Here is a 343,080-nt window from a genome sequence, read left to right as displayed (position 1 = left end):
ATCGTGCTGGCCTACACCGCCTGGGTCTACAAGGTCCTCTGGGGCCGCAGCACCACGGCCGCCCTGGCCGTCAATCCCGACCTCTACTGATCCGAAGGAGCCCTTTAGCTTTAGAGGGAACCATCTAAAGCTAAAGGGCTCCAAGTGTTTGATTTTCGAGCCTGTTTATCGAGTTTAGATGGAACCATCTAAACTCGACAGGCTCTAAGGAGACGAACCGATGTGGTACTTCGCTTGGATCCTGGGCCTGGGCCTGGCCGTCGCCTTCGGCGTCCTGAACGGCATGTGGTACGAGTTCGGCCTCGCCGACGACGGCGATGAGGGCCTGGACGAGGCCTGAGGCCTGGTCTTCCTGACCCGAATTGAGGGGGCGCGACATTCGAGCGCGCCCCCTTCGTTCACCAATTAACGGTTGTTAAACGCGATGTGGGGTCTTGTGGCATAGGCCCAGAGCGCGTCGATCGCCGCTCCGGGTCGCGTTACTCGAATCGGGGACTCGTCATGACCGACAACACCGCGCCCGCTCTGGAACTGATCTCGTTCTGCATTGGCGAGCAGGAGTTCTGCATCGACGTGAAGACGGTGCGGGAAATCCGTGGCTGGACGCCGGCCACCCCAATCCCGCACGCGCCCAACTACATGCGCGGCGTCATCAATCTTCGCGGCGCGATCATGCCGGTCATCGACCTGCGCAATCGCCTGGGCCTGGGGGTCACCATCCCCGAGACCCGCCACGTGATCGTCGTCGTCGAGTGCCGCGACCGCCTGGCCGGCATCCTGGTGGACGCGGTGTCGGAAACCTTCACCGTGCCGCGCGAGAGCCTGCAGCCGGCTCCGGACGTCGGCGTCGAGGAGCTGCGCTACATCCAGGCGATCATCTCGATGGAAAACCGCCTGATCACCTATCTGCGCATGGACGACGTGTTCCCCGCTCAGGTCAGCGAAGCGGCCTGATCGGTTCGAGACATCGCAAAAGAAAAAGGCCGCCGGGTTCGCCCAGGCGGCCTTTTTCTTTTGCCCTCAACCCTGGCTGACGATCCGCGCCGCCTGGGCGTGGAAGCTGGCCTCGGCCTCGGCGGCGTCGGCCACCGCGCCGTGGCGATCGGCCGCCACGCTCATGTTGTTCTTGGCGTAGCTCTCGGAAACCTTGCGGGCCTCCTGGGCGCGCAGCGAGGCGTTAGCCGAGGCGGTCTCGTGCCAGGTGGCCAGGTCCTTGGCGGTCAGCGCGCCTTCGGCCGGCGCGGTCGGGTGGGTCGGGACGTCGCCGAAGCCGATCGCCACGAAGCCGTGGATGACGCCGCCATAGTCTTCTTCCGACAGCAGGAAGGTGATCTGCCGCTCTTCCGACTGGCCGGTATAGGTGTCGGTGGCGGGGTCGAATTCGCGCAGGACCAGGATGTCGCCCACCGCGAACTCGCGATCGTTGCGGCGGATCTCGAAGCGCTTCTGGCCGGAACGGACGGCGGCGAAGTACTTGGGCCAGGTCTTGAGGTCGTGGCGGTTCATGGCGGGCGGACTTTTCTAGGAAACAGGAAGGCGGGGGTTCTGGCGGGGGAACCCTAGCGTGGGGTTAATTGACGACAGTAAAGCTGTTTGGATCGGATGACGTCTCAAAACATGTGTCATCCCGGCCGAGCACCGGCGAAAGCCGGTGGGAGAGCCGGGACCCAGGGGCGGTGCGCACTGCGTTCCTTCACCCCCTGGGTCCCGGATAGCCTCTGTGAGGCTTCCGGGATGACATCACGTTGGGAGGTGAGGCCTAGATCACTCCTCGATACACAGCCGCACGATCTCGGCGCGCAGTTCCGGCATGCCCAAGCCCTTCTCCGACGACGTAGCCAGCACGCGCGGGAAGGCCGCGGCGCGCTTGGCGATGGCCTTGGTGGTCTCGGCCACGACCTTGTCGACCTCGGCCGGCTTGATCTTGTCGGCCTTGGTCAGGACGATCTGGTAGGACACCGCCGCCACGTCCAGGGCGTCCAGCGCCTCCAGGTCGACCTTCTTGAGGCCATGGCGGGCGTCGATCAGGACATAGACGCGCTTGAGGTTCGGGCGACCGCGCAGGTAGGCGCGGCCCAGGTCCTGGAACTTGTCGGCGACTGAGCGCGAGACCCGCGCGAAGCCATAGCCGGGCAGGTCGACCAGCCGCACCTTCTCGGCCAGCAGGAAGAAGTTGATCTCCCGCGTGCGGCCCGGCTCGTTCGAGGCGCGGGCTAGGTACTTCTGGTTCACCAGGCCGTTGATCAGGCTGGACTTGCCGACGTTCGAGCGGCCGGCGAAGGCCACCTCCGGCAGGTCGGACGGCGGCATGGCGTCCATGCGCACCGCCCCCATGATGAACGAGACCGGCTGGGCGAAGAACACGCGCGCCGTCTCGATCTGCTCGTCCGTGAAATCGGCCGCGCCCGGCAGAAGGACCGGCGGTTCCTTGGGGAGCTTCTGGTCCTCGCTCATCAGGTCGCGCCAGCCGTCTTGCCCTGCAGGCGAGCGATGATCTTGTCGATCGGGTTCTCGACCTTGTAGCGGCGCATGATGATGTACTGCTGGACGATGGTCAGGACGTTCGACCAGCACCAGTAGATCACCAGACCCACGGCGAAGCCCGACAGGGTGAAGGTGAAGATCACCGGGAACCACTGGAAGATCTTCTGCTGGATGGGGTCGCCGGCCGGCGGGTTCATCGCCGTGGTCAGCCACATGGTGAAGCCGTACAGCAGAGGCCACACGCCGAGGTGGGCGATCATCGCGCCGACCAGCGGCAGCGAACCCGGATCCCAGGGGATCAGGCCGAACAGGTTGAAGATCGTCGTCGGATCTGGCGCCGACAGGTCCTGGATCCAGCCGAAGAACGGCGCGTGACGCATTTCAATAGTGACGGTCAACACCTTGTACAGCGAGTAGAAGACCGGGATCTGGATCAGCATCGGCAGACAACCCATCATCGGATTGATCTTTTCCTTCTGATACAGCGCCATCATCTCCTGCTGCTGCTTGGCCGGATCGTCCTTGTGCTTGGCCTTCAGCTTTTCGACCTCGGGCGCGATCTTCTTCATCTTGGCCATCGACTCGTAGCTCTTGTCGGCCATCGGATAGAGGACGAGCTTGAGCACGACGGTCAGCAGCATGATGGCCAGGCCGAAGTTGCCGACCAGGTGGTAGAAGATCTCCAGGATGTTGAAGATCGGGCGCGTGAAGAAGCGGAACATGCCCCAGTCGACGGCGTCGTCGAAGCGCGGGATTTCCGCCTTGGTCTTGTTCCAGAACTCCCAGATCGCGGGCGCAGGATTGGCGCCATACTCGTACTTGCGCAGCAGCGGCACGGTCTTGGCGCCGGCGAACAGGCGGGTGGTCTGGCTGACGGTGGCGCCGGGGTTCAGCACCTGGACCGGGCCCAGGAAGTTGACGTCATAGACGTCGGTGCCCGCCACGTTGGTCACGCGGTACTGGGCCTTGATCGCCTGGTCCTGGCCCGGGATCAGGGCGGCCAGCCAGTACTTGTCGGTGATGCCCGTCCAGCCGCCGACCGAGTCGAAGGACTGCAGCGGCTTGTCCTTCTTCCACTTGCCGTACTTGGCCATCTCCAGCTTCTGGTCGTCGACCCCGCCCAGCACGCCGATCGCGCCCTCGTGGACGATCTGGTTCTTGCCCAGGCTGTCGTGGACGCCCTGGCGCTGGACCGTGGCGTAGGGGGCCAGTTGCAGGCCGTTGGTCCCGTTGTTCTTGACGCTGTCGGAGACGGTGAACATCGCCTGGTCGTCGACGGAGATCACCCGCGTGAAGGTCAGGCCCTGGCCGTTGTCATAGGTCAGCGTCACCGGCGAATTGGGACGCAGCACCTGACCTGGCGCAGCGGTCCAGACGGTGCGGCTGTCGGGCAGGCCCGGCAGGTTGGCGCCGGCCCAGCCGAAATCGGCGAACCAGGCGTGCTCTGCGCCCTCGGGGCGGAACAGCTCGACCGGCGGCGAGTCCTTCTTGGTGGTTTCGTCGTACTTGCGCAGGAACAGGTCGTCGATACGCGCGCCCTTCAGGGCGATCGAGCCCGACAGCGAGGGCGTGTCGACGGTGATCCGCGGGCTCAGGGCCTTGGCGGCGTCGCGCGACAGGCGCAGCGGGGCGGGATTGCCGTTGGCGTCCAGGGTCACGCCGGCCTTGGCGGCCGACTGCTGTTCGGCGGCCTTCTTGGCGCGGAACTCGGCCTCAGCCTTCTTCTGCTGCGGACCCAGGACGAAGAACTGGTACCCGATCAGGATCGCGAACGCGCTGACGATGAACATCAGCGTGTTTTTGTTGTCGTTCTGCATGGAGCGCTTAACCGGAAACTGTGGGATCGGGTTGAGAGGAAGAGGCGGCGTCGTCTTGAGCGCCGTTCGAACGCCGGGAAACCTTGGGTCCCCCGCGATCTTGGTCGGCGGCGAGGCTTATCAGCGCGGTTTTGACATCGTCAAGCAAACGCGCCCATTCGCGTGCGCCCGTGCCCCCTCGGGCGATAAACACATAGTCATGCGAGGGGCGCGCATGAAGGGGCAGGACCAGCCGGGCGGCCTCGCGCAGGCGGCGCTTGGCGCGGTTGCGTTCGACGGCGCCGCCGATCTTCTTGGTTGCGGTGAAGCCGACCCGTACCGTGGGATCGCCGTCGGCGCGCGGACGCATCTGGATGAACACCGCGCCGCGTGACAAGGCCGGGGCCTTGGCGGCCAGCAGGAAGTCGGGGCGCTTGCGCAACCGCTCGAACTTCAGGGTCTGCGGGGTTTCAGCCATGAAAAAAGCCGCCTTTCCGGCGAGAACCTGAGGACAGGTCTGTGGAAAAGGCGGCTTTGATCATCGTCTCGCCTCCCGAGGGAGGAAAGAGAATTAGGCGGTCAGGCGCTTGCGGCCCTTGGCGCGGCGACGCGCGACGACCTTTTGGCCGTTCTTGGTGGCCATACGCGCGCGGTAGCCGTGACGGCGGGCACGCACGAGCTTCGACGGCTGGAAGGTGCGCTTCACGACGTGGCTCCGAATAAAAAACGTTGAACGCGGGCCGGGTGGCTCGCGAGTGAGGCGCGGTGGATAAAAGAACGTCGCGGGGATGTCAACCTGAGTCGGTTGAAGGGGTTAGGGGAACTCCGACTAAACCCCTCACCACCCGATCTCCCCGGCGAATGCCGGGGCCCAGATCCATCCGGGTGTTTTGGAATGATCCGAGATGCGGCCGTTTCAACCGTCCAACACATGTGGGTTCGATCTGGACCCCGGCGTTCGCCGGGGAGGTCAGAGGGAGGGGGCTAAGGAACGATCACCGCCTTGCCCACCACCTTGCGCTCGGCCAGCAGGTCGAACGCCTCGCGCCAGCGCTCCAGCGGCAGCTCGGCATGGACATGCGGTCGGATCACGCCAGTATTGGCCATCGTCCAGATCGCCTCGGCGTTGTCGCGGCCCTTCTGGGGGAACTGGCGACCGTATTCGCCGGCGCGCACGCCCATGACCGAAAAGCCCTTGATCAGCGGCATATTGACCGAGACGTTGGGGATCCGCCCCGAGGTGAAGCCAATCACCAGCAGTCGCCCGTCGAAGGCGATGCAGCGCACGCTCTCGTCGAAGACGTCGCCGCCGACGGGGTCATAGATCACGTCCGCGCCGTGGCCGCCCGTGATGGCCTTTACCTGCTCGCGGAAGCCCTGGGTGACGTTCACGGTCGCATCGGGGGCGTAGAGGGCCTTCACCTGCTCGAGCTTGGTGTCGGAGGCCGAGGCGGCGATCACCCGTGCGCCCAGGGCCTTGGCCAGGTCCACGGCCGCCAGACCCACCCCGCCGGCCGCGCCGTGCACCAGCACCCATTCGCCGGGCTCGATCCGCGCGCGCCGCACCAGGGCGACATAGGCGGTGAGATAGGCCGCGCCATAGGCGGCGGCTTCAGCGAAGGACAGCCGCGCAGGCTTGGGCTTCAGCGCGCTGGCCGACAGCACTGCGTACTCGGCGAAACCGCCCAGCCGCGCGCCGCCGACCACGGCGTCGCCGATCGTGAGGCCCGTCACGCCTTCGCCCAGCGCCACGACCTCGCCGGCCAGATCCAGGCCCGGTGTGAAGGGCAGGGGCGGTTTGAGCTGATACTCGCCGCGCGTCATCAAGAGATCGGGGAAGTTGACGCTGGCGGCGCGCACACGGACCAGCGCCTCGCCGGGTCCCGGCGTCGGCGTCGCGACCTCGCGGATCGCGCAGCCGGCGTAGTTCGGGGCGAGCTCCTCGACGACGAGGGCGCGCATCACAGCGTCCGCTGCTCGAACATCTCGCGCACCAGCCAGGCGATCTCGCGGCAGGCGTCGTCGGCGGCGGGGATCGCGCCGGTGAAGGCGGTGAAGCCGTGCGCCAGGCTGTCGTAGCAGCGGTAGCTGACCGGCACGCCGGCGGCCTTGAGACGCTTGGCGTAGCCCTCGCCCTGGTCGACCAGCGGGTCGAAGCCGGCGGTGGCGACCACGGCGGGGGCCAGGCCGGTAAGGTCGGCGGTCTTGTCCGGCGACAGGCGCGGATCGGCCGGGTCGGCGTCGGCGCCGATATAGTGGCCCATGAACCAGTCCATGGTCGCGCGGGTCAGCGGATAGGCGTCGGCGTAGGTGGTCATCGACGCGGTTTCGCTGGCGACGTCCACGGCGGGATAAATCAGGATCTGGACGGCCGGCTGCGGCTCGCCCTTGCGCATCATCTCCTGGGCGACGATGGCCGAGAAGTTGCCGCCCATGCTGTCGCCGCCGATGGCCGGCGGAACGGCCGCCGCGCCGAAGCGCGCGGTGTTGTCGCGCGCCCAACGATAGGCGGCCAGCACGTCCTCCAGGCCCGCCGGGAACTTGTGGTCCGGCGCCAGGCGGTAGTCGACCGAGATCACTGTGGTGCTGCAGATGCTGGACAGGATCGAGCAGAAGGCGTGGCAGGTCTCCAGGTCGCCGATCACGCCGCCGCCCATGTGGGCGTAGACGATCAGCGGGGCCTTCGCGTCCGTCTGGGGCGGGCGATAGGCGCGGCAGGGGATCGGGCCATTGGGGCCTTCGATCGACAGGCTCTCGGTGCGCACGCCGGGCTCCAGCGGGCCCTGGACGGCGGCCAGGCCCTTGGCGCTGCCGGCCACGGCCTCGGCCGGCGAGAGGCTGGTCATCGGCGGCAGCTTCTTGGCCGCGTTGGCGAAGAACTGGAAGCGCGGGTCCAGGGTGCGCCCGCCCTTGTAGACGACCCCGCCGCCGGACATCGCCCGCAGGATAGGGCTGGGCAGGGACAGGATCAGTTTCAGGATCGTCTTCTGGGCGGCGTCGGATGCCATGGTTTTCCCCCCACGCGTTGGTGGCTTTGTTGTCGTTGCGGCTAGAGTCTCGGCAGAGCGGGAAGACCGCCCAGGATCAGGTGAACGGCGAAGTCGGCCGCGCTCTCGGTGTCGACGGGACGACGCTCCAGCATCTTGTCGCCAATCTCGCGGGCCACGGCGATGCAGGCGGCGGTCAGGTAGTCGAGATCAACGGATGGCGTGTGCTCGCGCGCCAACACGCGGGCGAAAGCTTCCCGGACCTCGTCGAAAACGGCGACCATCTCGGGCGTCGAGCGAGCGTGCGGCAGCGGCTCGCCCGGCGGCCGATCCAGGCGCCAGGCCTCCTGCTCGATGGCCACAAAGTTGAAGTAGGCGAGGATCGCGCCGCGCAGGAACGACTCAAAGTCGGTTGCCTTTTCGGACTCGGCCCGCAGCAGCGGCCGGAAACGCCGCGCGCCGTCGTCGGCCAAGGCGTCGAACACCTCTTCCTTGGACTTGTAGTAGTTGTAGAAGGTGCCTGAGGCTAAGCCCGTGCGGCGGATGATGTCGCGCACCGTGGCGGCGTCGTAGCCCAGTTCGCCGAACACCTCGCGCGCCGCGTCCAGAATCGCCTGGCGATTGGCGGTCTTGGTGCGTTCCCGCTTGCCCGGTCGCTGGTCGATATGGGGCTTGGGGAAATAGGCGATGTTCGACATGGAAAACGACTCAGGATCGGGACGATCGTGACGCCCCGTCATGATCGTGGCCCCAATCCACCTTGCCGAGCAAGCCCCTTCGCTCACAACGGCTTCACCGGCTGTTCGATGTCCCACACCGCCTCGCTGATCGCCTCCAGCTTCTCGCGGTACAGGGCGGCGGCGTCGTGGAGGCCCTGGTTGTAATAGTAGGGGCCCAGCCGTTCGCTGACGAAGTCCAGCAGGAACTCGGCGTCGAAGCCTTTCACCTCCAGATCAAGCTCCGTCCGTAGGTAGTCGGAGAGACCGCCGACCAGCTTGGCGCGGGTGTCCTTGTCGAAGGTGATCTTGGGCATGGGGGAGTCCATCTTTCAGCGTGTCATCCCGGCCGCAGCGTAGCGGAGAGCCGGGACCCAGGGCAGCCGCAGTGCGCTGGCCCCTGGGTCCCGGATAGCGCTGCGCGCTTCCGGGATGACACCTTTCTTATTCAGCGGCCAAGACCTGGCCCTCCGCCCGCGCCGGCACCGGCAGTTTACCGCCCGCGCTTCGAGCTCGGGCCTCGCCCTTGGCGATCTCCTTCTTCAGGTCGGCGCAATAGACGTTGAAGTCGACTTGGATGGTGTGCCGCGCCGAGTCATAGAAATGGCCAGTGTGGCGATGCTCGTCCTTGGCCGTGATGCGGGCCATCTCGGCGGGCGGCGGCGGGGCGTACTTTCCGGTCAGATAGGCCGCCGCCAGCTTGGCCTGCTGTTCGGCGAAGTTCACCAGGGTCGGCAGGGGCTGGGCCAAGCCCATATAGAAGAGGTTGGGGATCTCCGGCTTCATCATCCGCTTGAACAGCGGCAGGCGGTGATCAGCGTCGGGCAGCAGGGCCGGGTCGTCGAAGAACGGGAAGCTGATCTTGTAGCCGGTGGCGAAGATGATGGCGTCCACCTGTTCGACGCTGTCGTCGGCGAAGCGCACGTATCTGCCTTCCAGCGCCTTGATCGCCGGCTTGAACTTGATGTCGCCGCAGCCGGCGCGGGTCAGGAACTCACCCGAGACTGACGGGTGGGCCTCCAACGGCTCGTGGTCGGGCTTGGGCAGACCGTAGTCCTCCATCCGGCCGATGGTCTTTTTCAGCACCGAACGCGACAGGGCCACGCCCAGCTTGCGCGGCACCCAGGCGGGCAGGGCGGATTTGTCGGCGGGCTTGCCGTTCAGATATTTGGGGAACACCCAGACCCCGCGCCGGGCCGAGACCCAGAGGTTCTTGGCGATCGGCCGTTGGGAGAGCTCGCTGGCGATGTCCATGGCCGAGTTGCCCATGCCGACCACCACCACGTTCTTGCCGCGCATGTCGACGGGGTCGAACGGATCGCAATAGGCGTGGGCGTGGAAGGCCGGGCCGTCGAACTCGCCTGGATATTCCGGCACGCGCGGGTCCCAGTGGTGGCCGTTGCAGACGAACAAGACGTCGTATAGCCGAGTCTCGCCGCTCGCCAGCGTCACCGCCCACAGGCCGTCGGCGGTGCGCTTGGCGCTCTCGACCTTGGTGTTGAAGGTTATCGTCGGACGCAGGCCGAAGTGATCGACATAGTCCTTGAAATACTGAAAGAGCTGCGCGTGATGAGGAAAGTCCGGCCAGTCCTTCGGCACGGGGAAGTCCTCGAACGCCAGCCGCCACTTGCTGGTGTCGATATGCAGGCTCTCGTAGCAGGCCGATAGGCCGTTGGGGTTCTTGTAGTACCAGTTGCCCCCGATCTCGTCGGATATCTCAAAGCAGTCGTACGGGATCCCGTAGTCCTTGAGCCGTTTGATGGTGGTGAAGCCGCTGCAGCCCGCGCCGATGACGCACGCCTTGGGAAGTTTCGCGGACATTCCACCCTCCTGACTTATCGTTGTTCAGGTGAGCGTATCAGCGTTATCCGATGCGGCAAGCGGCCGTTGGGGAAGGGGGCGCTTTTGCGTCCTACCGCCCGAACCGCGCGGGGGAATAGGTCGCCGTGCAGGCGGCGTTGCACTGGGCCCAGCGGCCGCCGCAACTGTCGTCGTCGCCAGTCGAATGGCAGAAATAGAGCGTCCGGGAGCAGGTGGTCTTGCACTGCTGCACGTCACCGCCGGGGCGGCCCACGGCCAAGGGGATCGGCGGGGGAAGCACGAAACTTGGCGGCGCGATCGGCGATTGGGCCGCCGGAGCGGGCTTGGATTTCGACGTGGGCGCGTTGGTCGTCGGACCCGCCAGGGCGGAGCCGGCGATCGCCAGGATCATCAGGGCCAGCGGAGCGCGACGCATGACGGAAGGCTAGCCCAACAGGGTAAATCGCCGATTAACCCTGTTGGTGTCTCACGGCAGCGGCGGGCAGTCCTCGTCGCGGTCTTGCAGGCCCGAGCAGCGGACGGCGCCAAGGTCACGCACCCAGCCCGTCTGGCCTGAGGCGCGCTTGACCTTGACCCAGTTGACGGTCGCGGGCGCGCCGGGCGGCTTCGGGTCCCAGGCGATGAGGGCGTAACCCGGTTCAAAAGTTGGGTCGGCCCATTCGACAGACTGCCCCGATCGCCACAGCGTGCTGAAGCCCTCGCCGTCATAGTGGATGTTGTAGACGACGTCGCCCTTGGCCAGGACGGCGCTCTGGGTCTGCGGGTCGATGACGACGCCCCGCACGGCGACGCGGTGGACCTGCAGATCAACGCCCTCGGCCCATTCGCCGGCCTTCAACGCGCCAATGCGGCGCGCATTGGGCGCGGGGCGATCATAGATCGACGCCTTGCGCATCCACTGCATCTTGCCCCACAGCGAGCAGCTCTCGCCCTCGCAGGTGTCGGAGACGTAGACGCCGTTGGTCAGCGGCGGCGGGATGTTCTTGACAGGCGTGGCCAGCGTCGCCGCCTGCAGCGCCATCACAAGGACATTGACCCACATCGCGCGCTTCTCCCCGAGCGTGACCGTTCGGGGAGACTGCTACGGTCGGCGCCGTTCTGTCACCCCCGCAGCATCTCGCGACCCGCCCAGACGCTGTGGGTGCCGCTGCTCAGCTTGTGGGGCAGGGCGATGCGGCAGACGACCTCGAAGCGCTTGGCGTCGACGATCAGGCACTCGGAGGTCCCCTTGTTTTCGTCGATGATGAAGCTGACCAGATAGCCGTCGTCCTCGTCGACCGCGCCGACCTTGGGCGCGAACGGCGCCTCGCTGGCGTAGCGGCCCTCGGGCAGGGTGAGCGACCAGCTTTCGCCGGTTTCCAGGTCGTGCTTGACGAAGCCGTTGAACAGGAACCAGCCCGGCTTGGCGGTGGTGGAATAGGCGTAGCGATAGGGCTTGCCAGCGTATTTCTGGTTGAACATGCCGAACTCCAGCACCCGATCGTCCAGGTGCTTTTCGGTCGTCTCGCCGGTCTTCAGATTGAAGCGCCAGCGGTGCAGCTTCGGCAGGAAGCTGTGTTCGTCCAGATAGGCCATCAGGTGGCCGTGGCCGTCGGGCGCGCCCTCAAGCGGGCGCGGGATCGGCTTTTCCTGGAAGTAGCCGTCCAGCACCACCTCGTCGCCGTCTTCGTACGCATTCAGCCAGTGCAGCACATAGGTCGGCTCAGCCTCGAACCAGCGGGGCTCGCCGCCCTCGCGCGGCACCAGCGCAAAGCGGCTGGGGACGCCCTTGTGCAGGCGCACCGCATGGATGTCGCGGGCCATCAGCTCCTGGTCCCAGAACACCGGCAGGTCGTTGAGGATCGCGTATTTGGACGAGAACGCCATGTCGTGCGGCAGGCGCGGACCGGGCAGCGGCACGCCCTGATAGACCTTGCGCTTCCCGTCGGCGTCGACCACGCCATAGTGCATGTAGGGCCAGGCCTTGGAGTAGTTGAAGAACATCAGCTCGCCGGTGGCCTCGTCGACCTTCGGGTGGGCCGAGACGCCTTCCAGCGGCGCCCAGCTGGCCACGCCCAGGTTCTCCAGGGTCAGCGGGTCCAGCCGGTAGGCCTCGCCGCACTGGTAGAAGGTCGCGATCGCCTCGCCGTTATGGACGACGATGTCGGTGCTGGCGCTGTCCTTCAAGGACCCGTGGGCGCCAAAGCCTGGACGCTTGGAGACGCCAGGACCGTCCATCAGCCCGCCCCACAGGCCCTCATTCACTTCCTGCTCGGCCTCGAAGCAGCGGGTGCGGACGAAGCGGTTGCGATAGGTAGCCTGCCCGCCCTTGAACTCGATCTGGTGGATCATCCCGTCGCCGTCGAACGGGTGATAGCGGCCGACCGGGTCGTGCACCGGGTTTTCTGTGTTGCGCAGATAGACGCCGTCCAGGTCGGCCGGGATCGCGCCTTCCAGCACCTCCAGGTCCCAGGCGTTGACCTCCTCATGCTGCGGCGTCCAAGGGCCGGTCATGTAGGGATGGTTGGTCGGCCCCAGCGAGGTCCGCACGGGCGGCAGGCGTTCGACTTTCATGGGGGGATCCTCCGATTTTGGGCGGAGTGTACGGCTAGTCAGTCTTGTTGTGCAAGTTTCCCTTTGGGGCGGGGTCTGGTTTCTGGGCAGGGGCTTGGGCCCGCTTCCGACCCGAGGGGGACGCTTGGAAAATCCTCCCCCCAGAGGGGGAGGAGGCCGAAGGCCGGAGGGGGAGGTGCTACCGAGCTGGCTTCTTCCCCCTCCGTCGGCTTCGCCGACACCTCCCCCGCTAGGGGGAGGATTTGGTCCACAGCCCCACCCATTCCAGAACTTCATTCCGTCGCCCACCCGCGCATAAAGCGCGGGATGATGGAGCCCCGTGAGTCTACTGCCCCGCGCTCACACGCCAGACCACGTTCCCCACGTCATCGGCCACCAGCAGCGCGCCGGTCGTATCCACCGTGACGCCCACCGGCCGGCCTTGCGCCTTGCCGTCCTTGTCGAGGAAGCCTGTCAGGAAATCCTCGACCCCGCCCGCCGGCTTGCCGCCCGCGAAGGGGACGAACACCACCTTGTAGCCGGCCTGCGGGTTGCGGTTCCACGAGCCGTGCTGGCCGACGAACACGCCGTTCCTGTAGCGAGCTGGGAAGCTGGCGCCGGTATAGAAGCTCAGCCCCAGCGAGGCGGTGTGGGCGCCCAGGGCGTAGTCGGGAACGATGGCGCGCTCGACGAGGTCGGGGCGGCGGTCCTTGTCCTTGATCCGCTTGTCGACGTGCTGGCCGAAATAGCTGTAGGGCCAGCCATAGAAGCCGCCGTCGCGGACCGAGGTCATGTAGTCGGGCACCAGATCATTGCCCAGCTCGTCGCGCTCGTTGACCGAGGTCCACAGCTGGCCATTGGCCGGGTTCCACGACAGGCCCACGGGATTGCGCAGGCCCGAGGCGAAGACGCGCTTTTGGCCCGTCGCCAGGTCGACCTCGAGGATCGCCGCGCGGTCGACCTCGTTCTCCATCCCGTTCTCGCCGACATTGCTGTTGGAGCCGACGGATGCGTAGAGCTTGGTCCCGTCGGGGCTGGCGATGATGTTCTTGGTCCAGTGGTGGTTGATCGGCCCGCCCGGCAGGTCGGCGATCTTGCGGGGGCCGTCCGAGATCGTGGTCGCGCCCTCGACATAGGGGAAGGCGACGATGGCGTCGGCGTTGGCGACGTAGAGCGTGTTTCCGACCAGGGCCATGCCGAACGGCGAGTGCAGGTTGACCAGGAACGGGGTCTTGAGGTCGGCGATCCCGTCGCCGTCCTGGTCGCGCAGCAGGCTGATGCGGTCGGCGCTGGGGACGCCCGCCCCGGCCTTCTTCATCAAGGTGGACTCGGCGAAGGCGCGCAGGCCCTTGGGCTTGTCCTGGCGGGCGGGCTTGTTGCTTTCAGCCACCAGCACGTCGCCGTTGGGCAGGACCAGCAGCCAGCGGGGGTGGTCCAGGCCTGTCGCGAAGGGCTGCACGGTGAAGCCGGCCGGCGCGCGCGGCTTGGCGTCGCCGGTCCAGCCGACGACCTTGGAGATCTTGACCGTCGGCAGCAGGCTGCGGCTCGGCTCCGGCAGGGTCGGATTAGGGCCGTAGCCGACCGTCGTGTTCGGCGCGCCCGGGCTCTGGCCGCAGGCGGTAAGCGTGCCGGCCGCCGCGCCGATGATCAAGATTTCGCGAACCTGTCGACGCATGAGCGCTTCTCCCCTTCAGCCTGCGTTCAACGCGCGTGGCCATGATTATGTTCTGAAGGAGAACGATACGGTTTGCCCATGGTGATGTCCCTGCCTTTATCCGCTCCTGATCGCCGACGCGTCCTGGCGGCGCTTCTCGCCCTGTCCGCGCCGGGGACGGCGGTGGCCGCTGCGCGCAAGCCCAAGGCTCCGCCCCCTGCGCCCGTGGTGACGGTGCTGGGCGACTCGATCACCGCAGGCCTGGGGCTCGCGACCGACCGGGCGCTGCCGGCCCGCCTGCAGTCGGCGTTGGAACAGAGAGGGGCCCGTGTAGAGGTCCGTGGGCTGGGGGTTCTGGGCGACACGACGGGCGGCGGCCTGGCCCGCGTGGATCGCATACCCCCCGAGACCCGTGTCTGCGTCGTGGCGCTGGGCGGCAACGACCTGCTGCAGGGCGTCGACCCGTCCAGGGCCAAGGCTAATCTGCGGGCGATCATCCAGCACCTGAAGTCGCGCGGCGTGCGGGTGGTGCTGGCCGGGGTCCGGGCGCCGGCCTTGCTGGGCGCGGCCTATGCGCGGCGCTTCAATGCGATCTTTCCGGATCTGGCCCGCGAGCAGGGCGTGTTCTATGCGCCTGACTTCTTCACCGGCGTGATCGGGGTGTCGCGCTACATGCAGCGCGACGGCATCCATCCGAACGCGGACGGCGCCCGCGTCATCGCCGAGCGCCTGGCGCCGGTCGTGGCCCAGGCGCTGCGGGGGTGATAGCAAATCTCCGATCTCCCCGGCGAATGCCGGGGCCCAGCTTCATTCGGTGAGTTGGATGTGAAAACGCCCTCCGCCGAGAGCCAGCGAAGGGCGTTAGTGGGTTCGATCTGGGCCCCGGTATTCGCCGGGGAGGTCGGATCTTCTACTCCACGATCGGCTTCTTGGCCGCCACGTGGTGCTGGCCGCCGAAGATGCGGGCCATCAGCCGCTCGGCGCGGACCTTCAGACCGTCCATCAGCACGAACACCACCGGGATGTAGAGCAGCGACAGCAGGGTGGAGGTGATCAGGCCGCCGATCACCGCGATGGCCATCGGGGCGCGGAACTCGACCTCGGCGCCGAGGCCGATGGCGGTGGGCAGCATGCCCGCGCCCATGGCCACGGTGGTCATCAGGATCGGGCGGGCGCGCTTGTGGGCGGCGTCGATGATCGCCGTCCGCTTGTCCATGCCCTGTTCCTTCATCGCCATGATCGCGTACTCGACCAGCAGGATCGAGTTCTTGGCCGCGATGCCCATCAGCATCAGGATGCCGATCAGGGTCGAGATCGAGAAGCTGGACTTGGCCAGAACCAGCAGGCCGAACGCGCCGCCGATGGCCAGCGGCAGGGCCACCATGATCGTCACGGGATGGGCGAAGCTGCGGAACAGCAGCACCAGCACGACGTACATCAAGAGGATGCCGGTGATCAGCGCGCCCAGGAAGCCGGTGACCATCTCCTGGATGAACTCGGCGTCGCCGGCGGCCACTTCCGTAACCCCGGGCGGCAGGTTCTTGACCGAGGCCAGGGCTTTGACGCGGTTATTGGCCTCGCCCGCCACGATGCCGTCGAGCTCGGCGGTGATGGTGGCGACGCGGGCGCGGTCCTGGCGCTTGATCTGCGAGGGACCCGCGCCAAAGCGCACGTCGGCCACCGCGTTAAGCGGCACCGGGCCGTTGGGCGAGGGCACCTTCAGGGTCTGCAGCACGGCGATGTCGGCGCGGGCGCTGTCGTCCAGGCGCAGGCGGATCGGCACCTGGCGGTCGCCCAGATTGTACTTGGGCAGGTTCTGGTCGACGTCGCCGATGGTGGCCACGCGCACGGCCTGGGAGATAGCGCCGGCCGTGACGCCGGCGCGGGCGGCTTGGTCGGGCCGGGGCGTGACGACGATCTCGGGGCGGGCGATGGCGGCGGTGTTGACCACGTGGGCCAGGCCCGGGACCGAGCGCATCTCGGCCTCGACCTTGCGGGCCGCCGCCTCCAGCGCCGGGCCGTTGTCGCTGACCAGGCTCAGCGTATAGACGCCGCCGTTCGACGGTCCGCCGCCGCTGTTGCCGCCGGCCCCGATCCGCGCGCCGGGAATGGCGGCGAACTGGTCGACCATCTGGCGGCTGAACACCTTCTGGCTGATCCGCTCACCCTTGTCGGTCAGGTCGGCGGTGACGCTGGCCGTGTTGACGGCGTTGTTCGACCCGATAGCCGCATAGACGCTGACGACCTCCTTGCGGGCGCGCAGATCGCGGGTGACGCGCTGCACGATGGCGTCGGTCTCATCCAGCGTGGCGCCGGGCGGCAGCTCGATCGAGAACTCGGCCCGGCCGCGATCGACCTGCGGCTGGAACTCGAACGGCAAGAGGGTGGCCAGGTAGATCGACAGGCCGAACATCGGCACGCCCATCCACAGGACTTTCCAGCGATTGTTCAGGCCCCAGTCCAGACTCTTGAGGTAGGGGCCCATCCACGGCGGGTCCTTGTCCTCATGCTTGGCGTCGGCCTTGAGCATGTAGGCGCCCATCAGCGGCGTCAGCAGGCGGGCGACCACCAGTGAGAACAGCACCGAGACACAGGCCGCCAGGGCGAAGGCCTGGAAGAACTTGCCGATGATGCCGGGCATGAAGCCCACCGGCGCGAACACCGCCACGATGGTGAAGGTGGTGGCCACCACGGCCAGGCCGATCTCGTCAGCCGCCTCCATCGCCGCCGCATAGGGGCTTTTGCCGCCGCGCATGTGGCGGACGATGTTCTCGATCTCGACGATCGCGTCGTCCACCAGGATGCCGACGGTCAGCGACAGGGCCAGCAGGGTGATGCCGTTCAGCGACTGGCCCATCGGGGCCATGACCGCAAAGGTCGGGAACAGCGACATCGGAATGGCGACCGCCGCCACCAGGGTGGCGCGCCAGTCGCGCAGGAACAGCAGCACCACCAGCACGGCCAGGATCGCGCCGACGATCAGGGCCTCCATCGAGGCGATATAGCTCTCCTCGATGTATTTTACGCTCGAGGTGATTTCCTTGATCTCGAGCTCGGGACGCGCCGCGTCGAGCTTCTCGATCGCCTTGCGGACCTTCTGGGCGGTCTGCACCTCGGACGCGCCGCGGCCGCGGACCATGTTGAAGGTCACGACCTCCTGACCGTCGAAGCGCGCGCGCGAGCGGGGCTCGGCCCAGTGGTCGGTGATCGTGCCCAGATCCGCCAGGCGCACCGTGCCGCCCGACGACAGGGGCACGCGGGTCTCGCGCAGTTGTTCGATCGAGCCGGCCGCGCCCAGGGTGCGGATGGCGCGCTCGGAGCCCGACACCGTCACTCGGCCGCCGGGCAGGTCGGCGTTGGACGAGACCAGCGCCTGGCTGACGGCGGCGGCGGTGACGCCGCGCGCGGCCAGGCGGTCTGGATCCAGGGCGACCTCGATCTCGCGATCGACGCCCCCCTGGCGATTGACCTGCCGCACGCCCTTGATGGCCAGCAGGGTGCGGCTGACCGCGTTGTCGACGAACCAGCTTCGCTGCTCGGGCGTCATGGTGGGCGCCTTGACCACATAGGTGATCAGGCCGCCGCCGGTGACGTCGATCCGGTTGACGATCGGCTCCTGCATGTCCTGGGGCAGGGCGCCCCGCAGGTTGGACATGGCGTTGCGGACGTCGTTGGTGACCTGTTCGTGGTCCACCCCCAGCTCGAACTCGATGAAGGTGGTCGAGGCGCCGTCGACGATGGTGGAGTTGATATGGCGCACCTGGCCGAGGCCCGCGATCGAATCCTCGATCAGGCGGGTGACCTGGGTTTCCAGTTCGCTGGGCGCGGCGCCGGGGCGCACGGCCGTGACGACGACGAACGGGAAATCGACGTCGGGCTGGTTGTTGATCCGCATGCTGCGGAACCCCGCCAGACCCGCGATGGTCAGCAGCAGGAACAGCAGGATGACGGGGATCGGGTTCTTGATCGACCAGGAGGAGATGTTGCGCATCGGGCCCGTCCTCAGCGGGCGGTCGTGGCGGGCGGAAGCGTCTTCTCGCCGCTGACGCGGACCAGATCGCCTTCGCCCAGGAAGCCTGCGCCCTCGACCACCACGCGCTCGCCGGCGGTCAGGCCGGCGGCGGCGATGCGGTCGCGGGTCGTGGCCAGGATGGTGATGCGGCGGAAATGAACCTTCCTGGCCACGTCGACCACGAACACACCGGGCCGGTTCTCGCGGTAGAGCACCGACTCGCTGGGCACGACCAGGGCCGGCTGGTCGCCGGCGTCGATCGTGGCGCGGGCGAACATGCCCGGGCGGAAGCCGCCCATGGCGCTCAGCGAGATGCGCGCCGTGCCCAGACGGCTGGTGGGATTGACCTCTGAAGTGACCAGACGCACCCTGCCGGTCATCTCGCCGACCTTGTCGGAATAGACGCGCGCAGGCATGCCGGCCTTGACGGCGGCCAGGTCGGTCTCAGGGATCTCAGCGTCCAGCTCCAGGCGGCTGTCGCGGACGATGCGGAACAGTTCCGAGCCGGCGCTGACGATCTGGCCCTTGGTGACGCTGCGACGGCTGATCAGGCCGCTGACCGGGGCGCGGATCGCTGTCTGGGCCACCCGCGCGGCGGTCTCGCCCCGGCCCGCTTCGGCGGCGGCGAGGTTGGCGGCGGCGGTGGCCTGCCGGGTGGTGGCGGTGTCGAGGCCGGCTTGCGACAGATAGCCCTTTGCCTGCAGCTCCCGGGCTCGGTTCAGCACGGCGTTGGCTTCGGCCAGCGTCGCCTTGGCGCTGGCGACCGCGGCCTCCTGCTGGCGCAGTTGGGCGCTGATCAGGGTGTCGTTCAGCTTGACCAGAACCTGGCCGGCCTGGACGACCTGGCCTTCCTCAGCGTTGACCGAGAGGGCGGTGAGGCCGCCGGTCTCGGCGCCGACCGGCACCTCTTCCCAGGGCGAGATCGTGCCTGTGGCATTGATCTCGCGGGCGATCGGCTGGCTGGCGACGACGATGACGCTGACGGTGGCCGAGGCCGACGGCGCGGACTTCGGAGCCTTAGCCTTCTTGTCTCCGCAGCCGGCCAGAGCGATTGCGCTCACGCCCAGAACCAACACCAGCCCGCTCAAACGGGGGCGACGCCCGTTGATCCCGTGCAACACGACCATATCCCCAGCCCAAGTTGGAAGCCCGGGGGCCTTCTAGCCGACAATGCCCGTGGCGCTCAGTTAATTTGCCGTAAGACGATAAAGCTGGGCTACAGGCTGGGCAAAGCGTCCTGCTGAGCGGCCTGGGCGCGCAGGAAGGCGGGACGCTCTCGCATCCGCGCCCAGTAGGCGGCGACGGCCGGCGGGAAGTCACCGTCGAGCTTAAGCGACTGGGCAAGCAACAGCGCGTAGGCCACCGAGATGTCGGCGCCGGTGAAGCGGTCTGCGGCCACGAAGGCCGAGCGTTCCAGGATCGCCTCAAGCCCCCGCAGTCGCGCCAGGAACCAGCGGGCGTAGTCGCTGGCGACCTGCGGCTGGCGGCGCTCTTCAGGCTCCAGCCGCGTGTAGCGCAGCACCAGGGTCTGCGGGAAGGTCAGGGTGGCTTCACCGAACAGCAGGCCGTTCAAATAGGCGCCGTAGCCGGGCTCTTCGGGCCGCACCGACAGACGCCCGCCGCCGCGGCGCATCGACAGGTACTCGATCATCGCCGACGACTCGGTCATCCGCGTGTCGCCGTCGACCAGCAGCGGGATCGTGCCCAGCGGGTTTTCGTCCAGATACTCCCGGGCCAGAAATCGCGGCGGAAAGGGCAGGAGTTTCAGGTCATAAGGCAGATCCAGCTCCTCCAGCGCCCAGAGCGGGCGGAAGGAGCGTGCGTCACGACAGTGCCAGAGGGTGATCATGGGGGCTTCTCCAGCTTCGAAATCCCGACCTTCCCGGCGAATGCCGGGATCCAGATTCATCCGGAGCGGCTGGGGTGGTCGCGACAAGCGATCCTGCCCCGCCCGCTATGCTCTGGACGCGATCTGGACCCCGGCATTCGCCGGGGAGGTCGGATGGATTTGAGACCTTAAAGCCGCTCGACGATCGTCACGTTCGCCAGGCCGCCGCCTTCGCACATGGTCTGCAGGCCATAGCGCGCGCCGCGGTCCTTCAGGGCGTGGACCAGCGTCGTCATCAGCTTGGCGCCCGAACCGCCCAGCGGGTGACCCAAGGCGATGGCGCCGCCGTTGACGTTCAGCTTGTCCGGATCGCCGCCGGTGACCTGCAGCCAGGCGGTCGGCACCGAGGCGAAGGCTTCGTTGACCTCGTAGAGATCGATGTCGTCGATCTTCATGCCGGCCCGTTCCAGCGCCTTCTGGGTGGCGGGGATTGGGGCCTCCAGCATGATCACCGGGTCATGGCCGATGACGGTCATGTGGTGGATGCGGGCCAGGGGCTGGACGCCCAGGGCCTTGAGGCCGCGTTCGTTGACGATCATCACGCCGGCCGCGCCGTCACAGATCTGGCTGGAGGTGGCGGCGGTGAGGCGACCGTCCTCGCTCAGCAGCTTCACGCCGCCGATCGACTCCATGGTGGCGTCCCAGCGGATGCCCTCGTCGGCGTCGTGGGTCTCGACCGAACCGTCGGCCAGGGTCACCTGGATCGGCACGATCTCGGCGGCGAATTTGCCGCCCTTGGTGGCGGCCATGGCGCGCTGGTGGCTGGTCAGGGCGAAGGCGTCCAGTTGCTCGCGCGACAGGTCGTACTTCTTGGCCAGCATCTCGGCGCCGGCGAACTGGCTGAAGTTGATCCCCGGATAGCGCTCTTCCATGCGCGGGCTCTTGTAGGTCCCGAAGCCGTTCTTGTAGGGCAGGGCCGAGGACAGGCCCATCGGCACGCGGCTCATGCTCTCGACGCCGGCGGCGATGACGATGTCCATCGCGCCCGACATCACGGTGGCGGCGGCGAAGTGGATCGACTGCTGCGACGAGCCGCACTGGCGGTCGACCGAGGTGGCCGGCACGCTCTCGGGCAGCTTGGAGGCCAGCACCGCGTTGCGGGCGATGTTGATGGCCTGCTCGCCCACCTGGCCCACGCAGCCCATGATCACGTCGTCGATCAGGGCCGGATCGGCGCCGCTGCGGTCGACCAGGGCGTTCAGCACCTCGCCCGCCAGATCGGCCGGATGCCAGCCGCTGACCCGTCCGCCCTTGCGTCCCCCGGCCGTGCGCGCGGCCGCCACGATATAGGCTTCGCCCATCAGTTCCTCCTCTTGGTTGGCGGGAGGAAAACAGGCGCAGACGGCTATGTCAGCCGTGACGCGGCGTCACGCGTTGGCGGCTGGCCAGGCCGCTTCTGGCCGACCGCGCCGAGGAAAAGCGCCAGCATCGTCAGGTAGCTGAACAGGCCGCTGGCGATGAAGCCGGCGCGGCTCCAGATGCGCGGATCGGCGAGCATCGCCAGGGCCAGGACCACCGACAGTCCGTGAAATGCGCAGGCCCACATCGGCCACCAGCGGTTCGATCTCAGCGCGATGACGAGCAGCACCAGGAATAGCGCGATGTCGATCGCCATGATCATAGCCTGGGGACCCAGACGCTGATCGGCGTTGTGCAGCACCGTGCTGGCGATCCAGGCGATGATCATCGCCACGGCGGCGGTCCGCTCGGGCCAACGTCCGCGCCAGAGGGCGACGGCGGTCGCCAGCAGAAGAGCCAGGAGGTTGGCCCATTGGTAGAGCGCGCCAAAGATCATCGCCGGCAGGTTGAACCCTGCGGCCGGAATTGCAACTCCCCTCCGATCGCCTTGGAGGGCGTTGACGGGTTCAGGCCGCGTCGACCACGGTCAGACGACCGGATGTGGGCGGCTTAGGTTTCTCGCCGCCGGTGCCGAAGGCGATGGCGCCCAGGCCGATGTCGCGCTGGGCGATCGACAGCTGCTTGTGCGTGGCGACGATGTTCTGGCGGGCCAAGGCCAGGGCCTGCATCGTTTCGATCGCGCCCATCAGCGCCTCCTGGCCGACCATGGCCGACAGGTTGGCGGACTGGCGGCTGGCCGGCATCAGGCCCGCCAGGGCGGCGGTCTGGGTGATGGCCGCGTCGATGGCCTTTTCTGCGGCGAACAGGGCTTCGGCGACCGTCTCAGCCGCCAGACGACGTTCCTTGAGCATGCGTGGTCTCCTCACGCCGATCGGTGCGGCGCGTTGCAACGGTTCATGGGGGGAGTTGGGCTCCTGGGGGGGCTAGGAGAACAAACCTTCGAGTGCGTGGAGCCCTGCCAGGATCGAACCAAACGCCAAGGCGGTCACGATCATCACGGTCGCGATGAAGGCCAGTCGCAGAGGAAGGCTCAGGTGGTTTGGCCGTCCGGTTCCAAGTCCGAGCAGGACAAGTCCGGCGGAAACGTCTCGTCCATCACCGCGCTGGCGATGCAAAGAATCTCCCGCATCACCAACTCGCTGGGCTTGAACGTGGCGTGCTTGCGGGTGGCCGAGACCAGGTCGTGAACCATCGCCGCGCCAGTCGCCGTCGCCGCCAGGCTGGATAGCTGGCGCTCCAGTTCGCTCCAGGTGATGGGCGGCAGAAGATCCGCCGAGTTCAGCCGTGGCCAATCCTGGTGGAAGCTGGCTACCTCCCGTCGCAGATGGGTCGCCTTGCCAATGGCGTCCTTCTGATAGGGGGTCAGTTCCGAATGCGGGGTCGACGCGTTCACGGGTGTCTCCTTCCTCAACGCCCCGAGCAGAGCGTGCGGAAGTCTCCTCGCCTAGCCGCGCCGGGTCGGACCCCGACGCGATCGGAGGGGGGGGAGGCCCCTGATGGGTTCGGTCGAACACGCGCCGCGCCGCGTCATAACGGTCGAGCGCGCCGAGGCGCCGGCGGGCCTTGTCCAGGTGCCAGTCCACGGTGTGCTTGGAGAGGCCAAGCTCGCGCGCGATTTCCTTGGAGCTCATGTGGCGATCAACGAGGCGAAGGCATTCGCGCTCACGCTCTGTGAGGCGATGGAGGCCCTCGGCCTGATCCGAAAGGATGTGCTCGCCCTTAGCCATCGTGAGAACTTTATGCGAACGGCCCACTTCGGCAAGGCGCCGCAACATTAAACCTTGGCTTTAGAACCTTTTGGCGATCGCTTTGTGCGCGCTTCAAGCGCTGCCGGCGCCCGGCTCTAAGCTTCTCGGCGCGCCGCTTCGCTTTCGGTGGAGGGGGAGGCGGCCCTGATAAGCTCCAGAACATCGACAATGATCTGGCGCATCACCGCCGCAGCGCGCTCGGCGTCCCGCGCCGCAATGGCGTTGTAGACGTCCTCGTGCGACGGGATCGAGGCCGTGCGGCCCTTGATGCGGTTGGTGAAGCGGATCGAGATGCGCAGGGCGGTGTTCACCAGCTCGTGCAGCTCGCGATAGAACGGGTTCTTGGTCGCGTTCAGGATCGCGATGTGGAAGGCGATGTCGGCCGACAGCGGGTCGTCCTCGCCCTCGGCGGCGGCCTTCATCCGGCGCAGGCCCTTGCGGATCTCCTCCAGCCCCGCCTCGTCGGCGTGCCGGGCGGCCAGGGCGGCGGCGGTCGGCTCGATGCCCATCCGCATTTCGGTGAAGTCGGCCAGCAGGCGCAGCGAGAACTTGCGCTCCAGCAGCCAGCGCAGAACATCGGGATCGAGCATGTTCCACTCGGCCTCGGGCTCGACGACGGTGCCGTGCCGGGGACGGGCGCTGAGCAGGCCCTTGGCGGTGAGCATCTTCACCGCCTCGCGCGTCACCGTGCGGCTGGCGCCGAACTGTTTGGACAGCTCTCCCTCGGTGGGAAAGCCGCCATTGGCGTACTCGCCGGTCACGATGGCCTGTCCGAGCTGCTCGACCAGGCCATAGGTCAAACTCAGGCCGGGCTGAGTGCGCATCTACGGCTCTTCTTTCCTGCGACGGCGAGGCGAAAGGGCGCTCGCCGCTGTGTACCTTGGTTTGCTCCGTCCGCAACGGGACGGTTGGGATGAATACAGCCGCGACCGTGGCGTTCGGCAAGCATGTTCGGCCCCATGGGCGGCTCTCCCCATGAAAACACCTCAAGCATGCCAGGCGGCCACCAGACGCGCGGCGCGCTCAGCCACATCGGCGGCGTCGTCGCCCGGACGATAGAGCTCGCCGCCGACGCCGATCCCGTCGACGCCCACCGCGCGCCAAGCATCGAGATTCCCCGCGCCGACCCCGCCCACGGCGTATACGGCCACGTCGCGCGGCAGGACGTCCTTGATCGCCTTGAGGTGCCCGGGCCCGAAGGTTCCGGCCGGGAACAGCTTCAGGGCGCGGGCCCCGGCCCGGATGGCGGCGAACGCCTCGGTGGGCGTGGCGAAGCCCGGCATGACCGTCAGGCCCAGGGCCACCGCATGGGCGATCACGGCGGGATCGGTGTTCGGGGTCACGATCAGCTTGCCGCCCGCCTGGGCCACCGCCTCGACCGCATCCGTCGTCAGCACGGTGCCCGCGCCGCACAGGGCCTGGTCGCCGAAGGCGTCGCACAGCCGGCGGATGCTCTCCAGCGGATCGGGCGAGTTGAGCGGGACCTCGATCGCGCCGACGCCCGCGCCGACCAGGGCGGCGGCGATCTCGACCACCTCGTCGGGGCGCACCCCGCGCAGGATGGCGACGATGGGGGGCAGGGGCGATGCGCTCATGTCGAGGCGTCCTGGTGTCGGGTGATCGTCGAAAGGCCAGCTAGAACGGCGGCGTCGCCGTCGACGACCGACGCCTTGACCCCGGCGGCGGCCAGGGCCTCGACATAGAGTGTCGCAAGGCCGCCGTCGCCGATCACGGTCGCGGCGGGCATAGGGCCGAACCAGTCCCGGGCGGCGGCGACGTCGGCGCCGATCAGCAGGCCCGACAGGAAGCCCATGGCGTCGGCGGGCGACATCGCCTCCACAAGCTGGCGGGCGCGGGTTTCGAACATCAGGTGGGTCAGGCGATGCGCGCCGTGCTCGGCGATGCGGGAGAGGCCTCGCGCAAAGCCCGAGGTCGAGCCTTCGGCCAGGCTTCCGCCGCCCGCGCCCAGCGTGGAGTGGGCCTTGAGCAGGGCGAAGGTCTCGCCGATCGGCGCGGTCAGGAAGGTGGCGATCCGGCCGTCCTCGACCACCACCCACTTGTTGTGCGTGCCCGGCAGCACCAGCAGGTGGCGGCCCGACCGCAGGCCTGCGTCCAGGGACAGGGCGCCGAACACTTGCGTCTCCTCACCGCGCATCACGTCGGGTCCGCCCAGCGGGTTGACGCAGGACAGGCCCGGAACGATCCGCACCGGCAAGCCCTCGACCTCGAAGGCGACGGTGCGGGCGGCGACTTCGGCCGCTGTGGCGGGGCAGGGCGCGTAGGGAGCCTCGATCCACCCCATCCGGGATCCGACCATGCCGCACAGGATGGCGTGAGCGGGCCGCGCCTCGCGCCAGTCGCCCACCAGTTCCAGAAAGGTCTTCTCCGGGCTGTCGGTCAGCGCCGTCACGCCGGGGCCATCGCGGCGATGGATCACGCTCTTGCCCTGGCGCAGCCAGAGGCGCAGGCGCGAGCCGCCCCAGTCTCCGACGATCACGATGTTCTGGTCCATCAGGCCGATTCCAGTCTCACGGCCCAACCAAAAGCGCCAAGCGGGAAGTCCGTCGGCGCTCGTTTATAATATAATATTGAGGCCAGCAATCGGAGCCGCTGCTGGAGTGAGCGGCCCTGAAGAACTTCCCATCACTCCAAAGCGACCGGTGTCACCACCCGGACGTGGCAAAAACGACGCGGAACGGCCCCCGAAATGATAGCGCTATCAAATTCGGCTTGAAGGTATCAATTATACGATTATAGCTTGCCCGCATCGAGCAGCGGCGCAGGGCCGCGCGCCACCGGTCACCCAAGAACGGACCGGGGCGGCTCCTGACAGGGGGAAGGGAACGGCCATGCAGCGCCTTGATTCGACACATCGGAAACTCATGCTGACCGGCGCGTCCGCGCTGGTGCTGTGCCTCGCCGCGCCGACTGCGGTGTTCGCGCAGCAGAAGGCGCAGGACGACACATCGGTCGAGGCGGTGGTCGTGACCGGCCAACGGGCGGCCATCCAGTCGGCCCAGAAGATCAAGCAGAACGCCTCGGAAATCATCGACGGCATCAGCGCCGACGACATCGGCAAGCTGCCCGACCGCTCGGTCACCGAGGCGCTGCAGCGCGTCGTCGGCGTCACGATCGACCACACCATGTCGCGCGGCGATCCCGAGCACTTCTCGGTCGAGGGCTCGGGCGTCAACATCCGCGGCCTGACCTATGTCCGTTCGGAGCTGAACGGCCGTGACAGCTTCACCGCCAACGGCGGCCGGGCGCTGTCGTTCGAGGACGTGCCGCCCGAGCTGATGGCCGGCGTCGACATCTACAAGAACCCCTCGGCCGAGCAGATCGAAGGCGCCATCGGCGGCCTGGTGAACCTGCGCACCCAGATGCCGTTCAACTTCCCGGGCCTGAAGGTCGGAGCCTCGGCCTCGCTGGGCTATGGCGAGCTGTCGAAGGGCAAGGCCAAGCCGTCGGGCTCGCTGCTCCTGTCCAACCGCTGGGACACCAGCATGGGCCAGTTCGGCGCTCTGTTCGACGTGGCCTATTCGGAGAGCCACACCCGCACCGACGCGATCCAGCAGGAAGCCTATTTCCCGCACCTGCCCTCGACGCAGGATGCCACCAACACCTGGAACACCACCGGCAAGACCGTTTGGCTGCCCAACGGCCTGCAGTGGCGCACGCTGGACTTCGACCGCCGCCGCCTGGGCCTCTACGGCGCCCTGCAGTGGAAGCCGAACGACAAGTTCCAGACCAGCCTCACGGGCTTCCGCAGCGATTACAAGATGGACTGGGGCGAGTTCGCGATCTTCTCCCAGATCGGCAACCCCGGGAACGTCGTCGTCACTAACGGCAAGTATGACGACAAGGGCGTCCTGACCTCGGGCGTGCTGTCGGATCCGGCGGACGGCGGCATGCCGTTCAACGACGACGTCCGCACCGCCACCCGCAAGTCGGTTACCACCGACTTCGCCTGGTCGGCGCAGTTCACGCCCGACGACAAGCTGACCATCAAGACCGACGTGCAATATGTGCGCGGCACGACCAAGGGCTTCGACTCGACGGTCGCCACCGGCCTCTTGATCCCGTCGCAGACCATCGACCTGACCGGCTCGCTGCCGACCATCGGGGTCGACCAAGCCTTCATGACGAACCCCAACAACTACTACTGGGCGTTCACCATGGACCACTTCGACGAAAGCGTCGGCAAGGAGTGGGCCTGGCGGGGCGACGTCGAATACGCCTTTGACAGCGACGTGCTGAAGTCGCTGCGCTTTGGCGCCCGCTACACCGACCGCTCGGCGCTGAACAAGAACACGCCCTACAACTGGCAGGCCGTCAGCCAGACCTGGATGCTGGGCTGGTACATGAACAGCCTGGCCTCGGTGGGGACCTACAAGGCGCCGACCACAACCTACAACTTCCCGAACTTCTTCAACGGCGGCGCGTCGCTGCCGTCGGCGGTGGTGTTCCCGGCTCTCGAGCTGGCGACGGGCTGGCCGGCCAGCTACCAGACGCTGCACAAGTTCCGCGCCCAGAACAGCATCTACGACCAGGGCTACACCTGGTCGCCGGCGACCTTCGGGCCGGGCGCGATCAACGAGCAGTCGGAAAACACCTACACCGGCTACGCCATGCTGCGCTTCGGCTGGGACCAAGCGAAGTATCCGGTCGACGGCAATATCGGCGTCCGCGTGGTGAAGACCCGCTCGGAGGCGATCGGCTCGTTCGTCGGCGCGGCCACCCCGGCGGTGGATCCCAGCATCCCGGCCGGCAAGATCCCGATCTTCACGGCCACTACGACTGAGGGCACGTACCACAACGACTACACCAACGTTCTGCCTAGCCTGAACCTGCGCGTGAAGTTCACCGACACGCTGCAGGCCCGCTTTGCGGCGGCCAAGGCGATCGCGCGTCCGGACTATAGCCAGTTGCAGGCCTATACGACTCTGAGCGTCGGCATCAGCGGCTCAGGTCCCAACGCCGTGGCCGACCTGACGGGCAACGGCTCGGGCAACCCGTACCTGAAGCCGACCCAGTCGAACCAGTATGACGCCACGTTGGAGTGGTACTTCGCCCCCACCGGCTCACTCACGGCTGCGGTCTTCTACAAGGACCTCAAGGACGTCGTGACCAACGCCCTCTACAACGTGCCCTATGCGGCCACGAACGGGACGGTCTACCAGTTCGCCACGACGGCCCCGGTCAACGGCGCCAAGGGCACGGCCAAGGGCTTCGAGATCGCCTACAGCCAGTTCTTCGACTTCCTGCCGGGTTGGCTGAGCGGCTTCGGCGTGCAGGCCAACTACACCTATGTCGACAGCGACCAGACGCTGTACGGCAACCCGCAGAACGCCACGACCAGCCAGCTGACGACCTACGTGCAGAACACGTTCGGCGTCGATACGGACGGCTCGACGTTCAGCACCCTGCCGCTGACCTACCTGTCGAAGAACAGCTACAATCTCGCCCTGATGTACGAGAAGGGTAAGGTCTCGGCGCGCCTGGCGTACAACTGGCGCTCCAAGTACCTGCAGGCGGTGAACGTCAACGGCACCAATGGCGGCAACGGCTTCAACAAGGCCACCAACGGTTATGACCAACGTTGGGCCCTGCCGACCTGGGCGGATGACTACGGCCAGCTGGACGGATCGCTGTTCTACAAGGTCACCCCCAAGATCACCCTGGGGGTCGAGGCCCAGAACCTGACCGACAGCACCTACAAGCAGCTGATGCAGCAGAACATCGGCATGAAGGGCCGCGCCTGGTTCGTCACCGGCCGTCGCTTCAACGCCCAGATCCGCTACACGTTCTAACCCTTGTCATCCCGGACGCGCTTGCGCGATCCGGGACCCAGGGGCGGCGCGCACGGCGTTCCTTCACCCCTGGGTCCCGGCTCTGCCCCCGGCTCAAGGCCGGGGTCCGGCCGGGATGACACGTCAGGCGGTCGAGAATGAACGACAGGCGCTTGCGCAAGGTGGTGATCGTCGGCGGCGGCACGGCCGGCTGGATGACGGCGGCCGCGCTGGCGCGTTTGCTTGAGCATCAGCCCGCCTCGGTCGAGCTGGTCGAGTCCGAAGCCATCGGCACGGTGGGGGTGGGGGAGGCGACGATCCCGCCGATCCGCAACTTCAACGCCGTGCTCGGCATCGACGAGATCGACTTCATCAAGGCCACCCAGGCGACGTTCAAGCTGGGCATCGCCTTCGAAGACTGGCGGGTTCCGGGCTCGCGCTGGTTCCACGGCTTTGGCGACTACGGTCCGAATATCGACGGACTTTCGCCGCACCATCACTGGCGGCGGCTGCGGGCGGCGGGCGATCCGGCCAGCCACGAGGCCTATTCTCTGACCACCCAGATGGCCGCGCTGAACCGCTTTCGGCCCCCGGTTCCCGATCCCCGCTCGGTCTATTCGAACTATGCCTACGCCTTCCAGTTCGACGCCGGTCTCTACGCCCGCTACCTGCGCGGCTACGTAGAGGCGCGGGGCGTCACGCGCACCGAGGGCAAGGTCGCCAAGGTCGACCTGCGCGGCGCCGACGGCTTCGTCGAGGCGGTGGTGCTGGAGGACGGTCGCCGTATCGAGGGCGATCTCTTTATCGACTGCTCGGGCTTCCGGGGGTTGCTGATCGAGGAGGCGCTCAAGACCGGTTATGAGGACTGGTCGCACTGGCTGCCGGTCAACCGGGCCCTGGCGGTTCCGTGCGCGCGGGTCGGGGACCTGACGCCCTATACGACCGCCAGCGCCGACGCGGCCGGCTGGCGCTGGCGCATTCCGCTGCAGCATCGCACCGGCAACGGCTATGTGTTCTGCGACGCCTTCATCTCCGAGGACGAGGCGGCGACGACCCTGCTCACGAAGCTGGACGGCAAGGCGCTGGATGCGCCCCGCCCCCTGCGCTTTGTCACCGGCCGCCGGCGCAAGATCTGGAACCGCAACGTCGTGGCGGTCGGGCTGTCCTCGGGCTTCATCGAGCCGCTGGAAAGCACCAGCATCCACCTGATCCAGAACGCCATCGGCCGCCTGATCGAGTACTTCCCTGACCGCGATTTCGACCCCCGGCGTTCGGAGGCGTTCAACGCCGTCAGCGCCGCCGAGATCGAGCACATCCGCGACTTCATCGTGCTGCACTATGTGACCGCCCAGCGTGACGACACGCCGTTCTGGCGACACGTCCGCAGCATCGATCCGCCGGACGCCCTGAAGGAGCAGCTGCAGCGGTTCCGGCGCACGGGCGAGGCGCTGCTAAAGACGCAGGACTCTTTTCTCGAGCCCAGCTGGCTGGCGATCTATCTGGGACAGGACATCGTGCCTGAGGCGCATGATCCGCGCGCCGATGCGATCCCGCTGGCCGAGCTGTCGGACGGCATGCGTCGGCGTCGTGAAGCCGTGCGACAGGCCGCCGAGGCGCTGCCGACCCATGCGGCCTTCATCGACCGCTTCTGCAAGGCGCCACCGCTCTGAACTGGCGTGACAACGCTATCAAATCCGCTTGCTGGTATGAATTATATGATTATAGTTTGTCTTGCCGCACCGGGGCCATTTACCGGTTCGGCGGCGCGAGGAAGGGCTCACCGGCCTTCGCGCGCCTCGCGCGGCGCCTCTCCCCGAGGCCGCGCGATGTCCTGACCCGCGCATCGTCACCTGCGACGGTGCGCGGATTTTTTTGACTGGTGACGAAACCCGGACTTGCCGACGCGTCAGAGCCCGGCGATCGTCCATCAAGAGCTGGTAGCGCTACCAAGTAGAGCGCGCCGTGAGTGGAGGAGGCGATGGGGATTTCACGCTTCGCGACAGCCGTCGCGCTGAGCCTTTTCCTGGCGGGCGGCGCGGTCGCCGCCGACGCCGAGCGGCCGATGCCCAAGCTGGTCAGCAAGGACGGCCGCCACGCCCTTCTGGTGGACGGCGCGCCCTTCCTGATGCTGGGCGCCCAGGTCAACAATTCCAGCGCCTGGCCCTCGCAGATGCCCAAGGTCTGGCCTGTGATCGAGAAGATCGGCGCCAACACCGTCCAGGTGCCGATCGCCTGGGAGCAGATCGAGCCGGTCGAGGGCCAGTTCGACTTCTCCTATCTCGACCTGCTGCTCGCCCAGGCCCGCGAGCGCAAGGTGCGGCTGGTGCTGCTGTGGTTCGGCACGTGGAAGAACTCCTCGCCGTCCTATGCGCCTGAGTGGGTCAAGCTGGACGACAAGCGCTTCCCGCGCCTCAAGAAGGAGACCGGCGAGCGCTCGTATTCGATGTCGCCGCTGGCCAAGTCGACGCTCGACGCCGACCGCAAGGCGTTTGTCGCCCTGATGACTCATCTGAAGGCTAAGGACGCGGCGCAGAAGACCGTGATCATGGTCCAGGTGGAGAACGAGACCGGCACCTATGGCTCGGTGCGCGACTTTGGCCCGGCCGCCCAGAAGGTGTTCGACGCGCCGGCGCCGGCGGCCCTGGTCAAGGCGCTCGGCGCCAAGCCCGGAACCTGGTCCCAGGCCTTCGGCAAGGACGCCGACGAGTTCTTCCACGCCTGGCACATCGGCCGCTTCGTCGACCAGGTCGCGGCCGCTGGCAAGGCCGTCTATCCGCTGCCGATGTACGTCAACGCCGCCCTGCGCGACCCGATCAGGCCGGGCGATCCGAAGAGCTATTCAGCGGGCGGGCCGACCGACAACGTCATCGGTGTGTGGCAGGCCGCCGCGCCCTCGATCGACCTGATCGCGCCCGACATCTACATGAAGGAATCGGTCAAGTACGACGCGGTGCTGGGGCACTATGCGCGTCCCAATAACGCCCTGTTCGTCGCCGAGACCGGCAATGATCCGGCCTATGCCCGCTATGTGTTCTCGACCCTGGGCAAGCAGGGGATCGGCTGGTCGCCGTTCGGCATGGACGACACCGGCTACGCCAACTATCCGCTGGGCGCGGCCAAGGTGGACGCCGCGACGATCGAGGCCTTCGCCGCCAACTATCGCCTGTTGGCGCCGATGGCCCGCGAGTGGGCCAGGCTGTCCTTCGAGGGCAAGGTCTGGGGCGGCGCGGAGCCTGACGATCGCTCCGCGCAAACCACGACCATGGGCGACTGGACCGTCAGCCTGCGTTACGGCAAGTGGCAGTTCGGCGCCTCGGACTGGACGTGGCTGAAGGACCGCCCGCCCGGACCGCAAGGCCCCGAGGGCGGCGGTCTCGTCGCCCAGCTCTCGCCCAACGAGTTCCTGGTCACCGGCCGCCATGTCCGCGTCGAGTTCGGCCGCGCCAAGAACGACGGCAAGCCGATGCTGATGGCGCGCGTCGAGGAAGGCCATTTCGAGAACGGCCAGTGGGTCTTTGACCGCCTCTGGAACGGCGACCAGACCGACTACGGCCTCAACTTCACCGGCGGCTCGCAGATCCTGCGGGTCAAGCTCGCCACCTACTGACGGGAACAGCCATGCGTATCCTAGCCCTCTCAGCCTTCGGGCTGGCCCTCCTGGCCTCGACCTCGGCGCTGGCCCTGGACGGCGGCTTTGAAAAGACCGCCGACGGCGTGGTCATCACCCCCGCCTCGGGCCCGGCCAAGAAGGTCCGCCTGCAGGTGATGAGCGACCGCGCGATCCGCGTCACCGCCTCGCCGACCGAGACGATCAGCGTTCCGCCCAGCCTGCAGGTCATCGCGACGCCGAAGACCAGCGGCTTCACCGTCGAGCAGGTCGGCGGCAAGGTCGTGCTGAAGGCCGGCAAGGCGACGGCGGAGGTGATCCTGGCCACCGGCGCGGTGTCGTTCAAGGACGCCGCCGGCAAGACCCTGCTGACCGAGCAGACGCGCTCGAACTTCAAGCCGCTGACCATCGACGGCAAGGGCTTCTACGCCATCAGCCAGCGCTTTAATCCGAGCACGGACGAAGGCTTCTATGGCCTGGGTCAGCACCAGAACGGCCAGATGAACTACAACGGCCAGGACGTCGAGCTGGCCCAGTACAACCGCGCAATCGCCATCCCGTTCGTACTGTCGACGCGGAACTACGGGGTGCTCTGGGACAACAACGGCATCAGCCGCTTTGGCGACCCGACGCCCTACGCCTTGGCCTCGCGCGACCTGAAGATCTTCGACGCCAGCGGCAAGCCGGGCGGCTTCACGGCCAAGTACTACATCAATGGCGAGCTGAAGCTGACCCGCGTCGAGCAGGACATCGACTACCAGTACCTGGACGATCTGCCCAAGTGGCCCGCCGAGCTGACCGGGCCGGACAAGAAGCCGCTGCGCGGCGCCAAGGTCGTCTGGGAAGGCTCGGTCGAGGGCGCCGTCGGCGGCCTGCAGAAGTTCAAGCTCTACTCGTCCAGCTACGCCAAGCTGTGGATCGACGGCCAGCTGAAGATCGACCGCTGGCGGCAGAACTGGAACCCGTGGTTCCACAACTTCACCGCCCCTATGAAGGCCGGAAGCCGTCACAAGGTGAAGGTCGAGTGGGAGCCTAACGACGGCTACATCGCGCTGCTGCACAACAACCCGATCCCGGCCGCCGAGCAGAAGTCGCTGACCCTGACCTCGGACGTCGCCCATGCGGTCGACTACTATTTCGTGGCGGGCGACAATCTCGACCAGGTGGTCAGCGGCTATCGCGACCTGACCGGCAAGGCCCAGGCCCTGCCGCGCTGGGCCTATGGCTTCTGGCAGAGCCGTCAGCGTTACAACACCCAGGACGAGCTGGTCGGGGTGGTGAAGGAGTACCGCAAGCGCGGCGTACCGCTCGACAACATCGTGCTCGACTGGCGCTACTGGAAAGACGACAGCTGGGGCAGCCACAAGTTCGACGAGACCCGCTTCGCCGATCCGAAGAAGATGCTCTCGGACGTTCACGGCATGAACGCCCACTTCATGATCTCGATCTGGCCGAAGTTCTATCCGACCACCGACAACTACAAGGAGCTGGACGCCAAGGGCTTCATGTACCGTCGCAACGTCGAGCAGGGCGCGCTGGACTGGGTGGGGCCGGGCTATCTGAACTCGTTCTACGACCCGTATACGAAGGAAGCGCGCGACATCTACTGGCGCCAGGTCAAGGACAACCTCGGCGGCATCGGCATCGACGCCTGGTGGATGGACAGCAACGAGCCGGACATGCACTCCAACCTCGACATCCCCGAGCGCACCCTGCGCATGGGGCCGACGGCCAAGGGGCCGGGCGCGGAGTTCTTCAACTCCTACCCGCTGATCCATACCCAGGCCGTGTTCGACGGCGAACATGAGCGCAGCCCCAACAAGCGCTCCTACATCTTCTCGCGCTCGGGCTTTGGCGGCATCCAGCGTCAGGGCGTGGCGCTGTGGAGCGGCGACGTGGTGGCGCGCTGGGACGACTTCCGCGACCAGATCTCGGCCGGCGTGAACCTGTCGATGACCGGCGTGCCCAACTGGACCACCGACATCGGCGGTTTCTCGGTCGAGGACCGCTATATCCGCAAGGAGGCCCAGCACTGGCCCGAGTGGCAGGAGCTGAACCTGCGCTGGTACCAGTTCGGCGCCTTCAGCCCGCTGTTCCGCAGCCATGGCGAGGAGCCGTTCCGCGAGCTCTGGAACCTGGCCGACGAGGGCAGCGAGGTCTACGACTCGCTCGTCTGGTACAACAAGCTCCGCTACCGGCTGATGCCCTACACCCTGACCCTGGCGGGCGAGACCTATCACCGCGACGGCAGCATCATGCGCGGCCTGGTGATGGACTTCCCGCGGGACCTGAAGGCGCGGAACATCGACGACCAGTACCTGTATGGTCCCTCGTTCCTGGTGGCGCCGGTCACGCAGTTCAAGGCCCGCTCGCGCGCGGTCTATCTGCCGGCTGGGACCACTTGGTACGACTTCGAGACCGGCAAGGCCCACGCGGGCGGCCAGACCATCCAGGCCGCCGCGCCGCTGAACCGCATGCCGCTGTTCGTGAAGGCCGGCGCGATCGTGCCGACCACCGAGGTGCAACAGTACATCGGCGAGAAGCCCGACGCGCCGATCACCCTGGTGATCTACGCCGGCCAGGACGGCAAGTTCGAGCTCTACGAGGACGACGGCCTGTCGATGGCCTATCAGCGCGGGGCCTACAGCCGCATCCCGATCAGCTATGACGACGCCATGGGTCGGGTCGTGATCGGCGCGCGGTCGGGCAAGTTCGACGGCATGCAGGACAAGCGGGTCTTCAAGATCCGCTTCATCGGAGGCGGCGCCAAGCCGACCGACTTCGACGCGGCGGGCGATGCGGCGGTGGCCTACGAGGGGCAACCGGTCGTGGTGGTGTCGCGGAAGAAGTAGGTTTCCGTCGACCTAAATCTCGTTGTCATCCCGGAAGCCTCATAGAGGCCATCCGGGACCCAGGGGCGGCGCGCACGGCGTCTCGTCACCCCCTGGGTCCCGGGTCGGCTTCGCCGCCCGGGATGACAGCTGTTTTACCCCGCCTGCCCCCGAAACCGTTCGATCAGGAACGCCGTCGCCGGCCCTGGCGGGGTATCAGTGCGATAGACCGCATGCAGCGGATAGATCGCCTCCTTCAGGTCCGGCATGACCAGGCGCTGGAGACGGCCGGCGGCGATATCCTCGCGGACCATGGGCTCGGGCATGTTGCCCCAGCCAAAGCCCTCCTTCAGCAACAGGTGCTTGGCGCCAAGATCGGCCAATCGCCACGTGTGGGCGCTGGCCACGGCGAAGTCGCGCCCTTCCGTCAGGCGTGAGCGGTCGGTCAGCACCAACTGGGTGTGGCCGCGTCCGGCGCCCGGCGGGTTGGGGCCCTGCGCCAGCGGGTGATCGGGCGCCGCCACCGGGATCAGCACGGTCGAGCCGACGGCGATGTAGTCCAGCTCGTCGCCGCCATGGACGACCTCGAGCGGCCCCGCCACGCCCAGGGTCGCGGCGCGGTCCAGCACCATCTGGGTCACCGCGCCCAGGCCCTCAACGTGGAGGCGTAAGGTCACGGTCGGGAAGGTCTCGCGAAAGGCCCGCAAGGCGTCGACCACGCGGGCGGTGGGCAGCATCACGTCCAGCACCAGATTGACCTCGGCCTCCAGGCCCTGGATCAGGCCCTTGGCCTTGGCCCGCAGGCTGGCGACGTCGCCGGCGATCACCCGCGCCTGGGCCACCACCACCTTCCCCGCCTCGGTCAGCACCGGACGCTTGGCCGCGTCACGATCAAACAAGACGAGGCCTAGCTGCGCCTCCAGATTCGCGATCGCATAGCTGATCACCGAGTTGGCCCGGTTCAGCCGCCGTGCAGCCGAGGCGAAGCCGCCGGTCTCCACCACGGCGAGCAGAACGTTCAACTGGTCCAGGGTCGGCGCGCCGGGTTCGTTCAAGACCGCCTCATCGTTCGAATTTATCGAACATAACAGACGATTTTATTCGACTGTTTCGCAAGCCCTTTCCCGCGCAAAACCATCCGCAACGCCGGGGCGTTCCGCCTCGTCCCCTTTTCAAACCTACGGGAGGCCCGCATGGCCAAGGTTCTGGTTCTCTACTATTCGTCCTACGGCCACCTGGAAGTGATGGCCAAGGCCATCGCCGAGGGCGCGCGCGAAGCCGGCGCCAGCGTCGACATCAAGCGCGTGCCGGAAACCGTGCCGCTCGAGATCGCCAAGGGCGCGCACTTCAAGCTCGACCAGGAAGCCCCGGTCGCCAAGGTCGAGGATCTGGCCGACTACGACGCGATCATCGTCGGCGCCCCGACCCGCTTTGGCCGCATGGCCTCGCAGATGGCGGCCTTCTTCGACGCGGCCGGCGGCCTGTGGGCCCGCGGCGCGCTGCACGGCAAGGTGGCCGGCGCCTTCACCTCGACCGCCACCCAGCACGGCGGCCAGGAGACGACGCTGTTCTCGATCATCACCAACCTGCTGCACTTCGGCACGACGATCGTCGGTCTCGACTACGGCCACGCCGGCCAGATGACCCTGGATGAAGTCACCGGCGGCAGCCCCTACGGCGCCACGACCATCGCCGGCGGCGACGGCTCGCGTCAGCCCAGCGAGAACGAACTGACCGGCGCCCGCTACCAGGGCCGCAAGATCGCCGAAACCGCGATCAAGCTGCACGGCTGATCCGGCGCTCGCCGACCCGTCGACATTCCCGACAGCCCCTTCTGTCCGATCGGATTGGATCCGTCAGACCAGAAGGAGCTTCAGGGCCGGCTGGCTTCCTTTCCCTCCCAGGGAGCCGGCCGGCCCTTTCTTCGTTGATCAGGAAAAGGAGGATGTCTCGATGCGCCGTCGTTCCGGTTTCCTGTCGCAGGCCTGGAGGTTCCTGGTCTTCATCGTCACCATCCGCGCCGTCGCGGGCCGGTGTCGCTCGTCGCGGCTCTACGCGGCGGAGCGGTGAAGGACTCTATTGATGTCGAGGTAGGGCGGAGTGGATGCGGTCGGGCGGCCCTGCTGAATCATTACGGCGTCGCCGAGTGTGCCATTTTGAGACAAGAGAACCATATATTGTTCTCTATCTATTCATTTATGCTCGTTTCACCATTAACAAAATAGTTTCATTTCTTAATTCTGTTTCGATTTTTCCTCAACGAAGTGGAAATCCTGTTGCGCGATATTGCGCGTGGGCAAAACGCCCACCGACCGTCAAAATGACGTCGGAACACCTCGAATAGGAGTTGTTTCGTTATGGCGCTGAACAGCATCAACACGAACTCGGGCGCTCTGATCGCCCTGCAAAACCTGAACTCGACGAACGCCGAACTGACCCAGGTTCAACAGCGTATCAACACCGGCAAGAAGATCGGTAGCGCCAAGGACAACGGCGCCATCTGGGCGACCGCCAAGAACCAGTCGGCAACCGCCAACAGCATGAACGCCGTGAAGGACTCGCTGCAACGCGGCCAGTCGACGATCGACGTCGCGCTCGCCGCCGGCGACACCATCACCGACCTGCTCGGCAAGATGAAGGAAAAGGCCCTGGCCGCTTCCGACACCTCGCTGAACACCGCTTCGTTCAACGCCCTGAAGTCGGACTTCGACTCGCTGCGTGACCAGATCACGAAGGCCGCCTCGAACGCCAAGTTCAACGGCGTCAGCATCGCTGACGGCTCGACGACCAAGCTGACCTTCCTGGCCAACTCGGACGGCTCGGGCTTCACCGTCAACGCCAAGACCCTGACCCTGGCGGGCCTGGGCCTGACGGCGAGCTCCAGCTTCACGACGGCCGCCGCCGCCAAGACGATGATCACCACCATCGACACGGCGCTGCAGACGGCCACGAACAAGCTGGCCTCGCTGGGCACCAGCTCGACGGGCCTGGACACCCACCTGACCTTCGTCGGCAAGCTGCAAGACAGCCTGGACGCCGGCGTTGGCAACCTGGTGGACGCCGACCTCGCCAAGGAAAGCGCCAAGCTGCAGTCGCTGCAAACCAAGCAGCAGCTGGGCGTTCAGGCTCTGTCGATCGCGAACCAGTCTTCGTCGTCGATCCTGAGCCTGTTCCGTTAAGCCGGACTTGGACGCGTTCGTCGTCGAGAAGGGCGGATCTTCGGATCCGCCCTTTTTCTATGTCTGTATGAGTCTAGGCGCCGAAAAGCGGGGTGATGGAGCTCAGCATTCTTCATCGACTTAAACATTCGTGAATCGCGAAATACGCTAAGAGTCGTCGATTTATTAAATGCGGGTTGCGCTGTTATTTTTATAGAGTTAATCGAGTCTTGATCTGTTAATCCAATAACGACGTTTCGTGAACTATATCGAAAGCGAAGCGTCATATTGTCGCGGTGGGCAAAACGCCCGCCGGTCGTCAAAACGACACCGGAAACCTCCAAAGGGAGTGTTTCGTCATGGCGCTAAACAGCATCAATACGAACTCTGGCGCGTTGATCGCGCTGCAGAACCTGAACACCACCAGTTCTGAACTCAACACCGTCCAGCAACGCATCAGCACCGGCAAGAAGATCGGCAGCGCCAAGGACAACGGCGCCATCTGGGCGACCGCCAAGAACCAGTCGGCCACCGCCAACAGCATCAATGCGGTCAAGGACTCGCTGCAGCGCGGCCAGTCGACGATCGACGTCGCGCTCGCCGCCGGCGACACCATCACCGACCTGCTCGGCAAGATGAAGGAAAAGGCGCTCGCGGCGTCAGACACCTCGCTGAGCACGGCGTCTTTCAACGCCCTGAAGGCCGATTTCGAGTCTCTGCGCGATCAGGTGACCAAGGCCGCCACGAACGCCAAGTTCAATGGCGTCAGCATCAGCGACGGCACGACCACCAAGCTGACCTTCCTGGCCAACTCGGACGGCTCGGGTTTCACGGTCAACGCCAAGACCCTCACCTTGGCGGGCCTGGGCCTGACCACGGGCTCGACCTTCGCCGACGCCGCTGCGGCCAAGACGATGATCACCACCGTCAACACCGCGCTGCAGACGGCCACGAACAAGCTGGCCTCGCTGGGCACCAGCTCGACGGGTTTGGACACCCACCTGACCTTCGTCGGCAAGCTGCAGGACAGCCTGGACGCCGGCGTTGGCAACCTGGTGGACGCGGATCTGGCCAAGGAAAGCGCCAAGCTGCAGTCGCTGCAGACCAAGCAGCAGCTGGGCGTGCAGGCGCTGTCGATCGCCAATTCGTCCAGCTCGGCGATCCTCAGTCTTTTCCGATAGGCTGACGACCGGACGGGCGGATCAACCTGTCGATCCGCCTCAACGGTTGCGGCGTTAGACCTGGAAGGGACGGCCCCTGCGGCCGTCCCTTTTTCAGGCCAGGCCCGGCCCCTCGATCCGCAGCACCGGCGTAAAGGCCGGGCGGCGATCGGGCAGCGTAACGACCAGAGCGTCGGCCTCGTGGCGGAAGGCCAGGGCCTGATCCCCGCCGAGCAGCCCAATCCGCCGCACCTGGCTCTGTGTTTCGCTCAAGCTCTTGATCCGCATCTCGCCCCCGGGCCAGTCCATCGCCAGGGCGTAGAGCGTCCCGGCCTTGGTGGTGAAGCGGATGTCGGAGGCCTCGAAGGGCTTGGCCGCGCCTTCGCCGTGCATGCCCTCGACCAGCCGCGTCGGCCCTTCCCCGAACTGCCGCCAGGGCCGCGTGCCGTGGATCGCCTCGCCGTTGACCGCCATCCAGGCGGCCATATCGGCCAGCACCTTTTCCTCCAGGTCGTCGATCGACCCGTCTCCGCGTTGGGGGATGGAGAGCAGCAGGTTGCCGTTCTTGCTGACCACGTCGATCAGCCGCTGGATCACCTCGCGCCCCGACTTGTAGCCGCCGCGTTCGTACAACGGCCGGTCATAGTGCCAGCTGCCGATGCAGGTGCAGGTCTGCCAGGGCTCGTCGCGCAGCCGGTCCGAGAAGCCGCGCTCGACATCCTCGACGATCGCCCGCCGCTGCAGCGGCGACAGCTTCTTGCCGGTCACCACGGCGTCGCCGCCGCGCAGATTGTAGTAGTGAGCGGTGGCGTCCAGTCCCGCCTGGCCCAGCGGCAGGCCGTAGTTGTCGAAATAGACCATGTCGGGCCGGTAGCGCTCGACCAGATCGTTCTGCCGCGCCAGCCAGTTGCGGACAAAGCCCGGATTGTTCGGCGGCGGGGTCTCGACCCACTGGCCGTCGTTGGCGTCATGCCAGGCGTTGGCGGCGGCGATGCTGTCGATCCCGTCGGGGATCACCATGTTGCGGCCGGTATAGAGCTCCTGCGGATCCATCCCCTCCCACCACTGGCCCTCGCCGTCGGCCTTGGTCAGGCGAAAGGCGTCGTAGCGCTGGCCCTTGCGTGGACCCTCGGCGTCATAGCCATAGGCCGTCTGCCACCAGTGCCAGGCGTGGGCGCCATGGTTGGAGACGCCGAACTTCAGCCCGTGCGCCCGGGCGACCTTGGCCCAGGTCCCGACGATGTCGCGCCTGGGGCCGACACGCGTGGTGTTCCAGGCGTGGTGACGACTGTCGAACATGTCGAGATTGTCGTGATGATTGGCCATCGACATGAAGTACTTGGCGCCCGCCGCGACATAGGTCTGCATCAGACCTTCGGGGTCCCAGTTCTCGGCCTTCCAGCGCGGGATGAACTGCATGAAGCCGAAGTCGGCCGGATGGCCATAGGTCTTCACGTGATGGTCGTAGAAGGGGCTGCCCTGCTGGTACATCTGCCGGCCGTACCAGTCGCCGAACTCGGGCACGCACTGCGGACCCCAGTGTGACCAGATCCCCAGCTTGGCGTCCCGGAACCAGTCCGGGACCTTGTAGCCGGCCGCCAGCGATTCCCAGCTCGGCTGGAAGCGCGGGGCCGCGAGGGCGGGGGAGGTGGCAAGGGCGGCTCCGCCCGCCAGCAGGTTCCGTCGGGTGACGCGCATCGCGGATCCTAACGCGCCGGCGTGAGGCGCACGACGCCACCGCCGCTGGAGGCGAGCTTCAGGGTCAGGGCGTCCTTGCGCGTCACCGCCTGCGTGCGGGTCTTCAGCGCCGTCGGCTCGGCGCCGTCCTCGCGGATCTCTGCAGTGAAGGCTCCGTCGCCGAGGAAGGCTAGCGGGACTTTCACGGTCCGCCCCGCCTCGTTGGTCATCGCCCCGACCCACCACTCGGCGCCCTTGCGGCGGGCGATGACGATCGACTGGCCGATCTCGCCCGACAGCACGCGGGTCTCGTCCCAGCTCGTCGGCACGGCGCTGATGAAGTCCAGCCCGGCCGGCGAGGCCGCGTAGGTGATCGGGCTGTCAGAGACCATGGTCAGCGGGCTGTCATAGACCACGTACATGGCCAGGGCCTGACCCCGCGTGGTCTGCACGGTGGGCAGGATGAACTGGTTCTTGAAGGCCTGTGGCGCGACGTTCCGGAAGCCGCCGGGCGTATAGTCCATCGGCCCCAGCAGCATCCGCGTGAAGGGCAGGGTGACGTTGTGGGTGGCGGTGATCCGCCGGCTCCACTTGTTGTACTCCGCGCCCAGCACGCCCTCCTGGGTGACATAGTGCGGATAGGTGCGGACCAGGCCCGTCGGGCGATAGGCGCCGTGCAGGTCGACCATCAGCCGGTGCTCGCCGGCCTTGGTCAGCAGGCGGTGATAGAAGTCGACCATCGGCTGGTCGTCGCGGTCCATGAAGTCGACCTTGATCCCCTTGATCCCCCAGGTCTGATAGGCGGCCAACGCCTCGTCCATCTGGGCGTCCATCGCCTTCCAGTGGACCCACAGCATGATCCCAACGCCGCGCTCGCGGCCGTAGGCGACGATATCGGCGATGTTGATCGCCGGGATCGGGCGGGTGGCGTCCGTGCCCGGAAGCACCGCCGGCGCCTGGCCGGATCCGACGTACCAGCCGTCGTCGATCAGCATGTATTCCAGCTTGTTGGCGGCGGCGAAGTCGATGAAGCCCTTCATCGCCGCGTCGGTCATGCCCTCGGCGTTGGCGGTCTTGCCGCCGTTCCACCAGTCCCAGGCGGCCTTGCCGGGCTTGATCCAGCGGGTGTCGGTCAAGGTCGTCGGCGGGTTCAGGCTGGTCATCAGGTTCGAGGCGATCAGCGCGCCCGGCGTCTCGCCGACCATCACCACCCGCCAGGACGAGACGGTGTCGGTCCCGATCCGTGTCAGGACAGCCTTGCTCGGATCATCCAGTCGCGGCGAGAGCTGGGCCTGCAGCCCAAGGCCGCCGTCGCCTCGGCCGGTCAGGTAGAGCCCGGCCCAGTTACGCAGGTCGGCTTCGGCCAGGGCGAAGGTCGCGCCCTTGGCGGTCTGGCAGACCACAGGCAGCTCGTACAGCGCCGAGGCCCGGAAGCCGCTGGCCATAACGGGGTCGTATTCTCCCTCGTGAGAGGTGCCGAACCGTCCAAGGTTCAGCGCCCAGCAGCGGTCGTCGGCGGCGAAGTCGAAGCGGGTCTCCTCGCCGCGCACCGCCACGCCGGCCAGCGTGGGCTGATCGGGCAGCACATAGCGAAACGCCACCCCGTCGTCATAGGCGCGCGCGACCACTTTCAGCCGGCGCTGCAAGCCGCCCGTTTCGAGAAATTCTACGGTCGTTTCGTTGTAGCGATCGCGCACGGTGCGGGTCTTGCCCACGACGAGATCATAGGTCTCGTCGACGCTTCGGCTGGTGGCGCCGACGATCTTCACCCCGCCTGACAGGGCTCCGCCCTTGTCGAGCACCAGACCTAGCGGCGAGGGGGCGATCAGCGTTTCGCCCTTGAACTGCAAGGTAAAATTGGCCTGACCACTTTGGTCCGACAGGCTGATCCGGGTCCGGCCGTCGGGCGAGGTGACGGCGTGATCGGCGGCGAGGGCGGAGGCTCCTGCGGCGCTCAGGCAGCCAGCCGCCGTCAGCGCTGTCAAAAAGTGGCGTGTGGCCTGCATTTGAAGTTTCCAACCCGATTGCGTCTGTCTATTTGTCATACAAACTAGACCGCCTCTGGATCGCCGTCGAGGGGTATGACAACGTTGTCGATGCGGCGCGTGGCCGTCGAACGAAAAAGAGTTGGGGAGTATGAACACCAAGACCCTTTGCGTCGCCCTCTTGGCGTCCACCTTCCTGGCCGGCGTCGCGTCGGCCGAGAGCACCGTCCAATCGACCGCAAATCCGGCCAAGTGGCCCGCCGCCAAGAGCCAGGGGCTCATTGATCCGGCGACCGAAGCGTTCGTGGATTCGGTGCTGTCCAAGCTGACCCTCGAGGAAAAGGTCGGCCAGCTGATCCAGGCCGATATCGGCGCGATCAAGCCCGAGGACCTGAAGACCTATCCGCTGGGCTCGATCCTGGGCGGTGGCAGCTCGCCGCCCCTGGGCGCGCCCGACCGCTCGCCGCAGAAGCCGTGGGTCGACACCGCCAAGGCCTTCCGCGAGGCGGCCGCGCAGCGCGTGGGCGGAACCCACGTGCCGCTGATTTTCGGCATCGACGCCGTGCACGGCAACAATAACGTCGTCGGCGCGACCCTCTTCCCGCACAATATCGGCCTGGGCGCGGCGCGGGATCCCGAGTTGATCCGCCGCATCGGCAAGGCAACGGCGCTGGAAACCTCGGCCGCCGGCTTCGACTGGGCGTTCGGCCCGACCCTTGCCGCGCCGCGCGACGATCGCTGGGGCCGCACGTACGAGGGCTATTCCGAAGATCCGGCCATCATCCGCCAGTACGGCGGCGAGATGATCCTGGGCCTGCAGGGCGCGGTCGCGCCGTTCACCGGCGGCAAGGGCGGCGTTATCCAGCAGGGTCTGGTCGCGGCCAGCGCCAAGCACTTCCTGGGCGACGGCGGCACCGAGAACGGCGTCGACCAGGGCGACACCAAGGTCTCCGAGGACGAGCTGGTCCGTATCCACGCCCAAGGCTACGTGCCGGCCATCAACGCCGGCGCCCTGACGATCATGGCCTCGTTCAACAGCTGGAACGGCCAGAAGATGCACGGCAATAAGAGCCTGCTGACCGACGTGCTGAAGGGCAAGATGGGCTTCGACGGCTTCGTGGTCGGCGACTGGAACGGTCATGGCCAGGTGGTGGGCTGCAAGCCGACCGACTGTCCGCAGTCGATCAATGCGGGCCTCGACATGTTCATGGCCCCCGACAGCTGGAAGACGCTGTACGACAATACGCTCGCCCAGGCGAAATCGGGCGTGATCCCGATGGCCCGCATCGACGACGCGGTGCGTCGCATCCTGCGGGTGAAGGCCAAGATGGGCCTGTTCCAGGCGGCGCGTCCGTATGAAGGCCGTGAAGGCGTGATCGGCGCGCCCGAGCACCGCGCCATCGCCCGCGAGGCGGTTCGCAAGTCGCTGGTTCTGCTGAAGAACGACGGCGTGCTGCCGGTGAAGAGCTCGGCCAATGTCCTGGTCGCGGGCTCGGGCGCCGACGACATCGGCAAGCAGTCGGGCGGCTGGACCCTGTCTTGGCAGGGCACGGGCAACACCAACGCCGACTTCCCCAACGCCGAGTCGATCTGGACCGGCGTGAAGTCGGCGGTCGAGGCCGGCGGCGGCCGCGCGACGCTGAGCCTCGACGGCAAGTTCGACCAGAAGCCGGATGTGGCCATCGTCGTCTTCGGCGAAAATCCGTATGCGGAAGGTGTCGGCGATCTCAAGACCTCGCTTGAGTATCAGCCGGGCGCCAAGGCGGACCTAGCCCTGCTCAAGAGCCTGAAGGCCCAGGGCGTGAAAGTGGTGTCGGTGTTCCTCAGCGGCCGCCCGCTGTGGGTCAACCCCGAGCTCAACGCCTCGGACGCCTTCGTGGCCGCCTGGCTGCCGGGCTCGGAAGGCGGCGGCGTGGCCGACGTGCTGATCGGCGACAAGGCCGGCAAGCCGCGCCATGACTTCCAGGGCAAGCTGTCGTTCAGTTGGCCCAAGACCGCAGCCCAGTTTCACCTGAACAAGGGGGATAAGGGGTACGATCCGCTGTTCGCCTACGGCTATGGCCTGTCCTACGCCAAGCCGGGCAGGGTGGGACGTCTGTCCGAGGTCTCCGGCGTCAAGGCCCAGGCCGACAACGTCGTGAACTACTTCGTCGGCGGCAAGACCCCGGCGCCGTTCGCGTTCAAGGCCTCGCCGTCGTCGAGCGTGCAGATCGCGCCGGTCGACGCGGGCAACGTGCAGGAAGCCGGCCGCCAGATCACTTTCGCCGGCGATAAGACCGGCAAGCTGTCGATCGTCGGCGATAAGCCGCTGGACCTGTCGTTCCAGACCAACGCCGACATGGCGCTGAGCTTCGCCTATCGCCTCGACGCCGCCGCGACCGGGCGCGTGAGCCTGGCGATGGGCGCGGGACGCCTGGACGTCACGCCGCCGGCCGGTTCGCCGACCGGGCAGTGGGCCAACGTCAAGATCCCGCTGAAGTGCTTCCAGGCCGCCGGGACGGACGTGACCAAGGTCGCCGCGCCGTTCGAACTGATCTCGGCCGGCGCCTTCACGGTGTCGATCGCCGAGGTGAAGCTGACGGCCGATCCGGCCGGGGCCGTTTGCCCGGCCAAGGCGCAGTAGCAAGCCCTCAAACCCCTCAAACTCCGACCTCCCCGGCGAATGCCGGGGCCCAGGTCGAAGGTCGGAACGGCGCCGAACAGCCTCCTTTCCAGTCCTTTGATCTGAATCCCGGCATTCGCCGGGAAGGTCGGGTGAAGGGGACGAGAACAAGGAATAGGACTCATGACCCTGAAAGCCCTGCTCCTGGCCGCGGCCATGGGCCTTTCCACCCCGGCGCTCGCCGGCCCGCTGGCGTCGGTGTTCAGCGACCATGCGGTGCTGCAGCGCGACCAGCCGATCCGCGTCTGGGGGCGGGCGACGCCGAACGCGGCGGTGGCGGTGGACCTGTCGGGTCAGGGCGTCACAGCCAGCGCCGACGCTGATGGCCGCTGGAGCGCGGTGTTGCCCGCGCGCCCGGCGGGCGGCGGCGCCCTGACCCTGACGGTGCAGGCCGGCGACCAGACGCAGACGGTCTCGAACCTCGCCATGGGTGATGTCTGGCTGTGCTCGGGCCAGTCGAACATGGAGTACCCGCTGCGCCAGGCGCTGAACGGCGACGGCGAGGTGGCCTCGGCCGGCGACCCCGACATCCGGCTGCTGCAGACGGGCAAGATCAGCCGGCCCGCGCCGCAGGACAGCCTGCCGGCGGGCGTGGTCTGGAAGGTCTCGACGCCCCAGACGGCCGCCAATTTCAGCGCCGCGTGCTTCTTCATGGGCCGCGAACTGCGCAGGACCGCCGGTGTTCCCATCGGCCTGATCGACGCCACCTGGGGCGGGTCGGTGATCCAGGACTGGATCAGCCGCGAGGGCCTGACCGCGCTCAAAACCTATGACGAGGGCCTGTCGGTGCTGTCCGACTACGCCCGCGATCCGGCGCTGGGCGTCGCCCGCTGGAGCCAGTCGCTGGGCCGCTGGGCGGCCGCCAAGACCCCCGACGCCAAGGGCTGGGAGAAGCCCGATCTCGACGACCGCGCCTGGGCGCCGATGCCGACCGAGGGCTTCTGGGAACAGGCCGCGCCCGACCTCGCCGGCTTCGACGGGACCGTCTGGCTGCGGCTCGAGCTGACCCTGACCAAGGCCCAGGCGGCGCAGGGCGCGACCCTGGCGTTGGGGCCCGTGGATGATATAGACACCACCTTCCTCAACGGCCGCGAGATCGGCTCCACCCAGGGCTGGGACACGCCTCGGACCTATCGCCTCGCGCCGGGGACGCTGAAGGCGGGGCGCAACGTGCTGGCTCTGCGGGTGATCGACATGGGCGGCGGCGGCGGTCCTTGGGGCAAGGCGGCGCTGAAGGGCCTGACGCTGGACGATGGGAGCGTCGTGCCGCTGCCCAGCGCCTGGCGCTACAAGATCGCCGCGCCGCTGTCGGAAACGGCCTTGCCGCCCAGCGCCCCGTGGCTGGGCGCCAGCGGGCTCACCACCTTGCGCAACGGCATGATCGCGCCGCTGGTCCCGTTCGGCGTTAAGGGCTTCGCCTGGTACCAGGGCGAGGCCAATGTCACCGAGGCCGCCGAATACGCCCGCCTGATGCCGGCCATGATCGCCGACTGGCGCGCGGCGTTCGGCGGCGGAAACCAGCCGTTCCTTCTGACCCAGCTGGCCGCTTTCGGCCCGGAGGTCGACCGGCCCGTGAACTCCGCCTGGGCTGCTCTTCGTGACGTTCAGCGGCAGGTGGCGGCGGCCGATCCGATGGTGGGCATGGCCTCGGCCGTCGATGTCGGCTCGCCCTATGACATCCACCCGGCCGACAAGCTGCGGGTCGGCCAGCGGCTGGCCCTGCTGGCGCGGAAGCTGGCCTATGGCGAGGCGGTGGTGGCCTCGGGACCCGCGCCGCTGTTGGCCCGTCGCGAGGGGGACGCCGTCGTCGTGACGCTGGACCAGCCCGGCGTGGTTCATGCGGGCCATCGGCCGATCGGTTTTGAACTTTGCGACGCCAGCGCCTGCCGCTTTGTCGACGCCGTGGTTGAGGGCAGCAGCGTTCGCCTCGCCGCGCCCGCCGGGATGGCGGCGACAAGGGTCCGCTACGCCTGGGCGGACAGCCCGATCATCAACCTGTTCGGCGCCACCGGCCTGCCGGCGACGCCGTTCGAGTTGATCATCCGCTAATGGGGGCGATCGACTTGATTGCTCAACGGCGCCCGAACAGCTTTTCGATGTCGGCCAGCTTCAGCTCGACATAGGTCGGCCGGCCGTGGTTGCACTGCCCGGAGTGGGGCGTGGCCTCCATCTCGCGCAGCAGGGCGTTCATCTCGGCGCCGTTCAGGCGGCGGCCGGCGCGAACGCTGCCGTGGCAGGCCATGGTCGAGCAGACCTCTTCCAAGCGCTCCTTCAGGGCCAGGGCCGCGCCGTTCTCGGCCAGATCATCGGCGATGTCGCGGATAAGGGCGGCGGCGTCGGTCTTGCCCAGGAGGGCGGGGGTTTCGCGCACCAGCACCGCGCCGGGACCGAAGCTCTCGATGACGAGGCCGAGACTCGCCAGCTCGTCGGCGCGGGCGACCACGCGCTCGGCCTCGGCGGGGTCCAGGTCGACGACCTCGGGCAGCAGCAGGGTCTGGCGGGTCACGCCGCCGGACGCCATCTCGCCCTTCATCCGCTCATAGACGAGGCGCTCGTGGGCGGCGTGCTGGTCGACAATGACCATGCCGTCGCGGGTCTGGGTGACGATATAGGTCTCGTGGACCTGGGCCCGGGCCGCGCCGAGCGGGTAGTCGACCGGGTCGAACGGCGCGCTGGCTGGCAGATAGTCCGTATGCGGACGATCTTCGAAAGCCGCCGAGGCGTAGGCCTCGCGCACGACCCCGGCGAGGTCTGCGCCGTAGCTGGGCTCGACCCGCGCAGAGACCTCGTTCAGCCCCGGCAAGTCCATCGGGCGCTGGGTCGGCGGCGTCCAGCCGCCCTCGCGCCAGGCCGAGAAGCCGGCGGGGGAGGGGCCCGGCTGATACTGCGGTTGATAGCCTGGGAACGGGCTCTGTTGGGCCCGGATGCTGTCCAGCGCCTGGGTCGCCACGGTGGTCGAGGCGCGGTGCCCGGCGCCGGCGAGAGCGTGGCGCAGGGCACCGACGATCAGGCCGCGCACCAGGGCCGGATCACGGAACCGCACCTCGGCCTTGGCCGGGTGGACGTTGACGTCGACCTCGGTCGGCTCGAGCGTGACATAGAGCGCCGCCGTCGGATGGCGGTCGCGGGCCAGGAAATCGGCATAGGCCGCGCGCAGAGCCCCTTGCAGCAGGCGGTCGCGGACGGGCCGACCGTTGACGAACAGGTATTGGTGCGCGGCGTTGCCGCGGTTGTAGGTCGGCAGGCCGGCGAAGCCTGACAGCCGCACGCCGTCGCGGGTCTGGTCAATCTCCAGGGCGTTCTCCTGAAACTCGCGGCCCAGCACGGCGGCGAGGCGCGCGAGGCGCCCCTGCGGTCCCGGATGCTCGGGCGGCAGGCGCAGCACGCGGCGGCCGTCGATGTCCAGCGAGAAGCCGACGCTCTCGTTGGCCATGGCCTGGCGCTTGATCTCCTCGGTGATCGCCAGGGCCTCGGCGCGCTCGGACTTCATGAACTTGAGACGGGCCGGAGTCGCATAGAACAGATCCCGCACCTCGATCCGCGCCCCGTGCGGGCCGGGGAAGGCGGCCGGCGCCACCTCGCCGACCTGGCCGCCCTCGACCAGGATCGAGAAGGCGTCCTTGGCCCCCTTGGCGCGCGAGGAAATTTGCAGCCGCGCCACCGAGCCGATCGACGGCAGGGCCTCGCCCCGAAAGCCCATGGTGTGGATGCGCAGCAAGTCCCACAGGCCGTCCGCGTCGGGCGCCAGCTTGGAGGTGGCGTGGCGCTCGATGGCCACCGGTAGTTCCTCGGGTGACAGGCCGCAGCCGTCGTCGGCCACCAGAATCCGGGTCAGGCCGCCGCCATGCGCCTCGACCTCGATCCGCGTCGCGCCGGCGTCGATGGCGTTGTCGACCAGTTCCTTGATAGCGCTGGCCGGACGCTCGACCACCTCACCGGCGGCGATGCGGTTGACGGTCTCGGGCGGCAGGCGGCGGATAGGCATCTAGCGGACTTTCAAGGGGCGCGCCGGGGTCCGCAGGTGGGGCGGGGCCGCCGACATTGCAACTCCTTAAGTTGACCAGGCGAACGCCGATCGGCCAACCAAGCAGGGAGGGATGACATTAGTGCGATTCCGCGCGCCTTCGAGGAACCGAAAGATCGTGACCCTGACCCGTTTCGCCGCCGCCGGCCTTTCGCTTTCCCTGCTGTGCGGCAGCTCCGCCCTGGCCCAGGTTCAGGGCAAGAACGAGGTGTCGATCCACCAGACCAAACCGGTGGACCTGACCCCCGTCGACAGCCAGGCCAACCTCGTCGAGGAGCTGATCGTCAACGCCCGCCTGCCAGGCCCGGCCTGGTGGAAGGTCAGCGACGGCGACACCAATGTCTATGTGCTGGGCGTGCCGGCCTTTGCGCCGCAGAAGCTCGACTTCGACGACTCGGTGCTGCGCCGCCGCCTGGACGGGGCCAATGTGCTGATCATCGGCCAGGAGCCCGAGGTGCGGCTGCTGAGCCTGCTGGCGCTGATCCCCGGCAAGGGCAAACCGTTCATCATGGACAAGCCGATGCGCGACACCCTGCCGCCCGAGCTGCGGGCCCGGCTGGAAGCGCACCTGAAAAAGCGCGGCAAGCCGGTCAGCGAGCACGACGAACTCAAGCCCGCTTTGGCCGGCTTCATCATCGCTAACGACAAGGGGGGCAACGTCTCGATCACCATCGGTGACCTGACCGACCGTATCCAGAAGTTGGCCAAGAGCAAGGACATCGCCGTCCAGCCGCGCATCAAGAAGCTGGACGACTACGACCTGATCGGCATGGTCAAGTCGCTGGGCGAAGCGCCCCAGCCACTGCAGGAGCTGTGCCTGGATGCGGGCCTCAAGGAGGTCGAGAACGGTCTGGCGGGCGTGCGCGAGACCGCTGATCAGTGGGCCGAGGGCCAGGTCAAGGCGGTGGTGGCGGCCGAGCGCGGCTATCAGCGGTGCCTGGCCTCCACGCCCTGGATCGCCCGCCAGTTCAAGGACGGCCAGGACGACGCCGTGGGGGCCATCACCTCGGCCCTGAAGAAGCCCGGCAAGGCCGTGGCGGTGATCGAGCTGCGGTCGCTGCTGACGGAAGACGGGGTGCTGGATCGCCTGCGGTCAAAAGGCTTCACCGTCACCGCGCCCGAATAAGGCCAAGCTTCGGTCACACGGCGCGGCCAAGGTCGCGCCGTCATTCGAGGGGGGGATCCAGATGCGCGTGCTGTTGGCCGCTTTGGCCGTGAGCCTGACGATCGCCGGCGGCGCGACGGCCCAGGTGATCGACGACCCCGAGGCCACGGTCGTCGAGGCCCTGGTGGTCAGCGCCAAGCTTCCGGGTCCGGCCTGGTGGCGGATCTCCGACGCCGACACGACCGTCTACATCCTGGGCACGCCCGGGGCGACGCCCAAGGGCATGACCTGGGACAGCTCGGTGGCCGATCGGCGGTTGCAGGGGGCGTTCGCCCTGCTGACCCCGGCGACCCTGCGGGCGGGCCTGACCGACATTCCGGCGCTGCTGCGCCTGCGCGGCAAGATGAAGGACGACGGCGACTGGGCGGCGGCCGAGCCCGCCCTGGCCGCCCGCGTCCAGCGCGCCTGGACGGCGGTGGAGCCCAAGGACCCGGACGGCTGGCGCGACTGGAAACCGCTGGTGCTGGGCGGTCTGATCGCCGGAAAGACCAACCGGAAGGCCGGGCTGGAATACGGCCAGGTCACGCGCCGGATCGAGAAGCTGGCCCGCAAGCATCGGGTCAAGACCCGCGCCGCCGAGACCTACAAGGCCATGCCGCTGATCAAGACCGTAGCCCGCCAGTCCGACGACGCGGCCGGCCTTGTCTGCCTGACCGAGACGCTGGACACCGTCGAGCAGGGTCAGGACCGCTACCGCGTCGCCGCCCAGGCCTGGGCCGATGGTCGCGTCCGCGCCGCCCTCTCCGCGCCCCGCAGCGCCGATCGCTGCCAGTACCTGCTGCCCGGCGTCGCCGAGATGAGCCAGCGTTTGAAGGCCGCCGAGGTCGAGGCCCTGGCCAACCTGCTCAAGACGCCCGGCCACGCGGTTGCCCTCTATCCGATCCGCAGCCTGGTCGCGGAAGGCGGCGTGCTGGACCAGCTGCGCGCGCGGGGGATCGCGGTGAGGACGCCGGCGGAGGGGTAGGGGGGAGAGACGCCCCCTCCGTCTCGGCGCTTCGCGCCGATCCACCTCCCCCGCAAGCGGGGCAGGAAGGTTGCGGCTTCCTCCTCACCCGTGAAAACGGGGGGGGTGGCGCGGCGCCGATAGGCGACGTGACGGAGGGGGCGCTTAAACAAAACGGCCCGGAACCGCGAGGTCCCGGGCCGTTTGGATTCGGTAGACGTCCGACCCTTACAGGCCCGGCAGCTTGATGCCGGTCTTCTTTTCGCGGCTTATCACCACGCCGCCCGAGCCGACCAGCTTTTTCAGGCGGGCTTCCTCGGCGGCGGCGTCGATTTCCAGCGGGGCGTTGGCGCCGGCTTCGGCGGCCGTGGCGACGTTGGTCTTGGCCTCGCCCTTCTTCCAGAACATCACCTTGCTGGCGAAGCTCTCGTCCTTGTGGGCCAGGTCGCCGTTCTCGTCGTCGACGACGAAGCGGATCAGCGGGTCCGCCTTGTCGCTGCCGGCGCGGGCGACCAGCAGACGCTCTCCTTCCGAACGTCCGGCGGCGGCGTTCTGGCCGATCAGGGCGGCGCGAGCGGCGCTTTCCGGCTGCAGTTCCTGCGGACGCGGTTCGCCGGGCGCCGGCGGGCGCAGGGCGTAGTCAGGCGGCACGGCCAGCGGGGCCTTGGCCACCACGCGGAACTCGTCGGGGACCACCTTGCTCATGCCCAGAGCCTTCTGGGTCGATTGGCAGCCCGCCAGGCCGATGGCGGCCACGGCGGTCAGGGCGCTCACGGTCGCGACCCGCTTGAAATTCATCTAACCACGCTCCAGCAGGCCGACCCCCGGCCCAAAAATTCGGACGCTCTCGATACGACATCATCGCGCGGGCGCCAATGTCCCACGCGATTGCGGCGGCAATCGGCCGAAATTACTCGGTCTGGTGCGAGAGTTTCTTCTCTTCCGACAGGAAGCTGTCGAGCAGCAGCAGCGCCACCCCCACCGAGATCCCCGAGTCGGCGACGTTGAACACCCAGGGAAAATAGAGCCGCGAGACGTCGATGAAGTCGACGACATAGCCGTACAGCACCCGGTCGATCAGGTTGTTGCCGATCGCTCCGCCGATGATCAGGCCGACACCCAGCGCCGGCAGCGGCTTGACCGCCTTGCGGACCCAGACGGCCAGGCCGATCACGACCAGCACCGAAAACCCGATCAGCAGCCAGCGGCCCCAGTCGCTGTTGCGCAGCAGGCCAAAGCTCATGCCGAAGTTATGGACCATGGTCAGGTGCAGAGGCCCGAGGAACGGCAGGCTCGCGCCCTGCTCGCGGCCAAGCAGACCCAGGATCCAGACCTTCGAGATCTGGTCCAGCACCACCGTGGCGGCGGCGACGGCGTAGGCGATCCAGCCTTGGCGGGTGATGGTCAAAGGTCGTCATCCCCTGTCTGAAATCCTTTCCCAGAGGGAGAGGAGGGACCCGCCGCGAAGCGGTGGGAGGTGAGGGGTTACGCCGTCGGACGGCTTACCCCCTCACCCCTGCCCCTCTCCCCATGGGAGAGGGAGATTTAGTGCGCCGCGTCCCAGTAGGCCACGGCGTCGGCGTCGCGAAGGCTAAGCTCCGGATAGCGCGGATCGGTTCCGACCTCCGGCAGGATGCGCCACGAGCGGGCGCATTTCTGACCTTCGGCCTTGTTGGGGTCCACCGACACGCCCTTGACCTCGTCGACGCTGAAGGCGCCGGCGTCGTCCGCGACCAGGGTCGCGGCGCTGGTCCGGAACACCTCGGCCGCATCCAGGCCTTCGAAGGCGGCCAGCAGGTCTTCATCGGCGACATGCACCACCGGCGCAGCCTCCAAGGCCGAGCCGATGCGCTTTTCGCGGCGTTCGACTTCCAGGGCGCCGGTCACGACGCTGGTGACCTTCTCGACCTTGGCCCAGCGGGCGGCCTCGGCGTCGTTGCGCCAGGCGGCCGGGGTTTCCGGGATCACGCGGTAGGCCACCGGGCCCGCGTCGGGGAAGCGGGTGGTCCAGGCCTCTTCCATCGTGAAGCTGGCCAGCGGGGCCAGCCAGATGGTCAGGCGATCGAACACATAGTCCAGCACCGTGCGATAGGCGCGGCGCTTCAGGGCGTCGGGGCGGTCGCAATAGAGGCTGTCGCGGCGCACGTCGAAGAACAGCGCCGACAGGTCGCCCTGGCAGAACTCGATCAGCGGCCGGATCACGTCCGAGAAGGCGTAGCGCTCGTAAGCGGCGCGGACCTGGCCATCCAGCTCCCACAGGCGGTGCAGGATGTACTTTTCCAGCGGCGGGAACTGGTCGTAGTCGGTGACCCGTTCTGCCTCGTCGAAGCCGGCCAGGGCGCCCAGCAGGTAGCGCATGGTGTTGCGCAGCTTGCGATAGGCGTCGGTCGTGGTGGCCAGGATCGTCTTCCCGATGCGCTGGTCTTCCTGGTAGTCGACCATGGCCGTCCACAGGCGCAGGATCTCGGCGCCGGACTCCTTGGTGATCGACTGCGGCTCGACGGTGTTGCCGCGCGACTTGCTCATCTTCTCGCCGTTCTCATCCATGGTGAAGCCATGGGTGACGACGGCCTTGTAGGGCGCGCGGCCGCGGGTGCCGGAGCCTTCAAGCAAGCTGGACTGGAACCAGCCGCGGTGCTGGTCGGAGCCTTCCAGATAGAGGTCGGCCGGCCAAGCGCTGTCCTCGCGGCCCTCGATCGTGAAGGCGTGGGTGCAGCCGCTGTCGAACCAGACATCGAGGATGTCGGTGATCTTCTCGTACTGGGCCGGGTCGTGGGCGCCGAGGAAGTCGCTGTCGGGGCGCGTGAACCAGGCGTCGGCGCCGCCCTCGCGGATGGCGGCGAGGATCCGAGCGTTGACCTCGGGGTCGTTCAGCGGGTGGCCGGTGTGCTTGTCGACGAACATCGCCAGCGGCGTGCCCCAGTTGCGCTGACGGCTGATCAGCCAGTCGGGACGCGTCTCGACCATCGAACCGATGCGGTTGCGGCCGCCGTCCGGATAGAAGGCGGTGTCGGCGATGGCCTGCACGGCCACCTCGCGCAGGGTCTTGCCGCCCAGGCTCTCCACCGGATGGTCCATGCGGATGAACCACTGCGGGGTGTTGCGGAAGATCACCGGGGCCTTGGAGCGCCAGCTGTGCGGATAGCTGTGCTCGACGCGACCGCGCGCCAGCAGGTTGCCGGCCTCGATCAGCTTTTCCATCACCGCGCCGTTGGCGGGCCCGAACTTGCCGACCTTCTTGCCCTCGGTCTCCAGCACCTTCAGGCCCGCGAACAGGGCCACGTGCGGATAATAGGCGCCGTCGGGATCGACGGTGTCGGGGATCTCGCGGTGACCGTGGGCCAGCCAGACCTGATAGTCGTCGGCGCCGTGGCCCGGCGCGGTGTGGACAAAGCCCGTACCGGCGTCGTCGGTCACGTGGTCGCCGGCCAGCATCGGCACGGCGTAGCCATAGTGGCTGTCGAGGTCGGCCAGCGGGTGGGCCAGCACCATGCCTTCGCAGTCGACGGCTTCGACGCTCTTCCACGACGCCACCTTGGCGGCCTTGAAGACGTCGGCGGCCAGCTTGTCGGCGATGATCAGGCGATCGCCCGGCTTGGCCCAGGGCTCGAACTCCAGGCCTTCCTCTAGCGCGGTGACTTCAAACACCGAGTAGGGGATGTCGGGATTGTACGAGACCGCGCGGTTGGCCGGGATGGTCCACGGGGTGGTGGTCCAGATCACCAGCTTGGCGCCGACGGCCGCGTCAGAGCCCTGAACCACCGGGAACTTCACCCAGATCGTCGGCGAGACGTGGTCGTGGTACTCGATCTCCGCGTCCGCCAGGGCCGTGCGCTCGACCGGGCTCCACATCACCGGCTTGGAGCCGCGATAGAGCTGGCCGGTCGACAGGAACTTATGAAACTCCTCGACGATCTTGGCTTCCGAGGTGAAGTCCATGGTGGCGTAGCGGTTCCACCAGTCACCCAGCACGCCCAGGCGCTGGAACTCGGTCTTCTGGGCCTCGATCCAGCCGCCGGCATAGGCGCGGCATTCGCGGCGGAACTCCTCGGCCGGGACCTCGTCCTTGCGGCGGCCCTTGGCGCGGAACTGCTCCTCGATCTTCCACTCGATCGGCAGGCCGTGGCAGTCCCAGCCCGGCACGTAGTCGACGTCATAGCCGAGCGCAAAGCGGCTGCGGACCACGAAGTCCTTGAGGATCTTGTTCAGCGCGTGGCCGATGTGGATCGCGCCATTGGCGTAGGGCGGGCCGTCGTGGAACACGAACAGCGGGGCGCCGGCGGCCTGGCGCTTGGCGCGCACCGCGCCGTACAGGCCCTTGTCGGAGAGGGCGGCCCAGCCCTCCAGGATTTCCGGCTCCTTCTTGGGCAGGCCCGCGCGCATCGGGAACGGAGTGTCGGGAAGGAAGACGGTTTCGCGATAGTCGCGGGCGGTCGTGGCGTCGTCGGCCATGGGAATGGAATCCGGCTCTGGAAATTTCGGAAGAAGGCGGGAGAACCCGGCGCGCGCTGGAGGATCGTCCGGCGGCGTCACGCCGGGCGGATAATTCGCGACATCTTCCGAACGGAACTCATGGGGTGGGGATAGCAGAGGCGGGACGGCAAGGCCAGTGCATCAAAGATCCTCCCCCCAGCGGGGGAGGTGGTCGCGAAGCGACCGGAGGGGGAAGGGCTTGAGCGCCTGCCTCTTCCCCCTCCGTCGTCTCTCCGAGCCGACACCTCCCCCGCTGGGGGGAGGATTTTACGCCCCGGGCTTCCTCAGCCTCGGCGTCACGGTCACCTGCATCAGCCGCGCGTGGCGGATCAGGGTGAACACCGTCGGCTTGCCGATGCTGTGGTTGTCCAGCGCCCGCAAGAGGTCGTCGAGACCCGTCAGCAGCATCTCACCGGCGGCGATCAGCAGGTCGCCTTCCTTGATCCCGGCCTTGGCCGCCGGGCCGCCGGCGTCGACATGGGCCACATAGACCGCATAGGGCTGGTTCACGCCCGTGGCCCGCGCCAGGGCCGGCGGGATCGGGGCTTGTTGCGCGACAAGGCCGATCGAGCCGCGCCGCACGTGGCCGTGGGCCAGAAGCTCGCCGATCACGAACTTGGCGGTGTTGGCCGCGACTGCAAAGCACAGGCCCTGGTAGCCAGCGATGATCGCCGTGGCGATGCCGACGACCTCGCCGGTCGAGCTGACCAGCGGCCCGCCGCTGTTGCCCGGATTGAGCGCGGCGTCGGTCTGGATCAGGTCCTCGATCAGGCGGCCGCGCTCGGCGCGCAGGGAGCGGCCCAGGGCCGAGACGACGCCGGTGGTCACCGTGGCCTCAAAGCCCAGCGGCGCGCCGATGGCGATGACCAGCTGGCCGCGCCGCAGCTTCTTGGAGTCGCCCAGCCGCGCAACGGGGATCTCGACGGCCTGATCGACCTTGATGAGCGCCAGGTCCGTGTCAGGGTCGTCGCCGACGCAGCGCGCGGTCAGGCTGCGGCCCTCGGCGGTGATGACGATGAAGCGGTTGGCGCCCTGGACCACGTGGCTGTTGGTCAGGATCAGTCCGCCCTCGGCGATCGCGAAGCCCGAGCCGACGCCTTGCATGCGCGGGTCGTCAAGCATCGGATGGATGCGCACGACGCTGGGGCCGACATGCTCGACCGCCCGGACCACGGCGTTGGAATAGGCGTCCAGCAAGTCGCCGTCGGGCAGGGCGCAATAGCCGCCCTCGACCTCGACCGCCTTGCCCGTGTCGAACACGAACTGGGCGCCGTCCGGATAGGCCAGGATCTCGTGCCGACGCGGCGCGACCGGCCGCCTGGCCCGCGCGAAATGATGATACTTGCGCCCCTTGAGCATCCGGTCCCCACCTGGAAGTTAACCAAGGTTAACGGGTGGGGCGACGGGAGGAAAGCAATTCTCCGGCGGCGGGAGCGGGGGCTGAGTCGAGCGCCCCCTCCGTCACGCGGCCTTGCCACGCGACACCTCCCCCGTTTCACGGGTGAGGAGGAAGCCGCTTCCCTCCTGCCCCGCTTGCGGGGGAGGTGGATCGACGCGAAGCGTCGAGACGGAGGGGGCGTCGTACCCGCTAAAACGCCGGCGCGACGATCGCGCGCGCGGCCTGCTCGTCGCGGCGGATCTGGTCGATCATCAGCTCCAGGCTGTCGAACTTCAGCTCGGGACGCAGGAAGGCCACCAGTTCGGTCTCGATGATCTGGCCGTAGAGGTCTTCGTCGAAGTCGAACAGCCAGGTCTCCAGCCGCGTCTCGACGAGGCCCGTGGTCGGGTTGTTGCCCAGATTGGCCACGCCCGGGGCCACGCGGCCGTCGGGCAGGCGGGTGCGGGTGGCGTAGACGCCGAGTTTCGGGACCACATAGTCCTCGACCTCGACATTGGCGGTGGGGAAGCCCAGCTGGCGGCCCAGCTGCTGGCCGCGCCGGACCACGCCCTCGATGGCGAAGGGGCGACCCAGGATGCGGGCGGCCTGCTCGGGTTGGCCGGCCCGCAGGGCGTCGCGCACGCCCGTCGAGGAGAACTTCTCGCCGTCGCCGCTGGCCACCGGTTCGGCGATCGAGACGGTGAAGCCGTACTCCTCGCCATAGGCGCGCAGCAGATCGGGGCTGCCGGTGCGGCCGCGTCCGAACGAGATGTCGAAGCCGGCGGCCACGTGGGTGACGCCCAGGCCCTCGACCAGCACCTTCTCGACGAACTCGCGGTCGCCGTAGCTGGCCATCTCGAAGTCGAACGGCAGCAGGTAGAAGGTGTCGACGCCCAGTCCCGCCAACGCCCGGGCCTGCTGGGCCTGGGTCATCAGCTTGAAGGCCGGCTCGGTGGGGCGGAACAGGCGGCGCGGATGCGGGTCGAAGCTGATCACGCCCAGCGGCGCCTTGCTGGCCATGGCCGCCTTGGCGGCCTGGGCGATCACCTGCTGGTGGCCGCGATGCACGCCGTCGAAATTGCCGAGCGCGACGGACGCGCCGCGCTCCTCGGCGGGCAGGCTCTTCCAGGCGTGAACAGTCTTCAGGGGCATCAGGCGGCCTTGCGCGGAACCATGACCACAGCCTCGCCGTCGACCACCGGCTTGCCGTTGACCAGGCAGACCGTGGCGAGGGTGACGCGGGCCTTGGCCTCGTCGATTTCAGTGATGGTGGCGCGGGCGGTGACGGCGTCGCCGATCTTGACCGGGCGCTTGAAGCGCAGCGCCTGGGACAGATAGATCGCGCCGGGGCCGGGCAGGGTGGTGCCCAGCACCGCCGAGATGTAGCCGGCCGACAGCATGCCGTGGGCGATACGCTCGCCAAAGCTGGTGCCGGCGGCGTAGTCGGCGTCCAGGTGGACGGGATTGTTGTCGCCGGTCACCTCGGCGAAGGCCACGATGTCGGCCTCGCCGACGGTGCGGACCAGCTCGGCCGACTGGCCGACATTCAGCTCTTCCAGGAACTTACCCTGCATCACGCGCTCCCCTGCGGCTTTTATTGTGCGTTGCACACAGTCTAACCGCTCAATCCGTCATCACCAGACCAGATCGCCGATCGCGTGGGTCGCGCCCACGGCCTCGGCGTCCAGCAGGGCGTGGACGGCGTCGGGAACCAGCTGGCCGTCGGGACCCACGGCCTTGTCGCCATGGATGCCCTTGGCCACGAACAGGCAGGCCAGCTTCTGGTCGTGCGCGCCCTTCACGTCGGTGATCACGCCGTCGCCGACGCAGACGATGCGGGCGCGGTCGACGGGGCGGCCCAGGAGGCGCTCGGCCTCGGCGATGGCCAGGTCATAGATCTGGCCGTAGGGCTTGCCCGCCATCACCACCTTTCCGCCCAGGCTCTCATAGAGATCGGCCAGGGCGCCGGCGCAGAAGATCAGCTTGTCGCCGCGCTGCACCACGCGGTCTGGATTGGCGCAGATGAACAGCAGGCCGCGCTCAGCGGCGACCTTCAGACGGTCGCGATAGTCCTCGGGGACCTCGTTCTCGTCGTCATAGAGGCCGGTGCTGGAGATGAAGTCGGCGTCCTCGCAGCCGGCGTCGACCAAGTCGATGCCCTCGTAAAGCACCTCGTCGCGGGCGGGACCGATCTTCCAGACCTTGCCCGGGGCGTTGGCCTTCAGGAGGGCGCGGGTGGCGTCGCCCGAGGTCACGAAGCCCTGCCAGGCCGAGCGCGGCACGCCCAGCGCGTCCAGCTGCGCCACCACGTCGTGCGACGGGCGCGGCGAGTTGGAGATCAACACCACCGGGCCCTTGGTCTGCGCCCACTGGGTCAGGGCGTCGCAGGCCTCGGGAAAGCTGACGACGCCATTGTGGATCACGCCCCAGACGTCGCTCAGCACCACGTCGTAACGGTCGGAAAGGGCGGAGAGGCCGGGGGGGAAATCCATCATGGGCTCGGCGGTAGCGGTCCGGGAACGGGGCGTCAATGCGGCCCGCCCCTTAGCTGAGCCCTGGGCGGCGGGATTCAAGGCCCGTCAGGCGATGCTATCGAAGACCGACGTTCCGTGACTATGCTCGCCGTCAAAGGGAGGGCGTCATGACGATTCTGGTTCTTGGTCTTGTGCTGTTTCTGGGGATCCACTCGGTGCGGATCCTGGCCGCGCCCTTCCGCGACGCCCAGGTCGCCGCCAGTCCCAAGCGCTGGCGCGGGCTCTATTCGCTGATCGCCGCCGCAGGCCTTGGCCTGATCATCTGGGGCTGGATCGTCTATCGCCCCGCCGCGCCGCAGCTCTACGATCCGCCCGCCTGGGGCCGTCACGCGGCCATGCTGCTGGTGTGGCTGGCCTTCATCCTCTTGCCCACGGCCAACGCCCCGGCCGGACGCATCAAGGCCACGGTGCGCCACCCGATGCTGCTGGGCGTGATCCTGTGGTCGGCCGGCCACTTGCTGGCCAATGGCGACCAGGCCTCGGCGCTGCTGTTCGGATCGTTCCTGGTCTGGGCGGTGGTGGATCTGGTCTCCGCCATCAGCCGCAAGGAGCCCGCCCCGGTGGTGGTCAAGCCGCGCTCGGACCTGATCGGCGTGTTGGGCGGGACGGTGCTGTATCTGGTGTTCGTGTTCGTGCTGCACCGGCTGCTGTTTGGCGTTGCGCCGATGGGGTGAGGGGGCGCACCCTCACACTCCCCGGCATTCGCCGGGGAGGTCGGAACATGACCTATTGGGCATCATGAAAAATCACCCCCAGCGTCCGCCGCCGCCCGGACCGCACCTCGCTGACGCCATGCCGCAGCATCCGCCGATGGACGCCACGCGTCCCATCGGCCGGACGCTCCCGCACCGCGAAGATCACGCCTTCGCCCTGTCTTAGCGGCACGACCTGCGGCGCGGACTGCTGACGGGGGCGCTGCTCGACGATGACGAACTCGCCGCCGTCGAAGTCGCGCCCCGGCTCGTCCAGCAGGAACGCCGCCTGCAGCGGGAAGACGTGCTCGCCATAGAGGTCCTGATGCAGGCAGTTGTAGTCGCCGGGGCCATAGGTCAGCAGCAGGGGCGTAGGGCGAACCTGACCCGCCTCGTGGCAGCGGGCCAGCATCGCCTCCAGCGTGTCGGGAAAGCGGCGGTCCTCGCCCAGGCGCTGCGCCCAGCGGTTCGCGATCCCCGACAACGGGCCGTAGAGGCTCTCTCGCAGGCGCTGTACGACTTCGGGCAGCGGATAGCTGAAATACTTGTACTCGCCGCGCCCAAAGCCGTGGCGGGCCATGACCACCCGACTGCGGAAGCCTACGTCGTGCGGATAGAGGTCGGCGACGGCGGCGCAGGTCTCGGGTTTCAGTAGCGGCCCGGTCAGGGCCCAGCCGCGCGCGTCCAACTCGGCGGCGATGCGGGTCCAGTCGAGACTCACGCGGCGACCCGGTCGGGCTTGCAGCGCAGGCACGCGCGGAAGCCGGCGGCTTGGGCGGCCTCGCGGCTGTCGTGGAAGACGACGTTCTTGCGCAGCGGGCGAGCCGGACAGCTGGCGATGCAATAGACGCCGGTCGTGCGCACGGCCACGAAGAAGGCGCCGTCGGCGGCGCGGTCGCGCGCTTCCCAGGCCGCCCAGCGGGCGTCATCAGTGTCGTAAGTCATCGGGGGCTCCTTCTGACGGGAGACCCTGCCGTCCGCGCGGGGCGGCGTCATTCCGATGCTTGCTGTCTTAGGTCCTACCAGCCCACGGCGCGGCGACGCATCGGCGCGCGGATGAAGTCGGCGGGCGGGTCGGCCTCGGCCAGCACCGCGTCGCGGATGGCGCGCGGCTCGCCGAACAGGTGGCCCTGGCCATAGCCGATGTCGAGGTCCAGCACCTCGGCCACCTGCTTCTCGGCCTCGACCTTCTCGACGATCACCTCGACGCCGTAGCGACGGGTCAGGGCGGCGAAGTCGCTGGCGTTGAGGTCGGGCAGCGAGGCGATGACCAGCTTGCCGTCCTGCTCTTCCAGCTGGTCCAGCATCATCTGGGCGCCGACCTTCAGGAACTTGACGTCGGCCCGGGCCAGGTCCTGGAAGTCGACGTCAAGGTCGTTGACCTTGTCCAGGCTGAAGCTGAAGCCCAAGCTGGCAAGACGCGCCATGTGGCGGGCCTCGACCGGGCCGCGACGATCAAACGCCGCCTGGCCCAGCTCGAAGATCACCGCGCCGGCCAGGTCCTTGTTGCCCTGCATGAACTCCAGGAACTGCGGGAAGAAGCTCTCGTCGCCCAGGCTGGCCAGCGAGATGTTGCAGAAAATCCCGACCTTGCGGTCCTGCTTGGCCAGGCGGCGGACAATCTGTACGCAGCGGAACAGCAAGAGGTTGTCGATGGCCGTCATCAGGCCTTCGCCCTCGGCCACCGCCAGATATTCGGCCGGCATCATCACGCGGCCGGTCTCGTCGCGCAGGCGCGAGAAGCTCTCGTAGAAGACGGTCCGGCGCTGGGGCAGGCTGACGATCGGCTGCAGGTAGAGGTCGACTCGGTTCTCGGCCAGGGCGTCCTGCACAACCTGCAGCATGTGGCTGGCGTGGGGCGCGCGATCGCGGCCGCTGCTGCGGGCCGAGGCGGCGGCGACCTGATGGGTCAGCTGGTGCTCCAGCCGGTCGTTCATCTGCTGGATCAGGTCCTCCAGCTGATGCACCTCGGTCGACAGCTCCTCGGAGCGGCGCTGGGCGTCGGCGGCGACGGTGTCGACCAGGTCGGTGACGCGGGCGTCGACCTTCTCGATCTGGTCCAGAAGAATGGCGTGGGCTTCGCGGATGGTGTCGATGTCCAGGCGCAGGGCCGCGCCCATCAGGGCCTGGGCGATCAGGCCGTGGAAGGCGAAACACAGGCCCAGCGTGCCGATGAACGCAGACACGCCGACAGTCGGCGTCGCTCCCGTCCTCCAGAGGAAGAGGGAGACGATCAAGGCCAGACAGAGATAAGCGCCCGTCAGGAGCGCCAGCATCAGTCTACGCATAATCCGTCCACACGAATCGTTACACGCAATCAGACCGGTCCCGGCCTGAAGAGTCGAATAGATTAACGGCCCTGCGCCATTCCGTCCCAACGATCCTTAAGGGCGCAGCATAACCCACATCCGGAGGATCGCTGAATCGACATTGGGCGCTTCGACTGATAATCGTTCGCAATCTAATCGGAGCCATGATGTCCGAAGCGTTCGTTTTGTCGCCTGAATTCAACCCCGCCGAGATCGCGTCGGGCGTGCGCCCCCTGGCCAGCGCCGGCCGCGGCGAACGCGGCGTGATCGTCCGTGTGACCGGCCACAGCGGCGCGGCCGAGGCCATCGTCGCCGAGGAGCTGGAGCGCCGTTTGCTGGAGATGGGCTTTGTCGAGGGCGCGTCGATCGAGGTGCTGCACGAGGGCCTCTTCGGGCGCGATCCGATCGCGGTTCGGGTGGACGACACCCGCGTGGCCCTGCGTCGCCGCGAGGCCGGCGCGATCAGCGTGAAATTCGACGGACGCTAGGACCTTGACCCCCGATTCCGGCGCCGCCGCGCCCCCCGTCGCTTCGTCGACCGCCGACACCGCCCGGATCGCCCTGGTCGGCAATCCCAACTCCGGCAAGACCGCCCTGTTCAACGCCCTGACCGGCAGCCGCCAGAAGGTGGCCAACTACGCCGGCGTCACGGTGGAGCGGAAGGAGGGCGTGCTGACCGCCCCCAGCGGCCGCCAGATCCGCGTGCTGGACCTGCCGGGCACCTATTCCCTGCGCGCCCGCAGCCCCGACGAGGTCGTGACCCGCGACGCGGTGCTGGGCAAGCTGGCCGGCGAGGACGCGCCCCAGGCCCTGGTGTGCGTCGCCGACGCCACCAACCTGCGTCTGGTGCTGCGCCTGGCGCTTGAGCTCAAGCAGGTGGGCCGCCCGTTCGTGCTGGCCCTCAACATGTACGACATCGCCCAGCGCCAGGGCCTGCGCATCGACCTTGAGCGCCTGCAGGCCGAGATCGGCGCGCCGATCGTCACCACGGTGGCCACCCGCAAGCGCGGCCTGCCCGAGCTGCTGGACAAGGTCGAGGCCCTGGTCGAGCGCCAGGCGCTGACCGCCGAGAACGCCTGGCATGAGCCCAGCCCCGCCGAGATCCGCGTCGCCCACGCCGAGGCCCAGCGCATCTTCAAGCTCTGCGTGAAGCCGCCCGAGCGGCCCGACACCATGACCGGCAAGATCGACGACGTGCTGCTGCACCCGGTCGCGGGTCTGACCATCCTGCTGGGCCTGCTGTTCGTCATGTTCCAGGCGGTGTTCACCTGGGCGACGCCCGCCATGGACGGCATCGACGCGGGCTTTGCGGCCCTGATCGAGCTGACCAACGCCCACCTGCCGCAGGGTCTTCTGACCAGCTTTATCGCCGACGGTCTGATCGCCGGCGTCGGCAGCGTGCTGGTGTTCCTGCCGCAGATCCTGATCCTGTTCTTCTTCATCCTGCTCCTGGAAGACAGCGGCTACATGGCCCGCGCGGCCTTCCTGATGGACAAGATCATGGGCGGCGCGGGCCTGCACGGGCGCGCCTTCATCCCGCTGCTCAGCAGCTTCGCCTGCGCCATTCCCGGCATCATGTCGACGCGGGTGATCGACAACCGCCAGGACCGCCTGACCACCATCCTGGTCGCGCCGCTGATGACCTGCTCGGCGCGGATCCCCGTATACACCCTGATTATCGGCGCCTTCATTCCCAACCAGACGGTATGGGGCGTGCTGTCGCTGCAGGGTCTGGTGATGTTCGGCCTCTACGCCAGCGGCATCGTCAGCGCGCTCGTGGTGTCGTTCGTGATCCGGCGCATCTTCTGGCGCGGCGCGGTCGAGCCCTTCATGATGGAGCTGCCGACCTATCGCTGGCCCGAGCCGCGCAATGTGCTGATGAACCTGTGGACCCGCGCGCGCATCTTCATGAGCCGGGCGGGCCGCATCATTCTGCCACTGATGGTGCTGGTCTGGGTGCTGTCGACCTTCCCCTATCCGCCCGAGGGCGCGACCGGGCCGGCCATCGACTACTCCATCGCCGGGCGCCTGGGCCAGTTCCTGGCCCCGCTGATGGCCCCGATCGGCTTCAACTGGCAGATGACCGTGGCCCTGATCCCTGGCATGGCCGCCCGCGAAGTGGCCGTGGCTGTGCTGGGCACCGTCTACGCCGTCGGCGGCGAGGACGGCGAGACTGGCGCGTTGTCGACCCTGCTCAAGAATCAGTGGTCGCTGGCCAGCGCCCTGTCGTTCCTGGCCTGGTACGTCTTTGCGCCGCAGTGCCTGCCCACCCTGGGCGTGGTCAAGCGCGAGACCAACAGCTGGGTCTGGCCGACGGTCATGTTCGTCTACATGGTGGGCTTGGCCTATATCGCCGCGTTCGTGACCTACCACGTCGCCGTGGCGCTGGGCGCGGGGTAGGGGGCCAGAGCGCGCCCTCCGTCCCGTCGCGTATCCGCGCCGCGCCACCTCCCCCGTTTCACGGGTGAGGATGATCTCCTAAAGCCCTCCTGCCCCGCTTGCGGGGGAGGTGGATCGCTGCGGATACGCAGCGAGACGGAGGGGGCGTCTACAACAAGCTCCCCACCCACACGAACACGTCGTCCGGGCGTTCCAGGGCTGACAGACCTTCCTGCCGCGCCGCGCCGCCCAGGCGGCGCAGGCGCCCCGGTGTCACGCCGAAGCGGGCGCGGAACACGCGGCTGAAGTGGGCGTCGGACCGGAAGCCCAGACCGTAGCCGATCTCGGCCAGGGTCTTGCGCTCGCTCTGGTCCCGGATGATGTCGTCGAAGGCCTGGTCCAGGCGACGCGCCTGGATGAAGGCGCTGACCCCGCCGGCTGGCTCGAACACCTTGTAGAGCAGGCTGCGCGAGATCCCCAGATGCTCACGAACCGCCTCGGGCGACAGGTCCGGGTCGGCCAGGCGCTCGATGACGAAGTCGCGGGCCGAGGCCAGCAGCATCTTCTCCACCGGCCGGGCGTCGTCGCCGCCGACCTCGCCATGGGCCAGGATCGCCGCGCTGAACAGGGTCGCCGCCGCCTTGGCCGCCAGCGCCGCCTCGGCGGTGGTGATGGTCTGGCTGCTGTCCCACACCGCCCGCATGTGCGCGCCCAGGATCCGCCCGGTGGCGGTGTCTTCGGACACCACGCGACCGTGGAAATCGATCTGGTCGACCCGCTCATCCAGCATGGCGCGGGGGATGGCCAGGTTCAGAGTCTCGAAGGCGGCGGTGGTCATGTCGAAGGGGCGCGACATGTCGATCAGGCGGATCGCGCCCATGCCGCTGTCGGCGGCCCGGCCGTCATAAATCCCGCGCCAGCCGCCCGAGCTCAGTTCCAGAACGGCCAGCACCGAGTCGGCGGTGTCGGCGATGATATGCGCATAGCGGCGCTCGAACCGCTGGGGCACGCCCTTGCACCGCGCCAGGACGACGCCGCCCAGATTGTAGCCGTCCATCCGGTTGTGGAATTCGGCGTCCGGGCCCAGCAGCGTGACCTCGAACAACTGCGCGCAGGCCTGCCGGTATCGCTCGGCGGCGTCAGCCTCCTCCCGGGCGTCCAGAATCCACAAGTCTCTCGGCGGCGTTTCAGTGTGCATGGATCCTCGGCGGTCGAGGAGGCTCTCGCCGATTCCAGACAGCTAGACAATAGAACGTGGACAGGCGGGCAATGACAGAGCGGCGCCGCACCGCCAAAAGAAGCGAGCTTTTTCGGGCGCGCCGGTGGGGTAGTTGGCGCGCTCGAAAGAGCGGTCGTCGACTCCTCCGCCGGGGTTCGACGGTCTAGCCGGCGCGATTCCCCTGTCGCGTCGGCCTCGGGGGCGAGTTTCCAGGCCGTGATCGGGGGATCAGCGCGCCTGGGTCGGGGGAAGCGAAGGGCGCGCGCATGAGGGTGCGCGCGCCTGGATCTCTCGTAAATACAGGCTTTTATCTCAAGCTTCCCGCGCGAGGCCCTTGCCGTAGGACAAGCGGCGCCAGATCCATTCCATCGGCCCCATCGAGACGCGCGACAGCCACAGCGGCGACCAGATTAGCTGCAGCGCCCAGATGGCGATCACACAGCCCCACAGCTCGACCCGGTTGAGCTCGCCAAACAGTCCCAGGCCACGGCCGCTCCAGAACAGCGTCGTCATCAGGATCGACTGGGTCAGGTAGTTGGTGAAGGCCATCTGTCCCAGCCGCGCCACGGGGCTCAGCAGGCCGGCGAACAGGCGCGAACGGATCAGCAGGATGGCCAAGGAGGCATAGCCGAGCGTGATCGGCAGGCTGGCGAACTCATAGGCCAGGTTGTAGCGGCCCAAGGCTTGCGGCTTGGCGAAGTCGGTGGCCAGCTTCATGCTGTTCTCCCAGCCGGTCCAGGCCAGGCCCGCGCCGCCCAGGGCGATCAGCAGCAGGTAAATCCAGGTCTTGGCCTTGCCGGTCAGGAAGCCGGTCTTGAACAGCGCCATGCCCAGCAGCATCAGGGCGCCGGTGCGCCAGATGAACACGATGAGGCTGGCGGGCTGCAGGATCATCCAGCTCTTGAAGTTCTCGCCCAAGGCCGGGACCAGCCCGCCGCGCATCGCCGCCGTCGCGGCCGCCACGTCCACGCCTGACCCGGGTTGGCTCATCTGGGCGATGATCTTTTGCTGCAGGTCGGCCGGGGCGCTTTCCAGCAGGATCAGCGGCGCGACCGCGAGGGCCGAACCTAGCAGCAGGATGGTCAGGCTGACCGTGAACAGCCGCCTGGGCGTCCAGGACCGCGCCAGCAGGGCCACAAAGCCCGTGCAGGCGTAGAGCAGCAGGATGTCGCCGTACCAGATCAGCAGGCCATGCAGCAGGCCGATTACCAAGAGCCAGCCCAGCCGGCGGCGCAGCAGGGCGCCGCGGGCCTTGTCCGAGCGCTCGCCGCCCACCAGCAGGATCGACACCCCGAACAGGATCGAGAACAGGGTGACGAACTTGTAGTGGAAGAAGGTCTGCACGACCCACCAGGCCATGCCTTCGCTTCCGGCCATCCCGAAGGGCGACAGCTCGGGCGACATGTAGACCGACATGGGCAGGCCGAAGGCGACGGCGTTGACGGCCAGGATGCCCATGACGCCCAGGCCCCGCAGGACGTCCAGGCTCAGGTGGCGGTCAGCCTTGGCGACGGGGCGCAGGGCCTCCGTCGTCGGCGCGGTGGTGTCAGTCATGGCGTCCCCTCTCTGAGACGCCACGATTACGCCTAGCGCGTGGGAACCGGCGTCTCGCCCCGATAGTCATAGAAGCCGCGTCCGGTCTTTTTGCCAAGCCAGCCGGCCTCGACATATTTCACCAGCAGCGGGCAGGGGCGGTACTTGCTGTCGGCCAGGCCCTCGTGCAGCACGTTCATGATGCTGAGCACCGTGTCGAGGCCGATGAAATCGCCCAGCTCCAGCGGACCCATCGGGTGGTTGGCGCCCAGCTTCATCGCCGTGTCGATGGCGTCGACCGTGCCGACCCCTTCGTACAGGGTGTAGATCGCCTCGTTGATCATCGGCACCAGCACGCGGTTGACGATGAAGGCGGGGAAGTCTTCGGCGTTGCTGGTGATCTTACCCAGCGACTGGGCGAAGCTGACGGCCGCCTCATAGGTCGGGACGTCCGTGGCGATGCCGCGGATGATCTCCACCAGCTTCATCAGCGGCACGGGGTTCATGAAGTGCAGGCCGATGAACCGCTCGGGACGGTCCGTGGCCGAGGCCAGGCGCGTGATCGAGATCGACGAGGTGTTCGAGGCCAGCAGCGTCTCAGCTTTGAGGTGCGGTTGCAGGCTGCGGAAGATCGATTTCTTGATCTCCTCGTTCTCGGTGGCGGCTTCGATCGCCAGATCCGTGGCGCCGATCGCCTCCAGGCCCTCGGCGGGCTGGATGCGGGCCAGGGCCGCCTTCATCGTCGCGTCGTCGATGATTCCACGGCCCACCTGACGGGTCATGTTCTTCTCGATGGCGGCGACGCCCGCGTCGATCCGCTCGCGCGAGACGTCGTGGAGCCGTACGTCATAGCCGCCCAGGGCGACGACATGCGCGATGCCTGACCCCATCTGGCCAGCGCCGATAACGCCGACCGTCTTGATTTCACTCATAAAAGCCAAGCCTTCGCTTGAATTCGCGCCGGACGTCACAGCCCGGGCCATCTGTTGTGACAACTTTTCTAGCACGAGAAACCCTGCCCTCGCCAAGGCTTTGCTGCGTCGCAACGGGGCGCGACGACAGGGCTGTCTTCACGCGAGGGGCGGATAGGGCCGTGTTGCGCCGTCCGGGTCCTCGACGGCGCCGTTTTCAAGGTAGTTCGGGCCGACCGGAACCTTGCCGTGGCCGCCCGGGATGTCGAGCACATAGGTCGGCTGGGCCAGGCCCGACAGCGTCCCGCGCAGGGCGCGCATGATCGCCTGACCTTCGGCGACCGTCGTGCGCAGATGCCCGGTGCCGGGCGCCAGATCGCCGTGGTGCAGGTAGTAGGGCTTGATCCGCGTCTCGACGAAGGCGCGCATCAGCGCGGCCAGGGGCTCGGGGGCGTCATTGACTCCGCGCAGCAGCACCGTCTGGCTGACCATCGGGATCCCTGCGTCGATGATCCGCGCGCACGCGGCGCGGGCGGCGGGCGTCAGCTCGCGGGCGTGGTTGGCGTGCAGCGCGACATAGACCGCCTTCGACGAGCCTTTCAGCGCCGTCACGAGCTCATCCGTGACGCCTTGCGGATCGACGGCCGGGACGCGGGTGTGGAAGCGCACGATCTTGACGTGCTCGATCGCCTCAAGCCGCTGCATCAGGTCGGCGAGCCGTCGGGGCGACAGCACCAGCGGGTCGCCGCCGGTGACGATCACCTCCCAGATTTCCGGGTGCTGCGCGATATAGGCGAAGGCCGCGTCCAACTGGGCCGGGGTCAGGTTGGACAGCCCCTCGGGGCCGACCATCTCGCGCCGGAAGCAGAACCGGCAATAGACCGCGCAGGTGTGGGTCGGCTTCATCAGTACGCGGTCCGGATAGCGGTGGACGATCCCTTCCACCGGGCTGTGGGCGCCGTCGCCGATCGGGTCGCCGTCTTCGCCCGGACTGGCGACCAGCTCCTCGGGCGAGGGGATGAACTGCCTTGCAATCGGGTCCGCTGCGTCGCCGGGTGTGATCAGCTCAGCCATGGCCGGGGTGATCGCCACCGCATAGCGCGCCGCCACCGCCTCCAGCGCCGGTAGGCGCTCGGGCGAGACCAAGCCGGCCTCGGTCAGGGACCGGACGTCGCGAAGGGTCTTTGCGGGGGGCATAAGGCGCGGGGATATGCGGGATTTTGCGCCGCGACGCAAACCTCGCCCCTAAACGACCGCCCCGAACAGCTTGCCGATCACAGCGGTGACCACGAGGGCCAGAGCGCCCCAGAAGGTCACGCGCAGCATCGGCTTCCAGGGACTGGCGCCGCCCGCCCACGCGCCCAGCCAGCCCAGCACCGCCAGGAAGATCAGGGTCGCGATCGAGATGGTCGGGATGATCACCGGCAGCGGGGCCAGCATCGACACCAGGAGCGGCATGGCCGCCCCGACCGCGAAGGTCGCCGCCGAGGTCAGGGCCGCCTGAACGGGCCGTGCGGTGACGTGTTCGGAGATGCCCAGCTCGTCGCGCGCGTGGGCGGCCAGGGCGTCGCCGGCGTTCAGCTGTTCGGCGACCTGCCGGGCGAGATCGGGCGTGAGGCCGCGCGAGACATAGATCGCGGTCATTTCCTCCAGCTCCTCCTCGGGCTGCGTCTCCAGCTCCTTGCGCTCGCGGGCGAGGTCGGCGGCTTCGCTGTCGGCCTGGGAGGCGACCGACACATACTCACCGGCCGCCATCGACATGGCCCCGGCCACCAGGCCCGCGCTGGCCGCCAGCAGGATCGGACCGCGCGTGGCTTCGGCCGCCGCCACCCCGACCACCAGCGAGGCGGTCGAGACGATGCCGTCATTGGCGCCCAGCACCGCCGCGCGCAGCCAGCCGATCCGTGACACTGCGTGTCGCTCGGTGTGCGCCTTCAAGCGGGTCATGCGTCGCTCCCTGTTCCCCTGCACTCTGGGGTGGAGCAGGACGCGCGACCTTGATCCGCGTCAAGCGCGTTGAGCTAAGGCAGAACCCGCACAGGACTGACGTCCAACCAGGCGCAGATGTCGAGCACCGCCGAGCGCTCCTCGGCTTCCAGCCCGCCGTCGATCGACACCGCCACGGCGGCGGCGGCGACGCTTTCCGCCTCCGCGCGGCCCTTCAGGCGGCGGATCATCAGCTCTGCCTCCACCCACGTCTCTTCGGGGCGGGTGTCGAACCGCGCGTCCAGCGTCTCGAAAGTCTGCAAGGCGACCTCGAGGTCGGCGCCCTCGAGGCCGATATGCCGTTTCAGGCGCTCGACCATGCGCCCGCGCTCGTCGGGCGTCACGGCGCCGTCGACCTGGGCGATCAGCACGCAGGCGGCGACCAGGGCGTTCAGCTGTTCACGTTGGGGATCTTCGAGCGTGTCCGGCGGGATCACCGCCACCGCGCGGCTGTAGCGTTCATCTCCTGAGACCAAAGCTGCTCTTTCAGCCGCTCGCGACGTAGGTCCCACAGGCGCATCAGGCCCCGGTCGGGGGTCGGCTTACGGGCTTCCTCGTGCAGGGCGGTCGTCAGCCGCGCGATCTCGGCGCGCAGTTGTCGGGCGTTCAACAGGGTCAATAGGCGCTCCTCTGGTATCGAGGGGCGCGCCCGACGCCGGGCGAGGGGTTTGGCGAGAGGGGGTAAGCCGCCAGGACCCAACATCGAGCGCACCCGATGCGGTCCGACATCACGTTCGACCTGAGGGGATCGACTACGTCAGAGGGGCCCGGCCCGCAGACCTCATCTTGTGCGAACGCGTAGAATTCTCAAGAGGGGTCGTGCATTTTTTGATGCAGCGGGGCGTCCTCGCCCTTCGACGGGTTCAGGGTGAGGACGATTTTCACCCCGCCACCGGCGTCCAGACCACGTCCTCGATCCGCCGCGCGCCGGAGGCCAGCAGGACCAGCCGGTCAAAGCCCAGGGCCGAACCCGAGGCCGGCGGCATGTGCGCCAGGGCCGCCAGGAAGTCCTCGTCGATCGGATAGCGCTCGCCGTAGATCCGCGCCTTCTCGTCCATCTCGATCAGGAACCGGCGACGCTGCTCGACCGGATCGGTGAGCTCGCCGAACGCATTGGCCAGCTCCACCCCGCAGGCGTAGAGCTCAAAGCGTTCGGCCACACGCGGATCGGCGTCTTTGGGGCGGGCCAGCGCCGCTTCGCTGATCGGATATTCGCAGAGGATCGTCGCCCGGCCCTCGCCCAGGCGCGGCTCGACCTTCTCCACGATGATGCGGCTGAAGATGTCGGCCCAGCTGTCGTCCTCGGCCACGCGGATCCCGGCCTTGCGCGCCTCATGGGCCAGGGCGTCACGGTCGGTCGCGCCATCGGTCGCCACGCTGGCCAGGAGGTCGACGCCCGCGTGGCGCGCAAAAGCCTCGGCGACCGACAGACGTTCGGGCGCGGCGAAGGGGTCGCAGGTCATGCCCCGGAAGTCGAAGCGCTGGGTCCCCGCCGTTTCCGCCGCCAGGGCCAACAGGGTCGCGCAATCGTCCATCAGGGTCTGGTAGGGGGCGTCGGTCCGGTACCATTCCAGCATGGTGAACTCCGGATGATGCAGCGGCCCGCGCTCGCGGTTGCGCCACACCTTCCCGAGGCTGAAGATCTTCTCCTCGCCGGCGGCCAGGAGCTTCTTGCAGGCGAACTCCGGCGAGGTGTGCAGATAGAGCGGGCTGGACTCGCCCGCGATCGTCAGGGCCTCCGTGGCGAAGGCGTGCAGATGCGCCTCGTTGCCGGGCGAGACCTGCAGGGCTGCGGCCTCGACCTCCTCGAAACCCTGATCCTCGAACCAGGCCCGGAAGGCCTTGGTGATGCGGTTGCGGGCCAGGAGAAACGGCCGGCGATCGGCGTGGACGCCGGCGCGCCACCAGGTCGAGGAAGGCTGAGACAAGGCTACAAAACCGAAGAGGCTGGAGATTTCGCCCCTTTCGCTATACGAGGGCGCTCACGGATCAATAGCACGAACGCGCCCGCGGCCTCGCGCGCGCTTTCATCCAAGGAACGTAACTACGTGAAGGTCGCAGCCAGCTCGCTCCGCAAAGGCTCTGTCGTCGACATGGACGGCAAGCTCTATGTCGTCCTGAGCGCCGAAAACATCCACCCCGGCAAGGGCACCCCGGTGACCCAGCTGAACATGCGCCGCATCTCGGACGGCGTGAAGGTTTCGGAGCGCTATCGCACGACCGAGCAGGTCGAGCGCGCCTTCGTCGACGACCGCAACCACACCTTCCTGTACAGCGACGGTGACGGCTATCACTTCATGAACCCGGAAACCTACGACCAGCTCGTGGCCACCGAAGAAGTGATCGGCGACGCCGCTCCCTATCTGCAGGAAGGCATGACCGTCATCCTGTCGACCCACAACGACGTGCCGATCGCCATCGACCTGCCGCGCACCGTGGTGCTCGAGATCGTCGACACCGAACCGTCGGTGAAGGGCCAGACCGCGTCGTCGTCCTACAAGCCGGCCGTGCTGAGCAACGGCGTCAAGACCACCGTGCCGCCGTACATCACCGCCGGCACCAAGGTCGTCATCCTGACTGAAGACGGCTCGTACGTGGAACGCGCCAAGGACTAAGGTTTCGACCCGTTCGAACAGGCAAAGGCCCGGCGGGAGATCGCTGGGCCTTTTTCTATTGCGCGTCAGCTTTCCCACCCCCGCACCCAAAAACCCGACCTCCCCGGCGAATGCCGGGGCCCAGTTCATCCGGAGCTTTTGGGGTAGGCCCGCCCACGGCCCCAGTCATACCCGGCGACGCCAGCGTGTTCGATCTGGACCCCGGCGTTCGCCGGGGAGATCGGGAGTGGAAGGGGCTGAGGAAAACGGAAGGCCGCCCCTCTAGCCTCGCGCCACCCTCGCGACCGTCGCGACGAGGCTCGACATCTCGATCGGCTTGTCGAGGAAGGCGTCCATGCCGGCCTGGACGGCGGCCGTGCGTTCGTCGTCCATCATGCCGGCGGTCAGGCAGACGACGGGCAGCTTGCGCCAGCGCGGATCCGCGCGAAGGCGGCGAGTGGTCTCCAGCCCGCCCATCACCGGCATGTTGAAGTCCAGCAGCACGACGTCGACCGCGCGCTCGGCCAGCAGGTCGAGGGCGCTCTGGCCGTTGTCGGCCTCGAGGATCTCACAGCCCAGCGGGACGAGCATCATGGCGATGACCTTGCGGTTCACCGCATAGTCGTCGACGACGAGCAGCTTCAAGGGGCGCTCGCCGCCCAGAAGACCGCCGGTTTCAGACGCCGCGGCGGAGGGCAGGGCGCAGGCGAAGGTCAGGGTGAAGGTCGAGCCCTTGCCCTCGGTGCTGCGCACGGCGACCGAGCCGCCCATCATCTGGGCCAGGCGCCGCGTGATGTTGAGACCCAGACCCGTGCCGCCGGTGCGTTGGGCGATGGTCGGATCGGCCTGCTCGAACGGCTTGAAGAGTCGGGCCAGCACCGCCGGGCTCATGCCCACGCCGGTGTCCGACACGGTGATCTTGGCCAGCATCCGGTCAGGCTGATCGCCAGCCTCGCAGCTGACCCGCACGCGGATCTGGCCGGCGGGGGTGAACTTCACGGCGTTGGAAACGAGGTTGCCCAGACACTGGCGCACCCGCAGCGGATCGAGCATCAGGGCGCGGGGCACAGCCGGGTCGATCTCCAGCGTGATCTCCGTGCCCCTCTCGCGGGCCTGGGCCTGGTTGATCCGCACCACCCGCTCGGCGAGGCGCGAAAGGTCCTCCGGGGTCGGGGCCAGATCCAGTTTGCCGGCCTCGATCTTGGCCATGTCGAGCACGTCGTTGAGCAGGGCCAGCAGGGTGCGGCCCGACTCCTCCAGCAACTCGACCTGCTCGCGCTCGCCCGGCTCCAGGGGCTCCAGCTTGAGAGCCTGCGACAGGCCCAGCATGCCGTTCAGCGGCGTGCGCAGCTCGTGGCTCATCAGGGCCAGGAACTCGGACTTGGCCTGGCTGGCGGCCTCAGCCTGGCTCTTGGCCCGCTCCAGGGCGCGGCCCTGCTGGCCGTTGGTCTGGGCCGCCTTGGCCGTGTAGGTGATCAGGATCAGCGCCGCCGCGCACAGCACCAGGCGCTCGGTCGGCGGAAAGTCGTTCAGCACCCCGCAGAGCAGGAGCAGCACCGTCGCGCTGCCGCCGCCGACGATCAGCAGCAATGTCTTGGACCGCGCCGTGAAGGCCTGGGCGTGCACCAGGAAGGCGCAGACCACGCAAAGCGCCGCCATCTGCAGGGCTGGATGCTCCTGGCGCCACAGCATGATCGCCAGCGACCACCAGACGATGTTCATCCAGAAGACGGCGGCCACATAGAAGAGGCGCTGGGCGTGGCTGACCCTGACGTCCGTGCGCTGGGGGCTGCTGCAGATGAACACCGCCGCCTCGGCGCTGGCCACGGCCAGGCCCCACAGCAGGCCGCCGCACAGGTCGACCGCTAGGGCAAAGATCAGCGCGGTCGCCGCGCAGATGGCAAGGCGCACACCCAGGGTGGGCAGGCTGCGCGCGGTGACCGAGGTGACGTCCTGGTCCAGCCATTCGGCGAATCTGGGCACGGGCGCGGCGGGTCCTCGGCAAAGCTTGACCTTCGGCAAGCTCCTAACCGCCCGCCCGCAGGTTGCAAAGGGTGGTGGGGTCTTAAAAGGTGTAAATGGGCGGGGTAGCCATCTCCCGTAGAGGGGGCAAATTACCCTAAACCCCGACCTCCCCGGCGAATGCCGGGGCCCAGATACATCCTGCGAGGTTGGGGTGTTCGCGCCCACGGTCTTAGCCAATCCAGCGACGCTTGTGGGTTCGATCTGGGCCCTGGCATTCGCCGGGGAGGTCGGATTGGGCGCAGCAAAAAAGGCCCGGAGTCGCCTCCGGGCCTTTGGCATTCAGTCCGTGGCTCGACGGCTTACTTGCCGGCCGCCGCCAGGGCGTCCATCAGTTCCGGCACGGCCGACTTGTAGTCGGCGACCAGACCGAAGTCGGCGACCTGGAAGATCGGCGCGTCGGCGTCCTTGTTGATCGCGACGATCACCTTGGAGTCCTTCATGCCGGCCAGGTGCTGGATCGCGCCCGAGATGCCGATGGCGACATAGAGCTGCGGCGCCACGACCTTGCCCGTCTGACCGACCTGGTAGTCGTTCGGGGCGTAGCCGGCGTCGACGGCCGCGCGCGAGGCGCCGACGGCGGCGCCCAGCTTGTCGGCCAGCGGCTCGATGACGCGCTGGAACTCTTCGGCCGAACCCATGGCGCGACCGCCCGAGACGACGATCTTGGCCGCGGCCAGTTCCGGACGATCGGACTTGACCATCTCTTCGCTGACGAAGCGGGTCTTGCCGGCGTCGGCGCCGCCGACGCTTTCCACCGAGGCCGAACCGCCTTCAGCGGCGGCGGCGAAGGCGGTCGGACGCACGGTGATCACCTTCTTGGAGTCGCTCGACTGAACGGTCTCCAGGGCGTTGCCGGCATAGATCGGACGCGTGAAGGTGTCGGCCGACACGACCTCGATGATGTCCGAGATCGGGGCGACGTCCAGCTTGGCGGCGACGCGCGGGGCGAAGTTCTTGCCGCCCGAGGTGGCCGGAACCAGGATCGCGTCGTAATTGCCGGCCAGGGCCAGAACGGCGTCGGCCTGAGCCTCGGCCACGCCGTGGCCCAGGGCGTCGGACTCGGCCAGCAGCACCTTGCGGACGCCGGCGATCTTGGCGGCGGCGTCGGCCACGGCCTTGGCGCCCTTGCCCAGCACCAGCACGTCAACATCGCCCGAGATCTTCAGGGCGGCGGTGACGGTCTTGTGGGTGGCGTCGCGCAGCAGCGCGTTGTCGTTATCAGCGACGACGAGAACAGCCATTACAGCACCCCCGCGGTATTGAGCTTCGAAACCAGGTCAGCGGCCGTTTCGACCTTGATGCCGGCCGAGCGCTTGGCGGGCTCGGTGACCTTGATGACCTTCAGGCGCGGCGCGACATCGACGCCGTAGTCGGCGACCGTCTTGGAGACGATCTCCTTCTTCTTGGCCTTCATGATGTTGGGCAGAGACGCGTAGCGCGGCTCGTTCAGGCGCAGGTCGGCGGTGACCACGGCCGGCAGATCGACGTCGATCGTCTGCAGGCCGCCGTCGACTTCGCGGGTGACCTTGGCGCTGGCGGCCGACACTTCGATCGCCGAGGCGTAGGTGGCTTGCGGCCAGCCCAGCAGGGCCGACAGCATCTGACCCACGGCGTTGTTGTCGCCGTCGATCGCCTGCTTGCCCATCAGGACGAGGTTCGGGTTCTCTTCAGCCACCACGGCGGCCAGCAGCTTGGCCACGGCCAGCGGCTCGGGATCGGCGTCGGTGGTGATCAGCACCCCGCGGTCGCCGCCCATGGCCAGCGCCGTGCGGATGGTCTCCTGGGCCTGCGCCGGGCCGATGCTGACGATGACGACCTCGGTCGCCACGCCCTTTTCCTTGAGACGCACGGCTTCCTCGACCGCGATCTCGCAGAAAGGGTTCATCGACATCTTGACGTTCGCCAGGTCGACACCCGTCTGGTCCGCCTTCACGCGGGCCTTCACGTTATAATCGATCACCCGTTTAACCGGGACTAGGACCTTCATCGGTTTCCACCGCCTCCAGGCTTGCGTTTCTCCTGCTCGGGCACCGACTTAGCGCTTGTGCGCCGCAATGCAAGTTTCCCTTGGCGTAAGCGTAAGGCGGAAAACGCGGTCAGGTTCAAACGGTTGTACGATTTCCGCGATCCCCTGTCGCCGTCGGGGTCCCCCACGACAATTCCCTAAGGGGCCGAAAAGCGATAAGGGGCGGCCATGAACAAGACCATCAACCGTCTGAAGTACATCTTCATCGGCATCTTCCTGTTGGCCAGCGCCAGCGTGCTGGCCTACCACGCCATGTGGGTGTGGCCGAAGGATCGCTGCGAAAAGAGCGGCGGCGCCTGGGCCGGCAAGTGGATGAAGTGCGCCACGGTCTATCCGATCGAGACCTGGACCCGCCGTCCGCGCGGCACCCCGCCGCTCAACGGCCAGAGCGCCGATGGCCCGACCGCCGACGCGCCGACCAAGGCGGCTCCGGCTGCGGCTGCGCCTGCTCCGGCGGCTCCTGAGAAGAAATAGAGCCCACCCAATCTCCGTCATCCCGCGCTTCATGCGCGGGACCCATCCGCCCGCCGCAAGTGAAGTGCGGACCTAAGCTCTCACGTGGAAGTTGCGCCATGGGTCCCGTGCATAAAGCACGGGATGACGGTTGAGCTTGAGGCCCTACCGCGTCGCGCCCGGTTTCCACAGCACGTCGGCCCGGCCCTTGTCGTTGGCCCAGCGGGCGGCGACGAACAGGAGGTCCGACAGGCGGTTCAGATACTTGATCGCCGGCGTCCCGACGATCTCGCCGTCCATCTCAGACAGGGCCACGACACCGCGCTCGGCGCGACGGCAGACCGTGCGCGCCACGTGCAGGGCGGCGGCGGCCGGCGAGCCGGCGGGCAATACGAACGAGGTCAGGGCCGACATCTCGCCGTTCAACTGGTCGATCTCGCGCTCCAGCCGCTCGACCTGGCTTTCCAGGACGCGCAGCGGCTCCCACTCGGGCTTGCCGTGCTGCTCAGGGGTGGCGAGGTCGGCGCCGAGGTCGAAGAGGTCATTCTGGATCCGCTCCAGGATGGCGTCCAGCACGGGATCGCCGGCCGTGTGCTGGCGGGCCTGGCCGATGGCGGCGTTGGTCTCGTCGACTCCGCCATAGGCGTCGACGCGCGGCGAGGCCTTGCTGACGGGCTCGCCGGTGGCCAGGCGGGTCGAGCCGCCGTCGCCGGTGCGCGTATAGATGCGGTTGAGCGTGACCATCGGTCGCGGACTCCCGTTCGACGAATAAGGCTAAGGATCAGGCGCCCTTCCGCCACCAGAAGGCGGCGGCGACGAGCACGATGACGGCGATGAACTGCAAAAGCACGCGCAGCCGCATCAGCTTGTTCGACCAGGATCGGCCAAAGTCGCCCCCACGGAACAGGGCGTAGAGGCCGGCCCCCAGGGCGATCAGAACCGCCAGAAGCGCGGCCGGGACGAGAAAGTCGAATAGCTGTGACATGCCCCCAAGAATAGGGCGTGGCCGGCGCGCGCGCCATAGACACCCTAGCCGTAAGGGCTCAGTCCCGTGGCGGTGTGCGATGGTTTCTCACGGACCATTGTCCGTTGAGCAAATTCGTCGAACCTGTTCGGTGAGGGCTTTTGTCGCAGTGACAGCGTGACAGCGGTGGCATAGCTACACCACACGTCGTCGTTCGACGATTTCTGTTCCATTTCGCGGTTGCACTGGCTCCCCCTTGGCGCTAGAGCCCCCGCTCCTTATTTTTCAGTGCGCGTTCGTTGAACATGATCAACCTCCCCCACCGCGATCTGTTCAGCGCTTTTTTCTCACCCAAACGGGGGACAGGAGACCACCGCATGAGCGCTCGCCTAGCGACCGCCGCCGCGCTCTCCGCGTCCGATCGCGAAGAAGCCATGGCTGAAGTCCGTCAACTGATCACCGACTTGCGCGACGCCGCGCAGGACGGCCGCCAGTTGGCCCGCCGTTACGCCGACGTCCTTCAGAACGTCGTCGATGAGTACTGTGTTGAGTTCGAAAAGCGCGCCGAAGCCGCGCTCGCCCGCCTGGAGGCCGCCGCATGAGCTTTGTGTCCGTCAATATCGAACAGGGCGCTGAGACCCCGGTGAAGCTGACCCGTCGCGCGCTGGCCAAGCAGCGCACGCGCGAACGCGTGCTTGCCGCCGCCCGCCGCCTGTTCAGCGAGCGCGGCTACGAGGGCGCCACCATCCGTGACATCGCCCAGGCCGCCGGCATGTCGACCGGCGCGGTGTTCGCCAGCTTCGCCGACAAGTCGGAGCTCTTCGAGGAAATCCTCACCGCCGACTACGAAGTCATCTACGCCCAGATGACCCAGGCCGCCCGCACCGCCAAGACGGTGGACGAGGCGCTGCTGGGCCTGTTCGGCGTGGCCTACAGCTTCCACCTCGAGCAACTGCCGCTGCTGCGCGCCAGCATCGCGGAGTCGTGGACCCGTTCGGAAGCCGCCGAGCGCCGCGCCCGCAACGACCTGAAGCACATCTTCAAGCTCATCGGCGTCGCGCTGCAGCGTGCGGTCGATGAAGGTCAGCTCAAGAAAGATATCGACGCCAAGCTCTTGGCCGAAATCACTTGGGACGTGTATGTCGCCAACTACCGCCGCGCCGTCTATGACGGCTGGTCGGTCGAGGCGCTGCTGGCGCGGCTTTCGGATCAACTGAAGGTCATCTTCGCGGGCGCGCGCGCTTAAAAACCATGAGGGCGCTTCCTTCGGGGGAGGGAAGCGCCTTCGATTTCAAGATTGACGCTGGCGTGTTCGGGAGGGGGCGGGCTTGGGCGTAAGAGACGAGCAGAAGGCGGCGACGCGCGAGAAGGTTCTCGAGGCCGCCCGGGACCTGTTCAATGATGTCGGCTACGAGGAGACGACCATCCGCGCCATCGCGGAGCGGGCGGGGGTCTCGGTCGGCAGCGTGTTCACCACCTTCGCCTCCAAGGCGGAGGTGCTTAGCCATGTCATGACCCATCGCCTGGACGAACTCTACGCCGAGTTCGACCGGGTGATCCCGATCCTGCGCGGCAGCACCGTGGATCGGCTGTGCTCGATCTTCGCGATCCACTACGCGTTCGAGACCCGGCGGGTGAAGCTGTTCCTCGCCCACATCGCCGCCTCCTATAATCCCAGCAACGAAGCCGGCGTCACGCCCTATGGCCGCAATCCGCGGCTGAGCCAGATGCTGATCGACGTGCTGGCGCAGGGCGTGAGCAAGGGCGAGGTGCGGGCGGATCTGGACCTCAACCTGGTGGTCGAAACCCTGAAGGCCGCCTACGCCTGGAACTACCGCATGGCCGCCGCCGCCGGCGGAGACCTGGCCGCGACCGAGATGTCGGCCGCCATGGACCGCCAGATCGCCATGATCGCCGAGGGCTGGAAGCCACGGTAACGGCGCGGTTTCACCGCTCCCTCGGATCGCTTACGGCCACGTTTGCGTTCAAGCCGGACAATCCATGGAGAGTCCGATGAAACGCACGCTGTCCCTGACCCTCGCCGCCCTGTTCGTGACCGCCGGCCTCGCCGCCTGTGACAAGGAGGCCGGCCGCAAGCAGGAGACGATCGGCAAGGTCGAATCCGGCGTCGGCGAAATCGTCGGCGACAAGGACCTGAAGGCGGAAGGCCAGAAGGACAAGGTGGCCGGCAACCTCAAGCAAGGTGAGATCAAGGACGCCATCAAGGACGCCAAGAAGTAGGCGTTTGCTCTGCGGAGCTTGGCGGGGGCACATAAAATCCCTCTCTCCATGAGAGAGGGATTCTAGCCCAGGCGCCCGCCCTACAATCGCCCACGTCCGCCGCCCTTCAGGCGGTCCAGTCGCCGCTCAGGCTCCAGATCCGGCCCCGCCGCCGCAACGGCGGCGAGCGCGGCGTCCAGGGCCGATCCACCCGTCACACGCGGCGCGGGCCGCCTCTGCCCACCCATCGCCGCGATCTTGCGGACGTTGGCGGCCAGCTCGCCGCACGCCTTGACCCGGTCGCGGGCCTTGCGCAGCACGGCGGGGTCGTCGCTGGCCTCGATCAGGGCCCAGGCGGCGTCGATCGCCGCCATCAGCTTGGCCTGTATCCGGGCGCACCAGGTTTCGGAGGTCGTCTGGGTCATGACTCCAGCATGAGGCCGCGCCGGACGGCGGGGATAAGAAACCTGCGTTTTCCTGTAAGGCTCTGAATTCCTTGGGCTCGACTTGAAAAAGTACGGGGATTGAGCCCGTCCGCGCCGCGGCCCTGTGGATAACTTTCGCCGCGTCGCCGCCGCAGGGGCAGGATTGCCAGCCGCGCGCGGCGGTCGCACAGTCTCCGCCAAAGGTTTGGGGAGAGCGTCATGGGTATCGGGGGTAAGGTCGCGCTGACGGCCGTGGGGCTGGTGCTGGCGGTCACGGCGGTGGTGGCGGTGCGGACCGCGACGTTCGAGGCGCCGGCCCAGGCCGATCCCGCCGCCGCCAGGCTGGCCCCCGCCCGCCCGGTCGACGTGGCCAAGGCCGCCGACCACCTGGCGCAGGCCATCCGCTTCGAGACCATCAGCCATCAGGATCGCGCCGACGACCAGCCGGCCGAGTGGGACAAGCTGCACGCCTGGCTGCAGGCCACCTATCCGCTGGCCCACAAGGCCATGACCCGCGAGGTCGTGGCCAGCCACGGCCTCGTCTACACCTGGACCGGCTCGAACCCGACCCTGCCGCCGATCGTGCTGATGGCCCACCAGGACGTGGTGCCGGTCACGCCGGGCAGCGAGAGCCAGTGGACCCACCCGCCCTTCGCCGGCGTCGTCGCGGACGGCAAGGTCTGGGGCCGCGGGGCGATCGACGACAAGGGCTCGCTGGTCACCATCTTCGAGGCGCTGGAAAGCGTGGCCGCCAGCGGCTTCAAGCCGGTGCGCACGGTGATCATCGTCAGCGGCCATGACGAGGAGGTGCGCGGCGAGGGCGCCCAGGCCGCCGCCGCGCTCCTGAAGGCGCGCAACGTCAAGGCCCAGTTCGTGCTGGACGAGGGCATGGCGGTGGTCGCCGACCACCCCGTCACCAGCAAGCCCGCCGCCATCATCGGCGTGGCCGAAAAGGGCTATGCGACCCTGAAGGTCACCGCCCCTGCGGTCGGCGGCCACTCCTCGGCCCCGCCCAAGGACGGCGGCGGCGTCGTCACCCTGGCCAAGGCCGTGCAGGCCATCCACGACAACCCCTTCCCGATGAAGTTCGAAGGGCCCGGCGCGGACATGCTGAAGGCGATCTCGCCCCACGCCTCTCCGGTGGTGAAGATCTTCGCGGCCAACACCTGGCTGTTCTCGTCGCTCTTGGTGAAGGTCACGGCCAAGAGCCCGGCGGGCGCGGCCATGCTGCACACCACCATCGCGCCGACCATGCTGAAGGGCTCACCGAAGGAGAACGTCCTGCCGCAGGACGCCACAGCCTGGATCAACTACCGCATCGCGCCGGGCGACAGCTCCGACAAGGTGATGGCCAAGGCCAAGGCGGCGGTCGGCGACCTGCCCGTCGAACTGGCTTTCCAGGGCCACCGCAACGAGCCCTCGGCGGTGTCGTCCACCGGCTCGGACGCCTGGAAGACCCTGGCGGGCCTGGCCGCCGACGAGAGCAAGGCTCCGGTCGTGCCGGGCCTGGTGACCGCCGGCACCGACAGCCGCTACATGGGCGGGGTCTCGAGCGACGTCTACCGCTTCCAGCCGCTGGTGCTGACCGTCGATGGCACCAAGGTGATCCATGGCACTGACGAGCACATTAGTCTCGACAATGTCGAGCGCATGGTCCGCTTCTATCAGCGCCTGGTGGAGACGGCGGGGTCGCGGTAGGCGGCGTGACGGAGGGGGCGCTGCTAAGCTAAGAACGCTGTTATCCCCGTCTCGCACCGTCGTGAAACCGCAATCAACTTGATGCACAGCCAGACTATGCCCGACGACGCTTCCAAGCCGATCAAAGCCGCCGCCGACAAGTTTGGTGAGGGTTTCGTTTGGGACGCCTGGTACGTGGCGGCCCTGTCGCCCGACCTGAAGCCGGGCACGAAGTCCAAGCGCGAATATCTGGGCGAGCCGGTGCTGCTGGGCCGCACGCGCGGTGGCGAGGTCTATGCGATCCGCGACATCTGTCCTCACCGCGCCGCCGCCCTGTCGGCCGGGCGGCTGGTCCGCGAGGCCGACGGGACCGACAGCGTCGAGTGCCCCTATCACGGCTGGCGCTTCGGGCCCGACGGCGCCTGTACGGCGATCCCGTCCCTGACCGCCGATAGCGACTTCGACATCTCCAAGGTGCGGGTGCGCCGCTATCCCACGGTCGAGGCCCAGGGCTTGGTGTGGATCTGGATGTCCTCGGACCCGCGCTTTGACGGAGCGCCGCCCGAGCCGCCGCCGGTGATCCCGGGCGTGGTGGGCGGCAAGCCCAAGCTGGTCGACCACCTGGACTACGACATCCATATCGACCACGCGGTGCTGGGCCTGATCGACCCGGCCCACGGGCCTTACGTGCACCAGCAATGGTGGTGGCGGACCAAAACCAGCCAGCACGAGAAGAAGAAGTGTTTCGCCCCCAGCGAGGCCGGCTTCACCATGGTGCGGCACGAGCCGTCCAAGAACTCCAAGGCCTACGCCATCCTGGGCGGCGAGCCGCTGACCGAGATCACCTTCCGCCTGCCGGGCCTGCGCTGGGAGCATGTGACGGTCGGCGACAAGCAGGTGCTGGCCCTGTCGGCCATGACCCCGATCAACGCCCACAAGACCCGGATGAACCAGATCATGTGGTCGGATCACTGGGCTTTCACGGCCCTCTATCCGGTCATCCGCATCGCCGCCCGGGCCTTCCTGCGCCAGGACGGCAAGATCGTCGAGAACCAGACCCCGGGCCTCAAGTGCAACCCGCCCCTGATGTGGGTGGGCGACGCCGACCAGCAGGCCCGTTGGTACCACCAGTGCAAACGCGAATGGAACGCCAGCCGCCGCGAGGGACGGCCGTTTGTGAATCCGGTGCGGGACCAGACGCTGCGGTGGCGGACGTGAGGGTGTTTTTCCCTCTCCCCTTGCGGGAGAGGGTGGGGCCCGCCGCGTAGCGGTGTGAGGGTGAGGGGTTCGGGCGATGGCCTGATTTCCGAGTTCGACCCTCGGCGGATACTTTTACAACCGACCTCCCCGGCGAATGCCGGGGCCCAGATTCATCTGGAGCGGCTGGGGATGATGCGATCTCGCGCCGCGCTGACCGGATGGATGCTCCTGGGTTCGATCTGGATCCCGGCGTTCACCGGGAAGGTCGGGTTTCTGGAGGAAGGCGCGAGACTGCGCACGACCCTGAGCGGACATTGACCTCTTTTGATTTTGTCTCGCTCTATGACGATGCCACTTCCACCAGCAGGAGCGCTCAGGTGATTATCCGCTTTGTGCTGCCGACGTTAGGGGTGGCCGCTTTGATGGCCTTCACGCTCTTCTTGCGGAACCCCGGTGCCGATTGGATGCACATTGCCCCCAGAAACTGGCTTTTGGGAGGGGGTGTCGTCCTAGCGGTAGGAGCTTTCGTAAGCCTGTTGGCCCATCTGTGTGAGTGGCTCTCTAATCGCGACGGCGTGATTGGGAAAGAGATAGGACGAAAGTCGGCAAGCTTCTGGGATCACTTCAACATACCCTGAGGACTTTGAGCGTCCGTTTCCCACCCCGAACAGACGATCACGATGTCCGCTTGTGGGCCGGCCGCTGACCCATTGCCAGCGTCGGTCTATCCCATCATTTCAGGGCTGGCATGACGGCTACTGGGGGGCAATGAAGCGATGATGGCGCACAGTCTGAACACCTACCGCCGCCGCCTCGTCACCAGCCTCCGCACCCTGCCGACCGCGCGGGAGTGGCTGTTCTGCCTGATGGTCTCCGCCATCACCCTGGCGACCGTGGCCGTCATCGGCTTCGCGAGCGGCCTTTATCACCTCACGCCCACCCAGCCGGGCCTGGCGCTGCGGATGCTGACCGTGATCCTGATCCCCGCCCTGGGCGAAGAGATCCCCTTCCGCGCTGTCCTGACGCCCGGCCCGGGCGAGGGGCGGCGGCCGTGGGTGGAGATCGGGGTCGCCACCGGTCTCTACGTGCTGTGGCATGGGGTCGAGGCCCTGACCTTCCTGCCGAACGCCGCGCCGGTGTTCCTGAGGCCTGACTTCCTGCTGTGTTGCGCGGTGCTGGGCCTGGGCTGCGCGGTGACCAAGCGGGTGACCGGCTCGGTCTGGCCGGCGGTGCTGCTGCACTGGGCGCTGGTGGTGGTCTGGCAGACCTGGCTGGGCGGGGTCAGCGCCTTGACGGGTTGAAGTCGTCGGACGCCTCATTCAGAGTGGACTAAACCCTGGGGTGAGAAGAATGCAGCGTGCGCTTGGCCTGGGCTTGTGCCTCCTGCTCATCTCGTCTTCGGCGACGTCGGCTCGTCCGATAGACCCCGTCGCCCGCTTCAGGTCGCTAGCTGTACGCCACAGCTGTCCGGGGTTTGGCAAGATTGATCTCGCCAAGCTTCCGGCCGCAGCGTGGACGCCGCCGCCCACCGCGCTGCCGGCGCATCGCGATCTGCGCACCAAGCTGCAAGCTCCGCCGCTCCCCGAGGTCAGGACGCGGGTCATGTTGAGCTGGAGCGGCGGACACCACAGTTTGTCAGCTGGCAGTCTCGTCCTCGCACGGCAGGCGGATGGCGCATGGCGCGCCGACGGCGTCAATACGGTGCAACTCCTCGTCCCGACGCCTCTAGGCGCCCCGGAAAGACCGATCGAAATCCAGCGCGCGGCTTGGGTGCTGCAAGCGGCCGAAGGCGCCAAGCTGGACGCCCTGATCGCCGGTCCGTGTCTTGAAGCTGAGCCGCGCGACATCCAGTGGTTTGGCGGGCTGGATCTGATCGGCGGCGGGCGCAGTATCTGCAGCGGCGGCGCCGTGACGACGCTGGACGTCTTGCGGGGTGATCACGGTTTGGTCAGCCGCCAGCACTGTGGACGCTGGGGGACGGCCGGGGAGATCATCGGCCTTGTCCTGGACTCGCAGGGCGCCGCCGGCTGGTAACCCCCACGAAAAAGCCCGCCCGGTCATGGGGGGACCGGACGGGCTCTCTTCTCGGAACGCGGCCAGAGGGACGGAGCGGTCGCGCCCCGAAAGCTCGGCGAGGGGATTTAGCCCTCGATCGCTCTAGCCCCGCTTAGGCGCGGTAGACGTAGGCGCTGGAGACATAGCCGACGCCGACGCCGTCCTGGCCAACCAGGATCCACTTGCCGTCAGCGGTGCGGCCCAGGGCCTGGAAGGTCGTGCCCGACTCCACCGCGCCCAGGCGTTCGCCCCGGGTGGAGGCGGCGGCCCGCAGGTTGACGGTCGAGCGGGTGACCATCTTCTTCTCGATCTTCACCAGCGGCGCGGCCTGGACGGTCTGGGCGTAGCGGTAGCCGCCCGACTTGTAGACCCCGCCGACGGCTTGGGCCGCGTCGGTCTTTTGCATCTTGCAGCCGACCAGCGAACCGGCGCCCGCGCCGACCACGGCGCCGATGGCCGTACCCGTGCCGCGATCGTTCTTGGCCAGGTTCGAACCGGCGACCGCGCCCAGCAGGCCGCCGATCACGGCGCCGACTTCCTGCTTCGAGCCCGAGGCCTTGCAGCCGACGACGCCGCCCAGCTTCTGGTCCATGGCGTAGGCGCCCGGGGCGGCGGCCAGCGACAGCGCGGTGGCGGCGGCGCCCAGGGTCAGGGTGATGGTCTTGGTCTTCTTGCCAAACATGAGAGAACTCCTTCGTCCCTTTTGAAAGTCTCCGGGGTCAGCAACCCCGTGAGACAGACCATGACAGGGTGAAGCTGAACGGCGTCGGCGACCGCTCTGGCAGATTTCGTTCATGTTCGATTTTTTTGAGGGGCGGCGTCAGGCGGCCGCCTGGCCGGCCTCGTCCAGGGACACGCCCAGCCGGTCCCGCAAGGCGCGCGCGCCGTCCGGTGTCAGGCGAACGGCCCGTCCCTGGGGCTCCAGGGCGAGCCAGCCTTGCGCGGTCATCGCCGCCAGCAGCTTCACGCCCAACGGGCCTGCCAGGTGATGCCGGCGCTCGGTCCAGTCCAGGCAAGGGCGGGCCGCGCCGCCGCCGCGCAAGCTCTGGGTCGCAACGCCGAGCGCCTGGAACCAGGCGTGGCCGGCGGGGGTCACCTCATAGCGCTTGTCCCCGGTCGGACGGATCAGGTCGCGGTCGAGCAGGGCGTCGCAGACTTTCACACCGAGGCGGCCGGCCAGATGGCCATAGCAGCAACGGGCGTCGCGCAGGGCGCGGGCCTTGGGCGTGCGCGGAATGTCCAGCGACCGGACCGGGGCGGCGATGACCGACAGGGCCTCGATCGCATGCGCCACCTCGGCCGAGGCCAGCCGGTAGTAGCGGTGGCGGCCCTGGCGCTCGACCGCCAGCAGCCCGCCGTCGACCAGCTTGGCCAGGTGGTTGCTGGCCGCCTGGGCGGTGACGCCGGCCGCCCAGGCCAGGGCGCTGGCGGGCTGGGCCCTGCCGTCCTGCAGCACCTGCAGCATGGCCGCGCGGGTCGGGTCGCCGATCAGGGCGGCGGGGGAGGCGATGTTGGCGTCCATGTCGCCACCTTAGACCCAATCGCCACGCGATGGTTCATCGGCGCGTGTAACAACACAGCCGCTTGAGGGCGCATGAGACGGCCCATGATCGCTTCTTCGCCCGCGCCCCGCCTTGGCTGGGTCACCGCCGCCGCCAGTTTCGGGTTCTTCGTCACCCAGCTGGACGTGACCATCGTCAATGTGGCCCTCGACGCCATCGGCGAAGCCTTCGCCGCCCCGACCGCGCAGCTACAGTGGCTGGTCGACGCCTATGTCCTGGCGCTGGCGGCGATGCTGCTGTCAGCCGGCGCGATCGGCGATCGGGTCGGCCCCAAGCGGACCTTCGTCTGGGGACTGGTGCTGTTCGGCGCGGCCTCGGCGGTCTGCGGCCTGGCCCCTGGGCCTTTGAGCCTGATCGTGGCGCGGGCGGCGCAAGGCGCGACGGGGGCCTTGCTGATCCCGCCGTCGCTGGCCCTGATCGCCCACGCCGCCCATGGCGACGACCGCCGACGGGCGGCGGCGGTGGGATGCTGGACGGCCGCCGGCGGGGTGTCGATCGCCGCCGGACCCGTGCTGGGCGGCCTGCTGGTCGAGACCCTGGGCTGGCGCTGGGTGTTCTTCGTAAACCTGCCGATCTGCCTCCTCGGGGCGGTCCTGACCCAGCTCGTCGCGCCGCCGACGCCGCCCAAACCGTCCGCGCCGCCGGACCTGAGCGGTCAGTTCCTGGCAGTCGCCGCCGTCACCCTGGTGGTCGGGGCCCTGATCGAGGGCGGCCATCGGGGATGGGGCGCGGCCCCGGCGGGCGCGCTGGTCGCGGGGCTGGCGTTGCTGGGGCTGTTCCTGCGCCGGCAGCGCCGCGCGCCCTATCCGGTCATACCGCTGCGCGCCTTCGCCCGGCGACCGGCGTGGCTGGCGGTGGTGGTCGGCTCGACCCTGAACTTCACCTATTACGGGATGATCTTCGTGCTGGGCCTTTACATGCTGCGCGGCCTGCACTGGCCGCCGGGCAAGGCCGGACTGGCCTTCCTGCCGCTGACGGCCACCTTCATCGTCTCCAACCTGGCCAGCGGCGGCCTCGTTTCGCGCCTCGGCGCCAAGGCGGTCACGGCGGGCGGCGTGCTGATCGCCGCCTGCGGCTACGCCCTGACCGCGCGGCTGGGCGGCGACAGCGACATGGCCGCGATGCTGCCCGGCTTCGCCTTGATCCCGGGCGGCATGGGCCTGGCCATCCCGGCCCTGACGAGCGGCCTGCTAGCCAGCGTCGATCGTCATGAGGCCGGGGCCGCTTCGGGCGCTCTCAACGCCTGTCGTCAGGTTGGCGGCGCGGCCGGCGTGGCGATCTTCGGCGCGCTGGCCAGCGCCGATGTGATGATGGGGCTACGGATTTCGGCAATTGCTGCCGCAGCGCTGCTGGTCTGCGCGGCCCTTGTCGTCGCGCTCCCGCCTCGTGCGTCACCCCGGCTCTAGAGCCTGTCTGGTTTAGATGGAATCATCTAAACCAGATAAACAGGCTCTAATTCATAGACTTAGAGCGCGTTCGAGCGGTTTAACCGCTCACACTTAAACCTAACGCGCTCTAGCGCCGCGCGCTTCGGGGATGACAGGAAGTCCTGCCCTGAAAAGCAGAACGCCCGCCCTGGTCTCCCGGGGCGGGCGCTCAAATCCGAAGCTCGCTTCAGCCTACTTCACCAGCGAGCCGTGGCACTGCTTGAACTTCTTGCCCGAGCCGCAGGGGCAGGGAGCGTTGCGGTTGGTGCGCTCCCACTCTTCAGGCAGGGCGGCGACCGGCAGGGCTTCGCGCTGCTGGGACGACAGGCCGTCCGGGATGGCGCCAGCGACGGCGGCGTTCTCGCCGGTCAGCGGATCCAGGTGGACTTCCTGCAGGCCTTCCAGCGACTGGTAGGGCACTTCCGGCTCGGCATAGGCGATCTCGACCGTCATCAGCCAGCGAGTGGTGTTGGTGCGCAGGTCGCCCAGCAGCTTCTCGAACAGCGAGAAGGCCTCGGTCTTGTACTCGTTCAGCGGATCGCGCTGGCCATAGCCGCGCAGGCCGATGACGTTGCGCAGGTGATCCAGGTGCATCAGGTGTTCGCGCCACTGCAGATCGATCATCTGCAGCAGGAAGTTCTTCTCGACCGAGCGCATCTGCTCGGGCGTGATGATCTCCTCGCGCTGGGCGGCATAGGCGTCGGCCGCCTTGGTGATGCGCTCCTTCATCTCCTCGTCGGCGATGCCTTCTTCGGCGGCCCACTCGGCGATCGGCAGGTCCAGACCCAGGATCGACTTCACGCGCTCGGTCAGGCCCTCGACGTCCCACTGCTCGGCATAGGCCTTGGGCGGCAGGTGGCGGGCGACCAGGTCGTCGATCGTGTCGTGGCGCATCTCGGTGATGATTTCCGAGAGGTCGCTGGACTCCATGAACTCCTGGCGCTGCTCGAACACGGCCTTGCGCTGGTCGTTGACGACGTCGTCGTACTTCAGGAGGTTCTTACGGATCTCATAGTTGCGCTGCTCGACGCGCTTTTGCGCCGTGGCGATGGCGTTGTTCAGCCACTTGTGGGTGATGGCCTCGCCTTCCTGGACACCGAAGGTGCGCATGATCGCGTCCAGGCGCTCGCCGGCGAAGATGCGAAGCAGGTCGTCCTCGCACGACAGGAAGAACTTCGAACGGCCCGGGTCGCCCTGACGGCCGGTGCGGCCGCGCAGCTGGTTGTCGATGCGGCGGCTTTCGTGGCGCTCGGTGCCCAGCACGAACAGGCCGCCGGCGGCCAGGGCCTGGGCCTTCTTGTCGGCGATCTCGGCCTCGAGGCGGGCGCGTTCCTCGGCCTCGTCGTCAGCGGTGATCTCCAGACCCATGCCGCGCTGCTGCTGACGCCAGTTGAACAGGCGCATGTCGATGCTGCCGCCCAGCTGGATGTCGGTGCCGCGACCGGCCATGTTGGTGGCGATGGTCACGGCGCCGGGCACGCCCGCGTCAGCGACGATCACGGCTTCCTGCTCGTGGAAGCGGGCGTTCAGCACCTGGTGCGGGATGCCCTTGGTCTTCTTGCCGTCCTTCTCGTAGCTGAAGGTCGACAGCAGCTTGGACAGCTCTTCGGACTTCTCGATCGAGACGGTGCCGACCAGGATCGGCTGGCCGCGCACGTGGCAGTCGGCGATCTGCTTGAGGATGGCCTCGTTCTTCTCGCGCTCGGTGCGATAGACTTCATCGTCGTCGTCGATGCGCTGGATGGTGCGGTTGGTCGGAATTTCCGAGACGCTCATCTTGTAGATGTCGTCGAATTCCTGAGCCTCGGTCGACGCGGTGCCGGTCATGCCCGACAGCTTCTTGTAGAGGCGGAAGTAGTTCTGGATGGTCACCGAGGCCAGGGTCTGGTTCTCGGGCTGGATGTCAGCGCCTTCCTTGGCCTCGATAGCCTGGTGCAGGCCTTCCGAGAGGCGGCGGCCGGTCATCATGCGACCGGTGAACTCGTCGATCAGGACAACCTCGCCGCCCTTGACGATGTAGTCCTTGTCGCGCGTGTACAGGATGTTGGCGCGCAGGGCCTGGTTGACGTGGTGCACGACCGAGACGTTGGCCGCGTCGTAGAGGCCCGCCGAGTCTTCGGCCAGATGGCCGCCGGCCATCAGGATCTCTTCGATCTTCTCCTGGCCTTCTTCGGTCAGGATGACCTGCTTCTGCTTCTCGTCGTGATCGTACATCGACTTGTCGAGGATCAGCTCCTTCACCAGGACGTCGATGGTCTTGTAGAAGCTGCTGCGGTCCTCGGTCGGGCCCGAGATGATCAGCGGGGTGCGGGCCTCGTCGATCAGGATCGAGTCGACCTCGTCGACGATCGCGAAGTTGTGGCCGCGCTGGACCATTTCCTCGACGCTGTAGACGAGGTTGTCGCGCAGGTAGTCGAAGCCGAACTCGTTGTTTGTGCCGTAGGTGATGTCGCTGCGATAGGCGCGCTGACGCTCGCCCTGGCTCAGGCCGTTGACGATCACGCCGTACGACAGGCCCAGGAAGTTATAGACCTGACCCATCCAGTCGGCGTCGCGGCGGGCCAGGTAGTCGTTGACGGTGATGACGTGGACGCCCTTGCCTTCCAGGGCGTTCAGATAGGTTGGCAGGGTCGCGACCAGGGTCTTGCCTTCGCCGGTCCGCATTTCCGAGATGCCCGAGAAGTGCAGCACCATGCCGCCCACCATCTGGACGTCGAAGTGGCGCATGCCCAGCACGCGCTTGGACGCCTCGCGCACCGTGGCGAAGGCTTCATTGAGGATGTCGTCGAGGGTCTCGCCCTTCTCCAGGCGCGCCTTGAACTCGGCGGTCTTGCCCTTCAGCGCCTCGTCGGAGAGCGCCGAATACTCGGCTTCATAGGCGTTGATCTTGGCCACGCGCGCGGTCAGCGTCTTGACCTTGCGCTCGTTTGAAGAGCCGAAGAGCTTTTTGGCGAAACCAAGCATTCAGGGGGAATCCGGAGGGCGGTTTGGACGAGGAGGCCGGCGCTAAGGCTGGAAGGCCTCGACTACGGAGATGAAATTTGAGCCGCAACAACGCGTAAACACGCCGTTCCGGTGCGGCCGGAGACTTAAGCACCGCCCCCCGTGGTGTCAACGCGAAGACCCTAGAACAGAGAGGGTTTAAGGGGGCGAAACCCCTGTCTCAGGGGCGGTTTTCGCAGGGCAGAACGCTTTCAGCGGCGAAGCCGTTTCCCCTTGGGTAAAAACCGCGCTAGAGCCCATCTCAGCAAAGCCGGAGATCTTGGCCTTGAAGACCTCTTTCCGCCTGATGGGCGCGCTGGGCGCTGTGGCCTGCGCGTTGTTGATCGCCTCCTGCGGCCAGAACAAGGTCGCCGACAAGCCGCCCGAGCCGGGCGACACCGCCGTGGCGCGCGTCAACGGCCAGGTGATCTGGGCCAGTGACGTCAAACGCGAGGCCGTCGCGCAAGGCTTGATCAGCGAGGGCGAGCCGCTGGACATCTCCAGCGAGGTGTTCCGCCAGCGCCTGGATGAGGTCATCGACCAGAAGCTGCTGGCCGCCGAGGCCACAAAGCGCAAGCTGGACAAGGACCCGCTGGCCCAGCGGCGCCTCGCCGCCGCCCGCGAGCGCATCCTGGGCGACATGCTGGTCGAGGGCGTGGTCGAGAAGGCCGTCACCGAGGACGCCATCCGCAAGCTCTACGCCGAGCAGCAGAAGCTCTCCAAGCGCTCGGAAGAGATCCGCGCCCGCCAGATCCTGGTCGGCAGCCAGGCCGAGGCCGAGAGCATCAAGAAGCTCCTGTCCACCGGGGCCTCGTTCGACGCCCTGGCCATGGAGCGCTCGACCGACCAGGCCACCCGCTTCAACGGCGGCGACCTTGGCTACTTCACCCTGGACGTGATGCCCGAGGCCTATGGCGTGGCCCTGAAGGACGCCCAGAAGGGCGCGCTGATCGGTCCGTTCGCGGCCGAGGGCGGCTGGGTCCTCGTCCGTGTCGAGGACAAGCGTGTCGAGGAGCCGATCACCCTGGAGGCCGCGCGCCCGCAAATCATCCGCTTCCTGACCTATGATCAGGTCCGCGACATCCTCGAGAAGCTGCGCGGCTCGGCCAAGGTTGAGATGATGATCGGCAAGTCGCAGGAGCTGCCCGCCGGCAGCGCCCAGGAACCCGCCTCGGCCCCGCCGGAGCTGCAGGGCGCCGCGCCGGCCTCGGCTCCGCCGGCTCCCGCCCAACCCGCGAAGAAGTAACCCGTAGAGCGGCTCATGACCAAGACGACGAAAACGCCCGCCGATAACGCCGCCGAGTCCGCGCCCGCCGAACGCTCGCACGGGGTCATCGACGCGATCGTCGATCCGCTGACCTCGGCCCTCAAGCGTGCGGGCCTGCGTCGCGCCCAGAAGTCGGCTGGCGATTCCGAACCGGCCCCAACCGCTCCGGCCAAGGCCGCGACCGGCGCGGGCAAGCCGGGCCTGGCGATCTCGCCGCTGGCCGTGCCGTTCCCGACCATCCCGCCGATCGCCGGGGTGGAGATCGCCACGGGCCGCGCGGGCTTCTACAAGCACGAGCGCGAAGACCTGCTCTTGATGCGCTTCGCCGAAGGCACCTCGGCGGCGGGCGTCTTTACCCGTCACGGCGTAGGCTCGGCGCCCGTGGACTGGTGCAAGCGCCAGCTGGCGGCGACCGGCGGCGCGGACGTGCGGGCCCTGGTGGTCAACGCCGGCTGCGCCAACAGCTTCACCGGCAAGCCGGGCGCCGATGCGGTGCGCCGCGTGGCCACGGCCGTCGGCAAGCGCCTGGACTGCCGTCAGCGCGACGTGATGATGGCCTCGACCGGCGTCATCGGCGTCATCCTGGACGACAGCAAGATCACCGCCCGCCTGCCCGAGGTCGAAAGCCGCCTGAAGGCCGACGCCTGGGCCGAAGCCGGCCGGGCGATCATGACCACCGACACCTTCCCGAAGGGCGCCTACGCCACGGCGATGATCGACGGGGTCGAGGTCAAGATCGCCGGCATCGCCAAGGGCTCGGGCATGATCGCGCCGGACATGGCCACCATGCTGGCCTTCGTCGCCACCGACGCGGCCATCGCCCCGGCTGCCCTGCAGACCCTGGTCAGCCTCTATACCCGCACCACCTTCAACTGCGTGACGGTGGACGGCGACCGCTCGACCAATGACACGCTGCTGCTGTTCGCCACCGGCCAGTCGGGCGCGCCCAAGATCAGCCGTCCGGGCGACAAGCGCCTGGCCGACTTCCGCGAGAAGCTGGAAGGCGTGCTGCTGGACCTGGCCCTGCAGCTGGTCAAGGACGGCGAGGGGGCGACCAAGTTCGTCAAGATCACCGTCAACGGCGCCGAAAGCCCGGCCAGCGCCCGCAAGATCGCCCGCACCATCGCCGAGAGCCCGCTGGTCAAGACCGCCTTCGCCGGCGAGGACGCCAACTGGGGCCGCATCGTCATGGCCGTGGGCCGCGCCGACGAGCCGGTGGCCCGCGAGAAGATCAGCGTCAAGTTCGGCGACCTCTACGCCGCTCGCGACGGCCTGATCTCGGCCGAATACGACGAGGCCAAGATGAGCGCCTACGTCAAGAACCAGGCCTTCGAGGTCTCGGTCGACGTCGGCGTCGGGCGGGGTTCGGCCACGGTCTGGACCTGTGACCTGACCAAGCAGTACGTGGCGATCAACGGGGATTACCGGAGCTAGGGGGGCGGGCTTTGCGCCCCCTCCGTCTCGCTGCGTATCCGCAGCGATCCACCTCCCCCGCAAGCGGGGCAGGAGGGATGGGTGGTCTTCCTCACCCGTGAAACGGGGGAGGTGTCGCGGTGCGCAGCGCCGTGACGGAGGGGGCGCTCGCGGGCGCTGGCGACCCTACGCTCCCGCCGGCCCGCTGGAATCCCGCACGATCAGCGTATGGGGGTGCATCAGCTGCCGAGGTTCGCCGCCGCCGTCGCGGTGGCGGCGGATTTCTTCCAGCACCAAGTCGACGGCCGCGCGGGCCATGGCCGCGATCGGCTGGTGAACCGTGGTCAGGGGCGGCCAGATGTTGTCGGCGATCGAGGTGTCGTCGAAGCCGACGATCGAGACGTCGCCCGGCACGTCCAGACCCAGGCGATGGGCGACGCCTGCGGTGGCGGCGGCCATGTCGTCATTGGCCGCGAAGATCGCCGTCGGACGCGGCTCGGCGGCCAGCAGGCGCTCGGCGGCCTCCAGGCCCGAGCGATAGGTGAAATAGCCCTGCTCGACCCGGATGGCGTCCTGCGGGATGCCGGCGGCCTTGAGGGCGGTCATGAAGCCGTCCAGGCGCTGCTGGCTGACCGTCTGGTTCGGGTGACCCTTGATGAAGCCGAAGCGCTTGTGCCCCAGGCCGATCAAGTGCTGAGTCAGCTCGAAGGCGGCGGCCTCATTGTCGATGCGGATGGTGGCCATGTCGGCGCTCGCCGTCCCCGGCGCCACGGCGACGGCGGCGGCGCCCGCCGCGCGGACCTCGGCCAGCACCTCGGGCGACTCGCACAGCGGCGGCGGCAGGATCAGGCCGTCGACCCCGGTCTTGAGCAGGCGGGCCAGGGTGGCGCGGGCCAGTTCCGGCTCGGCGCACTTTTCGATGACGATCTGGGCGCCGGTGCGGCTGCTTTCGTCCAGCGCCCCGACCAGGAACTCCGACAGGTAGCCCGTCGAAGGGTTGTCATAGAGCAGGCCGATGCGGAACGGCGCGCTGCCGGCCAGGCTGCGGGCGGCGGGGTTGGGGGCGTAGTTGAGGTCGGCGATGGCCTTCTCGACCAGCTGGCGGGTCTCTTCCTTGACCGTACTCTCGCGATTGATGACCCGCGACACCGTCATCGGCGAGACCCCGGCGCGGGCCGCCACGTCGCGGATCGTGGCGCTCTGGGTCGTCCGACGACGCTGGCGCTCGACAGGCTGGTTCATTCTAAGTCCGTCCCTTTTCGGCGCGGACACTAGACCGCTTCGGGTGGCGCTTGGAAGAGCGGTGGGTTTTCCTGCTAAACCGGGTCCATGACCTCTTTGGGCGCAATCATCCTATGCGGCGGCGGCTCTCGGCGCATGGGCCGCGATAAGGCCGCCCTGGACTGGGACGGCCGCCGGGCGGTGGACCTTGTCGCGGACCTGGCAAGGGCGGTCGGCGCACAGGCGCTGGTGACCGCCGGCGCGGATCTTGGCCTGCCCTGGGTGGCCGATGACGCGGCGGGCGCAGGACCCGTGGGCGGGGTGCTGGCGGGCGCGCGGGCGCTGGGAACCGCGCGGCTGCTGGTGCTGGCGGTCGACGCCCCGACCATCACGCCGGACGACCTGGCGCCGCTGCTGGCGAACGGCGGCTGCTATGAAGGCTTGCCCGTGCCCATGGTGCTGGACGCCTCGGCCTTGCCGTCCGACGCCGAGGCCGGCTGGCCGCTACGGCGGCTCGTGGAGCGGGCGGGACTGGCGGCCTTGCCGGTTCCGGACGAGGCGCTGGCGCGGCTGCGCGGGGCCAATACGCCGGAAGAGCGGGACGGGCTCTTGCGGGGCTGAGCGCCCCCTCCGTCTCGCCGCGTATCCGCGTCGATCCACCTCCCCCGCGTCGCGGGTGAGGAGGCGGCTGCCACCCTCCTGCCCCGCTTGCGGGGGAGGTGGCGCGGCGCCGAAGGCGACGTGACGGAGGGGGCGCTCAGCGACGCTTCAATACACGTCCCGCCGATACCGTCCCTCGTCGGTCAGGCGCTCCAGACCCTCGGCGCCCAGGATCTCGGCCAGCGCCGCATGCACCTCGCGCGACATGCCTTCCAGCGAGCCGCAGACATAGATCGCCGCGCCGTTGGCGACCCAGCGGCGCAGGATGTCGGCGGACTCGCGCAGGCGGTGCTGCACATAGATCCGCTCGGCCTGGTCGCGGGAGAAGGCCAGGTCCAGTCGGTCCAGCAGGCCCGAGGTCTTCCAGGCTTCCAGTTCGGCGCGGTGGAAATAGTCGTGGGCGGCGGCGCGCTCGCCGAAGACCAGCCAGTTCCAGCGCACGCCGGCGGCGGCCCGGGCCTTGAGGTGGGCGCGCAGGCCCGCGAGGCCCGTGCCCGCGCCAATCAGAATCAGCGGCCTCGTGGCTTCAGGCGCGTGGAAGCTGCGGTTGACCCGCACGCGGGCCTCGATCGCGGCGCCGATTTCCGCGTGGCGGCATAGCCAGCCCGAACCTAGGCCCGGCGCGCCGTCGTGGCGGGTCATCAGGCGGACGATCAGCTCGACCCCGCCGTCGGCGGGCAGCGAGGCGATTGAGTATTCGCGGTGGGGCAAGGGCGTCAGGCGCTCGGCCAGGGTCTCGACGGACAGGCCGCGCAGGGCGGCGAGCGCGCCATCGTCCGGCGGCAGGCGAAGGCCCGCCAGGGTGTCGGCGGCCTCGGTCGGCAGGTCCAGGGCCGCGACCAGGGCGGCGACCTGCGCCGGATCATTGCGCGGGCCGATCTCGAGAACGTCGCCGGCCTGCCAGGTCGCGCCCTGGGGCGGCGTCAGGCGCACATGCCAGGCCTCGCCGCCGGGGCTACCGGGGTTCAGAAGCGTCCGCTCGGCCAGGGTCCAGGCGTCATAGGTCGGCCCCGTCCAGTCGGGCGCGTCGGTGACGCCGGTCAGGGTCGCCAGCTGTCCCTGCCAGTGGCGCAGGGCGGCGGGGTCGGCGTCGTCCACTTCCACGCGGTCGAACAGGGCTTGTGCGCCCTGGCCCGCCAGCCAGGCGTCCAGCGACCGGCCGAAGGCGCAGTAGTGAGCGTAGCTGGAATCCCCGAGCGCCAGCACGCCGTAGCGCAGGCCCGAAAGGTCGGCCGGCCCCTTCATTACGTCGCGGATGAAGGCGCGAGCCGGGTCGGGGGCGTCGCCCTCGCCGGTGGTGCTGACCACGAACAGTGCGCGGCCCGCAAGGTCGCCGGCGGTGACAGCCGAGAGGTCCTTCAGGCTGACCGGGGCGCCGGCGTCCGACAGCGCCTTGGCCGTGGCCGTGGCCAGTTCCTCGGCGAAGCCGGTCTGGCTGGCGTAGGCGACCAGCACCGGCTCGCCGGCGCCCTGCGACAGGGCCTCGGCGGCCCGCCGCGCCTGACGGCCGCGCCAAGTCTCGCGCAGGGCGATGACCAGGCAGAAAAAGGCGTACAGCGCCACGACGACGCCGGCCCAGAACCAGCGACGGGCCTCGGGGGGAAGGACGGAGAGGTCGGGCATCAGTCCAGCATCGCCTGCAGGGCGGGCGATAGGCGCTCTTCGAGGCCGGCGGGGCCTCGGCTGACGATCAGGGCGGCCAGGTCATGGGCGGCGGCGAAGGCCAGGGCGCGCTCGGGCGGCATGACCGTCAGGGCCGTGGCCCAGGCGTCGGCGCTCATGCAGTCCTTGGCCAGCACCGTGACGCTGACCGTGGGGTGGACGATCGGCGCGCCGGTTGCCGGGTCCAGCGTGTGGGCGTAGCGCCGGCCGCCATGGTCGAAGAACCGGCGATAGTCGCCCGAGGTGGCCACAGCCAGATCGTGCAGGGCCACGAGGGTCTTGTGGGTGTCGTTGGCGGCGGGCTCGAAGGGCGGCGGGCGCTCCAGCTCGACCCACCAGGGTTGGCCGTCGGGCTTGGCGCCGATGCCGCGCAGCTCGCCGCCGACCTCGACGAGGTAGCTTTTGACGCCGGCGCGATCCAGCGCGGCGGCGGCCTGGTCGACGCCGAACCCCTTGGCGATGCCGTTCAAGTCGAGCTTCAGCCCGCCCGGCTGAAACAGGGCGTCACCGTCCAGGACGAGGCGCTTCCACCCGGCGGCGTCGTGACGCGGGGCGATGTCTTTCGTCTCCGGCGGCTGGCCAGCAAACGGACGCGGGCCAAAGCCCCAGAGGTCGGTCAGGGCCCCCAGCGTCGGATCGAACGCGCCGTCGCTTTGCTCGGCGACCTCAAGGGCCCGGCGCAGCACGGTCAGGGCGTCGGCCGGCAGGACTGTCCAGCTTCCCGGCGCGGCGCGGTTGTAGCGCGACAGGTCTGATAGCGGCGCCCAGGGGCTCATCTGGTCGACCACGGCGTCGAGGGCGCGCTGGACGCTGGCCTCGAGGGCCGCGAGGTCGGTGGTCGCCGGCAGCACCGCCTTGACCGACCAGGTCGTGCCCATGGTCTGACCGCCGAACGCGCGCACGAGCCCTCCCACCGGACGGGCGGGCGGCGTGGCGATGGCGGGGACGAGGACGCGGGGCATGGTGACGATCTCATCCTCCCCCGTGCAACGGGGGAGGGGGACCGCGAAGCGGTGGAGGGGGCGTCAACGCAGGGGAAGCGCCCCCTCCGTCGCGACGCGTGCCGCGCCGCGCCACCTCCCCCGCCTTGCGGGGGAGGAGTTTAAGGCCGCTGGGCTTCGATGACGGCGGTGTAGCTGGCGCTCATGCCGTCGCCCGCCAGCGGGGTGGCCGGAGCGGGAGCGCCGCCCGGCGCGCCGCCCATGCCGGGGCCGCCGCGCATCGTCTCGCCCGAGCGGACCGTGGCGTTGACCCAGTACATGCCGGCTTCCGGCAGGGTGACCTTCACCGCGCCGTCGGGACCCGACTTGACCCTGATCTCGCCGGGGCTGGCGCGCCAGCGCGAGCCGCCGGGCACGAAGGTGACCTCCAGATCGGCGGCCGGCTTGCCGTCGATCACGAACTTGAAGGTGGCCGCCTCGGTGGCGATCACGTCGGTCGGGTGGGTCACCGGAACCAGCTCCAGGCCCTGGCCGGTGGGCTTGAGGGCCTCAAGCGTGGGCTTGTCGCGGGTGACGAAGGTCTCGTTGCGGCTGCTGGACTTGATGGTCTTCAGGTCGGCGGCGCCGGCCGGGACCTGCTTGGCGAAGTCCTCGGGCGAACCGCGGAAGCGCTTGACCTCGCCGTTCTCAGTCCAGCTGGCCATGACCGAGTTGCTGGCGGTGAAGATCTTGTAGGTTCCGGGCTTGGTCAGCTGGACGTCGAACGTCGAGCGATACTGGCCAGTGGCGGCGTTCTGGATCTTGTCCGCCGCGCCGTCGGGGGCGATCACCTGGATGCTCTCGGTGCGCATCGCGCGGTGGTCGGGATAGAAGAGCTCGTTGGAGATGGCCGCGTCGACGGTCACCCAGGCGCTGTCGCCCGAAAGGGTGGTGAAGGCCGGCACCATCCAGCCCCGGTGGGCGGAGGCCGACATCGGCAGGGCCAGGGCGACGCCAACAGCGGCGACGGCGAGCAGGCGCGTCTTGAAGGTCATGGCTTTTCTCACTTCACGGAAACGGTGACGGCGCCCAGCTCGGCCGAGCCCTTGGCGGTGGCGGGCTTTCCGGGCTTGCCCCAGGCGAACGGCACGCGGACGGCTTCGTGGCCGCCGACCTCGCGGGCGGCCTCGACGACCAGATTGTACTGGCCGGGCTTGAGGGTCTTGAGCGCGCCCTTGGCGCCCGAGAAGACCAGCTTCTGCGGACCCGGCGCGCGGGTGGCGCCGCTGACGCCGTCGGCCGGGAAGCTCATCTCGCGGCCGGCCTTGCGCCACCACTGGCGCATGTCCTTCAGCCACTTGGCCCCGTTGTCCTCGCGGTTCTTGGCGTCATACCAGACGGCCAGTGTGCCGGCGGCCGACGCGTCGGCCGGGTTCTCGATCCAGATGGCCACATAGGGCTTGTGGTACTCGGCCACATTCAGCTTGGGCACCTCGACCGTGACATTGAGGTCGGCGGCCATCGCGGGGACGCCAACGGCGGCGCCGGCGAAGGTGAGCAGGGAGATCGAACGCTTCACGGGGTCTGCCTCAGAGGTGGACGAACAGGATGACAAGAAGGACGGGCGCGACCAGGCCCAGCCCGACCAAGGGCCAGGTCAGCGGGCGCGCCCGGGCGTGGAATTGCAAGAGGATCAGGCCGGTGACCGTGAAGATCACACAGGCGGCCGCGAAGATGTCGATGAACCAGGCCCAGGCCTTGCCCGTGTTGCGGCCCTTGTGCAGGTCGTTGAGCAGGCTGATCGCGCCGCGCGTGGTCTTTTCGTGCTCGACGGCGCCGGTCTCGCGGTCGATCGACACCCAGGCGTCGCCGCCGGGGCGGGCGAGCGCCACATAGACCTCGCCAGCCGACCATTCGCCCTCGCGCCCGGCCACGTCGGCGCCGACGGCTTCGTCCAGGAAGGGTTCCAGCTGGACGGGCAGGGGGCGCTTGCCCTCTTCCGGACCCTGGGCCAGCACCGCCAGCAGGTTGGGCGGCAGGGTCGCCTTGCGGCTGACCACCTTGGGCTCGGCCTCGATCTGGCCGGCGTGATTCAGCGTGATGCCCGTGATCGCAAACAGCAGCATGCCGATCAGTGAAAGCGCCGCACTGATCCAGTGCCACTGGTGCAACTGCTTCAGCCAGAACGAGCGGCGATGTTGGGCGGCGGCGGATTTCACAGGCGGACGGAACGCGGGCTGAACGACAGGGTGCCTGTCCTTACTTGAGAACGAATTGCAATTTCAAGAGCCAAGGTGAGGCTGCGGACAAGATCGTCCCCAAAGCTTCGATCCGGGGCGCGGCGCGGCCTATTGCGCGGCCAGCGGGGCGCCGCGCGCCAGGGCGCCGACCAGCACGTTGGCCGGCACAGGCTTGCGCAGGATCGGACCGTCATCGACCTCAGGCTCCTGGTAGCCGGTCAGATAGACGAAGGGGACGCCTCGGCGGTTCAGCGCCGTGGCCACCGGCGTCACCATGCGACCGCCCAGATTGACGTCCAGCAGCGCGCGGTCGACGGGGTGGGCGTCCAGCAGCGCCATGGCCTCCTCAACCGTGCCGGCAGGGCCGACGACCTTGGCGCCGGCGGCGGTCAGTACGCGCGTCAGCTCCAGAGCCACCACCGCCTCGTCCTCGACGACGAGCACAGACTGATCGTTCAGGCTGGGCCCGGCCTCGGCGGGCGAGCCTGGCCGATAGACCGCCGCCCTCTCGACCGGACGAGCCTGCGCGCCTTGCAGCAGGTCGAGGCGCACCTTCAGGCCCTGGGGCCGCCAGGTGTGCTCGATCTGCGCGCCCAGCTGATTGGCGGCGCTGGCGATCAGGGTCGAGCCAAAGCCACGCTGCGTCGGCGCGGCGATCGACATCCCGGCGTCCTCCCGCCAGGTCAGCCGAAGGACGCCTGTGTCATCGAAGCTCCAGGCGACGTTCAAGCGGCCCAGCGGGCGCGACAGGGCGCCGTACTTGCTGGCGTTGGTCGCCAGTTCGTGGATCACCAGGGCCAGGGGCTGGGCGGCCTGGGCGTCGATCAGGGCGGGCGGGCCCAGGATCGCGACCTGCTCGCCGGCCTCGCCGCCATAGGGATCCAGCTCCAGGCGCAGCAGGTCGTGCAGGTCCGCGCCGCTCCACCGCGTCGTCGACAACAGGCTGTGGGCGCGCGCCAGCGAGCCGATCCGGCCCGATAGCGCCTGAACGTACTGGTCCTTGCTCTCGAACGGCGTCAGCTGGGCCAGGGACTGAACGACGGTCAGGACGTTCTTGGCCCGGTGGTCTACCTCGCGGATCAGCAGGCGCTCGGTCTCCTCGGCGCGCTTGCGGTCGGTGATGTCGGTGATCAGCACATAGTAGCCGGGGATTTCGCCGTCCGGCGCGATGTCGGGCACGTACCGCGCCTCGATAAAGCGGGCGCCGGCGCCCTGGTACTCGACTTCGCCCTCGTAGGTGAGCGTTTCGCCCGCCAGCGCTCGGCGCACAAAGCCCTGCAGGCGCTCATAGGCGACGTCGCCGATCACGTCGCGGAGGCTGCGACCTTCGATCTCGGCGCGATCCACGCCGAACCAGTGCTCATAGGCGCGGTTGACGAAGCGGTAGCGCTCGTCGCGGTCGACATAGCTGATCAGGATCGGGACGGCGTCGGCCATCGCGCCGGACAGCACGTCGCGGCGCTGGGCGGAAGTGGTGTGCGGCAGGGCGTGATCGTCTCGAGACATGGAAATGGACGCCCGATCCCGAGGAGCCGGAACGCCACCGTTACACGGGGGGCTCCCGGTCCAAATAGTTAACGCGTGAGGCAAACGGTCGCAGCAACCCTCGCGCGAGCGAGACCTTACGCCTCTTCCGGGCGCCGAAATGTGACGACCAGCACATCGCGGACCGCCGGGGCCTGAGATTCGCGCGGCCGGATGGGCGTCACGCCATGCAGGACGCGGTGGTCGTCGAGGAAAACGGCGTCGCCCGGCGCGGTCAGGGTGAACGAGCCCAGGCTCGCGCCATCGGGGGCGAAGATGTCGGTGACGCCGCTGTCGACGTTCTGACGGTTCACCAGCATGACAATCACCCAGTCGACCCCGTCGCGGTGCGCGCCCTCCGGCGTGGGCAGGCCTTGTTCGCCCGCCCGCGCTTCGATGCGAAACTGGTGGGTCTCGACGTGCCAGGGCCTGTCCGATGGGGGCGACAGCGGGTCGAACAGCTCAAGCCCGGCGGCGATCACGCCCCGCAACACCGGGTGGTCGGCGATCGCGTCGGTGATCGGGTCGAACCAGCGCTGCACCCCGCCGTTCAGCGGGTTGTAGTCGCGGCTCTGCCAGTGCGGCTGGTGCGGCTTGCGCTCCAGCAGGCCCGGCGCCACGGCGAAGGCGGCGAACCGCCGACGCCGATAGCGCCCGCCGTCAGCCATGAAGGTGTCGAGGCCAAGGTCGTTCCAGCTGTCGGCGAACGTGCTCCACCCGGCCATCGCCTCCGGGCCCAGCAGGGTCGACGTTTCTGCAGCCTCGAAGCGGACAAAACCCTGGTCGGCCAGGCCCGCGCGCGGGCTCAAGCCACCGCTCCGGGACGGTGAAACAGCCCCAGCTTGAGGGTGGCCGCGATCCGCTCGGCTCTCTGGCCGATGAAGGCCGCACGGGGCGCGTCGAACAACTCGGCGCAGGTCATGTGGAAGAGACCCAGCCAAGGGGTGAACAGACCCTCGGTGATGCCCTCCACGCCCTGGTGGACGGCCACTGGCTGGCCCTTGTAGCGGCCCGAGGTGTTCAGGACTGACGACCAGAAGTCCTTCAGCTTAGCCAGATGCTCAGGCCAGCCGTCGGGACCGATCGCGGTCTCGAAGATCGGGCCCAAGCGGTGGTGCTGACGGATCCGCGCATAGAAGGTCTCGACCAGCCGGTCGATCTCCTCGTCGGTGAACGGAGCAGCGTCGGCGCGAGCCTGGGAGCGCGGGGAAACGGACATGGTCGCGATATGGACCCTCCCATCCCGCGACAGAACCCCGGTGTGATCACACTTGGCTTCGGATTCTTACTTAAGGGGCGTTGGACGCCCCCTCCGTCACGGCGCTATGCGCCGCGCCACCTCCCCCGCAAGCGGGGCAGGAGGAAGATCGCATCCTCCTCACCCGTAAGACGGGGGAGGTGGCGCGAGGCGAAGCCTCGTGACGGAGGGGGCGCTTGGCTTGCTACCGCACCTCGACCTCGAACGGCCCGGCCGGCAGGTCGTCGGCGTCGAACAGGTTGAAGGTCGGGCTGTCGGCCCAGGCGAAGCGGACCTTCGATCCCGTCCCGCTCAGCACCACCGTGTTTCCGTCGATACGGCCGTCGACCCAGCGGCAGGCGGTGTCGCACAGCTCAAAGCCGATCACCTTGTCCGAACCGCGCGAGACCAGGCGTCCGCCGCCCACCTGGGCGAAGCTGACCACCACGGTGTCGCCGGTCCGCTTGGCCGAGACGACCTCGGGGCCGGTGGTCACCGGCTCGCCATAGAGGCGGCGGGCGGCTAGGGCCAGGCGCCGGCCGACCTCCTGCTTGTTGGCCGGGTGGATGTCATAGGGATCGCCAATGTCGTGGGTGACCACCAGACCTGAGTGCGGATCAGCGGCGACAGCCCGGCGCTGGGCGTCGCGCAGGGCGGCGGTTCCGGCGGACAGACCGGGCGCGGTGGCGAAGCCGCCATAGTCGGCCAACTGCACCACCAGGGCTGGCATGTCGGGCGACTGCCCCAGGCGCCGCTCGGCCATGAAGGCGCCCAGCAGGTTCACATAGGCCTTGTCGCGGCCGACATTGGTCTCGCCCTGATACCAGGCGAGGCCCGCATAGGCATAGGGGCCCATGGGGGCGATCATGCCGTTGTACAGGGTGGAGACCCCCGACAGGGTGTCCCACGGCGCTCTGGGCGGATCGCCGCCGGCGCGGGGCTCGATCCGGTAGGTCCAGTCGGTCAGCGGTAGCGACGTCCCATCGGCCAGGGTCAACACGCGCTTGGCCGGATCGCCATACATGCCGCCGTTGGCGTAGGTATCATAGGCCGAGACTATGAGCGTGTTCTTGCCGGCCTTGAGCGCCCCGGCCGGCAGGGCGTAGCGGCGGTCCAGCCATGCGCCCGATGTCGCGCCGACGCCAACGCCGTTGAGATAGGTGGTGTCCATCTCGTCGATCTGAGCGAGACCCAGGGTGGCGGCTTGGGCGGCTTGGGCGGCGGTCAGCTCGATCTCGGTCTTGAACCAGACGACGCCGTTGAACTGCGCTAGGGCCGGAACGCCCCAGCGTTCCCAGATGCCGAGATCGCGTGGCGCGGCCGTCCAGCTACCGGCGCCGGTCCACGGCGCAAGCGCCGCCTGGCCGGGGTTCTTGGCGCTCCACCAGGCCTTTATCACCTCGCCCCAGCGGCGGCTGGCGGCGTCCTGGTCCTTGATCGACAGGTTCAGGACCTCGATGGCGTCGTCATAGCCGCCGACCTTGCGCAGCGCCGCCGGCGTCATCCAGGCCTCGATCCCCGAGCCGCCCCACGAGGCGTGGATCAGGCCCAGCGGGACCTGTCGCGTCTTCTGCAGCTCGCGGGCGAAGTAGAAGCAGCTGGCCGAAAAGGCGCCGACGTTTTCCTTGGTGGTCGGCTTCCAGGCGGGTGGCTTCTTGAAATCCTTGGCGGGCGAGCGGGCGTCGGCCTTCTCGATGGTCGCCATGCGGAGGGTGTCGTTGGGCGCGCCGTTGTTGATCTGGTTCCAGGCGTCGCCCGAGGCGCTGACCTGCATCTCCATGTTCGACTGGCCCGAGCACAGCCAGACGTCGCCGACCAAGACGTCCGAGGCGCTGGCCTTGGCCGAGCCGGTGGTCGCCGTCAGGGTGTAGGGGCCGCCGGCGGGCGTGGCCGGAAAGTCCACGCGCCAGGCGCCGTCGGGACCGGCCTTGGCGGTCAGGGTTTGGCCGGCGAAGGATGCGGTGACGGTCTCGCCTGGCTTGGCGGTCCCGAACACCGGCAGCGGCCGGTCGCGCTGGACCACGGCGTGGTCGGCGAAGAGGCCGTTCAGCAGGGACTGGGCGCTGGCGGGCCCGGCGAGGGCGGCGGCCAGCAGGATCGGCGCGAGACGGCGCATAGTTTGCTCCCTGGGTGCCGCCTTGCTGGCGTCACATATATGTCCGACTTCCCCGGCGAATGCCGGGGTCCAGATTCATCCTGAGCATTTGGGGTTGACCCGCCAAAGGCCTTGGTCAACGCGCTCACGCCCATGGGTTCGATCTGGGCCCCGGCATTCGCCGGGGAGATCGGTTTAGAGAAAGGCGCTCTTCCGAGCCTTAAGCCACCGTCAGCGTCGCCTTCTTCAGGTCCACCGAGTTCGGACCCACCAGGATCGAGAAATCACCCGGCTCGACGACGCGCTGCATGTCGAGGTTCCACATCCACAGGTCCGAGGGCTTGATCTCGAAGGTGACCGTGGTCTTGGCCCCGGGCGCCAGGGTGACGCGCTTGAAGTGCTTCAGCTCCAGCACCGGACGGGTGACCGAGGCCGCCTTGTCGTGGACATAGAGCTGGACCACCTCGTCGCCGGCCACCTTGCCGGTGTTGGTCACGTCGACCTCGACCTTGACGGTCTCGCCCTGGCCGATCCTGGCCTTGGCCAAGCGCGGAGCCGAGATGTCGAAGGTGGTGTACGACAGGCCGAAACCGAACGGGTAGAGCGGGGTGGTCTCGCCATCCAGATAGCCGCGGCGGGCCGTGGGCTTGCGGTTGTAGTACACCGGCAGCTGGCCGACGTCGCGGGCGATGCTGACCGGCAGCTTGCCGCCCGGATTGGCGCGGCCGAACAGCACGTCGGCGGCGGCGTTGCCGGTTTCCTGGCCGAGGTACCAGCCCTCGATGATCGCGTCGGCGCGCTGCTGCAGCAGGTTGATCGACAGCGGACGACCGTTCAGCAGGAAGACGACCGTGGGCTTGCCCAGGTCGAAGATCGCCTTGGCCAGGTCGTTCTGCTGGCCCATCAGGTCAAGGCTGTCGCGGTCGCCCAGGTGATTGTCGGCCCAGGCCTCGCGGCTGGTCTGCTCGTTGTCACCCAGCACCATGACCACGACATCGGCCTTCTTGGCGACCTCGACGGCTTCGGCGATGAGCTTGGCGTTGACGGCCGGATCGGTGAAGTTGACCGCGTCCTGCGCCCAGACGCGCTGCTCGGTGATCCGCACGGCCTCGGCGTAGTCGAGGGCGAAGCCCTGGGCCTTGGACTCGGCGGTCAGGCCCTCGAGGATCGAGACCACATGGCGCGGCACGTCGGAGTAGCCGCCGATCGGCGTGTCCTTGGCGTGGGTGCCGAGGAGCGCCATGCGCTTGATCTTCTTGCCGTCCAGCGGCAGCACGCCCTTGTCGTTCTTCAGGAGGACGACGGCCTTGCGCGCGGCTTCGCGGGCCAGGGCCACGGCGTCCGGCGTGGCGGTCTTGGCGTCGGCGGTCTTCTCGTCGCAGTAGGGGTTCTCGAACAGGCCCGCCTGGAACTTCATCTCCAGCACCCGGGCGACGGCGGCGTCGACCTCGAATTGCGGAATGCGGCCGGCCTTCACCAGCTCGGGGATCAGGGCATAGGCCTCGCCGTCCGGCAGTTCGACATCGACGCCGGCGTGCAGGGCGCGTACGGCCGTCTCGCCCAGGTCGTTGGTCAGCTTGTGGCGGCTGATCATTTCCTTGATGGCGAAGTAGTCGCTCTGGACCGAACCCTTGTAGCCCCACTCCTCGCGCAGGATCTTGGTCAGCAGCCAGCGGTTGGCGTGCGAGGGCACGCCGTCGATCTCGTTGTACGACGGCATCACCGACCGCACCGGCAGCTCCTTCACCGCGCGCTCGAACGGCGGGAAGAAGTTCTCGCGCAGGGTGCGCTCGGCGATCTGGGCCGGACCGACATTGGTGCCGTTCTCGGGCTGGCCGTGGCCGGTCATGTGCTTGAGGGTGACGAACACCTTGTCCTTGGCCAGCGGCAGGGTCGCGCCCTGAAAGCCGCGGATGGCGGCCAGGCCGATCTCGGCGCACAGGTGCGGGTCTTCGCCGTAGGTCTCCTCGATGCGGCCCCAGCGCGGGTCGCGGGCCACGTCGACCACCGGCGCCAGCGCCATGTTGGCGCCACGGGCGCGCATCTCGCGGGCGGCGACGGCGAAGATCTTCTCGGTCAGCTCCGGATCGAACGTCGAGGCCAGGGCGATCGACTGCGGGAAGCTGGTGGCGTCACGCGCGACATAGCCGTGCAGGGCCTCGTCGTGCATCAGCATCGGGATGCCCAGGCGCGTCTTTTCCATCGCCCACTTCTGGGCGGCGTTGACGTACTTGGCGGTTTCCTTGGCGTTGCGGCCGATCGAGCCGTCCTCGGCCCCGGCGGCGGCGCCCACCACCGTGGCGGGCTTCAGGCCCCGGCGATCGGTCGGACGCGACACCTGGCCCAGGCCGTTGGGGAAGTTCTTGCTGGCTTCCTCGGGCGAGAACTCGCCTTCGGGCGTCTGGATCTTGGCCTTGGTCAGCCAGATGCCGATCAGCTGGGCGGCCTTTTCCTCGATCGTCATACGCGACAGCAGGTCCTGCACGCGGGCGTCGACCGGCTGGGCCGGGTCCTTGTAGAGCGGCTTGCCGCCCGAGGTCTTGGAGGCTTGGCCGGCGGCGTGCGCCAGGCCGGGCAGGGCGGCGGCCGACAGGGCCGCAAGGCTCGCGCCGAACAGGCGGCGGGTGAGGGTAGTGGTCATCCGGTCGTTTCCCCGAGGCTGAGCTAGGCGCTAACGGCTCTCAATCGCCGTTGTTGGGGCGCACTATGGGGGCACTTGTCTGACCACTCAAGCCAGAAATGGTACCGGTCTCATTTCTTGTTGCTGAAGCGCCCCCTCCGTCACGGCGCTGCGCGCCGCGTGACGGAGGGGGCGTCCCTGCGTCCTTCGAGGCGCGCTCAGGCGAGCCTCGAAGGACGCGCCAAGGCGCCGCCGACCCTCACCCCTGCCAGCGGTCAATGACGCCTTCCAGCACCGTCAGCGGCGCCGGACCGACCAGAAGCGCCGTGTCGTGGAAGCGCTTGATGTCGAACTTCGACCCCAAGCGCTGCTTGGTGCGCTCGCGCAGCGCCGCCCAGACCGTGTGGCCGACCTTGTAGGAGCAGGCCTGGCCGGGGTTGGCGCAGTAGCGCTCGACCTCGCGCGACACCCGCACCTCCGGGTCGCCCCCGGTCTCGATCATGTAGGCGATCGCCTTTTCGCGGCTCCAGCCCTTGGCGTGGATGCCAGTGTCGACCACGCAGCGCGAAGCGCGGAACAGGCGGGCCTGGTACATGCCCAGAAGGCCCAGATCGTCGCCGTCGTCATAGATGCCCATCTCCATGGCCACCTGTTCCGCGTAGAGCGCCCAACCCTCGGTGTTGGCCGAGAAGTTCATATTCTGGCGGAGCTTCGGCAGGTTGCTCTCGGCCACCAGGGCCAGCTGGAAGTGGTGCCCCGGCGCGCCCTCGTGATGCATCAGCGTGGCGAGAGACCAGCGCGGGCGCTCGGCTGTGTCGCGCAGGTTGATATAGACCGCGCCCGGCCGCGAACCGTCCAGCGCCGGCCGCTCGTAGTAGGCGCCCGATGAACCCGCCTCGGTATAGGCCGGCACGCGCCGCACCACGACCGGGGTCTTGGGCATGACGCCGAACCACTGCGGCAACAGCGGCTGAAGCTTGGCCAGCCGCTCGGTGCAGTAGGCCAGGAGCTCGGCGCGACCCTCGTCGGTGTTGGCGAACACCTGGCCAGGCATGGTGTTCAGGCTGGCCATCCGCTGGCCCACCGTGCCTTGAGTGAGGCCGCGTTTCTTGAGGATCTCGTCCATCCGCGCCTGGATCTCGGCGCCTTCCTCCAGGCCCAGGCGGTGGACCTCTTCGGGGGTCTTGTTGGTGGTGGTGTAGATCTTGAGGAGGGCGGCGTAGAAGGCGTCACCGTCCTTCAGACGGCCGATGCCGGCGTCGTGCACGGCCTTGGCGCGCATCGCCTGCAGGGCGGCGATCTGGCGGTCGAGGGCGGGGTGGATCTCGCCGGTCAGGATGGCGGCGGCCTTGGCGTCATAGTCGCCATAGGCCTTGGCGCGGCGGGCGGCTGAGGCGACCAGCACGTTCTTCTCGGCCGGCAGGCTGCGGAACTGCTGGAGCTGGGCGATGGCCTTATCGACCATGAAGTCGGCCGGGATCACGCCCTTGGCCGCGTCGGCGCTGGCGCGCTGGGTTTCCTGGTCCAGCACGGTGGCGAAGGCCTTCATTCGGTCCAGGTACGCATCGGCGTCGGCGGCCGACTCGATCTTGTGACGACCGTCCAGGAAGCTCGGCGTCGAGATGTAGGATCCGTAGTACTGGGTCAGCACGAACGGGCGCGCGCCGTCGCCGAAGTCGAATGGCGCGGTTCCGCTCCGGGCCTCGTAGTTGAAGAGGGCGGTGTCGTAGTTGATCGCGTCGTCGCCGGTCAGCGCCTTGCGGTCGATCGTCTTCAGGCGGGCGATCCGTTCCGCTGGTTCGGCGCGGTCGCGCTTCCAGGCGGCGACCGAGCGGTCCGAAAGCTTGCTGCGCGCGTCGGCGTGCTTGCCGGTGTCGAGGCCAAGGCTGGTGGCCTGTTCGGGGCTCTGGCTCAGGTCCTCGTCGAAGAAGGCGTCGAACAGCGCATCGAGCTGGTCCTTGGGCGTCGCCGCCTGAGCGGCGGAGGCGAAACCGGCGGTCAGGGCGGTTGCGGCCGCTCCCATCAGGATCTGGCGGCGGTCAGGTTGAGACATGGTGATCCTTGGAACGCGATAACGGCAAGCGCATCGTTCGCGTGCGGTCGGACCAAGGTCAAGCGAGCAGGATTAGGGCAAGGCCCTCAATGAACGGGCATCGCCTCGGGCCTTGTCGCTGGCGCAACTGCGTCATCCATCCAGGCCGGCCAAGCGGTCGTGGCCCAACCGCCACGGCGATAGCGGCTATGGACCACGGCCAGCCATTGACGCAGGCCTTCCGCTTGCAGGGTCACGCCGACAGCGCGGCCATCACTGGCCTTGAACGTAAGCCGGATGAGGTGCGTGTTCGAGCTGATGTCCACAACGTCGACCAGCCACGTCTCTGTCGGCTGGTCGGCTTGGACGCGAGGCTGGGGCGTCAAGGCGGCCTGAGCCGATTGCTGGGCGAACTCCTGGAGCATTTCCCGGTCCGCTGGCGTGGCCGCAGCGGCGCTCGCCGCCGGGCCCGTGACGCCGTGTGCGTCGAGCCAACGGGTCAGCGGCGTCAGCACCCGGTTGAACATCCGCTGAGTCATCCAGAGCACCACGGTGCGGCCGTCCGCAAGCGCGCCGGACAGGCGCAGACGGTCCTCAGCCTCCACATACTCGGTGGTGACGCGCTGCAGCTGTGCGGGGGGCGACATCATGGAATCTACGCCCCGTGATCATCAGGCGCGCGCAGCATATCGGCGCGTTGGTCCAAGGCCAAGGATTTCACTCCGGTCGAGCGTCACCATAAGCGGCGTCGTCGCGGCAAGAAAAAAGGGCCCGCCTGGGAGGAGGCGGGCCCTTTCTTGGTACGCGTTCAGAGGGATCGAACAGGCGGAAAGATGACGCAAACGCCGTCCTTCCGCCCTTCTGCAAATCGTCGCAGCCCGCGAACGAGTCGCAGTGCGGTGACCTACTTGCGTGGCGCGAGGATCTCGCCCAGGCGATCCGGCGCGCCGGCGATCCGCTCCAGGCGCGGATAGCGAAGCCCGCCGCGATAGTCGATCTTGACCATCCGATAGCGGAAGCCGTCCTTGATCAGCAGCTCGACCAGCGGGTTTTCGGGCTTGGCGGCCGCCTTGACGGCGGCCTTCAGCTTGTCGCCGTCCAACTGCTCGCCGTTGACCGCCACGACGGTCAGGCCCTGGGTGAGGCCCGCCTTGAACGCCGGGCCGCCCCACTGGACGTCGGAAATCACGCCGTCCGCGCTCACCGTCAGGCCCAGCGAATAGGTGAGGGCCGTCCCGCGCGAGCGGGTCTCGGCCGCCTTCATGAACTCGGTCGGCGTCTCGGTGTAGACCAGCTTGTAGCCGCCGCGCTCCAGGCCATCGAGCGGGGCCTTTGGCTGGACCTCTTCGATGCGGGTTTTCAGGAACGTGGCCCAGTCATGGGCGACCACGCCGTTCAGGGCCGCGACCACGTCCTCGAACACATAGGTGCGCGGCACGTACGAGCCGTTGTCCATTCCGAAGAAGGCCTTGGCGAAGTCGTCCAGCGACTTCTTCCCGCCGGTCTTCTCACGGATCAGGGTGTCGGCGTCGAGCCAGACCAGCTGGCCTTCGGAGTAATAGTCCTCGCTGCGCTGCCATGACAGCCACGACAGTGGACGGCGCTGGGCGATGATCGGATCGTTGGTGGTGTCCTGCACCGGACGCCAGTCGCGGCCACGACGGTTGTCATAGGTCGCGGCGGTGGCGGCGATCGCGTCCAGGGTCTGCTGCTTGGTCAGGAAGCCTGCGCGGGCCGACAAGACATAGCCCCAATACTGGGTCTGGCCCTCATAGACCCACATCAGGCTGTCGCGCATCGGCACGTTCAGGTTGGGGGTCCAGATGTCGGCGGCGCGCCGGAACTTGCCGTTCCACGAGTGGGTGAACTCGTGGGGCAGCAGGTCGCGGCCGACGAAGTTCTTGTCCCACTCGGTGAAGTACTTGGGCGCGACCCGGTTTTCAGAGCTGCGGTGGTGCTCCAAGCCAATGCCGCCCAGACGATCCGACAGGGCGACCAGGAAGTCGTAGTGGTCGTAGTGGTGCGAGCCGAACAGCTTGTAGGCCTGCTGCACCAGGTCCTTGTGCACCTGGATATGCTCGGGCTTGGCCTCCAGCAGCTCGGGACTGTCGGCCACCAAGTTCAGGCGCACGGGGGCGGGGCCGGTGGGGTCCAGATCGATCGACTTGAAGTACTTGCCCGCGAAGATCGGGCTGTCGACCAAGGTTTCAACCGTGGTCGGCTTGAAGATGGTGACCTGGCCCTCGACCTTGGCGGTCTCCAGGGCGGTGGCCAGTTTCCAGCCTTCGGGCAGCTTGACGCTGGCCTCGATCGGAACTTGGCGGGTGTAGTAGCCGGCCGGATAGAGCGCGACCTGCAGCCATTGCAGGTTCAGCATCTCCTGGGTGACCTCGATCCGGCCGATCCGGCCCTCGACGGCGGTCAGGAACTGATAGCTGACCTGGATCTCGCTGACGTCGGCGGGCACGTCGACATGGAAGGCGTGGACGCTGACGACGTCGCGTTTCCAGGGGATGGTCTTGCCGTTCGCGGTGACCACCAGGCCCGCCAGCTTGTCCAGGTCGTTGCGCGGCGAGTGGCCGCCCGGAACCCACTGCGGATAGAGGAAGGTGAACGGACCGGCCTTGCTGACCGGGATGGTCGTGGTGACGCTCCAGATCTTGCGGTCAAGGTCGGTGGCGTCGACCGCCAGCTTCAGCGTGCCGGCGTAGGGTATGTCCTGCGGGGCGGGGATCGGCGCGCTCGGCGCGGCGGACTCCGGCCACGGTTGCGACGGCGCCGGGGTCTGGGCCAGAGCGGCCGTCGCGGCCAGGGACAGGACGGAAACCGAGAAGAACAGCGCTTTCACGAAACACCCAAATGCGGCGCGCGGGCGTGCTTCCCGCGACGAGAAGCCGGGATGTTTGTGCCGTCGCCGGACGATTGTCGAGGTCGGTTCAGCCCATTTTTCCGCGCCCGCCCCCACCGTGGTGATGTCTAGCGCGCGTGAACCTGTGATAGGAAGAACGCCCCTGGTCCTTCGCCAGACCCTCGCCCCAGACCTATGCGTTTCGACGACCGCTTTCTCGAAGAACTGAAGTCCCGCCTTCGCCCGTCCGACGTTGTCGGCAAGACGGTGAAGCTGCGGCGGCAGGGGCGCGAGTATGCGGGGCTGTCGCCGTTCACCAAGGAAAAGAGCCCCTCGTTCTTCGTGAACGACGAGAAGGGCTTCTATCACTGCTTCTCCAGCGGCAAGCACGGCGACATCATCAGCTTCCTGCAGGAGACCGAGCGGCTGACCTTCGCCGAGGCGGTCGAGCGGCTGGCGGCCGAAGCGGGCATGAGCCTGCCCGAGGTCGACCCCCGCGCCGCCCGCGAGGAGCAGAAGCGCTCGTCGCTCGGCGACTGGATGGAGCTGGCGGCCGCCTGGTTCGAGAGCGAGCTGCGACGCCCCGTGGGTCAGGCGGCTCGGGCCTATCTGGAAAAGCGCGGCCTGCCCGAGAGCGAGTGGGGCCGCTTTCGCATCGGCTTTGCGCCCAACAACCGCACGGGCCTGAAAGACTACCTGATCGCCAAGGGCGCCAAGCCGGGCGATCTGGTCGATGCCGGGGTGCTGATCGCGCCCGAGGACGGCGGCCAGCCCTATGACCGCTTCCGCGACCGGATCATCTTTCCGATCACCGACAGCCGGGGAAAGGTCGTCTCGTTCGGCGGCCGGGCGATGGATCCCGCCGCCCGCGCCAAGTACCTGAACGGCCCGGAGACCAGCCTCTTCCACAAGGGCCGGGTGCTGTATGGCCTGTTCGAAGCCCGTAAGATCCTCCACGCCGGCCAGAGCGGGGGCGAGAAACCGCCGATGGTGGTGGTCGAGGGCTATATGGACGTGATCGCCTGCCAGCGCGCGGGCGTGCCGGCTGTGGCGGCGATGGGCACGGCCCTGACCGAGGAGCAGATGGAGGGGCTGTGGCGCCTGCATCCGACCCCGACCCTGTGCTTCGACGGCGACAAGGCCGGAAAGCGCGCCGCCGATCGGGCCATCGACCGCGCCCTGCCGCTGCTCAAGCCCGGCCGCTCGTTCCTGTTCTCCATGCCCGTCGGCGGCAAGGACCCCGACGACGTGCTGCGCGAGCAGGGGGCGGCGGCGCTGAAGGCCCAGCTGTCGGACACCAAGCCGTTCGTCGAGGCGCTGTTCGAGCGCGAGCGCGACCTCGAGCCCTTCGATACGCCGGAGCAGCGCACCAATCTGAAGGTCCGCCTGCGCACCCTGGCGGCGACCATCGCCGACAAGGACCTGGCCCACGCCTACAAGGAGGAGCTGCTCGACCGGCTGGACGAGATGCGCGCCGCGCGCCGCGTCAAGTCCGACGCCAGCGACGCGGGCCGCACCATGGCGCGGGCGCGGTGGGACAACGCTCCACGCCGGCCTTGGGGCAAGCCGCGCCTGGAGGGGGCCACCGCCGAAGGCCGTCAGGCCGCCGCCGCCCTGCAGCAGGCGCCGCGCCCGTTCTCGGCCGCTCTACTGGTCGCCGCGATCCGCGACCCCAAGGTGGTCGACGACCGCATCGAGGTGCTGATGAACCAGGGCTTTGGCGACGAGCGCCTAGACGCCATCGCGCAGGAGCTGGTGAACCTGCGGCTGGAGGCCGATCACGTCGAGACTGGCCTGCTCAAGGGCCGGCTGGCCTCGGCCGGCTATGACGAGGGCGTGTTGTCCTCGCTGGAACGCGCGGCCGCGCATGTGAAGGCGCTGGACGTCGCCCAGAGCGCAGCCCAGAGCCCGGAGGAGGCGATCCGGGTGCTGTGGTCGCAGGCCTTCGACCTTCTGCTCCGGCTAACCGCCCTGGAGCGCGCCGTCGACGACGCCAAGACCGACCTTGCCGACGAAAGCGACTTCCAGACCTTGCTGCGACTGAAAACCGAGCGCGACGCGGTCAAGCGCCTGATCGAAAGCGGCGGCTGGACCGATCCGGCGCTGGTGTCGCAGGTGCTGCACTAGACTCTAAATCTCCGACCTCCCCGGTCGGGTTGGGGGAGGGTTCTTGGAGCTTTCCCAACATTCGCCGACAAGCCCGCAAAATCAAAACCGTCCACGTCCCATCTTGACTCCGGCGTCACCCACAGCCACATGCCGACTCAAGGATTTGCCACGCAGCTGACTGACATCACTCGGGCCGCCGGAGCGCGCGCCCTTATCGAAACAGGATGTCACCCTCGCCGCCGCCTCAGGTCCCCAGCGGTCGCCGACCCGTTCAGGGAAAAGCTCGCCGTGCTCATCGCCTGGACCTCCGCCGGTTTCCCGCGGAGCGCTTCTACATGGCGGACCAGAGCGCAGGTGAGCCTTCTGACGGGAACGTGATCCTTGGGTAAGCGCTGATCAAGGCGCGGATCGGGCAGGCAAGCCATTTCGACAAGGATTTTTTCGATGCGAGCCTCGCGGGGGGCGGCGCGTCGACTGCGGAGAGCTTAATGAGCAACAATTCCTCGGCCGAGACGGAAGCGCCCGAAACCACCGGTGGTGACGGCCCCCTGCTCGATCTGACCGACGCCGGCGTCAAGAAGTTCATCAAGCAGGCGAAAGCCCGCGGCTACGTCACGATGGACGAGCTGAACAAGGTGCTGCCGTCCGAGGAAGTCAGCCCCGACGCCATCGAAGACACGCTGGCCATGCTCAGCGAGATGGGCGTCAACGTGGTCGAGGCCGAGGAAGACGCCGAGAACGCCGAGGGCGGCGAGGTCGCGACGCGCGACGAGAACACGACCGTCATCGCCAGCGACAAGCCGGCGGCCTATGACCGCACCGACGACCCGGTCCGCATGTACCTGCGCGAGATGGGCTCGGTGGAGCTGCTGTCGCGCGAAGGCGAAATCGCCATCGCCAAGCGCATCGAGGCCGGCCGTGACACGATGATCCGCGGCCTTTGCGAGTCGGCCCTGACCTTCGAAGCCATCATGGTGTGGCGCGAGGAACTGGGCACGGGCCGCATCCTGCTGCGCGAAGTCATCGACCTGGAAGGCACCTACGCCGCCATCAACGGCGTCGCCGCCCAGCCGGCCGCCGAGGACGACGACGGTCCTGCCGAGCCCGTCGATGACGAAGCCGGCGAAGCCAAGGCCGAGGGCGCCGAAGGTGAGGACGAAGACGACTTCGACGACGGCGCTGGTCCGACCGTCAGCGCCATGGAAGGCGAGCTGCGCGAAGGCGTGATGGCCATCCTGGACGCCATCGCCAGCGAGTTCGAAGCCTTCCGCAAGCTGCAGGACAAGCTGGTCGGCAGCCGCCTCAAGGGCGAGGACCTCTCGGAAGCCGACCGCAAGGCCTATGAGCAGTTGTCGGCGACGATCATCCAGCACCTCAAGACGCTGAAGCTGAACAACAACCGCATCGAGGCTCTGGTCGAGCAGCTCTATGCGATCAACAAGCGCCTGATCGGCCTGGAAGGCCGCCTGCTGCGCCTGGCCGACAGCTACGGCATCAGCCGCGCCGAGTTCCTGAAGGCCTATTTCGGCGCCGAGCTGAACCCGACCTGGACCGAGCAGGTCAAGGCGATGGGCGTGCGCTGGACCAAGTTCGTCGAGAACGACAGCCAGTCGGTCAGCGACATCCGCGGCGAGATCGCCGCGCTCGCCACCGAGACCGGCGTGCCGATCGACGACTATCGCCGCATCGTCCAGACGGTCCAGAAGGGCGAGCGCGAAGCCCGTCAGGCCAAGAAGGAAATGGTCGAGGCCAACCTTCGCCTCGTGATCTCGATCGCCAAGAAGTACACCAACCGCGGCCTGCAGTTCCTGGACCTGATCCAGGAAGGCAATATCGGCCTGATGAAGGCGGTCGATAAGTTCGAGTATCGTCGCGGCTACAAGTTCTCGACCTACGCCACCTGGTGGATCCGTCAGGCGATCACCCGCTCGATCGCCGACCAGGCCCGCACGATCCGTATTCCGGTCCACATGATCGAGACGATCAACAAGATCGTCCGCACCAGCCGCCAGATGCTGCACGAGATCGGCCGCGAGCCGACCCCGGAAGAGCTGGCTGAAAAGCTGGCCATGCCGCTGGAAAAGGTCCGTAAGGTCCTGAAGATCGCCAAGGAGCCGATCTCGCTCGAAACCCCGATCGGCGACGAGGAAGACAGCCACCTGGGCGACTTCATCGAGGACAAGAACGCTGTCCTGCCGATCGACGCGGCCATTCAGTCGAACCTGCGGGAAACCACCACCCGCGTGCTGGCCTCGTTGACCCCGCGTGAAGAGCGCGTGCTGCGCATGCGCTTCGGCATCGGCATGAACACCGACCACACGCTGGAAGAAGTCGGCCAGCAGTTCTCGGTGACCCGCGAACGCATCCGTCAGATCGAAGCCAAGGCCCTGCGCAAGCTCAAGCACCCGTCGCGGTCGCGGAAGCTGCGCAGCTTCCTGGACTCGTAAGGGTTCGGGCTCAAACGAAGACGCCCCGGTCGAAAGGCCGGGGCGTTTTTGTTCGTGAGCTGGTTTTAGCGCCCCCTCCGTCTCGTCGCTTCGCGCCGATCCACCTCCCCCGCAAGCGGGGCAGGAGGGAGTCCTGTCCTCCTCACCCGTGAAACGGGGGAGGTGGCGCGCGGCGAAGCCGCGTGACGGAGGGGGCGCTATTCCCAGATCCTACAGCTGCTCCCGCGCCCGTTCCGCCAGCCGGTCGGCCTCGCGCTCCATTTCATCTGCCTGAGCTGGCATACGTCGCGCCACGGCCTTCAGCTCTTCGTCGGTCACGGTATGACCGCGCGCGCGGTTCTCGGCGATCTGCTGGGCGCGGTAGGCCGGGTCGCGCAGGCGGGCGGCTTCCTCGCGCATCTGGCGGGCCCCGGCGCGCATCTGATCGGCGCCCTTGGCCATGTCGAGGCGGGCCTGCTTCATCGCCGCGACGCGGGCGATTTCGCCAGCCTTGCGCGCTTCGTCGCCGATCCGGCGCGCTTCCTCGGCCGAGAGCCGCGCTTGCTGGGCGTAGACGCGGGCCTGGGCGCCGGCCGCGCGGGCGGCCGCTTCGATCTCGTGTCGATGAACCTCGACCTGGCGGCGGATCTCGTCGGCGTTGACTCGCGCGGCGTCAGCCTGGGCCCTGGCCCAGTCGGCCTGCGCCCGCGCCTGGAGCAGGTCATAGGCGTCGGCGTCCGGCGCCGGGGGCGCGGGGGGCGCCGGCGGTGCGGGCGGAACGACCCCCGCGACAGGCGCGGCCAGGGCGGGCGGCGCCGGGGGCGCAGGCGGCAGCGGGGCGCTCGCGACCGGGGCCGGCGGCACGGGCGGGACCGGCGGCGCGATCTGGCGGGTGACGGCGAAGGCGGCGAGCGGCGCGGCGACCAGCGCCAGCGCGCTGATGCTGAGGGCGACGGTCAGGGGGCGGCGGCGCGCGGGCGTGTCGGTCATGATGCAGGCGATCCTCGATTTCAGGGTCCGGCTGTCCGCCGCCATGGGCAGCGAGGCGACAGGGGCGAGTAGGGGTGTGGGATGGGACGCCAGGCGCACCAGGGTGCGGGCGTAGAGGGCGCGATCGACGAAACCCAGCGCGGCGGCGTCGGCGGCTTCCTCCGAACGCTGGCGCAGCACCGCGTGCAGCCGCCAGACCAGCGGGTTGAACCAGAAGATCGCCAGCACGACGCGCGAGATCAGCAGGAAGACCCAGTCGTGGCGGCGCAGATGGGCCAGTTCGTGGGCCATGATGGCCGGCGCTGTGTGGCGCTCGGCCAGGGTGGCCGGGTCGATCAGGATCGCGCCGGGCGCAACGCCCCAGCTCAAGGGGCCGGCCACGCGGTCGGAGCAGACGAGTTTGGGGCGGTCGGCGGGCGACAGGTCTTCGATCGGCGCCAGCCAGACTGGGCAGATGACGGGATCAGCCTTCCGGGTCCATCGGGTCAGGGTGCGAAGACCCAGCGCCAGCCGCCCGCCGATCAGCGCCGCCCCCAGCAGCCAAAGGCCGCCGAGAATCGCGCCCGGCGTCATCCATGCCGGGACGGAAGCCTCGGGAGAGTTCGGCGCGATCGGCGCGCTCTGGAGGGCGATGGCGGCGTCCTCGAGCGGCGGCAGCAGGGCCAGCTCGATCGGCGGCAGGGCGTTCATGATCACCGGCAGGGCCAACAGCAGGCAGACGGTCCCGCGCAGGATGTCGACCCGCTCAACGGGGCGCTGGGTCAGATGACGCGAGGCGGTTAGACCCACGGCGGCGATCAGGCTGGACTTGATCAGCAGCGAAATCAGCAGCGTCCAGGTCATCGCTTGTCCTCCCCGTCCTGGGTGGCCTTGTCGATCATCGCCTCGAGGGCGGCGGCCTCTTCCGGCGTCAGCTTCTGGCCAAGGCCCAGCAGGGCGCTGGCGGCGCTGGCGGCCGAGCCGGCGAAGAAGGTGTCGATCAGGCGCCGCAGGGCTCCGACCGCGACGGTCTCGGGAGCCTGGGCGGGACGGTAGACGACGCCGTGGGCGTCGGACGCGCGCTCGACCAAGCCCTTGCTCTCCAAGCGAGCGAGCAGGGTGCGGACGGCGGAGTCGCTCAAGGGATCGGCGAGGGCGGCGCGGACCTCGGCGGTGGCGCCGCTTTCCAGACGGCAGAGGGTCTCGAAGACTTCGCGTTCGCGGCGGGGCAGGGCGTCGATCAAGGGGCGGCCTCAGCAGCTGAGTTCGCTACACCTGTAGCGCTACATTTGTAGCGACGAAAGTGAACTCGCCGTAATACGGAGGCCGGTGATGACGGCTATCGGTTCAAGGGGCGCGCGTTCAGGCCCCGCCGACCGTCACATCCACCATGATCTCGCCGGAGATGTCCTCCAGCGCCGTCTGCACGGCGGCGGCCGAGAGCGTGGGCGGCAGTCGCAGGCGGGCGTCCAGGTGGAACAGCGGCGCGCCCGAGTGCGGCTCTACGCTGAGACGGGTCTCGAAGGTCTCGATATTGGCGCGCAGACCGCTGAGCACGCCGGTCACCTGGGCGACGATGCCGGGGCGGTCCTGGCCGACCACGCTGAAGGTGACGGTCTCGCCCGCCGCCGGAGCGGCTTCCAGCGCTGGCGCGATGCGGACCTCCAGGCCTTCGGCGTCGACCTTGGCGACGGCGGTGCGCAGGGCGTCCACCGATCCGGCGTCCAGCGCGACCAGCACCGAGCCGACATAGAGGCCGCCCAGCTGGCTCAGGTGGCTTTCCAGCCAGTTGCCGCCGGCCGAGAGCACGGCCTTGGCCAGGGCTTCGGTGAGGCCGGGCCGGTCGCTGCCGACGACGCTCAGGATCAGGTTGGCCATGGACGTTTCCTCAAGGGTTTTGGCGAGCCAGCCACGCGGCTTGGCCGGCGTCAATCCGGGGTGAGCCCGTCTGCGTCCGCCAACCGCAGCAGGCCCTGCAGCGTGGGCGCATCGTCGTCGCGGCGCCAGACGAGGCCCGTCTCCAGGATCGGCGGATCCACGAGGTCGACATAGCGCACGCCCGCACGGGCCAACTTCCGCAGCGAGGCGGGGGCCAGCGCCATGCCCAGCCCTGCGGAGACCAGGCTGATGATCGTCTGCATCTGGATGGCCTCCTGGACGATCCGGACCGGTTGGCCGCGCGCGGCCACATAGCCGGTGACAAGGTCATGGAAGGCCGGGGCCACAGTTCGGGGAAACAGCACCAGCGGAACCTCCGCCAGGGCGGCCAGGTCCAGCGGCCCTTCGGCGCCCCACGCCTCGGGCGTGACGGCCACCAGTGGCTCCGACACGAGCCGGCGATAGGCCAGGGCGGCGGGCAGGGCGCGGTTCGGCGGCGGGATGATGATCCCCGCATGGCGCTCGCCGGCCAGCACCGCCGGCACCTGGACGTCGCTGGTGGCCTCGACCAGCTGGATCTCGACGCCGGGAAAGGCCTCGGCGTAGCGGCGGACGAGGTCGGGCAGGACGCTGTAGTCGGCGGTGCTGACGAACGACAGCGACAGCCGCCCAGTCTGGCCGTCGCGCAGGCGGCGGGCGGTGTCAGGCAGGGCGTCGATCGCCGTCAGCGCCTCGCGAACATGCGGAAGCCACTGCTGGCCGAGCGGCGTCAGTTCGACGTGCCGCTTGGTGCGGGCGAACAGCGGCACGCCCAGTTCTTTCTCTAACGCCAGAATCGATTGGCTGAGCGGCGGCTGGGTCATGCCCAGCCGTTCAGCGGCCCGTCCGAAGTGCAGGGTCTCGGCGACGGCGGCGAAGTGGCGGAACTGGCGGATGTCCATACTGATATGTTTAGCGACCTAATCAGCGCCGACTAATATATTTCTCGATCAAAGCGCCTTGGCCTAGAAAGACCCCACGACCGACACTGGATTTGTCCCATGCCTCCCTATCGCTCCCGCACCTCGACCCACGGCCGCAACATGGCCGGCGCCCGCGGCCTCTGGCGCGCCACGGGCATGAAGGACAGTGATTTCGGCAAGCCGATCATCGCCATCGCCAACAGCTTCACCCAGTTCGTGCCGGGCCACGTGCACCTGAAGGACCTGGGCCAACTGGTCGCCCGCGAGATCGAGGCGGCCGGGGGCGTCGCCAAGGAGTTCAACACCATCGCCGTCGACGATGGCATCGCCATGGGTCACGGCGGGATGCTGTATTCGCTGCCCAGCCGCGACCTGATCGCCGACAGCGTCGAGTACATGGTCAACGCCCACTGCGCCGACGCGATCGTCTGCATCTCCAACTGCGACAAGATCACGCCCGGCATGCTGATGGCCGCCATGCGTCTCAACATCCCGGTTGTCTTCGTCTCGGGCGGGCCGATGGAGGCCGGCAAGGTCACGGTGAAGGGCAAGATCAAGGCGCTGGACCTCGTCGACGCCATGGTCGTGGCCGCCGACGACAGCTATTCCGACGAGGAAGTCGAGGCGATCGAGAAGGCCGCCTGTCCGACCTGCGGCTCGTGCTCGGGCATGTTCACCGCCAACTCGATGAACTGCCTGACCGAGGCCCTGGGCCTGTCGCTGCCCGGCAATGGCTCGGTGCTGGCCACACACGCCGACCGCGAGGCCCTGTTCAAGGAGGCCGGCCGCCTGGTCGTTGATCTCTGCCAGCGCTGGTACGAGCAGGAAGACGCCACCGCCCTGCCGCGCGGGATCGCCACCCGGGCCGCGTTCGAGAACGCCATGAGCCTCGACATCGCCATGGGCGGCTCGACCAACACCGTGCTGCACCTGCTGGCCGCCGCCCATGAGGGCGGGATCGACTTCAGCATGGCCGATATCGACCGCTTGTCGCGCCGCGTGCCCTGCCTGTCCAAGGTGGCTCCAGCCAAGAGCGACGTGCACATGGAGGACGTCCACCGCGCGGGCGGGGTCATGGCCATCCTGGGTGAGCTTGAGCGCGGCGGCCTGATCGACGCCAGCCAGCCGACCGTCCATGCCCCGACCCTGGGCGAGGCCCTGGCCCGCTGGGACATCGGCCGCACCAACAGCCAGACCGCCCATGAGTTCTTCAAGGCCGCGCCCGGTGGCAAGCCGACCCAGGTCGCCTTCAGCCAGGCGGCCCGCTGGGAAGACCTGGACCTGGACCGCGAAAAGGGCGTGATCCGCTCGGTCGAGCATCCGTTCTCGAAGGACGGGGGCCTCGCTGTGCTGTTCGGCAACCTCGCGCCTGAGGGCTGCATCGTGAAGACCGCCGGGGTCGACGAGTCGATCCTGACCTTCCGGGGCACAGCCCGTGTGTTTGAAAGCCAGGACGCGGCGGTCAGCGGCATCCTGGGCGGTCAGGTCAAGGCCGGCGAGGTCGTGGTCATCCGCTACGAAGGCCCCAAGGGCGGACCGGGCATGCAGGAGATGCTGTACCCGACCACCTATCTGAAATCGAAGGGCCTGGGCGCGGCCTGCGCTCTGATCACCGACGGCCGCTTCTCGGGCGGCACCTCGGGTCTGTCGATCGGCCACGTCTCGCCCGAGGCCGGCGAAGGCGGTCTGATCGCCCTCGTGGAGACCGGCGACTCGATCCTGATCGACATCCCGACGCGAGGCATCACGCTGGAGGTGTCCGACGAGGTGCTGGCCGCCCGCCGTGAGGCCGAACTGGCGCGGGGCAAGGCCGCCTGGACGCCCAAGGATCGCCAGCGCGAGGTCAGCCCCGCCCTGCGCGCCTACGCCGCCATGACCACCAACGCCGCCCGCGGCGCGGTGCGCGACGTCAGCCAGATCGAGCGCTAAGGCGACAACCGCCGTCCCGGGTAACCGGGACGGCGGGCTGTTCTTAGGCGTGCTCCAGCGTGCGAGCCTGCGGCTGGTGGGAGTCCAGCGCGTTGTTCGGATCGGCCATGCCGCAGACCATGTCGGCGAAGCCCAGATACTGGGCGGCGAAGGTCGGCGGGAGCAGCTCGACCAGCCAGGTGTTCTCGATCCACACCTCGACCACGTGGAAGTGGCCGCCGCGATCGCAGACATAGGCCTGCCAGCCGCGCGCCTTGGCGCGTTCCATCACCTCGTCGACGCTCTTGTCGACGCTGAGGGCGAAGTGGGTCGAGGTGCGGCGATCGGCGTCGGCCGGCTGGCGCTCCCACACCGCGCCGGGGTCGCCGTTGGGGACCATGACACTGCCGGCGGGATAGATCTCGATGCCGGTGCCATGGCCGTCGGCCTTGAACACCATGTAGCTGCCGGGGTTGGGCTGGAAGTCGACGACGACGCCGTTCATCACGTCGGCGAAGAACTCGGCCGCGTTCTTGGGATCGGCGGCGGAGACGGACAGGTGGTGGATCATTGCGGGTTTTCCTTTCGACGGGGCAAGCCGCTCCCGTCGCGCGCGACGACCGCCGCGCGCCGGCAAGACGCTCACCTTTTGCTGTTCACTGATCGGCGTTACGCGCCGAGGCCGCGCGATGTACGGACCGGCCAAGTAAGTCTCAACTTACAAGGTCGTCATGACGTCGAATTAACCCTGGACAGAAAAAAGGCCCCGGCGTCGCCGCCGGGGCCTCTCGATCTTCAGTCGCCGGATCTTAAGCCGCCAGATCCAGGCGGTCGGCGTTCATCACCTTGTTCCAGGCGGTGACGAAATCGCAGATGAACTTCTCCTGCGAGTCCGCGCAGGCATAGACCTCGGCGAAGGCCCGCAGTTCGGCGTGGGAGCCGAAGATCAGGTCGACGCGGCTGGCGGTCCAGCGGGGCTCGCTCGACTTGCGGTCATGACCGGCGAAGGCGTTGGCCGCCGTCGGGCTCCAGGTCGTGCCCATGTCGAGCAGGTTGACGAAGAAGTCGTTGGTCAGCACGCCGGGGCGGTCGGTGAACACCCCGTCCTTGGAGCCGCCGGCGTTGGCGTCCAGCACGCGCAGGCCACCGACCAGAACCGTCATCTCCGGGGCCGACAGACCCAAGAGCTGGGCGCGGTCGACCAGAGCCTCTTCCGGGGCCATGTAGTGCTTGCCCGGTCCGCGATAGTTGCGGAAGCCGTCGGAACGGGGCTCCAGGGCCTCGAACGAGTGGGCGTCGGTCTGTTCGGCCGAGGCGTCCATGCGGCCCGGCGCGAACGGCACGGTGACGGTCGTTCCGGCGTCCTTGGCCGCCTTCTCGATCGCCGCCGCGCCGCCCAGCACGATCAGATCGGCCAGCGAGATCTTCTTGCCGCGAGCGGCCGTCGCGTTGAAGGCCTGCTGGACGCCCTCGAGAAGCGACAGCACCTTGGCCAGGACCGGCGGGTTGTTGACCGCCCAGTCCTTCTGTGGCGCCAGGCGGATGCGGGCGCCGTTGGCGCCGCCGCGCTTGTCCGACTTGCGATAGGTCGAGGCCGAGGCCCAGGCGGTCGAGACCAGTTCCGACACCGACAGTCCGGTGGCCAGGATCTTGGCCTTCAGGTCGGCGATGTCCTGATCGTCGACCAGCGGGTGGTCGACCGGGGGGATCGGGTCCTGCCAGATCAGCTCTTCCTTCGGGACCAGCGGGCCGAGGTAGCGGCCGATCGGGCCCATGTCGCGATGGGTCAGCTTGAACCACGCGCGAGCGAAGGCGTCGGCGAACTGGTCCGGGTTCTCGTAGAACCGGCGCGAGATCTTTCCGTAGGCGGGATCGAAGCGCAGGGCCAGGTCCGAGGTCAGCATGCGCGGGGCGTGCTTCTTGTTCGGGTCGAACGCGTCGGGGATGTCGGCCGGGGCGTTCTTGGCCTGCCACTGCTTGGCGCCGGCCGGGCTTTCGGTCAGCTCCCACTCGTACTTGAACAGGTTGTCGAAGTAGTGGTTGCTCCAGCGCGTCGGCGTCTGGGTCCAGATCACTTCGGGGCCGCCGGTGATGGCGTCGGCGCCCTTGCCCGTGCCGTACTTGCTCTTCCAGCCCAGGCCCTGGTCCTCGATCGCGCCGCCTTCGGGCTCTGGACCGATGAGGGATGGATCCCCCGCGCCGTGCGTCTTGCCGAAGGTGTGGCCGCCGGCGATCAGCGCGACGGTTTCCTCGTCGTTCATGGCCATGCGGGCGAAGGTCTCGCGAATGTCACGCGCCGAGGCCAGCGGGTCGGGATTGCCGTTCGGGCCCTCGGGATTGACGTAGATGAGGCCCATCTGGACCGCGCCAAGGGGCGAATCCAGTTCACGCTCGCCGCTGTAGCGCTCGTCGCCCAGCCACGAGCCTTCGGGGCCCCAGTACAGCTCTTCGGGCTCCCACTGGTCGGCGCGGCCGCCGGCGAAGCCGAAGGTCTTGAAGCCCATCGACTCCAGGGCGACGTTGCCGACCAGCACATAGAGGTCGGCCCAGGACAGCTTGGCGCCGTACTTCTGCTTGATCGGCCACAGCAGGCGGCGGGCCTTGTCGAGATTGGCGTTGTCCGGCCAGCTGTTCAGCGGGGCGAAGCGCTGCTGCCCGCCGCCCGCGCCGCCGCGGCCGTCGGTGATGCGATAGGTGCCGGCGCTGTGCCAGGCTAGGCGAATGAACAGACCGCCATAGTGCCCGAAGTCAGCCGGCCACCAGTCCTGGCTGTCGGTCATCAGGGCGTGCAGGTCGTTGACGACCGCGTCCAGGTCGAGGCTTTTGAACGCCTCGGCGTAGTCGAACGCCTCGCCCATGGGATTGGAGCGCGGCGAATGCTGGTTCAGCCCTTCCAGGCGCAGATTCTGCGGCCACCAGTCACGATTGGCGCGGCCCCGACCGTGGCCCATCGGGCATTGGCCCGCGATATTGTCTTCGACCTTGGCGTCCATTGGTGTGTTCCTCCGCGCAGGTGTTTCCATCACCCCGGCGACTGCAGGACACTACCTTTCCATCCATCGGTAAAATTGATTGTTCTTATCACTTAGATAGGAAAAACCACTCCGAACGCGGCGAACCGCTAGTCCCGGATCGCGATCAGCGACTTGGTCAGTCCGACGACCTTTTCATCGACGTGCTGAGCGTCGGGGTAGAGGAACCGGAACTGAGCCTTATCGAGCAGGCGCGCGTGCTGGACGTCGCGCATGGCCGCGCCGATATCGGGGGCCTTCTCCGAGAAGCCCAGCGGGCCTTTCATCAGGCGGCGCGCGCGGGCCTGTTCCGAGCGCCAGTGGAAGAACGGCGCGGAGAAGTGGGGTTCGATCGGGAACCAGAAGTACGGCGTCTGGACGTAGTAGCGCGGGGCGAGGCGACGGCACTCGCGGGCGAAGGCCTCCATCCGCACCCAGTCTCCCACGTGCTCGACCACCGAGTTGGAGTGAACGAGGTCGAAGCTGTCGTCGGCGTGCTCATGCAGGTCGCAAGCGTCGCCCACCACGGCCGTGAACAGCGGATCATCCACCGTGAACGGCTGGGGATTGAACAGGCTGATATGAACCTTGTTGGCTTCCAGGAAAGCGCGGTCGAACAGGATGTTCCAGTAGGTCGGCTCACCGCCCAGATCAGCGATCCGGCACTGACCCCGCTCGGCGAAGGTCTTCTCGATCAGGGCGACGACGCGGGCCGCACGGGCTCGACGAAAGCGCGCCGACAGCGACTGGTCGCTGTCCATGTCCTGCAGGGCGTGGATCAGTTTCATGCGGACAGTCTGTCGCAGGCCGCTTGAGATTTCGTGAAGCGAACGGCGCTATCCCGACAGAACCTCGGCCAAGGCCTGGAACATCGGCTTGGGGCGTCCGGCGGGATCCAGCGGCAACGGCTGGTCCCAGGGCCGCTGGCCGTTCTGGCCGCGCAACCAGGAGTCGCTGTCGCGCACGCCCCAGACGGTGAAGGCGAAGCGCTGAGCGGGGGGCAGGTCCATATAGGCCTGCGCCAGCTCGCGGGTCAGGTCCGCTTGCCGGTTCAGCAGGTCGGGCAGGCGGGCGAGGTTCGGCTTTTCGCCTAGAGACACGTCCAGTTCCGAGACGTGGATCGGCAGGCCGAAGCTGGCCAGATCACGCATGGCCGCCCGGCCCATCCCCGGGCGGGAGAAGTCCAGGTCGAGATGGCTCTGGGTGCCGATCCCGCCGATCGGCGCGCCGGCCTTCAGCAGGCGCTCGACTAGGCGCATGAACGTCGCCCGCTTCGTCGGATTGTTCTCGAGGTGGTACTCGTTGATGAACAGCACCGCGTTCGGGTCGGCCTCCTTGGCGTGATGGAACGCCAGGACCATGTGCTCGTCGACGCCCAGGTTGCGGGTCCAGATCGACGGGCGGAGATCGACGCCGTTGTCATCCACCGGCTCGTTGACCACATCCCAGCCCGAGGCCAGCCCCCGATAACGGCCAGCCACCGCCAGGATGTAGTTGCGATAGGCGTCGGCGAACCTCTTGCCCTGGCCGTCCAGCTTCACGAAGGCGGGCATCCCCTGATCGTACCAGACCAGAGTGGTGCCATAGAGCCGCATGCCGTGGCGTCGCGCGAAGTCGGCGATGGCGTCGGGGCGATCGAACCGGAAGCGCCCGTCGTCCTGGAGGATGTACTCCATCTTCATCTCCCACTCGGGCGTGAGTTGGGAGTAGTTGCGGGCCAGCAGTTCGGCAAAGGCCGGCTCGTCCAATTGGTGACGCTGCACGCAGGCGCCGACCAGCGTCGAGGCGATGGATTTCAGGGGCGTGTCGGCGATCGCCGCTGTCTGACTGGCGGCTTCGCGACCACAGGCGCTCATGGCCAGCGCAGAGGCGATCGCCGAGCGCCGGGTTAGCCGCTTCATTCTACCGACCGCCGACAGCGGCGCGGCGGATGCTGAGCTCGTCCATCTGGGCGGCCTCGAACGCGCCCAGCTTCTTGGCGGCCAGGATCTTGGCCTGCTCGGCGACGTGCTCGTACTTCTTGAGGTTCTCGAAGGCTTCGGACAGCGCGTCCCGCGCGCCAGCCTCTTCCTGCTGGCATTGTTCGATCTGGACGAGCATCTCGGCGCGCCGGCGCTTGTAGCCCTCGCGATAGCCGATCATGTACCAGCCAGCCGAGGCGTCGCTCTCGGCGTTCTTGGCCTCGGCCTCAGCCTCGGCGTCCAGCATCGTGACGCGCATCTCGGCGGCCATGCGCCGTTCGGTGATCTCGGCCAGGCGCTTCTGCAGCGTCTCGACCTCGTGGTTGGAGATCCGGATCAGAGAGGCGGCCCATTTGGTCACGGTCAGTACTCACTCTGCAGGATCTGGCCCAGCATCCCGAAAGAGTCGTCGAGACTGGTTGCTTCTTCCTTATCCTGGCTGAGGAAAGCCTCGATCGCCGGGTTCAGGCGGATGGCGCGGTCGACCACGGGGTCGGCCCCGGCGCGATAGGCGCCGATGCGGATCAGCTCTTCCATGTTCGAGAAGGCGGCCATGACCTGGCGCGCGCCCTTGACGATGTCGCGCTCGTGCGGGTGCTGGCAGCCTGGCATGGTCCGGCTGATCGATTTGAGGACGTTGATCGCCGGGAAGCGGCCGCGCTCGGCGATGGCGCGCTCCATGACGATGTGACCGTCGAGGATACCGCGCGTGGCGTCGGCGATCGGCTCGTTGTGGTCGTCACCGTCGACCAGCACGGTGAAAAGGGCGGTGATCGGGGCGGCGGTGGTGCCGTCGGGACGGATCGGCCCAGGCCCTGCGCGTTCCAAGAGCTTGGGCAGCTCGGTGAAGACGGTCGGCGTATAGCCCTTGGTGGTCGGGGGTTCGCCGGCGGCGAGACCAATCTCGCGCTGGGCCATGGCGAAGCGGGTCACCGAGTCCATCAGGCACAGGACCTCTTGGTCCTGGTCGCGCATGTATTCGCTGATCGCCAGGGTCATGTAGGCGGCCTGGCGGCGGGTCAGGGCCGGCTCGTCCGAGGTGGCGACCACCACGACGGCGCGGCGCAGGCCCTCCTCGCCCAGGGTCTCCTCGACGAACTCGCGGACCTCACGGCCCCGTTCGCCGATCAGGCCGACGACCACGGCGTCGCAGGTGGCCTCCTTGGCCAGCATCGACAGCAGCACCGACTTACCGACGCCCGAGCCGGCGAAGATGCCCAGGCGCTGGCCCCGGCAGGTGGTGGTGAAGACGTTCATTGAGCGTACGCCCAGATCCAGGCGCTCGCCCACTCGGCCGCGCGCGTGGGCCGGCGGCGGCGAGGTCTTCAGCGGGTAGGGGACCTCGCCCTGCGGCAGGGGACCCAGGCCGTCGATCGGCTCGCCGAAGGCGTTGATGATCCGGCCCAGCCACGCCTTGGTCGGACGGACCACAGCGCCTTCGGGCACGATGCGGATCTCCGCGCCCGGACCCACGCCCTCAACCGGGCCGAAGGGCATGAGCAGGGCGCGGGTCTCGCGGAAGCCGACGACCTCGGCGGGCAAGGGCTTTTGGCCGAAGCGCTCGATCTCGACCCGCGCGCCGACGGCCAGGCGGGTCAGGCCGCCGCGCACCTCGATCAGCAGCCCGTTCACTGCGGCCACCCGACCATAGATGGTCAGCGGATCGATACGTTCGACGGCGGCGATAAGGCTACGCAAGACGGCTCCCGAAACAGCAGGCGCCAGACTCGGCCAACGTGGTTAATCGGGAATGAACTCAGCCCTTCGGAGCGGCCTTTTGAGGTGCGACCAATTGGTGGCTGAAGAAGCGCACGACCTCGGTGTTGAACGTCTGGTGGAACGTGTTGCGGTCAAAGCCAGGCGCGCTCGCGCAGAGCATCTGGGTCCCGCCCACCGGCGCGGTCTCGCAGGGCGTTAGGAAGTCGAAGTGCCGCGCGCCCTTCACGACGCGGTAGTCGTGCTTGCGCTTGAGGTTGCGGTGCACGAACTCGGCGTAGGCGTCGCCCGGCAGGATCTCGTCATCGGCCGCCTTCCACAGCTGAACCGGGGCGGTGATCCCCTTGAGGCCGTCCTTGCCGAAGGCGAAGCCGAGCGCCGGGGCGGCGGAGACCACGGCCTTGATCCTGGCGTCGTGGACCCAGGGCGTGGTCAGCACGTCGCCCGGGATCGGCCGGCCGGCGGTCAGCTTGCAGGCGTAGTCGGTCGCATGGGCCTGGCAGTAGGCGGGCACCAGCCCGAGGTCCGGCTTGCCGCCGGCGGCCGCGAGCACCGTGAAGCCGCCCGAGGAGAAGCCAAAGGCGCCGACCTTGGCCGGGTCCAGCTTGGCCTTCAGCGGCGAGGCCTCCAGCATCCAGCCAATCAGGGCCGACAGGGCGGCGGGACGATCTGTTAGGGCGGTGGCGCGGCTCTGGTCCTTGTAGTTGTCGCCAGGGTGGGTGAGCGCGGCGACCACGAAGCCGGCTTCGGCCAGGGCCTGGGCGGTGTCGGCGTGACCGCCGAAGAAGCCGCCGTTGCCGTGCGACATGACGATCAGCGGCAGGCTCTCACCAACGACCGGCGCGCCGGGCGCGACCGTGTGGCCCCACGAGCCCAGCGGCATGAAGGCGGGCTTGGCCTGCGTCGGATACCAGATCCCGACCTCGACCGGCGCGCCCTCGGCGCGGGGCTGCTTCAGGACCATGAAGCCGGCGTTGTCGGCGAGGGCGGGCGAGGCGAAAGCAGCGACGGCGAGGCTGGCGGCGGCGAAAAGAGCACGAAGCGACATGGCGGTCCGGGTGGTCCCTTTAAGATGAGCGATGACGCTGCTTAGGCGGCGGTTTCCGGCCGCCGCCAGCGCTCCTGCGCGAATGGGCGAATGGGTTCGCAGGCGGGCGAACGGGCGCGGGGTGGCGACTCCGGCCCGCCTCGCCTAATGATCCGGTCATGAGCGCTGACGCTTCCAACCCGCCCCTGCTGGGCACGGCCCGTGAGTGGACGATCGACCTGTCGGTGGCGGTCGTGATCGGAATCCTGCTCGGCCTGATGGGGCCGTTCGGCAGCTTCTTCAACGACGGACCGGCGGTGCGCGTCGCCTACTGGGTCTGCAGCGTCGTCTTCGGCATGGTTCTGTTCGGGATCCTCACACGATTGGGGGCCGCCGGCGCCATGCGCCTGGGCTTCCCGGACTGGACGGCGCTTCCTTTCGTCATCCTGCTTGGGACGGTGCTCCTGGGGGCGCCCATCCGCCTGTTCGCCATCGCCTTCTGGCCCGCAGTTGCCGAAGCGGTGCCGCTGGCGGCGTGGTTTGGCCAATGCCTAGCGATCTCGGCCCCGCTGGTGGTGGGGTCGTACTTCCTGCGCGCTCGACAGGCCGGGCGGGCGTCGGCCCAACCGTCGGCGGCTCTGTCCTTGACCCCGACGTCCTTCGAGACGGCGTCTTGCGTCGACACCAGCAACGTCCTCTATCTGAAGATGGAGGACCACTATGTCCGCATCCGCACCGAGCACGGCTCGCGTCTTGAGATGGGCCCGCTGGCCCGGGTCACGGCCAGCCTCGCGGGCGTGGAGGGTCTGCAGACCCATCGCTCCTGGTGGGTGGCGCGGCGAGCGATCACGGGCGTCGAGCGGGATGGTCGTAACCTGCGTCTGAAACTCATCGACGGCGAGACCGCTCCAGTGAGCCGCGCCTCTGTGGCCAAGCTTCGCGCGGCGGGTTGGTTGGCGGACGAGATCGACTGAAATCGTCCGCGACCGGGTGTCGCGGCGTGGTGCGGCTTGCGTCGAAAACAGGTGTGGATGGCTGGGGAAAATCTCGCGACAGAACGCCGCGATTTCGTCTGCCAGGCGAACCGCCAGCGACGGTTCTTAACGCGGTAACGGCGTTCGAACCGCTTTCTCCGCCTCAATTCTAGCGATTTTTCAGGTCGAAATAGGGGGCTGAAAATGACCCCCTGCGACGCCTGCGACCAATGTGTTCAGGGGCTCCGACGCGGCTTGCACCCGATTCGCAAATCAGATTAACCATTCGTCCAACGGGAAACATTCACCATTAACCAGTCTTAAATTAACTCTCCGGCAAAGTGGCCGAAGGGTTTCACCGGCGGACTCCCGCCAAAGACGTTCGAATACGCCAGTGTTGGCGTGGAGGGGCTCATGCGCGTACTGTTGATCGAGGATGACAGCGCGACAGCGCAGACCATCGAACTGATGCTGAAGTCTGAAGGCTTCAACGTCTATACGACGGATCTGGGTGAAGAAGGCGTCGATCTGGGCAAGATCTACGACTACGATCTTATCCTGCTGGACCTCAATCTTCCGGATATGAGCGGCATCGATGTTCTGCGCACCCTGCGGGTCGCGAAGATCAACACGCCGATCATGATCCTCTCGGGCTCCTCGGAAATCGACACCAAGGTCAAGACCTTCGCCGGCGGCGCCGACGACTACATGACCAAGCCCTTCCACAAGGACGAAATGATCGCCCGCATCCACGCGGTGGTCCGTCGCTCGAAGGGCCACGCCCAGTCGGTCATCAAGACCGGCGACATCGTGGTCAATCTGGACGCCAAGACGGTGGAAGTGAACGGCAACCGCGTTCACCTGACCGGCAAGGAGTACCAGATGCTGGAGCTCCTCTCCCTGCGCAAGGGCACGACCCTGACCAAGGAAATGTTCCTGAACCACCTGTACGGCGGCATGGACGAGCCGGAACTGAAGATCATCGACGTCTTCATCTGCAAGCTGCGTAAGAAGCTGGCTGCTTCGGCGCACGGCAAGCACCACATTGAGACGGTCTGGGGCCGCGGCTACGTGCTGCGCGACCCGAACGAAGCGGTCAACGCCGCCTGAGTCGTCGGAATCCAGTAAGCGTAACAGTAAAAGCGTACCCAGAAACGCCCACCCAAAAGGTGGGCGTTTTCTATTTCAGATCATAAGGTTACGCTTCGCCGCCTCGCTAGCGCCAACCTTGCCCGTGACAAAAAGACAAAGGCGCGGAATAGTCCGTTCCGCCGAGCGCGAGGGCCCTCAGGATCCGGCGCGACGTTTGCTGGTGGGCTTCCCAGCCGTGTCATTTTGACTTACGCGGCATCGACACCGACGGGGGACCGATGCAAGAATTCGATCCACGACGCAGCGCGACGCGCTGGGCGCCGCGGGTTTTCACGGCGGTCGCCGGCCTCCTGGCTTTGGGTCTGGGCTGGAAGCTGACCGCTGACGACGCCGCCGCCCCGCTCGCCAAGGCGCCGCTCGACCCTGCCGCGCTTGTGGCCTTGCAACACATCGCTTTCGCCAGCGCCGAGGCTCAGCCCGGTTTCGAGCGTCCTGAAAACATCGAGGTCAAGGTCCGCCCCGGCGAGACGTTGCAGGGCGCCGTGCTGCGGACAGGCGTCGCGCCGGAAGAGGCTCGTCAGGTCGTCGCGACGCTGCAAGGCGCCATCGATACCGTCAATATCAAGGCGGGCATGGCCTTTGAGGCCGCCGTCGCCCAGCGCCGCAGCCAGCGCGGTCCGGCCCGTCTGGTCGGCCTATCGATGCGCACCAGCCCGTCCTCGACCCTGACCGTCTCGCGCACCTTCGACGGCGCTCTGCGCCTGCGCGAGATGGAGGAAGAGGTCCGCGACGAGCAGCAGGTGGCTTGCGGTGAGATGAACGGCTCGTTCTACGAGAGCGTGGCCAATGTCGGCGGCACGCCGGCGGTGATCAGCCAAGCGGCCAAGCTGTTCTCGCACAAGATCGACTTCTCGCGCGACATCAAGGAAGGCGACCGCTTCTGCCTGATCTTTGATCGCAAGGTCACCGAGAGCGGCCGCACCATCGAGGCCGGCGACCTCGAATACGCCGAGGTCAAGGGCCAGAAGTTCTACGCCTTCGATCGTCGCGGTGAAGACGGCAAGAGCCAGTTCTTCGATGAGACCGGCAAGAATATCAAAGGCTTCCTGCTGCGCACGCCGGTCGACGGCGCGCGGATCACCTCCAAGTTCGGCCTGCGCCGTCACCCGATCCTGGGCTACAACCGCGCCCACCAAGGCGTCGATTTCGGCGCCGGCACCGGCACGCCGATCCTGGCCGCCGGGGACGGCGTCGTGCTGGAGGCCCGCCGCTGGGCCGGCTACGGCAACTGGCTGCGCATCCGCCATTCAGGCCAATGGGACACCGGCTATGCGCACATCTCGCGCTACGCCAAGGGCATCAAGCCAGGCATGCGGGTCCGCCAGGGCCAGGTTGTGGCCTATGTCGGCTCGACGGGCATGTCGTCCGGCCCTCACCTACACTACGAGGTCTGGCTGAAGGGCCAGCGGGTCAATCCGATCGGCGCCAAGGTGCCCCAGGGCACCATCCTGGCGGGCGCAGAGCTGGCCTCGTTCCGCTCGCAGAAGGCTCGCATCGACCGCATGCTGGCCGAAGGCGGCGCGCCGGTGAGCAACGAAGACACCCCCAAGCTGGCCAGCGCCGATATCCAGAAGGCCAAGCTCAGCCTGCGGTAATCCCTTTTCGGGATTTGATCCTCGTCAGGGCGCTGTCGCGGGGGGCGAACGATGGTCTGGCCAGCGCGCGTCACGCGCGTTGCTGGAAGGTCGTTATGGACAAGCCCGTTCGTCGAAATCCCGCCCTGCGCTTGGCGTTGATCCGAAGGATACACACGTGGTTGGGCGTCTTCGTCGCGCCTAGCGTCGTGTTCTTCGCGCTGACCGGGGCTGTGCAGCTCTACGGGCTTCATGAGTCGCACGACGGCTACAAGCCCGTCCCGGCCGTCGAGAAGCTGGGCATGCTGCACAAGGACCAGGTGTTCAAGCTGAGGCCCAAGCGTGCGAAGCCTCCTGCGGCGGTCACTGCGCCGACGACCGTCGCATCCAAGCCATCTGCGCCCGCCGACCAGGGACCTAAGCCGGCTGTTGTTGTTCTGAAGGCTCTCTTTCTGCTCGTGGCCCTGTCGCTGACCGCCGCCACGGTGCTTGGCGTATGGATGGCCCTGTTCCACGGTCGCGACCGCAAGGCCGCCGTCGGGCTGCTCGCGGCGGGAACCGCGATCCCGGTCATCCTGGCGCTGCTGACGCAGGGCGGTTGAAGCCGTCCTGGCGCAGGTCTAGAAGGCGGACGTCCGATCGCCGTCCCATCCCCGTGGGGCGGCGAAGTCTTTTCAGGTCCTGGCCTTTGCCCTCATCTCGCGCCGAGCTCTACAGCGACCGTCGCTTCGTCATCGGCGTGGCCCTGTTCTGTTGCCTGCTGTGGGGCAGCGCCTTCCCGGCGGTGAAGGCGGGCTATGCCCTGCTGCATGTGGCCAAGACCGACACCGCCGCCCAGATGCTGTTCGCCGGCTGGCGTTTTCTGGCGGCGGGGCTGATCCTGCTGGGGCTGGCGGTTCTGGGCCGCCGGTCGGTCGCCATCCCGCGCGATCAGATCGGCCGACTCTTGGGTCTCGGCGTCTTCCAGACCACGCTGCAGTACGTGTTCTTCTATATCGGCCTGGCCCACGCGACCGGGGTGAAGTCGTCGATCATGAACGCCACCGGCGCCTTCTTTGGCGTGGTGCTGGCCCACTTCCTGTTCCCCAATGACAAGCTGACCCCGCGCAAGGTGATCGGCTGCCTGCTGGGCTTCGCCGGGGTGCTGGCGGTGAACCTGGGCGGCAAGGGGTTCGATTTCGAGTTCAGCCTGCTGGGTGAGGGCTTTGTGGTCGCCGCCGCGTTTGTGCTGGCGGCGGGGTCGATCTGGGGGCGGGCGATCTCGCAGACGCTCGACCCGATGGTGATGACCGGCTGGCAGCTTGCCATTGGCGGGGCCGTGCTTCTGGCGATCGGCGCGGTGGCCGGCGGACACCTGGAGGCGTTCGACGCCCGCTCGCTGGCGCTGCTGGCCTATATGGCCGGACTGTCGGCGGCCGCCTTCGCCCTGTGGAGCCTGCTGCTCAAGCACAACCCGGTGGGGCTGCTGGCGGTGTTCAACTTCCTGATCCCGGTGTTCGGGGTGCTGCTGTCGGCCCTGTTCCTGCACGAGCCGGTGCTGGCCTGGAAGAACGCCGCCGCCCTGGCGCTGGTGTGCGCCGGCATCCTTCTAGTGACAGGACGGGCGAGAGCCCGCGCCTAGTCCACCCCCGCCACGGCCAGCAGGGCCGCCAGGCCCACCTGCATGCCCTTCAGGCTCTCGTCCTTCGTGACGTCGATCCATTCGTCGAGCGCGTGGGCCCGACCGCCGCGGAAGCCTGCGCCGATGGTCAGGGCCGGCACGCCCAGGCTCATGGGGATGTTGGAGTCGGTCGAGCTGGCCTCGCGGGTCGGCTTGTACCCCAGGGCCTTCACCGCGCCTTCGGTCAGGGCGACGATCTGCGCGGTCGGCGGCGTGGCGCCGGCCGGACGCTCGCCGATCACCTTGGCCTGATAGCTGACCGCGCCGTTCTTGGTGGAGCGGGCGGCGTTCTCGCCGGCGACGGCCTTGTCGAAGATGCCGATCAGCGTCTGGTCCAGCTTGGCCAGCTCGGCCGCGCTCTCCGAGCGCATGTCGAACTCCATGAAGACGTCGTGCGGGATCGAGTTCACCGAGGTGCCGCCGCCCGTGACGCTGGCCGAATAGGTGGTCTTGGGCTTCTTGGGCGCCTCGACTGCGTAGAGGTCGGTCACCGCCTTGGCCATGGCCGCCATCGGATTGACGATGCCGAACGCGCCGTAGCTATGACCGCCGGGGCCCGTGAAGGTCACCCGATAGCGCTTCGAGCCGGTGCCCTGGTCAACGATCCGGTCGGGATCACCGCCGTCCATCGAGAAGAAGGACGTGATCCGGCCCTTGTACGGACCCTTGTTGAACAGATAGCGCACGCCGCGCAGGTCGCCGGGGCCTTCCTCGCCAACATTCCCCACGACGAGGATGTCGGCCTTGGTCTTGATCCCGGCCGCGTCCATGGCGCGGACATAGGCCAGCAGGGTCGACAGCGCCCGGGTGTCATCGCCGATGCCCGGCGCCATCAGCTTGGTCCCCTCGCGGCGCACCTTCACGTCGGTGCCTTCCGGGAAGACGGTGTCTAGGTGCGCGGCGATGACCACGAACGGGCCCTTACCCTTGGTCGCCGTGCCGGGGCGCACGCCCATGACATTGCCCTCGGCGTCCATCTCGACGTTCGAGAGGCCGTGGGCCTTCAGCATCTCCAGATACGCCTTGGCGCGCTGCTCTTCCTTGAAGGGCGGGGCGGGGATCTCGGTCAGGGTGATGATGTCGGCGACCGTGCGGTCGAAGTCGGCGTCCAGCTTGGCGACGGCCTTCTTGAAGCTCGGCGATGCGACGATCTTGGCGACGGCCTTGTCGGCGTCGGCGGCCTTGGGCGCGGCTGTTGCGGGCGCGGCGACCAGCACGGCGGCCAGCGCGATCAGGGAGGCGGTGTGGCGGAGCATGGCAAAGTCCTAAGAGAATCCCAGACCTAATCCCTAGCCGATTTCCCCGGCGAATGCCGGGGCCCAGATTCATCCCGAGCGATTAGAGCGCACGCGCCGAGTTACGGCACTCTCTTGGCGAGCGCTGTGGGTTCGATCTGGACCCCGGCGTTCGCCGGGGAGGTCGGGGCTCAGAGGGTTAGCTGCGCCTCGCCACGCACCCACGGATCGCTGATCGAGTCCGCGCCGGTCTCGATCCGTCCGGCCAGACGGCGCAGCCAGCTCGGCTCGCCCTCAAGACGCGCGGTGACGTCGTACCAGCCCTGCTTCGTGGCGAAGGTCTGAGACACGGTGTCGACGCCTGGCAGATCCACGCGCCAGGGCGCCTGACCCAGGATCTCGAGGTCGACGGAACGGGCGGTCGGTCGTGTGTTGCTGATCGTCACGACCAGGCCGTCCTTCGACGGGCGAGCGGTGATCTCGACGCCCGTGCCGTTCCCGGCGAAGCGACGATGGAAGCCGTTGGGACCCACGATCCACAGATCATGCGCCCCGGCCGGCCAGGTGTCGGACATGTGCGCCTTGGGCCCCACGGTGTAGCGGCGCGGGACCTCGTTCAGGCGCAGGCGATCATAGACGTGCAGCACCGCCGCCGCCTGGCCGGCGTTGACCATCGTCAGCGCCAGGCCGTCCTGCGTGACGCGTCCGTCGATCTCCAGGGCGTAGGGCAGGGCGCGCGAGGGCCGAGGCCCCTTGGCCTGGGACGGAGCGACCACCGAGGCCGGCGTCGGCGGCTTGGCGCGGCCCAGCCTGGCGGCGCGACCCGCCGGCTCGGCCGTGGCGGGCAGGGCGGGGAAGGGGTTGGTGTTGGGCGTCTTGAAGTCGAAGCAGGTCGTCAGGTCGCCGCACACCGCTCGGCGCCAGTGCGAGATATTGGGCTCCATCACGCCGAAGCGCTGCTCTAGGAACCGCAGGACCGAGGTGTGGTCGAATACCTGGCTGTTGACCCACCCGCCTCGGCTCCAGGGCGAGATGACGTACAGCGGCACCCGCGGACCCAGGCCATAGGGGCGGCCCATCAGGTCGTCGCGCTCGGACCTCGCCTCGGTCGGATTGCGCACCCGGTGGTGCTCTGCGGCGAGGTCCACCGTCGAGGCGCCCAGCAGCTTGCCCGAGGCGTCATACGACGGCGGGGCAGGCGGCGGGACGTGGTCGAAGAAGCCGTCGTTCTCGTCGAACATCACCAGGAACACCGTCCGCGCCCAGACCTTGGGATCTGCGGTCAGGGCGTCGATGACGCGGGCGGTGTAGTCCGCGCCTTGGGCGGGGCTGGACGGGCCTGGGTGCTCGCTGTCGGCGGCCGGGGCGATGATCCACGAGACCTGCGGTAGGCGGCCGGTGAGCACGTCCTCGCGCAGCTTGTCCAGGTGATGGGTCGACAGGGCCAGTTTCTTGAGGCGCGCGTCCGACCCCGGTTGGTCCTTATAGGCCTCGCGATAGGCCTTGAAACCCGCCAGCGGGTTGTCGGTGAAGTTGTCGGCCATGTCCTGGTAGATGCGCCAGGTGACGCCGGCTTGCAGCAGCCGCTCGGGATAGGTCGTCCAGCTGTAGGACTCCTTGGACCCGCCCTTTTCGGCGAAATTGTCGTGGCTGTTGGAGATTGACGGGCCGCCGGCCTTTCCCAGCCCGTCATTGGTCCCGGTCCACAGGAACAGGCGGTTGGTGTTGGTGCCGGTCTGGGCCGAACAGTGATAGGCGTCGCAGAGCGTGAACGCGTCGGCTAGGGCGAACTGGAACGGGATGTCGGCGCGCTGGAAATAGCCCATCGACCAGGGCTTCTTCGCGTCGGGCCAGCGGTCCATGCGGCCCTGGTCCCAGGCGTCCTGGGCGTCGCTCCAGCTGTGCGGCGTGCCCTCGACGCGCATGTGAGCGAAGGTCTGGGCGCTATTCAGCGGGAACGGCGCCAGCAGCTTGTCCTGGCTCCAGGCCTGGACGAAGACCGAGCTGTCCTTGCGGCCGGCGGCGTCGCGCACCGGGATCGGGAACCGGTCGCCAAAGCCCCGCACGCCGTTCAGCGTCCCGAAATAGTGATCAAAGCTGCGGTTCTCCTGCATCAGGATCACCACGTGCTCGACGTCCTGGATCGTCCCGGTTCTGACGTCAGCGTCGATCGCCGCGGCCCGCGCCAGCGCCGGTGGCAGACTCAAGGCGCCGAGAGCGGCGAGCAGGCTGCGGCGGTCGAGGTTGGGCATGGCGGGACTCCGGCGAAACTGCGCCGCAGGTAGCATGCGGTGTTTGGCGGGCGTGTGACAGGGGACGGCGTCATCATAGCCCTGGCGGCCCGGGAGGGACTCGAACCCCCGACCTTCGCTTTAGGAAAGCGCTGCTCTATCCTGCTGAGCTACCGGGCCGCGCGGCGCGCGGGTCAGGGTCAATAGCGCAAGACGCGAGCGGTTAGAACCCCGTCCGCGAGGCTTGGGGGAACGCGTGCGGCATTTGAAGTCGATCTATGTGCAGGTGCTGATCGCGATCGTCCTGGGGGTGCTGGTCGGGGCGATATGGCCTGATATCGGGGTGGCGCTGAAGCCGCTGGGCGATGGGTTCATCAAGTTGATCAAGCTGGTCATCGCGCCGGTGATCTTCTGCACCGTGGCCGGCGGCATCGCCCGCATGGGCGACATGAAGGCGTTCGGCCGGGTGGGCGTGAAGGCGCTGATCTATTTCGAGGTGGTCTCGACCCTGGCCCTAGTGCTGGGCCTAGTCGTTGGCCGGCTGGTGCAGCCGGGCGCTGGGTTCAATATCGACCCGACCACGCTCGACGCCTCAATCGCCGCCGGCTACGTCGAAAAGGCCCAGCACGGCGAAGGCATGGTCGCCTATCTGCTGCACCTGATCCCCGACACCTTCATCGGCGCCTTCGCCGACGGTAACCTGCTGCAGGTGCTGGTGATCGCGATCCTGACCGGGTTCGCCTGCGTGCGGCTGGGCGACTTCGGCGACAAGGTCGCCCATGTGCTGGACGAGACCTCGAAGCTGTTCTTCGGGATCATCCACATCGTGGTGCGCCTGGCCCCGATCGGCGCGTTCGGGGCCATGGGCTTCACCATCGGCAAGTACGGGGTGGCGGCGCTGGTGCAGCTGGGCGCGCTGGTGGCGACCTTCTATGTCACCTCGCTGCTGTTCGTGCTGGTCGTGCTGGGCGCGATTGCCTGGGCCAGCGGCTTCTCGATCTTCCGCTTCCTGGCCTATATCCGCGAGGAGCTCCTGATCGTGCTGGGGACCAGCTCCTCGGAGTCGGTGCTGCCGCAGATGATGGAGAAGCTGGAGAACGCCGGCGCCCGCCGCTCGGTGGTGGGGCTGGTGATTCCCACCGGCTACAGCTTCAATCTCGACGGCACCAACATCTACATGACCCTGGCCACGCTGTTCCTGGCCCAGGCGACGAACACCCCGCTGTCTCTTGGGCAGGAGCTGGCGCTGCTGGGCGTGGCGATGCTGACGTCAAAGGGCGCGTCGGGCGTGACCGGGGCAGGCTTCATCACCCTGGCGGCGACCCTGGCCGTCGTGCCTGACATCCCGATCGCCGCGCTGGCCATCCTGGTCGGCGTTGACCGGTTCATGAGCGAGTGCCGCGCCCTGACCAACCTGGTCGGAAATGGGGTCGCCACGCTGGTGGTGGCCCGTTGGGAAGGGGCGCTGGATCGCGGGCGATTGGACAAGGTGCTCCGCGGCGCGCCTGCGACCGAGTGACGCCCCTCCGTTAAGCTTGATACTTGTCAAGGCGCGGGCGTGGCGGACGTGCGAGTTTCCACAGGTTCGCGCGGTGTGGCGTTACGATTCGCGCATGGCGGTCGCGCTTGTTCGGCGCCGTCTACATGTTAGGGTTTCACGGCACAACCATCGTGCGATTGGAGCTATGCGGGAGCTCGACGCCACAGAAAGCATCGGCGACGCTGACACCGGCCTGACGACTCTGATCGAGATGATCGAGGCGCTGTCGGCGACACGCACGATCAACGAGGTCGCCGACGTGGTGCGGGGCGCGGCGCGGCGCATCCTGGGCGCTGACGGCGTGGCCTTTGTCATGCGCGACAAGGACCAGTGCTGGTACGTCGACGAGGACGCGATCGGCCCTTTGTGGAAGGGCAAGCGCTTCCCGATGGATCAGTGCGTCGCCGGCCGGGCGATGAAGAGCGGCCATGTGGTGCTCTGTCCCGACATCTACGCCGATCCTGATGTCCCTCATGACGCCTATCGGCCCACTTTCGTGAAAAGCCTGGCGGTGGCGCCGGTACGGCCTCGCGACCCGATCGCCGCGATCGGCGTTTACTGGGCGCGTCCCTATGATCCTTCGCCGGAAGTGCTCCGCAAGCTGCAGGTGATCGCGCGGGCGACGGCTTCGGCCTTGGAAAGCGGGCGCCTGAACGACTATCTGACCGCCTCGCTCGAGCATGGCCACTTCCTGCTACGTGAGCTGGATCATCGCGTGAAGAACACGCTGGCCATCGTGCAATCGATCACCCGTCAGACGCTGCGCACCTCGCCCTCGGCCGAGGATTTCGCCGACGTCTTTGAGAGCCGGATCCTTGCCTTGTCGCAGGCGCATGAGTTGCTGACGCGGCGGGCGTGGGGGCGACCGCAGCTGGAGGAGATCCTGCAGCGCACCCTGGCGACGTTCGCCGACGACTTCGCCTCGCGGTTTGACTTTCAAGGGCCTGCGGTGACGTTCAACGCTGAAACGGCGGTCTCCGTCCATATGACGATCCATGAACTGATCGCCAACGCCGCGCGTCACGGCGCCTTGTCGACTCCGGAGGGGCGGATCGTCATCGACTGGAGCGTCGACGAAGCCACCGCGCCTTCGCTTCTGACCCTGGTCTGGCGCGAACAGGGCGGGCCGCCGCTTGCGGGGCGGCCTTCGCATCATGGCTTCGGATCCAGGATGATCCACAAGGGCCTGGCGCGGGATCTGGGCGGCCAGGCGGAGCTCGACTTCACCCCGGCGGGACTTGTCTTCACGCTCCGCGCGCCGCTGTCCGAACGCATGAGTCTGGCCGCATGAAGACCGCCCGTGTGATGATCGTCGAGGACGAGGCCTTGGTGGCCATGATGGTCGAGGACATGCTCGGCGACATGGGCTGCGAAGTGGCTGGTTCGTTTGGCACGGTCGACGTCGCCCTGGCCTGGCTGCGCGAGCATCCCTCGCCCGACGGCGCGGTGCTGGACGTCAATATCGGCGGCGAGATGGTGTTCCCGGTCGCTGAGCACCTGCGCGAACGAGGGGTGCCGTTCGTGTTCGCCACCGGCTACGGCGACCTGCCGCGGGCGGGGTTCGAGTCGGTGGAGGTGCTGGCCAAGCCGATCAACGCCGGCGCGCTGCGTCTGGCCGTTGATCGTTTCAGGATCGGCTAAAGTCTGAGCGCTGGCGCATCGACCGGGAACGGCGCGTCGTCCCAGCCCGCCATGGCCTTTCGGGCCTGGGCCCGGTCGACGGCTATGGCTAGTTTCTGACGGAACTCGACGGGATCGATGGTGAAGGGCTGGTTGGCCTGGGGTTCGATCGAATAGAGCCGCGCCTGGCCGTCCGCCGGTAGGATGTAGCCGACGTCGTGGCGACGGAAGTTTCCGATCCGCGACTGCACCTCCACCAGCCAGTTCAGCGACACCACCTGGCAGCCCTGAGGCGACAGCAGCGCGTTGTGCAGGCCCGAGCCGAACTCGCCAGCCACCAGCCGCGCGCGGGAGAACAGGCGGGCCTGCTGCTCCCAGCCCAGGGTCTCGGGACGGACGAGGGTGAGGCCGGCCTCCTGGGCGAGCCCCTCGATCTCGGCCTCGTTCTCGAGTTCGCGGAAAGACTGGGCGGTGCGTACGCCCCCCCGGCTGACGAAGAGCATGTCGGCGTCGCCGCCCTTCGTCCAAGCCAGAGCTTCACGCTCGAGGTTCCAGCGCAGGAAATCGTGGAACACATAGTTGCGGTTCAGCATGTGCGGCAGCAGGGCTGCGCCGATCTCCACGGCCTCGTCGCGCGGGTCGTAGGTGACGATCTCCTGGTCGGGCAGCATCATCTGGACGATGCGCGCCACATAGCCGGGCGCGGTCCTCGGCAGCAGCAAAGGCGCGGTGATCCCGGCCGCGTTCAGGGCGCGGATCACGAACAGCTTCGGATACATCTCGGTCAGCCAGTGACCCCAGACGAAGTTGAAGTGGGTGATCACGAAGGCTCGGTCGAGCCGGTGCGTCACCGGCGCGTCGAAATCCCAGGCCGGGCGCGCGATGTCGTGTTCGTACCAGTGGCGAATGTAATAGGGGTAGGGGCCCTCGGCGTAGACCAGCTGATCGTCCAGCTTGAGGTGGGCGCCCGAGCCGCCAGCCACCACGCGCCTGGCGACCATCAGGTCGATGTCGGGCGCGTGCAGATCGCCCAGGATGTGCAGGCCGTTCAGCATGTCGCCCTCGCAGGGCCACAGCATGGGGCGCGGCGGGACGAGGGCGCCGCCCTTGATCAGCAGGGCGCGCGCAACGCGGGCGGGGCCATGAAGGGCCCTGGCGAGCGGGACGAGGTCGGTCTCCGAAAGGTCGACGAAGGAAGCCACGCTGCGCCCCTAAGTTCGCTGCGCCAGGAAGGCCAGCAGCGCGGCCGCGTCGGCGCGCCAGCGAAAGGCCGAAGCGGGAACCAGGGCCGGGTCCAGCGGGGCCTCAATGGTCTCCGGTGCGCCCGCCGCGTCGAAGCCATGCCAGGTCGCGCCCGCGAGGGCGGCCAGATCGCGGACCCAAAGGCCCGTCGCGCCCGGGGGGCGGATCTCCACGATCTGGGCGTCCGGCGCGCAAAAGAGGGTATTGGCCTGCGCCGCGCCCGTCGGGGCCACGATGATCTCTGCCTCGCTAAAGAGCCCGATCAGCTCCCGTACGGAGGTCGTCTCGGGACGGACGATCGTGTAGCCGCGCGCCGCCAGCTCGATTTCGACGCCCTCTTCGTCGACCATCACCGCGTTCATCGCGTCGGCGCGGCTGATGTAGAGCTTCAGGCGGGCGCCGCTGGTCGGACCCTGCGCCGACAGGATCCGCGCGCGGACTTCGGGCAGCATCGGGTGGGCTGCGACCGGCGCCGGCGCCGGGGCGGTCGTCGCTTCGTCGAGGATCATCCAGGGCGCATCGATCGTCCGCGGGGCGTCCAGTCCGGCCAGGGCCAGAAGATCGGTCTGCCAGGTGTTCAGCGGCGGGGTCACGATCGGGTGCTCGCCAAGCAACCCGGCCTTTGACGCCGCCAGCAGCGTCGGTAGGGTGTTGAGCAGAAACCCCGCATAGCTGCGCAGATCGCCCCAGCCCGCCAGCACCGCGCCCTTGGCCAGACGCGGCGGCGCGTCGGGCAGGATCAGGCGGCTCACGCCGTCATGGACGCGCACCCCCGGGAGCGCCGACAGGTCCGGACTGAAGCCCAGCGCCTGCCGCGCGGCGCCGCCCAGAATCCGACCGCCGGCGTCGACCAGCACGCCGAAACTCGGCGCGCACCAGACCTCGTGGACCGTGGCGAAGTCGGGGTTCTCGACGACATCGAGCCGCAAGGGCAGGGACGGCGGTTCCGGCGTCCGGGGCGTCGGCGCCAGGGCCTTCAGCTTGCGCCCGACCCGGCGGGCGAGGCGGGCCAGTCGGCTCACAGCTCGAAGCTCGCGCGGTAGCCGGCGCGCTCGACGATGGCGGCCGTCAGGCGCTCGATCGCGTGGGCGGTGGTCCCGTCGACGCGGCCCAGTTCAGGGCCGAAGGCGATCTCGGCGTCCGACAGGTCGGTCAGGGGGGCGAAGGCCTCGGTCCGTCCCCAGAACATCGAGCCGGCGGCGAACGGCGTTTCCGGGCGCGGCTTCAGGCCCATGCGCGCCGACAGCCGGTCAGCCTCGGCGCGATTGTTGTCCATCACGTCGGGATCGCCGATCCGCATGCGCGCGCTGGCGGCGGCCAGCAGGCCCAGCTTCGCGTCCTGGGCGAAGGCGCGCAGGGCCAAGGCGGCCGCTTCGCCGCCCAGAAGGCCGTCGACCAGTTTGGCCCGCCACTGGTCGCCCTTGGCCTGGTGCGGCGAGCGCTTGGAGTGCAGCTTGCAGAACACCGAGTAGCCCAGCGCGTGGGCGCGGCGCAGGGTCTCGACGAACGGCCGGATGTCCCGGCCGCGGTTCTCGGCGACCGCCAGATGCGCGGCCGGGAAGGCGGCGCGCACACGGGCCAGATCCGCCTCGCTCCAGGTCTCCGGCACGGTGATCATCAGATCCAGGACGTCGGTCGTGGCGGCCAGATGCTCGGCGAACCAGTCGATCAGCTCGGGGTAGAAGAGATGCAGCAGCGTCACCGCCTCGGCGCGTTTGGCGAACTTGCCTTGCGCCTCGGCGATGACCGGATGGGCGTTGGTCAGGCGCGGCAGCCAGGCGCTGAGCGCGGTGCGGGTGGCGTGCAGATAGCCGTGGCCAAACCAGCGGTCGGGCTCGAGATAGGCGCCTTCGCCCCACTCGTTCCAGGCGTTGACGAAGACCATGGCCTCGCCCTTCGGATGCCGGGCCTCGGCATGCTTGAGCGCGCCCGACAGCCAGCCGAAATAGCTCTCGGGGTCGGCGTTGTGGAACGCGACGCCCGCCCACGGTTTGCGGGCCTGGTTATCCCAGCCGGGCATGACCCCGGGCACGAAGGCGGCCGGGACCTGCTCCAGCTCGTCCAGCTTGTGGCGGGCGACGGCGGGATAGTCATAGACCTTGCCGGTGAAGCCGGCGTGCAGCGGCGTCACCCGGTTGGTGATCTCGCCCTCGACAATGGCGTGCGGCGGGAAGTCGACGATGCCGTCGAAGCCGTGGCTGGCATAGTCCTGGAAGCCGAAGGCGGTGGTGCAGAGGAGGTGCAGCTCGCCCAGGCCCATGGCCCGCGCCTGCTCGCGCCAGCGGTCGGTGGTGGCCTTGGCTTCGGGCAGGATCTCGGGGCGGTAGAGCACCAGCAGCGGCTTGCCGCTCACCCGCAGGTAGCGCGGGTCGCGCATGTAGCGGGCCAGATCCTCGAAGACCGCGCGGTCGTCCTGCGGCGAGTGATCCTGGCCCATCAGGATGTCGCTCTCGTCGCCGTCCCAGCGCCGGGTCCAGTTCTCGTTGGCCCAGCAGAGGGCGAACGGCAGGTCCAGAGTGGGATCGTTCAGGAACAGGTCCAGCGGCCGTTCCAAGAGGCGCTTCCCAGCGAACCAGTAGTAGTGGAAGCAGAAGGCGTGGACGCCCGCGCCCTTGGCCAGGTCCACCTGCTGGGCCAGCACCTCGCGCTGGCGCAGGTCATAGAAGCCCAGGTCCGCCGGCAGGCGGGGCTGGTAGTGGCCCAGGAACTGCGGCTGGGCCTTGGAGACATTGGTCCACTCGGTGAAGCCCTTGCCCCACCAGGCGTCATTCTCCGGGAACGGATGAAACTGCGGCAGGTAGAAGGCCACGACCTTGGGCGCGTCGGCCGGCAGGGTGATCGGGGCGGCGATCGGGGCGGCGTAGTGCGGGCTACGCAGGTTGCGGGAGACCGCGATCGCGTGGGCGTAGGTCGCGCCGACGGCGCTGTCGTCACGTCCAGCCGGACGCGCCACGCGCCGCTGGGCCAGCAGCGCCCGACCCCGACGCCAGACCGCGCCGACGGGGCCGCGCAGCGGGCCCAGTATCGGCTTCAGCGCCTGGATCGTCGCGCCGCGCAGGCCGCGCGGATCCTTGCCCAGGTCGCCGATGCGGGTGACCTTGAAGGCCTCGACCGTGAAGGCGCAGGCCCCCTCGGACGGGTCCAGCCGCACGCCGTTCAGCTGGAAGCTGCGGGCCGGCAGCGAGGCGAACCAGCCATCCGGACCGGCCTTCAGGCGGGCGTAGGAATCCTCGGAAAAGCCGTCGCCCCAGTCGGCGTAGAGCGCGGGGCCGACCAGCTTGCCCTCAACCGCCGCGAGCTTGACGTCGATCCGCACCGCCTTGGCCGCCCGCAGCGCCTTGCGCTCTTCGCGGGTGGGCGTCCAGACCATCTGCGGGTCGCCGTCGCGCGCCGCCAGCACCGTGCGCCCGGCCGCGTCGACGGCGGTGACCGACACGTCGCGGCCGGTCCTCAGGCCGGGCGGCAGGCGGCTCATGCGGCTTGGGTTTCGCGATAGGCCAGCCATTCCTCGGTCGAGCCGAGGAAGGCGATCTTGCCGCCCTGCAGTTCGCAGACGCGGTTGCAGACGCGCTGGACCAGATCGTGGTCATGGGTGGCCATCACCACGATCTTGGCGTCCTCGACCATGCGGTGCATGCGCTGGGCGGCCTTCTGTACGAAGGCGGCGTCGCCGGCGCTGAGCCATTCGTCCAGCACCAGGATGTCGGCCTCAAACTCGGTGGCCACCGTAAACATCAGTCGCGCCAGCATGCCGGCCGAATAGGTCCGCACCGGCAGGTGCAGAAAGTCGCCCAGGCCGGAGAACTCGGCGATGGCGTCGACGCGGCTGTCGATTACTTTCCGCGACAGCCGGCGCATCAGGCCAAGCTTGTGGATGTTGCGAAGGCCCGTGGCCTCCATGTCGAGGCCGGCGTTGATGGCGATCATCGAGGTGATGTCGCCGTCGATCGAAAGCTCGCCGCGCGTCGGCGAATAGATGCCGGCGATGACCTTCAGCAGGGTCGTCTTGCCCGAGCCGTTATGACCGACGAGAGCGATGCGGTCGCCTTCGTTGATCTCGAGGTTGATGTCGTGCAGCGCCTTCACGGCGGCCACGTCGCCGGCCGCCTTGTACATCCGCCCGCCGACCGCGAGGTTGAACACCGCGCTGCGTAGCGACTGCGAGCGCAGGCTGTAGACGAAATAGTCGAGATCGACGTTGGTCAGCTTGATCTGGTGCGTCATCGCGGTCCCCTACAGCCAGAAGACCACGCGCTTGCGGAACATCGCCAGCAGGGTGATGGCGACGACGGCGAGCACGCCCAGGGTTCCCAGAGTCCACCACCAGTGGATGGCCTCGGGCGCATGGCCGGTCAGCGGCGCGCGCAGCAGCTCGACCTGGTGGGTGAAGGGGTTCAGCTCGACCACCCAGCGGTGTTTTTCGCTGACATTGGCGGTCATCCAGAACACCGGCGTCACGTAGAACAGGAGCTGGACCACATAGCTCATCATGTAGGCCACATCGCGGAAGCGGGTGGACGGGATGGCGATGATGAAGCCCTGAAAGCAGACGATCAGCATCATCACAACGAGCGCCGGGATCAGCGTCCAGTGTGGGAACGCAAACCGGTTCAGCACCAGCATCGTCGCCCAGAAGGCGATCGCCTGGAACATGAAGTTGGTCGCCGACTTCTGGGCGTGCAGAAAGACGTAGAAGCTCAGCGGCAGGCGTTGGCTCTGCATCAGGCCGGCGTTGTAGAGGAAGATCGCCTGGGCCTCGGCGATGGTGGTGCCCACCAGCGACCAGGCCAAAAGGCCCGCCACCACCTGAGGATAGCTCTTCATCATGTCCACGCCCATCAGGGCGCTGACGACGAAGGCCAGCGCGAAGGCGATCACCAGAAGGTTGCAGGCCATCCAGAACGGCCCCAGCACCGAGCGCTGGAAGCGCGACGCCGTCTGGTCCAGACCCAGCCGCCACCACAGGGGGGCAAGACGGATCCCGTCTCCCACATCCTTCAGGGCCGCCATCAAGGGACTTGGCATTCGCAACCTTCCAAAGCGCCGCGCGGCGTTCAGCAAGGCGCTTGCTTATAGGGGCCAAAGCGTCCGGACAATGGCTTGAACGGTCGCCGAAGGGCCCGGCGACACGCTTGCCGTCATGTGTTGCGTAAAAACTTTAGTCGGCCGCTCGATATCGGCCGGCGACCAGCGACCCTAACCCAGCCGCTCCAGTGCAACCCGGCCGGCGGCGACGCCGGTGGCGAAACAGGCCTGCAGCAGGTAGCCGCCGGTGGGGGCCTCCCAGTCCAGCATCTCGCCGGCCAGCAGCACGTCCGGACGCGCCTTCAGCGTCAGTCCGTCCAGGCTCTCGAACCGCACCCCGCCGGCCGAGGAGATTGCCCGATCCAGCGGCTGGACGCCGGTGAGGAGAAGCGGCGCGGCCTTGATCGCGGCGGCCAGGGCGGCTGGCTCGACAGGGAGGTTCACGCCGTGGGCCTCGCGCAGCAGATTGACCTCAACCGGCGACAGCTTGACCGCCTTGCGCAGGAAATTGGCCAGGGTCTGGCCGCCGCGCGGGGCGTGCAGCCGGCGTTCCAGGGTCTCGACGGGAATGTCGGGCCGCAGGTCTACGGTCAGAGTCGCGCCGCCCGCCAAGGCCGCGTCGCGCGCCGCTCCGCCCAGGGCGTAGACCGCGCCGCCTTCCAGGCCATAGCGGGCGATGACGGCGTCGCCGCGCGCGGTCGCCTCGCCCAGGCGCAGGGTGACGTTCTTCAGCGGCTCGCCGGCGAAGCGGTCGCGGAACACATCGCTCCAGGCCACGTCGAAGCCGCAGTTGGCGGGCCGGAACGGCGCGATCTCAGAGCCGCCCACCCGCAGCAGCGGCGCCCAGGCCGCGTCCGAGCCGAGCTTGGGCCAGCTGGCGCCGCCCAGCGCCAGGATGGTCTGCCGCGCGCGGATCGCGTGACGGCCCTCGGAGTCGTCGATGAGCAAGGCGCCCATGGCGTCCCAACCCTTCCAGGCCGAGCGCGGCCGCAGCGTCACGCCAAGTCCCTCAAGGCGCGCGAGCCAGGCGCGCAGCAGGGGCGAGGCCTTCATCGCCTTGGGAAACACCCGGCCGCTGGCCCCCACGAAGGTCTCCTGGCCCAGCCCCTCGGCCCAGGCGACGAGGTCGCCCGGCGTGAAGGCGTCCAGCATCGGCCGCAGCGTCGCGGACCGCTCGCCATAACGCGCGGCGAAACGGCCGAACTCCTCGCTGTGGGTCAGGTTCAGGCCGCCGCGTCCGGCCATCAGGAACTTGCGTCCGAAGGTCGGCATCTTCTCGAACACGGCCACTGAGCGGCCGGCCTTGGCGATCGTCTCGGCCGCCATCAGGCCGGCGGGCCCGCCGCCGATCACGGCCACGTCGAGGAGGGTGTCGGGCATCAGGCCGCCTCGATGTCGGTCAGGGAAAAGTCCTCGCCCTTGTAGAGCAGCGGCACGCCGTGAACCTTGGCGCAGGCATATGAAAAGCAATCGCCCATGTTGAGCCTGGCGGGGTGGACGCCCTTGCCGAAGCGCGCGTGGGCGCCCACCGCCAGGGTCTGTTCCTCTTCGCCGATCAGGACGAGCCGGCTCCCGAACCCCTGCTGAAGATCTTTCACAACGTTCAAGGCGTCGAGCGTGGGCAGTGTCGCTCGGGTCAAGGCGCGGACCGTCTCCCACGTTGCGATCGCCGACGTGAGGACGACCGGCGCCGCCGCAAGCTTCTGGCGGAATCCGGTCCGCTCGGGCTCATTCAACAGGATCGCCGCCCATGCGGAGGCATCGACGAACATCACTCGCCGTTGATCATGTCGAAGAATTCCTTGTCGGCCTTCAGGCCGGTCCTCGGCCAGCGATCAACCTCAGCCAGGATCGCGTCGATCTTCGCCAGCTTCTCAGCGCGCGCCTGATCCTCAGCTTCTCGCGCTTTGATAACCGCCAGCTTGACGGCTTCGGTGAGACCGACGCGCTTGTCCTGGGCGTACTGGCGCACCAGGGCGTCGGTCTCGGGGTCGCGGACATGGAAGGGCATCGGAACCTCCGTCTAGACAGAAGGTAGCATCGGCTAGCCGGAGCGGCAATTGAGGGGTGTGATCGCGCCTCCTCCGTCTCGCCGCTTCGCGTCGATCCACCTCCCCCGTTTCACGGGTGAGGAGGGAGGTGTCTTCCTCCCTCGCAAAGCGGGGGAGGTGGCGCGATGCGGATACGCATCGTGACGGAGGGGGCGCTTGTCAGGACACCCAAACGCAGAACGGGCGCTGGATCGCTCCAGCGCCCGTGCCGCTACGCTTTACTAGGTACGCTTACTAAAAAAGGTTGGCTCAGGCGCCGATCGAGCTGACGTCGACCTTGAAGCCCGGGCCCATCGTCGACGACAGGCCGACGCGCTTGATGAACACGCCCTTGGCGCCCGAGGGCTTGGAGCGGTTCAGGGCTTCGATCAGGGCCTTGACGTTGATGACCAGGGCTTCGTCGGTGAACGAGGCCTTGCCGATGCCGGCGTGAACGATACCGGCCTTTTCGACGCGGAACTCGACGGCGCCGCCCTTGGCGTCCTTGACGGCCTGGGCGACGTTCGGGGTCACGGTGCCGACCTTCGGGTTCGGCATCAGGCCGCGCGGACCCAGCACCTTACCGAGGCGACCGACCAAGGCCATCATGTCCGGGGTCGCGATGACGCGATCGAAGTCCATGAAGCCGCCGGCGATCTTTTCGTACAGGTCTTCAGCGCCGACGTGCTCGGCGCCCGCCGCGGTGGCTTCGGCCGCCTTGGCGTCCTTGGCGAACACGGCGACGCGGACGTCACGGCCGGTGCCCGAGGGCAGGTTCACGACGCCACGGACCTGTTGGTCGGCGTGACGCGGGTCAACGCCCAGGTTGACCGAGATTTCGATCGACTCGTCGAACTTGGCCTTGGCGTTGGCCTTGACCAGGGCGATGGCGGCTTCGACCGAGTGGGCCGCGTCGCGGTCGCCGGTCCAGGCCTTGATGCGCTTGGGTTGCTTAGCCATTGGATTAGGCCTCCACGATCTTCAGGCCCATGGCCTTGGCGGAGCCTTCGATGATCTTGGCCGCGGCCTCGATGTCGTTGGCGTTCAGGTCCTTCATCTTCTTTTCGGCGATTTCGCGCAGCTGGGCGCGGGTCACCTGGCCGACGGTCTCACGACCGGTCAGCTTCGCGCCCGACTTCAGACCGGTGATCTGCTTCAGGTAGTGCGTCGCCGGGGGCGTCTTGGTGATGAAGGTGAACGACTTGTCTTGGTAGACGGTGATCACGGTCGGCAGGGGGGTGCCCTTTTCGACGTTCTCGGTGCGCGCGTTGAACTCCTTGCAGAAGCCCATGATGTTGACGCCGCGCTGACCCAGAGCCGGGCCGATGGGGGGCGAAGGCGTGGCCGAGCCAGCCTTCACCTGGAGCTTGATGTAGCCCAGGATCTTCTTAGCCATAGTGTCCTCACTGGTGAGCCGTGGTGCGGGCTTGGCGTCCCTCCCACGGATTTGAACCCGCCATCACCCCGAACGGATAACGACGAGCACGCCCCAGGACGAGGTCCGGGAGCGAGGCGCGGCGTGTAGCAGGCGGGGGAGGGGGAGTCTAGGGGTCGGTTCGCGGAAGTGCGCGGGGCGCCGGGCGGCGGTGGCTCAAATCCTCCTCCAGTGGCGGAGGCGCCGGCGAAGCGACGAAGCGGGAGAGGCCGGCTTGGCGGAGGTTCCCCTTCCTGCCTTCGGCTCATCCCCCTCCGGCGGGATTTTCTAACGCCAGTTTACAGGTGAAGGGAGGCTAGGCGTCTCTGCGGTCAAGTCGCCCTCCAAGCAGCGACCAGCAGAGCACCCGCCGGCTACTCAAACACGATCACCGACCGGGCCAGCTCGCCGCGCTTGAGTTCGTCGAACGCCGAGTTGACGTCCTCCAGCTTGATCCGGCGCGAGATCAGCTCGTCCAGCTTCAGCTTGCCCGACATGTAGAAGTCCACCAGGCGCGGCATGTCGACCGGGAAGCGGTTGGAGCCCATGTAGCTGCCCTGGATGCGGCGCTCGCCCAGGAAGTCGACGCCGTGCAGCTCGATCTTGGTGCCGACCGGGATCATGCCGATGACATTGGCCGTGCCGCCCCGGCGCAGCATCTTAAATGAGGCCTCCGCCGTGGCCTTCAGGCCGATGGCTTCGAAGCTGTGATGGACCCCGCCGCCGGTCAGCTCGACGACGGCCTTGGCGATGTCGTCGACCTGCGAGCCGTCGATGACATCGGTCGCGCCGAAGGTCTTGGCCAACTCCAGCTTGGAGGCGATGCGGTCGATGGCGATGATCCGGCCGGCGCCCGCGATGGCTGCGCCGTTGATCGTGGCCAGACCGACGCCGCCGCAGCCGATCACGGCCACGGTCTCGCCCGGACGGACGTTGGAGGTATGCATGACCGCGCCCACGCCCGTCATCACCGAGCACCCGATCAGGGCGGCGCGGTCGAACGGCATGTCCTTACGGATGGCGACGCAGGCGTGCTCATGCACCAGCATCATCTCGGCGAAGGACGACAGGTTCAGGAACTGGGCCATCTTGGTGTCGCCCGCCCCGGAGAGGTCCTCGCGGAACAGTCGGGGTTCCTCACCCTTGCCGCGCCGTGTTTCGGGGCTGATGCAGAGGTTCATGTGCCCGGTCAGGCAGACCTCGCAATGGCCGCAATAGGGGTTGAGGCAGGTGATGACGTGGTCGCCGACCTTGACGGTCCGGACTTCACTGCCGACCGCCTCGACAATGCCGGCGCTCTCGTGGCCCAGCACGGCGGGCAGGGCGTGGGTGTAGGAGCCTTCGACGAAGTGCAGGTCGGAGTGGCAGACCCCGGCGGCCTTGGTGCGGATCAGCACCTCGCGCGGGCCGGGCTTGCCGATGGCCACGGTCTCGATCTGGAGGGGCTTGCCCACCTCGCGCAGAACAGCGGCCTTCATACTCGTCTCCCTCTTGTTTGAGGGGAGACTAGCGTTCCGTTCGGGGCGAACGGAAGGGCTATTCGAACAAATGTTCGGGGGTGTGAGCCCTTAAGCGGCCAGGGCTTCGACCGTGCGCTCGGGCAGGATGCGGCTGACGGCCAGCAGGATGGTCATCGAGCCTTCGCCCGAGGTGATCACCGCCGACACCAGCGGCGAGTCCTCGCCGTCGCCCAGGCTGGGCGGCGGGTTGATCTGGTCAGCTTCGACAATGAAGCTGTCGCAGACCGCGTCGACCAGCATGCCGGCGACGTCGTTCTGGTTCTCGACCACGATGATGACCTGACGCTCGCCATCGATCGCCACGCCCTTTCCCAGGCGTTGCGACAGGTCGATGACCGGCATCACCTGACCGCGCAGGTTGATCACACCGCGCACGAAGGGGGGCGCGTCAGGCAGAGGGGTCGGCGGGGTGACGCCCCGGATCTCGCGCACGGCGCTCACGGGAACGCAGTAGGTCTGGGCGCCGACCTCGAACGACAGGACCTGAAGGGCCTGGCCTTGGGCGTACGACACGATGCTGGTCATGGCGGTCTCCGTGGGCGCGAGGGCCATACGAGGCCTTCGATGCCGCCACCCTGACGCAAAAATATAAACAAACCGGTTCTGGTCAGGGTTGATGAATTCTGTTCAGCCGCCGTTCAGGCTGGAAATCCGATCGTCCTGGCAACGCTTTGAGACGACGCATTGAGCGGCGCGGCGAGACCCAAGGAGGCCGGCATGGCCAGCAAGATGTTCAAGACGGTCGGACGCGTCGCCGCCGGTGTGGCCGCCCTGTCGTTGGCCGCCGCGGCGACCACCGCTTCGGCCGACTCGCGCCACCACCACCGCTACAAGCACGACAAGGGCGGCGATGTCGCTGCGGCCGCGATCACCGCCGGGGTGATCGGTCTCGTGATCGGTGCGGCGATCGCCGACGACGACCATCGCGACAACCGCTACCGCGACCGCCGCTACGCCCCGCCGCCGCCGCCCCCGCCGCCGCGTTACGGCCAAGGCTATGGCTACGATTACGACTACGCGCCGCGCCCCTACTATGGCGACCGCGAGTGCTGGACGACGCGCGAGTACAACCGCCGCAGTGGCTCGTACTACGAGCGGACGGTCTGCCGCTAAGCGGCCCTATAAGATCGGATCGCCGTTGTGAGCCGGCGATCCGTACGGTGTCGACCGCCCCGTCGACACCAACCCGGCCCCGAGGTCCCCCGACCTCGGGGCCTTTCTTGTGGGGCGAGGCCGGCCAGCAATTCAGGACTCGACTCCGCTCAAAAATGGGAACAAAAAAGGAACATTACTGCGCACCGACGGAGGGTCCGACATGTCGCCGCTCGCCAATCCCGCCTTCGACAATGCTACCTTTGAAAGCCCGTTCAGCCCGGGTCTGCGATTGACCGAAGATCGCCTGGATATCGCCGAAGCCGTGCTGGCCGGCGCCTGGCGCACGCTGCGCGCGGCAGGGTTTGGAGAAGCCGAGGTGCAGGCGCTGTTCGACCAGATCGCCGATCGTCCGGAGGATCTGGCGCGGCGACTTCGCAAGATGGCCAACGCCGGGATTTGAGGCGACGCATCCAAAGTCAGGTCTGGGCCGTAGCCTTATCGATCCGACCGCCGCCCCTCTCCCCGGTGTGTCCTTATGGGACACCAGGGCGGTCGGAACCGACGCCCGTCCGCCTTCCGTCCCCAAGCGCGGCGGATGCGCCGCGGGGCCTCCCCCTGATAACCCCCGAGTTTCAGGCGGGAGGCTCCGATGGCTCAGCCGTTGGAGCGGTCAAGAAGCGCGCGTAGGATTTCGGCGCGCTGGGCGGTGTCGACGCTGATGCGGCCGGCCAGTTCGCGGATCCCGGCCGGATAGGCGTCTCCACCATCGGCGACAGCGCGCGCCTGGTCGGCCAGCCGGCGGAGGTCGCGGTCGAGCCGTTCGATCTCTTCGCGGGCTAGAAGGCGTGCTTCGGCCTGTAGGCGCTGCACGCGCTGGCCGGTGGTCTCGGGACCGCGTCCCAAGTCATAGAGTTCGGCCACGCCCGGAACGGGCGACACGATCTTGAACGGTTTGCCGGTCATGGCGTCTCGGCTCCTGGAACGGGGGCCGGGGGTTGGCCCTCGATCCATCAAAGCCTGGCTAGGCTTGACCGTTCCGTCGTTCGTCCGGAATGGGCGGCGCCGTGGCCGCCGCGCCACATGCGGTGGCGCAGCCGGTCCGCCGTCGATCAGTGGGCCGAGTGGTTGTAGGGCGTCTGCGAGGCCGAAGGCGGCGCTTGCGGCGCGGCCGGAGCCTGGGCGACGGGCGCGGGCTGGCCCGGTTGCGGCGTCGGCGCGGGACGGCGGAACTTCAGGCTGCGACCCTGGAATTCGGCGCCCGGCTCCATGGCCAACTGCTCATGGGTGATGTCGCCGTCGACCCGGGCGGTGCCGTACAGGCGCACGCTCTGGGCGGTGACCGCGCCGATCACTAGGCCGTGGATCTCCATGGCCTGCGCCACGATAGAGCCTTCGATCCGAGCGTTGGGGCCGACGATCAGCTTGCCAACCTTCACGTCGCCCAGAACCACGCAGTCCAGGTGGACCTCAATGTCGCCCACCACGTCGCCCCGGATCGTCAGGCCTTGGGCGATCAGCGAGGCGGGCTTCGGGCGCGCCGGGGCGGGAGCGGGCTGAGGCTGGGCGGCTTGCGGCGTGGCGGCGCGCTGCGGCTCCAGCGGAGTCAGGGCCAGCTTCGCGGGAGTCTCTTTCTTCTTGGCGAACATCGGCGGCGACCTTGTCTCAAAATGGGCGTTTGGAAGACCCATGCAGCAAGATCGGGGCCGTTTTCGGGAGATGTCTAGCCGGCGTCCCGAACCTGGGTTGTCGGACGGTCGTCACCCGGCGCGATTTCGGCGTGCCAGACCGCGTTGCGATCCTCGTAGACGACGCCCTCGGTCTCGCCGGGCTGTTCCTGAGCCTCGGCCGCCGCTTTGGCGGCGGACAGCGCCGCCGCATGGGTGGGGAAGGTCTCGGAGAACGTTTCCCCCACCCTGTAGGCCCAGCCGCCGTCGTGCTCGACGATCTCGTAGGTGATCTGGGTCATGGCCGGTCTCCGTGTTGAGGCGGAGATCGAACGGAGGGCGGGCCCAGCGGTTCCCGTTAAGCCACCTTCACCCGCGCCGCGCTTTCCGGCAGGTCCGTCCCGAACGCCCGCTGGAAGAACTCGGCCACCGTCGGGCGTTCCAGTTCGTCACACTTGTTCAGGAAGGTCAGGCGGAAGGCCAGGGCCACGTCGTGATCGAAGATCTCGGCGTTCTGGGCCCAGGTGATGACCGTGCGCGGGCTCATGACCGTCGAGATGTCGCCGTTCATGAAGGCGTTGCGGGTCATGTCGGCGACGCGGACCATGGCGGCCAGGGTGCGCTTGCCCTCGGCGGTGTCGTAGCCCGGGTTCTTGGCCAGCACGATGGCAGCTTCGACGTCGTGCTCGAGATAGTTCAGCGTGGTGACGATCGACCAGCGGTCCATCTGGCCTTGGTTGATCTGCTGGGTGCCGTGATAGAGGCCGGTGGTGTCGCCCAGACCGATCGTGTTGGTCGTGGCGAACAGACGGAAGTAAGGATTGGCGCGGATGACGCGGTTCTGATCCAGCAGGGTCAGCTTGCCGCCGGCTTCCAGCACGCGCTGGATCACGAACATCACGTCGGGGCGACCGGCGTCATACTCGTCGAACACCAGGGCGACAGGGCGTTGCAGAGTCCAGGGCAGGATGCCTTCGCGGAACTCGGTGATCTGCTTGCCGTCCTTCAGGACGATGGCGTCCTTGCCCACGAGATCGATCCGGCTGACGTGGCTGTCGAGGTTCACGCGGACCAGCGGCCAGTTCAGGCGCGCGGCGATCTGCTCGATGTGGGTCGACTTGCCCGTGCCGTGATAGCCCTGAACCATCACGCGACGGTCGAAGGCGAAGCCCGCGCAGATGGCCTTGGTCGTCTGCGGGTCGAAGCGATAGGCCGGGTCGATGTCCGGCACATGGCTGTCGCGGTGGCTGAAGGCCGGAACCTTCATGTCGCTGTCGACGCCGAACGCGTCGCGGAGCGTCACCCACTTGTCGGGGACGAGGGTGATCAGCGGATCGGCGGCGGAGCTGGTTTCGGCGAACTCGGGCATGCTTCCGGCTTACCGCCTTGGACCCGCCCGTTTCAAATGGAAATCCGCTCAAAGCGGGGGTTGGCGTGCACTTTCCTGGCGATGGCCGGGTTCCCGCAAGGGAAGGGGCGGCGAGTGAAGGGGCGGCGGGGGAACGCCGCCCCGCCCAGTTTAGTTATTGGCCAGGATGACCGAGGCGATCAGGCCAGTGGCGACCGCGGCCAGGACGTACTGGTTGTCCACCTTCTGCCAGCGATAGCCGCGCGGCGGGGCGCGCAGACCGTGGCGGCGCCAGTCGCTGACATAGTAGCCGTTGCCGCGATAGCGGGCGTCGAGGCGCTGGCCGCGGACCCAGCGGCGATACTCGCGGCGGTCCTGGCGGTTTTCGTAGCGGGCCTGGTCGCGGCGGCCTTGTTCGTAGGCGCGGTCGCGGGCGTCATGGCGGCCGTCGTGACGATAGGCCTGGGCCGAGGCGGCGGTGGTCCCGCCGGCCAGCATGAGGACGGCGAGCGAAGCGGTGAGGAAGCGTTTCATGTCGGGTCTCCTTCGATGAGGACGTCAACGTAAGATGGTCGACCTAGTCCCTTGCTGAACGGCTGAGTGCTTCCTAAGTTCATGTTTCAAAAGAGAAATGTTGTTTCGAGTTCCCGGTTCTGACTCAATGGAAGGAGCGCGCCGCTTGTATCGTCTGGACGTTCGGAGACTGTTCGCCGCCGCCGGCCGCGAGATTGGGGTGGCTTCGGCCCTGCTGATCGTGGCGCTGGGCGCGCTCGGGTTCGTAGGGGTCGCTGACGAGGTGGTCGAGGGCGAAGCCCATGCTCTGGATCTGGCGGTGCTAAGGGCGCTGCGCGTCAGTGGGCAGCCAGACGCGTTGGTCGGCCCCGAATGGCTGCATGTGGCGGCGGTGGACATCACCGCCCTGGGCTCTGTAGCGGTTCTGACCCTGCTGATCCTGGCGGCGTTTGCGCTGCTGGGCTCGCTGAAGCGCTGGACCGAGGCCTGGTTGCTGGCCTTGGGCGCGATCAGCGGCGTCACGGTCAGCCAGGGCCTGAAGGCGGTGTTCGGCCGCGAGCGTCCCGAAGAGGCCTATCGCGTGGTCGAGGCGGTCAACGCCAGCTTCCCCTCCGGCCACGCGATGCTGTCGGCGGTGGTGTTCTTGACCCTGGGCGTTCTGGCGTCCCGCTTCGCCGAGCGCCGCCGCGTCAAGATCCTGGCGATCAGCGCCGCCGTGCTGGTCAGTCTGCTGGTCGGCGCCAGCCGGATCTATCTGGGTGTGCACTGGACCAGCGACGTGCTGGCCGGCTGGAGCGTGGGCGCGGCCTGGGCGATGCTCTGTTGGCTGGTCGCCTATCTGGTCGAGCGGCGCTTCAAGCCGTCTGCGGCTTCGGACGCCACCTGAGCTCCAGCGTCGTCCAGACCGCACCGGCGAAGTCGCCCAGCCCGACCGCCAGCCAGGCCTTGGGCAGCCAGTCCATCAGGACGAACGCGCCGATGATCACTAGCGACAGCACCCGCAGCACGACCGATGCGCGCATATAGGTGCGCTGACCCGTCCAGCCGGCGACGTGGTAGCCCATGGCGTAGGCCAAGAGCAGCATGCCGCAGAACCGGACCCAGGGCAGGGCCGAGGCGTCGACGGGCGAGTCCAGAAAACGCAGGACCGTGAGGGGCTGAACCGCAAGGGCCAGGCCAGCCGTCGACAGCAGTCCGCCCCAGAACCAGATGCTCCAAGGCTTGCCGAACGGCACCGGCGTCACCGGCGTCGGCGGTTCGGTGGGCGCGCGCCACGCCGGATCGCTGACAGTCATGTTGTAGGTCCCGCCCCCTGCTTCGGCGCGGGACAATGGCCCATTCGCCCCGCGCGCCGCAAGGGATGGCTTGGGGGCGACGCAACGACGGTCACCTGCGCAAACTGCATTGGCGAAAGCGCAGGGCGCGTCCAAGTTGAGCGCGGGCGCGGCGGGGAGTCGCGCTCGGGGGGAGCCGATGAGCGCGTTCGAATTCTTCTTCAGCTTCTACGGGCTGCTGCTGGGCCTATCGGTGGGAGTGCTGGCCACCGGGGCGGCGCGGGCGTTCAAGCACCGCAAGACGCAGCCCGTCGGCTGGCTGACGCCGTTGCTGGCGGTCTTCGTGGCCCTGGATGTGGCGACCTTCTGGGACAGCGCGTGGGTCAACTATCGCAGCCTGCCGTTCAGTTATGGCCTGTTAATCGGCGGGATGGTCGTGGCCGTCGTCTACTTCATCGCCGCCGCGCTGGTGTTTCCCGACGACAGCGATCCCAAGGCGCCGCTGGACGAGCACTTCTGGGCCAACAAGCGGGCGATCCTGGGGCTGCTGATCCTGGCCAATGTGCTGGGCGCCTGCGGCCAGCTGGCCGTCAACCTGACGCGCGAGAACGGGGTGGTTCTGGCGCTCAACTACGCCTTCAATCTGGGGCTCTATATCGTGCTGGTCGGTGGCGCGGCGATCACGAAGCGGCGTTGGCTGTTTGGCCTGCTGCTCGGGTTGCATACCGTGCTCTATGTCGTCATCGCCGTGCTGTCGGTCACGCAGCCGCCCCATCCGGACAGCCCGCTGGCCAAGGCTCAGGCCGAAGCTCCGCAGTGATCGCCGCTTGCTTAGGCCCTCCCTAAGCAAGGTCAGGCGGGCTAGAACTCCCCCATGCTTACCGCTCTGCTTGGCCTCGCGCCGATCGTCATCGCCCTTTTGACCCTGTCGGCGATCTTCTCGGCCGCCGAGACGTCGATGACCGGCGCCAGCCGCGCGCGGATGCACCAGCTGGAGCGTGAGGGCGACCGGCCCGCCCGGCGCGTCAACAAGCTGCTGTCCGATCAGGAGACGATGATCGGGGCGGTGCTGCTGGGCAACAACCTGATCAACATCTTGGCCTCGGCCCTGGCCACCCAGGTGCTGACGACGCTGATCCCCGGGCCCTGGGGCGTGGCGGTGGCCACGGCGGCCATGACCGCGCTGATCCTGATCTTCGCCGAGGTGCTGCCCAAGACCCTGGCCATCGTCCGTTCCGATGATGTGGCGCGCGCCCTGTCGGCGCCGACCCTGTTCATCGTGCGGCTGTTTGGTCCGGTGATCTACGCGATCCAGTGGATCGTGCGCCGCACGCTGCGGGTGTTCGGCGTCAAGCTGGACATGGCGGTCGACGTGCTGGCCGCCCACGAGGAGATCCGCGGCGCGGTCGATTATCACCACTCCGAAGGCCTGGTGGAAGCGGGCGACCGGCGGATGCTCGGCGGGGTCCTGGACCTGTCGGACATGGACGTGTCGGAGATCATGGTCCATCGCAAGTCGATGGTGCTGCTGGACGCCGACCTTCCCGCCCGCGACCTGGTGGCCCAGGTGCTGGAAGCCCAGCACACCCGCGTGCCGCTCTATCGCGACGAGCCTGACAACATTGTCGGGGTCCTGCATGCGCGAGACCTGCTCAAGGCCCTGGCGGAATGCCCGACCGGCCTGGAGGGTCTGGATATCGCCGCCATCCTGCGCGAGCCGTGGTTCATTCCCGACGCCACCAACCTCAAGGACCAGCTGAACGCCTTCCTCAAGCGCAAGAGCCACTTCGCCCTCGTGGTCGACGAGTACGGCGCGCTGCAGGGCCTGGTGACGCTGGAGGACATCCTCGAGGAGATCGTCGGCGAGATCGAGGATGAGCACGACACCACGTTAGACGGGGTGCGGCGTCAGGCGGACGGCTCGGTCAATGTCGACGGCCACGTCACCGTGCGCGATCTCAACCGCGCCATGGACTGGCGACTGCCTGAAGGCGATGCGGTGACGATCGCCGGTCTTGTCATCCACGAGGCCCAGATGATCCCCGAGCCCGGTCAGACCTTCATCTTCCACCGCCATCGGTTCCAGGTGCTGCGGCGGCAGCGGAACCAGATCACCGCGCTGCGGATAAGCGCGCGACTTGACGACGACAGCGAAGCTTAGCCTTTTTAGCGTCACAAAGCGCGGAACCAAGCTCGACGGAGCGCGTTGAGCTTCCTTCGGAACCCGGGGGCGGTTCTGCGTTCGGGGGCGCGTCTTGGCCATAGCGGCTGAAAGCGATGTTCGGGAAGTCGGCGCCGTCGATCTCGGCGCGCGCCTGCATGAACTGGAGGCGCGGCTCGCCGCCGAGGTCCGCAAGTCCGACACCCTGGCTCGGGTCACCGAAGCGATCGCATCCAGCAACGATGTCGACGCCTGCGTGCAGAGCGCCCTGGATGGCGCCCGCGAGATCAGCGGCGCGGCCTACGGCGCCTTCTTCTACAATCGGATCGAGCCGGACGGTGAGAGCTATGCGCTGTTCCGCCTGTCGGGCGCGTCGCCCGAGGCGTTCGCCAACTTTCCGCGGGTTCGCAAGACCGAGCTCTTCCGGCCGACGTTCGATAACACCGGCGTAGTGAGGTCGGACGATATCACGCTGGATCCCCGTTACGGTCGAAATAGCCCGCGCCACGGCATGCCCGAGGGCCATCTGCCGGTCCGCAGCTACCTGGCCATCCCAGTCGCCACCCGTCAGGGCGAGGTGCTGGGCGGTCTGTTCTTTGGTCATCCCGAGCCTGGACGGTTCACCGTCCGCGACGAAAGCCTGTTGGTGGGGCTAGGCGCGCAGGTTGCGGCCACCATCGAGTCGATCAGGCTGAACGGGGAGGCCCTGGCCGAACTGGACCATCGTCGCAAGGCTGAGGAGCGCCTGAAGTTCGCGCTGGACAGCGGCCGGATGGGCTCATGGGATCTGGACGTGGCCACCCGGGCCTATGAGGCCTCCGACCTGTGCAAGGCCAACTATGGCCGACGCCCCGAGGACACCTTCACCTTTAACGATCTGGTGGAGACGATCCATCCTGAGGATCGGCCCAGGATCCTCGGGGCCATCGACAGCGCCATCCGCGACGGGGCCGACTACGACGTCGAGTACCGGGTGATCCATCCCAGCGGCGAACTGCGCTGGCTTCACGCGCGCGGTCGCGCCGCCCACAAGGCCGAGGATGGCGTCCGGCGTCTGGCGGGCGTGTCGCTGGACATCACTGAACGCAAGCGGGCCGAGACGCGGCAGAAGCTGCTGGTCAACGAGCTGAACCATCGCGTGAAGAACAGCCTGGCGACGGTGCAGTCGATCGCCGCCCAGACCCTGCGCTCCAGCGCCTCGCCCGAGTTCTTCCGCGAGGCTTTCGAGACCCGCCTGATCGCCCTGTCGCAGACCCACGACCTGCTCACCCGCGAAAGCTGGGAAGGCGCCAGCCTGCGTGAGGTGTTCGATGTCGAGCTGCACGCCATGGCCAGCGAAGACCGCGTCAGCTTCGACTACGCCGCCGACGTGCGTTTGACCCCGAAGGCCGCCGTGGCGCTGGGCATGGGCATTCACGAGCTGGCCACCAACGCGGTAAAGTACGGCGCCCTGTCTGCGCCTGAGGGGCGCGTGAAGGTGGTGTGGAGCATCGATGATGATGTTCTGCGGCTGGTCTGGTCCGAAAGCGGCGGGCCCGAGGTCCGTCCGCCCGCCCGCCGAGGCTTCGGCGCGCGACTTCTTGAGCGCGGCCTTGCGGCTGAGCTATCCGGCGGCGTCGAGCTGACCTATGATGCCGCCGGCCTCGTCTGCCACATGGCGTTGCCTCTGCGCGCCCTGGAGCCCTGATCCATGAAGACTCTGTCGTCCCTGAAGGTTTTGGTCGTCGAAGACGAGGCCCTGGTCTCGATGCTTGTTGAGGACATGCTGACCGACCTGGGCTGCACCATCGTCGGGCCGGCCGCCGAGATCGAGGAGGCGCTGCGCCTAGCCGGTTCGGCCGATATCGACGCGGCGCTGCTGGACGTGAACCTGGGCGGTCGTCCGATCTTTCCGGTCGCCGACGCCCTGAAGACCCGCGGCGTGCCGTTCGCCTTCGCCAGCGGCTATGGCGAGGCGGGCCTGACGGAAGATCATCGCGGCTCCACCGTCCTGCAGAAGCCGTTCCGCGAGGCCGACCTGCGCCGGGTTCTCGAAGGCCTGGTCGCCCAGATCGCCTAGAGGCCGCCAGGCCTTAGCGCACTCTGACGGCGCTCTGGCTCCCACAGCTTTGACGTCCTCGTCGCTCGGCTGCGCCTGGGCGGCGCGCGTGTTCACGCCTGCGCCGGAAAAGCAAAAGGCCCCCGCCGCGAACGACGAGGGCCTGAAGGTGGGAAGTTTCCGGACCACCGATGCTGGATCGTGGTCCGGACTCTCTTTTTAGAACTTCGCGTTGACCGAGAACTGCCAGGTGCGACCGGTCGAGCTGTAGATCGTGGCGTCCCGCTCATCGATGAAGCGCTTGTCCGTCACGTTGTTGACGTTGATCCGAGCCTGGATGTCGTCGGTGATGTCGTAACCGAAGAACAGGTTGAAGTCGGTATAGCCCTTACGCTCGAGATAGGGGTTGTTCTCGATCGTCGCCGGAGTGGCGCCGTTGAAGCGAACGGTGTCGCTCACGGTGTTGAAGTTCACGCTGGTCGAGAACTTCTTCAGGCGATAGCCGATCGTTGTGCTGGTCTGCCAGCGCGGGGTTCCGTTGGAGCCGAGATAGTACTCGGTGTCAGCCGGGTCGCCCGTCGAGCTGAAGCTCGACTCCAGGATCCGATACAGGTTGCTGCTGACCGAAACGCGGCCCCAGTCGCTGTCCCTGCCGAACAGCGAGGCCACGTCCTTGCGGTACGAGATCACGATGTTGGCGGCGCGCAGATTGGTCTGCGCCAGGTTCAGGTAGGTCGAGCTCCAGCCGTCCTTCATGGCGAAACGCGACGTCGTGGACGGTTCGGTGCCCACCGTGTAGCGCGCGAAGGACTCGCAGGTGTTGGTGCCGAAGCGGGCGGTGTTGTCGGGATACGACGGGGAGTCGTAGCAGTAGGCTGACAGCTGATCGAGCGACACGCGGCTCAGCTGGTCCTTCAGGCTGATGTCGACATAGTCGACCGACATCCGCAGGTTTTTCACGAAGCGAGGCTCCAGCACCACACCGACGGTCCAGCTTTCGGCGCGTTCGGGCTGGAGGCCCATGTTGCCGAAGCGGGCGCCCAGCAGCGACTGGGCCGGCGGGGTGAACGAGTTCAGGAAGTTGGTGGCCTCCTCGTCGGTCGTCGCGTAGCCGGCCTTTTTCACCGCAGCGATACAGTTGGCCTTGCGTGCGGTCGGATTAACACCCGAGCCGATGTTGGCGACCGTGCAGGGGTCGGCCGGCGTGGTGAAGGCCGGCTGGCCGCCGAGGAACAGCTCCACGCCGTCCGGCTGGCGGATCGAGCGGGTCACGTTGCCGCGGAAGGCGATGTCTTTGATCGGCTGGAACGTACCGGCCAGCGACCAGATGCGGGCCAGGTCGCCGTCATATTCCGGGTTGATGGTCTTGCCCAAGGCGTTGACGAAGGTCGGCGCGCTGCCGGTTTGTTTGGACCAGCGGACCGCCGGGTTCAGCTCAAGACGCTCCGCGAACGGCAGGCTGAAGTCGCCGCCCAGCAGCGGGATGTTCAGCTCGATGCCGTACTCTTCGGCGGTGGTCTCATATTCGGTTCGGGCGATGGCGGCCGAACGCGTGCGACCGTACTGCGAGGCCTCGTCCGTCCAGTATGAGTTGCTGGTGGTGCGGCGCTCGCCAGCCAGGGCGATGCCGACCGGACCGCCGGGCAGGGTGAACAGATCGCCGCTGATGGAGCCTTGCAGGAAGGTCTGCGTGTTCTCGAAAGCGAAGAACTGATCCACCGAGACATAGGCCTTGGCCGCCGCCGACATCTGGCCGTAGCCGAACGGGTTGAGCGGCTGGCAGCTGTCGATCATCGACTGGGTCACAACCGGGGTGAACGGCGTCTTCGTGATCATGCCGTTGCTGTTGTAGACGTCGGTCAGGTTGACGCTGACGCCCGCCGGGCTCTTGCCCAGATAGGCGGCGGGGTTGGTCTTGGCGCGGCAGACGATGGCGCCGCTGGTGTCGACAACCGAGTCGAGGGCCAGGGCGTATTCCACGTCCTTAATGCTGGTGAAGTCGACGCGGCCGCTCGAACGGCCCCAGGTGTACGACGCGTCCCAGGTCCAGTTGCGGCCCAGCAGATCGAAGTCACCCTTGGCGCCCTGCACCAGGTTGCTGGTGTCAGTCTTACCCCACAGCGGGTTGTCGCCCAGAATGTCCTGGTTGGTGCGCGACATGATGAACTTGCCGGCTGTGCTGACCGCGCCCGAGTCGCGCAGCAGCTGACGTGACGCCGCGCTGAGGAACGGGTTGTCGATGCTCATCACCAGACCCGAGGTCTCGATGGCCGTCGATCCGACATTGTTCGCCGTGACCGAGTTCCGCGGCAGGCGGGTCGAGATCGAGGAGAACATGTTCTGGGTGTAGACGGTCAGGTGTTCGTTGACGTCGAACGTGCCGAACAGCGTGCCTACGCGGCGCTTCTGAGCGTTCTGGATCAGGTTGTAGCGGCTGTTGTCGAAGCCCTTGGTGCCGGGCGCGGCGTTGAGCGTGCCCTGAGCCGTGGGGCTGATGTTGGCGAACGACCAGTTCTCCGCCTGGCCAGATTCGTTGAAGCGGACCGGACGGGCGATGAACGGGAACAGGTTGCGAGTCGCCGGGTCGGTGTTGGCGATGCGCGGAATGTTCGAATAGAGCGAGCCGACAATCAGGTTGACGTCGGTGTTCGGGTTCTGCGCCAGGTACTCACGCAGGGTCGGCAGCTTGCTTTGCAGCACGTTGACCGCGAGCGTGTTCAGCTGGGCGGTGGTCAGGCCCGTCGGCGCGGTGACGCCGTACTTGGCGAACACGGCGGCGGCGGTGACGCCGGTCGGCAGTGACGTCGGCGCGAAGTTCGGGAACGTGCCCGAGGGAGCCGTCAGGCTGTAGAGGCCATTGCCGGTGGGAATGCCGGGGACCAGTTGGCTGGCCGTCGAGACAAACGCCAGCGAGCCGCCGCCGTTAACGCACGAGGCGACGCCGACGATGTTCTGCGGGCAGAGGCCGGTCTGCGAGCTGGGCGTAAACGCGATGCCAGACGGCCACTGCAGGCCGGTGCGCACGTTGTAGGCGTAGGCCGTCGACGGGATGCCGTCATCCGAGGTGCGCAGGAAGGCGCCGTTGTTCAGACCCGCGACATCGATGGCGGCGGTCGGCGAGAAGGCGGTGTTGCGCTTGGAGCCGCTGAAGGCGTTCGTCACTGCGGTGGCCGTGTCGATGATCCACGGACGCTTGTCGGCGTAGAGCGAGTCCGTCTTGGTGTACTCGAACGAGACCGCCAGGTTGGCGCGGTCGTTCAGCAGGTTCGAGCCGTAGATGGCGTTGACGCTATAGCGGCTGCCGTCGCCCTTGTCGGACGTGCGGTATGCGACGCGGGCCTCGGCGCCTTCGTACTTGTCCTTGATGATGTAGTTGATCACGCCGGCGATGGCGTCCGAGCCATAGGCGGCTGCGCCGCCGACCGTCAGGGTGTCCACCCGATCGATCATCTGGGCCGGGATCATGCCCACATCGACCTGTGAGCCGGCGAAGTTGCCCGAGACGAACAGGGTCGCGGCGTTGCTCGACACGACGCGTCGGCCGTTGACGAGGGTCAGGGTGCGTTGTGGGCCAAAGCCCAGCAGGTCGGCGAAAGCGACGCCGAGGCTCGAGGTCTGGCCGCCGTTGCTGCCGTAGGGGCTGGCGCCCGAAGCGACCTGGGGTTGGCTCAGCACAACGTCATAGGCGTTGTTGAAGCCGCGCTGGATGATCTCTTCCTTGGTGACCTGGACACCGGGAACGGTGCCGTCGAACTGCGGGCGCTTGATGCGCGAGCCGGTGACGACAATTTCCGAGACGGTCGACTGAGCCGGCGTCGTGTCCTGAGCGAAGGCGTAGCCGCCCATGACGGCGCTGGCCGCCGCGCCCGCGAGCAAAGCAATCTTCATCTGAGTTAAAGTCCCCGAAATCCCCGCCAAAGGCGGAGCCCCTACTGTTGAATGGCGTGGACGCCCGCGTTTTCGTCGCGAGACAAGTCCGCCACGGTGGCGCGCTGGGGAGAAGGACGAGATTTTGCCATAAATCCGCCGCGATCCCCCCGAACCGCACAGCTCCGCCCAAAACTTGGGCAGGGCCGTATGCAGGTACGACGCCGCCGACGAACGGCTCCCGCAAGCGAAAGCGCGCGAAAACGACAGAAAAGTCGCCGTTTTTGCAGAACGACGGGCTGTAAGGGGGTTGATTTTGCCCCAAAATGGGCCTTGCGCCTAAGAGCACTAAGCAGATAGGCGCAAGATTTTTCTATTTTTGACGGAAGAACGCCGGAAACGTGGCTTTTTGGTAACGCCGCGCCGGCAACCCGTCCGAATTTCGCCATGATCGCTTCTAGCGCCGCCGAAAGCCTTTAACGTCACTTTTGAGGAATGGCCCTCTTTGCTCCCGCGCGCGGCTGGCGCGACGGGCGTGCGTACTTTTGAGGACAACAAAAATATGGCGTTGAAAACCAAGGTGCTCCTGGCGACGACGATGCTGGGGAGCCTCACGGCTTTCGCTCCGGCCCTGGCTCTGGCGCAAACCGCGCCGGCGGCGGCTCAGGAGTCGACGGCGGTTGAGGAAGTGGTGGTCACCGGCTCGCTGATCCGCCGCAACCCGCTGAATTCGCCCACCCCGCTGATTCAGGTTGGCCAGGAAGAAATCCAACAGTCGGGCGAGATCAACATCGTCGACTATCTGGCCGACATCCCCGCGCTGCAGAACAGCCAGGTCTACGAAGACACCACCGGCGGTTTCGTCGGCATCGGCGGTCTGGCGTTCCTGAACCTGCGCAACCTCGGCTCGGGCCGCACCCTGGTGCTGGTCGACGGTCGTCGTCACGTGGCTGGCGCGCCGGGCGGCGCCTCGGTCGACGTCGACACCATCCCCAGCTCGCTGGTTCGCCGCGTTGAAGTCACGACCGGCGCCGGTTCGGCGCTGTACGGCGCTGACGCCGTCTCGGGCGTCGTCAACTTCATCATGCGCGACGACTACGAAGGCCTCGAGGTCGACGCCGCGATCGGCCAGCTGAGCCAGAACACGTCGCAGTACAACAAGAAGCTGTCGGTCACCGCCGGCAAGAACTTCCTGGACGGCCGCCTGAACGTCTACGCCTACGGCGAGACCCAGCGCTCGGACGTGCTGTTCGACAAGGACCTGGAGATCTCCTGGCTCCGTAAGAACGCCCGCCTGGCCACGCTCGACGTCGACCCGACCGGCGCCGTCAACGACAGCGTCTTCGACGTTGACCGGGTCTACAACCTGCGCAGCCTGAACCGTCCGCTGGGCGGCGTGCTGGTGCTGGCCAACGGCACCCCGGGCAGCATCACCACCGACCCGGACATCCCGTACGGCGCCTGCGCCGCGTCGCAAGCCAACTCGATCAGCTTCGCGGCCAACTGCTTCGCCACCAACCCGGGCAAGACCTATCAGTTCCGCGCGGACGGCACGCCTTTCCTGGCCGACTTCGGCGCAGGTCAGACGGTCGGCGCTGTCAACCGCACCACCACCATTGGCGGCAGCGGCGACGGCCTGGTGGCGGTTGAAACCAACCGCCTGCCCAAGCAGAAGGCCGAGCGCTTCCAAGTCGGCGCGAACTTCGACGTCACCGACAACGTCAAGTTCTTCAGCGAACTGAAGTATGTCGAAGAAACCAACGTCGACATCTTCCAGCCGCACTTCGCCAACGTGAACATCCGCGCGTTCGGCGCCACCGAGTATCCGAACGACTATGGCGCGCTGACCTCGTTCACGATCGGTCTCGACAACGCCTACATGCCGACCGAGGTGCGCAACGCGATCCTCAACAACCAGCGCACCATCTACGGCGCGCCGACGGCGACGGGCGCCAGCGCGGTGACCGGCACGGTCAACGACCGTCGCGCTCTGCTGCGCGTGTTCAGCTATGATCTGGGCTATCGTCCGGCGATCGCCGACCGGAACACCACCCGTTTCGTGGGCGGCTTCCGTGGCGACTTCGACTCCCTGGCCTTCGTGAAGGATGTGTCCTGGGAGCTGGGCTACACCTACGGCAAGATGAAGGCCACGAACACCGAGCCGGAAACGATCGACGTCGAGCGTTACGCTTACTCGATCGACGCCGTGGTCGACACCGCTGGCGAGCTGGGCAAGGCCGGCGCGGTGGTCTGCCGCGTGCAGCTGCTGGCCAAGCGTGGCGTGCAGATCAAGAACCTGGACGGCGTGGCCTATACGGCCAACGATCCGACCATCGCCAACTGTAAGCCTTCGCGCGTCTTCGGCACCGGCGGCTTCGCTGACTCCAAGGACTACATCCTCACCAAGCTCGTCACCAAGGAAATGAACGAGCAGCAGGACGTTCGCGGCTTCGCCTCGGGCAATCTGTGGGACTTCTGGGGCGCGGGTCCGATCGGCGTCGCCATCGGCGGCGAATACCGCAAGGAAGAGACCAGCGCGGACCTGACCGACTTCGGCGACCGCGTGCTGTTCGGCAACTCGGGCGGCGACCTGGCCAAGGTCGGCTTCGACGTCAAGGAAGCCTTCGGTGAAGTGCGTCTGCCGCTTCTGAAGGGCGTATTCCTGGCCGAGAACCTGGAGATCGGCGGCACCTATCGCTACTCGGACTACTCGACCATTGGCACCACCAAGACCTGGGGTGTGAACGGCTCGTGGCGCCCGGTTCGCGACATCGCCTTCCGCTTCACCTACGGCAAGGCCGTGCGCGCGCCGACGCTGAGCGAACTGTACTCGCCGCCGTTCGACACGTTCCCGAGCCTGACGGACCCGTGCTCGTCGCCGGTCATCGCCGGTACGACCGACCAGCGCATCCGTAACAACCGGATCAAGAACTGCGCGCTGCTGGGCATTCCGACCAGCTATGTCGACCCGAACCCGACGTTCTCGAACAACGGTAAGAGCGGCAGCAACCCGAACCTGCTTCCGGAAGAGTCGAAGAGCCACACCATCTCGGCGATCATCACGCCGCGTTGGGTGCCGCGTCTGTCGATGATCTTCGACTACTACGACATCAAGATCACGAACGCGATTTCGACCCTGTCGGCTCAGACCCTCGCCAACCTCTGCGTGGACGAAGACGCCCTGAACCCGACCGCTTGCGCGGCCGTTCCGCGTCGTCCGGCCTCGGCCGGCCCGAACGCCTACGAGATCGACAACTTCATCGAAGGTCCGTTCAACTTCGCGGCCCTGCTGTCGCGCGGCATGGACTTCACCATGCGCTACAACTTCCAGCCGGGCGACCTGTTCGGCGGCAAGGAGTGGGGCCGTATGGATCTGGGCGTGACGGGTAACTACCTGATCCGTCGTCAGAACTTCACCAACCCGACCCTGCCGGGCCTGGCGACGGACATCGACACGACGGTCAACAACCCGCGTGTTCGCTTCCGTACGACGGCGACCTGGACCAAGGGTCCGCTGGCTCTGACCTGGCGCGCGGACTACCAGACCGCTCAGGAGCTGTTCAACTACCGCCTGGTGGGCGCCAACGTCGACTCGCGTCAACAGCGCTACTTCGACACCGGCGTCTTCGTGCAGCACGACCTCTCGTTCCGTTACGACGTGACCGAGAAGGCGTATATCCGCGGTGGCGTGAACAACGTGCTCGGCGCCGAGCCGAACATCCAGACCGGCCTGACGGACAACTTCGACCTTTTCGGTCGTCGCGTCTTCTTCGGTATGAACATGCGCTTCTAAACATCGGCCAGCGCGCCGGGAGCCGTCTGGTTCCCGGCGTGTTCCGATGGGCAAGACCAGAATCAAGAACGCCGCCGTGGGCCTCCACGGCGGCGTTTTTGTTTTTCGGCGGTTTCGGGGGCGGGATCAGTCCAGGTCGCGAGGTCCGAACGAGCGCGGCAGCAGGTCCCAGAACGCCACCCGCTCGGTGGGCTTGCCGCCCTGCACCGAGACGATCTCGCAAGTCTCGCCGGCGAACTCAGCGATGCGCTGGCGGCAGCCGCCGCACGGCTGGACCACGGCGTCGGAGCCTGCGGCGATCAGCACCTTGTCGATGCGGCGCGCGCCGGCGGCCGTGATCATCGCTCCGATCGCGGTCTGCTCGGCGCAGGTGCCCTGCGGATAGGCGGCGTTCTCGACATTGACGCCGTAGTGGACCGCGCCGGTCTCGTCGACGACCGCCGCGGCGACGGTGAACTTCGAGTAGCGGGCGTAGGATCTCGACAGCAGCGCCGGCAGCGCGGCTGCGATCTGGCTTTCGACAGCTTCAGGGGGCGTAGGGGTGTCGGCGCTCATGGATGTTCCTGCCACCCGGCAGGATCGCGCCGGGATGGAAGGCAATCAGCGACCACGTCGGCGCGCAAGCAGAAAGTAAGTCTGAACTTACCTTTTGCGCGATCCTATGCGTCTCCGGGCGCTGATGCGTGGATCGACAGCGCGTGCACCGGACCCGCCAGTTCCTCGGCCAGGGCGTGCATCACCATCCGCTGGCGCATGACGCGTGTCTTGCCCGCGAAGGCTGCGGCCTCGATGCGCAGATTGAAGTGGCTCTCGCCTGCCCCGGTATGGCCTGCATGGCCATGGTGCCGGTCGCTGTCGTCGACCAGTTCGAGGGCGGACGGTGAAAAAGCCGCTTCCAACTTGCGGCGGATGGTCTCGGCGACGACGCCCATCATACGACTCGTGCTTGTCAATCCTTGAACGCAAACAGCGCGGGCTTACTCTAGACGCCATGAACCGGCCGTTCGAGTACCGTCCCAAATTTTATGACATCCGGGTCCGCCCCCCCAAGGAGGGCGAGGAGGACGTGGCGCACGACGTGCTGGGCCTCAAGCCCGGCGAGAAGCGCTGCGACCATCCCGATTGCCGCCTGGCCGGATCGGCCAAGGCGCCGAAGTCGCGCGACATGCCCAATGACCACTACTGGTTCTGTCAGCGTCACGCGGCCGAGTACAACAAGAACTGGAACTTCTACGCCGGCATGAGCGAGGCCCAGATCCGGGCCGAGCAGGAGACCGAGCGGATGACCGGCGGTCGCCCGACCTGGAGCTTCAAGGCCGACGCCAATTCGCGCGAGGCCGCCGCCATGGCCGCCCGTGACGCGCGCCACTTCGCCGACCCCTTCGGTATCTTCCGCGCCCAGCAGCGCCGGGCCGAGGCCGAACGCTCGGCCGCCGAGCGTCGCCTGGGCAAGCTGGAGCGGCAGGCCCTGGCCGATCTTGACCTGGAGGCCACGGCGGACAGCGCCGCGATCAAGGCGCGCTACAAGGAACTGCTCAAGCGCTGCCACCCCGACGCCAACGGCGGCGACCGCAGCGCCGAGCACAAGCTGCAGCGCGTGATCAAGGCCTACAAGCAGCTGCAGAAGTCGGGGATGGTTTAGGCGATTAGACCGCGCCGTCCTCGATCAGGAACGCCTTGAGCGCGTCGCGATCAACATCCTTGGCGACGAAGGCGTCGCCGATGCCGCGCGCCAGCACGAAGGTCAGCTTGCCGCCTTCGGCCTTCTTGTCCTGGCCGCAGTGGGCGATCAGGGCGTCGGCGGCGAAGGGCTCGGGGCGAACGTCCGCCAGCGTGGTCGGCAGACCAGCGGCCTTGATGGCGGCCTGCGCGCGAACCGCGTCCTGGCGGGGGCAGAGGCCGAGCTTGGCTGAGAAGCGGAACGCCTGGGCCATGCCCACCCCAACGGCCTCGCCGTGCTTGAGCGCGTCGCCAAAACCCATCTCGGCCTCGATGGCGTGGCCGAAGGTGTGGCCCAGGTTCAGGAGGGCGCGGCGACCGGCTTCCTTCTCGTCCTCGGCGACGATCTCGGCCTTCATCTCGACGCTGCGGCCGACGGCGCGCACGAGGGCATCGATGTCGCGACCCAGCACCGCCTGGACGTTGGCCTCCAGCCACTCGAAGAAGGCGAAGTCGCCCAAGAGGCCGTACTTGATGATCTCGGCATAGCCGCAGGCCAGCTCGCGGGCGGGCAGGGTGGCCAGCACGTCGAGATCGGCCAGGACGAGGCGCGGCTGGTGGAAGGCGCCGATCAGATTCTTGCCGCGCGGGGTGTCGATGGCGGTCTTGCCGCCGACCGAGCTGTCGACCTGGGCCAGCAGGGTGGTCGGGACCTGCACGAAATCGATGCCGCGCTTGTAGATCGCCGCCGCAAAGCCGGCGAGGTCGCCGACCACGCCGCCGCCCAACGCCACGATCTGATCGCCGCGCTCCAGGTTCAGGGCCAGCAGGCGATCGGAAAGATCAGCCAGGCCCTCGAAGCTCTTGCTTTCCTCGCCGGGCGGGATGGTGATGATGTCAACGGCGATCCCCGCGCGCTTCAGCGCGGTGGACAGACGCTCGCCATGATGGGCGCCGACATGGGCGTCGGTGACGATCGCCACGCGCTTGCGCTTGCCCAGAACGGCGGCGATGCGCTCGCCGGCCTGATCCAGCAGGCCCGGACCGATGACCACGTCATAGGCGCGGTCGCCCAGGCCCACAGGGACGGTGCGGATCATGTGAACTCCTTAAACGCGCGACTGGCGAAGTGCCGTAAGAATGGCTTCGACCGCCACCATGTGCGGGGTGTCGCCGGTTTCGACATGGACCTGGGCCTCGGCGTAGGCGGGATAGCGGGCCTCGGCCAGCTCGGTCAGCACCTTCACCGGGTCCTTGCCGCGCACCAGCGGGCGGTTGTCCTTGCGCGAGACGCGGCGGGCCAGAAGGTCGATATCGGCCTTCAGCCACACCGAGACGGCCTTGTCGTTGATCAGCGCGCGGGTCTCGGCGTTGACGAAGGCGCCGCCGCCGGTGGCCAGCACGTGCGGCGGCTCGTCCAGCAGGCGCGCGATCACCCGGCGCTCGCCATCGCGGAAGGCGGCCTCGCCCAGCTCGGCGAAGATCGCGGAGATCGAACGGCCAGCGGCGGCCTCGACCTCGTTGTCGGCGTCCCGGAACGGCAGGCCCAGCACATTGGCCAGGCGCCGCCCGACGCTGGACTTGCCCACGCCCATCAGGCCCACCAGCACGATCGTCTTCTCGCGCAGGGGCGCAAGGTCGTCGGAAACCTGGGAGATGGCCTCAGGGGCGGCGGGGGTCGGATCAGGCTCGGTCATGATGCGGTCGCGGGTTTACACGAGGCTGGGCCTCAGCGCCAAGTTTGCGAGAGCCCTGTCATGCGTCATAACCGGTCCATGCCTCATTCGCTGCGTTTTCCGTCCCTGATCGCCCTGGCCGCCGTGCTGACGGCGCCGACTCTCGCGGCCGCGCAGGAGGCGGTGCAGGTCAAAAGCCTGGCCGCGCCTGACTATTTCTCCAGCAGCCTTGCAGACACCGGCCTGCCGGCCACGCTCTGGAAGGACACGGCGCCCGATATCCTGCGCGAGGCGCTGCCGAGGATCGGCGGCCCGCGCGGCCTGTCGCCGGCCTTCGCCAATCTGGCCCGGCGGATGCTGTCGACCGGCGCCAACGCCCCGGCGCGCATCGGTGACGACGCCGAGATGGGCGCCCAGCGAGCGCTGGCCCTGATCGCCCTGGGCGAGGCGCGTGGCGTCGATGGTCTTCTTGATCGTACGACGGGCGCAGCGGGCAGTTCGGCGCTGTCGATGGCCGCAGCCGAGGCGGCGCTGATCACCGGTCAGGACGACAAGGCCTGCGCCGTGCAGGACGCCCTGACGGTGGATCGCGGCGGCGCCTACTGGCTGCGCCTGCGCGCCTACTGCCAGCTGAAGGCCGGGCAGGAGGACGCCGCCCAGCTGACCTTCCAGCTGGCCCAGCAGCAGACCAAGGACGCCGACTACGCCCGGCTGATGGGCGCGGCGCTGGCGGGGACGGCCCCTGGCGCGGCCTCGCTGAAGAACGGCGTCAACTACGCCCTGTCGCGCCGACTGAACCTTGATGTCCAGTCGGCCGCAGCGGTCGCCTCCGCTTCGCCGGCCCTGAAGCCGATGACCAAGCCGACCTCGGGCGATCTCGCTGGCGTGGCGCCCGGTGCGGACCTCACCGCCGCCGAGGCCTCGGCCCTGGCGTTCCTGCGTCAGGCCAAGACTCTGACGGCTTTCGTCGAGGCGGCCCAGGCCTCGGCCGCCTCGATTGCGGCGCTCGCGGCCGCTGGCGGTCCGCTACAGGATCCGGTGCTCATGGCCCGCGCGGCCGTCGCGGCGGGCGATCTGGCCAGCGCCCAGACGATCCGCTCGCGGCTGGTGCAGGACACAATCCCCGGCGCCAGCGGCGCGGACCTGGCGATCCTCGACGCCCTGATCACCGTGGCCTCGGGCAGGACCGACAATCAGGTGCTGGGCGCCCTGGTGGCGCGCGGCGCCAGCGGCGGCGCGCGTTCGCCGGCCCAGGCCGCCGCCCTGCTGCTGGCCAGCCTGGGCGGAGCCCTGGACGCCGACGCGCGCGGTCAGGTCTATAATTTCGACGCCGGCAAGTCGGCGGCCCAACCGGCGCGTCTGCAGTTGCTGGACGACGCGGGCGCGGCCAAGCGTTCGGGCGAGGCGGGGCTTCTGGCCCTGTCGATCGCCACTGACGCCGGCGTCGCCGGGCCCGCACCGATCGACCGCGCCCGCATCGCCCGCGCGCTGCATCAGGCGGGCCTCGGCGCCGACGCCCGCGCCATCGTCGTCGAGGGGCTCTTGGGCCTGGCCTACGCCAAATGAGCCAGGGCGAGGCGTGGGCCGACGCCTTTCTGGAGATGATGGCCGTCGAGCGCGCGGCCGCCCGCAACACCCTGACCGCCTATGGCAAGGACCTGGAGGACGCGCGGGGCTTTCTGGGCCGCTCGGGCCACGACCTGCACGACGCCGACGCCGAGACCATCGAGGCCTATTTCCAGGACCTGGGCGCGCGCGGCCTGTCGCCCGCCACCGCCGCCCGCCGGCGCTCGGCCGTCCGGCAGTTCTACCGCTTCGTGCTGGGCGAGGGCTGGCGGAGCGACGATCCCTCGCGCCGGGTCGCCGCCCCAAAGGCTGGCCGTCCCCTGCCCAAGGTGCTGGAGCGTGAGGAGATCGAGCGCCTGCTGGCGGCGGCCTGCGCCAAGGACAGCGCCCAGGGTCTGCGTCTGGCCTGCATGATCGAGCTGATCTACGCCTCGGGCCTGCGGATCTCCGAGCTTCTGGCCCTGCCGCTGGCGGCCCTGGCGCGCGATCCGGCCTATCTGATCGTCAAGGGCAAGGGCGGTAAGGAGCGGCTGGCTCCGCTGAACGACGCCGCTCGCGCGGCGGTGAAGGCCTATCTGGAGGCGCGCCCGGCCTTCCTGCCCAATGAGGCGAAGGACAGTCCCTGGCTCTTTCCCTCACGCGGCGCCACGGGTCGCCTGACCCCGCGCCGGGTGGGGCAGTTGCTGGAAGACGCGGCCATCGCCGCGGGCATCGACCGCCAGAAGGTCAGCCCCCACGTCCTGCGCCACGCCTTCGCCACCCACCTGCTGGAGGGCGGCGCCGACCTGCGGGTGATCCAGACCCTGCTGGGCCATGCCGACATCGCCACCACGCAGATCTACACCCATGTGGCCGGCGAGCATCTGGCCCATATCGTCCAGACCAAGCACCCGCTGGGACGGAAGAAGGGGTAGGGCGGCGCCATTGACGCGCCGAGGGGCCATCGCCTAGGAAAGCCCACACGAAATATACGGGTTTGCCTCGCGGCCGCCCCAGCCTCGAAAGGCCTTCCATGTCCGAAGAAACCCGCGACTCCAACGGAACCCTGCTGGCCGACGGCGACACCGTCACCCTGATCAAGGACCTCAAGGTCAAGGGCTCGGGCGGCGTGACGCTGAAGCGCGGCACGGTGGTCAAGAAGATCCGCCTGACCGGCGATCCCGACGAGATCGAAGCCAATGTCGACAAGGTCCGGGGCCTGGTCCTGCGCACCGAGTTCGTCAAGAAGGCCTAACTTAACCTTGGCCTGCTAGGTCTGGCCTCCAGACAGGCGGAGAACCGCCGATGGAGGCTGGAAGGCCGATGGTGACGGTGACCGGGCAGGCGGGCGCTTTGGCGCTGAACGCCTACGCCAAGAGGGCGATGGGGGAGGCGGCGATCCCGCTGGCGAGGCTGGCCTCGGCCGCCGCGACGCCGGCCCCGAACTCGCCCGAGGCCAGGGAGGCGGCCGAGGCCGCCGAGGCGATGGCCAAGCTCAAGAAAGACATGCGGCTGGGCAAGAAGAACGCCATCGGCGACGCCAAGGGCCGCGCCAAGGCCAAGCTCCAGCAGGTTGTCGAGCGGCTGAAGCTGCTGAAGAAGATCTACGCCAACGACCCCAAGGCCATGGCCAAGGCCCTGGCGGCGGCGGCCAAGGAGCTGAAGGCGGCGGTAAAAGACTACGGCAAGGCGGCCAAGGAGTCCGGCGAACTCTACGCTCAGGACTTCGCCAGCCTGCCCGACGCGGCGACCGACCCCGAAGGCGCCGCCGCCCAGCGCAAAAACCTTGAGGATGAGGCCAAGATGGAGGCCTCGGGCGACATGGACTTCCTCAAGGAGGTCCGCAGCACGAGCCATGCCCTGAAGGACGAACTGCAGACCGCCAAGACCAAGGGCATCCTGACCCAACCGGGCAAGTTCGAGCGCTCCGACGAGGTCAAGGAGGCCGAGGACGGTCTCAAAGAGCTCGACGAGATGACCGAGAACCTGGATCAGCAGATCCGCCGCGACATGCCGCCCGGCAGCCTGATGAAGCTGGCGGCCTGAGCTACTTCGTAGACTGCTCTCGCTTTGAGGGAGTTTCGTTTGCCGCGTTCGGCAAAGTGGTTAACGCTGAAGCTTCCGTGGGTGGGGGAAGTGATGCTTAGGGCTTTGAGATGGACCGGGATCGCCATTGGCATATTGGGGATTTTCCTGTTGGCTTCTGGAGAGGCCTTCAAGGCATTTATCGATTTGCTTGAGAGCTATGACGGCCTGGCGGGTTGGTTTCAGGCGATATTCTCGATCATTGCGATCATCTTCTCGACATACTACGCATGGAAAGTCCCTCGAGAGGCGAGACTTTCCGCGCGTCTTGATCAGGAGAAGAGCGCGGTTGTTTCTGCGACTGCGGTTCTGAGCGGTATGGCTGGTCTACTGCTTGCCCTCATCGATAGTCTCCAGGTCAGAACCGTCTCTCTACAGATCGTTAAGACGCTCAGATTGGAATTGCTTCAGAGTCTCAATCGTATCTCCGAGATTTCACCTGATTCTCTACCGAGCAAAGCCGTTGTCCTAGTGGTCGTAGTGAAGGCCGTTATTAGGAATTGTACTTTCGAACTGCTTAAGTTGGAGCGCGGAGAAATCGAGGCGCGCGAAATAGATCTTGAAGCCATGAAACACGCGGCGGGGGTGCTAAGCGAGGCGCTCTCGGCGTTAGAGGAGCGCGCAAACGCCTTGGCTCTAACGCCCCGCTCAATTGCTGCGAACCATGCTGATGCGTGGGAATTGCGCGCTTCCGCACTCAATCGAGGCGGAAAGGCCGCATAAGATCTACTTCGGCTCGATCACCGCGTAACGTCCGCCGGGGGCGTCGAGGATCAAAATCCGGTCGAAGAACAATCGGTTGCCCGTCATGCCGCCCATGCTGGTGGCGCGCATCATCAGGCCCTGCATGGCGCTGGTCCCCTCGATATAGGTCGCATCGCCCAGCGGCGTGTCGAGGCCGCCGATCACCACGCGGGCCTTGGTCGGGGCGGTGTGAGCCATCAACTTCTTGCCCCACGAATTGACCGGGAAGCTCTCGGCGTCCTGGCCGGTGGTCAGCTCGCTCCAGCGGGCCTTGTCGATCAGCAGTGAGAAGGCGCTGGAGCCGGTGTCGAGCAAGAGCTTGGTCGGCTTGCCCTCCAGCGTGGCGTCCAGCAAGACCCAGCGGCTCTTGAGGGTCATGGGCGACCACTGGCTGGTGGCGGGCATGGCCGCGAGGCCGACGCTCAGGCGCATGGCCTTGAAGTCGACCGTCAGCACGCGGTCTTCCAGCAAGTCGACGCCGATCGTGCCGATCAGATCGATCGCCTCGGGATTGGTCCAGTCGATATTGGCGTCGCCGATGTCGGCCCGGACCTTGGGTTTGGCGATCGAAGCACGGACGTCGCCGATCGTGAAGCTCACCGCGCCCAGTTCGCCCTTGGGGCCGGGCTTGAGGCCCGGCGCCCGGTCGGCGATGGCCGCCAGGGTCTTGCCGTAGAACACCGTCGACTTCGCGCCGAGGTCGAACTGGGCGTAGAAGGTCTTGTCCAGGCCCTCGAAGCGCAGAGGCAAGAGAACGGCCGCGCGCGGCTCGATGCGATCGCCGAACTTGCTGGACGCCCACCGCATGGGGGCGGATCCCCCGGCTGGGCTCACGACCAGATTGTCTGCGGCCCAGGCTGCGCCGCAGCCGCCGACGCTGATCGCGACACCGGCCATCGCCGCAGTCATCCAACGCCGTGTGATCGCCATGCCGTCCCCTTGCATAGAGCTCCAAGCTACGCTGGGGGATGACGTGACGATGCGGCAACTTAATTGCGTGTAATCCTGGCTACTCGCTCTGGAACGCCCGACGTAGCGCCGCGATGTCCAGCTTCACCATGCCCATCATAGCCTCGAAAGCGCGTTTGGCCTTGGCGGGGTCAGGATCGCGGATCATCTCGATCAGCGCCTTGGGCGTGACCTGCCAGGAGAGGCCGAAGCGATCCTTCAGCCAGCCGCACGCGCTGGGCGCGCCGCCGACGTTGAGGAAGGCGTCCCAATAGTAGTCCACCTCCGCCTGATCGTCGCAATCGATGACAAGAGAGACAGCCTCGTTGAACTGGAAGGCCGAGCCGCCGTTCAGGCCCAGGAACGGCTTGCCGTCCAGCTCGAAGGCGACGGTCAGCACATCGCCCCTCTTGGCGCCGTCGCCGGGCGTGTCGACCAGCGAACGCTGGATGTCGGTGATCCGGGCGTTGGGAAACACCGAGCAATAGAACTCTGCGGCCTCTAGGGCCTTTCCGTCAAACCAGAGGCAGGTGGTGATCTGCGGCATGGGCGTCCTCCTTCGTCCTGACGCTAGGACGCGCAGCTGGGGCTTGTCCCGACAGGCGGTGAAATTATTTCGCGATCGCTCTTCTAGCAGGGCGCTCAGCGGACCATGTTTGCCCTCTCGGACGCTGTCTCGTCGTCGGCGTGAGCAACAGGAAACGCCCCATGAAAACGCGTGAACTCGGAGACGGCCTCAAGGTCTCCGCCATTGGCCTGGGCTGCATGGGCATGGGCCAAGTATACGGCACGGCGCTGGACAAGTCCGACGCCTTCAAGCTGATGGCGCGGGCGGTCGAGCTGGGCGTGACCTTTTTCGACACCGCAGAGGTCTATGGCCCCTTCGCCAACGAGGAGCTGGTCGGCGAGGGCTTGAAGCCCTTCCGTGACCAGGTGGTGATCGCCACCAAGTTCGGCTTCGACATCGGGCCTGCGGACCTAGGCGAGGGCATGGCGCGGGTGCGCGGCGTCAACAGCCGTCCCGAGCATATCCGCGCCGTCGCAGAGGCGTCGCTGAAGCGGCTGGGGATCGAGACGATCGACCTCTTCTATCAGCACCGCGTTGATCCGAACGTACCGATCGAGGATGTGGCCGGGACGGTCAAGGACCTGATCGCCGAGGGCAAGGTCAAGCATTTCGGCCTCTCGGAGGCCGGCGCGGCCACGATCCGCAAGGCGCACGCCGTCCAGCCCGTCGCCGCGCTGCAGAGCGAGTATTCCCTGTGGTTCCGCGAGCTGGAGGCGCAGATCCTGCCGACGCTCCGTGAACTGAAGATCGGGCTTGTACCCTATAGCCCGCTGGGGCGCGGCTTCCTTGCGGGCGCGGTCAAGGCCGAGACGATGGGCGAGGGCGACTTCCGCAAGGGCCTGCCGCGCTTCCAGGGCGAGGCGCTGGCCAAGAACCTGTCGCTGGTGGAGGCCCTGGGCGCCATCGCCGCCGACAAGGGCGTGACGCCGGCCCAGCTGGCCCTGGCCTGGATCCTCCACCACGGCGAGGATATCGCCCCGATCCCGGGCACGACCAAGATCCACCGGCTGGAGGAGAACGTCGGCGCGACGTCCGTGGTCTTCTCGGCCGAAGACCTGGCCCGCATCGCCGCCGCCGTGCCGGAGACCGAGATCGAGGGCGAGCGCTACAGCAAGAGCGGCATGGCGATGGTCGGGCGGTAGGGGGCTCTGGGCGCATTCAGCTGCGCCCCCTCCGTCACGCCGCCTATCGGCGCCGCGACACCTCCCCCGTTTCACGGGTGAGGAGGAAGCCGCCGCCCTCCTGCCCCGCTTGCGGGGGAGGTGGATCGCTGCGGATACGCAGCGAGACGGAGGGGGCGCTCCGCCCCAAAACCCGCCCTTGATCCGCATCACCACCTGCCCGCACACTCGTCGCCATGACCGACAACCCCCTCCACACCCTCGACTCCTTTGAGCTCCTGAAGCTGGGCAAGGCGTCGGTGACGGTGGGGAGCCTTGCGGCCGGGCTGCTGATCGTGTTGGCGGCGCTGTTCGCCGCGCGGCTGACCTCGGCGGGTTTACGTAAGCTGAGGGCCCGAGCCGGGGGCAACGCCGCCTCGCTCTACATCGTCGAGAAGGTCGCCAGTTACAGCCTGGTGGTGGTCGGCGTCATGGCCGGCCTGTCGACGATGGGCGTCAACCTGACCTCGCTGACGGTGTTCGCCGGCGCGCTGGGCGTCGGCGTGGGCCTTGGCCTGCAGGGCGTGATCAAGGACTTCGCTTCCGGCGTTTCCCTGGTGTTCGAGCGGCTCGTGGCGGTGGGCGACTTTGTCGAGCTGCCCAATGGCGGGCGGGGCGTGGTGCACGAGATCGGTCCGCGCGCCACGCGCATCCGCACCAATGACAGCACCGACATCATCGTCCCCAACTCGGTGCTGGTGAACGACCAGGTGATCAACTGGACCCTGCGCGGCACCAATCGCCGCCTGCGGGTGCCGTTCGTCACCGCCTTCGGGACCGACAAGGAAAAGGTGCGCGAGGCGGTGCTGAAGGCCGCCAAGGCCGCGCCGTTCACCTCGCCCGACGACGCTACCCGCCGCGCCCAGGTCTGGTTGGTGGGCTATGGCGAGAGCAGCTTGAAGTTCGAGCTGGTGGTCTGGCCCACCGTCGAGGCCGTACGCCGGCCGGCGGCGATCTTCGCGGCCTATACCTGGCTGATCGACGACGCCCTGCGCGGGGCGGGGATCGAGATTCCCTATCCGCAGCGCGACATCCGCCTGCGCGGCCTGTTTGGTGAAGAGGGCGAGGAGGCCATGGCCAGCCTGCGTCTGGAGCCCGCCGCCCGCCGCCGCAAGGCGTCCAAGGCCGCCCGCATCGGCTCCAGCAACGACGCCGCCGCCGACCTTGAGCGCGAGGATCCGGAAGAGGCGCCCAAGGCGCAGCCGCCGCCTGAACGACGATAAGCTTGACGCGCTTTTTGCGCCGCCGCATGGTTCTCGCAATTGCGAAATGATCTCCTTGCGAAGGAGACGAAGCGGGGAGTGACCGGCATGAAGACGCCGCGCGGCTTTTTCAAACCCTTGGCCATCGGCGCGCCGACGCCCTATCGCGAGCTGCCCGCCCGCGTCGAGCGGATGATCCACTTCGTGCCGCCGCACCTGGAAAAGGTGCGCGCCAAGCTGCCCGAGATCGCCCCGACCGTGGACGTGATCCTGGCCAACCTCGAAGACGCCATCCCCGCCGACGCCAAAGGCGCGGCCCTGGCGGGTCTGGTGGCCATGTCGCGCGAGGTGGACTTCAAGGCCCTGGGCGTCGGCTTCTGGACGCGGATCAACTGTCTCAACTCGCCCTGGCACCTGGATGAGATCGCCACCATCGTCGAGAAGGCCGGCGACAAGATCGACGTGATCATGGTGCCCAAGGTCGAGGGGCCGTGGGACATCTTCTACATGGACCAGCTCCTGGCCTCGCTGGAGGCCAAGCACGGCGTCACCCGGCCGATTCTGCTGCACGCCATCCTAGAGACCGCCGAAGGCGTGATGAACGTCGAGGCGATCGCCGCCGCCAGCCCGCGCATGCAGGGGATTTCGCTAGGCCCGGCCGATCTCGCCGCCAGCCGCGCGATGAAGACGACCCGCGTCGGCGGAGGGCATCCCGGCTACCGCGTCATTGAAGATCCGCATACGGATGGTTCGGCCCGCGTGTCGGTGCAGCAGGACCTCTGGCACTACACCTTCGCCAAGATGGTCGACGCCTGCGCCGCCCACGGCATCAAGCCGTTCTATGGCCCGTTCGGCGCGATCGACGATCCGGTCGCCTGCGAGCAGCAGTTCCGTAACGCCTTCCTGATGGGTTGCGCCGGCGCCTGGAGCCTGCACCCCAGCCAGATCGAGATCGCCAAGAAGGTGTTCAGCCCGGACCCTGCCGAGGTCGCCTTCGCCAAGAAGATCCTCGAGGCCATGCCCGACGGCACGGGCGTCGCCATGATCGACGGCAAGATGCAGGACGACGCGACCTGGAAGCAGGCCAAGGTGATGGTCGATTGCGCCAAGCAGATCGCGGCGAAGGATGCGGAGTATAGGGCGCTGTACGGGTTTTAAGTCCAAAATCCTCCCCCTAGCGGGGGAGGTGGCGCGGAGCGCCGGAGGGGGAAGTTCTGTTGAACCGGCCTCTTCCCCCTCCGTCGTCTCTTCGAGCCGACACCTCCCCCGCTAGGGGGAGGATTTCCGTCTTCGGCTAGTTCCCCGCCACCGTGGTCACCACCTTCGCCCCCGCCGTCAGCAGCTTGTGGATCGGGCACTTCTCGGCGATCTGGAACAGGCGCTCGCGCTGTTCGTCGGTGAGGTCGCCTTCCAGGGTGATGATGCGCTCGAAGCGCTCATGCGGCGTGGCGTCCTTGTCGAACGACGAGAACACCTCGACGTGCAGGCCGCTGATGTCCCAGCCCTTCTGGTTGGCGTAGAGGCGCAGGGTCATGGTGGTGCAAGCCGCCAGGCCGGCGGCGACCAGCTCGTGCGGATCTGGGCCGAGATCCAGCCCGCCCTGGGCCGCCGACAGGTCGGCGACGATGGTCGCCGGACCCGCCGTGACGAAGGTCTGCAGGCCGCCGTGGCCGCTGTCGGTGGCGGTGGCGAACGGGCGGGTGGGGGTGGTCTCGGTCATGGCGGATCCTTGTACTGGAGCGCTGAAGCTGGCGCTTCGGCCCGCACCGTTCAAGGCTGGACTTGCGAGACCGGCGTCAGGGTGAAGTCCGGCTCGTGATCCGGCCCCAGGGTGATCGAGGCGACAGGGATAACCGGCCGCTGGCTGACCAGCCCGATTTCGAACCGGGCGAGCAGGGAGGCCAGGATGAGCTGCGCCTCGGCCAGGGCGAAGCCGGCGCCGATACAGACTCGCGGTCCGGCCCCGAACGGCAGGAAGGCCTCATGGCCCCACGGATGCGGCTGGTCGATAAAGCGCTCGGGTTGGAACGTCGTCGGCGCATCCCAAAGTTTGCGGTGTCGATGGATGACCCAGGGGCTGATGGTGATCGTGCAGCCGGGAACAACCGGGCAGCCCAGCACCTCGTCCGCCTCGACCGCCTGGCGCGCGATCATCGGCGCCGACGGATAGAGCCGCAACGTCTCGAGCAGCACCGAGCGCAGCAGCGGCCAGGGCTTCAGGTCTTCCAGGCTGGAGACCTGCTCGGCCGGGAAGGCCAGGACCTCGGCGCGGACGCGGCTCTGAGTGTCCGGGTCCATCGCCAGCAGATAGGCCGCCCAGAACAGCAGGCGCGACGTGGTCTCGAAGCCGGCGGCCAGCATGGAGCTGCTCTGGTCACGGACTTCCTGGTCGGGCAGGGGCAAGCCGTCCTCGGTCCGCGCCGCGAGCAGGCGGTCCAGCAGGTCGCGGACCTCGGTATGCGGCTGGGCCCGTCGCTCCGCGATCAGCGCGTCGACCGCCGTGAACCAGCGCTTGCCGATCCGCCGCCGCTCGCCGTCCATGAACAGCAGGTCGTCGGCGCCCTTGGCCACGAAGTCCATCAGGTTGAAGTGGGCCGGACCCTCCATGTAGCGGCGGGCCAGGTCGGCCAGTACGGCGCCTTCGGCGTCGGCGCGGCGTGAGAAGAGCGCGCGCAGCACCGCGTCCAGGGTGGCCCGGTGAAAGGCCTGGGCGAGGTTGGCGCGATCGTGGCCTTGCAGGGCCTCGCTCAGCCCGGCGCCGGCGGCGATGAAGTGGGGCAGCAGGCTGCCGGTCGCGGCGGGCGTGAAGACCGGGGCCAGGCTCTTGCGCTGCCGTCGCCAGGTCTCCCCCTCCGACATCAGGACGCCCTCGCCGACCAGGGGCTTGAGTGAACGGGCCGCCTTCACGGGTCTCTGGTACTTCGGTGAGGTTAGGACCTGGCGGACGCTGGCGGGGTCGTTCACGAACAGGCCGTGCTGGCCCATGAACATGTAGGGCGTGACCAGGCTTTCGAAGTCTTCTTCGCAATAGGCCCCGATCAGGCTGCGGCCCATCTCCAGGGCCAGGCGCAGCTCGCCCAGCGCAGAACCGCCCAGCGGGCGAGGGTGGACCTTAGGCGCGGGGGGGATCAACGGCGCGGAGCGGACGATGGCGTCCATGGGGCGGCCTTCCGGATTTCAGGAGTCCCCAGCGGGCTCCATCCGGACCGGCACCCTAGGGCCGTTCAGGTTGCGATGCAATAATTCATCGCGTGTTGAATTAGGCGGCGACGGCCTGTGGCGCGAAGACGTCGAATACCCGCTGGGCGCCGCGCCAGACTTCCACGAAGTCGCAGCGGTGGTGCATGTCCAGGAGCTCGAGCGCTCGCAGGCGCGCAGACTGATCGTCCGCACAGGGCGTGACATCAAAGCGGGGGACCGAGCCGTCGGACTCGACACAGAAAAAGGTGAACACCTGCATGGGAACGCTTCGCTCTCATCAGGCGGGGCCGCGCACGTTCGATGGCGGGGGCCGCAGGGCGCAGGTCGGCTTCCGCAACCTGCTACATAACAACATAGGACTCTATGTCGCGATTTACCAGACCAAGAGAGTCTTGAATCGAGACTCACTTGGGGATCGATCCTGTGGATAAAACGAGGCGACAGCAGGGCGGTTCCCGGCCGAAATCTCGCCTCTTTCCCTCAGGGGATTTGGCCACTAGGTTCGCAGCCCTTCATCAACGGCGACGTTAAGAGTCCATGGCCGCTCACTATCTCGATTTCGAACGCCCCATCGCCGATCTGGAAAGCAAGATCGAAGAGCTGAGCCGGCTCTCCGAAACGGCCGGTCCAGGCGCGTTCGACACCGAGATCCAGGCCCTCCGCGACCGCGCTCAAGAGCTGCGCAAGGAAGCCTACGCCAATCTCGACGCTTGGCAGAAGACCATGGTCGCCCGCCACCCGCAGCGTCCGCACCTGCGCGACTACGTCGCCGGCCTGATCGACGAGTTCGTCGAGCTGCGCGGCGACCGCAAGTTCGCCGACGACCAGGCCATCGTGGGCGGACTCGGCCGGTTCCGCGGCCAGCCGGTCGTGGTCATGGGCCATGAGAAAGGCCATGACACCACCACGCGCCTGAAGCACAACTTCGGCATGGCCCGTCCCGAAGGCTACCGCAAGGCTGTCCGCCTGATGGACATGGCCGAGCGCTTCAACCTGCCGGTCATCACCTTCGTCGACACCGCCGGCGCCTATCCGGGCCTGGGCGCCGAGGAGCGCGGTCAGGCCGAGGCCATCGCCCGCTCGACCGAGCGCTGCCTGACGCTGGGCGTGCCCATGGTCGCGACGATCGTGGGCGAGGGCGGTTCGGGCGGCGCCATTGCGCTCGCCGGCGCCAACCGCGTGCTGATTCTGGAGCACTCGATCTATTCGGTGATCTCGCCGGAGGGCGCGGCCTCGATCCTGTGGCGCGACGGCGCCCGGGCCAAGGATGCGGCCACCCAGATGCGGATCACCGCCCAGGACCTGATCAAGCTGGGCATCGTCGACCGCATCGTCGAAGAGCCCGCCGGCGGCGCGCACTCCGACACCGAGGCAGCGATCCAGGCCGTCGGCGACGCGGTCGAGGACGAGCTGAAGGCCATGGCGGCCATGAGCGCCGCCCAGCTGAAGACGCAACGCGCCGAGCGCTTCTACGCCATCGGCCGTTCTGGCCTGCAGTAGGCTTTTTCCACGGACGCGAAGCGGGTTACGCTGGCGAGACCTCTGGAGCTCGCCTGATGATCCGCGCCGCCGTCCTGTCCCTTCTGACTTTCGCAGTTCTGGCCGCCGCCGCGCCGGTCGCCAGCGCCCAAGCCCCCAAAGCCGCCAAGCCCGCTAAGACGGTCTCGGCGCTGGATCGGTGCCTGGCGACGCCCGAAGGCCAGTCGACCTACGGCATGATCGACTGCATCGGCAAGGAGGTCGGCGTGCAGGACGCCCGTCTCAACCGCGCCTACCAGGCCGCGCTGATGCGGCTGGAGCGTCCGCGCCAGAAGGCCGCCTTGCAGAAGGCGCAGCGGGCCTGGATCGCCTTCCGCGACGCCGATTGCGCCGCTTACGTCGATGAGGATTGGGGCTCGCTGGCCCGCGTCGAGGCCAACCAGTGCGTGCTCGATCGCACCCGTCAGCGGGCCGATGAACTGGAGCGGTATCGGGCCGGCTATTAGGCCCTTGCCTGACGTAGCGGGCGCCGCCGCATAGTCTTCTCAAAATCCCAAGGGAGGAGAGGCGGCCATGGCCATCAAGACGCGTTTCACCGAGCTGTTCGGCGTCGAGCACCCGATCGCTCAAGGCGGCATGCAGTGGGTCGGCAAGGCCGAGCTGGTCAGCGCCGTCGCCAACGCCGGAGCGCTCGGCTTCCTGACCGCCCTGACCCAGCCGACGCCCGAGGCGCTGTCCAAGGAGATCGCGCGCACCCGCGAGATGACCGACAAGCCGTTCGGCGTGAACCTGACCATTCTCCCGGCCATGACCCCGCCGCCCTACGCCGAGTACCGGGCCGCGATCATCGAGGCCGGGATCAAGATCGTCGAGACCGCCGGATACAAGCCGCAGGAGCATGTCGATCACTTCAAGGCCAACGGCGTGAAGGTGATCCACAAATGCACCGCCGTCCGCCACGCCCTGAGCGCCGAGCGCATGGGCGTCGACGCCATCTCGATCGACGGCTTCGAGTGCGCCGGTCACCCGGGCGAGGACGACATCCCGGGCCTGATCCTGATCGCCGCCGCCGCTGACAAGGTGAAGATCCCGATGCTGGCCTCGGGCGGCATCGCCGACGCGCGCGGCCTGGTGGCGGCCCTGGCTCTCGGCGCCGACGGCGTCAACATGGGCACCCGCTTCTGCGTGACCCAGGAGGCCCCGATCCCGATGGCCTTCAAGGAGCAGATGGTCGCCAACGACGAGCGTCAGACCGACCTGATCTTCCGCACCCTGCACAACACCGCCCGCGTGATGCGCAACGCCGTCAGCCAGGAGGTGGTGCAGATCGAACGAGCCGGCGGCGCCAAGTTCGAGGACGTAGCGCATCTGGTGGCCGGCACGCGTGGCCGCGACGCCCTGGCCCAGGGCGACACCAATGGCGGGATCTGGAGCGCGGGTATGGTCCAGGGCCTGATCCACGACATCCCGACGGTCAAAGACCTCGTCGACCGCATGGTCGCCGAGGCCGAGGACCTGATCCGGGGCCGCCTGGCCAAGATGGTCGGCTGAGACCTGTGAGTGAGGCTGGGCGCGGTACCGCGCCCAGCCTTTTCGTCCAAACTAGAAGCTCATCCGGGCCGACATCGAAACCGTGCGCCCGTTGACCGCCCGTCCGAGGCCGATGCCGTTGGCCGGAACCGACGGCGTGGTGATCTCGATGAAGGCGACCTTGTCGAACAGGTTCTCGACATTCAGCATCAGCTGAACATTGTCCTTCAGCCGGTACTGGGCGAAGGCGCCGACCAGCGTGTAGCCAGGCATCTTCATCAGGTTGTTGTCCTGCACCCAGCTGTCGGTCGTGCCGATGATGTTGGCGCCGATTGTGGCCTTGCCCAGGTCAAACTGGGGCGTGGCCTGATAGATGAAGTCGGGCTGGCGGCGCGGGACCTTGCCGGCGACAGCGGCGTTCAGCTTGTCGTTGACCAGCTCGGCGTCGGTGTAGGTGACCCCGCCGCGCACGCTGAACGGACCGTGGCGATAGGTGCCCTCGGCCTCCACGCCATAGGCCTTGTAGGTCCGATCGGTCGTGATGGCGCCGGCCTGGACGTTGGTGTCCTCGGTGTCGGCGCTGAAGCCGGTGACGTTCACCGTGAAGTTCGAGGCGCGGTATTTGAAACCGGCTTCGAACTGTTTGACGATGTCATAGCCGTCGGCCTTGTTGATCAGGCTGCCGTCGGTGGTGCTGACCTTGGTCGAGAACAAGAGCTTGTCAGCCCCGGCCCGAGCGCCGCGGCTGTAGCGGGCGAAGACCGCGAACGGCTCGGCGACCCGGTAGTTCACCCCCACCGAATAGCTGTAGTAGCCGTAGTTGTAGTGGACGGGCGCCGGACGGTCGTACGGCGTGAAGGCGGTCTTCGACTCCGCGACGGAGATGAGGCCGTCGCCGTTGAAGTCCACCGACTTGATGCCGATGCGGCCGCCGCCCAGATCAGCGCCGTAGAGATCGCCGCGCACCCGGCCGCCGTCATGGCGCAGGCTGCCACCGATCGCGACCTTGCCGATGCGATAATTCAGCGAGCCGTAGGGCGCGGTGATGTTGTAGCGAACGTCATAGCTGCGACGGAAGAAGGCCGTGGGGCCGGACCGGTTGAAGCCCAGATAGCCGTTCTGGGTCTGCGGGACGCCCGCCGCATTGGTGTAGTTGATCAGCGCCGACCCGCCGTCGGCGGCCACGTCCTGGATGTGGTTACTGTACAGCCAGTCACTGGTGTAGTCCTGGATCGACTTGTAGAGCCCGCCGGTCACGGTCAGCTCGCCCTCGCCGACGTGATAGGCGCGCGTGGCGCGCAGGTCGTTGATGAAGTTGTTCAGCGAGCGCGACTCAATGCGGTTCAGCGAGGTTCCGACGATTATGCCGTTGCCGTTGAGCGTCGCCAGATTGGTGATGACTTGCCCGGCGCGAGGGCCCGTGGCGTAGCTGAAGGTCCCCGTGCCGCCACCTAGAGAGGCCGGCATGGCGCCGCCCGAATAGAGGTTGGCGACCAGGTTTCGGGTCGTTCCGCCCTCGATGTCCGAGTAGCGGCCCCGCTGGGTGATCGTCCAGCCGCGAACCTCGAATTGCGACTCGAGGCCGATCGACTTCACCAGTGCGTTCATGCCCTGGCTGAGCGGCAGTTCGACCGGCTTGTTGTCGGCGTCGAGCGTGATCAGGTTGCCCAGATGGCCCGCATTCATCGAGTCGCGCCGGACATCGTAGGTGTTGAAGCTGCTGAAGACCGGATCGTCATTGGTCCCCGTGATGCGCACCGGACCCGGCAGGTAGTGCGGCGAGCGATCGTCCAGATACTTGCCCGACACGCGGACGTACCCGTGGTCGAACTGCTTGGTGACGTTGAACTTCAGCTGACCGCCCTTGAAGGCGTCGTAGCCGATCTTCCGAGGCCCTTCGCCTACGCGGTAGAAGCCGCCGACATGGAAGCGCAGCGTATCGCTGAGGGGCGCGCCGTACTCGAAGTCGACGCGCTTCATGTCGTAGTCGAGCCCGGTGGTCAGCAGGACCGAGCCGCCTTTCACATCCCCGGTCTTGGAGATCAGGTTGATCACCCCGGCCGGCGAGTTTGACGCGAAGGTCGAGGACGAGCCGCCGCGAATGGACTCGACGGCGGCCAGGTTCAGGTCGGCGCGGATGTAGATGTCGACCGCGCCGTTGAAGAAGTCGCCGAACTCCAGAACGGGCAGTCCGTCTTCCTGCAGCTGCATGTACTTCGACCCGCCCGACGCGAGGGGCAGGCCCCGGATCGTATAGGCGGAGCTACCGTCGCCGGTGGACGACTCGGTGCGGATGCCCGGCAGGTTGCGCAGCAGGTCGCCCAGCGACCGTCCGCCCGAAACCGCCATGTCCTTCTCACGCAGGGCGCTGGTCGAGGTGGCGCTGTCGAGGCGGTCGCGGCCCTTGGCCACGCCGGTGGAGAATACCTCTTCGCGAGCGGCCTGGGCGTGCGCCACCGGCTTTGCGGCCGTGTCGACGGCTGTCGCCGCGCCACCTTCCGCCAGAGCAGAGGAGGGTGCGACAAATAGTAGCGGCACTATTGCTGCTGAGGCAAAGAGCATCTTCATAGCTGGCCGTTCCTCCGACATTTTTATGGAAGTATAGGGCCACGGTGGTGCTTATCGTTTCGTAAACGTAATAGCTGTGTTGTCAGCGCTTAACGACTCGATAGCTATGTAATTCATCTAAAAGCTCGATTTTTACTAATATGAGACTTTCTGTCGCAGTCTGATTTCTGGCGCGTATTTGTCCGAAATGACTGGGCGCGCGCGGCCCCTGGGACGGATCGTCGCAGAGCCCGAATTGGGTCAAGCTTCGAAGGCGTCATTCACCGTCGTCCCGTACCGTGCGCCCCAACGCCAAGGAGACCGATGGCCCGCCCGCTTCTCGATGACAGCATCGACCTGATCGCTTCGACCGGCCGCCAGGCGCGGCCGGCGCGGATCGGTATGGCCGTGCTCGTGGCGGGGTTCCTGTGGTTCAACCTCGGCCCTGTGATCGCCGCCGCCTGGTTCGGCGCGGCGATGGTCGCCGAGGTCTATGGCCTGGGCGTCACCCGGCTGTCGTGGCGCCTGAACCTGTCGGACGCCATGCGGCGGCTGGCCTATGTCACCGCCGTGATCGTCATGGTCGGGGTCTGGACGGCCCTGACCATCGTACTGTGGACCTCGGGCAATCCGGCCCTGCAGTGGGCCGCCATCTGCCTGGCCGCCGGCCAGCTGATCCACGCCCAGTCGGTGACTTTCCGGGCGCCCACCCTGTTTGCGATCGACGTCGGCATGCCGGCGACTTCGCTGACGGTCATGCCGCTCCTGACCGGCGGCTTCTCGGCGGTGCAGATCGCCACGATGATGACCGCCGTGGCGCTGATGCTGGTCTATACGCTGACCAGCGCCGCCGCGAACAATCGCCGGATGATCGCGCTGGAGGCCGCCGAGGCTCAGGCCCTCAAGGCCAGCGAGGCCAAGTCCGCCTTCCTGGCCATGATCAGCCACGAGATCCGCACCCCGATGAACGGCGTGCTGGCTATGACCGACGCCCTGTCGCGCGCCGATCTCGGCCCCGACCAGGCCCGCCAGACCGCGCTGCTCAAGCGCTCGGGCGAGGACCTGATGACCCTGCTCAACGACGTGCTCGACATCTCGCGCATCGAGGCCGGCAAGCTGGAGATCGAGCGCCAGCCGTTCGACCTGGCCGAGCTGCTGACCGACCTGCGCGCCCTGTGGACCCCCGCCGCGACCGATAAGGGCCTGGAGCTGGTGCTGACCCTCGCGCCCGGGCTGGACGCCTACCGGCTGGGCGACCCCACCCGCCTGCGCCAGATCCTCGGCAACCTCGTCTCCAACGCGGTCAAGTTCACCAAGTCGGGCGGGGTGGCCCTCAGCGCCCGGCCGGGCGAGGCCTCGGGCACGGTCGTCTTCGACGTCGCTGACACCGGTATCGGCATGACGCCCGAGCAGCAGGGCCGGCTCTTCCAGTCCTTCTCCCAGGCCGACGCCTCGATCGCCCGCCGCTTCGGCGGCAGCGGCCTTGGCCTGTCGATCTGCAGCCAGCTGGCCGGACTGATGGACGGGGCGATCACCGTCGACAGCGACCTCGGTTCGGGCTCGACCTTCCGCCTGACCCTGCCGCTGCCCGTCGTCGAGCGCCCCGCCGAGCCTCCGCCGCCGCTCGCCGAGGCCCCGGCGCCCGAGGTCCCCGCCAGCCTGGCCGGGCTGACAGTGCTGGTCGCTGACGACCACCCGGTGAACCAGGCCGTGGCCCGCGCCATCCTCGAGGCCGTCGGGGCTCGCGTCGCCGTCGCCGACAACGGCGCGGCCGCCCTGGCCAGCCTGAAGTCGGCTCCGGCCGACCTCGTGCTGCTCGACCTGCACATGCCCGTTCTGGACGGCCGCGAGACCGCCCGCCGCATCCGCCGGGGCGAGGGCGGCGACCCGGCCGTGCCGATCATCGCCCTGACCGGCGAGACCCTCGACGCCGACCCCGCCGCCTGGCGCGCCGACGGCTTCGACGCCGTCCAGCAAAAGCCCGTGGTCGCCGGCGTGCTCCTGGCCACGGTCGCCAAGCTGGCCAAGGCTCAGGCCGGATCCGTCGGCGAGCGGTGACTTCCGGCTCCGGCGCCGGGGTCAGCGCCAGCCGCCGCCCAGCGCCTGGTAGAGAGCGACCACATTCAGCAACCGGGCCTCACGGGCCTGGGCCAGGGCCAGATCCGCCGTGAGCAGCGCTCTCTGGGCGTCCAGCTCCTCAATATAGCCGACATAGCCTGCGCGGTAGCGCTTTTGCGCATGGTTGAGCGCTGAGGCGGCTGCTGCGCTCCGACGGACGGCGGCGTCTTCCTGCTCGGTAAGGCGACCTATGCCCTCCAGCGCGCCTTCGACCTCGCTGAAGGCCGTCAGGGCGGCCTTGCGGTAGGCGAACGCGGCCTGATCGCGTCGCGCGGCGGCCGCGTCAGATTGGGCGCGCAGGCGGCCGCCGTCGAAAATCGGCGCTAACACGCTGGCTCCCAGGGTCCAGATCGTCACCGGATCCAGCTTTTCGACAAAGAGGCCCCCGCCGGACGCCGACAGGCGCACCTGGGGCAGGAAGGCGGCGCGAGCGGCTGCGAGGCTCGCGTCGGCGGTGACGAGGGTCGCCTCCGCCTGGGCGACGTCCGGGCGGCGGGTCAGCAGGGTCGAGGGTAGGGGCGCTGCGGGCTGCGGGATCGTCAGATCGGCCAGGGCGCCTCGCGCGACCGGACCGGATGCGTCCCCGACCAGCAAGGTCAGGGCGGTCTCCTGTCGTCGAATGGCCAGCTCGAGGGCCGGCACGCGCTGTATGGCGGTCTCCAGTTCGCCTTCCGCCTGCCGCAGTTCCAAGTCGGAGGTAAGACCTTCCTGCGCCCGGCGGCGGGCGCGGGCGGTGGACTCCTCGCGCGAGACCTTTGTGGCGCGCGCGATGGTCAGTTGAGCGTCCAGCGAGACCAGGGCGACATAGGCCCGCGCGACGGCGGCGGCCACCGACAGGCGGGCGGCGTCACGGGCGTAGCCGCTGGCTTGCAGGCTGGCGCGGGCCGCCCGGTCGGCGGCTCGTACGCGACCCCACAGGTCGACCTCGTAGGCGACCTGGAGTTGGGGCTGGAACGCGGTGGTGGTGGTCGGCTGGCCGAAGGCGTTCAGCTCGCGGCTTCTCTGGGCGCCGGCCGAGACGCTGACGGTCGGCAGGAGCGCCGCCTGGGCCAACCGACTCTGGGCCTCGGCTTCGCGCACGCGCGCCTCGGCGACCCCGAGGTCGGCGTTGCGGACCAGGGCGGCGGCGACCAGACTCGACAGGCGGGCGTCTCCAAACGCGTTCCACCAGTCGGCGGCGACAGCCGTCGGGCCGGGCTTGACGGTCGCGCGCCAGCCTTCGGGCGGCGCAATCGCGGCTTCGGAGGGCGGCGCGGTCTCGGGGCCCGGCGTCGCACAGGCCGCCAGCACGCCGCAACTCGCCAGAAGAAGCAGGCCGCGTCGCATCAGCGGTCGCTCCCCGAGGCCGTGTCAACCTCGGCCTGGACCGACATGCCGGGGCGCAGGCGATTGAGGTCCCGCTGTCCGGGATCCAGCGCGATGCGCACAGGCAGGCGCTGGGCGATCTTGGTGAAGTTGCCGGTCGCGTTCTGGGCGGGGAGGATGCTGAACTCCGAGCCGGTGGCCGGCGAGATCTGCTCGACGCGCCCGGTGAAAGGCTGGTCGCCCAGCGCGTCGACCGTGACGCGCGCCGCCTGGCCCGGCCGCATGCGGCCCGACTGGCGCTCCTTGAAGTTAGCGATGACCCAGCGCTGCGGCGGCACCAAGGTCACCAGCTGACTGCCCGCGGTGACGAACTGTCCAAGCCGCACGCCCACTTGGCCCAGCTGGCCGTCGCTCGGGGCCAAGACGATGGTGTTGGCCATGTCGATCTCAGCTAGCCGCAGCGCCGCCTTCGCCGCCGCGACGCCGGCTTCGAGGCTTTGTCGCGAAACGCCGACCGACCGCAGGTCCTGACGGGCGATCTCGCCGCCCGCGCGGGCCGAGGTCAGCGTCGCCTCCGCCGCGCGCAGCGTGGCGCGTGCCTGGTCGCGTTCGCGCAGCGAAACCGACCCATCGGTAGCCAGCTCGGCCACCCGCGCCATGTCGGCGCGCGCCCGCTCGACCTGAGCCTGGGCCGCGCCGATGTCCGCCTCGCGACTTTGCAGCGCCGCCTCACGCGAGGCGCGCGTCTGCGCGGAGTTCGCCAGCTCCGCTTCGCGGGCGGCCAGGGTAGCGCGGGCCTGATCCAGCCGTTGCGCGTAGATGCGCTGGTCGATCTCGAACAGCGGTTGGCCGGCGCGGACGGTCTCGAAGTCGCGGGCCATGACCTTGACGACATAACCGCCCAGCTGCGGAGCGATTACTGTGACCTGGCCGCGCACATAGGCGTTGTCGGTGCGCTGCAGCGATCCTCCGAACGGCGGCAGCCTCCAGAAGAACAGGATCAGCAGCACCAGAAGCAGCGCGGCGCCCAAGGTCAGCAGGACGACGCGCGCCGACGGCGGCGCGGGCCGCGAGGGCGGTGGAGCTGCGGCGCCGCGGTCCTCCGGCTGCGGGTTGGGTTGCGGAGCGGGCGAGGGCGCGTCGGTCATGCGGTCTCTCGGACGGGAACGGCGGAAGCCGGGGCGGACGGCGCGGCGGCCATACGCCTGGCGAGGCGGAAGAACAGGAAGCCGGCGTAGAAGAACTGCAGCAGGGCCACGACGCCGATGACCAGGAACACGTCGTTGAACGCCAGGATGTTGGCCTGCTGGGTCAGCTGCTGGGTAAGAAGCGCGGCGGCGTCGGCGGAGCGCAGCGCTGGATCGGTCTGGGTAGACGCATAGACGCCGGCATAACCTTGCAACGTCGCCGCGACGCTGGGGTCTGTCGCGGTGAGCCGTTCGGCAAGGCCGACGGCGTGCTGCTGGGCGCGGACCGTCTGCAGCGTGCCCAACATGGCGACACCGAAGAGGCCGCCCAGGTTCTGGGCGACGCCGAACATCACAGAGAAGGTGATGATCGAGCCCAGGCCTCGGGCGAGCAGCTGTCCGATCCCGAACATGAAGGACGGCCCGAGGAACATCGCGGCGGCGAAGGCGAGCAGCGCCTGACTGAGGAACAGGTTCGCCGGGCCGATCTGCGGCGTGGCGCGGGCGTCGAGGAACGCGCCGGCGGCGATCAGCAGGACCGAGCCGAGGAACTGCACGGGCAGGGTCTTCTGGGTCAGGGTCACAGCGCTGATCACGACGCCTGCGACGGTCGCGGCCAACACCACGCCATAGAGCAGCCGCTGCTGCTCCTGCGCGAGGCCCAGAGCCTGCATCAGTCCGGCCGCGCCGATGCTTTGCTCCGACAGGATGACCCGCACGAGGGCGACATTGAGGGCGAAGCGCAGGAAGGCGCCGGTGGCGACCCAGCGGGTGTCGATCAACGGGTGGGCGCGCCTATGCTCCACCAGGGCGCCGGCGGCCAGCAGCACGACCGCGCCGATCAGACACCAGCCGAGCCATGGCGCCTCGAACCACCAGACGATGCGGCCCAGTCCCAGTACCGCGACCAGGAGGCCCAATCCGACGCCGAGCAGGGCGAAAGTCAGGGCGTCGACGCCCTCGAACACATGGATGCGCACGCCTGTCGGCAGGCGGTAGAGCGTGACTGCGGCCAGGCAGGCGGCGGCCAGGCAGGCTTCCACGGCGTAGAGGCCTTGCCAGTAGGCCGCGTCCAGAAGACTGGTCGAGATGATCCGGGCGAGCGGTCCGCCAAGCTGGGAGACGCCGACGCCGAGCACCAGGGCGCCGATCCGGAACGATGCCGGAAAGGCTTGCAGCATGTAGAACATGGCGAGCGCGGTGAGCGCTGCGGCGCCGACGCCGCTGATGGCTCGCAGCGCCAGCGCCATGGGGTAATTGTCCAGGCCCAGGTGGGCGAAGGCGGCCAGGGTGTAGAGGCTGAGGAACACCAGGGTGAACCGGCGGATGCCGAACTGCTGGCGATACTTCACCAGCAGTAGGTTCATCGAGATGTTGGTCATGACATAGACGGTCGTCAGCCAGGCGCCCTGGGTCGGGGTCAGCCCCAGCGAGCCCTGGATGGCCGGCAGATTGACCTGGATCAGCGCCGAGCCCAGTGAACCGGTGACGCCGATCAGCAGACCGATCAGCCCGTAGATGACCCGAAAGCCGGTCGGGAAATTGGGAGTCGACGGCGAGCCAGGGAGCATTGGCCGCTCGTGCGGTAGCCAGTCTGGCGTAGGGCCGATCTGGGCGCCGTGCTGGGGCATAGTTGGGACCGTCTCAGTCGCGCGGGGGCGCGGGCTGAGCAGGACCACAACCGCCCGCAATCCCGTGAGTCGTGGCCTGGAGGTACGCTGTCTGCAGCGCCGCCCGTCTGGTCATGCGCGGCTTGCCTCCGAGCTTGAGCGTACGTTTGTGCAGCTACAACGGCGAGCCCAATGTCCGGTTCCTGACAGAGCGCCGCGCGCCGCCGCAAGGGCTCTGTGCGCGAATAGGCCCCTTGCGTCGCTACCGCCGCTTCTTCCTGAACTCCGCCGCCTTTTCCTCGCGGATCTCGGCGCGGAGGCGTTTCGGCGCTGACTTGTCGACGTCTTCGCCGGTGGCTGACAGCACCTCGTTGGCGAACTCCAGGTCCATAAGCTTCATGCGCTTGATCTCGTCGCGCAGGCGGGCGGCGGTTTCGAATTCCAGGTTGGCGGCGGCCTCGCGCATCTTGGCCTCCAGGTCCTTGAGCGCGGCCTTGAAGTTGTCGCCGCTGAACGGGCGGTCGTCGGTCTCCGACATGCCCATCGGCACCAGCACGCGGTCGCCGCGCTCGTATGGGCTGTTGAGGATGTCCTTGATGTCACGCTTGACGCTCTCGGGCGTGATGCCGTTGGCCAGGTTATAGGCGTGCTGCTTCTCGCGGCGGCGGGCGGTCTCGGCCATGGCCCGCTCCATCGAGCCGGTGACGCGGTCGGCGTAGAGGATGACCTTGCCGTCGACGTTGCGGGCGGCGCGGCCGATGGTCTGGATCAGGCTGGTCTCCGAGCGCAGGAACCCTTCCTTGTCGGCGTCGAGAATGGCCACGAGGCCGCACTCGGGAATGTCGAGGCCTTCGCGCAGCAGGTTGATGCCGACCAGCACGTCGAAGTGGCCCAGACGCAGGTCGCGGATGATCTCGATGCGCTCGATGGTGTCGACGTCGCTGTGCATGTAGCGGACGCGGATGCCCTGTTCGTTCAGGTATTCCGTCAGATCCTCGGCCATCTTTTTCGTGAGGACGGTGACCAGGGTGCGGTAGCCCTTGGCGATGGTCTGGCGGATCTCGTCGACCACGTCGTCGACCTGGCTCGCGCCGTCCTTAGAGACGGGGCGCACCTCGACCGGCGGGTCGATCAGGCCGGTGGGGCGGATGACCTGCTCGGCGAAGACGCCGCCGGCCCGCTCCAGCTCCCAGGCGGCCGGGGTGGCGCTGACATGCACCGACTGCGGCCGCATGGCGTCCCACTCCTCGAACTTGAGGGGGCGGTTGTCGAGGGCGCTGGGCAGGCGGAAGCCGTACTCGGCCAGGGTCCATTTGCGGTTGCGGTCGCCCTTGTACATGGCGCCGATCTGCGGAACCGTCTGGTGGCTCTCGTCGGTGAAGAGCAGGGCGTTGTCGGGGATGTATTCAAAGAAGGTCGGCGGCGGCTCGCCGGGTTTGCGGCCCGACAGGTAGCGGCTGTAGTTCTCGATGCCGGCGCACGAGCCGGTGGTCTCGATCATCTCCAGATCGAAGGTCGTGCGCTGCTCCAGCCGCTGGGCTTCCAGCAGCTTGCCGTTGGCGACCAGCCAGTCGAGGCGCTCCTTCAGCTCCTTCTTGATCTCGACGATCGCCTGCCGGAGCGTCGGGCGCGGGGTGACGTGGTGGCTGTTGGCGTAGACCTTGATCATCTCGAGGTCGGCCGTCTTCTTGCCGGTCAGGGTGTCGAACTCGGCCAGGGCCTCGACCTCGTCGCCGAACATGGTGACGCGCCAGGCGCGGTCCTCGTAGTGAGCGGGGAAGATCTCGATGGTGTCGCCCCGGCGGCGGAACGTGCCGCGCTCGAAGGCCTGGTCGTTGCGCTTGTACTGCTGGGCCACGAGGTCGGCGATCAGCTGCTTTTCGTCCACCCGCTGGCCGACCTCCAGGGTGAAGGTCATGGCCGTATAGGTCTCGACCGAGCCGATGCCGTAGATGCAGCTGACCGAGGCCACGACGATGACGTCGTCGCGCTCCAGGATCGCCCGGGTGGCCGAGTGGCGCATCCGGTCGATCTGCTCGTTAATCGAGGAGTCCTTCTCGATATAGGTGTCGGTCCGGGGGACGTAGGCTTCCGGCTGGTAGTAGTCGTAGTAGCTGACGAAGTACTCGACCGCGTTCTCGGGGAAGAACGACTTCATCTCGCTGTAGAGCTGCGCGGCCAGGGTCTTGTTCGGGGCCAGGATCAGGGCCGGGCGCTGGGTGCGCGCGATGACCTGGGCCATGGTGAAGGTCTTGCCCGAGCCGGTGACGCCCAGCAGCACCTGGTCCTGGTCGCCGTTCTCCAGGCCCTCGACCAGGTCGGCGATGGCGGTCGGCTGGTCGCCGGCGGGCTGGTAGTCGCTGACCAGCTTGAATTTCTTGCCGCCCTCGGACTTGTCGGGCCGCGAGGGGCGGTGCGGGGTCCACAACGCCGGGATCGCGCCGCCGGGAACCGTGTCCAGCACGAAGGGCGTCGAGACGTCGGAGACGCCGGAGGTGTCGCGAGAAGGCATGTCGCCAAGTTAGGAGCGCGCGGGGGCGAAGGCTAGGGGGCCTGCTGACGGGGCGTGGCAGCAGAGTGGCGGCAAGGCCCGTCCCTTACGCCGCCATGTTGGCGATGTGCTGGCGGTTGATGCGGATGACGCCCAGCTGCTCCAGCGACAGCAGCAGGCGCCACAGCTGCGACAGCTCCAGGCCCAGCGACCGGCGCATGGCGGGGTTCTCCAGCGCCTTGAGGTTGATGGCCAGGCCCGCGCTGAGGCCGCTGCGCTCGCCGTCGTCGTCCTCCAGCGGGCCCATGCGCTCGACGAGGCCGCGGGCGACCAGGGCCTTCAGGCGACGGCGGACGGTCTCGCTGGAGACGTTCAGCGCGGCGGCCACGCCCTCGATCGACACCGGGTGGCGCTCGTCGCCGGCCTCGGGATCGCTCAGGCCGGCGCGCTGGCTGTTGGGCAGGTGCTGCAGGTTGGCGGCGGCGATCGTGTGGACGATCAGGAACTCCAGCGGGTCCAGGTCCATCGCCCGCTGACGGGCGTCGATCCAGTTGAGGACGAAGGTCGTGGTCGTGCGGCGGACGGCGCGGGCGACATCGCTGGGGATCAACATGCGGGGCGTCTCCGAGGGGGGAAGGGCGAGCGGCTCACCAGGGGATGGGCTGGCCGTCATGGGCGAAGAAGCCGCCGCTTTGGGCGGGCTCCAGCTGGGACAGCACCTTGAGCAGGCGCTGGGCGGCGTCGTCGGGGGTGAACAGGGTCTTGGGCGAGCGCGCGAACGGGGCGCTGAGGCTGGTGGCGACGGTGCCGGGATGCAGCGCCACGCAGACGGCGCGCGGGCGCTCGCGTTGCAGCTCCAGCGCCTGGCAGCGGATCATCATGTTCAGCGCCGCCTTGCTGGCGCGATACGCGTGCCAGCCGCCCAGCCGGTTGTCGCCGACGCTGCCGACCCGCGCCGACAGGACGCCGACGAGACTGGAATCCTCCTTGGGCAGCAGCGGGGTCAGGTGCTTGAGCGCCAGGCTCGGAAGGATCGTGTTGACCTCGAACAGCCGCTGCATCGCTGCGGCGCTGACCGCGCGCATGCTCTTCTCCGGCGTCAGGTCGGTGTCGTGCAATAGGCCGGTGGCGATCAGCAGCAGGCTGAGGCTCCCCCGCTCACGCAGTTGGCGGGCGAGGTCGGCGAGGGCGGTCTCGTCCAGCAGGTCCAGCGCCAGGAACGGGGTGCGAGTTTCCTCGGGCCAGTCGTCCGGACGGACGCGGCCGACGCCGATGACGGCGCTCCAGCCGGGCTCGGCGGCCAGACGCGCCAGGAAGGCGCGGCCCAAACCGCCGCTGGCGCCTACGACGACGGCGAGGCGTCCGCTCATGCCGGCGCGCTCGCCAGCAGGGCGCCGACCAGCAGAGACCCGCAGGCCACGATCGTCAGCGGAAGGCGCAGCTTGCGGTACCAGTCCGGCAGGCTCTGAGCCGTCATGTCCCAGACGCCCTGCGCGGCGAGCGCTACGGCCAGACCCAGCAGGCCGGCCGAGACGAGAGCGGGGGACCCCGCGCCGGCCACCAGGGCCGCGACGGCGAAGCCGACGATCGGCGGGGCCATGGCGATCACCAGGGTGGCGATGTCCGCCCGCGCCCCCAGCGCGGCCTGCGCCGCCCGGACGCCGCCGAGAAAGGCCAGGATCGCGCCGGCATAGGCGGCCTGGGCGATCCAGGCGATCCCGGCGGGCAGCACGCCGGCCAGGAACAGCAGCGGCGGCGCAACAAAGGGAATGAGGCCCAGGCCGCCCAGCACGGCCATCGCCCTGGCGGCGCCGACGCCGGCGCGCGGGGCGCTGTCGCTGCGGGGCTCGAGGATATGGATCGCGCCGTCCATGTGGCGTCTCCCTCGGTCAAACCTGATCGAGGGTTATTTAGTGTATCAAGTGGTATAAAGAAAGGGCGGCAAACCGCTTAAGGGTTTACGGTGACGTCTAGCGCCAATCGGCCGCCGCCAGCACCGGCTCCGGCGGCTCGTCGGTCCCCCATACGGGCGGTGAAGTCGCGAACGCGCGCAGGAACGCCCCGCAGGTGCTGGCGATCAGCTTCTCAAGGTTCATGGCGCGCAGGTGAGCGCCCTCCAGCTGGTCCTGGTGCAGGCAGGCCAGCAGCAGCGGCGACACCAGTTGCAGCGCCGCCATGCGCGGGTCGACGTCAGCTCGCATCTCGCCGCGCGCGATGTGCAACTGGAGCCGAGCCTCCAGGGCCTGCAAGGTCGGCTCGACGATATGCTCCAGCGCGGGCCGGCCGTAGCTCGGGTCCATCAGGCCCTCTGCCAGGCTGAGGGCGAAAACATCGCCCAGGCGCACCGTCTTCTCCGCGCGCAGCGCGTCGACTAGGCTGCGGGCGTAGGTGTAGATCGAGGCCTCGAAGGGCAGGTCGCTGAGGCGCTGGGCGTCGAGACCCGTACGGCCGCGCCGCAAGCACTCCTCCAGCACCGCCTCGATCACCGCCCGGCGGTCGCCGAAATAGTGGCGCAGGGTCGGCGGCGACACCTCGGCGGCGGCCGCGAGATCGCGATAGCTCGCACGCTCGCCCCCACGCGCCATCAGGTGGAGCGTCATCTTCTCCAACAAGTCGCGGCGCTTGGCCTCGTGGTCGAGGTCCCTAGCGCCCTTGGTTCTGGACAAGGTGATCGTCCCCTTTCGGCGGGAAGATACGTTCGGCGCCGCAGCCGCGCAAACCTTGGCCCCCTCGAAGCGGTGGAGTGGGAGCGGTCAGTTGAACAGGCCGAGGACCCAGCTCTGCTGGCCGTTGGCGATCGACAGCGCTTGGCTGGCGAGGCTGGCCGAGGCCTCCAGGGCTTGGAGCCGGGCGGACTCGCGCGCCAGATCCGCATCGACCAGATTACCGACACCGGTCGATAGCGTGTCGCTCATCAGGCTGTTCTGGACCATCAGTCCGGCGAAGGATTGCTGCCGTCCGCCGAAATAAAGGCCCGCCGCGCGCGTGGTGTTCAGAGCCTGCTCGACCACCTCAAGGATCCCGCCGACATTGGTCCAGTCGATGGTGTCGAGGTCGAGCGCCTCGGCCGTCAGCGGCTGCGAGGTGACAAGCTCGGTCCCGCCGTTGGGGTCCGACGCGAAGTCGTAGCCGGTGGCCGACGAGGTGGTGACGTCCGGCACGGTGAAGCTGGTGGTGGTCGTCGTCGGCCGCACGCTGGCCAGGGGCTGAAGTGCGATCGCATCGACCGCCCACGCCGTACCGGCCAGACTTCCCGACTCGTTGAAGCGAAACTCGATGTCGCGGCCGCTTATGGGGCTGTAGTCGAAGCTGAGAATGGAGCGGCCGGACACGGCCGTTCCCGCCGCCACCGTCGCGCCGCCGCCGACATAGGCCTGGCCCGTGGCCGCCCGCCGCGCGCCGCCTTGCCAGATCTCGAGGACGTCCGGCACCCCGTAGGCGTCCAGATAGAGGTCGATGCGGCCCGGCGTGGCGCCGCCGTCGCGGAGGAAGGTCTGGGCGGCCACGCCCGAGGCGTTGACGAACGCGCCTCCCAGGCTCGCCGGCGTCGCGGCGGTGGTCACCGGGTTGTAGCTGGTCTGGCTGTAGGTCACCGAGCCGGTCGTCAGCTTGTCTGCCAACGGCCGCTTGCCGTCGAAGACCGCTTGCATGGCGACGCGGTTGATCTGGCCGACAAGCATCTGCACGTCGGCGACCAAGGCCTGCTTGGACGGTTCGTCGAGAGACGGATCGCGCAGCGCCAGCGCCTTCTCACGGGCCAGCGCCAGGAAATCGTGGATCTGCTCCACGCCGGCGGCGGCGACATCCAACAGCGACGCGCCCCGCGCCAGGCTGTCATTGACGACCTGAAAGCTCCGCGCCTCAGTCGCCATGCGCCGGGAGATGCTCCAAGTGGCGCCGTTGTCGCGCGCCGAGTCGATGCGCCGACCGGTCGACGCGCGGTTCCCTGCGCTCGCAAGCCGCGCATCCGCTTCGGACAAGGCCGCAGCGCCGCGCAAGGCGTTCAGACTGACGCCGCCCCCGACCAAATCGCAATTCCCCCGTGAGGCCTGCGATCCCCCGGCCTCCAAAGTTGTTTTTGCGATAGGCGAGGTTTACGCCGACTTAACGCCGTATCGGCGTTCGTCGACCTTTGGCATGAACGCCGCCGGTCAGGGTTCCAGGCCGTTCAGCCGGGCGCGAGAGCCCCGAGGCTTGATCGCGGACGCGGCGTTCCTTGAACGCCGCGTCCGCGTCCGGCGTATCAGGTCTTGGCGGCCCGCCTGCGCGCCCTGTAGGCCTCGACGGGCAAGCCGCCGACGCCCCAGTTTTCAAGCGCGATCTCGTCGATGACGACGAAGGTGGTGTCCGGGTCCTTGCCCAGCACCTCGGTCAGCAGGGTTGTGACGCCTTCAATGAGCCGCGCCTTCTGCTCGGCGGTGACGCCTTCGCGCGTCACCTGGATGTTCACATATGGCATGGGCTCATCCTTTCTCGATGATCTGGAAGACCTTGGCGATGATCCGCCAGCGGCCGTCCTCGCGCACCAGGGTCAGGAGGTCGACGAAGTCGCGCGCGCCCAGCGTGCAGCGCACCCGGGCGGCGGCGGCGTTGTCGCCGGCGAAGGCGATCTCGTCGATGATGTCCCGACGCGGATCGGCCGAGGCCGCCGGTGGGGTGCGTCCGCGCACCACCTCGAAATAGGTGGGCATGTCCCGATAGAGGGGCGGTGTCTCGTCGGCGGTCGCGTAGATCGCGCGAGGGTGAAAGACCTCCGCCAGCAGGTCTACGTCGCAGGCGTAGAGCGCGTCGAAGTACTTCTGGAGAGCGTCCTGGACGCCGGCGAAGTCGCTCATGCGGCGTCTCCGGCGGGCAGGAGGCCTTCTTCGACCAGCGCTTTGCGAACGGCCGGACGCGCCTGGACCTGGTCGACGAACCGCGCCGTGTAGGGCCAGCCCGCCAAGGCGACGCCGATGAAGCGCGTCCAGTTCAGGACCACGAACAGATAGGCGTCGGCGACGGTGAAACCTTCGCCCAGCAGATAGCTCCGACCGTCGGCGAGCTGGCGCTCGACGTCGTCGAGGCGTCGCTCCAGATGGGCCTCGGCCCGGACCTTCTCGTCCGCGCTCATCGCCCGTCCCGAGAACCAGGGCGCGAAGGCCTTGTGCAGCTCGGACGATGTAAAGGCCAACCACTCCTGCAGCCGGACGCGCTCCAGCTTGCCCGCAGGCGGCGCCAGGCCCCGCTCGGGGGCGAGGTCAGCCAAGTACTGCAGGATGGCCGGGTTCTCGGTGATCACGACGGCCGGGCTGATCTCCAGCGCCGGGACATAGCCCTTGGGATTGATCTGCTTGTAGTCCGCGCCGGTGGCTGTGGTTCCCTTGGCGGTGTCCACGGGAATGGCTGTGAACGGCAGCCCCAGCTCGGTCAGGGTGATGCGGGCGGCCAGCGAACAGGCGCCGGGCTTGAAGTAGAGTTGCATGGCGACGTCTCCAGTTTGAGTGCCGCCGCGCACCTATGGGCATAGATCACCCTTGCCAACCTAGTTTCCAGAAGTTACCGCGTTTTGACGTTTCCTGGCGGTAACCGAAAGTCCGGCATGGCCCTGAAAGTCCGCAAGAACCGCAGCGCGCCGCCGCCCGAGCCCTGCGCCCTCACCGAATGCATGGCCGTGATCGCCGGGGCATGGGCTCCGAACGTGATCTGGCATCTGCGCGCCGGCCCAAGGCGGTTCAGCGAACTGCGGACCGACATTCCGCCGGTGTCGGCCAAGGTGCTGTCCCAGCGCCTCAAGGACCTGGAAGCCAAGGGCGTGTTGTCGCGCACCGTTCAGCCGACCTCGCCGCCGTCCGTGGAGTACGCGCTTACGGCGCTGGGCGAAGGCCTTGTCCCGGCGCTCGAGGCCATCGTCGCGGTGGGGCATCAGCTCAAGACAGCGCGTGCGGGCGCACCGGCGCCTGCGTCAAAAAGCGACATCCCCGCGACCCCACGCGAAGGGCGGCAATCACCCCAAATCAAGTACTAAGGCCGTCGGCGCGAAGTTTGGGGTGCGGTCGCAGCGATGGACATATCTGTAACGGCTCGGGAGATCGCCCGGGTTCGGGCGCTGCTGGACCTGGGCATCCTGGACACGCCGCCCGAGCCGGAGTTCGACGATATCGTTCACGCGGCCCAAGACGCCTGCCAGGCGCCGATCGTGGTCGTGTCCCTGCTCGACGACCATCGCCAGTGGTTCAAGGCGCGCATCGGTATAGATGTCTGCGAAACCGAGCGGGAAGTCTCTTTTTGCGCGCACGCTGTGGCGCAGGCCAACACGCTGCTCGTGCCCGATGTAACCTTGGACGCGCGGTTCAAGGATAATCGTCTCGTAACGGGTCCTGAGCACGTCCGCAGCTATGCGGGCGTGCCGATCATCACTGAGCAGGGCGTCGCCATAGGCGCGGTCGGCGTCATCGACCAAAAACCGCGCGACTGGACGGCCAGGGAGGTTCAGGCCCTCGAACGCCTGGCGCGGATCACCGCGCGCCTGATCGAGATGCGTGCGCGCTGTGATCTGGCCGATGTCCAGGCCCAGCAACTGCTGAACCTGGCGGCCGAAGGCGTGCAGTTCCGGACGATCTTTGCGGCCATGCGCGAGGGGGTCGTGCTGCAGGATCGGACCAGCACCATCCTGCGGCACAACCCCGCCGCCGCCACGCTTCTTGGTCTGACTCCCGACCAGCTGCTGGGCAAGAGCTCGGTCGACAACGACTGGCGGATTGTCGACGCCTCAGGGGCGCCGCTGCCCGTCGAGGCGCAGCCGTCGATGGTCTGTCTGGCCACGCAGAAGCCCGTGCTGAACTTTGTTCTGGGGGTGCATCTGCCGCATGGCCCGCTGCGCTGGCTCAGCGTCAATTCGCTGCCGATCTTCGACAAGGTGGGCGAGCCGCCGACCCTGACGGTGACGTCGTTCATCGATGTCACCGAGCTGCGCGCGCGCGAGACCGAGCTGCGCGATGCGCTTGAGCTGGCCGAGCGCGCCAGCCAGGTCAAATCGCAGTTCGTGGCCAATGTGAGCCATGAGATCCGCACGCCGCTGAACGGCGTGATCGCCCTGGCCTCGGCTTTGCGCCAAAGCCAACTGACCGATCGCCAGCGGGAGATGGTCGAGATCATCGTCGAGTCCGGGACGACCCTGGAGTCGATCCTCAGCGCCCTTCTGGACCTGGCCAAGATCGAGGCCGAGCGCATGGAGCTGGAGATCGTTCCGTTCGGGATCGAGGACCTGGTGCGCTCGTCAACCGACCTCTTCAAGATCAAGGCCGACAACAAGGGGCTCAAGTTCGACGTCGCGGTGTCAGCGCCGCCCGGCGCGCGCTATCGCGGGGACGCCCAGAAGATCCGCCAGATCCTCTGGAACCTGCTGGCCAACGCCATCAAGTTCACTGACGCGGGCGCCATCGGGGTCAGCGTAGAGGTCGAGGGTTCTGACGCGGCCGCGCAGACGCTGCTCATCGAGGTGCGCGACACGGGCGTGGGCCTTTCGTCGGACATGCAGCGCATGCTGTTTGAGCCCTTCATCCAAGGCGACGCCTCGGTGACGCGCCGGTTCGGCGGCACGGGCCTTGGCTTGACCATCTGCCGCGCACTGGCGCGAATGATGGGCGGCGACATCGAGGCGGTCGCCGGGGCCGAACGGGGCAGCGTGTTCCGGGTCCGGCTGCCGGTGGCTACCGCCGATCCGGAAGTCTTGCCCTCGACGGAGGGCGAGGCGGATCTCGCCGCCGCCATGAAGATCCTGCTCGTCGAGGACAATCCCAACAACCGCCGGGTCGTCGAGCTCCTGCTGGAACCGACCGGTGCGGAGCTGGTGATGGCCGAGAACGGCGCCGAGGCGCTGACCCTTCTGGCCGCGCAGCGCTTCGACCTGATCCTGATGGACATGCAGATGCCGGTGATGGACGGCCTGACGGCGACGCGCGAGATCCGCCGCCTGGAAGCGGGCGCCGGCGAGGGAGGCGCGGCCACCCCGATCGTGATGATGACGGCCAACGCTTCGCGCGAACACCGCGAGGCCGCCTTCGCCGCCGGCGCCGATGGATTCATCACCAAGCCGGTGACCCCGGCCACGCTCTACGCCGGCATCAACACCGCCTTGACGGCGGCGGCCTGAACCGGGTCAGCGCGGGTCCAGGCTGAGCAGATACGCCTTCAGGTCGGCGCGCTGGTCGTCGTCGAACTTGACCTGCGGCATCAGGGGATGGGTTCGCCCTGAGCCTTCTTCCGGCGGCGACTGTGGCGACAGCATGCCTTCGGACAACACTTGATCCACGCGGCCCGGCGGATAGCGCAGATAGAGCTTGGCGAAGGCTGGCGCTCCGGGCTGGGGGCTCTTGAGGCCGCTCACCGCGTGGCAGGCCCCGCAGTGGCGCTGGGCCAGCTTCTGACCGTTGACCGCAGAGGCCTGAGCGGCGGCGGCGGTTCCCGTCATCAGAAGCCCACAAGCCAGCAGGATGGCGACGGCGAGGGGACGGATCGTGCACGGCATGGGTGAGGCTCCTGTTCAGGACCAGCCTACGGCAATCCTGTAGCCAAGGCAGTGGGTACGAACACCTATGGAGCGACGACGAACGCAGTTCGGCGCCTTGACTCGGAGTTATACTGTGTGACATACAGTGTGTATCACACACCATGTGATACACACTATGTGGCGCACACCGAATGCCGACCGATACGGACATCTTTGAATCGCTCCGCCAGGAGCTGCGGCGGGGGACCCTGATCCTCGCCGTCCTCGCCCAGCTGAGGGAGGAGCGCTACGGCTACAGCCTGCGTCAGGCGCTCTCGACCGTGGGCGTAGAGATCGACGAAGGGGCGCTCTATCCGATGCTGCGCCGGCTGGAGGCCCAAGGGCTGCTGGCCAGCGAATGGCGCGAGGAAGACAAGCGCAAGAAGCGTTTCTATCAGCTGTCGAGCGAGGGGAGGGCCGTGCTGGTCCGCCTTGCCGACGAATGGCGCGCGATCAACGCCGCGCTCGAGCCGCTGCTTTGACAGCCGCTACTCTCACCAAAGGACCTCATGATATGAGCGATCTGATCGATCGTTATCTGGGCGCTGTGGCCGCCCTGCTGCCCAAAGACTCGCGCCAGGACATCGTCGCCGAGCTGCGGGACCTGATCGTGAGCCGCATCGAGGAGCGGGAGGCGGCTCAGGGCCGCGCGCTGGACAAGCGCGAGATCGAGGCGCTGCTGCGCGAGATCGGCCATCCGATCGCGGTCGCCGGCCGCTATGGCCCCCGCACGGCGCTGATCGGACCGGAGATCTATCCGTTCTGGCTGTTCGGGGTGAAGGTGCTGCTGGCGGTGGCCGCCCTGGCGGCGGTGATCCCGGCCGGCGTGGCCCTGCTGACGGCGCACGGCGATGCGCGTCTGGTGATGCGGACGATCACGGACTTCATCCCCACCGCCTTGAGCCTGATCGGCGCGGCGACCCTGATCGGGGCCGCGATCGAGCGAGGCTGGATCAAGACCGACGGCTTCCAGAACTGGAAGGTCAGCGAACTACCGCAGGTCCCTCAATCGAAGGAGTGGTTCTTCAAGAGCCGCTTCGATGGCCTGTTCGAGGCGGTGGCCACCCTCCTGTTCATTGGTTGGTGGACGGGTCTCGTGCACTTCCCGATCGGTCAGGTCCTCGAGACCCGACATGGCGACATCACGTTCCAGACGCCTATTTATGCGGACTTCTACCTGCCTATTCTTCTGCTCGCGGTCGGCCAGCTGATCTCGTCGCTGATCCAGGTCATCAAGCCGGGCTGGACGGCGCTGCGCAACATCGCCGAGATCGCCTGCGCCGTGGGCGGCCTGGCGCTGGCGGCGGCCCTCTGGCCTCTCCAGCCCCTGGTTACGCTGGCCGCGCCGGAGGCGACGGTCGCAGGCCTCGCGAACCTGCAGAAGGTCGTGGATCTGAACATCCAGATCGCCCTCTGGGTTTCGGTGGCGATCAATCTCACCAAGATCGTGGTGCACGGTTGGCGCCTGATCCGCGGCCGCTGATCCAGGACCCGCGGGGGCTCTTCAGAGTCCCCGCGCAGGCCTGCGGCGTTAACCTTGTGTCGTTGCCGAGTAACGATAAGCGCTGGTTCAGACTCCGCCAGGATCGGTTGAGCACAGGCGTGGCAAGGCTTTCGCGGCGGCAAAAAAACGCGGATCGGACTTGTTGAGCTTTTTGCGCGGATTCAAGGTGTTAACGATTAGTCTGCGCGACGCATCGGCGCAGAGGCCATGTCGCGGCGCGTCCAGTGCTTGCGAGTCGGTCACTGATGCGTCATAAGCCGCTACAAGCAGGATCTTGGCCACAGCGTGATACGGCCAATCCTCCGCTTCGGAAGCGTCTCCGCCGGTGATTTTCGCGGAGTTTCCGGGGCGCATTTGTCGGGGAGCCGGAGGCTCTCGCCGCGCAGGACACGAGTTTTGTATATCAAGTCGCAGACGCGCGCGGACGCGCGCGGGCTGGTCGGCGCCGTATTGGTGGGATCCATCACGGGTCTCGCCCTGGGCGGCGTATACCTTCTGGGTGGCCTGGCCCAATCGGCCTCCACCCACGCCCGCGTCGCCCGATTGGCGGAAGGCGCTTCGGGGGACTTCTCCGAGGCGGCGATGCTCAGCGCTTCTACGCGTATGGACCCCGGCGCGCTCGCCGTGGCCAAGCGTCACGATCCCTATCTCTTCGCCGCCGTCGATCAGCGCGATCGTCAGTCGGCCATGCTGGCCGCCCGCCTCGAAGGCGCTGGCTCGGCCCTGCTGCCCGGCCAGAGCGGCCGCACCGGCCCTCTGATGCTGCGCGCCAGCTTCGGTACAATGTTCAACGGCGGGGGCGCAGGTCCGTTCCAGCTGGGCAACGCCCTGCAGAGCTCGCGCGAGATCGAATGCCTGGCCCAGGCCGTCTACTACGAAGCCCGTGGCGAGACCCCCAGCGGTCAGGCGGCCGTGGCCCAGGTGGTGCTGAACCGCGTGCGTCACCCGGCCTTCCCGAAGTCGATCTGCGGCGTCGTATTCCAGGGCGCCTATAACCGCACGGGCTGCCAGTTCAGTTTCGCCTGCGACGGTTCGATGCGCCGCGCTCGCGACATCGGCGCCTGGAGCCGGGCCCGCAAGGTCGCCACGCGCGTCGTGGCGGGCACGATCGAGAGCCCGGTCGGTTCGGCCACCCACTTCCACACCGTGCATGTGTCGCCGGGCTGGGGCCCGCGCCTGCAGCGCGTGACCCAGGTGGGCATGCACATCTTCTATCGCTTCGGTCGCCGCAGCGGTGTTTCCAGCCAGTCGCCGACGGTCGACGACATCGCGCCGTCCGAGATCGCCAGCCTGACCGCCGACGGTCATGGCCCGGTGGCCTATACGAGCCTGGCCCGTCTGGAGACGCCGACTGGCGCGCCGGGCGTGGGTGGTCCGATCGGCCCGGTCAGCGAACCGGCCTCCGCGCCGGCCGCCGCAAAGGCGCCGGCTCTGACGCCGGTGAAGTCGCCCGCCAGCGACAAGCCGACGATGGAGGGCCTGAAGGCTACAGTAGGGGCCGGGAGCGGAGCTGCTTCCTGACGCTGCCGGGCATGTGGCTGCTGGCGAAGCGCATCTGCTTGGCCCGCTTGCCCACCAGGTAGTGCAGCGCCTTGCCGTGAGCCGCCTCCCAGACCACCTGGGCGGCGTCCTCGACGGGATAGACCTCCAGCCCGCCGGCCTTCAGCGACTCCGACATCGACTTGTTGGAGCCGTCCGAGGCCGCGTTCAGGATCGGCGTCTCGACGAACCACGGCATGACGCAGGCCACGCTGACGCCATAGGCGGCGTACTCGACGTCCAGCGCCTCTGACAGACCCCGCACCGCGAACTTGGTGGCCGAATAGACCGCCAGCTTCGGTGAGCCGTAGAGGCCGGCGCACGAGGCCACATTGATCAGCCTCCCGCCGGCCGCCTTCAGCAGCGGCAGGCCCGCGCGGGCCCCGTTGATCACGCCCTTGATATTGATGTCGATCTGGATGTCGCAGTCGGCGTCTGACATCTCGTTTAGCATGCCAAAGCGCGCGACGCCGGCGTTGTTCAAGAGGGCGTCGGCCTTACCGCCGGTCTCGCGGCCGAACTCGCCGAGGGCGTTCTCCCAGGCCTCGCGGTCGCGAACGTCGAGGGGATGGATCGAGCCGTTTTCAGGACCGATGGCCAGCAGGGCGGCCTTGAGGCCGGCCTTGTCGATGTCCGACAGGCCGACGAACCAGCCTTCCTTGGCGAAGCGCTTGGCGCAGGCCAGGCCGATGCCGCTGGCCGCGCCCGTGATGAAGATGCTCTTGCGCCCGTTGGCTGGCATGGTTCCCTCCCGTATCATTGTTATCAATGATCAGATGCCGAACGGGCGGAGGGGTCAAGGCGCCTTAAGCCGCTCCCCCGCATCGCGGGGGAGCCTTGGGTCGCGTCCCGATCAATCCGTCTGGTCGTCGATCTCGGCGTCGGGGCCGTTCTTCTTGATCGACTCGATGGCGTTCTTGGCCGAGGCCTTGGACGCGTAGCCCTCGGTCCAGAAGATGGTCTCGCTGTTGTAGGTGAAGTAGGCGACGAACTCGCCGGCCTTGTTCTTCTTGATCACGAACTTATGGGCCATGGCGCTTCTCCATTGATGATGTGAAATTTCGTCAGCCCCACCCGACGGGCCAAGCGTCGCCTTGCCGGGGCGCGCGTGTCAATCGCGGCCTTGTCACGTTCGGGGCGCGCCGCCGATGATGGGGGCTGTGTTCCCGCCGAGTCTCTCCCCATGTCGCACGATCGTCTCGACCAGCTTTCGATGGATCTGCTGGGCAAGTCCTACGAAGCGCTCAACGACGTCCAGAAGCGGGTCATCGACCTGATCCTGGCCGAGCAGCCCTCGGACCCCCGCGCGGTCTTCGACGAGGGCACCTTCTGGACCCGGCTGGCGGACAAGGTGGCGGCGGTCGGCGGCTCCTGGGGCTTCATCGGCGGCTTCGCCCTGGCGCTGGTCTTGTGGATGGCGCTGAACCTGGCGCTCAAGCCCCTGAACCTGGCCTTCGACCCCTATCCCTTCATCTTCCTTAACCTGCTGCTCTCGACCCTGGCGGCGATCCAGGCGCCGGTGATCATGATGAGCCAGAACCGTCAGGCGGCGAAGGATCGCCTGACCGCCGAGCACGACTATGCGGTGAACCTGCGCGCCGAGCTCGAGATCATGCGGGTGATCGACAAGGTCGACGCCCTGCGCAGCGATGAGCTGATGATCCTCTGCCGCGAGCACGCCGAGCGCCTGGCGCAGTTGCAGGAGGAGGTGGCGATCCTGCGGGCGGAGCGCGGCGGGTGAGCCTCACGGTCGCCACCGCTCAGTTCGCCGTCAGCGCCGACATCGACGCCAATGCGGCGGCGATCGCGCGCCTGATGCGGCAGGCGAGGGCGGCGGACGCGGACGTCCTCCATGTCCCCGAAGCGGCCCTGTCCGGCTACGCCAGCGTCGACCTGGCCAGCTTCGACGGCTTCGACTGGCCGCGCCTGGAGGCGGCGACCCGCCGGATCATGGCGCTGGCGGGCGCGCTTGGGCTCTGGACGATCCTCGGCTCCGCGCACCGGCTGGGCGAGGGACGCAAGCCGCACAACTGCGCCTATGTCATCGACGCCTCGGGCGCCCTCGTCGACCGTTATGACAAGCGCTTCTGCGCCGGTGACGCGGCCGGCCTGACCGGAGACCTGGCCCACTACACGCCTGGCGACCACTTTGCGGTGTTCGAGATCAGGGGCGTGCGCTGCGGCGTGCTGATCTGCCACGACTATCGCTATCCGGAGCTCTATCGCGCCTATCACCGGCGAGGCGTGCGGCTGATGTTCCACGGCTTCCACGCGGGCGGGCTGTCGGCCGAGCGGTTCGCCGCCATGGAGGCCGACGTCGGCCGTCATAACCTGACGAGGGGGACGACGCTGCCTGCCATCACCATGCCGGCGGGTATGATCGCGGCCGCCTCGAACAACAACATGTGGATCAGCTGTCCGAACAGTTCGGCGCCGAGAAGCTGCTGGCCGTCCTTTTGTGTGAGGCCCGATGGCGTGATCACCGGCGCCCTGGAGCCGCAGACCGAAGGGGTTCTGCTGTCGGTGATCGACCCCGACGCTGCGATCTACGACAGCACCGTCGCCTGGCGCGACCGGGCCATCGACGGAGTGCTGCACTCGGGCGAGGTGGCGGACGATCCGAGATCGACGGACCGGACGGGGCTTTAAGGACGCGGGTCCTGGAAGGGGCTTGTAGCGACCGCTACATGCGTTACCGTGTAGCGATCGCTACAAGCTTGCGAGATCGCCCAAGAGGTAACGCCATGTCCTCGACCGTCCAATCCCCCGCCCAGATTGTCCGCGCCTTCATGAAGGATATGGAGCGCCTCGACTACGACGCCGCCGTCCAGCATCTGGCGCCGGCCTGCGAGTATACGAACCCGCCGCCGATCGGCAGGGTGCATGGCCCGGCCGGTGTGCGCGCAGTGCTGGAGCCCTTCTTCGCGCCGACCCTGGAGAATGAGTTCCAGATCCTGCGCGAAGCCGTCGATGGCGGGATCGTCTTCCACGAGCGCCTGGACCGGCATCGCCTGAAAGACGGCTGGGTCGAACTGCCGGTGACCGGCGTCTATGAAGTCGTCGACGGTAAGATCGTCTACTGGCGCGACTATTTCGACGCCCAGACCATCCTGAGCCAGTGGCCGCGCGGGTAGGGGCGAAGTTCAGCGTACGCCCCCTCCGTCACGCGGCTTGCGCCGCGCGCCACCTCCCCCGCAAGCGGGGCAGGAGGGAGGCTGCGTCCTCCTCACCCGTGAAACGGGGGAGGTGGCGCGGCGCCGATAGGCGACGTGGCGGAGGGGGCGCTGCTAAGTTCCCGCTACCCCGCCCGCGCCCGCCGCAGCGCCTGGGGCGGTTGCCCAAACGCCCTGATAAACGCCCGGCGCATCCGTTCGGGATCGCCAAAGCCCGTCTCCAGCGCGACGTCCTCGACCTGCAGCGGCTGACTGTCGAGCAGGGCGCGGGCGGCTTCGACGCGCAGGCGTTCGATGGCCTTGGCGGGGGTGACGCCGGTTTCCTGGGCGAACAAGCGGGCGAAGTTGCGGGGGCTCATGGCGGCGCGGTCAGCCAGTTGTTCGACGCTTAGCGGTTCGGACAGGTTCTGGCGGGCCCAGGAGAGGAGGGCGTCGAAGCGGCCGGGGCGCAGGTCGATCAGCGCCGAGTGCTGCGACTGGCCGCCGGGGCGGTGGTGATAGACCACCAACTGCTGGGCCGTGCGACGGGCGACGGCCTCGCCCTCATCGGCGCCGATAAGGGCCAGGGACAGGTCGATGCCGGCGGTGATGCCCGCAGAGCTCCAAACCGCCCCGTCCTGCACCCAGATGCGATCGGGCTCGAGCCTGATGTTCGGATAGCGACGCTGGAAGTCCTTGGTCCGACTCCAGTGGGTGGTGGCGCGCTTGCCGTCCAGCAGGCCCGCCTCGGCTAGGACATAGGTTCCCGAGCAGACGCTGGCGACGCGGCGTGACGAGCGGCCGGCCTCGCGCACGAAGGCCAGGGTCTCGGCGCAACTGGCGGGGACTTTCACGGCGTCGCCGCCCGCGATGAGCAGGGTGTCGAGCGGCGGCGCCTCGGCTAGGGCCTTGGTCTGGACGACCATGCCGGAAGTGCTGGGGATCAAGCCGCCCCGCAGCGAGAGGAAGTGCAGGCTATAGGCGCCGGGCGACAGCCGGCCGGCGATCTCGAACGCCGCGATCGGGCCGGTGGCGTCCAGCAGTTGGAAGCCGGGATAGACGAGAAAGCCGATCGCACGGGACATGGCGGACGCCTTGGCTGAAATCGCGGGAACTATGTCATTTCCGCCAGCGCCTCGTCGAGCCATCTTCACGCTAGACTGTGACGGAGACCATCGCATGAGCCAGACCCTGCAGATCGTGATCGCCCTGTTCCCGGGCGTCACGCACCTGGACTTCACCGGCCCGCATCAGGTGCTGTGCCGCCTACCGGGCGCCAAGGTCACGGTGGCCAGCCTGGCCGGTGGCGAGATCGAGGCCGACGGCCTGGTCTTCGCCCACCTGCCCAAGCTGTCAGACGTCGAGACCTGCGATGTGCTGATCGTGCCGGGCGGTTTTGGCACGACGCAGGCGATGGGCGATCCGGACTTCATCGCGGAGATCCGGCGACTTGCGGATGGCGCGCGCTATGTCTGCTCGGTGTGCACCGGCTCGCTGGTGCTGGCGGCGGCGGGCCTCTTGAAGGGCAAACGCGCGGCCTGCCACTGGGCCTGGCGCGACCAGCTAGCGCTGTTCGGCGCGATCCCGGATCCGTCCCGCGTGGCGCGGGACGGCCGCTACATCACCGGTGGCGGGGTGACGGCGGGCATCGATTTCGCCCTGACCCTGATCGCCGAACTGGCCGGGGATGAGGTGGCCCAAGGGATCCAGCTGGCCGTCGAATACGCCCCCGCGCCGCCCTTCGATGCGGGCCGCCCGGAGACTGCGCCGCCGCAGGTGCTGGAGCGGATCACCGCGCTCTACGGCAAAGGCATGGACGAGCGGGTGGCGGCGGCGAAGGCGGCGGCGGGGGGGCTGTGAGCGCGCGCCCCCTCCGTCACGCGGCTTCGCCGCGCGACACCTCCCCCGTTTCACGGGTGAGGAGGCGTGTCATCCTCCCCCGCATGCGGGGGAGGTGGCTCGGCGCGGATACGCGGCGAGACGGAGGGGGCGCTCCTCACCCCACCTGCACGCCCGTCATCGAGATCGCCGCGAACACATCATCGTTGAAGAAACTCACCGGCTCGCCCGGCGTCTGGGCGCCCAGCACATAGAGCAGGGGCAGGTAGTGTTCGGCGCTGTTGATCGCGGCTTCAGCGTCTGGGCCAAGGCTGCGCCAGTCGATCAGCGGATCGTGGTCGCCGGTCAGGATCAGCTGCTTGGCGGTCTCGTTGAAGCGCTCGGCCCAGGGCAGGGTCTCGGGGCGACGGAAGTCGATGGCGCGCAGGTTGTGGACGATGTCGCCGCTGCCCATGATCAGCACGCCCTCATCGCGCAGCGGGGCTAGGCGCCGGCCGGCCTCGTAGTGCCAGCGGTCGCTGCGGTCGCGATCGAGGCTGAGCTGCACGACGGGGATGTCTGCGTCCGGATACATCGGGCCCAGCACGCCCCAGGCACCGTGGTCGAGACCGCGCGTCGGATGCTGGACGACCGTGTCGGGCGCCAGCAAGTCCGCCACCCGCGCCGCCAGGGCCGGATCGCCCGGCGCCGGATAGCGCACGTCGAACAGGGCCTGCGGGAAGCCGAAGAAGTCGTGGATCGTCTCTGGCGCGGGCGAGGCGCTGACGGCTGAGGCGCCGCGCGTCTCCCAATGGGCGCTGACCATCAGGATGGCCTTGGGGCGCGGCAGCTCACGCCCCAGCCGCGCCCAGTCGCGGCGCCACGGGTTGTTCTCGATGGCGTTCATCGGCGAGCCGTGGCCGACGAACAGGGCGGGCATGCGGGACATTGTGATCTGGCCTTATCAGAAACAGTAGAAGTTACAGATAGTGTCCGCGACGCCATGGCGCAAGACGAGGTTCGGGTGACGGCTTCCGCCTCCGGACGGGCTTTGCTATGCGGCGAGCGTGACCGCCGCGCCGCCCCAGATTCCCTCCGAAGGGACCCCCGTTGCGACCGAGCCGACGGCTCCGTCGGTGAGCCATTTTTCGGGCAAGGAAAACGTGCGGGGCGGGGCGCTGGATTTCCTGCGCTTCCTCGCCTCGCTGCTGATCGTCGTCTACCACTATGGCGCCGAGAGCCCGATGCGGATCGAGCGCTTCGCCCAAGTGTTCTCACGCGGCTTTCTGGCCACCGACTTCTTTCTCATCTTGTCGGGCTATGTGCTGGGCCGGGCCTATGGCGCCTCGACCCTGAGCGGGCGGCTGAGCGCGCCGCAGTTCTGGGTGCGTCGCGCCGCGCGGGTGTGGCCGGGGCACCTGGCCGTGCTGGCCATGCTGGCGGTGCTGGTGCTCGTGCTCAACGCCATTGGCACCGACGCTCACAAGCCCAGCCGCTTTGCCTGGGACCAGCTGGTTCCGCAGGCCTTCCTGATCCACGCCTGGGGCGTGCCCAGCGACGGCTGGAACCTGCCCAGCTGGAGCCTGTCGGCGCTGATCATCTGCTACGCCCTGTTCCCCAGCTTCTGGCGCGCGGTCAGCAAGATCCGCCACGCCTGGCTGCTGCCGCTACTGGGCCTGGCGGTCATGGCCGCGTTCGAAGTGCTGGCCGAGACGGTGTTCGACCAGGGGCTGGCGGACCTGCGGTTCCAGTTCGGGGTGATCCGCGCCCTGCCGCTGTTCATCCTGGGCGTCTGCCTGGCCCGCACGGTCGATATGCGCTGGCCCTCGGAACGCGCGGCCCACGGCCTACTGTGGGGCGGCGTGGCGCTGCTGGTCGTCACCCAGCCGCTGGACCGCTACGCGCTGCCTGACCCGCTGCTATTCGACGCGCCCTCGCTCCTGGCCATCGCCATGATCGTGCTGGGCGCCGGGCGCCTGCCGGTGAAGCGTCCGCGCCGCTGGATCGAGGAGGGCGCCAAGCTGTCGTTCGCCCTGTTCATCACCCACATCTTCATCGGCGTGATCTATTGGAGCGCCGTCCACAAGCTGATCGACACCGTCCCGATCGGCATCGGCTGGCAGTGGCTGATGTGGCTAGCGGGTTTCCCCCTGGCCTACGGCGGCGCGTGGCTATTCCATCGCTATGTCGACCAGCCGCTGCAGGACCGCATTCAGCCGCTGTTGCGGAAGTCCTCCTAAACTCCGACCTCCCCGGCGAATACCGGGGTCCAGGTCGAGCCCGTCACCGTCGTAATGGTGGCCGGGACGGCAGGCGGGCCCACCCAAACCGCTCCTGATGAATCTGGGCCCCGGCATTCGCCGGGGAGGTCGGGTAGAGATGTTGGGCGCTTGCCTGTCGTCCACCGCGACGTCCCACCCGTAACAACGTTATCGATCGCCATTGGAGACGCCCATGCTGGCCCTGATGCTCGCTCTTTCGCTGCAAGCGGCGCCGCCCGCCGCGCCCCTCGCTGGCGATTGGGTCGTCGACCTGTCGGCGACGCCATCCGAGCCCTATTACAAGGGCATGACTCTGAAGCTCGAGGCCGACGGTACGGTGACCGGCAGCTTCTACGACAGCGAGATCCAGGCGGGCCGCTGGAAGACGGCCGGCGGCCGCACCTGCGCCAGCTTCCGCACCACCGACGGCGCGGGGCCCTATCACACCAGCGTCTGCCAGGGCGCGGCCGGCCTGGAAGGCCAGACCTGGGCCGAGCACCGCAACTTCGTCTTCCTGTGGCGCGCCAAGCCGGCGACGGCCGAGGACCTCAAAGCCAAGTGGTGGTGAGATCGCGACGCCCCCTCCGTCTCGGCGCTATGCGCCGATCCACCTCCCCCGCAAGCGGGGCAGGATGAGCGTCCTCCTCACCCGGGAAACGGGGGAGGTGTCGCGCGGCAAGGCCGCGTGACGGAGGGGGCGCTTTCCAGCCGGGCGCCCATTCGATAAGTCACCTGCCCATGACCAGACTGATCCCCCTGCAAGGCGTCGAGAACTTTCGCGACTTCGGCGATTACGCCGCCGGCGAAGGGCGGCTGAAGAAGGGCGTGTTGTTCCGCGCCGCCCACCAGGCCGAGGCGACCGATGAGGACCTGGCGCACCTGGCCTCGCTGGGCATCGCCACCCTGGTCGACCTGCGTCGCCCAAATGAGCGCGAGCGGGCCCCGTCGCGGCGGTGGGAGGGCTTCTCGGCGAGCGTGATCGAGAACGATCTCGGCATGACGGGCGAGGATCCCTGGCACACCTTCCTCAAGGAGTCGGATCTGTCGCTGGAGTCGATCCACACGTACATGGACGAGTATTACCGCCGCGCCCCGTTCAAGGAGCGGCATCTGGATCTGTTCAGCCGCTACTTCCAGGCGGTGGCCAAGGGGGAGGGCGCGGTGCTGATCCACTGCGCGGCTGGCAAGGACCGCACCGGCATCCTGGCCGCCCTGACCCATCACATCGCCGGGGTGTCGGACGACGACGTCATCGATGACTACCTCCTGACCAACGACCCGACCCGCTTCGAGCGGCGCGGCCACATCTTCCAGAAGAACATCTTCGAGATGACCGGCAAGCGCCCGACCGAAGCGGCGATGCGCGCGGCCATGGGCGTGGAGGCCCGCTATCTCGCGGCGGCGTTTGCGGCGATCAAGGATCAGTACGGCTCGCTGGACGGCTATCTGGAGAACGCCGTGGGGTTGGACGCTACGACCCGCGAGGCGGTGGCGGGGCATATCCTGCTCTAGGGTCTACGCCCTTGGTTCCGATCTCCCCGGCGAATGCCGGGGCCCAGATCGAACCCGCCAATCTCGCGATGTCGGGCCGGACCGTAGGCGGGCCCACCCAAACGGCGCCGGATGAATCTGGGCCCCGGCATTCGCCGGGGAGGTCGGGTGTGGGAACTCAAAAATCCATAAGGTGACAAACGCCCGTTTAACCGCCAACCTCGACGGACGGTCCCGTCAGAGGACCTGTCTTGGGGGTTAGGGTATGAGCGAGTTGGCGGGGACGCCTCCGGGCCTGAGCGATGTCGCTGGCGCGGAGGGACGGGAGGATGTTCTCACGCCGCCGCCGACCGGCAAGCTCTCCAAGGGGGCGCTCAGCTGGATTCTACACCAGGGCACGCGCGACCCCTATGTGATCCTGGTCACCATCTATGTGTTCGCGCCTTACTTCTCGCGGGTGCTGATCGGCGATCCGGTCAAGGGCCAGGCGACGGTCGCCGACATCTCCACCACCTATGGCCTGCTGACCGCGCTGCTGGCGCCGATCCTGGGCGCCTCGATCGAGCGTTATGGACCCCGCAAGCCGTTGATGGCCTTGGGCCTGGCGATCATGGTCCCGCTGTTGATGGCGTTGTGGTGGGCCACCCCCGGTGGGCTGCCGGTGGGGCTGATCGGCCTGTTCCTGATCATCCTGGGCGTCGTCTACAACTGCGGCGACGTGCTTCAGAACTCGCTCCTGTCGCGCGCCGCCGAGAAGGGCCAGGAGCCCGTGCTGTCGGGCCTGGGCTATGCGACCGCCAACGGCCTGTCGGTCGCGCTGCTGATCTTCGTGATGTGGGCCTTCGTGCTGCCCGGCCAGGTGTCGTGGTCGTTCGTGCCGAGCGCGCCGCTGTTTGGCCTCAGCCAGAGCGCGCACGAGCCCAGCCGGATCGTCGGGCCGCTGGCGGGCGCGGTGATGCTGCTGGGCGCGATCCCGTTCTTCCTGTGGACCCGCGATGCGCCCCGCACCGGGGTGTCGTTCGTCGCGTCGCTGAAGGAAGGGGTGAAGCTGCTCATCGACACCTTCGCCAATCTGAAAGGCCACGCCGACGTCGCCAAATTCCTAGGCGCGCGGATGCTGTATTGCGACGGCATGACCGCGCTCCTGATCTTCGGCGGCCTGTTCGCGGCCGGCCTGATGAAGTGGGGCGAGTTGGAGATGCTGGCCTATGGCGTCTCGCTGTCGATCTTCGGCGTGCTGGGCGGGTTGATCGCGCCGTGGCTGGACAAGGCCCTGGGCCCCCGGCGGGCGGTCCAATTGGAGGTCGGGATCTGTATTCTGGTGCTGCTGGGCACGCTGGGCATGGGCCGCGAGAAGATCCTGTTCTTCTGGACCTGGGATGCGGCCACCCATCCGGCCGTCTGGAGCGGCCCTTTGTTCCGCACCTTGCCGGAGCTGATCTATCTGGGTCTTGGCCTGCTGATCGCCGTGTTCGTCACGGCGCAATACGCCTCCAGCCGCACCCTGCTGGTGCGCCTGGCCCCGCCGGACCGCATGGCGGCGTTCTTTGGCCTGTTCTCGCTGTCGGGCACGGCGACCATGTGGGTCGGCTCGCTGCTGGTGGCCTTGGCGACCAAGATGTTCGATAGCCAGGTGGCGGGCTTCATCCCGATCGCGGGCCTCTTGGCGCTGGGGCTCCTGGGGCTGTTCACCGTGAAGGGCGGTGGGCGGGAGGCTTAGAGCGGCTCTGGCATCCAGGCCGATCCTGACGCCGCCTGGGAGATCTGCCTGTTCGACTGTGAGACGCTCAACGTCCGCCTTCACCCCCCCAGAAACGCCTCGACCTCGCGGCGGCTGGGCATCGACGGCGCGGCGCCGGCTTTCTGCACCGAGAGAGCGGCGGCGGCGTTGGCCATCTCGACGGACTCGGCCAGGTCCATGCCCTGGGACAGGGTCGCGGCCAGCGCGCCGCAGAAGCAGTCGCCGGCGCCGACCGTGTCGATCGCCTTGACCTTCTTGCCCTCGACTAGAAACGCCTCGTCGCGCCGCACGACGGCCGCGCCCGCCGCGCCCAATGTGACGATGATCGTCTGATCGGGGCGGCTCATCAGCTTGCGCGCGGCCAGCGAAACCTCCTCAAGCTTGACGGGTTCGCGGTCCAGCTTGGCGTAGGAGGCCAGTTCGGTCTGGTTGACGATCAGGATGTCGGTCAGCGGGAACAGCGCCGCGCCCTGGGGCAGGGCGGGGGCGGCGTTGAGGATGCGCAGGGCGCCCTTGGCCGCGCCGGTGCGGAACAAGGCTTCGATCGCGGTGGGCGGGGTTTCCAGTTGGCACAGCAGGACGCGCTGGCCCTCGATCGGCGTCGCCGCGACCTGCTGGGGCGTGACCATGGCGTTGGCGCCGGCGGTCACGACGATCATGTTTTCGGCGCTGTTGGCGACCCAGACATGGGCCTGGCCTGTCGGCACGCCCGGCAATTCCGCCACATCGGCGACCTGCACGCCGTAGCCGGCCAGCTTGGCCTTGAGGCCCGCGCCGCTGTCATCGGCGCCGACCGCGCCCATCAGGCGCGTAGCCGCGCCCATGCGGGCGGCCGCGACGGCCTGGTTCGCGCCCTTGCCGCCCAGGAACAGCTCGAGCGACAGGCCCGCGACGGTCTCGCCCGGGCGGGGCAGGTCATCGACCCGCGCGACGGCGTCCAGATTGATCGAGCCGAGAACGAAAACAGTCATGGTCTTGGTCTTCTGAAGGTTTATCCGGCGCCGCCGCGCTGGAAGCTTTCGACAAGGCTGCCCGCCACCAGTCTCCAGCCGTCCACAAGCACGAAGAAGATCAGCTTGAAGGGCAAACTGATCGAGGCTGGCGGCAGCATCATCATACCCATGCTCATCAGCACGCTGGCCACGACCAGGTCGATGACCAGGAACGGGATGAACAACAGAAAGCCGATCTCGAAGGCGCGCTTCAGTTCCGAGATCATGAAGGCGGGCGTGACGACCTTGAGCGGGGTTTCCTCGGCCGTCTTCGGCTGCGGGATCTTGGACAGGCGGACGAACAGCGCCAGGTCTTCGCGGTCCACCTGGCTCAGCATGAACTGCTTCACCGGTCCGCCCGCCGCCTCGAACGCCTCCGGCAGCTCCATCTGCTGGTCCAGAAGCGGCTTGATGCCGGCGTCGTAGGAGCGCTCGAAGGTCGGGCCCATGACGATGGCGGTCAGGAACAGCGCCAGGCTGATGATCACCGGGTTAGGCGGGCTTTGCTGCACGCCGATGGCGGTGCGCAGGAGGCCCAGGACTACCACGATACGGATGAACGAGGTGGTCATGATCACGATCGACGGCGCCAGCGACAGCACCGTCATCAGGCCGACCAACTGGACGACCCGCTCGGTCAGGCCCGCGCCCGTGCCGAGGTTGATGTTCACCGCCGACTGGGCCAGGGCCGCCGCCGGCATGATCGCGCAGGCGATGGCCGCTAGAACCGAGATGATCGCCGCGCGGCGCAGGTCTTCGGCCTTGGCGCCGGTCACGGATTTGATGAGGTCGCGGATCATCAGGCCACGGGCTCCGGTTCGGCGACGGGGGAGAGGGCGGCGGCCGGAGCCGGGCCCCTGGGCGTCCAGTCCAGCAGCCTGCCTTCGCCCAGCAGCACCAGCCGCTCCTCGCCGTCCAGGCTGACCACCACAAGGCGGCGGGTCGGATCCAGAGCCAGGCTTTCGACGACCTTCAGACGACGCTCCTGACGCGCGGCGATGGCGCGGCCGATGGCGTCGGGGCCGTATTTGCGCAGCGCCCAGGCCGCCAGGCCGATCAGGCCAAGCGTAAACGCCAGGGCCGCCAGGGCGCGGATGAATTCGATGACGTCCATGGGCTCGGGGCCGTTCTCGGCGAGACAACTTGGCGCAGGGAAACGCCCCTACGAACCCTTGTGTGCCTGAGGCTTCTTAATGCCGGATTAACCCTGTTTCTTCACCATGTTCGCATGGGTCCGGACGACATCCCTCTCTTTGGCATGCTCAAGAGCCGCCTCGGTTATCTGACCGAGCGCCAGAAGCTTGTCGCCCAGAACGTGGCCAACTCGGACACCCCGGGCTATCGGCCCAGCGACCTGAAGCCGTTCAGCTTCCAGGCCTCGCTGATGAATCACGCGGCGGGGCCAGTCTATCGCGGCGGCCGGGCGGCGCCGACCTCCGGCGTCACCATGATCGCCACCGCTCCGACGCATCAGGGGCGACCCAACGCCCCCAGCGCCTGGCGGGCCACGGCGGGCGCGGACTCCGAGACGACGCTAGACGGCAACGCGGTCTCGCTCGAAGACCAGATGCTGAAGATGACCGACGCGCGGATGAACTACGACGCGGCGATCAGCTTCTACCAGAAATCGATGACCATGCTCCGCATGGCCGCTCGCAAGCCTTCCGGCTGAGGACTCTAGGCGATGCCCGAGATCAAGTCCCAATCCCTCGCGACCATGGCCGTGGCCTCGTCGGCCCTGCGCGCCCAGCAAGGCCGCATGCGGGTCATCGCCGAGAACATCGCCAACGCCAACTCGACTTCGCGCACGGCCGGCGGCGACCCCTATCGGCGCCAGGTGCCGGTGTTCAAGCCGACCCAGGTCCAAGGCGCCCAGGGCGTGCAGATGCTGCGCGTCGATCCTGACCAGAGCGACTTCAAGACCGAATACGACCCCGGCAACCCGGCCGCCGACGCCAAGGGCTACGTCAAGCTGCCCAACGTAAACACCATGGTCGAGGCGCTGGACATGAAGGAGGCGCAGCGCGCCTACGAAGCCAACCTCAATGTCATCGAGACCGCGCGCGCCATGGAGTCGCGCACCCTCGACATCCTCAAGAAGTAGGGGCTAGGCCATGATCACCGCGCTCGCCGCCGCCAAGGCCTACGCCAATTCCGGCGCCATGTCGGTCGGCTCCATCGGCTCGATCGGCGGCTCGCAAGACAAGGGCGTCGACTTCGGCGACCTCCTGAAGTCCGCCATGGACGGCGCGACCAAGGCCTCGAAAGTCGCCGAGCACAAGATCGCCGCCCAGGTGGCGGGCAAGGCAGAACTGGTCGACGTGGTCACCGCCATCAGCTCGGCCGAAGCCAGCCTGGAAACGGTGATGTCGATCCGCGACCAGGTGATCTCGGCCTATCAGGAAATCATGCGGATGCCGATCTGACGGCTTCCCGCTTGAGTCGCGTAGGCGTCAAATACAGCCTGTGATAACGTTGTTCTCCCAAAGGGAGGGCGACCATGAAGAAGCTCAAGGTGCTCAGCGTCCACGGCCTGGGCGATCAGCGGCAATCCACCTGGAAAGACGATTGGCCCAAGGCCATCCAGGCGGTGTTTCCCGCCGTCGCGGGCCTGGAGCTCGAATTCGAGTTCATCGAGTACGACGACATCTTCGAGGGCGTGAACCTGTCGGCCTGGGAGGTGGCGGGCGCGGTCGCCAAGCTGGCGGCCAGCGGCGTCACCTCGATCTTCAAACGCGAGAAGGGCGTGCTGGGCGACGCGCCCCACACCATCCGCTGGACGGCCGGCTATGTGGTGGCCTGGGTCAATGACGACCGCTTCAAGAAAAAGAGCCGCGCGCGGGTGTTCGAGCGGATCAAGGCGTTCCAGCCGGACCTGATCCTGGCCCACAGCCTGGGCTCCCTGGTCACCTATAACGCCTTTACGCACAAGGATGCGGCCGCGCCCGACGTCGCCCCGCTGCTGGCCAAGGCCACCTACGTGACGTTCGGCTCGCAGATCAACAATCCGTTCGTCGTGGGTAACCTGACCAACGGCCGTGTGCAGGAACTGCCCGTCGCGTTCTGGCATCACCTGTACAATCGCGACGACGACGTCTTCACCGCCCCGATCAAGAACTGGGCGGCGCCGAATTTCCGCCAGACCGACACGCCTTTCGATCTGCCCGGCGTTGGCGATCACGCGGCCGAAGGCTACTTCCAGCACGTCAACACGATCGAGAATGTCTGGCGTCCGATCGGCGCGTTGGCCGTGGGGGCGCGCGAGTTCACCGGATTGTCCGAGCAGGTCTCCGCGCCACCGCCGAACAAGAGCGGCGCGAAGTCGAAAGCCGCCGCGTCCGTCGGACGGGCTCCTCGGCGCAAGGCCCTGCTGGTCGGGATCAACGACTATCCGAACGCCGGCGACCGGTTGGAAGGGTGCGTCAACGACGTCTTCACGATGAGTTCCGTACTGCAGGAATGCGGCTTCCCGGCGGACTCGATCCGCGTGTGCCTCGACGCCCGCGCCACCGCCGAGGGGATCCTCCAGCGGCTGGAATGGCTGATGGACGGTGCGCGCGAGGAAGACGAGCTCGTCTTCTACTACAGCGGCCATGGGGCCCAGGTGCCTGAATACGGCGAGAACTTCGAACCCGACCGCAATGTCGAGGTCTTGGTGCCATGGGACTTCGACTGGACCCCCGAGCGCGCGATCTCGGACGACCAGATCCACTGTCTCTACGCGCAGCTGCCCTATGAGACGCGGCTGGCTATGATCTTCGACTGCTGCCACGCGGGCGGGATCCATCGCAATGGCGGCGCCCGCGCGCGGGGCCTGACCCCGCCTGACGACATCCGTCACCGTGAGCTGCGCTGGGACCTGAAAACCCGGATGTGGGTCCCCCGCGACTTCCGGCGTCAGGGCAAGGGCTTCACGGAGGACGAGGCGCTGGAGACCCGCTATTTCGGCAAGGACGGCGCGACCGAACGGCTGGGGCGGGCGGCCATGCGTCGGACGCTGTCGACCAGGGCGTACGAGGACCGTAAGGCGGGCGATCAGCCGGAGATCCCCGCCGGACCTTATCTGCCTCTGATCATCGAGGCCTGCGGCGAGGGCGAGCTCAGCTACGAATACCGTCACGGCGCCGTCAGCCACGGCGCCTTCACCTACAGCCTGGCCGCGATCCTGCGCGAGAAGAAGAAGATCACCTTCCAGGCCCTGGTCGAGCAGACCGGCGCCCGGCTGAGCGATCTTGGTTACGCGCAGAAGCCGCAGATCCTCGGGCCATCGGCCCAGGTCGGCGCGCTGACGCCCTGGCGATAGCCACCGCCAGCGGGCGACCCACAGGCGAAAAAAATGGGCCGCGTCCTTGCAGATGCGGCCCAAGTCGTCTTCGGGGGAGAAATACGAAACGCTTACGCTCACAAACTCAGGAAAACTTTCGCGGCGGCGAACAGACCGCCCCAGACCACGGCGTTCAGCACCGAAGCCACAAGCACGGCGACGCCGAGCGGCCACTGGCGAGGCTCGCGGCGCCGGGCGCGCTGCGGGCGGGGATCGAACGAACGGGTCTGCGAGGCGACGGTCATGTAACGCTCCTTAACCATGTCCCCATGGTCGAGATTGACTCGGCCCTTGCGAACGGGACGACCTGTCGCGCGCCGCCTTGTCGCACCTTGACCATGGGATCAACGCGTCGGGGCGCGTTTGGTTGAGCGTCCGCGTTCAGAGAATTCCGGGCAGATCCAGGCCCTTCTCTCGCGCACAGTCGCGCGCGATGTCGTAACCCGCGTCGGCGTGGCGCATGACGCCGGTGGCCGGGTCATTCCACAGCACGCGCTCGACGCGCCGGGCGGCGGCCTCGCTCCCGTCGCAGACGATGACCATGCCGGCGTGCTGCGAGAAGCCCATGCCGACCCCGCCGCCGTGATGCAGCGACACCCAGGTGGCGCCCGAGGCGGTGTTCAGCAGCGCGTTCAGCAGCGGCCAGTCCGACACGGCGTCCGAGCCGTCGCGCATGGCCTCGGTCTCGCGATTGGGCGAGGCGACCGAGCCGGAGTCCAGGTGGTCGCGGCCGATGACGATCGGGGCCTTCAGCTCGCCCTTGGCGACCATCTCGTTGAAGGCCAGGCCCAGGCGATGGCGGTCGCCCAGGCCCACCCAGCAGATCCGCGCCGGCAGGCCCTGGAACTTGATCTTCCGACCGGCCATGTCGAGCCAGTTGTGCAGGTGGGGATTGTCCGGGATCAGCTCTTTGACCTTGGCGTCGGTCTTGGCGATGTCTTCGGGATCGCCCGACAGCGCCGCCCAGCGGAACGGTCCGATCCCCCGGCAGAACAGCGGGCGGATATAGGCCGGCACGAAGCCAGGAAAGTCGAAGGCGTTGGTCACGCCTTCCTCCAGCGCCATCTGGCGGATGTTGTTGCCGTAGTCGACGGTGGGCACGCCGGCGGCCTGGAAGTCGAGCATCGCCTTCACATGCGCGGCCATCGAGGCCTTGGCGGCTTCGGCGACCTGCGGCGGGTCCTGGTCGCGCATCGCACGCCAGCGTTCCAGGCTCCAGCCGGCGGGCAGGTAGCCGTTGATCGGGTCATGGGCGCTGGTCTGGTCGGTCAGCAGGTCCGGGCGCACGCCGCGCTTGAAGAGCTCGGGCAAGAGTTCAGCGGCGTTGCCCAGGAGGCCCACCGAGATCGGCGTCTTGGCCGTGCAGGACTCTTCGATCCAGGCCAGTGCCTCGTCGACGCTCTCGGTCGAGCGGTCCAGATAGCCGGTCCGCAGCCGCATCTCGATCGACGAGGGCTGGCACTCGATGGCCAGGCACGAGGCGCCGGCCATCACCGCCGCCAACGGCTGGGCGCCGCCCATGCCGCCCAGGCCCGCCGTCAGCAGCCAGCGCCCCGAGAGGTCGCCGCCATAGTGCTGGCGGCCCATCTCGACGAAGGTCTCGTAGGTGCCCTGCACGATGCCCTGGGCGCCGATATAGATCCACGAGCCGGCGGTCATCTGGCCGTACATGGCCAGGCCCTTGCGATCGAGCTCGTTGAAATGCTCCCAGCTGGCCCAGCGCGGCACGAGGTTGGAATTGGCGATCAGAACGCGCGGCGCGTCGGCGTGGGTGCGGAACACGCCGACCGGCTTGCCGGATTGAACCAGCAGGGTCTCATCATCCTCAAGCCGCCGCAGGGTCTCGACGATCTTGTCGAAGCTCTCCCAGTCGCGGGCCGCGCGGCCGATGCCGCCATAGACCACCAGCTCCTCCGGCCGCTCGGCGACATCGGGGTGCAGGTTGTTCATCAGCATCCGCAGGGCGGCTTCGGTCAGCCAGGACTTGGCGGTGCGCTCAGGGCCCGTGGCGGGGCGGATGACGCGGGTGGTGTCGCGGCGGGTCATGGGATCCTTTCTCCTCGCCCGCGACGCGGGGGAGGTGGCGCGTCGCCGATCGGCGACGTGACGGAGGGGGCGCTTTCGGTCGTGGACGCCCCCTCCACCGCCGTTCGGCGGTCCCCCTCCCCCGCAAGCGGGGGAGGAGGGGAAGAGGCGGCAAATCGGAGACACCCCCGCAGCACATCTTCCAGCACCGCGCGCAGCGGCGCGGCGCGGTCGGCGTGGAAGGGCGTGGGCCAGGTGTCGGGCGTCGGCGGCTCGGCGGGATCATCCATGTAGCCCCGGCAGGCCAGCTCCATCTGGACAGCGTGGACGCCCGTCGCCGGCTGGCCGTAGTGTCGCGTGGTCCAGCCGCCCTTGAAGCGGCCGTTGGTGACGCGGCTGAGGCCGGATGCGTCACAGGCGGCCTCGACAGCGGCGGTCAGGGCGTCGGCGCAGCTTTGGCCGCTGTTGGTCCCGAGGTTGAACTGCGGCAGCTCGCCCTCGAACAGGCGCGGTACGCGTGAGCGGATCGAATGGGCCTCGTACAGCACGACCGTCGGGTGGACCGCGCGCAGGCGCTCGATCTCGGCGCGCAGGGCGGCGTGATAGGGCTCGAAATAGCTGGTCCGCCTGCGATCGATCTCGGCCGCATCCGGTCCGCCGTCGCGATACAGCGGCTCGCCATCGAACGTGGTCGTCGGGCAAAGCTCGGTCGTCGCCTGGCCGGGATAGAGCGAGGCGCCGGACGGGTCGCGATTGACGTCGATCACGGTGCGCGAGATCGCGGTGCGGACGATGGTCGCGCCCATCCCCTCGGCGAAGGCGTAGAGCCGATCGACCCACCAGTCGGCGTCCTTGCGCGCCAGCCAGGGGGAGACGAGGCGCGCCGCGATGTCGGCCGGGATGTCCGTGCCGGTGTGCGGGAGGGAGATGATGAGGGGGGCTTGGCCCCTGGTAACCTGCAACCAATTCATCGCGTCATCCCGGCCGCAGCGAAGCGGAGAGCCGGGACCCAGGGGTCGCCGCAGCGCGGTTGCCCCTGGGTCCCGGATCGGCCTTGCAGGCCGTCCGGGATGACGAGGGAAATTGCGTTGGCCATCAGGCGACCCCCGGCAACGCACCCACTGCGCCGATCACCGCGCCGCTCCGCACCAGGGCGTTGGCCGCTTCCATGTCGGGGTGGAAGTGGCGGTCGTCCGACAGGTGCGGAATCTGGCTCCGCGTCAGCGCCCGCACCGCTTCCAGCGCGGCGCTGGACCGCAGCGGGGCGTGGAAGTCGCAGCCCTGCGCGGCGGCCAGCAGCTCGATCCCCAGGACCGCGTCGGCGTTCTCGACCATGGCCAAGAGGCGCCGTGCGCCGTGGGCGGCCATCGAGACGTGGTCCTCCTGGTTGGCCGAGGTCGGGATTGAGTCGACGCTGGCCGGGTAGGCGCGCTGCTTGTTCTCCGAGACCAGGGCGGCGGCCGTGACCTGAGGGATCATGAAGCCCGAGTTCAGCCCCGGTTTCGGTGTCAGGAACGCCGGCAGGCCCGACAGCGCCGGGTCGACCAGCATGGCGATGCGCCGCTCGGCGATCGAGCCGATCTCGCAGACCGCCAGGGCGATCATGTCGGCGGCGAAGGCCACCGGCTCGGCGTGGAAGTTGCCGCCGGACAGGGCCTCATCCGCTTCCGGGAAGATCAGCGGATTGTCTGAGACCCCGTTGGCCTCGGTCTCCAGCGTGGCGGCCGCTTGCCGCAGAACGTCCAGGGCCGCGCCCATCACCTGCGGCTGGCAGCGCAGGCAGTAGGGGTCCTGGACGCGCTCGTCCTCCTTCAGGTGCGAGGCGCGGATCTCAGACGCGCTCATCAGCGCGCGCAGGGCGGCGGCGGTCTCGATCTGGCCGGCGTGGCGACGCAGGGTGTGAATACGCGGATCGAAGGGAGTGTCCGAGCCTTTGGCGGCTTCGGTCGACAGCGCGCCAGTCACTAGGGCCGACTGGAACAGACGCTCGGCCTCGAACAGACCCGCCAGGGCGTTGGCCGTCGAGAACTGGGTGCCGTTCAGCAGGGCCAGGCCCTCCTTGGGGCCAAGGACCAGGGGCTCGAGTCCCGCCTGCGCCAAGACTTCCGCGGCGGGCAGGCGCTTGCCATCGACGAAGATCTCGCCGACCCCGATCATGGTCGCGGCCATGTGCGACAGCGGGGCCAGATCGCCAGAGGCGCCGACCGAGCCCTGGCAGGGCACCACCGGCGTCAGCCCTTCGACCAGCATCTCTTCCAGCATCCGCACCGTCTCGACCCGCACGCCCGAGGCGCCTTGGGCCAGGCTGGCCAGCTTCAGAGCCATCATCAGCCGGATCACCGGGACCGGCGAGGGCTCGCCGACACCGGCCGCGTGCGACAGGACGATGTTGCGCTGCAGGGTCTCAAGGTCGGCGTCGCCGATCCGGACGCTGGCCAGTTTCCCAAAGCCGGTGTTGATCCCATAGACCGGCTCGCCCTTGGCCAGGATACGCTGCACCGCCGCAGCGCTTTCCGCGATCACCGGCCAAGCCGTCTCGGCCAGCCGCGCGGAGGCCCCGCGATAGATCGCCTTCCATTCGGCCAGCGACACTGCGCCGGGGTTCAGAACAAGCTCGGTCACAGGCCTCTCCACACGCGGGCATGGAGCGGATTGAAGCCCATGCGATAGACAAGTTCGGCGGGACGTTCGATGTCCCAGATGGCGAGATCGCAGGCCTTGCCGGCCTCCAGCGTCCCCCTGTCGGCGAGCAGGCCCAGCGCTCGCGCGGCCTCGCGCGTGACGCCGGCCAAGCACTCCTCGACGGTCATGCGAAACAGGGTCGCGGCCATGTTCATGACCAGGAGCGGCGAGGTCAGCGGCGAGGTGCCGGGATTGCAGTCGGTGGCCAGGGCCATGGGCACGCCCGCCGCGCGCAGGGCCGCGATCGGCGGGGCCTTGTGCTCGCGGGTGAAGTAGTAGGCGCCGGGCAGCAGGGTCGCGACCGTGCCCGAGGCGGCCATGGCGGCGATCCCGGCCTCGTCCAGGTGCTCCAGATGGTCGGCGGACAGGGCGCTGTACTCGGCCGCCAGCGCCGCGCCTGACAGGTTCGACAGCTGCTCGGCGTGCAGCTTGACCGGCAGGCCGTGGGCCCTGGCCGCGTCGAACACCCGGCGGATCTGGTCAGGCGAGAAGCCGATGCCCTCGCAGAACCCGTCCACCGCGTCGGCCAAGCCCCGCGCGGCGATGGCCGGGATCATCGTCTGGCAGACGAGATCGACATAGCCGTCCTTGTCGTCGCGGTACTCGGGCGGCAGGGCGTGGGCGCCGAGGAAGGTGGTGGTGACGGCCACCCGGCGGATGTCGGCGAGCGCCCGGGCGGCGCGCAGGCTCTTGAGCTCGTCGTCCAGCGACAGGCCATAGCCGGACTTGATTTCGACCGTGGTGACGCCCTCGGCCAGCAGGACGTCGAGGCGGGGCAGGGCGGCCTGGATCAGCTCGGCCTCGGACGCGGCGCGGGTGGCGCGCATGGTCGAGACGATGCCGCCGCCGGCGCGGGCGATCTCTTCATACGAGGCGCCGGCCAGGCGCAGCTCGAACTCGTGGGCGCGGTCGCCGGCGAAGACGAGGTGGGTGTGCGGGTCGATCAGGCCGGGCGTGATCCAGCGGCCGTCGACATCGATCGTCTCGGCGGCTTCGAAGGTCGGGGCCTCAGCGGCGGGACCGGCATAGGCGATGCGGCCGTCCAGGCTGGCGACGACGCCGTCCTCGACGACGCCCAGCCCTTCGCGGTCCTGCGCCAGGGTGGCGAGACGGGCGTTGATCCACACCCGATCACAGCGCATGAGCCTGCCTCCGCCAGCACCGCGCGGCCCTTGCGGCGCGCTTCAATATGTATAGACATATTTGCGAACGATGAGGCTTGTCCAGTGACCGACACGCAAATTCCCGAGTCCGTTTCGACCGTGGTCTGGTGCGAGAGCGCGCTGCTGGCGGAAGGCTGGGCCCGGGGCGTCAAGTTCACGATCACCGACGGCCGCATCGCCCGGATCGACACCGACGCCCCGGCCGGCGACGCCCAGCGCCTGGGTCCGGCCCTGCCGGGCCTTGGCAATGTGCATAGCCACGCCTTCCAGCGCGCCATGGCGGGCCTGGCGGAGACGCGCGGCGAAACGGGGGACAACTTCTGGACCTGGCGCGAGGTGATGTACCGCTTCCTTGAGCGCTTGGACCCCGACATGGCCCAGGCCATCGCCGCGATGGGCCAGGTCGAGATGCTGGAGGGCGGGTTCACGCGGGTGGGCGAGTTCCACTACCTACACCACGCCCCCGATGGCGGCTTCTACGACAACCCGGCCGAGATGGCCGCGCGGATGGCCGCGGCGGCCGAGGAGACAGGGATCGGTCTGACCCTGCTGCCGGTGTTCTACGCCCACAGCAATTTCGGCGGCCTGCCGCCGACCGAGGGTCAGAAGCGCTTCATCCACGACGTCGACGGCTTCGCGCGGCTGGTCGAGGCCTGCCGCGGGATCGTCGCGGGCCTGCCCGAGGCGGTGGTCGGCGTCGCGCCGCACAGCCTGCGCGCGGTGACCGGCGAGGAGCTCGACGCGATCCTCCCGCTCGCCGCCAGTGGGCCGATCCACATGCACGTCGCCGAGCAAACCAAGGAGGTCGACGACTGCCTGGCCGCCACCGGCCAGCGCCCCGTGCGCTGGCTGATGAACCACACCGAGGTCGACAAGCGCTGGTGCCTGATCCACGCAACCCACATCAACGCTACCGAGACCGAGCGGCTGGCCAAGAGCGGCGCGGCGGCGGGCCTGTGTCCGGTGACGGAAGCCAATCTGGGCGACGGGATTTTCCCGACCCCGGACTATCTGGCCGCTGGCGGACGCTTCGGAATCGGCACCGACTCCAACATCGTGATCGACGCCGCTCAGGAACTCCGAACCCTGGAGTACGCCCAGCGCCTGTCGCGCCGGGCGCGTAACGTGCTGGCGGGCGGTCCGCGCCGCGCCACCGGCGGCGACCTCTGGCGCGCGGCGGCGCTGGGCGGCGCCCAAGCGCTTGGTGCGGGACGGGGCGAATTGCGGCGTGGCGCGCCGGCCGACTTCGTCACGCTGGACACCCATCACCCGAACCTCGTCGGCCGCACGGGCGACACCCTGATCGACAGCCTGGTCTTCGCCGGCGGCGGGATCGACACGGTCTGGCGTCACGGTCGGCGACTGGTGTCGGGCGGCCGCCACCACGCCCGCGAGGTGATCGCCACGCGCTACGTCGAGACCCTGAAGGCCCTGCTGGCGTGACCGGACCGCTGCACCAGCGCATCCGCGCCGACATCGAGGCCCGCATCCGCTCCGGCGAATGGACGCCCGGACACCGCGCCCCCACCGAGGCCGAGCTGATGGAGGCCTATGGCTGCTCGCGGATGACGGTGAACAAGGCGATGATCGCCCTGGTCGAGGCCGGCCTGATCGTGCGCCGCAAGCGGGCCGGCTCGTTCGTGGCCAGGCCCCGCGTCCACGCCCCGGTGCTCAACATCCCCGACATCCAGTCCGAGATCGTCGCACGCGGCGAGACCTACGGCTTCCGACTGTTTTCGCGGACCGTGCGGCTCCCTGATCGCGACAGCCCCGAGGAGGTCGAACTGGCGGCGGGCGGCAAGCTGCTGGCTTTGGATGGGGTGCATGACGCAGGCGGCCGGCCGTTCGCCCTGGAGCGCCGCCTCGTCTCTCTGAAGGCGGTTCCCGAGATCGCGGAGACTGATTTCGCGCAGACGCCGCCAGGGGCCTGGCTCCTGGAGCACGTCGCCTGGACCGAGGCCGAGAGCCGCATCAGCGCCGTCAACGCCGACGCCGAAGACGCTCAACTGCTAGGCTTGGACGAGGGCGCGGCCTGCCTCGTCGTCGACCGCCGCACCTGGCGCGAGGGCCAGCACGTGACGCGTGTCCGCCAAACCTTCCCCGGCGAGGCCTACGACCTAGTGGCGCGGTTCGGGCCCCAGCGTTAGTCGGCTCACGGCCCTATCGGACAATTCCCGAAGGTTGAGTTCGCGCCACCATCCCCTGTTCCGGGGATGTCGGCCCAGGCGCTTCAAATCCTAGAACGATGTTCAGGGACCAGGGCGTGGCGCGTGGTGCGGCGGGAGGGTCCCGGAGGGATTCCCACATGGCCGAGCCGACACTTCGTGATTTCCAATTCCTGATTCAGCTGGTGGACAGCGGCATCATCCAGGCCACTTTCAAGTTCAGCGAGCTGCGCGTGCTCTTCAAGTCGCTGGGCATGCTGACGCCTGAGGTCGATGCTGCGCTGGCGATCGTTGAGGCCAATCCGGTCTTGGTCGACATCGGCATCCAGACCTTCAAGGAAGCTCTGGCCAAGTATCCGCTGGATACGCCGTTGAGCGTCGTCTTCGGCGGCGGCTCGGGCGGAAGCACGGGTGGCACGGGCACGGTGGGCACGCCCTTGATCCTGACCAAGGAGAAGATCGAGGAGATCTATCAGGCGCTGTCGGGCGTCTCGGCGACGTCGTCCAAGGCGCTGTCGGAGTATCTGACCGGCCCCAACGGCGAGAAGGTGCTCAACACGCTCTACAGCGAGATGAAGCTTCTGGCCCAGCTGCAGGCCGATGTTGCGGCCGGCAAGATAACCCAGGCGGTGTTCCTCGACAAGCTGGTCAGCTTCTCGGCCGACACTTCGGCCTTGGCCCTGCAGGCGGTGAACTTCTTCACCGGCCGCACGCCCACCCAGGCGGCGCTGAACGAGCTGATCGACAGCGCGACCAACACCACAGACCTGACCGACTTCGCCTATGCGATCTACAACACCGAGAACAAGTACATCGAGTTCGCGGTGAACCAGGCGATGAGCGGCACCGGCGCGGCGACCTTCAAGGCCGCCTATGACGCGCTCGGCTTCCGCGAGGCGGTGACCAAGATGTACGACGCCATCATCGGCAATTCAAAGGCTGCAGCCGCCGGGGTGAATGTGACCGCGGCGATCGACTACATCGTCGGCCAGCAGAAATACTTCGAAGCCTATGGTCACGACGCGCTGGGCTCCAAGGCCGCCGTGGCGGGGTTCCTCATGGCCAAGGGGCTTGAGGTGGGCGTCGGCGTCTACGCTGAGGCGGTGAAAGCGTTCTTTGGCAAGGCTTACAGCGGCACGGCGGTCTATGGCGCTGAGCTGGTGGGCCCGGCCAAGTCGGCGATGGAGGTCGCCCTGATCGGCCAGGCGCCCGACCACTACGACCCCGGCATGCCCTTCTAGAGCATTTTCCGACGAAGTGGATCCGGTTCGTCGTCAGAAAATGCGTTAATACAAAGGGCTAGAGCATTTTCCGATCCAAATAGATCGGAAAATGCTCTAGCCGGGCATCGTCTCGAAGCGCTCGAGCCCTTCTGGCGGGACCACCCAGCCGGGGCGGTCCCGCTCAAACAGAAGCATGGCGGGCCTGAACAGCGACGGATCATCAAGGCTGCCGGCGTAGATCGTGTGGCTGTCCGTCAGCCCGTGTTCGCCGCCGAACACGAGGCCTCCGCAAGTGGGGCAAGAGTTGCGCGTCGACTCGCCCCCGCGCAGCGCAAGGCAGCGATACTGCCGGGTCGGCCCGGTGATCGTCAGGGCCTCGGCCGCAAAGCCCATGAACGGGATGAAGCCTGAGCCAGAGGCCTTGCGGCAGTCGGCGCAGCAGCACAGGCCCATATAGTCGGGCGCCCGATCAGCCTCCCAGCGCAGGGCGCCGCACAGGCATCCGCCTTTGAAGATCTTGGTGGTCATGGGCGGAGTAGGCCCCGACGCTCGGGGGCGGTCAATTCCTGGTGGCGGGGGGCGGGATCGAACCGCCGACCTGTGGGTTATGAATCCACCGCTCTAACCATCTGAGCTACCCAGCCAGACCAGGAGGCGCGGCTTATAGGCCAGGAGCGGGCGGTATTTCAAGCGCCTGCGCTATTCCGCAACAATTGCGGCCGTCACAGCGCCAAGCGCCTTCACCGCATCCGCCGGCGCGAGCCGCACTTGCAGGCCCCGCTGACCGCCGTTGATGAAGACGTACGGCTCGGCCAGGGCGGCTTCTTCCAGCACCGTGGGCAGGCGCTTCTTCTGGCCGAAGGGGCTGACGCCGCCGACCTTGTAGCCGGTGATCCGCTCGGCGTCGGGCACGGGGGCCATGGCGGCGGACTTGCCCTTCAGGGCGGCGGCCAGCTTCTTCATGCTGACCTCCTGGTCGGAGGGCAGGATGGCGCAGGCGGGCTTGCCGTCCAGCATGACGATCAGGGTCTTGAGCACCCGGCGGGGGTCTTCGCCCAGGGCCTCGGCGGCCTGCAGGCCCACGCGCTCTGATCCAGGGTCGTAGTCGTACGTATGGAGATCGAAAGCGACTCCGGCCTTGGTCAGGGCGATCGTGGCGGGGGTGCTCTTGGACATGGCTCGCGTGATATCCAAGTGGTGTCTGTGTTGGAATACGGATCGGCGATGACGGCTTTTGATCGACGCACTTTGCTGCAGGGCGCCCTGTCCTTGGGCGCGGCGGGCCTGCTTCCGGGCTGGGCGATGGCGCGCGAAGGCGAGCGCTCGCCGCCGGCCCTGAGCGGCGAGGAGATCAAGCTGACGGTCGGCCACACGATGGCGAAGATCGACGGCAAGACCGGCCACGCCGTGACTGTCAACGGCGCTATCCCCGGGCCGCTGATCCGGTTGAAGGAAGGCCAGACCGTCAAGCTGTCGGTGACCAACACCCTGGATGAGGACACCTCCATCCACTGGCATGGCCTCTTGGTGCCGTTCCAGATGGACGGCGTGCCGGGTGTCAGCTTCCCGGGCATCAAGCCCGGCGAGACCTTCACCTATGAATTTCCCATCCGCCAGTCGGGCACCTACTGGTGGCACAGCCATTCGGGCCTACAGGAGCAGATGGGTCACTATGGGCCAATGATCATCGACCCGGCCGGCGAGGACCCGGTCGCCTATGATCGCGAACATGTGGTCGTGCTGTCGGACTGGAGCTTCCTGCATCCGCACGAACTGTTCCGGAAGCTGAAGGTCAGCCCCGGTCACTTCAATATGCAGAAGCAGACCGTCGCCGGGCTGCTGAAGGGCCAGGATCAGTCGCTGAAGGACCGGCTGGAGTGGGGCAAGATGCGCATGGACCCCACGGACATCGCCGACGTCACGGGCGCGGTCTACACCTACCTGATGAATGGCCACGGACCGGGCGACAACTGGACGGGCCTGTTCGCGCCAGGCGAGCGTGTGCGGCTGCGCTTCATCAACGCCGGGGCCATGACCATCTTCAACGTCCGCATCCCGGGCCTGTCGCTCGAGGTGGTGGGAACCGACGGCCAGCTGGTTTCGCCGGTGGCCGTGGACGAGTTCCAGATCGCCCCCGCCGAGACCTTCGACGTCATCGTACGGCCCAACAAGGACAAGGCCTTCACCCTGGTGGCCGAGGCCTCTGACCGGTCGGGGATGGCGCGCGGGACCCTGGCGCCGCGCCTGGGCATGACCGCCGCCGTCCCGCCGCTGCGCCAGCGCCCGGTGGCGTCGATGAAGGACATGGGCATGGGGAACATGCACCACGGGATGGACATGCCGGGCATGGACATGTCGATGCGGGCCCAGTCCAACGCGCCGAACGTGCCGCTGACGCCGGGCGTGCAGACCATCTCGCCGATGCCGATGGACCGCATGGCCGAGCCGCCCCAGGGCCTCGAGGACGCGGGCCATCGGGTGCTGACCTATGCGGACCTCGCCAGCCTCTATCCGCCCAAGGATCCTCGTCCGCCGGGCCGGACGATCGAGATCCACCTGACCGGCAACATGGAGCGCTTCATGTGGGCGTTCGACGGCGAGGCGTTCGGGCCGATCAAGAAGCCCATCGCCTTCCAGCGGGACGAGCGCGCGCGGGTGGTGCTGATCAACGACACCATGATGGCCCACCCGATCCACCTGCACGGCCACTTCTTCGAGCTGGTCAACGGCCAGGAACGCCAGCCCCTGAAGCATACGGTCAATGTCGCCCCGGGCGGCAAGGTCGCCTTCGACCTGACCGCCGATGAGCCCGGCGACTGGGCCTTCCACTGCCACCTGCTGCTGCACATGCACGCGGGGATGTTCAACGTCGTCACCGTGCGGCCGCTCGATGGGGCCGCCGCGTGATCGTCGACTTGCAGCACGAGCATCATCACCACGCCCCGGCCGCAGCCGTAAGCGCCCCTGCGCCCAAGGCGGTCGACCCGCACGCCGGTCATCGCATGCCGACCGCTCAGCCGGCGGCGGCCGATCCGCATGCGGGCCACCACATGCATGGGGCGGCGCCCCAGGCGGCGCCGGCGGCGGATCCACACGCCGGTCACCACATGCACCATGCGGCGCCGACCGCGCCTGCCTCGGCGAGCGCGGCCCCGCCTCCGCCGATTCCCACCGACTACGCCGCCGAGCGCTTCTACAGCCCGGCCGTGATGGCCGCCGCCCGCGCCCAACTGATGAAGGAGCACGGCGGCGGGACCGCCTGGGTGGTGCGCGCCGAGGTGGCCGAGCATCGGTTCCGGAACGGCGACGACGCCCAGGCCTTCGAAGGCCAGGCCTGGTGGGGCACGGACGCCACCAAGTGGGTGGTCAAGGCGCGCGGGGAGCGCGTGGATGGCCACGGCTGGGAGAAGGCCGAGGTCGAGGGGCTGAAGGCCTGGCCGATCGGTCCCTATTTCGACCTGCAGGCGGGGGTGCGCTACGACCTCGCGCCGAAGGGGCGCAGCTACGCGACCGCCGGCTTCGAGGGGCTCGCGCCCTATTGGTTCGAGCTGCACGGCGCGGCCTATGTCTCGGATCGCGGCGACGTCTCGGCCCGGGCCGAGGCGTCCTATGACCTGCGCTTCACCCAGAAGCTGATCCTGCAGCCGCGCCTGGAGGCCGATCTGGCCGAAGCGGGCGCGGGGCGGCTCGAGGGCGGTCTGCGCCTGCGCTACGAGATCAAACGCGAGTTCGCGCCCTATGTCGGCGTGGTGCGCGAGCGCGCATTCGGGCCCGCCCGGGAGGCCGGCGAGCGCGCGGGCGCCACGGCGGTGGTGATCGGCGTCAGCGCCTGGCGATAGGCGACGGCTCCCTCCCGTAAGGGATAGCTTGCCGTCAGGGTAAACCTGTCCCAACATCTGTTTGACCGGACGCAGAGCCGGCGAACGAGGGAGACAGGCTGGATGTCCGAGGCGATCGACTTCGACCGCATGAACACGCTGGGCGACGTGCCGCGTTATCACGCCGAGGCGCGGCCTGAGGCGGTGGCCTTCAGCTTCGAGGGGCGCGAGACAAGTTTCGCGCAGCTGGATCGGCACGCCAATCAGGTGGCCAACGCGCTTCTGGCGGCCGGGCTGTCGACCGGCGACCGCATCGCCTATATCGGCAAGAACAGCGACCACTATTTCGAGCTGCTGCTCGGCGCGGCCAAGGCTGGGGTGGTCACCACGCCGATCGGCTGGCGTCTGGCCGCGCCGGAGATCGCCTATATCGTCGCCGACAGCGACGCCAGGCTGGTCTTTGTCGGTCGCGAGCTGATCGGCCATGTTGACGCGGTCGCCGCCGAGCTGACCCACCGTCCTGTGGTCATCGCCATGGAGCCTGAGGACGCAGGCGACTATCCGACCTTTGAGGCCTGGCGCGACGCGGCCAGCGACGTGGACCCGCACAAGCCGATCAAGACCTCGGACATCGCCATCCAGCTGTACACATCAGGCACCACGGGGCGGCCCAAGGGCGCGATGCTGACCCATCACAACCTTCTGGGCATGCGGCGTGAGGCGGCCAAGAACCCGCTGGAGTGGAACCAGTGGGGGCCCAGCGACGTCAGCCTAGTGGCGATGCCCGTGGCCCATATCGGCGGCACCGGCTGGGGCCTGGTGGGCCTAATCAACGGCGCCAAGGGCGTGGTGGCTCGCGAGTTCGATCCGACCAAGGTCCTGGACTTCATCGAGAAGGATCGCATCTCGAAGATGTTCATGGTGCCGGCGGCGCTGCAGATCGTGGTGCGGCTGCCAAGGGCGCGCGAGGTCGACTACTCGCGCCTGACCCACATCCTCTATGGCGCCGCGCCCATTCCGCTCGACCTGCTGCGCGAGTGTATGGAGGTGTTCGGCTGCGGCTTCGTCCAGCAGTACGGCATGACCGAGACGACGGGCACGGTGGTCTACCTGCCGCCGGAGGATCACGACCCGGCCGGCAACAAGCGCATGCGCGCCGCGGGGCTGCCGATGCCAGGCGTGGAGCTGAAGATCATCGACGATGCCGGCAACAGCTTGCCGCCCAACACGGTGGGCGAGGTCGCGGTGCGGTCCAGCGCCAACATGGCCGGCTACTGGAAGCTGGACGAGGCCACGGCCAAGACCATGGACGCCGACGGCTGGCTGCGAACCGGCGACGCCGGCTATCTCGACGAGGACGGCTACCTCTTCATCCACGATCGGGTGAAGGACATGATCATCTCGGGCGGCGAGAACATCTATCCGGCCGAGGTCGAGAGCGCGGTCTACGGCCACCCGCACGTGGCCGAAGTGGCCGTGATCGGCGTCCCCGACGACAAGTGGGGCGAGGCGGTCAAGGCGGTGGTCGCCCCCAAGCCCGGCGTCACGCCCGACGCCGACGACATCATCGCCTTCGCCCGCACCCGCATCGCTCACTTCAAGGCGCCCAAGAGCGTGGACTTTGTCCCGGCCTTGCCGCGCAACGCGTCGGGCAAGATTTTGCGGCGGGAACTGCGGGCGCCGTACTGGGAGGGGCGTGAGCGGCAGGTGAATTGAGCGCCGAGCGCGCCCCCTCCGTCTCGTCGCCTATCGGCGCCGATCCACCTCCCCCGCAAGCGGGGCAGGAGGGTGTGGCGTACTCCTCACCCGTGAAACGGGGGAGGTGGCGCGCGGCGCAGCCGCGTGACGGAGGGGGCGCTAGAAACGCCTACTCCACAAACGCCTCGACGCTCTCCCGATCCCCCACCAGGAACGCATCCGCCACCAGCGCCAGCGGCCGCATGTCAACCTCGGAGCGCCCCTCGGCGATCAGGGTCGCGAAGCGGTCATAGAGGCCCGGATATTCACGGTTCTCGCCGACCTCGACGGACGTCCCGTCGATCATCAGCTCGGCCCCACCCATCGAGAGCTTCAGCACGCCGTCGTTGGTCCAGGCGGTAATGTCCCAGGTCTGCGGGCCGGTCTGCAGGAAGTCGAGATCGGCGGTGATCGGCGCGCCGCTCAGCGTGGTCATGTCGACATGGCCGGCGATCGGGGCCTGGACGTTCTCAGGGACCTGCAGACGCGCGCCGGTGACGAACACCTCGGCGGGCATGATCTCGGTCAGGATCGAGAGGGCGTTGATCGCCGGGTCGAAGACCCCCATCCCGCCGGCCTGCCAGATCCACGTCTGGCCGGGGTGCCAGCGGCGGACGTCCTCGCGCCATTCGATGGCCAGCTTCTGGAGTTTGCGCTCCGCCAGCCAGACCTTGGCTCTCGGAACCCCGGCGGCGAAGCGCGAATGCCAGCTGGTGAACAGGGTCACGCCCTGGTCGCGGGCCACGGCGGCCAGTTCGTTGACCTCACCGACGGTGACGCCCGGCGGCTTTTCGAGGAACACATGCTTGCCCGCCCGCAGCGCCGTCAGCGCGGTCTCGCGTCGGACTTGGGGCGGCGTGCAGAGCGCTACGGCGTCGACCGCTGGGCCCTGGGCGAGAAGCTCATTGAGATCGTGAAAGACCGGCAGATCGCCGTGGGCCGGACGTCCATGACTAGCGGCGGCGACCAGGTCAAAGCGCGGGTCCCCGGCGATCGCGGGAAGATGCTGGTCATGGGCGATCTTGCCCAGGCCCACGAGGCCGATCCTGATCACGCTGCTTGTCTCCCCTACGCCGCGACAGGGCGGCGGCCCTAGTTATGCGATCAATGGCGCGAGGCAAACCGACGGACAAAAAAAGGAGCGTCGCGGGGGGCGACGCTCCTGAAGACGGGAAGAGACGCAGGGAACGGCGGGAAGCAGACAGGCTGGCTCCCGCCAGCTCACTACTTCGCCGCCGGGGAAACCGGCAGGCTCCGAGCCGCCAGGGTGACCTGGGCGGTGGAGGAGAGGGCCCGGGACGAAGCGCCCAGGGCGATGTCGTACTGGCCGGCCGCGATCGACCAGCCATGCGCCTTGCTGTCCCAGACGGCCAGCAGGCGCGGGTCGACCGTGACGGTCACGCGCTGGCTGGCGCCGGGGGCGAGGGAGACCTTCTGGAAGCCCGCCAGGCGCTTGGGGGCCTCCCAGCCACCAGCCTTGGGACTGACATAGACCTGCGGCACGTCCTTGCCGGGACGCTGGCCGACGTTCTTCACGTCGAAGCTGACCGTGACCTTGTCGCCCGAGGCGTTGGCCGTCAGGTTCGAATAGGCGAACTGGGTGTAGGAGAGGCCGTGGCCGAAGGCGAACAGCGGCTCGATCTTCTTCAGGTCGTACCACTTGTAGCCGACGGCGGCGCCTTCCAGCGTGTAGTCGACGTCGAACATCTCGCCGTCGGGCTTGCCCAGGCCGTCCAGCTTGGGACGCGGCAGTTCGGCGACGCTCTTGGGGAAGGTCACCGGCAGACGGCCCGAGGCGTCGACCTCGCCGGTCAGGACACGTGCGATGGCCTCGCCGCCAGCCGTGCCGGGGAACCAGGCCTCGACCACGGCGCCGACCTTGTCGAGCCACGGCATAAGGACCGGACCGCCGGTCAGCAGCACCACGACCGTCTTTTTGTTGGCCGAGGCCACCGCGTCGATCGTCGCGTCCTGGTTCTTGGGCAGGTTCAGGGTCTCGACGTCGACCGACTCGGTGGTCCACTGGTCGGCGAAGACCAGGGCCAGATCGCTGGACGCCGCCAGCTTGGCGGCGCGGGCCGGATCGGTCCCGTCGTCATAGACGACCTTGGCGCCGGGATAGCGTGCGGCGAGCGCCTTCAGCGGCGACGAGGGATAGTAGATCACCGGGCCCGGCCAGGTCTTGGGCTCCAGGCCCTGCACGGCGCGCCCGCCGACGGGATAGACCTGCGAGGAGCCGCCGCCCGACAGCACGCCGACATCGGCGTAGGCGCCGATCACGGCGATGGTCTTGGCGGTCTTGGCCAGGGGCAGCAGGCCGCCCTCGTTCTTCAGCAGGACGATGCCTTCTTCGGCGTCGGCCTGGGTGATCTTGGCGTGGGCGACCAGGGTCTCGGCCGGCAGGGCCATCGGCGCGCCCGTCAGCGGGTGATCGACCACGCCGCTGGCGAACATCGCGCGCAGCACCCGGCGTGCCATGTCGTCGATGCGGGCTTGGCTGACGGCGCCCGAGGCCAGGTCGGCCTTCAGCGGCGCGGCGAAGAAGGGCTGCTTGTCGAAGGCCTCGCCCGCCGATTCCTGGTCGAGCCCGGCGTTGGCGGCCTTGGCCGACGAATGGGCCGCGCCCCAGTCGGACATGACGTAGCCCTTGTAGCCCCAGTCCTTCTTCAGGACGGTGTTGAGCAGCCAGTCGCTCTCGCAGGAATAGACCGAATTGACGCGGTTATAGGCGCACATCACCGAGTGCGGGTCGGACTGCTCGATGGCGAACTGGAACGCCAGCAGGTCGGACATCCGCGCGGCGGTGTCGTCGATGTTCGAGCTGACCACGAAGCGCCCGGTCTCCTGGGCGTTCAGCGCATAGTGCTTGATGGTCGAGATGATGTTGTTGGACTGGATGCCCCGGATCTGGGCGGCGACCATGACGCCGGCCAGCAGCGGATCCTCGCCGCCGTACTCGAAGTTGCGGCCGTTGCGCGGCTCGCGGACCAGATTGACGCCGCCGGCCAGCTGTACGTTGAAGCCGGAGTCGCGCGCCTCCTTGCCGATCATCGCGCCGCCCTTGAAGGCCAACTCCGGGTTCCAGGTCGCGGTGGTGGCCATGCCTGAGGGCAGGGCGGTGCGCTCCCGGAATTCCTTGGCGCTGCCCTGGGTGGCGACGCCGACGCCGGCGTCGGTCTGGAACTGGGCCGGGATGCCCAGGCGCGGCACGCCCGCGACATAGCCCGCCGAGCCCGGCAGCGAGTCGGGAATCCGCGTGTACTTCGGCTTCATGTCGGCGCCGAAATAGCCAAAGATCAGCGTGAACTTCTCATCGTTGGTCATGGCGTTGAGCACGAGGTCCGCGCGCTTGTCGGCGTCGAGGCTCTTGTCCATCCACGGATGGGCGGGCGCGGCGACGGGCTTGGCGCTGTCGGCCAGGGCGGGGGCGACCGTCAGCGCCGAAGCCGAGGCGCCGATCAGCAGGGCGAGGGAGAGGCCCCGCAAAGTCGTCCAGGTCATGTTTCCTCCGTCGTGTTCTTCTTGGGCCCCGCGCGGCCTCGGGCCGTGGCGGGGCGGGTTCAGGTCTTGAGGCCGCCGGGCGTGTCGCTCCGGACGGGACCGGTGGACTCGCGCACCACAAGGCTGTGCTGCGCGAGGAAGGGGGTGTTGGTCTTGCCCGCGCCCTCATTGGCGTTCCACGCCGCGAAGGCCTGCATCGCGCGCAGGGCCATCTGGTCGAAGGGTTGGCGGATGGTGGTCAGGCTGGGCCAGATCACGCCGGCGATCGGGGCGTCGTCGAAGCCCACCACGGACAGATCGTCGGGGATCCGCAGGCCGCGCCGCTGGGCTTCCATGCAGGTGGCTGCGGCCATGTCGTCATTGGCCGCGAAGATCGCCGTCGGCGGGTTGTCGATATCCAGCAGCGTCTTGGCCGCCTCGATCCCGGTCTTGAAGGTGAACTCGCCCTGCACGATCAGCTCGGGCGAGGGGCGGGGCAGGCCGCGCGCGGCGTAGGCCTCGAAGAAGCCGTTGCGGCGATGGGTGCTGGCGGCGTGGTCCGGGTGGCCGGCGATGTGGCCGATCCGGGTGTGGCCCAGCGAGAACAGATGCTCGACCACTTCACGCGCGGCGGCGCGGTCGTCCATGCCGATGGCGGGAAACTGCGGGTCGGGCGTGGTGGGTGTGATCAGCACGCAGCGCACGTCCAACTCGCGCATCAGCTCCTTCATCGGGCCAAAGTCGCATTCCGGCGGTAGCAGGATCATTTCGCGGATGCCGCCGTCGCGCACAAACGCCCGGACACGGTCCTGCCAGCCAGGGATGGGGCCCTCGGACAAGTCGACCGACAGGTGGCGGCCGGTCTCGACGCAGGCCAGCAACAGGGCGTGGTGGACGCGGGTGTGGTAGCCGCCCGACGGGTCGCCCATCAGCACGCCGACCGATCCGGAGCCCTGTGAGCGCAGGCTGCGCGCCACCGCACTGGGCTGATAGCCGAGGTCCTGCATGGCTGCGCGGACACGATCGCGCGTCTTGGCGCTGACGCTCTCATGATCGTTGAGAACGCGGGAGACGGTCTTGGGCGAGACGCCCGCCCGCTCAGCCACGTCGTTGATCGTCGTCATTGGTCCCCGTACCCGCTCACCGCCCGTATCAAGACGCTCACCCCACCAGCGAAAGGTGGCGTTCGCAAGACGGCGACGGCTTCAAGCCATAGGCGATGTTGTCCTGCATGTCATCTAGATAGGACAAATTGGGTCAAAATTGGCAGGCAATAGGACAAATATCAGGACATTTAATGATCCCCCGGCTTTCCTTGAAGCGGCGGTGGCGGCCTGGCTCTGGTATCCGGATGGGGTGTCCAGAGGGCTTGTTTCTCAGGGCTTTGCCTGTACTAAGCGAAGGAAAAAAGTCTAATAAAAACAGTGATTGATATCGTCTCCTCTCTATTAGTGGTAGCGTTATCATCGCTTGTGGCCAAGGCTGTGGCGTAGTTCTGGATGCGCTGAAATCCTTGTCGGGCAGGAATGACAACGTTGACATTTATGTTGACTTGGTTGGGACATTTCCAGATTGTGACGATGTTCGGTGAAGGCGCGGGGCTGGAATCGGACGTCCGGGCGCCGGGGCCGCCGAGGGATTTGGACAGTCGCGGGACACGCGGCTGGGCAAGCCAGCAAAGCCTCACCGGGTCTCGTCAGCCGCCCACAGAGCGGCGGCCCGAGGCGCGGTCGAGCGGCCAATAAGAACGAACACTCTGGGGAGCGAGCAATTGTCACAGGAAGCAAGAAAATCCGTGCTCAAGCGCGGACTGACGCTGGCGCTGGTCGCCGGCGCGTCGCAACTGGCCCTGACCAGCGGGGCGTTCGCCCAGCAGGCGGCCGGCGACACGCAAGTCGAGGAGATCGTCGTCACCGGCGTCCGCGGCTCGCAACTGAAATCGGTTGATCTGAAGCGCAAGGAAGCCGCGATCGTCGACGCGATCTCGGCCGAAGACATCGGCAAGCTGCCGGACGTCACCATCGCCGACTCGCTGCAGCGCATCTCGGGCGTGCAGATCCAGCGCAACGCTGGTGAAGGCGCGACGGTCAACATCCGCGGCCTGGCCCAGGTCATCACTCTGCTGAACGGCGAACAGTATCTCAGCGCCGGCAACATGGGCTCGGCCCAGCCGAACCTGCTGGACGTGCCCTCGCAGCTGATGAACCAGGTGCTGGTCTACAAGTCGACCAACCCGCGCAACGCCCTGTCGGGCATCTCGGGCACGCTGGACCTGAAGACCCGTCGTCCGTTCGACTTCAAGAACGGCTTCACGGTCACCGGCGCGGCCGAAGCCCAGCGCGGCGAGCGCACCAAGGAAGACGATTACCTGCTGAACGGCGTCCTGAACTGGCGCAATGACCGCGTCGGCCTGATGCTGTCGGCCGCCGCCAGCAAGGCCAACCTGGGCAACAACTCCTCGGGCGTCGTCGGTCTGTCGGGCAACAACGACTGGGGCGGTTCGGCCGCGACGAACTTCGTCTCGCCGCACGGCTTCGAAAGCTTCAACCGCGTGGTCGAGCGCGATCGTCTGGGCGTCAACGCCTCGTTCCAGGCTGACCTGGGCGAAGGCTTCACCCTGATCGCCGAAGGCTTCTACGCCAAGCTCGACGAGTACAACCGCGGCGCGGGCATCAACATCTCCAACCGCTGGGACGGCGGCGCGTTCGGCGTCTGGACCAAGCCGACGGTTTCTCAGGCCACGGGCGTCAACAGCCCGGCCAACGGCCGTCCGTGGGTCGCTGTCGACGAGTACGACATCGACGCCTGGTGGGTGAACTCGTTCTCGGTCAACCGCACCACCAAGTCGGAGTCGAAGAACTACAACCTCGAACTGAAGTACGACAACGGCGGTCCGTTCACCTCGGAAGTCCGCGCCATCCGCGCCAGCGGCGATCGTCTCAGCATGAACGGCCAAGCCCAGGGCGACCTGTCGAACTGGCAGTATGGTCCGAACCGCTTCAACCTGTTCCGTGACGCCAACGACCGCACGCGCGGCACCTTCTATCCGAAGGGGATCTGCGACCAGTATCCGGCGGCGCAGCGCAGCAACTCGGTCGTCGGCAGCGCCGGCGGCTGCTACCTGAACCCGAACCCGCTGGGTTACGGCCAGAACCCGCAGCTGCACTACAACATCAGCGGCGATCACCCGGTGTGGAGCGGCTTCGACCGTCCGATCACCGGCGGTCTGGGCGCGGGCAAGTCGCTCAAGGACTATATGGCCAACAAGGACAGCTACGCGATCGGCGCGTTCTCGTCCGAGGGCAATAACGAAGTCAGCTCGGACATGAACGTGTTCCGCGCCGAGGGCCACTACCGCTTCGACGACAAGTTCCTGGGCTTCATCACCAAGATCGACGCCGGCGTTCGCCAGAGCGACCGTTCGGTCAGCGTCGAGCAGTTCCACCTGTTCTCGGGCTTCTACGGCGGCGTCCCCGGCGCCGTGCAGGCCAATGGCCAACCGGTTCCGGCCGGTGGCTGCGAGGCCCAGTGGAAGGCCATCGACGTCGTCATGAGCCAGAACCAGTGCCAGGCCGGCGAGTTCGTGCCCGATCCGATCACCGGCAAGCCGGTGTTCCAAGGCTATACGGTCAACCGTCCGACCAAGCTCTCGACCTACAACAACGTGCTGTGGGTCGACGATCTGGGCGGCGTGACCTCGGGCATCCCGGGCTTCTGGGCCATCGATCCGCGCGACTTCGACGACGCGGAAGCCTTCCACAAGAAGGTCTTCGGCGGCGCCATCCGCGTCACCGTCCCGGGCCAGACCTACGACGTGACGATGAAGGTGCAGAGCGCCTACGGCGCGGCCAACTTCGAGATCGGCAACCTGCACGGCGACTTCGGCCTGCGCGTGATCCAGACCGAACTGAACGTGAAGCAGAACCTCACGGGCGACACCCGCAACTACGGCGACACCAACGCCGACGCGGGCGACTCGGTCAGCAAGCGCAAGTACACCGACTGGCTGCCGTCGCTGAACGCGGTCTACGACTTCAACGACAACTGGAAGTTCCGCTTCGCCTACGCCAAGACCATGCAACCGCTGGATCTGGGTAACTATGGCGGCGGTCTGTCGATCTTCACGGCCGACTGCGGCGCGGCTCTGCCGAACGTCCGCTGCGTCACCGGCGCCAGCGCCTCGGGCAACCCGAACCTGGATCCGTGGCGCGCTTCGAACTTCGACGGCGCCATCGAGTACTACTTCGGTCGCGCCTCGATGCTGAACGTCTCGGCCTTCCAGCTGAAGATCGACAGCTTCGTGACCGGCGGCACCACCACGGGCCGCTTCCCCGACCAGGACGGCGTCATCCGCCGCACCGTCAATGTCAGCCTGCCCGTCCAGGGCGACGGCGGTTCGGTGAAGGGTCTGGAAGTCGGCGCGAAGATCGCGCTCAGCGACGTCTTGCCCGACATGGGCGTGATCTCGAACTTCGGTGTGGACACCAACTACACCTACTCGCCCAGCCACGAGAGCCGTCTGGACCTCGCGGGCGACGAGATCCCGTTCTTCGACAACTCCAAGCACCAGTTCAACCTGGTGGGTTGGTACCAGGACGACAAGCTGCAGGCCCGCGTGGCCTACAACTACCGGACCGACCGTCTGTCGGGCACGATGGGCGGCGGCGGCAACGCGGTCATCCCGGTCATGCAGAAGGCCACCGGCTATGTCGACGTGAACGTCAGCTACAACGTTCGCGACAATGTCACCGTCTACTTCAACGGGTCGAACGTCACTGGCGAGATCGAGGACTACTACCTCCGCTTCGCCAAGGGTCAGACCCAGTACGCCAACCAGAACGAGTTCGAGCCCCGCTACACGCTGGGTATCCGCGCGCGCTGGTAGGCTTGACCTGAAACAGGCTTGAGCGTGGCGGCCACGCTCAAGCCTCCCCCTCTCACCTCCTGCGGCCGCCGTGGTTCTCCACGGCGGCCAATTTTTTGGGGAGACGGCGCCTGTCCGCCTCGGGCGGCAACCGTTAGCCTGAAGACAAGCCGGACACAGAGCCGGAACCGGGAGCGACCATGCAGGACCATCGTATCCGCAAGCTGGTGATCGTCGGCGGAGGCACCGCCGGCTGGATGGCGGCTGCGGCGCTGCGGCGGCACTTCCACGGCGGTCCGCTGGAGATCACGCTGGTCGAGTCTGAGGACATCGGCACGGTCGGCGTCGGCGAGGCGACCATCCCCACCATTCGCGGCTTCTACCAGCAGCTGGGCCTGTCCGACATCGAGGTGATGCGGGCGACGCAAGCGACCTGCAAGCTGGGCATCCGCTTCAACGGCTGGCTGCGCGAGGGACAGTCGTTCATCCACCCCTTCGGCCATTTCGGCCAGGACCTGCGCGGCGTTCCGTTCCATCACTATTGGCGCAAGCTCGCCCAGGCGGGCGAGCCGAGCGACATCGCCGACTATTCGCTGGGCGCGTCGCTGGCCGCCGCCGGCAAGTTCATGGCCCCGCCGCGCAACCCGACCTCGACCCTGTCGGTCTTCGACTGGGCCCTGCACTTCGACGCGGGCCTGTTCGCCCAACTGATGCGCCGGGTGGCCGAGGACAACGGCGTGCGGCGGGTCGAGGGCAAGATCACCCAGGTCAATCTGCGCCCCGAAAACGGCTTCGTCGCCTCGCTGGACCTGGAAGGCGGTGCGCGCATCGAGGGCGATCTCTTCATCGACTGCTCGGGCTTCCGGGGCCTGTTGATCGAGGAGGCGCTGCACACCGGCTACGAGTCGTGGAGCGATCTTTTGTTCTGCGACCGCGCCTGGGCCGTGCAGAGTGAAGGGCAGGGCGATCCGCCGCCCTATACTGACGTCACCGCCCACAGCGCCGGCTGGCGCTGGCGCATCCCGCTGCAGCACCGCTACGGCAATGGCTATGTCTTCTCCTCGCGCCACATAAGCGACGAGGACGCCCTGGCCGAGCTGAAGGCCGCCGTGCCCGATCCGCTGCTGCACGAACCGCGCCTGATCCGCTTCAATCCCGGCCGCCGCAAGCAGGTCTGGAACAGGAACGTCATCGCTCTGGGCCTCGCGTCCGGCTTCCTCGAGCCGCTGGAGAGCACCTCGATCGCCCTCATCGAGACGGGCATCGAGAAGATCAAGGCGCTGTTCCCGGACCGTGACTTCGCGCCCGAGCTGGCCGACGAGTTCAACGACTGGTCCCGCCGCGAGATGGAGCGCGTGCGCGACTTCATCATCCTGCACTACTGGGCCAACAAGAGGGGCGACACGGCGTTCTGGCGCGACTGCAACGCCGTGACCTTGCCCGACACGCTGCAGCGCAAGATCGATCTCTTCCTCGGGCGCGGCCACTTCGTGCGCTATCGCTGGGAGATGTTCGCCCCGCCCAGCTGGATGGCGATCTATGCGGGCTTTGAGATGCTGCCCAAGGCGGTCGATCCCAGCCTGGACGGCGTCGACCCCAAGGCGCTGAGCGCCCCCTTGTCGGAAATGCGCAAGGCCGTGCGCGAGGTCGTCGCCTCGGCTCCGCCGCATCAGGCGTTCCTGGATCAGTACTGTCGTGCCGCGCCGGCCCAAGCCCCCAGCGCAGCGGAGTAGGACACCCCCCATGACCACCACGCACCCCAACGCGCTTCGCAAGATCGTCATCGTCGGCGGCGGCTCGGCCGGCTGGATCTCGGCGGCGATGCTCAGCCACTATTTCCAGAACGGCGGCTGCGCGGTCGAGCTGGTCGAGTCCGAGGAGATCGGCACCATCGGGGTCGGGGAGTCGACCATCCCGCCGTTCCTGCAACTGCTGGCCAGCCTGGGCGTCGACGAGCGCGAGTTCATCCAGGCCACCCAGGCCAGCTTCAAGCTGGGCATCCGCTTCGAGGACTGGAAGCAGAAAGGTGAGCGCTACTACCACCCCTTCGGCGCCATCGGCGGCCCGATCGGCCCGCACGAGTTCTATCAGTGCTGGCTGCGGGCCAAGGCCAACGGCCATCCCTCCAACCTGCAGGACTTCGCGCCCGGCACGGTGATGGCCGATCAGTGGAAGTTCATTCCGCCCATCAAGGCCCAGCGCACCCTGATCGCCGGCGCCAGCTACGCCCTGCATGTCGACGCGCGCTTGGTGGCCAAGTTCCTGCGCGACTACGCCGAGGCTCGGGGCGTCAAGCGCACCGAGGGCATCGTCACCGACGTGGTCACCCACCCCGACGGCTCGGTCGCCAAGGTGATCATGAAGGACGGCCGCGAGGTCGAGGGCGACCTCTTCATCGACTGCACCGGCTTCCGGTCGCTGCTGATCGGCAAGACCCTGGATGTGCCGTTCAACGACTGGTCGGACATGCTGCTGTGCGACCGCGCCGTGGTGGTGCAGACCGAAAACGTCGGCGCGCCGCACCCCTACACGGTCTCCAAGGCCGAGGACGCCGGCTGGCGCTGGCGTATCCCGCTGCAGCACCGGGCCGGCAACGGCTATGTGTTCAGCTCACGCCATCTCAGCGACGATGCGGCCCGCGCCACCCTCGTGAAGAACGTCGAAGGCCAAATGCTGATGAACCCGATGTTCATCGCCTTCAAGACCGGCATGCGCCGGCGCCTGTGGGACAAGAACGTCGTCGCCGTGGGCCTGGCCGGCGGCTTCATCGAGCCGCTGGAGTCGACGGCCCTGCACCTCATTTATCGCGGCATGGACTTCCTGCTGCGGTTCATGCCCGACCGCGACTTCGACCCGGCCCTGGCGGCCGAGTACAATCGCCGCATGACCGCCGACTACGAGGAAATTCGCGACTTCATCGTGCTGCACTACTGCACGACCCAGCGCGACGACACCCCGTTCTGGCGCGACGTCCGCAACGCCCCGATCCCCGACAGCCTGAAAGAGCGCATGGCCCTGTTCCAGGCCCAGGGGGTGCTGCGCGAGGGCGTCGACGACATGTTCCGCAACCCGTCCTGGCAGTCGGTGATGGAAGGCATGGGCGTGCGCCCGCGCCGCTACCAGCAACTGGTCGACACCGTGCCCTACGAGGTCATCACCCAGACCCTGGACCAGTCCGCCCCGATCCTGGCGGCCCAGGTGGCGGGCCTGCCGAGCCATGGCGAGTTCCTGGAAAAGCACTGCCCGGCGCCGAAGCCGGAAGCGGTGGTCGCGCCGTTTGGGGCGGTGGCGTAGGGGGGGCTACTTTTTGGAAGCGGACGCGGTTCTAGGCCGTGGCGCCAAAAAATTCATCGGCATGCTCGTTGTAGAGTTGCGCGACAATCGCGAGCATGCCGCGGATGATGACGTTCCATTTGGCATCTGCCATTTCTACCGTCTCATTCGCCGGCCTGTAGTGAACGATGATGTTGCGAAGCCCATAGAGCAACTCAACTAGCTTCGAACATCGTTTGTGATGGTCGTCCGCCTCGATCGCCAAGTCTCTGCAGACGGCTGAGATCAGACCCTGCTCGCAAAGGACTGCCAGAGCCGTGAACGCCTCTGCTTCCTTCGGTCGCCAAGCCAGTTGGTCCTCAAGCGTCTTGGCAAGATCTCGAGGTGATGCCGCAAAGTTGAGTATCGCCTTGAGCGCACTAAACCGCTTCATGCCGTAAAGCTGCTCGATGCAGCGATACACTTCAAGGAAGAGGTTTTCCCAAGAAATCGCCAGGACCCCCTGCACGAGATTGCGAAATGGGATTAGGGCGGAATCTGCCTCAAAGATTTCAGTCAATGCCGCGACGGTATCGGGCTCCAACGAGATAGGGCCATCGAAATACGTTCGCGCCAAGATCGCTCCAAGCACCCGATCCGTGATCGTGTGATAGTCGGCACCCGCGACCGCACGATAGACGAGCAGCGGCGGAAACAGTTGCTCAATATCCGCTAACTCATGGCCTTCATAGCCGGCCTCGTCCCTATAGCGTTCGTCAAGAGCTTGCTTGATCTCAGCAGCTGTCACGCTCATCGGCGGGCGGACCTGAGCCTCTAACACTGCAATAGTGAAAATCCCGGGGGTCGCGTCGACTATTTCGAGATCTGGCGGTGTAGCTTCAGGCTCAGGTAGACCAAAGGTGCAGAAGTAGCGCTGATCTTCATGCTCGATGCGAACGAGACGGATCTGACGCGTCACGATCCTGGCCTCAGCTTTGGCATTCGCCATCAAGGCCGCGTCCTCGTCGTCTTTGCGGGCGATCCAGCGCCCAGCGTCCGGACTGGCTACGGGGTCTCCCGCCTGCGCAGCAAAGTCCGTCAGCCGCCCAAAGAGAGCTGAACTCATGGCGATCCGATTTCGCGCCACATCAAGCTCTCCAGCAGACCCCCATGGACGGAACCTTAAAGTTCGTTTCAATAAGTACTTTGAAGGCGGTCTCGAAAAACGCCCGCTCATATCGACCAACGGCCGACCGCTTCTGGCCGCCTAGTTTTTCCCGCAGAACGTCCAATTCAAGGAATGCTACGAGGTCCTCAGGCGTCATAATCTCTAGCCGCTTCACGAGCTCGCCAGCATCGGTTTGCAGTTGAGCGAGAGCTATGTCGCTCTCACCCTCGGCCTTGTCCATTCCAAGTCTGCCCAGCACATGCAGAGCGCAGGCTACAACGAAGCCGATCCTCGCCGGTTGGCTATCGAAGATATTGCGACCGATCATGAACTTGGAGCTAGCCGCCTCGTCGGCTCCCTCCTGATCTGACGCCTCAAGCCGCGAGAAGGCTTTATCGATATTCACTAAAATCTGAACTATCGGATAGAAAAACCGATCATACTTTTTAGAGGCGATCGCCTCAGCGATGTCGAGGCGCGAGAATTCGTCCGCTAGCGTCTCCTGGGTGTCGATTTCTGTGCGGCGAATGCCGAACGCTAGATAGGCCTCGACCAAGCTGTCGGCGCTGAATTCGCCCCCCCTGAACCGGCGTTCAGACTTGTCGAGGCTAAGCAGTCGTTCGAATTCAACATGTTGCTTCATCTCTTCGACCAGAGGAGCATAGATAACTAGTAGTTGCCGCTTGATGTTCCACGGCACCTGACCCGTGTTGAGTACCAACATGCGGTAGATAAGGCTGTCGGTACTCTCGGCGAGCCAGCATTCGACCCTCACTGCCTGTTCGGCGACGCTATCATCGGCGTCGACAGCGTCCATCAGTGCGGTTGTGCGTTGCATTCCGTCGATAATGGAAATCGCATCGATCCAGTCTTTCGTGACGCGGCCGATGATTTCGTCCGGCGATTGCGCTGCAATGGCATCGAATTCGTCGGTGATTACAACCCCGATTACTACTGGTGGCAAGACGGCACCGCGCTTGATGTCTTCCACCATGCGCGCGCGGATACGGCGTCCCGTCGTCGTCTTCAGCGGCTCGCGCTGCCCTTTGAGGCCTCCGCGCTTATTGTACGCGCCTTCGACTAGCGCAATGTAGTCGGAGACCTTCATTCCAGTCATGATTGACCAGCAGGCGACCCGACCGTCGCGAAGTTTTGTCGTCTCTACAGAGTTGGGCACCGCATTCTCCTCACGACGACGCTAGCTGATCCGTTTGCATCTCGAAAGTGAGTATCAAGGCTCCAGCGTTCAGCCTCCGTCCAGTGTTGCGCTCGTCATCCCACCCGGTTGGGTCTCGACCAGTTGGCAACACATGCTTTTATTATGAGGGGGCGAGCAAGCGAACCTGCCTGTAATCCCCTCTAAGTCAACGCCGACACACACCTACCCAAACGCCGCCACCACCGTCTCAATCGGCAGGTCCAGCGTCCGGCTCTATTCCGGATCGTCCTCGAGCCCCGCACACCGCAGATAGAAGCGCCTCGCGGCGTCGTTTTCGGCCTGGACCGGCGCCGCGCCGATGCCGATGCTCCCGGCGGCCACGGCGATCCGCCTCAGGGCGTCGCTTCGCCCGCCCCGCCGTTGACAGGCGAGGCGTTCAACGGCTCGATATCGCCATGCGCCATCTCCTTATCGCCGTCGCGGCCGCCGCCCTCGTCGCCAACAGCGCCTTCGCCCAAGGCGCGCAGGATCCGCAGACGGTCTACAAGACCGTGGGGGTCAAGGCCGGCCCGCCGGCGGCGTCCATCGCCTATGGCGCCGCGGCGCAGCAGGTCGCCGACCTGCGCAAGCCGGCGGGCCAGGGACCGTTTCCCGTGGCGGTGGTCATTCATGGCGGCTGCTGGCGCGCGGATTTCGACAATCGCCTGAGCATGTCCGCCTTCGCCGAGGCGCTGGGCAAGCGCGGCTTTGCGACCTGGAACATCGAATACCGACGGCTCGGCGATCAGGGCGGTGGTTGGCCGGGCACCTTTGAGGATGTCGCGGGGGCGATCGACAAGCTCGCCGGGGTCGCCGCCGAGCATCAGCTGGACCTGTCGCGCGTGGTGATCGTCGGCCACTCGTCCGGAGCGCATCTGGCGCTGTGGGCGGCGTCGCGCTCGCGGCTGCCCGCGCCCTGGTCGAAGACCGCTGTCAAACCGGCCAGCGTTGTGGCGATTGATGGCCCTGCGGCCCTGGCGCCGCTGGTTGGGATCGACACCCAGTTCTGCGGCGCGCCGGTGATCGCGCCGTTCATGGGCGGGTCGCCCGACGAAAGGCCGGAGGCCTACAACCTGGCCTCGCCGGCCAACCATCTGCCTTTGGGAGTCCGGCAGCTGGCCGTGGAAGCTGAGCTAGGCGGTCTGATGCAGTCCTATAACAGCGCCGTTCGCGCCAGCGGCGATCAAATCGAGGTGCTGCGTCCCGACAAGGCCAATCACTTCGACATCGTGACGCCAGGCTCGCCCAATGGCGAAGCGGTCTTGGACTTCATCGCGGCCAAGGCGCTGCCCAAGCCCGAGTAGGGCGCGCGGCAGGCGCCTTAGACATCACATCCGCTTCATGCTGATGATCTTCACCGGCGGGTTGAGGATCTGGCCCTTCATCGACGGGACGTTGGTCGGGCCGTCCGTGCGGCCGCTGAGGATCTTCTTCACGACGTCCATGCCTTCGACGACATAGCCGAAGACGGCGTAGCCCTGGGCGGCGTCGCTCTTGCCGGGTTTGGCGTCGAGATAGGGCTGGGGGCTGGCGCAGATGAAGAAGTCGGCGGTGGCGCTGCCGGGGGCGTCGCGGCCCATCGAGATGGCGCCGGCCTTGTGCTTGAGGCCCGTCTTCAGCGTGCTCTCGTGGGCGATCGGCGGGGCGCGGCGGGAATAGGGCTTGGGCTGGCCCTGGATCGAGCCCTGGCCCGGCGCGCCCTTGGCCCGGTTGGCGCGGAAGAACTGGCCGCCGTCGAAGCGATGCTTGTCGACATAGCGCAGGAAGTTCTCCGAGGTGATCGGGGCCTTCTTGTCCTCCAGCTCGACGACGATGGTCCCTTTGTCGGTCTGGATGGCCACGCGCGGCTTGCCGGCGGCGAGGGCGGGGGACGCTGACAGCGCCAGGGTCGCCAAGGCTGCGACGCCAGCCAGGATCGCTCGGCGGCCAGGGATCGAAGAAGTCATGGAGGCGCTCACGGCATCGAACGGGATGCCGATGCTTAGCGCGACTTGGGCGATCTCGTCGACGGCGTCGCGTGGAACGGTTCGCGGCCCGATTGGGGGATGTCGGGCCGCGATGTCACCGATCACACGGACCTGTCAGGCCCAGGTGTCGACCCGCGAACCGGTTCCGGCGGCCGGGGTCGCCTTGGGCGCTGGGACCTTGGCGCGATCATCGGTGTCGCCGTCGCGCTCGGGACCCCGTTCCAGGGCTTCCGGAGGGCGGGCGGCATAGAGCGACGCGACAGTGGAGAGGCTGGAGACGTTCATTCTGAACTCCTGTGTGGGCGAGACCCTCGTCTCGTCGCATGTCAGGACGCCATGCCGGTTGCGCCGCCTCAAATACCGAGGTGCGGCGCGTTGTCGCGAAAAAAGTGACCGCTACCATAATTCCCCATCGCAAGACTCCCGTTCGCTGAGCTAGGGTCTCGCCGTTGGGGCGACCGCAGACCACATGCGGCGTTGATGAGGGAAGGGAAGGCGTATGGGGGCTGAAAGCCAGGCCGCTCCGGGCAAGGGGCGCGACACGATGGTCGTGGGGGCGTCGTCGCTCGGCACGGTGTTCGAGTGGTACGACTTCTATCTCTACGGCTCGCTGGCGCCGATCATCACCAGCCACTTCTTCTCGGGCGTCAACGAGACCACGGGCTTCATCCTGGCCCTGCTGGCCTTCGCCGCCGGTTTCGCGATCCGGCCGCTGGGGGCGCTGATCTTCGGCCGGCTGGGCGACCTGTGGGGGCGCAAGAACACCTTCCTGATCACCATGCTCTTGATGGGGGTCTCGACCTTTGTCGTGGGCCTTCTGCCGTCCTACGCCCAGATCGGCGTGGCCGCGCCGATCGCCCTGGTGCTGATGCGCCTGGTGCAGGGCCTGGCGTTGGGCGGCGAGTACGGCGGCGCGGCGACCTATGTGGCCGAGCACGCCCCGCCCGGGAAGCGCGGCTTCTATACCAGCTGGATCCAGACGACGGCGACCATCGGCCTCTTCCTGTCGCTGGCGGTGATCCTGGCCGCCCGCATCCAGCTGGGCGAGGAGGCGTTCAAGGCCTGGGGCTGGCGCATTCCGTTCCTGGTGTCGCTGCTGCTGCTGGGCGTGTCGCTGTGGATCCGCCTGAAGCTGCACGAGAGCCCTACCTTCGAGCGCATGATCGCCGAGGGCAAGGGCAGCAAGAAGCCGCTGGCCGAGGCGTTCGGCAACTGGCCCAACCTGAAGATCGTGCTGCTGGCCCTGGTGGGCCTGACCATGGGCCAGGCGGTGGTCTGGTACACCGGCCAGTTCTACGCCCTGTTCTTCCTGGAAAAGACCCTGAAGCTGGACGGGGCCCTGGCCAACACCCTGGTGGCCGTGGCGCTCTTGATCGGCACGCCGTTTTTCGTGATCTGCGGCTGGCTGTCGGACAAGATCGGCCGCAAGCCGATCATCATCCTGGGCTGTCTGCTGGCGGCGCTGACCTATTTCCCGATCTTCAAGGCGATCACCACCTACGCCAATCCGGTGCTGGCCAAGGCTGAGGCCACCGCGCCGGTGGTCGTGACGGCCGATACGGCCACCTGCGCCTTCCAGTTCGACCTGATCGGCAAGGCCAAGTTCAACACCCCCTGCGACGTGGCCAAGGCCTATCTGGCCAAGGCCGGCGTCAGCTACAGCGTCCAGGCCGCGCCAGCGGGAACGCCCACCACGGTTCAGGTCGGCGGGGTCACCCTGAACGGCCTCGACGCCCAGGGAGCCACGGGCAAGGCCTTCGCCGACGCGCGCAAGGCCTGGGAGGCGGATCTCGGCGACCAGCTCAGGGCCGCCGGCTATCCGGCCAAGGCCGATCCGACCCTGGTCAACAGGCCCGCCGTGGTGGGCCTGCTGGCCTTGCTGGTGATCTACGTGACCATGGTCTACGGCCCGATCGCGGCGATGCTGGTCGAGCTGTTCCCGACCCGGATCCGCTACACGGCGATGTCGCTGCCCTATCACATCGGCAACGGCTGGTTCGGCGGCTTCCTGCCGACGACGGCCTTCGCGATCGTGGCGGCCACGGGGGATATCTATTCAGGCCTCTGGTACCCGGTGATCATCGCCGGGATCACGGCGGTGGTCGGCGGTCTGTTCCTCAAGGACACGCGCCACAACCGGCTCGAAGACTAGGCGAAGTTCGTTTGGCGCCCGGCGATGGGCCATCGCCGGGTTGCCATCGGCCGCCCTTTCGGCTTCGGTGAAGCTTGAGGGGAGCGTTGATGGCGCAAGAAGACGACGACAGGCGCGCCTGGTTCCGGCGGGAAATCCTGCCGCTGGAGCCGGATCTGCTGGCTTATGCCCGGCAGTTCTGCCGCGATGGCCAGACCGATCCGGAGGACCTGGTGCACGAGGCCTTCGCTCGCGCGATCGCCTGCAAAACCTGGCGCGAGATCGGCAATCCGGGCGCATTCGCGACCCGCATCCTGCGCAACTGCGCGCTGGATGCGCTGCGTCGCCGCAAGGTGCTGACCATCACGGCGGTGGCCGACTTCGACCGCATCGAGCCGCTGGACGAGGCGCCCAGCGCCCACGCCGTGCTCGAATCACGCGAGGAGCTGCGCCTGCTGGCCGACGCGATCGCCGAGCTGCCGACCCAGTGCCGACGCGTCTTCACGTTGAGAAAAGTTTACAGTCTCTCGCCGGACGAGATAGCGGTTCGGCTGGGTTTGTCCGTCTCTACTGTCGAGAAGCATTTGGTGAAGGGTCTTCGGTACTGTTCCGACAAGTTGGGACGACGTATCGGGCGTAAGAGTAAGGTCGACGAAGGACGCTCATGGAGCGCGAGACGGGATCACGACGCGAAGCGGTGAGGCAGGCCGCCGCCCTCTGGGTGGTCCGGCTTGACGACGCTGCGTGTTCCGCCGCCGACCGCGCCGCCTTCGAGGCCTGGCGCGACGAAAGCCACGAACACGAAGCCGCCTTCGAACGCGAGGCCGCCGCCTGGGCGCGGCTTGCGCGCCTGCGCGCCATGCGGCCGTCGGCCGAGCGGCTGGATCGTGACCTGCTGGCGCCCGAGCGGCGTCCGGTGTTGTCGCGCCTTGGCCAATCGACCTGGGCGCGGGGGATGGCGGCGGCGGCGGTGCTGGCCTTGTCGGTCGCCGGCGTGACGACCTTCGGCGGCGGTACGGCCTACGCCACGGCCATAGGCGAGCGCCGCGTCGTGGTGCTGAGCGACAACAGCCGCATCGAGCTGAACACCGACAGCAAGGTCGTGGTCCGTTATCGGCGCGGCCTGCGCGAGGTGCGCCTCGTGCGCGGCGAGGCCGTGTTCGAGGCGGCCAGCGACGCGCGGCCCTTCGTGGTGCGCGCCAACGACGCGGTCCTGCAGGCCGACGGCGTTTCCGAGCTGGCGGTGCGCCTGCGCGGCGACGGGGCCAGCGTGACCGTCAAGAAGGGCGCCGTCGCGCTCGATCCGCAGCCCGCCGAGCCCAAGGACGAGCTGCGCCTGAAGGCCGGCGTCGCGGCTGTCTATACCTCCACCGGAAGCCGCGCTCGGGCGATTTCCGAGGGCGAGATTGATCGGGTTCTGGCCTGGCGCCAGGGCGCGATCGCGCTGAACGGCCAGTCGCTGGAGCAGGCTGTGGCCGAGTTCAATCGCTACAATCGCCAGCAGGTGCGGATCGTTGATCCCTCGATCGCCGGCCTGCGTCTGGCCGGTTATTTCCAGACGACAGAGCCCCTCAGCTTCGTCGACGCCGTCACCAGCGCCTTCCCGGTTAAGGCCTCGGCGGATGGCGACGGCGACATCCGGTTGTCGCGCAAGGGATAGATCTCTCGCCCGGTGAGATTGCGGCTAAAAAAGTTCCGTCGCCACTGGCGGAAACCCGACATGCGTGCGTCGATCCTTCGAAGGCGGTCCTCCATGGGGATGGAGGGCGTCCCGAGGGGTAGATAAGAAAATGAGCACCAACACTCGTCGCCGCGCGGTTCGCGGCTTCCTGATGGCGTCGGCCGCCGTCCTGGTTCTGGCTGGCCCGGCGCTGGCGCAAGACGCCCGCCGCACGTTCAACATTCCGGCCGGCGACGCGGTGACCGCGCTGCAGACCTTCGCCAAGCAATCGGGCAAGCAGGTGCTGTTCCCGTTTGAGGCGGCTTCTGGCAAGCAGACCCCGGCTGTGACCGGCGATCTGGTCGACGCCGACGCTCTGGCCCGCCTGGCCAAGGCCGCCGGCCTGGTCGTGCAGTCGGACGACGGCAAGACCATCACGCTGCGCCAGGCGCAGGCCGAACGCCCCCAGTCCGCCAGCGCGGGGGCCGGCGCGACGAGTGAAGAGGCCCAGGTCGTTGAAGCAGTGGTTGTCGTCGGCTCACAGATCGAGGGCGCACGCACGACCGAGGCCCTGCCGGTCACCGTCGTCGGCGAAAGAGAAATCATCGCCACCGGCGCCGTCTCGGGCGACGAGCTCTTCCGCGCGATCCCGCAGGCCGGTGATGTCCAGTTCCAGGAAGCCCGGACGACGGGCAATCTGAATGACGCGCGCGGCGACGTGGCTTCGCTGAACCTGCGCAGTCTGGGCACCGGCAACACCCTGGCCCTGCTGAACGGCCGCCGCGCCGTGCTGGCGCCGGGCACTCAGACCGAGAACCTGGTGCCGGTGCAGACCGTCAACACCAACGCGTTCCCCGTCGCGGGCGTCAAGCGGGTGGAAGTGCTGCGCGATGGCGCTGCGGCCATCTATGGCGCCGACGCCGTGGCGGGCGTGGTCAACACCGTGCTCGACACCAAGTTCCGCGGCCTGCAGATGTCGGCCCAGTACGGCGGCTCGGAAGGCACGAGCTACCGCGAGGGCTCGTTCAACGTGAAGGCCGGCACGCGTCTGGAAGACGGCACGCGCCTGACCTTCTTCGGCAACTATACGGGTCGCAGCCGCCTGATGGCGTCGGAACGCGACTACTCGGCCAGCGAAGATCACCGCCCGCAAGTGGCCAACACCCCCTGGGTGGACAACACCACCTTCGACAGCCGCTCGACTTCCAGCCCTTGGGGTTCGTTCACCCTGATCCCGGCGACCACCGTGGTGCGCCAAGGGACGACGGCGCTGACGACTTCGGGCGTCTTCCATATCGAGCCGACCAGCAACACGGCGGCGGGCTGCTCCAGCACGGTGCTTACGGGCAATCTCTGCATCCGCTCCGGCACGATCACCGGGGCCAACAGCCGCGTGCTGCGCTATGACGAAAACCCCGACCGCACCCTGAAGGGCGGCGTCGAGCGCACCAACCTGTTCTCGACGGTCGAGCACGACTTCGGCGACATCACCGCCTATGGCGAGGCGGGCTACTATCACGCCCTGTTCACCGGCAGCCGCGAGCAGTCGGCCCCGCTCAGCACCGCGCCGATCAGCATCGCGGCGAACGCCTACTGGAATCCCTTCGGCCCGACGACTAGCCCCAACCGTCTGGCCAACCTGACCGGCGTGCCGACCACCGGTATCGCGATGAACATCACGACCTACCGCCCGGTCGACACCGGTCCGCGCACCTACACGGTGACGGACGACAGCTACCGCCTGCTGGGCGGGCTGAAGGGCGCGTGGAACGGCTGGAAGTGGGATTCGGCGCTGCTGTACTCCAAGGCCCGCACCAAGGACATGACGCACGACGCGATCAGCAACACCGCCTTCCAGGCGGCTGTGAACCGCACGGACGCGACCGCCTACAACCCATTCAACGGCGGCAGCCAGCCCAACTACTCGCTGGGCGATGGCACGCCCAACGACCGCGCGACGATCAACTCGTTCCTGATCAACGTCTATCGGATCAGCGAGACCTCGCTGACCCTGGCCGACTTCAAGATCTCCAAGAAAGACCTCTTCACCCTGCCGGCCGGGGACGTCGGTTTCGCCGGCGGTGTGGAGTGGCGTCGCGAGACCTATCTCGACGACCGCGACAAGCGCCTGGACGGCACGATCAAGTACACCAACAGCGTCACGGGCGTGACCTATGGCACCGACGTGATGGGCGCTTCTGGCGCGCCGGACGTCAAGGCCGACCGCTCGGTCGCCTCGGCCTTCTTCGAACTGGCCGTGCCGATCATCTCGCCCGAGATGAACATCCCGTTCGTCGAAGAGATCAGCCTGCAGATCGCCGCGCGCGACGAGGAATATTCCGACTTCGGCAACGTGCTGAAGCCCAAGGGCGCGATCTACTGGAAGGTCGGCCACGGCTTTGCGCTGCGGGGCTCGGTGTCCCAGAGCTTCCGCGCGCCGAACCTGCCGCAGTTCTACAGCGACGGCACGACGGTCTCGAACACCCGCACCGACTTCGCCGCCTGCCGGATCAACACGCCGACGGTCACCACCTGCCCGAGCGCCAGCACGATCGAAGTGCGTAGCGGCAACAAGAACCTGAAGCCGGAAGAGGCCGACAACGCCACGATCGGCTTCGTCTATCAGCCGACCTTCATCCCGCCGCAGTTCGGCAAGCTGACCCTGACCAGCGACTTCTGGTCGATCCGCGAGAAGAATATCGTCGGCATCCTGGGCGGCTATAACCAGATCGCCTATGACTGGCTGCTGCGCCAGAGCGGCTCTTCCAACCCGAACGTCGTCCGCGACGCGCCGGTGGGAACGGCCACGGTCGGCAATATCGCCTACATCAGCGACACCTATTCGAACCTGCAGCCGCGCATGGTGCAGGGCGCTGACTTCAGCCTCGACTACGATCTGGACGACACGGCCTGGGGCGACTTTGGCCTGTCGATCAACGTCGCCAAGCTCCTGAAGTACGATCAGGCGCCCAGCGCGATCGAAAGCCTGCTGCAAGAGGCGGTCGCGGCCGGCAAGCTGCCCGGCATCACGATCGCCAGCGCCGGCAACCAGATCCAGTTCGACGGCTTCCCCGAGTTCCGCGGCACCGCCAGCGTCTCGTGGCGCAAGGACGGCTGGGGCGCGGGCGCGTTCGTCAGCTATGTCGGCGAGGTCTATGACACCGGCCCGGCCCAGGTGAACGGCCAGTACTTCCCGATCAAGGATTGGACGACGGTCAGCTTCTACGGCCAGTACGCGTTCAAGGACGGCATGTTCGACGGTTCGACGGTCCGGGTCGGCGTGCGAAACGCGTTCGACAAGGATCCGCCGCTGTCGGCGTCGAACTTCGGCTACTCGGGCGCCCTGCACAACGCCACGGGTCGCTACTGGTACATGAACCTCACCAAGAAGTTCTAGTTCGCTCCACTCGTCCGGTCTCCCCGACAAACACAGGGGTCCAGATCGTAGGGCTCTGAGGCGTCAAGCGCGGCTCAAGCACAGCCTATGATCTGGGTCCCGGCGTTCGCCGGGAAGGTCGGGTCGTTGTTCAAGACCACCCAAAGAGGGCGTCGTGAAGCCTTTCCGCCTTATCTCCACCGGCCTGGCCGCGTTCGCCCTGGCGCTTTCGCCCTTCGTCTCTTCCGGGGCTCTGGCCCAGAAGAAGCAGCTACTCGAGTATCCCAGCATCCGCTCGCCGGTGGTGGGCGAGCGGGGCATGGTGGTCAGCCAGAACGCCATCGCCACCAAGGTCGGAGCCGACATCCTGCGCCAGGGCGGTAACGCCGTGGACGCCGCCGTCGCTACCGCCTTCGCCCTGGCCGTGACCCTGCCGCGCGCGGGCAATATCGGCGGTGACGGCTTCATGATGGTCCACCTGGCCAAGACCGGCGAGACGATCTTCATCGACTATCGCGGGACCGCGCCCAAGGCCGCCAAGCTCGAGACCTTCGTCGACGCGAACGGCAAGGAGATGGACGACGTGGCCTCGCGCGGCTACCGCGCGCCCACTGTCCCGGGCACGGTCGCGGGCCTCTACCTCGCCCATCAGAAGTACGGCCGCCTGCCGTGGAAACAGGTGGTCGAGCCGGCCTATCGCCTCGCCGCCGACGGCGTTGTGCTGACACCCGACGAAGCCTTCGTCTTTAGCTGGGGCAAGCAGCGCCTGTCCGAGAGCGAAGCGGGCAAGAAGGCCTTCTACAAGCCCGGCGGCGAGCTCTACCGCGCCGGCGAAATCCTCAAGCAGCCCGAGCTGGCCTGGTCTCTGCGCCAGATCGCCGACAAGGGCGCCGACGCCTTCTATCGCGGCGAGATCGCTAAACGGTTCGCCGCCGACATGAAGGTCCACGGCGGCCTGATCACCCTGGAGGACCTGGCTTCCTACAAGGCCGAGATCCGCCAGCCGCTCGTCGGCAGCTATCGCGGCTTGACGGTCAAGACCTCGCCGCCCGCCAGCGCCGGCGGGGCGACCTTGCTGGAAATGCTCAACATCCTGGAGACCTTCGACCTGACGGCGACGGGCCTGGGCTCGGGCAAGACCCTGCACCTGCAGGCCGAGGCCATGAAGATGGCCTATGCCGACCGCTATAAGTATCTGGGCGACACCGACTTCGTGAAGGTTCCGCTGCAAGGCTTCACGTCCAAGGCCTATGGCGCGGCCCGCGCCAAGCTGATCAATCCCGACAAGGCCACGCCCGCCAAACAGCTCGGCGCGGGCGATCCGTGGGCCTTCGAAAGCCCCAACACCACGCACTTTTCGGTCGCGGACGCGGAGGGCAACGCGGTCTCCAACACCTACACCCTGGGCGCGGATTTCGGCTCGGGCGTGATGGTGGCGGGCGCGGGCTTCGTGCTGAACAACCAGATGAACAACTACGCCCACGAAGCCGCGTGGCGCGCTCAGAAGGCCGGTGGTCCCGCGCCGCCCAACGCCCTGCAGCCGGGCAAGCGCGTGCTGTCGACCATGATGCCGACCATGCTCTTCAAGGACGGCAAGCCGTGGCTGATCACCGGCACGCCGGGCGGCAGCACGATCATCGACACGGTGTTGCAGGTCATCGTCAATGTCGTCGACTTCAAGCTGAACGTGGCCGAGGCCACCCATCAGCCGCGCATCTTCCAGGACGCCAGTGACACCCTGCGCGTCGAGCCGAACTTCAATCCTGACACCGTCGCCATCCTCAAGGCGATGGGCCACCCGATAACCTCGGACGAGACCATGGGCTCAGCCCAGTCGATCATGATCGAAAACGGTTTGTTCCTCGGCGGCGCCGATCCGCGTCGTCCCGGGGCGGAGGCGATCGCGCCCTGAGGGTCTACCTCCCCCCTTGATCTAAGGGGCCGCGATCTGTCGGCGCCGGAGCTGCCCCTCCGGCGCCGACTTCGTTTTGGGGGGTGTTTGATCTGGCGCAATGAGCGGGGCGGGCGGCTTGCGCACCCTCAATGGGGTCGTCGCCAACCCAGGTCCAGCCCCAGGCGACGGCTATCGTCGCTCCGGTCTTCGCCAACCGCCGGAGCGGCCGCAGTCTTGGTGCGACTCCAACCGTCCCAAGACGAACTCGGCGCCGGACGTCCCCGTCCGGCGCCGATCTTGTTTCAACCCTACTTCTTGCTCACCGCCGGCCCGTAGAGCAGGCCGTTGAACAGGAACTTGAACGTGCCCCACGACTGGGCGCGTTGGGTGATTTCGGGGCCGAAGGCGAAGACCTTGCCCTTGCCCAGGGTTATGTCGAGCATCGCCGTCGAGCCTTTCAGCCGCTCCTCGCCGACCGCCCAGCCGCTTCGCAGCGGTTTGTCGCTGTCGAACCAAGAGACCCGCGAAATCCCCTTGGCGTCGCTCTTGATGGTGAAGGTCGGGCTGCGGTCGAAGAACACGTCGACCTCCTCGCCCGAGCCATAGGCCAGGGGCTGCTTGGGATCGACCTTGGCCCTCAGGATCGAGCCGGGGATATAGAGCTCGCGGTTGGAGAGCGCCTTGAGCTGGCCGTTCTCGGTCTTGGCGGTGGCCACCTCGACGGGCGCGCCCAGCGCGGTGGCCAGGCGCGTCGAGGCGCCGATGGCCACGACCGTGCCGCCGCCTTTCACGAACTCGGCGATCTTCGGAACGGTCTTCTCGTCGGTCACGCGCCCCAGCCACGAGCGGTACTCGGCCGGAATGTCCTCAGGCTTGGGCTGGGGACCGCCGCGACCAGCCCGGAACGGACCGTCGGCCGGGGCCGGAACCACGCCGTCGGCGAAGACCAGTACGTCGAAGTCCTTGCCGATGTCGCCGGCGTCCAGACGCTGCGGGTAGACCACCTGGAAGGGCGCTTCGAACTGCTCGAACATCCAGCGGTTCCAGCCCGACGGCATCGAGCCGCCATAGACGTCGACCAGGCCGACGCGGATCGGCTTCAGCGCGATGGCGGCGCCCGAGGGCTTGGCGGCGACGGCGAACGCGTCGATCCCGAGGTCCTTGACGCTCTTGTCGATCACCGCCTTGGCGGCGGGGGAGGCGGGGACCCAGATCGCGCCGGCGCCGAAGGTCTTGCCGCTGGCCTTGGCCCCGTCCTTGAGCCACTGGACCTTGGCGCCGGCCTTCAGCAGGCGGTTGGTCAGGGTGAAGCTGGCGTTGGTTTCGTGGCTGATCAGCCAGCCTGCACCGCCCGCGCCCTTCACCGAGCCCGGCGCGACCTTGATAAGGTCGGGCACGCGCGTCGTCGGGGCTTCGAAGGCGTCCAGCACCCGGTCGAACTTGACGCCCATCTGGTAGGCCAGGGTGTAGCCCGTGACGTCATACGGCGCCTTGGGCGGACCGCCGGGATACTCGGTGTCGTGCGGGTGGTCCTGCGGCTCGAACATGTCCATCACGTGCGGGCGATAGGCCTGGGCCGTGCGCACGACGTAGGAGCCGGCGGGATAGCTCTTGCCGGCGACGGTGAAGGCCTTGTCGGCGACCTCGACATCGACGCCCGCCTTGATCAGCGCGTTCAGGAAGGCGACCACGGTGGGCATGTCGGCCTGATCCGAGGGCAGAATGAAGCCGCGGGGATCGCGCTGCTCCGGCGCCTGCATGATGGCCTTGTAAAGCGACGGATCCACCGCGCCCCGGCTTCCAGCCAGCGGCTTGTCCTTGCCGGCCGCCGCCAGCGCCTCGACCTTGGTCGGGGTGATCGTCCAGGTGTCCCGGCCGCCGCGCTTGATGCTGTTGTCGCCCATCTTCCAGATATTGAAGAGCAGGCGCTCGCGGTTGCGCGAGGCGTAGTCCAGCACCGAGCGGTTCAGGCTGGCCTGGTAGTCCAGCGTCTGCTGCAAGCGCCAGGTCTGCGGCGCGATCGGCGCGGGCCGGTCGTTGCTGGGCAGTTGCACGTCAGGCACCAGGTTGATCTGCGCTGGGGTCGGGCCGCCGGCGATCTCGGTCAAGAGGCCGATGGAATTGTGGAAGTAGGCGATCGAGCGCTCCATCCCGTTGTGCCAGGTGGAGTAGGGGGCGGCGCTGCGCGCGCCAGTGCCGGGCTTGTCCTCGGCCACCAGGCGGCTGTGCATGGCCATGCCGACTTCCTGCAGCATGGTCATGACCAGCGGGTCATAGTTGTGGTTGGCCGGATCGCGGAACGGCGGCACGAACACCACCATGCCGTTCGGCGCGGTCTGGTGCTGGTTGTAGACGATCTGCGGGAACCACTCGCGGAACAGCTGGCGATTGATGTTGGTCGTCTCGGCCATGGCTGACATGAAGCTGTCGCGGTTGTTATCGTGGCCGATGTACTTGTGGTACAGGCGCGGCAGCGAGCTGAACTCCCGCTTCTTCGGGTCCTCGTTGCGCATGTACCAGTCGGAGATCATCTCCATCCCATCGGGATTGTCGTGCGCGAACAGGATGATGCAGTCGTCCAGAAAGCGCTGGGTCTCGGCGTCGGTCGCTGTCAGCATCTGGTGGATGACCTGAAGCTGGCCTTGCGAGGTGACCGTCTCGTTGGCGTGCAGGCCCGCATCGATCCAGACCACGGCCTTGCCGTCGGCGGCCAGCTTGCGGGCCTCGGCCTCGCTGACGCCTTCGGCCTTGGCCAGCTTGCGGGCGATGGCCTTGTACTGGTCCAGCTTGGCCAGGTTGGCGGGCGAGGAGACGATCGCCATCCACTGGGTGCGGCCTTCCTCGGTCTTGCCGATGTCGACCAGCTTCATCCGGTCGGACTTGGCCGCCAGCGCCTTCAGATAGGCCTCATAGGCGGTGTAGTCGGCCAGGAAATAGTCGCTGCCGATCGGCTGGGCGAAGGCTGTCGCGGGCGAGGGGAGGTCGGAGGCGATCGCGCCGCCCAAGGCTCCGAAGGCCAGCACCACGCCCAGGGCCGCTCCGGCCATCACCGCATGTCGTCTCATTGATTTCGCCCCATAAGCCCTTGGCGCAACCTTGTGCGCGCGCCTTCGCCTCAATGACGAAGGAGGACCGGATTTCCGCCCCCGGAGCAACCGGACGGCCAGCCCATTTTTTAAGTCAGGTCTTAGAAGCGCCCGCGTGACAACTCGGAGGCCGCCAACAGGAAGGCGCCGGCGCCATAGAGTTGGGTGTCGCCCGCCGCCACGTGGTCGGGGGCGTAGCCGACCTGCTGCACCCAGCCGAGTTTGCCGTCAGGCCCGACCGCGCGCGCCAGTCCTTCCCAGCCGCGCCGCGCCGACCGGGCGTACCGTGCGTCCCTCAGCAGGCCCTGGTTCACGCCCCAGGCCAGGCCATAGACGAAGAAGGCGGTGCCGCTGGTCTCGGGCGGGCTGTTCTCGGGCGCCAGGAGGGAGACCGACCAGTAGCCGTCGGCCTTCTGCAGCGCGACCAGCTTGGCCGACATCCGCTTGAACAGCGCCACATAGCGCGGGCGCGACGGATGGTCGGCCGGCAGGGTCTTCAGGACGTTGACGATCCCGGCATAGGCCCAGCCGTTGCCCCGGCTCCAGAAGATCTTGCGGCCCTGCGCGTCGCGGCGCTCGAAATAGCGGCTGTCGCGGAAATAGAGGCCGTGTTCCTTGTCCAGAAGCCAGTCGGTCGCCGCCCAGAACTCCTGATCGCCGTAGCGGGCGTAGCGCAGATCGCCGGTCGCGATCGACAGGGCGGTCCAGGTCGGCGGGGCCATGAACAGGGCGTCGCTCCAGCACCAGCGGGCCTGACACGGCTGGTCTTCGGTTCCGTCGATAAAGGTCAGGTCCGCGCGGGGCGGATCGGCCAGAATGGCGTCGAACCGGGCCTTGACGGGGGCGATCTGTCCGGGCGCGCGGTCGCGGGCGTGCAGCCACAGCCAGCTCTGGGCGATGACATGGTCGTCGGCGTGCAGCGGACGCTTGCCCAGGCCCCAGTCCTGCGCCTGGCCATGGGCGCGCAGGGCTTGGGCATAGCCAGGATCGGCCGTCCGCTCGGCGAAGGCGGCGAGGCCCGCGTAGAAGGCGCCTTGGATCCAGCCGCGCGGGTTTTGCGTGCCGGTGCGATGGGTCTGAACGTAGTCGAACCGCCCGTCCATGTGGCGCAGCTGCCAGTCGGCGACCGCGCGTCCCAGGGTCAGGGCTGAGGCGGCGACGTCAGCGCGCTCGGCGGCGGGGGGACTGGTTGCAGCGGTTGCGGCGGTGGTGCTTGCGGCCAGCGTCAGGCCTGCGACGATCGCGGTGATGGTGGCGCGCATGACGTCGTCCCCTCCGTTGCGCCATCTGCGAGCGCTTCGCGTTTGTCTGTACCGGACAAATCGCAACCTCGGCAACCGCCAAGACCAGTTTCGCCCATTTGGTCTGGCCAATTTCGGTATGCGCGTTATGGTCCCTGCAAGCCGCGCACTGACGGCGGGGAGGCGTTCGAATGATCCGTTCTTCAATGGCGATCGCGGCGAGTTTCGTGACGCTTCTGGCGGTTGTTCCCCCCAGCGACGCGCGCGCGCAACCGGTGTGCCGGGCCGACCAGGGCTATGCCAGCGACTTCGACGGGCGTCGCACGTTCCGCTGGAAACCGCAGGCCCTGGCCGCCGCCAAGGCGCGTCTGTCCGAGCCGGCCTTGGCGCCCGCCTACAAGCTCCTGCTGGCCCGGGCTGATCGAGCGCTCGCCGGACCGGTCTACAGCGTGGTCGATAAGGGCCGAACGCCCCCCAGTGGCGACAAGCGCGACTACATCTCGATGGGTCCCTATTGGTGGCCCGATCCGGCCCAGCCGAGCGGCGAGCCCTATATCCGGAGGGATGGCGAGGTGAATCCGGAGCGGAACACCAACGCCTTCGACGCCAATCGCATGGAGGCCATGGGCGGCGCCGTCGAGGCCCTGGCGCTGGCCTACTACTTCACCGGTGAGACCCGCTATGCGGCCCAGGCGGCCCGCCTACTGAGAACATGGTTCCTGGACCCGGTCACGCGGATGAACCCGTCGATGACCTATGCTCAAGGCGTGCCGGGGCGCACCCTGGGGCGAGCCGAAGGGGTGCTGGACACCTATCGCCTGCTGCGGGTGATCGAGGCGGTGGGCGTGCTGGCGCCCGCCGGGGTGCTGACCGCCGCCGACGAAAAGGGCCTGGAAGCGTGGTTCGGCACCTATGCCGACTGGATGCAAACCGCCCCGACGGGCAAGGAAGAGCGCGCGGCCAAGAACAACCACGGTCTCTGGTATGACTATCAGCTGGCCACCTTCGCCCTGTTCGCCCGTCGGCCTGAGCTGGCTCGCGAGGTGCTGGCGAACGTTGGGCCTGGCCGCATTGACCCCGAGATCGCGCCGGACGGCCGCATGCCCGAGGAGCTCTCGCGGACCAAGGCCCTGCACTACAGCTACTTCGCGCTGGAGCCGCTGATCGGCATGGCCGAACTTGGCCCCTGCGTCGGCATCGACCTCTGGGGCTACAAGGGGCCCAAGGGGCAGGGGATCCGCGTCGCCCTGGACTATCTGGCGCAGTTCGTCGGCAACGAGGCGGCCTTCCCGTACAAGGATCTCAAGCCCGAGGACGCCAGCCGCGAAGCCTTGCCGCTCTACGACCTAGCCGCCCACGCCTACGGTGACGCCGAGTTCGCAGCCAAGGCGGAGATGATCGCGGCCAAGGCCCCCGCCGCGCAGAGCCGGTTGACGATCGCCCCACTCCGGAAGTGAGCCCGCGCGCGCCGCGTGCTAGCGTCATCCCGCCCGCCGGGGACCGCTTTCGATGACTCAGCACCGCATCTACACGACCAGCTTCGCCAGCGTTTATCCGCTGTATGTCGCCAAGGCCGAGCGCAAGGGCCGCACGCGGGCGGAGGTCGACCAGATCCTGCTGTGGCTGACGGGATTTAACCCCGCCGAACTGGAAGCGCAGATCGCCGCCAAATCCGACTTTGCGACGTTCTTCGCGGCGGCCCCGGCGCTCAATCCGGCGCGGGCGCAGATCAAGGGCGTGGTCTGCGGCGTACGCGTCGAAGAGGTCGAAGAGCCGCTGATGCGGGAGATCCGTTATCTCGACAAGCTCATCGACGAGCTGGCCAAGGGCAAGGCGATGGACAAGATCCTGCGGGCCTAGAGCGTTCTGCCTCCATCGCGCGCCGAGCGTCCGTCATGCGGCGTTCTCGTTCTTCTCAGCGAGTCGCGTTATCCGACGGCCAGGTTTGAATAGCCGTGGGCGCCATGAGCGGGTCGAGCTTCATCTACTGTCATGGCCTGCCGGGATCCGCAGCGGAGCTTGAGCTATTCGGAGGCCCAGATCGCGAGAGCGTTTCCGTCGCTTGCCTCGATCGCTTGCAGGCGGGCGGCGACGTGGACTGGCAAGCAAGGCTGCTGAAGACCTTCGACGCGTCGAGAGCTGAGATGGGCCGACCGACCGTGCGGTTGGTGGCCTTTTCGCTCGGGACGATGTCAGCCCTGCACATCGCCGCGCGACGGCCTGAGGCCGTAGAGGCCGTGGATCTGATTTCCGCCGCCGCGCCGCTTGAGTTGGGCGACTTCCTTCCGCGCATGGCCGGGAAGGCTGTGTTCCAGGCGGCCGCGACGAGCCCTGGCGCGTTGCAACGGCTTGGTCGGGTTCAATCGCTGATCAACGCCGTCGCCCCATCGTTGTTGTTGAAGCTCATGTTCGCGGGCGCGGCGCCCCCCGAGCAAGCGCTGCTCGTCGACGCTGATTTTCGCGCGGCGGTGCGCGATGGGCTGACAACCAGTCTCGGGCGGGGCCGGAGGGCCTACGAGGACGAGCTCACGACGTATGTACGGCCCTGGAGCGACATTCTGTCGAATGTCCAATGTCCGGTGAGGCTATGGCACGGCGACGAGGATGGCTGGGCGCCGCTCGACATGGCCTACGCTTTGGCGCAGGCCTTGCCTGCCGGCGCCGCCGTCACCGAACTCGCCGGCGCGGGTCACTACGACGCGTTGAAGCGCGCCCTTCCGGCCATCTTGCGCGAGACTTCAGATCGCTGATCGCCGCGCCAGCTCGGTGCGCCGCGCCGCCACCTCGTTGCGGGCGCGTTCGAGGGCGTCGATCTCCGTCGCCGTCAGTAGGTTGTCGATGACGCGGCCCAGATGCTCGCGCATGGCGTTGCGCGCGCTGGTCGGGTTGCGTTCTTTCAGCGCCAGCAGGATTTCCTGGTGGTCGTCGATCAGCGGGCGCACGCCCACCTGCCGGGCGCGTTCCAGCATGGCGCGGCACAGCGGTGACTTGTAGCGCAGGTCCCACAGGTTCTCGACCACGGTGACCAGCGCGCTGTTGCGGCTGGCCTGGGCGATGGTGACGTGGAAGCGGCGGTCGGCGCGCTCGCCCTTCACGTTGTTGTCGTTCTCCACGACCATGTCGTCCATGATCGCAGCCAGTTCGGCCAGCTCCTCGTCGGTGATGGTGGCGGCGGCCAAGGCGGCGACCTCGCCCTCGATCAGGCGGCGGGCCTCGGTCAGCTCGAAGGCGCCGATGTCCAGTTCCGGGGCCGACACCTCGGGGCGGGGCGCTTCGGTGACATAGACGCCTGAGCCGTGACGGGCTTCGACCAGGCCGCGGATCTCGAGCGCGATCATGGCTTCACGGACCGTCGGGCGGCTGACCTTGTAGTCTTCGGCCAGATCGCGCTCCGACGGCAGGCGCTGGCCGGGCTTGTGGACGCCGTCACGGATCGCGTCGGCGATCGAGTTCGCCACCTGCTGATAGAGTTTCTTGGTTTCGGCCGTCGAAGTGGTCATGTGTCCGCGATCCCGCCGACATTACGTCGGTCAGTGCGAATCCTATTGTATCGCAAGGCGCGGCGCCACTGCGCAGCCGCGTAGGGTGGCAAGACCACCAGAGCCTTTCCCTTTCGAATGGAATCATTTGAAGGGGGCAAAAAGGCTCTATTTCAAACATTTAGAGCGTGATTGCCGCCGAAGCCGCTCACACTTTCGGCTATCACGCTCTAGCGTCTTGTCGGATAAGTGGCTAGAAGTGGTCAGGCCACTTTACGGCTGCGCTAGCTCACCAGGTCCATGCTGAAGATCATCGACGCCAAGGTCATCGTCACCTGCCCCGGCCGCAACTTCGTGACGCTGAAGATCACCACCGAAGACGGCGTGACCGGCGTCGGGGACGCCACGCTGAACGGCCGCGAGCTGGCGGTGGTCAGCTATCTGCAGGACCACATGATCCCGTGCCTGATCGGGCGCGACGCGCACCAGATCGAGGACACCTGGCAGTTCTTCTATCGCGGCTCGTACTGGCGTGGCGGACCGGTGGGCATGAGCGCCCTGGCCGCCGTCGACATGGCGCTGTGGGACATCAAGGCCAAGGTCGCGGGTCTGCCGCTGTATCAGCTTCTGGGCGGGGCCAGTCGCGTAGGCGTGACGGTCTATGGCCACGCCAACGGCGAGACCATCGAGGAGACCATCGCCGAGGCGGTGAAGTACAAGACGCTGGGCTACAAGGCCATCCGTCTGCAGACCGGCGTGCCGGGCCTGGCCAGCACCTACGGCGTCTCCAAGGACAAGATGTTCTACGAGCCGGCCGACAATGACCTGCCCACCGAGAACCTCTGGTCGACCGCCAAGTACCTGAACAGCGTGCCGGCGCTGTTCGCCAAGGCGCGGGAGGTGCTGGGCTGGGACGTGCATCTGCTGCACGACGTGCATCACCGCCTCACCCCGATCGAAGCGGCGCGCCTGGGCAAGGACCTGGAGCCCTACCGTCTGTTCTGGCTGGAGGACTCGGTCCCGGCCGAGAACCAGGCGGGTTTCCGCCTCATCCGCCAACACACCACGACGCCGCTCGCCGTGGGCGAGATCTTCTCGGGCGTGTGGGACTGCAAGCAACTGATCGAGGAGCAGTTGATCGACTACCTGCGCGCCACGGTGTTGCACGCCGGCGGGATCACCAACCTCAAGAAGATCGCCGCCTTCGCCGACCTGCACCACGTCAAGACCGGCTGCCACGGCGCCACCGATCTGTCGCCGGTGACCATGGCCGCGGCCCTGCACCTGGGGATGGCGATCTCCAATTTCGGCCTGCAGGAATACATGCGCCACACGCCCGAGACGGACGCGGTGTTCCCGCACGCCTACAGTTTCGGGGACGGCATGCTGCACCCGGGCGATGAGCCGGGCTTGGGTGTCGACATCGACGAGGACCTCGCCGCCAAGCACCCCTACAAGCGCGCCTACCTGCCGGTGAACCGACTGGAGGACGGGACCATGTTCAACTGGTAAGGCCAAAGTGGCTTGACATCTCTAGGCGGTCGGCGAAATTGGTCATGCCAAGCGCGCCGCCGTCTTCCCATTGTGCTGCGCGAAAAACCCCCAAGACCCGCGTCGGCGGGCGTCGCGAGCGATCCATGCCCCTGCGTACCCGCCTGTTCCTGACCGTCGCCGCTCTGGTCGCGACGCTTGCGCCGGCGGTCCAGGCCACCGCCGCCAACCAGGATCCGCGCGGCCTGCTTTACGCGGCGGTCGCCCCGATGAACCAGACGGTCGAAGGGCGCATTCTGCCCCGGATGGCGGTCCTCCTCGACAAGCTGATGACCGAGAAGCGCGGTATGACCCTGGACGGGGTCAAGGTCTTCGAGGCGGACGACAAGTTCCTGCCCGGTAAGATCGCTATCGGTCTGGCCTATCTGATCGTCGACACGCCTCGCACCGATGCGCGCCATGGCCAGTATCTGGCGGCCTATCGCGAGATCGCCGACATGACGGTCGGTGACGTCAATGACACCTGGGGTGTCTACTACTACTGCCAGGCCTTGCTGATGCTGCGGGACGCCGGCGTCCTGGAGCAAGCGGTCTCGCCCGCCACGCTTGAAAAGCTGAAGGTCAAGCTGGACTGGCGTCGCTTTGTGCGGGCCGATGATCTGACGCTGATCAACCTGCCCAACAACTACTACGGCGTCGCGTTCAGTGTGGCGCGCCTGCGCTACCAGCTGGGCTGGGAGGACGCCTCGGCCAGCGAAGCGCTGCTGGGCAAGACCCTCGACCACTACCGCAAGTACTCGGGCGCGTACGGCTTCGCCGATGAGACCGACGGGCAGGGACGTTTTGATCGCTACAGCGTGCTGCTGATCGGCGAGATCGCGCATCGGCTGATCGAGGCGGGCATGCCGGCTTCGCCCGAGGTCCGGGGCTGGCTACGTCGCTCGGTCGACCTGATGCTGCCGCGCCTGAACCTGCGCGGCGAGGGCTTCGAGTACGGGCGCAGCATCGGGACCTACGGCGAGACGGCGTTCCTGGAGGTGCTGACCGCAGCGGCCAAGCTGGACGTGCTGACGCCTGAGGAAAAGCGGATGGCCTACGCGTTCAGTTCGCGCGTCGCCGCCCGCTATATGGATTTCTGGTTCGATCCCGCCATGGGCTCGGTGAATCTGTGGGAGCACGGCCGCCGCACCGACGCCTATCGCGGCAAGCACCGGATTCTGGGCGAAAACCTCAGCCTCGGCCGACAGTACATCTACACCAACGCCATCTGGAACGACCTGGGTTTCAAGGATCAGCCGGCCGACCCGGGCTACGCCGCGTGGCTCGATCGTCTGCCCAAGCGGACGGTCACCTGGTTCGCGAAGGGCGCGAACGACCGTCTCCTCGTCACGCTCCGCGACCAGCGCCCGGGGGGCGAGGCCCGGGTGATCGGCCTGCCGATCATCAACGGCGGGGAGGGGCAGCACATGAACTCGCCCTACTATCCGATCCCGTCTTCGCCGGGGCTGTTGCAGCACGTCGCCGACGCGGCGTTCCCCCAACTGCTGCCGCGCATCACGCTTGAGGATGGCGCGCAGTTGGCCCCTCTGGCTTACGCTCGGAAGGCGAAGGTTGTCGGCGCCGGCGCGCGCACCGTTGTGACCTATCGCCAGGACAAGATGGATCGGCTGGGTCAAAGGGCTCCCGTCGCAGACGACCGGGCCAGTGTCCGAACGACCTACGAACTACAGCCGGGCCTGATCCGCCGCACCGACGTGTTAACGCTTCGCCCAGGCGTTAAGACGAAGGCCATTGACCTGGCCTTCGCCAGTTTCTCGCGTGGTGCGGTCAGCAAGGGCGGTGTCACCACCTTCAGCGCGGGCGACGTGACCGGCTTCGAGGTCGAGGGTCTTTCGTGCGAAAGCCGCGACCTGAACAACGAGCCCGCCTACCGATCGGTGACCGGCGCGATGACCGCCCTGACGACCTGCACGGGCGCTCAGGGCGGTGCGGGCACGATTACGGTGCGTTGGACGCTCCGCTACCGCTAAAGCTCCTTCTGATCGGATTACGCAATCAGGTCGGAGGGACTCTGCCTAGAGCCTCTCTGGTTTAGATGGAACCATCTAAACCAGATAAAAAGGCTCTAAAATCAAACATTTAGAGTCCTTTCAAACGCTTTAGATGATTCCATCTAAAGCTAAAGGGCTCTAGGCGGGCCCGACGCGGAACGCGCACAGCTTGTTGCCGTCCAGATCGCGGAAATAGGCGGCGTAGAAGGCCTGCGGGCCGTCGTCGCCACGCACGCCGGGCCCGCCCTCGCACTGGGCTCCCAGGCTGATGGCTTTTTCGTAGAGGCTGTCGACCTTGGCGCGCTCATCGACCACAAGGGCGATCATGGCGCCGTTGCCGAAGGTTGCGGCCTCGCCGTTGTAGGGCTTGCCGACCCCGAACATCGGCTTGCTCCAGTCGACGCCCCAGGCGCAGCCGCCGGTCGGAAACTCCATGAGGCGCTTGACGCCAATCGCGCCGAATAGGTCGTCATAAAACGCCTTGGCCTTGTCCAGGTCGTTGCTGCCTACCAGAGTGTAACCGATCATCCTGCGTCCTCCGTCGCCTCATATCCCCGCAGAGTGGGTCAGAGGCGGTCGCCTCGCCACAGGAATCTACGACGTCGCCGAACTGCCGACCCGGAGGGCGCAATGGCTGCGCGCCTGCTGTCGAGTAGCCATGAAGCCGGCCATCCTTATCGGAGCTGCGGCGCAAGTAATGTCGGGTTCACGACAAATAGTGATTTCTGATTCCGAGTCTTTTGGGGTCGTCATACCCGAAACGGGGTGTTAAGTTACCGGCATCATCGGCACGGTTTCTTCGAGCGCTGATGGCTGAGAGAAGAAGCTAAAGCTTAAGCTCCCGCTCGTGAAGCTGGAGCAGCATATGCCCACCTATCTATTCTATCCTCAGCGCGCCGATGGCGTTTCTTTGACCTTCATCGCCGAGAGCGCTGGCGGCGACGCCGACGCCCTGGAGTTGGCGGGCGAGATCGCAGCGGCGCATGATTGCGCCAGCGTCTTTGTCTGGGAGCCCGCGCCTCACAACGGACCAGACCGCTTTGTCGGCGAGGTCGATCGCCCGGCGCCGACGAGCCCGCCAGCATCGACTACCGCTGGAGCCAGCGTGGAGGCCTGAGCGTTGCACGGTGGCGAGGGAGGTCGCCGTGGACAAACTGTTCGCCAAGTTCGCCAACATCACCGCCCGGGCCACGGGCAGCCCGCCAGCGTTCCTGATCTGTGTGGGTGTCGTTCTGGCTTGGGCTGTCTCAGGCCCGATCTTCAGGTTCTCCGAAACCTGGCAGCTGGTGATCAACACCGGCACCACGATCGTCACCTTCCTGATGGTGTTCCTGATCCAGAACACTCAGAACCGCGACGGCATGGCGCTACAGACCAAGCTGGACGAACTGATCCGCGCCTCCGGCGAGGCCGAGGACTCATTCATCGGCATCGAAAAGCTGACCGACAAGGAGCTGGAGGCCTTGCATGGTCGTTGCAAGGCGCGCGCTGAACGTCACATTCAGGCGGTTGAAAGGCTCTCCGCCGAAAAGGCGACACGCGCGCGGCGCAAGACCCTGAAGCGTGCAGGCAAGCCGACGACGCGCAGAGCGACGTCGAGTCGCGCCAAGGCGTTGAAGGCCGGCCATCCTCCTGACACCTAAGACTAAAGTCTAGGTCTGACCCCAAGGAGGTGGACGTCTGACCACTTCGGCGGTAGCGGTACCAGCAATGAGCCGTTCAAGGCTTGATGGGGAAGCGCCTTGCCGAAGTTGAAAGCCCTGCGCTGGTGGATCATCGGCCTGGTGATGCTGGGCGCGATCATCAACTATCTGACGCGCTCGACCATGGGCGTGGCGGCGCCGACGCTGCTCAAGGACCTGGGCATCTCGGTGACCGAGTACTCCTGGATCACCAGCGCGTTTCAGTTGGGGATCATGCTGCAGCCCATCTGCGGCTATGTGCTCGACACCCTGGGCCTGCGCACGGGCTTCGCCGTCTTCGCCGTCGCATGGTCGTTGATCGCCATGGCCCACGGCCTGGCCAACACCTGGCAGGGCTTCGCGGTCTTGCGCGGCTTTCTTGGCCTGGCCGAAGGTTCCGCCCAGCCGGCCGGGATGAAGACCGTCGCGGTCTGGTTCCCCGCCAAGGAGCGGGGCTTTGCTGGCGGCGTGTTCAACATCGGCGCGTCGATCGGCTCGGTTCTGGCGCCGCCGCTGGTGGTCTGGGCCGTCCTGACCTGGAACTGGCGCGCCGCCTTCGTGCTGACCGGGGTGATGGGCTTGGTGTGGGTGGTGTTGTGGCTGGCTTTCTATCGCTCGCCCGAACAGCATCCGTCGATGACCGACGAGGAACGCGCCGTCATCGCCGCAGGGCAGGAGGCCCACCTGGAGGCGGTCGCCGCGCGCCCCTCGGTCGTGTCGATCCTCAAGCAGGGCCAGTTCTGGGGCATCGCCCTGCCACGGTTCCTGGCTGACCCCACCTGGGGCACGCTGGCCTTCTGGGTGCCGCTCTATCTGTCCCAGACACGCGGCTTCGACCTCAAGCAGATCGCGCTGTTCGCCTGGATGCCGTTCGTGGCGGCCGACCTTGGGTGCCTGGCGGGCCCGGTGATCGCCCTGTTCCTGCAGAAGCGCGGCGTGTCGCTGATCAACGCCCGCCGCATCGCCTTCACTCTGGGGGCGGTGTTGATGACGGGCATGATGTTTGTGGGCAAGGTCGAGAGCGCCTACGCCGCCATCGCACTCTTGTGCCTGGGCGGTTTCGCGCACCAGACCCTGTCGGTGACGGTGATCACCATGGCCTCGGACCTGTTCCGTCGCAACGAGGTCGCCACCGTCGCGGGCCTAGCCGGCATGATGGGCAATCTTGGACTGCTGCTGTTCTCGCTGCTGATCGGCGGGCTGGTGGCTAAGATCGGCTATGACCCGTTCTTCATCGCGCTGGGCGTCCTCGACATCGCCGGCGCCGTGCTTCTGTGGACCCTTGTCAAAGATCCCGCCGCTCCCGCCAAGGCCGCCGCATGAGCAACGACCTGATCCGCAACCCGATCCTGCGCGGCTTCAATCCCGATCCTTCGATCGTTCGCGTCGGCGAGGATTACTACATCGCCACCTCGACCTTCGAGTGGTTCCCAGGCGTCCAGATCCACCATTCGCGGGACTTGCGGAACTGGCGCCTGCTGAGCCGGCCGCTGCGGCGCCCCAGCCAGTTGAACATGGTGGGCGATCCGGACGGCTGTGGGGTTTGGGCGCCGTGTCTCACGCATGCCGACGGCCGGTTCTGGCTGATCTTCACCGACGTGAAGCGCTACGGCCGCACCACGGTCGGCGGGGCGTCGGGAGCGTCGCTGCGCGACTTTCACAACTACCTCGTCACCTGCGAGACCATCGATGGTGAGTGGTCGGACCCCATTCACCTGAACAGCTCCGGCTTTGATCCCTCGCTGTTCCACGACGACGACGGCCGCAAGTGGCTGGTCAACCAGCTGTGGGATCATCGTCCTGGCCGCAACCGCTTCGCGGGCATCGTCCTGCAGGAGTTCTCGGTCGCCGAGCAGCGGCTGGTCGGCGAGCGCAAGGTGATCTTCGAGGGCACGCCGATCGGCCTTACCGAGGCGCCGCACCTCTACAAGCGCGACGGCTGGTATTACCTGCTGACCGCCGAAGGCGGCACCGGCTGGGGCCATGCAGCGACCCTGGCCAGGTCCCGGTCGATCGATGGCCCCTACGCGCTGCATCCCGACACCTATCTCCTCACCGCGCGGGATCGCCCGCACGCGCCGCTACACCGCGCCGGCCATGGCGACCTGGTCGAGACCGCCGACGGCGAGACCTACATCGTCTATCTGTGCGGGCGACCGCTGCCGGGCCGCGGGCGCTGCGTCCTGGGGCGCGAGACCGCCATCCAGAAGCTGACCTGGGAGGCCGACGGCTGGCCTCGCACGCTGGACGGGTCTGGCGATCCCACGCTGGAGACGCCCGGTGCGGGCCTGGACGACCACCCCTGGCCGATCGCGCCGGCGCGGGAGGACTTCGACGCGGCGGACCTGCCGATCGACTTTCAGTGGCTGCGGACGCCGCATCCGGAGACGATCTTCAGTCTGAGCGCGCGGCCCGGTTTCCTGCGCCTCTGGGGGCGCGAGAGCCTGGGCAGCGTCTTCACCCAGGCGCTGGTGGCGCGACGCCAGCAGGCGCACTGCTACTCGGCCGCGACGATCCTCGACTTCGAGCCCGCCCACTTTCAGCAGGCGGCGGGCCTTGTCTGCTACTACAACGGCTCCAAGCTGCACTATCTGCACGTGACGCACGACACTGAGATCGGCAAGCACCTGCTTGTGATGACCTGCACGCCTGACAGCCCCCAGGCCGACAGTTTCACCGCGCCAATCCCGCTGGGCTCGGGGCCGGTCGAACTGCGTGTGGAAGTGGATTTCGAGCGGCTGCGCTTCGGGTTCCGACAGGGCGGCGACGCCTGGTGCTGGTTGCCGGAAGTATTCGACGCCTCGATCCTGTCCGACGAAGCCACCGCCCCGGGCGCGCCGAACTTCACAGGCGCCTTCGTGGGCATGGCGTGCCAGGACATGTCCGGCGCGGGTGCGCCGGCTGATTTCGACTGGTTCGACTATCGTGAGCGGGACTACGCGCCTCGCGCGCCGGCCTGATCAGTAGATCAGATGGGTCAGCAGCAAGGCGCTGACCAGGCCCAGCCACAGGTACAGGGTGATCGCCACGGGCAGAACCCGGCGCATCAGAAAGGCGCTGAGGCTGAAGCTGAACGGTGCGTTGGCCGAGAGCATGATCGTGGCGCGTGTGCTCGGGTTCAAACGGGAGCGAGGCGGAAACGCAAAGCTGGAAGCAAAGTCGGCCAATGCGCCCGGAAGGGCGAAGCCGTGAACCAGAAAGAGAGCCGGCTGGCCCTCCGAAAAGGACCAGCCGGCTTCACAAAAAGGTGTCGGACGCGGTGGGGTGCGCCGAGTAGCCGACACATCCAATGAGTCAGGCTCGGAAGCAACGCGCCAGTCTGTCACAGAAGTGCGACATACCGGCGCAGGCGCCGCTCTTTTGAGCATCCAGGGCGTCAGGACAATGAAACCGGCGTCTCGATCGCCGCCGGCGACGTGTCGCTCCACCCGTCGACGTCAATCATGAACGCGGCGCGGCTGCGAATATCGGCCGACGAGGCGCCGACCATTAGGTCGATCCGACCCTTCTGGATCCGCCAACGCCCGGCGTCCCAGAAGGCGCACTGGCGGGCTGAGAGGGCGAAGGTCAGCCGCCGGCTCTCGCCCGGCTTCAGCGTCAGGCGACGGAAACCCCGCAGCTCCTTGACCGGTCGTGCGACCGCCGAGACCGGGTCGCGCATGTAGAGTTGCACGACCTCGTCGGCCGTGACCTTGCCCGCGTTGGTCACCGTCACGGTGGCCAGCACGGTTTCGCCGGCGCCGATGGCGGCCTTGTCCAGCGCAAGGTCGGAATAGGCGAAACGGGCGTAAGAAAGACCGTGACCGAACGGATAGACCGGGCCGATGTCCAGGTCGTGATAGCGCACGGTGTCCTTGGCGAGGTCAGGGTCGGCCGGGCGACCGGTGGGATAGTGGGCGTAGGTCTCGGGCAGGCTTCCCGAAGTCCGAGGCAGGCCCATGGGAAGTCGCCCGGCGGGAGAGACCTCACCCAGGAGGATGTCGGCCAGGGCGGGGCCGCTTTCGACGCCCAGCAGCCAGGTCATCAGCGCCGCGGGCGTCTTGGCCAGCAGGTCGGGGATGGCCAGCGGACGGCCGCCCATCACCAGCAACACAACCGGCTTACCGGTCGCCAGGATCGCCTCGGCCAGCGCCTTCTGGCCGCCGGGTAGAGAGAGATCCGAGCGGCTGCGTGACTCGGCGCTGTGGTCGAAGTCTTCGCCGACCACCAGCAGGGTGACATCGGCGGCCTTGGCGACCTCCACGGCGGTCGCGACGCCCGACACGTCGTCCGAGCGCGGGGCGGCGCCGGGAACGTACGCTACGCCGGGCAGCCGGGCCTTCAACGCCGAGATCAGGGTGACGGCGTCGGTCTCCTCACCGCGGGCCTTCCAGGACCCGATGGCGCTGCGGGCGTCGTCGGCCAGGGCCCCGACCACGGCGACCTTGGCGTTCCTGGCCAGCGGCAGCAGATCGCCGTCGTTCTTCAGCAGCACCACAGCCTTGCGCGCGGCGTCGCGGGCGATGGCGCGGTGCGGCGCGGAGACCATCACCGTCTTTTCGCGCGCTACGTCGCCGAACCGGTAGGGGTCGTCGAACAGGCCCAGGCGCGCCTTGGTCATCAGGATGTGGGTCACGGCCTGGTCGACCAGCGGCAGCAGGCCAGGATCCTCGGCGAGGGCCGTCTTCAGGTGCGCGGCGTAGACGCCGCCCGCCATGTCCATGTCGACGCCCGCCTTCAGCGCCAGGGCCGCGGCCTGGGCCGGGGTCTCGGCGACGCCGTGGGCGATCAACTCGGCGATGGCGTTCCAGTCGCTGACCACGATGCCGTCGAAGCCCCACTTGTCGCGCAGCAGGCCCCTGACGAGCGCGGCGTTCGCGGTGGTCGGCACGCCGCCGATATCGTTGAACGCGGTCATGTACGAGCCCGCGCCCGCAGCCTTGCCAGCGGCGAAGGGCGGAAGGATCACCTCTTGCAGCGTGCGGTCCGAGATGTCGGCGCTGTCGTAGTCGCGGCCGCCCGCCACCGCGCCATAGGCGCCGAAGTGCTTGACGCAGGCCAGCACCGTGTCACGGCCGGCCAGGTCCTTGGTCTGGAAGCCTTCAGTCTGGGCGACGCTCATCACCGAGCCGAGATAGGCGTCTTCGCCCGAGCCCTCGACCACCCGACCCCAGCGCGGATCGCGCGCAACGTCGACCATCGGCGCGAAGGTCCAGTGCAGGCCCGCGACGCTCGTCTCAACCGCCGCCATGCGCGCGCAGGCGCGATAGGCGTCGGGATCGAAGGTCGCGGCCATGGCCAGCGGGACCGGATAGAGCGTGCGATAGCCGTGCACCACGTCGATGGCGAACAGGAGCGGGATCTTCAGTCGGGATTCCTCGACCGCCACCTTCTGCAGGTCTCGCAGGAACTGGGCGCCCGCGACGTGCAGGTACGAGCCCACCCCGCCCTTGCGCACCAGATCCAGCGCCGCAGCATCGATCCTAGAGTTCAGCGCCTTCTGTCGGCCGCCGGGCGGCTGGTGCATCTGGCCGATCTTCTCGTCCAGCGTCATCCGCGACAACAGATCCTGGACCTTGCGAACGCGATCGGCGCTGACGGGGCGGGCGTGGCCGGGCCCAGGGGCAAGCAGGGTGGTCGCCAGGGCCAAGCCGCCCGCCATCACAGTCCGCCGCGTCGTCATGCCATCCCTATCGTCTGATGTTCTCGCCCCTGGCGGGCGCGAAAGTGATAGCGCTGTCATGGGCGGCGCGCCACCGCGACCTTGGTCTAGGGTCCCGGCTCTAGCGACCGGCTTGCTTGGCCTTGAAGAAGTCGCGCAGCACATAGAACGCCGGCTTGCGGCGACCGGTCGGCGATAGCAGGCCCTTGCGATTCCAACCCTGCTGATAGATCGGGTGCTGGCGACGGGGGCTGCGGAAATCCTTGAGGATCCAGGGCGAGATTCCGCGCAGGGTCGGGGCCTTGTCGGCCATGGCCAGTGTCTTCTCGTAATACTTTTTCTGGAAATCCTCGGAGAACTTGCGCATCAGCGCGGGGTCGCTGAAGCCGGCCAGGGCATCCGCCCCGAACTCGGAGAACACCAAGGGCTTGTCTGTCGCGCGCCAGGTCGTGGCGGGCAGGGCGTCCAGCGCATCGTTGCTGTACCAGCCGTTGTAGGTATTGGCCGCCAGCACATCCAGCTTGTCGGCCAGTGGATCGTTGAGCCCCATGATCACTTGGCCGTCGACCGTCTTGCGATCCGTCAGGAGGGCGGCGGTGACCAGCCGGCTGTCGTCCAGGGCGCGGACGTCGTCGACCAACTGGTAGAGGAAACGGTTGCGAAGCTCGGTGATCGGCGTCTCGTTGGCCACGCTCCACAGAATGATCGAGGCGCGGTTGCGGTCACGGCGAATGTTGTCGGCCAGCATGCCGCGCGCCAACGCCAGGGTGCGCGGATTGCCGAAGTCGACCAGCCAATAGACCGGGATCTCGCTCCAGACCAAGAGGCCCATCTCGTCGGCGACGCGGGTCATGACCTCGCTGTGCGGATAGTGGGCCAGGCGCACGAAGTTGCCGTGCAAGCCATCCTTGACCTCGGACAGCAGCGCCCGCGCGCTGGCCTCGGTGATCGTGCGGGCCGGGTTTTCGCCGAACTCCTCCTCGTGCACTGAAATGCCCCGCAGGTAGATCGGCTTGCCGTTAAGCAGGATTTCTGAGCCCCTGGTCTCGATCGTGCGGAAGCCGACCCGGTCGGTCAGGCGGTCCTCGCCAGCCTGGACGAGGATATCGTAAAGTCGGGGCGTTTCCGGCGACCAGCGCACCAGGCTCTTGGGCGCGGCGATCGCGGTGTTGAGAACGCCCTCGGCGTCGGTTTTACCGACCAGCTCGACGCCCAGAGCGCCGATCCGGACGCGAACTTCCTGGCCGGCGGCTTTGGCGCCGTCGAGCTTGACCGTGGCGGTGATCTTTCCGTCCTTCGACAGCCGCACCCAGGCCTCGTCCACGAAGGTCGCCGGGGTGATCACCAGGCGCATCGGCCTAGTTACCCCGCCATAGTTCTCCCAGTCGGTTACGGGCGGGGGAACGCCGTCGGCCTGCGGCGTGGAGTCGACCCCCAAGGTGATCTGGTTGTCGGCGCGCAAGGTGTCGGTGACCTCAATTGAGAACGGCGTGAAGCCGCCCTCGTGCTCGCCGACCGCCTTGCCGTTCAGATAGACCTTGGCGGTGTAGTTGACGGCCTCGAACCGCAGGAAGGCCCGTTGACCGGGCTTCAGGGCGGGAGCCTCGAAGCGGCGCTGGTACCACATCAGGCCCTGGTAGTGGCGCAGGGTCGGGTCATGACCGATCCAACCCTGGGGCAGGGTGGCCATCGCGCTGCGGTCCATGTCGTATTCGTAGAGGGCGTTTGGTCGCGCGCGCGTGACGGCGTCGACGTCGACATCGTCATAGCGCCGATGCCCTTCGCCCGCCGCGCCGCGGTGAAAGCCCGCCAGACCGTCGCGATACGGGTCGACCGAGTAGCGCCAAGTTCCCGAAAGGTCGACGCCGTCGCGGGTGTCGGCGCGCGTCAGGGTGGGCGTCGAGGCGCTCCCTTGGGTCGGGCCCATCAGCATCAGCGCGGCCAGCGCGGCGGCCAGCGTCGTCCATCCCATGCCCATCGCGTCCTCCAGCCGCCGTTCGGCGCGTCGGGACTGTTCAAGCATGAGCCATGGTCAGGGGGCAACAAAATTGGTCAGGCCAATTTGCGTAAAAGAAAAGCGGCCCGATCGGATGACCGGGCCGCTTGCCTTGAGTGTGTCGCGAGACCTTAGAAGGACTTGCGGACCGTCACGCCGTAGGTGCGCGGGGCGTTCGGATAGCCGCTGTAGCTACCGTCCTGAGCCACGGTCGGGAAGGTCGAGATCAGGCCGTCATCCTTGGTCAGGTTGCGGGCCCAGAGCATCACTTCCAACTCCTTGGCGGTGTTGGTCACGCCGATGCTGGCGTTGACCAGGTTCTGACCCCAGGTCGACAGGTTCGGCGGGGTGGTCTCGGTTAGCTGTGTCTTGCTGGTGTAGTCATACTCGACGCGCGCATAGGCTTGGTAGTCGCCGAAGTCGTGGTTGACGGTCGCCGAGGTCGAGAACGTCCACTTCGGAATGCCCGCCGGAGCGTCGCCGGTCAGATCACGGAAGTTCGGGCGACGACCGGTGGTCGGATCGACCGGGCAGCGCACGGTGTCGTAGTTGACGCAGGCCGCGCCCTTGAAGCTGTCGTACTTCGGATCGAGGTACGTGACAGCGGCCGTCAGGTTCAGCCAGCCCGTCGGACGCCAGGCGCTGTCGACTTCGAAGCCGCGGACCGACTCTTCACCGGCGTTGACCAGGCTGTAGCCCAGGCCCGTGAAGGCGTTGGACTGGAAGCCCTTGATCGACTGCTGGAACACCGCGACGTTGGCGTAGCCGCCGGGGAAGTTGGCCTTCATGCCGGCTTCCAGAACGTCGACGTCTTCCGGATTGGCGCTACGGCCGACGCCGTTGGCGTTCGGCGGACGGCTGTCGGACGACAGGTTGTAGGCGCCGGCCTTCCAGCCCGTCGAGTAGCTGACATAGGCGTTGATGGCGCCGAAGTCGTAAGCCGCGCGGACAGCGTAGGTGATCTTGTCACCCTTCAGCTGACCCGACTCGTTGGCGTTCGGATAGTTCACCGGGCCGTGGTTGGTGGTGTTGCCGTAGAAGAACTGCAGCGCGCCGAGAGCGCTGTAGATGTTGCCCGGCAGGCCAAGGGCGGTGAACTGCGGCACAGCGCCGAGGTTCAGCGACGAGAAGGGGTCCCGCAGGGTGACGAACGACTTGGCCTTCTTGGTGTCCTTCAGGTAGGCCAGACCGCCGGTCAGGGTGAGGTTTTCGGTGACCTCGTAGTCGAACTGGCTGAACAGCGAGACCGAGCGCTGGTCCATCTTGTAGTAGTCGTCGATGCCTTGGCCCGCCTGGAAGTAGGTGGCGCCCGGACGGATCGACGGCGTGACCAGGCTCTGCAGGAACTCGATCGCGTAGAGGTTCGAGCGGCCGGTCAGGGCCGGACGCAGCGTCGGCGGCAGGGCGCCGAGCAGGGTCGCCGGAACCGCGCCGGACAGGACGTCGGCGTAGGCGCGGATGTCCGTGCCGTAGCTGACGGTGCGGCCCGTATCGAGGCTTTCGTCCTGGAAGAAGCCGCCGACCAGCCAGTTGAACGGACCTTCGCTGTTCGACGCCAGGCGGATTTCCTGGGTGAAGGTCTTGATCTCGTTGGCGGTGCGGTTGTTGGAGATGTCGGCGCCGGTGAAGTCGATGTCCTGGAAGGACGCGTTCTTCTGGTTCCGGTAGGCCGTGATCGAGGTCAGCTTGGCGAAGCCCAGGTCATAGTCCAGCTGACCGGAGACGCCACGACCCGAGAGATCGTTCTCGGGGTCGGTGTTGAAGATCACGTTGCGGTCAAAGACCTTGGTCGTGTCGCTGATCGGCTTGCGCAGCACGCCGCCGATGGCCAGCGTGGCCGGGCCGTTGAAGATCGAGCTGACGCCGCAGCAGCGTTCGGTGATCTCGTTGTAGTCGGCGATGAAGCGCATCGACAGCTTGTCGGTGGGCTCGATGAGGATGTCGCCGCGAACCGACCAGCGGTTACGGTTGTTCACGTCGCTGCCGGTGGTCAGGTTGGTGAACAGGCCGTCGCGCTTGTTGTAGCTGCCCGAGACGCGGACGGCGACGGTGTCGCTCAGCGGACCGGTGATCGTGCCCTTCAGCTGCTGGGCGTTGAAGTTGCCGTAGGTGCCTTCGATCTTGCCGCCGAATTCGTACTGCGGCTTCTTGGTGACGATGCTGATCGCGCCGGCCGACACGTTCTTGCCGAACAGGGTCGACTGCGGGCCGCGCAGCACTTCGATGCGTTCGACTTCCGGAAGGTCGTCCAGGGCCGCGGCCGAGCGCGAGCGGTAGACGCCGTCGATGAACACGCCGACCGAGCTTTCGATGCCGTCGTTGCCGTTGCCGTTACCGAAGCCGCGGATCACGAAGTTCGTCTGGCCGGTCGCATTGAACTGCGAGACCTTCAGCGACGGAACGACCGACTGCAGGTCGATCAGGTCGCGCACCTGGGCGCGTTCGATCGTCTGTTGACCGGTGACGGCGACCGAGATCGGCACGTCTTGCAGGGTCTGTTCGCGCTTCGTCGCGGTGACGACGATCTCGGCGATGGAATTGTCGCTAGACGATTGGCTCTGGGCCAGCGCCGGCGAAGCGATGGCGAGCGCGAGGGCTGACACCCCCAGCAGGTGGACGTTTCTCATGAGATACTCCCTGATTTTTATTATCGGCCACGCGACTTCCCGACCCGCCTCGAGCAATTGCGGATTTCTTTTGGGGAAGAGCGGACGTGTTGACGTTGGGGAAGGGCGATCCTGACCGGCCGGTCGCACCGTTCGAGACGGTCGCCTTGGCCTGGCCGTGGATGAAGACGCTTTGCGTCATGTTATCGCCCCAGCACGCGCGGGCTTGCATCCCGAGCGTTGCAGATCCGAACTTAACATGGTCTCGATATTCTAACGCAAGTTAGAATTTATCCGATTGATTGACGGCGCGTTACGGCGGAGTTTGCATATCGACGTTCGTGCGGCGCAAGAACCGGCGGCGTCGCGGAGGAGATCGCCGTTGTCGAAGGGCGCAGACCCTGGTGTCCTGACCGAAGAGGCCAGGCCCTTGGCGCAGAGCCAGAAGTCGATGAAGAAGCGCGAGGCGATCCTGCGCGCGGCCATCGAGATCATCAACACCAAGGGCTTCGCCGCCGCCACCATGACCGACATCGCCGCCGCGCTCGATCTGCGCGACGCGGCGCTCTACTACTATTTCCCCAACAAGCAGGCCTTGGCCTATGCGGGCCACCAGCGCTCTCTGGAGCGCTTCGAAGCCATCCTGATCGCCGTCGAGGCGGGGGGCGGCGCCGGGCTGTGCAAGTTGCGACGGTTCCTCCGCGCCGTGCTGGAAGACGGGGTCGTCAACGGGCCTCAGCTCTATTTCGGCGACCACTCCTATCTCGACGCGGCGCAGCAGCGGGCCATCGACAGCTGGACCGGGCGGTTGGCGCGCAAGCTGGAGCGGTTTCTGGAAGAGGGCATGGACGACGGCACCATCGCGCCCTGTGAACCGCGCCTGGTCGTTCAGTTGCTGGTCGGCATGCTGATCTGGCTGACCAAATGGACGCCCACCACGCCGGGCCTGACAAACGAGCGCCTGCTCGAGGCCATCGAGACGACCGCCCTTTCTGGGCTGGCTCGATCTAGCTGATTCCCAGGCTCGCCCGGGTCTTGCGCGGGAGCTTGGCCGCTACGAGGGCGTGAGCTGTCGCCAGCCAATCAGCCACCTCCGCCTCGTCCTCGCCGCGCATATCTGCGAACCAGACCCACCGGGCGCGCCCCAGATAGGGCGCGGGCTTGGCCCGGCCCGACTCGGTCAGCACTTCGAAGGCGACGTCAGAGGCCTTGAACGAGAAGCTGTCGCCGGCCGCCGCGCGCACCGCGAACATCTTCTCGCCCACCTTGAAGACGTGGTCGTCGCCCCACTGGATCGAGAGGGTCGCGCCTGGCGCCGCCAGGCACGCCGCATCGAACGCCTCGGGCGTCATCAGCCCTCGACGCCCAGTCCGATGGGGCAGACGACGCCTGTGCCGCCGATGCCGCAGTAGCCGTTCGGGTTCTTGGCCAGGTACTGCTGGTGATAGTCCTCGGCGAAATAGAAGGGCCCGGCCGGCGCGATCTCGGTCGTAATCGTTCCAAGCCCGCGCGCCGCGAGCGCCTGCTGGTAGGCGGCCTTCGACTCGGCGGCCGCAGCGGCTTGCGCGTCGCTGGTCACATAGAGTCCCGAGCGGTACTGCGTGCCGATGTCGTTGCCCTGGCGCATGCCCTGGGTCGGGTCATGGTTTTCCCAGAAGGTCTTCAGCAGCGCCTCATAGGTCACGACCTTGGGGTCGAACACCACCATCACCACCTCGGTGTGGCCGGTGCGACCCGTGCAGACCTCTTCGTACGTCGGATTGGGCGTGATCCCGGCCGCGTAGCCTGCTGCGGTCACGTAGACGCCCGGAACCTTCCAGAACACGCGCTCGACGCCCCAGAAACAGCCCATGGCGAAGATCGCCGTCTCCAGACCCTCGGGATAGGGCCCCTTCAGCGCATGACCGTTGATGAAATGAGTGTCGGCCGTCGGGATCGGGGCCGCGCGGCCGGGCAGGGCGGTGTCGGCGGAGGGCAGATCGAGGGTCTTTTGGAGCGACAGCATGGCGGGCCTTTCGCGGCGGAAAACGCTTTGGCGCTAGAGCCTTCCGCTTCAAAACGGAAGCGTTTTGAAGCGATAAGAAGGCTCTAGATCAGATATATAGAGCGTGACTGGCGCCGAAACCGGTTACCGCTTTCGGCGTCACGCTCGACATATAGGCGCGGTCGTCGACGCTTTCATCCCGTAACGTGCTTGCTACCGGCGAGCCCCTGAGTATATTGCGCGCCTTCCCGCGCCGGGGGTCTCAACCACCCCCGACCCGAGTGCGCTGGTGAGGTGGCCGAGTGGTTGAAGGCGCACGCCTGGAACGCGTGTATAGGGGAAACTCTATCGAGGGTTCGAATCCCTCTCTCACCGCCAAACAACCCATTGAAATCTCTCAGTCTTTTTTGATTTCCGGGCCTTGGGTGCAAGGTTTCGGGAAACTCCACCGCGCCTGTTGAATTTCGCTGATCGCGCGCACATTCCCCTATTATCGGAAGCATCCAGTCTCCGCCCAAAAACGACGCCAAATAGCGCCGACATTTCCGAGGGTTAGATTCCAAAAGGGAATCGAGGGTTCGAATCCACATCGGACCGCCACCCAAGCCGCCTAAGGGCAGCCGCTTCAAGAAGGGGCAGAGCGGCAACCCCTGCGGCCGGCCCAAGGCCAAGCCGCTGGGCGAAGACGCCACGGTCTACGAGCGGTTCATGAACACGATCTTCTCGGTCACCGAAAAGGGCCGGCGTGTGAAGCGGACCCTGCGGGAAACCGTTGCGCTTTCAGCGAAGCCTGGCTTGCGCTTCCGCGAGTAGTGCCGCGGCCTGAGCTTTCCGCCCCCGATCCGCGACCTCGCGGCCAGGGCGAGGCGGGGCGCTGATCGCTTTTTTCAGCGCTACGGCGGCGCCAGCATAGTCTTTCTGACGCACCAGGAAATCGCCGTAGAAGAAGTTGGCGTCGACCCCGGCCGGGTTCATGGCCAAGGCTTTCTGCAGGTAGCCTCGCGCCTTGCCGGCGTCGCCAAAGCCGACGGGGAACCCCGGTACCTGCGCGTAGAGAGAGCCCAGGCTCGTATAGACAGAGCCGTCGCCCAGAGCGGCCGGATTGATCTTCTCGGCGCGTTCCAGCAGCGCCTTGGCCTCCTTGGCGAGGGCGAGGCCGCCAAGGCCGCCCTTGGCCCCGGCCTCGGTCGCCTTGGCGATCGCCTCCCACACCAGCGGCTCGGCGCGGTTCGGGTTCTGGCGGGCCAGAGCGTCGGCGTCGGCCGCGATTCTGGCGGCGGCGTCGGCTTGGGCGGACTTGTCGCCGATCTCGTAGTTGGCGTGCGCCCAACTGCGGGCGAGGCTGTCGATACGGGCGTCCAGGACGTCCGCGCGGGCGGCGCTGGCCAGGAGGCTGGTCGACAGGACGAGGGCGGTGAGCAGGGTCTTGCGCATGGGTGTCTTCCGTTATTGTCAGCGGGCGAAGAGCCGCGCGGCCTTGCGGTCGTTGGCGCTCAGGGCGCGGTCAACGAGGCCCGGCAGGATGGCGTTGAGGCGGACGAAAAAGCTCTCGGGAAAGCCGAGATAGACGTCGCGCTTGCGCTTGCGGATCGCCGAGACGATCCGGCGCGCCGTGGCGTCCGGCGCGTCGAGATTCATCTGGGTCGCCTTGGCGAACTCCAGGACCTTGTCGGTGATCATGGCGGTGCGCACGGCGCGGGGCGCGACATAGGTGATGTCGACGCCGCTGCCCGCGACCTCCCGGCGCAACGCCTGGCTCAGGCCTCGCAGTCCGGCCTTGGCGCTGGAATAGGTGGCGAAGTGGGCGAAGTTGATCGAGCCAAAGATCGAGCCGATGTTGACGATCTGACCCGACCCGCGCGCCTTCATCCCCGGCAGCACCGCCTGGGAAAGCCGCGCCGGGGCGACAAGATTGACCAGATAGCCCGAGACAAGGTGAGCCGGATCTTCGGACTCGACGGGACCAAAGTGCTGAACCCCGGCCAGGTTGACCAGGATGTCCCAGCGCCCGCCCTCGACGGCCTTGGCGGCGGCCTCAATGCCCTCCAGCGTCGAGAGGTCATGGCGAAGAAAGCCGTCGACGCCCGGCGGGCGCGAGCGCCCCAGGGCCACGACATGGGCGCCGCTCGCCGCCAGATATTTGGCGACCAGTCCGCCCAGCCCACCTGAGGCGCCAGTGATCAGGACGCTCTTGCGCTCAAGCATGGGCGACCTCGCGGGTGTGCGGAATTGCGCGGAACATCTCGGCGAAGCGGACGAAGATCGCCTTGGCCACCGTGATGATCGCCGCCTGGTCCGCCGGATCCTCGACCTCGTTCATCAGGTTTTCGAAGAAGGTCAGGTGCTCCATGTCGAGCGCCCCGTGCGAGGTCAGGTAGCTGAAGCACTCCGGACCCAGGCCCAGGTTTCGGGCGACCGCCTCAGCGCCGTGGGTCGCCAGCTTCACGCTGGTGCCTTCCAGCACGAACACCATTCCAAAGAAGCCCATCGGGTTGACGTTGGCGATGTAGTCGTAGGCGAAGTCGGTCATGGCCAGGGTCGCCGGGCGCGGCTCACCGTTGCGGACCGCGTTGGGATCGCCGCCGCAGTTCTTGATGTCGGCCAGGATCCAGTGCTCGTGCCCGGTCTCCTCGGCGATATACTCGTCGAGCGCCGCGACGAAACGTTGGTGAGCGCCGTCCATCCGGGCGCGGGCCGCCTGCATCAGCGGCACGGTGTGCTTCACGTGGTGATAGGCCTCGGTGAGGTAGGCGATGTAGGTCTCTCGTGAAATGCGGCCGGTCAGTCCGTCCTGGATCTGAGGCACCGAGGCCAGACCCATCTGGCCATCGACCGTTTCGGTCACGAGGCGTTGGTAGAAGCTCACGCGAGATCTCCTGTCGTGGAAGGTTCGAGGAAGTCCTGGTGGCGGGCGCTGAGCACCGCGCGCCGGGGACGTCCGTTGTTGGTCAGCTCGCCCGCCGCCACATCGAAGCCGTCGCGGATGAGCCAGCGACCGACCTGGGCGTAAGGGGGGAGGTTGGCGTTAGCGCGGGCCACGGCGCTGGCGATCGCGGCCTCGTCCATGCCGGGGATCAGGGGGACGATCAGCGCCGAGAGTTCCGCCTGGGCTTCGCCCAGCACGACCGCCTGCCGGATTTCGGGTTGGGCGGTGAGCTCGCTTTCCACCCACTCTGGCGCGACATTGCGGCCGTGGGTGGTGATGATGGTGTTGGTGCGCCGACCCGAGATGCGCAGGAACCCGTCGGCGTCGATCTCGCCAAGGTCGCCCGTGAACACGGGGCCTTCCCGGGTCTCGCCGCCGGCATAGCCGAGGTAGCTGGCGCCCTCGACGACGATCTCGCCATCCTGGATGCGCACGCTGAGGTGGGGCAGGGGACGGCCGACGGTCCCGGCCTTGCGCGCCGCAGGCGTGTTCAAGGCCACCACCGAGGCGCATTCGCTCAGGCCATAGCCCTCATAGACCGGCAGCCCCAGATCGTCGGCGCGGTCAAGCAGCGACGGCGCGACCTTGGCCCCGCCCACCGCCACCAGCTTCAGCTCGGGCAGACGCACGCCGGTGAAGGTCATCACCATCATCAGCGCCCGCAGTAACTCGGGCACCAGGATCAGGCTGTTGGCGCGCTGCTCGCCGATCGCCGCCGACAGGCGCGGAAGGTCCGGGCGGAACGGATCGGAGAGGCCCAACTGGTCGGCGGGCAGGATGTGATAGCGCCCGCCCGCCAGCAGGGTGGTGTAGAGGCCCGCGACGTTCTCGAGCAGGATCGACAGCGGCAGCAGCGGCAGATGCAGCCCCGCATAGTCGGCGCCGATGGCCTCCACCAGCCCGCCCGCGACGGCTTCCATGTGCTCGTGCGACAGGCAGACGCCCTTGGGCTGTCCGGTCGAGCCGGAGGTGTAGGTGATCTTCGCCGTGCCCGTCGGCAAGGAGCGGTGCGGCAGATCCAGCGGCGTCACGCGCAGCGCGGTTCCGGCGAGGCTCAGATCGCCTTCGCCCTCCGGGTCGGCCTCGATCAAAAGGCCCGCGCCCGCGTCGCGCATCGCATGGTCGCGCTGGGCGTCGGTGAAGAAGCCGGGCAGGGGCAGGCTGGTCCAGCCCAGCCGCATCAGCGCCAGATCCAGGATGACCCAGGCCAGACCGTTGGGCAGCCGCACGGCGACGGGCGCGCCGGCGCGGACCATCGGCGCCCACATCGAAAGCTCACGCGCCGCGCCCTCGATCGCCGTCTCCAGCGCGCCGTAGGTCAAAGTCAGGGTCTGGTCGCTCAGCGCGATCCGCTGATCGTCGAGACGCGCGCGCTGGGCGATCGCCGCCAGGATGCTGCTCATTGCGCGCCCCCCAGGCTGGGATGCAGCCGCGCGCAGGGGCCTTCGATCGCGGGCGGCTCCGCCAGCAGCAGTTGCGTCAGGGGCTCCAGCGCGGGCGCGATCGGTCCGGCCAGAACCTCCGGGTCACGTGCGTAGTAGCCGCCCCAGTCGTCAGCTTCGGCGCCGAGCCGCGCGGGATCGGCCGTGGTCAGGCGCTGAGTCGGAAAGCCCACCCGTCCAAAGGTCCGGCGCAGTTGCCGGGTGGCCGTAGCCACGGCGTGATCGCAGCCCAGCTGGTGCAGGTGACCCGCCAGCGCCATGAACAGGAACAGCGAGGCGCCGGCGCTCTGGGAGGCGAGGTTGCCGATCTCGGCGACGCGAGGCCGACGGATCGTGGTTCCAAACGCCTTAGAGATCGCCGTCTCCACCGTCTCGTCGAGATAGCGCTCAAGGAACAGCGGCGCGTCGGCGGCGAGGCGGAAGCCGACGGCCGCATGGATCTCGCCTTGGGCGTCCTGAACGCTCATCAGGGTGGGATAGTGGGCGCGGATACGGCCGCTGAACGCCTCGGCATAGGTGGCCTCGATATAGGCCTCGACCCGGCTGCGCTCGGGCTGAAAGTGGTGATGCAGGGAGATCACCCGGGGCTCGACCGAGGTGAAGCGTCGCACGCGGTCGGCGTCGAACCGCAGGCTGCCGACGGCCGCGCCGTCGCTCATCATGGTCACTTCCAGCACGGGAGCCTCCTGCCCGACGGCGCGCGTCTGCGCCCTTCGACCGGCAAGGACGACGCGCTCGGAAAGGCGCCTCAAAGCTTTCTGCCGTTGCGCGGCGGTTCAGCTTCGGAAAGATTGTCGCAGGTGCGGATTCCCGCAGCTCAAGCCGTAAGGAGCGCGCACGCGCCTTGGACGATCCTGACGTCCATCCCCTGTTGTCCGCCTATATGGAGCGGCGCGCCGATCTGCTGCGCTATTTCCGCGTTCGCCTGCGTTCGGACGAGGCGGCCGAGGATCTGGTGCAGGACATCTATCTGAAGATCGTCGATCGGCCGGGCGAGGCCATCGACAACCCCGTCGCCTATATCTACCGCCTGGGCTCGAACCTGATGCTCGACCGCATCAAGGTGCGCCGTCGCGCCGAGGCGCGCGACGCCCAGTGGCACGGCGCGCATGTCTCCGATGTCGGCGGCGCCCAGGTCGCCGAAGAGGTCCCGGCGGACGAGGCCGCCGCCGCCAAGCTGCAACTGTCGAAGATCCTAGAGGCGGTGAAGAGCCTGCCGCCGGCCGCCCAGGAGGCGTTCCGGCTGCACAAGCTGGAAGGCCTCAGTCACGCCGAAACCGCGCAGGCCATGGGCGTGTCGCGGTCCAGCATCGAGAAGTACATGATGGCCAGCCTCAAGCTGATCGTCACCAAGGTCGGGCGGTGGCCGTGAAACGCTGCAGCAAGATTTTTTTGAGGCGCCTGTCGGTTTGTGGCGTCATTGGGGCGAGCAGAGAGGTTGCAGGCCTTTCGGAACACGGCGTGATGGCATGAGCGGGACCGAGCACGAGACGAAGGAGGCGCTGCGCGACGAAGCGGTCGCCTGGCTCGTCCGCGTTCAGTCGGACGTAGCGACCGCCGACGACTGGTCGGCCCTGACGGACTGGCTGGAAGGGTCCGAGGCGCGGGTTGCGGCCTTCGAGGAGGCGGAGCTGATCCTGGCCGATCTCGACGCACGCAAGGCGGAGGTCGCCGACGCTCTGCCACAGCCTGAGCCGAACGTGGTGAGTTTCCCAAAACGCGCGCCTGTCGGCCCTCGGCGCGGCGTCTGGGCGGGGGCGGCGATCGCCGCGTCACTGGCCGTCATGGTGGGAGGCCCCGCGCTTTGGAAGGCCTCGCAGGGCGAGCTGGCGACCTATGAGACCCGGCCGGGCGAGGTGCGCCAGATCGCGCTGGCCGACGGCAGCCGCGTAACGCTGGATGGCGGCTCGAAGCTTTCTGTCCGTTTGGGCTGGCGGGAACGGCGGGTCGAGATGGGCCTGGCCCAGGCCAGTTTCGACGTCGCCAAGGACGCATCGCGTCCGTTCGTCATCGGGGTCGGCGACCAGCGCGTGCGCGTCGTCGGCACAGCGTTCAACATCCGCCATGACGCCGAGAGCGTACGGGTCACCGTTCGTCGCGGGATCGTCGAGGTCGCGCAGCGCGACAAGACCGGCGCCGTCCCGATCCGCCTGACGGTCGGCCAAGAGCTCCGCCACGCGCAGGGGGCGACGACCTCTTCGGTGCGCCGCGTCGAGCCCGCCGGCGCCTTCGCCTGGGCGCAAGGCCAGATCATCGCCGACAACGAGACCCTGGGTGACATCGTCTCGGACCTGAACCGTCGCTTCCAGACGCCGATCCGTCTGGCGCCGGGCTTGGCGGACAAGCGCTTCTCGGGCGTCCTCGTCCTGGACGACCAGGACACGGTCGTGAGGCTGCTGGCCCAACACGCCGGGGTCGAGGCGCATCGTGCGAATGGAGAAATCGTTCTAAGGTGACGCGCCTTCGGGTTTCGGGAGGGGCGTAGGTTTGCGTCATTGCGCATGTGAGCGCCTCGGTTGGATCTTGGCCGTTGGCTTGAACGCCGCGCCCGCCGCCGCTTGGGCGGGAGCCGACGCCCCCCGCGTTGCCTTCGCGATCCCGGCCGGCGCCTTCAAGACGGCGGCCACCGCGTTCGCCCTTCAGGCCAAGGTTTCGATCGATCTCAGCGCCGCCGGCGCCTGCGGTCCCTCCCACGGTTTCATTGGGCGAGCGGCGCCCGACGCTGTGATCCAGGCCATGGCCCGAGACGCCGGCTGCCTAGCGCGGCGGACGGCCGATCGCGCCTATCAGATTGTACCGCTCCCGGCGTCGCCGCGTGCGACGCCCCCCTCATCGCCGGCGCCCAGGCCGGACTTGGCGCCGCCGCCCCTGTCGGAACTGGTGGTGGTGGCGACCCGACGTCCCGCGCCGACGGATCGTCTGGCCTACGCGGTCAGTGTTCTGGATGAGCGCGCAGCGGCGTCGCGTGGCGTTCGCGACGCAACCGACCTGGCGCTGACCATCCCGTCCATGACGGTCACCAATCTGGGCCCCGGTCGGGACAAGGTGATCCTTCGCGGCCTGTCCGACGGTCCGCTGACCGGGCAGACCCAATCGATGGTCGGGATCTATCTCGACGATGTCCGGCTCACCTACAACGCGCCGGACCCCGACCTGCTGTTGATCGACATGGCCCAGGTCGAGGTTCTGAGGGGGCCCCAGGGCGCGCTCTATGGCGCGGGCTCGCTGGGGGGCGTGCTGCAACTGATCTCGCGCTCCCCCGATCCGAAACGGTTTGACGCCTGGGTGTCTGCTTCGGCCTCGACGACCCAGGGCGGAGAGAGCGGCGGCTCAGCCGCCGCGATGCTCAATACGCCGCTTCTGGGCGGGCGCGCGGCGGCGCGCATGGTCGGCTATGTCGAGCAGTCCGGCGGCTATATCGACGATACGCTCCGAGCACAGAGCAACGTCAACAGCACCCGACGCTCGGGCCTCCGGCTTTCAGCTACGACTCTGGTGGGCGCAAGATGGAGCGCCGACGCCGGGCTCGTCGCGCAGGCGATCAAGTCTGACGACACTCAGTACGTCCAGCGCGACGTGGGAGCCTACACGCGGCGCAACCGTGTCGCCGAGCCTCACGACAACGACTTCTTCCAAGCGCATGTCGGGATTCGGGGCGCGCTTGAGGGACGGCAGGCCAAGCTGACGCTGTCCGTCCTTCGCCACGATATCGCCAGCCGATACGACGCCAGCGCCGCACCGCCGATCCCGCTTTCTTCAGGCGGGCCGGTGGCGTTCGATGATGACAATCATGTCGGCGCGGTCATGGCGGAGGCCTCGCTCGCTTCCGCGCCGGAGCAGCGGATCCAGTGGCAGACCGGGGCGTTCCTCGCCCGGACCCGCCAAGGGCGCGATAGCCTGCTCGTCTCGACCGAGCGCTCGCCTGCGACGCTGGCGCGCGAGACCCGCCGCGATGTTCTGGGCGAGGCAGCCCTGTTCGGCGAGGCCGTGGGACCGCTGGGCGGCGGCTGGAGCCTGACGCTCGGCGGCCGGCTGTTTGCGACCCGCAGCGAGGCCTCGAGCCAGGCGGTGTCCGGGGTTACCTCAAGCCCGTTTCGGGGGCGGCAGAGCTATGTCGGCTTCGCTCCAAAGCTTGTTCTGTCCTACGCCCCAGGGCTTGGAACGCTCGTCTACGCGCAAGCCTCGGAGGGCTACCGTGCGGGGGGCTTCAATACGGCGATCCTTCCTGGCCAGGCTTTCGACGCGATCAACGGGCAGCCGCAGCGTCGTTATGTCGGTGATGAGCTCTGGAACTTTGAGCTGGGCGCGAAGTCGGCGTTGCTCGACGGACGCTTGCGCCTGCGGGCTGCGGCCTTTCAGGCGCGGTGGCGGAACATCCAGAGCGATCAGCTCCTGCCGTCGGGCTTGCCCTACACGGCCAATCTTGGCGACGGCGTCAATCTCGGGGTCGAGTTCGAGGGCGGCTATGTCGCCGGCGGGCTGAGGCTGGACGCCAGCTTTCTGCTCAACAATCCCGAACTGGAGACCGTGAGTCCCGGCTTTCCCGGCCGCCAGGACTTTGGCTTGGCGGGCGTCCCCAAGGTGGCCGCCTCGATCGCCGGGAGCTACGATGGGCGGCTATCGGCTGCCTGGGGGTGGGGCGCGGATTTGCGCGTCGCCTATGTGGGACGCTCGCGCCTGGCCTTGGACGCCGCCACGGCGCTCACGATGGGCGACTACACGACGGTTCGGACGGCGGTCAGAGCGCAGTCTGATCGGCTGACACTTCGCCTAGCGGCCGACAATCTTTTGGGGAGCAAGGGCGACACCTTTGCGTACGGCAATCCGTTCTCGTTGACGTTGTCGCCGCAAAGAACGCCGCTGAGACCCAGAACGATCACCCTGGAGTTGCGAGCACGATACTAGCTTTGATCTCGGCTGACGAGCGGCGAAGCATAGCGCTACGTCTTGCCGAGGGCTCAGGTTACGGGTTGGGACAAGACCAGGGCGGCTAGTCTCGCCCTATGGTTCAGCAGACGTGGACTTGGATCATCGCCGCTAACTGTGACGATGGATTTCGCGCCCTCGCCCAGCGCGTTGAATGTCGGGATCCTGGAGATGCGCCAGTGTCAGCAAATGGCGCAACCCGGGCGCGACATGACAATAGCCCCAGGCCTCGGCGCGACGAGGCCTGGGGCGATCGCGACTCTCAGGTCAGGCCGAGGTATCCAGGTTCGATCTGGCTGATCACGCCTGAAAGGTTCACAGTACCATGGCCCTCAGCCACCTCTGTCCATCGGCTATCGCCGTTGCCATCGGCGTAGACCGTCCATTCTGAGCGTCCATCGTCCCATTCGGTCTTGACGACGAAGGCGCCGACCCGCGCGTAGCTCTCATCACGCTCGATCGCTTCGAACTTCAGCTGGCCGTTCTCCTTGATTTCCGCAACTGCGGTCACCGCGCCATCGGCGCCAAAGGTGAAGACATACTGGTCAGAATCTGACCCGCGCCCGGCTTCATCATCACCGTCGTGATCCAGCGAGCTGTCGTCGTCCCGACCCGGGCCGTGCCAAGCGTCGGCCGAGAAGTCGTTCTCGCCATCATCATCGTGGTCATCCTGCCCCCAGGCGCCGGAGGAGGCGCTCGGCGGGTGGACGGTCTGGGCTGCGGACTTCAGCAGGGTCGCGAGGCCTGGCAGATCGGGCGCTCCATAGCCCGAGGCCAGCTTGGCCCACAGGCCGTCGCGGTCGCTGTCGGCATAGGCGGTCCACTCCGTGGATCCGCGTTCGGTCTCGAGCTTGATGACCAGATCGCCATAGCGATTGTAGGTCTCATTCCGGTCGATCCGTTCGTAGGAAGGCCGACCATTGCCTTCGAGCTCGGCGACGGACGTTACCTTGCCTGACGCGTCAAAGGTGAAAACATACTTTTCTTGGCTCGATTGAGCGCTGTTGTGCTTTCCCGACATTTAAGCTGCCTTCCCTTATGCGAGTTATGTTGTCTCTCCCTGCTAGCACTCGCACCTGAAATGAGCCTGAAATACGTATCTATCGGTCAAAATTTTACTTGGTGAATATTTCAACGTATCTCCTTTATCGTGCAAGGCGATCCGTTTTGAGTAACGCCTCTATGATTGTGCGGCCATAGCCTACACGCGCGGTCTCTTGACGCGCGGGTGACGGTAGTTGTTGGTCCGCCGTTAAGGGCGCTCCAGGCGCCACCGCACGGCCTGTGGTGCAATCTCGGACGGCACGTCGATCTTCAGAACTCGGCATTCATGTGTCCGGCCAGGAGCGAAGGAGGGCGTCGCCACGACGCCCCTCCAGATCGTCGCGCCTGACGCGTCTTCAGCCGTGATGGCGAGACGGCGGAGCGACGCGCCAGGCGCTCGGCGGCACATCCATCCGCGTAGCACCGGGCGATTGTCGAGACGTGGATCGAGGTGGACCGACTTCAGAACGAACGCGCGGCTGCCGATCTCACCCATCACCACGTCGGGCTGTGGTTCCGCCTGTGAAAGCGCCAGGGCGAGCGCAAGGCTGATCATCGCCGTCATTGCGACGCCTCTTCTTCCGAAAGCCAAAGTTCATGGGCGTCCAGGGCCAGTCGCAGCAGTGCGCCCTGGGCCGCGGCGCGGGCCAAGACCTCGGCGCGGCGCGCGTCAAACAGCTGGCGCCGCGCCGCGAGCACGTCCGTCAGGTCCCGCTCGCCGAGCGCGTAGGCGCGCTGCACGCGATCCGAGGCCTGAGCCGCCGCAGTGGCGGCTTCGCGGCTGCGCGCCCAGGCGGCAAGCCCCGATCGGGCCTTCGCCACGTCATTGCGTCCCTCGGCCTCGACGTTACGCGCCACCATGCGATAGCGCGCCTCGGCGGCGGAGGCCGATGCAGCCTGACGTTCAGCTGTCGCCGATCGTCCGCCGCCGCCAAAGGGGATGCTGACGGTGAAACCCGCCCCCGTCTCGGCGCCGCCTCGCTCGTTGAAAACCCGCAGCGCGAGGGTCGGGTCAGGGCGCTGGTCGAGCTTCGCCCGGCGGGCCAGCGCGCCGTCGCGGTCGGCCAGCGCCTTGGCGATGGTGATCTCATGGCTGCGCGCGACGACTACGGGAATCCAGTCGTCTAAAGCGCGGGTTGGCGCCACGGGCTCGGACAGGCTGGGCGCCTGGGCCGGGGCCAGACCCGGGTAGAGCATGTCGAGCGCCGAGCGCGCCGCCTCGGCGCGTCCTTGGGTTTCAGCCAAGGTGGCATGGGCTCGGGCCAGGGCCGCTTGCGCCAGTTCAAGCTCGAGCACGGCGGCGTCCTTAAGTTCGATCCGCCGCCGCAGCGCCGCGACTTCCTTTTGCTCGACGGCGATCTCGTCGCGATCGACCGCCGCGCGGGCCTCGGCCTCCAGCCATTCGATCCAGAGGCCGGCCAGCCGCAGGGAGGCCTGGTGGCGCGCGTCGTCCACGCTGTCGCGCGCCGCCAGGGCTCCCGCCGCGCCCGCCGCCAGGTCGAGCGTGCGCTTGCCGGGCGAGCGCAGGGGGCGGCTGGCCTGCAAGGACCATTCGGCGAAGTCGCCTTCGCCCCGAACCCGGCGCCGGTCGCTTGAGAGACCGATTGTCGTCTCATAGGGGCCGGCCGCCAGACCGCGCTGTTCGGCCTCGGCGCCGCGCTGCAGGGCGCGGGCCTCGGCCAGCTCCGGCGAGCCCTCTAGCGCCGATAGGATATGCGCGTCGCTCGGCAGGAAGTCCGGCCGCGTCCAGCCGGTGTCGGCGGCGTTGGCGGTTGAGGTCAGGGCCAGGCTGGCCGCTGCGGCAAGGAGAAGGGCCTTCACGATGAAGCCTCCAGCACTGCGGCCCCGCGCTCGACGCCGAAGCGGCGATAGAGGATGGGCAGCAGGATCAGGGTGAGCAGGGTCGAGGTCACCAGGCCCCCGACCACGACGATGGCGAGCGGGCGCTGGATCTCGGAGCCGGGGCCGGTGGCGGTGAGCAGAGGCACCAGGCCCAGCGCCGTGATGCTGGCGGTCATCAGTACGGGTCGCAGCCGGCGGCGGGCGCCCTCGGTGACCGCCGTGGCGATGTCGCGGCCGCGCTGCACCAGTTCGTTGAAATGCGAGACCAGGACAAGGCCGTTGAGCACCGCGATGCCCAACAGGGCGATCAGGCCGACCGAGGCGGGCACCGACAGGTATTCGCCCGAGATCCACAGCGCCACCAGCCCGCCAATCATCGCGAAAGGGATATTGGCCAGGATCAGCAGCGACTGGCGCGTCGACTTCAGACTGATGAACAGGACCAGGAAGATCAGGGCCAGCGCCATCGGCACCACCACGCCCAGACGCGCCGCCGCGCGCTTCTGGTTCTCGAATTGTCCGCCCCACGCGATGCGATAGCCGGGCGGCAGTGGAACGTCGCGCGCGACATTGGCCTGGGCTTCCTTGACGAAGCCCACGAGGTCGCGACCCTGGACATAGGCCTGGATCACGGCGAAGCGGGAAGCGTTCTCCCGGTCGATCTTGACCGGACCCTCCCGACGCTCCACCCGCGCTACGTCCCCGGCGCGCACGACGCCGCCATCAGGCGTGGCGATCTGAGCTTGTTCGAACAGGACGGGATCCTCGCGAAGGTCTTGCGGCCCCCGGACCAGGATCGGCGTGCGCTTACCCTGTTCGAAGACGACGCCGGCCGGCGCGCCTTCCAGCTGGGCGCGCAGCTCCTCCTGCAGGGCCTGGGCCGAGAGGCCGACCCGCACGGCGGCGGCGCGATCGACGTCCAGCTGCAGATAGGTCACGCTGTCGCCAGCGACCGTGTAGACGTCAGATGCGCCGCGCGTTTTCTTGAGGGTCTCTTCGATCCGACCGGCCAGATCGCCCAGCGTCTGGAGATCCGGGCCGAACACCTTGACAGCGAGGTCGCCCCGGCTGCCGGTCAGCATCTCCGACACCCGCATCTCGATCGGCTGGGTGAAGGTGGCCTCCACGCCGGGGAACTGGGCGGCGACCTTGCGGATCTCCTCGGTCAGCCAAGCCTTGTCCTTCCGGCGCCAGTCCTTGCGGTCGGCCAGAACCAGGAAACTGTCGGTCTCGTTCAGGCCCATGGGGTCGAGGCCGAGCTCGTCGGAGCCGACACGGGCGACGATCCGCTTCACCTCGGGCACCTGCGCCAGGATCGCGCGCTGGACGGCCATGTCCTGTCTTGCGCTGGCGTCGAGATTGATCGAGGGCAGCTTGGCTAGCTGCATCAGGATCGCGCCCTCGTCCATTGTCGGCATGAAGCTTTTGCCGATCAGCACATAGGCGACCGCCGCCAGCACCATGCCGCCGCCCGCCGCCGCAAACGCGGGCTTGGGCCGGGCCAGGGCGCGGGCCAGCTGACGCTCGTAGAACGGTCCGATCCTGCGCATGATCCAGGACTCCTTGTGCGGATGCGCCTTCAGCAGCAGCGAGGCCAGGACCGGGATCACGGTGAACGACAGCAGGAGGGAAGAGCCCAGGGCGAAGACGATGGTCAGCGCCACGGGCGCGAACAGCTTGCCCTCCAGGCCCTGCAGGCTGAGCAGGGGCAAGAACACCAGGCAGATGATCAGCACGCCGGACGTGACCGGCGCGGCGACCTCGGCGACGGCTTCATAGATCGCGTGCAGGCGGCGCGAGCCGGTGATGTTGGGGTTATCCAGACGCTCGACGGTGTTTTCGACGACCACGACGGCGGCGTCGACCAGCATGCCGATGGCGATGGCTAGCCCACCCAGACTCATGAGGTTCGCGGAGAGGCCGAAGGTCCGCATCAGCAGGAAGGTGGTCAGCGCGGCCAGAGGCAGGGTCACCGCCACAACCGTCGCAGCCCGCAGATCGCCCAGGAACAACAGCAGCAGAATGATGACCAGGATGGTGGCTTCCACCAGGGCCTTGTTGACCGTTCCGGTCGCGCGCTGGATCAGGTCGGAGCGATTGTAGAACGGGCTGACCGTCACGCCCTTCGGCAAGGAGGGCTGAAGCTCCTTGAGCCGCGCTTCGACCGATCGGACGACCGCCTTGGCGTCGGCGCCGCGCAGGGCGATGACGATCGCCTGGACGGCCTCTTCCCGGCCGTTCTCGGTGACCGCGCCGTAGCGGGTCAGGGCGCCTTCGCTGACCTCCGCCAAGTCGCCGAGGCGTGCGACGCCGCCTCCGGGCAAGGCGATGGCGGTGTCCCGAAGGTCGTCCAGGCTGGTGATGGCGCCAGCGACGCGCACGACCAACGCCTCTTCGCCCTCGCTGAGGCGGCCCGACCCATCGTTGCGGTTCGAGGCGGGGATAGCGTCGATGATCGCCTGGGCGGTGAGGCCCGAGGCGGCCAGGGCGGTAGGATCGGGGGAGACCTCGAACGTCTTGGCTCGGCCGCCCAGTACGTTGACGTCAGCCACGCCGGGCAGGCCGCGCAGGGCGGGACGGACGGTCCAATCCAGCAGGGTGCGCTTCTGCTCCAGCGTCAGGCCCTCGCCCTCCAGCGTGAACATGAAGACGTCGGACAGGGGCGTGGAGATGGGCGACAGGCCGCCGCTCACTCCTGCGGGCAGGGCGCCCAAGGCGTTGGACAGACGCTCCGCAGTCTGCTGGCGGGCCCAATAGACGTCCGTGCCCGGCGCGAAGTCGATGGTCAGGTCCGCAATGGCGTACTTCGCCGTCGAGCGCAGCATGGCCTGTTTGGGAATGCCCAGAAGTTCCATCTCCAGGGGCGTGATGACCTGGCTCTCGACCTCCTCGGGGGTCATGCCCGGAGCCTTGAGAATGATCTTCACCTGGGTCGGCGAGATGTCGGGGAAGGCGTCAACGGGCAGCTTCAGGAACGCATCGGCGCCCAGGCCGACGAGGGCGATGGCCAGAACGGCGGCCAGCAGGCGCTGTGAGAGCGCGAAGGCGATGAGCTTGCGCATCCTAGTGGCCCAGCGCCGACTTCAGCTGTGAAGAGCCCGAGGCCGCCACGCGCGCGCCTGGGGGAAGTCCGCTGACGACTGCTTCTGCGCCCGCCGCGCCCACCACGGTCACCGGCCGCGCCTCATATCCGGCGGCGGTCTTGACGAACACGCGCGCGCCTGCGCTGTCCTGAGCCAGGGCGCTGCGGGGAATGGCTTGAGCGCCGGTCGGGGCGGGGCTCAGAACTGTCACCGTGACGGTCTGGCCTGGCGCAAGCCCTGCGGCGGTGTCGAGTTCGGCGCGCAGGGGCAGCGACCGGGTCTTGGGGTCTATGCTGGCGCCTAGCGCCACGATGCGTCCGGCGATGTCGCCGACCCGGACGCGATAGCCGACCTTCAGCTTGCGCGCGATCTCGGGCGACACTCGCGCTTCTACCCAAAGGCGATCGGCGCGATCCAGCGTCACGGCGGGCGCCATGGCCTCGAGGCCGCCGCCAGGCTGGGCGGTCACGGCTGCGACGCGACCCGCGTTCGGTGCGCGCAGGACATAGTCGCCGCTTGTCCCGCCACCACCGGACAGCAGGCGACGACGCTCATTGACCATGGCGCGAGCCTGAGCCAGGCGGGCCTGGGCCTCCTCAGCGCGAGCGCCGGCGATGACGCCTTCGCTGGCCAGTTGTTGCAACCGACGCGCAGCGGCCTCGGCCACGCGCAGCTCGGCCTGGCTCTGGACAAGCTCGGACGACACGGTCAGCGCCTCGCGGCTGAACAAGGTCACCAAAGGCGCGCCGGCCTTGACCGATTGACCCTCCAGTACGTGGACCCGCGTCACCGTCCCCGCGAACGGGGCGGCGACGACCCGCCGGTCGTTGAGCGGGGGCGTGATCGCGCCTGGCAGAGCCGCCAGCGGGGCGCCCGAGGCGGGCTTGGCGGTGGCCAGCACGATACCCATGGCCTTTTCCTGAGCCGCGCTCAACGCCATCGGACCTGCAGCCAAGGCGGAGGTGCTCAAGAGACAAGTCGCGAGCGCGGCGGCGATCAGGGGATGGGCGGGGGGCATGGGCGTCTCGCAAGGCTTGATCCCGCCCTCATGCGCCGCCAGCCTGAAGCCTGTCTGAAGCGAAGCTGAAACGAACCTGAAAGCGCCGTGTCAGGTTCTTTTCAGGCGGTGCTGCTATGTTGAGGCGTCAATCAGAGGAGACCCGCCATTCGCATCCTGCTCGTCGAAGATGATCCGGAGATCGCCCGTCGCCTGGCTGCGGCGTTGGCGGAAGCCAGTTTTGTCGTCGAGCAGGCCAGCGATGGCGAGACGGCTTTGTTCCTGGGGCGGACCAACGACTTCGACGCCGTGGTGCTGGATCTTGGTCTGCCGCGCCTTTCTGGCCTGGAGGTTCTGAAACAATGGCGTCGCGAAGGACGCGATATGCCGGTGTTGGTGCTCACAGCGCGGGATGCCTGGACCGACCGTGTGGATGGCCTGAACGCCGGGGCTGACGACTACCTGGGCAAGCCCTTCCAGAACGCCGAGGTGGTGGCGCGGCTGCGGGCGCTGACACGACGCTCAGCGGGCCGCTCCTCGTCGGTCATGCGCCGCGGCGATATTGTGCTCGATCCCGAGGCTGGAACCGTCCAGCGCGGCGACGCCGCCGTCGAACTCACCGCCCGCGAGCTGAAGGTCCTGGCCTATCTGATGCACCGCGCCGGCCGGGTGGTCTCCCAGGGCGAGCTCATCGACCATGTCTACAGCCTGGATGAGACGCGAGAATCGAACACGATCGAGGTCTACGTCGCCCGCCTGCGCAAGAAGCTGGGCAAGGACGCCATCCGCACGATCCGGGGTCTGGGATACAAGTTCGCTTGATGCGTCAGCTCTGGACCAGTTTCCGCACTCGCCTGATCGTCGGCGCCGCGATCTGGATCATCGCGGGGCTCACCGTCAGCGGCGTCCTGCTGTCCGAGCTGTTCAGGGCTCACGTGACGCAGCAGTTCGACGACGAACTGCACGGCCATGCCGCCGAACTGGCGGCGCTGGTCGACATTGCGCCGGACGGCAAGCTTTCGCTGCATCGCCGGCTCAGCGATCCCCGGTTTCTGCCCAAGGACTCGGGCTTCTATTGGCGTGTAGAAGCAGCGAGCGGCCAGGCCATCACCTCTCCGTCCCTGGCTGGACGGGACCTGCCTCTACCGGATCCGCTTCCTGCCCTCGGCGTCGAGCGCCATGTCTTCATTGAGGGGCCTTCCGGACAGCTTCGTTTGGTGGAGCGTTCGGTGGCCAATCCGCACGGACCGCCGCTACGTTTGGGCATCGGCGTCGAACAGCGCCTTCTCGACGAGGTTCTGGGGCGGTTCAACTGGACTCTCTTTCTGTCTCTGGCGATCGTCGCGTCCGGCCTGATCGGGGCGGCGATGCTTCAGGTCTGGTTTGGCTTGCGGCCGCTCACGCGTATGCGTCATGCGCTGTCGGCGGTCCGTATGGGCAAGGCGAGCCGCTTACCCGAAGATCTTCCCAGTGAAGTGCGCCCCCTGGCGATCGACCTCAATGCTCTCCTGGAGGGCAATCTCGAGATGCTGAGGCGCGCGCGGACCCAAGCCGGCAACCTCGCCCATGCGCTGAAGACGCCGCTGGCCGTCCTCACCGACGAAGCCGAGCGACTGCGCGCCACAGGTCAGCGCGAGGCGGCCGACGTCATCGAGTTGCAATGCGAGCGCATGCGACGGCAGATCGACTACCAGCTCGCAAGAGCGCGCGCCGCCGCCTTGAAACGCTCGCCGGGCGTCGCTGCGGATGTGCAGGCGAGCCTAGATCCGGTCATTACGGCGCTTTCGCGCCTCTACGCGCGCCGCGATGTGTCGTTCAGCGTGACCTATCAGGACCAGCCTACCGTCGCGCTCGACGCCCAGGACCTCAATGAGATTGTCGGCAACGTGCTCGACAATGCGGGGAAGTGGGCCAAATCGCGTGCCGAAGTCGTCGTCAGTCGTCGGGACGACTTCGCTGAGATCATCGTCGATGATGACGGCCCGGGCCTGCCTCCGGAGACCTACGAACATGTCTTTGGCCTTGGCGAGCGGCTCGACGAGCGAACCCCAGGTCACGGGCTGGGCTTGGCGATTGTCCGCGACTTGGTTGAGCTCTACGATGGGCGTGTGACGCTGGGCGTCGCGCAGCTCGGCGGCCTGAGAGTGATCCTCACCTTTCCGGCGATCACGGAGTAGGTGGCTCTATCCGAGCTGGTAGGCGCGCGCGCTGATCAGCGGCTTACTATCGCACCTACGCGAACGGCGCGTTGCTGGAGGCGCGCCAACGTCAGCAACTGGCGCAGGATCGACACTAACTGTGATCAGACAACTTCCCTAGGGCTTCAACCGCCGCCGCCAGCGCATGAAACCGAGGACGAGCAGCGCGCTCGGCGCAAGGCCGATGAGCACGGCTAGAAGTCGCGCAGGAAGACCTCCAGCAGAGGCGTCGTGCAAGGGGTGGATCCAGTTCAGGAGCACGTCATGGGCGCCGGCTTGCCTGGCGTGGGTCACCGCAAGGACCTCGCCGGTGGCGGGGGCGATCCATAAGAAACTGTGCGGGAAACGGCGACTGGGATCGCCCGGCGTCTGCAAGCGTAGGCGATAGACGCCGCTGTCGAGCGATGGAGTCTCGATCCAGGCGAGGCGTGCGCCTGGGAGCGCGCCTTGGGCGATCGCCACGGCCCGATCGACCGAGATGCGCGTGGCGGGATCGAAGGTGATGGATTTGTCGATCGTCGGCGCGCCGGCAGGTGAGCCAAGCACGGGGCGAAGGGCGATCTCAGACTCCTTGGGCAGAGCCAGAAGCACGCCCGTCAGGGTCAGAAGCGCCAGGAGACCAAACGACCACAGTCCGGTCTGCTTGTGCCAATCGTATAGCTTTCGGAGCGGAGCGGCGTGCGGCTTGATCCGTAGAGCCTTGCGCCATCCGCCGCGTCGCGGCCACCAAGCGGTCAGGCCGGCGACCATCAGGACCAGCATGGCCAGTCCCGACCATCCCAGGATCACGCCGCCGGTCGCCTGCAGCAGCAGACGATGATGCAGATCATAGACCCACGTCATCGCGTACTCGCCCCAGTAGTCGCGTCGGACCACCCGCCCGCCGTCAGCGGAGAACCAGACCATCATCGGCGCAAAGTCGCGGTCGGCGCGTTCTGCTGGCTTGTAGTAGCGGGCCGGAATGTCGCCGCCCGCATCGGTCACCTCGAAGCGCCAGGGGCCAGCCTTGTCTGGATAGGTGGCGCGAGCCGTCTGGTAGACCTGCTCCCAAGACGGAGGCGGCGCGGCGCCCCGCAAACGGATCTCCGGATGCAGGGCGTCGTCGATCGCTGTGTAGAACACCAGAATCGAGCCGGTCAGTCCCACCACGGCGAACAGAACGCCGACCGACAAGCCCAGCCAGAGGTGGAGTTGTCGCGCGAACGCCCGAACCGAGGGTTTTGATCGGCTCGCCATGGCTAGTAGCGGACGCGCGCCGAGATGAACGCGGTTCGGCCATCGGCGGGGCTGTGCAGGGTCTGCGCGCCATCCCACCAGACGTACTCGCGATCGGCGTCCGTCAGGTTCTTGATCTGCAGCGAAAGCGCCAGACGCGGACTGACCTTGTAGGTGGCGTCGAGATCGACGGATACGTAGTCGCCAAAGCGACCGCGATTGTTGGTGGTCGTCAGCTCATAGGCGCTTTGGCCGGACGCCGAGGCGGAAAGGGTGAGCTTCTCCGTCGCGGTGAAGTCAACGCCGCCGGAGAACATCCGCGCGGGCACGTGGTCGATCTTGTTGCCCTTCAGAGCCGGCGTGGCCGGATCGGGCGTGCTGATCTTGGCGCTCTGCCAGGCCGCTGCGCCCCAGACCGACAGGCGCGACGTCAGCTTGGCGTCGATCTGGAGATCCACACCTTCGCGCTTGGTGGCGCCCAGGTTGTCGAAGTCACCGCTGGGATCGTTGAGCTTGCGCTTGAGCTCGCCCGTTGCTGTCTGGCCCCAGATCGCCAGACGGGCGGTCAGGCGGTCGGTCGGCGCGTAGCGGACGCCCGCTTCCCAGCCCTCGTTGATCGACGGGTCAAGATCAGTGACGCGGGGCGCGATCAGGTAGGCGCCCGAGCCCACGCCGACCTGGAAGCTCTTGCCCCAGTTGCCATACACGGTGACGCCCTGGGCCGGACGCACGGCCACGCTGAACTTCGGCTGTTGGATGGCACCGTAGTCATTGATGGGGGCGGCAACGCCCGTCAGGCGGTTCAGGAACTGACCATCCACCCAGTCGATGCGCCAGGCCGGCGTCAGGGTCAGCCACGCGGTCGGCTCGATCACGCTCTGGACATAGACGCCGCCGACTGTGAGCGAGAACTTCTGGTTACGGGTCTGACTGGAGACCACGCGCTCGACGGTGTTGAAACGCAGGGAGATGTTGTCCTGCCGCTGGACGTCGCCGCCGATCTCGAACACCAGACGCGACAGCGCGTCGACTTGGGGCTCGTAGCGCAGGGCGGTCATCGCGCCCCAGTGGTCTTCGTCGGCGTAGCGGCGCTGCTGGCTGGAGGTCGCCGAGAACTTCACATAGCGATCGTCGCGCAGCGTGTTCATGTAGACCGAGTTCGACCAGGACAGGGCCGAGGTCGGCGTCCAGTCCAGGTGCAGGCTGTACTGACCCATCTTTCGGGTGTCGCCATCGGTGCGGTTATAGGCGTTGGTCGATCGCGGTGCGCTCGCGGCCTGGGCGGCGGTCAGGTAGCCGGGCTCCTGGGCCGAGCCCTTGTAGTAGCGGACGATCAGGCCGGCGCGGAGGCTGTCGGTGGGGGCGTAAAACCACTTGCCGGCCAGGCTCAGGCGATCCAGTGCGCCATGCTCGCGATAGCCCTCGGCATCGCGATAGGCGACGAGGTAGTTCTGGCTGAACTTGCCTGTTTCATAGCCGGCGGAGACTTGGGTGTCGTAGGTCGCGTAGGAGCCTGTCAGGACCTTGGCGTCCAGATACGTGCCGCCGACCCGGGTCATGATGTTGGCCGAGCCCGCGATCGCGTGCAGACCATAGCGCGGATCGCTGGTGCCGCGCACCACCTCGACGCCCGCAATGTCCAGCGGGAACACCATGTCGAGATAGGGCATGTTGCCGTCGTTGCCGTTCGACGGAACGCCATCGATCAGCAGCTTCACCGCATTGATCTCGCCTTCGCCGTTGAAGCCGCGGAACGAGAACTTGCCGCTGGTGGTGCCTTGGTTGAAGTCGGTGACCAGAACGCCCGGCATCTTGCCGATCAGCTCCCAGGCGTAGTCGACATTGGCGGCTTGCGCGACGTCGCCGCCCAGACGGTCCACCGAGGTCAGCAGGGACTTCGCTGAGCCAGCGGCGCCGGCGGCGCTAATCTGAACCTCGCCGACGGTGAAGGCGACGCCGTCCTGCGAGGCCCTGGCGCTGGGTTGAGCGTCCTCGGCGAAGGCCGGAGCCGCCAGGGCCAGAGATGCGGACGCCAACAGCGCGATGCGAAAAGACATAGAAAGATACCTTGTGGATTAGGCGAGACTCAGAAACCGCCCGAGATCGAGCGGTGTATTCGGAAAGCGTTTGGCGCTTGGGTTAGAGCGGCTTGAGCTTGTCCACTTCGGCCCGGAAGGCGGTGAACATGTCGCTCATCGGACCGCCGACGGCTGGATCGGTATTGGCCAGCGTGCCGCCCGGGAAGGGCGGTGCGGGGCTGTACTCCGCCTGAAGCATCAGGGCCGCAGCGTAGGGGCGTCCGCGCAGGATTTCGACCACGGCCAAGCCCAGATCCAGTCCGGCCGAAACCCCGGCCCCGGTGATGATCTTCCCGTCGCGAACGACGCGCTGGTCGACCGGAGTCGCGCCGAACCTGGAGAGCTGGTCGCGCGCCACCCAGTGCGAGGTCGCGCGTCGGCCCTTCAGAAGTCCCGCCGCGCCCAGGATCACCGAGCCGGTGCAGACGCTGGTCACGCACTGGGCGCGCGCAGCGCGATCCGCGAGGAAGGCCAGGGTGGCCGGGTCGGAGGCCGCACCGATCGTGCCGTGGGTTCCGCCTGGGCAGAACAGCAAGGTGAGGTCGGCCGGACAGTCGGCCAGTGTCGTGGTCGGCGCGATGGCGAGTCCCAGATCGCTCGCCACCGGCGCCAGGCTGGCCTGGTTGGTCACGAGATGCACCTTCGCGCCCATCATGCAGGCGAAGAAATAGTGCGGGCCGACAAGGTCCAGCGCCGTGAACCCCGGATAGAGCAGCATGGCGACCTGTTCGTCGCCGTGCATGCGCAGGCCCGGAACCTGCATCAGCCGTTCGTGGGCTTCAGCCGAGGCTGCGACGGGGTCCTGCTGCGCGGCCACGGCGGCGGCGGCGGACTCCAGGGTCAGGAAGGGCGCCAGGGCGGCCATCCCGGTCAATCCGCCCAGCAGGGCGCGGCGATCTGTTTGCATGGCTGTTGCTCCGCTTAGGGTTTGGCGAACGGGTCGCGATTGGGATCGTCGCGCCACTCGTATTCGAGGCTTCGGGCCAGGGCCTGGGCGTCGGCCTTGGTGGTCAGGCGGGCGATCAAGCCCAGCGCCATGTCGGTTCCGGCCGATACGCCCGAGGAGGTGAAGTACTTGCCGTCCTCCACCCAGCGGGCGCTCTTCATCCACGTCACAGAGGGGTCCTGATCGACCGCGAGCGAGAAGAACGCCTTGTTGCTGGTCGCCTTGCGGCCCTTGAGCAGGCCTGCCTTGGCCAGCAACGCCGATCCTGTGCAGGCCGAGGTCGTGAACTCGGTCTCAGCGTCGCGCGCCTTGAGGAAGGCCATCAAGGCCGGGTTCTCCAGCTGGCCATAGGTGCCTGCGCCGCCGGGCACCATCATGATCGCCAGCTTGGGCGCGGTGGCGAAACTGTAGTCAGTTTGCACCACGGCCCCCTGGGCCGAGCGCACGGGACCGCCGTCCTGGGAAATCATCACGACCTCCAGGCCCGGGGTGTTGGCCCACATCTCGACGGGGCCAAACACGTCCAACACTTCGAAGCCGGCATAGAGCACGATCCCGACCGTGCGGGTCTGAATCTCGGCGGGCTTTGCGGCCGCTGGCGGCGCGGCGGTTTTGGCTGGCCGGATGCTTGGATCGAGCGCCGCGCGCAGGTACGCCGCCCGGCCGTCCTTGATCGTCGCCGCGTATTCGTCGCGGTTCGAGACACCGTCTCCATCGGCGTCGCCGTCGGCGGCCAGATAGGGCGTCAGGGCGCGCGCCAGCGCATAGTCGCCCTTCATTGGCGCGCCAAAGGCGCCGGCCATGGTGTTGAAGGCGAGGTAGGAGTGCTCGCCCAGCAGAGCGTAGCCCGCAGCAACCTGGGGCGCAGAGGGCCAGGTCTTGGTCAGGCGTGCGAGGTCTGCTCCCGCGCTGGCCATGGCCTGATCGTAGGCCGCGACCAGCCTGGCGCGATCAAGGCCGCCCTTGGCCTCAAGATGGCTGTCGGGATCATTGAGGATCGCCGCCGCCAGGGCCATCTCGTCGGCGTCGAGCAAGCCGTTGGCCTTGCCCTTGGCGCCTTGGTTGCCGTCGACCTTCTCAGGCTTGAACTTCAGGCCACGAAGGGCGGCGTCGAAGTCGATGCCAGAGGCGGCCGGCGTCTGGGCTGGAGATGGCGTGGCCATCCCCAGCACCATGACCGCAGCAAGCGATCCAAGGAGGCCGCGCCACAGGGGCGATTGAAACGTCGTCATGGTTTGGCCTCCCCGGCGTCTTGGCTTTAGAAAGCCGTTCGCAGGCTGACGAACGCCGAACGGGGTTGGGTCGGGATCACATAGGGGCCGCCGAAGTACTGGTAGGGCTCGAAGCCCTTACGGCCGGACAGATTGACCACTGACAAGCCGATACGGACGACGCCCAGGTCGTACGAGGCCTGAGCGTCGATCAGGGCCAGACCCTTTGCAGCGACGGTGTTGGGCAAGGTCAGTTCGCGGCTGGACGTGGCGGTCAGGCCGCCGCCGATGCGCAGGCCCTTCAGGTCGCCGGCCAGGAAGCGATAGTTGGCGGCCAGGCGCCCCGAATGCTCAGGAACAGCGCGCAGGCGGTCGCCGACCGGCAAGGTGTTGTCCTTGCTGATCTCCGCTTTGGTGTAGGCGTAGTTGAACAGCACCGAGAGGGCCGGCGTGGGCTCGTACACCAGATCGGTCTCGACGCCCTTGGAGCGCTGTTCGCCGGTCTGCACCGAGATGAACGGGATCGTCGGGTGCGCGGTGATCACGTTCTGGCGGGTGATCTGGTAGAGCGAGACCGTGCCGGTGAGCCCCTTGATGGGGGCGGCGAACTTCAGGCCGCCCTCATAGGACTGGGACGTCTCCGGCTTGGGGGTGATGCCGTAGAAACCGCCCGCGACCACGCCCTTGAATCCCTCGGCGTAGCCGGCGAAAGCCGAGACGCCCTTGCCGATCCGATAGGTGACGCCGATGCGCGGCGTCAGGCGCTTGTCGGTGTCGGCCGTGGCGGCGCCGACGTTGCTTTGGATCTTCAGCGTCGTCCAGCGCAGACCAGCCGTGATGTCGAGGCGCTCGCCAATGGCGATCTGGTCCTGCACGAACACCGCCGTCGTGCGCATGCGGTCGTTCTGGTCGAAGAAGAACGGCGGATTGCCGCCAAAGGCGGCGTACGGGCGCGCGGCGGCGTAGTCCAGCGTCGCCCAGACCGGGTTGAAGTACATCGCCCCGAAGTAGCGCGTCTTGTCATAGTCAGCGCCGATCAGGATCTGATGACGGACAAGGCCTTCACCCAGACGCGCGGTCAGGCTGCCGGTTGCGTAGGTCTCGGTCGTGTCCGAGGGCAGATAGGCCGTGCCGAAGTTGTAGACCGAGCCAGAGATCTGGCCATAGGGGAAGGAGGAGTACTCCTTGAACGCGCCCTCGTAGCGGCTGGCCGTGAAGTTGGCCTCGACCTTGTCGGAGACCTTGTGCGTCAGGTTGGCGGTCAGCTGCTTGTTGGTGATCCGCGTGCGCGGGGCGTCCAGCGCGCCCGCGAAGGTGTAGCGGTCGATGACCAGCGACGGCGCGAAGGTCAACGATGCCGGCACGCCGGCATATTCGCGCTGTTCAAGATGGTTGTAGCGGCCACGAACGACCAGGCGCGTCTTGTCGCTCAGCTCGACGGCCAGGGTCGGGAAGATCGCGTAGCGCCGGCTGTCGATATGGTCGATGTAGCTGTCGGCCTTCTCGGTCATGCCGGCGATGCGCAGCCCGACCTTGTCATTGACCGGCAGGTTGATCGCCGCGTCGGCCCCCAGGGTGTTGAAGCTGCCGGCGCGCAGGGCGACCGTGCCGCCGAAGGTTTCGCCCGGATCCTGGGAGACGACGTTGATGATCCCCGAGAGCGGGGCGCCCGAACCGCCGCCATAGAGCGTGCTGGTCGGACCCTTGGCCACTTCGATGCGCTCGACATTGACCAGAGTGGCAGGGTCGGCGACACCGGCCGGCAGCTGGTAGGTCGGCGCGCCGTCGAAATAGTAGCTGACCGGGAAGCCACGGATGATGGGCGGCTGCAGCACGGTCTGTTCGGTGCTGGTCGGGGTGACGCCCGAGACATTGACCAGGGCGCCCGACAGGGTTTGCAGCGCCTGGTCTTCAATGAGCCCTCGGGTCAGGGTCTGGATCGATTGCGGGATCTCCTCGACCGGGGTCGCGGTCCGCGTGGCGCTCAGCGCGCTGGGCGCGGTGAAGCTGCCCTTCGGGCTGGTGATCACAACCTCGCTGACCCAGCTGGAGGGTGAGGTCTGCGCCAGGCCAAGTGACGGCGCCCCGATCACAGCGATGGCGCTACCGAGAAAGAGTGCGGTTTTCATGGTGTTCAAGCGCCCCCGGCGCAGCTTCTGAGAGACAGGTGTTGGAGGGAGTGGCGCGCTTAGCGCGCGGCGGCTTCGAACAAGGCGTTGGCCTTGTGCCAGTTCACGACCTGCCACCAGCCGCCGAGATAGGCGCCGCGGTTGTTCTGGTGTTTCAGGTAGTAGGCGTGTTCCCAGACATCATTGGCCAGGATCGGCGCGCCCTTGACCGGCGCATCGTCCATCAGCGGATTGTCCTGGTTCGGCGTGCTGACGACGCGGAGCTTTCCCTCGCTCCAGATCAGCCAGGCCCAGCCCGAGCCGAAGCGCTGCAGGCCAGCCGTCTCGAACGCCTTCTTGAAGGCGTCCAGGCCGCCGAGGTCCTTGTCGATCTGGGCGAGCAGCTTCTGAGACGGCGCGCCGCCCGTGCCCGGCGCCGTCATCAAGCCCCAGAAGAGCGTGTGATTGTAGTGGCCGCCGGCGTTATTGCGCACGACCGGCGGATGCCGCGAGACCTCCGACAGGATCGTGTCCAGCGACTTGCCCTGCAGGGCGGGGGTAGCGGCCACGGCGCCGTTCAGCGCGTTCACATAGGCCTGATGATGGCGCCCGTGGTGGATGCGCATGGTCTCGGCGTCGATCACCGGCGAAAGGGCTTCATAGGCGTAGGGCAGGGGCGCCAGCGCGAATGCGGGTTGCGGCGCGGCGGCGACCTGCGGCGCTGTCGAGGTCTGGGCCAGAACCGGGGTGGTGATCCCAAGCGCCGAGATTGCGATGGCGGTCAGCAAACGTTGCATGAGGGGCTCCCTGTGCGGTGAAGAAGGCTTTGGCGTCGCGAACCTCCGACAAGGCTCGCGACGCCTGGACGGCGCTCGGCCGGTGCGGGGGGAAATCGCCACGCCGCAACACCGTCCACGACCGGGCGCTAGGCGCCCGTCGTTCCGTTGGCGGCTTGGTCTGGCAAAAGGCTGGCGACCAGCGACTGCATGGCCTGGATGTTTTCGCCCAACAGCAGGGCCGAACACTCAAGGTCGCCCGCCGCGACGGCGTCAAAGAGGCCTTGATAGCGCCCGAGCCAGGCCTCGCGTTCGAGGACGGGGAGCTCGCTCGCCAGGTAGATACGATCGACCGCGTTGCGCAGGTTCTGCACCGTCATCAGGGTCAGGTCACGGTCGGCCGGCGCGTAGAGCGCGGCGTAGTAGCGACGGTCAGCCGCGATCCAGGCGCGAGGGCCTTCGTCGTCTTCGAGCTCTAGCATCACCGCCCTGACCGCGCGCAGGCTTTTGGGGGTGTGTTGGCCGATCGACCGAGCCAGCATGTCGCTTTCCAGGAGGCGACGCAGGTCGAAGATCTCAAGGCAACGCGCAACGCTCGGGGTGGAAACGAACGCCGCGCGGTTGGGCGAGATCTCGATCAGGCCTTCGGACTCAAGCTTGGCCAGCGCGTGGAAGACCGGGATGCGGCTGACGCCCAGTTCGGCGGCGACGGCTTCCTGGCGCAGAAGCGTGCCTGGGCGGAGCAGGCCTTGAACGATCTGGTCGCGAAGATGCACGGCGACCGCAGCGGCTGCGTTGGGGGCTGAGCGGATCATGCGCGCGGCCCCTTTGCGATGAGGACGGCATGAGGCGGGCGCGCCGGAACAGGTCCGGACTGGGAGCGCAGGGAGGGCATGGGGCTATCCGATGTGATCTGACGGGGGCGCGCGACGCCGCGAACGGCGCGCACGAGCGACGGGTCAGATTGCGGTCGGAGGGCCTGTTTGGGGGGGCGGCCGCGCGCGCAGCGGCAGGGTCATGACCCGCCCGAGGACCGGGCCGAGGGTCTCGGCGGCGATCAGGCCTGCGGTCTGCAGGAAAAGGCTTGGCGTTACGGGCGGGGCGACATGGATGAGCCCGGCGAAACCGCAGTCGGTTTTGGTCTTATGGTCGCCGCCCTCAGTTGGCGCGCTCGCGTCAGGAGCGCCTGCGGGCGCGGTGATGACTTTCGCGCCGCCGCTGGAGCAGATGACCATGGTCGGCGCGCCGTCCTGGCCAAAGACGGGCATGTAGCCGATCGGAATCAGGACGCGCAGGCAGACCGCCACGAGGGCGAACGCCATCGCAAGATCGGTCCACAGAGGCTTATGTGCGGCCTTGTCCACGTACGTCTCGTAGCGCTCCTGACCTAGCGGGCCAAGATCGATTCCAGTCCGCTACGAATGTATTCGTGCATACAGAACGGGTGGAGCGCGCGCCTAGCAGTGCGTCTGACGACGTCGACGCGTGCGGTCGATGGTCAGCGCCAGCAGCGTCGCAAGGGCGCCCGACGCGAGATACAGCCCAATCGCCGGCAGCCCCCAAAGGGAGGCCAGCCCGAGCGCCGCCAACGGCGCAAAGCCTGCGCCGATCAGCCACGAGAGGTCTGAGGTCAAGGCCGCGCCGGTGTAGCGATAGCGCTTGGAGAAGCCCGAACTCACCGCGCCGGCGGCTTGACCAAAGGACAGGCCCAGGATCGCAAAGCCGATGACCACATAGGCCGTTTGTCCGGCAGCGCCGCCGTCCAACAGGCGCGGCGCCAGCAGGCTGAACGCGCCGATCAGCAGGGCCGACAGGGCGAGCTGGTTCTGCCGCGTGATCCGGTCGGCGATCCAGCCCGAGGCCAGGATGCCGCCGACGCCCACCAAAGCGCCAAACAGCTCAATGCGTAGGAAGTTGAGCGCCTGCTGCGCATCACCGTGCAGCACCACCCACGACAGCGGAAACACGGTGACGAGGTGGAACATGGCGAAGGTGGCCAGCGGTGCGAACGCGCCGATCAGCACATTGCCGCCTTCGGCGCGCAGCAAGCTGGCGACGCGTGTCGGGCGCAGCTCGCGCTTCTCGAACAGCGCCCCGAATTCTTCGGTGGCGACAATGCGAAGTCGGGCGAACAGCGCCACGACATTGATCGCGAAGGCGGCGAAGAACGGATAGCGCCAGCCCCAATCGAGGAAGTCGGCCGGCGCCAGGGTGGCGACAAAATAGGCGAACAGACCGCTGGCCAGCATGAAGCCGAACGGCGCGCCCAGTTGCGGAAGCATCGCATACCAGCCGCGCTTGTTCTCAGGCGCATTGAGCGCCAGCAGGGAGGCCATGCCGTCCCAGGCGCCGGCCAGGGCCAGACCCTGGCCGATCCGGCAGGCGGCCAGAGCCCAGATGGCGATCGGGCCGACGGCGGCGAAGCTGGGCAGCATGCTGATGACGGCGGTGGAGCCGCCCAGCAGGAAGAGCGCGATCGTCAGCTTCACGCCTCGCCCATAGCGCTGGTCGATGGCGCCAAAGATCACGGAGCCGAAAGGACGGGCGATGAAGGCCAGGGCAAACAGGCCAAAGGCCAGCATCACCCCGGTCAGCCGGTCGACAAATGGAAAGACCAGTTGGGGGAACACCAGCACCGAAGCGATGGCGTAGACGAAGAAGTCGAAGAACTCCGACGTTCGGCCGATCACGACACCCAGAGCGATCTCGCCGGGACGCACGCCCTTGTCATCGGCGTGCAGGCTCCGCGCATCACGCTCGAGGCCTGAGGATGTTGGTAACGCCAGTTCGCTCGCCATCAGCAGCCCTGTCCTTGTCTTTCGTTTCCGCCCGGTCGATGCATGCCGCCTTGTCGGCGATCTGAATGCGAGCATGCGACGAGGCAGGACCGATAGGCAAACGCCTTCGTCGGCGTTTCGCCGCCAACCGATCAATTTGGCGAGAGCGCATTGACCTAGGACAAACCGTCCAATGTCGCGCTGCAGCGCGGTGGCGTATCGCGCGCCATCATGCGTCTCAGCTTCAGCTCCCCCCTGTCGTCACGCGCTCTCAAGTCGTTGTTGCTCATGCCCGCTGTGCTGGCTTTGGGCGGTTGCGACTGGGTGGTGATGAATCCATCCGGCGACATCGCCGCCCAGCAGCGCGACCTGATCATCCTGGCCACCGTGCTGATGTTGCTGATCATCGTTCCGGTGATCGTTCTGACCCTGTTCTTCGCGTGGAAGTACAGGTCGTCGAACGAGGAGGCGACCTACGCCCCTGACTGGCATCACTCGACGCGTCTTGAGATCATCATCTGGGCCGCGCCGCTGATCATCATCACCATCCTGGGAGCGGTGACCTGGAGCAGTACGCACCTTCTTGATCCCTACCGCCCGCTGGACCGGATCGCTCCGGGGCGCTCGGCCCAGAACATCAAGCCCCTGAAGGTCCAGGTCGTCGCGCTGGATTGGAAGTGGCTGTTCATCTACCCGGAGCTGGGGATCGCCACGGTCAACGAAATGGCCGCGCCGGTCGATCGCCCGCTAAACTTCGAGCTGACCAGCTCGTCGGTGATGAACTCGTTCTACGTGCCGGCTCTCGCTGGTCAGATCTACGCCATGCCCGGCATGAAGACCAAGCTTCACGCGGTCATCAACAAGCCTGGCCAGTTCGAGGGGTTCTCGGCGAACTACAGCGGCGACGGCTTCTCGCACATGCGGTTCAAGTTCCACGGCATGAGCGAGGCCGACTTCAAGCGCTGGGCCGACGGTGTCCGGGCCGGCTCGGGTCGCCTGGACCGCAGCCGCTATCTGGACCTGGAACGCCCTAGCGAAAAGCAACCCGTCCTGCGCTTCGCCTCGGTCGACTCGGGCCTGTTTGGCGCGGCGGTCAATCGGTGCGTTGAGCCAGGCAAGATGTGTCACCACGACATGGCGGCGATCGACGCCCGGGGCGGTCTTGGCATGGCCGGCGTCTACAACGTGACAACCCTTGAATACGACAAGCGCACCCGACGGGGCGAGGGCGGCGGCTTCCGCTCGTTCGTCGCCGCCCTTTGCGCGCCCATCACCGGCGCCTCGGCCCGCTGATCCATCGAAGGCCACCTCATGTCCCCGGACCTCGTCAAATTCATCTTCGGCCGTCTCACCTGGGACGCAATCCCGCTGCACGAACCGATCCTGATCGTCACCTTCGCGATGGTCGCGCTGGGCGGTCTGACCGTGCTGGCCCTGCTGACCCGCTACAAGCTGTGGGGCTATCTGTGGCGCGAGTGGCTGACCAGCGTCGACCACAAGAAGATCGGGGTGATGTACATCATCCTGGCGATCATCATGCTGCTGCGCGGCTTCGCCGACGCCCTGATGATGCGCGCCCAACAGGCGATGGCGTTCGGAGACGCCGCCGGCTACCTGCCGCCAGACCACTACGACCAGATCTTCACCGCCCACGGCGTGATCATGATCTTCTTCGTGGCCATGCCGCTGGTCACGGGCCTGATGAACCTGGTGGTGCCGCTGCAGATCGGCGCGCGCGACGTGTCGTTCCCGTTCCTGAACAACTTCAGCTTCTGGATGACGGTCGGCGGCGCGGTGCTGGTGATGGCGTCGCTGTTCGTGGGCGAGTTCGCGCGCACGGGATGGCTGGCCTATCCGCCCCTGTCGAACATCGCCTACAGTCCAGGCGTCGGGGTCGACTACTATATCTGGGCGCTACAGATCGCCGGGGTCGGCACCCTGCTATCCGGGATCAATCTGGTCGTGACCATCGTGAAGATGCGCGCCCCGGGCATGAGCCTGATGAAGATGCCGGTCTTCACCTGGACGGCGCTTTGCACCAACGTGCTGATCGTCGCGGCTTTCCCGATCCTGACCGCCGTCCTGGGTCTGCTGTCGGCCGACCGCTATCTGGGCACCAACTTCTTCACGAACGACTTCGGCGGCAACCCGATGATGTACGTGAACCTGATCTGGATCTGGGGTCACCCCGAGGTCTACATCCTGATCCTGCCGGCCTTCGGCGTGTTCTCCGAGGTCGTCTCGACCTTCTGCCGCAAGCGGCTGTTCGGCTACAGCTCGATGGTCTACGCGACCGTGGTCATCACGCTGCTGTCCTACATCGTCTGGCTGCACCACTTCTTCACGATGGGCTCGGGCGCATCGGTGAATGCGTTCTTCGGCATCACCACCATGATCATCTCGATCCCGACAGGGGCGAAGATCTTCAACTGGCTGTTCACGATGTACCGGGGTCGCATCCGGTTCGAGGTGCCGATGCTGTGGACGATCGGCTTCATGGTCACCTTCGTGATCGGTGGCATGACCGGCGTTCTTCTGGCCGTCCCGCCCGCCGACTTCGTCCTGCACAACAGCCTGTTCCTGATCGCCCACTTCCACAATGTGATCATCGGCGGTGTCGTGTTCGGCATGTTCGCCGGCATCGTCTACTGGTTCCCCAAGGCGTTCGGTTTCCGCCTGGATCCGTTTTGGGGAAAGCTGTCGTTCTGGTTCTGGCTGAGCGGTTTCTACTTCGCCTTCATGCCGCTCTATGTGTTGGGCCTGATGGGCGTGACGCGCCGCGTCAGCCACTTCGAGGACCCGTCCCTGCAGATCTGGTTCGTCATCGCCGCCTTCGGCGCGGTGCTGATCCTGCTTGGCATCATCGCCTTCATCGTCCAGATCGTGGTCAGCATTCGCAATCGCGAGGCGCTGCGCGACGAGACGGGCGACCCTTGGGACGGCCGCACCCTGGAGTGGTCGACCTCGTCGCCGCCGCCGGCCTATAACTTCGCCTTCACGCCCGTCGTCCATCAGCTCGACGCTTGGTGGGACATGAAGCAGCGCGGCTATGTGCGCCCGACCAGTGGTTTCATCCCGATCCACATGCCGGCCAATACCTGGGCGGGCGTGGTGCTCGCGGGGCTGAGCGTGGCCTGCGGCTTTGCGATGATCTGGCACATCTGGTGGCTGGCGGTCTTGAGTTTCGTCGCCCTGGTCGGCGCTGCGATCTTCCACACCTTCAACTTCAAGCGTGACTATTACGTCCCGGCTGAGGAGGTCGTTCGCGTCGAGGACGCGCGCACCGAAGCCCTGCGGAGCCTGACCTGATCATGGGCGCTCATTCCCACGCCGCGTCGGCGGCTGATCCCGACCAGTTCTACACGACCAAGGAGCATCATCCGGAGAACGGCACCCTTCTGGGGTTCTGGATCTACCTGATGAGCGACTGCCTGATCTTCGCGGTGCTGTTCGCCTGCTACGCGGTCCTGGGCCGAAGCTACGCGGCCGGACCGTCGGGCGCGGACCTCTTTGATCTGCAGTTGGTGGCGATCAATACGGGCCTGCTGCTGCTGTCCTCGATCACCTACGGCTTTGCGATGATCGCGGCTCAGGCCAAGAAGGTGAAGCCGGTGCTGATCTGGCTGGGCGTCACCGGCTTGCTGGGCCTAGGGTTTCTGTCGCTGGAAATCTATGAATTCGCGCACCTGATCCACGAGGGGGCGGGACCGCAGCGCAGCGCCTTCCTGTCGGCGTTCTTCCTGCTGGTCGGAACCCACGGTCTGCACGTGACCTTCGGGGTCCTCTGGCTTGTGACACTGATGGTTCAGGTCGGCCAGCGCGGCCTCGGCGTTGAGATGCGCCGTCGCCTGATGTGCCTGTCGATGTTTTGGCACTTCTTGGACGTCATCTGGATCGGCGTCTTCTCGTTCGTCTACCTGCTGGGAGTGCTGAAATGAGCGCTGCTTCACATGACGCCCACCCCCATGACGATGCGCACGAGGGCGCCCACGGCACGCTAAAGGACTATGTCATCGGCTTTGTCCTGGCCGTGATCCTGACGGCCATTCCGTTCTGGTTGGTGATGGGCGACGTCCTGCCCAGCGCCCAGATGACCGCCGTGGCGGTGATGGGGCTCGCGGTCATTCAGGTCGTGGTCCACATGATCTATTTCCTGCATATGAACACCCGGTCTGAAGGCGGGTGGACCATGCTGGCGCTGATCTTCACGCTCATCCTGGTGGTGATCACGCTCGCTGGCTCGCTTTGGGTCATGCACAACCTCAACACCCACATGATGCCGGAGATGATGCCCGACATGCGGCAGGCCCCGTGAAACCCCGCCTGACCGCGAAGACGACCGCGCTGGTCAGCCTTTGCGTCGGCTTTGCGGTGTTGTTCGCAGGCCTTGGAGCCTGGCAGCTCCAACGCCGGGTCTGGAAGCTGGACCTCATCGCTCAGGTCGAACAGCGCCTCGCCGCGCCGCCCGTTGGCGCGCCGGGGCCGCTGGACTGGCCGCATCTGTCGCCGACGAACGACGTCTATCGCCGCGTCGTGCTGAGCGGGGTCTTCGATCATGATCGTGAGACCCTGACCCAGGCCGTGACGGTCCTCGGGCCGGGCTTTTGGGTGCTGACCCCGCTACGCACCGACCAGAGCTTCACCGTCCTGGTCAATCGTGGCTTTGTCCCCGCCGAGAGAGCCGCCGCCGGCCTCCGCGCCGCCGGGCAGGGCAGGGGCGAGACCCGCGTAGTCGGCCTCCTGCGCTTCACCGAGCCTGGCGGCGGGTTCTTGCGGCGAAATGATCCCGCCGCCGGCCGCTGGTACTCCCGCGATGTCGCTGCGATCGCCCAAAGCCAGGGTCTTGGCGTCGTGGCGCCGTACTTCGTGGACGCGGACCGCGCGCCTAATCCGGGCGGTTGGCCGCGCGGGGGGCTGACGGTTGTGCGTTTCCCCAACAGCCACCTTATCTATGCGCTGACTTGGTTTGCGCTCGCGGTCTTTTCGGCGGGCGCCGCTGCCTATGTTCTCGCCGACGCGCGCCGGAGACCCATGGAAGACGCTGCATGACCCCTTCCGCCAACCTGGTCCTGAGCGGGGTTTCAGGCTGGCTGTCGGGCGCGCGCGCCGCCGAGAACGCCAATGGCCCGGCCGACGCCATCGCCCGGCAGAACATGCTGCAGCTGATCCACCTGCGCTGGATCGCCGTCGCCGGTCAGGTCGCGACCATCTTGGTGGTGCATTTTAGCTTCGGCTTCCGGTTGCCGCTGGCGGCGATGATGCTGGTTCTGCTGGCCCTGGTCGTGTTGAACCTCCTCAGCCTGTTGCGGCTAAAGCGCGTCGAGCCTTTGGGGCGCTATGAGCTGTTCGCCGCCCTGGCGATCGACGCTCTGGCGCTGACCATCCAGCTATACTTCAGCGGCGGGGCCACCAACCCCTTCACGACCCTCTATCTGCTGCACGTGATCCTGGGCGCGGTGCTGCTGGAGGCGCGCGCCACTTGGGCGATCGTCGCGCTGATCAGCTTCTGCTTCGTGGCCCTGATCGGCTTCAACCGGCCGATCATCGCGCCGGGCCTCAGCGACCGCGCGTTCTTCGAGCTCTACATCATGGGCATGCTCGTCGGCCTCTTGCTGGACGCGGTGCTGCTGGTGACGTTCGTGGGCCGGATCAACGCCAACCTGCGCAGCCACGACGCCCGCCTGGCCGAGCTTCGCCAGCGCGAGGCCGAGGAGGCCCATATCGTCCGCATGGGGCTTCTGGCCTCCGGGGCCGCCCACGAGCTGGGCACGCCGCTGGCCACCCTCGATGTGATCCTGGGGGACTGGCGACGCGTTCCGGCGATCGCGAGCAACGCCGAACTGGCGCAAGAACTCGAGGACATGCGCGGTGAGGTCCGGCGCTGTAAGGCCATCGTCACTGGGGTTCTGCTTTCGGCGGGCGAGGCGCGCAGCGGCGAGGTCCGGGTCAGCACGCTGCGCGGCTTCATGGACGAAGTCGTGGCCGAATGGCGCGCCAGCCGCGCTGACGCCCCGCTGCTCTACGAAACCGACCTGCGTGACGCCACGCCGATCGTCGCGGAGTCGACGTTGAAGCAGGGCATCCACAACGTGCTGGACAACGCCCTTGAGGCGTCAGGGCGCGCCGTACGGCTGAGCGCCGCCACGCGCGACGGCTGGATCCGGATCGTGGTCGAGGATGATGGTCCGGGCTTCACGCCGGACGCCCTGGCCGACTTCGGAAAGCCCTACAACTCCACCAAGGGGCGCGCCGGCGGCGGGCTGGGCCTGTTTCTGCTGGTCAACGTCCTGCGCAAGCTCGGCGGCGCCGCCGAAGCGGAAAACTTGGCGGGCGGCGGCGCGCGCGTGTCGATACGCCTTCCGATCGCCATGCTGGAGGTCGCCCGCCATGGCTGAGCCCAAACGCCTGATCCTGATCGAGGACGACGAGAAGTTCGCCGCGACGCTGAAGCGCTCGTTCGAGCGCCGGGGCTACGAGGTGGCGCACGTTCAGGGCCTGGAGCAGGCCCTGGAGACGCTGCGGACCTTCGCGCCGCGCTACGCCGTGGTCGATCTGAAGCTCTCCGGAGAGTCGGGCCTGGCCTGCGTGCGGGCGCTGGCCGAGCGCGACCCCAACATGTTGATCGTCGTGCTGACCGGTTTCGCCAGCATCGCCACTGCGGTCGAGGCGATCAAGCTGGGCGCCTGCCACTATCTGGCCAAGCCCTCGAACACCGACGACATCGAGGCGGCGTTCCTGAAACGCGAAGGGGACATTGACGCTGCGATCGGCGGCCGCGCCACCTCGATCAAGAACCTGGAGTGGGAGCGTATCCACCAGACCCTGGTCGAAACGGACTTCAACATCTCCGAGACGGCGCGCCGGCTGGGCATGCACCGCAGAACCCTGGCGCGAAAGCTCGAAAAGCGCCGGATGTCGTAAAGTCGCGGGTCGAGCGCAGACAAAGCTCCTGAACAGCAGATGCCCGAACCCGGGAAGACCAGTCGCGCCCGTTGGGCCTTAAACCCATTTTCTCACGGGGCGGTTGCCAGTTGGACATCTGCGGAATGACAACCGTCCAGATGGCAAGCTCAGGCGTCGCCAGCATTGCTGCGAAATCCAGAGTTTGGCGTTGGCCATGTCGGCTCGGCATTGTCAGAGCCTCTGCCAGCCAGATGTGATAGGGTGAGCCGAGGGGAGTAGCCAATTCGCAGGAGGCGAACATGGCTCAATTTGACCTCTTCCTTCCGCCCAAACATCCTTGGAACACAGGCCGTATCATCGGTCCTAAGCCACCCTTCAAGCCCCGGCACATCTGGGGGATACGGCAGCAGTTGAAGGCGAACGGGCGGGTCCGCGACCTCGCGATGTTCAATTGCGCCATAGACGCCAAGCTCAGAGGCTGTGACCTAGTGAAGCTGCGTGTCAGCGACGTAGCGCCTGGTGGATTGCTGCGAGCACGCGCCACGATCATCCAGCAGAAGACTGGGCAGTCCGTCCCATTTGAGATTACCGAACCTACGAGAGAAGCATCGGCAGTTTGGTTGAAGACGCGTGGGCTGCGCAACGACGACTGGCTATTTCCCAGCCGCAGTCGGCCCGGCGATCACGTCAGCACGCGGCAGTAGGCCCGACTGGTCGATAAGTGTGTCTCGATGATTGAACTCGAGCCCAGAGCCTATGGCGCTCACAGCCTCCGTCGAACGAAGGTTGCGCTGATCTACAAGAAGACCGGCAACTTGCGCGCATGCCAGCTTCTACTCGGGCACCGGAAGCTTGAGAGCACAGTCCGATACCTTGGCATCGAGGTCGATGACGCACTGGAGATGTCCGAGCAGATCGATCTCTAGCGGATGAGCTCCGGCTTCACGCGGTTTGAGGTACGGCGCGCCTCCACCGAATGTCGCGTTCCTGGAGGCGCACCAACGGCAGCTGATGGCGCAAGTTGGAGTCTGAAGGCGAGCTCAGATCCATTCGCTATTCTTCGGTGATGGTTTAGACCGCGTCGATCGGCAGCTTGAGATACCGAACGCCAGTGGCTTCGGGTTTCGGAAGATGGCCGGCCTGGATATTCACCTGGACGGACGGCAGGATGAGCCGGGGCATGGGCAGGGTTGCGTCGCGAGCGCGGCGCTGAGCGACGAACTCCGCTTCGCTGACGCCCGCATGAAGGTGGATGTTGCGCGCGCTTTGCTCGGCGATCGTGGTTTCCCACTGATACGCCGTGCGTCCCGGCGGCAGGTAGTCATGGCATAGGAACATGCGGGTCTGGGGCGGAAGCGATAGAAGACGACGCACCGAGGCGAAGAGCGTGGCCGCATCACCGCCCGGAAAGTCACATCGCGCCGAGCCGTAGTCGGGCATGAACAGGGTGTCGCCCACGAAGACGGCGTCGCCGATCACGTAGCTGACGCAAGCGGGCGTATGACCCGGCGTATGGAGTACGACGGCTTCCATGGCGCCGATGCGGAATTGTTCGCCGTCTTGGAAGAGGCGATCGAATTGGTGACCGTCGGCCGAAAAGTCCGCGCCAAGCCCAAACAGGGCGCCAAACACCCGCTGCACGTCTGTGATATGGGCGCCGATGGCGATCTGGCCGCCTAGCGTCTCTTGGAGATAAGGCGCGGCCGATAGGTGGTCGGCGTGGGCGTGTGTCTCCAGGATCCACTCGACGTCCAAACCTTCGCGTTGGACATGGTCTATGATCTTATCGGCGCTGGAGCGACTGGTGCGCCCTGAAGCCGGATCGAAATCGAGGACGCTGTCGACGATCGCGCAGGCGTTGGACGCAGGATCCTTGACGACATAGGAGACGGTGAAGGTGTCTGGATCGAAGAAGGCCTTGACCTCCGCCGCTGTTGAGGCGTCGGCCAAGCGACGGGCGGTCTCCAGGGCGATGTCTGGCGCGGCCATGGTCTAGTTCCAGCTTGATATTCAGTCTGTTCATATATATTCGAATGTTTGAATATATCAAGCCTGATTGAGGCGCGTATGGACATCCAAACTGTCGCCGCCACCCTGGCCAGCGGCGCCTTGGTTGGGGCCCTGCTGGGTCTGTTTGGCGGCGGCGGCTCAGTCTTGGCTACGCCGCTCTTGCTGTATGTGATCGGCGTGCGCGACCCACACGTGGCCATCGGCACCTCGGCCGCCGCCGTCGCAGTCAACGCCGCAGCAAACCTTGCCGGTCATTGGCGCGGCGGGCGGGTCAAATGGCCTTGCGCCAGCGTTTTCGCAGCCGCGGGCCTGCTCGGATCCTTCCTGGGATCCAGTGTCGCCAAGCTAATAGACGGGCAAAGGCTGCTGCTGTTCTTCGCCTTGGCCATGGCCGCTATCGCTGTTTCGATGATGCGCAAACCGCGCTCAGAGGGCGATCCTGATGTCCACATCACCTGGCCGCTGGTTCGACGTCTGGCGCCGCTGGGGGTCATGACCGGGGCGGCGGCGGGATTCTTCGGTATCGGCGGCGGCTTTCTGATTGTACCGGGTCTGATGGCGGCTACGGGCATGACCTTGGCCAATGCGGCGGCCTCGTCCCTCGTTTCGGTCGCGTTGTTCGGGGCGGCGACGTCCTTCAACTATGCGCTGTCAGGCTGGGTCGACTGGAAGATCGCCGGCGTCTTCGTGCTTGGGGGCGCGGTCGGCGGGATGGTGGGCGTCCGGGGCGCGGCCCTGCTGGAGGGGCGGGCGCTGTTGGCGCGTCGGCTGTTCGCCGCGCTCGTTCTGATCGTGGCGGCCTATGTCGCCTGGCGTGCGATGGGCGACCTTTAGGTCTCAGCCGGCGGTGCGGTAAATGTCCGACAGCGTGCCCAGCACGCGCGCGGCGTTGGGATCACTCAGGCTGTAATAGATCGTCTGGGCTTCCCGACGGGTGGCCACCAAGCCCTCGGCGCGCATCTTGGCCAGATGCTGCGAAGTCGCCGACTGGGCCAGGCCTGCATGTTCCGAGAGCTCGCCCACCGACGCCTCGCCATCGGCTAGCCGGCAAAGGAGCAGCAGGCGCTGCTCGCTCGCCAGCAGTTTCAACAGGCGCGCGGCGTCGCTGGCGCAGGCGCGCAGATCAGCGACGTCGGACGGCGAATGACAGAAAACGGTGCGAGCGGTCATTGGAGCCAATGTAGAAACGAGGGAGGCGTGATCAAGCGGCCTTGGGCTTCACGGGCGCGTCCGGGTCGCGCAAAACGACATAGATCGCCGGGATGACCAAAACCGTAAGGACGGTGGAAGAGGCGAGGCCAAACAGCAGCGAAATCGCCAGGCCCTGGAAGATCGGATCGGTCAGAATCACCGCCGCGCCGATCATCGCCGCCAGAGCGGTCAGCAGGATCGGCTTGAAGCGGATCGCCCCCGCCGTCAGCAGCACCTCGCGAAGCGGCGCGCCGCCCTCGGCGCTGTGGCGAATGAAATCCACCAGCAGGATCGAGTTGCGCACGATGATCCCGGCCAGGGCGATGAAGCCGATCATCGAGGTGGCCGTGAACGGCGCCCGGAACAGGATGTGCCCCAGGACGATGCCCACAAGGGTCAGCGGAATGGGTGTCAGGATGACCAGAGGCAGACGGAAGCTTTTGAACTGCGCGACCACCAGCACATAGATGCCCAGGATCGCCACGCCAAAGGCCGCCCCCATGTCGCGGAAGGTCACCCAGGTGATTTCCCATTCGCCATCCCACAGCACCGTGGGGCGGCTTTCGTCGGTCGGCTGGCCGTTCAGACGGATGTCGGGCTTGGCCGTGGCGCCCCAGTCCATGTCGCGCAGACGCTTATTGACGTCCATCATGCCGTAGATCGGCGCCTCGTAGGCGCCGGCCAGCTCGGCCATGACCATGTCGACGTCGCGGCCATCGCGGCGGAAGACATGCGTTGAGCCGGCCTCGCGCTTGGCCTCGACGACCTCGGACAGTTCGACGAGACGGCCGTTTGCGGCGCGGGCGACAGGCGTCGCGCCCAGTCCCTCGCCCCAGGTGCGGGCGCTCTGCGGCAGGCGGACGGCGATCTCCAGCGGATCCCGGCCCTCGCCACGATGGGCGTAGCCGACCACCTGACCGCCGAAGGCCGCGCCGATCGAGTCGAGCACCTCGCGGTCGGAGACGCCCAAAGCTTCCAGTCGCGTGCGATCGGGGACAAGGCGCAGGGTCGGGCGGGGCGCGCCCCAGCTGTCGTCGATGTCGACAATGTAGGAGACGGCGTGGAACTCGGCCTTGACCTTTTCGGCGACCGCGCGGCGCGTGGCGGCGTCGGGGCCGTAGATCTCAGCCAGCAGCGTCGCCATCACGGGCGGCCCTGGCGGGGCCTCGACAACCTTGATGGCTGCGCCAGCGGGGAGGGAGAGGCGCGACAGGCGTTCACGCAGATCCAACGCGATGGCGTGGCTCGACCGCTTGCGGTCATGCTTTGGGGCGAGGGCGACCGAGAGATCGCCCTGCTCAGGACGGCTGCGCTGGTAGTAGTGGCGCACTAGGCCGTTGAAGTTGAACGGCGAGGCGGTCCCGGCATAGGCGTCGATGGCCACTGTCTCGGGGAGTGCGCCAGCCAGTGCGGCGGCCTGCGCCAGAGTGCGCTGGGTGATCTCCAGCGACGTACCCTCGGGCATGTCCAGAACCACCTGGAGCTCGGACTTGTTGTCGAACGGCAAGAGCTTCACCGTCACGGTCTTGGTGGCGAACATGGCGCAGGCCAGCACCGTGGCGAGGCCGACGCCGCCCAGGAAACTCCAGGCGGTGCGGCGGTCACGGATCACCCAGCCGGCGACCCGGCGGTAGAGCGCGCCCAGCTTGCCTTCATCGTCATGGCTATGGCCATGAGCGCCGCCTTCCAGCGCCTTGCGGGCGAAGCGAACCATCAGCCACGGCGCGATGACCACGGCGACGAAGAACGAGAACACCATGGCGGCCGAGGCGTTGACCGGGATCGGCGCCATGTAAGGGCCCATCAGGCCCGAGACGAAAAGCATCGGCAGCAGCGCCGAAACCACGGTCAGGGTGGCGACGACCGTGGGATTGCCGACCTCGGCCACGGCCTCGACGGCGGCCTGGATCCGGCCTCGACCATCGTTGATGGCCCAGTGGCGGGCGATGTTCTCGATCATGACGATGGCGTCGTCGACCAGGATGCCGATCGAAAAGATCAGGGCGAACAGGCTGACCCGGTTGATGGTGTAGCCCATCAGATTCGAGGCGAAGAGCGTCAGCAGGATCGTGGTCGGGATGACCACGGCGGTGACGGCGGCCTCGCGCCAGCCGATGGCCAGACCGATGAGCACGACGATCGAGACCGTGGCCAGCCCTAAGTGGAACAGCAGTTCATTGGCCTTTTCATTGGCCGTGGCGCCGTAGTCGCGCGTGACGTCGACGTTCAAGGAGTCGGGCAGTAGTGAGCCTTTCAGCATCTCGACGCGGCTCAGAACGGCTTCAGAAACGACAACGGCGTTTGCGCCCTTGCGCTTGGCGATGGCCAGGCTGACCGCCGGAGCCTCGCTCCAGCCGCCTTCCAGTCGCGCATAACGGCGCACCTGGGTCTGGTCCTCACGGGGACCTTCGGTGACGTCGGCGACGTCGCGCACATAGACCGTTTCGCCCTTGACGGAGGGCAGGGCCAGAAGGCCGATCTCGGTGGCGGTCTTCAGGTCGCGGCCGGCGGTGACAGCGACCGCCTCACCGCCGTTGCGCACGTCGCCCGCCGGAAAAGCGCGCGTCGCCTGCCGGATCGTATCCATCAACGCGCCCATCGACACGCCGCGCAGCGCCAAGCGGGCTGGGTCGGGCGTGACCTTGACCTCCCGCGGGCGCCCGCCGACGATGAAGGTCAGGCCGATATCGTCCACCTTGGCGACCTCGGTCTTCAGCTTGCCGGCGATCTCGCGCAGCGCTTCGTCGGTCCAGCGGCTCTCGAAGCCCGGCCTGGGCGAGAGCGTCAGCACCAGGCTCGGCACGTCGTTGATGCCGCGCGTCTGGATCAAGGGCTCAGGAACGCCAGCGGGGATTTTGTCGTAGTTGGCGCGGACCTTCTCATGGATCCGCACGGCCGCTGCGTCGGGATCGACGCCGACCTTGAAGCGCGCCGTGACCATCACCTGGTGGTCGTCGGCGAAGGTGTAGACGTGCTCGACCTCGTTGACGCTCTTGACGATCGCTTCCAGCGGCTTGCCGACCAGCTCGACCGCGTCAGGCGCGGAGAGGCCGGGCGCGGCGACCATGATGTCGACCATGGGCACGCTGATCTGCGGCTCTTCTTCGCGGGGGATCGAGAACAGCGCCAGGAGCCCGACGGCGATCGCGGCCATCAGAATTAGAGGCGTCAACGGCGAGCGGATGGTGGCTTTCGTCAGCCGGCCGGACAGTCCAAGGTTCATCGGCGGGGCTCCGCGGGGGTCAGAACGTCGCCAAGGCGCAGGCCGGAAAGTACCTCGACCGATCCGGGGGCGGCGGCCGGGGTCGTCTGGACGGGGCTATCGACGGCGGCGCCGTCCTTGCCGACCAGGCGGACATAGTCGACGCCAAAGCGTGTCGCGATATAGCGGCGCGGGATGACCACGGCCTGGCGCTGGCCAACCGCAACGAAGGCGCGGACTTTTCGGCCGACAAGGGCCTGTGGAAGGCCTGTGGCGGTTACGTCAGCAATGATCTGGCCGCCGGTTACGGCAGGATAGACCTGGGTGATCTGCCCCGTCGCCGCGACGCCGCCCAGGTCCTCGGCGGCGAGGCGGACCGTAGCGCCAACCTTCAAGGCGGCGGTTTCGCCTTCGGGGACGGTAATACGGACGACCGGCGGACCCGCTGTGATCGTGGCCAGGGACTGACCGGGCATGACAACCGACCCCAGCGGGACATCGGCGGTCAGCACTCGGCCGGCGGTCGGGGCCAAGACAGCGCCTTGATGGCCTAGCTCCGCGCTGGCGCGAGCTTGGGCGCGGGCTGCGGCGAGGCCCGCATTGGCGGCCTTGGCGGCGGCTTGCACCTGATCCAGGCGCGCCTTGGCGTAGACGCCGTGGTCATAGAGGTCTTGGGTCCGGGCGAGATCGGCTTGGGCTTGCGCGGCTTGCGCCGCCGCAGCAGCGACCTGCGCGTCATAGGCGGATGTCTGCAGGCCGATGCGATCGTCGCGAACGACGGCGATGGTTTGCCCCTGGCGGACCGTGTCGCCTTCCTTGACCAGCAACTGCGTCACCGTGCCGCCGATCCGAGCGCGGGCGTCGGCCATGTCGCGCGTGGTCAGGGTGGCGGGGACCGGCTTGAGGTCGTCGACGACCGAGGCGCGCACCGTTAGACGATCGGTGGCGGGCGCCATAACGGTCGCCGGCTTAGGCGCGGCTTTCTCCTCGCCACACGCGCTCAACAGCGTGGCCAGGCCCAGCGCGCCGATCAGGAAAGGTTTGGCGGTCATCGGAGTCCCCCAGGGCGTTGTCGGATCAGCCGCGGTCGCGGACTTGGCCGCTCTCGCTGTCGAGGCTGATGGTCGGCAGGCCGGCGGCCTTCCAGGCCATAATGCCGCCGCCCAGATGGCTTTCCAGCTTGTGGCCCGCCGCGCGGCAGCGCTCGATCGCCATCGCTGAGCGCTTGCCCGATCCGCACTGCATGATGATGCGCTTGTCGTCGGCCAGGGGCAGGGCGGCCGGATCGAAGGTCGACAGCGGGAAGTTCAGGGCCCCGTGAATCCGTTCGGCTGCGAACTCCGCCGGCTCGCGCACATCGATCAGCAAAATATCGCCAGCGTCCAGGGACGCCTTCACATCCGCAGGCGTGAGGTCTTTCACTTTGGGGGCGCCAAACATGATTGTCTCCGTCAATGGGCCGCAAGGCGGCCTTAAAATTCGTAATTGCGTATATGCGAGAATTGTCATATTAAGTCAAGCGCGGCTGCTTTGAAAGCGTTATGGCCGCTCCTGCCGGCCACGACGCTGCGCTGGATCAATCAGCAGGGAGACGCCAAGGTGGCCAAGCCTCGCATAGTCGTTTTGGGCGCAGGTCTGGGGGGCGCGATCGCCGCCTTCGAGATCAAGCTCGCGGTCGGCAAGCGCGCCGACGTTCGGGTGGTCTCGGAGGGAGACACCTTTCATTTCGTGCCCTCTAATCCTTGGGTCGCGGTTCGCTGGCGCAAGCGCGAGGCCATCGAGGTCAAGCTGCCGCCCGTGTTTGAGAAGAAGGGCATCGAGTTTACGGGCGTTGGCGCGACGCGCGTCGATCCGAAGTCGAACACGCTGGAGCTCCGCGATGGTTCAGTCCTGCCTTACGACTATCTGGTCATCGCCACCGGCCCCGAGCTAGCTTTCGACGAGATCCCGGGCCTTGGCCCGCACGGCGGCCATACCCAGTCGGTCTGCCACGTTCAGCACGCCGAGGCGGCGGCGGACGCTTTCGACAAGTTCTGCGAAAACCCCGGGCCGATCGTTGTCGGCGCCGTGCAGGGCGCCTCTTGTTTTGGTCCGGCCTATGAATTCGCGCTGATCCTCGACACCGAACTGCGTCGTCGCAAGATCCGCGACAAGGTCCCGATGACCTTCGTCACCTCCGAGCCCTATGTCGGCCACCTGGGTCTGGACGGGGTGGGCGACACCAAGGGCCTGCTCGAGAGCGAGATGCGCCAGCGCCACATCAAGTGGATCACCAACGCCAAGGTCGCCTCGGTCGATGAAGGGCTGATGCACGTCGATGAGATCGCCGACGACGGCTCGGTGCGCGAGCGCCACGACGTGCCGTTCGGCTACGCGATGATGCTGCCGGCGTTCCGGGGCGTCGAAGCGGTGCGGGGCGTCGAGGGACTGGTCAATCCGCGCGGCTTCATCCTGATCGACAAGCACCAGCGCAATCCGACCTATCCGAACGTCATGGCGCTGGGCGTCTGCGTCGCCATCGCGCCGACCGGCAAGACGCCCGTGCCCGTCGGCGTGCCCAAGACCGGTTTCATGATCGAAAGCATGGTCACGGCCATCGCCCATAACTTCAAGGAGATCCTCGACGACAAGCCGCCGACGCACGAGGCGAGCTGGAACGCCATCTGTCTGGCCGACTTCGGCGACGGCGGCGTGGCCTTCGTGGCCCAGCCTCAGATCCCGCCGCGCAACGTCAACTGGTCGGCCAGCGGCAAATGGGTCCACCTCGCTAAGGTTGGCTTCGAGAAGTACTTCCTGGGCAAGGTCAAGCGCGGCGAGAGCGAGCCGTTCTACGAGAAGCTCGCCCTCGACATCCTGGGCGTTAACAAGATCAAGGGCGCTTGAGGCTATGCGCCAGCTCGTGTGTCCCAGCTGCGGGGCGGGGAATCGGGTCCCAGTCGATCGCGATCCAGCCTTGGCGCGATGCGGTCGCTGCAAGGCCGAAGCGCTTTCGGGGGCGCCGCTGGATGTGGAAGCCAAGGCCTTTGCGCGCCACCTTGCCGGCACCAAAGGCGTTTCAGTGCTCGTCGATGTCTGGGCGCCTTGGTGCGGACCCTGTCGGGCCATGACGCCCCAGTTCACCGAGGCCGCCAAACGGGTCGGGGCTGGCGCGCGCTTCCTCAAGCTCAACGCCGACGAAAACCCTGAGCTTTGCGCGCAGTACGCCGTGCAGGGAATTCCCGCGCTGCTGCTGTTCCTGGACGGCCGACTGATCGCCCGCAAGGCGGGCCTGATGTCCGCCGATCAAATTGTGGATTGGGTGAGCCTAGCCACCGCCAAAGCCGCCGTCTGATATCGAAAAGGAGACGAAAAATGACCCTGGATCGCGCCGTGCTGGCCTTCGCCGGCCTAGTCGTTCTGCTCGGGCTGGCGCTCGCACACTTCGTTCATCCCTACTGGGTCGGACTGTCGGCGTTCGCTGGCCTGAACATGATCCAAGCTGCTTTCACGGGCTTTTGCCCTGCGGCGATCATTTTCAAGAAGCTCGGCGTCAAGCCGGGGACGGCGTTCCGCTAATGCGCCGCGTCGCTCTGATCGCGGCCGGCGCGTTGCTGGCCTTGCCGCCTCTCGCCAAGGCGACCACGCTTGAGGAAGCGATCGCGGCGGCGCGCGCGTATAATCCCGACCTGCGTGCGGCGAAAGCCCACGCGGATTCAGCTGGCGCGCGCTTGGATGCGGCCAAGGGCGCGCGGCTTCCGACCCTTGGTTTGGCGGGTGAGTATATGAGCGGCCGCAACGATCTGGGCGGCTTCTTTGGCTTCGCCGCCGCGGACGTTGATCCGCGCGCGGTGCGATTGGAGGTCGCGCAGCCGCTCTACTCGGGCGGCGCCATTTTGGCGGGGGTCGACAAGGCCAGGGCGGGGCAGGTTGGCGCCAAGGCTCAGCTTGTCCAGGCTGACGACGCGTTACAGGTGGCCGTCGCGCGCGCCTATGTCGGCGTGCGAACAGCACAGGCCTTGTTCGAAGCGAGCCAGGCTCATGCCAGGGCGTTCGATGAATGGGCCCGTCAGGCGCAACTGAGGTTCGCGGCGGGTGAAATTCCACGTAGTGACCTCGACTTGACGCTCGCGCGCAGCGCCGAGGCGCGCGCCGGGACGGCGAGGGCGCAGGGCGCACTGGAAGTGGCGCGCGCCCAGTACGCAGCGCTCGTAGGGGGCGAACCGATCGCGCTTGAGCCGATCGCTGACGACAGCGCCTTGCCCTTGCTGGACGAGGCCCTGGCGCGCGCTGAGGCCGTTAGTCCTGCTCTTGGCGCTGCGGAGGCTGCTGTTCGCGCGGCGCAGGCGGCCGCCAAGATCGCTTCGGCTCAAGGCTTGCCCAGCATCAGCGTCGCGGCCAGGGCCGAACAGGCGCGAGATCAGTTTTTTCCGGGTTATCGCTCGGACGCCCTCACGGTCGGCCTGCAGGGGCGCTGGACGTTGTTCGCCGGCGGGCGCGTCCAGGCGGCCAAGGCTGAGGCGTCCGCTGAAGTCCGCGCCGCGGAAGCCCGGCGCGACGCGGCGCGCGCGGCGCTGAAGACGGCGGTCATCGCCGCCTGGAGCGATCTTCAGACCAATCGCCTCACGATGGTCGCCGCGCGCGATCAGGCGCAGGCCGCAAGGCGGGCGGTCGAGAGCTTGCGTCAGGAGGTGCGGGTCGGCCAGCGCCCCTTGGTGGACCTTCTGGACGCCGAGCGCGAGCAACTTGTCGCGGTCGCCCGTGCTCTGGCCGCAGAAGGTGAGGTGACGGTGAGCGGGCGCCAGCTGCAGGTCTTGGCCGGATCTGGACCCGCGCGCCGCTAGCGCGACACGTCTTAAGCCCTGCACTCAGCATAAGTACGTATTTGCGAATGTATTAATGTTGTGGGATTTACGCGACGCCCTTCAGGAGAATTGACATGGCGTTCGACCCCGCTGTCGTAGACCTGTCGCGACTACAGTTCGCGCTCACCGCCCTCTACCACTTTCTGTTCGTGCCCCTGACGCTGGGGCTGTCGTTCATGCTGGTCATCATGGAGAGCATCTA

Annotated in this window: 303 protein-coding genes, 3 tRNA genes and 19 pseudogenes; 133 read left to right on the top strand and 192 right to left on the bottom strand. The window is 67.5% G+C overall.

All coding sequences use genetic code 11. The features are described 5' to 3' along the window. The 3 genes from ACT53N_RS14365 to ACT53N_RS14355 form a co-directional block, all read left to right on the top strand. The coding region (locus ACT53N_RS14365; protein WP_476064534.1) for a hypothetical protein at positions 1-90 on the top strand (90 nt) is incomplete at its 5' end. Between the two features lie 130 nt (positions 91-220). Beyond that, a complete protein-coding gene (gene cydX / locus ACT53N_RS14360) occupies positions 221-340 on the top strand; it encodes a cytochrome bd-I oxidase subunit CydX (RefSeq protein ID WP_096053660.1) in 120 nt (39 codons plus the stop codon). Positions 341-501: 161 nt separating this feature from the next. Further along, positions 502-954, top strand: coding sequence for a chemotaxis protein CheW (locus tag ACT53N_RS14355; RefSeq protein WP_096053661.1), 453 nt, complete (start codon positions 502-504; stop codon positions 952-954). A gap of 66 nt (positions 955-1,020) precedes the next feature. On the opposite strand, the gene ACT53N_RS14350 is transcribed toward ACT53N_RS14355, so the two are convergent. From ACT53N_RS14350 to ACT53N_RS14280, 15 genes and pseudogenes are all read right to left on the bottom strand, one after another. Further along, complete coding sequence (locus ACT53N_RS14350) at positions 1,021-1,506, bottom strand: ASCH/PUA domain-containing protein (RefSeq protein WP_476064523.1); 486 nt, start codon at positions 1,504-1,506, stop codon at positions 1,021-1,023. A gap of 258 nt (positions 1,507-1,764) precedes the next feature. Next, complete coding sequence (yihA, locus tag ACT53N_RS14345) at positions 1,765-2,454, bottom strand: ribosome biogenesis GTP-binding protein YihA/YsxC (RefSeq protein ID WP_476064522.1); 690 nt, start codon at positions 2,452-2,454, stop codon at positions 1,765-1,767. After that, positions 2,454-4,301, bottom strand: coding sequence for a membrane protein insertase YidC (gene yidC / locus ACT53N_RS14340; RefSeq protein ID WP_476064521.1), 1,848 nt, complete (start codon positions 4,299-4,301; stop codon positions 2,454-2,456). Before yidC ends, yihA begins: the two co-directional genes overlap by 1 nt. A 7-nt stretch (positions 4,302-4,308) precedes the next feature. Next, entirely contained in the window at positions 4,309-4,758 is a 450-nt protein-coding gene (gene rnpA, locus ACT53N_RS14335; protein ID WP_476064520.1) for a ribonuclease P protein component, read from the bottom strand. Between the two features lie 93 nt (positions 4,759-4,851). Then, positions 4,852-4,986: a 50S ribosomal protein L34 gene (rpmH, locus tag ACT53N_RS14330; protein ID WP_004622337.1), complete on the bottom strand. Its 135-nt coding sequence runs from the start codon at positions 4,984-4,986 to the stop codon at positions 4,852-4,854. 278 nt (positions 4,987-5,264) lie between these two features. Further along, positions 5,265-6,242, bottom strand: coding sequence for an NADPH:quinone oxidoreductase family protein (locus tag ACT53N_RS14325; protein WP_476064519.1), 978 nt, complete (start codon positions 6,240-6,242; stop codon positions 5,265-5,267). Further along, positions 6,242-7,300: pseudogene (locus tag ACT53N_RS14320) on the bottom strand (alpha/beta hydrolase); the annotation flags it as partial. The pseudogene ACT53N_RS14320 and the gene ACT53N_RS14325, both read right to left, overlap by 1 nt. Before the next feature lie 29 nt (positions 7,301-7,329). After that, the gene (locus tag ACT53N_RS14315) at positions 7,330-7,965 is read right to left on the bottom strand and encodes a TetR/AcrR family transcriptional regulator (RefSeq protein ID WP_476064518.1); all 636 of its coding nucleotides are present in this window, start codon (positions 7,963-7,965) and stop codon (positions 7,330-7,332) included. An 83-nt stretch (positions 7,966-8,048) separates the two neighbouring features. Then, a complete protein-coding gene (locus tag ACT53N_RS14310) occupies positions 8,049-8,300 on the bottom strand; it encodes a DUF2164 domain-containing protein (RefSeq protein WP_476064517.1) in 252 nt (83 codons plus the stop codon). A gap of 127 nt (positions 8,301-8,427) precedes the next feature. Further along, positions 8,428-9,804: a flavin-containing monooxygenase gene (locus ACT53N_RS14305; protein WP_476064516.1), complete on the bottom strand. Its 1,377-nt coding sequence runs from the start codon at positions 9,802-9,804 to the stop codon at positions 8,428-8,430. A 91-nt stretch (positions 9,805-9,895) separates the two neighbouring features. Beyond that, positions 9,896-10,219, bottom strand: coding sequence for a hypothetical protein (locus ACT53N_RS14300; protein WP_476064515.1), 324 nt, complete (start codon positions 10,217-10,219; stop codon positions 9,896-9,898). Between the two features lie 51 nt (positions 10,220-10,270). Beyond that, entirely contained in the window at positions 10,271-10,846 is a 576-nt protein-coding gene (locus ACT53N_RS14295) for a hypothetical protein (protein ID WP_476064514.1), read from the bottom strand. A 59-nt stretch (positions 10,847-10,905) separates the two neighbouring features. Then, the gene (locus ACT53N_RS14290; RefSeq protein WP_476064513.1) at positions 10,906-12,357 is read right to left on the bottom strand and encodes a carotenoid oxygenase family protein; all 1,452 of its coding nucleotides are present in this window, start codon (positions 12,355-12,357) and stop codon (positions 10,906-10,908) included. Beyond that, a pseudogene (locus ACT53N_RS14285) lies at positions 12,354-12,429 on the bottom strand (hypothetical protein); the annotation flags it as partial. The pseudogene ACT53N_RS14285 and the gene ACT53N_RS14290, both read right to left, overlap by 4 nt. A gap of 253 nt (positions 12,430-12,682) precedes the next feature. Beyond that, on the bottom strand, positions 12,683-14,011 hold the full coding sequence (locus tag ACT53N_RS14280) for a PQQ-dependent sugar dehydrogenase (RefSeq protein ID WP_476064512.1): 1,329 nt from the start codon (positions 14,009-14,011) through the stop codon (positions 12,683-12,685). Positions 14,012-14,089: 78 nt separating this feature from the next. On the opposite strand from ACT53N_RS14280, the gene ACT53N_RS14275 reads away from it, so the two are divergent. After that, positions 14,090-14,755, top strand: a complete 666-nt coding sequence (locus tag ACT53N_RS14275) for an arylesterase (protein WP_476064511.1) — start codon at positions 14,090-14,092, stop codon at positions 14,753-14,755. A 145-nt stretch (positions 14,756-14,900) separates the two neighbouring features. Here ACT53N_RS14275 and ACT53N_RS14270 read toward each other — a convergent pair whose 3' ends face one another. From ACT53N_RS14270 to ACT53N_RS14220, 11 genes and pseudogenes are all read right to left on the bottom strand, one after another. Continuing rightward, complete coding sequence (locus tag ACT53N_RS14270) at positions 14,901-17,981, bottom strand: efflux RND transporter permease subunit (RefSeq protein ID WP_476064510.1); 3,081 nt, start codon at positions 17,979-17,981, stop codon at positions 14,901-14,903. 11 nt (positions 17,982-17,992) lie between these two features. Beyond that, on the bottom strand, positions 17,993-19,063 hold the full coding sequence (locus ACT53N_RS14265; protein ID WP_476064509.1) for an efflux RND transporter periplasmic adaptor subunit: 1,071 nt from the start codon (positions 19,061-19,063) through the stop codon (positions 17,993-17,995). 155 nt (positions 19,064-19,218) lie between these two features. Next, the gene (locus ACT53N_RS14260) at positions 19,219-19,851 is read right to left on the bottom strand and encodes a glutathione S-transferase family protein (RefSeq protein ID WP_476064508.1); all 633 of its coding nucleotides are present in this window, start codon (positions 19,849-19,851) and stop codon (positions 19,219-19,221) included. A gap of 167 nt (positions 19,852-20,018) precedes the next feature. Continuing rightward, the gene (locus ACT53N_RS14255; protein ID WP_476064507.1) at positions 20,019-21,191 is read right to left on the bottom strand and encodes an acetyl-CoA C-acetyltransferase; all 1,173 of its coding nucleotides are present in this window, start codon (positions 21,189-21,191) and stop codon (positions 20,019-20,021) included. Between the two features lie 44 nt (positions 21,192-21,235). Beyond that, complete coding sequence (locus tag ACT53N_RS14250) at positions 21,236-21,685, bottom strand: hypothetical protein (RefSeq protein WP_476064506.1); 450 nt, start codon at positions 21,683-21,685, stop codon at positions 21,236-21,238. 70 nt (positions 21,686-21,755) lie between these two features. Continuing rightward, positions 21,756-22,100 (bottom strand): hypothetical protein, encoded by a 345-nt coding sequence (locus tag ACT53N_RS14245; RefSeq protein WP_476064505.1) that lies wholly within the window; start codon positions 22,098-22,100, stop codon positions 21,756-21,758. Positions 22,101-22,279: 179 nt separating this feature from the next. Beyond that, positions 22,280-22,642, bottom strand: a complete 363-nt coding sequence (locus ACT53N_RS14240; RefSeq protein ID WP_476064504.1) for a hypothetical protein — start codon at positions 22,640-22,642, stop codon at positions 22,280-22,282. 184 nt (positions 22,643-22,826) lie between these two features. After that, positions 22,827-22,880 (bottom strand): annotated as a pseudogene (locus ACT53N_RS14235) (hypothetical protein); the annotation flags it as partial. 212 nt (positions 22,881-23,092) lie between these two features. Beyond that, positions 23,093-23,821 (bottom strand): FadR/GntR family transcriptional regulator, encoded by a 729-nt coding sequence (locus ACT53N_RS14230; RefSeq protein ID WP_476064503.1) that lies wholly within the window; start codon positions 23,819-23,821, stop codon positions 23,093-23,095. 162 nt (positions 23,822-23,983) lie between these two features. Next, entirely contained in the window at positions 23,984-24,592 is a 609-nt protein-coding gene (locus ACT53N_RS14225) for a 2-dehydro-3-deoxy-6-phosphogalactonate aldolase (RefSeq protein WP_476064502.1), read from the bottom strand. After that, entirely contained in the window at positions 24,589-25,509 is a 921-nt protein-coding gene (locus ACT53N_RS14220) for a 2-dehydro-3-deoxygalactonokinase (protein WP_476064501.1), read from the bottom strand. Before ACT53N_RS14220 ends, ACT53N_RS14225 begins: the two co-directional genes overlap by 4 nt. A gap of 337 nt (positions 25,510-25,846) precedes the next feature. Between ACT53N_RS14220 and ACT53N_RS14215 the strand changes: the two genes are divergently transcribed. The 5 genes and pseudogenes from ACT53N_RS14215 to ACT53N_RS14195 all read left to right on the top strand — a co-directional run bounded on the left by ACT53N_RS14215 (position 25,847) and on the right by ACT53N_RS14195 (position 35,245). Continuing rightward, positions 25,847-28,807, top strand: coding sequence for a TonB-dependent receptor (locus tag ACT53N_RS14215; RefSeq protein ID WP_476064500.1), 2,961 nt, complete (start codon positions 25,847-25,849; stop codon positions 28,805-28,807). A gap of 3 nt (positions 28,808-28,810) precedes the next feature. Beyond that, a pseudogene (locus tag ACT53N_RS14210) lies at positions 28,811-28,931 on the top strand (hypothetical protein); the annotation flags it as partial. A 13-nt stretch (positions 28,932-28,944) separates the two neighbouring features. Further along, complete coding sequence (locus ACT53N_RS14205) at positions 28,945-30,456, top strand: tryptophan halogenase family protein (RefSeq protein ID WP_476064499.1); 1,512 nt, start codon at positions 28,945-28,947, stop codon at positions 30,454-30,456. A gap of 296 nt (positions 30,457-30,752) precedes the next feature. Continuing rightward, positions 30,753-32,393: a GH35 family beta-galactosidase gene (locus ACT53N_RS14200; RefSeq protein WP_476064498.1), complete on the top strand. Its 1,641-nt coding sequence runs from the start codon at positions 30,753-30,755 to the stop codon at positions 32,391-32,393. 11 nt (positions 32,394-32,404) lie between these two features. Then, positions 32,405-35,245 carry a glycoside hydrolase family 31 protein gene (locus ACT53N_RS14195; protein WP_476064497.1) on the top strand — a complete coding sequence of 947 codons (2,841 nt, stop codon included), beginning with the start codon at positions 32,405-32,407 and terminating at the stop codon, positions 35,243-35,245. A 134-nt stretch (positions 35,246-35,379) separates the two neighbouring features. Here the strand turns inward: ACT53N_RS14195 and ACT53N_RS14190 are convergent, their stop codons facing one another. Beyond that, on the bottom strand, positions 35,380-36,279 hold the full coding sequence (locus ACT53N_RS14190) for a LysR family transcriptional regulator (RefSeq protein ID WP_476064496.1): 900 nt from the start codon (positions 36,277-36,279) through the stop codon (positions 35,380-35,382). 138 nt (positions 36,280-36,417) lie between these two features. Between ACT53N_RS14190 and wrbA the strand changes: the two genes are divergently transcribed. The 3 genes from wrbA to ACT53N_RS14175 all read left to right on the top strand — a co-directional run bounded on the left by wrbA (position 36,418) and on the right by ACT53N_RS14175 (position 39,563). Further along, the gene (gene wrbA, locus ACT53N_RS14185) at positions 36,418-37,017 is read left to right on the top strand and encodes an NAD(P)H:quinone oxidoreductase (protein WP_096053687.1); all 600 of its coding nucleotides are present in this window, start codon (positions 36,418-36,420) and stop codon (positions 37,015-37,017) included. Positions 37,018-37,581: 564 nt separating this feature from the next. Then, positions 37,582-38,403, top strand: coding sequence for a flagellin (locus ACT53N_RS14180; RefSeq protein WP_476064495.1), 822 nt, complete (start codon positions 37,582-37,584; stop codon positions 38,401-38,403). A 338-nt stretch (positions 38,404-38,741) separates the two neighbouring features. Next, entirely contained in the window at positions 38,742-39,563 is an 822-nt protein-coding gene (locus ACT53N_RS14175) for a flagellin (RefSeq protein WP_476064494.1), read from the top strand. Positions 39,564-39,656: 93 nt separating this feature from the next. On the opposite strand, the gene ACT53N_RS14170 is transcribed toward ACT53N_RS14175, so the two are convergent. After that, positions 39,657-41,240, bottom strand: a complete 1,584-nt coding sequence (locus ACT53N_RS14170) for an alpha-L-fucosidase (protein WP_476064493.1) — start codon at positions 41,238-41,240, stop codon at positions 39,657-39,659. An 8-nt stretch (positions 41,241-41,248) separates the two neighbouring features. Next, positions 41,249-43,225, bottom strand: a complete 1,977-nt coding sequence (locus ACT53N_RS14165) for a glycoside hydrolase family 97 protein (RefSeq protein ID WP_476064492.1) — start codon at positions 43,223-43,225, stop codon at positions 41,249-41,251. 121 nt (positions 43,226-43,346) lie between these two features. Here ACT53N_RS14165 and ACT53N_RS14160 point away from each other — a divergent pair, with 121 nt between their 5' ends. Beyond that, positions 43,347-45,827, top strand: a complete 2,481-nt coding sequence (locus ACT53N_RS14160; protein WP_476064491.1) for a glycoside hydrolase family 3 protein — start codon at positions 43,347-43,349, stop codon at positions 45,825-45,827. Positions 45,828-45,989: 162 nt separating this feature from the next. Next, complete coding sequence (locus ACT53N_RS14155) at positions 45,990-47,915, top strand: sialate O-acetylesterase (RefSeq protein WP_476064490.1); 1,926 nt, start codon at positions 45,990-45,992, stop codon at positions 47,913-47,915. 22 nt (positions 47,916-47,937) lie between these two features. Here ACT53N_RS14155 and mutL read toward each other — a convergent pair whose 3' ends face one another. Next, positions 47,938-49,851, bottom strand: coding sequence for a DNA mismatch repair endonuclease MutL (gene mutL, locus ACT53N_RS14150; RefSeq protein WP_476064489.1), 1,914 nt, complete (start codon positions 49,849-49,851; stop codon positions 47,938-47,940). Positions 49,852-49,963: 112 nt separating this feature from the next. Between mutL and ACT53N_RS14145 the strand changes: the two genes are divergently transcribed. After that, on the top strand, positions 49,964-51,016 hold the full coding sequence (locus ACT53N_RS14145; RefSeq protein WP_476064488.1) for a TraB/GumN family protein: 1,053 nt from the start codon (positions 49,964-49,966) through the stop codon (positions 51,014-51,016). 61 nt (positions 51,017-51,077) lie between these two features. Next, positions 51,078-52,019, top strand: coding sequence for a TraB/GumN family protein (locus ACT53N_RS14140; RefSeq protein ID WP_476064487.1), 942 nt, complete (start codon positions 51,078-51,080; stop codon positions 52,017-52,019). Between the two features lie 207 nt (positions 52,020-52,226). Here the strand turns inward: ACT53N_RS14140 and ACT53N_RS14135 are convergent, their stop codons facing one another. From ACT53N_RS14135 to ACT53N_RS14095, 9 genes and pseudogenes are all read right to left on the bottom strand, one after another. Then, a complete protein-coding gene (locus ACT53N_RS14135; RefSeq protein ID WP_476064486.1) occupies positions 52,227-52,796 on the bottom strand; it encodes a DUF3035 domain-containing protein in 570 nt (189 codons plus the stop codon). Between the two features lie 112 nt (positions 52,797-52,908). Then, positions 52,909-53,406 (bottom strand): signal peptidase II, encoded by a 498-nt coding sequence (lspA, locus tag ACT53N_RS14130; RefSeq protein WP_476064485.1) that lies wholly within the window; start codon positions 53,404-53,406, stop codon positions 52,909-52,911. 137 nt (positions 53,407-53,543) lie between these two features. Continuing rightward, a complete protein-coding gene (ileS, locus tag ACT53N_RS14125; RefSeq protein WP_476064484.1) occupies positions 53,544-56,450 on the bottom strand; it encodes an isoleucine--tRNA ligase in 2,907 nt (968 codons plus the stop codon). Between the two features lie 77 nt (positions 56,451-56,527). Beyond that, on the bottom strand, positions 56,528-56,572 hold the full coding sequence (locus tag ACT53N_RS14120; RefSeq protein ID WP_024265596.1) for a hypothetical protein: 45 nt from the start codon (positions 56,570-56,572) through the stop codon (positions 56,528-56,530). Positions 56,573-56,738: 166 nt separating this feature from the next. Next, complete coding sequence (locus ACT53N_RS14115) at positions 56,739-57,830, bottom strand: S1C family serine protease (protein WP_476064483.1); 1,092 nt, start codon at positions 57,828-57,830, stop codon at positions 56,739-56,741. Positions 57,831-57,932: 102 nt separating this feature from the next. After that, a pseudogene (locus ACT53N_RS14110) lies at positions 57,933-58,052 on the bottom strand (hypothetical protein); the annotation flags it as partial. Positions 58,053-58,059: 7 nt separating this feature from the next. After that, entirely contained in the window at positions 58,060-59,001 is a 942-nt protein-coding gene (locus ACT53N_RS14105) for a bifunctional riboflavin kinase/FAD synthetase (RefSeq protein ID WP_476064482.1), read from the bottom strand. Beyond that, entirely contained in the window at positions 59,001-59,426 is a 426-nt protein-coding gene (locus tag ACT53N_RS14100; protein ID WP_476064481.1) for a MaoC family dehydratase, read from the bottom strand. Before ACT53N_RS14100 ends, ACT53N_RS14105 begins: the two co-directional genes overlap by 1 nt. Before the next feature lie 57 nt (positions 59,427-59,483). Continuing rightward, a complete protein-coding gene (locus ACT53N_RS14095; protein ID WP_476064480.1) occupies positions 59,484-60,344 on the bottom strand; it encodes a TIGR01459 family HAD-type hydrolase in 861 nt (286 codons plus the stop codon). Positions 60,345-60,490: 146 nt separating this feature from the next. On the opposite strand from ACT53N_RS14095, the gene ACT53N_RS14090 reads away from it, so the two are divergent. Continuing rightward, a complete protein-coding gene (locus ACT53N_RS14090) occupies positions 60,491-61,057 on the top strand; it encodes an NnrU family protein (RefSeq protein ID WP_476064479.1) in 567 nt (188 codons plus the stop codon). 52 nt (positions 61,058-61,109) lie between these two features. On the opposite strand, the gene ACT53N_RS14085 is transcribed toward ACT53N_RS14090, so the two are convergent. The 3 genes from ACT53N_RS14085 to tipF form a co-directional block, all read right to left on the bottom strand. Beyond that, a complete protein-coding gene (locus ACT53N_RS14085; protein WP_476064478.1) occupies positions 61,110-61,796 on the bottom strand; it encodes a 2OG-Fe(II) oxygenase in 687 nt (228 codons plus the stop codon). Beyond that, positions 61,793-62,020: an Ada metal-binding domain-containing protein gene (locus ACT53N_RS14080; protein ID WP_476064477.1), complete on the bottom strand. Its 228-nt coding sequence runs from the start codon at positions 62,018-62,020 to the stop codon at positions 61,793-61,795. The genes ACT53N_RS14085 and ACT53N_RS14080 overlap by 4 nt, the downstream gene beginning before the upstream one ends. 74 nt (positions 62,021-62,094) lie before the next feature. Beyond that, positions 62,095-63,363 (bottom strand): flagella assembly cyclic-di-GMP phosphodiesterase TipF, encoded by a 1,269-nt coding sequence (tipF, locus tag ACT53N_RS14075; protein ID WP_476064476.1) that lies wholly within the window; start codon positions 63,361-63,363, stop codon positions 62,095-62,097. A 188-nt stretch (positions 63,364-63,551) separates the two neighbouring features. Between tipF and ACT53N_RS14070 the strand changes: the two genes are divergently transcribed. Together ACT53N_RS14070 and feoB are read left to right on the top strand one after the other, a co-directional pair. Continuing rightward, on the top strand, positions 63,552-63,872 hold the full coding sequence (locus ACT53N_RS14070; RefSeq protein ID WP_476064475.1) for a FeoA family protein: 321 nt from the start codon (positions 63,552-63,554) through the stop codon (positions 63,870-63,872). A gap of 4 nt (positions 63,873-63,876) precedes the next feature. Beyond that, on the top strand, positions 63,877-65,784 hold the full coding sequence (gene feoB, locus ACT53N_RS14065; RefSeq protein WP_476064474.1) for a ferrous iron transport protein B: 1,908 nt from the start codon (positions 63,877-63,879) through the stop codon (positions 65,782-65,784). A 42-nt stretch (positions 65,785-65,826) separates the two neighbouring features. On the opposite strand, the pseudogene ACT53N_RS14060 reads toward feoB, so the two are convergent. The 9 genes and pseudogenes from ACT53N_RS14060 to epmA all read right to left on the bottom strand — a co-directional run. Beyond that, positions 65,827-65,933, bottom strand: a pseudogene (locus ACT53N_RS14060) (hypothetical protein); the annotation flags it as partial. Beyond that, positions 65,933-66,961, bottom strand: coding sequence for an AraC-like ligand-binding domain-containing protein (locus tag ACT53N_RS14055; RefSeq protein WP_476064473.1), 1,029 nt, complete (start codon positions 66,959-66,961; stop codon positions 65,933-65,935). The gene ACT53N_RS14055 and the pseudogene ACT53N_RS14060, both read right to left, overlap by 1 nt. A gap of 333 nt (positions 66,962-67,294) precedes the next feature. Next, entirely contained in the window at positions 67,295-68,536 is a 1,242-nt protein-coding gene (locus tag ACT53N_RS14050) for a DUF418 domain-containing protein (protein WP_476064472.1), read from the bottom strand. Positions 68,537-68,568: 32 nt separating this feature from the next. Further along, entirely contained in the window at positions 68,569-69,447 is an 879-nt protein-coding gene (locus ACT53N_RS14045) for a 3-hydroxybutyryl-CoA dehydrogenase (RefSeq protein WP_476064471.1), read from the bottom strand. 138 nt (positions 69,448-69,585) lie between these two features. Next, on the bottom strand, positions 69,586-70,623 hold the full coding sequence (locus ACT53N_RS14040; protein ID WP_476064470.1) for a lysine-2,3-aminomutase-like protein: 1,038 nt from the start codon (positions 70,621-70,623) through the stop codon (positions 69,586-69,588). A 48-nt stretch (positions 70,624-70,671) separates the two neighbouring features. Continuing rightward, on the bottom strand, positions 70,672-71,373 hold the full coding sequence (locus tag ACT53N_RS14035) for a VIT1/CCC1 transporter family protein (RefSeq protein WP_476064469.1): 702 nt from the start codon (positions 71,371-71,373) through the stop codon (positions 70,672-70,674). Positions 71,374-71,447: 74 nt separating this feature from the next. Continuing rightward, positions 71,448-71,888, bottom strand: coding sequence for a TerB family tellurite resistance protein (locus ACT53N_RS14030; protein ID WP_476064468.1), 441 nt, complete (start codon positions 71,886-71,888; stop codon positions 71,448-71,450). Beyond that, positions 71,846-72,124 carry a hypothetical protein gene (locus ACT53N_RS14025; protein WP_476064467.1) on the bottom strand — a complete coding sequence of 93 codons (279 nt, stop codon included), beginning with the start codon at positions 72,122-72,124 and terminating at the stop codon, positions 71,846-71,848. The genes ACT53N_RS14030 and ACT53N_RS14025 overlap by 43 nt, the downstream gene beginning before the upstream one ends. Positions 72,125-72,293: 169 nt before the next feature. After that, on the bottom strand, positions 72,294-73,340 hold the full coding sequence (gene epmA / locus ACT53N_RS14020) for an EF-P lysine aminoacylase EpmA (RefSeq protein WP_476064466.1): 1,047 nt from the start codon (positions 73,338-73,340) through the stop codon (positions 72,294-72,296). Positions 73,341-73,460: 120 nt separating this feature from the next. On the opposite strand from epmA, the gene efp reads away from it, so the two are divergent. After that, a complete protein-coding gene (gene efp / locus ACT53N_RS14015; protein ID WP_062094234.1) occupies positions 73,461-74,027 on the top strand; it encodes an elongation factor P in 567 nt (188 codons plus the stop codon). 261 nt (positions 74,028-74,288) lie between these two features. Here efp and ACT53N_RS14010 read toward each other — a convergent pair whose 3' ends face one another. The 3 genes from ACT53N_RS14010 to ACT53N_RS14000 all read right to left on the bottom strand — a co-directional run bounded on the left by ACT53N_RS14010 (position 74,289) and on the right by ACT53N_RS14000 (position 78,018). Further along, entirely contained in the window at positions 74,289-75,989 is a 1,701-nt protein-coding gene (locus ACT53N_RS14010; protein ID WP_476064465.1) for an ATP-binding protein, read from the bottom strand. Positions 75,990-76,330: 341 nt separating this feature from the next. Beyond that, positions 76,331-77,272 carry an electron transfer flavoprotein subunit alpha/FixB family protein gene (locus ACT53N_RS14005; RefSeq protein ID WP_476064464.1) on the bottom strand — a complete coding sequence of 314 codons (942 nt, stop codon included), beginning with the start codon at positions 77,270-77,272 and terminating at the stop codon, positions 76,331-76,333. Further along, positions 77,272-78,018: an electron transfer flavoprotein subunit beta/FixA family protein gene (locus ACT53N_RS14000; protein ID WP_476064463.1), complete on the bottom strand. Its 747-nt coding sequence runs from the start codon at positions 78,016-78,018 to the stop codon at positions 77,272-77,274. The genes ACT53N_RS14005 and ACT53N_RS14000 overlap by 1 nt, the downstream gene beginning before the upstream one ends. A gap of 207 nt (positions 78,019-78,225) precedes the next feature. On the opposite strand from ACT53N_RS14000, the gene ACT53N_RS13995 reads away from it, so the two are divergent. After that, positions 78,226-78,531: a hypothetical protein gene (locus ACT53N_RS13995; RefSeq protein ID WP_476064462.1), complete on the top strand. Its 306-nt coding sequence runs from the start codon at positions 78,226-78,228 to the stop codon at positions 78,529-78,531. Between the two features lie 144 nt (positions 78,532-78,675). On the opposite strand, the gene ACT53N_RS13990 is transcribed toward ACT53N_RS13995, so the two are convergent. Beyond that, positions 78,676-79,254 carry a cob(I)yrinic acid a,c-diamide adenosyltransferase gene (locus tag ACT53N_RS13990; protein WP_476064461.1) on the bottom strand — a complete coding sequence of 193 codons (579 nt, stop codon included), beginning with the start codon at positions 79,252-79,254 and terminating at the stop codon, positions 78,676-78,678. Between the two features lie 37 nt (positions 79,255-79,291). Continuing rightward, positions 79,292-79,495, bottom strand: a complete 204-nt coding sequence (locus tag ACT53N_RS13985) for a twin transmembrane helix small protein (protein WP_096053706.1) — start codon at positions 79,493-79,495, stop codon at positions 79,292-79,294. A 284-nt stretch (positions 79,496-79,779) separates the two neighbouring features. Here ACT53N_RS13985 and ACT53N_RS13980 point away from each other — a divergent pair. From ACT53N_RS13980 to ACT53N_RS13960, 5 genes and pseudogenes are all read left to right on the top strand, one after another. Further along, positions 79,780-79,916, top strand: a pseudogene (locus ACT53N_RS13980) (hypothetical protein). Beyond that, positions 79,852-80,076, top strand: coding sequence for a CC0731 family SpdR-regulated protein (locus ACT53N_RS13975; protein WP_010918617.1), 225 nt, complete (start codon positions 79,852-79,854; stop codon positions 80,074-80,076). The pseudogene ACT53N_RS13980 and the gene ACT53N_RS13975 overlap by 65 nt, the downstream one beginning before the upstream one ends. After that, positions 80,073-80,720 carry a TetR/AcrR family transcriptional regulator gene (locus ACT53N_RS13970; protein ID WP_476064460.1) on the top strand — a complete coding sequence of 216 codons (648 nt, stop codon included), beginning with the start codon at positions 80,073-80,075 and terminating at the stop codon, positions 80,718-80,720. The genes ACT53N_RS13975 and ACT53N_RS13970 overlap by 4 nt, the downstream gene beginning before the upstream one ends. 82 nt (positions 80,721-80,802) lie before the next feature. Further along, the gene (locus ACT53N_RS13965) at positions 80,803-81,411 is read left to right on the top strand and encodes a TetR/AcrR family transcriptional regulator (protein ID WP_476064459.1); all 609 of its coding nucleotides are present in this window, start codon (positions 80,803-80,805) and stop codon (positions 81,409-81,411) included. Between the two features lie 76 nt (positions 81,412-81,487). Beyond that, the gene (locus ACT53N_RS13960; RefSeq protein WP_476064458.1) at positions 81,488-81,715 is read left to right on the top strand and encodes a CsbD family protein; all 228 of its coding nucleotides are present in this window, start codon (positions 81,488-81,490) and stop codon (positions 81,713-81,715) included. A gap of 188 nt (positions 81,716-81,903) precedes the next feature. Here ACT53N_RS13960 and ACT53N_RS13955 read toward each other — a convergent pair. Then, a pseudogene (locus ACT53N_RS13955) lies at positions 81,904-82,119 on the bottom strand (hypothetical protein); the annotation flags it as partial. 219 nt (positions 82,120-82,338) lie between these two features. Here ACT53N_RS13955 and ACT53N_RS13950 point away from each other — a divergent pair. From ACT53N_RS13950 to ACT53N_RS13930, 5 genes are all read left to right on the top strand, one after another. Beyond that, the gene (locus ACT53N_RS13950) at positions 82,339-83,817 is read left to right on the top strand and encodes a M20 family peptidase (protein ID WP_476064457.1); all 1,479 of its coding nucleotides are present in this window, start codon (positions 82,339-82,341) and stop codon (positions 83,815-83,817) included. A gap of 96 nt (positions 83,818-83,913) precedes the next feature. Beyond that, on the top strand, positions 83,914-85,014 hold the full coding sequence (locus ACT53N_RS13945) for a Rieske 2Fe-2S domain-containing protein (RefSeq protein WP_476064533.1): 1,101 nt from the start codon (positions 83,914-83,916) through the stop codon (positions 85,012-85,014). A 171-nt stretch (positions 85,015-85,185) separates the two neighbouring features. Then, positions 85,186-85,314, top strand: a complete 129-nt coding sequence (locus ACT53N_RS13940; protein ID WP_476064456.1) for a hypothetical protein — start codon at positions 85,186-85,188, stop codon at positions 85,312-85,314. Between the two features lie 458 nt (positions 85,315-85,772). Further along, entirely contained in the window at positions 85,773-86,297 is a 525-nt protein-coding gene (locus ACT53N_RS13935) for a CPBP family glutamic-type intramembrane protease (protein WP_476064455.1), read from the top strand. 49 nt (positions 86,298-86,346) lie between these two features. Then, a complete protein-coding gene (locus tag ACT53N_RS13930; protein WP_476064454.1) occupies positions 86,347-87,030 on the top strand; it encodes a hypothetical protein in 684 nt (227 codons plus the stop codon). Between the two features lie 133 nt (positions 87,031-87,163). Here ACT53N_RS13930 and ACT53N_RS13925 read toward each other — a convergent pair whose 3' ends face one another. Further along, the gene (locus ACT53N_RS13925) at positions 87,164-87,733 is read right to left on the bottom strand and encodes an SH3 domain-containing protein (RefSeq protein WP_476064453.1); all 570 of its coding nucleotides are present in this window, start codon (positions 87,731-87,733) and stop codon (positions 87,164-87,166) included. A 138-nt stretch (positions 87,734-87,871) separates the two neighbouring features. Continuing rightward, on the bottom strand, positions 87,872-88,573 hold the full coding sequence (locus ACT53N_RS13920; RefSeq protein WP_476064452.1) for an ArsR/SmtB family transcription factor: 702 nt from the start codon (positions 88,571-88,573) through the stop codon (positions 87,872-87,874). A gap of 72 nt (positions 88,574-88,645) precedes the next feature. Here ACT53N_RS13920 and ACT53N_RS13915 point away from each other — a divergent pair, with 72 nt between their 5' ends. Beyond that, positions 88,646-90,019 (top strand): MFS transporter, encoded by a 1,374-nt coding sequence (locus tag ACT53N_RS13915; RefSeq protein ID WP_476064451.1) that lies wholly within the window; start codon positions 88,646-88,648, stop codon positions 90,017-90,019. 213 nt (positions 90,020-90,232) lie between these two features. Here the strand turns inward: ACT53N_RS13915 and secA are convergent, their stop codons facing one another. Further along, complete coding sequence (gene secA, locus ACT53N_RS13910) at positions 90,233-93,004, bottom strand: preprotein translocase subunit SecA (RefSeq protein WP_476064450.1); 2,772 nt, start codon at positions 93,002-93,004, stop codon at positions 90,233-90,235. 298 nt (positions 93,005-93,302) lie between these two features. On the opposite strand from secA, the gene ACT53N_RS13905 reads away from it, so the two are divergent. Beyond that, entirely contained in the window at positions 93,303-94,268 is a 966-nt protein-coding gene (locus ACT53N_RS13905; RefSeq protein WP_476064449.1) for a peptidylprolyl isomerase, read from the top strand. Between the two features lie 15 nt (positions 94,269-94,283). Next, positions 94,284-95,723, top strand: a complete 1,440-nt coding sequence (gene argJ, locus ACT53N_RS13900) for a bifunctional glutamate N-acetyltransferase/amino-acid acetyltransferase ArgJ (protein ID WP_476064448.1) — start codon at positions 94,284-94,286, stop codon at positions 95,721-95,723. A gap of 43 nt (positions 95,724-95,766) precedes the next feature. Here argJ and ACT53N_RS13895 read toward each other — a convergent pair. Both ACT53N_RS13895 and ACT53N_RS13890 read right to left on the bottom strand, forming a co-directional pair. Continuing rightward, positions 95,767-95,872 (bottom strand): annotated as a pseudogene (locus ACT53N_RS13895) (hypothetical protein); the annotation flags it as partial. A gap of 16 nt (positions 95,873-95,888) precedes the next feature. After that, entirely contained in the window at positions 95,889-96,944 is a 1,056-nt protein-coding gene (locus ACT53N_RS13890; RefSeq protein ID WP_476064447.1) for a LacI family DNA-binding transcriptional regulator, read from the bottom strand. Positions 96,945-97,031: 87 nt separating this feature from the next. Here ACT53N_RS13890 and mobA point away from each other — a divergent pair, with 87 nt between their 5' ends. Continuing rightward, positions 97,032-97,544 carry a molybdenum cofactor guanylyltransferase gene (gene mobA, locus ACT53N_RS13885; protein WP_476064446.1) on the top strand — a complete coding sequence of 171 codons (513 nt, stop codon included), beginning with the start codon at positions 97,032-97,034 and terminating at the stop codon, positions 97,542-97,544. A 147-nt stretch (positions 97,545-97,691) separates the two neighbouring features. Here the strand turns inward: mobA and ACT53N_RS13880 are convergent, their stop codons facing one another. Both ACT53N_RS13880 and ACT53N_RS13875 read right to left on the bottom strand, forming a co-directional pair. Continuing rightward, positions 97,692-99,206 (bottom strand): sulfite reductase subunit alpha, encoded by a 1,515-nt coding sequence (locus ACT53N_RS13880; RefSeq protein ID WP_476064445.1) that lies wholly within the window; start codon positions 99,204-99,206, stop codon positions 97,692-97,694. Continuing rightward, on the bottom strand, positions 99,206-100,159 hold the full coding sequence (locus ACT53N_RS13875; RefSeq protein ID WP_476064532.1) for an FAD:protein FMN transferase: 954 nt from the start codon (positions 100,157-100,159) through the stop codon (positions 99,206-99,208). Before ACT53N_RS13875 ends, ACT53N_RS13880 begins: the two co-directional genes overlap by 1 nt. Before the next feature lie 60 nt (positions 100,160-100,219). On the opposite strand from ACT53N_RS13875, the pseudogene ACT53N_RS13870 reads away from it, so the two are divergent. Further along, positions 100,220-100,370, top strand: a pseudogene (locus tag ACT53N_RS13870) (hypothetical protein). On the opposite strand, the gene ACT53N_RS13865 reads toward ACT53N_RS13870, so the two are convergent. From ACT53N_RS13865 to ACT53N_RS13810, 12 genes and pseudogenes are all read right to left on the bottom strand, one after another. Continuing rightward, on the bottom strand, positions 100,348-101,232 hold the full coding sequence (locus ACT53N_RS13865; RefSeq protein ID WP_476064444.1) for a DUF4198 domain-containing protein: 885 nt from the start codon (positions 101,230-101,232) through the stop codon (positions 100,348-100,350). The pseudogene ACT53N_RS13870 and the gene ACT53N_RS13865 overlap by 23 nt on opposite strands. After that, positions 101,229-101,744, bottom strand: a complete 516-nt coding sequence (locus tag ACT53N_RS13860; RefSeq protein WP_476064443.1) for a DUF2271 domain-containing protein — start codon at positions 101,742-101,744, stop codon at positions 101,229-101,231. The genes ACT53N_RS13865 and ACT53N_RS13860 overlap by 4 nt, the downstream gene beginning before the upstream one ends. A gap of 10 nt (positions 101,745-101,754) precedes the next feature. Next, positions 101,755-102,384 carry a PepSY-associated TM helix domain-containing protein gene (locus ACT53N_RS13855; protein WP_476064442.1) on the bottom strand — a complete coding sequence of 210 codons (630 nt, stop codon included), beginning with the start codon at positions 102,382-102,384 and terminating at the stop codon, positions 101,755-101,757. A gap of 129 nt (positions 102,385-102,513) precedes the next feature. Next, complete coding sequence (locus ACT53N_RS13850; RefSeq protein ID WP_476064441.1) at positions 102,514-103,995, bottom strand: HWE histidine kinase domain-containing protein; 1,482 nt, start codon at positions 103,993-103,995, stop codon at positions 102,514-102,516. A gap of 32 nt (positions 103,996-104,027) precedes the next feature. Then, on the bottom strand, positions 104,028-104,738 hold the full coding sequence (locus ACT53N_RS13845) for a 2OG-Fe dioxygenase family protein (protein ID WP_476064440.1): 711 nt from the start codon (positions 104,736-104,738) through the stop codon (positions 104,028-104,030). Next, positions 104,735-105,148, bottom strand: a complete 414-nt coding sequence (locus ACT53N_RS13840) for a group III truncated hemoglobin (protein ID WP_476064439.1) — start codon at positions 105,146-105,148, stop codon at positions 104,735-104,737. The genes ACT53N_RS13845 and ACT53N_RS13840 overlap by 4 nt, the downstream gene beginning before the upstream one ends. A gap of 96 nt (positions 105,149-105,244) precedes the next feature. After that, positions 105,245-105,365 (bottom strand): annotated as a pseudogene (locus ACT53N_RS13835) (hypothetical protein); the annotation flags it as partial. 6 nt (positions 105,366-105,371) lie between these two features. Then, positions 105,372-107,282 (bottom strand): sialate O-acetylesterase, encoded by a 1,911-nt coding sequence (locus ACT53N_RS13830; RefSeq protein ID WP_476064438.1) that lies wholly within the window; start codon positions 107,280-107,282, stop codon positions 105,372-105,374. 199 nt (positions 107,283-107,481) lie between these two features. Continuing rightward, entirely contained in the window at positions 107,482-109,902 is a 2,421-nt protein-coding gene (locus ACT53N_RS13825) for a glycoside hydrolase family 3 N-terminal domain-containing protein (protein ID WP_476064437.1), read from the bottom strand. A gap of 238 nt (positions 109,903-110,140) precedes the next feature. Continuing rightward, on the bottom strand, positions 110,141-111,934 hold the full coding sequence (locus tag ACT53N_RS13820) for a DUF885 domain-containing protein (protein ID WP_476064436.1): 1,794 nt from the start codon (positions 111,932-111,934) through the stop codon (positions 110,141-110,143). 86 nt (positions 111,935-112,020) lie between these two features. Continuing rightward, on the bottom strand, positions 112,021-112,563 hold the full coding sequence (locus ACT53N_RS13815) for a hypothetical protein (RefSeq protein ID WP_476064435.1): 543 nt from the start codon (positions 112,561-112,563) through the stop codon (positions 112,021-112,023). Between the two features lie 254 nt (positions 112,564-112,817). Continuing rightward, positions 112,818-114,761 carry a M61 family metallopeptidase gene (locus ACT53N_RS13810; RefSeq protein WP_476064434.1) on the bottom strand — a complete coding sequence of 648 codons (1,944 nt, stop codon included), beginning with the start codon at positions 114,759-114,761 and terminating at the stop codon, positions 112,818-112,820. A 195-nt stretch (positions 114,762-114,956) separates the two neighbouring features. Between ACT53N_RS13810 and dnaG the strand changes: the two genes are divergently transcribed. Continuing rightward, positions 114,957-116,888 carry a DNA primase gene (gene dnaG / locus ACT53N_RS13805; protein ID WP_476064433.1) on the top strand — a complete coding sequence of 644 codons (1,932 nt, stop codon included), beginning with the start codon at positions 114,957-114,959 and terminating at the stop codon, positions 116,886-116,888. 470 nt (positions 116,889-117,358) lie between these two features. Continuing rightward, the gene (gene rpoD / locus ACT53N_RS13800; protein ID WP_476064432.1) at positions 117,359-119,317 is read left to right on the top strand and encodes an RNA polymerase sigma factor RpoD; all 1,959 of its coding nucleotides are present in this window, start codon (positions 117,359-117,361) and stop codon (positions 119,315-119,317) included. A gap of 210 nt (positions 119,318-119,527) precedes the next feature. On the opposite strand, the gene ACT53N_RS13795 is transcribed toward rpoD, so the two are convergent. From ACT53N_RS13795 to ACT53N_RS13780, 4 genes are all read right to left on the bottom strand, one after another. Further along, a complete protein-coding gene (locus ACT53N_RS13795; RefSeq protein ID WP_476064431.1) occupies positions 119,528-121,129 on the bottom strand; it encodes a M56 family metallopeptidase in 1,602 nt (533 codons plus the stop codon). Beyond that, complete coding sequence (locus ACT53N_RS13790; protein WP_476064430.1) at positions 121,126-121,509, bottom strand: BlaI/MecI/CopY family transcriptional regulator; 384 nt, start codon at positions 121,507-121,509, stop codon at positions 121,126-121,128. Before ACT53N_RS13790 ends, ACT53N_RS13795 begins: the two co-directional genes overlap by 4 nt. Positions 121,510-121,627: 118 nt before the next feature. After that, the gene (locus tag ACT53N_RS13785) at positions 121,628-122,143 is read right to left on the bottom strand and encodes a glycine cleavage system transcriptional repressor (RefSeq protein WP_476064429.1); all 516 of its coding nucleotides are present in this window, start codon (positions 122,141-122,143) and stop codon (positions 121,628-121,630) included. Positions 122,144-122,193: 50 nt separating this feature from the next. Continuing rightward, complete coding sequence (locus tag ACT53N_RS13780; protein ID WP_476064428.1) at positions 122,194-123,084, bottom strand: LysR family transcriptional regulator; 891 nt, start codon at positions 123,082-123,084, stop codon at positions 122,194-122,196. Positions 123,085-123,183: 99 nt separating this feature from the next. Between ACT53N_RS13780 and ilvD the strand changes: the two genes are divergently transcribed. Beyond that, a complete protein-coding gene (gene ilvD, locus ACT53N_RS13775) occupies positions 123,184-125,034 on the top strand; it encodes a dihydroxy-acid dehydratase (RefSeq protein ID WP_476064427.1) in 1,851 nt (616 codons plus the stop codon). 43 nt (positions 125,035-125,077) lie between these two features. Here ilvD and ACT53N_RS13770 read toward each other — a convergent pair whose 3' ends face one another. The 7 genes from ACT53N_RS13770 to ACT53N_RS13740 form a co-directional block, all read right to left on the bottom strand. Then, a complete protein-coding gene (locus ACT53N_RS13770) occupies positions 125,078-125,584 on the bottom strand; it encodes a VOC family protein (protein WP_476064426.1) in 507 nt (168 codons plus the stop codon). 238 nt (positions 125,585-125,822) lie between these two features. Further along, entirely contained in the window at positions 125,823-128,039 is a 2,217-nt protein-coding gene (gene katG, locus ACT53N_RS13765; RefSeq protein WP_476064425.1) for a catalase/peroxidase HPI, read from the bottom strand. A 95-nt stretch (positions 128,040-128,134) separates the two neighbouring features. Then, positions 128,135-128,812, bottom strand: coding sequence for a class I SAM-dependent methyltransferase (locus tag ACT53N_RS13760; protein ID WP_476064424.1), 678 nt, complete (start codon positions 128,810-128,812; stop codon positions 128,135-128,137). Between the two features lie 48 nt (positions 128,813-128,860). After that, on the bottom strand, positions 128,861-129,925 hold the full coding sequence (locus ACT53N_RS13755) for an endo-1,4-beta-xylanase (RefSeq protein WP_476064423.1): 1,065 nt from the start codon (positions 129,923-129,925) through the stop codon (positions 128,861-128,863). Between the two features lies 1 nt (position 129,926). After that, the gene (fliJ, locus tag ACT53N_RS13750) at positions 129,927-130,346 is read right to left on the bottom strand and encodes a flagella biosynthesis chaperone FliJ (RefSeq protein ID WP_476064422.1); all 420 of its coding nucleotides are present in this window, start codon (positions 130,344-130,346) and stop codon (positions 129,927-129,929) included. 2 nt (positions 130,347-130,348) lie between these two features. Beyond that, a complete protein-coding gene (gene fliI, locus ACT53N_RS13745) occupies positions 130,349-131,683 on the bottom strand; it encodes a flagellar protein export ATPase FliI (protein ID WP_310216875.1) in 1,335 nt (444 codons plus the stop codon). A gap of 58 nt (positions 131,684-131,741) precedes the next feature. Continuing rightward, positions 131,742-132,749, bottom strand: coding sequence for an alpha/beta hydrolase family protein (locus ACT53N_RS13740; RefSeq protein ID WP_476064421.1), 1,008 nt, complete (start codon positions 132,747-132,749; stop codon positions 131,742-131,744). Positions 132,750-132,907: 158 nt separating this feature from the next. Between ACT53N_RS13740 and ACT53N_RS13735 the strand changes: the two genes are divergently transcribed. From ACT53N_RS13735 to ACT53N_RS13715, 5 genes are all read left to right on the top strand, one after another. Beyond that, the gene (locus tag ACT53N_RS13735) at positions 132,908-133,702 is read left to right on the top strand and encodes a LytTR family DNA-binding domain-containing protein (RefSeq protein ID WP_476064420.1); all 795 of its coding nucleotides are present in this window, start codon (positions 132,908-132,910) and stop codon (positions 133,700-133,702) included. Between the two features lie 414 nt (positions 133,703-134,116). Then, positions 134,117-134,812 carry a response regulator transcription factor CtrA gene (gene ctrA / locus ACT53N_RS13730; protein WP_062094333.1) on the top strand — a complete coding sequence of 232 codons (696 nt, stop codon included), beginning with the start codon at positions 134,117-134,119 and terminating at the stop codon, positions 134,810-134,812. Between the two features lie 260 nt (positions 134,813-135,072). Next, entirely contained in the window at positions 135,073-136,449 is a 1,377-nt protein-coding gene (locus ACT53N_RS13725; RefSeq protein WP_476064419.1) for a peptidoglycan DD-metalloendopeptidase family protein, read from the top strand. A 95-nt stretch (positions 136,450-136,544) separates the two neighbouring features. Further along, positions 136,545-137,030, top strand: coding sequence for a hypothetical protein (locus tag ACT53N_RS13720; RefSeq protein WP_476064418.1), 486 nt, complete (start codon positions 136,545-136,547; stop codon positions 137,028-137,030). A gap of 86 nt (positions 137,031-137,116) precedes the next feature. Beyond that, positions 137,117-138,049, top strand: a complete 933-nt coding sequence (locus tag ACT53N_RS13715; RefSeq protein ID WP_476064417.1) for a DMT family transporter — start codon at positions 137,117-137,119, stop codon at positions 138,047-138,049. Here the strand turns inward: ACT53N_RS13715 and ACT53N_RS13710 are convergent. From ACT53N_RS13710 to ACT53N_RS13700, 3 genes are all read right to left on the bottom strand, one after another. Next, on the bottom strand, positions 138,046-139,344 hold the full coding sequence (locus ACT53N_RS13710) for a M20/M25/M40 family metallo-hydrolase (RefSeq protein WP_476064416.1): 1,299 nt from the start codon (positions 139,342-139,344) through the stop codon (positions 138,046-138,048). The genes ACT53N_RS13715 and ACT53N_RS13710 overlap by 4 nt on opposite strands. 170 nt (positions 139,345-139,514) lie before the next feature. Further along, complete coding sequence (locus tag ACT53N_RS13705; RefSeq protein ID WP_476064415.1) at positions 139,515-141,575, bottom strand: phosphocholine-specific phospholipase C; 2,061 nt, start codon at positions 141,573-141,575, stop codon at positions 139,515-139,517. Positions 141,576-141,657: 82 nt separating this feature from the next. Then, positions 141,658-141,734: transfer RNA gene (locus ACT53N_RS13700), tRNA-Arg, on the bottom strand. 85 nt (positions 141,735-141,819) lie between these two features. Between ACT53N_RS13700 and ACT53N_RS13695 the strand changes: the two genes are divergently transcribed. The 3 genes from ACT53N_RS13695 (at position 141,820) to ACT53N_RS13685 (ending at position 144,735) form a co-directional block, all read left to right on the top strand. After that, positions 141,820-143,073: a dicarboxylate/amino acid:cation symporter gene (locus ACT53N_RS13695; RefSeq protein WP_476064531.1), complete on the top strand. Its 1,254-nt coding sequence runs from the start codon at positions 141,820-141,822 to the stop codon at positions 143,071-143,073. Between the two features lie 166 nt (positions 143,074-143,239). Then, positions 143,240-144,385, top strand: coding sequence for a sensor histidine kinase (locus tag ACT53N_RS13690; RefSeq protein WP_476064414.1), 1,146 nt, complete (start codon positions 143,240-143,242; stop codon positions 144,383-144,385). After that, positions 144,382-144,735 (top strand): response regulator, encoded by a 354-nt coding sequence (locus ACT53N_RS13685; protein WP_476064413.1) that lies wholly within the window; start codon positions 144,382-144,384, stop codon positions 144,733-144,735. Before ACT53N_RS13690 ends, ACT53N_RS13685 begins: the two co-directional genes overlap by 4 nt. On the opposite strand, the gene ACT53N_RS13680 is transcribed toward ACT53N_RS13685, so the two are convergent. From ACT53N_RS13680 to ACT53N_RS13625, 12 genes are all read right to left on the bottom strand, one after another. Then, entirely contained in the window at positions 144,732-145,916 is a 1,185-nt protein-coding gene (locus tag ACT53N_RS13680) for a glycosyltransferase family 61 protein (protein WP_476064412.1), read from the bottom strand. The two genes, ACT53N_RS13685 and ACT53N_RS13680, sit on opposite strands and share 4 nt — an antisense overlap. Before the next feature lie 9 nt (positions 145,917-145,925). Next, on the bottom strand, positions 145,926-146,978 hold the full coding sequence (locus tag ACT53N_RS13675; protein WP_476064411.1) for a glycosyltransferase family 61 protein: 1,053 nt from the start codon (positions 146,976-146,978) through the stop codon (positions 145,926-145,928). Continuing rightward, entirely contained in the window at positions 146,975-149,431 is a 2,457-nt protein-coding gene (locus tag ACT53N_RS13670) for a glycoside hydrolase family 99-like domain-containing protein (protein WP_476064410.1), read from the bottom strand. Before ACT53N_RS13670 ends, ACT53N_RS13675 begins: the two co-directional genes overlap by 4 nt. Beyond that, complete coding sequence (locus ACT53N_RS13665; RefSeq protein WP_476064409.1) at positions 149,428-150,180, bottom strand: ABC transporter ATP-binding protein; 753 nt, start codon at positions 150,178-150,180, stop codon at positions 149,428-149,430. The genes ACT53N_RS13670 and ACT53N_RS13665 overlap by 4 nt, the downstream gene beginning before the upstream one ends. Positions 150,181-150,189: 9 nt before the next feature. After that, entirely contained in the window at positions 150,190-150,981 is a 792-nt protein-coding gene (locus ACT53N_RS13660; RefSeq protein WP_476064408.1) for an ABC transporter permease, read from the bottom strand. A 171-nt stretch (positions 150,982-151,152) separates the two neighbouring features. Beyond that, a complete protein-coding gene (locus ACT53N_RS13655; RefSeq protein ID WP_476064407.1) occupies positions 151,153-152,361 on the bottom strand; it encodes a BaiN/RdsA family NAD(P)/FAD-dependent oxidoreductase in 1,209 nt (402 codons plus the stop codon). Beyond that, positions 152,361-152,753 (bottom strand): type II toxin-antitoxin system VapC family toxin, encoded by a 393-nt coding sequence (locus ACT53N_RS13650; protein ID WP_476064406.1) that lies wholly within the window; start codon positions 152,751-152,753, stop codon positions 152,361-152,363. The genes ACT53N_RS13655 and ACT53N_RS13650 overlap by 1 nt, the downstream gene beginning before the upstream one ends. Then, positions 152,753-152,992, bottom strand: coding sequence for a type II toxin-antitoxin system VapB family antitoxin (locus ACT53N_RS13645; protein WP_476064405.1), 240 nt, complete (start codon positions 152,990-152,992; stop codon positions 152,753-152,755). Before ACT53N_RS13645 ends, ACT53N_RS13650 begins: the two co-directional genes overlap by 1 nt. Positions 152,993-153,281: 289 nt before the next feature. Next, positions 153,282-153,971 (bottom strand): 50S ribosomal protein L1, encoded by a 690-nt coding sequence (rplA, locus tag ACT53N_RS13640; protein WP_476064404.1) that lies wholly within the window; start codon positions 153,969-153,971, stop codon positions 153,282-153,284. A 4-nt stretch (positions 153,972-153,975) separates the two neighbouring features. After that, positions 153,976-154,407: a 50S ribosomal protein L11 gene (gene rplK, locus ACT53N_RS13635; RefSeq protein WP_476064403.1), complete on the bottom strand. Its 432-nt coding sequence runs from the start codon at positions 154,405-154,407 to the stop codon at positions 153,976-153,978. 392 nt (positions 154,408-154,799) lie between these two features. After that, a complete protein-coding gene (locus ACT53N_RS13630) occupies positions 154,800-155,903 on the bottom strand; it encodes a Zn-dependent alcohol dehydrogenase (RefSeq protein WP_476064402.1) in 1,104 nt (367 codons plus the stop codon). A 90-nt stretch (positions 155,904-155,993) separates the two neighbouring features. Continuing rightward, entirely contained in the window at positions 155,994-156,470 is a 477-nt protein-coding gene (locus ACT53N_RS13625) for a chemotaxis protein CheW (protein ID WP_476064401.1), read from the bottom strand. A gap of 192 nt (positions 156,471-156,662) precedes the next feature. Here ACT53N_RS13625 and ACT53N_RS13620 point away from each other — a divergent pair, with 192 nt between their 5' ends. Both ACT53N_RS13620 and ACT53N_RS13615 read left to right on the top strand, forming a co-directional pair. Next, positions 156,663-157,058, top strand: a complete 396-nt coding sequence (locus tag ACT53N_RS13620) for a hypothetical protein (RefSeq protein WP_476064400.1) — start codon at positions 156,663-156,665, stop codon at positions 157,056-157,058. Between the two features lie 202 nt (positions 157,059-157,260). Next, positions 157,261-157,500 carry a hypothetical protein gene (locus ACT53N_RS13615; RefSeq protein WP_476064399.1) on the top strand — a complete coding sequence of 80 codons (240 nt, stop codon included), beginning with the start codon at positions 157,261-157,263 and terminating at the stop codon, positions 157,498-157,500. A 194-nt stretch (positions 157,501-157,694) separates the two neighbouring features. Here ACT53N_RS13615 and ACT53N_RS13610 read toward each other — a convergent pair whose 3' ends face one another. The 5 genes from ACT53N_RS13610 to ACT53N_RS13590 all read right to left on the bottom strand — a co-directional run bounded on the left by ACT53N_RS13610 (position 157,695) and on the right by ACT53N_RS13590 (position 160,586). Then, entirely contained in the window at positions 157,695-158,003 is a 309-nt protein-coding gene (locus ACT53N_RS13610; RefSeq protein ID WP_476064398.1) for a hypothetical protein, read from the bottom strand. 146 nt (positions 158,004-158,149) lie between these two features. Next, positions 158,150-158,686 (bottom strand): bactofilin family protein, encoded by a 537-nt coding sequence (locus tag ACT53N_RS13605; protein ID WP_476064397.1) that lies wholly within the window; start codon positions 158,684-158,686, stop codon positions 158,150-158,152. Between the two features lie 74 nt (positions 158,687-158,760). Then, the gene (locus tag ACT53N_RS13600) at positions 158,761-159,006 is read right to left on the bottom strand and encodes a DUF2188 domain-containing protein (protein WP_476064396.1); all 246 of its coding nucleotides are present in this window, start codon (positions 159,004-159,006) and stop codon (positions 158,761-158,763) included. A 56-nt stretch (positions 159,007-159,062) separates the two neighbouring features. Further along, a complete protein-coding gene (gene cobS / locus ACT53N_RS13595) occupies positions 159,063-160,073 on the bottom strand; it encodes a cobaltochelatase subunit CobS (RefSeq protein ID WP_476064395.1) in 1,011 nt (336 codons plus the stop codon). Positions 160,074-160,223: 150 nt separating this feature from the next. Next, complete coding sequence (locus ACT53N_RS13590; RefSeq protein WP_476064394.1) at positions 160,224-160,586, bottom strand: RcnB family protein; 363 nt, start codon at positions 160,584-160,586, stop codon at positions 160,224-160,226. 145 nt (positions 160,587-160,731) lie between these two features. Between ACT53N_RS13590 and ACT53N_RS13585 the strand changes: the two genes are divergently transcribed. Then, a complete protein-coding gene (locus ACT53N_RS13585) occupies positions 160,732-161,451 on the top strand; it encodes a phosphatase PAP2 family protein (RefSeq protein ID WP_476064393.1) in 720 nt (239 codons plus the stop codon). Here the strand turns inward: ACT53N_RS13585 and ACT53N_RS13580 are convergent. Beyond that, positions 161,420-161,860, bottom strand: a complete 441-nt coding sequence (locus ACT53N_RS13580) for a hypothetical protein (protein ID WP_476064530.1) — start codon at positions 161,858-161,860, stop codon at positions 161,420-161,422. The genes ACT53N_RS13585 and ACT53N_RS13580 overlap by 32 nt on opposite strands. Positions 161,861-162,038: 178 nt before the next feature. Here ACT53N_RS13580 and ACT53N_RS13575 point away from each other — a divergent pair, with 178 nt between their 5' ends. From ACT53N_RS13575 to ACT53N_RS13560, 4 genes are all read left to right on the top strand, one after another. Then, positions 162,039-162,659 (top strand): hypothetical protein, encoded by a 621-nt coding sequence (locus tag ACT53N_RS13575; RefSeq protein WP_476064392.1) that lies wholly within the window; start codon positions 162,039-162,041, stop codon positions 162,657-162,659. Positions 162,660-162,713: 54 nt separating this feature from the next. After that, complete coding sequence (locus ACT53N_RS13570) at positions 162,714-164,000, top strand: HlyC/CorC family transporter (protein ID WP_476064391.1); 1,287 nt, start codon at positions 162,714-162,716, stop codon at positions 163,998-164,000. A gap of 94 nt (positions 164,001-164,094) precedes the next feature. After that, complete coding sequence (locus ACT53N_RS13565) at positions 164,095-165,687, top strand: sensor histidine kinase (RefSeq protein ID WP_476064390.1); 1,593 nt, start codon at positions 164,095-164,097, stop codon at positions 165,685-165,687. Positions 165,688-165,690: 3 nt separating this feature from the next. Beyond that, positions 165,691-166,059, top strand: coding sequence for a response regulator (locus ACT53N_RS13560; protein ID WP_310216820.1), 369 nt, complete (start codon positions 165,691-165,693; stop codon positions 166,057-166,059). A gap of 198 nt (positions 166,060-166,257) precedes the next feature. Here ACT53N_RS13560 and ACT53N_RS13555 read toward each other — a convergent pair whose 3' ends face one another. Continuing rightward, complete coding sequence (locus tag ACT53N_RS13555; protein ID WP_476064389.1) at positions 166,258-169,926, bottom strand: TonB-dependent receptor domain-containing protein; 3,669 nt, start codon at positions 169,924-169,926, stop codon at positions 166,258-166,260. Positions 169,927-170,467: 541 nt separating this feature from the next. Here ACT53N_RS13555 and ACT53N_RS13550 point away from each other — a divergent pair. After that, the gene (locus ACT53N_RS13550) at positions 170,468-173,698 is read left to right on the top strand and encodes a TonB-dependent receptor domain-containing protein (RefSeq protein WP_476064388.1); all 3,231 of its coding nucleotides are present in this window, start codon (positions 170,468-170,470) and stop codon (positions 173,696-173,698) included. A gap of 126 nt (positions 173,699-173,824) precedes the next feature. On the opposite strand, the gene cdd is transcribed toward ACT53N_RS13550, so the two are convergent. Together cdd and ACT53N_RS13540 are read right to left on the bottom strand one after the other, a co-directional pair. Next, on the bottom strand, positions 173,825-174,253 hold the full coding sequence (gene cdd, locus ACT53N_RS13545) for a cytidine deaminase (RefSeq protein ID WP_476064387.1): 429 nt from the start codon (positions 174,251-174,253) through the stop codon (positions 173,825-173,827). A gap of 104 nt (positions 174,254-174,357) precedes the next feature. Then, positions 174,358-174,633 (bottom strand): BolA family protein, encoded by a 276-nt coding sequence (locus tag ACT53N_RS13540; protein ID WP_476064386.1) that lies wholly within the window; start codon positions 174,631-174,633, stop codon positions 174,358-174,360. 56 nt (positions 174,634-174,689) lie between these two features. On the opposite strand from ACT53N_RS13540, the gene ACT53N_RS13535 reads away from it, so the two are divergent. Further along, positions 174,690-175,340: a J domain-containing protein gene (locus tag ACT53N_RS13535; protein WP_310216808.1), complete on the top strand. Its 651-nt coding sequence runs from the start codon at positions 174,690-174,692 to the stop codon at positions 175,338-175,340. A gap of 4 nt (positions 175,341-175,344) precedes the next feature. Here ACT53N_RS13535 and aroB read toward each other — a convergent pair whose 3' ends face one another. Both aroB and ACT53N_RS13525 read right to left on the bottom strand, forming a co-directional pair. Beyond that, positions 175,345-176,457 carry a 3-dehydroquinate synthase gene (aroB, locus tag ACT53N_RS13530; protein WP_476064385.1) on the bottom strand — a complete coding sequence of 371 codons (1,113 nt, stop codon included), beginning with the start codon at positions 176,455-176,457 and terminating at the stop codon, positions 175,345-175,347. A 9-nt stretch (positions 176,458-176,466) separates the two neighbouring features. Beyond that, positions 176,467-177,054 carry a shikimate kinase gene (locus ACT53N_RS13525; RefSeq protein ID WP_476064384.1) on the bottom strand — a complete coding sequence of 196 codons (588 nt, stop codon included), beginning with the start codon at positions 177,052-177,054 and terminating at the stop codon, positions 176,467-176,469. 60 nt (positions 177,055-177,114) lie between these two features. On the opposite strand from ACT53N_RS13525, the gene ACT53N_RS13520 reads away from it, so the two are divergent. The 5 genes from ACT53N_RS13520 (at position 177,115) to ACT53N_RS13500 (ending at position 181,386) form a co-directional block, all read left to right on the top strand. After that, positions 177,115-178,599 carry a hypothetical protein gene (locus ACT53N_RS13520; RefSeq protein ID WP_476064383.1) on the top strand — a complete coding sequence of 495 codons (1,485 nt, stop codon included), beginning with the start codon at positions 177,115-177,117 and terminating at the stop codon, positions 178,597-178,599. Next, positions 178,596-179,513: a site-specific tyrosine recombinase XerD gene (locus ACT53N_RS13515; protein WP_476064382.1), complete on the top strand. Its 918-nt coding sequence runs from the start codon at positions 178,596-178,598 to the stop codon at positions 179,511-179,513. Before ACT53N_RS13520 ends, ACT53N_RS13515 begins: the two co-directional genes overlap by 4 nt. Positions 179,514-179,611: 98 nt before the next feature. Then, positions 179,612-179,833, top strand: coding sequence for an alkylphosphonate utilization protein (locus tag ACT53N_RS13510; RefSeq protein WP_004621989.1), 222 nt, complete (start codon positions 179,612-179,614; stop codon positions 179,831-179,833). 50 nt (positions 179,834-179,883) lie between these two features. Continuing rightward, positions 179,884-180,624, top strand: coding sequence for a hypothetical protein (locus ACT53N_RS13505; protein WP_476064381.1), 741 nt, complete (start codon positions 179,884-179,886; stop codon positions 180,622-180,624). Between the two features lie 39 nt (positions 180,625-180,663). Continuing rightward, positions 180,664-181,386, top strand: coding sequence for a hypothetical protein (locus ACT53N_RS13500; RefSeq protein WP_476064380.1), 723 nt, complete (start codon positions 180,664-180,666; stop codon positions 181,384-181,386). 3 nt (positions 181,387-181,389) lie between these two features. Here the strand turns inward: ACT53N_RS13500 and ACT53N_RS13495 are convergent, their stop codons facing one another. Then, complete coding sequence (locus tag ACT53N_RS13495) at positions 181,390-182,337, bottom strand: hypothetical protein (RefSeq protein ID WP_476064379.1); 948 nt, start codon at positions 182,335-182,337, stop codon at positions 181,390-181,392. A 79-nt stretch (positions 182,338-182,416) separates the two neighbouring features. Next, on the bottom strand, positions 182,417-182,902 hold the full coding sequence (locus tag ACT53N_RS13490; RefSeq protein WP_476064378.1) for a VOC family protein: 486 nt from the start codon (positions 182,900-182,902) through the stop codon (positions 182,417-182,419). A gap of 161 nt (positions 182,903-183,063) precedes the next feature. Here ACT53N_RS13490 and ACT53N_RS13485 point away from each other — a divergent pair, with 161 nt between their 5' ends. Then, positions 183,064-184,065 carry an aldo/keto reductase gene (locus tag ACT53N_RS13485; RefSeq protein WP_476064377.1) on the top strand — a complete coding sequence of 334 codons (1,002 nt, stop codon included), beginning with the start codon at positions 183,064-183,066 and terminating at the stop codon, positions 184,063-184,065. A 43-nt stretch (positions 184,066-184,108) separates the two neighbouring features. On the opposite strand, the pseudogene ACT53N_RS13480 reads toward ACT53N_RS13485, so the two are convergent. Further along, positions 184,109-184,231, bottom strand: a pseudogene (locus ACT53N_RS13480) (hypothetical protein); the annotation flags it as partial. A gap of 49 nt (positions 184,232-184,280) precedes the next feature. Between ACT53N_RS13480 and ACT53N_RS13475 the strand changes: the two are divergent. Together ACT53N_RS13475 and ACT53N_RS13470 are read left to right on the top strand one after the other, a co-directional pair. Beyond that, positions 184,281-185,306 carry a mechanosensitive ion channel family protein gene (locus tag ACT53N_RS13475; protein WP_476064376.1) on the top strand — a complete coding sequence of 342 codons (1,026 nt, stop codon included), beginning with the start codon at positions 184,281-184,283 and terminating at the stop codon, positions 185,304-185,306. 78 nt (positions 185,307-185,384) lie between these two features. Further along, complete coding sequence (locus tag ACT53N_RS13470; RefSeq protein WP_476064375.1) at positions 185,385-186,443, top strand: HpcH/HpaI aldolase/citrate lyase family protein; 1,059 nt, start codon at positions 185,385-185,387, stop codon at positions 186,441-186,443. A gap of 136 nt (positions 186,444-186,579) precedes the next feature. On the opposite strand, the gene ACT53N_RS13465 is transcribed toward ACT53N_RS13470, so the two are convergent. From ACT53N_RS13465 to ACT53N_RS13455, 3 genes are all read right to left on the bottom strand, one after another. Next, positions 186,580-187,005 carry an OsmC family protein gene (locus ACT53N_RS13465; RefSeq protein WP_082749355.1) on the bottom strand — a complete coding sequence of 142 codons (426 nt, stop codon included), beginning with the start codon at positions 187,003-187,005 and terminating at the stop codon, positions 186,580-186,582. A 50-nt stretch (positions 187,006-187,055) separates the two neighbouring features. Next, a complete protein-coding gene (locus ACT53N_RS13460) occupies positions 187,056-188,444 on the bottom strand; it encodes a cytochrome P450 (RefSeq protein ID WP_476064374.1) in 1,389 nt (462 codons plus the stop codon). A gap of 100 nt (positions 188,445-188,544) precedes the next feature. Further along, a complete protein-coding gene (locus tag ACT53N_RS13455; RefSeq protein WP_476064373.1) occupies positions 188,545-188,745 on the bottom strand; it encodes a hypothetical protein in 201 nt (66 codons plus the stop codon). A 278-nt stretch (positions 188,746-189,023) separates the two neighbouring features. Between ACT53N_RS13455 and ACT53N_RS13450 the strand changes: the two genes are divergently transcribed. The 3 genes from ACT53N_RS13450 to ACT53N_RS13440 all read left to right on the top strand — a co-directional run bounded on the left by ACT53N_RS13450 (position 189,024) and on the right by ACT53N_RS13440 (position 191,516). After that, on the top strand, positions 189,024-189,986 hold the full coding sequence (locus ACT53N_RS13450) for an acetyl-CoA carboxylase carboxyltransferase subunit alpha (RefSeq protein WP_476064372.1): 963 nt from the start codon (positions 189,024-189,026) through the stop codon (positions 189,984-189,986). Positions 189,987-190,042: 56 nt separating this feature from the next. Further along, a complete protein-coding gene (locus tag ACT53N_RS13445) occupies positions 190,043-190,471 on the top strand; it encodes a lysozyme inhibitor LprI family protein (protein WP_476064371.1) in 429 nt (142 codons plus the stop codon). 67 nt (positions 190,472-190,538) lie between these two features. Beyond that, entirely contained in the window at positions 190,539-191,516 is a 978-nt protein-coding gene (locus ACT53N_RS13440; protein WP_476064370.1) for an NAD(P)H-dependent flavin oxidoreductase, read from the top strand. A gap of 51 nt (positions 191,517-191,567) precedes the next feature. Here ACT53N_RS13440 and ACT53N_RS13435 read toward each other — a convergent pair whose 3' ends face one another. Continuing rightward, complete coding sequence (locus ACT53N_RS13435; RefSeq protein WP_476064369.1) at positions 191,568-194,063, bottom strand: TonB-dependent receptor domain-containing protein; 2,496 nt, start codon at positions 194,061-194,063, stop codon at positions 191,568-191,570. Between the two features lie 303 nt (positions 194,064-194,366). On the opposite strand from ACT53N_RS13435, the gene ACT53N_RS13430 reads away from it, so the two are divergent. Continuing rightward, the gene (locus ACT53N_RS13430) at positions 194,367-196,100 is read left to right on the top strand and encodes an ATP-binding protein (protein WP_476064368.1); all 1,734 of its coding nucleotides are present in this window, start codon (positions 194,367-194,369) and stop codon (positions 196,098-196,100) included. A gap of 21 nt (positions 196,101-196,121) precedes the next feature. Here the strand turns inward: ACT53N_RS13430 and ACT53N_RS13425 are convergent, their stop codons facing one another. The 12 genes from ACT53N_RS13425 to ACT53N_RS13370 all read right to left on the bottom strand — a co-directional run bounded on the left by ACT53N_RS13425 (position 196,122) and on the right by ACT53N_RS13370 (position 208,214). Next, positions 196,122-197,486: an efflux transporter outer membrane subunit gene (locus tag ACT53N_RS13425; RefSeq protein ID WP_476064367.1), complete on the bottom strand. Its 1,365-nt coding sequence runs from the start codon at positions 197,484-197,486 to the stop codon at positions 196,122-196,124. Beyond that, complete coding sequence (locus ACT53N_RS13420; protein WP_476064366.1) at positions 197,486-198,613, bottom strand: HlyD family secretion protein; 1,128 nt, start codon at positions 198,611-198,613, stop codon at positions 197,486-197,488. Before ACT53N_RS13420 ends, ACT53N_RS13425 begins: the two co-directional genes overlap by 1 nt. After that, a complete protein-coding gene (locus tag ACT53N_RS13415) occupies positions 198,610-200,283 on the bottom strand; it encodes an MFS transporter (protein WP_476064365.1) in 1,674 nt (557 codons plus the stop codon). Before ACT53N_RS13415 ends, ACT53N_RS13420 begins: the two co-directional genes overlap by 4 nt. A gap of 241 nt (positions 200,284-200,524) precedes the next feature. Then, positions 200,525-202,774 carry an excinuclease ABC subunit UvrB gene (gene uvrB / locus ACT53N_RS13410; RefSeq protein WP_476064364.1) on the bottom strand — a complete coding sequence of 750 codons (2,250 nt, stop codon included), beginning with the start codon at positions 202,772-202,774 and terminating at the stop codon, positions 200,525-200,527. Between the two features lie 85 nt (positions 202,775-202,859). Beyond that, positions 202,860-203,426: a DeoR family transcriptional regulator gene (locus ACT53N_RS13405; protein ID WP_476064363.1), complete on the bottom strand. Its 567-nt coding sequence runs from the start codon at positions 203,424-203,426 to the stop codon at positions 202,860-202,862. Then, entirely contained in the window at positions 203,401-204,123 is a 723-nt protein-coding gene (locus ACT53N_RS13400) for an SDR family NAD(P)-dependent oxidoreductase (protein ID WP_476064362.1), read from the bottom strand. The genes ACT53N_RS13405 and ACT53N_RS13400 overlap by 26 nt, the downstream gene beginning before the upstream one ends. Further along, positions 204,120-204,626, bottom strand: coding sequence for a DUF3429 domain-containing protein (locus tag ACT53N_RS13395; RefSeq protein ID WP_476064361.1), 507 nt, complete (start codon positions 204,624-204,626; stop codon positions 204,120-204,122). Before ACT53N_RS13395 ends, ACT53N_RS13400 begins: the two co-directional genes overlap by 4 nt. A gap of 97 nt (positions 204,627-204,723) precedes the next feature. Then, positions 204,724-205,425, bottom strand: a complete 702-nt coding sequence (locus tag ACT53N_RS13390) for a TetR/AcrR family transcriptional regulator (protein WP_476064529.1) — start codon at positions 205,423-205,425, stop codon at positions 204,724-204,726. An 81-nt stretch (positions 205,426-205,506) separates the two neighbouring features. After that, positions 205,507-206,781: a flagellin N-terminal helical domain-containing protein gene (locus ACT53N_RS13385; RefSeq protein WP_476064360.1), complete on the bottom strand. Its 1,275-nt coding sequence runs from the start codon at positions 206,779-206,781 to the stop codon at positions 205,507-205,509. A 215-nt stretch (positions 206,782-206,996) separates the two neighbouring features. Continuing rightward, positions 206,997-207,212: a tautomerase family protein gene (locus ACT53N_RS13380; protein WP_476064359.1), complete on the bottom strand. Its 216-nt coding sequence runs from the start codon at positions 207,210-207,212 to the stop codon at positions 206,997-206,999. 4 nt (positions 207,213-207,216) lie between these two features. After that, entirely contained in the window at positions 207,217-207,588 is a 372-nt protein-coding gene (locus ACT53N_RS13375; protein WP_476064358.1) for a nuclear transport factor 2 family protein, read from the bottom strand. Then, a complete protein-coding gene (locus ACT53N_RS13370) occupies positions 207,585-208,214 on the bottom strand; it encodes a glutathione S-transferase C-terminal domain-containing protein (RefSeq protein WP_476064357.1) in 630 nt (209 codons plus the stop codon). The genes ACT53N_RS13375 and ACT53N_RS13370 overlap by 4 nt, the downstream gene beginning before the upstream one ends. Positions 208,215-208,331: 117 nt before the next feature. On the opposite strand from ACT53N_RS13370, the gene ACT53N_RS13365 reads away from it, so the two are divergent. Both ACT53N_RS13365 and ACT53N_RS13360 read left to right on the top strand, forming a co-directional pair. Beyond that, entirely contained in the window at positions 208,332-208,757 is a 426-nt protein-coding gene (locus ACT53N_RS13365) for a winged helix-turn-helix transcriptional regulator (protein WP_476064356.1), read from the top strand. 36 nt (positions 208,758-208,793) lie between these two features. Next, positions 208,794-210,884, top strand: a complete 2,091-nt coding sequence (locus ACT53N_RS13360) for a response regulator (protein ID WP_476064355.1) — start codon at positions 208,794-208,796, stop codon at positions 210,882-210,884. Between the two features lie 6 nt (positions 210,885-210,890). Here the strand turns inward: ACT53N_RS13360 and ACT53N_RS13355 are convergent, their stop codons facing one another. Beyond that, entirely contained in the window at positions 210,891-211,259 is a 369-nt protein-coding gene (locus ACT53N_RS13355; protein WP_476064354.1) for a c-type cytochrome, read from the bottom strand. 173 nt (positions 211,260-211,432) lie between these two features. On the opposite strand from ACT53N_RS13355, the gene ACT53N_RS13350 reads away from it, so the two are divergent. Then, complete coding sequence (locus ACT53N_RS13350) at positions 211,433-211,762, top strand: PadR family transcriptional regulator (protein WP_310213519.1); 330 nt, start codon at positions 211,433-211,435, stop codon at positions 211,760-211,762. A 32-nt stretch (positions 211,763-211,794) separates the two neighbouring features. Then, the gene (locus tag ACT53N_RS13345; protein ID WP_476064353.1) at positions 211,795-212,763 is read left to right on the top strand and encodes a hypothetical protein; all 969 of its coding nucleotides are present in this window, start codon (positions 211,795-211,797) and stop codon (positions 212,761-212,763) included. An 87-nt stretch (positions 212,764-212,850) separates the two neighbouring features. Here the strand turns inward: ACT53N_RS13345 and ACT53N_RS13340 are convergent, their stop codons facing one another. Further along, entirely contained in the window at positions 212,851-213,066 is a 216-nt protein-coding gene (locus ACT53N_RS13340; RefSeq protein WP_476064352.1) for a hypothetical protein, read from the bottom strand. Positions 213,067-213,180: 114 nt separating this feature from the next. Here ACT53N_RS13340 and ACT53N_RS13335 point away from each other — a divergent pair, with 114 nt between their 5' ends. Next, on the top strand, positions 213,181-214,305 hold the full coding sequence (locus ACT53N_RS13335) for a cell wall hydrolase (RefSeq protein ID WP_476064351.1): 1,125 nt from the start codon (positions 213,181-213,183) through the stop codon (positions 214,303-214,305). Here ACT53N_RS13335 and ACT53N_RS13330 read toward each other — a convergent pair. Continuing rightward, complete coding sequence (locus ACT53N_RS13330) at positions 214,271-215,092, bottom strand: SDR family oxidoreductase (protein ID WP_476064350.1); 822 nt, start codon at positions 215,090-215,092, stop codon at positions 214,271-214,273. The genes ACT53N_RS13335 and ACT53N_RS13330 overlap by 35 nt on opposite strands. Before the next feature lie 84 nt (positions 215,093-215,176). Further along, positions 215,177-215,356, bottom strand: coding sequence for a YegP family protein (locus tag ACT53N_RS13325; RefSeq protein WP_096050390.1), 180 nt, complete (start codon positions 215,354-215,356; stop codon positions 215,177-215,179). Positions 215,357-215,506: 150 nt separating this feature from the next. On the opposite strand from ACT53N_RS13325, the gene ACT53N_RS13320 reads away from it, so the two are divergent. The 3 genes from ACT53N_RS13320 (at position 215,507) to ACT53N_RS13310 (ending at position 217,457) form a co-directional block, all read left to right on the top strand. Beyond that, positions 215,507-216,064: a DUF1003 domain-containing protein gene (locus ACT53N_RS13320; RefSeq protein ID WP_476064349.1), complete on the top strand. Its 558-nt coding sequence runs from the start codon at positions 215,507-215,509 to the stop codon at positions 216,062-216,064. Continuing rightward, positions 216,061-216,972 (top strand): carbon-nitrogen hydrolase family protein, encoded by a 912-nt coding sequence (locus ACT53N_RS13315; protein WP_476064348.1) that lies wholly within the window; start codon positions 216,061-216,063, stop codon positions 216,970-216,972. Before ACT53N_RS13320 ends, ACT53N_RS13315 begins: the two co-directional genes overlap by 4 nt. A 95-nt stretch (positions 216,973-217,067) precedes the next feature. Then, on the top strand, positions 217,068-217,457 hold the full coding sequence (locus ACT53N_RS13310; protein ID WP_476064347.1) for a limonene-1,2-epoxide hydrolase: 390 nt from the start codon (positions 217,068-217,070) through the stop codon (positions 217,455-217,457). Between the two features lie 164 nt (positions 217,458-217,621). Here ACT53N_RS13310 and ACT53N_RS13305 read toward each other — a convergent pair whose 3' ends face one another. Then, positions 217,622-218,560, bottom strand: coding sequence for a GlxA family transcriptional regulator (locus tag ACT53N_RS13305; protein WP_476064346.1), 939 nt, complete (start codon positions 218,558-218,560; stop codon positions 217,622-217,624). A gap of 94 nt (positions 218,561-218,654) precedes the next feature. On the opposite strand from ACT53N_RS13305, the gene ACT53N_RS13300 reads away from it, so the two are divergent. Beyond that, positions 218,655-219,335, top strand: coding sequence for a DJ-1/PfpI family protein (locus ACT53N_RS13300; RefSeq protein WP_476064345.1), 681 nt, complete (start codon positions 218,655-218,657; stop codon positions 219,333-219,335). Between the two features lie 3 nt (positions 219,336-219,338). On the opposite strand, the pseudogene ACT53N_RS13295 reads toward ACT53N_RS13300, so the two are convergent. Beyond that, positions 219,339-219,472: pseudogene (locus ACT53N_RS13295) on the bottom strand (hypothetical protein); the annotation flags it as partial. After that, on the bottom strand, positions 219,472-220,242 hold the full coding sequence (gene ygiD, locus ACT53N_RS13290; protein WP_476064344.1) for a 4,5-DOPA-extradiol-dioxygenase: 771 nt from the start codon (positions 220,240-220,242) through the stop codon (positions 219,472-219,474). The gene ygiD and the pseudogene ACT53N_RS13295, both read right to left, overlap by 1 nt. 118 nt (positions 220,243-220,360) lie before the next feature. On the opposite strand from ygiD, the gene ACT53N_RS13285 reads away from it, so the two are divergent. From ACT53N_RS13285 to ACT53N_RS13270, 4 genes are all read left to right on the top strand, one after another. After that, positions 220,361-221,533, top strand: coding sequence for an acyltransferase family protein (locus ACT53N_RS13285; RefSeq protein ID WP_476064343.1), 1,173 nt, complete (start codon positions 220,361-220,363; stop codon positions 221,531-221,533). Positions 221,534-221,735: 202 nt separating this feature from the next. After that, positions 221,736-222,122: a hypothetical protein gene (locus ACT53N_RS13280; RefSeq protein WP_476064342.1), complete on the top strand. Its 387-nt coding sequence runs from the start codon at positions 221,736-221,738 to the stop codon at positions 222,120-222,122. 170 nt (positions 222,123-222,292) lie between these two features. Then, positions 222,293-223,066, top strand: coding sequence for a tyrosine-protein phosphatase (locus ACT53N_RS13275; RefSeq protein WP_476064341.1), 774 nt, complete (start codon positions 222,293-222,295; stop codon positions 223,064-223,066). A 244-nt stretch (positions 223,067-223,310) separates the two neighbouring features. After that, a complete protein-coding gene (locus ACT53N_RS13270; protein WP_476064340.1) occupies positions 223,311-224,765 on the top strand; it encodes an MFS transporter in 1,455 nt (484 codons plus the stop codon). A gap of 80 nt (positions 224,766-224,845) precedes the next feature. On the opposite strand, the gene ACT53N_RS13265 is transcribed toward ACT53N_RS13270, so the two are convergent. From ACT53N_RS13265 to ACT53N_RS13255, 3 genes are read right to left on the bottom strand one after another with little or no spacing between them, the layout of a single operon-like run. Beyond that, entirely contained in the window at positions 224,846-225,757 is a 912-nt protein-coding gene (locus ACT53N_RS13265) for a ribokinase (RefSeq protein WP_476064339.1), read from the bottom strand. A 20-nt stretch (positions 225,758-225,777) separates the two neighbouring features. Further along, positions 225,778-226,578, bottom strand: coding sequence for a flagellar type III secretion system pore protein FliP (gene fliP / locus ACT53N_RS13260; RefSeq protein WP_476064338.1), 801 nt, complete (start codon positions 226,576-226,578; stop codon positions 225,778-225,780). Next, entirely contained in the window at positions 226,578-226,892 is a 315-nt protein-coding gene (locus tag ACT53N_RS13255; protein WP_476064337.1) for a flagellar biosynthetic protein FliO, read from the bottom strand. The genes fliP and ACT53N_RS13255 overlap by 1 nt, the downstream gene beginning before the upstream one ends. Positions 226,893-227,006: 114 nt before the next feature. Between ACT53N_RS13255 and flgB the strand changes: the two genes are divergently transcribed. From flgB to ACT53N_RS13235, 4 genes are all read left to right on the top strand, one after another. After that, a complete protein-coding gene (gene flgB, locus ACT53N_RS13250) occupies positions 227,007-227,450 on the top strand; it encodes a flagellar basal body rod protein FlgB (protein WP_476064336.1) in 444 nt (147 codons plus the stop codon). Positions 227,451-227,462: 12 nt separating this feature from the next. Continuing rightward, positions 227,463-227,882 (top strand): flagellar basal body rod protein FlgC, encoded by a 420-nt coding sequence (gene flgC / locus ACT53N_RS13245; protein ID WP_476064335.1) that lies wholly within the window; start codon positions 227,463-227,465, stop codon positions 227,880-227,882. Positions 227,883-227,892: 10 nt separating this feature from the next. Continuing rightward, positions 227,893-228,204: a flagellar hook-basal body complex protein FliE gene (fliE, locus tag ACT53N_RS13240; RefSeq protein WP_010918839.1), complete on the top strand. Its 312-nt coding sequence runs from the start codon at positions 227,893-227,895 to the stop codon at positions 228,202-228,204. Positions 228,205-228,278: 74 nt separating this feature from the next. Then, the gene (locus ACT53N_RS13235; protein WP_476064334.1) at positions 228,279-230,081 is read left to right on the top strand and encodes a caspase family protein; all 1,803 of its coding nucleotides are present in this window, start codon (positions 228,279-228,281) and stop codon (positions 230,079-230,081) included. Positions 230,082-230,179: 98 nt separating this feature from the next. Here ACT53N_RS13235 and ACT53N_RS13230 read toward each other — a convergent pair whose 3' ends face one another. From ACT53N_RS13230 to hutG, 3 genes and pseudogenes are all read right to left on the bottom strand, one after another. After that, on the bottom strand, positions 230,180-230,347 hold the full coding sequence (locus ACT53N_RS13230; protein ID WP_476064333.1) for a hypothetical protein: 168 nt from the start codon (positions 230,345-230,347) through the stop codon (positions 230,180-230,182). A gap of 136 nt (positions 230,348-230,483) precedes the next feature. Further along, on the bottom strand, positions 230,484-232,148 hold the full coding sequence (gene hutU, locus ACT53N_RS13225; RefSeq protein WP_476064332.1) for a urocanate hydratase: 1,665 nt from the start codon (positions 232,146-232,148) through the stop codon (positions 230,484-230,486). Positions 232,149-232,297: 149 nt separating this feature from the next. Beyond that, positions 232,298-233,098: pseudogene (gene hutG / locus ACT53N_RS13220) on the bottom strand (N-formylglutamate deformylase); the annotation flags it as partial. Between hutG and ACT53N_RS13215 the strand changes: the two are divergent. Beyond that, positions 233,095-233,202: pseudogene (locus ACT53N_RS13215) on the top strand (hypothetical protein); the annotation flags it as partial. The pseudogenes hutG and ACT53N_RS13215 sit on opposite strands and share 4 nt — an antisense overlap. Before the next feature lie 20 nt (positions 233,203-233,222). Here the strand turns inward: ACT53N_RS13215 and hutH are convergent. Next, positions 233,223-234,761, bottom strand: a complete 1,539-nt coding sequence (gene hutH, locus ACT53N_RS13210; RefSeq protein WP_476064331.1) for a histidine ammonia-lyase — start codon at positions 234,759-234,761, stop codon at positions 233,223-233,225. Then, entirely contained in the window at positions 234,746-235,951 is a 1,206-nt protein-coding gene (hutI, locus tag ACT53N_RS13205) for an imidazolonepropionase (RefSeq protein ID WP_476064330.1), read from the bottom strand. The genes hutH and hutI overlap by 16 nt, the downstream gene beginning before the upstream one ends. Positions 235,952-236,035: 84 nt before the next feature. Between hutI and ACT53N_RS13200 the strand changes: the two genes are divergently transcribed. From ACT53N_RS13200 to ACT53N_RS13190, 3 genes are all read left to right on the top strand, one after another. Further along, positions 236,036-237,415 (top strand): formimidoylglutamate deiminase, encoded by a 1,380-nt coding sequence (locus ACT53N_RS13200; RefSeq protein ID WP_476064329.1) that lies wholly within the window; start codon positions 236,036-236,038, stop codon positions 237,413-237,415. Further along, the gene (hutC, locus tag ACT53N_RS13195) at positions 237,412-238,119 is read left to right on the top strand and encodes a histidine utilization repressor (protein WP_476064328.1); all 708 of its coding nucleotides are present in this window, start codon (positions 237,412-237,414) and stop codon (positions 238,117-238,119) included. Before ACT53N_RS13200 ends, hutC begins: the two co-directional genes overlap by 4 nt. 158 nt (positions 238,120-238,277) lie before the next feature. Beyond that, positions 238,278-239,378 carry a hypothetical protein gene (locus tag ACT53N_RS13190; RefSeq protein ID WP_476064327.1) on the top strand — a complete coding sequence of 367 codons (1,101 nt, stop codon included), beginning with the start codon at positions 238,278-238,280 and terminating at the stop codon, positions 239,376-239,378. Between the two features lie 96 nt (positions 239,379-239,474). Here the strand turns inward: ACT53N_RS13190 and ACT53N_RS13185 are convergent, their stop codons facing one another. From ACT53N_RS13185 to ybaK, 3 genes are all read right to left on the bottom strand, one after another. Then, a complete protein-coding gene (locus ACT53N_RS13185; protein WP_476064326.1) occupies positions 239,475-239,888 on the bottom strand; it encodes a GFA family protein in 414 nt (137 codons plus the stop codon). 39 nt (positions 239,889-239,927) lie between these two features. After that, positions 239,928-240,004, bottom strand: a tRNA-Met gene (locus tag ACT53N_RS13180). A gap of 55 nt (positions 240,005-240,059) precedes the next feature. Then, the gene (gene ybaK / locus ACT53N_RS13175; protein WP_476064325.1) at positions 240,060-240,536 is read right to left on the bottom strand and encodes a Cys-tRNA(Pro) deacylase; all 477 of its coding nucleotides are present in this window, start codon (positions 240,534-240,536) and stop codon (positions 240,060-240,062) included. Positions 240,537-240,584: 48 nt separating this feature from the next. Between ybaK and ACT53N_RS13170 the strand changes: the two genes are divergently transcribed. From ACT53N_RS13170 to ACT53N_RS13155, 4 genes and pseudogenes are all read left to right on the top strand, one after another. Further along, complete coding sequence (locus tag ACT53N_RS13170; RefSeq protein ID WP_476064324.1) at positions 240,585-242,267, top strand: copper resistance system multicopper oxidase; 1,683 nt, start codon at positions 240,585-240,587, stop codon at positions 242,265-242,267. Next, positions 242,264-243,199, top strand: coding sequence for a copper resistance protein B (locus ACT53N_RS13165; RefSeq protein WP_476064323.1), 936 nt, complete (start codon positions 242,264-242,266; stop codon positions 243,197-243,199). Before ACT53N_RS13170 ends, ACT53N_RS13165 begins: the two co-directional genes overlap by 4 nt. Before the next feature lie 102 nt (positions 243,200-243,301). After that, positions 243,302-244,894, top strand: a complete 1,593-nt coding sequence (locus ACT53N_RS13160; protein WP_476064322.1) for a fatty acid--CoA ligase — start codon at positions 243,302-243,304, stop codon at positions 244,892-244,894. 11 nt (positions 244,895-244,905) lie between these two features. Further along, a pseudogene (locus ACT53N_RS13155) lies at positions 244,906-244,989 on the top strand (hypothetical protein); the annotation flags it as partial. Positions 244,990-245,045: 56 nt separating this feature from the next. Here ACT53N_RS13155 and ACT53N_RS13150 read toward each other — a convergent pair. The 3 genes from ACT53N_RS13150 to ACT53N_RS13140 all read right to left on the bottom strand — a co-directional run bounded on the left by ACT53N_RS13150 (position 245,046) and on the right by ACT53N_RS13140 (position 249,519). Beyond that, positions 245,046-245,969: a Gfo/Idh/MocA family protein gene (locus ACT53N_RS13150; protein ID WP_476064321.1), complete on the bottom strand. Its 924-nt coding sequence runs from the start codon at positions 245,967-245,969 to the stop codon at positions 245,046-245,048. A gap of 170 nt (positions 245,970-246,139) precedes the next feature. Continuing rightward, positions 246,140-248,416, bottom strand: a complete 2,277-nt coding sequence (locus tag ACT53N_RS13145; RefSeq protein ID WP_476064320.1) for a beta-glucosidase — start codon at positions 248,414-248,416, stop codon at positions 246,140-246,142. Positions 248,417-248,475: 59 nt separating this feature from the next. Continuing rightward, the gene (locus tag ACT53N_RS13140) at positions 248,476-249,519 is read right to left on the bottom strand and encodes a LacI family DNA-binding transcriptional regulator (RefSeq protein ID WP_476064319.1); all 1,044 of its coding nucleotides are present in this window, start codon (positions 249,517-249,519) and stop codon (positions 248,476-248,478) included. A gap of 647 nt (positions 249,520-250,166) precedes the next feature. Here ACT53N_RS13140 and ACT53N_RS13135 point away from each other — a divergent pair. The 3 genes from ACT53N_RS13135 to ACT53N_RS13125 all read left to right on the top strand — a co-directional run bounded on the left by ACT53N_RS13135 (position 250,167) and on the right by ACT53N_RS13125 (position 256,553). Beyond that, positions 250,167-253,280, top strand: a complete 3,114-nt coding sequence (locus ACT53N_RS13135) for a TonB-dependent receptor (protein WP_476064318.1) — start codon at positions 250,167-250,169, stop codon at positions 253,278-253,280. 179 nt (positions 253,281-253,459) lie between these two features. Then, positions 253,460-254,992 (top strand): tryptophan halogenase family protein, encoded by a 1,533-nt coding sequence (locus ACT53N_RS13130; RefSeq protein ID WP_476064317.1) that lies wholly within the window; start codon positions 253,460-253,462, stop codon positions 254,990-254,992. A gap of 10 nt (positions 254,993-255,002) precedes the next feature. Further along, positions 255,003-256,553 (top strand): tryptophan halogenase family protein, encoded by a 1,551-nt coding sequence (locus ACT53N_RS13125; protein WP_476064316.1) that lies wholly within the window; start codon positions 255,003-255,005, stop codon positions 256,551-256,553. A gap of 31 nt (positions 256,554-256,584) precedes the next feature. Here the strand turns inward: ACT53N_RS13125 and ACT53N_RS13120 are convergent, their stop codons facing one another. Next, a complete protein-coding gene (locus ACT53N_RS13120) occupies positions 256,585-257,637 on the bottom strand; it encodes a hypothetical protein (RefSeq protein ID WP_476064315.1) in 1,053 nt (350 codons plus the stop codon). 22 nt (positions 257,638-257,659) lie between these two features. Further along, the gene (locus ACT53N_RS13115) at positions 257,660-258,856 is read right to left on the bottom strand and encodes a hypothetical protein (protein ID WP_476064314.1); all 1,197 of its coding nucleotides are present in this window, start codon (positions 258,854-258,856) and stop codon (positions 257,660-257,662) included. Between the two features lie 437 nt (positions 258,857-259,293). On the opposite strand from ACT53N_RS13115, the gene ACT53N_RS13110 reads away from it, so the two are divergent. Next, positions 259,294-260,181, top strand: a complete 888-nt coding sequence (locus tag ACT53N_RS13110) for an alpha/beta fold hydrolase (RefSeq protein ID WP_476064313.1) — start codon at positions 259,294-259,296, stop codon at positions 260,179-260,181. 24 nt (positions 260,182-260,205) lie between these two features. Here the strand turns inward: ACT53N_RS13110 and ACT53N_RS13105 are convergent, their stop codons facing one another. Further along, the gene (locus ACT53N_RS13105) at positions 260,206-260,823 is read right to left on the bottom strand and encodes a peptidylprolyl isomerase (protein WP_476064312.1); all 618 of its coding nucleotides are present in this window, start codon (positions 260,821-260,823) and stop codon (positions 260,206-260,208) included. 135 nt (positions 260,824-260,958) lie between these two features. Next, the gene (locus ACT53N_RS13100) at positions 260,959-261,129 is read right to left on the bottom strand and encodes a hypothetical protein (protein WP_476064311.1); all 171 of its coding nucleotides are present in this window, start codon (positions 261,127-261,129) and stop codon (positions 260,959-260,961) included. A 214-nt stretch (positions 261,130-261,343) separates the two neighbouring features. Here ACT53N_RS13100 and ACT53N_RS13095 point away from each other — a divergent pair, with 214 nt between their 5' ends. The 5 genes and pseudogenes from ACT53N_RS13095 to ggt all read left to right on the top strand — a co-directional run. Then, positions 261,344-262,996 (top strand): MFS transporter, encoded by a 1,653-nt coding sequence (locus ACT53N_RS13095; protein WP_476064310.1) that lies wholly within the window; start codon positions 261,344-261,346, stop codon positions 262,994-262,996. Between the two features lie 86 nt (positions 262,997-263,082). Then, the gene (locus ACT53N_RS13090; RefSeq protein ID WP_476064309.1) at positions 263,083-263,676 is read left to right on the top strand and encodes an RNA polymerase sigma factor; all 594 of its coding nucleotides are present in this window, start codon (positions 263,083-263,085) and stop codon (positions 263,674-263,676) included. Further along, positions 263,640-264,635, top strand: coding sequence for a FecR family protein (locus ACT53N_RS13085; protein ID WP_476064308.1), 996 nt, complete (start codon positions 263,640-263,642; stop codon positions 264,633-264,635). Before ACT53N_RS13090 ends, ACT53N_RS13085 begins: the two co-directional genes overlap by 37 nt. 130 nt (positions 264,636-264,765) lie before the next feature. After that, complete coding sequence (locus ACT53N_RS13080; protein WP_476064307.1) at positions 264,766-268,032, top strand: TonB-dependent receptor; 3,267 nt, start codon at positions 264,766-264,768, stop codon at positions 268,030-268,032. Positions 268,033-268,035: 3 nt separating this feature from the next. After that, a pseudogene (gene ggt, locus ACT53N_RS13075) lies at positions 268,036-269,923 on the top strand (gamma-glutamyltransferase); the annotation flags it as partial. 290 nt (positions 269,924-270,213) lie between these two features. Here the strand turns inward: ggt and ACT53N_RS13070 are convergent. Continuing rightward, positions 270,214-273,060, bottom strand: coding sequence for a M14 family metallopeptidase (locus ACT53N_RS13070; RefSeq protein WP_476064306.1), 2,847 nt, complete (start codon positions 273,058-273,060; stop codon positions 270,214-270,216). A gap of 32 nt (positions 273,061-273,092) precedes the next feature. Beyond that, the gene (locus ACT53N_RS13065) at positions 273,093-274,253 is read right to left on the bottom strand and encodes a glycoside hydrolase family 88/105 protein (protein WP_476064305.1); all 1,161 of its coding nucleotides are present in this window, start codon (positions 274,251-274,253) and stop codon (positions 273,093-273,095) included. A 170-nt stretch (positions 274,254-274,423) separates the two neighbouring features. Here ACT53N_RS13065 and ACT53N_RS13060 point away from each other — a divergent pair, with 170 nt between their 5' ends. From ACT53N_RS13060 to ACT53N_RS13050, 3 genes are all read left to right on the top strand, one after another. Then, entirely contained in the window at positions 274,424-275,689 is a 1,266-nt protein-coding gene (locus tag ACT53N_RS13060; RefSeq protein WP_476064304.1) for an alginate lyase family protein, read from the top strand. Positions 275,690-275,741: 52 nt separating this feature from the next. Beyond that, positions 275,742-276,092 (top strand): DUF2200 domain-containing protein, encoded by a 351-nt coding sequence (locus ACT53N_RS13055; protein ID WP_476064303.1) that lies wholly within the window; start codon positions 275,742-275,744, stop codon positions 276,090-276,092. Between the two features lie 104 nt (positions 276,093-276,196). After that, entirely contained in the window at positions 276,197-276,982 is a 786-nt protein-coding gene (locus ACT53N_RS13050; RefSeq protein WP_476064528.1) for an alpha/beta fold hydrolase, read from the top strand. Here ACT53N_RS13050 and ACT53N_RS13045 read toward each other — a convergent pair. Further along, positions 276,971-277,732 carry a FadR/GntR family transcriptional regulator gene (locus ACT53N_RS13045; protein WP_310213162.1) on the bottom strand — a complete coding sequence of 254 codons (762 nt, stop codon included), beginning with the start codon at positions 277,730-277,732 and terminating at the stop codon, positions 276,971-276,973. The two genes, ACT53N_RS13050 and ACT53N_RS13045, sit on opposite strands and share 12 nt — an antisense overlap. A gap of 279 nt (positions 277,733-278,011) precedes the next feature. Here ACT53N_RS13045 and manD point away from each other — a divergent pair, with 279 nt between their 5' ends. Next, entirely contained in the window at positions 278,012-279,223 is a 1,212-nt protein-coding gene (gene manD / locus ACT53N_RS13040) for a D-mannonate dehydratase ManD (protein WP_476064302.1), read from the top strand. Positions 279,224-279,348: 125 nt separating this feature from the next. Further along, positions 279,349-281,232, top strand: a complete 1,884-nt coding sequence (locus ACT53N_RS13035; RefSeq protein WP_476064301.1) for a hypothetical protein — start codon at positions 279,349-279,351, stop codon at positions 281,230-281,232. Positions 281,233-281,391: 159 nt separating this feature from the next. On the opposite strand, the gene ACT53N_RS13030 is transcribed toward ACT53N_RS13035, so the two are convergent. Then, a complete protein-coding gene (locus tag ACT53N_RS13030; RefSeq protein ID WP_476064300.1) occupies positions 281,392-281,781 on the bottom strand; it encodes a VOC family protein in 390 nt (129 codons plus the stop codon). Positions 281,782-282,118: 337 nt separating this feature from the next. Here ACT53N_RS13030 and ACT53N_RS13025 point away from each other — a divergent pair, with 337 nt between their 5' ends. From ACT53N_RS13025 to ACT53N_RS13010, 4 genes are all read left to right on the top strand, one after another. After that, complete coding sequence (locus tag ACT53N_RS13025; RefSeq protein ID WP_476064299.1) at positions 282,119-282,370, top strand: hypothetical protein; 252 nt, start codon at positions 282,119-282,121, stop codon at positions 282,368-282,370. Between the two features lie 28 nt (positions 282,371-282,398). Further along, a complete protein-coding gene (locus tag ACT53N_RS13020) occupies positions 282,399-282,896 on the top strand; it encodes a low affinity iron permease family protein (RefSeq protein ID WP_476064298.1) in 498 nt (165 codons plus the stop codon). A 144-nt stretch (positions 282,897-283,040) separates the two neighbouring features. Further along, on the top strand, positions 283,041-284,258 hold the full coding sequence (locus ACT53N_RS13015; RefSeq protein ID WP_476064527.1) for an MFS transporter: 1,218 nt from the start codon (positions 283,041-283,043) through the stop codon (positions 284,256-284,258). Next, positions 284,255-285,895, top strand: a complete 1,641-nt coding sequence (locus ACT53N_RS13010) for a glycoside hydrolase family 43 protein (protein ID WP_476064297.1) — start codon at positions 284,255-284,257, stop codon at positions 285,893-285,895. The genes ACT53N_RS13015 and ACT53N_RS13010 overlap by 4 nt, the downstream gene beginning before the upstream one ends. Here the strand turns inward: ACT53N_RS13010 and ACT53N_RS13005 are convergent, their stop codons facing one another. The 5 genes and pseudogenes from ACT53N_RS13005 to ACT53N_RS12985 form a co-directional block, all read right to left on the bottom strand. After that, positions 285,896-286,030 carry a hypothetical protein gene (locus ACT53N_RS13005; RefSeq protein ID WP_476064296.1) on the bottom strand — a complete coding sequence of 45 codons (135 nt, stop codon included), beginning with the start codon at positions 286,028-286,030 and terminating at the stop codon, positions 285,896-285,898. 281 nt (positions 286,031-286,311) lie between these two features. Further along, positions 286,312-288,597 (bottom strand): glycoside hydrolase family 3 N-terminal domain-containing protein, encoded by a 2,286-nt coding sequence (locus ACT53N_RS13000; protein ID WP_476064295.1) that lies wholly within the window; start codon positions 288,595-288,597, stop codon positions 286,312-286,314. A gap of 100 nt (positions 288,598-288,697) precedes the next feature. Then, entirely contained in the window at positions 288,698-290,599 is a 1,902-nt protein-coding gene (locus tag ACT53N_RS12995) for a glycoside hydrolase family 2 protein (protein WP_476064294.1), read from the bottom strand. 104 nt (positions 290,600-290,703) lie between these two features. Further along, positions 290,704-293,199 (bottom strand): TonB-dependent receptor, encoded by a 2,496-nt coding sequence (locus tag ACT53N_RS12990; RefSeq protein WP_476064293.1) that lies wholly within the window; start codon positions 293,197-293,199, stop codon positions 290,704-290,706. A gap of 7 nt (positions 293,200-293,206) precedes the next feature. Continuing rightward, a pseudogene (locus ACT53N_RS12985) lies at positions 293,207-293,380 on the bottom strand (hypothetical protein); the annotation flags it as partial. Positions 293,381-293,560: 180 nt separating this feature from the next. On the opposite strand from ACT53N_RS12985, the gene ACT53N_RS12980 reads away from it, so the two are divergent. After that, positions 293,561-294,193, top strand: coding sequence for a TetR/AcrR family transcriptional regulator (locus ACT53N_RS12980; protein WP_476064292.1), 633 nt, complete (start codon positions 293,561-293,563; stop codon positions 294,191-294,193). On the opposite strand, the gene ACT53N_RS12975 is transcribed toward ACT53N_RS12980, so the two are convergent. Together ACT53N_RS12975 and msrA are read right to left on the bottom strand one after the other, a co-directional pair. After that, a complete protein-coding gene (locus ACT53N_RS12975) occupies positions 294,186-294,530 on the bottom strand; it encodes an MmcQ/YjbR family DNA-binding protein (RefSeq protein WP_476064291.1) in 345 nt (114 codons plus the stop codon). The two genes, ACT53N_RS12980 and ACT53N_RS12975, sit on opposite strands and share 8 nt — an antisense overlap. After that, positions 294,530-295,183: a peptide-methionine (S)-S-oxide reductase MsrA gene (msrA, locus tag ACT53N_RS12970; RefSeq protein ID WP_476064290.1), complete on the bottom strand. Its 654-nt coding sequence runs from the start codon at positions 295,181-295,183 to the stop codon at positions 294,530-294,532. Before msrA ends, ACT53N_RS12975 begins: the two co-directional genes overlap by 1 nt. Positions 295,184-295,450: 267 nt before the next feature. Here msrA and ACT53N_RS12965 point away from each other — a divergent pair. Together ACT53N_RS12965 and ACT53N_RS12960 are read left to right on the top strand one after the other, a co-directional pair. Further along, positions 295,451-295,540, top strand: a tRNA-Ser gene (locus tag ACT53N_RS12965). A gap of 204 nt (positions 295,541-295,744) precedes the next feature. Continuing rightward, a complete protein-coding gene (locus tag ACT53N_RS12960; RefSeq protein ID WP_476064526.1) occupies positions 295,745-295,975 on the top strand; it encodes a DUF5681 domain-containing protein in 231 nt (76 codons plus the stop codon). Here the strand turns inward: ACT53N_RS12960 and ACT53N_RS12955 are convergent. From ACT53N_RS12955 to ACT53N_RS12935, 5 genes are read right to left on the bottom strand one after another with little or no spacing between them, the layout of a single operon-like run. After that, on the bottom strand, positions 295,943-296,596 hold the full coding sequence (locus ACT53N_RS12955; RefSeq protein ID WP_476064289.1) for a tetratricopeptide repeat protein: 654 nt from the start codon (positions 296,594-296,596) through the stop codon (positions 295,943-295,945). The two genes, ACT53N_RS12960 and ACT53N_RS12955, sit on opposite strands and share 33 nt — an antisense overlap. A gap of 18 nt (positions 296,597-296,614) precedes the next feature. Then, a complete protein-coding gene (locus tag ACT53N_RS12950; RefSeq protein WP_476064288.1) occupies positions 296,615-297,367 on the bottom strand; it encodes an SDR family NAD(P)-dependent oxidoreductase in 753 nt (250 codons plus the stop codon). Further along, on the bottom strand, positions 297,360-298,028 hold the full coding sequence (locus tag ACT53N_RS12945; RefSeq protein WP_476064287.1) for a TenA family transcriptional regulator: 669 nt from the start codon (positions 298,026-298,028) through the stop codon (positions 297,360-297,362). The genes ACT53N_RS12950 and ACT53N_RS12945 overlap by 8 nt, the downstream gene beginning before the upstream one ends. Further along, the gene (locus tag ACT53N_RS12940; RefSeq protein WP_476064286.1) at positions 298,025-299,491 is read right to left on the bottom strand and encodes an AMP-binding protein; all 1,467 of its coding nucleotides are present in this window, start codon (positions 299,489-299,491) and stop codon (positions 298,025-298,027) included. Before ACT53N_RS12940 ends, ACT53N_RS12945 begins: the two co-directional genes overlap by 4 nt. After that, positions 299,488-300,207, bottom strand: coding sequence for a thermostable hemolysin (locus ACT53N_RS12935; RefSeq protein WP_476064285.1), 720 nt, complete (start codon positions 300,205-300,207; stop codon positions 299,488-299,490). The genes ACT53N_RS12940 and ACT53N_RS12935 overlap by 4 nt, the downstream gene beginning before the upstream one ends. Before the next feature lie 167 nt (positions 300,208-300,374). Between ACT53N_RS12935 and ACT53N_RS12930 the strand changes: the two genes are divergently transcribed. The 3 genes from ACT53N_RS12930 (at position 300,375) to ACT53N_RS12920 (ending at position 304,435) form a co-directional block, all read left to right on the top strand. Next, positions 300,375-300,902 (top strand): RNA polymerase sigma factor, encoded by a 528-nt coding sequence (locus ACT53N_RS12930; RefSeq protein ID WP_476064284.1) that lies wholly within the window; start codon positions 300,375-300,377, stop codon positions 300,900-300,902. Between the two features lie 97 nt (positions 300,903-300,999). Continuing rightward, a complete protein-coding gene (locus ACT53N_RS12925; protein ID WP_476064283.1) occupies positions 301,000-301,986 on the top strand; it encodes a FecR family protein in 987 nt (328 codons plus the stop codon). Between the two features lie 79 nt (positions 301,987-302,065). Further along, the gene (locus ACT53N_RS12920) at positions 302,066-304,435 is read left to right on the top strand and encodes a TonB-dependent receptor (RefSeq protein WP_476064282.1); all 2,370 of its coding nucleotides are present in this window, start codon (positions 302,066-302,068) and stop codon (positions 304,433-304,435) included. Between the two features lie 283 nt (positions 304,436-304,718). On the opposite strand, the gene ACT53N_RS12915 is transcribed toward ACT53N_RS12920, so the two are convergent. The 5 genes from ACT53N_RS12915 to ACT53N_RS12895 form a co-directional block, all read right to left on the bottom strand. Continuing rightward, a complete protein-coding gene (locus tag ACT53N_RS12915; RefSeq protein ID WP_476064281.1) occupies positions 304,719-305,477 on the bottom strand; it encodes a hypothetical protein in 759 nt (252 codons plus the stop codon). Between the two features lie 231 nt (positions 305,478-305,708). After that, on the bottom strand, positions 305,709-306,065 hold the full coding sequence (locus ACT53N_RS12910) for a hypothetical protein (RefSeq protein ID WP_476064280.1): 357 nt from the start codon (positions 306,063-306,065) through the stop codon (positions 305,709-305,711). Further along, a complete protein-coding gene (locus tag ACT53N_RS12905; RefSeq protein WP_476064279.1) occupies positions 306,062-307,321 on the bottom strand; it encodes a TolC family protein in 1,260 nt (419 codons plus the stop codon). The genes ACT53N_RS12910 and ACT53N_RS12905 overlap by 4 nt, the downstream gene beginning before the upstream one ends. After that, complete coding sequence (locus ACT53N_RS12900; protein ID WP_476064278.1) at positions 307,318-310,404, bottom strand: efflux RND transporter permease subunit; 3,087 nt, start codon at positions 310,402-310,404, stop codon at positions 307,318-307,320. Before ACT53N_RS12900 ends, ACT53N_RS12905 begins: the two co-directional genes overlap by 4 nt. Before the next feature lies 1 nt (position 310,405). Further along, positions 310,406-311,443 carry an efflux RND transporter periplasmic adaptor subunit gene (locus ACT53N_RS12895; protein WP_476064277.1) on the bottom strand — a complete coding sequence of 346 codons (1,038 nt, stop codon included), beginning with the start codon at positions 311,441-311,443 and terminating at the stop codon, positions 310,406-310,408. A 147-nt stretch (positions 311,444-311,590) separates the two neighbouring features. Between ACT53N_RS12895 and ACT53N_RS12890 the strand changes: the two genes are divergently transcribed. Both ACT53N_RS12890 and ACT53N_RS12885 read left to right on the top strand, forming a co-directional pair. Continuing rightward, positions 311,591-312,244 carry a response regulator transcription factor gene (locus ACT53N_RS12890; RefSeq protein WP_476064525.1) on the top strand — a complete coding sequence of 218 codons (654 nt, stop codon included), beginning with the start codon at positions 311,591-311,593 and terminating at the stop codon, positions 312,242-312,244. Then, positions 312,244-313,599 carry an ATP-binding protein gene (locus ACT53N_RS12885; protein WP_476064276.1) on the top strand — a complete coding sequence of 452 codons (1,356 nt, stop codon included), beginning with the start codon at positions 312,244-312,246 and terminating at the stop codon, positions 313,597-313,599. The genes ACT53N_RS12890 and ACT53N_RS12885 overlap by 1 nt, the downstream gene beginning before the upstream one ends. A gap of 138 nt (positions 313,600-313,737) precedes the next feature. Here ACT53N_RS12885 and ACT53N_RS12880 read toward each other — a convergent pair whose 3' ends face one another. The 9 genes from ACT53N_RS12880 to ACT53N_RS12840 form a co-directional block, all read right to left on the bottom strand. Continuing rightward, positions 313,738-314,856, bottom strand: coding sequence for a PepSY-associated TM helix domain-containing protein (locus ACT53N_RS12880; RefSeq protein WP_476064275.1), 1,119 nt, complete (start codon positions 314,854-314,856; stop codon positions 313,738-313,740). 2 nt (positions 314,857-314,858) lie between these two features. Then, a complete protein-coding gene (locus ACT53N_RS12875) occupies positions 314,859-316,892 on the bottom strand; it encodes a TonB-dependent receptor (protein ID WP_476064274.1) in 2,034 nt (677 codons plus the stop codon). 82 nt (positions 316,893-316,974) lie between these two features. Then, complete coding sequence (locus ACT53N_RS12870; protein WP_476064273.1) at positions 316,975-317,877, bottom strand: DJ-1/PfpI family protein; 903 nt, start codon at positions 317,875-317,877, stop codon at positions 316,975-316,977. Then, on the bottom strand, positions 317,835-319,091 hold the full coding sequence (locus ACT53N_RS12865; protein ID WP_476064272.1) for a DJ-1/PfpI family protein: 1,257 nt from the start codon (positions 319,089-319,091) through the stop codon (positions 317,835-317,837). Before ACT53N_RS12865 ends, ACT53N_RS12870 begins: the two co-directional genes overlap by 43 nt. Positions 319,092-319,117: 26 nt before the next feature. Continuing rightward, positions 319,118-321,316, bottom strand: a complete 2,199-nt coding sequence (locus ACT53N_RS12860; protein WP_476064271.1) for a TonB-dependent siderophore receptor — start codon at positions 321,314-321,316, stop codon at positions 319,118-319,120. Continuing rightward, on the bottom strand, positions 321,259-321,975 hold the full coding sequence (locus ACT53N_RS12855; protein WP_476064270.1) for a superoxide dismutase: 717 nt from the start codon (positions 321,973-321,975) through the stop codon (positions 321,259-321,261). Before ACT53N_RS12855 ends, ACT53N_RS12860 begins: the two co-directional genes overlap by 58 nt. Positions 321,976-322,103: 128 nt before the next feature. Then, positions 322,104-322,769, bottom strand: a complete 666-nt coding sequence (locus ACT53N_RS12850) for a GntR family transcriptional regulator (protein ID WP_476064269.1) — start codon at positions 322,767-322,769, stop codon at positions 322,104-322,106. Positions 322,770-322,913: 144 nt separating this feature from the next. Further along, positions 322,914-323,318: a DUF2946 family protein gene (locus tag ACT53N_RS12845; RefSeq protein WP_476064268.1), complete on the bottom strand. Its 405-nt coding sequence runs from the start codon at positions 323,316-323,318 to the stop codon at positions 322,914-322,916. 93 nt (positions 323,319-323,411) lie between these two features. Then, positions 323,412-324,752 (bottom strand): MFS transporter, encoded by a 1,341-nt coding sequence (locus ACT53N_RS12840; RefSeq protein ID WP_476064267.1) that lies wholly within the window; start codon positions 324,750-324,752, stop codon positions 323,412-323,414. A gap of 210 nt (positions 324,753-324,962) precedes the next feature. Between ACT53N_RS12840 and cyoA the strand changes: the two genes are divergently transcribed. From cyoA to ACT53N_RS12800, 8 genes and pseudogenes are all read left to right on the top strand, one after another. Beyond that, entirely contained in the window at positions 324,963-326,024 is a 1,062-nt protein-coding gene (gene cyoA, locus ACT53N_RS12835) for a ubiquinol oxidase subunit II (protein ID WP_476064266.1), read from the top strand. A gap of 18 nt (positions 326,025-326,042) precedes the next feature. Then, positions 326,043-328,040: a cytochrome o ubiquinol oxidase subunit I gene (gene cyoB, locus ACT53N_RS12830; RefSeq protein WP_476064265.1), complete on the top strand. Its 1,998-nt coding sequence runs from the start codon at positions 326,043-326,045 to the stop codon at positions 328,038-328,040. Positions 328,041-328,042: 2 nt separating this feature from the next. Continuing rightward, positions 328,043-328,669 (top strand): cytochrome o ubiquinol oxidase subunit III, encoded by a 627-nt coding sequence (gene cyoC, locus ACT53N_RS12825; RefSeq protein ID WP_476064264.1) that lies wholly within the window; start codon positions 328,043-328,045, stop codon positions 328,667-328,669. Next, positions 328,666-329,046 (top strand): cytochrome o ubiquinol oxidase subunit IV, encoded by a 381-nt coding sequence (gene cyoD, locus ACT53N_RS12820; protein ID WP_476064263.1) that lies wholly within the window; start codon positions 328,666-328,668, stop codon positions 329,044-329,046. The genes cyoC and cyoD overlap by 4 nt, the downstream gene beginning before the upstream one ends. Then, entirely contained in the window at positions 329,043-329,780 is a 738-nt protein-coding gene (locus ACT53N_RS12815; protein ID WP_476064262.1) for an SURF1 family protein, read from the top strand. The genes cyoD and ACT53N_RS12815 overlap by 4 nt, the downstream gene beginning before the upstream one ends. Further along, a complete protein-coding gene (locus ACT53N_RS12810) occupies positions 329,777-331,126 on the top strand; it encodes an ATP-binding protein (RefSeq protein WP_476064261.1) in 1,350 nt (449 codons plus the stop codon). Before ACT53N_RS12815 ends, ACT53N_RS12810 begins: the two co-directional genes overlap by 4 nt. Then, the gene (locus ACT53N_RS12805; RefSeq protein WP_476064260.1) at positions 331,119-331,652 is read left to right on the top strand and encodes a response regulator transcription factor; all 534 of its coding nucleotides are present in this window, start codon (positions 331,119-331,121) and stop codon (positions 331,650-331,652) included. Before ACT53N_RS12810 ends, ACT53N_RS12805 begins: the two co-directional genes overlap by 8 nt. A 281-nt stretch (positions 331,653-331,933) precedes the next feature. Further along, positions 331,934-332,560: pseudogene (locus ACT53N_RS12800) on the top strand (site-specific integrase). A gap of 145 nt (positions 332,561-332,705) precedes the next feature. On the opposite strand, the gene ACT53N_RS12795 reads toward ACT53N_RS12800, so the two are convergent. After that, complete coding sequence (locus ACT53N_RS12795; protein WP_476064259.1) at positions 332,706-333,623, bottom strand: MBL fold metallo-hydrolase; 918 nt, start codon at positions 333,621-333,623, stop codon at positions 332,706-332,708. A 78-nt stretch (positions 333,624-333,701) separates the two neighbouring features. Between ACT53N_RS12795 and ACT53N_RS12790 the strand changes: the two genes are divergently transcribed. Beyond that, entirely contained in the window at positions 333,702-334,478 is a 777-nt protein-coding gene (locus ACT53N_RS12790) for a sulfite exporter TauE/SafE family protein (RefSeq protein WP_476064258.1), read from the top strand. A gap of 3 nt (positions 334,479-334,481) precedes the next feature. Here the strand turns inward: ACT53N_RS12790 and ACT53N_RS12785 are convergent, their stop codons facing one another. The 4 genes from ACT53N_RS12785 to ACT53N_RS12770 are packed head-to-tail and all read right to left on the bottom strand — an operon-like array spanning position 334,482 to position 339,477. Beyond that, positions 334,482-334,814 (bottom strand): ArsR/SmtB family transcription factor, encoded by a 333-nt coding sequence (locus tag ACT53N_RS12785; protein WP_476064257.1) that lies wholly within the window; start codon positions 334,812-334,814, stop codon positions 334,482-334,484. A 31-nt stretch (positions 334,815-334,845) separates the two neighbouring features. Continuing rightward, positions 334,846-338,058: an efflux RND transporter permease subunit gene (locus ACT53N_RS12780; protein WP_476064256.1), complete on the bottom strand. Its 3,213-nt coding sequence runs from the start codon at positions 338,056-338,058 to the stop codon at positions 334,846-334,848. Further along, the gene (locus ACT53N_RS12775) at positions 338,055-339,089 is read right to left on the bottom strand and encodes an efflux RND transporter periplasmic adaptor subunit (RefSeq protein WP_476064255.1); all 1,035 of its coding nucleotides are present in this window, start codon (positions 339,087-339,089) and stop codon (positions 338,055-338,057) included. Before ACT53N_RS12775 ends, ACT53N_RS12780 begins: the two co-directional genes overlap by 4 nt. Positions 339,090-339,114: 25 nt before the next feature. Beyond that, positions 339,115-339,477: a rhodanese-like domain-containing protein gene (locus ACT53N_RS12770; RefSeq protein ID WP_476064254.1), complete on the bottom strand. Its 363-nt coding sequence runs from the start codon at positions 339,475-339,477 to the stop codon at positions 339,115-339,117. Positions 339,478-339,636: 159 nt separating this feature from the next. On the opposite strand from ACT53N_RS12770, the gene ACT53N_RS12765 reads away from it, so the two are divergent. The 5 genes from ACT53N_RS12765 to ACT53N_RS12745 all read left to right on the top strand — a co-directional run. After that, positions 339,637-340,920 carry an NAD(P)/FAD-dependent oxidoreductase gene (locus ACT53N_RS12765; RefSeq protein ID WP_476064253.1) on the top strand — a complete coding sequence of 428 codons (1,284 nt, stop codon included), beginning with the start codon at positions 339,637-339,639 and terminating at the stop codon, positions 340,918-340,920. 4 nt (positions 340,921-340,924) lie between these two features. After that, positions 340,925-341,368, top strand: coding sequence for a thioredoxin family protein (locus ACT53N_RS12760; protein ID WP_476064252.1), 444 nt, complete (start codon positions 340,925-340,927; stop codon positions 341,366-341,368). Positions 341,369-341,388: 20 nt separating this feature from the next. Then, positions 341,389-341,592 carry a YgaP family membrane protein gene (locus tag ACT53N_RS12755; RefSeq protein ID WP_310211994.1) on the top strand — a complete coding sequence of 68 codons (204 nt, stop codon included), beginning with the start codon at positions 341,389-341,391 and terminating at the stop codon, positions 341,590-341,592. Beyond that, on the top strand, positions 341,592-342,857 hold the full coding sequence (locus ACT53N_RS12750; protein WP_476064251.1) for a TolC family protein: 1,266 nt from the start codon (positions 341,592-341,594) through the stop codon (positions 342,855-342,857). The genes ACT53N_RS12755 and ACT53N_RS12750 overlap by 1 nt, the downstream gene beginning before the upstream one ends. 95 nt (positions 342,858-342,952) lie before the next feature. Next, positions 342,953-343,080, top strand: a 128-nt coding sequence (locus tag ACT53N_RS12745) for a cytochrome ubiquinol oxidase subunit I (RefSeq protein WP_476064524.1), incomplete at its 3' end; no start/stop codon positions are given.

This window comes from Caulobacter sp. DMC95 (assembly GCF_056313785.1).
The sequence above is the reverse complement of the archived record's forward strand: the minus strand, read 5'-3'. Positions and strand labels throughout refer to the sequence as shown.

Excerpts from the sequence above, each read along its gene's own strand:
- cydX (WP_096053660.1), top strand. The coding sequence starts at position 221 with ATGTGGTACTTCGCTTGGATCCTGGGCCTGGGCCTGGCCGTCGCCTTC.
- ACT53N_RS14355 (WP_096053661.1), top strand. The coding sequence starts at position 502 with ATGACCGACAACACCGCGCCCGCTCTGGAACTGATCTCGTTCTGCATT.
- ACT53N_RS14350 (WP_476064523.1), bottom strand. The coding sequence starts at position 1,506 with ATGAACCGCCACGACCTCAAGACCTGGCCCAAGTACTTCGCCGCCGTC.
- yihA (WP_476064522.1), bottom strand. The coding sequence starts at position 2,454 with ATGAGCGAGGACCAGAAGCTCCCCAAGGAACCGCCGGTCCTTCTGCCG.
- yidC (WP_476064521.1), bottom strand. The coding sequence starts at position 4,301 with ATGCAGAACGACAACAAAAACACGCTGATGTTCATCGTCAGCGCGTTC.
- rnpA (WP_476064520.1), bottom strand. The coding sequence starts at position 4,758 with ATGGCTGAAACCCCGCAGACCCTGAAGTTCGAGCGGTTGCGCAAGCGC.
- ACT53N_RS14325 (WP_476064519.1), bottom strand. The coding sequence starts at position 6,242 with ATGCGCGCCCTCGTCGTCGAGGAGCTCGCCCCGAACTACGCCGGCTGC.
- ACT53N_RS14315 (WP_476064518.1), bottom strand. The coding sequence starts at position 7,965 with ATGTCGAACATCGCCTATTTCCCCAAGCCCCATATCGACCAGCGACCG.
- ACT53N_RS14310 (WP_476064517.1), bottom strand. The coding sequence starts at position 8,300 with ATGCCCAAGATCACCTTCGACAAGGACACCCGCGCCAAGCTGGTCGGC.
- ACT53N_RS14305 (WP_476064516.1), bottom strand. The coding sequence starts at position 9,804 with ATGTCCGCGAAACTTCCCAAGGCGTGCGTCATCGGCGCGGGCTGCAGC.
- ACT53N_RS14300 (WP_476064515.1), bottom strand. The coding sequence starts at position 10,219 with ATGCGTCGCGCTCCGCTGGCCCTGATGATCCTGGCGATCGCCGGCTCC.
- ACT53N_RS14295 (WP_476064514.1), bottom strand. The coding sequence starts at position 10,846 with ATGTGGGTCAATGTCCTTGTGATGGCGCTGCAGGCGGCGACGCTGGCC.
- ACT53N_RS14290 (WP_476064513.1), bottom strand. The coding sequence starts at position 12,357 with ATGAAAGTCGAACGCCTGCCGCCCGTGCGGACCTCGCTGGGGCCGACC.
- ACT53N_RS14280 (WP_476064512.1), bottom strand. The coding sequence starts at position 14,011 with ATGCGTCGACAGGTTCGCGAAATCTTGATCATCGGCGCGGCGGCCGGC.
- ACT53N_RS14275 (WP_476064511.1), top strand. The coding sequence starts at position 14,090 with ATGGTGATGTCCCTGCCTTTATCCGCTCCTGATCGCCGACGCGTCCTG.
- ACT53N_RS14270 (WP_476064510.1), bottom strand. The coding sequence starts at position 17,981 with ATGCGCAACATCTCCTCCTGGTCGATCAAGAACCCGATCCCCGTCATC.
- ACT53N_RS14260 (WP_476064508.1), bottom strand. The coding sequence starts at position 19,851 with ATGATCACCCTCTGGCACTGTCGTGACGCACGCTCCTTCCGCCCGCTC.
- ACT53N_RS14255 (WP_476064507.1), bottom strand. The coding sequence starts at position 21,191 with ATGGGCGAAGCCTATATCGTGGCGGCCGCGCGCACGGCCGGGGGACGC.
- ACT53N_RS14250 (WP_476064506.1), bottom strand. The coding sequence starts at position 21,685 with ATGATCTTTGGCGCGCTCTACCAATGGGCCAACCTCCTGGCTCTTCTG.
- ACT53N_RS14245 (WP_476064505.1), bottom strand. The coding sequence starts at position 22,100 with ATGCTCAAGGAACGTCGTCTGGCGGCTGAGACGGTCGCCGAAGCCCTG.
- ACT53N_RS14230 (WP_476064503.1), bottom strand. The coding sequence starts at position 23,821 with ATGCGCACTCAGCCCGGCCTGAGTTTGACCTATGGCCTGGTCGAGCAG.
- ACT53N_RS14225 (WP_476064502.1), bottom strand. The coding sequence starts at position 24,592 with ATGAGCGCATCGCCCCTGCCCCCCATCGTCGCCATCCTGCGCGGGGTG.
- ACT53N_RS14220 (WP_476064501.1), bottom strand. The coding sequence starts at position 25,509 with ATGGACCAGAACATCGTGATCGTCGGAGACTGGGGCGGCTCGCGCCTG.
- ACT53N_RS14215 (WP_476064500.1), top strand. The coding sequence starts at position 25,847 with ATGCAGCGCCTTGATTCGACACATCGGAAACTCATGCTGACCGGCGCG.
- ACT53N_RS14205 (WP_476064499.1), top strand. The coding sequence starts at position 28,945 with ATGAACGACAGGCGCTTGCGCAAGGTGGTGATCGTCGGCGGCGGCACG.
- ACT53N_RS14195 (WP_476064497.1), top strand. The coding sequence starts at position 32,405 with ATGCGTATCCTAGCCCTCTCAGCCTTCGGGCTGGCCCTCCTGGCCTCG.
- wrbA (WP_096053687.1), top strand. The coding sequence starts at position 36,418 with ATGGCCAAGGTTCTGGTTCTCTACTATTCGTCCTACGGCCACCTGGAA.
- ACT53N_RS14180 (WP_476064495.1), top strand. The coding sequence starts at position 37,582 with ATGGCGCTGAACAGCATCAACACGAACTCGGGCGCTCTGATCGCCCTG.
- ACT53N_RS14175 (WP_476064494.1), top strand. The coding sequence starts at position 38,742 with ATGGCGCTAAACAGCATCAATACGAACTCTGGCGCGTTGATCGCGCTG.
- ACT53N_RS14170 (WP_476064493.1), bottom strand. The coding sequence starts at position 41,240 with ATGCGCGTCACCCGACGGAACCTGCTGGCGGGCGGAGCCGCCCTTGCC.
- ACT53N_RS14165 (WP_476064492.1), bottom strand. The coding sequence starts at position 43,225 with ATGCAGGCCACACGCCACTTTTTGACAGCGCTGACGGCGGCTGGCTGC.
- ACT53N_RS14155 (WP_476064490.1), top strand. The coding sequence starts at position 45,990 with ATGACCCTGAAAGCCCTGCTCCTGGCCGCGGCCATGGGCCTTTCCACC.
- mutL (WP_476064489.1), bottom strand. The coding sequence starts at position 49,851 with ATGCCTATCCGCCGCCTGCCGCCCGAGACCGTCAACCGCATCGCCGCC.
- ACT53N_RS14145 (WP_476064488.1), top strand. The coding sequence starts at position 49,964 with ATGACATTAGTGCGATTCCGCGCGCCTTCGAGGAACCGAAAGATCGTG.
- ACT53N_RS14140 (WP_476064487.1), top strand. The coding sequence starts at position 51,078 with ATGCGCGTGCTGTTGGCCGCTTTGGCCGTGAGCCTGACGATCGCCGGC.
- ACT53N_RS14135 (WP_476064486.1), bottom strand. The coding sequence starts at position 52,796 with ATGAATTTCAAGCGGGTCGCGACCGTGAGCGCCCTGACCGCCGTGGCC.
- ileS (WP_476064484.1), bottom strand. The coding sequence starts at position 56,450 with ATGGCCGACGACGCCACGACCGCCCGCGACTATCGCGAAACCGTCTTC.
- ACT53N_RS14115 (WP_476064483.1), bottom strand. The coding sequence starts at position 57,830 with ATGCTCAAGGGGCGCAAGTATCATCATTTCGCGCGGGCCAGGCGGCCG.
- ACT53N_RS14105 (WP_476064482.1), bottom strand. The coding sequence starts at position 59,001 with ATGCCCCTGAAGACTGTTCACGCCTGGAAGAGCCTGCCCGCCGAGGAG.
- ACT53N_RS14095 (WP_476064480.1), bottom strand. The coding sequence starts at position 60,344 with ATGATGGATTTCCCCCCCGGCCTCTCCGCCCTTTCCGACCGTTACGAC.
- ACT53N_RS14090 (WP_476064479.1), top strand. The coding sequence starts at position 60,491 with ATGACGATTCTGGTTCTTGGTCTTGTGCTGTTTCTGGGGATCCACTCG.
- ACT53N_RS14080 (WP_476064477.1), bottom strand. The coding sequence starts at position 62,020 with ATGACTTACGACACTGATGACGCCCGCTGGGCGGCCTGGGAAGCGCGC.
- tipF (WP_476064476.1), bottom strand. The coding sequence starts at position 63,363 with ATGCGTAGACTGATGCTGGCGCTCCTGACGGGCGCTTATCTCTGTCTG.
- ACT53N_RS14070 (WP_476064475.1), top strand. The coding sequence starts at position 63,552 with ATGTCCGAAGCGTTCGTTTTGTCGCCTGAATTCAACCCCGCCGAGATC.
- ACT53N_RS14055 (WP_476064473.1), bottom strand. The coding sequence starts at position 66,961 with ATGCACACTGAAACGCCGCCGAGAGACTTGTGGATTCTGGACGCCCGG.
- ACT53N_RS14050 (WP_476064472.1), bottom strand. The coding sequence starts at position 68,536 with ATGACTGACACCACCGCGCCGACGACGGAGGCCCTGCGCCCCGTCGCC.
- ACT53N_RS14045 (WP_476064471.1), bottom strand. The coding sequence starts at position 69,447 with ATGAGTGAAATCAAGACGGTCGGCGTTATCGGCGCTGGCCAGATGGGG.
- ACT53N_RS14040 (WP_476064470.1), bottom strand. The coding sequence starts at position 70,623 with ATGCCCCCCGCAAAGACCCTTCGCGACGTCCGGTCCCTGACCGAGGCC.
- ACT53N_RS14035 (WP_476064469.1), bottom strand. The coding sequence starts at position 71,373 with ATGACCCGCTTGAAGGCGCACACCGAGCGACACGCAGTGTCACGGATC.
- ACT53N_RS14005 (WP_476064464.1), bottom strand. The coding sequence starts at position 77,272 with ATGGCTGTTCTCGTCGTCGCTGATAACGACAACGCGCTGCTGCGCGAC.
- ACT53N_RS14000 (WP_476064463.1), bottom strand. The coding sequence starts at position 78,018 with ATGAAGGTCCTAGTCCCGGTTAAACGGGTGATCGATTATAACGTGAAG.
- ACT53N_RS13995 (WP_476064462.1), top strand. The coding sequence starts at position 78,226 with ATGAACAAGACCATCAACCGTCTGAAGTACATCTTCATCGGCATCTTC.
- ACT53N_RS13990 (WP_476064461.1), bottom strand. The coding sequence starts at position 79,254 with ATGGTCACGCTCAACCGCATCTATACGCGCACCGGCGACGGCGGCTCG.
- ACT53N_RS13985 (WP_096053706.1), bottom strand. The coding sequence starts at position 79,495 with ATGTCACAGCTATTCGACTTTCTCGTCCCGGCCGCGCTTCTGGCGGTT.
- ACT53N_RS13975 (WP_010918617.1), top strand. The coding sequence starts at position 79,852 with ATGAGCGCTCGCCTAGCGACCGCCGCCGCGCTCTCCGCGTCCGATCGC.
- ACT53N_RS13970 (WP_476064460.1), top strand. The coding sequence starts at position 80,073 with ATGAGCTTTGTGTCCGTCAATATCGAACAGGGCGCTGAGACCCCGGTG.
- ACT53N_RS13960 (WP_476064458.1), top strand. The coding sequence starts at position 81,488 with ATGAAACGCACGCTGTCCCTGACCCTCGCCGCCCTGTTCGTGACCGCC.
- ACT53N_RS13950 (WP_476064457.1), top strand. The coding sequence starts at position 82,339 with ATGGGTATCGGGGGTAAGGTCGCGCTGACGGCCGTGGGGCTGGTGCTG.
- ACT53N_RS13945 (WP_476064533.1), top strand. The coding sequence starts at position 83,914 with ATGCCCGACGACGCTTCCAAGCCGATCAAAGCCGCCGCCGACAAGTTT.
- ACT53N_RS13940 (WP_476064456.1), top strand. The coding sequence starts at position 85,186 with ATGATGCGATCTCGCGCCGCGCTGACCGGATGGATGCTCCTGGGTTCG.
- ACT53N_RS13935 (WP_476064455.1), top strand. The coding sequence starts at position 85,773 with ATGATGGCGCACAGTCTGAACACCTACCGCCGCCGCCTCGTCACCAGC.
- ACT53N_RS13930 (WP_476064454.1), top strand. The coding sequence starts at position 86,347 with ATGCAGCGTGCGCTTGGCCTGGGCTTGTGCCTCCTGCTCATCTCGTCT.
- ACT53N_RS13925 (WP_476064453.1), bottom strand. The coding sequence starts at position 87,733 with ATGTTTGGCAAGAAGACCAAGACCATCACCCTGACCCTGGGCGCCGCC.
- ACT53N_RS13920 (WP_476064452.1), bottom strand. The coding sequence starts at position 88,573 with ATGGACGCCAACATCGCCTCCCCCGCCGCCCTGATCGGCGACCCGACC.
- ACT53N_RS13915 (WP_476064451.1), top strand. The coding sequence starts at position 88,646 with ATGAGACGGCCCATGATCGCTTCTTCGCCCGCGCCCCGCCTTGGCTGG.
- secA (WP_476064450.1), bottom strand. The coding sequence starts at position 93,004 with ATGCTTGGTTTCGCCAAAAAGCTCTTCGGCTCTTCAAACGAGCGCAAG.
- argJ (WP_476064448.1), top strand. The coding sequence starts at position 94,284 with ATGACCAAGACGACGAAAACGCCCGCCGATAACGCCGCCGAGTCCGCG.
- ACT53N_RS13890 (WP_476064447.1), bottom strand. The coding sequence starts at position 96,944 with ATGAACCAGCCTGTCGAGCGCCAGCGTCGTCGGACGACCCAGAGCGCC.
- mobA (WP_476064446.1), top strand. The coding sequence starts at position 97,032 with ATGACCTCTTTGGGCGCAATCATCCTATGCGGCGGCGGCTCTCGGCGC.
- ACT53N_RS13880 (WP_476064445.1), bottom strand. The coding sequence starts at position 99,206 with ATGCCCGACCTCTCCGTCCTTCCCCCCGAGGCCCGTCGCTGGTTCTGG.
- ACT53N_RS13840 (WP_476064439.1), bottom strand. The coding sequence starts at position 105,148 with ATGTCCGTTTCCCCGCGCTCCCAGGCTCGCGCCGACGCTGCTCCGTTC.
- ACT53N_RS13830 (WP_476064438.1), bottom strand. The coding sequence starts at position 107,282 with ATGCGCCGTCTCGCGCCGATCCTGCTGGCCGCCGCCCTCGCCGGGCCC.
- ACT53N_RS13825 (WP_476064437.1), bottom strand. The coding sequence starts at position 109,902 with ATGACCACTACCCTCACCCGCCGCCTGTTCGGCGCGAGCCTTGCGGCC.
- ACT53N_RS13820 (WP_476064436.1), bottom strand. The coding sequence starts at position 111,934 with ATGTCTCAACCTGACCGCCGCCAGATCCTGATGGGAGCGGCCGCAACC.
- ACT53N_RS13815 (WP_476064435.1), bottom strand. The coding sequence starts at position 112,563 with ATGATGTCGCCCCCCGCACAGCTGCAGCGCGTCACCACCGAGTATGTG.
- dnaG (WP_476064433.1), top strand. The coding sequence starts at position 114,957 with ATGCGTTTCGACGACCGCTTTCTCGAAGAACTGAAGTCCCGCCTTCGC.
- rpoD (WP_476064432.1), top strand. The coding sequence starts at position 117,359 with ATGAGCAACAATTCCTCGGCCGAGACGGAAGCGCCCGAAACCACCGGT.
- ACT53N_RS13795 (WP_476064431.1), bottom strand. The coding sequence starts at position 121,129 with ATGACCTGGACGCTGCTGATTTCGCTGCTGATCAAGTCCAGCCTGATC.
- ACT53N_RS13785 (WP_476064429.1), bottom strand. The coding sequence starts at position 122,143 with ATGGCCAACCTGATCCTGAGCGTCGTCGGCAGCGACCGGCCCGGCCTC.
- ACT53N_RS13780 (WP_476064428.1), bottom strand. The coding sequence starts at position 123,084 with ATGGACATCCGCCAGTTCCGCCACTTCGCCGCCGTCGCCGAGACCCTG.
- ilvD (WP_476064427.1), top strand. The coding sequence starts at position 123,184 with ATGCCTCCCTATCGCTCCCGCACCTCGACCCACGGCCGCAACATGGCC.
- ACT53N_RS13770 (WP_476064426.1), bottom strand. The coding sequence starts at position 125,584 with ATGATCCACCACCTGTCCGTCTCCGCCGCCGATCCCAAGAACGCGGCC.
- ACT53N_RS13760 (WP_476064424.1), bottom strand. The coding sequence starts at position 128,812 with ATGAAACTGATCCACGCCCTGCAGGACATGGACAGCGACCAGTCGCTG.
- ACT53N_RS13755 (WP_476064423.1), bottom strand. The coding sequence starts at position 129,925 with ATGAAGCGGCTAACCCGGCGCTCGGCGATCGCCTCTGCGCTGGCCATG.
- ACT53N_RS13740 (WP_476064421.1), bottom strand. The coding sequence starts at position 132,749 with ATGTCGCTTCGTGCTCTTTTCGCCGCCGCCAGCCTCGCCGTCGCTGCT.
- ACT53N_RS13735 (WP_476064420.1), top strand. The coding sequence starts at position 132,908 with ATGAGCGCTGACGCTTCCAACCCGCCCCTGCTGGGCACGGCCCGTGAG.
- ctrA (WP_062094333.1), top strand. The coding sequence starts at position 134,117 with ATGCGCGTACTGTTGATCGAGGATGACAGCGCGACAGCGCAGACCATC.
- ACT53N_RS13725 (WP_476064419.1), top strand. The coding sequence starts at position 135,073 with ATGCAAGAATTCGATCCACGACGCAGCGCGACGCGCTGGGCGCCGCGG.
- ACT53N_RS13720 (WP_476064418.1), top strand. The coding sequence starts at position 136,545 with ATGGACAAGCCCGTTCGTCGAAATCCCGCCCTGCGCTTGGCGTTGATC.
- ACT53N_RS13710 (WP_476064416.1), bottom strand. The coding sequence starts at position 139,344 with ATGCTCCGCCACACCGCCTCCCTGATCGCGCTGGCCGCCGTGCTGGTC.
- ACT53N_RS13705 (WP_476064415.1), bottom strand. The coding sequence starts at position 141,575 with ATGCCCAACCTCGACCGCCGCAGCCTGCTCGCCGCTCTCGGCGCCTTG.
- ACT53N_RS13690 (WP_476064414.1), top strand. The coding sequence starts at position 143,240 with ATGCGGGAGCTCGACGCCACAGAAAGCATCGGCGACGCTGACACCGGC.
- ACT53N_RS13685 (WP_476064413.1), top strand. The coding sequence starts at position 144,382 with ATGAAGACCGCCCGTGTGATGATCGTCGAGGACGAGGCCTTGGTGGCC.
- ACT53N_RS13670 (WP_476064410.1), bottom strand. The coding sequence starts at position 149,431 with ATGAGCCGCCTGCCGCCCGGCCTGAGGACCGGCCGCGACGTGTCGGTC.
- ACT53N_RS13665 (WP_476064409.1), bottom strand. The coding sequence starts at position 150,180 with ATGACGCACCAGATCAAGCTGACCAACGTCGATCTCGACTATTTCGTC.
- ACT53N_RS13660 (WP_476064408.1), bottom strand. The coding sequence starts at position 150,981 with ATGCCAAGTCCCTTGATGGCGGCCCTGAAGGATGTGGGAGACGGGATC.
- ACT53N_RS13655 (WP_476064407.1), bottom strand. The coding sequence starts at position 152,361 with ATGCCCGACACCCTCCTCGACGTGGCCGTGATCGGCGGCGGGCCCGCC.
- ACT53N_RS13650 (WP_476064406.1), bottom strand. The coding sequence starts at position 152,753 with ATGTTCGTCGATGCCTCCGCATGGGCGGCGATCCTGTTGAATGAGCCC.
- ACT53N_RS13645 (WP_476064405.1), bottom strand. The coding sequence starts at position 152,992 with ATGCCCTTCCATGTCCGCGACCCCGAGACCGACGCCCTGGTGCGCCAG.
- rplA (WP_476064404.1), bottom strand. The coding sequence starts at position 153,971 with ATGGCTAAGCAACCCAAGCGCATCAAGGCCTGGACCGGCGACCGCGAC.
- rplK (WP_476064403.1), bottom strand. The coding sequence starts at position 154,407 with ATGGCTAAGAAGATCCTGGGCTACATCAAGCTCCAGGTGAAGGCTGGC.
- ACT53N_RS13630 (WP_476064402.1), bottom strand. The coding sequence starts at position 155,903 with ATGAAGGCCGCTGTTCTGCGCGAGGTGGGCAAGCCCCTCCAGATCGAG.
- ACT53N_RS13625 (WP_476064401.1), bottom strand. The coding sequence starts at position 156,470 with ATGACCAGCATCGTGTCGTACGCCCAAGGCCAGGCCCTTCAGGTCCTG.
- ACT53N_RS13620 (WP_476064400.1), top strand. The coding sequence starts at position 156,663 with ATGGCCAGCAAGATGTTCAAGACGGTCGGACGCGTCGCCGCCGGTGTG.
- ACT53N_RS13615 (WP_476064399.1), top strand. The coding sequence starts at position 157,261 with ATGTCGCCGCTCGCCAATCCCGCCTTCGACAATGCTACCTTTGAAAGC.
- ACT53N_RS13610 (WP_476064398.1), bottom strand. The coding sequence starts at position 158,003 with ATGACCGGCAAACCGTTCAAGATCGTGTCGCCCGTTCCGGGCGTGGCC.
- ACT53N_RS13605 (WP_476064397.1), bottom strand. The coding sequence starts at position 158,686 with ATGTTCGCCAAGAAGAAAGAGACTCCCGCGAAGCTGGCCCTGACTCCG.
- ACT53N_RS13600 (WP_476064396.1), bottom strand. The coding sequence starts at position 159,006 with ATGACCCAGATCACCTACGAGATCGTCGAGCACGACGGCGGCTGGGCC.
- cobS (WP_476064395.1), bottom strand. The coding sequence starts at position 160,073 with ATGCCCGAGTTCGCCGAAACCAGCTCCGCCGCCGATCCGCTGATCACC.
- ACT53N_RS13590 (WP_476064394.1), bottom strand. The coding sequence starts at position 160,586 with ATGAAACGCTTCCTCACCGCTTCGCTCGCCGTCCTCATGCTGGCCGGC.
- ACT53N_RS13580 (WP_476064530.1), bottom strand. The coding sequence starts at position 161,860 with ATGACTGTCAGCGATCCGGCGTGGCGCGCGCCCACCGAACCGCCGACG.
- ACT53N_RS13575 (WP_476064392.1), top strand. The coding sequence starts at position 162,039 with ATGAGCGCGTTCGAATTCTTCTTCAGCTTCTACGGGCTGCTGCTGGGC.
- ACT53N_RS13570 (WP_476064391.1), top strand. The coding sequence starts at position 162,714 with ATGCTTACCGCTCTGCTTGGCCTCGCGCCGATCGTCATCGCCCTTTTG.
- ACT53N_RS13560 (WP_310216820.1), top strand. The coding sequence starts at position 165,691 with ATGAAGACTCTGTCGTCCCTGAAGGTTTTGGTCGTCGAAGACGAGGCC.
- ACT53N_RS13555 (WP_476064389.1), bottom strand. The coding sequence starts at position 169,926 with ATGAAGATTGCTTTGCTCGCGGGCGCGGCGGCCAGCGCCGTCATGGGC.
- ACT53N_RS13550 (WP_476064388.1), top strand. The coding sequence starts at position 170,468 with ATGGCGTTGAAAACCAAGGTGCTCCTGGCGACGACGATGCTGGGGAGC.
- cdd (WP_476064387.1), bottom strand. The coding sequence starts at position 174,253 with ATGAGCGCCGACACCCCTACGCCCCCTGAAGCTGTCGAAAGCCAGATC.
- ACT53N_RS13540 (WP_476064386.1), bottom strand. The coding sequence starts at position 174,633 with ATGATGGGCGTCGTCGCCGAGACCATCCGCCGCAAGTTGGAAGCGGCT.
- ACT53N_RS13535 (WP_310216808.1), top strand. The coding sequence starts at position 174,690 with ATGAACCGGCCGTTCGAGTACCGTCCCAAATTTTATGACATCCGGGTC.
- aroB (WP_476064385.1), bottom strand. The coding sequence starts at position 176,457 with ATGATCCGCACCGTCCCTGTGGGCCTGGGCGACCGCGCCTATGACGTG.
- ACT53N_RS13525 (WP_476064384.1), bottom strand. The coding sequence starts at position 177,054 with ATGACCGAGCCTGATCCGACCCCCGCCGCCCCTGAGGCCATCTCCCAG.
- ACT53N_RS13520 (WP_476064383.1), top strand. The coding sequence starts at position 177,115 with ATGCGTCATAACCGGTCCATGCCTCATTCGCTGCGTTTTCCGTCCCTG.
- ACT53N_RS13515 (WP_476064382.1), top strand. The coding sequence starts at position 178,596 with ATGAGCCAGGGCGAGGCGTGGGCCGACGCCTTTCTGGAGATGATGGCC.
- ACT53N_RS13510 (WP_004621989.1), top strand. The coding sequence starts at position 179,612 with ATGTCCGAAGAAACCCGCGACTCCAACGGAACCCTGCTGGCCGACGGC.
- ACT53N_RS13505 (WP_476064381.1), top strand. The coding sequence starts at position 179,884 with ATGGAGGCTGGAAGGCCGATGGTGACGGTGACCGGGCAGGCGGGCGCT.
- ACT53N_RS13495 (WP_476064379.1), bottom strand. The coding sequence starts at position 182,337 with ATGGCGATCACACGGCGTTGGATGACTGCGGCGATGGCCGGTGTCGCG.
- ACT53N_RS13490 (WP_476064378.1), bottom strand. The coding sequence starts at position 182,902 with ATGCCGCAGATCACCACCTGCCTCTGGTTTGACGGAAAGGCCCTAGAG.
- ACT53N_RS13485 (WP_476064377.1), top strand. The coding sequence starts at position 183,064 with ATGAAAACGCGTGAACTCGGAGACGGCCTCAAGGTCTCCGCCATTGGC.
- ACT53N_RS13475 (WP_476064376.1), top strand. The coding sequence starts at position 184,281 with ATGACCGACAACCCCCTCCACACCCTCGACTCCTTTGAGCTCCTGAAG.
- ACT53N_RS13465 (WP_082749355.1), bottom strand. The coding sequence starts at position 187,005 with ATGACCGAGACCACCCCCACCCGCCCGTTCGCCACCGCCACCGACAGC.
- ACT53N_RS13460 (WP_476064374.1), bottom strand. The coding sequence starts at position 188,444 with ATGGACGCCATCGTCCGCTCCGCGCCGTTGATCCCCCCCGCGCCTAAG.
- ACT53N_RS13455 (WP_476064373.1), bottom strand. The coding sequence starts at position 188,745 with ATGCAGGTGTTCACCTTTTTCTGTGTCGAGTCCGACGGCTCGGTCCCC.
- ACT53N_RS13450 (WP_476064372.1), top strand. The coding sequence starts at position 189,024 with ATGGCCGCTCACTATCTCGATTTCGAACGCCCCATCGCCGATCTGGAA.
- ACT53N_RS13445 (WP_476064371.1), top strand. The coding sequence starts at position 190,043 with ATGATCCGCGCCGCCGTCCTGTCCCTTCTGACTTTCGCAGTTCTGGCC.
- ACT53N_RS13440 (WP_476064370.1), top strand. The coding sequence starts at position 190,539 with ATGGCCATCAAGACGCGTTTCACCGAGCTGTTCGGCGTCGAGCACCCG.
- ACT53N_RS13435 (WP_476064369.1), bottom strand. The coding sequence starts at position 194,063 with ATGAAGATGCTCTTTGCCTCAGCAGCAATAGTGCCGCTACTATTTGTC.
- ACT53N_RS13430 (WP_476064368.1), top strand. The coding sequence starts at position 194,367 with ATGGCCCGCCCGCTTCTCGATGACAGCATCGACCTGATCGCTTCGACC.
- ACT53N_RS13425 (WP_476064367.1), bottom strand. The coding sequence starts at position 197,486 with ATGCGACGCGGCCTGCTTCTTCTGGCGAGTTGCGGCGTGCTGGCGGCC.
- ACT53N_RS13420 (WP_476064366.1), bottom strand. The coding sequence starts at position 198,613 with ATGACCGACGCGCCCTCGCCCGCTCCGCAACCCAACCCGCAGCCGGAG.
- ACT53N_RS13415 (WP_476064365.1), bottom strand. The coding sequence starts at position 200,283 with ATGCCCCAGCACGGCGCCCAGATCGGCCCTACGCCAGACTGGCTACCG.
- uvrB (WP_476064364.1), bottom strand. The coding sequence starts at position 202,774 with ATGCCTTCTCGCGACACCTCCGGCGTCTCCGACGTCTCGACGCCCTTC.
- ACT53N_RS13405 (WP_476064363.1), bottom strand. The coding sequence starts at position 203,426 with ATGACGGCCAGCCCATCCCCTGGTGAGCCGCTCGCCCTTCCCCCCTCG.
- ACT53N_RS13400 (WP_476064362.1), bottom strand. The coding sequence starts at position 204,123 with ATGAGCGGACGCCTCGCCGTCGTCGTAGGCGCCAGCGGCGGTTTGGGC.
- ACT53N_RS13395 (WP_476064361.1), bottom strand. The coding sequence starts at position 204,626 with ATGGACGGCGCGATCCATATCCTCGAGCCCCGCAGCGACAGCGCCCCG.
- ACT53N_RS13380 (WP_476064359.1), bottom strand. The coding sequence starts at position 207,212 with ATGCCATATGTGAACATCCAGGTGACGCGCGAAGGCGTCACCGCCGAG.
- ACT53N_RS13375 (WP_476064358.1), bottom strand. The coding sequence starts at position 207,588 with ATGAGCGACTTCGCCGGCGTCCAGGACGCTCTCCAGAAGTACTTCGAC.
- ACT53N_RS13370 (WP_476064357.1), bottom strand. The coding sequence starts at position 208,214 with ATGCAACTCTACTTCAAGCCCGGCGCCTGTTCGCTGGCCGCCCGCATC.
- ACT53N_RS13365 (WP_476064356.1), top strand. The coding sequence starts at position 208,332 with ATGGCCCTGAAAGTCCGCAAGAACCGCAGCGCGCCGCCGCCCGAGCCC.
- ACT53N_RS13360 (WP_476064355.1), top strand. The coding sequence starts at position 208,794 with ATGGACATATCTGTAACGGCTCGGGAGATCGCCCGGGTTCGGGCGCTG.
- ACT53N_RS13355 (WP_476064354.1), bottom strand. The coding sequence starts at position 211,259 with ATGCCGTGCACGATCCGTCCCCTCGCCGTCGCCATCCTGCTGGCTTGT.
- ACT53N_RS13350 (WP_310213519.1), top strand. The coding sequence starts at position 211,433 with ATGCCGACCGATACGGACATCTTTGAATCGCTCCGCCAGGAGCTGCGG.
- ACT53N_RS13345 (WP_476064353.1), top strand. The coding sequence starts at position 211,795 with ATGAGCGATCTGATCGATCGTTATCTGGGCGCTGTGGCCGCCCTGCTG.
- ACT53N_RS13325 (WP_096050390.1), bottom strand. The coding sequence starts at position 215,356 with ATGGCCCATAAGTTCGTGATCAAGAAGAACAAGGCCGGCGAGTTCGTC.
- ACT53N_RS13320 (WP_476064349.1), top strand. The coding sequence starts at position 215,507 with ATGTCGCACGATCGTCTCGACCAGCTTTCGATGGATCTGCTGGGCAAG.
- ACT53N_RS13310 (WP_476064347.1), top strand. The coding sequence starts at position 217,068 with ATGTCCTCGACCGTCCAATCCCCCGCCCAGATTGTCCGCGCCTTCATG.
- ACT53N_RS13305 (WP_476064346.1), bottom strand. The coding sequence starts at position 218,560 with ATGTCCCGTGCGATCGGCTTTCTCGTCTATCCCGGCTTCCAACTGCTG.
- ACT53N_RS13300 (WP_476064345.1), top strand. The coding sequence starts at position 218,655 with ATGAGCCAGACCCTGCAGATCGTGATCGCCCTGTTCCCGGGCGTCACG.
- ygiD (WP_476064344.1), bottom strand. The coding sequence starts at position 220,242 with ATGTCCCGCATGCCCGCCCTGTTCGTCGGCCACGGCTCGCCGATGAAC.
- ACT53N_RS13275 (WP_476064341.1), top strand. The coding sequence starts at position 222,293 with ATGACCAGACTGATCCCCCTGCAAGGCGTCGAGAACTTTCGCGACTTC.
- ACT53N_RS13270 (WP_476064340.1), top strand. The coding sequence starts at position 223,311 with ATGAGCGAGTTGGCGGGGACGCCTCCGGGCCTGAGCGATGTCGCTGGC.
- ACT53N_RS13265 (WP_476064339.1), bottom strand. The coding sequence starts at position 225,757 with ATGACTGTTTTCGTTCTCGGCTCGATCAATCTGGACGCCGTCGCGCGG.
- fliP (WP_476064338.1), bottom strand. The coding sequence starts at position 226,578 with ATGATCCGCGACCTCATCAAATCCGTGACCGGCGCCAAGGCCGAAGAC.
- ACT53N_RS13255 (WP_476064337.1), bottom strand. The coding sequence starts at position 226,892 with ATGGACGTCATCGAATTCATCCGCGCCCTGGCGGCCCTGGCGTTTACG.
- flgB (WP_476064336.1), top strand. The coding sequence starts at position 227,007 with ATGGGTCCGGACGACATCCCTCTCTTTGGCATGCTCAAGAGCCGCCTC.
- flgC (WP_476064335.1), top strand. The coding sequence starts at position 227,463 with ATGCCCGAGATCAAGTCCCAATCCCTCGCGACCATGGCCGTGGCCTCG.
- fliE (WP_010918839.1), top strand. The coding sequence starts at position 227,893 with ATGATCACCGCGCTCGCCGCCGCCAAGGCCTACGCCAATTCCGGCGCC.
- ACT53N_RS13235 (WP_476064334.1), top strand. The coding sequence starts at position 228,279 with ATGAAGAAGCTCAAGGTGCTCAGCGTCCACGGCCTGGGCGATCAGCGG.
- ACT53N_RS13230 (WP_476064333.1), bottom strand. The coding sequence starts at position 230,347 with ATGACCGTCGCCTCGCAGACCCGTTCGTTCGATCCCCGCCCGCAGCGC.
- hutU (WP_476064332.1), bottom strand. The coding sequence starts at position 232,148 with ATGACCCGCCGCGACACCACCCGCGTCATCCGCCCCGCCACGGGCCCT.
- hutI (WP_476064330.1), bottom strand. The coding sequence starts at position 235,951 with ATGCGCTGTGATCGGGTGTGGATCAACGCCCGTCTCGCCACCCTGGCG.
- ACT53N_RS13190 (WP_476064327.1), top strand. The coding sequence starts at position 238,278 with ATGGCCGAGCCGACACTTCGTGATTTCCAATTCCTGATTCAGCTGGTG.
- ACT53N_RS13185 (WP_476064326.1), bottom strand. The coding sequence starts at position 239,888 with ATGACCACCAAGATCTTCAAAGGCGGATGCCTGTGCGGCGCCCTGCGC.
- ybaK (WP_476064325.1), bottom strand. The coding sequence starts at position 240,536 with ATGTCCAAGAGCACCCCCGCCACGATCGCCCTGACCAAGGCCGGAGTC.
- ACT53N_RS13170 (WP_476064324.1), top strand. The coding sequence starts at position 240,585 with ATGACGGCTTTTGATCGACGCACTTTGCTGCAGGGCGCCCTGTCCTTG.
- ACT53N_RS13160 (WP_476064322.1), top strand. The coding sequence starts at position 243,302 with ATGTCCGAGGCGATCGACTTCGACCGCATGAACACGCTGGGCGACGTG.
- ACT53N_RS13145 (WP_476064320.1), bottom strand. The coding sequence starts at position 248,416 with ATGACCTGGACGACTTTGCGGGGCCTCTCCCTCGCCCTGCTGATCGGC.
- ACT53N_RS13140 (WP_476064319.1), bottom strand. The coding sequence starts at position 249,519 with ATGACGACGATCAACGACGTGGCTGAGCGGGCGGGCGTCTCGCCCAAG.
- ACT53N_RS13130 (WP_476064317.1), top strand. The coding sequence starts at position 253,460 with ATGCAGGACCATCGTATCCGCAAGCTGGTGATCGTCGGCGGAGGCACC.
- ACT53N_RS13125 (WP_476064316.1), top strand. The coding sequence starts at position 255,003 with ATGACCACCACGCACCCCAACGCGCTTCGCAAGATCGTCATCGTCGGC.
- ACT53N_RS13120 (WP_476064315.1), bottom strand. The coding sequence starts at position 257,637 with ATGAGTTCAGCTCTCTTTGGGCGGCTGACGGACTTTGCTGCGCAGGCG.
- ACT53N_RS13110 (WP_476064313.1), top strand. The coding sequence starts at position 259,294 with ATGCGCCATCTCCTTATCGCCGTCGCGGCCGCCGCCCTCGTCGCCAAC.
- ACT53N_RS13105 (WP_476064312.1), bottom strand. The coding sequence starts at position 260,823 with ATGACTTCTTCGATCCCTGGCCGCCGAGCGATCCTGGCTGGCGTCGCA.
- ACT53N_RS13100 (WP_476064311.1), bottom strand. The coding sequence starts at position 261,129 with ATGAACGTCTCCAGCCTCTCCACTGTCGCGTCGCTCTATGCCGCCCGC.
- ACT53N_RS13095 (WP_476064310.1), top strand. The coding sequence starts at position 261,344 with ATGGGGGCTGAAAGCCAGGCCGCTCCGGGCAAGGGGCGCGACACGATG.
- ACT53N_RS13085 (WP_476064308.1), top strand. The coding sequence starts at position 263,640 with ATGGAGCGCGAGACGGGATCACGACGCGAAGCGGTGAGGCAGGCCGCC.
- ACT53N_RS13080 (WP_476064307.1), top strand. The coding sequence starts at position 264,766 with ATGAGCACCAACACTCGTCGCCGCGCGGTTCGCGGCTTCCTGATGGCG.
- ACT53N_RS13065 (WP_476064305.1), bottom strand. The coding sequence starts at position 274,253 with ATGCGCGCCACCATCACCGCGATCGTCGCAGGCCTGACGCTGGCCGCA.
- ACT53N_RS13060 (WP_476064304.1), top strand. The coding sequence starts at position 274,424 with ATGATCCGTTCTTCAATGGCGATCGCGGCGAGTTTCGTGACGCTTCTG.
- ACT53N_RS13055 (WP_476064303.1), top strand. The coding sequence starts at position 275,742 with ATGACTCAGCACCGCATCTACACGACCAGCTTCGCCAGCGTTTATCCG.
- ACT53N_RS13050 (WP_476064528.1), top strand. The coding sequence starts at position 276,197 with ATGAGCGGGTCGAGCTTCATCTACTGTCATGGCCTGCCGGGATCCGCA.
- ACT53N_RS13045 (WP_310213162.1), bottom strand. The coding sequence starts at position 277,732 with ATGACCACTTCGACGGCCGAAACCAAGAAACTCTATCAGCAGGTGGCG.
- manD (WP_476064302.1), top strand. The coding sequence starts at position 278,012 with ATGCTGAAGATCATCGACGCCAAGGTCATCGTCACCTGCCCCGGCCGC.
- ACT53N_RS13035 (WP_476064301.1), top strand. The coding sequence starts at position 279,349 with ATGCCCCTGCGTACCCGCCTGTTCCTGACCGTCGCCGCTCTGGTCGCG.
- ACT53N_RS13030 (WP_476064300.1), bottom strand. The coding sequence starts at position 281,781 with ATGATCGGTTACACTCTGGTAGGCAGCAACGACCTGGACAAGGCCAAG.
- ACT53N_RS13025 (WP_476064299.1), top strand. The coding sequence starts at position 282,119 with ATGCCCACCTATCTATTCTATCCTCAGCGCGCCGATGGCGTTTCTTTG.
- ACT53N_RS13015 (WP_476064527.1), top strand. The coding sequence starts at position 283,041 with ATGCTGGGCGCGATCATCAACTATCTGACGCGCTCGACCATGGGCGTG.
- ACT53N_RS13010 (WP_476064297.1), top strand. The coding sequence starts at position 284,255 with ATGAGCAACGACCTGATCCGCAACCCGATCCTGCGCGGCTTCAATCCC.
- ACT53N_RS13005 (WP_476064296.1), bottom strand. The coding sequence starts at position 286,030 with ATGCTCTCGGCCAACGCACCGTTCAGCTTCAGCCTCAGCGCCTTTCTG.
- ACT53N_RS13000 (WP_476064295.1), bottom strand. The coding sequence starts at position 288,597 with ATGACGACGCGGCGGACTGTGATGGCGGGCGGCTTGGCCCTGGCGACC.
- ACT53N_RS12995 (WP_476064294.1), bottom strand. The coding sequence starts at position 290,599 with ATGCTTGAACAGTCCCGACGCGCCGAACGGCGGCTGGAGGACGCGATG.
- ACT53N_RS12990 (WP_476064293.1), bottom strand. The coding sequence starts at position 293,199 with ATGAGAAACGTCCACCTGCTGGGGGTGTCAGCCCTCGCGCTCGCCATC.
- ACT53N_RS12975 (WP_476064291.1), bottom strand. The coding sequence starts at position 294,530 with ATGACGCCCGAGGCGTTCGATGCGGCGTGCCTGGCGGCGCCAGGCGCG.
- msrA (WP_476064290.1), bottom strand. The coding sequence starts at position 295,183 with ATGCTGTCGCTCCAAAAGACCCTCGATCTGCCCTCCGCCGACACCGCC.
- ACT53N_RS12955 (WP_476064289.1), bottom strand. The coding sequence starts at position 296,596 with ATGCGCAAGACCCTGCTCACCGCCCTCGTCCTGTCGACCAGCCTCCTG.
- ACT53N_RS12950 (WP_476064288.1), bottom strand. The coding sequence starts at position 297,367 with ATGCTTGAGCGCAAGAGCGTCCTGATCACTGGCGCCTCAGGTGGGCTG.
- ACT53N_RS12940 (WP_476064286.1), bottom strand. The coding sequence starts at position 299,491 with ATGAGCAGCATCCTGGCGGCGATCGCCCAGCGCGCGCGTCTCGACGAT.
- ACT53N_RS12925 (WP_476064283.1), top strand. The coding sequence starts at position 301,000 with ATGAGCGGGACCGAGCACGAGACGAAGGAGGCGCTGCGCGACGAAGCG.
- ACT53N_RS12915 (WP_476064281.1), bottom strand. The coding sequence starts at position 305,477 with ATGTCGGGAAAGCACAACAGCGCTCAATCGAGCCAAGAAAAGTATGTT.
- ACT53N_RS12910 (WP_476064280.1), bottom strand. The coding sequence starts at position 306,065 with ATGACGGCGATGATCAGCCTTGCGCTCGCCCTGGCGCTTTCACAGGCG.
- ACT53N_RS12900 (WP_476064278.1), bottom strand. The coding sequence starts at position 310,404 with ATGCGCAAGCTCATCGCCTTCGCGCTCTCACAGCGCCTGCTGGCCGCC.
- ACT53N_RS12895 (WP_476064277.1), bottom strand. The coding sequence starts at position 311,443 with ATGCCCCCCGCCCATCCCCTGATCGCCGCCGCGCTCGCGACTTGTCTC.
- ACT53N_RS12885 (WP_476064276.1), top strand. The coding sequence starts at position 312,244 with ATGCGTCAGCTCTGGACCAGTTTCCGCACTCGCCTGATCGTCGGCGCC.
- ACT53N_RS12880 (WP_476064275.1), bottom strand. The coding sequence starts at position 314,856 with ATGGCGAGCCGATCAAAACCCTCGGTTCGGGCGTTCGCGCGACAACTC.
- ACT53N_RS12875 (WP_476064274.1), bottom strand. The coding sequence starts at position 316,892 with ATGTCTTTTCGCATCGCGCTGTTGGCGTCCGCATCTCTGGCCCTGGCG.
- ACT53N_RS12865 (WP_476064272.1), bottom strand. The coding sequence starts at position 319,091 with ATGACGACGTTTCAATCGCCCCTGTGGCGCGGCCTCCTTGGATCGCTT.
- ACT53N_RS12855 (WP_476064270.1), bottom strand. The coding sequence starts at position 321,975 with ATGCAACGTTTGCTGACCGCCATCGCAATCTCGGCGCTTGGGATCACC.
- ACT53N_RS12850 (WP_476064269.1), bottom strand. The coding sequence starts at position 322,769 with ATGATCCGCTCAGCCCCCAACGCAGCCGCTGCGGTCGCCGTGCATCTT.
- ACT53N_RS12840 (WP_476064267.1), bottom strand. The coding sequence starts at position 324,752 with ATGGCGAGCGAACTGGCGTTACCAACATCCTCAGGCCTCGAGCGTGAT.
- cyoA (WP_476064266.1), top strand. The coding sequence starts at position 324,963 with ATGCGTCTCAGCTTCAGCTCCCCCCTGTCGTCACGCGCTCTCAAGTCG.
- cyoB (WP_476064265.1), top strand. The coding sequence starts at position 326,043 with ATGTCCCCGGACCTCGTCAAATTCATCTTCGGCCGTCTCACCTGGGAC.
- cyoC (WP_476064264.1), top strand. The coding sequence starts at position 328,043 with ATGGGCGCTCATTCCCACGCCGCGTCGGCGGCTGATCCCGACCAGTTC.
- cyoD (WP_476064263.1), top strand. The coding sequence starts at position 328,666 with ATGAGCGCTGCTTCACATGACGCCCACCCCCATGACGATGCGCACGAG.
- ACT53N_RS12810 (WP_476064261.1), top strand. The coding sequence starts at position 329,777 with ATGACCCCTTCCGCCAACCTGGTCCTGAGCGGGGTTTCAGGCTGGCTG.
- ACT53N_RS12805 (WP_476064260.1), top strand. The coding sequence starts at position 331,119 with ATGGCTGAGCCCAAACGCCTGATCCTGATCGAGGACGACGAGAAGTTC.
- ACT53N_RS12795 (WP_476064259.1), bottom strand. The coding sequence starts at position 333,623 with ATGGCCGCGCCAGACATCGCCCTGGAGACCGCCCGTCGCTTGGCCGAC.
- ACT53N_RS12790 (WP_476064258.1), top strand. The coding sequence starts at position 333,702 with ATGGACATCCAAACTGTCGCCGCCACCCTGGCCAGCGGCGCCTTGGTT.
- ACT53N_RS12785 (WP_476064257.1), bottom strand. The coding sequence starts at position 334,814 with ATGACCGCTCGCACCGTTTTCTGTCATTCGCCGTCCGACGTCGCTGAT.
- ACT53N_RS12780 (WP_476064256.1), bottom strand. The coding sequence starts at position 338,058 with ATGAACCTTGGACTGTCCGGCCGGCTGACGAAAGCCACCATCCGCTCG.
- ACT53N_RS12775 (WP_476064255.1), bottom strand. The coding sequence starts at position 339,089 with ATGACCGCCAAACCTTTCCTGATCGGCGCGCTGGGCCTGGCCACGCTG.
- ACT53N_RS12770 (WP_476064254.1), bottom strand. The coding sequence starts at position 339,477 with ATGTTTGGCGCCCCCAAAGTGAAAGACCTCACGCCTGCGGATGTGAAG.
- ACT53N_RS12760 (WP_476064252.1), top strand. The coding sequence starts at position 340,925 with ATGCGCCAGCTCGTGTGTCCCAGCTGCGGGGCGGGGAATCGGGTCCCA.
- ACT53N_RS12755 (WP_310211994.1), top strand. The coding sequence starts at position 341,389 with ATGACCCTGGATCGCGCCGTGCTGGCCTTCGCCGGCCTAGTCGTTCTG.
- ACT53N_RS12750 (WP_476064251.1), top strand. The coding sequence starts at position 341,592 with ATGCGCCGCGTCGCTCTGATCGCGGCCGGCGCGTTGCTGGCCTTGCCG.